Here is a 461,373-nt window from a genome sequence, read left to right on the forward strand (position 1 = left end):
ATCAATCAGAGAAAAGATAACACAATCTGCTGTGGTAATAACGATTCAAATTAAGTATAGCGGACTAATCCCGCAATGGGAAGAAGTCGCTGCTATTGGTTGTTCTGTACAGAATCTATGGCTCGCTGCTTATGCAAAAGGCATTGGTGGATATTGGAGTACACCAGGAACAATACGTTATTTGCGTAGCTTTTTAAGTCTTGAAGAGGAAGAAGAATGCTTAGGCCTGTTCTATTTAGGCTACCATCAGGAAAAAACCATTGAAGGCTTTCGGAAGCCTATTGACGAGCGGGTTAAGTGGGTTAAAAAATCGTAATTACTCTTTTCCCCTACTTTTATTCCCTTGTGTAATTTGGTCAATAAAGCTGGCCCAAGCTAAAGGACTAAATAGCGCATTGGAATTACGTTGATTAACCACTTTGTTGGAAAGGCCAATATGCCTATTGCTCGCATTTGTGTTCTGTATTTCTGCTGCGTTCCTTGGAACATATTTGGCCATAGCCATTAAAGATTCAGGAGATAAGTTCCGTTGTGCAATTAGATAGTCGTCTGCTGCTATCTTTAAATTCATGAAAGCATAATTGAATTCTTCAATACTCGCCCAAGGAAAAACTGTAACCACCGGAAGATCTATCACCTGAGCTTTGAGCGATAGGTTTACGGTTACTTTATGCTCGTTTGTCTTTGGAACGACTAATTGCTGAGGAAAATATCCAATCGCGCTTAAGCGTATGGTATCTCCTTCATGTGCTACAAAAGAAAAAAAACCTTGATGATTGGCGTTGAAAATTTGATTTTGATAAGAAACGTTTGTAAGCGTTGCATATGGAACAGCAATAGCGGAATCAGCATTATGAATTACGCCGCTAAATTGTACCAACTTTTTATTGGGAAGCTGCTCTTGCCCGTAAACGATGGTGCAGCATCCTACGATCAGTAAGCAAACGAAAAATAACCTGTTTCTCATCATGTGATAAAACTACCAAAAACGCCATAAATCCTCTAGTTAAATAATGTTAAAAGGGATTTTCGCATTAATTAATACGCTGAGGCATGGTTGCATTTGGATCGTCCGGGTCGGTTATATTAATAGCCTCCACAGCTGTAATTTCTGGCACAGCTTTTTGTATAGCTTGCTCTAAACCAGCCTTGAACGTCATTATACTCATTGAACAAGAAGCACAAGAACCTAGCAGACGTAAACGAACAACGTTTTCAGGAGTTATTTCCTCAACGGTAACGTTTCCTCCATCTGTCTCCAAATAAGGTCTTAAGGTGTTTAATGCTTCTTCTACTCTCTCCAGTAAACTCATAACCTTTGTGGTTTTAAAATAGATGTAAAGATACTAAAAAATCTTTATTGTATAAAATGTGCTTTTTTTCTTTAAACGCTTAATTGATGTTGTATAGAAATCTGTTGCGCCACCTTCTCTGCCAGGGATAAAAATGCTTTTGAAATAGGCTCATCTTCATCTATGGCAATAGGATAACCATTATCTCCTGCATCGCTTATGCTTTTGATTAAAGGTAGCTCTCCTAAGAAAGGTGCTCCAAAGCGTTCTGCTAACCGTTTACCCCCGTCCTTTCCAAAAATGTAGTATTTATTATCGGGTAATTCGGCTGGAGTGAAATAAGACATATTTTCAATCACACCTAATAGTGGGATATTGATCGTATTCATCATAAACATGCCGATCCCTTTTTTTGCGTCCGCTAACGCAACGTTTTGAGGTGTTGTAACAATAACAGCGCCCGTTACCGGATAATTTTGGGCAACCGTGATGTGTACATCACCAGTACCCGGAGGAAGATCAACAACTAGGTAATCTAATTCACCCCAATCCGCATCATTAAACAATTGTTTGATAGCCGCACTTACCATAGGTCCACGCCAAGGAATGGGTTGGTTAGGGTCTGTGAAGAAACCAATAGATAGCAATTTAACACCAAATTTTTCTATAGGCTCAATCTTTGTATTCCCTTCAGCGGTTTTCGTCGCCTTTGGGCGTTCGCCCTCCACACCAAACATAATGGGCAAGGATGGACCATAAATATCTGCATCGAGTAATCCTGTTTTGGCTCCTTTAAGCTGTAGCGCTAAAGCAAGATTCGCTGCAACAGTAGATTTTCCAACCCCCCCTTTCCCAGAGGCTACCACAATAATATTTTTGATTTTATCCAATTGTTTATTATTGGGTTTGGTCTGAACCTTTGAGGTCATATGAATGGAAACAGCGATGTCCTTATCGATAAAATGCGCAATAGCATTGCGGCAAGCACGTTCAATATGGTCTTTCATCGGACATGCAGGTGTCGTTAAAACCACACTAAATCGAATATTATTCGGGGTGATTTCTATATCTTTAATCATGTTCAAGGTAACCAGATCTTTTTTAAAATCCGGATCTTCAACAAAACTTAACGCATGTAATACCTGTTCTTTAGTTATCATTTAATCTCCGATATATGATACAAAAATAGGAAATAAGCTACAGAATCAATTGAAATCAGGACCTTTTCACAGACGTATTAGGGTATTTCTACATTAAGTAAACAAAAGCCGATCGAATGAATCCTTAATCATAGAATAATATTACTTTTGGAAGATCATTGCGTTTTTAAACAAGCATGTTAAGAGACTATATCAAACAGATTAATATCAGGCGGATTAATCCAAGACACCTAAAAATTTCCCTTATTATTTTAGGAGGGATACTTTTTATAGGCCTATTAGCGATCATCCTAATTTATAATAAACGGGAAACATTGCTGGAAAAAGCTTTAGTAAAGGTAAAAAAAGAGGCTCTTCATGATTATGATTTGGAGGTTTCTATTCAGAAAGCTTATTTCTCGGGCTTCAGTAAAGTTACTTTTGAACGATTTCGTGTTAAACCGAGAAACCGGGAGCAATTATTAGGGGTTGATTTTTTGGATGTTGATTTAAAATTGTGGCCATTACTTTCAGGAGATGTTAAAGTGTTTGCGTTAAATATGCATGATGCAAAGTTGTCTTTTATCAAGAAAGATAGCCTGAGCAATTATGATTTTCTATTTAGAAAAAAGGATATTGATACGACTCAGCAAACAAAGGGAAAAATGAACCTAGCCGAGGTGGCCAATAAATTAATTAATAGTGTGCTTTACAAAATTCCGGAGAATATGGAATTGAAAAAATTTGAAGTTAGCTATCAAGATGACAGTACCAGGCAACATATAAACATACCACAGGCAATAATAGCACAGGGCGATTTAACGTCTACCCTAATCCTGAATAGAAAAGAAGCGGTATGGCATGCAGAAGGACAATTGAATCCCAGTAAAAAACAACTTTATGTTAAATTATACGCGGAAGGAAAAGCCGTTGAGTTGCCTGTAATTAAGAGAAAATACGGATTAACGCTGAAGTTCGATACGCTAGAAACCAATTTAAATCAGGTTGTTCTTAACGGAAATGAATTAAAGATGACAGGTGGTTGGTCGGCAAAAAATTTAATCTTACAACACTGGCGTATATCCGAAAATAATATCACGGTACCACAGGGCTATATGGATGCGGAGGTCTTGATCGGAGAAAATTATATCGGTCTAGATAAAAAAACAACGGTCAGGATAAAGAAATTAGTGGCTCACCCCTTTGGCAAAATAACGTTTAAACCACATAGGACGATTGAGCTTGGTGTCGAAATCCCACAGATAGCAGCACAGGATATGTTTGATTCGTTCCCAGAAGGAATGTTCGACAATTTAGAGGGTATACGGGTTGCTGGTAAGCTGCAATACCATTTGGATCTTTATGCTGATTTAGATCAACCCGATAGCGTGAGATTATCTGCAGGGATGGATAAAAAAGATTTTCGCATAAATTCGTGGGGAAAAACCAACTTATCAAAGATTAATGCACCTTTTACCTATGTGCCTTATGAAGATGGAAAACCCATGCGTAGTATTTTGGTTGGTCCAGAAAATCCGAATTTTACATCTATAAATGAAATTTCACCATATTTAAAAAATGCCATTTTAACAGCAGAGGATCCTTCTTTTTTCAGTCATAAAGGTTTTGTGGAAGATGCATTTAAGGCCTCTATTACCGCTAATTTGAAAGCAAAATCATTTAAGCGTGGCGGGAGTACGATTTCTATGCAATTGGTCAAGAATGTTTATTTGGGAAGAGAAAAGACATTGGCAAGAAAAATTGAGGAGATTCTAATGGTATGGCTAATAGAGAATAATCAAGTAGTGAATAAAAGCAGGATGTTTGAGGTCTATCTTAATGTTATTGAATGGGGTAGAAACGTTTACGGTATCGGAGAGGCCTCGCGCTTTTATTTTGGGAAAGACCCTTCACAACTAAATTTAGGCGAAAGTATCTATTTAGCCAGTATTGTACCCAAGCCGAAAACCGGTCTATATCCATTTCAGTACGATGGGCATTTAAAATCCTATTTAAGTGGATATTTCCGACTTATAGGTGGCCTTATGGCCAGAAGGGGCTTGATTCAGCAAGATAGCAGTAATTACGGATTCTATAATGTTACTTTACGGGAGGCATTGCGCCCTGCAAGGCCAGACACGTTAAAAGTGGATACCGTCAAACCCGATAATCCCGAAACAGAACTGGAAGAAACCAAAAGCTTTCTGGAAAAGCTTTTTGGAAAAGACAAGAAAAAAGAAGAATAAAGGTGCATTTTTTATACCATGAAGATCGAAATTGACCATAAAGACTTTGAGTTGATGATTACGCATGAGCAGGTAAAGAAACGCTTGCGATTAATCGGAATACAGCTAAACGTTGTTTATGAAAATCGGGTGCCGATATTTATAGGAGTCTTAAATGGTTGTTTTATGTTCCTGGCAGATTTAATGAAGCAAATACATATCGCCTCAGAGGTGTGTTTTGTTAAATTGGCTTCTTACGAAGGGGAAAATAGGCGAGATGAGATTATTCAACTCATTGGATTGAATCACGACTTGAAGGGAAGAGAGGTTATTATTGTAGAGGATATTGTGGATACCGGAAATACACTTAGACGTATGCTTGACTTAGTTAAGGCTTTAGAGCCAGCATCTGTTGCCATATGTACATTATTACTTAAACCTGATGCATTGGCGTATCAATTTGAAGAGTTGGCTTACGTTGGTTTTGAAATTGAAAATCAGTTTGTCGTAGGATATGGATTAGATTATAATGGATTAGGGCGTAATTTGAAAGATATCTATCGGGCAGTATAACTCTCCCTAAGAGTGTGAAAGCACCGTTAAATAGCAGTTATACTAAGCAATTAAATTGCATATCAAAAGCTATTTATCTAAGTTTGTACCAGAAAATAAATGTTCCATGAAATTCCATAAAGAGGGCTATACTACACTTGCACTGTCCATATTAGTTGTTTTTGTTCTAAATGCACTCGTGCATTTTTTCTATGCAGATAATAAGGCATTAACTTGGATAGTTTATTTTCTTTCCTTTGCGCTGCTGGTAACGGTTATCCAGTTTTTTCGCAGTCCGATCCGGAAAATCAATGGAAATGATCAGAAGATTTTATGCCCTGCGGATGGAAAAGTTGTTGTTATTGAGGAGACGGAAGAAACGGAATATTTTAACGAAAAGCGCTTGCAGATATCTATTTTTATGTCGCCCATAAACGTGCATAGCAATAGAAGCCCGGTTTCGGGGATCGTTAAATTTTTTAAGTACCATCCAGGTAAATACCTCATGGCATGGAATCCTAAATCGTCTACGTTGAATGAGCGTACAACCATCGTTGTTAAAACAACTTCTGGTGCAGAAGTGCTATTCCGACAGATCGCTGGTGCCTTGGCTCGTAGGATTGTTTGGTATGTTAATGAAGGAAAAGAAGTGAAACAAGGCGAAGAATTCGGTTTTATAAAATTTGGTTCAAGAGTAGACGTATTTTTACCCATAGGAACTAAAATTAAGGTAAAACTAGGCGATAAAGTAAAAGGCGGTATTACAGAACTAGGTGAATTTTAACGGGATAGTCATATGCAATTTAAATTATTGGTTTCCATAAATGCCTTAATTGTTGCTTTGTCGTTAAGTTCGGTTAATTTTTATTTTCAACATAGTTGGTATTATTTTCTGATTACTTTTGTAATAGCCTTCATTTGTAGCTTTTTTGTCTTTTATTACCTTATTGAGCGCTACGTATATCGAAAGATAACCCTAATTTATAAGATGATTCATAACTTAAAGTTAGGGAAAGATCTCAAAGAGGCTTTGGGTGAGCAATTAAGTGATGATCCTATAAACGATGTACACGAAGAGGTTAAAGCATGGGCACGCGAAAAAAAAATTGAGATTGATGCCTTAAAAAATCAAGAACAGTTTAGACGCGAATTTTTGTCGAATATATCTCATGAATTTAAAACCCCGCTTTTTGCCATTCAGGGATATCTTGATGCTTTACAGGAAGGGCTAATGGTTGAAGATCCCCAACGAGCAGAAATCTTTTTACAAAAGGCCTCAAACAATATAGATCGACTAAGCTATTTAATAAAAGATTTGGATGAAATAGCCAAATTGGAAAGTGGTGAAATAAAAATAAATTATCAGCGTTTTGATCTTTCCATACTTATCCGAGAGGTTATTGAATCGTTAGAGTGGAAGGCAGAGAAGCACGGTATTGCGCTTATTTTTAAACAAAAATATAACTATCCTCTTTTTGTAAAAGCCGATCGGGAAAAGATTAGACAGGTGTTGGTTAACCTCATCAGTAATTCAATCAAATATGGTAAAGAGAAAGGGCATACCTCTATAAAAATGTATGAATTACATGATCAGGTATTGGTAGAAGTAACAGACGACGGAATAGGTATTGAAGAGAAATATTTATCGCGTTTATTTGAACGCTTCTTCAGAACTGATCGGAGCAGATCAAGACAGATCGGTGGTTCCGGATTAGGCTTGGCAATCGTTAAGCATATCTTAGAAGCGCATCAACAAACTATTTCCGTGCGAAGCACAGAAGGGTTAGGATCAACATTTGGCTTCACTTTAGAAAGAAATTAACGGTACATTTGTTACCTACATGTTGATTTTTATAGAATTGGCATAAACTTAACATTAACTTAACATTAAGGATATACCTTTGCAGCATCATATATAAGAAACAAGATGTCGTTAAACAGTATATTCCAATACTTCGTTCCAAAAGACAAAAAGTTCTTCCCATTGTTTGAACAAGCCAGTACCAATCTGATTGATATTGCTCAAGCACTCCATGAGGCAGTGAATACCAACGATTTAGAGCAGCGGAAAATCCTTTACAAAAAAGTAAAAGACTTAGAACACAAGGGAGATGACATTACCCATCAAATCCATTTAGAATTAGGTAAGAATTTTATTACACCATTTGATCGGGAGGATATCCATACCTTGGCGAGTGCGCTGGATGATATCGCTGACTATATTTTTGACTCGGCCAATAGAATGGAGTTATATCATGTCAATCATATTACCGATCCTATTAAGGAACTTGCTAGTCTTATTGTAGAGGCCGTTACCGCGCTTTCTAAAGGGATGCATGAGCTAAGAAATCTTAAAAATGTTAGAAGTATTGCCGACGCCTGCGTTCGGGTTAATAGTGTAGAGAATAAAGCGGATTATGTTTATAATAAGGCCGTTGGTGATCTCTTTTTGTATGAAACAGATGCTATTGCATTAATTAAGTATAAAGAGGTGCTGGCAACACTGGAAACGGCAACAGACATGTGTGAAGATGTGGCCAATGTGCTGGAAAGCATTTTAGTGAAAAATGCCTGATAAATCCCTGATTAAAATTTAGAGAATATGTTAACCATATTGGTTGTTGTTATTGTTTTGGCCGTTGCTTTTGATTATATCAATGGTTTTCATGATGCCGCGAATTCCATAGCAACCATTGTTTCGACAAAAGTATTAACACCATTTCAAGCTGTTTTATGGGCAGCAGCATTTAATTTTGCCGCTTACTTTTATTTTACCGACCATAAAGTAGCCAATACCATTGCAAAAACCGTTGTTGAAAACTATATTACCTTAGAAGTTATCCTTGCTGGATTAGTCGCTGCTATAGGTTGGAATCTTTTTACTTGGTATTATGGTATTCCTTCCAGTTCATCGCATACGTTAATTGGTGGATTTGCAGGAGCCGGTATGGCACATGCTTTATTTTTGGGCGATTCCGCAATAGGTGCGATTAACCTCGGTCCTACCTTAAAAATCATATCTTTCATTGTTCTAGCCCCTGTGATTGGTATGTTGATTTCGATTGTGATTACGCTTATTATTTTACACTTGGCAAAACATGCGCGCCCAGCTGTAGCTGAACGTTGGTTTAAGCGCTTGCAATTGGTTTCGTCGGCAGCCTTAAGTTTTGCTCATGGCGGAAATGATGCACAAAAGGTTATGGGTATCATCGTGGTTGCTATGGTTGCCGGAGGGTATTTACCCAATGCCGATCATATGCCGGAATGGATTCCGTTAACCTGTTATACAGCCATTGCTTTGGGTACCATGAGCGGGGGATGGAAGATTGTAAAAACAATGGGGACGAAGATCACGAAAGTAACGCCTTTTGAAGGTGTAAGCGCTGAAACTGCCGGAGCAGTGACGTTAGGAATTACAGAACACTTTGGTATTCCGGTATCTACAACCCATACCATAACGGGATCCATTATTGGCGTAGGTTTGGTGAAAAGAGTTTCCGCTGTCCGCTGGGGTGTTACCATTAGTCTTTTGTGGGCGTGGATTTTAACGATACCGGTATCGGCAATTCTGGCTGGAATTACCTTTGCTATTTTGCATTATATCCTGTAGCTACTCGAATACAAATTCGACTTTAGCAGATTTATTTTCATCCCAAGTAGGTCCTACTTCTATTAATCTTTTGGCCTCTTCTATAAATGGTTTATCCCCCTTCTCAGAACGAATGTGGAATGGCTTCCCTTGATTGTCTATATCAAATGTCAAAACAACCACGTTTTTACCCTTAAGGGCTTTAATATTTTCTTTAATATAGCGATTAAAATGGTTCCATCCTTGTTTAGGAGAAGCGGACGTTTGTGTTAATTTCCGTGCAATAAACGATCCATCACTATAGGGTATAGGTTCAGCAGTATTTAGTTCTACTGTTACTTGTCTTTGCCGAATCGTATCGTTTCTAGTGTTAATCATCCATAACAGTACACAGGCTAGTATAAAAAGTAAACAAGCGGCTGCAGCGATACCCAAGCGTTGGCTGGTAAACAATAGACGACTCCGTTCCTGTGGTTGTTCCGTAACCCGATCCTGCAGCCGTTGTTGCAAAAGTGTGAGTTTATTGGTACTCATACCAACGTGCTGATACCCTTCCAGTGCATCGTTTAAAAAGGGATCCTCCAACGCTTCACGCTCCAGTTGATTCATCTCTTCAGTCGATAATTCTCCTTTTAAATATTGCTGTATGCGTATGATATGGTAGGTAGTATTATTCATTGTCGTTTTTCTCCATGCAAATTTTTAGATTTCGCTTTCCGTTTTGTATATGGCTTTTTACCTTATTAAGATCAAAACCTGTAATGGTGGCAATATCTTTATAACATTTTTGTTCTAAATAAAATAAGCGAATACACCACTGTTGCTCGGCCGTTAAATGTTCCAAACATTTTTCCATCGCACTTAGCTTGGTCTCGACCGTATCTTCTCCAAAAGGTTGATGCAAAAATTCGTTATTTTCCATAAAAGTATCGTCCTCTATAGAAATGGTATTGATCTTATGTGCCCTCAGCTCCATCAGACAATAATTTCGGGCAAAAGAATATAACCAGCTTTTGAAATTGCTTACCGAATGTATGCGTAGTTTTTGGATTAATTGTTCAAATATCTGCATGACGGCATCTTCGCTTAGCGATTCATCTTTCAAATACTTTAAGCATACACCATAAATCAAAGGCATATAGGGTTCATAAAGAATCCCTAAAATTTTGAGATCTCCGTTTGATTTATATTGGCGTAATAAATCAGCCTCTTTCTGTTTATCTACGGATTTAATAAAAGCCAAGGTCTATTGTTTAATTTATGCTTGAGCTAAAAGTAGGTATATTCAGCTTATTATGCAACAAGCTAACAAAAGACCCACAAGATTCGTTGTCTTGAACCCGCTAAACAATTAACGTCCCGCCTTGTTATACATACATAAAAATCAATAGAAACTCGTTATGAAACAAGCATGGCCATACGGCGTACTCATCGGTGTTCTCAGTGGGATATGGATTTTTGTTATCCAAAAATTTAGCGGAAGTTCAAGCGAAAGTTTCTTAGGCATATCTTGGATGGAATATTTGTCCGTTTTTATACCATTTCTTGGATTATATTTTGGTATCGCCAACTATAAGAAAACCTTGCCCAACAGAGAACTATCTTTTTTTAGGGCTTTCGTTCAAGGATTTATGATCTTATTAATTGGAGGTGTACTGGCTGGTTTAGCGACAGCCATTCTATTACAGTATGAACGGCAACCGTATATGGATGAATATATGGGTAGAATAGGTGGTGCGCTTCTGCTGGGTATCGTGTTAAATTTTGCGGTGAGCCTGTGGTTTATGAACCGCCCTAGGCATCTTTGAGTAGGGTAACGCGTTCATTGTGTTGTTTAAACAAGTGTTAATTTCTGCTCGTTGTCTTTTTTTATATTATACCTTGTTACCGAAACTCAAGTCTTTCGCTTTAAAAGACCTACTCTTGGTTTCCGGCTATCCCTTAAAATTGGTATTGACTACTCTAAAAAAGGTTGTAAAAAATTTAAGCATGCAAATTTAAACAGGCTCTAAGTTTTTTGATGTATTTTCGTACCAATGGAATTAGACATTAATACTCTTGATCAGGAAACACTGATTGCTATAGGGCTTGTCGCAGCAGTTTTTTTGTTAATCAAAGCACTATACGCGAACACCTTTAGGGCAACCTTGAAGCTAATTGCTCCGGAAAATCGGTTTATGCGCCCCGGAGAAGCTTGGCTGGTGTTGGTCCCCATTTTTAATATTTATTGGAATTTTGAGCTGGCAAAGCGAATGGCAGATTCTTTAACGAATGAATTTTATGATCGCAAAATAGCAGAAGAGGAAGCTCCTGGGCGTTCAACGGGAATAGTAGTGGCTATTTTATATGTCGTTACCGTATTGCCATTGCCGGTCAATATTATAATGGGATTGAATTTCGTGTATCTATTCTATTTTTTTGCGTATTGGATCAAGATGAATAGATTTAGGGAATTATTGAAAGATCACAATCTTTTTTTGGAGCAACAAGAGAACCAAGAACAAAATCCATAAAGTCACATGATTTTAAAAGCATTAATTGATTACTTGGAAAGTTTGGCGCCACTGGCTTATCAGGAAACATATGATAATGCAGGACTAATAGTAGGACATCCCAACCAAGAAATTCATCAGGCTATCGTAGCCTTGGATTGTACAGAAGAGGTAATTGAAGAGGCCGTTAGTAAGCAATGTAACCTCATTATAGCCCACCACCCTATTGTATTTAAGGGGTTAAAACGATTTAATGGGCAAACCTATGTAGAGCGGGTGGTCATGAAGGCCATCAAACACGGTATAGCGCTATATGCCATACATACCAACCTCGATAATATGTACCATGGCGTAAACAGGAAAATCGCAGAAAAACTGGGCTTGGAACAGCTAAGCATCCTCTCACCAAAGGCAGACCTTTTGAGTAAATTGGTGGTTTTTGTTCCGTCAGACCATGTAGAAACGGTAAGAACGGCACTTTTCCAAGCCGGTGCAGGAGATATTGGTAATTACAGTGAATGTAGTTTTGGCACAACTGGCTCCGGAACTTTTAAAGCACAAGAAGGAGCGAACCCTTATGTTGGCCATATCAACGAAAGACATGTAGAAAAGGAAGAACGTGTCGAGCTAATATATCCACGCCATATCGAACGGAAGCTACTTATTGCTCTTTATGAACATCACCCTTATGAAGAGGTCGCTTATGACATTTATCCCCTGCAAAATAGGTATGATCGCGTGGGTAGCGGAATGATTGGTGTACTGCCAAACCCCATGGCCGAGCTGGATTTTATGGCTTATCTTAAGGATCGGCTACAGGTTCAGGTCATCCGGCACACGGCTCTACGGCAAAAGACAATTCAACGTATAGCCGTTTGCGGGGGTGCAGGTGGGTTTTTACTGCCCCATGCCATTCGGCAAGGAGCCGATATCTTCATTACTGCAGATTACAAATATCACGAATTTTTTGATGCTGAAGGAAAAACCATCATTGCAGATGTCGGACATTTTGAAAGTGAGCAATTTACACAAGAATTATTGTTGGAAATAATTCAAAAAAAATTTCCTAACTTTGCAGTCCGTTTAACCGGAGTAAATACAAACCCCATAAATTATTATATTTAATGGAACAAACTGTAGAACAAAAATTGCAGGCCCTGTGGGATTTGCAGACCATTCATACCAAAATTGACAAGATACGCCAAGTTCGTGGTGAATTACCGATAGAAGTTGCTGATTTGGAAGACGAGGTTGCTGGTTTGGAAACCCGCATGGAAAAGATTAGGTCAGAATTGGATGATCTTGAAGATGCTATCGTTAATCGTAAAAATATGATTAAAGAAGCACAGACGGCTATTAGGAAGTATGAATCTCAGCTTAATGAGGTAAAAAATAACCGTGAATATGATGCTATCACTAAGGAAATTGAAATCCAAGGCTTAGAAATCCAGGTTTGCGAAAAGAAAATACGTGAACATGAATTTGAAATAAAAAATAAAACCGAGGTTTACGAAAAAACAGAAGGAGATTTAGAAGAGCGTAAAAAAGATCTATCGGTAAAAAAAGAAGAGTTGGACACCATTACCTCAGAAACTCAAAAAGATGAGGATACCTTGTTGGCAAGAGCAGAAGATGCGGCTTCTAAAATTGAAGAACGTTTGCTTATTGCCTATAATCGTTTACGGAATAATGCAAAGAATGGTTTGGCGGTCGTTACCATCGATCGCGATTCTTGCTCAGGCTGCCATAATCAAATTCCTCCTCAAAGACAATTAGATATCCGCCAGCGGAAGAAAATCATCGTATGTGAGCATTGCGGACGTATTTTAGTAGATGAAGCATTTGTTGAAAATACGGTTGAAGCTTAAAAAATAATTCTTATATAAGATAAGAGCCCGGTTATTCCGGGCTTTTTTTGCTTAATATAAAAGAACCTTTTCTTTAGACTAATTTTTAAAAATTATGTGATACTTTTTTCCGCAAAAAGTATCCAAAAACTCATCGCTTGGAACTTTGCTACAAAGGTAGTGCATCAACCTGCAACCGCAAATTTCCTATGCGATACTTTAAGTGAAACGGGGAGCTTGCGCGAACAACCAGCCTTAAAACCTAATTTATAGGCTAATACGTCTGGTTAAAAGCACCTACTATTGGTCTTCGAAAAAACCGCCTACAAAATTTACATCTTGTAGAGGGAGGCACTGCCGTTCCTGTAAATTTTGAAGCGGGAGATTTCTTTGGTTTCTTTCTTTGGCGGACAAAGAAAGAACATAAAAAACCTTGCTTGATCCCATTTTTAAAATAATATCAACAGTGATTAAAAGAATAACAGGAAAGTATTTAATTTTACAGGATGAGCATTTTTATACATCCCCAAGAACATCGTGTCACTGAACGCTTTTTGCGTTATGTCCAAATAGATACACAAAGCGATCCTTATGCCACAACGCATCCATCTACGGAGAAACAAAAAAATCTAGGAAAGCTTTTGGTGCAAGAATTACACGAACTGGGAATACAGGACGCACATTTAGACAAATTTGGATATGTTTATGCTACGATAGAATCGAACACCGATCAAGCAAATGTCCCTGTTATTTGCTTCTGTTCGCACATGGATACTTCTCCAGATTGTAGCGGTAAGGATGTAAAACCCATTATCCATCATAATTATCAGGGAGGGCCGCTTATATTACCTGACGATCCTAGTCAGCAGTTAACGGAGCTCAATCATCCGGATTTGAAAAACCAATATGGGAATGATATTATAACTGCAAGCGGTACAACACTCCTTGGAGCAGATAATAAAGCAGGCCTAGCGGCCATTATGGATGCTGTTGCTTTGTTAATAAAACATCCGGAGATTGCGCATGGTAAAATACGAATTTTGTTTACACCTGATGAAGAGATTGGCAGAGGGGTTGATAAAATTGATATGGCCAAATTAGGAGCTGATTTTGGCTATACCATTGATGGTGAAACAGCAGGTTCTATCGAGGATGAAACTTTCTCCGCCGATGGTGTAATATTAACCATAAATGGGGTGAGTGCACATCCCGGCTTTGCAAAAGGAAAAATGCAAAGCGCAATAAAAATAGCCGCGGCTATTGTTGATGCTTTACCAAAGGATAGGCTTTCTCCGGAAACGACTCAAGATAAAGAAGGATTTATTCATCCTGTAGCCATGAATGGAACAGTTGAGCAGGCAACTGTGGAGTTTATTGTACGCGATTTTGAAAACACGCATTTAAAAGAACATGAGGCGGTTATCGAAGCAACCGCTAAACGTGTTCTGCAACAATATCCAGGAGCATCATTTAGCTTGGAAATCCGAGAGCAATATCGAAATATGAAACAAGTGCTTGCAAAATATCCTGAAGTAGTAGAAATAGGTCTAGAGGCCATTAGAAGAGTTGGATTAAAACCTATTCGGCGAAGTATCAGAGGGGGTACCGACGGTTCGCGCCTGTCTTTTATGGGCCTACCCTGCCCTAATGTATTTGCTGGTGAACATGCCTTTCACGGTAAGCAAGAGTGGGTATCCGTACAAGATATGCAGCAATCTGTATTGACTATTATGCATATTGCTAATTTGTGGGCAGAAAAGGAAAGGACGTAGATGCGCGCGGTAATACAACGGGTACTACAGGCCTCTTGCACGGTAGAAGGTCAAGTTACTGGAAAAATAGATCATGGTTTCCTCATATTGCTTGGGATTGGAGTAGATGATACACCCGAAGATGAGGAATGGCTAGCAAAGAAAATCGTCAATATGCGCATTTTCGGCGATGAAGAAGGCTTAATGAATAAATCTATTCGAGACGTCGGAGGGAACATCTTACTGATTTCCCAGTTTACCTTATTGGCGCAAACAAAAAAGGGAAATCGCCCGTCTTTTATTCGCGCGGCAAGGCCCGAAATCGCTATCCCGAAATATGAACGTATGGTCAGTATATTGGAAACGTTACTAGAGAAGAAGATTGAGACGGGCATATTTGGTGCAGATATGAAAATAAACTTACTGAACGATGGTCCCGTTACCATTATGATGGATACCAAAAATAGGGAAGAATATTAATTCCCCTCAAAAATTAGTGATTAAGAAGTCGCGTAACTCCTCGTTTAAACTTTATATTGAATTAAAAAATGACTATACAAGAAGCACAGACAATAGTAGATCAATGGATTAAAACTACAGGCGTACGATACTTTAACGAGTTAACCAATACGGCTATGCTGATGGAAGAAGTTGGCGAAGTAGCACGTATTATGGCTAGACAGTATGGGGAGCAATCCTTTAAAAAATCGGATAAGGAAGTAAATCTTGCCGATGAAATGGCTGATGTTCTTTTTGTGTTAATATGCCTGGCGAATCAAACCGGAATAGATCTCACCGCAGCGTTGGAGAAAAATTTGGAGAAGAAATCGATACGCGATAGCGAAAGACATAAAAACAATGAAAAGCTTCAATAATTGTCGAAGCGTTTAAAGGCTTACTGTAGTAGCCTTTTCAGTTCATCATTTTGGCCAATAGTACGTCACCATTTACCTCTTCTTTTAAAAGCTGTAGGGCAATCCGGCTCCTTTTGCCCGTTTGGCAGATGAAGATGATGGGTCTATACAGATCAATTTCACCTTTTCTTGCTAACAGCGCGTGTAATGGAATATTTATTCCCCCCAGGTTGTCTTCTTCAAATTCCCACTCCTCGCGAACATCGATAAGCTGGGTTCCGGGCTTTTCTTGCTGATAATATTTTACCTCTTCTACTCCAAGCATAACCCTATCCTCCTGCAACTGTTTGATTTGTTTATTTTGCGGCACCAAATCAAATTTAAGTTGCTGATGTATGTTCCGTCGGATATCAATCAGCAGCAATTTACCCGAGAGAACATCTCCATATCCTGTAATTACTTTAATGGTTTCATTAGCCATATATAACGCTACTATACCAGGCAACACATTCAGTACACCATTAATAGCACAAGTGGTGCAAATTTCTTCAGCTGGGGCTTCTGGATAAAGACATCGGTATGTTGGGCCACCTTGATAGTTAAAAACAGCTATTTGTGCCGTAAAATCATGAATAGCACCCGAAACGAAAGGTTTGTTCTTGATTACGCATGCATCATTTACTAAATAGCGCGTGGCAAAATTATCGGTCCCATCAACGATGAGGTCATAAGACGCAAAAAGAGCTAGTATATTATCCCGGTTAAGGTTGTAGTTGTAAGCTTTGATGACCGTATCGGGTTGTAATTGCTTCAGTTTGACTGCTGCTACGGTTGATTTATATTGACCGATATCTGCTCTGGTATAGAGAATTTGGCGATGAAGATTGCTTAGCGCAATCCGATCACCATCGACAATGCCCAGCTCGCCTACTCCGGCGGTAACTAGATACTGCAATAAAGGGCAGCCCAAGCCTCCTGCACCTACGACTAACACGTTAGCCGCACGTAGTTTGAGCTGGGCCTGCTCACCAAAGCCCGTTAACTTGAGCTGGCGATCATAATATTGCCTTTCGGATGCTTCCATTTTTATGGGTTATATCGTTTGTAATGAAGGATCCCAATCTTTCCAGACTGGCTCATAACCGGCTTTTTGAATGACGGCTGCGATTTCAGCAGGCGACCGGCTATCATCAATTTCAAATTGCTCCAAGCTTTGTGGTGCTACAGCATAACCTCCCGGATTGGTTTTAGAACCTGCACTGATAGACGTAATGCCCAGCTTGATAATATGGTCTCTAAACGTTTCACTTTCACGTGTAGACATGGATAGTTCTACTTCACCATTGAATAAGCGCCAGGCACAGATCAATTGTACCAGCTCAGCATCGTTTATGACCGTTTTGGGTTCGAGTCCGCCGGCATGAGGCCGTAACCTTGGAAACGATATCGAGAACCTGCTCTGCCAATACTGTTTTTCCAGATATTGAAGGTGCAGAGCCGTAAACGCACTATCTGTACGCCAGTCATCCAAACCTAAAAGTGCCCCTAAGCCAATTTTATGTATTCCTGCTCTCCCCAATCGATCGGGTGTTTCCAAGCGGTAATTAAAGTTTGATTTTTTACCTTTTGGATGATGAAGCTTATAATCTTCACGATGATACGTCTCCTGATAAACAAGAACGGTATTGACTCCTAAGTGGTGTAGCGTTACATAATCCTCCTCGTCTAAGGGTTGAACCTCCAGCGCAATATGGGCGAAATGTTTTTTGATCAGGGGGAGCATCTGCTTAAAATAATCCATACCAACGAGTTGCTGGGCTTCGCCCGTTACCAGCAGGACATGTTCATAACCCATTTCTTTGAGCACCGCAATTTCCTGTAGCATCTCCAACGCGGTCAGCGTTTTTCGGGGTATTTTATTATCTAAGCTGAAACCGCAATAGGTGCAAATGTTCTGACATTCGTTAGATAAGTACAAGGGGGCATAGAGCTGTATGGTTTTCCCAAAGCGCTTTTGTGTTTCTCGCTGACTAAGTTGGGCCATTTGTTCCAGAAAAGGAAAGGCAGCCGGAGAAATCAGCGCTTTGAAATCTTCCCAGGTACGGCTATTGCTATTTAATGCACGTATAACATCTTCAGCCGTTTTAGCATAGATGGACGTCTGCTCTTTATCCCACTGATAACGATTAAAATATTTGGTAAACAGCATATTAGATGGTGTTTAAAAATGACGTAAGCGGACTTGATGCGACAGCATGATGATTGCTTACCGGAGCTAAACCTCCTTGCTCATAAGCCAATCTTCCAGCCTCCACGGCCTGTTTGAATGCTAGAGCCATGGCCTTTGGATCGTTAGCAATAGCCAACGCCGTATTGATCAATACCGCATCTGCTCCAATTTCCATTGCTTGGGCGGCTTGACTGGGTTTACCGATTCCGGCATCAATAATTACCGGTATCGTTGATTGCTGAATGATGATTTCAAGCATGGTTAAGGTGGTAAGCCCCTGATTGCTTCCTATGGGTGCCCCTAAAGGCATCACTGCAGCCACCCCTACCTCTTCTAGGCGTTTACACAACACAGGATCGGCGTGGCAATAAGGCAGTACCGTAAAACCGAGCTTAACAAGCTCTGCTGCGGCGGTTAACGTTTCAATGGGATCTGGCATGAGGTATTTAGGATCTGGGTGTATTTCCAGCTTTAACCAGTTTGTTTCCAGCGCTTCGCGAGCTAATTCCGCTGCATAAATAGCTTCTTTAGCCGTACGTACGCCCGACGTATTAGGTAAGAGGTTAATATGAGAATGGTTTAGGTGAGCTAATAGCTGATCGTTTTCAGCTTGTTGGTGCGTCACGCGTTTTAGCGCAACGGTTACCAGTTCACTGCCCGAAGCAAGTATCGCCTCTTCCATTACCTTGGTCGAGCTAAACTTTCCTGTGCCGGTAAATAATCTTGAGCTAAAGATTTTATCGGCTATTTTTAAAGACTGATTCATAACAATTTTTTTATGCGCTAAGCTGTAAGCAATAGGCATAAAGCCTACAGCCTATAGCCTATAGCCTACTGCGATTGCTTAATTTGAGTTAACAGTGCGGTACAAGAGGCCTTAGGATCTGAAGTATTTAGAATAACACCAGATGCGGCAATACCATAAACACCTATTTCGAACAGATGGACTATATCGGTTAGCCTTATTCCACCAATAGCAATAATGGGAATAGCAATCTCCTGCCTTTGCAATGCTTGTATAATCGTTTTATAACCGCTCAAGCCCAATATCGGACTTAACTTTTGCTTGGTACTGGTAAAGCGAAAAGGGCCTAAGCCGATGTAATCAATAGGCAATGTTTGGAGGTATAGGATATCTGCTAAGGTATTTGCGGTACAACCGATAATTTTTTCATCTCCGAGTAGTTTTCTTGCTTCTAGCGGGTTTAGATCTTCCTTACCGAGATGTACACCATCGGCATCCAACATTTTTGCCGCCAGCACATCGTCATTGATAATGAATGTGGCTCCTCCCTCGCGAGCTACCTGTAATGCCTGTTCAGCCTGTCCCTTAAATGTGTGCGCGTTTGTTTGCTTCATTCGAAACTGAATCCATTTTCCTCCTGCTTCCGTTACCAAACGGGTCTGTTCGGCCAGTGTATAGGCTGCAACCGGATGCGTAATATAATGTAGCCGTTCAATTTTTTTTAATCTGGACTCCATGACCTGTGTATAACGTTTTTTGTATGTTATTGAATTGATCAAGAGGCGCCCCCCTATTCCATAGATAACCTAAGATAGCGGCGCCATCGAAGCCTTTCCGTTTAATCTCTAGGATATTTTCGCAACAAATACCTCCCAATGCAATAAGTTTCCCCTTACGCTTTACAGCCCCCGCCGCTAACAGATCTGGATTAGCGTGATAACCTATTTTTGAGATACTATTGTATACCGGACTGATAAAGATGTGTGCAGAAGGCCTATCAAGTTGCTTAAACGCTTCGATATGATGGGTTGAGGTCGAACATATCGCTGCAAAATTACCTTGCGGTAAGCTACGAAACTGCTCAATACCTACATGGATACCACCTAATGCCATTTCTTCGTAAAGGCGAATGTGTCTATGGACAATAATTCTTTTGCGAAAAGAAGGATCAATGCTCGTTATAAACCTGCGTACCGTATCTTCATTTGCAGCAGGTTTTCTAATATGCAGATATTTCAGACCCACCCTAAAAAGCTGATGGATAAGGTCAACTTCTGCGTGGACAAATGTTTCCGGTGTGATCGCAATTAGCTTCATGCAAAAGAGTTATTCAACACTAAGAATAAATTTCGAAGTTATTCTTTTGGAATTCTGCAGCTTTTTCACGCATCCCCTTATTGACTGCTTCCTTCGTTTCCAGTCCCTGTTCTTCAGCAAAATCCCGAACATCCTGGCTAATCTTCATACTACAGAAATTAGGCCCGCACATGCTACAGAAATGGGCTGTTTTAGCACCTTCAGCGGGCAGTGTTTCATCATGAAATTCCCGAGCAGTATCCGGATCCAACGCTAAATTAAACTGGTCTTCCCATCTAAACTCAAAACGGGCTTTGCTCATCGCATTATCGCGATGCTGTGCGCCGGGATGCCCTTTAGCCAAATCGGCGGCATGTGCTGCAATCCTATAGGTTATTACCCCATCTTTCACATCTTTTTTGTTAGGTAAACCGAGGTGTTCTTTCGGCGTTACGTAGCATAACATGGCGGTTCCGAACCAACCAATCATAGCTGCCCCTATACCGGAAGTAATATGATCATAGCCGGGAGCAATATCTGTGGTAAGCGGACCCAAGGTATAAAATGGAGCTTCTCCGCATTCCTTTAGCTGCTTATCCATATTTTCCTTGATCATATGCATAGGAATATGGCCGGGGCCTTCTATCATCGTCTGCACGTCGTGTTTCCAGGCAATCTTAGTGAGTTCACCCAAAGTTTCGAGTTCAGCAAACTGAGCAGCGTCGTTGGCATCGGCGATGGATCCTGGTCTTAGGCCATCTCCTAAGGAAAAGCTAACATCATATGCCTTCATAATCTCACAGATCTCTTCGAAATGCGTATATAAAAAGCTTTCCTGATGATGGGCTAAGCACCATTTAGCCATAATGGAGCCACCACGTGAAACAATTCCAGTAGTACGTTTAGCGGTTAAGGGCACATAGGGCAAGCGTACACCGGCATGGATAGTAAAATAGTCTACCCCCTGCTCGGCCTGTTCGATAAGGGTGTCTTTAAAAAGTTCCCACGTGAGCTCCTCTGCTTTACCATTTACTTTTTCCAGCGCTTGATAGATGGGTACAGTACCTATTGGAACGGGTGCGTTTCTGATAATCCATTCGCGCGTTTCGTGTATGTTTTTTCCTGTCGATAAGTCCATTACCGTATCTGCCCCCCACCGTATTGCCCATACCATTTTTTCAACTTCTTCTTCAATGCTGGAGGTTACAGCTGAATTACCGATATTAGCATTAATCTTGACCAAAAAATTGCGACCTATAATCATGGGTTCTATTTCCGGATGGTTAATATTGCTCGGAAGAACCGCCCGTCCCCGAGCAATTTCGTCGCGCACAAACGTCGGACTTATAAAACCGCCGTGTGTATGTGCGCCAAAGTTATGGCCTTTATGTTGTTGCCATAAGGTGTTGTCTTTTTGATAGCGTTCTTCAAGCTGTTGATTCTCGCGAATCGCTATAAACTCCATTTCAGGTGTAATGATGCCTTGTTTTGCATAATGCATTTGGGAGACATTATAACCCGGTTTGGCTTTTCTGGGTTTTTTTGCATATTCAAAACGCAGATAATTGAGCTCAGAATTGGCTAAACGTGATCTTCCATAGTCAGAGCTTATGGAGGCTAATGTTTGGGTATCGTTACGCTGCTCAATCCAGGGTTCACGAAGTTTTGGCAAGCCTTTTAATACATTAATACTTACCGTAGGATCGGTGTAAGGACCACTGGTATCATAGACCGTGACCGGCGGGTTTTCTTCCGTTATGTTTTTGAACCGATCGGTTGTAGGAGAAAGGCTTATTTCTCGCATCGGAACGTTTATGTCGTGTAATTGGCCTTTCACATAAACTTTTTTGGAACCTGGAAATGGCGTGCGGCTAATGGTTTCCGGTGAAGGCAGCTTTTCTGTTTTCATGGCAGTAATTTTTATTTTATGATGATACTACCCTCCTTGGGCAGCTGTGATGATGGTAATCTGATCGTTGGCTTTTACTTGAAAGACCTCCCAAGCGGTTTTGGGAATAACGGTATCGTTTACGGCAACGGCAATACCTGTTGTTTGCGTTAGGCCATACGTCTTTAAGGCCCCTGATAGGGAGTTACTTTGTAAGGAAAATGTTTGTTGATTAATGATGACTTCCATAAGGCATGAATTTTTATGCTTTAGAAGTCAACCAAAAAGGTTTGAGAAGACTCGTGTACTTTTCCCTTCGCAGGCATTATCCTGAGCAGGTTATGAGGGTAACTCTCAGCCCCAAATATTGGGACACCCCTAAAGCTTTAAATCAAAGGTAGTGAATATTTTTTTAAATCTCCAGATTGATAGTAAATTTCGCTAACAAGTTGCGTCATTTCGATCGTAAGATGGAAGACTTCGTTAACCGTTTAGTGTACTTCGTTGTCGAAATAGCGCAAGTTACGATCGAAGTCCGTCACTTCACTATCGAAGTCGGCCATTCTCTTCGTGAAATAGCGTAGTTAATGACGCATAATTTTATGGATTAACCCTTTCATTATTGGCAGATTAAATGTCCTTCAATCGATCTAATTTAATATACTCCGGATGAATATCATCTTCCCTTGTCGCGGTGAGTGATTCGCTAATGAGTAAGTGGTAATTTTCTTTAAATGAAGGAGCAAGTATTTCGTCGATTTCGTAAATATCGTCTACATCAACACCATATTTATCATCAATATGAGGCGAAGCGTTGTGTTTAAAAAAGGCAGTATGTTTGGCTTGTCGAATGGCGCTAGCTTTATCCGGTGCTACGACCAATAATTTATAATGGTATTCTTCAAAATCATTTTCTTTATACCCTCCGAGGTTTAAAAAGAATAAGTGATTGTTGTTCTTTTCCATATTTTGGATCCCGTTAGCTGGGATAATCTGGAGGGTATATCCATTCACATTAGAAACCGTACGCCAGGCATCTATATGGATTTTACCTTCAGCTTCCGGCCAAAAGGCGATAATAGAAGGAACCAAATCTTGCAACGATTCACCAATGCCAAAAAATACATCGTGCTGTTCGGTAAATCGATTGTGGGGTTTGCAGCCCAATAGTAGCATATAGAGTTTTTTTTTCATAGTCAATCAATTTTTTGTTTACGAGGTAAACATGAAGAATACTATTTTTATATGCAAAATTCTTTTTAATTTTTATCTTGAAATAATGAATAATACCGCTATGCAACGGATGATTAGCTGTTTAAGTGTTTTGATTACCTGGTCAATAATGCTCCATGCACAAGAGCAACCCATACAGACAATTAAGAAGGTGATGAAAAAGCAGGAAGATGCGTGGAATGCAGGAGATATACCGAAGTTTATGGAGACGTATTGGAAAAGCGATAGTTTATTATTTGTTGGTCAACAGGGCCCAATATATGGATGGCAAGGAGCGTTTAATCGTTATCAGAAAGCTTATCCTGATCGCGCAAGTATGGGAAACTTACAGTTCCAGTTGCTACGTATAGATGCGCTTTCCACATCCTGTTATTTTGTCTTGGGAAATTGGAAGCTGACACGCACCAAGGGAAATATTGGCGGAACATTTACCTTGCTTTTCAAAGAGATAAATGGTCAATGGGTAATTGTTGCCGATCACACCAGTTAAGTATCCGTTAAATCCAATTCAAGCAATACAGGACAATGATCAGAATGCAGGGCATCTGGTAATATGGTGGCCTGTTTAATATGGGGTTCTAAAGGTCTGCTAGCCAAATGGTAGTCTATACGCCAACCTAGATTCTTTGCACGAGCATTTGCACGATAACTCCACCAGGTGTATTGATGAGGCTCTGGGTGCAAGTGTCTAAACGTATCAATGTAGCCACTATTGATAAACCCCTCCATCCAAGCCCGTTCCTCGGGCAAAAAGCCCGAACTGTTGGCGTTCGATTTGGGATTGTGAATATCTATTGCCCGATGGCAGATATTGTAATCGCCAGAGATAATCAATCTTGGAAATTCCGTCAATAATTTATCGCTATATTGCTGAAAATCACGGAGAAATTGGTATTTAAAATCCTGTCGGATATCACCACTAGATCCAGAAGGAAAATACGCACTCATAACAGAACAAGCATCAAAATCGGCACGAATAATCCGCCCTTCCTTGTCGTAGGCTTCTATTCCGCAGCCGTATTCCACATGTTTTGGCGTTAACTTAGTCAAGATCGCTGTCCCGCTGTAACCCTTTTTTTCCGCAGGAAACCAATAGTGTTCGTAACCCAAAGCCTCTATCTGTAGTAAATCTAGGAGTTGATCAGGCGAGGCTTTTATTTCCTGCAAACAAACGACATCTGCATGAATTGTCTTTAGCCAGTTAATCCAATCTTTTCGTATAGCTGCACGAATACCATTAACGTTGTACGTGATGATTTTCATGGATTAATTGGCAAACAGATCTAAGAAACGTCTAAATATATTAGGCTTATAAGGTTCTCCTTTTAATTCTGCTTCCAGTTGCCTAGTGGCTAAGGGAGTCAAAATAGACAACTCTATAACCTGATTCGCAATGGGGCGATCATTACTGTCTGTTGGTAAAGAAGCAATACTGTCAATTAAATCGATGCCTTTAACTACTTCCCCAAACACGGTATATTGCTGATCTAAAAAAGGGGTTCCACCTAGATTTTCGTAAACCTCTCGTTGATAGGGAGGAATCTTTCGGCCTTCCAATTTCAATTCTTCCAAACGATCTAATTCTTTCGATGTGTATTTTTTTCCTTGCACTAAATAAAACTGCGTTGCGCTGGAAGCTTTTTCCGGATTATTATCACGAGCTGCTGCCAATGCCCCTTTTTTATGAAATAAACTATCATTAAATTCAGCTGGTATTTTATAGGGTAAATCTCCTTCGCCTAACAAGGCTCCCGAGGCGGCATGTTTAGATTCGGGGTCACCACCTTGAATCATAAAATCCTTTATAACACGATGGAAAAGGGTACCGTTATACGTTCCTTCTTTAATCAATTTTAAAAAGTTATCCCGGTGTTGTGGTGTTTTATTATAAAGTAAGATAATGCATGTCTTGTCTTTCACCGCTAATTTAACATAATGGTTTTTTGGTTTAGCAGCAAAGGCGATGAAAGATATTTGAAAGAGCAACAATATAAGGAGAAGTGTTTTTTTCATGAGTATTTTTTAAGTGATTTTATGCGAGTGCTTACCTATCGGATCCGCATGAACGACTATTTTCACCTGAATAGGCGTCGACTAAGGTCCTTGTCATCTGGATATCTAGAGCTTCGAAGGTATTATGGGAATATCGTCCCGCCTGCCTCGCCGATTGGTGAATGACGATTTAATGGTGGGGTATATTCGGAATTTGTTCTTCAAAATAATCAATAATAAGTGATTTAATAATCATTTCCTGCTCTAGTAAGGTATAGTTGGGAATTGGTTTAACTAATTGCCAATGTGGCCAGCCATCTTGGTCAACCCCCTCCAATTCGTAAAAACCCATGCCGCTAAATAACCTACAAGTTGCAATGTGCATCAACTCTTCTTTTTGTCTTTTCGAGAATGCCATGGGGCCTTTTCCGAGCTCTTGTACTCCGATTAAAAATAGGAGCACTTTTATATCTGGCGTTTCCGTATCAAAATAACTTGCTGTATAGTGTTGCAATGCTCTCCAGCGCCTGTTGATTTCTGAAGCGTTCATGATACAAACTTAATTATTTTTTTTGTTCAATTAAAGGCACAATTTCGTGGAGAATATTCCACAACTTGTGGAGAGCAAAATTGGCTTTGTACCATTTATGAGGCTTTTTTGGTCTAAAAAGTGAGATTTTTGTTTTGGCACGTTATTTACCTATATAAGCAACGAATCAAAGAAGGATGAAGTAATGAAGAAATTTGTTTTGATTGCAGCGGTTTTGTCTTTGACAGTTTCAGGGTTTAATGTAAAAGCGGGAATTAAAGATGAGGGGCAGAAGAGCAGTACAGCAAAAGATTCATTGATTGTTTATGAAGCGTCTAATGATTCATTAAAGGCAGCATTGGTTTCGACCAATGAAATTAAACCAAAGGCATGTGTAAATTTTAAGCGGATGGAATCGGCCTTTGATGATGAAAAAACTCCCGTGCATCCGAGGGATTTACCCAGTGCGATAAAGGAAACCTTAAGTGGTGATAAATTTAGAGGCTGGAAAACGACTAGTGTAAGTTTTGTGAAGCCTGTTAAAGGTAAATCATATTATGAAATAGCTTTGCTTAAGGATAATGATTCTCAAATAGCGAAGTTTAAAGATAACGGTAAAGTACTTTAGAAGTATGTACTGTTTGTTTTAGTATCTGACGGAAGGCTACCATGTTCTTTGGTAGCCTTTATTTTTATGTTTATTTTTGTAATAGAGGTACAAGGTATGAGGCTAATGCCTGTTTTAAACCCGCATTACGCTTTAAGCATTAGGCTTATGCAAGCCATGCAAATAGCGTAAAGCATAGCACTGAATGCCTATTGCTGATTAAGGCACGCGCGTACATAAACGTAAAGCTTAAAACGTACGATTTATGAGTGACATTAATAACCGGAAAGATATTGAACAAGTGGTTCGTTTATTTTATGAACGGGCAACGATCGATGAACTTATTGGGCATTATTTCACTTCCGTGATACCCATCGACTGGGATCATCATATTCCTACCATTGTATCCTTTTGGGAAAACATCCTATTTAGTACAGGTGCATATAAGGGAGGAATGCTATTTAAACATATGAATCTAGACTATCTTTCGGCTTTTAAATCAGTCCATTTTGATCGATGGTTGCAATTGTGGGGACAAACAGTAGATCAATTATTTAGAGGAGAGCGGGCAGAAGAGCTTAAATTTCGGGCGAACAGTATTGCGGTGATTATGCAAACTAAACTTGGCGTTTATGAAAGAGAAAAGTAATAATATGAGGGGGGCGAAAATCTACGTCGTCATTGCAATCCGACAATTGGCAGATCACAATGACGCGTTTTTAGTTTGCAAAGACTTTTCGGACAGTCCTGTATTCATTTACCATAAGCGATACCCAACACCAATTGTCCAAAGATTTATTTTCTGCGATTCAGTTCCGTCTTTGCTTAAGCTGCTTAGGCCATGCTCATATCTTAAATCTGCTCTGAATTTCATAATATCTACACCTACACCTCCGGTCAACGCAATGGCTTGATTTCGGTAGCCGCCCGGTTTTGTAGCATCGCCAATACGATCAAATATTGAATTGTCCTTATCGATAACAAAGGATACAACAGGTCCAACCTGCACACGAGCAGCGATCGGTCCAAGTCCGATTCGAGTTCCCAACAATAGAGGTAGATCTAAGCTTGTAAAATTTAGGTCTACTTGTGCGTTATTTTCGTGCGTTAGTTTAGCTTTTGCATTTTTACCTGTAATATAGAGCTCGGGTTGAAAATGGAGGCCAGCTCCACCAAGCCTAGCCCAAATACCGGCTTGATAACCGGCTTTTGCACTCGAGTTTAGCCATTCGCCATCTGTCTTTAGTGAAGAGAAGTTTAGTCCGCCTTTAATCCCTAATTGGAAGGTCGGTAGTAATTGGGCGGAAGCCATTAGTACTGTACTAAACAGTAAACAAAAAGATAGAAATACTTTTTTCATGTTAATAATAGTTTTAATTGTTACACCGTAGTGTTGTTTTAGCATCTTATTACTTGATCGCTATCAGCATGCACAAATTTCGAGCCTAAAATAAAGATAATAGACTGGAGCGTGTTTTCGTAAATTTTTATTTATTTTGTTTAAAACCGAACATTTATGGATGCACTGATATTAAACGAAGCAGACTGGAAGATATTAAAGGAGAAGATAAAACGGAAATATAACCATCTTACGGATGAAGATTTGGCCTATACACCGGGCCAGGAAGCCGATTTAGTTGCTAAATTAGCCGAGCGTATCAAGCGGAAACCCAGTTATGTGCTGTTTACGTTGAAAAAGGAGTTAGCGAACTTATCAAGTAACAGACTATAATAGTGCTGGAGATCAGCGCGCGCAACCTTCCTTTCCGGATAAAGAAGTCAGTAAAGTACCAGGACTTAAGCATGAACCGCTCCTGTTTAATCCAGAACGAACAAGTCGCTTCACTTGATATGATAGCAGTATTCTAAATTTTAGATAAACTTCCAGATAGTCGTTAAATTTATTCACGGATTCTAATTATTCAATTGGTATTCACAAGCCCTTCGGGTTTTGAACAGCGTGAGCTCCATCTAACCGATGGATTAGAAACCGAGCTGCTGGTCATACGTGACGGTAACACCAAGAATATAAATGTAGACGAATAATTATTTATAAATGAAACGGATCATCATATTTCTTTCTTTTGGCCTTTTATTAACGGGCTTCACTATTGTGAAGCAAGATTTATTCGAGCTTGGGAAAAATCTCGAAATATTTGCTGCACTTTATCGACAGGTAAGCCAACATTACGTGGAGCCGGTAGATGCCGGGGCATTGATGAAGACAGGAATAGATGCCATGTTGGAAGAATTAGACCCTTATACCGAGTTTATTCCGGAAACGTCGTTGGAAGATTTCAGATTAAAATATGTTAATACACAATACGGTGGACTGGGTGCACGTATATTGGCAAAGGCTAATGGCGAAATTGTGATTGCTGAAATTTTTGAAGGCTTTGCTGCGCATAAGGCTGGATTACATGTTGGAGATCAAATCTTAGCTATTGACGGGAGGCCTGTTCAAGGAAAAGAAGCAGATGAGGTAAGTCGCTTATTAAAAGGAGAAGAAGGATCGCGTGTACAGCTAAGAATTAACGATAGTAAAACGGCAACAATAAAAGAGGTATCCGTTGTGCGGGATAACATTATACAACCGAATGTAAGTTATGCAAATCGGTTACCTCACGGTATTGGCTATATAAAACTAGATAAATTTTTAAATGGAGCAGCAGATGAAGTGCACCAAGCGCTTACCGATTTACGCGAACAAGGTGCATTAAACGGTTTAATATTGGATTTACGAAATAACGGTGGAGGTATCCTTCAGGAATCTGTAAAGATTATCAATCTATTTGTAAACCAAGGAGAAAAAGTTGTTGTACAACAGGGAAAAGAGCAGGACAACGTATTTACCTATTTTACTAGTCGGCAGTCATTGTTGCCTAACTTACCTTTAGTGGTATTAATTAATGGAAATTCGGCTTCTGCCTCAGAAATTGTTGCCGGCGCATTGCAAGACCTTGATCGCGCAATCATCTTAGGCGAACGGAGCTTTGGCAAAGGCTTAGTACAACAGACGTACAGACTACCATATAACAATATGCTTAAGGTTACGGTAGCTAAATATTATACGCCATCAGGTAGATGTATTCAAGCCCTTGACTACGCGCATAAAGATAAAGATGGCAAGGCAATTAAGGTTAACGATAGCCTTATGGCAGAATTTACGACCAGGGTGGGAAGGAAAGTATACGATGGCAATGGCGTTTTCCCAGATATTGAAGTTGCCGCAAAAAAGCAACCTGCAGTTCTGCAGGCACTCGTGAAGCAGTTTCTCTTAGCCGATTATGCCACCCAATATTATAACCATCACGAGAACATTCCAGCACCGGGCCTTTTCCGGTTAACTGACGCTGATTACGCTGATTTTTTGACATTCTTAAAAATGAAACAGTTTACGTATTCATCCCGTTCAGAGAAGCTTATGCGGCATTTAAAGACGTCTATAGAGGAAGAGGGATTATCCGTGAATTTGAAAGATGAATTAACATCATTGGAAAATAAACTATTGGCCAATGATGATCAAATTTTATTGTCGGCCAAAGCGGAGGTTAAGATGCAGTTGGAAAAAGAGATCGTTTCCCGGTATTATTTTCAAAAAGGGAAGTTTACTTATGCAGAAAAGCGTGATAAGGATATCTTAAAGGCACAAGATATATTGCAGCCTGAACATAAATTAGCTTATCAGGAAGTCCTTTCGGGCAAGGGTAGATATGGTATTATCGGTAAGCCTGGGGTTCATCTGGCGTCTTCTGAATAAAACGTCTTTGTAAATACCATGAACTAGTGATAATAATCTTCATCTGGATAGATGATCATGTGGCATCATCGCGATCTGCTATGGTTGGGATAACAAAAGGTCCAACGCCGCCTGATGTAGTCGAACACTAGCTATAGCGCTCACCGATCCGTTTAAAAAAAGCATCTCTATATGTGTCTCCAATAGGAATACGTTTATCTTTTAAAGAGATTCTTCCGCGTTCGATGCTTTCAATCTTTTCAATGGCTACAATGTAAGATTTATGTACGCGAATAAAGCGCTCATCTGGAAGGGTCTCTTCCATCTTTTTCATGTTCTGTAAGGTAATGACGCGTTCGTTGCACGTAAAAATAGAAATGTAATCCTTCAAACCTTCGATATATAAAATATCATTATAATCGATGCGTTGGATTTTGTGCTCGGTTTTCACAAAAATAAAATCAATTGCCTTACTCAATGGTGATGGCGTTTCTGCCGGTATATTTTTGTGGTAATTATTGTTTTTCTGATGGATAACCTTTTGAATGGATTTATAAAAACGATCAAAAGCAATTGGTTTTAATAAGTAGTCTACCACATTGAGCTCATAACCCTCTAAAGCATATTGCGGATAAGCGGTAGTTAAGATGACATCACATTTGCCGTTAATGATTTTTAAAAATTGGATACCAGTAAGCTCGGGCATTTGTACGTCTAAGAATACGAGATCAATGGCTTCGTGTTGTACTAGGCCAATTCCTTCAATGGCACTAGTCGTCGTTGCTGAAAGGGTAAGCTCAGGCACTTTTGCGATATAATCTGCGATAATATCTAAGGCTAAAGGTTCATCATCAACAACTAAACATCGTATCATGGTAGTGAAGTTTACGGTTATAAATATACAAATAATTCACTGCTGTAAAAATCATCATTGTCGTATACAATGAAGGTATGCTTGTTCGGATAGCCTAATTCTAAACGTCTTTTAAGATTAGTAAGGCCGATACCTCCTGATTTATCTTTATTTAACCGGTTTTTTTTATTCTGTGCTTTAAAATGCAGTCGATTGTTTTGGACTTCAACCGTAATTCGGATAGGATGCTCTTTGTCCGTAGCCACACCATGCTTAAAAACATTTTCTAGGAAGGAAATAACAAGTAAAGGCATAATACGGTGTTGAAAATTATCGACATTTATATTTAATTCTAGGTAAACGTGTTCTTTTACACGTAGTTTTTGTAAATCGATATAATTTTCCAAGTAATTGATTTCATCTTCCAGTGAAACTTTGTCATCATTACTTTCATACAGCATATACCGCATAATTTCAGACAATTTTAGTATTGCTTCCGGGGCTTTATCTGATTTTTGATAGGCAAGCGAGTAGATATTGTTTAGTGAATTAAATAAAAAATGGGGGTTAATCTGCGACTTTAAAAAAGCGAGTTCCGCATTTAACTTTTCTGTTTCCAAGGTTTTTCGTGCCTGCTCCATTTGATAAGAATTGATAGCCAAACGGAAGGCATAACCCAGCAACATAAAAAATAGCGTAATAATGAGGGCGGATAAAAAGTATTCACCATTACTAATGGCTTTTTCATGGCGATCTCCATAATGCATCAGGATATCGCGATTATAAACAGCAATGACCAGTTTAATAAATGCAGCAAGTAAAAGAAAGCACATCGAATAGATGGTACCGGTGAGGTAACGCTTATTTCCAATAAAATAAGGGGCAATTAGAAAATAGGTCGTGTAAAAGATCCCAATGTTAAATACAGAATAGAGGGCATAAAAGAAAATATGCCTTAAATTTGCTTTATCGTCGCCGGTTAAAAACAATAGTATAACCAGTATTAACCATACCAATACGTGATAGATAATATGGTTTTTCTTCATATCAATTAGTCCTTTTTTTAATAATGCACGGCTCTCCACTACGGTCGAGACGACGTGTTCATGACCTTTGGGTAATTTATCCAATAGTCATAAACAAAAATAGGATTATAATAAAAGATTTTCGTGTTAGGATAGACCAACAGGCTATTTATTTCTATCAACAGAGCAGTTAAACCTATAAAGTGTTTGGGTCCGTTTGTCTAGAAATACACCTCGTTAGTCTAAAAAACTTTCGAATAGTAAAAAAGATTGTTCCTTTGTACTGTCAAAGAATAACGATTAAATAAAAACCGACAAGATGGGAAGGCTGCATGAAAGCTTCATTTCCAGTAAACACAATATACTGATGAAAAATTTTAAATCTAAACAGATGAAAACATATTTGACCAATGTTTCTCCATTTTTGCTGTTACTTATTCCCATTTTGGTGGCGGCTTTAATTGTTTGTGCACACGTTAATAAAGACCTGATTCATGAACAAATTGATCTTCATGCATCTTTCATTACGATTCCTAAGTATTTGAACGTGAGAGCAATTTTGTTTTAGTAAAATACCCCCTATACAGTTATATGTTAAAGCGCACCGGTCTTCTGGGCGCTTTTTTATTGTAGTTAAAAAAAACTAATAAAATAGTTGTAAAACTAAATAATTAGTTTAATATTTGATCTATTAAATTGGATTAATGATTTTAGCTATGGATATAAAAGAATTAACACGGGCAGAAGAACAGGTTATGCAGGAGCTTTGGAAGCTTCAAAAGGCATTTGTGAAGGAAATCATTGAGCAAATGGATGAACCGAAACCGGCATATAACACCGTTTCTACCATTATACGGATTTTAGAAACCAAGGGTTTTGTTGGGCACGAGAGTTTTGGAAAAAGCCATCGTTATTTTCCTAAGATTTCTAAAGACGAGTATAAAGATTTTGCGACCGGCAAGTTGTTGTCAGGCTATTTCGATAATTCTCCGCAAAACATGTTGTCTTTTTTTGTTCAGGAGCGGAAATTGTCCCTTAAGGATGCTGATGCTTTATTTAAGCTCCTAGAAAAAGCAAAGAAAAAATAGCTTTGGTGAAACCGTTTAAACTTCGATATTATGAATTACTTAATCATCAGTAATATATATCTAGTGCTTTTTTATGCATTTTATAGGTTGTTTTTAGCTAGAGAAACGTTTTTCCAACTGAATAGGATTTATTTAGTTGGAACCGCTTTTTTATCATTTGTTTTGCCACTAGTACAACTAGAATGGTTACAACATGCGTTTAAGTCATCATCGGTATTTGTTGCACGGACGAGTTTAGATGCAGTTACCGTATACACCCATCCTCAAGAAACCGCCGAAATCCATGCCGTTGGTGTTGGGCTTCCTTGGTGGCTTTATGTATATATTGGTGGTTGCTTTTTACAATTGCTGTTTTTGATTTATCGCTATTGGATGATAAAAAGGCGTTTAAAAGAAAATAATTTGGGGGATGCCTACTCTTTCTTAGGAACAATAAAGGTTGATGATAGACAAGAAGGAAGTGACCGGGTGTTTGAACACGAGCAGGTTCATGTAAAACAGCGGCACTCCATAGATATTCTTTTTGTAGCATTGATTCAACTATTCAATTGGTTTAATCCGGTGGTATATTGGTTTGTTAAATCCATTCGATTGGTGCATGAATACATCGCGGATGAGGCAGTAAACAAAAGTCATACAGACAAGATCGCTTATGCGGAATTACTCATTGGTCGAACTTTTGCAATCTCCCCTTCGGCTTTAGCCAATAACTTTTTCAACCAATCAACGGTTAAAAACCGCATTGTCATGCTTTTTAGAGATAAATCGGGCAGACCGGCCTTGTTTAAATACCTTTTGGCAATGCCTTTATTTATTGCCATGTTGGTTTTTTCTTCGGCGAAAGTGAGCGATGGAGCGGAAGACCTGACAGGATTAACCCTCCGCGTGCAAGATAATGAATCGTTTTATAAGCTAATAGCGCAACAGGTACGGTATAGTCAGGAAGCAAAAGAACAAAAGGTTCAGGGAGTGGTTGATGTCTCTTTTGAAAAGCAAGAAGGAGAGGTGAAAACAAAAGTGTTATATACCATGGGGTATAACCAAGAAAAAGAACTGGTGCGTGCTCTGCAATTGCCGGAAGTAATAAAGGAAATGCCGGCGGGTAAAAACGTGCTCCGGGTTAAATTTCTGTTGTCGGGAGTAGAGCCAGCGAAGCTCAATGAGCCATTGGTTATTCCTAGAGGCTATCGGCGTCTTGAAGAGGTAGTCATTATGGGTTATTATCCTGAAGCGAAAAGAGAAAAAGTAAAGCAGACCATAGGGTCGAAGGCGTCTCAGACTACCACAAGGGAAAAGCAAAACGCTACCGTATCGAACCAGAACAAGGCCGACAGTGAAAAATTGGGTATGAACTTAACGCTAAGTGCAGCTAATGTGGAAGCGATACGCGAAGAAGACCCAGAGAAACCAAGGGATTTTAACGAAGTCGAGGTTCAACCTAGTTTTCAGGGAGGTATGCGTGCCTTTTATCAATGGGTATCTACCCATTATAAGTATCCTAAAGAAGCGGTGAAACAGGGTGTAAGCGGAGCGCTTCATTTAAGTTTCATTGTCAATGAAGATGGATCATTAAGTGATATCCGTTTGCTTCGCGATTTGGGATATGGCACAGGTGAGGAAGCAATCCGGATGTTAAAGGAATGTCCGAAGTGGCTGCCAGGCATTATCAATGGGAAAGCCGTTAAAGTGGCTTATTCCCTACCCATTAAATTAAACCTAAGGGGGATGGATGAGGGGCAAAAGACAAAAACTGACGCTACCAATACGACTTCCTAGTCCCCTAACTAAGCTAAGGGCTCCGAGATTAATATTCCCAAATAAAAAGGCCTACTTATTAGCAGGCCTTTTTCTGTTTAGTTAATGTAAAGCGGATTAATGCGAAACCTTTTCTTTAAAGAATTTAGCATTAAAGTAATCCCGATTCATTCGGGCAATATTCGTTAATTTAATACCGACCGGACATTCGGCTTCGCAAGCCTTAGTTACAGTACATGCACCAAAACCTTCTTTATCCATTTGTTCAACCATGGCCTGTGCGCGGTGATAGCGTTCTGCTTGACCTTGCGGTAGCAATGCGTATTGCGAGATTTTTGCTGATACAAATAACATCGCCGAAGCATTTTTACATGCGGCAACGCATGCTCCACAGCCAATGCAGGTAGCCGATTCAAATGCCTCATCCGATTTGGTTTTAGGAATAGGAATAGCATTTCCATCGGGTACGCCACCCGTATTGACAGAAACATAACCTCCTGCCTGTTGAATACGATCAAAAGCGGTACGATCTACAGCTAAGTCTTTAATTACAGGGAAAGCCGCCGCTCTCCAAGGCTCAATCACAATCGTTTGCCCATCGTGGAAGCTCCGCATGTGGAGTTGACAAGTTGTTGTTTCTTGTTTAGGGCCATGTGGCCGACCGTTAATGTGAAGGGAACACATTCCACAGATTCCTTCGCGGCAATCGTGATCAAAATATATAGGATCTTCGCCCTTTCTAGTAAGGTCTTCGTTTACCACATCAAGCATTTCTAAAAAGGACATATCCGGAGAAATGCCATTGGCTTGTATCGTAACAAACTTACCTTTTGCTTTTTCGTTTTTTTGACGCCAAACTTTAAGCGTTAAATTCATTGTTTTTTCTTCACTCATGGTGTTTATTTTTAACGAGTGGCTATTTATTTATAACTCCTTTGGGTTAACTTGACATTTTCGAAAACCAGCTCCTCTTTATGGAGGGTCTCCGCTTGGTTATCCCCATTGTATTGCCATGCCGCTACATAAGCAAAATGCTCATCGTCACGTTTTGCTTCTCCTTCTGGAGTAGCACTTTCTTCCCGGAAGTGCCCACCGCATGATTCTGAACGGTTGAGTGCGTCATCTACCATCAGCTCGCCAAGTTCTAGAAAGTCGGCTACCCGACCGGCTTTTTCCAGCGAAAGATTTAACTCCTCGTTCTCACCCAATACCGTCACATCATTCCAAAATTCCTTTCTAAGTTCCTGAATTTCTTGCTTAGCTTCCCTCAAGCCAGCTTCATTTCTGGCCATCCCACATTTTTCCCACATGATATGCCCTAATTTTTTATGGATATCATCAATGGTTTTAGATCCTTTTAGACTGAGTAACTTTTGGATTTTTTCTTCAACGCTTTTTCGAGTAGCTTCGAAAGCGGGATGATTTTTGTCAACCGGCGCAAAACTTCCTAAACTGGTGAGGTAATCACCTACGGTATAAGGAATCACGAAATAGCCATCGGCTAAACCTTGCATAAGTGCAGAAGCTCCCAAGCGGTTTGCACCATGATCTGAAAAATTACATTCGCCTAAAGCATATAGACCTGGAATGGTAGTCATTAAATTGTAGTCTACCCAAAGCCCACCCATCGTATAGTGTACCGCTGGATAGATGCGCATAGGCTGTTTGTACGGATTTTCATCAGTAATCTGATAATACATATCGAACAGGTTACCATATTTCGCCCGAACGGTATCTTCTCCCATACGTTGAATGGCTTCAGCAAAATCCAGAAATACGGCTAATCCCGTTTTTCCAACACCCCTACCTTCATCGCACATCATTTTGGCATTTCTCGAAGCTACGTCCCGAGGCACGAGATTACCGAAAGAAGGATACTTACGTTCCAAGAAGTAATCCCGATCTTCCTCTTTTATATCAGAAGCCTTTAATTGTCCTTTTCTTAGTTTTTCAGCAAGTTCAACCGTCTTTGGAACCCACACCCGACCATCATTACGCAATGATTCAGACATTAGAGTTAATTTAGATTGATGGTCACCTGTAACTGGAATACAGGTGGGGTGGATTTGCGTGTAACAAGGGTTTGCAAAGAAAGCACCACGTTTGTGTGCTCTCCACGCAGCCGTGACGTTACACCCCATGGCATTGGTAGAGAGGAAAAATACATTGCCATAACCTCCAGTACATAGTAAAACGGCATGACCTTCATGTGCCTCTATCTGGCCGGTTTTAAGATCACGGGTAATGATCCCTTTGGCATGGCCGTCAATCATGACCAAATCTAACATCTCGTGGCGGGTATATGATTTTACTTTTCCTACATGAATCTGGCGGTTTAACGCCGAATATGCTCCAAGTAATAACTGCTGGCCCGTCTGTCCGCGCGCATAAAAGGTACGCGATACTTGCGCTCCACCAAACGAACGGTTGTCTAACAAGCCCCCGTATTCCCGTGCAAACGGAACGCCCTGTGCAACACATTGATCTATAATATTGACGGACACTTCAGCCAAGCGATAAACGTTAGCCTCGCGCGAACGATAATCGCCCCCTTTAATGGTATCGTAAAACAGGCGGTACACGCTATCACCATCGTTTTGGTAATTTTTGGCCGCATTTATTCCCCCTTGAGCAGCAATCGAGTGTGCTCGACGTGGACTATCTTGGTAACAAAATGTTTTTACATTATAGCCGAGCTCAGCCAGAGATGCAGCAGCGGAGGCTCCAGCTAAACCGGTCCCAACAACGATAATGGTAAATTTACGTTTATTGGCAGGGTTAACTAATTTGAGATTAAATTTATGTTTAGACCATTTCTCCGCTAATGGGCCTTCTGGTATTTTAGAATCTAATATCATCTTTATTCTATTTTATCTCGGTTTACGTAAAGCAAAACCGTGAAATTTATTTACAAAAGAAAAAATACAAAGGCATCGCTGCAAAACCAATTGGAATGAGAACGCCAAATAACCAAACCGCTAAAAATCGGATAATCGGAATATATTTTTTATGATCAAAACCAAGAGATTGGAATGCGCTGTTAAAGCCATGAATCAGGTGAAAGGATAACGCGGCCATCGCTAATACGTAAAAGGCGACCAAAATAGGATTTTGGAAAGCGTAGGCTACCTGTTTATATAGGTCGCGTGCTTTAGTGATTTCCATACCATCCTGCGTATATTTTTGGTAATCGGTAAAATCACTAGCCTGAATTTCTGTAGCTTGCGTCTCTAAAGTGTTCAGGTCGGTTTTATATTCAATATAAGGTACTTGATCTTGATGAAATTTCCACCAAAAATTAGCCATGTGCGTCGCTATAAATACCAGCAATACCGTACCCAATATACCCATATTTCTGGAGTTCCAAGCACTATTTTTGTTGCCTGCATAACTGGCATAGGCTACAGGACGTGCCTTTTTATTGTGTAAGGTTAAAATTAAGGCATAAATGGCATGAAGTACAATGGAGGTGTATAATAGATAAGATACCACTTTTATTGGCGGAAAATGGGTCATGAAATAGGCATAGTCATTAAAGGCTTTACCCGCATCATCCTTGAATAATTGGAGATTACCAACCAAATGCACAATCAGGAATGTACATAAGAACAATCCTGTTAAGGCCATGATTAGTTTTTTTCCTAAAGTGGAAGTTAATGCTTGATTAAAACTACTCATTGTTGTGTTATTTTTTAATAATGGTAGGCAAAGCTATTTAATTGATTTAATAATGATAGCATAATATCTCGCGATTTGCGCAATTTAGAATGGTTCTAATTTTAGGCAACAGGTGATAGGCCGTAAGCAGTAGGCGATAGGCCTAAAGCTTATAGCTTACCGCTTTACGGCTTACTGCTTACAGCCCAAAAAAGGGTTCCCCTTTCGAAGAACCCTTTCTTTGTGTTAAAGGTATTTGCCGTTTTTTATTTCAACGGGAAATTCATGTTATACCGCTCGCCATCTTGGGTAACACCAGACAACCGGATCATATCATTTTTGCTATACGATAAAGCGCTTTCCACTTCATCTACATTATTTACCGGTTTTCCATTAATCGATACAATAATTAGGCCACGAGGAACACCATATTCTGCAAATAGGCCATCTCTACGTATATCCGAAACAACTACACCGGATGACAGGTTGAATTTTTTCTTTAATTGTGCATTTGCAGGAATAAAGCCAGCACCCAATTTATTGTAAAGTTCAGCTGTGCTGCGTTTATCCGTGGTAGCATTATTAGATGAGTTGTCACTGTCTTCCGCCTTCAGTGTAACGACAACATCTTTCTCTTTGCCGTCTCGTTTATAGGTAAGTTTAACCTTATCCCCTGGGCGTAGTCTATAAATTTTCTCTTGTAAATCAGAGCTTGAATAGATTTCCTTGCCGTCTACTTTGGTAATGATATCACCCTTCTTCAATCCTGCTTCGGCACCACCACTATTCGGTAATACGCCACTAACATATAAACCATTGATCTCATTAATACCTAATTCTTTCGCTGATTCTGCATTTAATTCTTGGAATTTAACACCAACAACACCACGCTTCACACCACCAAACTTGATGAAATCATCGGCAATCTTTTTGACTAAATTAACTGGAACAGCAAATCCATAACCAGCGTAATAGCCGCTCTGCGACATAATTGCTGCATTTATACCGATTAATTCGCCATTGGCATTTACTAAGGCTCCTCCACTGTTTCCTTTATTAATAACCGCATCCGTTTGAATAAAAGATTCTACTGCAGAAGAGGCCGGAAGGTTGTTGGGATCGGCACCATTTTGCTGCCATTGCTGGTAAAGCTCTTGACGTTGTTGGTCGGCTAAGATACCAATAGCCCGTCCTTTAGCACTGACAATACCAGCGGTAACGGTCGACTGTAAGCCTAGCGGATAACCTACGGCTAATACCCATTCACCGATATTAACATCGTCCGAATTACCCAATTTTACGATGGGTAACCCTGTCGCATTAACTTTAATTAAAGCTAAGTCTGTATTGGGGTCGCGACCGATGATTTTAGCGTCATATACTTTTTTGTTTGTTAATTCAACGGAAATTTTATCAGCCCCTTCTACCACGTGGTTATTGGTTACGATATAACCATCTGTTGATATAATTACCCCTGAACCCGAAGCCATAGCTGGCTGCGCTTGTTGTCTTTGGCGACCCCTTGGCACACCAAAAAACTCTTCAAACATATCTTGGAAGGGATCTCCGCCCCCGCTCCCAGATCGCTCATATGTTGTTTTAATATGTACTACACCGGGAATAACGGCGGCGGCAGCCTGGGTGAAATCCGGATTACCCGTAGAGGCATTAATGGTACTCGGATTGCTTGCATAATGCAATTGTTGCCGTTCTTCAAATGATAACTGGGTGTTTTGTTTGTTCTCTAACAATTTGTACCCTCCAACAGCCACTGCCCCACCAATAAGGGCTGTTAGTAGTGTCAATCCTATTTTCTTCATCTTCTTATTTATTTTTAATTCGGGATGTCAAAAAATCCCTTTTGATTTGTTAAGTCTAAGTCTGCAAACTTTGATTTGACTAGTTCAAAAGTAATACCATTTGGCTCGTAAAGCCAAATTTTTGACATGTCATTTCTGTTAAAAAATGTTAAAGGAAACTTAAAAAAGAGAATTTATACGAAAATATTACAAAAGTCCTACTGTTCAGGGAGTTTCGTTGCTTCAACAAGCTCATGATACCAATCTTCCCCATACTTGCGTATGAGGGGTTCTTTCAGGAAGCTGTATACCGGAACCTTGAGCTCGCGGCCAAAAGAGCAGGCATCACGACAAATATGCCAACGGTCATAATGCAAAACATCAAACTCTGGGTATTTGGTAATCCGGATGGGATATAAATGGCAGGATATCGGCTTTCTCCAGTGAATCAGGCCTCGCTGATAAGCCAATTCAATAGCACATTTCGTGATGCCGTTTTCCCAGGTTACATAAGCACACTCCTTATTTCCATCAACACAGGGGGTAGTAAGATCGCCATCCATATCGATAACATGGGTGCCTGTCTCTTCAATAGTGGCTATACCCTTTGCCGTCATGAAAGGCTTAACTTTGGGGTATATTTCGTTAAGTATCGCAAGTTCTTCTCGGTCTAGAGGAGCCCCTGAGTCTCCTTCTACACAACAAGCGCCTTTACATTGATTTAAATTGCAAACAAAATACTCCTGAATGAGTTCTTCGCTAACTAATACCGCTCCAACTTCGATCATCATAATGCCATAGTATAGTGACAATATGTCTTTTTTACGACAATATGTCTATTTTTTTACTTTTTCCAACGGATATTTTAATCCTTTTACACCGGTTAATTCTAAAGTAACTGCTCCGATAAGAATTTCTACCTGTGCTTTAACAGGAATGCGGTTATCATCATCGGTTACCCACAAATGTAATTTGCTGTCTTTTTTAAAGACTCTTCCAGGCTCTAAGGAAGGACTAAATTTTAAACACCTCAAGGTGCCCAAAGCCGTTTTTATATTTTCTTTTCCTAAATAGGTAATATACAAATAAGCCAACGAATCTTTTAAGAAATAGGATAATTTGAATGACTCGCCTTCCTTGATATGTGATAAATCCAAGGTTCTGGAAAAATAGTAAGCAGAAAGCAGGTCAAATGTCTGCAATTCTTTGGCATCAAAATTCCCCCGGGTCGCTTCAATTTTTTTCTTTTGTTGATAAAACCGGATTTTATCATTCCTTCGATATCGACCTTCTTTGATATTTTCGCTAAAGAAATAAGGAAGATAGGTTTCCTGATCAATATAAGAATCGTATTGATCGCGTATATTGTAAAAAATGCTAAATGCTTTAGAAGTAGTTCCTACTGCGTTTAAGTGATAAGTGGGTTTCCCTTCGAAGCTTAAATCGGAAGGTAAGACTTTAAGAACTCCCTCTGCGGCAGAAATAAAACCGTATTTTAACTTATACGTTAATTCTTCACCAGGAGCGAAAACACGTTTCTTTAACGATGGTAATAAGGCTTGGGAGAAAGTCGCGTTCGCGGAGAATAGCATGACGATGATGATCGTTAATTGCTTCCTCATCCCGTTTCGTGAACAACGCCAATTTTGCCTGTTAAAATGATCTCTGAAGCTATCCTTCATGTTGATTTCCGCTTAAAAATGGGAACCGTAGAACAGGGTTCTCCATACATAATACTTTTGGCAACCTTGGATAATTTACTGGTAAAATTTACAAATGCCGCTGTCGGAATTTTAATGTCGCCGCAGCCTTTAACGACTACTCGCTGGTCCCTGAATCGTTCCAGATCAAGTTTCGCCAGCGCACGTTCAAAAAGAATGACTTCAAAGGTTTCTTCATCACCAAAGAAAATTTCATTGGCATAAGGCGTTAGCCTGTTCGCAAGCAACATGTAGGCCCATGTGGGAACGATGGCATCTGCCGTGCAGATGATACATACATTCTTTCCTTGGTAAGTAGACCAATCGTGCAGCTTTACAAATTCCCTGAAATCCTTTTCTCTCAAAATCAGTCCATGAAACAGGTTATCTTTAATATCGTATACGCTTGTTTCAGCGGATGATTTAAGGCTCGCTAAATCAAAGGTGAGTAGACCGCTATTCGCTACTTTATTGACAATATTTTCTTGAATTTCCATATCCGTTTCTTCTCATCTGAAATACACGTGTTGAGTTTCCCGAATTGCAAAGCGTTTCGAGACTCAAAAAAAATCCGGATAGCGTTGAAATGCTATCCGGATACAAAAGTACGAATAAATAATTTTAGAAGAATCTTACGCGGTTATCAGTAATGTCTGCTTTATCTAATAAAGCTTGGAAAGCTTGGTTAGCTATCCGCTGCCGTAACTGTTGTTGGATTTGTCGCTTCTGGCCATCCAGGTTATCCAAGGCCGCAGGATTAACAAAATCGGTCACTTGAACAACGTAAACGCCTTGATTACCCTCAATGGGCTTAGAAAGTTGTTTAGGCTGTAAGCCAAAAACAGTTCCGACCACTTTATTTTCCTGCGCCACCCCCGGCAATATTGGATTAGCCAAAACAATATTTTGCTCTGCTTTAGGCGTTTTTCCCACTTTCTGAGCTACCTGTTCTATCGTCTTAGCACCGGTTAAGGCTTCGTTGAATTTTTGCTCCAATTTCGTTGCCTTAACTTTTTTGAGCACTTCTGGTTCGATTTCTTTCTTAACATCAGCCAGCGAAAGCTGCCCTTTAGGGCGGATACTGGTTAACTGCGCAACAACATATTGGTTGTCTAATTCATATACTTTATCTGAAAGGTCTCCCTGCTCTGCTTTAAAGGCCCATTTAATCAGCTCTCGAGGTGACTCTAGGTTTTGAATATAGCCTTGCATAGGTGCGATGTTTTCTGCATGTTCAACCGTAAGCCCTGCCTTTTTTGCTTCTTCTGCAAAATTTTTACCTGTTATTTTTCCATAGAAGTTTGACGCTTTACTATAAGCTGCTTTTAAGGTTTCGTTGCTGCTGCTTACACTCTTATCAATAATAGCTGCTTTGACTACCTTTGACATACCCTTTTGCGCATCTACCTTGATAACATGTACGCCGTATTGTGTATTTAAGACGAATACATCTCCGGGTTTAGCATCGAAAACAGCATCTTCAAATGCGGGGATCATACTTCCGCGTGCAAATGTACCCAATTCGCCACCATTATCTTTGGTGCCATCCGTCCCGTATTCAACCGCTAGTGCCGCAAAATTCGCTCCTTTTAAAATTAGATTTTTAAGTGAATCAGCCTTAGCCTTGGCTTTGTCAACACCACCCTCTTTCGCAGGGTTTAATAAAATGTGGCGTGCCGTAACGGAATCAGGACTATTGCGTACATCCAAAATTTTTGCCGATTCATAAACACCATTAGCATAAACCGGACCTACCGTTGTTCCTTTAGCAGCAGAGAATACCAAAGAATCCAAAGCCGGACTCAACGTACCTTTCTTAAGGTACGCAACAGGTCTCTTTTGTTCTGAATTAGAAACCGCAAACAGCGAATCATTTGTCGTTTTGGCTAACTCTTGGGTTAAGTTGGTAACCGCTTCTTTGGTTGCAGCTGTATCTTGCGCAGTAGGTTGTGCATTGAATACAACATAGTCAAATGAGCGAGTCTCCATTTCATTTTTGAAAGCAGCCTTATGTGCGTCATAATAGTTTTGATAGTCTGCATCACTTAGCTTAATGTCTTTATCGGGCACAGAAGCGTAATCCAGTAATACATAGCTAAAGTTGGCAATTTTATTCCGCTGATTATAGTCTTCGTTTGCTTCTAGGGAGGTTACGTAAATGCTATTTTGTATCAGGTTATTATATTTTTGCTGTAAGCGGTTATCACGCATGGCCTCTAGAAAACTATTCCATTGCTGGCTCAATTCTGTCCCTGACTCGTTGTTGATATTGGTTAGAAATTGGTTCAGTTGATTACGATCAACTTCCCCTGTTTGTGGATTACCAAAATTCTGCACAATCATGGGAGAAGGATTTTTTCCCGTTACCATGTCTTGTAACTCGCTCGTTCCCACACCTAAGCCAATACGTTCCAGTTCCTTCGTTAATAGAATTTGACGGAGATTTTGATTCCAGGCTTCTTCAACGGCATAAGATCTCATCTGAGGGCTCATATTACCCCCCATTTGTTGCCGCATATTATTGATGCTTTGCTCTACCTGTGTATTAAATTGCTCATATTTGATGGCATTGCCATTGATATTGCCCACCTCATCTTGACGTCCAGCCCAAAAGGGTGTTCCGAAACGAATAACATCTCCTAATAAAAATGCTACGATTGCTAAACCGATGATCACTACAATGATTATTCCCGCGCGGTTCCGCAAAAAAGTCATTAATCCCATATGCTCTCTATACTAATTGATTGAAGGTTTTAAGTCCGTTATTTATTTGCTTATTAAGTATTTAAAGTAAAAAATCAACAAAATTTTAAATGAGGGCGCAAGATACAATTTTTACTGATAAAAAATAATATTTGTAGCGACTATTTCATGGCGCCTGCTCGTCTACATAGGTTGCTTTCGTTAATGCTGTTGTTCAAATACCCTATCTCGACCAAGATAAATGTTTTAGAGCCTATAAAATTTAACGATACAACGTTAAACAGGCCCTTAATTTTACGGGCCTTCACCTTCTTTTGTTTTATATACCCCTCTGGCACCATCAATTTTTCTGTTTTTGAAAGATTCGTCTGCTTCGAAAAAATTCCCTTCAATGGCATCTCCATTTGGACGGGTAACCGTTAGTGGCAAGGTATTATAAAAAATCCGTTTGGTATTATCCCAAAAAAGCTCTTCTGATCTAAAAATAGTGCCATCAGCCATGGTTACCACGACATGATGCCTCAGCTCTACCAAGTCCTTCTTCTCAAAATAAAGGCCATAGTCTGAAGTTACTCTGCGTTCTTCTTTTTTATCTTTATCGTAAAAGATAAGCAGCACATCTTTTGGAAATTCGTAGAAAGGACTATCGATATTGTGTTTGATCATTTTGGAGGAAATCAATTTTGCTTTTACTAAAGCGGAGTCGCTGTAGATTACCGTAACGCCATAAGAAACGTCTATTGGTTCTTCTGCGTCAATGTTTGCAATACGTTCTACGTCCCTCAAATCGTTTTCGCACGAGCACAACAAGAGCACAGCAAAAAACAAGGAAACCATGGCTTGCTTAAAAACCATGGCTTTATATTTACAAAAGCAGTATGTTGCTCCTTTAACCATTCCCCTCCATACCTTTTAGGTGTATTAATCGTATTTATAACGTTGAAACCACCGGTCATTGAGCATGAAGGAAACCGTAAAATTAAAGTACCGTTCTTTTACTAAGTTATTGGATAAGGTACCTCTTTGGCCAACTTCTGCCGAAAGATTAATTTTATAATAGGCTAAAAGCGTCCGATCTGCCCGTATAGGAAGGCCGAGACCAACACTTAAGGCCATATCTTTAATATTTTGACCATTGAGATTTAAATAGGTTTTATCATATCGTAAACCAAAACGATAATCTACGGCATTCCAATATTTAATCGACGTAATATCAGGGGTCCATTGGCCACCAATACTAGCTCCATAGCTATCTTCAAATTTTGTTTGATCGTCTAAAAGGGAACCGTCTTTGTAATCAGACCACTTGGCATAGCGAATATCTGCACCTAATAACCATTTATCAGCCCTATTTATACTGAAACCAAAACTCTGACGCATGGGTAATTTGATGGTTTCTTCTTTTCCAGAATACGATCGCACAGAATCAAGTACGGAGTTAATCGTTCCTTCCGAAACGTTACTCGAAATACGGGTAACAATTTCTGAAGCGGTTGAAGTAAGATTCGTATTCAGACTATTAGTATACCCTAAAGTTAATAACGTATTTTTATTCAATAAGGTATGGTATTGCACCCCTAAATCGTAATTGAAGCCATGGATTTCCCTTTTGTGTTCAATTCTGGAATTAGTCGTTCCTATTTGGTTAGGAAACTCAATTCCACTAATGTTATTCAGCGTACCGAAAAGATAGGATATGTTAGCACCGACGCTAAAGTGTTTTCCAAATTGTATACCATAACCGATATAGGCTTTGCTTATCCCCCCTTCGCCAGCAAACGCTTTGTTGGCTATTGTGGTATCAGCATTACCAAAAGATGTAGGTGTTGAGTAGTTATAGCCCATATCGGAGAAGGGCATGAGCCCAAAACTAAAAGCCGATTGCTGACTCAATGGGATTGCAAAATTGATATGATTTAAGGCAAAATTTCCACTTCCTTCGCTTTTACCATCTTTTTCAAGAATAGTCCGGTTCATATAAGCCCCGATATCAAAAGTAGAAAGGTGGATATTAGAATAAGCAGCGGGATTAGCTACGTTGATATTGCTATATCCGCCTAAGCTCCGTACGCCAGTAGACAGTCCACCCATAGAGCGGTATTGTGGCAACTGGTCGCCTCTAAGCGCCCCAAGTCCGAATGCGGAATAAGGAGAGCTGCTATTTGACTGTGCATTAGCTATTGTGCTAACGCATATTCCTAGGATATAAAGGTATTTCTTACTATTTAATCTCATGCGGATGTACTATTCACGACGTTACATGCTTATTCAAGATTGCAAAGCTATTTATTTTTTACTAGTGTAGCAGTGTGTTTTTGTTAAAAAAGGTTAAAACATTAAAAGAATTGAAAATATAAGATGGCTACTAACAATAAGGCATATACACTTTCATAAAACCAAGCTGTTTTGGCGAAGTTAAAATAATAAGCCATATAAATAGAAATCGGTGGAGCACAAATTAAAAAATGGTAGTCAGGGGTATGTGCTTTCAAGTAATAGGAGAGCACACCAAAAAGGAACATAAAGAAGAGCAATTGAAAGGATTTCCGCACAGGCACAACACTCTTATAATAATTTTCACGTAGCGTGTTAAAAAATAGTAATAAGATCAGTCCCAAGGGCAACAATACCCAATAGTCGTAAAGTTCAATAGTAAAAGAAGTAGGAATAGGATTGGTTAATGGCTTCCATATGGCATAAAATTCGCCAATTTTATCATTCCATAAATAAATGATCCCGAGAAGAAAATAAACCGTAGCAAAACCCAACAATCCGGCAACCCATTCCCGCCAGTCAAAAGGCCTAAAAAGGATCAATGCCACCCATAAAACCAGAAGCATTAAGATAAAGGGGAAATAAAATAAGGTCCCAACAGCGACTAACATGCCTAAATCAAATAGGGTAGATTTTACCTCGCTCCGATGATAGGTCTTCAACAATTTATCAATCATCCAAATAAGCACAAAGTTGCAAATAAGCGTTGGTGTTAGCGCTAAAAATGGAAGTAATAAACTGGCCGTAGTAACATACATTAATGCCGGTAGAAAGGTAGGCTTGCCCAGTAAATTATGATTGTCTACAATCCGGTTGAGCAGAAGCGCTTGCGTGACCGTAATGACCAACGTGATAACGACATTGCTTTGTGGCGATAAAGTGATGTGCGAGAAGCCGCTTAAGAAGGTCATGATGGCTTTTTCAAAAAGCAGGGGATGGAAGGCTTCTGGTAAATGAAAAAAAGCCCCAGCACATAAAATAAAGGCTATGACAATCAGAAACGCTAGATTTGATGGAGTAAACTTTCTAAATAAGTGAATCATGCGACAAAATTTCCACTGCGTTTTTAAAAGCACAATATTAGGCTAAACGAAGCAAAAGTAAAAACCCGAATTCGATTATTCTTGATTAGCTTTGCTATTCTGAGCAGAAAATAATAACCGAATTTAAAAGTAAAGATAAAAAAGGAATGAAGAAACTAACCTTCTGCCTTTAATAGTTCCAGTAGCTTATTCACATTTAGTTTATCCTGTAGGTTTTCGTTATCTGAAAGATCGTTTTCATCCAGCGCAGCAACAGCTTCTTGGGCATTATAGCGATAAATGCTCCAAGAGCCGGCGTGGTATTCAAGGGAAGTGAGGTTTTCCACCCAATCACCGGAGTTTAGGTAAATAACGTTACCTTTTTCAGTGTTAATCTCTCGTATTTCAGGTTGATGAATATGGCCGCATATGACATAATGGTAGCCCTTTTCGATCGCTAAATCAGCACATGTCGATTCAAAGTTGTTGATGAATTTCACGGCGTCCTTAAAACTAGCTTTTATTTTTTTGGAGAAACTCATTTTCCCTTTACCCAATTTGACCAAACACCAGTTCACAAAACTGTTGAGTAAGATCAAGGAATCATAGCCTATAGCACCCAAACGGGCGAGCCATTTGGAATGCTGCATGGTGATATCAAAAATATCACCATGAAAAATCCAAGCTTTACCATCTTTTAGGGGAATAACGAGTTTATTTACCAATTGTAGGGAGCCCAATTGGAAATCGGCAAATTTCCGTAAAAGTTCATCATGATTTCCTGTGAGGTAATAAACAGGAACACCTTCTGCAACAAATTTCAGCAGTTTACGGACAACCTTCATGTGGCTCTCAGGCCAGTAGCGCTTGCTGAATTGCCAGATATCAATGATATCTCCATTTAAGATGAGCTGCTTGGGTTGTATACTTTTAAGATAAGTCAAGAGTTCTTTGGCATGGCATCCGTAAGTTCCTAAATGCACATCGGAGATAACCACTAGGTCTACTGCACGCTTTGACATTAACGTCCAAAATTGTTTAAGCAAACAAACGTAAAGCATGTGATGCTAAGGTTAACCTAGTGTTATGTTTTTGCTACAAAATACAACACAAATCATGATCATGACTAGCTGGTAAGTTCCCCGAAAGGGCATGAACTCCCTGCGGTCGGTTCGACTCTGCTCGACATGACGAATAGGGTGTTTCGATACGACAGGAAGTATTACAATGCTTAGGCAAACTGCCAGATAATTCTATTATTTTAATAAAATAGTTGCTCGGAAGCTGGAGTTGGTGGTTTCTTTACTATGAGTGAAGTAACTATAAATCGTTATATCGGTAACGAAGACGCCAATCGTATAGGAGCCAATAGTCTTCATAAATTGCATCTTTTCTTGCGGATAATAATAATGATTTTCTCCACCTTTTTGAGAAACGAGCTGCTTATGCTCATAGGCTTTGTCGATTGCCCCTATGATACTATCCAGTTTAATCGCCATATGATTCTTGCCAATCTGTATATCCAAATGCCTATTGTCATCTCCCATGGTTATGGTCATGGAATCTTTCCCAATCATCACCTTTCTTTCTCGTTGATAATTGTCTAGCAACACGAGGTAATTCCAGCCTTTTACGTCAGTTACACCAGCATTGGATGTGCTAACCGAATAGCTTTTGGTATTTTGATACGATTGATTGGGATCTACCGAAAGCAAGGCAAAGGCCGTGTCCAATTTTTGCTTATCTAGCATGTAACTGGCCAAGGTGTCATTTTCTTGATTGAAATGATGTTCTAAAGCAGTTAAATCACGTTTAGTGAAAGATTGTAATGCGGTTAATCCATGATGGTTAACCAAGTAGCGAATGATGCTCCCCTTCTCCATATTAGCGGCGCGATCCGATTGGGGCATTAATCGTTTTAAACGGGCTATTTGGGAGTTCTTTGAAATCGAAGAGGCGCTTTGCGGACCATAAATAGCAAACAACGTACAGAGGCATAAGCTTAAGGGAATAAGTTTGATGTGCTGTCCTTTACTGACCAGAAAGTACACCGTGATGAAGGTGAGCCAACAGGCAAGCACGAGCAGAAAATAGCGCAATTCAGTAATGCCATAGTAGTTTATACGTTTATATGTGGCCAAGCCCAATAGGACCAAGAGTGGTACCATCGTGAAATAAAAGAAACGGGAGAATAGTTGTATCCAGGTATGACCTTCCTGGCTCCGGATAGGAAAGATCAATAGCAGGGATAATATCCCAAAGAAGGCGTATCCAATAATCAGATTCGATACAATGCCTTTAGGTAATTCCCAATCGATGATAATTTTTAATTCATAGGATAGGAGAATTAACAGGTATATACCCATTAGGGGGATTAGTACATATTGTGTAAATATTTTTAGTCCTTTAGGATAGTCGGCATATTTCGCTAAAGAAGGTATTTGTGTAGGTACCCCCGCCAAAAAGAACAAGGTATTAAACCCTATGCCTAAGATGAAGAATAAATTTTGGTAGTACTTTTCGCGTAAATCGAGCGAAAAAAGATGGTCTACGGCAAATAGTGCAATGGCAAGTCCGATAAACAATACAAGGGTATAAAATATACTGGTCAGTATCCGAAGGAAGAGTATCTTGTTGAATTGCCAAAAAGCCGTGGTATCTCCTTGCCTGACAAAAGGAATAAACGATAGTAAGAGATGTCCCGCTATGGCTAAAAGGATAAGGATATACGTATCAGACTGGTAAAAGTGTGGCTGGAGGACATAAAAAAGCAATATTCCGCCAAGCAATATCGCTAAGCGTATCAACCATCTCTTTGCTGGATGCTGCCCATATGTTTCTGCAAAAATGTCTCCGGCAAGTAAGAAAATAAAGCATACGTTACAGATAGCGAGCAGTTTTTTTAAGGAGTTTATGACTAGGTATTGTTTATAGTCAACCTCAACAAGCCAGCAAGCTGCAATTACAGCAATTAGACAGAGCAGCACCTGTAATGGGAAGCGTCGCAAAACGACCGTCGTATGACGGGTAATGGAAGCCGGTGAAGGTAATTTCATAAGCAATAGTTAAACAAGCTCTTGGCCAAAGTTAATAAAAGTACTTTGTTTCCCGCAGAGCTTGTTTAAAAGCGTAGGCTACTCCTTTTTTACTTCCATCCGGAGTTCTTCCTGCATATGATGTGTTTCGCCGTTCAACACATAATCATAAGCCAACAGAAAAGAATTATATTTCCTGCCAAAAGATTCTTCCGTTTTAAATGTATTTGGATAGTTCGGATCGCCATCAACCTGGCTTACCTCGATATCCTTGTATGGTGTTATCAATACCTTATTATCATCGGTGACTTCCAGTACGATGGCTGTTTTGTTGATGTGGTCTACATTTGATTCGAATGTTTCGTTGCCAGCGATGATACGTACTTTATTGCGACTCAGGGGAAACATCTTTTTGTTTCCCGCGGTGACTGCTTCGTTCAGGTAACCGCTCATGGTGTATAGCTCGTCACTAGCCTGCGAGGCATAAGCGTTTTTGATGAGTACCTGATATAAAACGGTATTTTTCTCTTCGTTGACTTCCACGTTGGAGTTCTCCTTGATTTTCAGGGAAACGAAATAGGTGGAATCAGGAGACAATCCTTCTGGTTTGATCTTAATCAGGGTTTTGCCTGTACGTTCTCCGGCTGGGATGGTAATCTTATAATCGGGTATTTCGTAATGTTGCTTAGGCAATAAGCGCGCATACAGGTTGGAGTCGGCATCGAAGACCGAGAAGTTGTAGTAGTTGAACTGTAAGGAGTCTTCGGCAAATTCGATAACAAGATCCTTGTCGGTCGCATGCGTTCCTCCGGCGGAAGCAGCGATATAGCCAACAAATTCCTCTCCGGTAAGGGGCACTTCCTCTTGAAAGGTATTGTAATACTCGCTACTGATCAGGGCAACTACATTTTTGTACATCTCCTTTTCGAACAATTCATTGTCTTTACAGGAGGTGATCCAAGCCATGAGAAAAAGTATGGTAATTGCTATATGAGTCCGTTTCATTTGTTTATTTTTTTTAGTTATAGCCTATTTGTTGCTAAAGCATTTATGCCACCTTCTGCGGTAACCTAATAGCCCGGATTCTGATCAAGTGAGGGCAATCTTCGCATTTCGGCACGCGGTATGGGCACCCAAACGAGCTTTTTGTTTACTTGCCGCGTCAGGAAGGAAGAGGTGCCCGGAATGACACGTTTGTAATAGGTCTCCTTCGTGGCTCCGTCCGGATTCATCCCACGGATGGGCTCTCGTTCTGTTTTTTCATAGATACCCCAACGGCGTACATCGTAAAAACGTCTATTTTCCCATAGAAACTCCACCATACGCTCCCGTTCGATTTGCTTCTGCATTTCCGCTTGGTCACTAAGCTGACCAGCAGATAGGCCGGGTAGGCCGGCTCGGTACCGAACGGCATTAAAGGCTTTTTTGATTTCTTCCACATCCCTGGAAAACGTTTGTGATTGTCCGTCTATTTCAACGGTATGAGAGCCAGTCAGGTTGTTGAGTGCCTCTGCATAAGACAACAAGATTTCAGCATAGCGGATGATAGGATAGGCTTTAGGGATGAACCGGTGGCCTGTACCCGTGATGGCATCCATCGGATGGTTGTATTTTTTGATGACATAGCCGGTAATCGGATAATTAGGCGAAGCGGCGGTTACTCCACCACGGCCGTCCGCATCCTGATAGTAGTACTTGGCGGTGTAATTGTTGAGTGATGAACTCGACAAGGCCTGCCATACAGCTTCGTTGAAACCGACGGATGCGTAGAAGCGCATTTCTCGGTGAGCATACATATTATATACACCTGAGTTGAGCGGATACCCAGAGAAAAAACGTGGTTCCGTTGTGAAACCCGTTTCGGAGTAATAGCCATCCGACTTGGCTTCTTCTATAGTACGGCCATCGTCCATCAGGTAGGCATCCACCACTTTCTGGGTTACACAGAAGCGGCCCCAGCCTCCAAGCGTGGGCGGAAAGGCACCTTGGTTGATATCGGTATTGAGGTAAGTGGTGTTTCTGCCCCAGATCAATTCCGGATTGATGGCAGCTACCGCTTCGCCGGTAAAAATATCCGAATAGGATTTAAACGGGTCTATGCCGGCAGCACCATTAGGGTATTCGCCGTAAAAAGCAGGATCCGAAGTAACACCTTTGGGCAGGGTAGGTGTATTTTCGTCTGCCACTGTAGTATAAAGCTTATATTTGCCAATATCCATTACGCGCTTGGCTGCAGCAGCGGCCACCGCCCAGCGACTTTCGTCGTATTGTTGATTGACATAATGTGCTCCATCGGTCTTGCGGGTCCAATTGCCGAAATAAGCGGCAGCCACCGGCCCGCCGTTAAACAGCGGACTGGCATGTATCAATCGCAAGCGGGCTACCAGTGCAAGTGCGGCCCCTTTGGTTGGTCTTCCAAAATCCAATAACGAAATCTCTGTAGGAAGCAGTTGAGCAGCTTTTTCAAATTCACTGCAAGTATACTCCATCGCTTCGTCATAAGTGCTTCTCGGCCGATCGTAGTATTCGAGGTCTTCATTGGTATTGACCACCTCATCGCCCAACAAGATTGGTGGGCCATAATCAACCAGGATGTTATAGTAGGCATAAGCGCGGATAAAGCGGGTATACCCTTCAAGCCGAAACCGATCCATGGTGGTTAGGTCTTTCGGCTGATCAAGGTTTTGTAAGATGCTGTTACATTTCCGGATGATTTTGTAGTAGTTTCCCCATTGGTTGAGGCCGCCAAAAAAATCCGGACTGATATTTCCAGTAGCGAAATCCATTCCGTAATAAATATTGGTAGTTCCACCGCCGGTAAGTCCGTTGAACGCCTCATCGGTGGCCATGGGGCCAGGAGTATAATTCGACCGGATGGTTTGGGACTCATCCGGAAACATGGCTGCAGCGCCCCACATATAGGCTTCCAGGTACCGAGCATTGGTAAAAACGGAGTCGATGTTAAACTCGTCGTCAAAGTAATTATCGATATTCAGGTAATCCTTGCAGGAGCTTGCCAGTATGGCCAATTGAAGGACAATGGCTACTGTTGTTATGCGTTTTAAGATGGATGTTCTCATATCATTAAAATGGGGTCTGTACTAAAGATTCAAATAAACTTGTAACGAATAGGTGGATGGTATTGGGTATTTACGCCCATTCCATGCGGCTTGCTCCGGATCAAAAATTTTCACTTTATCCCAGATATAGAGGTTATTGCCGACAAACTGTAAATCCATCGAAGAAATACCTATCCGTTTCAGGAACTCAGGGTTAACCCGGTAACTTAGGGTAACTTCCTGTAAGCGGATGTAGCGCGCATCCCCTTGCCAGAAGGACGACAGCTGACTATTGTTATTATTCTTGCCGTATTGCAGACGGGGGAAACGGGCATTGGGGTTTTCTGCCAAAGCAGGATCAATACCATGCTCAAGCGCATAATCCATCGGAATCCATCGGTTTTTCGGATCGGCCGCTAGACTAAGAACGTTGCCCGACGTACCTTCAAAGAAAGGCATATAACCCATGCCATTCGTGAAGGTTTCCTTTGTGCCTTCCCAACTATCCCAGTCCTGGTTCGTTGTCATGGTCATCGATTGTCCCACATAGAAAAAAGATGTTTTTCCGGTACCCTTGAATAATACACCTAGCGATAGGTTTTTGTAGCGGAACTCGGCACCCATACCGTACATGAGCAAGGGATAATTGCTATGGGTGAGCGGCACTTTATCCAGCGCATCGATGATACCGTCGCCATTTACATCCTTATATTTGATGTCGCCGGGGAGTACTTCTCCAAAGGTTTGTTGCGGACTGTATTTGATGTCGTCTTCATCTTTAAACAGTCCGATAGCTTGGTAACCACGGATGGAATTGTGTGGGAACCCGTTTTTCTCGAGGTAGGGATACTCTAGGTAGGCCTCTTCCCAGTTCTGTACAACGTTTTTGGAATACGTAAAGTTACCCCGAATGGTGAAACTCATGTCGGGACTAATAGTACCATTGTAACTGATATTTCCATCAGCTCCGGTGCTTTTCATCCGGCCTACATTGGCAAAAGGATTGGAAACAACTCCTACATATTCAGGTACCTGCACCCGTTGCTGGAAGATACCATTCCGTTGGTCTTTAAAGAAATCGACCACAAAATCAATTTTATTATTGAAGAGCTTACCTTCAATTCCCAGGTCGGATTTAATGGCCTTCTCCCAAGCCAGGTTATCTGCTCCGATCCGGGTTTCATTAATGGTTTCGATGCCTCCAATGCCCCATGTGGATCCCGAACCTAAGTCAACTTTGGTTAAGTAAGGAAAGCGGATGCTACTAATCCGGTCATTACCCACCGTTCCGTACGAAGCCCTGATTTTGAAATAATTCAGCCAAGGGGCGGCTTTTTGTACCGACTTATAGCTCGAAGGTACCCAGCCCAAAGCAATCGACGGAAAAAAGCCATATTGCCTGCCGGGTTGAAAATTCTCCGAGCCGGTATACCCGAAATTGACATCGATTAAATACGTATCACGGAAACCATAGGTTAGCCGACTGGATACGCCCTGATAGCGCAAAGGAATGGCCGCTAGGTTACTCGTGGCGTCTTTAGTGTCTTTGGCATCACTAATGTAGTAGTATAGCAGTCCGGATACCCGGTGGTCTTCATTAAAGACCTGGTCGTAATTGATGGTAGATTCCAGGTGATATTTACGGTATTGCCGCGTCATTTGGTCATACGAAGCGGGTTTTTCCTGTACCATTTCCTGCATGATCAATTCGCCATTGTAATTTCTACCCTGAGCCATGTAGAGGGCAGGTTGTATATATCTTCTTTCTTTGAAATAGCTATTGATATCATAAGCACCTTGAACGCGGAACTTAAGTCCATCGAGCACGCTAGAAAGATCCTGGTTAAGCGCAAGGGTAACTTTACCTTTATATACTTCATCAGAAGCCCTTCCCGTGCGGTTGATCATGACATATGGCGAAGACTGGTCTTCGCCACCACGGCCTGGCAGCATGCCATTGGAATACTGAGTAGGGATGGATAATGGTGTGAGCCGCGACTGTGCGCCCCATATATAGTCGGTATTGGCTACGCCAGGCTGGTTCAGTTTGGATAAAAAACCATCTGATCCCAGGTAAATTTTGGTGGTTTTGGTCAGGTTGACATCCAGGTTAATCCGGTAATTATAGGTGTTGTAGCCCACATTTGAGCTGTAAACGCTGTTTTTATCCACCTTATATGCTGCTGCTTCGCTATTACCACCTAAACTTAGGAAATAACGGGCTACTTCACTACCTCCGCGGCCACTGACATAATAGCTTTGGCGCCAAAAAGTTTTGTTGAGTATTTCCTCCTGCCAATTTACATTGGGATACATGTCTGGATCCAAGCCATCCCGGATGATTCCCATCTCGGTTTCATCATATAGTGGTCCGTCGCCCCGGATACTATTGGCTTCATTGGCCAGCTGGGCATAACCATATGCATCTAGGTATTGAGGTAATCGATTCAGGCGAGATAAGGTGGTATTTGCACGGGCGGTGATTTGAAGCCGGTCTACCAGACCTCTTTTTGTGGTCACTAGCACTACGCCGTTGGCTCCGCGTACACCGTATACTGCGGTGGCCGAAGCATCTTTTAGAATGGAAAAGCTTTCAATATCTGCCGGATCAATGGTGTTCAGGTCGCCCTCAAGTCCATCAATGAGCACCAAGGCGCTGCTGTTGGCACCGAAGGTACCGATACCCCGTACCCAGAAATCAGCAATATTATGCCCTGGTTCTCCACTGGTTTGCATGGAGATCACACCCGCTGCCCGTCCACCCAAGAGGTTCGTTATAGATGGGGCGGGAGATTGCAGGTCCTTGGCATCAACGGTGGTGATAGCCCCGACCGAGCTGATTTTTCGTTGCACGCCCCCCAGCCCCACCACGACAACTTCATCCAGCGCCTCGCTTTTGTTGGCGAGCACCATTTTTAAGTTTAATTTCGACTCAATGACAAGGTGTTCAACGGGGTCGTAGCCTACATAGCTAAACACCACTTTATCGCCATAAACCGCTTGAATGCTAAATTTTCCGTCGGCATCGCTCGATGTACCTAAGGAAGGTTTGTCTTTGATGTATATGGATACACTGGGTAGCGGTTGGCCATCTTTATCAACAACGGTACCGGCAATGGTTAATTGCTTTTTTGTTTCCTGTGCATAGCTTGCCGTGAGCGACAGGTACAGCGATAGCATGCACAAAATCTGTAAAGTCTTCTTCATCTTATATTGAAATAAGGTTATTAATGATGGTCTATTTATAATAGGGATCGGTTGTTATTCTATCACCAATTTGCGGATCCGTGCATTGCCCCAATCGGCAATATAGATTTCCCCTTGCTCATTCACGGCTACTCCCCATGGGTTGTTGAACAGCGATTCAATTGGCCCGCCATCTTTATAGCCAGATACTCCAGGTTGCCCGGCTACCGTCGTAACAATATTATCGGCAGATACCATGCGGATGCAATGGTTACCATAATCGGCTACGAACATGTTTCCGTTATTGTCAAACTTAATGTCTTTAGGATAATTGAATAAGGCATCTGCAAGTGGTCCATCCCGAAAGCCGCTGCCACCGGGAGCATTAAGTCTTTTGAAGCCTTCCCCAATATGTTCCGGTCGGAGGTCGAGTACGGAGATGCCTTGTTTGAATTCTACAGGAGTGGCATTGGAATGGAGTGTGATATACAGCAGCCAAGGTTTTGCCGGATTAATGGCCTGTCCATATTGTGATCCGTAAGGTCCTTGATGAACAATCTTAGCTTCATAGGTGTCAGGGTCTATTTGGGCAACTTTTCCATCCCGGAACCGGGTATAGAGCTTACCATCATATGGGCAGAACGTGATAAAGTTGGCATAGCGGTCGGCATCTACAATGGATGCTAAGTCTGCTGGTGAAAATTTAGCGTTGCGTTGGCGCGGGTACCAGGCCTCCCGTGGGTCGAAGGAGAAGAATACTTCCTTGACAGATTCGTGAGAGACGGTCAGCACACCGGTAGCACGATCTACCGTCAAGCCATTGGAATACGGAACAGGACTGGATGCAGCCGAATATAGCGGAGTTACTATATTTTGCTGTTCATTGATCCGCGCTATCCCAAAAGAACCCCCATCCCGCCAGGACATGAATATATTGCCTTCGGCATCTAGTTCCAGGTATTTGCCATACACCTGGGCTTCGGAAAGTGTTCCCGCTTTGAATGCTGTTTCGCCATTACCCGTAACGGTGCTTACCTGTGCTTGGGTATGATAGGTGAAAGTATTTTCATAGGTGACCGAATCGTCGCCAACAACGACTGAAATACGAGGGTTTTCACCGGGAAGGCGGGGCACGATGGCATAAATACGGTTTCCGTTGGAAGAAATGACTGATGCCTTCGCATGGTTAAAATATACGCTAATTTTGGAGAGATCACTTCCAAAATTACTTCCATCCAATAGGATTTTGTCTCGGGCTCCGCCCTCGGTTGGTGCAAATGAAGTTAGGCTTACGGGGATAGAAGGATCATGATTTTTACTTAGGTTCTCTGACTCGCTTTTACAAGACATTAAATACCATAAACCAAGATATACCCAAAAAAGTGAATAAAAGCACCTCTTAGTACATTTTTTGTAAATTTTCATTTCAAAGGTTTATAATTTAAGTTATCAAATAGGTTCTTTAAGCAAATGTCGTAATAAAAAATAATAAAACGAATAAAAATGAAAAAAAATAAATGGCTAACCATAATTCGGTGTTGTTTTGTTGTTGATAATAATGTATTTTTATGTTGATTTTCAATATATTAAAGAATATTTATGCGCTTTCCTAAGTGCTTAGGAAATAAGTATATTTTGGACATTACATGGTTTGTAGTTGAAGTTTTAATCATCTACTTTGCTATTTGGCATCGAATTCCTGGGTATATAATGCATTTTAGGACTTCTAATTTAAAATATTAGTTTTTTTATCTTTCTAATATCTTTCATGTTTTGTTCTATATGGTTCAAAAACGTTTCTATAACTTAAATTAAGTTGTATTGTTTGATCGCAAAGTAAGCCACTAGATATAAATGAAACGTTAAGGGATTGTTATGTAATTTGAAAATTCAAATTTTTTTATCTTTGCATTTTTAAACCATTAAACGCCGTTTGCAGCGGTATCAATGAACGATATGAAAGCATACCAAACATTGCTGTATTACTGTTACAGTCCTATTGAAAACGCCGAAGAGTTTGCCCAACAGCATTTAGCATTTTGTAAATCACTTGGATTGGTGGGCCGCATCATTGTAGCCGATGAAGGATTAAATGGAACCGTTTCCGGCACTCCTGAGGCTTGTAAAGCGTATATGGATCATATCCATGCGGACGAACGTTTTGCAAAAACCGATTTCAAGATCGATGAGGTGGATGAACCTTCGTTTATGAAGATGCATTGCCGTTATAAATCAGAGATTGTGCATTCTGGATTGCGCGATCCACAAGTTATTAATCCTACCAAAAAAACGGGTGTGCATTTAGCACCAAAAGAATTTTTGGAAATGAAAGATCAGGAAGATGTCGTCATCTTAGATGTTCGGTCAGATTATGAACACAATGTAGGGCATTTTAAAAATGCGGTTCGTTTGGACATCGAAAATTTTCGCGAGTTTCCAGAAAAAATCAATGAGTTGGCTAAATACAAAGACAAAAAGATCCTAACGTATTGTACCGGCGGTATTAAATGCGAAAAAGCATCTGCATTGCTTTTACACGAAGGTTTTGAACAGGTATACCAGCTGCATGGGGGCATTATTAAATATGGAAAGGAAGTGGGAGGGAAGGACTTTGAAGGAAAGTGTTATGTCTTTGATAACCGTGTTGCAGTAGATGTAAATAAGGTTAATCCTTCGGTTATTTCCACCTGTCGCAATTGTGGAAAACAGACGACTAAAATGATCAATTGTGCCAATCCAGAATGTAATGAGCATTTTACGCAATGTGATGCATGCGGCTGGAAATTAGATGGTTGCTGTTCTGAAGCTTGTCAGGCACATCCCAGGAAACGCCCTTATGACGGAACAGGATATTACGTAAAAATTCCGCAAGCAGTAAATTTAAGCAAACGGAAACATAAGAAATTTCCTGCCAAAACATAAACGCCGATACCATGCGTACATGCTGGATCTTCTTTATAAGCCTCTGTATCTTATCTTATGGCTTTACCTCCGCAGCGCCTCCGTCAGCAAAAGCGGAGCCAGCATCTATACCGTATGCAGGTACGCCATTTGTTCAGAATTATAGCAAGATCACCTATCAAGGGGGCAATCAGAATTGGGCCCTAAGTTGTGGAACAGATGGACAGCTGTACATCGCCAACAATGATGGCTTGTTGATTTTTGACGGACAGCATTGGCAATTGGCACATATGCCACGCAATGTGGTGGTACGCAGCGTTGCGGTTGATGAAAAAGGAAGGGTGTATACCGGTGGTTTTGGAGAATTTGGTTTTTGGGAAAGAGATCGCTATGGGCAGCTCGCCTATCATTCCCTCAGTAAGCAATTAGGAGAGCAGGATAAACTGCATGATGAAATTTGGAAAATTTATGTTGATCGGGATCAGGTGTTGTTTCAATCCTTTTCATCCATTTATACCTACAGACAAGGAAAACTTCATGTAGTTAAAACAAAAAGTCCTTTTCTTTTTCTTTTTCAAGCCCAAGGCCGCTATCTGATAGAAGTTATTGCCGAAGGCTTATTTGAGTTTAAGCAGGATAAGCTCATCAAGCTAGTCGACAAAGAAGCTTATAGAGATTCCCGGATATTATCCGTTCTTCCTTTTCAGGATAGCAGCTTACTGATTGGCACGGCGCAGCAAGGACTTTTTGTGCTTACTCATCATCAGCTAAGCCCATGGAATAATGATGCCAATGAGGCTTTAAAACGGTTTCAACTGAATAATGGATTGCAGATTTTAGGATCATATTATGCCTTCGGTACCATTTTGAATGGTGTGTATTTAGTCGATCGTAAAGGCCAGCTGATCCAACATGTGAATAAAGGGAACGGTTTGCAGAATAATACCGTATTAAGTTTGCAGCGTGATCAGTCAGAAAACCTTTGGGTTGGTTTGGATAATGGTATTGATCGGATTGAAGTTAACTCGCCCATTTACTATTACGATGATCGAGCCGGTACGTTAGGAACGGTTTATACCTCCAAAATTTTTCAGGAAAAACTGTACATAGGAACTAATCAGGGTTTATACGTCAGTCGGTGGCCAACGAAAAGCAATCTATTCGATTTCCAACTAATTGAAGGGAGTCAAGGGCAGGTATGGGATTTGTCGGTTATCGGAAACCAATTACTCTGTGGGCATAACAACGGTACCTTCACGTTAAAGGGCGATAAAATTCAATGGCTTTCCACTATTACAGGCGGTTATATCTTAACACCCAATCAAACCAATGGCAAGCAGCTATTGCAGGGAACGTATACGGGTTTGGTGTTGTTTCGCTTTCAAGATAGCCAGTGGAGATTGGATCAGAAAATAGCGAATTTTAATGAGCCGGTACAGTATTTACAGCAAATCGGTAGTGGTAAGCTATGGGTAAGTGGTTATAAGGGGCTTTATTGGCTACAATTAAGTCATGACGGGTACCGTGTAGCACAGCAAAAGCAATATACGGAGAAAGAAGGGTTGCCCAATAGTCCGTATGTGAATGTTTTTGATTTAGCAGGTCGAACCGTTTTTGCGACCGATTCAGGGTTTTATTTATATGATGAAATTGCCGATCGCTTTCATGCTTACGAGCAATTGAATGAGCGATTGGGGACATTTTCGAATGCCAACCGTATTGTACCCGTAGGAGATGGGCGTTACTGGTTTATCCGGAAAGGGCATCTGGCACTTGTAGCCTTCGGCGAAGGAGGAAAAGCTTCCATTGATTCGACCCAATTTGGTGTGCTCAGTAACCGGATGATCAGCTATTATGAAAATGTGAGTCGTCTCACGCCCGATTTATCGTTAATCAGTTTAGACGATGGTTTTGCCTTATATCGAAAACAAAAGCAGCTTCGACCGAACGTCTTAGGAAAACCGCTCATACAAAAGGTTGAAGATATAGCCGATAGCGCAGCAGTATTATTGGCGTTTAACGGGGCAACCAATTTAGGATTAAAAGCACGACAGAATAATCTTCGAATAACCTTTTCGTTGCCTTATTATACCGCAAACGTTGTGCTATTCCAATACCTGTTAGAAGGGAATGCAAAGAATTGGTCGGTTTGGAGCGATATCACGCAAAAAGAATTCACGAATTTACCTTCGGGTGAATATGTATTTAAGGTACGGGCGTTGATCAACGGACAGATGACATCTGTTAATCGTTTTTCCTTCGAAATCTACCCACCATGGTATAATAGCAAGTGGGCATGGTTTGCCTACGTCTTGATCGTACTGCTGATCCTGCTGGTATTGCGTAACACCTATCGGTATAAATTGCAGAAACATCGGGATGAAGTAAGGCAAAAGATGTTGATGGCGCAGGAAGAGCGATTGAAGCAGGAAGCCATTGAAAATGAACAGCGTTTGGTAAAGCTAAAAAATAGTCAGCTGGAAAAAGAGCTGGCCAGTAAAAATAGGGAGCTCGCCAACTCGGCCATGAACATTGTTTATAAGAATGAGTTATTGAACAATGTGCACGACGAATTATTGCAACTAAAAGATGGTGAAGGCCGGAAGCTATCGGGAGATCAGTTAAAAAAAATCAGCAAAATTATAGATGATGCGCGAAGTGACGAGCGCGATTGGAATCTATTTGAAGAGAGCTTTAACGAAGCACACGAAAACTTTTTCAAGAAATTAAAGATCAATTACCCCGAATTGGTACCCAATGATCTCAAACTTTGCGCTTACCTTCGGATGAACATGTCGAGTAAAGAAATTGCCTCCCTACTTAATATTACTACGCGGGGCGTGGAGATCCGAAGATATCGTCTACGCAAAAAATTAAACCTAGAGCACGACCGTAACCTCACCGAGTTTTTATTGGAAATCTAAACATCATACCCCCCTGTATTTCCTGATTAGCCATTGGTACACTTATACGTTGCCTGTCTTTCGTTTAGCTGTTGGCTTATGCTTTCTTCACCTTGTATTGTTCCTTTCTTCTAAAAGGAAAGTAGAAAGAAAAAGAAAAGAAAATCTTAAGAAGGTAAAAAGATAGCTAGTATTATCGTTTTCTAAACGTATTTCTACCGTAAATTGACCGTATAATTTACGGTAAAAATACGGTAGATTTACGGTGAAAATACGGTAAACACGAATATTTTTATACGTTCTAACTATTTTCTTTTTAACTTCTTTTTACCTTTTTTAGAGAAAAAGGTTGCCAATTGCTTAGGAGCTATGGTATCTAATAAAGAGAACAACCGGCAAGCTTCACTACGCAACCGCTACATCATTACCACATCATGTAAAATGTGTTTAGACTACACTAAGCTTACTAAAATAGAGAGGTCTTTTTTTAAATTAATTTATTGATATATAACTATTTAGTTTTTAAAAAAGAAAAGTATGAGCAGGAAAAATTTACCTTGATGTAGCGATGTAGAGGGGATTTTTTTCCTTTTTGTCGAACAATAAGACACCTTTGCTTTGTTAGTTACAAAAAGTGAGGGGGTACTTACTCATTAAATTGATGATAAAGTATTTCCAATTTACAACTGACTATAGCTTATATTAACAAGAGTATTTAACCAATCAAAACACACAAACATGAGGTACAAATTTACGTATTACCTGATGGTATTAGTTGTATTTTTTGCTGCGCCGGTATTTGCTCAGCAAGAAATCACCGTAACGGGTAAAGTGGTCGACTCACTCGATGGCCAAGGAATACCTGGAGTGAGTGTACTTATTAAGGGCACCACCAAGGGTACACAGACCGATGCTAATGGTAATTACAGCTTGACTGCACCTTCCGATGCGACCTTAACGTTCAGTTTTATCAGCTACGGAAGAAGGGAAGTAGCCATTAATAATCAAACCAGCATTAATGTAACCTTATCTGGCGAGAATGAGTTGTTAGATCAAGTAGTGGTAATCGGGTATGGAACGGCGGCTAAGCGAGATTTAACGGGATCAATTGTTTCGGTAAGTGGGAAAGATGTTGCGGATAAACCGTCACCAAACCCTATCTCATCTATACAAGGTAAAGTAGCAGGTGTACAGATTACCAACAGCGGTAAACCGGGAGCGGAACCTGATGTACGCATTCGGGGAACAAATTCTATCAATGGCGCATCGCCGCTTTATGTTGTTGATGGTATATTAAACGACAATATTAACTTTCTAAATCCTTCCGATATTGCTTCTATGGAGATTCTGAAAGATCCATCTTCTTTAGCAATTTTTGGTGTCCGTGGGGCTAATGGAGTTATTATCGTCACCACAAAACAGGCCAAACAGGGCGAGTTAACCTTTAACTTTAATTCGACAGTTGGATTTAAAGATGTGAACCATCGCATGAAAATGACGGATGCCGAAGGATTTAAAACATTGTATAATGAGCAATTGGCCAATCAAGGTGCTGAACCATTTGATTACACGGACTGGAATGCCAATACCAATTGGCAGGATGTTATCTTTCAAAAAGGTATACTGAATTATAATAACTTAAGTGTTAGCGGTGCTACTGATAAAAACCGATTTTACATGGGGCTTGGCTATACTACAGAGCAGGGTGTCGTTAAGCACGAAGATTATAAGAAATATACGATTAATATCAACGACGAATTAAGTATTACCAAAGACTTCAAAGTGGGGATGAACTTCAGCGGCTATAAAGCTAGCCTGCCACAGATTCAGGATAACTTAATTAATACCGCAATTATTGCCTCTCCGGTAACGCCCATTTATAATGATGAGTATGGTTTATATTATAATACACCACCCTTTCAGACACCACAAATCAATTCCCCAATGGTAGCACTCGAGTTGCGGAAGAACACACGGATTGAAGATGAATATCGAGCCGTGGGGAGTGTATTCGCTGAATTGAACTTCTTAAGTCATTTTACAGCTAAAGGTACTTTCCTATATGATTATGGTTTCAATCAAATACGGAGCTATACCCCTATCGTGAATGTCTATGACCCAAACATACAAGGGGATGATAAAACGAGCACCTTAATTAGAGCTACAGCAGTAAGTCAGGAACAAAATACCTATCGAAAAGTACAATCTGATTGGCTTTTGACGTATAAGAACAGTTGGGGCGACCACAATTTAACAGCAACTGCTGGTTTAACATCCTACTTTAGAAGTTATGAGGGGATCATCACGAAAGTTTCTCAAGGTAATGGCGATCCTATACCAAACGATCCCCGTTTTTTCTATACGACTATGGGAGATAAATCGACGCAATCTATTGATGGAAGTCAATGGGAACGAGTAACGCTATCTTACCTATTCCGAGGGCTCTATAATTACAAAGGGAAATATCTGCTAAATGGTTCTTTTAGACGGGACGGTTCTTCAGCATTCCTTGGTTCCAATAGATGGCAAAACTCTGGTGCATTGGGTGCCGCTTGGGTACTTACCGAGGAGGATTTTATGAAAGATCAGCAGTTTTTCAATAATTTAAAGCTTAAGGGCTCTTGGGGGATCTTGGGAAATGAAAATACAGGCGATTCGTATCGTTATCCAGTTTACCCGACGCTTGTTGCAGGAAGCTCGACTTCTTTTGGAGACAATATCTATCCAGCACTTTCACCAGCGTATGTACCCGACCCTAATTTGCGTTGGGAGTCGGTGCATTCCTGGGAAGCAGGTGTTGAAGCAAATATGCTAGACAATAAACTTAGCTTAGAAGCGGCATATTATGATAAAAAAACAAAAGACATTTTAGTAGAGGTGCCAGGCGTTAATGGCTTTCTGCCCAATCTGCAAAATGCAGGTGAAATTCAAAATAAAGGCTTCGAAATTACCGCTGGTTGGAATCAAAACATAACAGATGATTTGAAGCTCACCGTGAATGCCAACGTAACAACCATTGATAATAAGGTGATCAGCTTGGCCAAGGAAGGTTTTGCTATTTTGGCCAGCAATAGTGTTTCGAGAACGACGGCAGGTCTCCCAATAGGTTATTTTTGGGGTTTAAAAACAGATGGTATTTATCAAACCGACGAAGAAGTAAACAACGGACCGGAAAGTGGCCTCGGATCACCTTTTAAGCCGGGTGATATTAAATATGTAGATATAAATGGTGACGGCAAAATTAATAATGATGATCGCACGATGATTGGTAATCCAACACCTGATTTTACCTATGGTTTCTCCTTTAGTCTGGCATATAAGAATTTTGATTTTGGAGCCGACTTTATGGGGGTATCTGGAAACGAAATCATAAGAACTTGGAATCAAAGTACTTATTCGACGTTTAATTTCTTAGAAGATCGGTTAAATCGGTGGACGGGCCCCGGAACCTCGAATTTCGAACCAATTATGGATGCTTCAAGAGGCAATAACACACAATTTTCTTCTTACTATATCGAAAATGGAAGCTTCTTTAGGATTAGGAACGTACAATTAGGCTATAATTTTAGCCCCGAAATGTTAAGTAAAATGAAGCTTAAGGCCTTACGGGTGTTTGTGAATGCACAAAATCCGGTCACTTTTTCCAAAAATTCAGGCTTTACTCCTGAAATGGGAGGTACGGCCATCGCTTTTGGTGTAGACAACGGAACATACCCAGTTCCAGCCATTTATACGTTAGGTGTTAACCTTAATTTTTAATCCTACTCAAAATGAAAAGAATAGTTAAAACACAATATATTTTTCTGGCAGGTATAATGCTTTTAGCCCTGTCCAGTTGTAAGAAAGATTGGTTGGATAGAAAGCCGCTCGGCCAATTAACAGAAGATGAACTGCCTGCGGGTTCCTTGGAAGGCCAAGTATTGGCTATTTATGCAGGTTTGAGAAGTGAAGGAACAAGCGGCCTTCCCTATGTTGCTGTCCATAATATCCGATCTGATGATGCTGATATTGGTTCGAATACAGGGGATGAAGCACAAGCTGCGCCAAATACAGATAATTTTCAATATACAACCAACTATTGGTTGTGGGGAAATTATTGGACAGATCATTATAAGTTAATAGCGCTTTGCAATAACGCATTGCAAGTAGCAGATTCGTTGGGTAACGATGATGAAATCACAATGAGCTTGGTAGCTGAAGCAAAGTTTTTCCGTGCATGGGCTTATTTTAATTTAGTTAGGGCCTTCGGTGGGGTACCAAAAATAGATTTTAGGGTCTACGATCCTTCAGAAAGTATTCTACCAAAATCTAGTGTTGCAGAAATTTACCAATTAATAGATGCCGATCTTGAATCAGCCACAACATCGTTACCCTTAAATTGGGAAACTAGGTATATTGGTAGAATTACTAAAGGTGCAGCTTTCGCTTTACAAGCAAAAACTTTTTTGGCTAGAAATCGATTTGGAGAAGCCCTTGCAGCCGCACGTATGGTCATTTCATCAGGTCAGTATGATCTCAGTGTACCGTATGATCAGATTTTTACAGAGGCACAAGAGAATAGTAAGGAATGTGTATTTGAAATCCAAGCATATTATACACAGGCACAAACCAGCCTTGGTATTACATATGCCAGCAGGCAAGGCGTTCGAGGTTCAGGTGATATGAATTTAGGTTGGGGGTGGAATGTGCCCAATGAGCGCTTGGCATCTGCTTTTGAAGAAGGTGATCCGAGAAAAGATGCAACGCTACTTTATGCGGGTAAAATAAATACGCCCTATAGTGAGCTTATCCCCGCTCCAACTGCGACAGTGCCTCGTCCTTATTGGAATAAAAAAGTGTATACAAACCCAGCAATTCGTCAATCGACAGGGAGCCTAGGGGGCGATTGGTTCGACTTCCGAGTGATACGTTATGCAGACGTAGTGTTAATGGCAGCAGAAGCTGCTAATGAAACAGGTGATCATCAGGCTGCATTGGATTATCTCGAGCAGATACGTGCTCGAGCACGAGGAAATAACAATACAATTCTTCCTAAAATAACCACTAATGACCAAGAAGAATTAAGACAAGCAATTCGCCATGAACGGCAAGTGGAATTGGGTATGGAGAATGAGCGCTTTTTTGATTTGATTAGATGGGGAATAGATGTAGAAGTTATGCACGAAGCTGGTAAAACAGGTTACCAGACTCAAAATAGGATCTTACCTATCCCACAAAATGAAATCGATCGCTCAGGCGGTATTCTTACTCAAAATCCTGGTTATTAACCATATAAATAACTGGAATAGGGTTTTCGATACGTAAAAACCCTATTCCTTATTATAAATATCCATTCTAGTGCTATTTTCTACCATGAAAATATTTCTTTTGATTAATGTTTTAGCGTTTTCCTTAGCCGCTAATTTTAGTTCTTGCAGCTCCTCTCAAAACGACGATAAAACGGGAGATGCTAACGGTAAAGCAGCAGACTCTCTCTCCAATGATTCTCTTCTTACCCTTGTGCAGCAGCGAACCTTCCAGTATTTCTGGGAAGGTGCTGAAAAAACTTCGGGGATGGCCCGAGAACGCATTCATATGGATGGTAATTACCCCGAAAATGATCAAGATGTAGTGACCCTTGGCGGTAGTGGTTTTGGTGTGATGGCGCTTTTAGTGGGGATCGAACGCGGATTTATTACACGAGAAGCGGGTGTTGAGCGTTTGAACCAGATCGTAGACTATCTAAAAAAAGCCGATCGTTTTCACGGCGCATGGCCGCATTGGTTGCATGGACCTACGGGCAAAGTCAAACCTTTTGGCACAAAAGATAATGGCGGCGACTTAGTGGAAACAGCTTTTATGGCGCAAAGCCTCTTATGTGTGCGTCAGTATTTTGCCGGAGGTAATGAGCAGGAAAAAACGTTGGCTGCAAAAACAGATCAATTATGGAAGGAAATCGATTGGAGCTGGTATCGTAAAGGCGGGCAAAATGTGTTGTATTGGCACTGGAGTCCAGAATATCAATGGGAAATGAATTTTCCAGTAACGGGCTATAATGAATGCCTTATCATGTATGTGCTAGCAGCTTCTTCGCCGACACATGGTGTACCGGCAGCGGTTTACCACGAAGGTTGGGCAAAAAACGGTGCTATAAAATCAACAGCTACACAATATGGATATCCTGTAGTACTGAATTTTAATGGAAGCGAGGGCACGGTTGGACCCATGTTTTGGGCGCACTATTCTTATCTCGGCTTAGACCCCAGGGGCTTGAAAGATCAATATGCCGATTATTGGGAGCTGAATAAAAATCAGACCCTAATACAGCGGCAATACTGCATCGAGAACCCAAAACATTTTAAAGGCTATGGCGAAAACGCTTGGGGACTTACAGCAAGCTACTCGGTTAAAGGGTATGCAGGACATAGCCCGAAAGAAGATTTGGGCGTGATTGCACCTACAGCAGCGCTTTCGTCCTACCCCTATACACCGGAATATAGTATGAAAGTCATCCGCTACCTCTATGAACAATTGGGGGATAAAGTCTGGGGAAAGTACGGTTTCTATGATGCCTACAGTGAAACAGATCAATGGTTCCCGCAACGTTATCTGGCTATTGATCAAGGGCCAATACCCGTGATGATTGAAAATCAACGAAGCGGTTTGTTATGGAACTTGTTTATGAGCGCACCTGAGGTCAAGGAAGGCTTAAAGAAATTAGGTTTTTCGGGTCCAAAAATTTAAAAAATGTTTGACCATATATATTTATTTAAATCTTACGTTATGAAGCATATTTTTATTTTGGCAAGCTTAATATCAGGGATATTAATTTGCAATCCGGGGAAAGCAGGAAGTTTGAGCAAAACTAACAGCGTAAATCTGCCTGCTAGTCAGCAAACAAATTTGATTGATGTGAAAGCGAACAATTCAACGTTTGTTGAAGTAAATGTAAATATACAAAATCAGGTAACTGGAACATATTATTCATTTGTTGTACCTCCTAATGTATCGAATGTCGTGGTTGGACAGGTGCCAAAAAGCGATGATTATTATAATATTCTTATGCAAGCTTCAAGGCCTGTTAAAATGCGATTCTACTGGGCCGAATCCAGTGGGCTCACAACAGCATTTTATGCTGAAAATGTGCCTTTAGCTGGCTGCGAATCTTGTCCATCAATATGGATTGATTAAAAAATTAAAGGTCAAACATTTTAAAATATTCTAAGTCGGATTGAGTTATCGAGTTATTGATTTGATCTCTATCCAGATGTACCAAGGCAATCAATGAAAATGGCGTTTCTGAACGAACAAAGGTACAAGAAGTGAAATAACGCGCAACGTATAAATATGAACAAATTAATTATACCAACAATGGCTGCCGTTTTATGTATTACGGCGCCAGCAGTAACTCAGGCGCAACGAAAAGTCAAAAAGGAGTTAACCCGTGCACAAACACCTACGACGATGGATGCGTTTATTGCAGACTTAATGGGCAAAATGACCCTTGAGGAAAAAATCGGACAATTGAATTTACCCACCGGCGGTGAAGCGACTACTGGATCTGTCGTTAGCAACGATTTGGAGCAAAAGATAAAAGCAGGACAGGTAGGAGGGGTGTTTAGTCTCACGACACCACAACGGGTTCGGAAAGCACAGGAAATGGCGGTGAACCATACGCGGCTGAAAATACCCCTCATATTTGGACAGGATGTTATTCACGGATATAAAACCTTATTCCCTATTCCTTTAGGTTTATCGGCTACTTGGGATCCGGATTTAATCGAACAAACCGCTCGTGTGGCGGCTACGGAGGCAAGCGCTGATGGACTAAACTGGGCTTACTCACCGATGGTTGATATTTCCCGAGATCCCCGTTGGGGCCGGATATCCGAAGGTAGTGGAGAGGATCCTTATTTAGGCTCTAAAATCGCCGCAGCAATGGTGAAAGGCTTGCAGGGGAATAACTTAGCAGCCAATAATACGCTTATGGCTTGTGTAAAACATTTTGCCTTATACGGAGCTGCCGAAGCAGGACGCGATTACAATACCACCGATATGAGTTTAAACCGGATGTATAACGAATATTTGCCTCCTTATAAGGCAGCGATAGATGCCGGTGCGGGAAGTATCATGACTTCTTTTAACGATATTAATGGATTGCCCGCCACGGCAAACCCTTGGTTGCTAACGGATCTTTTACGCAAGCAATGGGGCTTTACAGGAATGGTCGTGACCGATTATACGGCCATTAACGAACTTTCGGCCCATGGTTTGGGCGATCTGCAGCAAGTGTCGGCCTTAGCTCTAAATGCTGGAGTAGATATGGATATGGTTGGCGAAGGCTTTTTAACGACCCTTAAACAATCCTTAGCAGAAGGAAAAGTAACGGAAGCAGCCATCGATCGGGCTTGCCGAATGGTGTTGGAAGCGAAATACAAGCTCGGTTTATTTGACGATCCCTATAAATATTGCAGCGAAGAAAGGGCGAAAAAGGAGATTCTCTCCGCAGCACATTTGGATTTTGCCCGTCGAGTGGCAGCGCAATCTTTTGTGCTCTTGAAAAATGAAAACAACACGCTGCCTTTAAAGAAATCAGGTACGGTAGCGTTGATTGGCCCACTCGCCAATACCGGAAGTAATATGCCAGGCACGTGGAGCGTTAATGCCGATTTGAAAAACACACCATCTTTATTAGCAGGTATGCAGGAAGTAGTAGGAAAAGAAGTGAAAATCGTACATGCTTTAGGGGCTAATTTAATTGATGATGCCGCCTATCAGGAAAGAGCTACAATGTTTGGCCGGGAGATACCACGGGATAATCGTTCGGAAGAAGAACTCGTAAAGGAGGCGGTAAATACTGCTCAGCAAGCCGATGTGATTATCGCGGCTTTAGGCGAAAGCTCGGAGATGACTGGGGAAAGTTCCAGTCGGACAGACTTGAACATTCCAGCAGTACAGCAGCGATTATTGGAGGCCTTGTTGAAAACCGGAAAACCAGTAGTATTGGTTGTCTTTGCCGGGCGCCCACTTACCTTAACCTGGGAGCAAGCGCATGTTCCAGCCATCCTGAACGTTTGGTTCGGTGGAACCGAAGCAGCGAAGGCGATAACGGATGTCGTTTTCGGCGATGTAAACCCCTCGGGTAAGTTAACAGCGACTTTCCCCAAAAATGTCGGACAAATTCCGCTTTATTATAGCCACAAAAATACCGGTAGGCCGCTGGAAGAAGGGAAGTGGTTTTCGAAATTCCGTTCCAATTACTTAGATGTGGATAATGAACCGCTCTATCCTTTTGGCTATGGTTTAAGTTATACTACCTTTAACTATAGCGATATTAAGTTAAGTAAAAACACCTTCGGCGTCGGCGATTCCATAAGCGCTTCGGTTACCGTTACTAATACCGGAAAAAGGGAAGGCCAAGAAGTAGTGCAATGGTATACGCACGATGTGGTGGGGAGTATTACACGGCCAGTAAAGGAGTTAAAAGGATTCCAGAAGCTAGCACTGAAGCCTGGAGAAAGCAAAGAAGTAGTGTTTACCATTAGCGCAGATGATCTGAAGTTTTATAATGCGGAACTGAAGTATGTGGCCGAGCCGGGCGACTTTGAAATCTTTGTTGGTGGTAATTCACGTGATGTGCAGACAGCCAAGTTTACCTTGGAACCCTAGGTGATTGGTTGTTAGTTCTTTGTTGCTGACGTCAGGATCAAGATTGGTAATTAGGTGCCAGCTGTTTTTTCGGTTATTGGCAAATCAGTTATTGGAAACAGATTATAAAGGTGGACTTCAGTTTTTGTATTTCAGTTTCCTTATCATTACCTTTGTTTAAGGAGGTAAATATGCTTACAAAAACAAGACTAATTAATTCACTCGATAAGCTACCTGAACAGTTCTCCATTGATGAGTTGGTTGACCACGTAGTGCTCATAGAGAAAGTGCAGCGTGGGTTAGATGATGTATCTCAAGGCAAAGTCAATACCAGGGAAGAAGCACGTCAAAAGTTAGCTAAGTGGTTGAAATAATTTGGACTGATAATGCGATTGCTGATTTGGACGATATCGGTGAATACATTGCAAAAGAATCTTTCCGTTATGCGGAGCTGACGGTGTCTAAGTTATTTTCAGCACCTGATATACTGGAAAAACACCCTAGAAAAGGGAACATTGTACCCGAGTTTATGAATGAGCATATCAGGCAATTAATAGTCGGAAATTACCGGATTGTTTACCAATTGGCAGAGAACCAAGTGAACATCTTGGCTGTTCATCATGGTAAGCGATTGATATCAAATACCAGGCACTTCAAAAAAAAGAAATAACCTTACTACCATCTTTAGCCACCAGATCTTTATTTAATTTGATTATTTTCATCGTGTTTACCATTAGCGCAGATGATCTGAAGTTTTATAATGCGGAACTGAAGTATGTGGCCGAGCCGGGCGACTTTGAAATCTTTGTTGTTGGTAATTCACGTATTATCGGCAACGATAGAGGCATTAGCTGTGCTTCCACCTAGATGGTTAAATTTTTTAGAAGATAATACCAAATAGCTATTAACGAACAACAAATAACGAATACATGTAGCATTTTCCTTTAGTTTGCCGTTACCATGGAGAACAAACTAAATGATTATATTAAAAACCTTAAGAAGGAACAAATTAAAATGCTTATGAAATTGAAAAAGAACCTAGTTCTCTTGATGACAGTGCTTGTTGGGAGTTTAGCCTTTAGCGCTTGTAATGACAATGATGATGGTGGATATACCTATGTGCCGCAATCGGTATTTCAAATTATAAATGCTTATCCGCACGCAGATGAAGGCTTAGGCTTTGCGTTGGGCCAGCAGAAGATAAATCTTGATGGACCGTTAAAATATGGTGAAAAGACTGTATATATTGGACCGATCGTCCCAAATCAATACGACTATACCGCCGGTATTTCTGGTACGGATACCCCCATTTTAGATACTACCATTACGTTAAAAGATAGTACTTATCATACCTCGATTATATATGGTCCTGAAGGATCGCCAAATAGCATCTTTGTAGATGATAAGCAACCTAGTGATTTCGATCAAAGCAAGGCGAATGTGCGCTTTTTTAATGTGGCAGATAATACAGTTCCATTAGATGTAAATCTAATTGGTAGTGGAGAACCAATCAATGTGATTACAGGAAGAGGTGCAGACAATCAAAGCACTGCAAAACAAAATCAAGTTTTCAAGCCAGTGGCGACAGGAGTTTATACTATTCAATTTACGGACGAAAGTGGTGAAGAAGTGGCTAAGAAGCAAGAAACGGTTACGTTAAATGCAGGAGGATACTATACGATTATCGCAAGAGGAATCAAAGGAAATACAAACAAACCATTAACTGTGGGCTTTGTTGATCATTTCCCACAGCAATAAAGATAACACCAAACAACACAGAACAAAACAAATAGATAAAGCCAATCTCAATTGAGGTTGGCTTTCATTTGTAAGCCCGACATTGGAAAGAACTAATGCGTGCAAGCTGCAAGCCCAGTGTTTGTACCATAAATACCAAGATATAACATGTTGGTATAGATCAACCTTCTTACAGCAACTGAATACTATGCGTTTTATGGTGAAATAAAATCGAATCTTCGCAAGAAAGGGAGACTTATTCCCGAAAACGGTATCTGGATTGCCGCTATTGCTAAGCAATAGCATGTAACACTAATTACTAGAGACAAGCACTTCCAAGAGGTTGAGGGGATAAAAGTTGGACATTGGTAGTACCCAAATTTGGTATATTTTTGTTAATCACCGTTTATCTACACTATATTTACCTGGGCCTACAAAGGCCAAACCTACAAATACGACTCCAAGTTCAATGGCATGTGATGCATCCATTAATCCCTGTGTTCGGAGATGAAAAATGGAAGCAATAAGCATGACGAAGGCTAAGAACAATGCCGCCGGACGGAATGCCAAACCAATCAATAATAAAAAGCCTCCTAAGGTTTCTGTAATCGCTGCTAAAAGTCCCCAGAATACCGGAAAGAAGGTTATACCCACATTCCCCATAGCTGCACCAACGCCTTTCCATAGTTCAGGGCCGCCGATAAGCTTACCGTATCCATGCATGATGAACATGAAACCTAATCCAATCCGGATAATTAATAATCCAGTGTTTTTGTAATTTCCAAGTGTTGATAGTAGTGCCATCTTTGTAGTATTTAGTACTTCGTATAAGGTATTTATATATATTTTAAGTATTAAGATTAACTGTACGGGCAGTAACAGGAGCACTTGCAGTTTATTGGCAACGACTGCCGCTGCTTGTGTTACTGCTACTCACTAGCATTAAGCTTTCTGCCTTTCGCTGAATAGATCTTATGTCTTGCTACTTTTGTCTTACGCCTTCAATAAACCAAGCGCACCTGCCGCTTCTCTACATGTAATTGCGCTTCCTTTCCCAAAATTAGGGTAAAGTTATTATCAATATGCCCAGCTGGAAAATCGAAAGCAACAGGATAACCGTATTCGCCAACAATCTCGTGCACCAAATCGGGTATGCTTATGCCAAAAGGAGTTGCACTATCTTTTAAACTGGTAAAGCCCCCTACTAACAAGCCTTTCAAATTTTTTAACTTACTGGCTCTTTTTAAGGTCCACAACATCCGGTCTATCGCATAATAATATTCGCCAACATCCTCAATGAATAATATTTTCCCATTGTAGTCCATATCGGATACAGAACCCAATACATTGACTAGCAAAGCAAGATTGCCACCGATTACCTGTCCTTTGGTCTCCCCTGCAAGGTTTAGATGCGTGCTCTGGTATTCGTATACAGGCGTTTTCCCAAACAAGGTTTCCCTTAGGCTATTTAAGGATGCTTTGGTAGCATCGGGAATGGTGATGGGCATTTGCCCGTGTATAGTTGGAATGCCGTAATGTTGATGAACATGGCTGTGAATAACGGTTACATCGCTAAAGCCGATAATCCATTTTGGATGTTTGGCAAATCGACTAAAGTCTACCCGATCAATCATGCGCACACAACCGTAACCTCCTCTGGCGGCAAAAACAGCACGTATGTCATCGTTGTCCAGCATCTGTTGAAAATCGTGTGCACGCAATTCATCGCTACCGGCATATTGCCGATAACTGCTATGGACCGTTTTACCTAAGATCACGTTCAATCCCCACGACTGTAATAGGGTTATAGCGCCTGTTAAGTCTTGATCTACCTTCCATGCGGGACATACGATGCCCACTTGATCACCTTTTTTTAAATAGGGTGGTGTTTTCGTCATATCCATTGATTAAGAACCGCAAATTGATGTATCTTTGCCGAATTAGCAAATCATTTTTAAAAAAGCTTTTGCGTTATGGGTTTTAAGTGATAAGCAATAAGTTTTAAGTCTTACGGTGAAAACGCAGACGTACAACTTAAAACGTACAACTTAAAACGTACAACTTAAAACGTACAACTTAAAACGTACAACTTAAAACGTACAACTTAAAACGTACAACTTAAAACGTACAACTTTATTACTAAACGATAAAATGAGAGACTTTAAACGATATACCATTACCTCGGCCTTACCTTATGCCAATGGTCCCTTACACATCGGACATTTGGCTGGTGCGTACATTCCAGCTGATATTTTTGTGCGTTTTTTACGCCTAAATCATAAAGATGTGGCCTTTGTGTGCGGATCGGATGAACATGGTGCCGCCATTACCATTAAAGCAAAAAAAGAAGGTGTTAGTCCTCAGGAAATTATTGATCAATACCATAGCCAGATTAAACAGAGTTTTGAGGAATTTGGGATCGCTTTTGATATTTATCACCGTACATCAGCAACAATACACCACGAACTGTCACAAGAGTTTTTTTTGAATCTTTATCATAAAGGAGAATTTATCGAGAAATTTTCCGAACAGTATTACGATGAAGAATACCAGCAGTTTTTGGCTGATCGCTATATTGTGGGCACCTGCCCAAATTGCCATAATGAAGGGGCCTATGGCGATCAGTGTGAAAAATGTGGCACCTCACTAAGTCCAACGGATTTAATTAATCCGAAATCGACCTTGAGCGGAAAAACGCCCGTTTTAAGGGAAACGAAACATTGGTATCTACCATTAGATAAATACCAAAGTTGGTTGGAAAGTTGGTTGCTGGAAGGGAAAAAGGATATCTTAAAATCGAATGTGTACGGGCAGTGCAGCTCTTGGCTTAAATCGGGTTTGCAGGCACGGTCTATGACGCGCGACCTGGATTGGGGGGTTGATGTGCCACTGGAAGAAGCGGAAGGGAAAAAACTGTATGTTTGGCTGGATGCTCCGATTGGCTATATTTCGGCAACCAAACAATGGGCACAAGATCAGGATAAAGACTGGGAACAATATTGGAAAAAGCAAGAGAATCCAGCAGATGATGCTTGCTTGATCCATTTTATCGGTAAAGATAACATTGTATTCCATTGCATTATCTTTCCATCGATTTTGCATGCACATGGCGAATATATTTTGCCAGAAAACATACCGGCTAATGAATTTTTAAATTTGGAGGGCGATAAATTATCTACTTCGCGAAACCATGCGGTTTGGTTACACGAGTATTTAAAGGATTTTCCGGGAAAGCAAGATGAGCTACGTTATGTCTTGACTTCTATTCTGCCGGAAACATCGGATAGTGAGTTTACTTGGAAGGATTTCCAAGCGCGGGTCAATAATGAATTGGTAGCCATCTTTGGCAATTTTGTTAATCGGGTGCTGGTTCTTTCGCATAAATATTTCCATGGGCAGGTGATGCCTGTTGGCCAGCTGACGGATAAAGATCGATTGGTATTAATCGAACTGGAGCGTTATCCGAAAGTTATCGCAACATCGCTGAGTCAGTACCGATTTAGGGAGGCGCTGGCGCAGTTTATGAATGTAGCTCGCTTGGGAAATAAATATTTAGCGGATGAAGAGCCTTGGAAGTTGATTAAAACGGATGAGGCACGTGTGCAAACCGTGTTGAATATTGGCTTACAACTGGCGGCAAATTTGGCAGTTTTGGCGCAGGCGTTTTTGCCCCATACGGCCGAGAAGCTCTTCCAAATGCTGGGCTTCAACGAACGTGGATGGGAAGCTGCCGGAAATGCGCAGCTGTTGGTAGACGGACATCAATTAGGTCAGACGCAATTGCTGTTTGAGAAAATTACAGATGAGCAAGTGGATGCGCAGTTAGCAAAATTAGCACAAGCAAAAGCTCTTAATAAACAGGAAGTTGTAACGGCAGAACCGGCAAAGGCCAATATCACCTTTGATCAATTTACCCCCTTAGATATCCGTACAGGGAAAATTTTAACAGCGGAAAAAGTGGCGAAGACCAAGAAATTGCTCAAAATGACCATCGATACGGGAATCGACCAACGGACGGTTGTTTCGGGTATAGCCGAGTTTTTCCATCCGGAAGATATCATCGGAAGGCAGGTATCCGTTTTGGTAAATCTTGAACCGCGCGAAATAAAAGGTATCCGCTCTCAGGGAATGATTTTAATGGCGGAAGACGCCGACGGGCGTTTAGACTTTGTAGCACCACAATCGGCCATGAAACCGGGAAGCATTATTCGGTAGTGTCTATCTCTAATGTCGTCCGGCTGCGTTGCACTCATTCAGAAAATGCTCATTTACTATTTAGTAAACTGCGCTTTTCTTTATTTCGTGTGCCTTGCCAGACACCATTATAGTTTAGACACTGACGTTATGAACAAACTTCTAAATAATTAGCTTTAAGCTTTCCGCTTTATAGCTTTATGCTCTTATAACTTAGCTTAATAGCCAAGCTTTAAATGCCGGATAATCCGTTCCTAGCCTTTCTTTCTGGCTGACTTTATCGGCCAGTGCTTTCACCTGTTCGGGAATAGCAATAGCCGCTAGTTTTTCGTCACGAAACACGTCCGGAAATTTGCAAGGATGCGCCGTGGAAAGAAAAACGCTTGTGTAGCTTTCAGGGTGATGCGCGCGGTAAGCTTCTGTTGCAAGATAAGCGATGGCCGTATGTGGACAGGCAATATAGTTATAACGGTTATAAAGCTGGTCAATTGCTTCTTGGGTGTCTTCATCAGTATACGTGTAAGCTGTAATTTTTTTCTTCAGGGATGATGTATCGTTCCCGAAAAGATCGAGTATACGTACCCAATTGCTGGGATTACCGACATCCATGGCGTTCGATAAGGTGGTTATGGAAGGTCTGGGCTCGTATTTGCCACTGTTTAAGAAACGGGGTACCGTATCATTGACATTAGTGGCGGCAAGAAACTGTTTTACGGGTAAACCCATTTTGTAGGCCAACAAGCCTGCTCCGATATTGCCAAAATTACCACTGGGTACCGCGAATACCACTTCCTTTACACCTTTTCTTAATAGCTGGGCATAGGCATGGAAATAATAAAAGGTTTGCGGGATCAGACGGGCAATATTGATGGAGTTTGCCGACGTAAGGCGGAGCTGTTGATTTAATTCCGGATCATTAAAGGCCTCTTTTACCAAGGCTTGGCAGTCGTCAAAAGTACCATCAATCTCCAAAGCACGGATATTCTGTCCGTTACGGGTTAGTTGTTGTTCTTGGATGGGACTTACCTTACCCTTGGGATATAAAATAGTAACACGGGTCCCCTCCACACCTAAAAATCCCAAAGCCACGGCACCTCCGGTATCACCAGATGTGGCAACGAGCACATCCAATAGTTTAGTGTTGTTTTCTGTTTGTGCAAAATAGCCCATGATACGGCTCATAAAGCGGGCACCAAAATCTTTGAAAGCAAGTGATGGCCCGTGGAAAAGTTCTAAAACAGCCGTGCGTTCATCAAGGGGTACTATCGGTGCATCAAAGTTAATAGCCTCTTCAATTAAGGCTTTTAGATCTGCTGCAGGAATATCATTCCCAATAAGATTTTTAGCTACCTCGAGGGCAATTTCTGGAAAGGTATATTGGTCGATATACTGAATGAAATTATCCGATAAGGAAGGAATTTCGCTTGGCATGTAGAGCCCTTTGTCTATCGGAAGACTATTGAATACGGCTTCTTTAAAGGAAACCGATAAGTTTTTATTGTTTGTGCTGTAGAGTATCATTTTTTATTTGGTATCAAGTATCAAGACATCAGTATCAAGATTTTTTAGTAGCAGTAGCGGCGGCAAGTAGCATTTCCTGTTTTTCTACTGCAACTGTCAGTGCCACCTCATTAGCTTTTTGCTTTCAGTCTTGTGTCTTGCTACTAGTGTCTTATGTCTATGCTAAAAAAGTTCCCTCGGCCCTACGGTATTTACTGCCGAAACGTAACCGTTGCTGTCGATATCTTTGGATTTTAAATGCTGAACGATTTGATGTGTGATGTTTTCGGCCTGATTTCGGCTTTGAGCAAAAGCAAATACAGACGGACCGGATCCGGATATGCCGAATCCTAAGGCTCCTGAGGCCATCGCTGTTTCGCGCATCTCATAAAATTCAGGGATTAAAATAGCACGAATAGGTTCAATAAGCACGTCTTGCATGCTCCGACCAATCAGTCCGTAGTCACTCATAAATAAACCGCTGACTAAACCAGCGATATTTCCCCATTGGGTAACCGCATCTTTCAAGTCTATTTTCGAGCGTATCATTTGGCGTGCCGCCCGTGTAGGCACATCGACATGCGGAAAAACAACCGAGCAAAATAAATCTTTTGGTACAGGTAAGGAAATGACCTCCAGCGGATCATAACTTTTAATGAGGGTAATACCTCCCAATAACGAAGGAGCAACATTATCGGCATGTCCATGCCCACAGGCTAATTCCTCTCCTTTTAGGGCAAAAGGTAAAAGCTCATGCTTGCTTAAGGGTTGTCCAAGCAGTTGATTAATGGCATATAGACCAGCTACTGTACTGGCGGCACTCGAACCAAGTCCGCTACCAATAGGCATATGCTTATGCAGCTCGATTTCGATGCCAATATCTTCTCGCTTAAGGTGTTGAAGCACCATCTGTACACAGGCACTCACCGTATTTTTTGAAGGTTCCAGTGGTAAACGACCATCGTCGCCCGTAATTTTTAATAGGCGTACACCAGGTTGATCGGAACGTTTCATGAACACTTCGTCGCCCGGTTCTTCAAGCGCCAAACCCAGGATATCAAAACCACAAACTAAATTAGCGGCTGTTGCTGGTGCAAATACGTGCACCTGATCGCGTTCCTGTCCGGCTTTCCCTGCCGGTTCTTTTGCTGTTGCTCGTTCCATTTTTTGTTGTTCGTTCTTGGTTGTTCGTTCTTCTCATTTTTAACTTACATTCCCGCATTAACCAAATCGGCAAATACGCCTCCTGCGGTTACTTCGCTTCCTGCCCCCGGACCTTTAACCACCAGTGGACGCTCCTTATACCGCTCGGTGGTAAAGGAGATAATATTATCACTTCCGGATAAAGAAAAGAAGGGATGTTGGTCATCCACCAGCTCTAAACCAATAGTAACCTGCCCATTTTCCAATTTACCAATGTAACGTATAGTCTTATTTTCGTGTTGTGCTTGTTCTTTCAAGGCATTAAAATAGCTATCGGCGTGCTGGAGTTCCGTGTAAAAATCGTCCACCGTTGACGCTTGAAGGCAGGCTTCCGGCAAGATGGTTCCAAGCTGCACCTCTTCGGCCTCGATAACATTTCCAGCATCACGGGCTAGAATGAGCATCTTACGCATAAAATCCGTTCCGCGAAGGTCATCGCGTGGATCCGGTTCGGTATAACCTAAGGCTTGTGCTTTTCGCACCACATCATGAAAAGAAACATCACCGGTAAAGTTATTAAAAATATAACTGATCGTACCCGATAGGATGGCTTCAATGCGTAGGATACGATCGCCGCTAGTCATTAAATCTTTTAAGGTACGTACGATAGGCAGTCCGGCACCTACATTGGTTTCATACAAGAAATCTACTCCATAATTTCTTGCGGTATCCCGTAGGTGTTTATACGTGGCATAACGCGATGAATTGGCAATTTTATTGCACGTTACAATGGAAATATTGGACTCAAAGATCGGTATATAATGTTTGGTGGGTTCTATACTTGCCGTGTTGTCTACAAAGATACAGTTGGGCAAATTCAGCTTTTGCATCCGTTGAATAAATTCCTCCAAATTAGCCGTTTCACCCTGTTGATTCAAGGCCTCTTCCCAAGAGGCTACCGATATGCCTTCCGGATCGAACACCATTTTACGGGAATTACTGATCCCGATTACTTTTATTTGGATCCCATTATGATCCCGTAAAAAATCTTGCTGTTCAACCAATTGTTTAAACAAGGTTGAACCGATATTTCCCGTTCCTAACGTAAAGACATGGAGCGTTTTCTTTAATGCCGTAAAGAAGGCATCATGTATCGCATTTAGCGCTTTGGATAAGTCGATTTGACTGATTATAACGGAAATATTATACTCTGACGATCCCTGAGCAATGGCTCGCACATTGATTCCGTTGCGGCCTAAGGCCGAGAATAAGCGGCCCGATATACCGGGCGTATGTTTCATGTTTTCGCCAACAATAGCTAATACCGATAGATTTTCTTCGATGACTGGTGGTTCAATTTTTTTGGCCAGCAGCTCCAACTCAAATTCCGTTTCGATGAGTTTTTTTGCTTTAATGGCATCGGCAGGTTGTACAGCAAAGGTAATGCTATGCTCGGATGAAGACTGGGTAATTAATATAATATTAATCTGTTCATGGGCGAGCAGTGAAAATAAACGTCCGCTAAAGCCAGCTTTGCCAATCATACCACTCCCGCTTAGGTTAATGACGCTGATGGCATTAATCGAAGAGATGCCCTTTATGGGGAAATTCGCTTTGCCGCTATCGTGCTGAATGACGGTGCCCGGAAAAGTTGGATTGAACGTATTGCGGATCACGATAGGTACTTTCTCCATAAAGGCAGGAATCATGGTTGGCGGGTAAATTACCTTTGCTCCGAAATACGATAGCTCCATGGCTTCAGTATAAGAAAGTACCGGCAATGGAAAGGCCTTTTTCACCAAGCGAGGATCGGCAGTAAGCATACCATCGACGTCTGTCCAGATCTCGATAGCTTCGGCCTTTAAGGCTGCGCCAATGATCGCTGCGGTGTAATCACTACCACCACGACCCAATGTCGTTATCCGACCTTGTTCATTAGACGCGATAAAGCCGGTAACGAAAAGGAAATGTGCTTGATGCTGTTGAAAGAACGTTTGGATAAGCTGTTTGCTTTGCGGTAAATCTACTTTAGCATTGCCGAAATGGCTGTCGGTCTTGATTAAAGAAGAGGCATCTACGAATAAACTTTCCGGAAAATATTGCGCTGCTATTTTTGAGACTAGGAAGGTAGAAAAGCGCTCCCCGTAGCTTACCACCAAATCTTTGCTTTGTGCACTAAGTTCACGCAAATTGTAAATCCCTTGTAAGAGGTCTTCGAGTTCATTGAGGAAAATCTTCAGCTGTGTAAAAACCGGATTTTGATGTTTAATTTTAATCAGCTGTTTGATGACAGCGAAATGTTTATTTTCTAGTGCTTTTAAGGCAGGCGTAAAATTAATTCCCTGTTCGGCATCTTCTGCCATTTGCGCTAAAAGGTTTGTTACACCGCTCATGGCGGATAATACCACGATGGATTTTTCTCCCCGCGCATAGGCCTCTTTCAAGATTTCCAATAAACTGTTGATGCTTTCTGCTGATCCTACAGAGGTACCCCCGAACTTAAGTACTTTCATTTATTTTTAATGGTTAATGGTTTCGTTCATCTATGGATATAAAAAAGGCGCTTTCTCTTGGGAGAAGCGCCTTTTATGTTTATCGCGATATTACAACATAAAGATTACTTCCCCCGGTAATTAATCCCGATGGTCGTAATAGTGGATGTTGTAATAATTAGAGCTTTCATTTTCGTAATCGGCGGTAAAGTAAAGGGTTTATTTTTAATTTATCAAGATAAAAGTAAATATTTTTTAATCTTACTAAGAGCCTGTTTAAAATTTTAACGAAATTTTTATTATGACCATTTGAATTTATCTTTGGTATATTTTCCTCTATAAAATAGCCCCTGATAGCTCAGGAGAGGCGGGTTCTAATTCGTGTTGCTATTTTTCAAAATCGGGATAAGGAAATCCCTTGCCGGTTTCACAATGGAATTTCAAGCTCCCGAAAAACAGTGCCCAGGCATAACTACAGGAAGCAAACTCAGCTGTATAGGCCGCCATTTATAACCCAAAGGTAGTGACCTAGACATATGAAACACAGGTGTAAACTGGACTTTGTAATGGGTTGATTTGGACAATATCATTTGGTAAGTTTGTACGTAAAGGTTCAGGGATTTATCATTAACTATTTAAACATAAACAATGAAACACCTCACGATTTTAATACCAGACAAACAAATGGCCTTTAATACGTTTGCTTGTGTTATCGGTGCTTATGATATATTTAAACGTGCCGATCAATTTTGGCAGGAGAAGGGCAAAAAGCAATTGTTTAAAAAAATGGAATTGGCAGGTGAGTCTGGTCTTTCCGCTATTCATCATGGTTTATTAACGATAAAACCCGAGGTAAATATTAACGCTATTGAGCAGACCGATCTCATTATTATTCCGGCAATCAGCCATAATTTTCAACAACCGACGGTGAATAATACCGCATTAATTGACTGGCTCGTAGCACAATATAAAAATGGAGCGGAAATCGCCAGCATGTGTACTGGAGCGCTGATCTTGGCTTCAACAGGCTTACTGGATGGAAAAAATTGCTCGATCCATTGGAACGCGGCCGACTACTTAAAAAGACGTTTTCCCAAGGTGATCGTAAAACCTGATCAACTGATTACCGATGAACACGGTATATACACGAATGGAGGGGGCTATTCGTTCTTGAATCTGCTTCTTTATTTGATTGAAAAATATTATGACAGAGAAACGGCAATTTATTGCGCTAAAATTTTCCAAATCGAAATTGATCGGCAGAGGCAGTCTGCTTTTACCATATTCAAAGGGCAACGGCTGCATGGTGATGAAGTTGTTGAAAAAGCACAAGACTACTTAGAGGATCATTTTCAGGAAAAAATATCGATAGAAGAGCTCTCGCAAAGACTTGCTGTTGGTCGAAGGAGCTTCGATCGGCGATTTATAAAAGCTACCGGTAATACGCCCATCGAATATTTGCAACGCGTGAAGATCGAATCAGCTAAAAAGGCTTTTGAAACGACACGTAAAAATATTAACGAAGTGATGTATGAGGTTGGTTATGCGGATGAAAAGGCATTTCGGGAGGTGTTCAGAAAGATAACGGGCATGTCTCCACTTGACTATAAGAAAAAATATAACAAAGAAATGGTCATCGAATGATATGTCAGGCATTTTAACTAAGTTTGTTTATGCCCGAAACAATTGCAGATAAAACCATCTTTTCCTTGGCAGAAGTGTCTCGTAGCATTCAAAAGACGATAGCAGATCGTTACCAGAGCTTATATTGGATAAAAGCAGAAATGAATAAGCTCAATCATTATGCGCATTCAGGCCATTGTTATCCAGAGCTATTAGAAAAGAAATCGGGGCGGGTTATTGCAGAAATACGGGCTACGCTATGGAAAAAGGACTATGAACGGATTAATCAGCGTTTCCTAGCCATTACTAAAGAACCCCTAAAAAACGGAATTAATATCCTTTTGCAAGCATCCATTAGTTATGATCCCGTACATGGTTTGAGTTTGCATATCGTAGATATCGATGCTTCTTTCTCTTTAGGTGAGCTAGAACGGGAAAAACAAGCCAGTATTGCCTTGCTGAAAGATCAAGGGATTTTTGATGCCAATAAGCAATTGCCGTTCCCCTTACTTCCTAAGCGTATTGCCATCATCTCCGTAGAAACGAGTAAGGGGCTAGCCGATTTTTTAAAAATCATTGACAACAATCCTTATGGTTATCGTTTTGAATATTCCTTGTTCCCTGCACTCTTGCAAGGCGAGAAATCGGTATCATCCATTATGGATCAATTGGCACGAATCCGTTTACAACTTAGCCAATTCGATGTGGTTGCCCTAATCAGGGGCGGCGGCGGAGAAGTTGGACTGAGCTCGTATAACCACGTGTTATTGGCAACGGCCATTGCCACGTTTCCCATTCCGGTGATTACGGGTATTGGGCATGCAACGAATGAGACCGTCTCCGAGATGGTGGCCTATAAAAATGCCATTACACCTAGCGTTCTCGCCGATTACCTCTTACAGCATTTTCACGATTATGCCCGTCCGATAAGCCATGCAGAAGAAGTATTGCGCGTAAAAACAAGGCAGCTCTTTGACCAGCAGCAACAATTACTTGCCAATACTATCCGATATTTTAGGATGGCCAGTCTAAATAAACTACGCGACAATCGACATCAGCTAGCGGATTTACGTAGTCGGACGCTTCAACAAAGCAAGCATCGATTAATTCAGGAAAAAACTACTTTTCAACAGCTAAAAAAATTATTATTCATACGAACTGAGCGCGCTTTATTGAAAGAAAAGCAACTAATTGCTTTCTTGGGACAGCGGTTAAAACGTGAGAACCTTCATGTAAATAAGCGGTCTCATCAACTGCTTGTACAACTAAAGGATCAATTGATTCGCCAAAGCCAGCAGCTGACTAGCAATGAACAAAGGGACTTGGAGAGGCTACAGCATCATTTAGCAACAGTCATCAAAAGGTCGTTATTGGAAAGTGCTAAGGCCCTTGAAAACCAAGAACGACATCTGTCAGTCTTAGATCCACAACATGTACTTAAAAGGGGCTATAGTATCACCCTTTTAAATGGGAAGGCAGTTAGCAATGCACATGTTATAGAAACAGACCATCAAATAAAAACGATTTTAGCTTTTGGTGAAATCGAAAGTCAGGTTACCTTTGTAAAGACAAATGACGAAACCAATAATGGATAATCAATTAAGCTATATCTCTGCGTTTGAAGAACTTCAGACCATTGTCGAGGAAATAGAAGATGGGGAAATCAGTGTAGACGAACTTTCAGACAAAGTGAAAAGGGCTGCTTTGTTGATTAAGATCTGCAAAAGCAAATTAACCGAAACAGAAGCGGATGTCAATAAGATACTGGAAGATTTGGATCAGGATGAAGTCAGCGATGGAGAATAAGGATAATAAACGTGGTGTCTAAACATTCATTCTACAGGAAAGAATGTTTAGACACCACGTTAGATCTTACTCCTGATAAGGGATCCCCATATTTTGGAACATGAATGCCCATTTATCCGCTTGCTCTTGAATCAGCATAGCAGTAGGTTTGCCCGCGCCATGCCCTGCTTTGGTTTCAATACGGATAAGTACTGGATTTTCTCCCCGTTGATAGGCCTGTAAACGTGCAGCAAATTTAAAGCTATGCGCAGGGACTACACGGTCATCGTGATCTGCTGTCGATACCATTGTTGCAGGGTATTCAACATTTTCCTTCAATGCATGATAAGGCGAATAATGATGCAAATAATCAAACATTTCCTTGTTATCATCTGCCGTACCGTAATCATAAGCCCAACCTGCTCCAGCAGTAAATTTATGATACCGTAACATATCCAAAACACCTACAGCAGGGAAAGCTACTTTAAATAGCTCCGGTCGTTGTGTCATCGTTGCGCCAACCAATAATCCACCATTGGAACCTCCAGATATAGCCAATTTTTCCTTGGAAGTGTAGTTTTCTTTAATCAAATATTCGGCTGCTGCTATAAAATCGTCAAAGACATTTTGTTTATGTAATTTCGTGCCAGCTAAATGCCATTTCTCGCCGTACTCACCACCACCACGTAAATTGGGCACCGCATAGACACCGCCTTGCTCCAGCAGTAACACCGTTGACACACTAAACGAAGGGGTTAAGCTGATGTTGAAGCCGCCATACCCATACAGCATGGTTGGGTTATTCCCATCAAGTACTATTCCCTTTTTATGGGTAATGATCATGGGTATTTTAGTGCCATCTTTCGACGTATAAAATACCTGTTTTGATTCGTAATCATCTGGATTAAACTGTACATTAGGCTTTTTATAGCTCTCTGACTTTCCAGAAGCGATTGTATATTTAAAAATGGTTGATGGATAGATATAGGAAGTAAAGGAGTAATACAATTCTTTTTCATCCTGTTTAGCTCCAAAACCGCTAGCCGTTCCTATGCCGGGCAGTTCAATTACACGCTCTTCCTTCCCTTGCCGGTCAAACTGTTTTACCAAGGATGTTGCATCCTTCAAATAGTTGGCAAACAGTTTTCCGCCACCTGTTCCGATGGTTAATACATTTTCCGTTTCGGGGATTAAGTCTTTCCAATTGGCAGGCTTTGGATCGTTGCTATTTACTGTTACCACCTTATAGTTCGGCGCATTCAAGTTAGTGTAGATAAACAAGGTGTCGCCCACATTGTCTATAACACTATGCTCTTTATCAAAATTGCCTACTATTTGAACGATTTTGGAATCCGGTTGACGGAGATCCTGTATATATAATTCATTTCCACTCGTTGTATTGGCGGCAGAGATGACTAAATAACGTTCATCTTCGGTTAAATAGGCGCCAATATACCGTCTCGGTGTGCTTTCACCACCAAAAACAAGCTTGTCGGCATGCTGGGGAGTGCCTAACTTATGGAAATACAACTTATGGAATTGTGTCAGGCCTGAAAGCGCGCTGCCTTCTTTGGGCTTGTCGTAACTGCTATAATAGAAGCCTTCATTTCCTTTCCAGGCCAAACCGGAAAACTTAACGTCAACAAGCGTGTCGCCCACTACCGATTTGTCTGCTGCTTTCCAAACGATGACTTTACGCCAGTCAGAACCACCTTCTGAAATCTGATAAGCCACTAAGCTTCCATCTTTGCTAAAGTTGATGCCGGCCAATGAGGTTGTGCCATCTGCGGAAAATTTATTTGGGTCAAGGAAGACCTCACTTTTTCCCGCTTCTTTTTCCCTATAAATGACCGATTGATTTTGGAGTCCGTCATTTTTTGAGTAATACGTATAGTCGCCTTCTTTGGATGGTGCAGAGATTTTCTCATAATTCCATAAGGTTTCCAAGCGGGCTTTCATGGCATCCCTAAAGGGAATTTGTGCCAGATAATCATGGGTCACCTCATTCTCAGCAGCTACCCACGCTTTGGTGTCAGCTGCTGTATCATTTTCCAACCACCGATAAGGGTCGGGAACTTTTGTTCCGAAATAATCATCTATAACATCGGTTTTTTTTGTTTCTGGATAGGACTTTACATTCATTTGTGTTGCTGGTGCTATTGTTTTTTGATTACTATTGCAAGCGGCTAAAGCAAGCGTTGCAAATAGCACAGGGGTATATTTTTTTACCATGGTCAACGTGGTTTTTGTGTGAAATTGAGTCAATAATACGAAATTTTTGGTGCTTGGTTATAAAACGGCTTTTAATTACCTTCGCCTCGATGGTTGCAGACAAAAAAATCTACTTTGCTTCGGACTTCCATTTGGGCGTACCGACATATGAAAAAAGCAGGGAACGGGAGTCCCGTATCGTCCGTTGGTTGGATACCATTAAGGAGGATGCAGCGGAAATTTATTTGATGGGAGATATTTTTGATTTCTGGTTTGAGTATGCTACTGCCGTTCCAAAAGGTTTTGTGCGCTTTCTTGGCAAATTAGCCGAACTTGCTGATGCAGGAATAAAGCTTATCCTTTTCAAGGGTAACCATGACATGTGGATGTTTGGGTATCTTCAGCAAGAGCTTGGGGCTACGATCATTGCTGATGAGCTAATTATAACGCGTGGAGCGAAGCGGTTCTATCTTCATCATGGCGATGGTTTAGGCCCTGGTGATGCTAAATATAAATTCCTTAAAAAGTTTTTCCGAAGTAAATTTTGTCAATGGCTATTTGCTCGTGTCCATCCCAATTTAGGTATCGGCCTCGCTTTGAAATGGTCGCGCAACAGTCGGATTGCTAATGGAAAGAAAGAATGGCGCAAGGATGCAGAACAAGAATGGTTAGTGGTATATTCAAAAGAACAGCTGGCGAAAGAACATTTTGACTACTTTATTTTTGGCCACCGTCATTTACCCTTGGATATTGATTTGGGTCATGGCAGTCGATACATTAATCTAGGGGAGTGGGTAAATTATAACAGCTATGCCGTTTTTGATGGAAACCGTTTGGAGTTAAAGACATTCGAGTTGTAAGTTATACATTTTAAGTTTCATAGGCTGTCTTGTATATCAAGGCAAGTTTCTCTAAGTTTGTAAACTTTTTTGCCAAACAAGGTAAATAGGCAAACCAAAAAACAATGTTAGAAAAGTTAGAAGCCATAAAATTGCGTTGGGAAGAGGTAGAACGTGAGTTAAGCAACCCGGATACGGTGAACGATATGAAGCGTTTTGCCAAGCTTAATAAAGAATATAAAGACTTGGGCAAAATTGTTGATGAGTACCATGTTTATAAAAACATCATCAGCAATATTGAAACCAATAAAGATATTCTGGCGAATGAGAAAGATCAGGAGTTGCGTGAAATGGCCAAAGAAGATCTGGATCTGCTACTTGTCCAGAAAGAAGAAAAAGAGGAGCAGGTACGCTTAATGATGATTCCGAAAGATCCAGAAGACAGTAAGAATGCCATTTTTGAAATCAGAGGGGGTACAGGAGGAGATGAAGCCGCATTGTTTGCCGGAGATCTTTACCGCATGTATACTCGTTTCTTTGATCAGAAAGGTTGGCGCGTAGAAGTGATGGATGTTACAGAAGGTACTGCTGGCGGTTATAAAGAAGTTATTTTGAAGGTGAGTGGCGAGGATGTTTATGGCCAGCTAAAATATGAATCCGGTGTACATCGTGTGCAACGTGTTCCCGATACAGAAACCCAAGGCAGGGTACATACTTCAGCGGCTTCTGTTGCGGTATTGCCTGAGGCAGAAGAGGTGGATGTCGAGATTAACCCTGCAGATATAGAGATGCAAACATCCCGTTCGGGTGGTGCCGGCGGTCAGAACGTAAATAAAGTAGAGACGAAAGTTCAGTTAACCCATAAACCATCTGGTATTGTTGTCGTTTGTCAGGTTGAACGATCTCAATTAGCCAACCGCGAATTAGCGATGGAGATGTTGCGTTCCAAACTTTACGAATTAGAAGTTCAAAAAAAACATGGCGATATTGCGGCTAAGCGTAAAACGATGGTATCCACGGGAGATCGCTCGGCAAAAATTCGTACGTATAATTATCCGCAAGGAAGGGTAACCGAACACCGTATCGGCTTGACGCTGTACAATTTGCCAGCCATTATGGATGGTGATATCCAAGAAATTATCGATGCATTACAATTTGCGGAAAATGCAGAGAAAATGAAAGAAGGCGGACTCGAATAAAATTTTCAATAAAAAGATTTTAATTTTAAAAAATCACGCTATATTTGCAGTCCTCAAAAGAGGGGAATAGGTCCGGTAGTTCAGCTGGTTAGAATACATGCCTGTCACGCATGGGGTCGCGGGTTCGAGTCCCGTCCGGACCGCTGAAAAGAAAGTCTAGCAAGGGTTTTCGTTGTTCTTTTTTAATATAAAATTATTGGTCCGGTAGTTCAGCTGGTTAGAATACATGCCTGTCACGCATGGGGTCGCGGGTTCGAGTCCCGTCCGGACCGCCAAACGGCACAAGTCGATTATCCTATCGCTTGTGCCGTTTTTGTTTTATTTAGTCATCTACATCTATTGGTACCCCTCTAATTTAACAACCCATCTTAGCATAAGTCATGTTTGACGCAACAGCGGTTAAAGTACTTGATATAACAACGAGGTATTGCAAAATAAAACTAATTGCTAAATTTGAATACCGCTAACAATTATAAACAGGCTTTATGACCAAGGTAACACTAATAACAATTTTAGGGACGTTATTATTCGCCTTTACTTTTAAAGCTGATTTTCTGATGGAGCAGAAGAAATTTGAACGGGTCAGATTAGCCATTAAAGAAAAACAAGGTTTTATTGAGCAAAAACTAAAGGTAAATCATATCAGCATTAACCATCTCAATTTACTCTTCGTTACCTATAAGAGCGAGGGCTTACTCGATATTTACGCTAAAACAAAACAAGAAACGACGTATAAAAAAATATTATCGTATGACATTTGTGCTCGTTCTGGCCAACTTGGACCAAAACGAAGGACAGGAGATAGGCAAGTTCCGGAAGGCTTCTATCATATTGATCGATTTAATCCCATAAGCAATTTTTATTTATCGCTTGGACTTAATTATCCCAATCTTGCTGATCAAAGAAAGAGTAAAGCTAGTAACTTAGGTGGTGATATTTTTATTCACGGCTCTTGCGTAACGATCGGTTGCTTGCCAATGACAGACAACTATATTAAGGAAATTTACCTGCTAGCCGTTTATGCAAAGCATAGTGGACAAGTTAACATACCTATTTACGTTTTTCCTTTTCAAATGACCAATCAAAATTTCATGACGTATAAAGTCAGGTATAACAATAATAACGAGTTGATTAAATTTTGGGGCAATCTAAAACGCGGCTACGACACCTTTATGAAGAATAAAAAAGAATTACTAGTAAAAGTGGCTGAAAATGGCGACTACCTATACGAAGACAGAAGTGAGATTATGCCTTAGTTTTACAAAAGGAGTCAAAAATAACGCTTCTCTTGGAAAGGCCTACCTGGTTGCACTCGGTCTATGCAATACGATTGTATCATACTTTATAAAAAGTGTACGGTAATCTGTATATTTGCATCCTTTTTTACTATTCGGTTGCGGTGTAGCCGTTAAGCTGAGGGATCACAAAAACGCTTACTAGGGGTAAGCAATTCACAGGATATGCACGGATTGGTATTGCTTCGTCAGGAGGCGGGCAAGACGTTAAAGCTCGCAGGGCCTATTATTCTAGGCGAATTGGCACAAATGGCATTGGCATTGATTGATACGGCCATGGTGGGCGCTGTCAGTTACAAGCAGTTGGCAGCGGCAGCGCTGGTGATGAGTGTGGTTAATATACCGTTTGTATTTGGCATCGGTATGACGATGTCTGTTTCTCAGTTGGTAGCAATGGCCCATGGTCAGCATGATGCTCGGAAAGTTTCGCATTACCTATTCAACGGATTTTTACTGTGTGCAACAACGGCATTATTGATTTCTATTGGTTTAGAGTGTAGTAAAAGCATTCTGTTTCATTTGAAGCAAGATCCAGAAGTAGCCGCTATGGCAGTACCATTTTTGAGGGTTATTGGTGTTTCTATCATTCCGATGATTTTGTTTATGACCCTAAAACAATTTACGGATGGATTGGAATACACCCGTACGGCTATGACGTTATCGCTTATTGCGCTACCACTAAACGCTTTTTTAAATTGGTTGCTGATTTTCGGAAATTGGGGATTTCCTAGATTAGAGTTAATCGGCGCCGCCTGGGGAACACTTATTACCCGAACATTGATCTTTATCGCTTTAGCGATCATTATCTTTAGACATAAAACATTTAGACGGTATATTGCGGCGGGTCGGACCCATTGGAAGTTCAGTTGGGCCACCATTAGGGAGTTGTTGCGGATAGGTATTCCGAGTAGTCTTCAAGCTGGAATGGAGGTTGGCGTATTTGCCGTATCGGCAATCTTGGTGGGTACGATTGGGGCTGTCGAGCAGGCAGCTCATCAAATAGCCATGAACTGTGCTGCTTTTACATTTATGGTTTCGATGGGCTTAGCACAAGGAGGGTCTATTCGAATTAGCAATGCCTATGGTCGAAGGGATTGGAGGCACATCTTAGTTATTGGAAAAAGCAGTATGCTTACCGCTTTAGTATACGGTATCATTTGCTTTATTATTTTTATTTCATTAAACAACCATTTACCAAAATTATTCAACCATAATGCGGAAGTCGTTTCTTTGGCGTCATATCTATTGATCTTTGCAGCAATCTTTCAAATTTCTGATGCAACACAAGCGGTAGGTATAGGTTTGTTAAGAGGTGCTAAAGATGTTAAAGTTCCAACCTTGTTGGTTGGTCTAGCCTATTGGGTAGTCGGTTTACCTATCGGTTATCTTTTGGCTTTTCATCTGGGCATGCGGGCCCCTGGTATCTGGACAGGATTGATTATTGGTTTAAGTCTAGTTTCTTTATTTTTGTCTGCTCGGTTTTTGGCGTTGAAGAAACACATCCATCCGTCAGGGCAATGAAAGAAGAAGCAAAAGTTTCTCATTATCAATATTTTTTCTTTCAATAAATTTTAAAATACAAAAAAATCATCTACCTTTGCAGTCCTTTTAAATAAGGACAAAAGTATATTGTTTAATTAATTCAAAATCAAGCAAGTGAATACGTTAAGTTACAAAACTGTCTCAGCCAACAAAAACACCGTTAACAAAGAATGGATCGTTGTTGACGCTGAAGGTGAGATTTTGGGGCGCTTGTCATCTCAGATTGCAAAAGTAATCCGGGGGAAACACAAGCCTACGTTCACCCCACACGTAGACTGCGGCGATAATGTGATCGTTATTAATGCAGACAAGGTTAAATTGACAGGAAACAAATTGGGCGATAAGCGCTATGTTTCTTACACTGGTTACCCTGGTGGCCAGCGTTTCATTTCTCCGAAAGAGTTATTGGCTAAGCACCCTACCCGTATTGTAGAAAAAGCGGTACGTGGTATGCTTCCTAAAAATCGCTTAGGTCGTGCTTTGTACAAGAACTTATTTGTATATGCCGGTTCAGAACACCCGCATGCAGCACAAAATCCAAAAACTGTTAAATTCTAAGGAGAAAAGAAATGTCAACAACAAACACTTCAGGAAGAAGAAAAACAGCTGTTGCCCGGATTTACTTATCTGCTGGTAGCGGCAATATTACCATCAATGGTAAAGACTACAAGGAATATTTTCCTACATTGCCCTTGCAATACATTGTTACCCAAAGTACAGAAGTTGCCGGAGCTGCTGGCAATTATGATGTGAAAGTTAACGTTGGGGGTGGAGGCATCAAAGGCCAGGCTGAAGCTGTTCGTTTAGCGATTGCTAAAGCCTTGGTTGAGCTTAACCCAGAAGTGAAACCTGCTTTACGCGCTAAAGGTTTAATGACCCGCGATGACCGTATGGTTGAACGTAAAAAACCAGGACGCCGCAAAGCACGTAAAAGATTTCAATTTAGTAAACGTTAATTTAAGGAGGATCAAACAATGGCAAGAACAACATATCAGGAATTACTGGATGCAGGTGTACACTTTGGTCACCTTACCCGTAAATGGGATCCGAAAATGGCTAAGTACATTTTCATGGAACGCAATGGCATCCATATTATCGATTTAAATAAAACATTGGCAAAGCTCGAAGAAGCTGCTTCTGCCATCAAACAAATCGTAAAATCAGGCCGTAAAGTATTATTTGTAGCTACCAAGAAACAGGCGAAAGATATTGTTGCCGATCAGGCAAAGGCCGTTAACATGCCTTTCGTTACGGAACGTTGGTTAGGTGGAATGCTTACTAACTTTGCAACAGTACGTAAGTCGATTAAAAAAATGTCTAACATAGACAAAATGACCAAGGATGGCACGTACGATGTATTATCAAAAAAAGAGAAACTGATGATTCAGCGCGAGCGCGTTAAATTGGAAACCTTGTTAGGAGGTATCGCTGATTTAAATCGTTTGCCAGCTGCTTTATTTATCATTGATGTAAAAAAAGAACACATCGCGGTAAGTGAAGCCCTCAAGTTGAACATCCCTACTTTTGCGATGGTCGATACGAACTCGGATCCGACAAATATCGATTTCCCTATTCCATCGAATGATGATGCTACCAAATCGATTACCTTGATTACGAATGTCATTAAGCAAGCGATCATTGAAGGGTTAGAAGAGCGCAAGCGCGACAAAGAAGAAGAAGCGGAGAAAGAAGCTGCGGCTGCTAAGGCAAAGGCAGATAGCGGCGAAGAAGAAGCTACTGAAGCTGCTGCTCCTAAACGGGAACGTAAAGTTGAAGCTACTGAAGCAAAAGACGGAGAATAAGTAAATTCGGTTATGGGTTGGGGGTTACCAAGGTGATTAGCGCAACCGCTATTTGCTGAACGTGATCCAGGACCCATAACTTGTTTATAAAGCAATAGTTAAAATTAAAGGAAAAAATAAAATGTCTACAGTACAAATTTCTGCATCAGACGTAAATAAGCTGCGCCAACAAACTGGTGCAGGTATGATGGATTGTAAAAAAGCATTGGTAGAAGCGAATGGCGATTTTGAAGCTGCCGTTGATTACTTACGTAAAAAAGGAGCTAAAGTAGCTGCTAGCCGCCAAGATCGCGACTCTAATGAAGGTGTCGTTATCGCTAAAACAACAGCTGATGGTAAGCGCGGTGTTGTTGTAGAAGTAAATTGCGAAACAGATTTCGTGGCAAAGAATGCTGATTTTATCGCTTTTGCTGAAAGTGTTGCTGATGCGGCTATACAATCTTCTCCTGCAACGTTAGAAGATTTAAAAACATTAGAAATCGGTGGTTCGAAAATTGCTGACCTATTGATTGATCAAACCGGAAAGATCGGTGAGAAAATTGAAGTGTCTAAATATGAGGTGGTAACAGCAGATCAAGTCATTCCTTATATTCATGGAAACTACCGCTTAGGTGTGTTAGTTGGTTTAAGTGCCGCGGTAGCCGGTGGAGAAGAAGCCGGCAAGGATGTTGCGATGCAAATTGCAGCAATGAATCCTGTGGCTATCGATAAAGATGGTGTTGACGCACGTACTATTGAACGCGAGTTGGAAATTGCTAAAGAGCAAATCCGTGCAGAAGGTAAACCAGAAAACATGGTAGAGAAAATTGCTCAAGGTAAATTGAACAAATTCTATAAAGATGCTACCTTATTAAATCAGGAATTTGTTAAAGATAGCTCTAAGACTATCAGTCAATTCTTGGACGGTATTTCCAAAGGATTAACGGTAACGGCATTTAAACGCGTACAATTAGGCGCTTAGTTTTAGTATGGGTTATTAGTTGCTAGTAATCCATTAGACAATAATCATTTTTGAAAAAGCCTTTCTTCAAATTTAGAAAGGCTTTTTCTATTTAATGCCTATTCTTATTTCTTGATTAAAGTACGTACGAACAACGAGTAACCAATAACGAACAAAGACTACCCTGCCCAACTTGCTCTATCCAAGCTTCTGTAATGAATCGCTTCGGCGAGGTGTTCCAACTCAATCTCCTCACTGTTGGCCAAATCGGCAATTGTCCGCGAAACTTTTAATATTCTATCGTAAGCCCTAGCGGATAAACCGAGGCGTTCCATGGCATTTTTCAATAAGTTCTGTCCAGCCTGACTTAACGAGCACACTTCCCGAACTTTTTTGCTTCCCATTTGGGCATTGTTGTGAATCTCACTTGCTTTAAAGCGCTCTTCCTGCCTTCTTCTAGCCTTTTCTACGCGTAAACGGATTACGCTACTGGATTCTGCACGTTTTTCATTAACAAGCTCCTGAAAGTTTACGGGCGTTACCTCTACATGCAGGTCTATACGGTCTAGTAGAGGCCCTGATACTTTGCTTAAATAACGCTGAACATTGGCTTGTGAGCAGACACAGTCTTTATCAGGATGATTATAGTAGCCGCATGGACAAGGATTCATCGAGGCAATGAGCATAAAACTTGCCGGATAATCTACGGTAAGCTTAGCTCTTGAAATGGTAATCTGTCGTTCTTCTAAAGGTTGTCTCAATACCTCTAATACGGCACGTTTAAATTCAGGTAATTCATCTAAGAATAAAACGCCGTTATGCGCCAAGGAAATTTCGCCTGGTTGAGGGTTTCCACCACCACCCACTAAGGCTACGTCACTTACTGTATGGTGAGGTGCTCTAAAGGGTCTTACCGTCATTAGTGAAGCTGTTGCTGCTATTTTTCCTGCTACTGAATGTATCTTGGTGGTTTCCAGTGATTCGTGTAGATTCAATGGTGGTAATATAGATGGTAGCCGCTTGGCTAGCATGGTTTTTCCGGCTCCAGGTGGGCCAATCAGAATAACGTTATGACCGCCAGCAGCGGCAATTTCCAGGGCTCGTTTAATGTGTTCTTGCCCCTGTACATCTGCAAAGTCAAATTCGTAATGGTTAACATGTTGAAGAAATTCTGCGCGTGTATCGACGGTAATGGGCGAAAAGGGCTTGTCATCGTGGAGTAGTTGAATCGCCTCTGTAATATGGTCAATTCCGTAAACAAGCAAATCATCGACTATGGCTGCTTCCCGTGCGTTTGCATTTGGAAGTATGATGCCCTTAAATCCTTCTTTACGTGCCTGTATTGCGATAGGTAATACACCGGTAACGGCTTGAACGCCTCCATCTAACGATAGTTCACCTAAAATCAGATAGTCGGCTAAACGCCTAGAATTTATTTGTTCGGATGCAGCTAAAATGCCCAAGGCAATAGCTAAATCGTATCCAGATCCTTCCTTTCTGATATCTGCAGGAGCCATATTTACAACGATCTTTTGCCTAGGCATTCGGAGCCCTGCACTTTGCAGCGCACTTTCTATTCTGAAGGTACTTTCTTTAATGGCATTATCTGGCAAACCGACGATAAAATACTGCGTACCAGACGAAATATTGACTTCCACGGTTATGGTGGTTGCTTTGATTCCATAAACAGCACTGCTATAGGTTTTAATTAACATATATTTAGGCTTTGGTATATTTTGTTACAAAAACCTAAGGTACTAAAAAAGGCGGTACTTAAAAAGTCACCGCCCTGTTTGTTTAAAAATCATTCGACTATTTCCCAAAGGGGGTCTTAGGCATGCCGCGCATCATTTTTGCCGCTAAGGAGGGATTAGAAAACTGTTTCATCATCTTACGCATATCGTTAAATTGCTTCATCAATTTATTTACCTCATTAATGTCGGTTCCAGAGCCTTTAGCTATTCGCGCGCGTCTTTTTTGATCGATCGCATCTGGATTTTCACGTTCATAAGGTGTCATAGATCCAATAATAGCTTCAATGGGTTTAAAGGCATTATCGTCAATATCAATGTCCTTAATTGCCTTTCCTACACCAGGAATCATGCCCATCAAGTCTTTCATATTACCCATTTTCTTGATCTGTTGGATTTGGCTGATAAAGTCGTTGAAATCGAACTTATTTTTACGAATTTTCTTTTGTAATTCTGCCGCTTCCTTCTCGTCAAATTGTTGTTGTGCACGCTCTACTAGAGAAACCACATCGCCCATACCTAGGATACGCGAGGCCATACGATCTGGATGGAATACATCCAGGGCGTCCATCTTTTCACCTGTTCCAATGAATTTGATGGGTTTATTAACAACCGATTTAATCGAAAGCGCCGCTCCACCACGGGTATCACCATCTAACTTAGTTAACACGACACCGGTGAAATCCAAGCGATCGTTAAATGCTTTAGCCGTATTTACAGCATCCTGACCAGTCATGGAATCAACCACAAACAAAATTTCATGGGGCTGTGTGGCTTCCTTTACCGCAGCGATTTCCTGCATCAAGCCCTCATCGATTGCCAAGCGTCCAGCTGTATCAACAATCACCACGTTCTGGCCATTTTTCTTTGCCTCTGCAACGCCTTCTTCCGCAATAGCAATCGGATCACTAGAAGCCCTATTGGTGTATACGGGAACATCAACTTGTTGTGCTAAAACCTCTAATTGATCGATTGCTGCAGGTCGATAAACGTCGCCAGCAACCAATAACGGGTTTTTCCCTCTTTTCTCTTTTAAGTATTTGGCTAATTTTCCAGTGAAAGTTGTTTTCCCAGCACCATTCAATCCAGCAATTAAAATTACCGTAGGGTTTTTACCCAATTCAATGTCGGAGGTTGTACCTCCCATGAGCTTAGTCAGCTCATCATTCATAATTTTAGTAAGCAATTGCCCTGGTGAAATGCTGTTCAATACATTTTCACCAAGCGCTTTCTGCTTCACTTCATCAGTAAATGCCTTTGCTGTTTTATAGTTAACATCAGCGTCCAGTAAAGCCTTACGGATTTCCTTTACCGTTTCTGCTACGTTAATTTCCGTAATATTCCCTTGTCCTTTTAGGACTTTAAATGCCCTATCTAACTTATCCTGTAAATTATCAAACATAGATTAAGTAAAAATTCAAACGTAAAAATCTAAAAATCCTGCCTTACGCAGGATGTCACCTTTAATGAGGTGGAAAAACGATTGTTAAGTGCTTACCACTTACTAGTAATAGGCAACAAAGATAAAGAATTATTTTGCCTTCTCGATAACTTGATTATTCAGGCGAATATACTCTTCGCTTTTTGCTTTTTCAGCAGCCTGTTTTCCTAAGGTGGCCGTCGCTTTAGCACCTTCTTTGTCTCCTTTTTTCAATTGAATTTGTGCTTTCCAGTAATAGGAATAAGGTAATTCAGGATTTGCTTTCACCGCTTCATCTGCCCATGCCAAGGCTTGATCGAGATCTTTGTTATTGTTAAAATAGTATTGTGCTGCTGCTAAATATGGTTTTTTCTCGCCCTGCATAGCTTGGTCTATCGATGCCATAATCTCCGCATCTTGGTTTACCTGTATCGGGAAAGTAACCGATGTATTCTCCCAGGCAATATTCAGCTTAGCCTCTGTGGCAGAAACCTCTGGGAAACTGATCGTAAACGTTTCCACCTTATTTTTTGTTTGCTGAGGCTTAACGGTAAAACGTAAGACATCGTCATTCTGGTTATATTCATAGGCTCCCCATTGCTTGGCACCCTTGTTTAGAATAATTGTCCATTCATTTTTATTGGGAATGGTAAACAAAGCATATGTACCCGCTGGTATGGCTTTGCCATCGATGGAAACATCGCCCGTAAACGTTAAGGTTGTAGCACTATTTGCACCGGTACGCCATACTTGACCATAGGGTTCCAGTCCCCCAAAAATGGTACGTCCCTTTACATTCGGCCTAGAGTAGGTTAATGTTATCTTACTAATCCCTAAATCTTGGGTGAGTACTTGTGTGCTGCTCGCCGCAGGTAATTTTAAATTTTGAGCAAACACCGCTTGCGTGGTTAACACAGTGATCATAAGCGTAGCAATAGCTAGGCCCAAAAACATTCTCTTCATTAGGATACTATTTAATGGTTTTTTTGTTTCTACATCTTAATGGTAGAAAATTCTTGTCGAAGATAAGGTATTCTAATGAAGTTTACCAATTGCTTCTCAAGCTTAAAAACTATTAAGCACTTCTTTTGCTTTATTTACCATGCTTGCAGCCGATTCTTGTTTTAACCCCTCTTCTTCAAAAGCGCCAATTACACGATCTAATTTCTTCAAACCGGCATCATCACCTTGTGCTTGCAGCGATGCTTTGATTATTTTAGCTTTTTCAAAATCCTGTATTCCTTCAATTAAACGTTCAAAACGGATCGAACTGCGGGCTCCTGGATAAACAAACCACGCATCACCGGCAGACCATGTACCATAACGGGTATCTTGAAGAGGTTTAGGCCCCCAACAATTATAAGCCCATCGCAGATAACCATCAAAATCCCTATTCAAGGCATACCAGGCGAGCCAGGTAGCCTCTGCAGATGTTGACGAGGTAAAGGTATTGGGAGAAGGTTCTGTGCAACAGGTATAGAATGTTGTTGTAAAGCCTTTATTCCGTCGTTCCTGTATCAAATCTTTATCCAATTTATAGCGTAGCGCTACACAATAATCAGCCAAATCAGCGTATAATTCCGGATGGTCACCTCCGGCCAACGAGATTTTAAACGCCGGGTCAGCCTCTTTAATAATAGCGATTGCTTTTTTCATATCCTTCATTTCGCGCTCGTCCATAGCAATGGTGGTACGATCAAACCAGCCTTTTTCCTTAAGATGTTTGGCAAAATCGACCAACACGGGTTTCCAATGCTCTTTATAGGCATTTTCTTCCGGCTTCGCTTTTAAAAATACTTGTTTTCCGCTGGCCTCATCATAATAGTAGAATTTTAAGTTCCAAGGGATCATGCTGTAGCATTCTATAAATTTATGGATGCCGAAACCCATCATAAATTCGACCCATTGATCAAAAATGCGGTAATCGTATGACCAGGAACCATCTTTTTTCTTCGTCCATTTGATCATGCTGTCATAGACATCGTAGGTTTGCCCGTTCCAGGGGTCATAAATGATGCTTGTGGTAATAACTTTCTGACCGGCATTAGCCAATAGTTGCATATAGGGAGCCATCGCTTCAAAGTGTTCTTTTGACCATGGCTCTACGCCATACACCCTCGCTACTGAATAAGGGTTTTGCCAAAGATCTAGATGATAAGTCCAATCCTGTGGTTGAGGTAAGGTATGAGGCAATACCTCTATTTCAAAAGGCAAACGCTGTGGTTTTTCGTTACGTGCTTGTATGGTTAATGTACCAGCATAAACGCCGGGAGCGGCATCAGCAGGGACTTGGATGCTTAACCATATTGGTCGGCTCGTTTTTTCATCGATTGCTAAGTTAGGAACATGATCAATTAAGTCGGCAACCAAAGATGTGTCAAGTCCTTTAGGTATACCACAGCCTGATTTCAAGTCGCCTAAGTGGTCGGTTAAGACATAACGCACAAAATTTGCCTTGACGTGGCCGTTAGTGATTGTATTTCCCTTGTCATCCTGTAAGGTAGATGTTTGCAGGGAAACACCCTGTAGTGCTTTCTTGGTCCATATCAGCGCCTGTGTATGCACTTTCTCCCCTCGCCAAGCTTTGGCCCTCCAACGATCAACCAGCTTGTTTCTTTCTGGGGGAGCTGATCGTTTAAAGGCTTCATCCACGGATATAAAACGGGCATGCCATGTTCCGGTCACCTCCTTCCATACACCTTGATCCACTGGATGAGGATCGTTTAACTCGTTCACTAGCGTATAGGCCGGCAACTGTGCTTTTCCATACAATGTACTGCAGACAAGCACCGCTAATAGTAATTTTTTCATAACTAATTGCTGTTGTACAAAAGAAAAATGACGCGTTTTTTTGCAAAGATTTATCAGATACCCTCTTATAATGATCTCTTGATTATTTTTTTCCTAATTTGTGTCCAGCAACAGCATAGTACCAAATCATGAAGTAACAAGGGATCATGACCCAATAGGCTTGTTGTGGATTCCATTTATCGGCCAATGCACCATAGATTACCGGAATAACTGCTCCTCCAGCCAAGCCCATAACAAGCAAAGAAGAAGCCGCTTTGGTAAACCTACCCAATCCTACAATAGCTAGTGGCCATATCGCCGGATAAACCAAGGAGTTTGCTAGTCCCAATAAGGCAATGAATGCTACAGATAAGTAACTTTGGGTAAAAATAGCACCCAAACTAAAAACAAGTCCTAACAAGGCGCATATTTTCATGGCATTTTCCTGCTTAATGTACTTTGGAATTAGCACAATACCTAGGGTATAGCCGATAATCATGCAGGTCATGGTTCCCATGGTAAAGTACTTTGCCGTTACTAGATTAATACCTTGTGAAGCACCATAGCTAATGATGGTATCGCCTGCAATTACCTCTACACCAACATATAGAAACATGGTAATAAAGCCTAATATCAAATGGGGGAACTGAAATAAGCTCGTTTTGTCTTTATTTGCCGAACCAATTACCTCGTCTTCTTTATCGGTATCAATTTCAGGAAGATGCGAGCGATAGATGATAAAAGCCAAGATTGTTAATACCGCTATGATACAGCAATAGGGAAAAATAACCCTTGCCGCAAGCTCGTTCAATTCCAACACCCGATCAGCATCTGGCAAAGAGGCTATACGAGCGGTAAGGGCATCGGCGTTACTCAGTACCACAGCACCTAAGATAATTGGTGCTAAGCCACCCGCTAACTTATTGCAGATCCCCATGATACTAATGCGTTTCGCTGCACTTTCCGCTGGTCCGAGTATCGTTATATAGGGGTTTGACGCGGTTTGTAAGATAGCTAAACCGGTTCCTTGAATAAAAAGTCCTAATAGAAACAGGGCATAGGTACGGGAAAGTGCAGCCGGAATGAATAGCAAAGCGCCAACAGCCATTACTAATAAACCTATCGACATCCCATTTTTAAAACCAAAGATCTTCAATACCTTAGTGGATATGGGGGCCATGACGAAATAAGCAATATAGAACGCAAAGGCCACTAAATAGGCTTGAAAATGATTAAGCTCACAAGCAATCTTTAAATAGGGAATAAGAACGGAATTAAGCCAAGTGACAAATCCGAAGATGAAGAACAAGGCACCGATAATCACGATGGGGTTAATGGCGCTCTTACCGGTATTGCCGGTAGCCTGGAGTTGGTTCATGCGAGTAAGTTAGTTTAAGTATCTTATTTAGATACCGTTGAAATTAATAAATTTTTTTAAAATATATACGCAAGGCTACTAAAATAATTCCACATTTTTATACAAAATCATCATGCAAACGGTTGCTTAACTTACGCTCGCATGATGCTTTAGGCTTTACGCTTTGAGCAATAGGCAAATAGCTTAACGCATATGGCTTATTGCCTATTGCTGAGTACAGCCTCACACATCGTAACGACAATAGAACTTGCCACAGCTAGCACAAAAAGAAACGCCTCAATTTCTCATCGAGGCGTTTCCAAAAACCTAAACCTTATCACAAAACCATTACCTGGCCTTACTGATATTACTAAAACACTTCAAGTGTTAAATGGTTTTAAAATTTATACCATGGTATCTAAATATCGTTCTTTAATAATATTTCGATGATGGTTCAGGTGTCCGGCAATAATGTATAAAAATGCCCGAACACTAATTAAGCGATCTGAAGCCAATCCTCTGCGGTTTAGCTCTGTTTCGTTAAATGTATTAAAGAGGGCGATATTTGACTTCCGCAAGAGCACAAATTCCTCCGCAAGGGAAGTTAGGCTCCGTTCATTAAATCGGGCATTAGCCACAAAGTCTTCCTGTTCAAATCCTGGAAGTGCTTTGGTGTCATTCCGTGCGAAACGTAGGGCTCTATAGGCCATAATTCTTTCTGTATCCAATACATGTCCTACAACTTCCTTAATGGTCCATTTTCCTTCAGCATAAGCATATTCCGATCTTCCAGCGGGTATAGCGTCTAAAAAAGCGGGAAAACTGGTTGTCTGCTCCTTAAGCACCTGCATGACGTCTCCAAAAACGGTATCAATGTAAGTGGCATAAAAAGCCGGAAATTCATCAGATTTTAGCTGGCTCATAGGTTAAACTACTCTTTAATATGATTCTGAAGGTGGTTCCTTTTCCCACTTCAGAGTCTTTTACAAAAATTTGTCCTTTATGATAATTTTCGATTATCCGTTTTGTAAGTGAAAGGCCCAAACCCCAACCACGCTTACGCGTAGTATAACCAGGTTGGAATACAGCCTCAAATTTATTCCGTGGAATTCCTTTTCCGGTGTCGCTAATATCAATAAATATCTGCTCTTTAGCAATATTTTCACTAATTATTATGTTTATTTCACCAGTAGATTCTATAGCATTAGCGGCATTCTTTAAGATGTTTTCGATCACCCAATCAAATAAAGGGATGCTTAACTGGGCTTCAACCGTCTTATCGCCAGTAACCGAAAACTTAATACGATCACTGGTGCGTACTTTAAAGTAGCGTACAAAGTTGTTTACCACGGGATACACAGCGTGATTCTCCAATACGGGTTTGGATCCTATTTTTGAAAACCGGTCGGCCACAATTTCCAAACGCTTGACATCATTTTCCATCTCGCCCAAAAGAGGGTCATCTTCTGCATCGAATTTTGCTTTCATCAATTCTAACCAGGCCATTAATGAAGAAATGGGGGTACCCAGTTGGTGCGCCGTCTCTTTGGCAAGTCCTACCCATACCTGATTCTGTTCTGATTTACGCATGCTGTTAAATACCGTATACGCAATACCTAAGAAGATAGCAATCAAGGTTAGTTGGACATAAGGAAAAACCCGCAGTTGTGTCAGTAATAAAGAGTCTTTATAATACACATACCATTTTTCTCCACCAGATAAGTCAATCACAATGGGCAAATGCCGCTCTTTCATGACGGATAATTCATGCTGAAAATATCCCGGATCATATTTAGGTAGATTAAGGCTTTCTTTTGATTCTCCTCCAACGTCGTACAACGTTTTGGTCGAATCCAGTCCACGCCAATAAATGATGCTGTCTTTTGAGTCCGTAATAATAGCAGGAACTTTCAAACTATCGCGCACACCGTAGATATAGGTAATGTATTCATCATTCACATCGGGCATGGCATACATATTTTTGGTGCTTATTGCCCAAACCGAAGCCTTTGTACGCTCAGCATCTGAAAGGTTCTGTACCAGATAATTGGTATACCATAAAGATGCTGTAGCGATAATAGCCGCAAAAATAAGTAATAAAAATTTCCACCGTTGGCTATACTGATAGGGATTCATTCTTTTTAGTTGTTGGTTTTTAGTTATTAGTTATTAGCTATCGGTAATCTCCAAACAACGAAAAGCGAATAACGAACAACGAACAACGAAACAGAGGGCCAAAGTACAACTTTATACAATTAACTACAAGGTTTGACTTTAGGCCAACGTACAAATAGTTATCTTTGCAGGATGTCAGTAGAGAAAAAAGTAAGAGTTCGTTTTGCCCCAAGTCCTACGGGTGGTTTGCATTTGGGTGGTGTCCGTACCGCCTTATTTAATTATCTTTTTGCTAAAAGTCAAGGTGGCGATTTTATCCTGCGTATTGAGGATACCGACCAAACACGTTATGTACCTGGGGCGGAAGAATATATTTTATCTTGCTTAGCCTGGTGTGGACTAGCACCTGATGAAAGTCCTTTTCATGGGGGTGCCTATGGGCCCTATCGTCAAAGTGAACGTAAGGCCAGTTATAAAGCTTTTGCAGAGCAATTGATAGCTAGTGGCCATGCCTATTACGCTTTTGATACTCCTGAAGAGCTGGAAATCCAACGTCAGTTGAGTCCTAACTTCAAATATGGTCATGAAAATAGGAATCAATTAAAAAATTCGCTCACGTTAACACCTCAGGAAGTCGATGAACTATTGGCGGCGGGTACCCCTTACGTTATCCGTATCAAGATGCCTATTGACGAAACGATAAGCTTTGATGACATGATTCGGGGTGTAGTCAGTTTTGACACGGCCTTAGTAGACGATAAAGTACTCTTAAAAGCGGATGGTATGCCAACGTATCATTTAGCGGTTGTAGTAGACGACTACTTGATGCAAGTAACGCATGCTTTTAGAGGCGAAGAATGGTTGCCTTCAGCTCCTGTTCACCTCTTGCTATGGGAATATTTGGGGTGGAAAGACCATATGCCCCAATGGGCTCATTTTCCTTTGATTTTAAAACCGGATGGTCATGGTAAATTGAGCAAAAGGGATGGCGATCGGTTGGGATTTCCGGTTTATGCCATGAATTGGACAGACCCGAAAACGAGTGTGCTAACTAAAGGCTTCAAAGAAATGGGCTTTTTACCACAAGCTTTTGTTAATATGCTCGCGTTATTAGGTTGGAATGATGGTACAGATCAGGAAATATTTTCCTTGGAAGAATTAGTGAAGCAATTCTCTATAGAACGAATCAGTAAAGCCGGTGCCAGATTTGATTTTGAAAAGGCAAAGTGGTTTAATCATGAATGGATTAAAAAATTAACCAATCAGGAATTACTGCCTGCTATCAAAGAGGTACTTGCAAGCCATGGAATGGTTTCCGATAACGACCTGTATGTCGAACAAGTGTTGGATTTAGTTAAAGATCGTTTGGTATTTATCCCTGATTTTTGGGAACAGGCTTCCTATTTCTTTACTCCACCAACTACCTACGATTTGGAGGCTATTAAAAAGAAATGGGATGATGGGAAGACCGCTTTTTTCCATCAGATTATTCCTCAGTTAGAAGTATTTGAGCCTTGGCATACCGAAGAGCTGGAACATTTTTATAAATTGGCTATCCAGGCGAGTGGATTAAAAGTAGGAGAACTCATGCTTCCCTTTCGTATTATGCTTGTTGGTGGCAAATTTGGGCCTCATGTTTTTGATATCGCTAAATTATTAGGTAAAGCAGAGACAATTACCCGTATGAAAAAGGGCTTGGCGGCCATAGTAGCATAAATAGATGAAAGGCCTCGTAACTAAATCTACTGGAAGCTGGTATGCGGTCACCGTTGACGACAAATCTTATGAATGCCGTATTAAAGGGAAATTTCGGACCAAGGACATTAAAACCACTAACCCAATTGCGGTAGGCGATTGGGTGGATATTGAACTTGAACCCGAACAGCAAACCGCCGTCATCGTAACACTGTATGACCGGAAAAATTATATGATCCGGAAGTCTGTTAACCTGTCTAAACAAGCACAAATTATTGCTGCCAATATCGATCAGGCCTATTTGGTGGTAACGTTAGCTTCTCCTCCCACTTCTTTAGGATTCATTGACCGTTTTTTAGTTACCGCAGAGGCATATGGTATTCCGGCGAGTATCTTATTCAATAAACTGGACCTATTTAGTCAAGAAGGATTGGAAATATTGGCTGATTATCGGTCTATCTATGAAGACCTTGGCTATCCATGCTTTGAGATATCGGCCTTAAAGGGTATCAATATAGGAGACATAGAAGCCTCTTTAATGCAGAAAATAACGTTGATTTCAGGCCACAGCGGAGTGGGGAAATCAACACTCATTAATCGAATTATCCCAGAGGCTTCCCTACGTACTGGAAAGATATCGGATTGGTCTGATCGAGGCAAACACACGACTACTTTTGCGGAGATGTTACCGCTATCCCAAGGCGGTTATATCATTGATACTCCCGGTATTCAAGAGTTTGGTGTTATCGACATTGAGCAGCAAGAACTGGGTCATTTTTTTCCAGAAATGCGGGCCTTAATGCATCAATGCCGATTTAACAATTGCAGGCATATCAATGAGCCTGGATGCGCTGTTCTTGCAGCATTAGCCGAGGGGGGAATTGAACCTAGCCGATACGATAGCTATCTTAGTATTTATCATGGAAATGATAGTAGGGCCTAATCTGGGTTGAACAAAAAGAGTTGTTTATACGGTCATAATATCTTTTTCTTTTGCTTCTGCTAATTTATCGACCTTCACAATAAAACTATCGGTTAGCTTTTGCACTTCGGCTTCGCCAACTTTTATTTCGTCTTCCGATACGCCATCGTTTTTCAATTTTTTGATCCCGTCATTGGCGTCTTTGCGAATATTGCGGATGGCAACCTTTCCTTTTTCGGCTTCATCTTTTACTCTTCTAACCAGTTCTCTTCTTCGTTCTTCGGTCAATGGAGGGACTGCCAAGCGAATGATGTTTCCGTCATTCTGAGGGTTCAGACCAATATTCGAATCTATAATTGCCTTTTCAATTGCTCCTAACAAGTTTTTCTCCCAAGGTTGAATAACCAAGCTACGAGGGTCAGGCGTATTAATGTTGCCCACTTGTGAAAGTGGAGTTGGTGTTCCATAGTAATCCACATTAATACCATCTAACATGGAAGGCATCGCTTTACCTGCACGGATTTTGGTTAATTCGGACTCGGTATGCGCAATCGCTTTCTGCATCGAATCACTAGCGTCTTCTAATTGTAACTTTATTAGGTCATTCATATGTTTAATATTTGTCGTTCAAAAGAATCCTACACTAACCATTCTTGTACAGCTTATGGTGTAAAATGGTATAGATGTATTTTGTTTTAACGGCTATCAAGCAAAGATTCGCCCAAAAATAAGACTTTTTATTGAATGCTGAAATAAAACATATCATGATTATACCGTCCCGTATGGCTGTTTATCCGACATACGCTTTGGGCTTTAAGCAATCAGCTTTTGCCGACTTTATAACCTTGCAGACGATGCAAATAGCTTAATGTGTACGGCTTATTGCCTAATGTTGCATTTAGCATATTTCAAGGATAACTTAGAATAAGCTTAATCCGATTCTGAGTGTATTGCAGCCATCCAATAGTGTGTTGCTGCTTTTTGAGTAGGCATATACTACACGTAACATTTTCCATTGCAGGCCTAAGTGCAGTTCGCCATAACGGCTTAATTCTGGAGTGTGTAGTACATGCAATCCGACAATTTCTTCTAATTTTAATTGGCGTAACAAGGGTATTTTGCTTGTAAGTAGGCCACCTAAATTATATTCGGTATGCGCTTCAGCAAAGCTGGTAGATGTACTGTACCGATAATAGTCTAATGCCAGAAAGGAGCTTAACTGTTGATCTGTGAATAAAATTTGGTTTCCCTTAAAATGCCTGAAATCGGGGTAAAACAAACGGTTATTTCGTAAAAACTTGCCGGCAGCGGCAGAAAAGGAAAGCTTTCCGTATAAACCGAGCCCGATAGCACTTTTATAGATACTTGCACTTAAAAGATCGTAGTCTACATCGGATCCTAGCATATTTTTTAAACCCTTCGTATATTGTATGCCAAGGGTTGGATATTTTGATGGTAAATAGCGCTTACCCGAGGGATAACTTTCATACCGACTAGAGAAATCGTAGCTTAGCCCGAAACTTATCTTGGTGGCATTATTATCCTCAAAAAGTGGAATATCAGCTTCCGGATGTAGGGGATTATTAGACGTTAGTTTATGTTGATTGCGATCCCAAAAGGTAAAATCTGTAGCATTAGGCAACCAATGCCGATGTGCCCATTCTGCTTGGACACCTACTTTGATGTTGCCGGGTATGGTATAATTCCACCATGCAGAAGCGAAGGTTTTTTCATATAGCTTTTGATAATTTTCGCCCGCGAGCAGGGTATACAAACTATTCACTAGAACCGGAAGGGAACCCCTATTGTTGAGATCCAATACGTCTCTTCCTCCTGATAAGATAAGGCTTTGTTTCTTGAGCGGTACACTTGTACTTAAGACTCCGTTTACATGTTTATTGGCAAAGCCATACCGCAAGCGGCCATTTATGCGGAAATAACGATTAGAGGTACTATCGATTTGTCTTGAATAGCTTAAACTGTAATTAATGGCCAACCCTTCGACGCTGTTGAAAAGGAGCGACCGTAAGGGGCTGCCTAGACTCACATATTCCTTTTTGTACCGATCGCGATAGTCGTATCCGGCTAAGATAAAACCTAAGGGCTTAAAGCGATTGTTTTTTTTGTCGATGGAGTCGAGATAGGACTTGGATTCGCGGCGTTTGCGCAAGCTATCTTTGTCTATATAATCTTGCTGTTCTTCCATAGTTAACGGAATAGGCCTGTGATTTGCCCAATAAGCACTGTCTTTTTTATTGACACCCTCATCTATGGCCAATACTTCTTTAAACCGTTTTCGTTTGGGTAACCTTGTTAATTGGTAATCTTGGTAAATCGCTGTAAAGTAACCGCCGACTTGAAAGCCCAGTAAGCCGCCTATAAAATCCAATTGTACATTGGATGGCATCCAGATTTCCTGATTAATCGGTGTAAAAAGTTGCTTGATATTCAAGGAATCAACAAAGTTGATACTCGATGTCTTGTCTAACAACAAATTAACACTGTGTATCCGCCATTCGTTGGCTACGATATAAATATCACCTTTATAAAGTGGCTCGCCTTTTCTTTTCGGGATAACCTTAATTTTATCGATCGTTAAACCATGTTGTTGGGAAGAGCCTACGTATTGATAGCGGTAATAAGCTAGGGCATTGGCTGCAATAGGTGAAAGAAACGGCCGACTGCTTAGGCCTTCGACAATATCTTGATGATTTTCATAAAAATTCAATTGTAATTCGGAGGCCCGATTAAAGCTAAACGCTTGATTGTTTCCCGAAATTTTTGAACTGATCATCTCTTCCCTGAAGTCTTTCGGCGGATTTACGGTGATATTAGATTCTGATTCTGATAAATAGATAATGCCTCTACGGTTGGAGTCTAAGCCCATTTCTTTACTAGCCTCTTCGATGTCAAGACCAAGAAATTTTTTTGGAGCTTTCATTAAACGTTGCAAACCCTTGATATAAACATGTGCAGTATACGGCCCAGACTGGGCTAAATAATAGGATCGTTTTTTTATGGCTTTGCGTATAATTGCATAGGCTGGATCTTCTTGGTTTCCGATAACTACTTCCGGTAATGTATATACAGCGAGGGCAAGTTGTACATGGAGACTGTCGTTATGTTGGAGATTGATGCTTACCGTTTTGGATTGATAACCAACGGCGCTAATCATTAGTTGATGATTGCCCTGTGGCAATATTAGCTTAAAGAATCCTTCGCTATTGGCCGATGTACCCTTGGTTGAATTGGACTTAAATATACTGGCAAAGGGAATGGGTTGGCCATCTTCGCTAGTAACGGTACCTTGAATAGATAAGGCTTGTGCGTATAAAAGTTGGTTAATTCCTAATAGTAAAATAATCGTAAACCATTTCTTCATGAGCATGATAATTAAGCTATGTTTTATTTATTTCGACTGGCAAGCGTTTGCTGGTATTTAACTAAGATGAATAAATAGCTAGAAAGGTTACAGCCATCTTGTGTTAAAGAATGTTAATGTTTAGCACAGTATATATGGGATGAAATAAAAAAATCTTCATCCATACTATCTTTTATGAGTGAATAAACGGTGGATTGTCGTTGCTTTTTCGCTTATTTTATCATGAAATCTGTATTTTTACCACAAAACGTCGAAAATATGTATAAAACACTTCAACCGGTATTACAACAAGAGCTAGCTGAGATAGAGCAAGCGGGTTTATATAAGAAAGAGCGGATTATTATTACTCCGCAGGGAGCAGAAATAAAAGTAAGTACAGGCGAAGAGGTTATCAATTTCTGTGCGAATAATTATTTAGGCCTATCAGCCCATCCAGATGTTATTGCGGCAGCAAAAGGAACTATCGATACGCACGGTTATGGCATGTCTTCGGTACGCTTCATTTGCGGTACACAGGATATCCATAAAGAGTTAGAAGCAAAACTTTCTAAATTTTTGGGAACGGAGGATACCATTTTATATGCAGCAGCATTTGACGCGAATGGTGGTGTTTTTGAACCCTTATTTACGGCAGCGGATGCGATTATATCCGACGAGCTGAACCACGCTTCCATTATTGATGGTGTGCGGCTTTGTAAAGCCCAGCGTTTTCGGTATAAAAATGCCGATATGGAGGACTTAGAACAGCAGTTAATTGCTGCAAAAGGTGCTAGGCATCGGATTATCGTAACTGATGGTGCGTTTTCTATGGATGGAGTGGTGGCCCCGCTCGATAAAATCTGTGATTTGGCGGATAAGTATGAGGCCTTGGTTATGATTGATGAATCGCATTGTACTGGTTTTATTGGCAAGACAGGGAGAGGAACACATGAGCATTTTCAGGTAATGGATCGTGTAGATATTATCACTGGAACCTTAGGAAAGGCTTTAGGAGGTGCTTCTGGAGGGTTTACATCAGGAAGAAAGGAAATCATCGATATGCTGAGGCAACGCTCCCGCCCCTATCTATTTTCCAATACCTTGGCCCCTGCTATTACTGGTGCATCTATTAAGGTCTTGAATATGCTGAGTGAAACGACGGCCTTACGGGATAAATTGGCTTACAATACCCAATATTTCAGGGATAAGATGACCGAGGCAGGATTTGATATTAAACCGGGTTTTCATCCGATTGTGCCGGTTATGCTTTATGATGCTAAACTGGCACAAACATTTGCGGCCAAAATGTTAGCAGAAGGGATTTACGTGATTGGATTTTATTATCCTGTCGTTCCAAAGGAAAAGGCAAGAATACGCGTCCAATTATCTGCAGCGCATCAACAAGAGCATTTAGATAAAGCGATAGCTGCTTTTGTAAAGGTAGGTAAAGCATTAGGGGTACTTAAAAATTAAAAGTAACACCGCTATCTGGTGGCTCATTGATACCTTTAAAATAAAAAAGGGATCCATAATGCAAAAAGGCAAATAGGGTTAACCATTGGATATCCGTCCAAATTAAGTAAGTTTGCCAAATAAACAAGATGCTCGTTTAGAGTAGATTATTGACAACAGTTTGTGTGAACAAAATCCATGCGTATACAAGAGAAAATAGATCAATATAGAACAGAGGTTGAGCAATGGAAACCGACATCCATGCAGGAAGTTGAAGCTTTCCGGTTAAGGTTTTTAGTTGCAAAAGGGCTTATAAAAAATCTCTTTGAAGAGTTTAAAACAGTTTCTGTTGAAGAGAAACGTATGCTCGGGAAAGTACTCAATGAATTTAAACAATTTACCGAGTCTCGGTTTGCCACCATGAAGGAAAAGTTTAGTGCTGCGCAACCAACGGTAAAACGAGCAGTAGAAGATTTGACCTTGCCAGGCCCGGGATTTAATGCAGGTGCACATCATCCCCTATCGATCGTTCGTAAGGAAATTGTAGAAATTTTTAAAAAATTAGGATTTATTGTCGCAGAAGGACCAGAGATAGAAGATGATTGGCATAACTTTACTGCTTTAAATTTCCCTGAAGAACATCCAGCAAGAGATATGCAAGATACGTTCTTTATCCGAAAAGGAGCAGGAAACGATATTGCCCTGCGTACGCATACGTCATCGGTGCAGGTTCGGATGATGGAGCAGGGTAAACCTCCTTTCCGGGCCATTATGCCGGGGCGGGTATATCGGAATGAAGCCATATCTGCACGTGCCCATTGTTTCTTTCACCAGGTTGAGGGACTATATATTGATGAGGGCGTGTCTTTTGCCGATTTGAAGCAAACCTTGTATCACTTCGTGCAAGAGCTTTATGGAGCAGGTACGCAGGTACGTTTCCGTCCGTCGTATTTTCCTTTTACAGAGCCATCCGCTGAAATGGATATTTCCTGTACGATTTGTAAAGGTGCTGGATGCAACATGTGTAAATATACCGGTTGGGTGGAGATTTTAGGTTGTGGAATGGTGGATCCAAATGTCTTAGAGAATAGTGGAATAGACGCGAAAAAATATACTGGTTTTGCTTTCGGTATGGGTATTGAACGCATCACTAATTTAAAATATGAAATTAAGGATTTGCGTTTATTTTCCGAAAATGATATCCGGTTTTTGCAACAATTTGAAACGGAAGTTATCTAAGGTATACCGGCAACATCTTAAGACCCTACGGAAGGATAAGAGAATCGTATACTATTAGCGTATAATTGATGGAAGCAGATAAAATAAAGGAAAGCATTAAGCGATCGGCTAAAGAACTTTTTAGGCGTTATGGCTATAATAAAACAAGCGTTAATGAAATCGCTAAGAAAGCCAAGATTGCTAAAGCTACCATTTATAAATATTTCGATAGTAAAGAGATGGTCCTGCATGCCATCCTAATGGATTATATCCGGACAGGCGTAGATGATCTTATTCACAATCCAAGCCCTGCGACCGATCAGGAAAGTTATTTAAGCAATCTCATTTTAAAAGTAAGCCGATTAACCTATACGATCTGTAATGAATTTGTGGGCTGGGACTTTATCCGGGAATCGGCTAATGCTCAGGAATATTTGAAAACGCTTTCAGACGATTTGGAAAATTTATTGATCAGCTCATTCAATGAAAGTAGCATTATTGATCCACATATACCTAGGGAAAATTTAATCTTCTTGATCAAGTCTAGTAAAAGTATTGTATTTTCTTTTGCATTTACTGCTGTAAGTGTAGCAGACGTAAGAAAGTATTTTGTTTCTTTCCAAAAAGAACTACTACCCTATCTTGTAAAAGCAACGGTGAGGTAATATAAGGCAACATCTTGTTGTGTTTAATAGCGTATTATTTCAGATGCTTTTTGATTGAGCCAATAGATAGGGCATGTAGGATGCCTGCGAAAAGCATAACCAACACACAACCCACCAAATTAAGCCAGAGGAAGGCCATGAGTTTGAGTAACCAACAGGCTATGACTAATATTTCAGCCAGGATGGCAGCCATAAATGTTGCGGTGCCGTTTACCTTTTTCATATAAAAAGCTACGATGAAGACCCCCAATATGGTACCATAGAATAGCGAACCTAAAATATTAACGGCCTCTAACAAATTTCCTAATTTACTAGCGTATAAAGCAATGATTACGGAAAAAATACCCCAAAAAAGGGTAGCCATTCTCGATGCGGTTAGATAAGCCCCCTCACTGCCGTCTTTGTGTAAAAATCGTTTGTAAACATCGACTATCGTGGTAGAAGCCAATGAATTTAGTGCGCTCGCAGTAGAGCCCATAGACGCTAAAATAACAATGGCAATAAGTAAACCAACCAAGCCGTGGGGAAGCTTTTCGGTAACAAAATTAAGAAAGATGTAATTATTATCATGCGTATCTGCTTTTGGGTCATTTTTTTCCATCAAAGAGGCTAAACGATTGCGTATCGTATCTGTTTTCGCATTCGCATGATGCAGCTGCGTTCGAATAGCAGCGATAGCTTGCTGGTTATCTTGATCGAGTGCTTCGCTCAATTGATTGATAAGAACATGTTTCTCATCAAATATGGATTTAAAATCTCCTTTTATTTTGTTTAACTCCGGCTGATAGGCGCTTTGTTCAATTTTATTCAATTCCAGTTTGTTAAAAAAAATTGGCGGTTGATTGTATTGGTAATAGGCGAAGACAAGTATTCCAATCAGTAGAATTAAAAATTGCATAGGTACTTTAATCAAGCCATTCATTAATAAACCTAAACGACTATCTCTTATGGATGATCCGGTTAAGTATCGGCCTACTTGGCTTTGATCAGTACCGAAATAAGAAAGCTGTAAGAAAAATCCGCCAATTAACCCACTCCAGATGGTATATTGATTATCCCAATCAAAGGAAAAATCTAAAGCGTTAGCTCGGCCAGATTTACCGGCAATATGTAGGGCTTTAACTAGGCCGATATCTGCTGGTAATAAGTGTATCACCATCATTCCGGCAGCTAAAAGACCTACAAAAATAATAGCCATTTGCAAAAGTTGCGTATAAGAAACAGCCTTAGTTCCCCCGTAAACGGTATATAAAATGACTATAAATCCAATAAACAGGGTAGCATAGGTCGCATCTATTTGAAGTATACTGGATAAAATAACCGCTGGTGCATAAATGGTAATGCCCGTTGAGAGTCCGCGTTGAATTAGGAAAAGCAGAGCAGTAAATACGCGTGTCTTAACATCGAATCGTTTTTCCAAATACTCATAAGCGGTAAAAACGCGCATGCTATGAAATATGGGTACAAACGTTATGCTTAGGATAATCATCGCCAGTGGTACACCGAAATAGAATTGGGCAAAGCTCATACCCGAACTATAGGCTAGTCCAGGAGCGGAAAGAAAGGTAATGGCACTCGCTTGGGTAGCTATTACCGAAAATCCAATATGGTACCAAGGTAAAGATTTGCCCCCTAACAGATAACCATCGATATTGCGGTTACCCCGGCTTTTATAGATTCCATACCCTACGATGAATATTAGGGAGCAAAAAAGAACAATCCAATCGATTAAACTCATTCAAAGGTTATTTTGAATAAGTAAAACAATAAGATGAGTATAAATAGCCACAATACGACCAAGCCGTAAAATTGTTGCCAGCTATTTACAAAGGGAGGTAAGCCATTAGCCTTAGGCTGCTTCTTCCTCACTTTTACGCTTCACTAAAGCATTCAAAAAAAACATCGCTATAAACAGGCCTATAACTAACCCACCTACAACACCCCAGAAAGATTTAAAACAAAATCCTCCAGTTAATATGCCAAAAAAGGCACCAATAATGTAAAATATAGGATCGGTATTGATTTTTTTTTCTTCTTGATGTTCCATGATTTATTTATTTTCTTTTGCTAACAAATTTACAAATAATCTATATGCACCGGGTACGCCAGCCGGTAATTCTCTAAAAAAAGCGAGCGAGGTGTATACGTATTTTCCCTTACCATAGGTTGCTACCAATAGGGAACCGCTGTTTTTAGCTTCGTCAGGATCGTGCATGCTTAACGGTTGTATGTAATGGGCATCAACGTTTCCGGCAAAATATAACCCACGTTCTTGTATCCATCCATCAAAGTCTTTACTACTAATCGCATTGGGGTAGGTGAGTACTTGATGCTGCGGATGCGTAAAAGTTACCTTTGCTTGCTCATCGGTTACCCGATCACGGGTAATTTGAAAGGGGTAAGGGCCTATGCTTGGGGTTTTTAATCCACCGTTTACATTATATTGTTCCACTAATGTGCCGCCATTTTTAACATAATCCAATAATTTAGGTTGTAAATAACGTATGCGATCATTGACATTGTATATTCGAATACCGGTTATAATCGCATCGTATACGGAAAGATCTTGGTGCATGATGTCATTTTCGGACAATAAATCTACCTGTAAGCCGATTTCGCGCAACGATTGCGGTATCAAATCGCCCGCTCCAGGCAGGTATCCAATGCGTTTTGCAGCAGTACCCGTCTCAATTTTACTCAGACGGGCCGCAGTTGTTGGAAACCATGCGATTTGAGGTATATGATCATACTTGATATAGTGGATGGCCTTCGCTAATTCTTTAAGGCTATCGGGGTAGACGAGGTTAAAATAGATCGAATCGTTTAGGCTGGCTTGTGCCGGAGGGTAAATGGTTACCTGTTTTGTCCATTCATCATCTTTCTGCTGTAATGCGACTTCAAAGGATGCGGGTTCCATTCGCCAGCCTTTTGGGAGTACAGGATGAACCCATGCTTTAACCTGATCCGTATTGGCTGTAAAGGACAATTCAACTTGCTTTGGCTGATTGCCATTAACGATAATCGCTTTTTGATCAAGATTAATAGTAAGCCGGGGAGCCACAATGAGTGGATTGTTTACTTCCCCTTTTACGGGATCATTATATGCGTAGATTATCGGAAAACGGTAGTCGATGATTTTCCCTTCAATCGACAGCTGGAGAAGCATACTCGGTAAATTATCGGTGATCGGCATACCGATTAGTTTTTGATTCTTTACCTGAAAAGAGCCTAGGCTATGAAATGCACTGAGCCAATAGGGTTGCGTCAAATCGGTAGTCTTAATCGTTGTTTTTAAGGTTTTCGCTTGGTTATAGGTCAGTGGTTGTGCTGAGGTTAGCGTATTCTGGCCAGCGTAATGTCCAGCCCTTAAATCTGTTAAGGAGGCAGTAATATGGGGTGCTTGTACGATGATGTGGGTGTTTACCTGTATGGTTTCACCATTGGCATATTTCGGTTCGTCCGTCTGACAACTGATCCAGATGTTTGCACAATCCAAGATCAGACGTTTAACTTCCTTGATTTTTTGCTGGGCCCAATAGTTATCTCCGAGTTTCTCTAATTCACTTAACAGCTTAACTAATGTTTTGACGCTATATTGGGGGTGTGCTAGGTCAAATTCCTGATTAACCTGTTGAATGAGTTTCTGAACGGATTGCGCTTTTGGTACCCTAGACCAAGTGGTATCAATGCCATCAAATAAGGATTTACGAGGGCTAGAGCCACCTAATAGCTCAAAATATTCTTTCATGATTCCTCGTTGTGAAGTTGAGCCAAAGCCTTGACTCTTATGGTTTGTTCGGCTGATGGCTGCTAGTTCTCCATACGTTTTTCCTAGAAAGGGATTGTACTGACTGAGGTCTACATGGAATTGCCCTTCTTCTATGGTATTTGCACTACCAAAATTAAAGGTGTTCCAAAGAATTCGCTCGGCTTGCCAAGGCTTTACGTAAGCGAGTTGTTCTGGGAATCTGTTCGGATCAGCGGCTGCTTTAAAGGCTTCTAATGCCAAAATAGAAGATGCTTGGTGATGCCCATGCCCAGCTCTTGGATCACCTGGAAAACGGGTGATAATGACGTCCGGTTTAAAATTTCGAATAACCCATACGGCATCGGCCAATATTTTTTCTTTATTCCAAATCTTAAATGTTTCTGCGTACGTTTTAGAAAAACCGAAATCATTTGCGGTCGAGAAAAATTGTTCTCCGCCATCATCTTGCCTCGCTGCCAATAATTCTTGAGTACGCAATAATCCGAGTTCTTCAGCCTGCTCTGTACCAATGAGGTTTTGTCCGCCGTCGCCCCGGGTTAAAGACAGATAACCCGTCCGGTAATATTTTTCATTAGCTAACCATGCGATCAATCGAGTATTTTCATCGTCCGGGTGCGCCGCAAAGTATAACACACTACCTAAGGTATTCAGTTTTTGAAGTCTTAGTTTGATTGTGGCTGCATTTTTATTAGAAGCACTTTGTGCTGCGGCATAGCCAAAAGTTAAATGGAATAGGGTAACAATTAGAAGTGATTTCAAGCGGATGAGCGGCATGTTATACAGGGTTAATGCGTTTTTAAAAAATTAACCAGTTTATTAATGGCGATTGACCGATGACTAATCTGATTTTTCTCTTCTGATGACATTTCGGCAAAGGTTTGAGTACGGCCCTCTGGAACAAAAATAGGATCATAACCAAAGCCTTTAAGGCCCTTTCTTTCATGGATAATGTTTCCTTGGATAATGCCTTCAAATAGTTGGTGTTGATGTCCAAGGCGGAGCGATATAACCGTACGAAATCGGGCTTTACGGTTCGTGTTATTACCCAATCTGCTTAGCAATAAATCGATGTTCTGTTCCATATCCCGCGAACCTGAATACCTGGCAGAAAAGACACCGGGTTCTTGGTTGAGCGCCTCGACCTCCAAACCAGAATCATCTGCGAAACAATTTAATTGATAATTTTCCAAGATGTAGGCGCTTTTTAACGCTGCGTTCCCTTCAAGTGTTTGCGCGGTTTCTGGAATATCCACCATACATCCAATATCGCTTAAAGATTGAATATGGAATAGATGCTTTACCATACCCTGAACTTCGATTAATTTATGTTGATTGTTGGTAGCGAAAACGAGCGGTTGCATTAAAAAGTAAAAATTTAAAAGTAAAAAAATAAAAAATACAGCCCTGTGCGATATAATGGCATATTATAGTGTTTTTATAGCTTGCCAGAACAGTTTTTTCTTTTGCGTGTCTGTTAACATTTCTTCAAAAGAGAAGGTATACAGTAATTTAATTCCGTCTTGATGGGTAGGGGTATTTAAGGGGTAATCCGGTAAGCCCAAATCGTTAGAAATAGGACCAGCAACAACAAATATTTTCGGTTGGAAGAAGGAACAGATACGATCCATGTCTACCCTTTCCGCTGTTGTTGAAGTATTGAACACAGCCACATCTTCTAATGACAGGGCCAATGCTTGGATCGTCTTCAAAAAAGCTTCATGCGCTGTTGGTGAGAAAAAGGCATGCGCTTTATTACGGACTAAAAAGAGAATATGTTTGCTGTTCCCTCCCAAAAAATGATAGCCTACAGGTGCTTTTTCAGCGATTTGCTGGGTTTCGGTTTTTCCTGTTATTTGAACAGGGTATAAGGTTTCCTCCATAAAATAGCGGAGTGCAGTAGGATTTTTAGTTGTTAAAGAAGTCATTTGCACGTTTTGTTGGATACCAAAATACCAAAACGAAAATATAAGAATTTATAGCGAGTTGCAAGTGCATTCCTCAATTCGCTTAAGATTTAACGGAATTGTTGCTTTTAAATCTGCGTAAGAGATTGCTGTCTAGCTGTTTAGCATGAAACCACTGCGTTCTTTCGAAAAGCCAGAGCAAATGAAGTGCGAAAAACGTACCAATAAAAGAACCGGCTAGCAGGTCCTTAAAAAAATGTTGGGCTAAATAAACCCTTGAGATGGAAACAGTGAGTGCCATTAAGAAGAGCCATGGTTGCTTACGTTGGGCTAGGAAAAGGTAACTTAGGCTTATGGCGAGGGAAAAGACACAGGTTGTGTGTCCCGAAGGAAAGCTTAAGGAATTTTGGAGAGCATAGTCTTTTATTGTATAAATAGGTTCTAAATGCTGAAAATAAACGGCTGGCCGGGGGTGTTGTACAATGATTTTAATGAGTTGTGTAAAAAATCCTGTGTAAAGCATATTGGCCACTAACACCAGTGCATAGCGATAATTGACAAATAAAAAGAAAAAGGCTAAAAGGGCCGTTACCGGCCAATCGCCTAAATGCGTAAGGTACATGAAAAATTGATCGGCATCGTTGTGGTGTAAGCGATTAATCATCAAGAATAAATCTGCCTGTGAGTAAAAGGCGAATAAGGTAAGTCCCAGGGCTTGAAAACCAATAAGTAAAGATACAAATAATGAAAATTGTTTTAAAAACGTTGAAAAGCTACCTTGATAGGTGTGAACATGATTCATGAGTAGAAACCTTATTTAAAACCAAACATACTAAAAAGTAGCTTCGAGATGATTTTTCTTGTTAAAATTCGTTAAATATGGATTATAGTGTAATGGATTTATGTAACTTAGCAACCTTAAAAGCAATAGTATAGTATAAAAATATAACGAATGAAGAAGTTTGCTGGTTTGTTTTTGCTGATCCTGATTAGCGGTATTGGGAAGATGAAGGCCCAAGAGGTGCAGGTAATCGATAAAGTAGCGGCTGTTGTTGGAGGTAACGTGGTGCTTCAATCTGATATTGACATGCAATATGCGCAGTATCTTTCGGAGGGTAATCAACCTGATCCCGGTGTCAGATGTATGATACTGGAACAATTACTGACCAATAAGCTATTAACGCAACAGGCGGCTATTGACTCCATAGAAGTGAGCGAGGATGAAGTGGATGATAATATCAATAATCGTTTACGCTACATGACTCGGCAAGCTGGAGGGCAAGAAAATCTGGAGAAGTTTTTAAACCGTTCGATATTACAGTATAAGGAAGAGATGCGTCCTGCTGTAAAAGAGCAGCTTGTTGCGCAGAAGATGCAAGCCAAGATTACGGAAAAAACAGGCGTAACCCCTTTGGAAGTAAAACGATATTTTGAAAAAATACCAAAAGATAGTGTCCCTAATTATAACTCCGAAGTAGAAGTAGGCGAAATTGTTATTTTTCCTAAGTTGACGAAAGAGGAAAAGCAACCCTTTTATGACCGGGCGGAATCTTTGCGTATGGGTATTAAGGCGGGTGATGATTTTGGAACAATGGCGAGGCTCTATTCCCAAGACCCGGGATCTGCAGCTGCAGGAGGAGATTTAGGGTTCTTTGATCGTTCTTCTGGTATGGCCAAAGAGTTTACGGCAACTGCTTTCCGAATGAAGCCGGGCGAGATTTCTAAAGTATTTGAAACAGAGTTTGGATTTCATTTTTTGCAGGTATTGGAACGACGTGGAGAGCAGGTACGGGTTAGACATATTTTAATTGGATTAAAACCTAGCGATGCAAGTATGGAACGGGCAAAAAAGGAAATTGATAGTATCTGTACACGTGTTAAGGAAGATAAATTGCCTTTTTCTACCGCAGCTGCCTTGTATTCTGGCGATGAAATGACGAAATATAATGGCGGTATGTTACTAAATGCACGCGATCAGCAAAGCCGTACAACCTATATTCCGGTAGATCAATTGGATGCAGCGGATTTTGCTGCTATTGATACGTTAAAACCCGGAGAGTACTCCCAACCATTCACGTTTACTGATCCTCAAACAAGAAAAGAGGGGTACAAATTCATGTATTTAAAATCGCGTACAGCACCTCATAAAGCATCCCTGGAAACCGATTACGCGAAGATTAAGAATCTGGCAGAACAAGATAAGTTAAATCGTGTGGTTAGCGAGTGGTTTGAAGAACGAAGAAAAACGACTTATATTAGAATAGACGATGAGTTCGCTACCTGCTCGGAATTGAAAGATTGGGTAAGTAGCCCACAGACAGCACAGGTGAACAAATAATAAGTATTATTTAGCGAAATACATATCCACGGAAACCTTCCACATGGCATTTTCTTGAAGCTCCCAGATGCGAATGTAATAACATTTGGTTACCTTATTTCCTTGCCGGATGATGGCGTCTCCTTGACTAAAGGCCAATTCTCCACTATAAGCTCGGTCTACTTTCCCTTCTACACTTTCAATGTTGATGTCCTGTTTCTCCAAGAAAGCTTGAATCTTATCCAGCTTGATGACGGGGTTATAGCCTGGAATGTAGATTCGAGCACCATCTGTTAAAAATTCCTTGAAAGCGGTCTTATTATCGGCCTTTAAGATGGTGGCATACAGTTGGTCGGTGCTCAGGATAATATCTTCCCGTTGTTTCAATCGGGCTCTCGACCGTGATTTCCGATATTTATTGTTCGCCGGACTTTCAAAGTCGACGCTGATCTTACGGTAGGGTTCGAAATGCTCGCTAATCGCTCGGTAAGCCATTCTCCATTCACCTTTTCGATCCCTCTTCCATAAGCAGAGGTATTCCCCATATTTTTTTGGTGAACCTACTTTTTGCCAGGTTATGGCCCCGGTTGTAAAACCCCACTCATCACTTTTAGCCACCTTTGCATATATCGGTTTCCATTGCATCACATCGGGTAGGTTGGGTTTATTTTTCAGATAATCCGTTACTTTAGTAGGAGCGGGTGTATAGAATATCGTATTTTCATCACTAAATGTTTGATAAGCTGTTAGTAAGCCTTTTTTGGTGGCAAGTACCGATAAGTTGTATTCTGCCGAAATGAGTTGATTTACTTGTTCTGAAGGATCTTGCTGGGCAATAGCCTTATTACTAATAAAGGCAATGCAGCAAGCGATCCAAATAATTCTTAACATGCGCGTTGATTTTAGTTAATTTTACTCCAAATGGTCCCTTCTTTGCTGTCTTTTAGCTGTATCCCAATTTCTTGGAGGCCATTACGGATGAGGTCAGATGTAGCATAATCTTTTGTTGCTTTGGCTTCCTGACGGAGTTTAATAATAAATTCCATCAGCTTTTCCATATCTCCATTATGATCTGTATGCATATCATCTTTCAGACCAAGAATATTAAATACAAAGTCTGTTATCAGGGCATTCAATTGTTCTAAACCCTGGTCGTCTATACTCGTTTTATTGTCGTAGATGCTGTTGATGATACGGACCACTTCAAAGAGTTCGGCAATCAATACCGGACTATTAAAGTCATCATCCATGGCTGCTAAACACCGGTTTCGGATCTCATCAAAATCAATATCAGAGGTTTTGCCCGCTTTAAGTTTCGGCAACAATGCAATAGCATTCATTAAACGCCTATAACCCTTATCTGAGGCGTCCAGAGCATCGTTAGAAAAATCTAACGTACTTCTATAGTGTGCCTGTAACATAAAAAAACGGACAGACATCGGTGAATAGCCCCGGTTTAACAGGGGATGATCGCCTGTGAAAAGTTCCCGTGGTAAAAAGCCATTCCCGGCGGATTTGGACATGCGGGCACCGTTGACGGTAAGCATATTGGTATGCATCCAGTATTTCGCCGGATTGGTATGGTTACATGCTTGTGATTGGGCGATTTCATTGGTATGGTGAGTTGCCGCTAAATCCATGCCACCTCCATGAATATCAAACTGATCGCCAAGGTATTTATTGCTCATTGCCGAACATTCAATATGCCAACCAGGAAACCCTATGCCCCAAGGCGATGGCCAACGCATTAAGTGTTCAGGTTTGGCTTTGATCCATAAAGCAAAGTCTAGTCTACCTTTTTTTTCATTCTGCCCACCTAATTCACGGGTATTATTTAGCATATCGTCCAGCTGTCTGTTGGTCAGTAGGGTATAGTCATTGTGCTTACTGTATTTTTCGACATCAAAATAGACCGTACCATTTACCTCATAAGCATAGCCATTAGCCATAATCTGCTTAATCATTTCAATTTGTTCTGAAATGTGTCCGGTTGCCGTTGGTTCAATACTTGGAGGAAGCGTATTGAATAATCTGAGTACATCATGAAACCCGATTGTGTACTTCTGTACAATTTCCATGGGCTCTAGCTTTTCCAATTTTGCTTTCTTTGCAAATTTATCTTCTCCTTCATCCCGATCGCCTTCCAGATGCCCTGCATCTGTTATATTACGTACGTAGCGTACTTTATATCCAAGGTATAGTAGGTAACGATAAATAAGATCGAATGATACAAAGGTTCGGCAATTACCCAAGTGCACATCGCTATAAACAGTAGGGCCACAAACGTATAAGCCTACCGTGGGAGGATTGATGGGTTCAAAGGGCTCTTTTTTCCGACTAAGTGTATTATAGATAACTAAGTTGCTGTTCATTCGTCATATATTTTAATAGCAGCTAATTGGCAATGTTACCAAAAATGTTGCGAATTTAATAAATTTCATCAAGTATAGATTATTGGTCTTGCTATGCATTAAAGTCGTAAATCACTCCAAACCGCATAATGATCCGAAAGTTTCTTCTTTAAAATTTGATAATGTTCGACAACAAAAACTTTGGAAGATAAGATATAGTCGATTTGAAAATTAGGAAAATCGCCATTATAAGTTATCCCCCATCCCTGACCTTTGCTGGCAAAGCTATTGTTTAAGTTACTCGCAATTGTATTGACCGCATACGATAAGGGAGTATCATTAAAATCACCAGTAATAATGACCGGCTTTCTGCACCGGTCGATCTCTTCTTTTACATGTTTTGCTTGCTCACTTCTTTCGTAAAAGGCACGCTTTAATTGTCCGCCGATCCTGCGAGTAGAGGCGACATCTGTCTTCTCAAACGCATGATTTTGGACGTCTTTGACGAAGGCATAATCCCTTGGTTGAAAACCAATCGATTGAAGATGAATATTGTAAACTCGAAAAACCTTTTTCTCTTTGACTATATCGGCATAGATTACCCGATTTAAGGTTTTTTTCGCTTTATAATCGGGCAGGCAGCCAGCATTTTTTATAGGGTAACGGGATAAGATGATTAGGCCAAATGCTTCGTAATCATTTTCAAATACGGGTTGGAAATAGCTATAAGCTAAACCTAAATCGGATGCTAGTCTCAGTTTGGTATTGTATTTTCCGCGTTTTCGAGTGTAAAATTCTTGTAAGCAGACGATATCTGGCGAAACGGATTGAATAAGCGTGGTAATCGCAGATTTTGTTTCCGGAGCTGGATTTTGGTCATCTTTTCGAAATAAATGAACGTTATACGTCAGGATACGTACGCTAGTTGTATCACGTTGCTTAATGATCGTTTCACTAGGTTGAGCATGAAAGCCGAAATGCTTTTTTAGCGGAACATAGCCGACAAGGATAAAAAAAAAGGATAATAATGCAACTTTAGAGCGTTTCAGTAACCAAAAAAGGCTGAAGCCAAGATTTAGAATTAGTAATAACGGATAGGCAAGCCCAAAGAAGGCTATAGGCCAAAAATGTTTCGGATTAAGGTAAGGGGCTAAATAGCTCAGAAGTAGGAAAAAAACAAATAAGCCATTGATACTTAATAAAATTAAGCGTCCTGTACTGCTCTTCCTTTTTCTTTTTCTGACTTGCATCGTTATGTAATATATCGCCTTAGCCTTTATCCTGTTTGCTTGCATTAAATAAGGCATCCTTTTCTGCTTTACTTAAGCTATTGTAACCCGAGCGGGATATTTTGTCTAAAATGCTGTCAATATATTCTTGATTGGTAAATGAATGGTTGTTTTTCGGTGCCTGCTCATTTCTAATGACACGAAGCTTTGGTTTGTTGCGGGTAAACAACTTGCTCCAGTCGTTCCCCTTACGCAATTGATGAATATAGATGAATCCAAACAATGCACCACCTAAATGTGCCAAATTCCCACCAATATTCGCTCCGTTCAGTCCAAGGATATTCAATATGATGAAAGCCACGACGAGATATTTCAATTGTACATTACCAAAAAAAAGTAGACGTAAGGTATAATTGGGAACCAGTGTTGCGGCGGCAACAATAATGGCATATACCGCTCCAGATGAACCGATGAGTATCGCTTGGCGGGAATAAAAGGAAGGAATGAGGTTAAATAATGCTAGAAATAATAGTCCGCCGAAAATTCCTCCAGCAAAATAGGTAAACAAAAATTGGCGATTATTCAAAAAAGCTAAGAAAATCAACCCAATCCAGTATAACCAAAGCATATTAAATAAGAAATGAAAAAAAGCGAGCTGCGTGAACATATAGGTTATTATTGTCCACGGTCGGTATAGCAAATCGCCTAAATTTGCAGGTAAAGATAACTGGCTAATCAGAAAAGAGCTAAGCGGTGTTTTTGCGAGTACGTCAATAAGGGACAAAATACCCAACACCAAGAAAATCAGGGTATTTATCGCAATAACGAGATACAGTTTATTTCCCGATTGAAATGCTTTATAGTAGAGTTCGCTTAAAAATGGTTTATTCATCATTATGCGTGTTTTTTAAGCTTTACGAATTGTTTCTTGTTGTGCCTTAACCCCAAAGTCCCGGACGCTTGATTTTCCACACCTTGATTAGGATGAATCCAAAAAGTGCACCACCGAGATGTGCAAAATGGGCTACAGAGTCCCCTGCAAATTTTGAAACACCCAAAAACAGTTCCAAGATAATATAAATCGGAATAAAGATTTTGGCTTTAATGGGTACTGGAATAAAAAAAAGGTATAGCTCGGTGTTCGGGAAAAGATATCCGAAAGCAACCAATAAGCCGAATATCGCTCCTGATGCGCCGACCATAGGAAACACATAGATCGATAGTAGGTTATTAATTTGGTCTTGGCTTAGATCCTGTAGGGCGGGGCCAATGGCTGTTTGCTGGGCCACGTTAACATCCATCTGATGGCTCGCAGCAAAGGTTCCGGTTAGGCTATGTACCTCGTAGGCTTGTACAGCAAACTGTAGTGCCAATGCCCCCAATCCGGTAATCAAATAATAATTGATAAACCGTTTTGAACCTAAAATCTGTTCTAAAATAGGGCCGAACATAAACAATGCAAACATATTAAAGAACACATGGGTAAAGCCGCCATGCATGAACATATAGGTAAAAATTTGCCACCAATGGAAGGCTGGGGAATCAGGGTAATAAACGCCGAATAGCATATTTGCCTTTGGGAAAATGAAAGCTCCCCCAATGAAGCATAAGACGTTCATAATGAGTAAATTTTTTACTACAGGAGGCAATCCGCCAAAAGGAGAAGAGTTATTAAGCATCGTTTCGTTCTATCAGTTATTTATCAAATTTTTCAAGCAGCTCCTTAAGGGTAAAGGTAATAATTATCGGTTTACCGCTCAAAGAAATATTGGGTGTTGCACATGCAAAGAGTTTGTCTATAATGTCCGTCATCTCGTCAATGTTGAGCATAGTGCCTACTTTTATGGCCGCGTTTCTGGCTAGACTTCGCGCTAAATTTTCCCGCTTGCTTATTTTTAATTCTGCTTGGTTATTTTTATAGGCCTCTAAGAGCTGTTCCAGTACTTGCGATTCGCTCATGCCGTTACCCAAATCTGCTGGAATACCTTCTACTACAAAAGCATGTTTTCCAAAAATCCGAATTTGGAATCCTAGCGCATGAATATCAGGTAGCAAATCATTTATCAATTCAAAATCCGCAGGGTTTAGCATAACCGTTTGCGGAAAAAGGCTTTGCTGGCTAGCCCCCTGATGATTTTCCAATTGCTGTAAGAAGCGTTCGAACAAAATGCGTTCATGTGCGGCTTGCTGATCGATAAGTATAAATCCCGATCTGATCTGCGATAAAATAAAGCGATTGTGTAACTGAAAGATAAGCTTACCCGCAGGTTTTTCCTGAAAATTTTCATTATCGTTTTCTTGTTCGATAGCCTGCTGATCAAAAGCCAGCTGTTGAGAGGAAGCTTTTTTTGTAATTTCGTAGAGTGTATCCCAGTTTTGTGGGATATTATCCCGATGTCCATGAGTAATTGAAACCTGCTTTTGCGATGGTTCTTTCGTAGAAGATTCAGCCTCAAATGGATTAAATTGGGGGTTAAACTGTATGGTAGGTGGAACAATATCTTCGGTATTCTTCGGTGATATCATGTGGCTAAAACCCGTTTCTTGATTAAAGTCCAATGTAGGGGTAATATTGTACCTGCCTAAGGAGCGTTTAACTGCCGAACGTATAATCGCATAGATAGAGCGTTCATCTTGGTATTTTATTTCCGTTTTCGTCGGGTGTACGTTAATATCTATTTGGGCAGGGTCAATTTCGATGAACAATACATATAAAGGGTAGCTTTCCGCAGGAAGAATTTCCTCATAAGCGTTCAATACGGCATGATTAAGATAAGGGTCTTTAACGAAGCGATTATTAACAAAAAAATATTGCTCACCCCGTGTTTTCTTGGCGTATTCTGGTTTACCAATGAAGCCTCCGAGATTAATGATACTGGTAGACTCTTCTACAGGTACTAACCGTTGATTATAGTTATTGCCAAAGATGTGAATGATGCGCTGTTTAAGGCCTTCAGGAGGTAGATGAAAGAGCTCATTACCATCACTATGGAGGCTAAAAAAGATTTTTGGGTGAGCTAGCGCGATACGTTGGAACTCTTCTAAGATATGACGGGTTTCTACAGGATTACTTTTAAGAAAATTACGTCTCGCTGGCGTATTAAAAAACAAATTTTTTATGCTTATACTGGTACCGGCAGGAGTAGCTACCGGTTCTTGGCTTACTACAGTAGAGCCCTCTATAATAATACATGTGCCTAGTTCGTCTTCATGTCTTCTCGTTTTAAGTTCGACATGTGCAATAGCGGCAATAGATGCCATCGCCTCTCCTCGGAAACCCATCGTGCGTATGGCAAACAAATCTTCTGCCTTGCGTAATTTGGAAGTTGCATGGCGTTCGAAGCAAAGTCGGGCATCTGTAACGCTCATTCCACAGCCATTATCAATAACCTGAATAAGCGATTTTCCAGCATCCTTTATGATTAATTGTATCCGATCTGCACCGGCATCTATAGCGTTCTCAATCAACTCTTTTACGGCCGATGCGGGGCGTTGTACTACCTCTCCAGCAGCAATTTGATTGGCCACCGAATCGGGTAGTAATTGAATGATATCTGACATACCCCGCGAATTTACAAATTTGATTCGATACTAGCCTTACTTAACTCTGCAAGCTTTTTGTCAAATAGGTTAATTTCGGCTTCGGTAGTGTCGAATGAGCACATGAAACGGACTTCATCATTCGATTCATCCCACACATAGAACGGTAAAATAGCCTGAAGGGGTTTTATCCATCGTTGTGGCAGGATAGCAAACACCGCATTTGCTTCTACAGGTTTGGTTATGCTGATGATGGGGTATTCACTTAAGCAGGCGGCTAGCTGTTTCGCTCGTTTAATGGTGGTGGAGCTGTATTTTTTCCAGGTATCATGATGTAATAGCGCTAGAAATTGAGCAGCGATAAAGCGGTTTTTGGATGCCAATTGCATACTTCTTTTATGAAAAAAAGGACTATTATGAATGGTCTCATTGAAGATCAATACCGCCTCTCCATAGAGCATTCCTGCTTTAGTGCCTCCAAGTGATAGTACATCTGCCTCACTGGCATCGATTAATGCTTTCAGGTTACATCCTAGAGAAGTTGCTGCAGTAAAAATTCGGGAACCATCAATATGTAAAAAGAGCTTATGTTTCTGAGTAATGGCTTTAATCGCTTTTAATTCATCTAAGGTATACACCGTTCCGTATTCGGTAGGTTGGGTAATACTTAAGACGTGGATCTGAGGGTGGTGCAGATCACCTTGACGTTTAATAGCATGTTCTATAACTGTTGGAGTGAGTTTGCCCGCTTTATTTATATTTAATGGGATTAACCGGCATCCTAACAAGGTTTCGGGAGCTGTAGATTCATCTACGTAAATATGCGCCGTTTCGGCACATAAAACGGCACTATAAGGATGTACCATACAGCTTAAGCCCATTAGGTTAGCGCCTGTACCATTAAATGTTAAATGCATTTCTAATGGCCGCTGAAAAAGCGCTTTAAACTGTTCTTCCAATCGTTTGGTCGTTGCATCATTGCCATAAGCGGGTGCATGTTGACGATTTTCCGTTTGTATTGCTTCTATTACCTCAGGGATAGCGCCTGCATAGTTATCGCTCGCTAAAGATTTCATGTTACGTATTTATTAAGATATGATGGGGAGGTCTGAAATGCGCTAACACAAAGACCGCCGGGTTAATATGCCCGACGGTCTTTGTAAAATTAACAATTAAAAAATTTTGTTTTTTTAAGCTGACTCGAACACGCGTCTTGCTACGAAACACAGCGTAATAAAACACGATTGAGCAAGCTAAAGCATTAACCTTTAACACTAGTAAATTTACGAAAATTAAGCTAGTCTGCTAAATTAGTTTTCAACAGACAAATAGGTTTTCAACATGTTCTTGTGGAAAACCCTGATCTTATGTGTATTAACAAGAAGTTTTGGATTGGAGATATAACATGCAAAAGAGGCTCAATTCGTCTCTTTTGCATGTGTTTGTTTTGTAAAGGTGATAATTATTTATCAATGGAGCCTAATACCCGTTGCATAAACGTATTAAGCGCATCTTTCTGACTAAGTCCCTGATCTCTTATCAGCTTGTTTACCTCGACAGCACCATACAAGTTAGAAATCAGCTCACCAATTACATCCAGTTCCTCATCTTTCAATGAAGACACTTCCGTTAGAGATTCTAACGTTTCAATGGTTTCGATAACGAAATCTTCGTCGTTTTCTTCAATAAACTGTGTTAAGTGCTTAATTATTGGTAACTTCATTTACTAATAGTGTTAAGGCGTCCAGTTTATTTGTCTGTACTTGACTAACTAATCTGCCTCCTTTAAAGGCAGCAAATGTAGGCAAGTTAGTTACATTTGCTAATTTCCTGGATTCAGGAAGTTTTTCAGCATCAACAATTACAAACGGAATGGTTTCATTTTCTGAAGCCAGCTTTTTAAATTTTGGTTTCATTATTTTGCAATTACCGCACCACGAAGCCGCGTATTGTACGACTACAATATTATGGTCATTTACGATAGCTGCCAAATTATCTTGTTCTAATTCTTGTAACATCATAGTAATTAATTTGCGGATAAGTAGCTTGCTACGCCATCACGGTTTGCATGCATGGCTTGTTTGCCTTCTTCCCAATTGGCAGGGCATACTTCTCCAAATTTTTGTACGTGTGCGTAAGCGTCAATTAAACGGAGGTATTCTTTTACATTACGACCAAGAGGCATGTCATTTACACTCTCGTGGAATACCTTTCCATCTTCGTCTATTAAATAGGTAGCTCTGAAAGTGACATTTGAACCTTCTACGATTAACGAATCCAATTCTTCATCATAGGCCGCTTTCTGTATATCTAAAATACCTAATACATTAGACAGGTTACGCGTAGTGTCTGCTAAAATAGGATAAGTAACACCTTCAATACCACCATTATCCTTAGGTGTATTTAACCAAGCAAAGTGTACTTCATTTGTGTCACAAGAGGCTCCAATGACTACGGTGTTTCTCTTTTCAAATTCTGGAAGTGCTTCTTGGAAAGCGTGCAGCTCGGTAGGGCATACAAAGGTAAAGTCTTTAGGATACCAAAACAATAAGACTTTTTTTCCTTTTTTAGTTGCTTCTTCTAATATATTAATTCTTAAATCGTCGCCCATGTGATCCATGGCGTCAACTGTAACGTTCGGAAATTTTTTACCAACTAAGCTCATAAATAAAATTTTTTTGTTTTTGTTGGTACAAAGATACGGCTTTATTTTGCGAAATGATATTGTATTTCCTTATGTTGGTATAGGTAAAAACTATATTTACAATGTTGTGATATTGATAATTGGAAATAAGGTGAAGTCGGTGGACTTCGGTTTGTCATTGCATATCAAAACTATTTTATCTAAGTTTGCAGTCCAAATGAATCGGCCCTGTAGTTCAACGGATAGAATAGAAGTTTCCTAAACTTTAGATATGGGTTCGATTCCCGTCGGGGCTACATAAGGAGACACCATATCACGGTTGTCTCCTTTTTTTATGCCAATAAAAATCTGTGACCCAAACTGTTAATGTTAGGTCATTTATAGTTCGATATTTGTGGACAAGATTTTTAGCCTGTTGTGTAGTATTGTCTGAAAAACCTACTCCTTGATGTTGTTATGGCCTTTTTTCCAAAGTTCGATTTCTCCTTAGGGATTAGGCTTCTTGATCCTCTTCCGTTTTGTTGTATTTCCATATTAGAAATTAAACACAATCTTTGACTATAAAAAGACATAGTCAAATCAAATCGACTTCCATTGACTAAAATTATTTTTAGTAAATTTGATGTCAGCTATGACAATAAAAGATTACAAAGCCGGGAGTTTTAATAAGCAATATGGATATAAAAGCTTTAATCCCAACCCTATAAATAGGGAATGGACTGTTACAAGTCCTGAGATAAACACGTTGTTGGAGGAAGCCAATTTAAGACTTGGTGAATTGAATGCCTTTTCCTCCTTCGTCCCGGATGTGGGTGTTTTTATTCGAATGCATATTGTAAAGGAAGCAACGCAATCCAGCCGTATTGAAGGAACTCGGACGAAGATGGACGAAGCGATCATGGAGGCAAAAAACATAAGCCCTGAACAAAAAGATGATTGGCAGGAAGTGCAAAACTATATTGAAGCGATGAACCACTCCATCAAAAGTTTGGAACAGCTACCACTGTCTTCCCGACTGATACGGGATGCCCATAGGATTTTATTGAAAGGAGTGCGGGGCAAAAATAAGCTACCGGGTGAATTTCGCACCAGTCAAAACTGGATTGGTGGTGCAACCATCAATGATGCCGTATTTGTACCTCCACATCATAGCCTTGTCTCTGAAAGTATAGCCGACCTGGAAAAGTTTTTGAACAATGATGAGATACAGGTTCCTCATTTGATAAGGATTGGAATAGCTCATTATCAATTCGAAGCCATACACCCGTTTTTGGATGGGAATGGAAGAATAGGAAGACTACTTATCACTTTATACCTGATCAATCAAAAAATGTTGAGTAAACCAACGCTATATTTATCCGATTTTATTGAGAAAAACAGGCAGCATTATTATAACAACTTAATGGCCGTTTCCCTGGATAATAAGATAGAACAATGGCTGAGGTTCTTTTTGGTTGGTATCATTGAAACGGCTAAAAGTGCCATCGATACATTTACTAAAATTATTGCGTTACGAGATAAGATGGAGAAAGATACCATTGTATCTTTGGGTAAGAGATTGCCGAATGCAAAAGCATTGCTCACCTATCTATATAGTAAGCCTGTGGTTACTGTTTCAGATGTAATGACCCAACTGGGAGTAACGAAACAAACTGCAAATACATTAATAAAAGATTTTGATAAGCTTGGAATACTCAAAGAACAAACTGGATATAAGCGTAACAGAATATTTGTTTTTGAGGAATATTTAGGGTTATTCGAAAGATAAATATCTAAATAGCAGTATGTCGGGGCTGTTGCTTTAATCTATTCGAAAAGATCCTTAGCATTCATTATGGCTTCGCAATCTTCTAATAGGTTAGACTTTCCGCAACTCGACCCTACTATACAGGAGAAGTGATTAATTTATCGCTTTTCCTGTTTTTTTAGGGATAATTTGTTGTTGATCTGAAAGATACAGTTTGTGATTAGCTTGTAAATTTACTAACCGAACAAGTGTAGAATGATGAATCGGAACTATTCTGAAGATGCAGTTTCATGTGTTCTCAAAATTCCCGGCCCGCAAAGCCACGAATTGTTTTCGAGTACATTTTTCAATATCAAAAAATGACGAATTTATAAGTAAAAAACAATATAGACCACAAATTTGAAGCTGGAATTAACATTGCCATTAAAATATCTAAAAGCAAATACGAAAAAACAATCATGTTCTATAGGAATATAATGAAGCTGGAAGTTTCAGAAAGGCCTATTAACAATCCAACCGTTTCCAGAACACACGAAGTCAAATTCGGCAATAATATTATATGGCTTGACTGCGTTGACAATTACACCCATGCAGAAACCTGGTTGCAGCTTACGGTTCCTAATGTGCAAGAAGCAACCAACTATTTGCAATCGAACGGTATTGAAACCTGTGATGAGCTTGAAGAATTACCAGAAAATATGCATTGGATTCAAGACCCCGCTGGTACTGTTTTTAATCTGCAATGTAAAACAAGTGAAGTTAAACAGAATTAAAAGCCGTTTTCGGATGCAGATTTAGGAGATTTCTCATTTTTACCTTGCTTTTCCCCCTTAAATGGTGTAATTAAAATCATCTGTATCGCTATCTAAAGGTGCAATCGTATTCGTGATCGTTTACCATACCAACGGCTTGCATATAGGCATAACAGATGGTACTGCCGAAAAATTTTACCCCCCTTTTCTTTAAATCTTTAGCGATAGCATCAGACTCCGGAGAAGTGGTTATAACATGCTTATAATCTTTAACTATATGTTGAATAGGCTTACCATTAGGCATAAAAGCATACAAGTATTGGTAGAAAGAACCGAATTCTTGTTGAATAGTAATAAAAATCTGCGCGTTGGTAACAGTGGTTTTCACTTTGTTGCGATTCCGGATGATTCCGGGATCCTTCAAGATCCGTTCAATATCGGTTTCGGTAAATGATGCCACTTTTTCTACATTAAAATTAGCAAAATTACGTCGGTATCCTTCACGTTTTCTTAGGATAGTTATCCAACTGAGGCCCGCTTGTGCAGCCTCAAGCACCAAAAATTCAAATAGGATTTTGTCATCTGTCACCGTTTTGCCCCATTCTTTGTCGTGGTATTCCATATATAATGGGTCATTTCCGCACCATCCACATCTTTTCACGATCGCCATATTGTTTAATTACTAAAGTTCATCTAATGGGTTCCAAAATACGGTTTTAAAATCGACTACGCGATCTTTTTTAATTTTTACACCCTCTTTTTCCAATAATTCCTGCATGCGGTTTGGATGTCCAAATGCGGCTTTAGCACTAAGTTCTCCTTTGCTATTAAGCACACGATGTGCAGGAACGGATGGCCTAACGTTCCCTGCATTTGCCATAGCGTAACCAACCATCCGTGCCGCGCCATCCCTTCCTAAGGCTTTGGCAATGGCGCCGTAAGAGGTTACCCGTCCTACTGGAATTTCACGAACTAATGCATAAACGCTTTCATAAAAATTAATGTCTTCCACTGCTATTATTTTTGGTTATCAAGCTAAATTAATGAATTTCCAGTCAATCTTTCATTAAAAAATGCATCTTTGTATATGCCAAAAGGAACGTTATTTTTAATTCCCGTGCCACTAGCAGATGAAGCGGCAAATGCTTCTTATACGCTCTTTTTGCGGGATACCGTAAATGTAATTAACGAATATATTGTAGAGAATGAGAAAACAGCGCGTAAGTTTTTAAAATTGGCCGGAATAAAAACACCACAAGAGCAATTGATCTTACACGACTATGGAAAACACGCGCGGAATAACGATAACCAACAGCAGTTTTTCAGTAGTCTTTTAGCCGGTAAAGATGTTGGGTTAATGAGCGAGGCGGGTTGTCCAGGCATTGCTGATCCAGGCGCAGCCATAGTGGCTCAAGCACACCGGTTAGGAATCGATGTAAAACCGCTAGTAGGCCCCAATTCCATGATCTTGGCGCTCATGGCGTCTGGCTTTAATGGGCAAAGCTTTGCCTTTCACGGTTATTTGCCGATAGATAAAGCTGCCCGAAATAAACGATTGAAAGCTTTAGAATTACTCGCACAAAAACAAGGACAAACACAATTATTCATGGAAACACCCTTTCGCAATAATCAATTATTAGATGAAATATTACGCACTTGCCAGCCTAAAACCCGGTTATGTGTGGCCATGAATATTACCGGAGCAAATGAAAAAATAATCAGTGATACCATACACGAATGGAAAAAAAAGAAAGTAGATATGCATAAGCAACCGGCAATCTTCTTGATCGTATAATTACCGGTTGCCGCATGTGCCGGGAATAGCTTAACGTATTACTAAAATGGTGTGTTTAAAGACCCATCCCATTCTTCATTCCAGTTTACCTGAAATGCACTGGGCTTATCCACTCCACTTAACAAATCACCGGTAAACGTCAATTGAATATTATTTTTAATGGCACTGCTTACGTCAAATGTACGAATAAGCTCATCTGCTGCATCATATACCTGTACCGTGTAACTTATCGTAACTGGTTCTGAAAGGTCTCCCATAAATTGATTAAAAGCAATACTATTATCGTTTGTCTGAAAAGTTGGAAATAAGGTGATAACTGATTCATCAACTATTGGGCTAGTGGGATCTGAACCAAATGGGCGATAAACAAATGAGGTGTGTAATGGCTTGATTATTAGCTTATGAATAAATGAGAGGTCGTCTTTATCGGTGAATTCAAATTTAATTTGGCTAAAATACCGCTTTAGAATCACCTCACTTTCCATGGGATGTTCTACTTGAAATGTAGGAATATTAGCTCCAAAGATAAGTGCTTGAGCATTCTCAAAAGCATTGGCAAGATATAGGCTTGATGCTTGTTCGACCGTACTTGGTAAAAGAAGTTCCTTTGATGAAACATTGGAAAATAGATTTGCGTAATAACTGCCTGGGGGCAGTTTGATGGTAAGCTCGGAGTTAGTATTACTTGCATCAAAAGGAGTTATACCCTGTGCAGCCAATAGATGATCCTCGGCGTTAAAAATATAATAGTGTAGATCGCTAATTCCTTGAGGATTTCCGGTACTTGGAGTATTGTATATTCCAGAAAGACGTACATTATCGATCTTTACCGTTCCTGTTGCCTCATTGTAGGGTTTTCCGTCACCTCGATCACCTTCAAATGGTTCGATCTTGATCAGAAAATCAGCGGTATAAAAGTTGGAGTTTATCATGGATAAATCAAACGAATAGCGGTTTCGGTCTATAGGCATAGGGTTATCATCCGATAGCGAGGTAAAATGTTCTCCATTATCCGTAGAATAAGACAGTTTAAAGTTTTTAGGCCCTGTGTCCGAGCTTCCGGCATCAAATGCAAAGGTGGTTAGCTGTTCGACGTCAGCTAAGGGCATTTTGATTAAAATGGTCTTCGCACCTTTAAGGCTTAAACACTTCCCTGCCGGGTAAGGACTGAGGCCATAACCGGTAGTGAAGGCAGGTTCTGTGTTGGTAGCCGTAAATGTTAACGTTGCTAGATCGGTATATACTGCTAAGTCTGGTATCAGATTTTCATCATTGAAGCTCCAAAAATAAAGATATTGTTCACTTGCAGATGGACTTATTCCCTGCAAAGATGCTAAATTGGCCAGTGAAGCCTCTTTTTTGCTCAGGATGGTGCTAGCAGACAAGTCTAGGGGTTTGGTTGTTGAAGAAAAGCCACTAAGTTTAAAGGTTACTGGTTGTAGTTCATCTGCCGCTGATTCGGATGGTAACTCTGGAATAGGCTTTTCGCAGCTACTGTAGGTTAGCAGCACCAATACATAATACAGCATTCTTACATAAAATTTTTTCATCATTTTGTTTGTTAAGTGTACAATAGATTTATGCATGTCTTTACGTGACACTGCAAACAAAGGGATACTTTTACTAAAAAACGATTAATGCAGAAGAATGAACAAAGTGAACAGAAAAGCTATGATTAGGTTATTCGGGGGGAGCTTATGAATACATTGAAAATAAGACACGAGATGATTATCTGAACGATATTTCAGTAATCAGGTATCTTGTAGCGGTTTTTTTACCGATAAAGATGTTTTGACTTTACTTCCTACGTTCCACTCGAAATGAACAGTTAAGATCTCCGATAATGATATAAAGGTTTTCGTATGCCTACTAACGAAGAATCGGGAAACAGCAATGCGTATCGGACCTAAAAAAAGAAGGAATGCCTAGTCGATCAGGTCGAAACCAATGTCTCTTCTAAAATTTTTGCCTTCAAAATAGATACGGCCGGCATCTGCGGTAGCTTGTTGTAGCGCATCCAATAAATTATCTTTTAGTGCTGTTACGGCGAGCACTCGGCCACCAGCTGTTTTAATTTCACCATCTACGAATTGGGTGCCAGCGTGGAAAAGAATGGATTCTTTGATGTTTTCCGTGCCGTTAATGGTTTTGCCATTTTCGTATTTACCGGGATAGCCACCAGAAACCAACATGACTGTAGCGGCTGTTTTTTCGGATACGCTAACCGTTTTGGAAGCTAAATTTCCTTCGGCGACACCCATTAATAAATCAACAAAATCGCTCTCGATACGGGGGAGAACACTTTCTGTTTCCGGATCACCCATTCGTACATTATACTCGATAACATAAGGATCTCCCTGATTATTCATCAGGCCGATAAAAATAAATCCTTTATAAGGAATACCGTCTTTTGTCAATCCATCAATCGTTGGGATAACAATACGTTGTTCTACTTTCTGGATAAATGCTTCATCTGCAAAAGGTACCGGAGAAACAGAGCCCATGCCACCCGTATTCAATCCTGTGTCTCCCTCTCCTACCCGTTTATAATCTTTTGCCGACGGCAATAGTTTATAATCTTGGCCATCAGTTAATACAAATACCGATAACTCAATACCCTGTAAAAAATCCTCAATTACCACCTTACTGCTTGCTTCGCCAAATTTTGCTTCAGCTAACATCGCGCGGAGTTCATGTTGAGCTTCTTCCAGTGTTGTACAAATCAAAACACCCTTTCCAGCGGCTAGGCCATCTGCTTTGAGTACAATCGGGAGCTGTTGGTTTTCTAGGTACTGTAAACCTTCGGCTAATGACTCCTTTGTGAAGGTTCTGGATTGAGCGGTAGGGATACCATGCCGCTGCATAAATTGTTTGGAAAAGTCTTTACTGCCTTCTAACTGGGCACCTTGGGCAGTTGGACCAATGACAGGAACATTCTTTAAATCCGGTCGGCTTAAAAAGTAGTCATGAATACCCTTGACAAGAGGCTCTTCTGGGCCAACAACAACCAAATTGATGTGATGAGAAACAACAAAGGCGCCAATCGCATTGAAATCGGTTACCTTGATGTCTATGTTCTTTCCATACGTTTCTGTGCCCGCATTTCCAGGCGCAATAAATAGTTGTGCAGTTAAAGGGCTTTGTGCAATTTTATAGGCAAAAGCGCTTTCCCTTCCACCAGAGCCAATCAGTAAGATATTCATACCCGCAAAGATATTTTTTTATCCCGAATTCTGCATTAGGAAATTTCATGAAATCCTATGAACGGCATATTTTACGACAAAGATACCATACACGTTATATGCAAAACCGATACAATCGTTGTTTTGTATTCAAGTATTCGTTTGTAGGAAATGGGGAAAAATTATTGACCAGCCCCTCGCTTAATTATTAAACTAATGTTACCTTTAAAGGTCTAAAATGCTTTAATTAGATTCCATGCATGAACTATAAATTTTTCTTTATTGGATTCCTATTGTTTTCAACAAGGTTACTGCTGGCCCAACAAATTCAACCGAATTCCGCTCTTGAGCACGTGCTCGGGAATTTAGAAAAATATCAAAAAGAGTATCCACAAGAGAAAGTCTATTTGCATCTCGACAAACCGTATTACACCGCAGGGGAAGATCTTTGGTTTAAGGCCTACATAACCGTCGGTAATTTTAATTTTCTTTCGGCTATTAGTAAGTTGCTATATGTCGAGCTGATCAATACAGCTGATGAATGCGTGCAATCGGAAAGATTGCCTGTCGTTGCTGGGCAATCGATGGGCGATTTTAAGCTACCGGATACGCTTCGGGAGGGGAGTTATCGTATCCGAGCCTATACCAATTGGATGCGAAATTTCGATGAGGGATTCTTTTTTGATAAGACCATCGTTATCGGAAACAGTCTTACGAGCAGTTTAGTTACGTCGAGTAAATTTACTTTTATAGTCGACGATAAACAGAAGCGTATTGGGCGAGAAACGATTAAAATACATGATTTAAATGGCAATCCGATTACAGAAAAACTGGTAAACTATGTCGTTACGCAAAAAGGTAAGGTTATCGCTAAAGGAAAAACGGCATTAGATGGACAAGGAGCAATAAGCCTGGAATTTCCTGTTAAAGATGATTTGGCTGCTGAAGGAGGAAACATTCAGTTAACGATCGATCAAGGGGGAAGGTCACCTGTAGTTAAGGTCATTCCAATTCCAAAAACAAATCTGCGTCCGGTAGTTAAGTTTTATCCAGAAGGAGGAGTATTGTTGGCCGAAACGTTTAATAAGGTGGGCTTTCAGGCCATTGGTACTTCAGGGAGAGGTGTGCCGATCCGTGGATATGTGGAAAGTGACGGGCAACAGGTAAATACCTTTAGTAGTGATTCTTCAGGCTTGGGCAACTTTTCTTTTGTGCCGGAAGCGGGTGAGCCATATGAAGCGGTAGTTGATTTTGGAGGAGGAGATACTGTTCGGATGATGTTGCCTCAAGTTAGCCGCACTGGCTATGCCTTAGCGGTCAATAATGCGATTGAAAACATGATTTGGGTTCTAGTAACTGGAGCAGTTAAGCAGGGTAGGAATCCTTTGTCTGTGGTTGCCCAGCATGACGGAACAGTGTTCTATGCGCTAAAAAGTGCATTAAAAGAGGGTGCGGCCACAGTTGGTATTCCCAGAAAGCAATTGCCTTCGGGAGTTGTTGATCTGTTGCTATTGGATGAGCAAGAGCATTTGCTGGCCCATCGGTCTATATTTAATTTCAAAGAAACTGATCTGTTGCCTTTGCAAGTGTCTGCCAGCAAAAATGCGTATGGGAGACGGGAAAAGGTTGATCTTACGCTCCTAGCTAAGGGCTTACATGATTCGCTACGCGTTGGTTGTTTTTCTATGGCTGTTACCCAAACGGGCAAGGTACCGGATAGTTTGCTGGAAGATGCAAATATCGTTTCTACCCTGTTATTAGGTGATCAGGTGAAAACATACTTGGAAAAGCCGGGTTATTATTTTAATACGAAGATATCGAACGCTAAAAGAATGAGGCAATTGGATGATTTCATGCTCACACAACATTTGGACAGCGCTTTCTGGCCGAGGGTAATGTCGTCAAGCTTTCCTGGGATACGTTATCCAGCGGAAAAGGATCTACGGATTAGTGGCACCATTACCAGACGTAAAGGGGAAGCAGTAGATGGAGCAAAAGTTACGGTAATTACGCCGCAGAATATATTAGCAGTGCTGGATACAGTGACTGGACCAGATGGTAGGTTTGCTTTTGATCAACTCATTTTTGCAGACAGTGTGAAATTTGTGGTACAAGCCCGGGATGCTAAAGGGAAGAAGAATGTGGAGATACATTTGGATTCGGTACCTAAACATCCCATAGGGGTTAATAAAAATTGGCCGGATGCGGTGGCAGATGCCAATTTATCGTTGGGAAATTACCTTGCTATAGCGCAAAAAAATTTAGGAGAATTGCAGAAATTTGGATTGCTGCAACGCAGCATACAGTTGGATGAAGTAACGGTTACGGCGAAAAAAGAAGAACCGGCAAAGTATTCGTCTAACTTAAACGGTCCAGGAAATGCCGATCAGGTGCTTAGTGGTGATGATCCCTTCTTTGGTTCTTGTTCGTCATTAGACCAATGTTTGAACGGGCGTTTGACGGGCGTATTCTTTCAAAACGGTGTACCGTACAGCACTCGATCGCCAAACCAACCGATGCAGGTAGTATTGGACGGCATGTATATGGATGCCGAGGCGCTGAGTACAATCGCGCCTATGGATGTTGCATCGGTAGAAGTATTACGTAGCATCGGAAATACAGCAATTTACGGCAGCTACGGCGGTGGTGGCGTATTAATTATCACTACCAGAAGGGGTGACCAGCCTCGGAAATATAATACCGATATGTACACACCTGGAATTACCAGTTTCAGCCCACAAGGATTATATGAGGCACGCACCTTTCACTCCCCTGATTATAGCGCTGGGGAAGAAAAGCCAGGCATGAAAGATCTAAGAACTACTATCTATTGGAATCCAGAATTAGTAACGGATCAAAATGGAGAAGCAAACGTATCTTTTTATACCGCTGATGAGCCAGGGATGTATCAGATTGTGGTAGAAGGGATCGATACAGAAGGTCATGTAGGTCGATCTGTAAGTTATATTAACGTGAAATAAATACCGATGGAATATTTAAAACTGGATATTAGCGAACATGTTGCCTATGTCAAGATGCAACGAGGGAAGGCAAATACCTTAAACTTGGAAATGGTCTGTGAACTTAAGGAAATCTTAGTACGCTTACAACAGAACGAAACCATAGGTGGTATGGTATTGTATGGACAGGAAGGATTTTTTAGTGCGGGGTTGGATTTAGTAACGCTTTATGATTATGATGAGCATCAGATCCGTACCTTTTGGGAATCATTTTTAGATTTACTGAAAACCTTTGTTTCCTTTCCGAAGCCTACTATCGCTGCCATTAGCGGACATAGTCCTGCCGGTGGTTGTGTATTGACCTTATGTTGTGATTATCGCATAATGGCCAAAGGCGATTTTATTATCGGGATGAATGAAGTTCCGGTAGGTATTATTGTCCCCCACAATATCTTTGTGTTATATAGCTTTTGGTTAGGTAAAGCAAAGGCTTATCGATTCTTATTAGCTGGAGAACTTTTAGATCCTGAACGGGCCTTACATGAGGGTTTGGTTGATGAACTTGCTCCCATGAATCAATTGCACCATTTAGCCGACAAGCAAATGAAGAAATACCTGAATTTTAATTGGACTACCTGGCAACGTAGTAAACAATATATGCGAAAGGATTTAATAGCGACTTTTCATCAAGATGTGGATGAGATAATAAATGATGTTTTACAGCAATGGTGGAACCCTTCCACGCGGGCAATCTTAAAAACAATAATCACGAATCTTCAAGAACAACATCAATAAAGGATTATGGTAACGAAAGCAGGAGCGCTGCATAAGGATGCACTAAGAGGAAAAACCATTATTGTTACTGGCGGGGGTACCGGTTTAGGAAAGGCAATGGCTACATATTTTTCTGTATTAGGAGCTCATGTGGTTATTGCAAGCAGAAAAATAGCTATCCTGCAAGCTGCCGCAGATGAAATTACGCAGCAAAGTGGAATACAGGTATTACCGGTTGCTTGCGATGTAAGGGACATTAAGCAAGTAGAAGCGGTGTTAACTGCTGCTTTGAAAGCTTTTGGTCAAGTGGACGGATTAGTAAATAATGCAGCTGGCAATTTTATATCGCCAACTGAGAGGCTTTCAGCAAACGCTTTTTCGGCGGTCATTGATATTGTCCTCAAGGGAACCGTAAATACCAGCCTAAGCTTAGGCAAATATTGGATTAAAGAGAAGATTCAGGCAGCGGTGTTGAATGTAGTAACAACGTATGCTTTTACGGGGTCGGCATATGTCGTACCTTCTGCTGCTGCTAAAGGCGGAGTGTTGGCGCTCACACGTTCTCTAGCTGTTGAATGGGGTAAATACGGCATTCGTACCAATGCGATTGCCCCCGGACCTTTTCCTACCAAGGGTGCTTGGGAGCGGTTGCTACCGGGCAATTTAGCTGAACAATTCGATCCTAAAGAAAGAGTTCCTTTAAAACGGGTAGGCGAGCTGCAAGAGCTGGCAAACTTAGCTGCTTTCCTATTATCCGATTATGCTTGTTTTATTAATGGTGAGGTCATTACTATTGATGGTGGAGAGTGGCTGCAGGGGGCAGGGCAGTTCAGTATGCTCGAGTCGGTTTCTCCCGAAATGTGGGACGTGTTAATCGCCCAAGCGAAACAAGCTAATGAGCACTCATCCGAACGATAGCGGTTAAATGATTTGCAGATGCAAGCAAGTTTATCTAGCTTTGTTTTACTAAATCATACCATTGAAAATAGCGTTATGAAAAGGATGATGGCGGATACACAAGTTCAGGAAGAAACCTTTACATTAGAAGAGATTTTAGCGGTAACGAAAGCGTATCATCGACTAATTTTATGGAATGATGAGGTGAATACATTTGATCATGTGATTCATTGCCTAATGAAATACCTCGATTATAGCGAAAGCCAGGCTGAAAAGATTGCTTGGAAAGTACATACGGAAGGTAAATGTACGGTGTTGGAAGGGACGTATACAGAAGTAGATGTATACCGGAAAATCCTTAAAGAAGAAGGGTTGACGGTCAGCATTGAATAATTACCGTAGCCGGTTTAGTATTCTTTTAACCCAAATCCCTCAAATCTTAGAGCGATATTCAACGTATGCCTACTCACAGGGCATAAGGTATCGTTGTTTTCGTTCTTCATGTAATAATGGTGTTACCCATTAATCTTCTTGGCGCAAAAAGAGTCATACCCTAATGGATAATGTTAATTTTGGCGCTGTCAGATAAAAAACTAGAACAAAACAGAAGATTACGATGAAGTTTCCAGTGAGTAGATATATTACATCTTTTATAGTCTTATGCCTAAGTTACGGAAGTGTTTATGCCCAGAATTCAGCCAAAGTAAGTGGAGTCATCATTGACTCTGTCAGCAATGAACCCATTGATTTTGCCAGCGTAACGCTATTGACTCAACAGAATAATCAAGCGGTAAAAGGTGGGCAGACCGATGAAAAAGGCAATTTTGTCTTTTCAACGATACCCGCAGGAACCTACATCCTGCGTGCAAGTTTCGTGGGGTATAATGCTTTTGAGAAAAAAGCCATTCAGATCAGTCAAGGACAACATCTTTCCTTAGGTAAAATTAAACTGAGTCCTGCGGCTAGTACACTATTAAAAGAAGTTGTTGTTGAGGGCACTCCACCTGCTATGCAAATGGGGATAGATCGTAAAGTGTTTAATGTAGAACAAAGTATCGTCAGCGAAGGTGGAACAGCGAGCGAGCTTTTGGCTAATGTTCCTTCCCTTTCGGTAGATATGGATGGTAATGTTGGCTTGCGTGGATCAACCAATGTTCGTATCTTGATTGATGGTAAACCGTCGGCTTTAGCAGGAACGAATATCAATAATCTCCTGGAATCGCTTCCTGCAAATTCCATTCAGCGAATAGAAGTGATGACTAATCCTTCTTCGAAATACGATCCTGAAGGACAAGGTGGGATTGTCAATATTATTCTCAAAAAGAATGTTCGTACTGGTTTTAACGGTATGGCCACAGTGGGTGGAGGATCCTATCATAATTACAATGGAGGCCTAGATCTAAACTATAGGGACGAGAAATTCAACTATTTCGGTAGTTATAATTACCGAAAACGAAATTCACCCGGAAGCGGGTTCAATAATAACTGGTATAATGACGGAACGAGTGTTTACAATAACAGTGAAAATGCCCGTAAAGGAAATAGCCATACCGTACGATTAGGAGCCGATTATTTCCTCAATGAAAAAACGACTATTGGGCTTTCAGGTAATTTAAATATTCGTGATAATATACGTACTGAAGATTTGTTTTATAGTTATTTTGGTGCATCAGGTGCTCTTAATGGTAATAGTACCCGAAACACAGCACAAGATGAAGACGATAAAGGTTATGATATTAACTTAGATTTTAAGCGCGAGTTTAGTCGGGAAGGCGAAGAATTAACCGCGAATGTTTCTTATGGTCGAAGTAAAGAAGATGGTATCCAAACCTTTAAACAAACAGCGACCAATGAGGCGATACCTATTGATCGAGACCGAATTAATGACACCTATGAAGATGGAAAAAACACCAATATACAGATCGACTATACTTTACCTTTTAGTAAAGAACAAAAATTAGAAGCGGGTTATCGAACAACCTTACGGTATGATGACGAAGAACAGCTGTCAGATGCATTAAACAATGAAACGGGTGCCTATGAGCGTGATTATAACCTGACGAACAACTTTAATATGGATGATATTGTGCATGCAGTATATGCCAATTATCAGAATAAATTAACCGACAAATTCGGTTATCAGGTTGGTTTAAGGGCAGAGCAGGCCTATCTGAATACAGAATATATTTCTTGGGATCCGAATGTTGCTCCAGAAGATCGGATAACTAAAGGTCGATTAGATTATTTCCGAATTTACCCCAGTGTATACCTAACTCAGGAGTTTAATCATGATCAATCAGTTCAATTAAGTTATACTAGAAGAGTGAATCGGCCCCGCGGTTGGATGGTCAATCCATTTGTGGATGTGTCCGATCCGTTAAATCTGCGCCAAGGGAATCCCGGCCTAAAACCAGAGGATATTCATTCTTTTGAATTGAGTTATTCCAAGAAATGGGATAAAGTAAATTTTACGTCTTCTGTTTACCATCGGATAACCAATGATGTTATTGAAATGATTGTCGATTCGGCATCAACCGGAACGAATGCTACTTTTTCAAGATTTCAAAACATAAGCCAAAATCGTGCTACAGGCATTGAATTGATTTCTCAGATTACTTTTAGTCCTAATTTTGACTTAATGGCGAATGTCAATGGAAATTACCAAGCCTTTAAAGGAAGTGAAGATTTTGGCGTACCTGAAAACAGTGGATTTGCCTGGGATGCTAACCTCACCGGAAATGGTCGGATTACCAAAAACCTTAGAGCGCAGATACGTGGCGAATACCGAGCGCCCCGTGTTATGGCCCAAGGAGAGATGAAAGAAATGTTTATGGTTGATGCAGGGCTTAAAATGAGTGTTTTAGAAGATAAGGGGAGCATCATGCTAAATGTACGTGATATCTTTAACCAAGGGAGATTTGGAGGTACCCAATCGACAGCACAATTTACACGTGAATTTCAACGGCGTTGGATGAAAGGTCCCTTCGCGATGTTAACTTTTTCGTATCGTTTTGGTCGAAAAGCACCTGAGCAAGATGAGCGTCAGAAAAGAAAAGAAAATGGGCAAGATTTTCAAGAAGAGGGAGAAATGCAATAAAAAGATGTATTTTTGTTGAAACAACAAAACTAAACAACAATGTATACTGGACTTAAACATTTGCATTCAGGGTTACGGTATGTGGTGCTATTGTTATTAATAATTGCGATTATCACAGCGATCAGCAGACTTATTGGGAAACAGCCTTATACAGAAGGCAACCGAAAACTCAATTTATTTACGCTAATTTCTGCCCACATACAATTATTGGTTGGCCTTGGATTATATGCTTTAAGTTCTTTAGTGACATTCAGCGATATGGGAACCGTTATGAAGACGGCCAATTTACGGTATTGGACCGTCGAACACATCACAATGATGGTGATTGCTATTGTGCTGATTACGGTAGGCCATTCAAAAGCTAAGAAGGCAGTAGTTGCAACAGCCAAACATAAATCCATTGCTATTTTTTATACACTTGCATTAGTCTTTATCCTAGCGGCAATATTAATGGCTGTCAATAAAGGCTTTATTACTTTTTGGGGAGTATAGAAAAGAGAAGTTTCAGCGGGATAGTAATTTCCCAATAGGTAGTCAACAAGCTAAACACATCAAAAATAGTTGAACTTTAGGTGGAGGGGATATCGTATCATCCTCGCTTCAGAGCCCTACTTGCTTCGCACCGTCTTCGCTATAAGTGTAGCGTGTATGCAGGCTTTATCTAGGGTGAGTCCGGGTTTTTACCAAAAAAACACGGACTCACCCTAGAGTCAACCCGGACTCACTCCGGACTCACCCCGAAGAAAGGGCGAAGCATATACGAAGCAGATAGGGAGTTGTCCCGTAACCGATAAGAGAAAATACGAAGCGGATAAGCAGCCAATCCGGAATGTTCCTTAGCTATGGGATTTATAGGTGTATGCAATATAACCACTGTTGGTGATTGTTCCAAATAGCATAAAGACAATTTGCTTAAAATATTAAATGCGTTTGCCTTGAGTTAGGCAACAAAAAAAATTTGAAATATTAAATTTTTATAGTAGGTTTGCTCCATCATGATGATCAACACAACCATATGCAGCTGGTGGTGGCCTGTAACAGAACAGCGCCGGTAGCTTATGTAATAACATAGATTGATCAACCAAAGCTATAAATTATTAAGCCCGACGCAATTTACGTCGGGCTTTTTTGTGCTTCATAAAAAAAGAATAAAATAAAAAAATTAGATATGCAGATCTATCCATTACAAACACGATTTAAAAAATTATTGGCTGATACCACGACGCCTGTTAGCATTTACTTGAGATTGCGGGATGTCTTCACGAATAGCTTGCTTTTGGAGAGCTCTGATTATCATAGCCGTGAAAATAGTATGAGTTACGTCTGTTGTGATCCAATTGCTGGGATATATCTTGACGATCAACAATTAACGACCTATTTTCCTGATGGTAGGAAAGAAATAAAAGCTGCCGATCAACTAAACCTTCGCGAAGAAGTATCTAGCTTTCGACAATCTTTTCAAGCAGATAATACTGCTGAATTTAAATTCATTTCTAATGGATTATTTGGCTATTTTACATTTGATACGGTTGCCCATTTTGAAGATATAACCTTGCATACACCTACTGATGATACCAGAAATATTCCCTTTTTACAATACCATATTTATCGTTATGTAATTGCCATAGATCATTTTCGCAATGAATTATACGTCTTTGAACATACCTATGGCAAATCTGAGGAGGATGGTTTAAGCAAAATGGAGTACCTTATTCAAAATAAAAACTTTCCAGAGTATAAATTTGAGCTCAATGGAGAAGAAACATCTAATAAAACCGATGAGGAATACCAAGCGTTGGTAGAGAAAGTGAAGGAACATATCTACCGCGGCGATGTTTTTCAAATAGTGCCTTCACGAGCATTCAGTAGATCCTTTCTGGGAGATGAATTTAATGTATACCGAAGCTTGCGCTCGGTAAATCCATCACCTTATCTGTTTTACTTTGACTATGGCGATTTTAAGCTATTTGGTTCTTCTCCGGAAGCACAATTAACCATTAAAGATCGTGAAGCGTCCATTTATCCCATCGCAGGTACTTTTAAACGAACAGGTAATACTGCAGAAGATTTACATATAGCAGAAGCGTTAAAGGCAGATCCGAAGGAAAGTGCCGAACATGTTATGTTGGTGGATTTAGCGCGCAATGATTTGAGCAGACACTGTATCGGCGTGGAAGTAAAGTCTTTTAAGGAGGCGCAGTTTTATTCACATGTCATTCATTTGGTATCTAAAGTAAGTGGTACCTTGCTTGAAGGTATTAATCCCTTTGACGTGGTTGGTGATACCTTTCCTGCCGGCACACTTAGTGGTGCGCCCAAACATATGGCTATGCAATTACTAGACCGCTATGAACATCAGCAAAGAGGTTTCTATAGTGGGGCTATTGGCTTCATGGGTTTTAATGGTGATTTTAATCATGCCATTATGATCCGAACCTTTTTAAGTAAAAAGAATAAATTGCATTATCAGGCAGGTGGCGGTGTTGTCGCCGATTCTTCCGCTGAGGGAGAAATGAATGAGGTAAATAACAAGATCGCTGCATTGAGACGGGCCATGCAGCTTGCCGAGGAGATCTAGCAAATAATAACAAAACAAGCATGACACAAATAACATTGGCTACGGAACCAAAAATTTTGGTGGTAGATAATTACGATTCCTTTACATTTAATTTAGTTCATCTACTGCAAGAATGTGGTATGGACTGTACGGTTATCCGAAATGACAAATTCGAGCTAACAGCGGTTGAAGCTTTTGATAAAATCCTATTATCACCAGGGCCAGGAATTCCAAGTGAGGCAGGTCTTTTAATGGATGTTATACGCACCTATGGAAAATCAAAAAGTATTTTGGGTATTTGTCTTGGTCAGCAAGCTATTGCCGAAGTTTATGGAGGGAAATTAGTTAACCTGAGTAGGCCGGTACATGGCACAGCAACTCCGTTAAGAATTTTAAAACCAGACGAACCTTTATTCAAAGGGCTTCCCGAGCGCTTTACCATCGGCCGCTACCATTCTTGGGCGGTAGACCATGCTAATTTTCCAGAAGTGCTCGAAATTACGGCCGTAGATGATAATGGGATAATTATGGGGTTAAGCCATAGGGAATACGATGTTAAGGGATTGCAATTCCATCCCGAATCGGTATTGAGTGAATATGGCAAACAGATTATTGCGAATTGGTTGGCCGGGGAGAAGCGGCACCTGCACGAGCAGTAACTGTCGTGGGGTTTTTTTACTTTTTACTTTTGAATTTTTACTTTTTAACGAACACTGTTTTGAATATACTTGATCAAATTATTATACGGAAAAAGGAAGAAATTGCCGTAGCGAAAACGAAAGTATCTATGGAGGAATTAACAGCATATCCCCTATATAACCGTGTCTGTTATCGCCTACGTGATTTTGTTTTAGCCCCAGACAAAACAGGTATCATTGCTGAATATAAACGAGCGTCGCCTTCAAAGGGTATCATTAATGACCGGTCTGCCGTAGAGGAAGTAGTTAAAGGTTATGCTGATGCCCATGTTTCGGCTATTTCGGTGTTAACTGATCACGATTTTTTTAAAGGAAGTTTGGCCGATTTGGAAGAAGCGAGAGCTGTTGCAACTGTTCCGCTTCTTCGTAAAGACTTTATTATTGACGAGTACCAAATTGCCGAAGCTAAAGCATATGGTGCAGATATCATCTTATTGATTGCAGCCGTATTGACAAATGACGAGGTGTTACGCTTGGCTAAATATGCTAAGGCTCTAGGGCTAAATGTATTGTTGGAGATACACAATGAAGAAGAGCTCGAAAATAATACCATTGATGAAATTGACGCCATTGGCGTAAATAATAGAAACCTAAAAGATTTTACAGTATCCATCGAAAATTCTTTAGGTTTGGTAGACCGTATCCCGGATCGCTACGTAAAGATTTCAGAAAGTGGTATAAGTAATCCACAACTTATCCAACAGTTAAAACATGTAGGCTTCCATGGGTTTCTTATTGGCGAAAACTTTATGAAAACGGCTAATCCCGTGTTAGCGATTCAACAATTTACGCGAGAACTCAATAAATAATTATGATTTATTGGGGAAAGCTGATCTTTCCTAAGCATACCTGCGGAGCGGCAACTCCACCATTCATGTGATCGGCCGTTCCCGCTACGGTTTCATTGGCCAATACGGCAAACAGTACGGCTTCTTTAGCGTCAGCCGGAATACCGAGCGCGTCAAAACGGTGGATAGAACAACTGGGCAATGTTTCCTTTAAACAATGCATAAGAAAATGATTATGTACACCGCCGCCGCTGACATAAATTTCGTCAATGAGACTATGGACATTTAATGCTTGTATACCATGTGCAATGCTTTTTGCAGTAAACATGGTCAGTGTAGCCATCATATCAGCATGCGTAGGTGCAGAAAGGCGCGTTTGCTGTAGTGTTTTTTCAATATAAGCAAGGTTAAAAAGTTCGGGTCCGGTTGTTTTAGGTAAAGCAGCGGAAAAAAATGGATGATTCAATAACGCTGCCAATACATTGGAATTGACTTTACCCGACGCTGCCAATGCGCCGTCTTTGTCGAAGGGTTCATCCAACTCATGCTGCATATATTGATTCATCAAGGTATTTCCAGGGCCAGTATCAGACGCTAATAAAAGATCATCCGATGCATCCACCGCGGGTAGGTAGGTAAAATTGGCAATACCCCCTATATTCAATAAAATACGGCTACCCGTTTTAGGGGAAAAGAGTAATCGATCGCCATAAACTACTAGTGGAGCACCTTCGCCTCCAGCGGCGACATGTTTTTGCCTAAAATCAGATAAGGTAATGATGCCGGTTTTCACAGCAATATGGTCACCATCACCAATTTGGAAAGTGCTATTTGGATAGTGAAAATCATGGGTTAATGATTGAGGCGCATGATAGATTGTTTGTCCGTGAGAGGCAATGAGGTCTATTGCCGATGGGTTTATTTCCCATTCGTTTAAAGCAAGGAGTGTACATTCAGCAAACAGCGTTCCGATACGGGCATGCATAGCACTTAATTTTGCCATATTTACCGTAGGTTTTGAAAAAATTTCCTGAATATCTGCTCGGACCTGTGCGGAATAGGTTATTGTTTTAAAATGGTTGATTTGTAACTGTGTTTGCTCGCCACTGCCCTTTATTTGACATAGCGCTAAATCGAGGCCATCTAATGATGTGCCAGACATTAGACCTAAAATTAATCGTTCTCTTTTTCGGGCAATCGACGCTAATTTAGATACCATATTAAAAAAAATATTTTTTATGCACACGATTGTTTAGCAATAAAATTCAAAATTAACGTAAAAAGCTAAATATTTGCTATTGAGGAATATAATATTTCGTTATTTTTGCTTCTCACCTTAAACGAAAAATCCTCAAAATGGCTAGATTAAATCTATTGGAAGAAACGCGTTTCGAGAAACTTCCCGTAACCGTTTACAAAAATTCAAAGGCAGCCTCTTTAGCTGTAGCTGCACGTATTGCCAATTTAATTAAAGAAAAGCAAGAAAAAGGTGAGCAGGCCGTTCTTGGCCTTGCTACAGGTGCAACTCCGATTCAGGTTTACGCTGAACTTGTTCGGCTCCACCGGGAAGATGGCTTAAGTTTTAAAAATGTCATTACATTTAATTTGGATGAGTACTATCCGATGCAACCTGACGCTGCGCAGAGTTACGTTACCTTTATGAACAAACATCTGTTTGACCATATTGATATTAATCGGGAGAACATTCATATTCCTGACGGAAGGCTTAATCAATCAGAAATCCCTGCCTATTGTATGGAATATGAACGTAAGATTAGCGCAATAGGAGGCCTTGATTTTCAATTGTTAGGTATTGGTAGAACCGGACATATCGGTTTTAATGAACCAGGATCTGCGCCGAATTCAGGTACACGCTTAGTTACCCTGGATGATCTTACACGTAGGGATGCGTCTCGCGATTTCGGTAGCAAAGAGAATGTGCCTACCAAAGCAATTACTATGGGGATCGGTACGATCTTCAAAGCGCGTGAAATTATATTAATGGCTTGGAGTGAAGTCAAAGCAGAGATTGTTAAAAAGGCCGTAGAAGGGGAAATGTCTTCAGAAGTGCCTGCTACGTACCTACAACTTTCAGATCATGTAGAATTTGTGTTAGATGAAGGGGCTGCAAGCGAGCTTACCCGCTTTAATACCCCTTGGTTAGTAAAGGATTGTGTTTGGGATTCCCAGACGATTAAAAAGGCGGTTATTTGGTTGGCTCAAACGGTGAATAAACCCATCTTGAAGTTAACAGAAGAAGACTACAATAACCATGGCATGGCTCAATTAGCTACCGAGAAGGGGCCTGTATACAACATTAATATTGATATTTTCAATCAGCTGCAACACACCATTACCGGTTGGCCAGGAGGAAAACCTAATGCAGATGATAGTCAGCGGCCGGAACGTGCAGTACCAGCAAAAAAGAATGTGGTTATTTTCTCGCCACATCCAGATGATGACGTTATTTCCATGGGCGGAACATTTATCCGTTTGGCTGACCAAGGGCATAACGTACACGTCGCTTATCAAACGTCAGGAAATACCGCTGTTTGGGATGATGATGTATTGCGCTACATCGAATTTGCAGTTGATTTTTCTAAATCGTTAAATTTAGAAACGAAAAAATTTAAGGATTTATATAGCGAGGCACGGAAATTTATTGCTTCGAAAAAACCTAACCAGATTGATACCGAAGAAATACGGACCATTAAAGGGTTGATCCGTAAGGGAGAAGCCATCGCTGGGGCACGTTTTGCTGGTCTACCTGATGATCACATTCATTTTCAGAATTTACCGTTCTATGATCGGAGCAAGTTTTCCAAAACGGTATCGTATGAAGATGATATCCAGCAGACAATGGACTTATTGCAACAAATACGGCCTCATCAAATATTTACAGCTGGTGATTTTGCTGATCCTCATGGAACACATAAAGTGTGCTTCGATATTATTCTGGAAGCATTTAAACGGTTGCGTAAAACAGAAGCTTGGACAAAGGATTGCTGGCTTTGGCTATACAGAGGAGCCTGGCATGAATTTGAAATCCATGAAATCGAAATGGCCGTTCCACTGTCGCCACAGGAAGTGGTACGCAAAAGGCTCGCGATATTCAAACACCAATCGCAAAAGGATTTACCAGTATTCCCTGGTGACGATGCCCGTGAATTCTGGGTTCGTGCAGAAGATCGTACCAGTGAAACAGCACAGCGTTATGATGAATTAGGACTGGCGGATTATGAAGCAATAGAAGCTTTTGTGCGATGGAAATTTAATGACTAAGGTTAAACGAGTAACAAATATTGTGGGTGTTCGGAAATGCTAGGGTATTTTTCGGACACCCTATCTTCACGTGTCAATTTAATATTGGAAATCTCCATTAAAATTAACGCGTACGAAGAAGGGTTGTAAGTAGATATCCGTTAATACAGCAAATTCACGGCGAGTCAATTTTCGTGATAGGTCATAGGAACCTTTGAATTTGAAACGTTTGGCCCATCCCTTTTCTATTTCGGCATCTAGTTCGTCTCCCCTATTGGCAACATACTTGATTAAACTTAAAAGATCCTTCAGTGTTAGGGTAGCAATTTGCTTGTCTTTAAACCATATTTGACTTCGGGTATAAATTTGTTTAGTAATCGGTTCGATTTCGGCAGAAGAAACTAAACTGTCAGGATAAAAAAGAAACTGCTTTTGGCCATCTTTACGGTTATAGTGGCCTTGTAAAATACCTGTTGCACCGATGCGTTGAATCTGTTGGTAGTGGGGGTCTTGTAGACTAATATCTTGAAAAGGTAGGAGAAAACTTTTATTACCTAAGAGTTCACCTTGTATCGTTCTGGTATTGATTTTATCAGCAGTGGTATTAAAAAAAGCACAGTAAGCAGCAGCAGCTCCACTGGCTTGCCCTAACAGCATCAAAAGTGGAGTACTGTTAACATCGGTATAATAAGGGCTAAGGCTACCTTGGGGACGGGTAACGAAGAGGGTCGCTAATGCACTGTCCGGTAACATGTATGATAAAGGCACATTAAATATATCTTCATCTTCTTGTGTTACTGCAATACCCGTTCTGTAAAGTGGCTTATTATAACTGATCTGCGGAATCAATGATTTAGTAGTGTCGTTTTTAAATAGGATTTCCGGATGTTTGGTTTCTTTTCTAATCAATTCTTTTAGTGTGCCTTGCTGAGAGGCGTCTACTAATGCTTTTGCCTTTATGCGTTCTTTGTTGCTTAGGGTAACTTGCCAGCCTTTTCCCGATTTTTCTACCTGAAGAATAGTCGTGTGTTTTTTTACGGTCAGACGTTTAACAGTATCTGCTATGCCTTCAAAAACGTTTTGTGCAATTCGGGGAGTTATCATCTTCTTTGCAGCTATTACCGCCGAGTCTGATAGTTCTTTTACATTGGCTATTCCTTTTAGAAAGACCGCCCAAGAACCGGCATCGAGTGATTGATTCGTGGTAATAGATTTTGGCTCGCCTATAATAAGTGCGCCCCCAATGGCTGTGGAATCGATGATCCAGATGGTTTCTACGCCAGATTCTGCCGATTGGATAGCTGCGGAAAAGGCATCCGCTTCATGTCCATATACGATTACTTGTGGTTTAGCTGGCTTTTTTTGTTTTTGGGCAATACAAACAATAGTAGATAAGGTAAACAAAATCAATAGAAACGTCCTTGCCATATTTGATACATAAAAATACAGTGTGAAGTTACAGGTTTTTGTTCCTTTTTTCCACAAAAAGGAACAAAAACCGAGGAGCCTGCGATGCGTTCTGAACATGTTTAGTTAACAGGAACACCTCGTGAATAAACTCGCCGCTTCAACATTTACCGGAACGTTAATGTATGCCCATGCATGATCTAAATTTTGGATACAACATTTTCGGAGATCTACAAAAACCCACCATATACATTGCTTTAGGATTTTGAACAATTGACGGATTGAGGTATGGAAAGAAAGGATTGTTTAAAAGTCGCATTTCAACTGAAATGGAATAGAGAATTCGTTTATTTATCATTCAACGATGAACAGATACCTCGACTACACTACATTTCGCTTGATATGACGGTAACAGACTTTTTAAACAACCCTTTAAAGCGTTAATCCCAGAGGCTTAATGCAGACTTGAGATTAAAGTATTATTATTACGTAGCACTTTGTTGCTTCGCTTCTGCTTTCATTTTATCATTAGCTGTAATAACAATTTCTACTCTTCTATTTTGAGCCCTACCGGCTTCTGTACTGTTATCCGCAATAGGTTCATTAAAGCTTTTTCCTTCCGTTTTCGCACGTTTTCCAACTAAACCTTTTGAAACAGCATAGTCTTTTACTGCCTGTGCCCTGCGTTCAGAAAGCCCTTGGTTATAGGCTTCGGTTCCTTTATTGTCGGTATGCCCAATAATCAAAATGTCTGTATCAGGATTTTCGTTCAGCGACTTAACAAGATTGTCAATATTCTTTTTTGCTTCGGGCTGTAACGTCGTTTGATCAAACCCAAATAGAATACCAGAATCGAATTTTACGATAATGCCCTCTCCGGCTTTTACAACTTCAGCGCCATCTACAGTACGTTCAATTTCTGCCGCTTGTTTATCCATCTTTTTACCGATAAGTCCGCCGGCTACACCTCCAAGCGCTCCACCTACAATGGCTCCTACAGCGGTATTACCCGCTTTGTGCCCAATGAGCGCACCAAGCCCAGCTCCTCCAACGGCTCCTATTCCTGCTCCTTTCTGGGTGTTATTCATTGATTTAACCGTGTCGCAGCTGGATAGCAACATACACGAAGTGGCTAAGGCCACGCCAAAAACAGCTATATTTTTTTTAACGTTCATTTTAATTTTTATTAAGGTTAGGAAAATAAATGCAAACAAAGTGCCAAAAAAATGCCGATATGAAATATTATTTAATCAGATACTTAACATTTTATTTTTCATTTTCGTTCAATTTTTGCTCTGGTATTATGATTTTTGGTAAGGTATCTGCTTTAGGGCGGCCATCGCGCTCAAATTTTTCGAAGGCATTTTTGATATAATTTTGAATATCATATTCATTCCAATAGCGAGATTTAGCATAACTGGGGCGATAGAGCGATAAAAAATTCGTTAAATCATCTCCTTTTAAACCGGTTAATTCTCCCACATTGTACTTGTTGAACTTTTTATCGACTTCTGTTTCCTGAATTTCACGTTGAGCATAGGCATTAAACCGACGGGCATTTTTTGCCGTTCGTCCAAAAGCACCGTATAGGGATGTAAGTGGGCTTGCCAAATAGGAAAGTGCCTTCGGTTTACCAATACTATAGATTCCTTGTTTTTTATAATCCTCTAAAATATCGTTAAGTTCTTCCTTACGGGTTTTTCCGGTAACGGTAACTTCCTGCAGTTCAATTGTAGGATTCAGGGGGACAACAATATTGTCTGGGTCAACTATTCGATAATATTCTGAAGAATAAGCATATTTCGTAACAATGAGTGTATCCCCTGCTTTTGCAGGAATAGTGAATCCACCTTCACTATTGGAAATAGCTTTCTCTAAGGTCCTCCTATTTGTTATTGTGGCTTCATCAACCCGCTTTGGACTACCTTTCTCTACCACAATTCCATGCAGCTGTTGCTGTGCCTGAGCCAACAAACCGCAAACAGAGAAAAATAGTATTAAGAACGTTGTATATATACCGTTATGATATTTTTGATGCTTCATATTTATCCCGGTAAACATAGTAAAACCTAGGCATTATTGATGCTAAAAAATGTTAAATTAGCTTTCTACTGATGCTTATTCTACCCAATATAGCCATTTACTTTTTAACTGTTTAACTTAGTCAACCATTTTTAACTACCTTTGCATATGATAAAATCAATGACCGGATTTGGTATAGGAACCAAAGAAAGTGCCAAAGCGAAATATACGGTAGAAATTAAATCGCTAAATTCAAAATATTTAGAGCTGGGCTTAAAGATACCTAAAGCGTTTTCGGACAAAGAACTACTCCTCAGAAATGAATGTGCGCGTCATATTGAACGGGGTAAGGTTAATATTACTATTACCGTTGAATATACAGATACAACGGCTAAAGCGGCCACTATAGATACCCATTTGCTTAAAAATTATTATACACAGCTAAAAGAAGTGGCCGAATCTTTGGGAGATCCAGCTTCAGCTGTCTTCGAATTAGCATTAAATATGCCGGAGGTCATTACTTATCAGGAAGATCTGGCCGATGAAGAAGAGTGGAAGGATGTGCTGGAAACATTTCACCTTGCCTTAAAACAATTTCAGCAGTTTCGTACCGATGAAGGTGTCGTCTTAAAAGAAGATCTTTCTAAACGAAACCAATCCATATTGGATTTATTGCTGGTCGTTGAAACGCAAGAAACTTCCAGGATCCCGATGATTAGAGAGCGTATTCAACACTATTTGGAAGAGGCTGTGGGTACGGAAGCCATTGATAAAAATCGGTTTGAGCAAGAACTGATTTATTACATCGATAAACTGGATATCACAGAGGAAAAGGTGCGTTTAAGGAGTCATTGCGAATATTTTGCTAAAATATTGAATGCAACAGATGCCAACGGGAAGAAACTCGGTTTTATTTCACAGGAAATGGGCCGTGAAATCAATACCTTGGGGTCTAAAGCAAATGATGCTAAAATCCAACAAACGGTCGTGCGCATGAAAGAAGAACTCGAGAAAATCAAAGAGCAGTTGCTGAATATCTTATAACGTAATAAGAGTGGAAAACTTAATATAGACATAAGACATAAGTAGCAAGACACAAGACCAACTAATTAAGCGGAAAAGCTAAAGCCGATAGCTCCTAGAAATATCTTGATACTTGATACTTACGTCTTGATACTTGATACTAAATGAACGGAAAATTAATCATCTTCTCTGCCCCGTCAGGCGCGGGAAAAACAACAATTGTTAAACGATTATTAGAAAAATATACCGATAAAATTGCTTTTTCTATCTCTGCCAGTACTCGTGAACCCCGTGCAGGTGAAGTAGATGGCAGCGATTATTATTTTATTAGCAAGGAAGAATTTCTGCACCGCATTGCAAAAAAAGAGTTTGTCGAGTTTGAGGAAGTGTATTCCGGAACATTTTATGGCACTCTTCGCTCGGAAATAGAACGGATTTGGGCACAAGGCAAGGCGGTTATTTTTGATATCGATGTAGTAGGAGGGTTACATTTAAAACGGAAATTTGGCGAACATGCATTAGCTATTTTTGTACAACCACCTACGTTGGATGTATTAATTGAACGCTTACGTGGCCGAGGTACCGATAGTGAAGATAAATTGCGCGAACGTATTGAAAAAGCAGGTAAAGAATTGGCTTTTGCAGAACAGTTTGATGTTATATTAAAGAATGATGATCTGGAAGAGGCTTGTAAGGAAGCCTCAGCATTAGTGTTGAACTTTCTAAATAGGTAATAGTTGCCAGTTGCCAGTTGCGAGTTATGGGTTATTGGTTAATAGGTAATAGTGAATGGTTGTGCGAGGTGCTTATAGCTTATGGCTTATAGCCTAAAGCTTATTCCCTTTTTCAAAAATTTTTACTTAACAGGAGATGCATATGCAGAAAATAGGACTTTTCTTCGGTTCGTTTAATCCCATTCACGTTGGTCATCTTATTATCGCAAATTATATGGCCAATTATACCGATTTGTCTGAGGTTTGGCTGGTTGTATCGCCACATAATCCCTTGAAAAAAAAAGATAGTTTACTCAACCAATATGATCGTCTAGAAATGGTTAATCTAGCCCTAGAGGAAGCCGATCATCTTCGGTCTTCTGATGTAGAATTTAGGTTATCCCAGCCCTCTTATACCATAGATACCTTGGTTCATTTACGTGAACGCTATCCAAACAAAGCTTTTGTATTAATTATGGGGTCAGATAATTTGGCCACATTAAAGAAATGGAAAAACTACGAAATTATATTACGTGATTTTTCCATTTATGTTTATCCAAGGCCCAATCATGATATTTCAGAATGGATAAATTATCCGCATATTACGTTTACAGACACGCCATTAATGGAAATATCATCTACCTTTATACGGGACGCCTTAAAAGCAGGAAAAAATGTGCGCTATTTTTTACCAGAAAAAGTATTAGACTTTATTGATAAAAAGGGAATCTATCGGTAATTATTTTACTTTTTCCCCTGCGAAAAAAGTAACAAAACCGAAGAGCTTAGCGATGAGCCCATGAATACCTTAAAATAAAAATTGTGTCATTCATAAAAGCTCCCCGCTTCAAAATTTACAGGAACGACGGTGCCTCCCATTGCACGATGTAAATTTTAGAGGCGGTATTTTCGAAAGCCAAAGGTAAGTGCTTTTAACCATATTTGTTACCCGATTAGCTTGGGTTAAGGCTGGTTGTTCGCACTAACTCTTCGTTCTGCTTAACGATCGCCTAGGAAATTTACGGTTGGCAGGTTGATGCACTACCAATGTAGTAAAATTCCAAGCGATGAGTTTATTCACTACTTATCCATTTTAAAAGGTGTTCATGAACTCCCTTCGGTCGGTTTTGCTCCACTTTTTTCATGATGCGTTTGCTTTTAAAGGTATTCAAGCTACTTCGTGGTCTGCGGAAGAAAGTGGAAAACAATTAATGACCAAGTTCCGCCAGTTCCGCTTTCTCATCAATAGGGACTTGCGGAATAAAATCATCATAGGCCTCTGTATCTTGATCGGAGTAAGTGCCATAGGCATTTAAGAAAATCCCCTTTTGGCCGTCTTTGGTTTCAATAACATATAATACCGACATATCCGCCGGATCGCTCTCTCCTTCAAATCGATACGTTCGAACAATCGATAACTCATTAGGCTGGTATAATTTATCCGAAGGACCTAGCGTGGCTCCCTTTTTCGTGATCTTTAGTTCTTCACTATATCCTCTTTCACGAAGTTTATTCATTACAACCGACAGCGGTGTCATAGATGCTGATGTACTCATATGGATTGCTTATTTGTTTTTAGGATATAACAGTGCTTTCGAATAAATAGTTTTTGTTGGGTGGGCTATTCTCTTAACTTTGTAACGCATCAAAGCATTTGTAGCGCATGAAACTTTTTTTGTTAGACGGTATGGCCCTCATATACCGGGCACATTTTGCCCTAAGTAAGGCCCCGCGTTTTACGTCAACCGGTTTGAATACATCAGCGATTATGGGATTCACTAATACGCTATTGGAAGTGCTCAAAAAGGAAAGCCCTACCCATATGGCGGTAGTTTTTGATACGGATGCACCTACCGAACGGCACATATCGTTCGAGGCCTATAAAGCCCATCGGGAGGCTATGCCTGAAGATTTGGCTACGGCGATACCGTATATTATTCGATTGATCGAAGGATTCAATATTCCGGTTATTACCAAAGATGGTTTTGAAGCCGACGACATTATTGGCACGTTAGCAAAAAAAGCGGAACAGCAGGGGTTTGAAGTTTTTTGCATGACCCCTGATAAAGATTTTGCACAACTAGTTAGTGAACGTATTAAAATCTATAAACCTGCCCGTATGGGCAATGGCCATGAAATTTTAGGGGTTAAGGAGGTATTGGAAAAGTGGGAGATTCGGCGAGTAGAACAAGTTATCGATATTTTAGGGCTTTGGGGTGATGCGGTAGACAATATCCCAGGTATTCCAGGGATAGGCGAAAAAACGGCAAAGAAGCTTATTCAGGACTACGATTCGATGGAAAATCTATTCGCTAATAGTCATAAACTAAAAGGTAAACAGCGAGAGAATATCGAAACCTACGTCGAACAAGGACTCATTTCAAAAAAATTGGCCACGATTATATTGGATGTTCCAGTTGATTTAAATACAGAGGCATTGCTCATTAGAGAACCAAACAAAGAACTTCTGGAACCCTTATTTGCTGAGTTAGAGTTCCGTACTTTAGGTAGGCGGGTATTCGGTGACGATTTTAGTGTTGCGGAAGGGAAGGTAGCCGTGGGAGCTCAAATGGATCTTTTTGGCAGTTCTACTCCTATGACGGTAAGTGAAGAGCTTGGTGCCGAAATATCACCGGTAGGAAAACATATCGGAAATACCGATCATACGTATATATTTGCGGATACGGACGAGAAAATAGAAGAATTGTTGGGATTGCTTAAACAGCAAACAACTATTTGTTTTGATACCGAAACTACCGGAACGGATGCAAACTGCTGCGAGCTTGTTGGTTTAAGCTTTGCCTATGAACAAGGAAAAGCATGGTATGTCCCTGCGCCAGCTGATCAACTGATGTGTACTGCCTTGGTGGAGCGTTTTAAATCCGTTTTTGAAAACGAAGCGATTACCAAAATTGGTCAAAACTTAAAATTCGATATGCTTGTGTTGGGCTGGTACGGAGTACAGGTAAAAGGATCTTTATTTGATACCATGTTGGCGCATTACCTGATTGATCCTGAAACCAGGCATGGTATGGATGTATTGGCAGAGAATTATTTAGGCTATACACCGGTTTCTATCACTAGTTTAATTGGTCCAAAGGGAAAAAAGCAGCTCAATATGCGCGACATAGATCCACAAATAGTAAGCGATTATGCCGCAGAAGACGCCGATATTACGTTACAACTCAAGAAAGTGTTCGAACCTTTATTAGCCACAGTGGAAGCAAACCAATTAGCCTATGAGGTAGAATTTCCTTTGGTGCGTGTGTTGGTGGATATGGAAAGGGAGGGGGTTCGTATTGATGTAAAAGCGTTGACGGATTTTTCGTTAACGATTCAGAACGATGTACAAGTGCTTGAAGAACGGATCTACGAAAAAGCTGGTGTGCCGTTCAACATCGCTTCGCCAAAACAGTTGGGTGAAGTTCTTTTTGATAAATTGCAATTAGATCCCAAAGCAAAGAAAACAAAAACCGGCCAATATCAAACAGGCGAAGATGTGTTGTTGGCATTAGCTAATAAGAGTGATATTGTGCAGGATATTTTGGAATATCGGCAATTGCAAAAATTGAGATCAACCTATGTAGATGCCTTACCACAATTGATCAACGCTAAAACGGGGCGGGTGCATACTTCTTACAACCAGGCAGTGGCTGCTACAGGAAGACTAAGCTCTAATAATCCCAACTTGCAAAATATACCTATAAGAACAGAACGTGGCCGCGAAGTGCGCAAAGCATTTATTGCACGAGACGAGGAACACGTGATTTTATCAGCAGATTATTCACAGATCGAATTACGATTAATTGCAGAAATTAGTAAAGATGACAATATGCTGGATGCCTTTGCGAAGGGGCTTGATATCCATACGGCTACCGCAGCCAAGGTATATGGAGTAGCACTAGAAGAGGTTACGGCAGCTCAACGTAGAAATGCTAAAGCCGTAAACTTCGGAATCATTTATGGGCAGTCGGCTTTTGGACTATCGCAAAGTTTAGGAATCCCAAGAAGAGAAGCGGCCGATATGATTGAGCAGTATTTTCTTCAATACCCGGGAATTAAGGATTATATGAGTAACACGATTGCATTTGCCAAAGAGCATGGTTATGTGGAAACGCTTTTAAAACGAAGACGCTATTTACGGGATATTAATTCTGCTAATGCCACTATACGTGGCTTTGCTGAGCGGAATGCCATTAATGCTCCTATTCAAGGTTCGGCTGCAGATTTAATTAAGATCGCCATGATCAATATTCATCAGGAAATAATAGCGCAAGGTTTGAAAGGGAGGATGACCATGCAGGTGCATGATGAGTTGGTGTTTGATGTCCCTAAGGTAGAGATTGAAGCATTTAAGGTGTTTATTGAGGAACACATGAAAAATGCGTTAAAAACGGAAGTTCCCATTGTGGTAGAAATAGGCCAAGGGAATAGCTGGCTGGAAGCACATTAGATTTTATCCCATGAACAGAATTGATCCTAGTATCCTATTGATTTTAAGCTTATGTCTGGCCAGCCCCGTGCTTGCTCAAACAGATTCCGTGCAAACAGATACCCTTAAATCCACTTATTTTGAACCGTTGGAAGATGGACGGACACAGTTTTATTTTGATGAGCACTATTTTCTGGTCGATAGAGACTGTCAATATAAAACCATAGAGCGCGTAGGTAAATATAACGTTTCGTTAAAAAATTTCGATGGGCCATTTACCGATTATAATAACGATGGACAGGTTATTTTGACGGGGAACTATACAGGAGGCAAGAAGAATGGTCTTTTTACAGCGTATTTTGCCAATGGTCGGACGAAATGGATTATTCATTTTAAAGATGATCTGCCAGTGGATACTTCAAAGTATAATTATCCAGACGGGTTGCCGCTCCTGGAAATACGATATACCGATAGTGCCGCTTATGTACAGAATTTTTGGGATACCCATAGGCGACAACGAATTAAGGATGGAGATGGTAAGTTTGAATTTGCCGTTAAAGCGGAAGGATATAATGCGTATGGTTATACCTATACGAAATACCAGGGGAACGTAAAGGCTGGAAAACCAGACGGTGTTTGGAATATCTTTTTACTATACGATAATCGTGAACAGGATTTTGCGGGCTATGAACGGTTTGAAAAAGGTAAATTTAAAGCAGGTTATGACGAATTGGAAGGTGTACCTTATCAAGGGAATTCTAAACTTCAAATCGGCCCCTCGCTTTTCTTCCCTCAAGCTGAAGAGATGGTGAGCAAACACTGTACAATAGATGAAAACCAAGATTTCTCTCTCTTTATGGTGAAAAAACTGGAAAAGGCCTTCGCTCTTTTTGATGTGCGTGATTTAATACCCCAACCAACGGAATTGGAAATAACAGCTCATGTGGATAAGTCGGGAACGCTGCAACAGTTAGAACTTGTTAAGGGTCTGCCAAGTGAAGAAGCAGATAAAATAATCCGCAATACACTCCGAAATATCAATTATTGGATCCCATCATATGGTGATGGCGATTATATAGACGACGTTTTGCAGTTAAAAGCAGATGTTATTGCAGATGAAAATGGACGGCTTAAATGCTATAATTTAATGATTGAGCGGGAAAAAGGAATTTAAGGGGTGTCCAAAAAGTCGCCAACAACCGTCATCGTAAGTTTGTGTGCGACTTTTTGGACAGCTCTTATCTTGTTTACAACCTTATCGACTCGCCAATAGCTAACAGATGTAAATGAAGGCCAGCGTCAGCAAACTTACGCTTCGCCTCTTCTTCATCAATTTTAATGGGAGGAAAAGTGTTATAGTGTATGCCAATAATATGCTTGCAATTAATAAATCCTGCGGCTTTAATGGCATCATCTACCCCCATCGTGTAATGGTCGCCAATTGGCAATATGGCCCAGTCAAGCTGTTCATCAGCCAACAACTTCATTTCAAGTGTTAGTGCCGTATCGCCGGCATAGTAAATCTTCTTATCGCCACTTTTCAGCAGGTAACCAGCGGCAACCCCGCCGTATTGGCCATCTGGAGTAGCATTCGTGTGCAAGGCAAATACCATCTTTGCAGTTCCAAAGGAGGTCTTAATCGTTCCTCCAAAATTAATGCCTACGATCTTATCTTCGCTAACCCCTTGCCGATTCACCCAAGCTGCCGTTTCAACAATAGCGATAACCGTTGCGTTACTGTTTTTTTGTATTGCTGCAACATCAGCCACATGATCTACGTGTCCGTGACTTAATAATATGTAATCAGGCTGGAGTGTATGAATATCAATTGCTTTTGCTTGTTCGTTGGGTGTTATAAAGGGGTCGAATAACACATTGGCTCCTTCAAGATCCAACGCTACTGTTGCATGTCCATAAAATGTTGCTTTCATCTGTAAATAATTTTTTATCCATCGGTCAGCTGGAGCTTACCATGTTCAAACCCCGAAGGGCTCATGAACACCAATGGTATTTAAAATCCGTGAATAAATTTACATTTCCCTGTGTGATAAAAATGAAATTTTAAACATGGACGGTTCATAAACGTAAATTAAAAAGTAAAAAGGAAAAATTAAAAAAGCCGACCGACAGTGGCAGCGACGCTTCTTATTTGTTCACTATTTGTTACTGTTCGTGCAAGTGCCGCTTCATGTTTACTCATCAGCTTTATGCAATACGCTTTAAGCTTTAGGCACTTGTCTTATTGCTTAAAGCGTATAGCCTACAGCTGTCTGCTATTTAAACCTTACGCCTTATACCCTACACCTTATAACGTATAACTTACAACCTACAACTATTGACCAAACATTCCCCCCAAACCACCAAGCATATCTTTTGTGGCAGCTTGCATTTCTGTCTGGCTGATATGCTCTGCTTGTTGCATCGCCTTATTGACTGCCACGGTTAATAGCTCTTCCAATTCTTCCAGATCAGCATCCTCATAAAATGAGGGATCGATGGTGATGGCTTTAACTTCTTTATTCGCAGTAGCCTCCACTTTAATTAAACCACCCTCTGCTTCACCAAAAACACTAATGGTATCTAGCCGTTTTTTTATTTCCTCAGCCTTTTGCTGCGCTTGAAACAATTTGTCAAACATGTTTTTTAAGTAAAAATTAAAAAATAAAAATTAAAAAAGCCTCACTCCCCCACATAATCTCCACTACCGTTATATGCTCCTTGTCGTATCACAGGCATATCCAAAATATGGTAAAGATCATCCAAATGCATCAGACTACCGTTAGCCATATTACTTAACAAAACTATTGTGATATCGTTTTTTAAATCACGAACATATAAATTTTTAAAACCATGCCACCAACCGGTATGGTAAACGACATGTTCTTTGCCTTGTTCAAAGGTACGCCAACCAAAGCCATAATTAAAAACACCTTTCATCGACTTGCTGTTTTGCGGAGCATAGGCTGAATCCTGTAATGCCTTGTTGATTAGTCGGCCATCTCTTAGCGCACGGTCATATAAAAATAGATCTTCCACAGTGCTGTAAATTCCTTTATCACCAACCGGACCGTCGTGAAAATTTTGTACAACGGATCTTCTCCAAATCTTGTCGTGACCAACCACGTCTGTCGGGATTTTTTCATAATCTGCTTTGGAATAAACATTCGTATGTTTCATCCCTGCAGGATCAAATACATGTTCCTTCATATAGGTGGTGTAGGTCTCTCCGCTAACCTTTTCAATGATGGCTCCAAGAATCATAAAATTGGAGTTATTATAGTGAAAACGTGCATCGGGTTTAAAGTATGGAGCTGGTTTGTGTTCTGCCAATATTTTCATGACATCCAGATTAGTCATCCCTTTTTTCTTATCGGGCCATAAATCGTCCGTAAAATAAACATAATTGATCAAGCCGGAGCGGTGTGAAAGTAACATCCGGATGGTAATACCATCGTAAGGAAAATCTGGAAAGAATTCCTTCACCTGCTGGTTAAGTTTTAATTTACCTTCTTGCACCAATAATAAAATACCTGTAGCAGTCAAGGTTTTGGATACTGATGCCAGTTCAAATTGCGAACGCAGTTTAAGGCTGTCTTTTAGTAAATAATTTGCCCAACCAAAACTATTTTCATAAATGATTTTTCCCTTTTTTGCGACCAGCACATTGCCATTAAAAGCGGAGTGCTTATGTAGTTTTTGCATAAATGCATCGATTTCCCGATTGGCTTGTTTAGGATTATACAATAACCGTATACTATCGGTAATGGCTTGTTCTTTTGCTATTTTCTCTTTTTTCTGACTAGCTGAGCTACATGCGGCTAAGCTAAGTAAAGACCATAAAAAAAATTTTATAAATGACTTCAATGTTCGGGTGTTTACAAATTTGTTTAATCCATTATACCATAAATGGAATGGCGAATTTGGTAAAATATTGTGTTAAATGCCAATTTAATGAAATTTTTACGATTTCCGTTCTTCCCTCGCTCAGGGGCCAATGCATAATAGGGTTTACCTATGCCTTATTTGCAACGGCTCTTCGTTCTGCTTAAATCCGTCTTAGAACGTTGATGCTTATCCTGTGAGGCACCACCGTAGCAATTCGGAATTAACTTTTTTACTATTATCAGCTTCTTATGGCGTAAACCGACAGGCCCGAATGGTAGGGTAATGCATTGCATATGAAAGGCATTTTAGCTAAGTTTGTAGGCATTATCATAAAATAAAATACAATGACCTACAGAATAGAACACGATACCATGGGCGAGGTGAAAGTACCTGCTGAGAAATACTGGGGTGCTCAAACCGAAAGATCGCATGAAAACTTTAAAATTGGCGCTGAAGGCTCTATGCCTAAAGAGATTATTGCGGCTTTTGCTTATTTAAAGAAAGCAGCGGCATATACCAATACGGATGCAGGGGTTTTACCTCAGGAAAAGCGTGATCTGATTGCTCAGGTTTGTGATGAAATTTTAGACGGTAAATTGGCCGGTGAGTTCCCTTTGGTTATTTGGCAAACCGGTTCAGGCACACAATCCAATATGAATGTTAACGAAGTGATTGCTAACCGGGCACATGTTATCCAAGGCAATCAATTAGGTGAAGGTAAAACATTTATTCATCCAAATGACGATGTGAATAAATCACAATCATCGAATGATACCTATCCTACGGCTATGCATATCGCAGCCTATAAATTATTGCTCGAAACGACCATTCCTGGTGTAGAGAAATTGAGAGATACGCTAAAAGCTAAATCGGAACAATTCAAAAGTGTCGTCAAAATTGGCCGTACACATCTGATGGATGCTACACCTTTAACATTAGGACAAGAGTTTTCCGGGTATGTTTCCCAATTAGACCACGGTTTGAAAGCCTTACGTAATACGCTTGATCACTTGTCGGAATTAGCGTTAGGGGGTACAGCTGTTGGAACGGGTATTAATACACCAAAAGGATATGCCGTAAATGTGGCCAAATACATTGCCCAATTTACAGGTCTACCCTTCCGTACGGCTGAAAATAAGTTCGAAGCCTTAGCGGCGCATGATGCCATGGTTGAAAGTCATGGAGCGTTAAAGCAATTAGCGGTTTCGTTGATGAAAATTGCCAATGATGTTCGTATGTTAGCTTCTGGTCCGCGTTCGGGTATCGGCGAATTATTGATTCCTGAGAATGAACCGGGATCATCCATTATGCCCGGAAAGGTCAATCCTACCCAATGTGAGGCTTTGACAATGGTCGCGGCTCAAGTGATGGGTAACGATGTCGCCATCACCATAGGAGGTGCTACAGGACACTATGAACTGAATGTATTTAAACCGTTAATTGCTGCAAATTTCTTACAATCGGCTCGCTTACTTGGAGATGCTTGTGTTTCCTTTAATGATCATTGTGCTGTCGGCATTGAGCCTAACTACGAAGGAATTAAGAAACATGTAGAAAATTCGTTGATGTTGGTTACCGCGCTAAATCCATATATCGGCTACGAGAATGCTGCGAAAATCGCTAAAAAAGCGCATAAGGAAAATAAATCTCTTCGAGAAGCTGCGTTAGCGCTTAACCTGCTTACCAATGAGCAATTTGATCAATGGGTTCGGCCGGAGGACATGATTGGTGGGTTGAAATAGCAGCTTACTTGGAGGAAATGAATAGTAGAAGGTACCGGTACCGTTTCCCTTTTTGCCAAAAGATAAGCGCATATCCATTACTCCTTATGGGTATGTGCTTGTTTTTTTTTGCTGGCTGTAAATTCAATCCTAATATACAAGGAGAAGGAGAACCTTACCTTCAAGGGGTTTGGGTTCAAGATTCGGTACCCAATCAGGAACAGTTACTGACCTATAGTTTATATCGGTTTAAGTTTACCTGTGATTCCGTGTACATCACATTAAAAACCTTTAGCAAGGTGAAAACGGTAGTCGACTCCTGTTTTGGCAACGGACAATGGGATGAATATGCCAAAGGAGTTTATTTGGTAAGAAACGATAGTTTATTAATTGAATCGACTTTCACACATCCTAATTGGCGACAAAAACTTACCGGTTGTCATCGTATCGGTCAATTTCTCCCGCGGTTTAAGGTGCTTAAACATACGGAAGATTCGCTGTACTTGGAAAGTCAATATTATCAAACACCAGTTAACGTAAAAAAAATAGAAGCCATTACGTGTGTACCAAAAGCACGTTAGGCATTTTCTATAGATAAAAATTATGAAGGTAGAAATAAGCCGGCTGTATATAGGAATTTTTTTGCTCGTTATAAGTTATGGTAAAGCCATGGGGCAAGAAGAGCGACCTGGATTATATAAACGGTTCATGAATGGTAAGCTCATGCAGAGCAAATTGGTTCAAAAATTTATCTCTACCGAAAAGGATTCCTCCCGGTCGGCGGGATTTGTGGTGTTACCCTTGTTAGGATATGCTCCCGAAACCGGATTGGAATATGGGCTTTCTGGTATCTATAATTTTTATTTGGACAAGCAGGATACGCTTATTCGGACATCAAGTTTAGTGTTACAGGGATCGTTTACCACAAAGCACCAAACTAATCTTAAGTTTACGTCAGATATTTGGACAAGAGGAAATAATTTTCACTTTCTTTCAGAGTTGCGGTATAAGGATTTCCCGTTTAATTTTTATGGTTTAGGGAAGGATACTTGGAAAGCAGATAAAGATTCGTTGACCCAACGATTATTTCGTTTTAAATGGGAAGGAGAGAAGAAAATAGTTCCGCATTATTATGCTGGAATAGGCGTATTGTATGAGCATCATCGCTATCGGGATGAAGCGATAGGTGGAATTTATGATCGTATACCACTTTATGGAAGAAATGGAGGGAAATATCTTTCTTTTGGAATATCGCAGGCTTACGATACTCGAAATAGTAACCTGTATACCACTAAAGGGTATTTTGCGCGGTTAGTAGTACATTATACGCCTGATTTCTGGGGAAAGGAAAATTTTCATGGTACTAATGCTGAAATAGATTTGAGAGCGTTTTATCCACTAACAGAAAAATTAACACTTGGCCTGCAAGCAACATATAGTGAATATTTTGGAGATACGCCTTTTTATCTTTTACCACAATTGGGTAGCGATGAAACGATGCGGGGATACTATCCGGGTAGGTACCGCGATAAGCTATTAGTTACTTCGCAGGCAGAGCTCCGTTACCGCATCCATCCACGCATTGGTTTTGCTGCTTTTGCGGGTGGCGGATCGGTTTATCACCAGAAATTTGACTTTTCATCATTGAAACCTTCTTATGGCGGAGGATTACGTTATTTCTTTGATTTGGAGCATAATTCAAGCGTTCGTATAGATTATGGTGTAGGCGAGAAAAGACCAGGAGAACCAAGGCAAACAGCTTTTTATCTATCGCTTGGGGAAGCGTTTTAGGTAAGGTTTAAGGTCTGAAATGTAGGGTATAAGGAAGGCACGAGCAATCCGCCAGTGGTCTCGGATAGGCTCAATAACGATCAGCTAAATAAGGTATAAGGCGTATGTGGGGTACAATCAACCAACACTTAATATAGTCTGCCAGACACTCGTAAAGGGTAACGCGCAACGAACAACTAATACAAACTAGAACCTGATTTTGAAATGTTCCTTCGCTTGATCTTGTTTGAAGAAAACCACTCCAATATAAAATAGGTCGATGGTAAGACTAACTTGTGGATGCGCCTTGATTATTGTCCAAGCTTCTTTCATGCCTTTGCTCCAATAGATGTCATCAAATATAAGTACCGTTTGTGGATGTACCTTTGGAAGACACCAATTAAAATAACGAAGTGTCGCCTCTTTTCGATGGTTACCATCAATGAAGAGAAAGTCGACGCGCGGTATTTCTTGAAGGATCTGTGGTAGGAGTTCATCGAAATTACCCACTTTTACGGTAACGTTTTTTATCGATAGATCTTGCAAATTTTGTTGAGCGATTGCTGCAGTCTGCGGGCAGCCTTCAATCGATATTAAATGGGCACTAGGTGTAGCGCTAGCCAAATAGGCCGTTGTAATGCCCAAGCATGTACCTAATTCAATAATCATTTGTGGTGAAAACCTATTGGCCAAACGAGCAAGTAATTTGGCCACTCTTTGAGGTTTTAGGGCGTTTTTCGCGATGGTTTTTACCTTCTTCGCTTTTCCATGATGCAGCATTGATCCGGCACCATAATCGGTAACGGTAATCATGCGGCTATCTTTTTTAAGTGCGGATCGTTTGCTTTCTATCTGTTGCTCATCAAGTATGGGGGTGTAACGATAGATCACTTCATCAACCAGTTGATAAACGAAGGGTGAATGGATGCCGTGACGGGTTTTAGCAGTGAAGCGATGGATAAAATAATCCAAAAAGAAATGATAGTTAGCCATGTCTTGACAAAGATAGCTTTTTATAGATTATGCATCCCAGTATGTCGCCATAAGCTGAAAATTTATTCTTGTAATCTCGAAAAATCAAAGATTTCATTCGTTGTAACTTTCAATGCCAAGGCGATCTGATACACCATGAACGAAGAGGGGTTCACCCTTCCATTCTCAATTCGGCCAAGGGCTTGGTAGTCTTTGCCTAAAAGTGCTGCTAACTCAGGCTGTGTGAGGTTCTGTTCTTCACGGAGTGCTTTTATCCGTTTTCCCAGATTGATTTTAAAGTTCTCCAAATCCTCATCCATTTCTCCTACTAAACACAGGATAATTTCAAAAAAACAAGAAGGCGCCCTTTTAGACGCCTTCATTTTTGTACATACCCCAACTATAAACTTTATCCTGTTTATGCATTTAGCTAAAATTCATGTAAGTTTGTATATGCTAAATGATAATGAAATCAGCTCCTTGATTCAGTTGTTGGATGATCCCGACGATGGTGTTTATCAGCATGTTGAAGAGCGGTTGCTAGCTGAAGGGGTCACGGTGATTGGTTCTTTAGAGGAAGCTTGGGAGCGATCATTTGATACCTTATTGCAATCAAGGATTGAGAACCTGATCCATAAAATCCAGTTCGAACAGGTGCATCGCGAATTGGAGCTTTGGCTAGTGAGTGGTGCGTTTGATTTGCTGCAGGGCCTAATTATTGTCAATAAATATCAATATCCAGATTTAGATGAGCAGACCATCATTAATCAAGTAGACGAAATCAAACGTGATGCTTGGTTAGAAATGATGTATAATATGAATGCGGTGGAAAAGGTGCGGTTATTAAATAATGTGTTTTATAATATGCATGGGTTTAAGGGAAATACGAAGAATTACCATGATCCGCAGAATTCGTATATCGGAAAAGTCTTGGAAACCCGTAAAGGTAATCCCATATTATTAGCCTCACTATATAGTATTGTTGCACAACGCTTAGATATTCCCATTTATGGGGTTAACTTGCCTAGACATTTCATTCTGGCTTATTTAGATGAAAATATAAAATCAGGTGAAGAAGAGATCTTATTTTATATCAATGCCTTTAATCGGGGGCAGATTTTTGGACGTCACGATGTACTCTCTTTTCTAAAACAACTGAACCTTCCACATCATAAAGAATTTTTTGTCCCTTGCGATAATAAAGCGATTATTAGTCGGGTATTGCGCAACCTGTTAGCAGCCTATCATCAGGCGGGAAACCTGGAGAAAGCGAATGAAATGGAACGCTTACTCACACTTTTTAACGAGTAGCTAATAACCCGCTATCCGTATTGATTACTTACCTGCACTTCTTGCATCGAGATAGATGAATGAAGGGGTTAAGCTGGTACTTACGGATTGGTCAGGAGCGGTATCACTAGCAGCATCGATAGCGAATCGGAGGATACGTTTATTCCGGTCGGCCACATAAATAAATTGATTTCGATCGGGCGAACCGGCAATAGCGACGTCAACAGGGTTAGCTAATGTGGTGGCAGCCCCGGTAATGATCCGTGAGGGTAAGATATTCCCACCGGAAGCGATCACTTGGCTAGCATTTTCAATGAGGTAAACCTTTCCGTCCACGGTGGTACCACTAGCGTCTTCTCCCAAATCTGTTATAGCCAGCATATCTAGCGAATCAGAATAGGCAATTCCGCGTAGATCATTTGCACCAGTAATGGTTAAGGTATAATCGGGTGTTCCCTTGACAAGTTGGTCGCCAGCAGTAATGTTGTGCATTTTAAATGCCCAAATTTGTTTGGTGTCACCCAGCATGGAGACAAGCATGACCGAGTCATCGCTAATTTTCATGCCTGATGCCAAATCCCAAGGCCGTGCATCCAACTGTAACCTTTTTTTAGGATATTGTTGACCAGATAACTTTCCTGGATTATAATACATATTTAAGGATGCGGTATCGGTGGCATCATTGGTAATGAACAATAAATCGGAATACCTATCGTATTCGATGGCACGCGGGCTATGGAGCTGAACCGTATCTTTAAAGCTTCGCGAGGTGGTGCCTAAGGTACCCACATCGTTTACCGAGAAATATTTTACGGTAGTATCATCATGGCTTATTTGAAACCCTTGGGATAAAATTGGACTGAAAAAGATACCCATGCCTCTTTTAGGCGTAGAATTCAATGCTTCACTAGAGCCAGTGGTAGGGAAATAATCCGTACTATCTGCCGGATCATAGACAACAATGTTTTCAAGCGGACCGCTATCATCAGTGGCAAGATCGGAAAACGAAACATACAACCGTGATATAGGAGAAATGGGATAATCCGGTTCATCATCCGCACGTTTACAGGTTACCCATACGCCCACGATAAGTAGTACTAAAAAACTCAATAGAAATGCACGCCTCATGCTTACATCATTTAGCGCAAACATAGCTAAAATTGGTCTGTTTCGCAACTTCCAACTAATAACTACCTTTGTATAGTTAAAATTTATAATATGACACTTGTACAATTAGAATATATTATAGCGGTAGATACCTATAGAAGTTTTGTGGCTGCCGCAGAAAAATGTTTTGTAACGCAACCGACCTTAAGCATGCAAGTCCAAAAATTAGAAGAGTCGCTTGGTGTTCGGATTTTTGATCGCAGTAAACAACCCGTTGTTCCCACGGAGATTGGTGAAGAGATTCTTAGGCAGGCCAGGATTGCGGTACAGGAAAGCCAGAAGATAAAGGAACTCGTGACCAACAGAAAGGGGGAATTAGAAGGCGATCTAAAAATTGGTGTTATACCAACAATTGCGCCCTATTTATTACCAAAGGTACTGGGTAGTTTTATGGAAAAATACCCCAAATTGCGCTTGCATGTTTGGGAATATACGACAGAAAAAATCATTCGGGAATTGAAGGTGGGGCTCTTGGATTGTGGCATTTTATCCACTCCCATTCACGAACCTACGTTGCAGGAACACCTGTTATTTTACGAAACATTTGTGGCCTATATCTCAAAAGAAAGTGAGCTGAATAAAAAGAAAATGGTAACGGCCAATGATGTTTTAGAAGAGAAACTTTGGTTGTTAAATGAAGGGCATTGTATGCGTAATCAGGTACTCAATATTTGTAGTCGAAAGAAATCTACTCATCCCGAGGAAGCTTTTGAATATAATACGGGAAGTATTGAGACGCTAAAGCGTATGGTTGATACCAATGCAGGGGTAACCATTATGCCTGAGTTGAGTATTGGTATGTTTAGTGTGGAGGAATTAGATCAGGTGCGCTATTTTAAGTCGCCCGAACCCGTACGTGAAATTAGCCTGGTGACGCAAGAAAATTACTTAAAACGGAAGGCTATTGAGGCTTTTAGAAGCGAAATTCTAGCTATTTTACCAAAACGCTTTAAAAGCCGCAAGAAAAAAGAAGTGATGGCCATAGATTAAGCAGGGGGAGGTGTCGTTTCCTTTTCTTTTTTAGGCGTATCGATAAATTCAGTCTGGTTAATCCGCACGGCTATCGACGAAGGTTTGATGCCATCACCAAACATTTCTGCATTCTTTTCTGTAAATTCGGCTCCGAAAAATAGGATAGATGAGGTATAGTTAATCCAGAGTAGAATAATAACAATAGAACCGGCCGCCCCATACCCCGATGCGGGTGCCGCATATTGCATATATAATCCGATTGCCCATTTTCCGATCATGAAGAGTATAGCGGTGAAAAAGGCTCCAGCCCGTATATCTTTCCATTTTATTTTGACATCGGGTAAAAATTTAAAAATACTGCCAAAAAGTACCGATAATACAATAAATGTAATCAATGTGTTGACTATGTAAAGTACAACATTGGTGGTTTCATCCAATAGATCAAGGCCAAATACATTTAAATCAGGTAGATAATGAATAACAGTTGTGCTGATAACCGAAATAATGACATTTAATAGTAGCGATACAACCAATAGAAAGCCCAATATTAGAACAATAGAAAAAGAAAGTGCCCGATCAATGAGTAATTTTACCCACCCCCTTTTAGGTTTTGGTTTTACATTAAAAATGAGATTTAGAGAATCTTGCATTTCAATGAAAACCTTAGTGGATGCGAAAATTAAGGTGCCTACGCCGATAATGGAAGCAATAAGAGAGCCTTTGCCTACGGATAAATTCTGTATAAGGGATTGAATTAAAGCGGCAGCATCTGGTCCGACAAACTCGTTAATCTGTTGAAAGATCTTACCTTGCTGTGCGTCGTCGCCAAGGACAAAACTAACTACTGCCAGTACAATAAGTAGTAAGGGAGCTAAGGCAAATATCGTGTAATAGGATAAAGCAGCGCTTAGTTTAGATACTTTATCATCGCCAAAACCGATAGCTGTTGCTTTAAGTAGCGTAAAAGAGTCTTTGTAGAACGATCGTTTTAAGATTTTCATAGCGCCTTGTTAACACGTTAATTTACTACCGATGGGAAACAATGAGCAATTCTAAATCTTTTGGTGTTAAATTAAATTTATGGGCCATGTCTTTATTGGTTAACTGGCCTTGATAAAGATAAATGGCATTTCGTACGCCAGGTTTGTTCCAAATAACATTTAACAATCCACCTTGCTCCCCAATGTCCAACAAGATTGGTGCAAAAATGTTTGTCAAAGCATAGGTTGCAGTTCTCGCTACGCGGGAAGCAATGTTGGGAACACAATAGTGAATAACATCACCGATACGGAAAACAGGCTGATCGTGGTTCGTTATTCGGGATGTTTCGAAGCAGCCTCCCTGGTCGATGCTTACATCAATAAGTACAGAATTGGGTTTCATTCTAGAAACGGTCTCTTCTGTAATAATACAGGGACTTCTACCATTTGTGGCACGCATGGCTCCAATAACGACATCGCAAGATAATACAGCCTTCTGTAGAACGATAGGTTGGATAACAGAAGTAAATACTTTATTGCCCAAATTATTCTGCAATCGTCGTAACCTATATAACGAACTGTCAAATACTTTTACCTGCGCTCCCAGTGCGAGCGCAGTACGGGTGGCATATTCTCCTACCGTTCCAGCTCCGATAATAACAATTTCCGTAGGAGGTACACCGGTAACTCCTCCTAACATTAAACCCTTGCCATCAAAAACGTTGCTTAAATATTCGGCTGCTATTAAAATAGAAGTAGCACCCACGATTTCACTCATTGCCCGTACAACGGTCAATATATTGTCTTCATCACGTAGATATTCGTAGGATAGTGCTGTAATCTTTTTCTTCATCATGGCCTTTAAGTGCTCAAGACCAAGCAAAGAAGGTTGTTGACTGGAAAATAACACCTGTCCCGTTTTCATTAGTCCGATTTCTTCCAGTGTAGGTGCACTGATTTTTACAATGATATCACAGGCGTAAATTCGTTCTCTTTCATGAACAATAATTGCTCCCTGTTCACTATAGTGATGATCGAGAAAATTGGCACCATTGCCGGCTCCGGATTCCAGCATAATCTGATGGCCATTTTCTACTAGGAGTGCAACAGATAATGGGGTTAAGGCGATGCGATTTTCTTGAAAGCTCAACTCTTTTGGTATCCCAATCATCAGACTATTCTTCCGCTTACCGGTTTCAAGCATGGCCTCCTGTGGCTGCATCATGGCCTGACGGGCCAAGTTAGATAACTCAGTCATATCGTGTTCTCAATTACAGAAAAAAATCGGGTTAATTTACGAAAAAGTATTCATAAATGTAAGGCCAAATCTGTTAATCCACATGTCCAAGGCTTGGTTTTAGCTAGGCAGTAACCGTACCAACACCGATTTGTATTCCATTTAACACAGACTTTATAATTGGATAAATGGCTATTCAATCACCAAAAAAGTTGTTTGTGATAGTATCTAAGGGCTTCCCTAGGACGAGATAACCGGTAATCCTTTTTGTGCAATGACCTTACGGGTACCATTAGGTAGTAAAGAAATCCGGATGGAAGTCACGTCATCCGGAAGAAGATTGGGTATCTTTTCTGGCCATTCAATAAAACAGTAATTACCAGAGAAGAAGTAATCTTCATATCCTAAGTCTAGTGCTTCGTGCTCATACTTTAAACGGTAGCAATCAAAATGGTAGATTTTTCCCTTTGGATAGGTATATTCATTAACAATGGCAAATGTAGGGCTTGACGGTTGATCGTAAGTTTGCAGTTGTTGGCACAAAGCATTAATTAAGGTTGTTTTCCCGGCACCCATGGGGGCAAAAAAAAGTACTACCCGGTCATTACCGATAAAATGTAACAATTGTTCGGCAACTTCGGGTAGTTCAGTGATATGCGCTACAGTAATCGTCATGAAGCAAAGGTATGAGCATTTTTATTTTGTGCTATACGTAATGTACGGAATAATCACCTCTTCCAGTGAAATTCCTCCATGCTGAAAAGTTTCGTTAAAATAATTCACAAACTGATTGTAGTTGTTGGGGTATACAAAGTAGGTATCCTCTTTGGCAAAGATAAAGCTGGAACTTACATGAAGCTTAGGCAATTTTGCATCATGAGGGTTTTTAATATGGAAAACATCTTTGTCAATAAAATTGAGATTTTTTCCCTGCTTATAACGAAGGTTGCTGTTTGTGTTTCTGTCACCAATTACCTTGCTTGCATGTTTAACGCGTATAGTTCCATGATCTGTGGTAATGATTACCCGAACATTTTTTTGTGAGAGCCATTTCAGCGTGTCTAATAAGGGAGAGTGTTTGAACCACGAAAGGGTAAGTGAACGATAAGCTGCTTCATCATTTGCTAGTTCCCGGATCATGGCCATGTCTGTGCGGGCATGCGAGAGCATGTCTACAAAATTATACACTAAAACATTCAAGTCATTACCCATCAAATTGGCTAAATTTTCCGTAATGTCCCTTCCTTGTTCCAAGGTAAGAATTTTATGGTAGGTGAATTTGCAATCCTTTCTAAGCGTGCTTTTTATTTGTGCAGCGAGGAATTGCTCTTCATAGAGGTTTTTCCCGCCTTCATCCTCATCATTTTGCCAAAGTTCAGGGAAATGTTTTTCCATATCTAACGGCATCATGCCACTAAAAATGGCATTTCGGGCATATTGTGTTGCGGTGGGAAGAATGCTAAAGTACATCTCTTCCTGATCGACGCGATAGTAATTTCCGATAATATCGTTGATCACTTTCCATTGATCGTAACGTAGGTTATCAATGAGAAAGAAAAATGTTGGTCTATTGTCGAGTGTAGGAAAAACTTTTTTCTTAAATAACTGAGGTGATGTAATGGGGCCGCTTTCGGGATTCTTAACCCAATTTAGATAGTTTTTCTCTACAAATTTTGAAAACTGTGCATTAGCCTCTGCCTTTTGCATGGTTAAGATTTCGTGCATCCCTTCATCTTCCAATTTTTCTAGAGAAAGCTCCCAGTAAACGAGTTTCTTGTAAACATCGATCCATTCATTAAAATCGAGGTTGTCATTAAGCGTCATCCCTAAGGTTCGAAACTCCTGTTGATAGGCCATTGAAGTTTTTTCGCTAACCAATCGCTTGTTGTCGGTTAATTTTTTGATGGTTAACAAGATTTGCTTAGGATTCACTGGCTTAATGAGGTAGTCATCAATCTGTGAACCAATCGCGTCTTCCATTAGAAACTCTTCTTCATTTTTGGTAACCATGACCATTGGTACGGCCGGATTGATTCCTTTTAAAATACCTAATGTCTCCAATCCGGTAAGGCCCGGCATATTTTCATCTAAAAATACGAGGTCATAGAAGGAGTTTTTAAAAGCTTCAACAGCGTCATGGCCATTAGTAACTGTTTTAACAAAATAACCCTTTTCATTGAGAAGCATGATGTGCGGTTTTAATAGATCAATCTCATCATCAGCCCATAATATATTCGTTTCTTGCATAGTGCTTTTTTTAATCAAGTATCCAGACTTTTTTAGGTGTAAGTCATAAGTTCTTTAAGCGTTACACTTTAGGTTTTAAGCTAACTTAAAATTCGCTAGGTCTTATACCTTACACCCGATCACCTTATACTTAGAAGTACGAACTTACATAAATGTTTGAAGGCTTTCGTGATTTTTAACAAAAATTAACAGCGAAGTATGTTAAATCAAATTAGTTTTGATATTGAATTGATCAATGAATATCGTGTTGGCATCTATATTTTCATTTGGATAATTTATTTTTTACACGTGGCGACTCATACAGTTTTCATCAAAAAATAGCACTTTTGTGCTTTAAATTTTTTAATTTTTGAATAAAAAGAAAATCATTAACGATCCTGTTTATGGATTTGTATCCATACCGTCAGACCTCGTGTTTGATTTAATACAGCATCCTTATTTTCAGCGTCTTAGATATATTAAACAAGTGAGTTTAACCCACTTAGTATATCCTGGTGCATTACATACTCGGTTTCAGCATGCTTTGGGAGCGATGCACTTGATGTGCCTTGCGCTCGAAACACTTAAAAGTAAGGATATCACCATAAGTCTGGAAGAGGAGGAAGCGGCGATCATTGCTATACTTTTACACGATATAGGACATGGCCCATTTTCACATTCGTTAGAACATACGCTGGTACAGGGTGTATCACACGAGCATATTTCATCGTTAATTATGAAAGAAATAAATGACAGTTTTGGGGGAAGGTTGGCGATGGCGATAGAAATTTTTAAAGGCAGTTATCCTAAACGGTTTCTTCATCAATTGGTTGCCAGCCAATTGGATACGGATCGGATGGATTACCTTAATCGGGATAGTTTTTTTACGGGCGTTTCTGAAGGTGTGATTAGTTTTGACCGGATTATTAAAATGCTTCATGTAGCAAATAATGGCTTGGTTGTTGAACAAAAAGGAATTTATTCGATAGAAAAATTTTTAATTGCCAGAAGATTGATGTATTGGCAAGTTTATTTACATAAAACTGTACTCAGTGCCGAACAGCTATTGATCAAGATCTTACAACGGGCAAAAGAATTAGCCAATAAAGGGCAACATATCTTCGCTACCGCGGCATTGGCGCATTTTATCTATAATGAGGTGACGAAAGCTGACTTTTTGAAAGATAAGGAGCACTTAAAATGGTTTACCTTATTAGACGATACAGATATACTAGCGACCATAAAAATGGGGGTAAGACATGACGACGTTGTCTTATCTAAACTATGCGATCAATTTATGAGCAGGAAGTTATATCATGTTGAGTTGAGTAATGAGATGCCTGCGGAGAAACGGATTGAAGCAGTACGGGAGTGTGCGATACGACGTTTTGGCATTACAGCAGCAGAAGCACATTATTTTGTTTTTACGCTTGCGGTTGAAAATAGTGCTTATGACTTGAGTGAAGGGAATATTCACATTTTAATGAAAGATGGCACGATAAAGGATATTACAATGGCTTCGGATTTATCTAATCTTGAAATGTTGGCCAAAAAGGTCAAAAAATATATGATTGCCTATCCGAAAGAGTTGCATGAACTTCTTTCTGTACAAGATATTGATAGACAAAGGAATTAAAATTTGTTCATATAAATTTAACCTATAAATTTGCGCGATGCAATTTACTGCGAAACAAATTAGCGAAATCGTTAATGGTTCTATAGAAGGGAACGAGAATGTAGTGGTATCGAGGGTAGAGAAAATTGAAGAAGCTGGTAATGAAGGGTTAACCTTTCTGGCAAATCCAAAATATGAGAGCTATCTATATACTACAGGCGCTGCCATAGTCATCATAAATAACGATCAGGTGGTCGAAACGCCTATTAACCCTACCTTAATACGGGTTAAAAATGCGTATACGGCCATTACCTTGTTATTGGATCAATATAATAAATTTAGGTTCCATAAAACAGGAATTGAGGAACCGTCTTTTATCCATCCTTCCGTGGTGCTAGGTAAGGATGTTTATGTGGGGGCCTTTACCTATATCGGAGAAGGGGTGAAAATAGGCGATAATGTGCGTGTTTATCCTCAGGTTTATATTGGAGATCAAGTAACGATTGGAAGTGGTACGATTCTCTTCCCGGGTGTTAAAGTTTACCATGACTGCCTATTGGGCAAAAATGTAGTGATCCATTCAGGTGCGGTGATTGGTAGTGATGGTTTTGGTTTTGCTCCTCAAGAAGATGGTACCTATCGGAAAATTAGTCAGATTGGTAATGTGCTCATTGAAGACGATGTGGAAATCGGTGCGAATACAACCATTGATCGGGCTACCATGGGGCACACCATTATTAGGAAAGGGGTAAAGTTAGATAACTTGATTCAGTTGGCACATAATGTGGAGGTAGGGGAGCATTCGGTCATTGCTGCGCAAACGGGTATTTCTGGCAGTACAAAGATTGGAAAGCATGTGATTTTAGGCGGACAGGTAGGAGTTGTTGGTCACATTACGATTGCTGATGGTAGCCAAATTCAAGCCCAATCGGGTATTAATCGATCAATTGAAGACCCTGGGCTAAAATGGGCTGGTACACCGGCTAGTCAGTTTCAAAACCAAATGCGGACTCAGGTTGTGCTGCAGCGCTTGCCGGATTTGGAAAGACGTTTGGATCAATTGGAAAAATTGATAGCGCAATTAAAGGAAGAAAAAGGATCCTATTGATGGATTATTAACCAAACAGCTTAAAATTATTTAACAAATGAACGTTAAACAAAGGACATTAAATTCAGAAATTACCATTTCGGGGGTTGGTTTGCATACCGGTAAACATGCCACCTTAGTGTTTAAACCAGCACCTGAAAACCATGGATATAAGTTTAAGCGGATAGATTTAGAAGGACAACCCACTGTTGATGCAGATGTTGACAACGTGACGGATACGTCCCGAGGAACGACCATTACCCAAAATGGCGCCAGTGTAAGTACGGTTGAACATTTATTAGCTTCATTAGTAGGCATGGAAATCGATAACGTACTAATTGAGATCGATGGTCCGGAAGTTCCAATTATGGATGGAAGTGCTTTAGTTTACGTAGAGGCGATTGAGAAGGCGGGTTATAAAGATCAAGAGGCTGATCGGGAATATTATGAAATTCCACATAATATCCATTATACTGAGCCGGATCGCAAAGTGGAAATGGTTGCGATGCCCTTGGATGGCTATCGTTTTACCTGTATGATCGATTATAATTCACCGGTATTGGGTAGTCAGCACTCGGCCATTACCGGCATTAGTGAATTTAAGAAAGAAATTGCTTCTTCCAGAACCTTTTGTTTCTTGCATGAGTTGGAAATGCTTTTGGAGCACAACCTGATCAAGGGTGGTGATTTGAACAATGCTATTGTTGTGGTGGACAAGGATGTGAGCAAAGATGAATTAAAGCATTTAGCCAAACTTTTTAATCGGGAAGATATTGATGTTGCACGGGAAGGGATTTTAAACAATATTAAATTACGCCATCAAAATGAACCTGCGCGCCATAAATTGCTGGATATGATTGGTGATCTGGCGCTAGTTGGGAGACCATTAAAGGGGCATATCATGGCTGCCCGGCCAGGGCACGCGGCTAATGTTGCTTTTGCAAAAAAAATCAAAGCGCAGATTAACCGGGAGAAAAACAAGAAGTACGTACGGATTTATGATCCAAACATGACTCCTGTTTACGATACTGCCCAGATTATGAAGATCTTGCCACATAGACAGCCGATGTTGATGGTAGACAAGATCCTTGAATTGACCAAAACACACGTGGTTGGGCTGAAAAATGTCACTATGAATGAAGATATTTTCATGGGACACTTTCCGGGAGAACCGCTTTTCCCGGGTGTTTTACAAATTGAAGCAATGGCGCAGACAGGGGGTATTCTTGTTTTAAACACGGTTCCTGATCCGGAAAACTATATCACACTTTTCCTTAAGATTGAAAATGCTCGTTTTAAAGCACAGGTGAAGCCTGGGGATACCATTATTTTTCATTGTAATTTAATACAGCCCATCAGAAGAGGTATCGCCCAAATGAAAGGTATTGGAATGGTTGGCGAAAAAATTGTGGTAGAGGCAGAGCTAATGGCACAAATAGTGAAGGTAAAAGAAGCAAATAAAGGTTAATAAAATGATTCAACCATTAGCATATATCCATCCGCAGGCAAAAATTGCGGAAAATGTGGTCATCGAGCCTTTCGTAACCATCCATAAAAACGTGGAAATTGGTGAGGGAACATGGATTGGTTCAAACGTCGTGATCATGGATGGTGCCCGTATCGGGAAAAATTGCCGTATATTTCCGGGAGCAGTGATCAGTGGTATTCCTCAAGATCTGAAATTTGCGGGTGAGGAAACTACAGCTGAAATTGGCAATAACACCACCATTAGGGAATGTGTAACGATTAATAGAGGAACCAAAGATCGATGGCGTACAGTTGTAGGGAATAATTGCCTTATTCAGGCGTATAGTCATATTGCGCACGACTGCTACGTTGGAAATAACTGTATTTTTTCCAATAGTAGTACGCTTGCAGGTCATATAACCGTTGGCGATTATGTCGTTTTAGCAGGGATGGTTGCGGTGCATCAGTTTTGTCATATTGGTTCGCATGCTTTTGTGGCAGGAGGATCATTAGTGCGTAAGGATGTACCTCCTTTTGTTAAGGCTGCTAGAGAACCCCTTTCTTATGTCGGAATTAATTCTGTCGGTTTAAGAAGGCGTGGTTTTTCTTCCGAACAAATTAACGAGATTCAAGATATTTATCGAACCATGTTCGTTAAAAACAATAATTTAACGAAGGCATTGGATATTATTGAAACCGAGTGCCAACCTACGGAAATTCGGGATGAAATTTTGGACTTTATTCGAAACTCCAATCGAGGAGTAATGAAAGGTTTCGGTCAGGGTAAAGTAGTCTTGTAACGTGCATTTTACGCTTTAAAGCTGTTAACATGCTGGAAATTGTACTGGAAGATATTGGAAGACGCTTTAATCGTGATTGGATTTTTAGAGGAATAAACTGCCGTTTTGTTCAGGGAAACAGTTATGCCATTTTGGGCGCCAATGGATCAGGTAAGTCAACTTTACTTCAAATTATTCTCTCCAGTTTAAGTCCCTCGGAAGGACAAATCAATTACCTCCAAGAAGGGAGGTTATTGGAGATTGCCGACTTTTTTTCCTATGTATCATTAGCTGCTCCTTATCAAGAATTAATCGAAGAATTCACGCTGGTCGAACTGCTCGAATTCCATTTCTCGTTTAAGCGAATAATCGATGATATGGACTTGAAAAAACTGCTATCTCTTTTGGGATTGGAACAGTCTGCGCATAAGGAAATCCGTTATTTTTCCTCAGGGATGAAACAACGTACGAAATTGGCCATGGCATGTTGTGCAGCAACGCCAGTGGTATTGTTAGACGAGCCAACGTCCAATTTGGATGTAAAAGGGATCGACTGGTATCACCAGCTTATTCAGCAATTCGGAGCAAACAAGCTGCTCATCATTTGCTCCAATCAAGCGCATGAATATGATTTTTGCCAACATCAGCTGATGATTGAAGGGTATAAATAAGGCTTTAGGCTGTAAGCTATAAGCTTTAGGCTTTAAGTAATGAGTTGCTAAGCTAATTGACAACTGTCACGACTCCACTACTATCACTATTCATTTCATTATCCCATTGGCTAATCATCAAATTGGCTAATGAACAACTATTGCATATAAAAGCAAATTTATCTAAGTTTGGCGCACCAAAGTTGAATATTAAAAAAATTGAATTATGTCAAAGGCTTCAGAGGTAAAATCGGGCAATATATTGCGATTTAATGGTGAATTGGTTTCTGTTGAAGAATATATCCATAGAACTCCCGGTAATTTGCGCGCTTTTTATCAGGCTAAAATGCGTAACGTTCGGACAGGAAAGCTAGTTGAATATCGTTTTCGTACTGATGAAGAGGTTGAAATTGCTCGTGTAGAGACGAACGATTATCAATATTTATACGATGAAGGCGATTTCTTTGTGGTTATGGATAACGTTTCCTTTGAGCAATTTAATATTCCTAAACCACTGTTTGGCGATTCGGCAAGATTCTTAAAAGAAGGGATGAATGTATTGGTTGCTTTTGAAAGTGAAGAGCCCATTATGGCCCAAATGCCTACGACGGTTGAATTAGAAATTACGTACACCGAACCTGCGGTAAAAGGAGATACGTCTACTAATGCACTAAAAAATGCTACAGTCGAAACTGGAGTAGAAGTTCGCGTTCCGTTGTTTATTAATCAAGGAGATAAGGTAAAAGTAGATACCCGAACCGGCGACTATATCGAACGTGTAAAATAGCTTTCTTTCGTCACACGAGTGTACTCTTCCCGAGTGCTCCGGATTGGAATGGCAATTCACTAGGGTAGCGGATGAAGAAAAGGTAGCGGCGGATTTTAGACGCTTACTATTTTTACCACGGTTAGATTATTTTCAATGGATGTTTACGAAAGCGGAATGTAGGTTAAGGTTTAAAACAATGCGTGATGGATTGTCCAAAGATCAATACGTACGCTTTAATCGATCGCTTTTAGATGAAGCGAAAAAAATACCCTTGGTCGGTGTAAATTGTATTCACTTATTTTTACCAATCGTGGAGCAAAAGGAGCCCAATACCTTTTTGATCATTGAATATTTAACCGCCACCTATCCAGCAATAAAAATAGTTGTTCCGCGAAGTGATGTACAAAGCAATTTGCTCACTCATCATGTATTCGGCCATCATCAGGAATTAGTACGGAATAAATGGGGCATCTTAGAACCTCATGAGGCAACTGAGCCAGTGGAGGAACATATGATTGACCTTATTTTTTTACCCTTATTAGCCTTCGATCAGCAAGGGAATAGGGTGGGTTACGGTAAAGGTTATTACGACCGCTTTTTGAACGCTTGTAAACCAGATGTACAAAAAATTGGCCTTTCTTTATTTGGGCCTGTCGATCAGATAGCGGATGTGGAGCCGCACGATGTCCCTTTAGATAAATGTATTACACCTGAAAAAACCTGGGTGTTTTAATACGGCCTTAGCCAAAAATATCGTTTAAAAGACCAGCTAATCGAATACCTCCTTTAAGGAGCTGTGTATTAAGGGTTTCTAGATGATCGAAATTATAACGGTAACTTAATTGTTCTTTCGGTTGTATTTCCTTGTACAACGATTCGGTGACTTGATAAGATTCGAAGAGCCAATGCTCCAATGAACTATGTTGCCAGTCGGCATATTGCTGTTTTGTAGTAAAATCAATAGCTTGGGCGTATTCCGTATAGCTCAATTGTTGAAAATCGATCAGCTGCTCATCCCAAATACGATGCAAATTCGTTGCTTGTTTAAACCAATAAAGTTTTATGGTATTACCTCCAAGATCTTCAGGCCTACCGGTATGCATCGGTTGATGGATATCACCCACAATATGGATTAATAATCGAAGATATTGAATTTGCTTGTTGTGATCGAGTGATTGACGATGTTTTAATTGGTCGATTAATAGCAGTAACTTATTATACGCATTGGCCACCGTATCTTGATGGAGTTGTTGCGCGAGCTGTTCAAACGTTAAGCCGCTTTTAAAGTTGACATAATGCCAACTGTTTAAGTATTGGTAAGTAGGATCTGATTTTATGAAGTCAGCCCAATTGGCAGCCATCGCTAATGATTCATGACCTAAAATTTGCTGGATGTTTTTTCTAGCTTTCTTGCTTAAGTGATGATCGGCCACTTCGGCAACAACCCGGTGTCCTGTTAGGCCCCACGCAAAGCTAGTGGAATAGGAAAAGCAATAAAAGATGATTGCGGTGAAGAGAAAAGTGAATTGCTGTTTCATGCAACAAAGATAGTTTATATGTTGTAAGTTTTATATTATCAAATGGTAAAGTGAGTTTGTCAACTTGTTAACTTGGAAGAGGTGACAGTGTTACTTCCTATTTCCCTATTTCCTACTTCCTATTACCAACTATACTATAAATTCTTATCTTTGCAAGCAAACCAAAATATTAAATAATGAGCGTTGAAAGAGGCCCAATATCGCAATTTATTGAAAAGAATTACCTGCATTTTAACGCTGCGTCACTGATAGACGCTGCGAAGGGTTATGAAGCGCACCTAGATGCAGGTGGCAAAATGATGATTACCTTGGCAGGTGCCATGAGTACCGCTGAACTGGGAATTTCTTTGGCCGAAATGATTAGGCAAGATAAGGTTTCTATTATTAGTTGTACAGGAGCCAACCTAGAGGAAGATATCATGAATTTGGTAGCACATTCTCACTATAAAAGGGTTCCACATTATAGAGACCTAAGCCCGCAAGATGAGTGGGATTTACTCGAAAATCACTATAATCGGGTAACCGACACTTGTATACCTGAAGAAGAAGCCTTTAGACGATTGCAACAGCACATCCATAAAATTTGGAAAGATGCTGAAACTGCTGGAGAGCGTTATTTTCCACACGAGTACATGTATAAAATGTTGAATAGTGGAGTTCTGGAACAATATTATGAAATCGATCCAAAGCATTCGTGGATGCTTGCTGCTGCGGAGAAAAATTTGCCTATTGTCGTTCCGGGTTGGGAAGACAGTACGATGGGGAATATCTTTGCTTCTTATGTAATTAAAGAAGAATTGAAAGCCACTACGATGAAGAGTGGTATTGAATATATGGCTTATTTGGCAGATTGGTATATCCATAACAGCGGAGGGAAGGGGATCGGATTTTTTCAGATCGGTGGTGGAATCGCAGGCGATTTTCCAATTTGTGTCGTGCCAATGTTGTACCAAGATATGGAAATGGAAGACATTCCTTTTTGGAGTTATTTCTGTCAGATCTCTGATTCGACCACCTCTTATGGTTCTTATTCTGGCGCTGTCCCTAATGAGAAGATTACTTGGGGTAAATTAGATATCCATACACCAAAATTTATTGTTGAATCAGATGCAACCATTGTAGCGCCATTGATTTTTGCTTGGATCCTAAAGCAGTAGGCGGACGGAATTTGCGGCTAGCTGTTAAGATACAGACGGTAAGCAATAATCATAAAACAAGGAAGGTACATGCGGGAGTTAAAACAACAAAAGCTATCAAACAAAAAGATAGCTTTTGTTGTTTTGCACAAAATAAGCGACTGTTTAATGGGAATGAGTTGACGCCTGAATGAAAAGCGCCTACATGTGAAATAAATGCTTAAGTAAGCTTTTTGATAGCGTATAGATATGGATATAGTCATCACAGACCCTACGATTATAAACCAGCTATGAAGTACAAGAATAGAACTTTTTTTACTTAAAATTAAAGTATAAAAATATAGTTCGATATTTCAAAATATTTCCGGTTCAAACCGTTGATGCCTCGAATACCAATTTTAAGAAAAACCGCTCGTAAAAAAGAAATAGGAGCGATTTACAACAATTTAGAATCATTATAAATTGATAATTAAAGTCACGAAATTGTCACTGATATCTTAATAAGTTATACTTTTGTGCTCAAGTTTTAGGGGTGTATGCCCGGTGCATTCCAAAGCTGAATAGGTTACATTCAAATAAAATAGTATAAAGCTCTCAATATGAGAAACATCTCGTTACTTTTTAGAAGTGTTGTAAAGTCCTTGATCTTAGTTTCGATGCTAAGTATGGCAGCTGTGTCTGCCCGTGCGCAGGACGTTAAAGAAGGGGAATCGCTGTTTAAGCAGAAATGTGTTTCGTGCCACGCCATCAATAAAGATGTGATTGGACCGGCCTTAAAAGATGTGAGCAAAAGGCATGAAGAAGCATGGTTGCTGAAATGGATTAAGAATTCTCAAGCGTTGGTTGCTGCGGGCGATAAGACAGCGGTTGATCTTTTTGAAGGTCATAATAAGACCGTTATGACGGCTTTTCCGGATTTGTCGGATGATAATATCAAAAGCATTCTGGCTTATATTGATGAAGCTTCCAATGCGCCGGCGGATACCCAACAACCTGGGGCTGCTACAGCTGCGGGAGGAAACGAAGACGTAAGTAATTTTATGTTGTTCGGGCTAATTGCGGTTATCGTCATTGCCTTTATCGTTATTGTTGTTCTTAATCGTGTGATTCGTACACTTGAGCGGATCATTTTAAACAAGAACATCATTATTGAAGAGGAAGAAGAAACAGAAGGTAAAGATTATCTCGGAACCGTTAAAAAATTAGCGAAGAATAAGAAGTTGTTGTTTTTCTTTATTCTCGGACTGTTGGTTTTCCTAGGGTCTGCAGGTTGGAACACCTTATGGAATGTTGGTGTGCATCAAGGATATAAGCCTGTACAGCCGATTAAGTTTTCCCATCAATTACACGCTGGGGTCAATAAGATTGAATGTCAATATTGTCACTCAGGGGCATTTAAATCAAAAAATGCATCTATTCCTTCAGCTAACGTGTGTATGAATTGCCATAAGGCAATTACGGCTAGTGAGCATTATAATGGCGAAACTTCTCCAGAAATCCAGAAGATTTATGATGCTTTGGATTGGGATGGACAGAAATACGGTCCTAACCAACGTCCGATTCAATGGGTAAGAATTCATAACCTCCCTGATTTTGCTTACTTCAACCACTCACAGCACGTTTCTGTTGCCGGTGTAGAATGTCAACGGTGCCATGGTCCTATTGAATCCATGGAAGAGGTTTATCAATATTCACCTTTAACGATGAAATGGTGTGTTACCTGTCACCGTGAGACAGAAGTAAATAGTAAGGGAAATGCTTACTATGATCAGTTGATTGCTGCTCATGAGAAATTGAAGAAGGGCGACAAGATCACTGCTGCTTCCTTAGGAGGTTTGGAATGTGGTAAATGTCATTATTAATAGAAATTTGAGAATACGCATCTTAATATATAATAGCTTAAATGGATAGCAACAAGAAATATTGGAAAGGCATAGAAGAACTGGAACAAACACCTGCTTTTGTGAAAAATAGCAAAAGTGAGTTCGCAGAATCCCTTCCTCTAGAGAACGTATTAAACGAAGCCGGTTTAAGTACAAAAACTCCACGTCGCGACTTTTTAAAAGCGTTAGGATTTGGTTTAGGCGCAGTTTCTTTAGCGGCTTGCCAAAGTACACCGGTACATAAATCAATACCTTACTTAATAAAACCCGAGGAGGTAACCCCTGGAGTTCCAAATTACTATGCTTCAAGTTACAAAGGACAAAGTGTCTTGGTGAAAACGCGTGAAGGTAGGCCGATTTTAATTGAGGCAAATCCTGCGGCAAAAGGGCTGAATTGTGGAACGGATGCTGCTACTCAAGCTTCTGTTCTAGACCTTTACGACATGTCTAAGTTGAAAGGACCGAAAATAAAGGGTAAAGAGGTTGATTGGGAAGAGGTCGATCAACAAGTGATTGCAGCACTTAACGCGGCCAACGCTTCTGGAAAGGGAATTCGTATTATCTCATCGACCATTAATAGTCCGTCAGCTTTAGCGGTTATTGCGGGCTTTACCGAAAAATATCCTACAACGAAATTGGTACAGGTAGACGCGGTTTCGTATGCGGGTTTGATTAAGGCAAATGAGGCAAATTTTGGAAAGGCAGTTATTCCGCATTATCGTTTTGATAAAGCCGAAGTTATTGTTAGCGTAGATGCTGACTTCCTTGGAACATGGCTGGCTAGCGAAGAATATACACAGCAATTCATTTCCAATAGAGATTATAAATCCTTGGAAAAGGGAAAGATGTCTCGCCTAATTCAATTTGAAACAGGCTTGAGCTTAACCGGATCTAATGCAGATGCCCGCATAGCTGTAAAGTTATCGGAGCAGGGTCCTGTATTGATCTCGCTTTACAATGCGATAACAGGCCAAACACTGCCGGGAGGGGTCAAGAATGCTAAAGTAGAAAAGGCAATTGCATTGGCCTCAAAAGAACTTTTAAAAGCTAAGGGGAAGGCGTTAGTGGTAGCCGGAACGAATGATGTTGCGATTCAGTCGTTAACAAACGCCATTAATGTGGCGCTTGGAAGCTATGGCACGACTATAGATTTAGATAATGAATCTTATCAGTATAAGGGAAATGATACAGACTTTGCGGATTTCATCAAGGAAGCAAAGGCTGGAAGCATAGGGCTTGCCTTCTTTTTAGATGCAAATCCTGCTTATGAGTTCTATGATAATAAAGGGTTTAAAGAGGCGTTAACAAAAGTTCCATTTAAACTATCCTTTTCGGATCGTGAAGATGAAACCGCTTTATTAACAGATATCATTGCACCCAATCATAATTATTTGGAGTCTTGGGGCGATGCTAATGCTCTTAAAGGCTATTATACGATTGTTCAGCCTACGATTAACCCTGTATTTAACACTCGTCAGGCGGAACAAAGCTTTTTGGTTTGGACGGGTAGCGATGTAAACTACCATGATTTTGTGAAAAGTTATTGGGAACAGCATATTCTGGCCGGTACGGAGCGTACTTGGGAAGATGTCTTGCAAAATGGCTTTGAGTATAAAGGAGAGTTACCCGCAGGTGTATATACCTATGCTGGGGATGTAACAAATTATGCAGCGGATGTTGTCAATTTTAGCAAAACGCTAGCAAAAGATGTTGAAGTGCAATTGTACCAAAGTGTAGCACTTCGTGATGGAAAGCAAGGCAATAATGCTTATTTACATGAATTGCCAGATCCGATTTCTAAGGTAACATGGGACAATTATGTGGCGATTTCGCCGAACTATGCTAAGACCTTGAATTTAGGAGAGAACAGTGTGGTAAAAGTAACCGATGATAATGGTTATTCCATAGAATTGCCGGTACTCTTACAACCGGGACAAGCGCAAGGAACCGTTTCTATTGCTTTGGGCTATGGCCGTACAAATGCAGGAAAAGCAGGGAATGGCGTAGGTAAGAATGCCTATCCTTTTGTAAAGTTTGCTAATGGTACCTTGCGGTTTGCTACTACTGCTAAATTGGACAAAGTTGCAGATACTTATGAATTGGCGCAAACACAAACCCATCATACTATTGAAGGGCGTAATATTATTCGCGAAACCACTTTCAAAGATTATTTAAAAGATCCTTCGCATGGCAGCGGTAAGGATAAAAAGCATGAAGGCTATGATCTTTGGAATAAGTATGAGTCGCCAGGCCATAAATGGGTGATGGCAGTAGACTTAAATGCTTGTACAGGTTGTGGTTCTTGTATTGTTGCTTGTAATATTGAAAATAACATACCGGTTGTAGGGCGAGATGAAGTGCGTAGACGTAGAGAGATGCATTGGATGCGCGTTGACCGTTATTATAGTTTTGAAAGTAAAGATGGCGAGCAGGTTACGGAAGAGAAAGAGTTGAATAGGCTTCAGGGAGAAGATGAAACATTATGGGACAATGTTAGCGTTGTTCACCAACCCATGATGTGCCAGCACTGCGATCATGCTCCATGCGAGACGGTTTGTCCGGTATTAGCAACCGTTCACTCTTCTGAAGGATTGAACCACATGGCTTACAACCGTTGCTTTGGTACACGGTATTGTGCGAATAACTGTCCGTATAAAGTTCGTCGCTTTAACTGGTTTAACTATTGGAATGATTCTCGTTTTGATAATTATCTCAATAATGAATTTACTCAATTGGTATTAAATCCAGATGTTACTTCTCGTTCGCGTGGGGTAATGGAAAAATGCTCAATGTGTATCCAGCGTATCCAAGCGGGTAAGTTGAAGGCAAAATTGGAAAAACGGCCATTAAAAGATGGTGATATTACGTTGGCTTGTGGTAATGCCTGTTCAGCGAATGCCATTATCTTTGGCGATTTGAATGATCCGAATTCCGAAGTTTCAAAGGCTTTGAAGAGCGAGCGCGTTTATTATGTGCTTGAGGAGCTTAATGTACAGCCAAACATTGGATATATGACTAAGGTTAGGAATAGTTTAGAAGCTTAATCCGTTTAATTGATCTGAAAGAAAAAATAAGAATATGTCATCGCATAACGAATCAATAATTAGAGAACCTTTAGTTACCGGTAAGAATATTACCTATGCAAAGGTAACTGACGATATTCTCGTACCTGTAGAAAATAAACCCAACCGAGCATGGTGGATTGGTTTTACCATGGCGGCACTTGGGGCTATGCTATGGGTTTTTAGTGTAAGCTATACGTTTTGGACAGGTATTGGCGCTTGGGGCCTTAACAAGACTGTCGGTTGGGCTTGGGATATCACCGATTTCGTGTGGTGGGTAGGTATTGGTCACGCAGGGACCCTAATTTCTGCGGTGCTCTTACTTTTCCGTCAGAATTGGCGTAATTCCATTAACCGTTCAGCGGAAGCGATGACGATTTTTGCCGTTATCTGTGCGGCAACTTACGTAGTGGCGCATATGGGGCGGCCTTGGTTAGCCTATTGGATTTTCCCATTACCCAATCAGTTTGGCTCTCTATGGGTAAATTTTAACTCACCGTTGGTTTGGGATGCTTTCGCGATTTCTACTTATTTTACAGTTTCTCTAGTGTTCTGGTATACCGGATTACTTCCAGATATTGCAACAGTACGGGATAGGGCTACAGGTTTACGAAGAAGAATTTATTCTGTCTTATCGTTTGGATGGACAGGAAATGTGAAAACGTGGCAACGTTTTGAGATTGTATCTTTGATTTTGGCTGGTATATCCACTCCTTTGGTACTCTCGGTACACACCATTGTATCCATGGACTTTGCTACTTCATTAATTCCGGGATGGCATACCACCATATTCCCACCTTATTTTGTGGCCGGAGCTATCTTTTCTGGTTTTGCCATGGTGCAAACGCTATTGCTCATCGCACGAAAGGTGCTCAATTTTGAGAATTATATTACCATGTTCCACATAGAATCCATGAATAAAATTATCATGACTACTGGTTCTATTGTAGGTGTGGCTTACCTAACGGAGTTGTTTATCGCATGGTATTCAGGAAGTGAATACGAAATGGCAGCCTTTGCGAATCGTATTGCTGGGCCTTATTGGTGGGCTTACTGGTCGATGATGACCTGTAATGTGATTTCGCCTCAGCTATTTTGGTTCAAGAAAATCCGAACCAGCATCCCTATTTCTTGGGTCCTTTCAATTGTGGTTAATATTGGGATGTGGTTTGAACGTTTTGTGATCATTGTCACTTCTTTGCACCGCGATTTTCTTCCTTCTAGTTGGGCAATGTTTTATCCCACCTGGACGGATGTTGGGGTATTTGTGGGATCTATTGGTTTGTTTTTTACCTTATTCTTATTGTTCCTTCGAGTATTACCTGGTATAGCGATTGCAGAAGTGAAATTGCTGCTTCATTCGGCTAGCTATCAGCAGAAACTTAAGCTGGTTAAAGAAGGGCATCTAAATCCTGAACAAGTGAAATTCTATCAAGAATCATTGACAAAATACGACAGTGTTAGTGAAGAAGAGATTAAAGAATTAGCAAAATAAAGCAATGAGTGATACAAAATATATTTTAGGGCATTTTGAACATCCAGACGATTTAATGGATGGCATAGATAAGTTACAAAAAAGTAACGTTTCTATCTATGATGTATATACGCCGATGCCGATACATGGCATTGAGGCTAAATTGGGTATTCCTAGATCCCGACTACCTATCGTTGCTTTCCTATGTGGTATCACGGGTACAATTTCAGGTATCAGTTTATTATACTATACGTTACATAAGGATTGGCCTATGAATATTGGTGGTAAGCCAACGCTACCGATGCCGGATTTCGTTCCGATAACTTTTGAGCTTACCATCCTGTTTTGTGCATTAGGTATGGTTGCTACGTTTTATTTTAGAAGCCATTTGTTTCCTGGTAGAGCACCAAGGGTGATGGACCTTCGCGCAACGAATGATCGCTTTGTCGTGGCTATTGATGCTAGGGTGAATACTGATCATGAAAAAATTGACAGCTTATTAAAGGATGCAGGTGCAGTAGAGGTATTGCACAATAAAAGGAAATATGTTAGCTATGAATAAAACTAAACTGTTCGGAACAGCATGTTTTGCGGTTGCTTTTGCAGCGTTGATTTCGGCTTGTGGAGATCATACGACCCGGAGTACAGGGTGGGAATTCTCTAGGAACATGTATGATCCGGTAGGAAATAACAATCCCGACCAGCCCAATAAGAATTTTAAGAACGGGCAGACTGCTCAAATACCACCAGCCGGGACAACTCCTGTTGGATTTGAACGGTTTGATTATCCCAACACGCTGGAAGGCTATGAGGCCGCTGGAGCTAATGTGCATAATCCTTTGGCCCAAACAGATCAGAATTTAAAAGAAGGGCAACATCTATTTCAGGCTTTTTGTTCACCTTGTCATGGAACGGATGGGCGTGGTGATGGTCCGATAACAAAAGATCGTGAAATTACCGATTCAAGAGGCACTCGTAAGCTTGAGAATTTTCCTGGCGTTCCATCTTATACCAAATCAGACGGTATAAGTTCTTCGAGGGGTGGTTTAATGAGTGATTTAACAGATGGAAAAATTTACCATACGATAACGTATGGCGTGAACTTGATGGGTTCGCATGCTTCTCAGTTATCGCCTGAAGAGCGCTGGAAAGTGGTGATGTATGTTCATGAATTGCAAAAACAATAACGGTATAAAATAGTATAGATCAAATGGGAACTCATAGTCACACGACATATAATTTTGACGAGCGCTTTGAATTTGCCGGCAAGGCTAAAACATGGAGCTTGGCTGCTATTATATTAGGAATTATTGCTATCGCTGCAGGTTTCTTTTTAGAAGGCGGCGAGCGAATGTTCGCTAATTTATTATTAATGGGATATTATGTTACTTGTGTTTGTGCGGCCGGAGCATGTTTTATCGCGTTGCAACTGGTAGCACAGGCCGGATGGTCTGCAGGAATCTTGCGGATACCACAGGCTATGGCCAGCACTTTACCGGTAGCTGCGATTATATTAATCATTATTATAGCATCTGGTATGGCAGGGCATAATCTGTATCATCACTGGCATGCAGATGGGATTACCGATCCAAATAGTCCGCATTACGATGCACTAATTGCTGGAAAGTCTGCATTTCTTAATGTACCGGCTTTCTTTACCCGCGAGGTGGTTTTTTTAGGTGCATATAGCATTCTAGGAGCATTCATTGCCCGGTTTTCGTATAACGAAGATTTAGATGGAAGCTTAAATGGATATAAAAAGGCGTTTAAATTCTCGGCTATATTTTTGGTGGTTTTTGGTTTCAGTTCTCCGATATGGATTTTTGATACCATCATGTCTTTAGAGGCGCATTGGTTTTCCACCATGTTTGGTTGGTATAATTTTGCCGCTTTGTTTGTTAGTGGTCTGTGTGTAATAACCTTAATCACCATTTTGCTAAAGCGCGCAGGACATTTGGAATGGGTAAATGAAAATCACTTACACGATTTAGGCAACTTGATTTTTGGGTTCTCTATTTTTTGGACCTATGTATGGTTTGCTCAATTTATGTTGATTTGGTATGCGAATATGCCGGAGGAGACAGTATATTTTTATAAAAGGTGGGAACCTGAGTACAAACCTTGGTTTTGGTTAACAATAATCATTAACTTTGTAGCTCCCGTATTGATTTTAATCGATCGCGATGTGAAGAGGAAAGAGAATAAGATGTTATTTGTTTGTATTCTTCTCCTTTGTGGCCACTGGTTAGATTATTACATGATGATAATGCCAGGTACCGTTGGTGTTCATAGGGGATTTGGTTTGAGTGAGATAGGTTCGATCTTATGCTTTAGCGGTTTATTTACCTTTCTAGTTTTAAAGAATTTAAGTAAACACGCCCTGGCTCCAAAACACCACCCATTCTTAGAAGAGAGTCTACACCATCAAATATAGGCTGCAAGCATAGGCAAGTGAAGCAGCGATTGAAAATACGAATAACTGTTAATATTGAAATGAGATATAGAAAGTACGTTAATTTTAAGGCGATTTTCGGCTTTGTAATGGCTACCTTACTGTTGTTGCAGCTTTCAGCCTTTGCGCAAGATACGACAGCAACGGATACCAACGCAACAACCGCTCCGGCGGGAACCGCTCAAAAGGATTCTTCCAGCACTACTACGGATTCTGCCGGTAGTACTACCGTCGTAGATACTACGGCTACAGTAGCCGCGAGCGCACCTGCAGCAGCGAGTCCAGCAACAGATGCTGTTCAGGCCGCGCAAGAACCTGCTAAACAGTTGGATCCACAGGTTTATAAGAACTTTTTCTATTACGTTTTATTATTCTTTTTAATCTGCGTAGTAGTAGGTATTATCGGAAAGATTATTCGCGTTTATGAGCTTACCCGTGAAATGCAGGGTAAAAAAATAGGCATTAACTGGAATAAAGTTAATGGTACTTTGTTTTTGGTGGCATTATTTTTAGGATTGTATGGTGCCTATTGGTCGTTCGCTAATCATGGTAGTGCAGCTTGGCGTGAAGCGGCTTCTGTACATGGTGAACGTATCGATGCCATGTTTATTACAACAACGGTCATCACAACGATCGTCTTTGTATTAACACATATCATGCTTTTCGGATTTTCATTTACGTATAAAAGTACTGGAAAAAGAAAGGCTTATTTCTATCCACATAATAATACCTTAGAGAAGGTTTGGACAATCATACCGGCTATTGTTTTGACGATCTTAGTTTTATTCGGCTTTTTCACTTGGCGTAGTATTATGAATGTACCAGATGATGTTGCAGCTAATTCTCTTCAAGTAGAAGTTACTGGAGAGCAATTCGCCTGGACCGTTCGTTACGGTGGCAGAGATAATAAAATTGGGCATCGAAGCATTCAACTAACGACACCTCTAAATGGCTTAGGGATAGATTTCAATGATAAGAGTGCTTGGGATGATGTTTTGGGATCTGAAATTGTCTTACCTGTTGGTAAACCAGTTAGATTTACGATCAATTCCAAGGATATTTTGCACAGCTTTTATATGCCCGATTTTCGGGTGCAAATAAATGCCGTGCCCGGTATGGCTACTCATTTCCAAATGACACCACGCTTTACTACTGCTGAAATGCGTGAAAAACTAAATAACCCAGAATTTAATTATGTATTGTTATGTAATAAAATCTGTGGTGGTGGTCACTATAATATGCAAAAGAACGTAAGAGTCGTTACAGAAGCAGAATATAAAGAATGGTTGGCTACGCAAAGTTTCTTCTTTACCGATGATCTTAAAAAGGAGTTTAAGGCGAATCAGCGTGCGCGTAATAATCATCAGGAAGAAAATAAACAATTGGCGTTAAACTAGTAAATATATAGCATAAAATTATGTCAAGTACAGCAATTCCATATGCGGGCGATCACGATCATGATGCTCATGGACATCATCATGAAACGTTTTTGACTAAATACATTTTTAGTCAGGATCACAAGATGATTGCTAAGCAATTTTTGATTACAGGTATTATCATGGCCTTTTTTGCCATGTTTTTATCTATCTTATTCCGTTTACAGTTGGCTTGGCCTGAAAAGGATTTCCCGATATTGGAAACTTTTTTAGGAAAATGGGCTGCAGACGGTAGAATCAAGCCTGAATTTTTCCTTGCCTTAGTAACGATACATGGTACCATTATGGTTTTCTTTGTATTGACTGCGGGCTTGAGTGGAACCTTTGCTAATTTGCTGATTCCTTTACAGATCGGCGCACGGGATATGGCCTCTCCCTTTATGAATATGTTATCCTATTGGTTTTTCTTTTTAGCCTGTATAATCATGATCAGTTCTTTCTTTGTGGAAAGCGGTCCGGCGAGTGCTGGGTGGACCATCTATCCTCCTCTTTCTGCTTTGCCCCAAGCAATTCCTGGATCAGGGACTGGTATGACCCTTTGGCTAGCCAGTATGGTGCTTTTTATAGCCTCTCAGGTAATGGGTGGGATTAATTACATTAGTACAGTGTTGAATATGCGTACAAAGGGGATGAGCTTATGGCGTATGCCGCTTCCCATTTGGGCATTATTTTTAACGGCCATCACAGGATTATTATCTTTCCCCGTCTTGGTGTCGGCCGTTGTGCTACTCATCTTTGATAGAAGTATGGGAACTAGCTTTTACCTTTCTGATATCATTATTGGTGGAAAGATTTTGCCAAACGAAGGTGGAAGTCCCATCTTATTCCAACACTTATTCTGGTTCTTAGGACACCCAGAAGTTTACATTGTCGTTATGCCCGCGTTAGGCTTGACCTCTGAGGTTATATCGACTAATTCTCGTAAGCCTATTTTCGGATATCATGCCATGGTTTACTCCCTAATCGGTATTACAGTACTATCGTTTATCGTTTGGGGGCACCACATGTTTGTGACAGGAATGAATCCTTTCTTAGGTGGTGTATTTATGATTACTACTTTGATTATTGCAGTACCATCAGCTGTAAAGGTATTTAACTATTTGGCGACGCTCTGGCGTGGTAATCTGCGGTTTACTCCGGCCATGTTATTCGCCATCGGGATGGTTTCGTTCTTCATTTCTGGTGGATTAACCGGTATTTTCTTAGGAAATTCATCGCTCGATATCAATTTGCATGATACTTATTTTGTCGTTGCCCACTTCCACTTGGTAATGGGATCAGCTTCAATATTTGGGATGCTTTGCGGTGTTTATCACTGGTACCCTAAGATGTTCGGACGGTTAATGAATGATAAATTGGCTTACTTACATTTTTGGATGACCTTTATTGGGGCTTACCTTGTGTTTTTCCCAATGCACTTTATGGGAATAGATGGTGTTCCGAGAAGGTATTATTCATTTACTAGTTTTCCATTTATGCAACAATGGTTAACCGTAAATATCTTTGTTACTTGGGCTGCAATTATTGCCGGTTTAGGACAGGTTGCCTTTTTAGTCAATTTCTTCTATTCGATGAAATTTGGTAAGAAGGCTACACAAAACCCTTGGGATTCGAATACCTTGGAGTGGACTACTCCTGTGAAACATATACATGGTAACTGGCCTGGCGAGTTACCTACAGTATATCGTTGGCCGTATGACTATAGTAAGCCTGGCCACGATGAAGATTTTATACCGCAAACCGTTCCATTCTCGGAAACAATGAGTTCTAATCTGCCGCATGACTTCGAAGGAGATACACAAGCCGAGAAAATTCAGCGCGATTGGGAAAAAGAGAATGGTATTGAAAGAGTATTAAATCATTAGTGCTTTAAATAAAAGGGGTATTGATTGCTGGCAGATGCTCGCATCATATCCCATTTTTATATAGAATAAATTGAGTGTCTATTTACCCGGTGAAAGGAGATTTGTAGTAGTAAATCAAATTACTATTGTATGCCTCTTTTTATTGATACTTGCTGGAGGCGTTGTAAGAAGCACCGGCTCGGGGATGGGGTGTCCGGATTGGCCAAAGTGTTTTGGTCAGTATGTGCCACCTACAGATAAGTCTCAATTACCTAAAGGGTATGAGCAACAGTACATTGACAATCGGGCAAAGAAGAATGAGCGATTCGCGAAGACATTGGATCTTTTCGGCTTTGGCAAGTTGGCCAACGAGTTACGGAGTGATCAAAGTATTTTGCAGCATGAACCATTTAATGCGGCTAAGACGTGGACGGAGTATATCAATAGATTGGTGGGAGCTATTACAGGAGTTTTTCTTTTACTGTGTTTAGTTTTTTCAACAGCATTTCTAAAGAGCAAAAAACGTATTTTTTTCTTTAGTTTGCTGAATTTGATTATGGTGTTCTTCCAAGCATGGCTTGGTTCGATCGTCGTTTCAACGAACCTATTGGCGTGGGTAATTACAGTGCATATGTTATTGGCCTTAGTTATTCTATCCATTTCTATTTATACGTATTTCCAAGCCAAGGTATTAAGAGATAGTAGCCTATTGATTAATCGAGGAGGAAGCTGGGTGAAATGGTTGGCCGTTTTTATACTTGGATTGCTAATTTTACAAGTAATACTTGGTACAACAGTTAGGGAGGAGATTGATTTTATAGCAACCGCAACGTTAGATCGTTGGAAATGGATTGGACAGCTCAGTGCATATTTCAATTGGCATAGAGATTTAGCCGTTGGCGTCTTTATATTGAGCTTAATCCTTTTCTTTAGGGTTAGAACGCGTTATGCACAAAGGAGTATCCAAAGTAAAATGGCAAACCTATTGGTGGTTTTATTAGTGCTGCAATTGGGAGCTGGCTTTTTATTAGCTTATTTTGGAGTACCGGCTTATGCACAAACAGTTCATTTAGTTTTAGCGAGTCTGCTATTTGGTACCCAATTCTACTTGATGCTGTTATTAGGGAAAACGAGTGAATATATAGGGCAGTAAATTGATTAACGTGAAGGGTTTTATCAACGATTTAAAGCAGTTAATAAAAGTTCGATTGTCTTTTACAGTCGTTTTTTCGGCATCAGTGGCATTTTTAGTAGGAAGTAAGTTTCAAGGAGAAACCAATTGGTTGAATTGGGTGATTTTAACAGTTGGTGGTTTGTTGGTTACTGGATCTGCGAACGGCTTTAATGAAATAATAGAGCGTAATTTAGATAAATTAATGCATCGGACGGCTGATCGGCCATTACCGGCTGGAAGAATGACTTCAGGACAGGCTTTGGTGCTTAGTTTATTGATGGGATTGATAGGAACGTTGTTGCTGGTACGTCTTAACTTTTTAACAGGTGTTCTCTCTGTGTTTTCCATTTTACTCTATGCGTTTTTTTATACGCCACTTAAGCAAAAGTCACCCATAGCGGTATTTGTTGGTGCGTTTCCTGGAGCGTTGCCACCACTTATTGGATACTTTGCGGCCTTTAAACAACCCTACATTAATGAAATCCCCTTGATCTTGTTTGGGATTCAATTTGTTTGGCAGTTTCCGCATTTTTGGAGTATCGCTTGGGTATTAGATGAGGACTATAAACGTGCAGGTTTTAGATTGTTACCTACAACGAAGAAGGACAGCATAAGTGCTTTTATGGTTTTTTTATCCGCCTTATTGCTTATACCGGTTTCCTTATTACCTACATGGTATGGATTTGCGGGTTATACGTTGGCAGCGGTTTCTTTACTTGTAGGATTGGTGTTCGCGTATTTTGCATTTCAACTTTTTTTGAAGAGAGATTTAACGTCTGCTAGAAAAGTAATGTTCACCTCTTTTTTTATTTTGCCTTTGTTGCAATTGGTGTTATTATTTGACTTTATTAGAATATGATAATGGTTCAACCAACAGATAATAATGATTATCTAGCTTCTTTGAAAGCGAAGAAGTTCTCGCTATATGTTTTTTTGGTGGTATCTTTCATGTTGTTTGCTGCCTGGACAAGCGGTTTTATTGTGTATACGGAAAGTGGTGCTGATAAAGGACTGAAGACGCTGTTACCTACGACATTTATTTACAGTACGCTTACCATTATATGCAGCAGTGTTTGTATGCATTTAAGCTACAGTGCTGCTAAGATTGGAAATTTAGCCAAGCAAAAATTATGGCTAGCGCTAACGATAGTTTTGGGTAGCTTATTTTTTGTTTTACAGTACCATGCTTGGATGGAACTTGCGAGGAATGGAGTTGTTTTTATTAATAATAATGCCTCTCAATCGTTTATTTATGTATTTGTTTGGGCGCATCAAGCACATATTGTTGCGGGTGTGATCGTTTTATTAAATGCCTTTTTTAAAGCAGGTAATAAACAGCCCTTGGTAAAGAATCAGTTTAGAATGGAACTTGCTACGATTTTTTGGCATTTTCTGGATATTCTATGGATTTATATATATGTTTTCTTACTTTTGAATCAATAAAATTATTTAAATGAGCACGACTGTATCGCAATTAGATCAAGTTAAATCTGGGCCGTGGAATGGAGGTCGGTCTCCATTTGCCATTGAGTATGGTAAAATCATGATGTGGTTTTTCTTGGTATCGGATGCTTTTACCTTTTCTGCCTTTTTGGTGTATTATGGCGCACAACGCTTTGCCCAAATTACATGGCCAAATCCAGATGATGTTTTCCAATCCATTCCGGGTATTGCAGATGAAGGATATCCTTTGGTATTTGTGGGTATCATGACCTTTATCTTGATTATGAGTTCGGTTACTATGGTACTGGCTGTTGAAGCGGGACACCGAAACGCTAAAAAGGAAGTTGTTGGCTGGATGATCGCTACCATTATTGGAGGATTGATGTTTTTAGGTTGTCAGGCGTTAGAATGGACACACTTAAATCATGAAGGTTATTGGTGGGGTCGTATTCCAGAACATTATGAAGGCATTGATAAAATAGGGGCCCAACAATTTGCGAATTTATTTTTTACGATTACGGGTTTTCACGGATTCCACGTAACAACAGGGGTAATCATTAACATCATCATCCTTTGTATGACTCTTGGTAATGTTTTTGAAAAAAGAGGAACCTATTTGATGGTCGAGAAGGTAGGTCTTTACTGGCACTTCGTCGATTTGGTTTGGGTATTCGTATTTACCTTCTTTTATTTGGTTTAACATCTTTAAGAATAGCATAAATGAGCGAGCATCACACGTCGGTTGAGCATGGGCAGGAAGAACACCATGCAGATATGTCGAAGAAACTGATATGGAAAGTATTTTTCTATCTTTTAGCCATTACCTGTTTAGAGTTCTTTATTGCATTGGTTTTGGTTTATAACGGACCGTTGGAAAAAGGACCATTAGTTAATTTTATATACGTTGTACTTACCTTGGTAAAGGCGTATTTTATTGTTGCCTATTTTATGCACTTGAAATTCGAAAAAATGGGCTTTATTATTTCTACATTGATTGTATTTGTGTTTATTATATACTTCATTATCCTTTTACTTACGGAAGGCTCTTATTTACACACACATCTACATCATATGTTTAGCTAATGCTTTGTTAAGCGTCTTTCATTATAAGAGTTGGTGAAGGTTATAGCAACGATGAGGGATCAACAGAAAGCATTTTCTTTCAAGAAAGTTTTAATCCTGGTAACCATATTGGCCTTGCCAGGATTTTGTTATTACTTGCTCCAGGAAAAAGGTAAAAATCGGTATAAGCCATTGCCTTTTTATGGAGAAAAGAAATTGGCTGGAACCTTCCATAGTCGGAGAGGGAAGCAAATACCGGATACGATTTACCATACCGTTAAATCCTTTGCTATGCAGAGCAGCGCTGGTACACAGGTAACTTTTGGTCCCGATTCTGGTGTGGCATTGGTCAATCTTTTTTATACAGGGAATAGGCAGCTGGCAGATCCTATGAATATGGCCATGAGAAAGGTTGCTGAACGTTTTCAAAAAAACGGCATGGTGAAGCTATATTCGTTAACAGTAGACCCGCGTACAGACACACCTGATCGATTAAAGGCATATCATAAACAGTGGGGAGATTTTAAGCAATGGTACTTTTTAAGCGCTCGAGATCCGGAAGAAGTGATGGGGTTGGCTAGGGAATCATTTTTATTGGACGTAGTCTATGATCCTCAGCGAAAGCCACCCTTTACGCATAGCTCGTCTATTGTGCTTTTAGATTCGCAGCGCCGGATTCGGGGTTATTATAATGCGTTAATAGATGAAGAGGTGAATCGGTTAATTGATGAGGTGAAATTATTATTAACAGAAGAATATAGGAATATTAGTGTAGCAGAAAGCTATGAGTGACAAAGCGATATTTAGATTAGTTTGGGGTGTTTCCATCTTTGTGTTTGTTGTGGTTGTACTGCTTCAAAGCAAAGTTGTTAGCTGGCGGATTGTCCCAGATTGGGTTTTCTTTCTTCCCAAACTTAACGCTATTATTAATGCCACCTGTTCGGTGTTGTTGATCACATCGTTCTATTACATTAAGAAAAAAGATATTGCTACACATAAAAAATTGAATATCATCACGTTTATTTTGTCGGCACTTTTTTTGGTCTCTTATATCATCTATCACTCCACTGGGAATGAGGCGAAGTTTGGTGGGCAAGGAATTATTAGACCTATCTATTTCTTTATTCTGATTACCCATATCATTCTTGCTGCTCTTGTATTACCGCTAGTTTTATTAAGTTTTTACAGAGGAATGAAAATGCAGGTAGATAAACATCGTAAATTAGTACGATGGAGTTTTCCGATATGGCTATATGTAACCATTACAGGTGTTATCGTGTATTTGATGATGGCTCCTTATTATTAGGGCATAAAATAATTCTGATGAGAAGAGGTAATTTTTGCTGATGCGGCACGTTTTCCTTTAAGGGGATAAGTATTTACTGTTTGGCTTAAATCTTGGATTTATGGGAAAAATAATAAAAATAGTTGGCTTGGTCTTTTTATTAACCATCTCGGTTGTACTAATCGATACCAAGGTTGCTCACGCACAGTGTGCCATGTGTACTTTAAATGCGGATCAATCAGTGAAAGACGGGAATACGCAGGGTAAAGGCTTAAATAAGGGAATCCTATTTTTATTGGCCATGCCTTATGTCGCAATAGGCGCCGTTGGTTATTTGTGGTATAAAAAGTATAGGCGTAAGAAAGCCGATGTTGGATTCAAACCGGATCCGGTAAATCTTAATTAACAAGGAGTAGGCAATGGCTTATCGGAGTAAGCTGAAAGCCATGGTAGAGGCGCGTTGCCCTCAGTGTAGAACAGGAAAAATATTTGTGGGCAATGCGTATAATTTTCGCAAACAACGGACCAATGATATTTGCCCGTATTGTGGTTTGGAATTTGAAATAGAGCCTGGCTATTTTTATGCGGCAATGTATGTTAGCTATGCTATGGCCGTTTTAGAAATTCTTATTATAGGATTTTTTACCTATCTGTTTAGTCATAGTGAATCACCTTGGCTGTATTCCATCATATTGTTTTTTACAGTGTTGCTTTTGGCACCATTTAATTATCGATATTCTAGATTACTGTTGTTATTTTATCTAACACCAAAAATTAAGTACGACCCAAAATATCAACAAGATAGTCTGGAATAATGAACTTTTATTGATCGCAATGTGTTTTAGAATCTTTTCCTTATTCTTTTTTTCATTGGTATTACTTAGTGCCTGTAAAGTTATGTCTCCTGCCGCCTATGAAAGCTTAATACACACACAGGATTCGCTAAGTCGGGGTTGGAAAGAGGCGCAAATAGAAAATGGTCATCTTGAAGATGAATTGGCGAAATTAAAGGCGGATACCGCTTCACTGAGTAGAAAACTGGTTTCCCTAGAGCAACATCTTTCTTCAAGTTCAAGCGAAGTGAAGAAACTTTCGGCAAACCTTGCTGAAAGGGAACAACGGCTACAGGAGGTGGAAGACATTTTACATAAGCGGGATGAGGCAAATAATCGTTTGAAGAATACGTTGCAGCAGGCTTTACTCGGGTTTCAGGAAAATGGATTAAGTGTAGATATGCATGAAGGTAAAGTTTATGTACGCCTCGCCGATAAGTTGCTTTTCTCTTCCGGAAGTATTGTTATTGATGAGCGGGGCAAACAAGCTTTAACCGAACTCGCTAAGGTTTTGAATACACGTCCTGAAATCAATATTGCGGTTGAGGGACATACTGATGACCAGAAAGTGAGAAGTTTAGGCCAGATTAAGGATAACTGGGATTTAAGTGTACTGCGCTCTACATCCGTAGTACGGTTTTTAACCCAAGAAGAAGGTGTCGACCCGAGAAGGCTTACCGCTACAGGAAAAGGCGAATTTACGCCGATTGATACGGCGGATACATCTGAAGCGCGAAGCGCTAATCGACGGATAGAAATCGTACTGTCTCCTAAATTGGATGAATTGTATGAGTTGATTAAATAGTGGAATAGTGATAATTGTGAAGTAGCAGAGTAGTAAATAATAACCTGCTACCCTACTACTCCCCAGTTCAACTACCCTACCGTTTGCTTATTTACCCACCCGCTAAAAAGGATTTTCAATATCTTTGAGCAAAGGAAGTTGTAAGTCTTTTTCCGATAAAACCAATTCTTCCGGTCCCAGTGGCCATTGGATGTTAAATGCGGGGTCATCGTAACGCACTCCGATCTCACTGGCTTTATCATATTTGGCGGTTACTTTGTATGCAAAAATGGTATGATCTTCCAATGCAATAAAGCCATGTAAGAAGCCGACCGGAATCCATAACATTTTTGCATCGGCTGCATTTAACTCAATGTGGAAAGTTTGTCCGAAGGTAGGAGAATTGGTACGTATATCTACTGCAACGTCCATCACACGTCCACTGATTACCCTAACGAGCTTCCCTTGCGCGTTTGGGCTAGCTTGTGCATGTAACCCACGCAAGGAACCTCTTTGGGATAACGATTGATTGTCTTGTACAAAATGTTGGTCTACGCCATTTTCTTTAAATAGATCCTCATTGTAGGTCTCTAAAAATTCGCCTCTGTTGTCTCTCCAGATTTTAGGTTCAATAACCACTAATCCAGCGATTGGTGTTGTTGTGAAGTTCATAAATTTTTAATCGATATATTGCATAGTCGTATCAAACAGTAGCAGATGCCCTTGAAAATCTTTGTTCATTTTGTCTTTTAACAGGATGAACAAAGATGCTTTAAAAGCAAGAATGTCTTCGGGATGATGGGTGAAAAGCTGTAAACTTAATGATTGCCCTTCATTTGGTGAATCTAAAATTTTAAATAGCTTTATATCCTGAAAATGGGCTTTCTCTTTAAGTAACGGAATATACTCCTTTTGAAGCCAATGAAGATACTGCTTGGCTTTTTGATCGGAGATGATATGTGTAATATTCAATAAAATCATTCGGCTAAGATAAACATCCTATGGCATATTTTACTATTTTGGAATCTATGAGGGACACATCATGTACTTTAAATGTTACGAGAAGCATTTGATTAAGATTTCTTCTTTTAGTAACTTAACCTTGATAACCTATATGGCGAGTGTGTTTAGGAAAAGAGCTAAATAAGCGATAAACAGTGGGTATTAAAAACAATTAAGTAGCGAGATATATGAAGATTTTTACTCCTATTATGCTAGTGTTTTTGCTTTTGGGGATAGGTGCGTGTACAAATACCGATAAGGAAGATCAAGTTCCTATTGAAAGCTTCTTTAAGAAATCCGCCAAAGGAAATTTTCAACTATCTCCAGATGGCAAATATATCGCTTATTTGCAACCGTATAAAGGGGTACAAAATATTTATATTGCCTCTTTGGCTCATAACCAACCCACTCGTATTACGACAGAAAGTGACAAGAATGTCACCAACTTTTTTTGGGCCGATAATGAAGAGCTTATTTTTTGGAAAGAACGATCAGAGGAAGATAATTTGGGTATTTATGCGGTTAACCGAGCATCTTTTTCCGTTCGTAACCTGATTATGCCAGAACCCATGCGTTTTCGTTGGGTGAGTCAGCGATTATTGAATAGTAACGAAATGCTCATTGCGCTTAATAAGCGCGATTCTTCTGTTTTTGATGTGTATCGACTAAATATTCATGATTGTAACATGCAAATGGTTGCACAAAACCCAGGTAATGTGAGCAGTTGGTTTGCCGATTTGGAAGGTAAGGTGCGGTTAGCAATAGCGAGCGATGGTGTTAATGAAACCTTATTATATCGGGAAAATGAACATTGTGCTTTTAAGCGTGTCTTTGAAAATAATTTTAAGAATACCGTCAGGCCATTGCGATTTATCGAGGGGGAAACAGATCGGATTTACGCCTTATCCAATGTTAACCGAGACAAACTGGCTTTAGTAATAGTTGATCTAAAAAAGGGTGAAGAGATTAAAACGGTTTATGCCCACCCGGAGGTAGACCTAGATAACATACGGTTTTCTACCAAAGCAAAAGGCCCTGCTTATGTGGATTACGACACCTGGAGGCCCGAGCGCCACTATTTTAATAAGCGTATAGAAAAAATTCATCAAAGTATTAGAAAGCGTTTGCATAACTACTGGATTAGAGTAGTTGATAAGGACGATGCGGAAACTAAATTCATTGTCCGAACCTATACAGATGATAATCCGGGTGCTTTTTACCTATATAGCTTACAAGAGGACCAATTAGCTAAATTGGCAGATGTTAACCCTTCGTTAAATGATGTTAAGTTAAGTAAAGTGAAGCCTATAACGTATAAAGCAAGAGATGGAAGGGAGATCAACGGCTACTTAACTATCCCGTTTAATAAAAAGGCAAAATACCTGCCTTTAATTGTTGTCCCGCATAATGGGCCTTCTTCAAGAAATATATGGGAATATAATAGCGAGGTACAATTTTTAGCCAGTCGGGGATATGCGATATTTCAGCCAAACTATCGAGGATCTACCGGTTATGGTAAAGCATTTTGGTCGGCAGGTTTTGGCGAATGGGGAGGCAAAATACAGGAAGATATTGCAGATGGCGTAAAGTATTTGGTTGATGAAGGCATTGCTGATCCTAAGCGTGTTGGCCTTTTTGGCTATAGTTTTGGTGGTTTCTGCGCCTTATACGGTGCTTGCTTCCATAATGATTTATACCGATGCACGGCCTCTTATTCGGGCATCACCAACTTATTTACTTATTTAAAAGAAGTACCACCCTATTATAAGCCCTATTTATTGATGTTCTATGAAATGGTGGGTAATCCGGAGAAACAGGCAGATTATTTCAGGGCGGTTTCCCCTGCATTCCATGTAGATAAAATCAAAGGACCTATTTTTATTGCACAAGGAGGAAAGGACGAACGGGGAAATGTTAATGAAACAAACCAAATGGTTCGCGAGCTGAAGAGTAGACAGATCCCCATTACCTATTTTCTAAAAGAGAAAGAAGGGCATTATTTTAAAGACGAACAAGTACGTTTAGAATTTTATAAACAGTTAGAATCCTTTTTTTCAACGAATTTAAAAAACAATTAACCTTGCTGGATAAATAGCCGTATGGCAAGACAAGAATATTACAGAAAGAATTATTGGCTTATTACCCTTTTTGTGGTACTGGCTACTGCACTTTTTATTATTGCTTTAGGCCTTGCGAAAAAGTATGTTCGAAATGTTATTGAAAATGAGTTTGTAGGAAAGAAAGTAGATGTTCTGGAGCAAAATATTGCAACATACAATGATTTCTTCTTCAATAAAATTCCGGAGGTATCTTTTTATCAAGGCTATCTAGACTCGACAACGGCTACTATTTATGCCGATTCAATATTGGCTAAATACAGTTTTGTAAATCGTATTGTATTTTTTGATGTACATATCGGACATAGTACAAGCGGTTTAAGTATACACCCCAAGCTTGTGTATGAATTTACTAGAGATCATCTCAAGGGGAATATTATTTATGATGAAAAGGAAAATGAAAAATTGGATTTGCGTGTAGCCGATGATTTTCTAGGTATGGCTGGCAAATTAGATGAATTTATTGGTCTTGCTGATACGTCAAGAAGTATTAATAACGATGAGATCAATAAATTTTTCTATACCATTTTACCAGAGAAGATTACCTATATGAATATTCCGAGAAAGGAAGATATAAAGGTATATAAGCAATTTGAAGAAGGGAATACACATCACGTTTCGATATATGAACACGATATTTTTACCTATTATATCGATCCCAAGGAAATAAAGTTAGAGAATAATCACCCTGAACTCTATGAGCAAATTGAAATCAAGCCGTTGTTTTATAGTACACTGGATACCGATCCTGATTTATTGACGACCGAAAGTCCGTTACCGGGTGCACTTGCGGCCTATAAACTCTATTTTACTTCAAAAAGGAGTTTTCTAGCTGATGAAATTAATCGTCGATTTTTACCTTTTGCCTTGTTGATTTCGGTAGGTTATTTCGTTTTGTTTATTATTGGTTACTTGATCTACCGAAACGTTAGTTTTAATAACCGTATGTTTCAATTGCAATACGATTTTGTGAATAACCTTACCCATGAGTTCAAGACGCCAGTAAGTGTGATAAAAATAGCCGGTAATAATATTCGTAGTGCTAAGGAGTTAAAAGAAGATACCCGTAAACATTACGGAAAAATTCTGGATGAAGAAGCCGATAAGTTGAATAATTTACTCAATACATTGCTTTCTTTCACCCAAATAGAGAATAAGTCAATCAAGCTAAAATACGAGCAAGTTGTTTTGCATGAATTCTGTGAAAATATCGTGAATAGTTACAAAATAAGATATCCAGATTTTCATTTACACTATCTTATTAAAGATGTTTCCACTTTTTATACCGATCGGGTGTTATTGGGTAGCGTTTTTCAAAATTTAATTGACAATGCGTATAAATATTCTGAGGCGCAAAAAAGGGAGTTAAAAATCACAATTTTTAAACAAAAAAAGCAAATAATGTTTAAGTTTGTTGATAAGGGAATAGGGATTCCGAAAAATGAACTTGTCAATATATTTAAAAAATTTTATCGAGTAAAAAGCCAATATAACCAACAGGGCAGCGTTGGATTGGGTTTAGCCTTTTGCAAGGAGCTATTGATGTTTATGAATGGTGATATACAAGTAACTAGTACAGAAGGGAAGGGATCAACTTTTTTGGTGACCTTACCTTATGCGGAATGACTTTTTACATTTATCAGCCACTCATTGGCTTTGAGAAAGATTATAGATAAAAATTTAACATAACAGCACAGAAGTAAAATTATGCAAAAAAACACGAAAATTGCTGTAATTGAAGATGATGAAAATCTTCGGTTTTTGGTTGTTCATCGCTTGGAGTCTGAGCATTACGAGGTCATACAGGCGGCTAATGGAAAAGATGCTGAGCGTTTAATTCTAGAGGAAAGGCCGGATATTGTATTGTTAGACTGGATGTTGCCTGGCAAACAAGGCTCCGAAGTATGTGCTGATTTGCGTAAGGCAGGTTTCAATAACCTGGTTATTATGATGACGGCGAAATCACAGGATGTAGATAAGATTGATGCCTACAGTTTTGGGGTTTCTGATTACATCACCAAACCCTTCAATATGGATGTGTTAATCGCCATGATTGAAAATAAAGTTAAATTTTTTGTAAATAATGCAAGTGATACGCTATATTTTGGTAATACGGAGCATCATCCAAACACGCACTCATTGATTAGAGAGGGTAAAAAAATTGAATTGACCATATTGGAAAATAGAATTCTCCTATATTTTTTGCAGAACGTAGATCGGGTGATTAGTAGGGAGGAATTAATGCAAGTGGTTTGGGGATACAGTTCTAACGTGAATACACGTACGTTAGATATGCATATTGTGCGTCTGAGGAAAAAAATCGAGCTCAATCCGGATAAACCACATCATTTGCAAACTGTTCGAGGTCTGGGATATAAATTTGTTGCTCAATTAGATTAACGGATCGGTTATTTCATGGATTTCACTTAAGTTTGCTTTTTTAAGAAAAAGCAATTATCTTCGTACAAATCAGCAAGACCATGCTTCACTAATAGGCGTGGTCTTGCTTGTTTTTTATACGATAACCTTAATGTATTTTTTATGGCAGATATAACATATTATAGCAAAGAAGGGCTGGAGAAATTAAAAGAGGAGCTTCAATACCTTAAAACAGAGGGACGGGCAGCTATAGCTAGGGCGATAGCTGAGGCTAGAGATAAAGGTGATTTGTCTGAAAATGCCGAATATGACGCGGCAAAGGAGGCGCAAGGGTTGCATGAAACCAAGATTGCTAAATTGGAAGAGGTATTGGCCAATGCTCGGTTAATTGATGAGTCAAAGCTGGATGTAACAAAGGTACTGGCTTTGTCTATTGTCAAATTAAAAAACACTAAGAACGGAGCCATTATGACGTATCAGTTAGTATCTGAAACAGAAGCCGATCTTAAATCGGGCAAGATTTCTGTTAAATCACCTATCGCACAAGGTTTATTGGGCAAATCTGTAGGAGATCGAGTAGAGATTGAGGTTCCGGCCGGTAAAATAGAATTGGAGATATTGGAAATTTCACGATAGGTCTTTGCGGTTATGTGCGGTTGCTGCCATAACCGCAAAAAATCGAAAGACCTGTTTAATACCCTAAATTTATTTTTTACATCATGCCAACTATTTTTTCACGAATTGTATCTGGTGAAATTCCAGCATATAAAGTAGCTGAGACGAATGATTTTCTCGCTTTTCTTGATATTAATCCCTTAGCTGAGGGACACGTTTTGGTCATTCCTAAGGAGGAAGTTGACTATATTTTTGATATGACGGATGCTGCATATATGGAGATTTGGATGTTTGCTAAAATTGTTGCTGCAGCAATTAAAAACGCTTTTCCTTGCGAAAAGGTTGGTGTTGCTGTGGTTGGATTGGAAGTAGCTCATGCACATATCCATTTAGTGCCTATTAATCAAGTGAATGATCTGAATTTTTCTAAGGAAAAACTAAAATTAAATGATGATCAACTGGCGGATCATGCCGAGCGTATCCGACAGGAATTAGCTAAATTGACTCGATAAGGGAACAGCTGATCTCTTGTTTTTGCAGGCACGTAATGAAGCAAGGAGAAATTAGAGACTGACCCTATTTTAGTCGGTGATGATTGTCTTTTATAAAGGCTTCCCAGCCCGAATAATTTTTTTTACCAGAACTATTTTGTCGTTGGAAAGCGTGGCAGACGGCGACGGCTAAACCATCTGTTGCATCTAAAAATTGAGGACTTTCCTGAAATGCCAAAAGATTTTTCAACATAGCCGCTACCTGCTCTTTAGACGCATTACCATTTCCGGTAACCGATTGCTTGATTTTCCGGGGAGCATATTCTACGATTTCAATATTTCTCGCTAAGGCTGCAGCCATAGCAACACCTTGAGCTCTGCCGAGTTTCAAGATCACCTGTATGTTTTTTCCATAGAATGGATCTTCAAGAGCCATACAGTCGGGATGATATTGGGTTATTAAAGCGGTAGTTTTTTCAAATATACGCTGCAATTTAAGCGCATGGTTATCTAGGTGACCTAATTTGATAATACCCATGCTTATGAGGGTTAATTTTTTACCGGCTTCTTTTATTATCCCGTATCCCATCACTTTTGTGCCCGGATCAATCCCTAAAATAATACGTTCTTTTAGCTCTTGCTGCAACATGACACAATATTACGATTTTATAGCAAAACTTGATGCATCAGCAGATAGGATAGATGCAGGTGATTTGATTTATTTTGTTAACATTGCAAAAAAGATAATCAGCGTTGAACACTAAAGGACGAAAAATAGGAAGTACCATCATAAAAATAGGGATACTTTTATTGGTGCTGTGGGTTGTATATCGCAAGATTAATGACAAAAGCAAGTTAGAGGAATTTGATTTTCTATTAAGCCAGTTGGGTAGTGAGACGATCGCCTCGACAATATTCTGGTTAGTGCTGCTGATGTTTACAAACTGGTTGCTGGAATGCGTGAAATGGCAATATTTATGTAAACCCATCGAGGCCATATCTTTTTACCGATCATTTGAATCCGTATTTTGTGGTTTGAGCTGGGCAATTTTTACCCCGAATCGCATTGGTGAATACGGGGGAAGAGTATTATTTTTAAAACCCAAGAAGCGTGTGTTTGGCGTTGTGGCAATGGCGGTTGGCGCATTTGCGCAGCTCGTTATAACGAATATAATGGGGACTGTAGCGCTGATATGGTTCGTATCCACGTATGAAAAACTATCACTAGGATGGTATCTGCTTTTTTGCCTAGCTGCTTTTATATTTATAGCGGGTTTACTACTTCTCTATTTCAGGATACGCTTGTTGAACCAATGGATAGGTAAAATTAGGTGGTTGGCAAAAGTACAACGGTTTTTTCATTTATTGGAAAGATATACTACCCAGCAATTGACAACAGTTTTTCTACTCTCAGCGCTGCGGTTCATTGTTTTTACTTCGCAGTATGCATTTATTATGCAGGTACTATTAACTGAACTACCCATGCTTCCTATGTTCATGATGGTTTTTTTATTATTTTTTATTCAATCTGCTATACCTTCCTTAGATTTGTTAGATGTTGGTGTGAGAAGCTTGACCGCTAGTTTCCTTTTTGCTTATTTAACCAAGCAGGAACTGGCAATTATGGCATCTACGGCCGCTATTTGGTTTATCAACCTTATAGTTCCGGCTATTATAGGTTCAGTATTTGTATTTAAAATTAACTTCTTTGGTAATCCTGATCGTTAGTGGCCTTGCTGCCATCTTATGTGTATATTATAGTTGCGTCCTTCTATTCCTATATAAAGGTTGGAAAAGAATACCGAATCCTAGTTTAGAACGAGCATCGGTTAAGACAAAAGTGAGTATATTAATTGCTGCCCGAAATGAAGAAGCACATATTGGAAAGACTATAACTGCAATTTTAGCACAAGACTATCCAAAACATTTAATGGAATTGCTTGTCGTTGACGATCATTCTACTGATCGTACAGGCGAAATCATTGCTTCTTATAAGGCAGATGGCGTTAAACTGATCCGCTTACACACCGATCAAAAATTAAATTCGTATAAAAAGAAAGCTATCAGCGAAGCTATTGCCCAATCAACAGGCGAGCTGATAGTCGCTACGGATGCGGATTGCGTTATGGGAACGGAATGGTTACGTACGATAGTTACCCTTTATGAGACCAAAGGATACAAACTTATTTCATCACCGGTTATATATCATCAGGAAAAAAGTTATTTCGAACAGTTACAAACCTTGGAATTCCTATATTTAATAGGCTTAGGAGCCGCTTCAATTGGTCTACGTCATCCGTCGACATGTAATGGAGCCAATTTAGCCTATCGACGGGATATCTTTTACGAATTAGGCGGTTTTCAAGGAATTGACGATCTCGCTAGTGGCGACGACGAATTGTTCTTGCATAAAGTAGCTCAGCGATATCCATTAGATATCGGTTTCTGTAAATCAGAAAAGGCTGTGGTATATACCGAAGCCAAACAGAATTTGAAAGCGTTTTTGAGTCAAAGAAGGCGATGGGCATCAAAAAGTACGAAATATAAAAATAAGGGTATTGTATTATTAGGTGTCGGTATTTGGCTTTTTAATCTTTTTATCCTTGTCACGGCGATAGGAAGCTTTTTCTCAGAAGCCATGTTCTTGCTATGCATGGCCTTGATTATAGTAAAAATGCTTGCGGAGTTATTCTTTTTATTTCCTTTAACACGATTTGCACATCGGCAAAAACTCCTGTTGGGCTTACCTTTGTTAAGTATATTGCATGTGTTCTACATGGTTTACATCGGTATCGCAGGAAATACAGGAAAATATCATTGGAAAGGTAGACTAGTCAGATAACGAGAAAAGAGATGTTATAGCATAACCTTTTCCCGAATCGCCGCTTCTGCTTTCTTTACAATTTCTTCGGCGCTTAACCCTTCAGGTTCGATAGGCTTCAGGACTTCCCAACGCATTGCAATAAAAGTATTTAAAGGAAAACTACCATACCTAACCATCTTCCAGGAATTATTGATTACAATGGGAACGATCAATGCATGAGGTACTTTTTTTAGGATCGTTGCGATACCTCCTACTGCAAAAGGTTTCATGACTCCAGTTTTTGACCGGGTACCCTCAGGGAAAATAACCGTAGACCAATTTTTTTCCTTCATGTTTTTGGCGAGCTTTAATATTTCGCCAATCGACTGTTTAGGATCATTACGATCAATGTTCGCCGCTCCCCCATGTTTCAAGTTGTAGGATATACTTGGAATTCCAGTTGCCAATTCAATTTTAGAGATAAATTTAGCATGATGTTTTCGCAAAAAATAAATCAATGGGGGAATATCGTACATACTCTGATGGTTGGCAATAAAAATAATAGAGCGATTCGTTGGTAAATGTTGATGGTTGATAAACGTCACGGTATTTCCTAGCAAGTAATAGCTGCTGGTGAGGAACCAATTGAGTATATCAACAGCTTTCTTATGCGGAGTATAACCTCCTAAGTTTAAACTGAGCCATTGGATAGCATGAAAAATCAAGAGCATTAAGCCGAAATACAAGTAGTGAATCGGGCTTAAGATATAACCGAAAAATTTCCTCATCTAGGTGTGATTAAATTAGCGTGCATTTATCTCAAAAAGATAGCATATAGCGAAAATAAATTAAATTTTCCTTTTTTTGCTTGCTGTTAAAGGCCGAAAGCCGTTTTAACTTTTTCGAGATGATCTAATTTTTCCCAAGTGAAAAGTTCAACCTGTACCGTTTTTGTTTCACCCATAGAATTTTCAAATACCTTTTCAACAGTAATTGGTTGCCTACCCATATGCCCATAGGCAGCCGTCTCTGTATAGATCGGATTGCGTAATTTTAAGCGTGTTTCTATACCATAAGGGGTGAGATCAAACAACTGGTTGATTTTATCAGCAATTTGACCATCTGTTAAGTTGACATTACTTGTGCCATAAGTGTTAACGTAAATCCCCATAGGGTGTTTTACACCAATAGCGTAAGAGAGCTGAACTAAGATTTCGTCGGCAACGCCCGCAGCTACTAAATTTTTAGCGATGTGACGGGCAGCATAAGCTGCAGAACGGTCAACTTTGGACGGGTCTTTACCCGAAAAAGCTCCACCGCCGTGTCCTCCCTTACCACCGTAGGAGTCTACAATAATTTTACGTCCAGTCAATCCGGTGTCTCCGTGTGGACCGCCAATGACAAATTTACCCGTGGGGTTGATATGGTAGGTAATTTTGTCGTCAAACAGCTGTTGAAGCTCCGGTTTTAACTGTGCTTTCACTCTAGGGATTAAGATATGGATAATGTCCTGCTTTATCTTGGCTAACATCGCCTCTTCCGTATCAAAATCATCGTGTTGCGTAGATACTACAATGGTGTCTATACGCAGCGGTGTATGGTCATCGCGATAAGCAATGGTGACCTGGGCTTTTGCATCTGGGCGTAGATAAGTAATTTCTTTCCCTTCCCGTCTTAAGGCTGCAAGTTCGTACAGCAGTTTATGTGAAAGGTCTAACGTTAGCGGCATGAGGTTTTCTGTTTCTTTGTTTGCATAACCAAACATGATGCCCTGATCCCCTGCTCCTTGATCCTGCTTTTCTTTACGGTCAACGCCTTGATTGATATCTGCCGATTGCTCGTGGATAGCGGAAAGAATACCGCAAGAGTTTGCTTCAAACATATAGGCCGACTTGGTATAACCTATTTTCTCGATCACCGATCGAGTTATTTTTTGTACATCAAGATAGGTGCGCGATTTAACTTCTCCTGCTAAGATGACCTGACCGGTGGTTACTAACGTTTCAATGGCGACTTTAGAATCGGGATCCCAAGCTAAGAAATTATCAATTAACGCATCAGAAATTTGATCAGCTATTTTATCAGGATGTCCTTCTGAAACGGATTCCGAAGTGAATAGATATGGCATAGAATGTTAATTTTTCAATGTTTGTTTACGCTATTTGCTATGCAAAATGCTTGCTCATTAAACCAAGGGATAAAACAAAGTAGAAAGGCAATTTTAGCACTTTTTTACCGTGGTTGCAATCCCGCCTTATTGGCACGCAAATCATTCCACATGATACGTTGCAAAAGTACAATTCATTTTGATAAATAAAAAGAGAATTCCATAAGCGTTATAGAGATCACTATACATGCACCTAAAACTATTTTAAGTACTTTTGCTGATGAGGGTTTTAATATGGCGAAAAAGCGTATTCAATTTCTGATAAACCCAATTTCGGGCGGGAGGAAGAAAAAAGGTTTTGAGCAATCGGCAAGAAAGTTTTTAAATGCTCATTTGTACGAAGCCGAATTTAAGGTGACTGAACATGCACAGCATGCTTCTGATCTGGCTAGGAAGGCTATTAAAGAGGGGGTAGACCTATTAGTGGCCGTAGGCGGTGACGGCACGATTAATGAGATAGCAAAAGAACTTTTACACACCGCAATTCCTTTAGCTATTATCCCTGAAGGTTCTGGGAATGGTTTAGCCCGCTACTTGCAGATTTCAAGCGATCTTTCAACGGCCATTAATAAAATAAATGCAGGCCATGTTAGTACCATTGACAGCGGTTTGGTTAATGGGAAAGCTTTTTTTAACGTTGCCGGTATGGGTTTTGATGCATTAATTAGTAATCGTTTTGCCGAAAACCTAACCCGTGGTCCGGTGGGCTACCTAAAAATCGTTCTTCAGGAGATTAGCCGATATCGGCCACAATCGTATACTTTAAATATTGATGGAAAGATCCTTAATCGCGAAGCGTTTATGATCAGTATCGCTAATTCTCCCCAATATGGTAATAATGCGTATATCGCTCCGGGTGCTACCGCAGACGATGGATTACTAGACGTCTGTATTATCAAACAATTTCCATTGCTCCAATTTCCAGTAATGATCTACCATTTATTCAGCCGGACTGCCCATCAATCAGAGTATGTCGAAATTATTAAAGGAAAACACATCGTGATTGAGCGGGAAACGGCTGGACCTGTACATTTAGATGGGGAACCACTGGAACTAGATAGAAAATTAACGATTGATGTTTTGCCTTCTTCATTAAAAGTTGTATGTTAGATCAATCATTGGAAAAGGGATGGCGAAAACTAAGAAAAAACAATATGATGGGGTAGTTTATTCTACGGATGAGCATTTTCAGTATACAGAAACATCGGAAGAAAAACTAGATACGTTAATGCCGAGTCAACAGCAGTTGCGGGTGCTTTTGGATAAAAAACAGCGTGCTGGAAAAGCGGTAACTAAAGTAACAGGGTTTATTGGTAGAACGGATGATTTGGCCGCTCTAGGAAAATTACTGAAGCAGCGCTGTGGAGTTGGAGGGGCCGTAAAAGATAGAGAAGTACTGATTCAAGGCGATTTTCGGCAGAAAGTCTTGGAAATTTTACAACAGCGGGGCTATTCGGTTAAGCTATCAGGAGGATAGCCAAAAAAGGGAGCTCATAATAAAAAAGCATTTGAATGGCACAATATAATAAGTTCTAGAGCGTTTAGAACTCATTAAATGGCCAAATTTGTTTAAAAAGAAGAGGTAATAGAAAAAGCCTCTAGTACCTATTTCTTAGTGTTCATTTTACACTATTATTATAGACTTGGTAAAGAATAAATTAGCGGATGATTGAAAGGTGTCTATGAGACATTTTTAGTACAACGGTTTTATGAAATAAAATTTTAAATCGTTGTTTTTTTGTGTCATTTATTTGCAATTGCAAAAAAAAATAGTTTTTATTGTAAAATATTGTCCTTGTAAAATAACGATAATGGATGATAATAAAAGCTCTTTTTTGGCGTTGATGCTGCTGTTGCACGTTACAAAAAGAGAATATTTTAAATTAATATTGCGAAAATTTGTTTTTAAATCTAAAATTATAAATTTGCTTCTGCCTTTTTGAAAAAATGATGGAAGGCAAGTGTTTTGTACAATTAAAATTAATCCATAAAAACTAAAAACTAAAAAATCAAGAAAATGGCAAACGCACCAAAACCAACCCCGGCTAAAAAAGAGAGCAGCTCAAAAGGTTCTAACGTATTTGCAAGTTTAGCAATAATTATTTGCCTTATTATAGGCGCATTGGTATGGAAATTTGTGATGGGAGATCCCAGTCACTTCCAGGGAGGTGACCCAGAAGGCGATCCAATTGATGGTGATATCTTTGGAATGGTATACAAAGGCGGTTTTATCGTCCCTGTTTTGATGGGTTTGTTATTGATGGTAATCGTATTCTCCTTCGAGCGTTTTTTTGTTATCAGTAGAGCAGCAGGTAAAGGCAATGTTGACGCTTTTGTTTCCAGAATTCAGGGATATCTAGCGGCTGGTAATATTGATGCAGCAATCGGCGAATGTGATAAGCAACAAGGATCTGTAGCGAATGTTATTAAAGCTGGTTTGCACAGATACAAAGATGCTTCTGTTGATGCTACGTTAGATACTGAGCATTCTGTATTAGCTATCCAGAAGGAAATTGAAGAAGCAACAGCCTTGGAAATGCCTATGTTGGAAAAAAATCTAACAATCATCGCAACTTTGGTATCCATTGGTACGTTAACCGGTCTTCTTGGTACGGTGACAGGTATGATCAAGGCGTTCTCGGCTTTAGGTACTGGCGGTGCTCCTGACTCGGCTAAATTAGCAAGTGGTATTTCGGAAGCATTGGTAAATACGGCAACTGGTATCTTTACTTCTACTATTGCCGTAATTATGTATAATGTGTTTACCTCTAAAATCGATAAGTTAACGTATTCTATTGATGAGGCAGGCTTCTCTATTGTTCAAACGTACGCTTCGAAGCATAAATAAAAAAAATTCCATGGCGTTTATGGAAACGTTATGGATTTTGCATCAATGAAGTAGGAACAAGAATAATTTACATATATAACGTAAAGAGATGCCAAAAATTAAAGTAAAAAGAGCCAGCACCACAATTGACATGACCGCTATGTGCGATGTGTCCTTTCTGTTGTTGACGTTCTTTATTCTTACAGCTACGGCGAGGCAACCAGAGCCTATGCAGGTAGACACACCAGCGTCTACGGTGCAGATACCTGTTCCAGATAAAAATATTGCCACTATTACTATAGGCGGCGGTGGGCGAGTATTTTTTGGAGTGACGGGGCCTAACATTAGAAAGCGTATGTTGGAAAGAATTTCGGAGAAATACAGCGTTGGATTTTCACCAGAAGAAAAGGAGCGTTTTTCATTAATGGAAAGCTTTGGTGTGCCCGTCGGTAATCTAAAACAGATTATTGCCATGGGAGGTTCAGAACGGAATAAACAAGGTTTGCAGCCAGGAATTCCTACAGACTCTGTGGGAAATAATCCTTCCCAATTGCATGAGTGGATAATGGCTGCTCGCTATGCTACCAAGGAAATAGAGAACCAAGAGATGCGCGTAGCCATTAAAGGAGATGCTAAGGAGCAGTATCCCGCTGTAAAGAAAGTAATCGATATTCTGCAAGGACAAAAGGTTAATAAATTCAGTTTAATTACAAATCTTAGAAATGAGGATTAACTCGATTTGATCCACGATAAAAAAGTAAAGAAATGGCAGAATTAAATACCGGCGGTAAACAGCAACCCAGGGTTGATTTAACCCCAATGGTTGACCTTGCATTCTTGCTGATTACGTTCTTCATGTTAACAACGCAACTCAGTAAGTCGAATGCGATGGATGTAGCCATGCCTGATAAAGATAAAGAGAATAAGGATGATAACTTAGAAGTTGCTGACAATCGGACGATCACCTTGTTGCTAGGTGCCAAAAACAAAATTGAATACTATATGGGACAGCTGGAAAAACCCTTAGATGGGCCTACCACTGTTGATTATGGTAAAAACGGCATACGTCCTGTGCTTTTAAATAAAATGAAACAAGTACAAGCGGCTACAGGAAAAGGCTTAATCGTAGTCATTAGACCTAGCGACAATTCGAGCTATCGTAATCTCGTTGATATACTCGATGAAATGAAGATTGTTGATGCGAAGCAATATATGATTGGCGATATTAGCACTCCAGAGGTTGAATTATTGAAACGAGAAGGAGTTTATTAACAGGGATTAATATCCAAAAATAAAAAACAGCATGTCTAAATTAGATATATTTAAACCAGAATGGCTCGATGTCGTCTTTGCAGGGCGTAATAAAGCCTATGGTGCATATGACTTGCGCTCTATTTCGCCTAAGTATACGTCAAGAGCCTTACTCATCGGTATATTGTTGTTTGTGGGACTGATTAGCTCACCCATGATCATTAAGGCACTTAGAGGTGATCAAGTAGAAGAAGCACCTAAAGTTATAGAAACAGAGGTGACGCTTTCTGAACCGCCACCAGTAAATGAGGAAGAACCGCCTCCCCCACCTCCCGTAGAGCCCCCGCCACCACGTGTGGATCAGGTGCGGATGCCACCACCTAAAGTGGTACCTGCAGAACAGGTTAGGGAAGAGGAACCTCCTACCGTTGAGGAATTGAAGAAAGCTGATCCAGGTCCGAAAACAATTGCAGGTGACCCTACAGCGGATATTCGTATCGATATGCCTGTTGGTGAAGGACCAAAAGATGCGCAAGTAACGGAAGAAGGTTCTGGCATCATGGATTTCAGTGCGGTGGAGGTTCAGCCAACATTCCCTGGCGGTATGCAAGCCTTTTACAAATGGGTGTCGCAGAACTATCGTTATCCGGAAATGGCAAAAGAGCAAGGAGTTAATGGGAGTATCCACGTTTCTTTCGTAGTGGAGCGTGATGGTTCATTGACTGATATTAAGGTTATCCGTGACTTAAAGTATGGAACTGGTGATGAAGCGGTTCGTATGCTGAAATCTTCACCTAAATGGAAACCTGGTATCCAAAACGGTCGCCCGGTTCGGGTATCATACTCTTTGCCTATTAAATTGAACCTTCAAGGAATGTAAGATCCATGCTTGAACGGAAAAATAATGAAAATCGACGGAAATCGCCCACAAAGCGATTTCTGTCCATTTTAGGGCTTTGCATGTTTGGTTTTTACTTTATTCTTGGACTGTTGATTATTTTTTGGAAGGATTTTCCGTTAACCTTGGATAAAACATACCGAATTTTGTTTGGCTTATTGCTCATTGTTTATTCCTTTTTAAGATTTGCACGCTTGTGGCAGAATCAACGAGTGGATAGAAGATCGTAGGAAATATTTTTTAATATTAATAGTAAAGTCCTCATTTATCGGTTTTTAATTAGTAAATTTACCAATCAGAATGCACCTAACCATGGTAAATAGTCGGATAGTTGTGGTCAAAAGCATGGTTTTGCTGCTATTGGTATTCATCGGATGCAGTCGTTCACCATCTAAAAAGGAGGAAGATGTCCTTTCAGGAAGTGCAAAGATTCTGGTCGACGAAACGATAGCACCTATTATTGAAGATCAGATAGCTGTATTTCAAAATAGTTATACCCGTACAGAGTTAACGATGCTTGCGAGACCGGAAAATGAGGTAGTTAGAGACCTACTTAATGACACAGCTAAGTTAGCTATTATTACAAGGGAGCTGACTCAGGACGAGGAGAATTTTTTTAAGTCCAAAACAATATATCCGAAGACGGTTCGTTTTGCTACGGATGCTATTGCAGTTATTACAAACAAGCGTAATGCTGATTCTACCATTCGGGTAGATGACATTATTCGGTTAATGAAAGGTGAAGCGGTTGAAGGGATAAATGCGTTAGTATTTGACAATGCCAATTCCAGTACCGTTGCTTTTTTTAAACACTTGGCCGAAGTGAAAGAGTTACCTAAGACAGGGATTTATGCTTTAAAGGACAATGCTGCAGTGGTAAAATATGTGCATGATTATCCGCAAAGTGTTGGTGTAATAGGGATCAATTGGTTAAACCAACCCTCTCCAATGATTGAGCCTTATGTGCGTGATATCAAGCTACTTGGGGTTAAGAATCAGCAAGGAAAACGTGGTGATGATGGTTTTTATAAACCCACACAATCCAATTTGGCGCTAAATTTGTATCCATTTACACGGAAATTATATTTAATTAACGTGCAAGGTAAAAAAGCGGTCGGCACTGGTTTTTCTGCTTTTTTACATGGAGAGCGGGGGCAACGGATTATTCTGAAATCGGGGTTATTGCCGGATAGCATTCCCCCAAGAGAGATCATTATAAGAAAATAGTAAGTTAGACTTTAAATAAATTAAAAGAACAATGAAAATGATAAGAAGAGCAGCAAGTGTAAGTCTTGCGATTGCTTTTATAGCTTCGGGGGCTTCTTATGCACAAAGTCTGAAAGACGCGCAAGTAGCAATCGACGCGGAGCAATATGCGAAGGCGAAGACAATTCTAAAGAATTTGGTACAGAATAAGCCAAAAGATGCAGAGAACTATTTTTATTTAGGAGATGTTTATCTCGTTACCGACTACCCTGATTCGGCAAAGACCTTTTTTCAACAAGGTTTGGAAGCCGACCCTAAAGACAATCTTAACAAGGTAGGTCTTGGTGCGGTAGCACTTGCTCAGGGAAATACAGCGGAAGCTGAGAAACTGTTTACGGAAGCAACGGAGAAAACGAAGAAGAAAGACTATTTAGAGAATCTCTATGTTGGTCGGGCTTATATGAATCCTAATTTGGAAAATCCGGATTATAAAAAGGCGTTGACCTATTTGGAAAAAGCAAAAGAAGCCAATCAAAAAGATGCATTAATCCCATCTTCGCTTGGAGATGCATATTTGGGAGCTGGTGATAACAGCAACGCCTATACGAATTACCGGGATGCTTATGATTTGGATAATACCTTTACTCGCGCCCGTGTACAAATGGCTATTATCTCTAAACAGGCACGTGCATTTGCTGAGGCAATTGAAGATTTAACTAAAATTACACAGGAGCATCCAGATTATGCGCCTGCTTTTCGGGAAATCGCCGAAACCTATAATGCTAAAGCACAGCTTGAGACTAAAATAGAAAATTATAATAGCGATATTCAGGAAGCCTTAAAGGCCTATAAGCAATACATGGATTTAACCGACTATTCGTTGGATTCCCGTATGCGTTACGCCGACTTTATGATCAAAGCTAGAGATTATAAAAACCTGGAAGAGCAAGCGAATGAAATGGCTAAAGTGGATAAAGTAAACCCTCGTATCTTGCGTTATTTGGGTTATGCGGCTTATCAGAACGGGAATTATCCCTCAGCACAATCGGCTTTAACAGACTTTTTTGGAAAAGTAGACTCTACTAGAGTAATTCCCGATGATTATTATTTCCTTGGATTGTCGAAGATAAGACAAGCAACTGATTCTACAAAAGCGTTAGATACGACCCTGTTAGCAGAAGGTGTTGCTGATGTTTCGAAAGGAGTAAAAAAAGATACTACGTGGAAGTTAGCAGAGAATCTAAGTGCCGAGGCAAAAAAGACATTTGATGCGAAGAACTTTAGTCTAGCTGGTGCATTATTTAAAGCGGCTGCACAAGCCCCTAAATCAAAGACCTATAACTACGATTTGTTTTATTGGGGATATGCACAATATTTTAATTATGTAATGGCATATCAGGCAAAGCAAAACCCTTCAAAAGGTATTTTAGAGGATGCAATAGCAGCGTTTAATAAAGTCAACGAAGTTGTTCCCGATATGGCAGAAGCGTACTTATTCAAAGCGAGATCCGAACGATTGTTGGATAGTCCAGATGATCCAAAAGGATTAGGGGTAGAAACCTTCAAAAAATACATTGAAGTAGTGGAGGCTAAAGGGGCAGAAGCACAAACGGCAAATGTGAAAAGGAGCCTTTCCGAAGCTTATGATGTGGTGGCTGCAGATTTAGTAAACAAAGAAGATTATCAAGGAGCTAGAGATTTATTAAATAAATCACTGGAAGTTAATCCTAATGATGATTACGCTAAACAAACCTTAGAGCAGCTAAAACCAGCTGCTAATGGCGGAGCATCTGCTCAGAAGCCACAGAAGTAGAAACGATAACGTATCTAGATAAAAAAGGCATTGGGACATACTTCCCAGTGCCTTTTTTGTTGCAACTATTTTCATCGATTTAATGCTCGGGTACTTGTTATTTTAAGTAGGATAATTTATGTTTGTATTGTATCAAACAACTAACTAAACAAAACTATGGAAGCAGCGACAGCAAGTACTCCTGTTGATTATTTACCTATTCTTCTCCAAATGATCGTTGCGGTGGGGTTTGGTGTGGTTACCGTCATCGGCACCCATTTAATTGGCCCTAAACTCCGTACGGATAATAAATTAACCTCTTTCGAATCGGGAATCAAAGTTATCGGTAATGCACGACAGCCCGTTTCAATTAAGTATTTTATGGTGGCTATTCTCTTTGTCATTTTCGATGTGGAGGTTATTTTTATGTATCCTTGGGCGGTTAATTTTAGATCTTTTGGTATAGAAGGCTTAGTAGAAATGTTCATTTTCATGGGCCTTTTACTATTAGGATTTATCTACGTTCTTAAAAAACGTGCATTGGAATGGGATTAAAACCGAGCTATTTCTTAGAACCATTCTAAATACTTGATGTTTGTGCTTTCTGGCCAATAATTTATTAAATTTGAGCATGTCTGCTTTAGAGCAATGGCATTTTGTGATGGATATGCCATAACCGATTGGCATTTTAACCCTTGGAATTATGAGTGAAATAAAATTGGCCCCAGCCCCTCCGGGAGTTACAGGGTCTGGATTTTTCGCCACTACGCTCGATAAAGCTGTGGGCCTTGCCCGAGCAAATTCATTATGGCCTTTACCTTTTGCAACATCTTGTTGTGGAATTGAATTTATGGCGACCATGGGTTCTACCTATGATCTTGCCCGTTTTGGTGCAGAACGTCCAAGCTTTTCCCCTAGGCAATCTGATATGTTATTAGTCATGGGTACTATTGCTAAGAAAATGGGACCTGTACTTAAGCAGGTATATATTCAAATGGCAGAACCCAGGTGGGTAATTGCTGTTGGCGCTTGCGCGTCCAGCGGAGGTATTTTTGATACCTATTCAGTGTTGCAAGGTATTGACGAAATTATCCCCGTAGATGTTTATGTACCCGGTTGTCCGCCAAGGCCAGAAGCTATTTTGGACGGAGTAATGCGTTTGCAGGACATCGTAAGGACAGAATCCGTCAGACGCAGGGAAACAGATGAATATAAGGCATTATTAGAGAGTTACGGAATATATAAACATGGCTAAATTGGATAATCAGGCCCTTATAGAACGGCTGCGTAAGCAGTTTGGCGATGATTTGCTCGGGGGGGAAGAACCTTTTGGTTTATTGACGGTAGAGACGACTAAGGAACATATTATAGCATTACTGCAGTTCTTAAAGACAGATCAGGAACTACAATTTATTTACCTAACGGATATTACTGCCGTACACTACCCTTCACAAAAAAGAAGTATAGCAGTTGTGTATCATGTGCATAGTTTGATTCATAATGTTCGTATTCGTATTAAAGTTTTCTTAGATGGAGTGAAACCTGAAGTACCTTCTGCTACCATACTATGGAACGGGGCTAATTGGATGGAACGGGAAACATATGATTTTTTTGGAGTAATTTTTACAGGACATCCTGATTTAAGACGGATTTTAAATGTCGACGAGCTGGAGGTTTTTCCTATGCGTAAAGAGTACCCACTGGAAGATCCCAATAGGGTAGATAAAAAAGATTTCTTTTTTGGCAGATAATTTTAGATATGAGTGAGCTGAAACCCAAATTGACTACAAATCATCCAATATTTGATGATAACGATCCGCAAGACGAATTAGTTACCCTTAACTTGGGGCCAACACATCCAGCCACGCATGGCGTTTTTCAAAATGTGTTACAGGTTGATGGAGAACGAATTGTGAGCGGGGTTTCGACTATTGGGTATATTCACCGGGCTTTTGAGAAAATTGCAGAACATAGACCTTATTATCAAATCACTCCATTAACCGACCGACTCAATTATTGCTCATCGCCTATTAATAATATGGGATGGCATATGACGGTAGAAAAATTGCTGGGTATAGAAATTCCTAAACGTGTGCAATACATGCGCGTGATTATCATGGAACTGGCACGTATAGCTGATCATATTATTTGCAATGGTATATTGGGCGTTGATACTGGAGCCTTTTCAGGATTCCTATATGTGATGCAGGAACGTGAGTTTATCTATGAGATTTTTGAGGAAATTTGTGGTGCACGGTTAACAACTAATATTGGTAGAATAGGTGGTTTCGAACGCGATTTTAATTCGATTGCCTTTGATAAAATCAAACAATTTGTTAAACGCTATCCGCCTGTCCTGACCGAATTTGAAGAGCTTTTTAATCGGAATAGGATCTTTATAGATCGTACTTCAGGGGTGGCTGCTGTTGATCCTGAAACGGCATTAAGCTATAGTTGGAGTGGGCCGCTTTTGCGCGCGACAGGTATTGATTATGATGTGCGGGCTAACGAACCCTATTCCTCATATGAAGATTTTGATTTCGAGATCCCTGTAGGGGAGAATGGCGATGTGTACGATCGTTACATGGTACGCAACGAAGAAATGCGGCAAAGCATTCGGATCATTGAACAAGCCCTGGCGAAATTGGAAAGGGAACCAAAAGGGATATTTCATGCCGATGTTCCGGAATTTTATTTACCGCCCAAAGAACAAGTGTACAATAATATGGAGGCCCTTATTTATCATTTCAAAATTGTAATGGGCGAAATAGATGTTCCAAAGACAGAAGTTTATCATGCAGTGGAAGGAGCGAATGGTGAACTTGGATTTTATCTGATCAGTGACGGGGGAAGATCCCCCTACCGTTTACATTTTAGAAGGCCTTCATTCATTAATTATCAAATGTACGCGCCAATGAGTAGTGGAATGCTGCTTTCAGATGCGATTATTAATATGAGTAGTTTAAACATTATAGCCGGAGAATTAGATGCTTAGTGTAAAAAATAATGAACCGATAACGTTTCAGGAAAACCTTATTCATCAGTTTGATGATATCGTGAAACGATACCCAGAAGGTAGGCAGAAATCGGCGTTATTGCCTATTCTGCATTTGGTGCAGGCAGAATTTGGCTGGTTGAGTGTGGATGTTATGGATAAAGTGGCTGAGTACCTAAGCATTGAATCCATTGAGGTCTATGAAGTCGCCACTTTTTATACCATGTTTTTCCTCCGACCACAAGGGAAGTATGTATTGGAAGTTTGTCGTACCGGGCCTTGTTGTTTAGTTGGAGCGGAACGTATCATGAAACATATAGAAAATCGCTTAGGAGTGAAAGAAAATGAAGTGACGGCTGATGGCCTATTTAGCTGGCGCGGTATAGAATGTGTGGCCGCTTGTGGTATGGGGCCTGTATTACAAATAGGACCGGAATACACTTATTATGAACACCTTACTGAAGAAGGGGTGGATGAGCTTATTGATGGGTTAAGAAATAAGCATACCATAAATACGAAATCCTAAGTTAAGGAAACCATGGCACAAAAATTATTATTAGAGCATATTCAAGTACCCGGTATCAATACCTTTGAAGTTTATCAACAGAAGGGGGGATACCGTGCGGTAAAGAAAGCCTTAAAAGAGTTGAGCCCTGAAGATGTAGTGGAAGAAGTGAAAAAATCCGGGTTGCGGGGCAGGGGTGGTGCAGGTTTCCCTACTGGTATGAAGTGGAGTTTTTTAGCTAAACCGGAAGGGGTGCCTCGTTATTTGGTATGCAATGCTGATGAATCAGAACCTGGTACCTTCAAAGATCGCTATCTCATGACTCATATTCCTCATGCTTTGATTGAAGGGATGATTGTAGCGAGTTATGCACTCGGTGCCAATACTTCTTATATCTATGTACGGGGGGAGATGATGCCGCAGATCCGCATTCTGGAGAGGGCAATAGCTGAAGCTAAGGCGGCTGGTTTTTTGGGTAAAAATATATTAGGAACCGGATACAATCTAGAATTGTATGTACAACCAGGGGGTGGAGCTTATATCTGTGGTGAAGAAACAGCTTTATTAGAATCTTTGGAGGGCAAAAGGGGAAATCCTAGGATTAAACCTCCTTTTCCGGCAGTTGCTGGATTATATAATTGCCCAACAGTAGTTAATAATGTGGAATCTATTGCTGCTACAGTGCCTATATTGAATATAGGTGGTGAGGTCTATGCAAAGATCGGTATGGAGAGAAGTACAGGAACCAAATTGATTTCGGCTTCAGGAAATATCAATAAGCCTGGTGTCTATGAAATAGAATTGGGGCTACCGGTGGAGGAATTTATTTATTCTGAGGAGTATTGTGGAGGGATTGCTGGTGGGAAACGGTTGAAAGCAGTCGTTGCTGGAGGTTCTTCCGTTCCTATATTGCCGGCAAATCTGATATTGAAGACAGCTAAAGGTGATAACCGGCTAATGAGTTATGAATCTTTAGCAGATGGTGGTTTCGCAACGGGTACCATGTTAGGTTCGGGCGGGTTCATTGTATTTGATGAAGATCAGTGTATCGTACGTAATACATGGAATTTTACCCGCTTCTATCATCACGAAAGTTGTGGTCAATGCTCACCCTGCAGGGAAGGTACTGGGTGGATGGAAAAAGTTTTGCATCGCCTGGAATATGGCCATGGAAAAAGAAGTGATATTGATTTATTGGTTGATGTCTCAAAGAAAATCGAAGGAAATACGATTTGTCCTTTGGGGGATGCGGCGGCGTGGCCTGTGGCAAGTGCTATTCGGCATTTTAGAGACGAGTTTGAATGGCATGTTACACATGGCGAAGAGGCACAAAATAGAAACTTTGGCTTAGCACATTATGCTGATCCATTGAGTTTAGTAGAATAATGGATATGGCCTTTGGATAGCAGCAAATAGTAAAGGAGACAATCTATTAGGCTGTACGACATACTAAGTACGATAAAATGGCTGATAACGATAAAATAAAAGTGAGCATTGATGGTATCGCGGTTGAAGTAGCACCGGGAACAACCATATTGAATGCTGCTAGGCAAATCGGAGGAGATATCGTTCCTCCTGCCATGTGCTACTATTCAAAATTAGAAGGTAGCGGTGGAAAATGCCGAACCTGTTTAGTAAAGGTAAGTAAGGGGTCGGATAAAGATCCGCGGCCAATGCCTAAATTGGTGGCTTCTTGTCGAACGACAGTAATGGACGGCATGGAAGTGCAAAATATTACCTCCAATGAAGTCCTTGAGGCTCGAAAAGGTGTTGTCGAAATGTTATTGATCAACCATCCACTAGACTGCCCCATCTGTGATCAAGCGGGAGAATGCCATTTGCAGGATCTAGGTTTTGAACATGGTGCAGCAGCCACCCGGTATGAATTTGAGCGCAGAACGTTCGATAAAATTGATATTGGCGATAAGATCCAATTGCATATGACCCGGTGTATTTTATGTTACCGTTGCGTGTTTACAGCTGATCAACTGACCGATAAACGCGTACATGGTATATTAGGAAGAGGCGATGCCGCCGAAATTTCCACGTACATTGAGCAGGCTATTGATAATGATTTTTCAGGTAACATGATTGATGTTTGTCCTGTTGGGGCATTAACAGATAAGACTTTCCGCTTTAAGAACCGGGTTTGGTTTACTAAGCCGGTGGAAGCGCATCGCGACTGTCCTACCTGTTCAGGTAAGGTTACACTGTGGTATAAAGGAGAGGAAGTTTTAAGAGTTACAGCTCGTAAGGACCAATATGGTGAGGTGGAAGATTTTATCTGTAATACCTGCCGATTTGAAAAGAAGCAGACGTCTGATTGGGTCATCGAAGGTCCGCGTCATGTTGTACATACTTCTGTTATTTCGGCCAATCACTATGAAGACCTGAAACCTTTGCCCGTAATTAAAGAAAATCCAAAGCTGAAAGAAGGAAATAAATATCAACTAGAACGTTCAGTTCGATTATAAAACAAACTGTCATGGAAACCGCATTTATTATTGAAAAGTTGGTCCTTATTGTCGTTGTTTTTGTGCTGACACTCGTGATAGCGATGTACTCTACCTTGGCAGAACGGAAGGTTGCTGGCTTTATGCAAGATCGAAAAGGACCCGATAGGGCTGGGCCTTTTGGTATTTTACAACCCTTATGCGATGGAGGTAAATTCTTTTTCAAGGAAGAAATCATTCCTGCTGGTGCACATAAAGGTCTTTTTATTGCTGGCCCAACGTTGGCGATTATAACAGCGTGTATTAGTAGTGCTGTTATTCCGTGGGGGCAACCCTTAACTATTGGTGATCATGCTGTTTCTTTGCAAGTAGCTGATGTTAATGTAGGGATTCTTTATATCTTCGGCGTCGTCGCTTTGGGGGTTTATGGAATCATGCTTGGCGGTTGGGCTTCCAATAACAAATTTTCGCTAATGGGGGCTATTCGTGCAGCATCACAAAGTATTAGCTATGAAGTAGCCATGGGACTTTCTATTATTGCCTTGTTGATGGTTACGCAAACTTTATCACTAAAAGAGATCGTTGCCCAGCAAAGTGGTTTTGTAAATTGGAATATCTGGGTCCAACCATTAGGGTTTCTGATCTTTGTAACCTGCGCCTTTGCGGAATGTAATCGAGTGCCTTTTGACCTACCGGAATGCGAGACCGAATTGGTAGGTGGATACCATACCGAATATTCGTCCATGAAGTTGGGGCTATATATGTTCTCTGAATACATCAATATGTTTGTATCGTCTGCGGTCATGGCCGCATTATATTTTGGTGGATATAACTTTCCTTTTATGGATCAGTTGGGCCTCTCGCCTAACTGGATCGCGGGCATTGGTGTAGTGGTGTTTTTTGTAAAAATAATTGCTTTTATATTCTTTTTTATGTGGATACGGTGGACGCTCCCTCGCTTTCGGTATGATCAGCTCATGAATTTAGGCTGGAAAATTCTTATCCCGTTGGCCATTGCGAATATTGTTCTCACGGGAGTGATTACCTTACTGAAAGATATGTATGGATAGCGAAATTTTAGAGCAACAGCAAAACCAAGACTGTGCTAAGTACTAAAACGATGAATGATGGAATCATTAAGCAATAGAAAAAAAGTTTTAGCTCAAAAACCGATGAGTTTTTGGGAACGCATTTATCTACCAGCCATCCTTAAGGGCATGAAGATAACAATTAGGCATTTTTTCATGAAAAAAGCCACGGTTTCTTATCCGGAAGTCCAACGTCCCTACTCCAAAAATTATCGAGGTATGCATTCCTTAAAACGTGACGAAGAAGGAAGAGAGCGTTGCACGGCCTGTGGATTATGTGCCTTATCTTGCCCGGCAGAGGCTATTACGATGATTTCTGCCGAACGGAAAAAAGGAGAAGAGCATCTCTATCGAGAGGAGAAATATGCTGCAGTATATGAAATTAACATGCTTCGTTGTATCTTTTGTGGTTTATGCGAAGAAGCTTGTCCGAAAGAGGCCATATACCTGGATGGTCCGCATGTACCAGCAGATTACCTACGGAAGGATTTTATTTACGGGAAAGATAAGCTTGTAGAAGAGCGCTTTGATTATCAGGAAACGGAAGTTAAAGAGAAAGTCTAAAATTCGTCATCTCGACTATAGTAGAGTGATCTATTCAACAATAGATAGCTTGACTAACTCCCTTGGGGATCGGGATTCACTCGATAGGCCGTGATAGACTTTTTCGACATTTTTATAAGAATTAATGATAAACAACAACAAATAAACTTAACATTGTGAGCTTATTTTATTTTATAGCCTTTTTATCAATATTTTTTTCGTTGATGGTTATTTTAACTAGAAATCCAGTGCATAGCGTGCTGTACTTAGTGATTACATTTTTTACCTTCACTGTACATTATGTTCTATTAAATGCCCAATTTCTGGCAGTGGTAAATTTTATTGTTTACATGGGAGCGATTATGGTGTTGTTTCTTTTTGTGCTTATGCTCCTCAATCTAAACAAGGAAACAGAACCGATGAAATCAACTTTGGTAAAGGTTATGGGAGCTATTGCAGGCATGTGCTTGTTGGTAACTGTTGCGGGGTCTATACGGGTGTTGGAAGTATCCAATCCTGTTGTACTTAAGCATCCCGATATTGGACTAGTAGGCAATCTCGGGAAAGTATTGTTCAGCGAATTTTTATTACCCTTTGAACTCTCTTCCATTTTATTGTTAACCGCAATGGTGGGAGCCGTTCTATTAGCAAAAAAAGAAACTAAAGCGATATAATGGGAACAATTGTAAATGAACTGCAAGGGATACCACTGAATCATTACATTCTGTTAAGCAGTATTATCTTTTCCATAGGCGTAATAGGTGTATTGACGCGTAGAAATGTCATTATTATTATGATGTCCGTAGAATTAATGTTGAATTCGGTAAACCTATTATTAGCCGCTTTTTCTGCTTATCATGGGGATGCTTCTGGTCAGGTGTTTGTATTCTTTATTATGGCCCTAGCAGCTGCGGAGGTGGCTGTTGGCTTAGCTATTATTGTAATGGTCTATCGGAATACGAAGTCCATTGATATTAATGCGCTCAATAAATTGAAATGGTGAGAAGACTCAATTCTGATAAATAGAGCTATAAGTGAATATGATGACAACCAATAACATTAACTAAATTAGTATATGACTGGATTAATTTGGATAGTCCTCTTACCTTTAATAGGTTTTGTTGTAAATGGATTGGGAAGAAATGTGTGGTCGAAGACCGTCGTTTCTTTGGTGGGCTGTGGAACGGTGCTGGCCTCATTTCTATTAAGCTGTAATGTGTTTAGCATGGTGTATGCTGCTCGAAAAGTAGGAGAACAGGCCTCTTTTTCCCATACGGTTTTTGAATGGATCAGTGCAGGAAGCTTACATGTTAATTTATCTTTTCTGGTAGACCCTTTAAGTGCGGTTATGTTACTCATTATAACCGGTATAGGTTTTTTGATCCATTTATATTCAACTGCCTATATGAAACACGACAAGGGTTTTGCTAAGTTCTTTGCCTATCTTAATCTGTTCATCTTTTTTATGCTTTTGCTGGTCTTAGGGTCCAATTATGTGGTGATGTTTATTGGCTGGGAAGGCGTAGGCTTATGTTCTTATTTATTAATTGGTTTTTGGTACCATCGGATAGATTATGCTGCGGCCGCTAAAAAGGCTTTTGTAATGAATAGAATAGGCGATTTAGGCTTTTTGTTGGCCATATTTCTATTGTTTTACAACTTTGGTAGTTTAGAATTTTCTGCTGTTTTGCCTAAGGCCGCCACAATGGTACAGGGAGATACAACATTGTTATTAATTTCGCTATTGTTATTTGTTGCAGCTACTGGAAAATCTGCCCAGATTCCACTATTTACATGGTTGCCAGATGCTATGGCGGGACCTACACCGGTTTCAGCACTTATTCATGCAGCGACAATGGTTACAGCCGGCATTTATTTAATCGCCCGGTCCAATATTCTATTTACGCTGTCTCCAGTTACTATGGAAGTTGTAGCAATCATCGGATTGGCTACGGCATTATTAGCGGCGTTTATCGCGGTTACCCAAAACGATATCAAAAAAGTGTTGGCCTATTCTACGGTTTCCCAATTAGGCTATATGTTCTTGGGGCTTGGTGTGGGTGCATTTACCGGTGCATTTTTCCATGTGATCACCCATGCTTTTTTCAAAGCGCTTTTGTTTTTAGGGGCAGGTTCGGTTATACATGCCATGAGTAACGAGCAGGACATGAGAGCAATGGGTGGACTTAAGAAAAAGCTGCCGGTAACGTTTCTTACCATGTTTATTGGAACCGTTGCTATCGCTGGTATCCCACCTTTAGCTGGCTTTTTCTCCAAAGATGAAATTTTGGCACATGCCTTTATACAATCCAAAGCATTATGGATAGGCGGATTTATTGGAGCACTATTTACGGCATTCTATATGTTTAGAATGTTGTTTCTAACATTTTATGGCAAGTTTAGAGGGACTTTCGAACAGGAAAAGCATGTACATGAGTCGCCTATGGCTATGACTGTCCCATTAATGATATTGGCAATTTTGTCGGTTATTGGCGGCGGCTTAAATTTGCCGGAAGCTTTAGGAGGCAGTACCGCGCTAGCGCAATTTTTAGCACCTGTTTTTGCCGATTCAGTGGCTTTGAGCGAAGGGTTTCATTTAGCGCATACTACAGAATTTCTATTGATGGGAGTATCGGCATTAGCAGCCATTGTCATGGCAATTTATGCTTATGTCCTTTACGTACGTAAAGCGATTGTTCCGGGGGCAGATCATGAAAAGCGGAAGGGTTTAGCGCAGCTATCCTACCATAAATTCTATATTGATGAATGGTATCACGCGATGATAACAAAGCCATTGAATAATCTATCTACCTTTTGTTTTAAGATCCTTGATAAAAAGGTAATCGATGGTTTAGTAAATTATATAGGCAATGGAGCTACGCGAGCAGGCAATGTTATTCGATTGTTGCAGCAGGGAAATATTGGATTTTACATCTTCTGCATGGTCATTGGGATCATTGCATTACTGGCTTATGGTTTATATATCGTTTAATTTGATAAGGTAAAGAAAATACATGGATAACTTCGTTTTATTGCTACTCCTCCTCGTACCCCTCATTGTAGCTATTCCGCTTACCATGGTCAAGCAATCTAATCCTGCTAAATGGTTAGCTTTTATTGCTTCTATTGTGGTATTGGGATTAACTATTCAATTGCTGATCGCTTTTGTGCCAGATGCAAGCATTCAATTTGAAGAAAAATTTTCTTGGATACCTGCCTTAGGCATACAGTTCCACATCGGTGTCGATGGTATTAGTTTGCCTTTAGTACTACTAACCAATGCCTTAATTCCACTCATTTTACTGAGCACTTTTCGTAAAACCTATAAAGGGAATTTTTATGCACTTGTTTTGTTTATGCAAACGGGGCTTTTATTAGTATTTACGGCGTTGGATGCCTTTTTATTCTATGTGGGTTGGGAACTTGCATTAATTCCTATTTACTTTATTTGTGGATTATGGGGTGGGCAAAACAAAGCGCGTATAACACTTAAATTCTTTATTTATACCTTCTCAGGAAGTTTGTTAATGCTCATAGCCATTATTTATCTATATACCCAAGTGCCAACGGCTGATTACGAATGGCGCTCCTTTTATGAGCTGGCTTTGGATGGAAAAACACAAGGATATATTTTTTGGGCATTTTTCATCGCCTTTGCTATTAAAATGCCTTTATTTCCATTTCACACTTGGCAGCCCGATACCTATGTCGTCGCACCAACGACAGGAACCATGTTGTTATCGGGTATTATGCTCAAAATGGGCGTTTATGGTTTAATCCGCTGGTTGTTACCTATTGCTCCTTTAGGTGTCAACCAATATGGTGGAATAGCCCTAACGCTGGCCATCATTGGCATTATATACGCTTCCATTGTGGCGTTTAAACAGCAAGATATTAAACGCTTAGTAGCTTATTCATCCATTGCACACGTAGGATTGATCGCTGCTGGCGTATTTGTTTGGAATATACAAAGCTTGCAAGGGGCAATGCTACAAATGATTAATCATGGTATTAATGTGATAGGGTTGTTTTTCGTTATCGAGCTTATTTATAGGCAAGCGGAAACACAGGATATGCAGTCATTGGGTGGAATAGCGAAACCTGCACCAAAATTGGCTATCGCTTTTCTGATAATCGTTCTCGGAGCTATCGGTTTGCCATTGACTAATGGATTTATAGGAGAGTTTTTATTGCTAATAGGTGTATATCAAGCGGGGATATGGCCAGCAGTATTTGCAGGATTAACCATTATTTTAGGTGCGGTTTATATGTTGCGCATGTACCAAGGCGTAATGCTAGGCGAGATTAATCAGAAAACAGCCGATTTTAAGGATGTTAGCGGTGTCGATTTGTTGGTACTGGGTGTCATCCTGGTGTTGATAATCGCAATCGGTATTTATCCGAAACCGCTATTGCATATTTCTGAGGCAGCGGTAACCCAATTGATAGAACAGGTTAAATTTAATTAAGGAAGCAGTAGATGGATGGGCTTCCGGCAGACGAAAGAATAGCTGAAAAGTAAATAAAAGCATACAAATGAGCGCAATTATAACATTGTCAATAATAGCAATACTTATTTTATATTTAGGTGTATTTAAGGCTAACAAGGCATTATTACCTGTTGCATTAATTGGATTGGTAGGTGCTATCTTTTTAGAAATTACGTTGTGGGATCGATCAGCAGCTCCTTTGTATAGTGGCATGATTCTGTTTGATCGATTTTCTTTAACGTTTTCAATACTGCTTATTTTTATAACCATACTTGTTTTCTTATTGTCTAAAGGCTACTTTGACCGTATAAGCGCTCATATTGCAGAGTATTATGCACTTTTGCTATTTTCATTGATAGGAGCACTGCTGGTGGTCTCTTTTCATAACCTATCGATGTTGTTTATTGGAGTTGAAATCATGTCTGTAGCACTTTATATATTAGTAGGTATCCGAAAAACAGATTTGGTGTCTAATGAAGCGGCATTAAAATATTTTTTAATGGGCGCTTTTTCTACGGGTTTTCTCCTTTTTGGTATTGCGTTGATTTATGGTGCCAGCGCTTCTTTTGATCTAGCGGAGATAAAGGAGTATGTTACCGCTAATGCAACCCATATTTCTCCTCTATTTTATGCTGGAATATTGCTGATGCTGGTAGGATTGACGTTTAAAGTGGGTGCGGCTCCCTTTCATTTCTGGACACCCGATGTATACGACGGTGCACCGATCTTAGTTACTACCTTTATGAGCACCGTTGTGAAAACAGCGGCATTCGCGGGCTTTTTACGTTTATTTGCGAGTTGTTTTGGCGATTTACAAAGCTTCTGGAGCCCTATCGTATTACTGATCATTATCCTTACCTTGTTCATTGGAAATATTACCGCGATGGTACAGCAGAGCTTTAAGCGCATGTTGGCTTATTCGAGTATTTCTCATGCTGGTTATATGTTATTCGCCATATTAAATCTCGGAGATCAAGCGAATAGTTCGCTATTAATCTATGCCACTGCGTATTCTGTTTCATCGGTTATTGCTTTTTCAGTACTGACGATCGTAAAAAGGAGTAGAGGAAGCGAACATTTTGAAGCGTTTAATGGTTTAGGTAAAACAAATCCATTATTAGCTTTTATTTTAACGATTGCGATGCTCTCTTTGGCCGGAATTCCTCTAACGGCTGGTTTCATCGGAAAGTTCCTGTTGTTTTCAGGGGCGTTAAGTAATTTACATGTAACACTGGTCATTTTAGCAGCTGTTAATGCGGCCCTCGGTATCTTTTATTATTTCCATGTCATTATTAATCTTTATTTTAAAGGCGGAAACGCAGAACCAGTGACTGTAGGTACGAATTATAGGGCGGTTTTATTAGTTGCTGCGTTATTAACACTTTTGATCGGTGTTTTCCCTCATTGGCTTACACAGCTAATATAAAGCGTTGAAGATGCGCTCGCTAGCAAGGACGGTAAATTTTTCGTAAGTTTGAAGAGATAATTAGTAGCTTTGAGCTATATATGCAAGATTTCTGCCTGTCTATTTTCCAATATTTTGATGCGGAGACGTTGATCCGCTCGGGCGGTTTTTATCTAGTTCTATTTATCATTTTTGCAGAGACAGGTTTATTTTTTGGCTTCTTCTTACCTGGTGATTATTTACTTTTCCTTGCGGGTTTATTTACGGCATCTGGCCTATTGGACGTTACTATTTTTACCTTATGTTTAGGAATGATAATTGCTGGCATATTGGGTAATTTTGTAGGGTATTGGTTCGGAAGACGAACAGGTCCGATACTTTTTAAGCGAAAAGAGTCTTGGCTTTTTAAGCGGGAATATATCGTTATGGCCGAGGAGTTTTATAATAAATATGGTGGAGCTGCTTTAATTTTGGGAAGATTTATGCCAATAATACGTACCTTTGCTCCCATATTTGCCGGTATTGTCAGATTAGATTTTAAAAAGTTTGTTCTATATAATGTGATAGGAAGCTTTTTATGGGTCTTAACGTTGACCTTAGCCGGGTTTTATTTGGGCAGAAAATTTCCACAAATTGTTGACTATATTGAATACATCGTGATTGGTTTCCTGGCCATAACTGCCGCTCCGATCTTGATTACAATTATTAGAAAACAATTTGTCAAAAAACATCCAAAAAAGAATATAGACGAAGATAAAGAGTTTTTTTAAGTTTTAGAATTATATGAATAACGCACATCCGTGGCATAATGTATCTCCGGGCAATGATGTCCCCTTTTCTGTAAATGCAATTATCGAAATTCCCAAAGGTTCTAAGGCCAAATATGAAATAGATAAAGATAGTGGTCTGCTCAAGTTGGATCGCGTGTTGTTTTCATCGGTTATGTACCCTGCAAATTATGGATTTATTCCGCAAACCTATTGCGATGATAAAGATCCCTTGGATATTTTGGTAATTTGTTCAGTCGATGTCGTCCCGATGTCGATCATTGAAGCCAAAGTAATCGGTGTCATGCACATGGTCGATGGTGGCGAACAAGATGATAAAATCATTGCGGTGGCAAAGAACGACATGTCGGTCAATTACATTGATGATTTGTCGGAACTACCCCCCCATACAATGAAAGAAATTGTTCGGTTTTTTCAAGATTATAAGGCGCTGGAAGGTAAAAATGTCACCATTGAAAAATGGATGGGAAAATCTTTTGCTTACACCTGTATTCAGGAGAGTTTGGAACTCTATCAGCAAACATTTGTTGTTAACCAATAAAGAACCGTATGGGTTTCCAAATTTTTGTTACGTTAGCTTTGGTTCTGCTCAACGGTTTCTTTGTTGCAGCAGAATTCGCTATTGTAAAGGTGAGGCTTTCACAAATCGAGGTAAAGGCCAAAACTGGAAATAGCGTAGCAAAAGTTGCGAAGCATATTACCCAGCATTTGGATGGTTATTTGGCAGCAACTCAACTGGGGATTACATTGGCTTCACTGGGTCTAGGTTGGGTGGGTGAATCTGTCATGACTAAGATTGTCCATACAGCATTTGGATTATTTGGTGTCGAATTGAATGGCGATATCGCAACTAATCTTGGCCATGTATTGGCCTTTTCCATTATTACGGTACTGCATATTGTTTTTGGAGAACTTGCTCCTAAATCGATTGCTATTCAGCGACCGGTGGGCACAACAATGGCACTATCGGTTCCTTTGCGATTTTTTTATATTATTTTTCGTCCATTCATATGGATACTCAATGGGTTCGCAAATTTTATACTGCGTATTTTAGGCTTTGGATCCCACATCCATGAAGCACACCATTCCACAGAAGAATTGCAGTATCTTTTAGATCAGGGAAAGGAAAGTGGTGCTCTTAATATGGTTGAACACGAGCTCATTAAGAATGTTTTCGACTTCAATGAACGTGTTGTGAAGAACATTATGGTACCTCGTACCAAAATTGTCGGTATAGAATTATCAAGCCCGAAAGAGGAACTTTTACAAACAATTATTAGTGAAGGATATTCTAGAATACCCGTATATGATGAAACGATCGACAAAATTGTAGGCATCGTCCATGCTAAAGATATTTTACCTTTAATGGTTAACCAAAAGGAATTTGTACTTAAAACCATTATCCGTAAGCCTTATTTCATTGCTGAAAACAAGAAAATCAATGATTTGATGAGCGAGTTTCAGCTAAAACGGATTCAGATCGCCATCGTTTTGGATGAATTCGGTGGCACGGCGGGAATGGTTACGCTGGAAGATATTGTGGAAGAATTGGTAGGTGAAATCCAAGACGAATATGATGAGGAGAAACCTATTGTAGAAAAAGCGTCAGACACAGAGTATATCGTTGAAGCGGCCGCCAGTGTTCATGATGTAAATGAATTCCTACCAACCGAGCTTCCTGAAAGTTCGGATTATGATACCGTATCTGGCTTGGTGATTACGGTCTTTGATAAGATCCCCGATGTCGGTGAACGAAAGGAGTTTCATGGGTATATCTTTACGATTTTGAAAAAGACACAGCAAAATATTGAGTACGTAAAATTGGAGTCATTGCCACCGGCTAATCAGGATGATGAACAAGAACTCTAATACTTAAGTCGTGCATTTATTTTATACACCCGATATTGCTACCCATACGGATACTTATACACTCAGCGAAGAGGAAAGTAAACACTGTGTGCGTGTATTAAGGCTAACCAAGGGTGCAGCAATAGCCTTGATAGATGGAAGGGGAAATTTTTTTCACGGAGAGTTGATAGATGCGCAAACGAAACATACTAGCGTACGTATCTTATCTGTCAAGTCCGAATTTGGCAAACGTAATCATCACCTACATCTTGTAGTGGCTCCAACGAAGCAGATTGACCGTTTTGAATGGTTTTTAGAAAAAGCAACAGAAATCGGGGTAGATGAAATCACTCCCCTAATTTGTGAGCGATCCGAACGAAAGGATATTAAAGTAGAGCGCCTAAATAAGGTAATTACAGCTGCTATGAAGCAATCGTTGACGGCCTATCATCCTAAATTAAATGATCCTATCAAGTTTGGTGACTTTCTAGTACAGGATCGTCAAGCGCAGCTGTTTATCGCGCATTGTTTAGGAGAGGGAAATAAAGATACCTTATCCAATCTGCTTATTCCAAAAGGGAACTATATCGTACTGATCGGTCCCGAGGGTGATTTTAGTCCATACGAAATCAAACTAGCGGTCGAAAAAAACTATCAGCCAATCACCTTAGGCGATACGCGTCTTAGAACAGAAACTGCAGCACTTTATGCTTGTGTGGAAGCTAATTTGGTAAATAGGCATTCCTGAGGCTAAGGATTTATTTCAATATCCTTTTAATTTTGTTTGCCTTCTTAATCAGTTTATAAAACGTATCAAAATCTTCCTCTTTCAAAAGTTGTTGCATTTGTTGTAATTGGTAGATATGCTCTTCTAACACATCTAGCACATTTTTGCGGTTTTGTTTAAATATAGGGATCCACATATCGGGTGAACTTTTAGCCAGACGAACGGTTGATTCAAATCCTGAACTAGCTAATTCAAAAATTCTCCCTTGTGATTTTTCTTTCTCCAAAACCGTAAGTGCCAAGGCAAACGATGTAATATGGGAAATATGAGAGACATAAGCCGTATGTATGTCATGCTCTTTAGCATTCATGAAAACGGTATTCATAGCTAATTGATCAACGATACTTTCCGCTATATCGAATGCATCCTCATCGCTATTGGTAGCATCACAGTAAATCATGGTTTTCCCCGTAAATAGATTGGATAAAGCGGCTTCTGGTCCAGAATACTCCGTTCCCGCCATAGGATGACATGCAACTAATCTGCCCCTTCGTTGATGATGATCTACGGAAGCTAACAATTGTTCTTTTGTTGATCCCATATCCATAACCACTTGTTGGTCATGGATGATGTCTAATAAATGAGGAAGAGTTTGAATAATGGCATTAACAGGTATGGAAAGAATGATCACATCCGTTTCTTTAACAGCCTCTTCCAATGATTTTATTTCATCAATAAAACCAATTTGTAATGCTTTTTTAAGGTTATTTTGATCTTTATCTACGCCAATAACTTTATCGGCAAATTTTTTTTCTTTGAGGGTCAGCGCAATAGAACCACCTATTAAACCTACACCAACTATGGTAATTTTCATTTCCTATACAGACTTATGTTGTTTTATGCGATTTATAGCTTCCTGTAAAGTAGCTACTGGTGTACATAAACTAACTCGAATATAATGTTCACCAGCACTTCCAAATATGCCACCAGGAGTGATAAAGACGGCTGATTGCTGTAATACCTTATCACTTAGTTGATAACCGTCGATATACGTGTCGGGAACATGGGCCCAAATAAACAGGCCAACTTGTGATCGGTTATAGGGACATTGAAGCTCGTCAAGTAGTTCGTACACTTTTTCTCTTCTCGCCTTATAGGTATCATTGAGTTGATCATACCAATCCTGTTCCAGCTCCAATGCTTTGGCTGCTGCCATTTGCAGGGGCAAAAGCATTCCGGAGTCCATATTACTTTTGAACCGCATAATTTCATTAATGCGATCCTGATGGCCTACCAGCATACCTACTCTCCATCCGGCCATATTGCCGGATTTACTAAGTGAATTTAGCTCTATAGCGACCTCCTTAGCTCCATCTTCAGTCATCAAACTTGTTGGTTTGTCTGTTAAGATAAAGCTATAGGGGTTATCATGACAGAGTAATATATGATGCTCTTTTGCGAATGCAATTAATTGTTTAAAGAAGGATCGATTAGCTGTCGCGCCTGTTGGCATATGTGGATAGTTAATCCACATGAGCTTTACGCGACTGAGATCCTGCTTGGCTAAAGCCTCTAAATCCGGAAGCCAATTTTTTTCTGCCCCCAGAGTATAATAAATACCTTTAGCCCCAGCCAATCTAACTGCGGAACTGTATGTAGGATAACCTGGATTAGGGATCAACGCTTCGTCACCCTCCTGCAAATAGGTCATGCAAATATGCATAATCCCTTCTTTTGATCCAATAAGGGGCAATATTTCTGTTTCCGGATTAAAAATGACATGATAATAGCTGTTATACCATGCGGCAATGGCATTTCTCAATGCTGGCGCACCCTTGTAACTTTGGTAGCCATGGGTATTTGGTAATTGCGCATAGGTATTTAAAGTCTCGATAACCGACGGATGTGGAGGTAAATCCGGACTTCCAATACCCAAGTTAATTACTTTGGCCCCTTTTTTATTCAATTCATCAATTTCTCGTAGCTTCTTGGAAAAATAGTATTCTTCGGTATGTTGTAATCGTTTCGCAAGCTCTATAAACATCTTCTTTGGATTGAGAGGCCTAATTTACTAAAATAGCTGTAATAATTTAATAAGCTTTCTATATATAATGACTATGTTTTTACGTTATAAAGCTGAAGAGTTGTTGCTTTTTGTTACCTTTGTACTTTTGGTTTAAAAATATTGGATGAAGACCTATCTGCGATTATTATCATTTGCTAAACCTATAGAGAAATATGCTATTCCTTATATTCTTTGTACGCTTGTAACCGTTTTTTTTGGAACATTAAATTTGGCATTATTGATGCCTTTACTAAACACCTTGTTTCTGAAAGATGGCGGGAGCACAAAGCTTGTGAAACCCGATCACTGGTTCGATTTGATCGATCAATTTAATTATTTTGCTCAACAATTGAATGAACAATTTGGACCATATGGAACCCTACAGCGCGTTTTAATTGTTATTGTTGTTTCCGTATTTCTCAGTAATATGTTTCGCTATCTCGCTCAGCGAATCATGGAAAATTTGCGCATTCATACCTTGCTTAACTTACGGAAAACCGTTTTCAATAACGTTATGGATCTGCATGTCGGTTATTTTAATAACCAGCGTAAAGGAGATATTATATCAAAAATCGCATCAGACGTACAGGTTGTCCAGTTTTCCGTTACCGCCACTTTACAGGTCGTATTCAAAGAACCCTTGCAATTGCTTTTTTATATTATTTGGTTATTTGGCATCAGCTATAAACTTACCTTTTTCGCTATCCTGGTTATACCCGTGTCTGCTTTTTTTATTTCATTGATTGTACGTCGATTAAAGCAGCAGGCAACGGAAGCACAGCAAGTTTACGGGAAGATGATTAGTTACTTAGACGAAGCCTTATCAGGCATCAAAATTATTAAGGCTTTTAATGCCACAAGTTATGTTAAAAATAGATTCCATGAGGAGAACGTGTATTATTCAAAAATTGGCAGACGGATGGCAAGGCGTCAGCAGTTGAGTTCGCCAGTTTCTGAATTGCTTGGTGTTTTGATGGTCGCCGTTTTGGTACTATATGGGGGGCATCTGGTGCTTAGTGGGAGTGAAGAGTTAAGTGCTGCTTCATTTATTACATATATAGCCATGTTCTCGCAAGTCATGCGTCCGGCGAAAGCCATCACTGATTCGTTTAGTAATATACATTCGGGCATTGCAGCAGGCGAACGTGTATTGGATTTGATTGACGAGAAGCCAGCTATAATCGACGCGCCAAATGCGGTTGTGCTGCATGATTTCAAGGATAGTATATGTTTCGAGCACGTTAATTTTGCCTATCAGGATAAAAAAGTATTAGATGATATTTGTTTTGAAGTTCCAAAGGGAAAGACGGTAGCATTGGTCGGGCCTTCTGGCGGAGGAAAGTCAACGTTGATGGATTTGCTACCCCGTTTTCAGGAGGTACAGTCCGGTAGTTTATTGATAGATGGTATCGATATAAAAGATATACAGGTAGACTCTTTACGGCGATTGATGGGAACCGTTAATCAGGAATCCATTTTGTTTAATGATACGATTTTCAATAATATAGCCTTTGGTGTACAAAACGCGACCTTGGAAGAAGTGCAGGCAGCGGCCAAAATAGCTAATGCACATGAATTTATAGAAAACACTGTAGAAGGATATTATACGAATATTGGAGATCGGGGTGTCAAGTTATCAGGGGGACAACGGCAACGCATTTGTATTGCTAGAGCGGTGTTAAAAAATCCACCTATTCTTTTATTGGACGAAGCCACATCGGCACTCGATACGGAATCGGAAAAGCTGGTACAAGATGCGCTTAATAAACTTATGCATAGCAGGACGACGCTCGTTATTGCACATAGGCTAAGTACCATCCAATCTGCCGATATGATTGTTGTGCTGGATAATGGTAAGATTGTAGAACAAGGTAACCATTTCGATTTAATGGCAAAGTGCGGTTTATACAAACGATTAGTTGATATGCAACAGTTTGAAGAGGTTTAGTTTCATTTTTTTGTTTACGGGTTGCTTTTTATTGGCACTCTTGCTTACTTCGTGATCTCTGCGAAAAAAAATAACAGCGAACGCTTTCGGCTAAAAACTTTCTTGAAGGAACAGCATTTACTTAGTCTGTGCTATCCGAAATTTTTGAGGTGGATTTTTGCTTAGTTAATAAAGAAGGCATTTACTATTGGTCTTCAAATATGGTCACCTCCAAAATTTACATGTTGCCGTATGAGGTACCGGTATTCCTATAAATTTTGGGGGTGACGAATTTACTCACCTTGTGTTTGGTCCTTGAAGGTATTCGCGAGTTCACTTAAGTACTCGTGGTTGGTTTTTGAATACTTTTTTTCGCAAAAAATTTATAATTTTCGCTTTACTTCAACTTGCTCGTACGCTTCAACGATATCGCCTACTTTGATATCATTGTAATTTTGGATGCTCAGCCCACATTCATATCCTTGTGAAACTTCCTTGACATCGTCTTTGTATCGTTTTAGTGAAGCTAGTTTACCTGTATAGACTACAACACCATCACGAATAATGCGGATATCGTGATTGCGATTAATTTTTCCATCTAATACCATACATCCCGCAATCGTACCTACTTTGCTGATCTTGAAGGTTTCCCGTATTTCAACATTGGCTACAATTTTCTCTTCATATTTCGGTGCTAGCATACCTTCCATTGCCGCTTTGAGTTCTTCTATAGCGTCATAGATGATAGAGTATAGACGAATGTCAATTTGCTCTTGTTCAGCCAACTTCCGAGCGTTTTGTGAAGGTCTCACTTGGAAACCAATAATAATTGCATCAGAAGCAGAAGCTAGCAATACATCAGATTCGGAAATTTGACCAACCGACTTATGAATGATATTCACTTGAATCTCTTCCGTAGATAATTTCAGCAGCGAATCGGATAATGCTTCAATAGAACCGTCCACATCACCTTTTACGATGACGTTCAGCTCTTTGAAATTACCTATCGCTAAACGTCGGCCAATTTCATCCAACGTAATATGTTTCTGGGTACGAAGCCCTTGCTCCCGTTGTAGCTGTAACCGCTTATTAGCAATTTGTCGTGCTTCCGATTCGTTTTCTAATACATAAAACTTATCGCCAGCCGTTGGCGCTCCATTCATACCTAAAATTTGAACAGGTGTAGATGGACCCGCTTCGACTACTTTCTGACCACGTTCATTGGTTAATGCTTTCACCTTTCCACTATGCGAACCTGCCAGTATTGGATCACCTACCCTTAATGTACCCCCTTGAATAAGCACGGTTGTCACAATACCACGACCCTTGTCCAAAGCAGCTTCTACTACAGAACCTACAGCTCTTTTCTTAGGATCGGCTTTTAGTTCCAGCAACTCTGCTTCCAAGAGTACTTTATCCAGCAGTAGATCAACATTTAATCCTGTTTTACCTGATATTTCCTGTGCTTGGTATTTACCTCCCCAGTCTTCCACCAAAATATTCATCGTAGAGAGTTGCTCTCTAATTTTGTCAGCATTTGCGCCGGGTTTATCGATTTTGGTAAAAGCAAAGACAATAGGTACACCCGCTGCTTGCGCGTGATTGATAGCTTCCCTCGTTTGAGGCATCACACTGTCGTCTGCCGCAATAACAATAATAGCAATATCCGTTATTTTAGCACCACGGGCGCGCATTGCTGTGAACGCTTCATGACCAGGCGTATCTAAAAAGGTTATCCTGCGGCCGTCGTCTAATTTTACAGCATAAGCACCAATATGTTGGGTAATACCGCCCGCTTCGCCACCAATGACGTTCGTTTTACGGATATAATCCAAAAGTGACGTCTTACCATGGTCAACATGTCCCATAACGGTAACGATAGGTGCGCGAGGAACTAGATTTTCCGGATTATCAGATTCTTCGAGTGTATGGGTTTCTTCATCTTCTGGTTTTATAAATTCGACTTCATAACCAAATTCATCTGCTACGATAGTTAATGTTTCTGCATCCAAACGTTGATTTATAGAAGCAAAAATGCCAAGACTCATACAAGTGGATATAACCTGCGTAACCGAAACATCCATCATATTGGCTAACTCATTGGCCGTCACAAATTCGGTTACACGAAGTACTTTTGATTGCATCTCACGCTCTAAAGCGGCTTCTTCAGCCGATAAAGCTACATCATCTCTTTTTTGTCGACGTAACTTAGCCCGTTGAGCAAATTTTCCCGACTTCCCGGCTCCGCTTAGACGAGCAAGAGTTGCTTTAATTTGATCTTGTATTTCTTTTTCCGAAGGCTCTTCTTTAGGTGTTTCAGCGGCACGACCACGGGCCTTATTGAAATCATGTCTTCCTTTTCCTTTATGCTCAGGTCGGTTTCCGCCACCCGCCTGATTAGGGCGATTTGGTCCGCCACTAGAAGGCTGATGCTGATTTCCACGTTGTTGTGGATGGTCTCCTTGATTACGGTTTTGACCAGGCCCTCCACTTAATAGATTATTATTCCGTTTCCGTTTCCGTTTGTGGTCAGCAGCATTATTAGCACCAGATGATGAAGCGATCGGCTGATCTTTACGCCGTTGAGGTACGGATGGTAATTCAATTTTACCAATGACTTTAGGGCCACTTAGGTGTTCTGCTTTAGCTCTTATTACCTCATTTTGCGGGACACTTCGTTTTTCTGGCTCTTCAGGAACAATTGGTGCTTCTGGTTGCTTATCTATGAGCTCCGTTTTTGGTTCCTCTTTTTCTGGTAAATGAGATTGCTCTTCCGCTACATGCTCCTCGTTGTTCGCTGGAGCAGGAGTAGGCACTTCAGGTTCAGTTACTGGTTGATCAGGTTCTACCTTTTCCTCTTTTGCAACTACCGGTTCAGCAGGTTTGTCTTCTGGTTTTTCCTGTTTCGGCTCTTCGCTTGCATAAGACTTTTTCTCTGGTCTGCTACGTTGATTGAAGCTGGAAAGATCGATTTTCCCCACTATCTTGACACCTTTAGGGGTGTCTGATTCAGATTCTTTTTGCGGCTCTTGGGCTGATGGCGCTTTTTGCTGCGGAGATGAATAGCTGCTGGCTTTAGTATCTTCAACAGAAGGGCTGAAAGCGCTGTTATTTTTGATTAATATTTCGTCGTTTTCAACCTCTGGAGAGGTTGTTTTTGACGCAGCTGTTTCCACTGGAGCTTCTTCACGACGAATTTTACCAATCACAATCTGATTGGCTTCTTCCTTCACGATCTTATCTCCTTGGAACTCTCGTAAAAGAACGTTGTACATTTCTCCATCTAGCTTCGTATTCGGCTTAGCTTCAATTTCATAACCTTTCTTGGCTAAGAAATCTACAGCTGTTCCTATACCTATGTTCAGTTCTTTTGCGGCTTTCAGTAAGTTTATGCTTTTACCTTCTGTCATTTAATCTATTTACCTCTTAATTTTTTGTTATAATACAAAAGTATGCTTTTTAGTTGTTTATTGCTAAAATTAATAAATTAAAGCATTATTCGAACTCTGCACGCAGTACTTGCATTACCTCATGTATGGTATTTTCTTCCAGGTCCGTGCGCCGAACCAATTCATCCGTCGATAATGCAAGTACAGATTTTGCTGTATCGAGCCCTACACGCTTGAATTCATCGAGAATCCATCCGTCAATTTCATCTGCAAATTCTTCTAAATCAACATCTTCATCATTTTCGGCGCTTTCTCTATATACATCTATTTCATAGCCCGTTAATTTTCCCGCAAGCTTGATATTGTGCCCTCCTCTTCCAATCGCTAAGGAAACCTGATCCGATTGTAGGTATACCGCAGCTCTTTTTTCTTCCTCATCCAATTTAATAGAGCTTATCCTCGCCGGACTCAATGCCCGTTGAATGTATAATGAAATATTGTTGGTGAAGTTAATAACATCGATATTCTCATTTCGTAATTCACGAACGATACCGTGAATACGGGAACCTTTCATCCCTACACAGGCACCTACTGGATCGATACGGTCATCGTATGATTCAACAGCAACTTTTGCCCGTTCTCCAGGTTCGCGAACAATTTTTTTGATCGTAATTAAACCATCAAAGATTTCCGGCACCTCTAGTTCAAATAACCGTTGTAAAAATTCAGGCGCTGTTCTGGAAATAATGATTTTTGGGGTGGTATTCATCATATCTACCTTGTAAACGACCGCCCGTATGGTATCTCCTTTTTTGAAATAGTCTGCCGGTATCTGTTCCGTTTTTGGTAAAATTAACTCGTTTCCTTCGTCATCCAATACTAAAGTTTCTTTCTTCCATATTTGATACACTTCGCCCGTAACGATTTCACCAACTCGATCTTTGTACTTTTTAAATATTTCGTCTTTTTCTAATTCCAATACCTTGGAAACCAGGGTTTGCCTTGCTGCTAAAATAGCTCTTCGTCCGAAACTCTCTAACGTAATTTCTTCGATAAAGTCGTCACCAATTTCTAAATCGGGATCTACTTTACGGGCTTCGGCAAGCTCAATTTCCAAGTCGTCATCCTCAGAAAATTCATCCTCCACCACAGTTCTTGTACGCCAAATTTCTAAATCTCCATTGTCTGGGTTAACAATGACATCACAGTTTTCGTCTGTTCCAAAACGTTTGCGAATCATGCTTCTGAAAACTTCCTCCAATACACTAATAACCGTTGGTCGGTCAATATTTTTGAAGTCTTTAAACTCCTGAAATGAGTCTATTAAATTTATATTGCTCATTTTACTTAAATGAAATTAAAACCTTTGTTTCTAAAATTTGGTCTAAAGGGATTGTATTTTCTTGCTGTATTGCTTTCTTCCCTTTTTCTTTTATTTTTTCTTCAATTATGATGCTTGTTTCGCCAACGGCTATTAATTTGCCTTCCCGTTTACTGCCATCGGTTATTTTTAGTGAAACTGAGCGACCGATGTTTTTACGGTATTGCCTAAGCAGTTTAAGCGGTGTGTCTATTCCTGGAGACGATACTTCCAAGTTGTAAGCATTAATTATAACATCTTCCTCTTCCAAGTGATAGCCTACGTGCCGACTGATGGCGGCACAATCTTGGATACTCACTCCTTGATCTCCATCAACAAGGATCATGAGTTTACCATTGCTATGCATAGTAACATCAACGAGAAATAAATCCGGCCTGTCTGCGATTTTTTCTTCAACTAATTCAGCTACCCTTTTCTCCGTATTCATAGTGGATTTGCAAATCCTTTGTAATAAAAAGAGGGGACTAAACTGTCCCCTCTCTCTCAAGATATGCAAATGTACGACAAATATTTTAGATTTCAAATAGTTGATAGTCTTGGAAAAAACCTGACAAAAATCAATTTTGTATCAGATAAACAATTTTAGATAAAATTCGTTTTATAGCTAAAAACGATAAAAATACACATGAGATTTATTGTAGAATTGATCGTGATGGCTTTAGCCATTATGTTTGCCGCTTATGTTATTCCCGGAGCAGAAGTTACCGGGTTTTGGAGTGCAATGCTGGCTGGAGTTTTAATTGCCTTAGCTAATGCTACGGTAGGAACTGTTTTGCGAATTTTCACTTTACCTTTGAATATCTTAACCTTAGGATTGGTTTCTTTTATCATTACGGTATTGATGGTGATGTTGGTGAGTAATCTAATGAGCGGGTTTTCGGTGAGTGGTTTTTTTTCAGCCTTATTCTTTGCTCTCCTCACGGCAATTGTTCAGATGATACTGAGCGGACTGTTTGGCCTTGATCGTGGAGAATAGGTTAGAGTATAATGTGTATATTGCGCGATATAAACGGTTACACCTAAATTTCTGGGGTATTACCGAGTTCGAGATTGGTTTAAGAGACATTAGGGATTTCATCGTACCATCTTCGAGGTGAGTCCGGGGTGAGTCCGCGTTCAGTGCAGGGTGTGTCCAGGTTTTTACACTAAAAACCTGGACACACCCTGCATAAATCCTAAATACAGGCTATTATGTTGGTGAAGAAGTTACGAACTTGTGGTACGCTGGTTAAAAAGTCTCTTAGATGGTATCAAGAGCGGGAAAAAGAGAATCTTATAAAAATAAAAAAATGATTTAAATTTTGTGTATACTTGGTTTTTGCAATTGAGATGGAGAGGGTATACGACTTTTTTAATTTGCCACTGAATTGTGCATACAAAAATAGAAAATGAATGAAAGCAGCTGTTTTGTTCCAGTCAGTTTTATGTTTATTAATTTCTCCCATGTTATTATATGCACAGCATAAACCCATTAATCTTTTAATAGGGACTTATACCAATACGGGAAAAAGTGAAGGCATTTATGTATATACATTTGATCTGCAAACAGGTGATCTAACCTATAAAAATAAAGTTGTAAGTGAGAATCCTTCCTTTTTAACATTTAGCCCCAATAAGCGTTTTGTTTATGCGGTGAATGAACTCAACAAGGGTAAAGGAGCAACTAGCGCTTTTTCATATGATCACGATAGTGGAGCATTAACGTTGCTAAATCAACAATTGACCGAGGGTGACGATCCCTGTAATATCGTGACCGACCAAACAGGTAAGCATGTGCTGGTTTCTAATTATTCAGGAGGTAGTTTAACCGTTTTTGGAACGAAAGAAGATGGATCGCTTACGGAGCGACAACAATTGATTGTTCATCAAGGAAGCGGACCGGATAAAAACAGGCAGGAGAAGGCACATGTACATTCTGCAACCTTTTCACCTGACCATCAATTTTTATTGGTACAGGATTTAGGAACAGATCGTATTGCTGTTTACGGATATAACGAATTAGACAACCATAAGCCCGTGCAATTACCTGTCCATTCCTTAGTCCCCGCATCGGCTGGTAGCGGTCCACGGTTAGTCACATTTTCTAAAGATAAGAAGTACGTTTACCTCATTCAAGAGATGAAAAGTGCTGTAACGGTATACCGTTACCAACAGGGACAATTAACACGTGTACAGGAAATTTCTATGCTATCGCCCACATTCAAAGGAGCAGTTGGTGCTGCTGATATCCATATTTCCCCAGACGGAAAGTTTTTATATGCTTCTAATCGCGGTGAAGCTAATGATATCGCTATTTATTCCATTAATCCTGCTGATGGCAAATTGACATACTTAAAAAACCAATCGGTCGGAGGAAAGGGACCCAGAAGTTTCACTATTGCACCCGGAGGTAAATACGTATTAATCGCTAATCAATATACCAATGATGTCATCGTATTTGAAAGGGATAGTGCCACCGGTTTTCTTAAAAATACAGGAAAAAAGATTAGTGTCGGAGCCCCTGTCTGTTTGGTTTTTGAGTAGCGAACGATGATAGGTGTGTAGAATAAGTAATTAAAGCACTTTCTCTTTAATACGATCAATCACCTCTTGGTAATAATGTTCATAAACGGGTAAGATTAAGCCAAGATCAAATTCTTTTGCTCTTGTTAACGCCGCCGCCTTAAAAGTAGCTAAGCGTTCATTATTTTCTAGAATCTCAATAGCATGGGCAGCCATACGATCAATATCCCCTACAGCGTCTAAAAATCCCGTTACTCCATCTATGTTTAATTCTGGTAATCCACCAGCATTGGATGAAATAACCGGTACTCCACAAGCCATCGCTTCTAACGCTGCTAAGCCAAAACTTTCGGATTCAGAAGGCATCAGAAATAAATCCGTAACCGATAGGATTTCCTCAATGGCTTCTTGTTTGCCTAGAAACCGGACATCGTTACAGACATCGAGGTCTCTACAAAGCTGTTCCGCATTCACTCGGTCCGGCCCATCGCCAACCATCAGTAGTTTACATTGAATTTTTTCCTTAACTTTTTGAAATACTCGAATAACGTCGCAAGTACGTTTAACTCTTCTAAAATTAGAAGTATGAATTAATATTCGTTCATCTCCTGGGGCTATCGCCTGCTTAAAGTGCTGTCTGGGGTTCAAACTGAAACGTGAAAGATCAATAAAGTTAGGAATAACACGGATATCTTTCGTAATGTCAAAATGTTTCAGCGTATCTTCTTTCAAATCTTTTGAGACGGCAGTTACACCATCAGATTGGTTAATCGAAAACGTTACTACCGGATTATAGCTTGGATCTTTACCAACTAACGTAATGTCGGTGCCGTGTAAGGTTGTAACCACTGGGATATGGATACCGTAGGTTTGTAAAATCTGTTTAGCCATGTAAGCTGCCGAAGCATGGGGGATAGCATAGTGTACATGTAACAAATCCAATTTTTCAAAACGTACTACGTCTACCAATTTACTGGCTAAAGCTAATTCATAAGGAGGAAAGTCAAATAAGGGATATTTAGAAATACTCACCTCATGATAAAATAGATTAGCCGAAAAAAAATCCAGACGTGCAGGTTGGCTATAAGTAATGAAATGTACTTGATGGCCATTGGCAGCTAATGCTTTTCCTAATTCTGTTGCTACTACTCCGCTGCCACCAAACGTGGGGTAACAAACAATCCCTATCTTCATTAGAATATATAGTCTTTTAATGACAATGAAACATTCATGGGGTTTTGATATCCTTTTGTAAAAGGCAACTCATGAAGGGTTCATCTGTAAATATAATTTTTATCCATCGACCAGACGAATCGTCCATGCCGATTTTTGCTGCAAATTAAAGCTATTTTTATATAGGATTTGTTAAGCCTATGTCAAGTGTTATTCCATACCTTCTGCTATAGCCTTATAAATGGCGTCTTGTATGCGCGAACGGATATTCATATCCGATAATTTATCTGTTACGAAGGGATGGACCCGATTGGATAAAAAGATATAGGTTAATTGATGTTCAGGATCAATCCAAATACAAGTGCCTGTATATCCCGTATGCCCAAATGTTGCTGGCGATGCCAACTTGGAAGGGTATTCTTTCTTTGGATCCGGATCTTTTCGATCAAAACCAAAGCCTCTACGGCTAACCGTCGATTGCTTGCTCGTGTATTCGTCAACTGTTGCCTGAGAAAAATAGATTTCGCCGCCATACGTGCCTTTGTTCAAGAGCATTTGTGCATAGATCGCTAAATCGTTAGCCGTACTGAAAATACCCGCATGGCCGGCTACCCCATTAGCCATTGCCGCTCCTTGATCGTGTACATAGCCTTGTAGCAAAGTATCCCGAAAGGAAGTGTCATTCTCCGTCGGAACGATTTGGTCTTTGAGGAAACGTAATCGGGGATTATAGCCGGTATGGTACATCCCTAGCGGTTGGTAAAATTGCTCCTGTACGTAATGCTGTATGGGTTCGGATGATTGTTGTTCCACAACCTCTTTCATCACATACATGCTGATGTCACTATAAACATATTTTCCAGGCGACTGCAATTTGGACTGCAACATTTCCGGCCACATGACATCTTGATAATAATTTGATCGTAAATAGCGGCCATCGGCTAATTTAACATTATACGCTGCGGATGAATCTCGACTGAGATCATCCGGGTTTAAATGGCGATAAAAAGGAATGTAAGGAATAAAGCCTGCTTGGTGAAGCATTACGTCGCGTAGTTTAATGTGTTCCTTGTTCGTATGACGGGCCTGGAGTAAGTAGTGACCAATGGTTTCGTTAAGATCGATTTTCTTTTGTTCCTCCAGGCGCATAACGGCTAAGGTGGTCGCTGTAATTTTGCTTACCGAAGCCATATCAAAAATATCCGCTGTGCGCGTTGGTACATCATTCGTATAGGTGTGGAAGCCATAACCTTGTTCAAAGATGATCTCACCATTCTTTACCACCATTACAACAGCCCCAGGTGTCGCTTTGGCTGCGATAGCCTCTCGCACAATTTGACCGATAGGCTCAATAAGGTTCGCACTTTTTATTCCAACAGCCTCCGGAAAACAATAACCTAAACGAGTCTTTATGGTGGTAAAACCGCTTCCTGATGGGTAATGTGGTGAAACATTTTCGGTTAATCTTCCCGAAAAAGCTATTCCGCCAAAAATTCCGGAAGCACTACCATTTGCCGCTACTTCAGAGGTGTCGGGGCTCCAAACAATCGGTATATGTACTTTGTCTACGAGTGCTAATTGGTTGAGGGTACCAAAACCGCATAAAATAACGTGTTTGTTGGCCGATTCATGGTTAATAAAATCAAGAACAGATTGATGTGCCAGTACTTGATTAGCTACCTGGATGATGAGTAAATTATGAAATTTGAGTTGTTCAGATAGTATTTTTAAGTCACGAATAGCGGTATCGGTTTCAAAGGTATCTACAGGAGCATAATGGGCAAGCATCTCATTAAAGGCTTTCGCATGCTTAAACCCTATATTGATGCTCGCTATTTTAAGCTGTTGGAGTTTTTGTAAAGGAATTATGCCTTGTTCGTTGTTCAAAACTAAAGTGGTAGCAAGCGCTCGTTTTTGGTGCGCCAGTTCCTCTTTTATATCGTTTTGCTGGGCGTTTTGGGCACAGGCGGTACAGGTAACTAGACATGTCAGTGAAAGAAGATAAAGGTGTTTGAAGATGTGCATTGTCGCTCGATTGATGATCATAATTAAAGGCTTATTTACCTCGTTATTTCGCTTAAATTGCCAATAAAATTTTACAATACAACTGTAAACAGCATCTAAGGTAAGGATTTTTGGTGGTACCTTTGCAAAATGAATAGGTGGCCGATGAGTTTACGCATATTATTGGATGTATTGGAAGGGCAATTTGTCTTGAGCGTATCCGTTGTGCCTTTAGCTAAGGCAGTTTTCCAAATTCAAATACCGAAGCACGATTTAGTCTTATTGTTTTATTGTAATTTATTTGCAAATGTTGTACACCAAACGGTTTCCATTCCCAGCAGGGTTATTCATATAGATGAAGACCTCTTTTTACAGAAAAAAGCAATTATCATCAATCGTATTAGCGCAGCCTTACAGCGGGCACAGCGTATCTATGCGCGGAATACACAGTTAAGCAGGATTAATAAAGAAGAGGCCATTGGCTTTCAGCAAGCGTATCACTTACAAGTTCATCTTCCCGGTAAGTATCGATATGGGTTATTCTATCGGGACGAATTGGTCGCTATAGCCGTTTTTAGCAGTGGTCGGAAAATGAACGATAGGCCGACAAATTACCGCTCCTTTGAACTATTGCGATTCTGTCAGCAATCAAATTTTCTGATCGTCGGTGGCTTAAGCAAACTCCTAAAAGGTATGATCCGGCAATTCCATCCTGGAGATATTATGACTTATGTAGATAGGGATTGGTCTAATGGCGAAATTTATGTACAATTAGGGTTTAATCGTTCCGGAAGTACTTCGCCTCAGCGGTTTTATATACATGGTTCTACGGGTTTGCGTTACGATACCAAAGCTTATCGCGAGCTGATCGTAGGAGATTCGGCTAAACAAGCGAAAGACTTTCATACAACGGAAAACTTGGGAAGCATTAAGATGCATTATCGTGTTGAACCGTAATGTGATATGTGTTTCATCTGCATTGGAATTTAGGCCATCTCCGTATGGAATGGATATATCATCAGCCGGAAAAACTATCTAGACGATGAGAGAAACAACTTAAATTGGATGGAAGAATACCAATTCTTTTTATTATTTTAGGGCCGCTACTTAAAAGAAGTCCCTATGCAATTACCATAGGGACTTCTTTTAAGGAAGATTAAAAACTGATGTAATATTAAAATAGACAGTAATGAAAAGAAAACTTCGTATGGGTATGGTAGGCGGTGGCGTAGATGCCTTTATAGGTTCTGTGCATCGTATAGCTGCTAGAATGGATGGTTTGGTAGAGTTAGTTTGTGGTGCTTTTAGTATCGATCCTGCCTTATCAAAACAATCTGGAGAAGAGTTGTTTGTTGACCCAAATAGGGTATATGAAAACTATCAGGAAATGATCGAAAAAGAAAGCCAATTGCCAGAAGACGTGCGTATGGATTTCGTGACCATAGTTACTCCCAATTTCGTTCATTTTGACCCAGCACGCTTAGCATTGGAAAATGGTTTCAATGTAATCATTGAAAAGCCCATGACCTTTACTTTGGAAGAAGCGAAACAACTGAAAGCGCTTGTCGATAGCACCGGTCTAACTTTGGCCCTTACCCATACGTATAGCGGTTACCCCATGGTTAAACAGGCTAGAGCCATGGTTAAAGGGAATGAGTTGGGAAAAGTTCGAAAAGTAATTGTAGAATATCCGCAAGGATGGCTCAGCCGGTTGAGCGAACGGGAAGGGAATGCACAAGCTGCTTGGCGAACTGATCCTAAACGTTCAGGTAAAAGTGGTTCTATGGGAGATATTGGTACCCATGCGGCACATTTGGCGGCGTACATTACCGGACTGAAAATAACCGATATCTGCGCCGATTTAAATACCTTGGTGGATGGGCGTTTGTTGGATGATGATGGAAACGTTTTATTACGGTTTGACAACGGAGCCAATGGCGTGTTAATAGCCTCGCAAATTGCTGCCGGTGAAGAGAATGCCGTTCGTATTCGGATATATGGAGAAAATGGCGGGTTAGAGTGGATTCAGGAAGAGCCTAACAGCCTCTATGTCAATATGCTGAACGAACCTAAAAAGATTTATCGTACCGGAAATGCTTATTTAAGTGATGCGGCTAAACATAATACCCGAATTCCAGCAGGGCATCCTGAAGGATTATTAGAAGCCTTTGCTAATATCTATCGCAATTTCGCACTCACGGTAATGGCCAAATTAAATGGTGAAACCCCAACACCGGAAATGTTAGATTTCCCAACAGTAGACGATGGTGTATGGGGCATGGCTTTTATTGACAATGTCGTGGCTAGCAGTGCCAGCTCAGAAAAATGGACCAAATTCGTGGTTTAATTGTTCTTTTAGGACCAACGGCCTCGGGGAAGACATCCCTGGCCGTTGCTTTAGCCAAGAAAATAAATGGTGCTATCATTAGCGCTGATTCCCGACAGGTTTATCGCGGTATGGATATTGGTACCGGTAAAGATTTGGCAATATATGGGAGAATGACTCCTTATCTCATTGATATCCGAGATGCTGGAGACACCTATCACATTGCCCACTTTCAAGATGACTTTCAGGAAGCTTTGTTGACAATCCAAAGCGAAGGCAAGATCCCTATTCTTTGCGGTGGTACGGGATTATATATACAATCGGTGTTACAGGGCTACATCTATACAGCGGTACCACGTAATGATCAATTACGAAGTCATCTCCTTGATCAAGACATAAGCGCCTTGGAAAAGCTTTTTTTATCCATACCCCATTCCGCGCGTTTTCATGCCGATATGAGTACAAAAAAGCGATTAATTCGCGCCATTGAGATTGCCTATTGGTTAAATACGCATCCCGAAACGGCTTTGGTACCTCCACAACCGCTAGAGGCTAACGTGTTTGGAATCTCGCTGCCGTTAGTAGAACGGCGACAGCGGATAACCGATAGATTGAAACACCGCTTAGAGCAAGGATTGATTGCTGAGGTGGAAGGATTATTGACGCAAGGTATACCTCCTGATCGATTGAAGTTCTATGGCTTGGAATATAAATATGTAACAGCTTATCTTTTGGGGGAAATCAATGATACCACTTTATTCACGAAACTCAATACTGAAATCCATCGATATGCCAAACGGCAGATGACTTACTTTAGAAAAATGGAAAAGGATGGTATTGCTATCCATTGGTTAGATGGAATGAAAGATGAAGAGCAGAACTGTGCAGAAATATGCCATTTCTTAAATGGCTAAAATATGCCCACCGGCCAGAACCAATGGGCATAGTATAGTATGGATACGCTTCGAAAAATTACTGCACCAGCGTCATCTCGTCTACCAAATGTTTTGCACCAGCAAATTTGTCTATCAAGAAAAGCACATAGCGAATATCTACCGCAATAGTCCGTTGCAATTGATGGTCGAATATGACGTCTCCGGCCATTGCTTCAATGTTGCCATCGAAGGCGATTCCAATCAACTCCCCTTGACCATTGATAACCGGCGATCCGGAATTTCCACCCGTAATATCATTATTCGTTAGGAAATTGACTGGCATGTAGCCTTTTTTATCTGCATAGGGACCAAAATCTTTTGCCTCATATAAATCAATTAGGTGTTGCGGTAAATCAAACTCCTCGTCGTGAGGTTTGTATTTCGCGATAGTTCCCTTTAAAGTCGTATAGTAATTTTCTTGTGCATCGTTTCTTGGATCAGCAGGAAGGGCCGTTATTTTTCCATAGGTTAACCGTAAGGTGCTGTTTGCATCCGGATAATATTTTTTCTTTGGATTGGCTTTACGCATACCCTCTACCATTAACCGAAACGCTTTTTGAAAATCTGCCTCTGCTTGCTGTTGCGCCTGATCGGTATAACGATAGCGGTCCATTAAACTGGTAGAGAGGCGATATAGCGGATCTTTTTCCAACACTTCAGCATCTGGTTTGTTCAAATAAGCCTCTAATTTCTCTTTTGAAGCGAATAGGCTTTGCTCAAATGCTGCTGTTACGTAAGACTGAAAATCGCCTTGGTTTTGATTAGCAATTGAATCCACTAAAGATGCCAGTCCGGCGGCTTTAGCTTTTGCTGCATATAGATTCAATTCTGCTGTTAATACATCCTGTTCTAAGGGTAAATAAAGCTTTTCATATTCTGCCTCAATCGCACGCTTAAGTTTAGGGAGTACTTCAGTCCGTTTGGCTTCATTGCTATGAGCAAATAAAACCAAACCTTTTCCTAATACATAAGGGAGAGATACAAAGGTACTGGAACGCAACATACCCATGAGGTAATTATCGTGTCTGCTCTGTTCATTGGTGTTTTGGTAAAAACGGTCGATCGTGGCGATTACTGTGCCGTATCGTTCACGATTACGCTTTTTGTTGGCCCACTGGTTAAAGGTAACTTCCTCGGCTCGTTTGGTATCAGCAGTTTGATGCTTTTTAAGGGCATTAATCATGCCTTGACGGTTTTTCCAATAATTAGCAACTTGTGCATATTTCGATGCATAGTCTAATTTAACTTGCTGATTGCCATCCATGTACTTTTTCATATGATCCATGCCAACTTTAGATGCTTCTACCCAAGCTGGATAAGCAAAATTGACATTCTGATCAATTCCGGCTGCGGGCATCCAACGATTGGTGCGCCCAGGGTAACCCAATATCATGGCGAAATCATTTTCCTGAAAACCCTTCAAGCTTATGGGTAAGTGATACTTCGGCTTTAACGGAACATTTGATGGGTTGTACTCCGCGGGATTGCCATCTTTGTCTGCATAAATTCGGAATAGTGAGAAATCGCCGGTATGCCTTGGCCATTCCCAATTATCGGTATCTCCACCAAATTTTCCTATGCTATTCGGTGGCGCACCTACCAATCGCACATCGGTATAGTCTTGGTAAACAAAATAATAATATTCGTTACCATTATAAAACGACTTGACGGATACCACATATTTTCCACCTTCATCGTTTTCTTGCTGTATCAGGGCAATTTCCTGATTAATTACTTTTTCACGTTCTTCCTCACTCATTTGATCGTTTAGTTTGGTTAGGATACGTTTGGTGACGTCATCCATACGAACAAAGAATCGAACGGTTAATGATTGTGGTTTCAATTCTTCCGATGGCGAGGGGGCCCAGAAACCGTTCGTAAGGTAGTCATGTTCCGGTGTTGATAATTCGGCAATCGCTTCATAACCACAATGGTGATTGGTCAATACCAAGCCGTCTTTAGATACCACTTCAGCGGTGCATCCTCCTGCAAATTGAACAATCGCATCTTTTAAACTGGCGTGGTTAATGCTGTAAATCTCTTCCGATGTAAGCTGTAGTCCCATCTTTTGCATATCCCGGTGGTTCAATCGGTCAATATGCATTAAAAACCACATGCCTTCATCTGCTCTTACAAGCGTAAATGGGAAGAGTAGAAATAAAATAAGCCAACTGTTTTTTGTTTTCATGTATGTATTATGTAGTCATAGAATAACAGATCCATTTAACAGAAAGATCCGAAGAATTATAAAGCAACAAAGATGCGTTAAATTTGCGGTCAAAACAAATAATCGCAATTTGGTCCACTATTCGTCATCTATTGTTTTTTTACCAGGGTATCGGTATCATTTTTAGTGTCGACTACCGGTTTGCGGTGCCGGGAAAGGATAGCCTTAGCGGGTTCCTGATTTGATGGCTGACCTGGCTGTTCCTTTATGGGAGGGTTTTCCTTTTTGTCCGATTTTTTAGCAGGCGAAGCGGTTTTTTTCAAGCTATCCCGCTTCAGACTATCCTGCGGTGTCTGTTGTAGCGTATCTGTCAGACGAGAAGTGGTATCTTTCGCAATAAATGGCGGATTGATAATTTCCTCTTTACTTTTTGGCCGGTCTTTTGGTTTCCAAATGAAGCCGGGAAGAATTTCCTTATCCGGATCAAAAGCAGCAACGGGAGTATAGCTCGTTTCTGTTTTTCGAATGTTTACGATGGAGGCAACCTCGTTGTTATCAAACAGAATTTTAATGCGTCCGCCTACACTTTTGGTCATTCCCGAAATTTTATTTGCTTCCAGGGTATAATAAATGCTTTCCGCATTCCCGTCTACATACATAACGTCCAACTGATTGTCGGTAAAAAAGCCTGTAATTTTTCTGCCTTTAATTTGATTGAACTTAGCCGAATCCAGCTGGGTACTCACTATAAATGCATTGGTTTTGAGTAGCATATTATCCAGTTTTTGATTCTTTAACTGCATGTATAAGGTGTCTGATGATAATTGGGAGCCCTGTGCCCATATCATAGGGTTTCCATAGCAACGCATTACAGAATCTGGATAACCATAATAAGCGGAATCTGCCCTTGCCTGTAGATCTGATTTATAAATACGCATGTGGTAATAGGCCTTTACAATGCGGGTCTTTGTTGTATCCAAGGAACTGCTATCTGATGGCGTTCGATTTAATGCGGCTTGTTTAGCACGCGTAAATGAACTGTCGGCCTGTCCCTTTAGCGGCGTATTTGCCGGATTAATTAATAGACTATCGGCAGCAAGCTCATCGCCTATCCAAGCTCGCTGACTTTGTACAAGCGTGTCGCTCTGCAGTTTTGAAGCTTTACTGACGGCTTTCTTTATCGTTTCTTGCGATGGCTCTTTCAATAGCTGTTTTTGTAGTGTATCTTGTTGGTTTACCTTCATGATCGAGTCTGCCGGGATATCAAGTGGTGGTACCGTGTCATGTTTAGGCTTGGGCGGAGCAGTCAAACTATCGGCTGATACAGATTTTTCTGCTGTTTCAGGATTAATTTTCTCTTTTTTGATGGCTTGTCCGGTAGAATCGAGGGCGGTACTATCCGGTATTTGTTGGATACTATCGGGCAAGACAGTTGCTAAGCTGTCGGATAAGGAATTCTCCAAACTATCTGTTCCAAGATCATTATACTGCTCTTCATCATCTTCATCAAGATCCCCTCCATCTCGTTGCAGATTTAGGGCCACGGGGATATAATCTTTTAACAGAATTACACGCGAATAAAGGGTATCGGCAGCCATGTAAACAGAATCGGTAGCAGACGAGTCTTGCACTGGTCGATGTAAGGAATCAGTGGTAAGCGAGTCCAAACTTCTTGTTGGGGGCAAACTATCGGTAGTTAGCGAGTCAGCGGTACCTTTGTTTTGGACGGAATCTTTCTTAGTGACCATAATCATATAGGCGCTATCCGTCATGGTAATACTTTCATCTTTTTTTAAGTAAACCCCCTTTTGACCATAGAGGATACCTTGTTGGGCGGTATCAATGAAGACGACATTTTTGATCGCTCGTCCATAACCCTGCTTACCATCGTAATATAGGCTGTCGCCACGTAAGAACTTGCTGCCTTCCGTATATAGATTGTTTTTTCCAAATCTAGCCCGGTCAGTTTCGGTATGGTAGTCACCATTTTCGGTATATAAATTTCCGCCGTTTCTTCCCTTGATATTAGTGGGCCCGTAAAAATAGGCCATTTTAGATACTGAATTATAACGTAAAGTATCCGTAAAAATAGTTGTTTCGGGGGTTCTAACGATAACATTGTACCTGAAATAGGCGTCCTGGCTGTTTTCAAAATAGTAGCCATTTTTACTATTTAAGGTATCCTTCTCATTCACAATACGACCACCATTGGTATAGGTCCCGATCTTCGAATTTAAGTTATAGGTTAAATGATTGGTCGTTAATACGGCTCCTTTAACGTCTACCATCCGCACATTATTAGTCAATATAGCTACTCGATCATCCTTAATATAATGCAGTTTATCGGCATAAACAACTGTACCATTAGGTTGTGTAATAACGACATTGCCATAGGCATCGAAAAAGCGTTCCGAAGGGTTATAGTCCGAACTGTCTGCCGATAGGGTACTTCCTTCGTGAAGAAAAACAGGTTTATAGAACCGATCTACGCCCCGTTCATTTATTGCTTGATAATAACTGGAACTGATTAGTTTCACTTCTTTTTGTGCTTTGACATAAAAAGGTAGTGCACAGCAGAGCCAAATGAATACAATTAGACATTTCTTCACGCTACAAAGTTATTTAAATTAGTTAGGTAGTTTAATAATTTAAGAAATTTTAACTACTTCCTTTTTCAGGTATATAAGGTTCCAGAATGTTGCATTTAAAACGTAATAATGAAAGCCCTGTTTTAAAAGGCATCTCAGGAATATAAAATTAACTACCTTTGGCTCATGGACCTGTCAACACGATTTTTGGCCTTTATTCAGGAACATCAACTGTTGTTGCCACATGAACGTGTGTTGCTAGCCGTAAGTGGAGGTAAAGATTCTGTATTGATGGCCCATTTGTTTGCAGAAGCTGGGTTCGATTTTGGAATAGCGCATGTTAATTTTATGTTGCGTGCAGAAGAGTCTGCCCTAGACGAAGCACTAGTTGCTGCATTAGCTAATGAATTAACAGTACCCTATTTTGTAACACGTTTTGAGACGGATAATTATGCACAAAAGCAAGGGATCTCCATTGAAATGGCTGCTAGAGAATTGCGCTATGCTTGGTTTGAAGAGCTACGAATTGCTCACAATTATCAATATGTCGCACTGGCTCACCATCAGAACGATATGGTGGAAACCATGTTATTGAACTTGACACGAGGTACTGGGATTGCTGGTCTGCATGGTATTTTACCGAAACGGGATCGATTTATACGACCATTGCTGTTCCTAACGCGCGAGGAGGTTGATGCCGCTGTTCAAGCAAATCAATTACACTATCGGGATGATGCATCAAACTTTTCCACACAATACCAACGGAATAAATTAAGATGGGAGGTTGTCCCCGCATTGAAAGCTATCAATCCATCTCTCGAAAAAACATTTGCCGCAAATGCCAAACGTTTTGAGGAATTGAACGAATTTTTACAGACCTATAGCCGCAACCTACGGCAGGAGTTGTTTATTCCTGCAAAAGGTCAACGGTATGTTATCCACCTTAACAAACTACAGGCATTGTATCCATTAAAGACCTTACTATATGAACTTTTTCGACCATACCATTTTTCTGCGGAGGTTATTGGCGATTTGATAGCTACTTGGGAACGTACCGATCGTACCGGAAAATGTTTTTATTCACCTACACATCGCTTGCTGATCAATAGAGATGAATTATTCTTAGATCCAATAGGTGAAGAATTATTTCCCGTGATGCTGCTCTTGCCGGGGCAATCCATCAAGCTGAGGGACCGAAACCTTAGCTTACAGCTCAGTGAAGAAGGAAGTATTGTGCATAAGAAGGAAAGAGACACGATTGCTATTGATGCCGACCGGTTGGAATTTCCTTTGTTGGTGAGATCTTGGCAAGAAGGCGATTGGTTTAAACCGCTGGGTATGCAAGGAAAGAAAAAGCTGAGTGACTTTTTTATTTCGTTGAAGCTGCCATTGACGGATAAAAAAGATGTTCCAATAGTCGTGAACGGTAATGGTGATATCCTATGGGTTGTCCCTTACCGCATGGACGACCGTTGCAAAATAACTTCTGAAACAAAAAAAGTTGCTATATTAGCCTATAGATAAATATGGAAGAAGACAAACTGCTATTTGTTGAAAATCAATATCTAGGGCGCGATCGTGGCTGGGTAAGTGTACGTCTGGTGATGGCTCTATTTTGTTTTACGGCATATTATATTAGTACGGAGCGGGAGCGAAACCAGCAATTATTTTTATTAGTTGGTTGTATCATCTTGATTGTATCGATCATTATGATGTATATGTTGCATTATCGGATTACCGTAAAGAATAAAAGTGTCATCCTACAGGGCTTGTGGACTACCCGTTTAGTTAAAATAGATCTCAATAGTATTACGAAAGTAGAAAGTGGTGCCTATAGCTCCTATCTGATCAATAGTCCGGTATATAATCTACACCAAAAAGGAAAAATTAGGTTTTACGCTGGAGGCAAATCAGCCGTGTGGCTTACCGATCGAGACGGACTGGTTTATGTTATCGGAACACATCATCCTAATGACTTGACTAGAGCTATCTTAAAGGCAAAAGAATCGTAAAGTTTATGTCAATAACCCATAGCTGCATACGATTTTATCTAAGAAATACGTATGTTTGTTCATATACCTTTTTTATTTATTATTGGTTATTGAATTAAGTCTGTTGATTATGGGTTTGTTGAAAGTATTATTTATCATCATTATCGTTTTATGGCTCCTACGAATGTTGGTAACGGTATTGTTTCCTCATCTCATGGCTATGCTTGTGGGTAAAATGCAACGAGAAGCCCAAAAACAATATGGACAGCAAACAGGCCATTATTCCTATAATGAAAGCTACCAAACCAAGCCTGATGGAAAAGTACGTATTGATTATGTTCCTCCAAAATCCAACAAAAACAAGCCATCTACCGGGGCGAAAGTTGGCGAATTTATAGATTTCGAAGAAATAAAGTAATCCTTGGCCTCTTTTGCTTCGACAGCATTTAAACGAAATGTAGAACCCTTGTCAAGCAGGAAAACGAAAGTACTTCATATAAACGGCGCTTAGTATATTTGGTAAAAAATGATATTTCGGAGATTTAAGCTTCGAAATATCATTTTTTTGTAATAGGTTTGAGGTTTAGCTTTAACGTAATAGAAAAGAATGAAGAATTGGTTCAACCGGAACACCGTCCATTTTGCCATTATAGGCATCTTTATTGTGATATGCTTTGTTTATTTTGCTCCAGCTTGGCAAGGAAAAGTGCTTATCCAAAGTGATGTTACCCAAGCGCAGGCCATGCAAAAAGAAATCATGGATTTTAAAGCTGCTGATGGAAAAGCGCCATTATGGACGAATTCCATGTTCGGAGGGATGCCTTCTTATCAAATCTGGGTTTCTTATCCAAAAAATATCGGTACGCATATTATGGCCGGTATTAAAGGGATTTTTCCGTACCCAATAGACATTGTATTGCTTTATTTGCTGGGGGCCTACTTATTATTGAATGTGTTGGGTGTAAAACCTTGGTTGGCAGCCGTTGGAGCCTTAGCATTTGCTTTTACCTCATATAATTTTATCTATATCGAAGCAGGTCATGCAAATCAGGCCTATGCTATTGCTTTGTTGGCTCCTGTTGTTGCAGGGGTTTTGTGGTGTTTAAGGGGAAAGCATTTACTTGGTGCCTCCGTATTGGCGCTGTCTCTCGCGTTAGAAATAAGGGTAAATCATATCCAAGTTACCTATTACCTATTTATCGCACTACTCATCCTAGTGGGGATAGAATTATACCATGCTATAAAAGGAAAAAAAGTAGCTGATTTCCTAAAGTCCATTGGCTTTATGGTTATCGCTACCATCATTGCTATTGCGGTAAATGCAGGGCTGCTATGGACAACCTATGAATATCAAAAACATTCGATTCGTGGAAAATCCAATATTACTTCGGAAGATAGGGGGTCAGAACAACATGGGGTAAGCCGTGATTATGCTTATCAATGGAGCCAAGGAGTTGGTGAAAGCATAACGTTTTTAATTCCTGATGCCTATGGTGGTGGGTCTAATGATAAGATAGACCCGAATTCTAATGTCGCAAAGGTGCTGAGCAGTAAGGGTATCGACGTCAGTCAGGTTCCTCCGAATTATTTTCCAAATTATTGGGGTGATAAACCTTTTACCTCTGGTCCCTGGTATTTTGGCGTGATTGTGGTTTTCTTGTTTATTTTAGGTTTATTTATTGTAAAAGGCCGGATAAAATGGTGGATCCTTGCGGCTACCTTGTTAAGTATTTTTCTTTCGTGGGGTAAGAATTTTTCGCTCATATCTGATCTATTCTTTGATTATTTCCCCATGTATAATAAATTCAGGGCGGTAGAATCCAACTTGGTTATTGCCGCTTTCTTAGTGCCCATATTGGCTATCTTGGCTGTGCATGAGTTGATCAATAACCGGAAGGGAATCGATAAATTGGACAAAAAAATTCTTTATTCGCTAGCTATAGTAGGAGGTATTTCGTTTATTGTATGGGCACTTCCTGATTTATTCCTGAATTTTCAAACCAGTAACCATCAACAATGGGTACAAGGTATATCCCAATCGGTACAGGATAATGGCTTTGGCCAATCACTAGGAAATGCTTTGGTACAGGATCGGGCAGACATCGCACGTCATGATGCTTTTCGCTCCCTAATCTTTGTGCTATTGGCTGGAGGCGTTGTTTGGCTCTTTGCAAAAGATAAATTGAAAGCCCCTGTTGTGGTGGCCGCTTTAGGCGTGCTCATACTGATTGATTTGTGGGGTGTGGATAATCGCTACCTCAATAAAAATAGTTTTGTCGAAAAATCACAAGCGCAACAGTACTTCTTTAAGCCGCGTGAAGTGGACAATCTCATTTTGATGGATAAAACACCAGATTATCGTGTGTTAGATCTAACCGTAGACCCCTTTCAAAATGCTACTCCTTCTTATTTCCATAAAAATGTTGGGGGATACCATGCGGCTAAATTAATGCGGTATAATGAATTGATTGAAAGGCAATTCTCCAGATCCATTAATGAGGATGTATTGGATATGTTAAATACACGCTATGTAATTACGAATAATAAGGCGGGAACTTCCCAAAGTATTCAAAAGCGAGATCAGGCTGCGGGTAATGCTTGGTTTGTTGATCGGGTTACCTTTGTGAAGAACAATGAAGAAGAAATGCATGCGCTGGACAGTTTTGATCCCAAGAAGGAGGCCTTTATTCATGAAGAGTTTAAGCGTCAGCTGGATGAAAAACGTTTAGGTAGATCAACCAATGCAAGTATTGAGTTAACCAGTTACCGGCCAGATCATTTGATTTACGAGTATAGCGCACCGAATGATGTCATGGCAGTATTTTCGGAGATATGGTATGATAAAGGCTGGAAGGCATTTGTAGACGGCACCGAAATTCCTATTTTACGTGCAGATTATGTGCTGCGTGCTGCGCAATTGCCTGGCGGTAACCATAAAGTGGAATTTAAATTTGAGCCAAGTTCTTATTTCATGGGCGAGAATATTTCATTGGTAGCTTCTATTGTACTGGTGCTTAGCTTAGCTGCTGCAATTTGGCTTGAAAATAGAAAGAAATCAGTCGTTAGTCCGACGGTGAAGTAAATAGTACCAAGCTAAATGGAAGGCAATAATACCATGATGAAGCACATTGGGTAAAAACCCATAATACTTCGTGAAAATTTGGAAGCGTTCTTTTAAGCTCTGCCAATGTCTTTTTTTAGACATACCGCCCACTAAATATTTCGCTACATATTGGTGGGTATTGACGATGTAGCTTGCTTTCTTAGCTGCCTTTAAGATCCAATCAATGTCTGCGCTGAGTTGATAACGTAAATCATAAGGTACCGTTAGGGATCGTTTGATATAAATGGCTTGGTGACTAATGCTCATTCCGTATTTAAAACTTTTCCATGTAAAGGCTTTTGGAGCACGGTGTCGGCGTCTGCCAAGGCTCTTTCCATCTTGGTCAATCATTTCTGTTTCACCATAATAAATATCAGCATTTGATGCTGAGGAAAATACGTTTTTAACCGTTTCTGCAGCATAAATTTCATCACCGGAATTCATAAATAGCACATAGTCGCCTGTCGCCTGTCGTAACCCTTTGTTCATGGCATCATAAATACCTTTATCGGGCTCACTGATTAGCCGGTGTATGTACTTTTGGTAGCGTTCGATAACCTGAAGTGTTCCATCGGTTGATGCGCCATCAACAATAATGTATTCCATATGTGGATAGCTTTGCTTTACAACCGATAGGATAGTTCGTTCAATATCCTGAACGTTATTGTATACAATAGTAATTACGCTTAATGTAGGGGCCATTTCATTCAAAAGTAAAAATTAAAAACCGCTTCTGAGTGATACGTTTTAAGCCAAATTCAGCAATAGGCCATAAACCGTATGCCTAGAGCTTAAAGCGTAGCGCGTAATGCGGGGTAAAAATATACGTATATCCTAGAACGGATCACTTAACTAAAAAAATCTTGATGCGCATGCTTTATATTTTTTTAATGTATTTTCTCCAGAAATCGGGTTGGTATTTTTGCCAGGCATGGCAGCCAAAGGGAAGTTGATGGTGGATTAATTCGAAGGCTTGTGATGGATTCCGTTCAAAAGCAAAATGTAGGGCTTCCCCACTGGTCGGTTTTTTAAAGGGAACAAATAGCGTCCAGATCATGTCTTCATTTTTGGGTAAGAGTTTAAACATCCAGCTGGCCCAAAAACTCCACTTTTTATGGCTGCTTATTTTCCGCAAAGAGAGACCTCCGTTTCCCACCTTATTTACCAATCGTTTGGATAGATTAATAATCGGTTTTTTTCGTGAAACAATTGGAGGCGCTTCAAGCCATGGTGCTCCAATATAATCGTACCCCTTTTCTGCCCATTGGGTGAGGTCGTCCCTAAAAACCCAAGCATCCAGCTGGTAAAGGAGAATATAATCATACTGCTGAAAAGCTTGATAAAAGTGCTTACTGGTGAGCAAACGACTATATCCTTTGATGTTTTTGAAATAAGCGTTTTCGAAGCGTTGGACTAGGATAGGTTTCTCCGTTAAAGCCTCATAATACGTTGTATTCAGGGATTGCGGTACGGCAAGAATAACAGGGTAACGATGCAGCACTTCTACACATTGCCAAAATGCGTATCGCTCATCCAGATCGGCAAGCTCTTTATAAACAGGAATAACGATAGCAATCTTCATGGAGTGAATTTATGTTTAAGTTTAAACCATCGATTGATTAGAAATTTCCTGCCGCGTTTAAACCAAGAACCTTTTCGATGTTTATAGAAATGCTTCACTGCCGTCAATGCGTGTGCATCCTCTTGTATGGTTGCTGGAAAAAAAGTTACCGGCTTTCTTGATGGATGCACCTTATAGGTACTTTCAATAATCGAATGCACACCACTGCCATCATGTCCAATATTTTCAATTAATGATTTTGCGGGATAAAGCACTAAACCTTTTTGGAGAAAAACGGACGCATGCCATCGGATGGCCCACGAATCATTCTTGCCCGATTTAAAGTCGAGTAGTTGTGTCCAATAATTATGCATCGTTCCATCTACTGTAAAGCGATAGATCATATCTTCATCAAACTGCTCATATAGCCGATTGATATCGGGTTCAAAATGCTGCCAAGCTCTTTTCCATGTGGCCCAGCCCCAACTGCTAACCGATCGTAAAAAGAAGGTCTCCGGTAATGTCTGTGCGGGTTTAATTGGAAACATATAAGCCGCTATTTGCATCACTTGCTGTTCCTGTTCATAGCGTAAGAGTGCCTCGTTAAAGTAACTTAAGGCATAGGGCGAAGAAAGTAAATCATCTTCAAATACAATCACTTTACCATATTCATTGACCAACCAAGTTATGCCATCAATAATGGTTTTCGCCAGTCCCATATGCGTGTCACGGGCGATGAGTTTTACCGATTTAAATCCTGAGACTGCTGCTGCAATTGTCCTTACCTCTGTTACTTGGTCTTCATCACTTGCCTGCCTAGGTGCATCGGAAAAGATAAATAATCTCGTTTCGGCAGCCAGCAAATTCTGTTGAAGATAGTTGAGTGTTCGCCGGGTATGTTCCGGCCTATTGTAAACAAATAAAGCAATGGGAGCAGGGTTTTGCATGATACTAATTTTATGCTTATCGTCTCCGTGTTAAGAAGTTATCAATTATTTCATTGACATCAGGTGAAATCCGGCTATAGTAACTTAATAAGATAAATATACCTCCAATGGTAACCGAACGAACAATTATATCTACTATAAAATGTGGCATAATTGGAATAAATTTTCCTACAAACAAACTGATCAACGAAATGACTATTATTAATACAATTTTGCTGTTAAATGGTTGAAGTTGAAATTTAAGTTTCAAATATAACCAAAAACTAACATTCGTTAGAAGCATCGTTAGCAAATAACTCCAGGCTGCGCCTTCTAATCCGTACTGTGGAATGAGCCATATATTAAATAAAAAGCAGACAGTAGCCGCAATTGCCATGAATAACATCACTAAACGGTAATGTTTGGAAAAACCAATGATGGCTTGATTGATACCTCCGGTGGCGTCTACTAGAAAAGCAATTCCAACAATGATTAAGACATCAAAATAGGCTGGATACTCCGGTTTCTTCAATAAAATCAAAATATTATCTCTGTTAGCAATCAAGCCAATGAGTAATAAGCTACCTGCTAAGCATTGGATGAGTGTTGTTTTCTTGTAGATCTTTTCAATTTTATACAGATCGTTCTCTTTCCAGGCATTAGCAATGATCTGGTAAGAAGTAATGTTTAATGCCCGAGACGATAAAGTAATAATTTGAGCCATAGCGAAAAAGGTGCCGTAAATTCCCACCATTTCTTCACCCATAAAGAGTTTGATCAGAATGACATCAAGGTTCTGCAATAAGGCAAAAGAACTTCCGCCTAGCATGGAATAAAACCCAAAACGTAACATGTGACGATATTCCGTTTTTACAGCTGGTTCTATGGAGGAAAAACGATAGATCTTCGTTTTGACAATATACCAAGTTATAATCAGTACCAATAGGATATTGCCTACTAAATATAAATCGATAAAGCCTCGATAGGTAATTGCTCCCATGAGGATTAAAAGAGCGCCTAATGTGCTAAATAAACGGAGTACAACTTCTCTTAAAAAGGATGGAAGTATTGTTTTGAAGCTTGTGCGTGCAAAGGATTCCTGAATAAGAAATAATGTGGCACAAGCTGCAATAGGAAAAAAATAGCCATAATACTGGTCCATTAAAGATGCTGCTTTACCGCCATCCGTCTTTAATGCGATAACCTCTTTTTTTAATAGCAGAAAGCCAATACTAAATAAAGTGAATGTGATGCAACAAATGGTAAAGATATAGGTAGCAAAACCATGGTGTTTCTTATCGTTTGTTCTAAAGAAGGGCAAAAATCGCGTAATCACATTGCTGATACCTAAGGAGGCAAATTGAGTGTACAAAATAATAACCGCGATCAAGATGTTATAAAAGCCAATCTCTTCTAAGCTAAGGCTTCTTTGGAAAATAATCATCAGATTGATAAATCCCAATGCTGTACCCAAGTAGAGCGAAATGCTATTGACAATACCTTGTTTTTTGATTAGATTCATGCTCTTATCTTTGCTGCCCCCAGTAAAATTTGATTTAGTTTGGCTATTTGTTGCTGAATATCGTAGTGTTTTACCATATGTTGACGAGCCGCTTGTCCCATTTGCTCAGCAAGTGGCCTAGATGCTGCTAAAGTCAGCATATGTTGTGCCATGGCGTCCTGATCGTATTCATCGACTAAGAATCCGGTTACTCCTTCTATCACGGCTTCTTTTATACCGGCATGACGAGTGCTCACAATAGGCAATCCTGCAGCAGATGCTTCTAAAACAGTATTGGGAGTGCCTTCCATATCGCCATCTTTAGCCGTGACCGAATGTTGCACGTAAGCATAGGTGCGACGACTCATGAGTTGAATAATTGCCTTTCGATCCAAAACGCCAGTGAAGGTTACCTGTTGTACAATATTCAATGCTTTTGCCCTTGCTTTGGCTTCTTGTGCTAAAGGGCCGTCTCCAACCATGGATAGGTGAGCGGTGGGGAATTGCTGTGCCACTTGAGCAAAGGCATTTAAGGTGATAATCGGTGCTTTTTTATCCACCAGTCGACCGATACTGAGAAAATGGGGTTCAGCTGACAACCTCACGGGCTTAAATAAATCGGTACGAACACCATAAGGAATAAGATGAATTTTGTTCGCATCGGCACCTAATTGGAGAAGACTTTCGCGCATATCGTTCGAAACAACAATTAAGGCTGAAGCGTAGGCAAAAGCTTTTTTATATAAGTCTTTGAACGTGTTTAACAACTCTTGCCGATGGGCATCAACACCATGGAAATGAATAACCAATGGTACCTCGGCCATAGCACATGCTTTGGTTATTGTAGCTCCTACAGTGCCATATTGCGCTAACACTACATTAATCTTTTGTGCTTTCAAATAGTTTACTAAAGCACTATTCCTCACAGCAATATCTCGCTTTTTGAATAAACGCTTTTGTATGAGATAGGATAAGATACCGGTAACTGATTTTATCAAAAACTTTCCGTTCGGTTGATAAACAGGAAAATCACCACCGTACAACACCTGTTTTTCTCCGGGCAACAGTTCAATTTGTGTTTGGATAAATGTTTCGGAGTAGCTGGATTTATTGGGTTTTATGATACATATTTTCAGGGAATCCATGGCTAGCTGAGTTTTTTTCTGATGCTCATCTCCCGTAGTTTTCCCACTCCTTTATCCCGAATCCGCTTCATTGATCGGAGTATTTTTCCGAGTAGGTTAATGGGAATAGGTTGGAAAAAGGCTGCCTCAAAATCATTGTTTCTTTCAAAAACGATATGCGCATAATCACCTACTCTCCAAATGTTTTTTATTTGATACAGTAAAACTTCAGTTGCTGTATCCACAGACAATTGGTTGATGATCGATAGGGAAATATGTTCATCAACGGGTTGCATGGTTTCTGGTTTATGGACTGCCGACCATTTTAAATTATGTGGGGTTGGAACGGATAATATTAAACGTCCTTGGTTGGCTAAAAGTTTACGAATGGCAGCATGGACTACTGGTCGATCCGCTACAGCAATATGTTCATACACATCCATAAAGATGATTAAATCAAAGTTGCCGGAAAACGTTTCCGGAGTTAAGATGCCCTCCACAAAGGTGGTATGTTGATTTCCAAAAAGTTTGCTTGCTATTTCGATCGATTTAGAACTGATGTCTATACCCGTGATTTGTGCATCTGGCCATCTTTTATGCATACGATAGCAAATAGAGCCAACGCCACAGCCTACCTCCAATATGCGTAGCGGTTGTTTTTTTCGAGGTGCATATGTTAAGATGGTTTTCCACGCTGCATCAACCCGTGGATTACCATAAAGGTAGTTATGGAGTTTAGTTTGTACAACCGTATTGTAATAGGAAACAATATCTTCTTCTCTCAATTGATCAGGCATGTTCAAGATAGCTTATTCTACAGGACCTAAAGTTAACGTGGTTTTTTGGCAAATACAACATAAAGTGCTGCATCTCTATTGCGCTGTTTTTGTGTATGGAGTTTGTCTGCTAAAAAGATGACTCCTTGCATGAAAAAAGCAGTGATGCCATGTAAAAATTTAGGTAACTTATTGATCAATGCATCTTGAAAAAGCTGGAGACCACTAGCAGATAATCCTAATATACCTGTAAATTCTTCTATTTTAAAACCGCGGCTTTCGATCAGTTTTGTAGACCAGCGCTTGTCCACCGCCAGTAGTCGTTAGGCGTGGGATGATAATACCAATAGCCATGGGTAGAAAGGATTAAGGTGCCTTCCGGTTTAAGCAATCGCCAGGCTTCATCCAGATATCCTTCTGGTGAATCGACATGCTCTAAGACTTGATTGGACAAAATAATATCCGTGAATTCGCTGGGGAGCGAAGTTTTACTATCGAAATCAATATGGTGATGCGCTAAAGGATTCATCTTTAAATCGACTCCAACATATTCGCGTACTAAGGGTTTAATGACCTCATAATAAGGCATATCTCCACATCCAAAATCAACCAAATGTAATTGGTCGACTTGTATTTTTTTGAGCATATGAAGCGTAAGGTCTCTAAGTTTACGCAAGGTTATGTATCTTGTGGAGAAGATGGTTGGTTTTAGACGCTTATTTTTCATCGATAGGATTTTTTCGTTAATAAAATTAACGCAAAAAGGCAGCCAATTGCTGCCTTTTTACGAATAAAAATTCAATTACTGAAATTTCTTAGCGTTTACTTTTCGCTCATTTTCCGTAAGATAGATTTTCCTCAAGCGAATATTTTGGGGTGTCACCTCGATGTATTCGTCTGATTGGATATATTCCATTGCCTCTTCTAAAGAGAATTTGATAGCGGGAGCTATTCGTACATTATCGTCGCTCCCTGAAGCACGCATATTGGTTAATTGCTTACCCTTAACGATATTAACCACCAGGTCATTGTCTCGGGTGTGTTCACCCACAATCTGGCCTTCATAGATATCTACACCGGGATCAATAAAGAAACGGCCACGGTCTTGCAACTTATCAATAGAATAGGCTGTTGTTTGGCCCTTTTCCATGGATACCAATACGCCCGCTAAGCGACCGGGTATTGTGCCTTTCCAAGGTTGATAGTCTTTAATCCGGTGGGCCATAACTGCCTCTCCGGCCGTTGCGGTTAATACATTATTACGCAAACCGATAATGCCGCGAGATGGGATTTCAAATTCTAAATGTTGCATGTCACCTTTGGTATCCATGACCAGCAATTCTCCTTTACGTTGCGTAACCAATTCGATTACTTTCCCGGATACTTCGGCTGGTACATCGACTACTAAGGTCTCAATCGGTTCGCACTTTACGCCATCAATTTCTTTAACAATGACTTGTGGTTGTCCCACTTGTAGTTCATAACCTTCCCGGCGCATCGTTTCAATCAATACCGATAAATGAAGAATGCCACGACCATAGACTAAAAACGCATCGGCAGAATCGGTAGAAATTACCTTTAATGCTAGGTTTTTTTCCATCTCCTTTTGCAAGCGATCATGCAAATGACGGGATGTTACGTATTTACCTTCCTTACCAAAAAATGGTGAATTGTTGATGGTAAACAACATATTCATGGTGGGTTCGTCAATATGAATAACCTCCAATTGCTCTGGGTTTTCGAAATCCGCAATCGTATCTCCGATATCGAAACCTTCAATGCCCACCACGGCACAGATATCACCGGCCGAAACTTCCGAAACCTTTACCTTGCCCAAACCTTCGAAGGTGTATAATTCTTTTACACGGGATTTCACAATTTTGCCATCACGTTTTACCAACGATACGGGTTGATTTTCTTTAATAACACCTCGTGCAACACGGCCAATAGCTATCCGACCGACAAAAGATGAATAATCTAAAGATGTAATTTGCATCTGTAAGGTGCCTTCGTTATAGGGAGCTGGCGGAATATGTTCCAAGATGGCTTCCAGCAGATCGGTAAAATCCTCCGTAGGTTGCTTCCAGTCTTTAGACATCCAGCCCATTTTGGAAGAACCATAAAGTACTGGAAAATCCAGTTGTTCTTCAGTTGCGTCTAAGTTAAAGAATAATTCAAAAACCTGTTCGTATACCTCTTCTGGTCTACAGTTTTCTTTGTCTACTTTGTTGACAACTACAATCGGTTTTAAACCTAAGCCGAGTGCCTTTTGGGTGACGAAGCGCGTTTGGGGCATAGGGCCTTCAAAAGCATCAACCAATAGGATAACGCCATCAGCCATTTTTAAAACCCGTTCAACTTCACCTCCAAAATCAGCGTGGCCCGGAGTATCGATAATATTTATTTTTACATCTTTGTACTGAATGGAAACATTCTTTGATACAATGGTAATACCGCGTTCTCGTTCCAGATCATTGTTATCCAAGATAAGCTCACCCATTTGCTCATTATCGCGGAAGAGTTTCGTAAAGTGTAAAATTTTATCAACCAAAGTAGTCTTTCCATGGTCAACGTGGGCGATAATCGCGATGTTTCTAATTTTCTGCATGTAAGCAAGTACTTATAACTCAAATGGCGATAAATGGCACTTTGCGATTTACCCCAGTTTGAAAATTTTGCGCAAAGGTAATTATTCCAATTGAAAAAATTTAATCTGTTGTTGCTTTTGCGTCGTTTTTATTGTCAAGTGTATATAACATTTTAGAGGAAGACTTGCCAGAGCAATTTGTTCGGCGTACATTTGTTAGCAATGAATGTACAATTGATCATCGTTTTTGGGTTATTTGCCTATGCGGCGTTTTATATTGGCCGGATGCTATACCGTAACTTGAAGCCGAAGAAAGGAAAAACTTGTGGCTCCAATTGTAAATGTGGTGTTGATTTTTCCGATGTCCAACCAACAACACAGAAAGCGCAGTAGCTCATTAACTAAACTTTCCTTAGATTTTTTAGGCCTTATGAATGAGGCATACGGCATAGGCTACTATTCCCTCCTTCCGACCAATAAAACCCATTGTCTCATTGGTCGTAGCCTTGATGGAAATATCTTCTTCGTCTATTTCAATGGCTTTCCCTAACTGCGATTTCATTGCGGGTATGTATGGCTTTATTTTTGGCGCTTCTAAGCATAACATCGCATCAATATTTCCAATCGCCCAGCCTTTATTTTTTAACAGCTTAACACATTCTTTTAATAGAACTAAGCTGCTTATTCCTTTCCACCGTTCGTCTGTGTTGGGAAAATGATAGCCGATATCCTCTAAATTAGCAGCGCCTAACAGAGCATCGCATATGGCATGCACTAAGACATCTGCGTCCGAATGGCCAAACGCCCCTGCGTGATGCTCAATTTTTACTCCTCCTAAAATAAACGGATGGTCCTCTTTGAGCTGATGTACATCGAAACCAAAACCGACTTTAATTTTCATCTGTTTATAATTATTTATATGTGCATATTTTCAAGGGCATAAATGAGCTCGTTTCACTCGGTTTGTTTTTTAGTGGTCAGATGGAGCCTTTGATGATTAAACCCCGAAAGGGTTCATGAACACAAAAGCAACCTTTAAAATCTGTGAATAAATCATCATTACCCTGCGTGTTTAATGATGATTTTAATCATGTCGGGTTCATTATTAGAGAAAGATACTAATCCAATTCCGTGTAATAGATATTCAGCTTGGTACGGTTTTCCTTTTTTGCTTTTGCATCGGTTTCGTTATAGCCTTTTAATACCACCCTTGTTGGAGCATTGATATCCGACCAAAAAGGCACACCGTTTATATTAACATTATCCCATGCCGGTGCAATATAAATGGCGGAGTTTTGTACCTTATCTAAGATGACATCCTGAATATAAGATGTTAAGTTAAACACATACCGTTTGTTCGTTTTGTCGTAAAAGCCGCCCAGCGCTTCTTTAGGACCTATTCCATTAAGTCCGTATTGTGACCGGGGATCCCGCATATATCTAGAATCACCGTCTGGGATAGGTTGGTTCTTACCAGCAATGTCTTTGCGATATAAGGTAAGTCTTGGTGCTGGGCCAGCGCTCGTACCAAGATGATCTTCATCCACATAGATTACCAATTGTGCCTTGTTAATGGCTATTTTTTTCCCTTTTAACTGATCAATATTTGGAAAAGATATACGTGTCCTTAAACCACCCATACCCTGTGCATATACAGTTGTCTGGTTGGTATTGGTATTTGCCAGCTGCTCTTGTATAGTGGAGGAATAACTCCGGCTAACGTTACTGGACATGTAGGAGCTAACCTGTGAAGTAGAAGGTAAGGGTATCGGGAACATCTTGGTTAAGGTGGTATCCCTTTCTCCATCTTCTGTCTTTACATGATAAGTAATGGAAATGCCGTTGGGAGATACAGAATTAATTGCCCCTGTACTTGGGTCTATCCTGGTTTCAGAAAATCCAAGCGTAGCCAATCCTCCTATGCCCTGTAGGTTGGGTTTATCAACTGTTAGGAAAAAACCCTTAATATGATTGATAAATCCGGCGTCACTATTTAGTGTAGCAGAATCTAAGCTATGCGCAAAAAGGTTACTGACAAAGTTATTATCCAATCGTAAGCGCATTTGTGGGCTCACCTTCACGGTGCTGTCCTCTCCTGTACTTCCTTTTACAGTAACGGCAACACTATCTGTTAAACGAAATTTATGGATTTGTGCAGAGGCAATGACCTCATCTTTTACATCCCAAACTTTATTGCTATAATAGGTTGAAACAGGGCCATAAATTTCATTTAATGGTTTTACTTGAACAGTATAGGTTGACGAAACAGAATCGCCTACAAAAGAACTTCCATAACGGAAAATTAAAACGGCCGAATCTAGTTGCGCATCTTCAGGCAGACGTGCATCCCCCTCATCAGGGCGAAGTACTGTAAAAGCAACATTTGCCTGGGTTTCGCCAAATATATCATCTTTAAAATAACCGAAAGGAAGTTGCCCAATATTTATGCTCGGGATATTCGACGTTCTATCTTCTGGCAAAAAAACACTTCTTGCACTATCGTCTTTCAAGGTTACCGTGTGCAATGCCAGGGTGTCGTTTAATATCCCATAAAAAGAATCTCCCGGGTTGTTATCTAAACCAATTCCTGATGGGTTTTTACAACTACTTAAAATGAAGAGACTTATTAACAAAGTCAATAAGTCTCGCCTATAATATCTCATCAAAATATTCCATTGTTTTTACCGACATGCTATTAAGCTATTTCGCGAGCGGTAATTTTCGTTAAAAGTACTACAACAAAGCTATAGCTAGCTTTCCCTCACTAAGCTACAGTTTCCAATTCTTCATTGGAAAATTGCTCGTAAAGGTTGCAATAATTTTCGAATTCTGCATCATTTTTGCAGTCAGTAATCGGAATTTCCGTGTTTTTAACAATATTTAACAGTTCGTCGTCTATCTGCTCTTCTGATAATACAACAGCATCTGTATAGCTTAAAGCACCTTTATATAGGCCGTAGTAATTGGCAGCATCATAGCTTGCCAAATCATTAATGCCCATATTCCCAGTAACTGCTTTTTCAGCAAAACGGGCATTTAATTCATGCTCAAACTTATCCGCATACAAAGAATAGATAATCTTTGCATCCTTAAATGTGGGATCATCTTTATATGCTGTTTTAACATAAGCCGGAACTAAAGCACTCATCCAGCCGTGGCAGTGAATTACATCTGGCGACCATCCCAGTTTTTTAACGGTTTCAAGGGCTCCCTTGCAAAAGAAAATGGCACGCTCGTCATTATCCTTAAAGAATTTTCCTTCTTTATCCGTAAATACATGTTTACGTTGGAAATATTCTTCGTTATCTAAAAAGTAAACCTGCATTCTGGCCGCCGGAATGGAAGCAACTTTGATGATCAATGGATTATCGTTGTTGTCCACCACAATGTTCATTCCCGAAAGCCTAATAACCTCATGTAAGCGGTTTCTCCGTTCGTTAATATTGCCAAAACGAGGCATCAATATGCGTATTTCAAACCCTTTTTCCTGCATAGCCTGAGGCAATTCTCTCGTTAACTCAGAAATTTTGCTTAGTTCCAGGAAAGGCGACATCTCGTGGGTAATGTACAATATCTTCGTTTTTGCCATCTCCAATAAATTATGTTTTAGAATTGTTGAATGTGAAACTACCAAACACAAAGTTTACCGGAAGAGCACGGCAAAACTCGTTTCTGATAGTTTTTTAGTCATTAAAAAATTGCTCTAATGAAAAATCGGTCTGCAAATATACGCATTATCTTGTGATATATCAACGATTTATAAAAAAACCTTTGGTTTTATCCATAAAATGTTCAACTTTACCCCCCTGTTCTAATAACAAGGAAATTGGAGATTTTTACCACTAAAATCGCGCTCGATACCTATTTGTCGTCTTTCCGATCAACTAACGGTACTATTGGTTTTGTTGCAACCATGGGGGCTTTGCATGAAGGTCATCTCGCCTTAATTCGACAGTCGAAACAATTGACCGAATTAACCGTATGCAGTATTTTTGTCAATCCAACACAATTTAATGATCCCACTGATTTGGAAAAATATCCCCGACCGATAGAACAGGATATCGCCTTGTTGCAATCAGTGGCTTGTGACGTGCTGTTTATGCCCTCGGTAAACGAAATGTATCCGGATCAAAATGAGCATTGGCATCTTGATCTAGGCGGCTTAGACCTTATCTGGGAAGGCGCTCATAGACCGGGGCATTACCAAGGTGTAACACAGGTTGTGAAGAAGCTTTTTGATGCGATACAGCCTACAGTCGCTTTTTTCGGGCAGAAGGATTTTCAGCAATGTATGGTTATACAGCGCATGGTAGAGCAACTCGGTTTAGCCGTACAGTTAAAAATTGTAGAAACAGTGAGAGATCCTGATGGATTAGCAATGAGCTCTAGAAATGTGCGGCTATCCTCCGAAGGGCGTAAAAATGCATTGGCGCTTTCTCGCGCTTTATTTATGGTTAAGCAGAAACTTAATCAAGGCGAGTCCCTACTCCAGCTAAAAAGAGAAGCGGTAGATTTTCTTCAGCAATCGCCAGGAATAACGCTAGAGTATTTTGCCATCTGTGCCAGCGATACATTAACAGAAATAGAGGTACTAGAGGAGATCGATAAGCCCTTAGTTGCTATCCTTGCCGCTTGGGTTGATGGGGTGAGGTTGATTGATAATGTGTTGTTAATTAGTTAACTTGTTAATAGGAAACTAGTTAAGTTATTGAATTGTTGTTTAATAGTATCAAGACATGAGTATCAAGTATCAAGACGTATTTAGTTGTGAGTTGTCAGTTACGAGTTGTGCGTCCGCAGTCGCCCTATTGCTCATTTTCTTCGGCTAATCATCACACTGGCTAATTAGCTGATCCGCTACTATCACCACTTAACTACTCACCATATTCCCTACTCCCTAATATAATTTACAAATCATATTTCCCCATCCCTTTGGCTGATTAACAGTCAATCCCTATCTTTGTAACATGATTATCGAGGTGTTGAAATCGAAAATTCATCGGGTAAAGGTAACGCAGGCCGAATTAAACTACGTGGGGAGTATTACCATCGATGAAGATTTAATAGAAGCGGCCAATATTATACCGAATGAGAAAGTGCAGATTGTAAATAACAACAATGGGGCACGCTTTGAAACGTATGTAATTAAAGGTAAGCGGGGCTCTGGTATTGTTTGTTTAAATGGTGCAGCAGCGCGTTTGGCACAAGTAGGAGATATTGTCATCATTATTTCATACTGTCAACTGCCTTTTGAGGAAGCAAAAAAACATGAACCTATTCTTGTTTTCCCCGATCATAACAATAAATTGGTAAAGTAGTTAGTAAAAAACCCTATCTTTACCAAAACCCTTAATAATGACCTTTGATTTAACCGAAGAACAATTATTGATTCGGGACACGGCGAGAGATTTTGCAGCGACCGCACTTAAACCCGGCGTCATCGAGCGGGATGAAAAGCAACAGTTTCCAACAGAGCAGGTCAAGCAATTGGGTGAGCTTGGTTTTATGGGCATGATGACTAGTCCGACATACAATGGTGCCGGCTTGGACACGATATCGTACGTTTTGGTCATGGAAGAGCTCTCTAAAGTTGATGCCTCTACTTCTGTTGTGGTTTCTGTAAATAATTCGCTGGTTTGCTATGGCTTAGAGCAATTTGGTACAGACTTCCAAAAGGAAAAATACCTGAAACCACTGGCCGAAGGCACGAAAATTGGCGCGTTTTGCTTGTCCGAACCAGAAGCAGGTTCGGATGCTACTTCGCAGCATACAAGGGCAGAAGATAAGGGTGATCATTATCTAATTAATGGTACCAAAAATTGGATTACCAATGGGAATAGTGCTTCGATTTACCTGGTTATTGCCCAAACCCATGCTGATAGCGGGCACCGTGGTATTAATGCATTCATTCTCGAAAAGGGTATGGAAGGGTTTATTGTCGGACCTAAAGAGAATAAATTGGGCATACGGGGCTCTGATACGCATTCATTGCTTTTCACTGATGTAAAAGTGCCTAAGGAAAATAGGATAGGGGAAGATGGTTTCGGTTTTAAGTTTGCGATGAAAGTCTTAGAAGGCGGTCGCATAGGGATCGCGGCACAAGCACTTGGCATAGCATCCGGAGCGTTTGAATTGGCAACAGCCTATGCAAAAGAACGGAAAACTTTCGGTAAACCTATCGCAGAGCACCAAGCTATACAGTTTAAACTGGCTGATATGTATACACAGATCGAGGCTGCGCGATTATTGTGTCTGAAGGCTGCTTGGCTAAAAGATCAAGGATTGCCTTACGCAGAAGCGGCTGCCACGGCTAAATTATTTGCTTCGGAAGTAGCGATGAAGGTAACCGTAGAGGCAGTACAAATTCACGGTGGATATGGTTTTGTGAAAGAATATCATGTAGAGCGACTCATGCGCGATGCCAAGATCACCCAAATCTATGAAGGAACATCGGAAATTCAGCGTTTGGTAATTTCTAGGGCAATATTAAAAACCTGAGCTTTTTTAACTATCGAAAATTCGATCATTTAACCCATGAGCTAATCAACGACTATCCCTACTGAATTATTAGTATAGTATCAAGACATCAGTATCAAGTATCAAGACGTATTTAGTTGTGAGTTGCCCGTTACGCGTTGTAAGCAGGTGTCTCCTATCTAATGTCTAATATCTCCTATCTAATTTAGACCTTTGCTAAAGTTGTGCAGTTATGCGTACTCATTATCACATTGGCTAATCATCCCATTAGCTATCACTTATTTACTAACAACTAACAACGAATAACGAACAACGAATAACTAACAACGAATAACAAACAACGAATACGCAATACGGATGCTTGATTAGAAAGAAAGATTAGTACCTTAGCGTAATTTATTTTTTGCAATGAATAATAGCATACGTTTTTATGTATTTGGAGCGTTGATGATAGGACTTGCTTCCGGATGCACAAATAAAGCAGTAGAACTCCATAATGGCATTTGGCGAGGAACCCTGACAACCGATTCTACGGTAGACATTCCGTTTAATTTTGAGGTATACGATTCTTTGGGCAAGAAGCAAGTGGCCTTCCTGAATGGTAGAGAAAGGTTGAATATCAATGATGTTACAGAAACCCCTGATTCTGTATTTATTAGCACTCCTCTTTATGAGGGAGAGATTAGGGCGTTAAAGTCGACCGAAGGCTTGGTAGGTACTTGGATAAAGCATCTTCCGGGAAAAACCATTACCATGCCTTTTTCGGCCGAAGCAAATCAAAACTATCGCTTTGTCAAAACAGCGGATACAGGACAAGTAAATGTTACGGGAAGGTGGTCTGTGCAATTTTATAAAGGAATGGACACAACGTTTGCTGTAGGTGAATTTGAGCAATCGGGCAGTCAGGTAACGGGTTCTTTTTTGACAACAACGGGTGATTATCGTTTTTTGAGTGGTGTAATCGATAGAAATACCTTTATGGTTTCTGCTTTTAGTGGTTCAAATCCGATGCTCTTCACTGCCGATATCACTGATCAAGATAACCTACTTAATGGTAAGCTATATGCTGGGCCTGGTACGGTTATGCGCTGGTCTGCCCGTAGAGATGAAGATGCGATGCTTCCAGATGCCTATAAAATTGCTGGACTAAAATCAGGTAATGATCGCATTTCATTCCGTTTTAACGATTTGGACGGCAATGCTGTGTCATTAGACGATAAGCGTTTCCAAGACAAGGTCGTTATTGTGCAATTCATGGGATCTTGGTGCCCTAATTGTATGGATGAAACAGCCTTTTTGGCTCCTTTTTATGATCAATATAAAACAAAAGGGGTTGAGGTCATAGGTCTAGCCTATGAACGCTATAAAGAGCCGGAAAAAGCGAAGGCCGCGGTGTTGCACCTTAAAGATAGATTTCAAGTGCATTACCCCCTTTTACTTACAGGCTATACCAATGACAAAGGGCAGGTGGAAGAAAGCATCCCCGCTTTAGACAACTTTTCCGCATTCCCAACAACGATCATCATCGATAAAAGTGGAGCGGTTTATAAAATACATACTGGTTTCAATGGCCCCGCAACGGGCAAACATTATACAGATTTTGTACAGGAATTTAAGCATGAAATCGATAGCCTATTAGCGCAGTAAGAAGCTATGGGTTGCGCGTTGCCAGTTGCCGATGTGCGTAACATGACGTACAATGCATCACTAAATATGGTTTAACAGGGCTCGGTGTTTACTTTTTACTTTTGAATTATCAATGAATAAACAGCTTTATTGGTTATCCTTATTATGTAGTATTTGTATTGTTTTTTCTTGCGCATCTACCAAACATGTGGATATTCCACCGGTAACGATATATGCGAATGCCCCAGGGGTGCCTGTCTATCAAGAATCCTATCCCATTAAGATTGCACTAAAACATACCAAGCTCGATCTCCGCTTTGATTGGGAGAAAAGTTGGGTATTCGGAGAAGCAACCTTAACCGTTCAACCCTATTTTTATCCTCAGGATTCGGTTGTATTAGATGCTAATGGATTTGATGTGCAAGAAGTCGCCCGGTTGACATCCAATGGAAAAAGTCGGCTGCATTACACATACAACGGAAAAAAACTTGCTATTGCGCTGGATAAATCCTATACGAAAGATGAATCGTGTGAGCTGTTTATTCGCTATATCGCCAAGCCAAACGAATTGCAAGTTGGGGAAGATATCGCGTCGATAGACGATCGTGGATTATACTTTATCCAACCCAATTCCGAGATAGGTATCCCGAGGCAATTATGGTCGCAAGGTGAAACCGAATGTAACTCAAACTGGTTTCCTACCGTAAACAACACCATGGTTAAAATGACGCAGGAGGTGAGCTTAACAGTACCCGATTCTATGGTAACTCTTTCCAATGGTTTGATGAAAACTTCCCGAAAAAATGGAGATGGTACACGAACAGATACTTGGTTGCAAGATAAACCCCATTCACCATATTTGACCATGATTGCAGCGGGTGTCTTCCAAGTAACCAAAGACGAATGGCAAGGAAAGGAGGTAAGTTATTACATGGAGCCGGCGTTTGCTCCTTATGCTCGGAAGATTTTCGGAAATACACCGGAAATGCTGTCCTTTTTCTCTCAGAAATTGGGCGTTACTTACCCCTGGGACAAGTATGCGCAGATTGTGGTACGCAATTTTGTCAGTGGCGCGATGGAAAATACGACGGCAACCGTTTTTTTCGATCGGATGAACCTAACTCCGGCAGCCTATAAAGATGAAACGTATGAAGATATTATCGCTCATGAGCTTTTTCATCACTGGTTTGGCGACTTAGTAACGGCCGAATCATGGTCCAATTTACCACTTAACGAGTCCTTTGCGACCTATGGCGAGTATTTGTGGATTACCCATAAATACGGACAAGAAGCAGCAGATATGCATGCGCTAAATGATATATTGACCTATTTTGATAAAGATACCAATGCCACACTTGATGTTATCCGTTTTGACTATGCTAACCGGGAACAACTATTTGATGCTGTTTCTTACCAGAAAGGTGGTCGGATATTGCACATGTTGCGCAAAACAGTGGGCGATGAAGCATTCTTTGCGGCACTTCAATGGTATTTAAAACAGCATGCCTACCAGTCGGTAGAAATACACGATTTACGCCTAGCGTTTGAAAAGGTGACCGGGCAAGATTTGAATTGGTTTTTTAATCAGTGGTTTTTGGCCTCGGGCAATCCCGATCTACATATCGAAAGCCAATATGAAGATAGCACGAAACAAGTGGTCGTAAACTTAACACAGCAACAAGACTTAACGAAATATCCGTTATACCGGCTGCCAATGGCAGTAGATCTGTATGTGCAGGGTAAGGTGATACGAAAACAGATTACATTGACCAAGCAACAGGAGACCTTTAGGTTTCCACTGGCAGAAGCACCGCAGCTGGTGGATGTTGATGCGGATAAATACCTGCTTGCTCGTAAAGAAGAACAGAAAACATTATCCGAATGGATTTTTCAATACCAACATGCACCGTTGTTTATGGATCGATTTGAAGCCATTCAGCAGCTCTTAGAGACTATTCAGGAACCGAGAGCGCAGCAAATACTGATAACAGCCTTACAAGATAAGGCGTGGATTATCCGTTTAATGGTGCTCCAAGGATTAGAAAAATTCTCGAAAGCAGATTTAAAAGAGATTTTCCCGACAATAAAGAAACTAGCTATTTCAGACAGTCGATCTTATGTACGGGCAGGAGCAATTATGCAGTTAAAAAACCTTTATAACAAATCTGATATTAAAGAAATTTTAGAAATGGCGGTCAAGGACGATGCGCCAAGTGTACAACAAGCACTTCACAACGGAAAATAGACATGGCAAAGATATTGTTAATAGAGGATGACGATCGTTTAGCTAACTTTATCCAAAAAGGCTTGGAAGAACAGCTTTATGCTGTTTCCAGGGCGCACAATGGTTATGAAGCGTTAGCCGTTACACAAGACATCACTTTTGATCTGATTATCTTAGATATTATGCTTCCGGATATTTCCGGTTTCCAAATCTGTACAACGCTACGCGAACGTAAAATAACGACGGCCATCCTTATCTTAAGTGCCCTGAATACGACGGATGAAAAAGTAAAGGGCTTACAGGCTGGGGCTGATGATTATTTAGGAAAGCCATTTCACTTTGAAGAACTCTTGGCTAGAATTAATGCCCACTTAAGACGGAAGTCGTTTGAACGGGGGATTACCGATACACAAAAATATGCCGACCTAGAAATCAATATTGCCGAGCAGACCGCTAAACGGGCAGGCAAAACCATCTTACTTTCTCCCCGTGAATATAAATTGCTACTTTTCCTACTTAATCACCGTGAGCATATTGTTTCGCGAACTCAAATAGCAGAGGCCGTTTGGGATATCCACTTTAATACGCATACCAATGTGGTGGATGTTTACATCAATTATCTGCGAAATAAAGTAGATAAGGGATTCGACTTTCCCTTAATTCATACTGTTAAAGGTAGAGGATACTTACTTAAACAGAAAACATGACCTTACGGCTTAAATTAGCATGGAACACAACGCTTATTGTAGCCCTTATCCTAGGTCTCACTTTTCTAGGTACCTATATACTGTTTAAACAACACAATGTGCGATTGTTTTATGAACGCCTGCAAGCGCATGCGATTACGGCTGCCTTCTTTCATCTGGAGAAAGATGAATTAAACGCACAAAAGTATCAGCTTGTTGAGCAGAAATACTTGGAAATCCGCAATGAATCGATTCGATTTTATGATAAAAATAATCATGCTGTTTTTGAGCATGACACGCTAAACTATTCCATTAACGCCGAGGTTCTGGAGCAGATCAGAATCAATAAGGTGTATTATTTCAGTCAGCAAGACCGACAATTTGCAGGTATTTTTTATCGGGATAATGAAGGTGATTTTGTGGTAGTGGTATCGGCTGTAGATCATGATGGACAAATTCAACTGGATAAGCTGAAATTATACCTGTCCTTGTTCTTTTTATTCGGACTTGGATTAGGCTTTTTACTTACCCAATTGTTGGCTAAACAAACATTTAGTCCTTTTTCCAAACTAATTGCCAGTGTAAACACCATCACCGCGCATAATTTACATGCTCGCTTGGAAATTCATGGAAGAGAAAAAGACGAGTTGACCTCGCTTACTCAAGCTTTTAATTTATTGTTAGAGCGTTTAGAAAAAGGGGTAAACAGTCAGCAGAACTTTTTAAAACATGCTTCACACGAACTCAAGACGCCTTTGGCTACCATGATCAGTAATTTGGAAGTAACACTTTCTAGAGACAGAAGCAATGAGGAATATAGAGAACGAATGGAAGCCTTATATACCGACGCCCTACATATAAATGCTATTGTCGAAGGCCTGCTTTTACTTTCTGGATTGGAAGCTTCTCAGGATATTCAGTTAACACCTACTCGAATTGATGAGTTATTGTGGGATCTATTGGAAAAAACAAGTATTCGTTATCCATCAGCTATTATGGAGATGAATTTAGATGGTATGGAGGAAAATCCGCACCTGTTGGAAGTTTTAGCTAATCGTGATTTACTGATGATCGCTATTGGAAATTTAGTGGATAATGCGCTGAAATTTTCCGCTAATCAACCGGTGACATTGCGATTGGAGCTTGAACTCGGAATGTTACGTTTAGCTATACAGGATCAGGGTATTGGCATTGAGGTTGATGAGCTTTTGCCCATATTCGATCTTTTCTATCGAAGTACTAAAGACCCTTCTATCCCAGGACATGGCATCGGATTATACCTGAGTAAGCAAATTTTGGATCTCCACCAGATTCAAATCCGTATAGTACCTAATCACCCTAAAGGTACCATATTTTATTTATTGTTTCCAGACTATCATCAAAAGGAAAGGTTATTTTAATCAACCTATTACAACGTGACACGAGTTACCAACTTATTATTTCCTTAATTTTAAGGATAGGTAAATATTTACTATCTTGATTGCTTATTCTTAAATTTTTGTATCACATGCCCGTTCTTGATAGCGAAAATACCGCATTTGCCCAAGCTTTGTCGTTTGTCAACCATACCAACCGGCCCATCTTTTTAACCGGAAAAGCAGGAACAGGAAAAACGACTTTCCTGAAATATATTCGAGAACATACCTATAAAAAAATGGCTATTGTTGCCCCTACCGGTGTAGCGGCCATTAACGCTGGAGGTACAACCATTCACTCCCTATTCTTTTTGCCCTTCGGATTATATCTAGCAGATTATGTTTTGGCATGGAATGAGTCAGATCATCATATTTATAATAAACAACGGTTGTTTGGAAAGATAAAGTTAACGAAACAACGCCGTGCGCTATTGCAGGAACTTGACCTGCTTATTATCGATGAAGTATCTATGCTCCGCTCAGATACCTTGGATGCTATTGATACCATTTTACGATGGGCCAGACGCAATGCTGCCCCATATGGAGGGATACAGGTTTTGTTTATTGGTGATCTTTACCAGCTTCCACCAGTGGTTAAAAACCATGAACAGGCCCTACTCTATCAGCATTATAAAAGTCCTTTCTTTTTTGATGCGCACGTTATGCAGGAGGCTCCGCCCATTCAGCTAGAGCTACGTAAAATTTATCGACAACAAGATGTGGGCTTCATCGAATTGCTTCATGACATCCGCAATAATAGTTGTTCAGCAGAGGCACTTGATCGACTGAATACCTATTACCGTCCATCATTTAACCCTAAATCTGAAGAAGCTTACATTACCCTCACTTCCCATAACCATTTAGCAGATGCGATTAATCAGCAAGAATTAGATAAATTACCTGGGGCGAGTATCTGTTTTGAGGCTGCTATTAAGGGGGACTTTTCTTCCAATGCGTACCCGACAGAAAGCAGCCTTTATCTAAAAGAAGGAGCACAAGTGATGTTTATTAAGAACGATAAGGGAGACGAGCGGCGTTATTATAATGGAAAGATTGGAATCGTTGAGCGGATAAACCGCCAGAAAGGAGAGCTAATCATCCGTTTTTTAGGAGAAAAAGAACTTTTTACCGTAGAGCAGGAAGAATGGAAAAACTTACGCTATAATTATGATATACAAACCGATAAGGTTAATGAAGAAACGTTGGGAACCTTTAAGCAATATCCCATACGCCTCGCCTGGGCGGTTACGATACACAAAAGCCAGGGCTTAACTTTTGATCGGGCTGTGATTGATGCTGGAGCCAGTTTTGCACCTGGACAGGTTTATGTCGCCTTAAGTAGGCTTACGGGTCTCGAAGGACTTGTATTGCGTTCAAAAATCTCGCCGAATAGCATACGAACGGATCCGCATGTAGCAGCATTTTCCAATCAGCAGCTGGAGGATGAACAAATTCAGGAAATTTTGTTACAGGAGCAGCAAGCATATTTACTGCATAATTTAAGCAAGGCTTTTGCTTGGAATAGCCTTACATTAGAAACTAACCATTTGAAAGATGAGCTCATGACCAAGCAAATTCCAGATAAAACATTGGCTTATAGGGAGATGTCTGCTATAGCGAAGGCTTGTAACGCACAATTTGACGTAGCCGAAAAATTTAGGAATTGGTTACAGGTACAGCTTGCTGATGTTAATAGCCTGTCTATTGATACCATCCATGAACGTGTACAAAAGGCGGTAACATGGTTTCAAAAGCATATTGATGTTGAATTAATCGCTCCTTTGCAACAACATATCGAAGCTTGGAAGCTTAAAAAGAAGAATAAAAAGTATTTAAAAGCATTGGATGATGTGCAACTTACCTATAGGCGGAAAAGAGAACAGTTGAAGCAGTGTATAAGCATCACGGAGGCTATCCGGAACGGTCGGAACATAACAGCTGTTATTCGAGAAATTTCAGCTCAAGAATCTTTAATAACATCAAAATCCCAGCAAGACCAATCTGGGAAAACCGTTAAAGGAGAGACCAGACGCATTAGTCTGGAACTCTTCCAGAAGGGAAATGCGGTGTCAACAATTGCAAACCTTAGGGGCTTGACGGAGGGAACAGTAATTTCCCATTTAATTCAATATATTGGAACCGACCTAGATGCAACGGAACTGCTCGCACATGATAAGTTGGAAGCCATTATGGCAATGCTGCATCAACATCCAGGTAAAACCTTGACAGAAGTTCGGCGCCTTCTAAATCATGAAGTCGAGTTTCACGAAATCAGGATTGCACAGGCAGCAATAAAAAAAACTCATTATCTTAGCAAAAAAATAAATAACAATGACAGATTTAGCTAAACAAGAAGTTTTTTCAGCAATAGAAGCAACCTTAAAGGAGCAAGGTTTTACAATTGATAAGCAAGATCAAACCCGGCCATGGGGAGGTTTTTTTGTAATAGATGAAGGTCAAGCCCAGAAGTTTGCAGATACGTATTTTGATGGATTGAATGTTCAGGATTTAAAGATTTCGGGCAAGTTGAGTCCAAAAATATTAGTAGTTGCACCACATAAGCGCTTATCATGGCAATACCATCATCGCCGTGCAGAAATCTGGCAGGTCATTAAAGGGGATGTTGGTGTGGTGATCAGTGATACTGATGTCGAAAAAGAAGTAAAAACAAAACATCCGGGAGATGTAATTAAATTAGAGAAAGGAGAACGCCATCGCTTAGTGGGTTTAGATGGATGGGGAGTGCTAGCGGAGATCTGGCAGCATACGGATATTGATAACCCTTCAGATGAAGACGATATCGTGCGTGTACAAGATGATTTTGGTAGATAGATAGTGGTTAAGTAGTGAAGTAGTGAATAGGGAATTAGCCAATGAGATGTTTAGCCAATGTGATCATGAGTACGCACACCTGCTCGCAACGCGTAACTGAAAGGACACTCATAACACGCAACTGGCAACTCACAACTAAATACGTCTTGATACTTATGTCTTGATACTATTAAACAATAACTCAACGACTTAACAAGTTTCCTATTAATAAGTTAGCTAGTTAACAAAAAAGAAGCATGACAAATTACAACGAAGATAGTATCCGATCCTTAGATTGGAAAGAACACATCAGATTACGGCCTGGTATGTATATTGGTAAGCTAGGTGATGGATCTGCATATGACGATGGAATTTATGTGCTCTTAAAAGAAGTAGTCGACAATTCGATCGATGAATTTGTTATGGGAGCAGGAAAGACCATTGACATTAGCGTGAGCGAACTGAAGGTTTCCGTACGTGATTATGGCCGAGGTATTCCTATTGGTAGCGTCGTCGATGTCGTGTCAAAAATCAATACTGGAGGTAAATACGATAGTAAAGCTTTTCAGAAATCGGTTGGACTGAATGGAGTAGGTACAAAAGCAGTAAATGCCCTATCCTCCTCCTTTACAGTGCAATCTTATCGGGCTGGCCGCACCCGTATTGCTGATTTTAGCCGTGGAGAACTCTTGAAGGACGAAGAGAAAGAGACTACCCAACGGAACGGGACAGCCGTTAGTTTTATTCCGGACGACAGTATTTTCCGTAACTATAAATATCGTCCGGAGTTTGTGGAAAACATGATCTGGAACTATGTTTTTCTCAATGCAGGATTAACCGTCAATTTTAATGGGCAGAAGTTTTTTTCTGAACATGGACTGCGTGACTTGTTGGAGCGGAATATAGAGGTCGAAGGGATGCGTTATCCGATCATTCACCTGCGTGGTGAGGATATCGAGATCGCCTTAACCCATGGGCAGCAATATGGTGAAGAATACTACTCTTTTGTCAATGGCCAGCATACCACCCAGGGAGGTACACACCAAGCTGCTTTTCGAGAAGCTTTGGTGAAAACCATCCGTGAGTTTTATAAAAAGGAATTTGATGCAGCCGACGTCCGTGCTTCTATTATTGGTGCCATAGCCATTAAAGTGCAAGAGCCGGTATTCGAATCGCAGACGAAAACGAAATTGGGCTCACAAAGTATCGGTCCGGATGGGCCAACTGTACGGACTTTTATCAATGATTTTGTCAAAAAGTCCCTGGATGACTATTTGCATAAACACCCCGATACAGCGGATGCTTTACAAAAACGAATTTTACAGTCTGAACGTGAACGTAAGGATATTGCTGGTATCAAAAAACTCGCTAATGAACGGGCTAAAAAGGCGTCTTTGCATAACCGTAAATTGCGTGACTGCAAAATACACTATGATGATAAAAATGAACGGAATCAGGAAACAACGCTGTTTATTACGGAGGGAGATTCGGCTAGTGGTTCTATCACCAAATCCAGGGATGTACAGACACAAGCCGTGTTCAGTTTAAAAGGTAAACCACTAAATGCCTTTGGGTTGACGAAAAAGGTAGTGTACGAAAATGAAGAATTTAATCTGCTACAGCATGCCTTGAATATTGAAGATGGTTTAGACGGGCTTCGCTACAATAATATTGTTATAGCCACAGATGCTGATGTCGATGGTATGCATATTCGTCTACTCTTGATGACCTTTTTCTTGCAGTTCTTTCCTGAGTTGGTAAAGGCAGGACATGTATCCATCTTACAGACACCACTGTTCCGTGTCAGAAATAAAAAAGAAACCATTTATTGTTACAGCGATGAAGAAAGGCAGCGCGCTATCATTAAATTGGGAGGAAAACCGGAAATAACCCGATTTAAGGGGCTCGGTGAAATTTCACCAGACGAATTTGGTTTGTTTATCGGTAAAGATATGCGCCTAGACCCTGTAATCTTATCAAAAGAAAATAAAATTCAGCAATTGCTAGAGTATTATATGGGAAAAAATACGCCTGATCGACAAAAACATATCGTAAATAACCTGCGCATAGAACAAGATGTTGCAGAAGACGAGCCTGTTGTGGCCGAAAAAGATTTAAAGGAGGCTGTTTAGGTAAGAAGCTGATGGAACAAACGCTTATTCTCATCCACTGTACAGATTCGGTAGGTTTGGTTTCTTCTATTGCCCATGTGTTGGCTGCGCATCAGTTGAATATTATTACCATGCGGGAATATGTTGACGAAGCAACCAAACGCTTTTTTGCGCGTATTATCTGTACCGGAAAATCTATTCTACCCGATGAGGTGCGTACAGAATTGGAGGGTGTACTGCCCAAAGGGGCCCAGGTGACGGTCAATCCAAAGGAACAGAAAAAGCTGGCTATTTTGGTTACGAAAGAACCCCATTGCTTAGGAGATACCCTTGTTCGCTTTTTCTTTCATACGTTAGGAGCAGAAGTCTGTTGTGTCATTGGTAATTACGACAACTTACGGGAATTTACCGAACGATTTAACGTTCCCTTCCATTATATTAGTCATGAAGGGAAAACAAAAGATGATTTTGAGAAGGAATTGCACCGTACCGTTTATCATTATCACCCAGACTATGTGGTTTTGGCAAAATTCATGCGTATCCTGTCGCCTACCTTCGTTGCACATTATCGAGGGCGAATAATCAATATTCACCATTCCTTTCTTCCTGCCTTTATTGGCGCAAATCCTTACCAGCAAGCGTATACAAGAGGCGTTAAATTAATTGGAGCAACCGCACATTTTGTTACCGATGATCTGGATGAGGGACCTATTATTGCACAAGATATCAAACCGGTTAATCACACGTACACAGCGGAAGATATGCGAAAGGCCGGAAAGGAAATCGAAAAAGCGGTACTAAGTAAGGCTTTGGCGCTGGTTATCGAAGATCGGGTCTTTGTCACTGGAAATAAAACCGTAGTGTTTGACTAAAAGGATCTAATTGAAAAATAAACGCGGACAAATAATAAAACCGAACAGATGAAAAAATTACGTATAAAACTAGGGTTGTTGTTTCTCTTCCTTACCTTAGGACTGCATGCGCAACAGAAGGAAGCGTATCCTTTTGAAAATGAAATCATAGCCTTTAAAAAAGCTGATTCAGTGAAAATGCCACCCAAGCATGGCATTTTGTTTATAGGCAGCTCTTCCATCCGTGTGTGGGACGATTTAGAACAACGTTTTCCGAATAAGCCGATTATTAAAAGAGGTGTTGGCGGTTGCCAATTGGCTGATTTTCCGGCCTATTATATGGACGCTATTGTTTATCCGTATGAGGCCGATAAAATTTTTATTTATGCGGGCGATAATGATCTTGCTAGTGGAAAAACGCCAGACGAGGTATTCGAAAGCTTTAAAAAACTATGGCGTATGATACGGGCTAAACAACCCAAAACACCCATTTATTTTTTATCAATAAAATATTGCAATAGTCGTGCGAATTTAATGGATGCAGTAAAGAAAACTAATACAAAGATCGCAAAATTTCTCAAGCATCAGAAGAATGGAACCTACATTGATGTCGCCACTTCGCTATTAGGAGCAGATGGAAAGCCTGACGATGGGCTTTTCCGACCGGATCGGCTACACCTAAATACAAAGGGGTACGATCATTGGCAAAGAATAGTACAACCTTATCTTGATGAAGGTGTCTGAAAAGTCGTCTTAACGGGTTAACCCTATCATCTCAACTGGTCGACCTGTCTTTTGACTAATTACCCCATATCATCTCGATCCAAAGTATTCGGGATCGAGATCTATTCAACAAACAGGTCTTTCCCTACCCTACCTAAACCTCAAAAAGGCCTGTGCATAAGTATGCAAAACTTTTGTTTTATTTTTTGAAAGCTTCAGGACAATTTATTATTTTTTCTTGTTTTGTAAACACACATTGCTTATGTTTACGCCAACCTCTTATAACTTAATAAGTAAAGAAATATAAAGCTAGTTACTGAAGACAAGTACGTTTTTGTGAATAGAAGCATAAATGTTTAAATGACAATTACAAACTGTTTAATATAAACTTAAAAACCAATCATGATGAAAGTAAACGGCAAAACGAAACAAGTTTTGTATTCTATGCTTGCGTTAGCGCTAACCTTTCCGGATATAGGGCAAGCAAAGGTAATGTTAAAAGAAAGCCAGAAAGAGGTAACAGTGAACGTTGAACAGCAGCAAATTACGGTCACTGGAAAGGTCAATAGCATGACAGGTAATGAAGGAATTCCTGGTGTAAGCGTCCTAGTTAAAGGATCGCAAAAAGGAACAACCACAGATGCTGATGGACAGTTTAGGCTGGAGGGAGTGCCATCCAATGCGACACTGGTCTTTACTGCGGTAGGATACGGCTCGTTAGAAGAACCTGTGAATAACCGTAAGTCGATAACAGTTACCCTGCAAGAGGATGTAGCCAATTTGGAAGAAGTGGTGGTAGTTGGTTATGGTACACAGAAAAAGGAGACAGTTACAGGTTCCGTGACAACGGTTAAGAGTGAAGAATTAGTGAAATCTCCTTCACTGAACGTTTCCAATTCATTGGCAGGTCGGATGCCAGGGGTTATCGCAACTCAGCGAAGTGGCGAACCTGGTGGAGATGGTTCCAATATCAAAATCCGTGGTACGAACACCTTAGGAAATAGCAGCCCCTTAGTGGTTATTGATGGTATTCCCGCCAGAACAGGAGGAATAGAACGACTAAATCCAGCGGATATTGACAATATATCGGTTTTAAAAGATGCTGCTGCTGCGATATATGGTGCCCGCGCTGCCAATGGGGTCATTTTAGTGACAACAAAACATGGAAAAACGGGTCGACCGCTTTTATCCTATACATACAATCAGGGTTTTTCACAACCTACGGTAATTCCGGCATTAGCAGATGCGGTTCAATACGCCGAAATGCGCAATGAATTAGAGGTGTTCAAACTTCCGGTAAGTGAATGGGCCGCTGCCGATGCCGCCTTAAAGGCAGATGGAGCTTACACGCGTCCCAATGGTTCTAGTCTTACGGCGCCTTTCCTCCCTTCGGATTTCGAACAATTTCGGGATGGATCTGATCCTTGGGGGCATCCCAATACGGATTGGTATGATGCCGCCTTGAAAACATGGTCACCCCAAGCAAGACATAATGTGCAGCTAACGGGTGGGTCAGAAAAATTTAAATATTTAACCTCGATCGGTTATCAAAATCAGGACGGTTATTACAAACATTCGGCTACCGGTTATAAGCAATATGATTTAAGGATTAACTTGGATGCAACGATTAGTAAATATGTGAGTACGAAGATAGGCGTACTTGGACGGCAGGAAAATCGAAGTTATCCTACAAAATCAGCGGCCACCATTTTTAGAATGCTGATGCGTGGAAATCCTACAGAACCGGCATTTTGGCCAAACGGTATGCCGGGGCCTGATATAGAAAATGGTGAAAACCCGGTGGTTATCACGACTGATCAAACGGGTTATGATAAAAATAAGCAATACTATTTCCAAACAAATAGTCAGGTAGATATTACCATACCTGGCGTAGAAGGACTTAAGTTTACCGGTACGGCAGCCATCGATAAGTGGGTTAAGCAATCGAAGAAATGGGAAACACCTTGGTATTTATATACTTGGCAAGGTGACTATGAAGCCGATGGAACGACACCTCAACTGGTAAGGGGAGAGCGTGGACCTGCAGATCCCCGTTTAACACAAGCCAATGAAGATCAATTGAATGTTCTTTTAGGAGGCGTCTTGAATTACGATCGTTCTTTTGGTGAGCACCAGTTTAATATAATGGCGGGAGTAAACCGGGAAACTATTGATAATGATAATTTTAATGCTTTTAGACGCTATTTTATTTCAACAGCAATTGATCAACTCATTGCAGGCGGTGAGCGGGAGAAAAATAATAATGGTAGCGCATGGAAGCGGGCACGGCTCAATTATTTTGGTCGGGTAGGCTATAATTACCAAGAGAAGTATATAGCCGAATTTTTGTGGCGGTATGATGGCTCTTATATGTTTCCGGAAGATAGCCGCTTTGGATTTTTTCCAGGTGTGCTTGCAGGATGGCGTATTTCAGAAGAGAATTTCTGGAAGGAAAATGTTTCGTTTATCAATTATTTAAAACTACGGGCTTCGTGGGGAAGAATGGGTAATGATAATATTTATTTCAAAAATAACTATGCAGAAGGACAGTATCTGGAAGATGATGCCAAACTTCAAGAATATCAATACTACTCTACGTACGGCTTTGGTACCTATATTGTAGATGGCCAGTTAGTTAAATCGCTTTACGAATCACGTGTTCCAAACACTATGATTACTTGGGAGGTCGCCGATAACTATAATATTGGTTTAGACGGACAATTACTGGATGGCAAGATCAATTTTGAGTTTGATGTATTTATGAACAAGCGGTCTAATATCTTATGGCAACGTAATGCATCTATTCCGCAAAGTACTGGTATGATGCTGCCTGCAGAAAATATTGGAAAGGTAGATAATAAAGGTTGGGAATTTAATGTAGGGTATAATGGTAGTGTAGGAGACTTTAAATATAATGTCAGTGTTAATGGTGGTTATACCAAGAATAAGATCAAGTTTTGGGATGAAGCACCCGGAGCACCAGCATGGCAACGTACTACTGGTAAAGTTACCGACGCCCAATTGTACTACATCTATGATGGCGTGTTCCGTGATGAAGCAGATATCGCAGCAAATACTTTGGATTACAGTTCAGTAACGAATAATTTAAGGCCGGGGGACATGAAGTACCTCGATTATGATGGTGACGGGAAAATTACTCCTGATGATCGGGTGCGCCGAGATAAAAATAGGGAACCAACTTTTCAGGGAGGTTTGAATCTTGGCCTGCAATATAAGAACTTTGATTTAACCGTCTTATTTCAAGGTGCAGCAGGGGGAGAACTTCGTGTTGCTACTGACGAATCGGGTGCCATTGGTAATTACTTGCTGGAGTTCTATGAGAATAGATGGACTGTTGATAACCCAAGTAGCGAACATCCTCGTATAACCGATAGGAGTGATCAATACTACTCTAATAATAATACGTATTGGTTACAAAGCACGAATTATATTCGCCTGAAAAATTTGGAGTTAGGCTATACGCTTCCAGCAAAAATTGGCGAAAAAGTGGGGATCAGCAATTTGCGGGTTTATGTGAGTGGATTGAATTTGCTTACATTCAGTAAGATGAAAGCCTATGATCCTGAATCTACTAATGTGTTAGGGCAATATTACCCGCAATCACGTATTATCAATACTGGTTTGGCAGTAACCTTTTAAAGAACGCTGAAAATGAAAAATTCATATAACATTTTAGGTTGGATAACCTTGTTTCTAGTTGGATTTATATCCTGTAAAACTGATTTTCTAAATACCGAACCGATGTCTGAAGTGCCACAGGAAGTCGTATGGAGCGATGCTGGTTTGGCTGAAGCTTTTGTGTTGGAGATTTATAATGGCATGGGGCAGGGGGGCTTTGAGGAGGAAATGCAAGCGTCTATGACTGACGAGGCCATGTTTACACACCCTGGCCGTGGAATTAATACTATTACAGAAGCTCGATCAAACCCGGCAGACCAAGGAATGATTAAGAGAACATACCTTTGGGATTCTTTGTATGTGCGTATCCGAGCTACAAATATTGCCTTGAAAAATCTAGCAACACCACAGTTTGAGAATTCAAACAACTTGGTAGAACGACTAAAAGGAGAGGCTCACTTTTTACGCGCTTACTATTACCAACAAATGCTTCGGTTCTACGGTGGGGTTCCACTTATTGCACGGCCTTATGAACTTAATGAGGCAGATTATATGGCTCCTCGTAATACCTATGAGGAATGTGTTGATTTTATCGTAGCGGATTGCGATACAGCTACCAATTTATTAAAAGGTCTTACACCAAGTACGGGTAGGGCAACTGATATTGCAGCTATGGCCTTAAAGGCACGAGTGCTGTTGTATGCGGCAAGCGACTTGCATGATATGGCAACGGCTTCCAGTAAGTCTGCTACGATTGCTGGATATGAAAATAAAGAGTACTTAGGTTATGTGTCGGGAAGCCGGACGGAACGTTGGGAGAAGGCTAAGAAGGCAGCAAAAGCGGTTGTAGATCAGCAGGGTTTTGGTTATAAATTGGATTTAAGTGGTCCTGTAATACCGGAAGAAGGCACAGAGAATTACATGGTTTTATCGCTAGCAGGTGGTAGTAAGGCAGTTGCTGGTGATGGGGCACAAGAGTTGTTATTGGGGCGCTTTTTTGTCGATCTTAAAGATGAAGCAGGTACCTGGCTTGGTAGAAATAATGGCCCTAACGGCTATCACAATTGGGCAGGGAATACACCTATCCAGAACCTGGTAGATGATTATGAAATGATTGATGGCTCCAAATTCAGCTGGAATAATCCAGCACATAAGGCAGCGCCTTATCAGAATCGGGACCCTCGGATGTATGCCACCATCTTACACGATGGATCTGATTGGAAACCCCGCACCGGCGATGTGAAAGGACGCGATCCGAATAACCAGATTCAAACAGGGCAGTATCAGGTGACGAATTCTTCTGGACAAAAGATTACTCAGTATGGTTTGGATACACGTAACAGTCCTGTTGAAGATTGGAACGGATCACATACAGGTTATTATTTCAGAAAATTTACGGATCCTGATCCTGCTGTAGAGGATCAGAATACACGTCAGTTTATTCCTTGGCCCATTTTAAGATATACGGAAGCGGTTTTGAACTATGTAGAGGCCTGTATTGAGCTTGGAGAAGACGGCGAAGCACGGAATTGGTTAAATAAAATCCGTTTCCGTGCAGGGATGCCAGCAGTAAATGAGTCGGGCGACGCATTAAGGCAACGCTACCGTAACGAAAGGCGTATTGAGTTGGCCTACGAAGAACACCGATTTTTTGACGCCAGAAGATGGATGATCGCTCAGGAGACATTGGGAGAGAAAATCAGCATTGTCAATATTTTCGGTACACTGAAAGAGGGAAAACAAATACGGGTTTATAAATACGATCCACAGAATTATACGTACACCTACACAACATCTGAGCTGGATCCGGGCATTGAAGATCGTCGTTGGCTGGATAAAATGTACTTTATGTCCATAAACCGTGATGAGATGAACCGGAATACTAAACTGGTGCAGAACCCCGGTTATGATTAAGGGGTTTAAGGCTTTAGGTTGTAAGCTGTAAGCTAAGTTTTAAGGGATAAGTTTACCTGCCGCAGGCAGGCGTTGTAAGAGGGATAAAACTAATAAAAAGGCAACGGCTAAAAAGTGAGTATCCGAAAAGTCACCTTTTCGGATACTTTTTTTTGATTAGCGTATGCTTATCCCGTCTTCGGAATCTACTGCTAAAGCGGTTGGGTTATCCTTTTATCGCCTTCCACCGTGTTAGTCCTTCTAAATAATAATAATCGGCATATACGAGCGGCTTGTCAACTTCGGAATCATGGGGAAGACTGCCCACGCAATGTTTTAACAGAAAGCCACCATTATCCTCGCTTGCGAAATACTCAGGGCCTGAAAGTGTTTTTAACGTAGCAATAGCAAAATCCAGGTATTTCGTGCTGTCGTTACCTTTCGTCAATGTCGACAATTCAATTAATGCGGATGCGGTAATGGCGGCTGCTGATGCGTCTCGTGGAATATCATCTAGCTTCCGCCCGGAAAAATCAACGTCAGATGTATAACCGCTTTGGCCCGCGTTGAAATCCCAATATGGAATGTTATCATCTGGAAGATTGGGGTGGTTCATATAAAATTTCGCTGCTTCTTGCGCGGTTTTAAGGTAAGCGGGTTTTTTCGTTTCCTGATACATCATCGTAAAGCCGTAAATGGCCCATGCCTGCCCTCTGGCCCATGTAGAGTTATCGGCATAGCCTTGATTGGTTTGCTGGTGAATGGCATGCCCCTCCCTGTCGTAATCTACTACATGGTAGGTACTGTAGTCTTTCCGAAAATGGTTTTCCATGGTTTTGTCGGCATGGCTTATCGCCGCCGCTTTGTATTTCGGGTCTCCTGTTATGTCGGAAGCATAGCAGAGCATTTCCAAATTCATCATATTATCGATGATAACCGGGTATTCCCAAATGGTTTTTCCATCCCATGATTCCTTGCTGTTCCAAGACTTGATCAGGCCTACCTTCGCATCATAACGTTTTAATGCGGTATTGGCCGAATGGATAATGAGTTGCTGGTAAGTGGCTTTTTTCTGTGGATCATCCAAATACTTGATGGCGTTGCCGTAGGAACAATACATGACGAAGCCAATATCATGATGTTGGTCAAGATCTTTGGCAGCCTCTAAGGTTTCTGTCCATTGTATAGCATCGTTCTTGGTTTGTGGGTTATGGGTCTGATGGTAAATATACCATAAAGAGCCCGGGAAAAAGCCGCCTGTCCAGTCCCACTCATCCGTGCCAACCAATTTTCTCGATTTATCAGTCGTCCGTGGCCAACGTTTTGTCTTTGCGGCTTCAGTGGCCAATTGCTGGTATTGCTTTTCTGCTGCCAAAAATTGTTGTTCGATGTTGAACTTCCCTCTCGGCGCGCAACTAAATAGTAAACTTACTAAACTAATGCCCCATATAGGAGTAAGGATGCGTTGTGTTATATTACCCATGTGCTATTTTACACGAAATTCATATTGTCCTTTGGATGTTATTTTTTTTGCTGTGAGCGACAAACGATAAATGGCATCGCCCCATACGTTGCTCAATCGGGGGTCGTCCTGTGTTACCGTTTCTACGGTAGCGTCAAATTGTGCGGCATCATAGCTTAGCGTATAACGACCGTCATTTAACTGAATGCTGCCATTTCCTATTTGTGGCTTTTTTGCCAGTAAGAAATGGATAATATTGGCTTTTGTTGGTTTTTCGATGTCAAAGGTGTCCTTAATGAGTAGTTCTCCCTTCTTCAATTGATAACAACGCTTCCACTGTTTCACGCCGGCATTTACCGGATAGGCGCCTGCGATATCCAATTCAAAAAGCTTGCTTTTTGGTATAAAGGAAGTGTTTCGCGAACGGTAGTTGGAGCCAAACTGTTGGTCGGTGCCATTGATCTGTGGAAGATTGTGATAAGCACTCTGCATGGTCCATATATCATAACGCTCGTCACTGAATGTTTTCTTGTTATAGGTTCCAACGCCAGCATCAATAAATAGCGGCTGCTCCTCGCAATAGAAAATAAAGCTGCCAATGTCGTTGTGATTATGGCTCTCATTGTTATGGCCACCCTTGGCGGCAAAAAAATTACCCGGTTGTTTAAGAAAGAGCACTTCTGTCTCAGAATACCATTTGTACGCATTGCTTGGTAGGGAAGCCTTGCTGTGATCAATCTCTGCCATGGTCTGTAAGTCCTCCAAGCCACGGAATACGTCTCTGCTTGCCTTGAATTGTTCTTTTTTCTTGCTGACAAGGTATGTTGCAAACTGCTTCATCTCTTCGCTATTCACGGCTTTTCCATAACGATAGATCAGGTAGGGATTCTCACCTCCTTTGGCAGAAGCATCTGCAAAATTTACCACCCAATTATCGCCACCAATATAAGATTGGTCGATGTATTCGCCCATGTCGCGTATAAGCTTTTGATCAAATATCGTTACCTGTTTGTTGCTAGCGATCGATAAGAGTTGTAGGTAATCGTACAGTTTCCCCGCAGCATGTCCCCAATAAGAAGGTCCTTCTTCACAGGCTCCATCCGCTTTGATATAGTTGATAAACTTATCGACAGATTGCATGGTTTTATAGATGCCTGCTAATTGTGTTTCGGGACGGTCTTCTACCAGCAATAGGCAAGTCAGTACGTTGAAATTACACCACGGGTTCCAATTATTGACCACTTGGTCGCCCTTTCGCTGAAAACCCTGCCACCACATGTCGTTTCGATCAAGGTATGGACTAATAATACGTTGTTGAATGTTCGTTTTTAGACGGCTACTGATTTCCGGATTTACCTCGTCCATTGCGGGTTTCATGTAATAGTATATCCAGGATAACATGGAACCTAAATCGCCCGCCATGAGGTCTACCACATGGGTGCCTTCTTGCGGTAGGGTACGTTTCGATGATTGGAAAGCGGGAACATGTGCAGAAAGCGACCATGTACTCATTTCCGTAAAATACCAAACCCCGTTAATGATCTGATCGAGGTATCGTCCTTTCCCTTCTGCCAGTTCTGCAAAGAAGAGTCGGCTAAGAGCTGTGGCATTTTCGTTCGCGGGCTTTTCCATGATAACGCGCGATCCTGTGCGTTCATAGGCCAGGTAGTCTGTGGCTTTGACAACTTGCCATTGGTAGTCTAAATAGCGGTTACCTTCCTCGATAACCGTTTCTGCAACAGGAGCAAATAGTTTGCTCCACGCTTGACGGTCGCTATATGCTGGAAAGGGAACCCATAATTTGGTCTGTGCCAAGCTTTTTTTGAGGTCGGCTTCACTGTATTTTCCGGCCAGAAGGTTTCGCTCCTGTGCCTGCAAAGGGTTCCCTGCCCCTGCGATAAGCAGGAACAGGGATAAAATAAATAATATGCTTGTCTTTACCATCCTTCGTTTTGTGTTAGATTGGGATTTAGTTCGCGTTCTGCGCCCGGAATCGGCCATAGCTTGTGTCGGCTTTGGTAGCCACGGGTAACGAGATTGTCGCCCATAATGCTCTTTTCAATAAAACCTGTTGATACGTCGCTCAGCTGATTCCAACGTTTTAGGTCAAAATAACGCCAACCTTCGGCTGCCAACTCGATCTTACGCTCATGGCTTATCCGCTCTTGCATTTCCGTTTTACTTGTTACAGCTAGGAAAGGGGCGCCACTATTTAGTCCCGGCATGCTTGAGCGGGCCCGCACTTTGTTCAGTTCGGTGATGGCATTTGTCAGTTGGCCGTCTTCATTATAGGCTTCAGAAAGCATCAAGAGTACATCGGCTAAGCGTATAAGCGGAAAATTGATGGGCGTATGGGCACGATCGGTAAGGCTTCCTTTGAGGTTTCCTTCTGGAACGAATTTACGCCATACATAGGTTAACCATCCCCGATTGTTTCGGATTTGACCAAAGTTCTCGTTAACGCCGGTAGCTAAAACCAATTGCATCTCGCGTTCAGCGTTCGCATTCCAACCCAGATAATAGGAGTAAGGAACAATAAGGGTTTGGTTCATGCGCGGGTCTCTATTGGCATAGATCTGCCGGAGTTTTGCCGTGTCTGGAACTTGGGTAAGTGTACCATTGTTTTGCGTTGCCATCATGGCTGATTTTTTTACGGCGTTGTCTTCATTATAGTTTGGAAAATAGGCGTCCCAATCGAAAGGCGACCCGTCTTTGTTTTCGTAGCTATCTGCAAAGCGCGTACTGGGCAACACATTGTTCCAGTCGCTTCCAAAAGTCGATCGTGTGCCCATGTAGAAAGCCATAGGCATACCATAGGAAAAGCCCGTGCCGCCCATGTTTTGTATCGCAAAAATCATCTCAGCACTCTGGTCGTCTTCCATGGTAAAGAGGGAGGCATAGTTTGTCGCCAACGTATAGCCATAACTATTGCTTTTATTATAGACAATCTCCTCAAAGTCCTGTATGGCACTTTTCCATTCCTTGGCGTATAGGTACACTTTGCCGCGCAGGGCATAAGCAGCACCTTTGGTAACACGTCCATAATGCTTATCATCATAGGAAACCGGAAGGTTCGCTATCGCAAAATCAAGGTCAGCTAAAATAAATTGCTGCACATCCGCCAAGCTGGAACGTGGATTCGCTAGATTACTAAAATCCTTGTTCAGGTCTACGCTTTCGTCATACAAGGGTAGTTCACCGAAAAGGTTCGTCAGCTGGAAGTACATGAGCGCTCGTAGAAAACGCAGCTCACCAATGAATACATTCTTTGTCTGCTCATCAATGCTTGTCATCTGTTGTATCTGTCCGATGGCATGATTGCTACGTTGTATCAGATCGTAACCGGCCTGCCAACGGTCAACTACCAGAGCAGTTCGGTCGGTGAAGGTGCCGCTGATGACATCTCCCAAGCCAGGAGGGTCGTATCCTAAGCCTATATCGGTGAGACAATCGTAAGAAAATTGAAGGCCAAAGGTGTTTTCTTTTTTGAGATCATTGTATACACCTAAAACACCGGCTAATGCCTGATCTTCATTTTGCCAAAACGTATTGGCACTTACCTGACTGTAAGGTTCCGTATCAAGTTTATAACAAGAGGTTAAACTTAAAACTCCTGCTAGTAATATAAGGATTGCAAATCTGTTCATGCTGTTTAATTTAAAAGGTTAGACTTACACCAAAAACGGCTTGCTTCAACGTAGGATAATTGCTTCCGCTCACTTCGGGGTCGAAACCATCGTAGCTGGTAAATGTCCAGTAATTTTCCAATGAACCGAACACACGCAAATTCTCTACGGCAAAGCGTTTGGTAATGGCATTCGGCAGTGTATACCCTAATTGTATGTTTTTGACGCGAAGGAACGACTTGTTCTGTAACCAGAAATCGCTATTACGGGTATTGATGGTATTGGTATAGGGAAGGAGACGCGGATAGGTGGCATCGGTTTTCCCATCTACCCACCGGCCATCGGCAATGTCCTGATTGATCTGATAACCCCAACGGACAGTAGGTGTATAATAACCGTCGGTATAGACCAATTCATTTCCGGCATTGCCCTGCAAAAAAACAGAGAGATCGAATCCCTTATAATCAAAGCCTACATTAAATCCATAACTTATGCGTGGGGCTGTACCATGTCCTACAGGTACGCGGTCTTCGTCATTGATGATGCCGTCTCCGTTGCTGTCCTTATAAAGTAAGTCGCCTTTTTTGGGTGTCCCATAGGCTGCAAATGGGTTGACTTTGTTATTGGTAGCAGGATCGATGGGTGCGTTATCGATCATTTGTTGTACTAAAGCAAGATCTTCATCCGTTTGGATAATCCGATCGGTGAGTAGGATATACTGCGTATTGATGGCATAACCTTCTTGGAGGAGATTAGCTCCTGAAATGGAACGGTCGCCTCCTTTGAAGGTGATGACCTTATTATCGATGAAAGTGAAATTGCCTCCAACATGAAAGTTTACATCTTCCCCGATTTTATCGCGATAAGTTAAATCAAGCTCTAGTCCCTTATTACGCACCTTTGCGGCATTCGTGCGCGGAATGGTCGCATTTCCTACCACGAGTGGAGCAGGGAGGTTAATCAGGATATTTTTGGTTGTTTTATTGAATACATCGATCGATCCGCTCAGTTTGTAGTTAAAGAGATCAAAATCCAAACCCGCATTTAAAATATTGGTACTTTCCCAGGTAAGCAGGCTATTGCTAAGCATGGTTTGCGCAAAGCCAACAAATAGCTGATTGTTCAGTACATAGTTTGCTGCATTGTAAAGCGTTTGGTATTCGTAATTGTTGATGCTGGCGTTGGAGCGGAAAGAATCATCCAAGGTTCCATTATTCCCCAAAGAGCCGTATGAAGCACGGAATTTCAAGTTGGGCATCCAGGAGATGCTGTAAAAATCTTCGGACGATATTTTCCAACCAAATGAGGCCGAAGGGAAGGTTCCCCAACGGTTTTTGCCCGACATGAAACGGGATGAGCCATCGGTACGGAGATTGACTTCCAATAAGTATTTATCATCCCAGGACAGGTTGAGCCGACCAAAGAACGAACGCATGGCCCAGTCGGTCATGTCTCCTAATGCCGAGGCATCCATCGTGGCGGCATTCAGTACACTGAGCGAGGGATCAACTAGGTCTAACTTGGAGGCGGCAAACCAGCCATCTTTCAGATACTCTTGGCTAGCCCCAACCATTAATTCGTATTGTAATCGGTCATTTACGGCTTGGTTTTTATAACGTGCTATCCCATCCATATAATAGCGGTGGGACTTGATGGATTCATTGGTTACCGATGTTCGCCCTGTTCCGGAAATCGCCACAGAATTGGTGAGGAAATTCCAACGATCATTGAATACCGGTTGCCAGTAGACATAGTCGTCATTATAAGTATAGGTGTATGATCCCTCCAGACTTAGCCCTTTCACAGGAGTCATTTTTCCATAGAACCGTGATACCAATTGCTGTTTATTCCGGTCGCCTTTTCGTGCGTTTAGCCTATGGAGCACGTTGTTGGATTGCGGGTCGTCTTCTGGATTGTTCGGTGCGCCGAAACGGCCATCGGGTGCCCGTAAAACCATACCGGGGGTACTTGCGGCTGCATAGGTAAAGACATCATTAATCAGATCCGTACCGATGTCGGTCTTAGACACCACGCCACTAATATTGGCCCCCAGGGTAAGCCAGGGCTTGACATTGGCTTCGACATTAACACGACCAGTATGCCTTTTATAGGTGGCTTTTTCAATAATACCGGGATTGTTTAGTAAACCATATGAGCCAAAGACTTTCATTTTCTCCGATCCTCCGGTAAACGATACGTTGTGGTTCTGGCTCAGTTTGCTTTGCAATACATCATCCACCCAATCTACATTGGGGTATTTTAGCGGATCGGTTCCCGAGTTCTGCCTCCATAGGTCGATGCTCTCTTGAGAGAATATAGGAGTTGCATTGGGATCGCCATTATGATACCCTTCGTTAACCAGTTCCATATAATCGGCATAGTTGGATACCATGTTGATTATATTTGAGGGGCGTTGTGTAGAAAAATAATTGCTATAGTTGAGCTTAAATTGATCGGTTTTTCCACGTTTGGTGGTAACGAGGATCACGCCATTGGCCGCTCTTGACCCGTAAATAGAAGCAGATGCGGCATCCTTCAGGACAGAGATACTTTCCACATCCTGTGGGTTGAGCAGGTTCATATCACCGGCGACTCCATCGATAATAACCAGCGGATTGGCATTGTTCAATGTCCCTTGCCCACGCACACGTAAGGTTCCGCCATCGGCTCCGGGTCGACCAGAGCCTTGGTTAACATATAAGCCGGGGGCCTGCCCGGAAAGTCCGGAAGAAAGTGAGGTAATGGGCCTGTTCTCTACTACATCGCCCATTTGAATGGAAGAAACAGAACCGGTTAAATTTTCTTTCTTCTGGGTGCCAAATCCAACAACGACTACTTCGTCCAATCCCTGGAGCTCGCTTTCCAGCGTGATGGTGAGGGGTGTGCTATTGTTAACGGTGACTTCTTTTGGGTCGTATCCTACACAGCTGACCACCAGTGTGATGGGAAAATTTCCATTTTTGATTTCAAAGGACCCGTTTGGCGTAGTGGAGGTTTTGTTGTTGGTTCCTTTGATCTGGACTGTGGCAGCTTCAATGCCATTTCCCTGTTGGTCAAGCACCTTCCCGCTTATGGCGGCCTGCCTCACCAGGGTTTCTGATGTCGGACGGGGCATATTATGAGGAGATGCCTGTCCCTGAAAGGGAAGTCCGAGAATGGTTGTGAAAAAAAGGGGTAAAATGATTGGTTTTGTCATAATGTATTGGTTTATAGAAAATAATACAATGCGTTAGTTTTTATATATGGACATGACCAATCTGCTACCTCTCCCCTAGGCTATCCTGCTGTTTAGGTGGCTAGTTATCGAATGGCCGATATATGCATCATATCCGACAAGCAAATTTGGATATAGGTACGGAGGAAGAGGGGGGAGAATTTTATTTTTTTTGGTAGAAAATCTTTTTTGACAACAAAAAATTAGGGTTCTGCGTCTTCTTTTGTGTACTGACTCGGGTTTGTTCCAAATTGCTTTTTGAATTCGCGACTAAAGTATTTGCTGTCAACGAACCCAACGTATGCTGCAACTTCTGTTACGGAATAGTCGGTTTCCTGCAACAGCTGAGCGGCCTTTTTCAAACGTATACTTTTCGAGAAATCGTTTACGGTCATGCCGGTAAGCGATTTAACTTTCTTATAAAGTACAGAGGTGCTCATGCCTATACCCTGCCCGATGAATTCAACACTGTATTGTGAAAGTTCGATTCCTTTTTCAATAATAGCAATGACCTTTGCTAAAAATCTCTCATCGGTACTATCTACTATTTTTTGGGTAGGGCCTAGGACGTACTCTTGCCGATACCTTTCCTGTAAAATGCGATGTGCGCGTAACAGGTTCCGAACGTGTAATAATAGAATTCGTTTGTTAAATGGTTTCGTCAGATAAGCATCGGCACGATGTGTTAAACCGTTCAATCGATCATTTTCTGCACTCATGGCGGTTAGCAGAAGGATAGGAATATGTGATGTATGGATGTCTTCTTTTAATTCTTTACATACTTCCAATCCGTTTTTCAGCGGCATCATTACATCAGACAAGATGAGATCGGGCATATGCACCCTGGCCAATTCTAGACCTTCTTCGCCATTGTAGGCTTTTAACAGCATGTAATGCTCTTTTAAAAGCGTTTCGATCATACGCATCAAGTCAGGATCGTCTTCTATAAGCAGCAAGGTGGCTTTTTGAACGTCCGTTTCGTAGAAAAGCGCCTCGTCCATGACCTTTAAGGTATACTCCTGCACGGTAGTGGGCGGTACTGAAGCTTCGTGTGCGTTGGTATTTGCTGTGCAAGGAAGTTTCAGGGTAAAAATCGTTAAACCATTATTGCTTTCCACATAGATGTCTCCTTGGTGCAATTCCATGATACGTTTGCTTAATGCAAGTCCAAGACCATATCCGGTAAACCGATCTTTGGTGCTAACCTGATAATAGCGATCGAATATCTTTTCCAAGTAAGCCTGTGGTATTTCTTCACCATAATTAGAGACGCTAACCAAAAACGTGTTGTTTTCCAGTCGACTTTGAACACGAATGGTACTATGGGCGGCAGCATGCTTAACGGCATTGCTCAACAGATTAAAAAGTACTTTTTCAAGTTGAAGCGGATCAAACAATATAGAAAACGTGTGCAGTTCAGATTCTTGCACGAAGGCCATATCTTTACTTTCATAAACCTTCTTAAAAGCGTCAAATATCTCGTTTATGAATAGGATAATGTCTCCTTGCTGTAGATGGAGCATCATGTTGGACGTTTCTACCTTTCGGAAATCCATCAGTTCGGATGTCAGCCGTAAAAGGCGCTCGCTATTTTTGGTTGCATCGCTTAGCTGTTGTGCGATGTGTTCGTCTTTAACTTGTTCACGTGCCTGTTCAATAGGTACGAGAATAAGCGACAGGTGAGATCGGATTTCATGCGAAATCATGCTGAAGAAATTTAATTTGTTTTGGTGTAATTCTTCTTCTTTTTCAAAAATCTTTTTCAGGTAAAAATAGCGGACGATGAAAAAGACAAATACAGCGATCAGCATGATATAAATCATTATCGCCCACCATGTCCAATAAAACGGTGGTTGGATGGTAAATGATATTTTACCCTCGTCGCTCCATATCCCATCACTATTTGCCCCTCTTACCAGCAATACATAATGCCCTGGGGGAAGATTGGAAAAACTGATTTCTGCTTTATCAAGTGTCGTCCAGCCTGCTTGCTTGTTTGCCAATGTATACGCAAAGCGATTCTGTGCGGATTTGATGTAATTATCCAAAGCAAACTGAATGGTAAAGGTATTCTGGTCGTGCTGAAAAGTTAGATGTGGTGCTTGGGCTATGTTTTTGGAAAGGATGTCAGGATGTGTCTTGGGGCCGACGGGTTGTTGACCCGAAAGTAACAGTCCCGTGAAATGAATGGATGGCTTGTTCGTATTGACCTCAATGTTTCTGGGCAAGAACCAAGTCAGTCCGCCTAAACTTCCGAGAATGACTTTTCCATCTTCTTTAATGAAGGTGGAATTGTAATTGAACTCATCGTCGGCAATGCCGTCAAGGTGGAAATAATTTTGAATGGTTCTTCGATCTGCTGTCAGTTTGGATAAGCCCGTGGTCGTTGTAATCCAAAGGTTGCGACTTTTATCCTCCACGATGCCTACCACATTCTCACTGCATAGGCCATCTTTCTTGGTATAACGGCGTATAATCCTTTTTTTCTTTGGGTCAATATGGATGAGTCCTTCGTAATCGACGCCGAGCCATAACGCTCCAGCATGATCTTCCAGCAAGCAGTTAAACGCATGCAAGGGCTTTTTACGTCCTTTAATCAGTGTTTTTAGTATACCTGTATGTAAATTATAATGAAAAAGGGTGTTGGTAGTTAAAATCCAGATCGACTTATCGGATGCTTCTGCAATTTGCACCACCGCTTGATCAGCTAATGCTTTATCAATGACAGCTGGTGTGCAATCGACCATGCGTTGTCCTTCTTTTGAAAGCACTTTATTGTATCCCTCGCCACAGATCCAATAGTTATTGGTGGTATCCTGGTAGACGACCAGTATGTTGGAATTTCTGATATGAATGTTTTCTGTATTTAAGGGAACCTGTTGAAATTTTCCGCTATATTGGTTCAGGAGATAGAGTCCGCCACCACTTGTTCCTACCCAGATATGATTAGAACGATCGGCATGGATGGCCTTCACAAAATTGGAACGCGAACCTAGAAACCCGGGAGTGGGGTTGGAATAATTCCGGATGACGGTAAGCGATGAGTCTAGAGAGAAAACACCACCACCCTCTGTACCAAACCACAGATTCTTTTTTTGATCTTGATCGATGGGCCGAATGACATTATGGGGAATGGCAACAGGAGCGCTGTTCGTCGTGAGGGTATTGAATTTTGTGTCGATCCCATAGGCAAGACTTATTCCACCAAAGTACGTGCCGACCCATAATGATCCCTGTTGATCTTCGTATAGCGAATAAATAGAATTTTGACTCAAACTATAGGGATTATCTGCTGCATTCTGATAATTGGTAAACCGATGTGTTTTTAAATCAAGCACACTTACACCGTTTTGGGTACCGATCAGCAAACGCTGGTTCCTGCTAACGAGTAGCTTTCTTATGGAATTGTGGATGAGTGAGTTGTTGGATTTGGCACTAAAGTGGGTGATCTCATTCTTGGTTCTGTCAAAGCAATATAATCCGTCTGTTTCCGAACCGAACCATATATGGTGATCAGCATCTTCGGCTATGCTGCGGATAGCACCTAGGAGTTGAGAGCTGTCCAAGCGAGGTTTTTGTAGAACAAGCCCTTTACCTTCCTGCTTTAAGAGGTATATATGACCTAAAGTAGCTACCCAGAGGTATCCCTTACTGTCTACAAACACTTCGATGATCGTTTGGTTGCGTAGCACAGGAGGAATAGCATCCGGTTGTTCACAAAAATGTTTTCCTTGACGCTTCACAAGAAGTCCCCGATGTGTTCCGACCCAAAGATCTCCATGGATGGTCTCTGCAAGAGCTAAGACAGAAACATTGGTGGTTTCCCGCTTGTTATTGAAGAATGGGTAATGGATAAAACCGTCGTTGTCATCATCATAGGCATCTAAACCCTCTTGGGTTCCTACCCAGATCTGATCCTTAGCATCCCGAAATAAGCGGTTGATGTAATTGTTACGGAGACTACTAGAATCCCTTGGATCGTTTTCATAGATCTTAAAGCGTATCCCATCGTATCGATTGAGCCCGTATCGGGTAGCAATCCACATAAAACCTTGTTTATCCTTGGTAATATCCAAAACAGAACTTTGAGAAAGGCCATCCTTGACATTGAGCCTATTGAATGAATACGTTTGGCCAAAAAGGATTTGAAGCCTTATGAGAAAGGCAACAATCAGGAGCGGGAACTTTAATGAGATACGCATGCTTCTTTCCTTGTTTATCGTCGATTCCTATGGTATATATTACGGAAATGTAGTGCTCTTTGTTAATTTGCTTGTTTTTATGGTGAATGTTTTAGCTACAGATCGAAATCGAAGATAGTAAAGTTAAACGTTTGCGCTATCTGTTAAAAGAAAAAATGGTTTGTTTTGTCAATTGATTCCCGAAATCGGATCCCAACAAAACCCCCATTTTCCATTAGTTTTTATATACAGATTTCTTTTTATCTTGCGGTTTAAATGAATCCATTATGATGCAAGAAACACTGCTGCTGATACTTACCATAATAACCTTTGTTATTGTAGCGGGTATTAGGGGGGTTATCGATAAAAAAACGAAGGTGCTTGACCAAAAATTAGACTTTCTTTATAAGGAAATTACGGAGTTGAAAGAACATTTAACGTCAGCATCGCCTTCTGAGGCGAAACCTGAACGACGTGAAGTACCGCCACAAACTTCACTTACCCCAAGGGAGAATGTTACAGAAGACATTGACCAGTCGCAAGCAGAAGAGCAAGCAGAAATACCACTGGAAGAAAGCCAAGCCGCTTTCGCCTACACTCGGCCAACAGAAGAGGAACTGCAAGAAACCACTTCCAGCACACCGACCTCAAAAACCAAGGTACTAAAAGAACCTCGACCAACATTCTGGCAGCGCAACCCCGATCTGGAAAAATTTATTGGAGAAAACCTATTTAATAAAATCGGGATCGCCATTCTGGTCATTGGGATGGGTTTTTTCCTAAAATATGCCATTGATAAAGAATGGATCAATGAAATTGGTCGTGCATTTATTGGTTTGTTATGTGGGGCTGCTCTTATTGCACTTGCACATCGCCTACGAAATACTTTTTCAGCCTTTAGCTCGGTACTTATCGGTGGCGGTATAGCCATCCTTTATTATACCATTACCATCAGTTTTCAAGAGTATCATTTAATCAATCAATCGATAGCTTTTGTCCTGCTGATCCTTATTACGGCATTCACCGTCTTACTTGCTATACGCTATGATCGCAAGGAGCTTGCTATATTAGCTATTCTCGGTGGATTTAGCTCTCCATTAATGATTAGTACCGGAGGTGGTAGCTATAAGGTATTGTTTACCTATATTCTCCTACTGGATACGGGTATGCTGGTATTGGCCTATTTTAAAAAATGGAATCTGGTTACCATCGTTTCCTTTGTGGCGACGGCTATTTTGTTCGGTTCTTGGTTAGCTGGAAAGGTTATTGGCGAGCCTGGAGCTCCCTATGGAGGAGCGTTGGTGTTTGCAAGCCTGTTCTATCTCGTGTTTTTAGCCATGACGGTAGTAAACAACCTCAAAGCAAGAACGAAGTTTAATGCAGCAGAAATCAGTCTGTTGCTGGCCAATACGTTTCTATACTTGGGTGCAGGGTTGTTGTTGCTTTCTTATATCCATGAAGGGCAATTCAGGGGGCTTTTTGTAGCCCTTATGGGTGTACTCAATTTTGTGTTTGCTTATACCCTCTATAAGAACGGCCGGGCAGATAAAATCTTGGTTTACTTGTTTATCGGATTGGTACTTACCTTTGTGAGTTTGGTAGCCCCAATTCAACTAAAAGGACATTATATTACCTTGTTTTGGGCTTCTGAGACGGTATTATTGTTATGGCTCGCAGAAAAGTCGGAATTGAATATCTTGCGGAAAACCGCCTTTCTGGTGCTAGGTTTAATGCTGATTAGCTTAATAATGGATTGGCAAAACTACTACCATCTGGGATATAATCTGGAGCACCGCTTCCCAATCCTGAATCGGGCTTTCATTACCTCTGCTTTTGCAGTAGCTTCTATCGGTGCCTTCCGCTATCTTTATAATAAACAGATGCAGTATAACGCTACAGAGGCTGTTGATCGTCAATTGCCTCACGATTGGGGAATCAATGCCCAACAGTTACAATTACCCTTGCAGGTATTACTCCTGTTCGTGTTATATGTAGGCTTATTACTTGAATTAAACAATCAACTAGCTTTTTATATGCCGCAGGTTCAAACGATAGCCAACGGAATCTACCATTATTTATGGCTAACCGCACTATCGTTCCGAATAAAACGGCAAACCAAATTCATGGCTCCTATTTTGGTGATGATTGGTGCTTTTATGCTACTATTGTATCCAATGCTATATAATCATGAAATAATTGCTGTTCGGATGCAATATTTGACGCATCAGATGGGCATAGGTTATTTTATGTTACATTATGTGTTGATAGCAAGCTTCATCAGTAGCTTGTTAGGGGTACGGAATCAATTACGATTGACGGGTTTTAAACAGGGGAAGACCTATTTTGCATGGGGCGCTTGTATATTGTTGGTATACCTTTGCAGTACAGAGCTTGATCATATCTTGGTGTTAGCCAGGTTTCATCAGGCACAAGATCTATGGCCTATTGTCAATGAAAGCCATGGGGTAGGATACGCCATTTTGTGGGGCGTCAGCTCTTTCTTGCTCATGTACTTCGGGATGCTGTGGAAGTCGAGAACTGTGCGTATTATTTCCTTATCCTTATTCGGTATTACATTGCTGAAATTGTTTTTGATCGATTTACGCGGATTATCTGAAGGTGGTAAGATTGCAGCCTTTTTGTCATTAGGAGTACTCTTATTGGTGATCTCTTTTATGTATCAGCGATTAAAAGTATTACTTTTGAAAGATGAACCCGCTCCATTACCAGCTTCGGATCAGGAGGTTGGGCCACTTACAACTGAAGAAGATGATGAGGACAACTAAATTGTACAAGATTTTTATTGTCTGTTTTTTTTGTGCTGTAGCATTACTGTTTGTAAAAGCGTATGCGCAAAAAGGAAATTTTGAGTGGCAGGCAACGATAAAACCTGTTCCTCAGAATGGTTTTTATCACCTATCCTTGTCTCCATCAATTATCGGACTTTCGGCACAGCCACAAATGGGAGACATTCGGATTTTTCAAGATCAGCAGGAAATTCCCTATTTTATCCGGGAAAACGAACCACAGGCTGCCTCGTCTTTTGATACGCTAACCGTGCTCTCTTACAGACAATACGATCACCCAAAGCATTCCGAGCTGATTGTTGGAAATACCAACAAAAAACAACTGAACCAACTGTTGGTATTTATGAACAATGCCTCAACGGATAAAGATATGCAGCTTAGCGGAAGCTACGATCAAAAGAAATGGTATGCAGTGAGGGAGACATTTCCATTAAGTAACACGATCGTGCGAAGTACCGGAACCGAGATGGTTGCTTTACTTCAACTACCTGCCACATCTTATGCCTATTATAAGTTAAGCATTTCAGATTCCTTATCAGCACCGCTTTACATCACGAAGGTCGGTTTAGATACGCTACCTTCCAAAAAAGAAAATCCTTACTTGGATCAATTACCCGAGGCGCGACTAAAGCAAGTAAAAGCCCGACAAGCATCAACGAGTCTATGGCAGCTTAGCTATGATCAGGCCATGCTCATCCAACAATTGAATCTGGAGGTTTCCTCTCCTAAATTGTTCAGACGAGAAATAACCGTATTGTCGAAGGAGGTTTATCGGGATAGACGAGGTAGGAATAAAGAAGATTATGTGGTTGTTGGACGAGGTGTCCTGCTGCCTGATCAGTCGGTGCTAACCTTGGATAATGAGGTGAAAGCAAAGCAACTGTATATTGAAGTTAATGATGAGGATAATGTACCGTTAAACTTCCAGAAAATAACAGGATGGCAACGACGATATGATCTCATTACTTATTTAGAAATGGGAAAGGAGTATCGTTTTGTGTTTGGAAACCCGACAATTGCAGCTCCTCATTACGATCTTTCCTATTTTGCTCATACGATTCAAGACCAAACACCTCCCCTTACGTTAGAAACGTTTCAGCGCTTAAAGCAACCAACAACTGAAGAACCGCGGGTATTTAAGACGGTCTACTGGTTCTGGGCAGGTTTAGTACTGGTATTGACGTTGCTTTTATGGATGTCGAATAATCTACTGAAAGAAATGAAGCGAAAGAAAGGGGCTTAGATGCGTTGCGAATTGTTAGTTGTGTTTTTAAGTATCAGGACATAAGACACAAGTAGCAAGACTTTTTAGTCTTAAGTTCTAAGTGCCCGCTTAAACCTGCTTTACGCTTTAGGCTTTACGCTAAATCACCGCTTCTCCCCAATCGTCTTAAATTCTGACCCTTCTTTCCATTTAGGAAAGTTGGTTTCCCTACTTAATGTATAGCCGATATCGAAAAACAAACGTAGATCTTCTACCATACCATCTAGTTTCCAGGTATCGCTGAACTCATCAGCCGGTTGGTGATAGCGGTGTTCATTGAAGTCTTCTTTTTGCGCTATACCGTAGGCTTCTCCTTGTCCGATAACGTCATCTCCAGTGCTTGGATATAGTGCAGGAATACCTACTTTGGCAAAATTGAAATGATCCGAGCGGAAAAAATGCCCTGCAGCAGGATTAGAGTCCGGTTTTATGATCCGTCCCTGTTTTTTAGCTGCACGTTGTGCATAATCGTCCATTTCGGATTGCCCTAATCCGGTGACAATGATATCTTTAGTACGGCCAATGGGGTAAAGCATGTCCACGTTAATATCCGCTACCGTTTTTGCAAGAGGGAAAATCGGATGAGAGGCATAATATTCTGATCCTAGAAGGCCCTCCTCCTCACCGGTTAGCGCTAAGAAAAGAATGGAACGCTCGGGTGGAGTTTTTGCCGCTTTAAAGGCTTTCGCTATTTCGAGCAGACCGGCAACTCCGGTAGCATTATCCGCCGCGCCATTATAGATAGAATCGCCAGCTATGGCTTCGCCAACACCAAGGTGGTCCCAGTGGGCCGAATAAATGATACATTCATCCGGTCTTTTACTTCCGCTTATCTTGGCTACTACATTATGCGAAGTTGATTTCTTTGTTTCCTGTTTGATGTGTGTACCCGTTGTTACGTTTAAGTCGATGGCTTTAAAACCCGGCTTCTTGGCTTGCGCGACCCTATCGGATGAGATGCCTGCAAAATCAAACAATTTTCTTGCACTTTCGGCGCTCAACCATCCTTCAAAAGCACAACGTGAGGCGCCATTATCATCGGTTTGTAAATTCAGTTGCGGTCCGCTCCAACCGCTTCTTACGACATTCCAACCATAACTGGCAGCATCGGTATCGTGAACGATGAGAACCCCGGCAGCACCCTGGCGGGCAGCCTCTTCATATTTGTAGGTCCATCGGCCATAATAGGTCATTGTTTTTCCTTTAAATAGTTGTTGATCATAAAAGCCGGGGTCATTTACTAAAACGATAACGGTTTTCCCTTTTACATCCAAGCCTTCATAATCATTCCAATGGAATTCTGGTGCCACAATGCCAAAACCGGCAAATACGACATCCGATTGATTAACGTCAATTGTTGGTTGAATCCGACGGCTTCCCAAGACAAATTCATCCAGTAATTTAAAATCAAGGCTTCCTTTATTATTTTTAAACGATAAGGTAGAATTGGGTGTAGATCTTATTTCTACCATTGGCACCTCTTGAAAAAAATTGGTTCCATTCCCCGGATCTAAGCCTACAGATGTGAAAGCCTGCTGCAAGTAACGAATGGTTTTTTCTTCGCCTGGCGTAAAAGGCTTCCTGCCTTCCATACTATCTGCAGCTAGGGTTTTAATCGCTGTTGCTAAACTTGTTTCGGTAATTTGGTCAAAGGCTGTAGAATCTGTAGCTGTATTGTGTTTTTCCCCTTGATTACAAGACCAAAGGCTTGAAAGTATAAGCGGTAAAAGGTAAATCGTTTTTCTCATGTTGTTAAAATCGTGCTTAAATTTAATCGAATCGTTGAAATTATGAAAATTTGTGTACTTTTCTTTCCGAAGAAAGTACCAAAGACTTACTTGGCAGGGAATCTCCATTTTGTTTAAAAATTGCCTTAGACAGCTATTAATGGTAGTGATAAGTTACATACCTTTATTTTGTCCGGAAACAATTGCTTATTAAAATCCCAAATTGTTTAGTATTTTTACCTGCCAATAGCTTATCTAAATACGAGGTACACCGTACTAAATACTATAACATGAGTGAGATATTAGATAATAATGAAATTCCAGGAAAAAATGAAGATGAGGATTTAAAGCATAACCAAACCATTCCTTTATCAGGTTTATATGAAAATTGGTTTTTGGATTATGCCTCTTATGTAATATTAGATCGCGCTGTACCGCATATTAACGATGGGCTAAAGCCGGTACAACGGCGGATTCTCCATTCGCTGAAAGAAATGGACGATGGCCGATTCAATAAGGCCGCCAACGTTATTGGAAATACAATGAAATACCATCCCCATGGAGACGCATCAATTGGTGATGCCATGGTGCAAATTGGGCAGAAAAATTTGCTGATCGACTGCCAAGGAAACTGGGGTGATCCTATCACGGGCGATTCGGCTGCTGCACCCCGTTATATTGAAGGTCGCTTGAGTAAGTTTGCCAATGACGTGGTATTTAACCCAGATACTACCGAGTGGCAACTGAGTTATGATGGAAGAAATAAGGAACCGGTAACCTTGCCGGTAAAGTTTCCCTTGCTATTGGCGCAGGGCGCAGAGGGCATTGCCGTTGGTTTGGCAACGAAGATTATGCCCCATAATTTTGTCGAATTAATCGATAGCTCGATAGAGGTGCTTCGTGGAGGTAGACCGAATCTATACCCTGATTTTCCGACAGGAGGAATGGCCGATGTAACCGCATATAACGAAGGTTTGCGTGGTGGAAAGGTCAAAATAAGGGCACGTATTGAAGAACGCGATAAAAAAACCTTAGCCATCACAGAAATCCCTTTTGGCACAACCACCAGTGGTTTGATCGATAGCGTGATCGCGGCCAATGATAAAGGGAAGATTAAGATTAAGAAAATAGAGGACAATACCGCTGCTTCAGTAGAGATTATTGTTCATTTAGCGCCGGGTATTTCTCCCGATGTTACCATTGACGCGTTGTATGCCTTCACCGATTGTGAAGTGTCGATATCGCCCAACACCTGTGTTATTCGTAACGAGAAGCCACACTTCATGAGCGTAAATGATGTGCTGATCGAAAACACAAAACAAACGAAAGCACTACTCAAGAGCGAACTGGAAATCCGTCTGAATGAACTGCAGGAGAAAATTTTCTTTAGCTCACTGTTGAAAATATTTATTCAGGAAGGAATGTATAAGCATCCGGAGTATGAAAATTCTGGAACATTCGAGGTCGTAGTACAGGTATTAGATAGTTTATTTACCCCTTTCTTTGATCAATTTTATCGCGAGATTTTGCCCGAAGACTACAAAAAGTTGATCGATAAGCCCATGAGTAGCATCACCCGTTTTGATGTTAAAAAGGCCGATGAGCAAATGAAAGCACTAGAAGAGGGAATCAAAGAAGTTCGCCACCATTTGCGGCATTTAACGGACTATGCCATCGCTTGGTTTCAGATGTTAAAGGATAAATATGGGAAGGGAAGGGAGCGAAAGACGGAAATACGGGTATTTGAAAAGGTGGAAGCAGCGCAGGTTGCTTTAGCAAATGTAAAGCTTTATGTTAATCGTGCAGATGGTTTTATTGGTACCGGACTGAAGAAAGATGAATATGTGGGCGATTGTTCGGACATCGATGATATCATTACTTTTTTGGAAAACGGTACCTGTTTAGTAACGAAGGTTCAAGACAAAGTATTTGTTGGTAAAGATATCATCCATGTAGGAGTGTTTAAAAAGGGTGATGAACGTACGGTTTACAATATGGTTTATCGCGATGCGAAAACCGGTGTTTCGTACATCAAACGTTTTTCCATTTTGGGCGTTACACGAGACAAAGTGTACGACTTAACCAAGGGAAATAAAGGATCAAAAGTTCTTTATTTCACGGCTAATCCAAATGGTGAAGCAGAGGTGGTTAATGTGCAGTTGAAGCCGCACTCTAAGTTGCGGAAATTACAGTTCGATCTAGATTTTGCTGAAATAGCCATTAAAGGACGGGGCTCGCAAGGAAACATTGTCAGTAAATATCCCATTAAGAAGATTGTCTTAAAATCAAAGGGTGTGTCGACTCTTTCGGGACGAAAAATCTGGTATGATGAGATCTTACATCGCTTAAATGTCGATGGAAGAGGTAAATATTTAGGGGAATTTGATGGTGACGACCGTATCTTAACCGTTATGCCAGACGGAACATATAGTTTGAATAGCTTTGAATTGACCAATCACTTTGATCCTAAATTATTACGCATTGAAAAATATAAGCCAGAGCAAGTGTATACAGCGGTTCATATTGATGGTAAATCAGGCAATTACTTGGTGAAACGTTTTTCTTTTGAAAACACCCCTTTAGGAAGAAGCACCAGTATTATTAATGATGAGCCGGGCTCTAAACTTATTTTATTAACCAATAGCAAAGACCCCATTGTTAAACTGGAAATTTTGAAAGGGAAAAACCAACTTTTTGAGGTCTTGGAGCAACCGCTTAATACCATTGTTGATGTGAAAGGTATGAAGGCACAAGGGAATCGTTTAAGTCAACACGATATTCGAAAAATAAGCTTATTAACTACCGAAGAGGAAGTAACGGAAAAATCACCTGACAAGGTTGAGGAACAGGAAAAAAAGCCTATAGAGACGACATTAGATGGACAGCATGGAGAAGAAGATACAAAAGAGACTAATGGAGGGAATGCAGATCAAATAGAGGAAGTAGCTGAAAAGCCTAAACCAAAAATTGATTTTGAAATTACTAATCCAGACGATATTGATCTGGAGGAAGGCGGGCAGCAATCACTTTTTTAGTTGTGCGTTGCGAGTTGCGCGTTATAAGTTATTACGTTGTATCTAAATACTAAATACCATAAATTATGAAAGCAACATTTGGAGGAGGCTGTTTCTGGTGTACAGAAATTATTTTTCAACAACTCGAGGGTGTAACATCAATTAAGCCCGGTTACATGGGCGGACATACAGTAAATCCTACCTATAAAGAAGTGTGTAGTGGTGATACCGGACACGCTGAAGTGGTGCAATTGGAATATGATCCCAACCAAATTTCGTATAAGAAACTGTTGGGTGTTTTCTTTAAGACACATGACCCCACAACGTTAAATCGACAGGGAAATGATGTAGGCCCCCAGTATCGTTCCGTAATCTTTTACCACGATCCAGAGCAAAAGTTTGAAGCAGAAACATGGATCAATAAACTTGTAGAGGAAGAAGTTTACGATGCCCCTATCGTCACAGAAGTTGTTCCAGCTCAAGCATTTTACGAAGCGGAAGATTACCATCACGATTATTTTAACAATAATCCAGATAACCCTTATTGCGCAGCCGTTATACAACCTAAACTGCAAAAATTCCTGCGAAGCCTTTAAAATTAGCCAATTAATGAATTAGCCAATCAAATTAATTATTCAAATTGGCTAATTGGCCTATTGACTAATGATCATGTTAGCTAATTGTCACATGAGCTAATTCCCTATTCCGCTACTCTTCTACTCTACGGCCCACTTATTTTAAATATTATTTGTACTTGATCTAAATAAGCTTTATACTTGCATTGTTTGTAATCATTCTAAATAACAAATGGACAAAAGGACGCTTCTAATGGGTTTATATGTACTGATTGGTGGGGCTGCAAAAGGCCAGCAATTTTCGGGCATAACAGACGCTCAAGATACGTCTATTATTAAAAAGGATACATTAAAGGAGGTGGTGGTAACTGCCACAAGAACGGCCAAGCAAGTGGATGATGTTCCACAGCCGATGACCGTCATCAGTAGTGAGGAGATTAAGCGAAGAGGGATGGTGCGCTTAGATGAAATTTTAGCAGAACAAACCGGACTGGCTATCGTATCTGATCATGGCATAGGCATACAGATGCAAGGATTCGATCCGCAATATACCCTGATCATGATTGATGGGGAACCCGTGATCGGTCGTACTTCGGGCACATTAGAACTTTCCCGATTAACTACCGCGAATATCGATCGAATAGAAATATTAAAAGGTCCGGCTTCTTCCTTATACGGTAGTGAGGCGATGGCTGGAGTAATCAATATCATTACCTATAATCCGAAGAAGGGGGCAAATCTAGGCCTATCCGGCAGATATGGTACGAATAATAACACCGATTTAACTGCAGATGGGGGGTATCGAAACGATCGATTAAATCTTTCGGCTATGGTAAATCGCTATAGTAGCGACGGTTATAGTTTAGCGCCTGAATCGGGTTTTCAAACCGTATCTCCCTATAAATCCTATACGTTTACGGGAAAGGTTGGCGCAGCACTGTCAGACAAAACCAATGTGGTCTTTTCTATGCGCTATTTTGACAATACGCAGCATGATCACTATGCAGTGGATGATCGTGCAGTAAGTGGTGACGGGACGGTAAAGGATCTGAGCATATTTCCTTCGATAACCCATCGCTTTTCAGATCATCATTTTTCTTCCTTAAGATTTTATCGTACGACCTACAAAACCCAATCTGCTTTATATTATACAGACAATCAAGAGCTTTATGATGACACCTTTTTTGATCAGGCCTTTACCCGTGGAGAATTTCAACACGATTACCGCGTAGATTCGACATTAACCTTAACTGGTGGGATAGGCCTGCAACATGAAACAGTAGAGGCAACGCGCTACGATAATCTCGAAAGTTTCAAATCGGGATATGGTTATATTCAAGCTGATTGGAAATGGCGAAATAAAATTAACGTGATTGCCGGTGGTCGGTACGATGCCCACAATGTCTACCAGTCGCAATTTAGTCCGAAACTTGCCGCCAATTATAAATTCTCCGATAAGTTTATCGTGTTGGCTTCGGTAAGTAGAGGATATAAAGCACCCGAATTCCGGCAGCTCTATTTAAATTTTACGAATGCCGTAGTGGGATATAGTGTATTTGGTTACGAAAGTTTATCTTATTACCTGCATCGTCTGGAAGAAGAGGGGCAAATACGGGAAATACTGATTGATACGACTAATCTGGTGCCATTGAAAGCGGAAAGCTCGTGGGCTTATAATCTCGGACTAAAAGTTAAACCGTTCGATGGGTTGGCTATCCGTTTAAACGGATTTAGGAATAACATCAGCAATTTAATTGAAACACAAGGGGTTGCTATCAAAACGAATAGTCAATCGGTGTACTCTTATTTTAATCTGAACAGTGTTTATACACAAGGACTAGAGTTAGAAGGCACTTATATGCTAAATCAGCAGTGGGAATTTGGTGGCGGACTACAGTATCTAGAAGCAAAAGATAATGATGTAATTGACCAGATAAAAGCAGGAACGGTTTATACGCGCGATGCAACAGGCTCGACCAAAAGAGTGATGTCATCTGAATACGGAGGGCTGCTTAACCGATCTAAATATATGGCAAATGCAAGCGTTAGCTATACCAATGCCAAACAAGGAATTACGGGATCGATCAGATGGATTTATCGGGGAAAATATGGTATCCGTGATGTAGATGGTAATGGTATTTTAAATCGCCCAGAAGAATATGTGAAGGGCTATTCTTTGTTCAATGCTTCTGTATCTAAAGCTATCTTGGATCAGCGGCTGAGATTACAAGGAACGGTAGATAATATACTGGATTTCACCAATAAGGATTATATCAGTTCCATCCCGGGCAGATTATTCTATATTGGCGTTTCATATGCATTTAATAAATAAATTTTAAAAATAAATAATGATGAAAACGTTGACTTTTAAAATGAAAATGATGTTGTTAGCCTTAATCGGATTTGCTGCTTTTGCCACTTCTTGCAGTAAAGACGATGACAATGGCCCCGCACCTGAATCCGAACTGGAAGTTGTTCAAGTGAAGGATCTGGATGGTACCAAAAAACAAGTAGTTAAAGATAAAGATGGTAATGATGTTGAAGTAGCCGCTTCGGTATATTATGATTTTTCAGCGGGAAAAGAGGTTGATTCCACCAGCACAACGTGGGATATAAAATTCAATAGTACGAATTTAGAGCTGGGAAATGGCGCTACGGCACAACTTGTCTCCGGAGTGTTCAGCGAATTAGTTACTGCACCTAGTGATGGATACAGCACAGAAGCGATCAAAACCTGGTACAATTATACCAATATGACAGAGCCGCAACACGCAATTCTTCCAAAGCCGGGTACAATCATTGTCTTGAAAACGCATGATGGCAAATACGTTAAGGTAGAAATTATTAGTTATTATAAAGGTAATCCGGATACGACAACTGCAGCGTTTGCTGATTTGTCGACCAGACCGGCGGCGCGTTTTTACACGTTTAACTACGTTGTGCAACCGGATGGTTCTACGAACCTTAAATAACCATAACCAAGAACTCTTGTAGAGCTATTTGGTATGAAAAATATGTTCATGTTTAGTTTGGTTAGAAGTTTCCGGCCCTGCTGTGTTGGGATGGTTGGGGTCGGAGCTTTTTTCGCTTATCTATATTGTTAACCGTAAAAGATTAAAATGAATAAAAAGCTGAGTGTTTTCATAATAGGCCTAGCCTTAATTATAGTTTCCTGCAGAAATAGCGATCGAGCTGCAGATGAAAGCATTGTCAACGACTCAACGCGTATTGTTTCGATCAATGGAACGATCAGCGAAATCTTATCGGGTATTGGTTTGGAAAACCATATCGTTGGGGTAGATGTGGCTAGTACTTATCCAAAATCCTTATTGCAAAAGCCAAAGGTAGGGCATAATCGTCAAATGGCCGCTGAAGGAATTCTAGCTTTAAAGCCGGACTGGGTAATTGGCGTACGTGAAGAAGTGAAGGGCGAATTGGAAGATCAATTAAAGGCGGCTGGGGTAAAAGTGTTGTTGTTTCATCAGGAGTATTCCATTGATGGTACAAAACAATTAATCTTGGCCGTGAGTGATAGTTTGGGACTGAAGCAAAAAGGCGATTCAATTTTAGCTAAGTTGGATCAGGATCTCACGGCATTGGATAGCTTGCCGGCAAACACAGAAAAGCCTAAAGTGCTATTTATTTATGCAAGAGGTGCAGGTACGATGATGGTTGCTGGTGAAAATACCCAGCCCGCTAAAATCATTGAACTAGCTGATGGCCAAAACGCAGTAAGTGGCTTCCAAGATTTTAAGCCTTTGACATCTGAGGCACTCGTAGCGGCTAATCCTGACGTCATTCTGTTATTTACTTCTGGTTTGGAGAGCTTGGGTGGACCAAAAGGGCTCTTAGAAGTACAAGGGGTTAAAGAAACAAATGCCGGAAAAAATAACAAGTTCGTCGAAATGGATGGTCAGTTACTAACGGGGTTCAGTCAGCGACTAGGACAGGCGATTAAAGAGCTGTCGGAGAAAATACGATGAGGTTAATTAGAAATTCAGCAATAGGCATAAGCCATAAGCTTAAAGCGTAATGCGAGTTAAGCGCGTATTTATAACTTAGAACTTAAAACGTACAACGTAAGACTGATAACGAACAAAAACAAGTGAAAAACTACAGCATCATATTGATCGGATTAGGTATTTTATTACTAGGTGCTATGGCGCTATCGATTTGTATTGGAGCTGTAAAAATCAGTGCCGGCGAGTTACGGTCTATTTTGGCCTATCGGATGAATTGGAGCGATGAAATTCATTTTAGTCGTCAGCAAGAATCCGTATTATTCGGTCTTCGCTTACCACGCGTATTTTTGGGAATACTGGTTGGTTCGAGCTTGGCTATATCTGGTGCCGCGATGCAAGGTTTATTCCGAAACCCTTTGGCAGAACCAGGTTTAATTGGTATTTCTTCCGGTGCGTCACTTTTTGCAGTATTAGCAATTGTCATGGAGCTCAAGTTTTTAACGGCTATTTTTGGTTACCACGCGCTGGCAATTGCTGCATTTGTGGGCGCTTGTTTAGCAACCTTTATGGTGTACCGGGTATCTGTTGTTGGTGGAAAAGCAAACATTACGACCTTGCTGCTAGTAGGAATAGCCATTAATGCACTTGCTGGTTCGTTTACAGGTTTATTGACTTATACCTCAACCGATGAGCAATTGCGTAATATCACCTTTTGGAGCTTGGGAAGCCTAGGAGGAGCTAGCTGGAAAACAGTGACAGCCATTTTGCCTTTTGTGCTTATCCCCTTGATCGTTTTACCGTTTCTGGCCAAATCATTGAATGCTTTAGCGCTAGGTGAATCACAGGCTGGCTATATGGGGGTCAATGTAGATATGCTTAAAAAAGTAACGATCGTATTGGCAACATTGGGAGTCGGTGCATCAGTTGCAGTATCAGGCGTCATTGGCTTTGTCGGATTGGTTGTGCCACATATTTTACGTATGGCATTTTCCGCTGATAATCGTTTGGTTATTCCAGGCTCTGCGCTATTAGGTGCCATTGTGCTGGTCTTAGCCGATTTATTGTCCAGAACCCTATTGGCACCGGCAGAATTGCCCATTGGTATTTTAACAGCATTAATAGGGACACCGATTTTTATTTATATTATTTTGCGGGAGCGGAGCGTTAACACTATATAAGGAATAAAGAATTTGAAGAATGATTCAGGTACGTCAATTATCCTATAAAGTAGGACAGAAGAAATTGCTGGATAACGTCAGTTTTACGCTTGGCGGTGGAGAACACTTGGCTATTATTGGGGCCAATGGTGCCGGTAAAAGTACCTTGCTAAAGCTTCTTTGTAAAGAAATGACGAGTAAAGAAGGAGAAATTTTATTGGCCGGTAGACCGATAACAGCCTTTTCGTTAAAGGAGCTGGCTACCTTTCGCGCTGTACTTAGTCAACAGCATACCTTAGCCGTATCGTTTACCGTACAGGAAATTGTCCTAATGGGGAGATACCCTCATTTTGAACAACAGCCCTCTGCACATGATTTAACTATTATAAAAGCGGCAATGGAAGAAACAGGGGTTATCGATTTTAGTAATCGGCATTACCATACGCTTTCCGGTGGTGAGCAGCAACGGGTACAATTGGCTAGGGTGATCGCCCAAATCTACGATCAACCGGGGGGACTCCTATTTTTAGACGAGCCAACGAACGGATTGGATATGCTGTATCAGCAGCAAGTGCTGTTGTTGGCACGTTCCTTAGCCGATCGAGGATTTAGCGTGATCAGCATTTTGCACGATGTAAATTTTGCTTCGCGATACGCAGATAAGGTACTTTTGTTAAAAGAGGGAAAGGTGGTAGCTTTTGGCACACCTACGGAAGTGGTTACCTGCGATCATATTCACGAAGCCTTTGGAATAAATGTAACCTTAATGGAAGGGGAAAATTTCAAATGTCCATTAATTTTACCCAATGTCATCATCAATTAAACAACATGGAAAACACAACAATAGCTTTAAAAGAGCAGTATGAGTCATTTAAGGCAGCAAATCCAAGAGTGAGAATCCGGGATGCTGCTAAGCAATTGGGTGTGAGTGAAGCAGAATTAGTTGCTGTATCTCCTCAAACGATACCCTTAAAAGGCGATCACATTCAGGAAATATTGAAGGCGGTACCCACCTTAGGCTACGTGATGGCTTTAACCAGAAATGATTTTGCCGTACATGAGCGAAAGGGAGAATACCGTAAAGTAGGTGTCAATGGACACATAGGGCTAGTCGTTAATCCGGACATTGATTTAAGGCTTTTTTTACATCAGTGGAAATTTGCTTTTGCAGTAGAAGAAGGAGAACGAAGAAGTATACAATTTTTTGGTGGAGACGGCGAAGCGATACATAAAATTTATATACAAGAGAACAGTAATGTTGCAGCATATGAACAACTCATTCGTACCTTTAAAGCGGAAGAGACAGATAAGCCGTTGTCGATAGAAGATAGCCCAGCTAAACCAGAAGAAAAGCCCGATAGCGAAATTAATGCGAAAGCGTTTCAAGAAGCTTGGCTTGCACTTCAAGATACGCACGATTTTCACGGACTGTTGCGTACCTATGGTATTACTCGTACGCAAGCATTACGTTTGGCGCCTGGAGGACACGCTTATCGGATGGAATTACCGGTATTGAAGACGATTTTAACGCAGATATCGGAACGGAATTTGGAAATTATGGTGTTTATCGGTAACCGTGGGTGTATTCAGATCCATACCGGCCAAATGAAAAAATTAGTACAAACAGGACCCTGGTTTAATGTGCTCGACCCCGAATTTAATATGCATCTACGCGAAGATGCTATTGAAAAGATTTGGGTGGTTAAAAAACCAACAGCTGAAGGTTTGGTAACCAGCATCGAAGTATATGATGCCGCAGGAGATCTTATTGTACAATTTTTTGGGAAGCGTAAACCCGGTATCCCGGAACGCGAAGATTGGCGCCAAGTGATTGCTGATTTTACGTAATATCAATTGTTTTTAATGAAATAATCATGAACATTATACCCATCTTACGGATTTTTGATGTTGAAAAAGCCAAAGAATTTTATGTACAATGGTTGGGGTTTCAGGTAGACTGGGAACATCGTTATGGCGATAATTTTCCATTGTATTTGCAGATCTCAAAAGGACCATTAAAAATCCATTTAAGTGAACATTATGGCGATGGGACTCCGGGTACTAAGGTGTTTATTGACTATACGGATAACTTAGAAAATTGGCAGCAACAATTGCTGGCCGCTCAATATAAATATTATCGTCCTGGCTTGGAAGATGCTCCATGGGGAGCAAAAACGATGAGCATTATTGACCCTTTTGGTAATACCTTGCTCTTTAGCCAACAGACATAAAGATCCCTATATATCGATTGTTTATATAGTTGTTTAGTTTAGTTAGTGTAAAGCGGCTGATATGAATCACCCGCTTTATTTTTTTGTGGTATACTCTGATCTAAGATGTCCGTTTTTCGATAAGTCTTTCCAAATAGTGTGTTCAGTCGAAAAGAGCAGGATGTTCAGGTGGAAAATAAGTGGTGTTTTTATTTGAGTACCCAATAACCTAATACAAGCCAAAGAATACCCTTTAATAGAAAAAAGAGAAAACCCCAAAAGCCAAGGCGCTTGAGCCAAACCATAAATTTATTTTTTTTAGGGCTTTCGTTTTGTTCCATAACTTTAAGACGCAGGAAGGCGTAGTTTTGTTACCGTGAATAGTAATAAAAGAGCATCGACTTGCAGAATAATGTGTCCGAAAAGGAGCACGAACCTTTTTAAGGTAAAGGTAAGAAAATTACGGTATTCTACAGCACCCACCATAGGTACTATTCGCTTAACCTGCGGAGTCGCGGCTTGCGATATTTTAAGATACCAACCTATAGACAAGTGGGAATCAAGTAAACTATTAAGATTGAAGTAATAGGATATATATAGGCAAATAAATAGGATATTATTCGCTTTTATCCGAATAACGTCCGAACAAGGTCCGAATTAAATCCGATTAAAACCCTATTTAGTATATAATTTAAAGATAAGTAATACGCTAGTTTTATATTTAATAAAGGAAACTATTGAGGAAAGGAAACCATTGAGGAAAAATTTTTACCAAATGGATCACATACTACTCTTGGTTGAATAGCCCCAAACAAATCCCTAAAGGATTAGACAATTACTGAAATGATCTGGACTGTTGCATGTCGCGGAGGAGGGATCATTTTTTAATTAATCTACGAAATATTCGTAAATATTCGATATATTCGTAAAACAAAAACGAAATAATTATGAATAAACTAAAAAGCTGCTTTTTGTTGGCAATGGGTGTTGTGTCCGTTTCAATTTTGCGGGCGCAAGAAGATATGCCTGTATTAGCTACAGCCCATTACAATTTTATTTATGTTAATGATACCACCCAGCGAAGCAAATATCATGAAGAGGAGATGATCTTGTACATCGCTAAGGATGCCTCTCTTTATGAATCTAATGCGGGAAAACAGGTCAATGAACAACTATTGAAACAAGCTAAAGATCCTGCCTTTGACGGTAATATTACGATCGTGGGACGAGGGTCTACCAATGAATCGTATTTTGTACGGCCAGCCGAAAAAATTTTTAAAGTAGTGCATAAACTTGGAGGTAGGCAATACCTATTGGATGAAAACTATCCGGAAATAAATTGGAAGATCGGCCAGGAAACGAAGACAATTGGTGGCTATACCTGTCAACGGGCAGATATGCATTTCAGAGGTCGTGATTATACTGCTTGGTTTACTCCCGACCTCCCCTTTTCCTATGGACCGTGGAAATTATCGGGACTACCAGGCCTAATTCTGGAAGCGAGCGACAGTCGAAATGAAGTTGTATTCCATTATGTGGGATTTGACAAAGTAAGCGGAGGTGAGCTGGTATTCGGACTTCCTAGTGACCTTATAGTAACCGAAAAGTCGGCTTTCCTGAATTTGCAAGAGGCCTTTAAAAAGAATCCACAAGCGGTGTTGAAGGCTGGAACCGAAGGAAAAACCGCATCGACACCATTGGTCAAGGGTAAACGGGATGATATGTCAACGCAGATCAACCAAGTGATCGATCCTTCCAAAATCAAAAGCATTAACATTCTTAAAACCGATCCTGAACGAGTTTCTAATGTTACGAATAATCCAATAGAGTTAACAGACTGATAAGTTATTGATCTATCATGAAGTACTTTTTATGCTGTCTACTCATTGCGGTAGGAGCTCATCTTGCCTTTGCCCAAAAAAAAACAGGTTCAGGGAAAACTTCAAACAAAAGAGGGGAAGCCGATTCCCTATGCCAATGTGGTGATTAAAAATCCAATAGGGCAAATAGTGGCTTTCAAGGCGAGCGATAGTGAAGGGTATTTTGCAATTTTGCTACCAGATTCCATAAAGGTGAAGACCTTACTATTGGAAGTCAAGCATTTGGGCTATAAAACCGTTAGCATAGCGATGACTATACCCAAAAACTACTATGCATTACTTATGGAAGAGGAAGCGATCGATCTTTCGGAGGTCGAGGTAAAAAGTCGGCCACATATAGACAAACGGGGTGACACCTTGATATATCAGGTACAGTCCTTTGCAAAAAACGAAGACCGTTCCATTGGCGATGTTATTCGACGGATGCCAGGGATGGAGGTAGGTGATAATGGAGAGATAAAATATAATGGCAAAAGTATAGCTAATTTTTACATCGATGGCGATAATCTGCTGGACGACAAATATGCTATTGGATCGAAGACCATTCCCCATGGTATGGTAAAAGGCGTGGAAGTTTTACAAAATCATCAACCGATCAAAGTCTTGCAAAATAAGCGTTATAGCGACGATGTAGCGATTAATTTAGTGATTAAAGAAGAAGCAAAATTGAAGCTTACCGGACAGGCAAAGGTTGGGGCAGGTCTGCCCGATCAATACGATGAGGAGCTGAACGCCCTATTGTTTAACAAGAAATATAAGTTATTGAATGTGCTGAAGGGAAATAATGTGGGAGAGGATCTATCGGCCGACTTTACTGCATTTAATCGTTCTTCTTTCCTTGCTGACATAGGAAACGAGCATCCCGGCTCTTTATTGTCGTCTGGAACAGCAGGTTTGCCCGCGCTGCCAAAAAACAGGTTCTACCTGAATAATTCTGCTTCACTGAATGCCAATAACCTAACACATCTGAAAAAGGGCTTACTGTTGAAAAGCAATATTAATTTGTTGCTGGATAAAAACCGTTTAGATTATCGTGGATTGAATGAGCTATACTTGGAACATGATACGATTCGTTATACAGAACAACAAGTAATTACCAGAAAACCTTTTTTAACAGATGTTATGCTAACTGCCGAAGACAATAAGGAAAATCACTATATTAAAGATGAGCTACGGTTTTCCTATTCGGGTAGTGCTATGCCTTCCGCTTTAAGCAGGGACAATTTAGTTATGAACCAACAATTGAAAGAACGTATTAGCGATTTTTCTAACCATTTTCAATATGTACCACAATTACGGAATAAGAATATCATCACCGTGGCGTGGTATACTAATTATTATAATCGACCCCAAACATTGTCCATCTCTCCTGGCGTTAACCCTAATGTGCTTTATGATAGCTCAACCTACGCTAGTACCAAGCAATTCGTTGAGATACCTTCTTGGTTCAATAAAGCTTCTTTGGCCTATGGCTTAGTGAAAGGCTTTCTGAAGCAACAGTATGGGGTAGGTTTGATTCATGAGCAGCAACAAATGCAGTCGGATTTACACTTCATGCAGCTTGATGGAAGTGAGCATCGCTATAGCCTAGAAGGCACTAATCGCTTGCACTGGAACCGAAATCGTTTTTATGTGGATGCCACCTACGGATTTAAAAAAGATAGGATAAATGCCACATTGGCCCTTCCCTTCGCTTGGCAAACGGTTAATTACCGTGATCGATCTTTTAATTTGGATACCGCGAAACGGCAGTGGCTTTTCAATCCCTCTTTTCGCATGCAGATTAGGGTTGGGGCGGAAGATTTTATCGCATTGAACTATGCATATGCTAATCAGCTTGGCGATATTAGCCAAGTGTATCGTGGGGCTGTTTTGGTTAACTATAGAAGTTTAATGGCAAATCGTGCGGGATTACGGGAAGAAAAAAGTCATCGGGTAAGATTACGGTATAACTTTCAACGCTCGGTAGACTTGTTGTTTGTCAATACCGGTCTCGATTGGAGTAGAGCGACAGCTGATGCCATCCTCTCCAGTCGAGTTACCAACCAATTGACACAAACCATACTAGTACCCTTATCGAATAATGTCAGTACGTTTTCTGCTTATGGAGGCATTAGTAAATATATCTTTGGACTAGGCGCTACGACTGCGCTGAAGGCCTCTTGGAGTACCTCTCGTTTTAATCAATTGCTTAATGAACAGCTTCTACCCTATTCTAACACGATCTTTTCGCTGAGCCCCAGCATAGAAGCACGCCTATGGGAGTTATTTTCCCTATCCTATCAGGCAACTGCAACATGGACAGCAAGTAAGCTTGCCGATGGAAAATTACAATTGTCTCTCCCAGAGCAAGCAATACAGTTGTATGATCAGTCGCTTATGCTCAATCTAACGCCGAATAAAAGGTGGCTGGTTGGTGTCAATGGAAGACATTTACTTACGCTACAAAAACACGCACAAACGATTCGTTATTTTTTTATAGATGCACACCTTCGTTATACGGTAAATAAATGGCATTCGGATATCGAATTGAACCTGACAAACTTGGCTGATATAAAGACATACGAAGCTTATAGCCTAACTGCTAATCAATTCTGGTACAATCGATATATTTTACGAGGTAGAATGGCGGTGTTAAAATATACGTTTACGATCCGGTAGTGTTCTACTAGCTAAGCATGCAAGGTAGCTATAAAACTACTCTTACAATGTATTTCGATATTCAGCATAATTATGCCACCAATTTTCCAGCGAGCGAATAACAGGAATAAGTGTTTTCCCGAAGTCCGTTAATTTATATTCCACACGAGGGGGAGACTCTGCATAAGCCTTTCTACAGATAATGCCATCACGCTCTAGTTCACGCAATTGTGAGGTTAGCGTTGCTTGGGCAACATCCTCCATTTCCCGACGTAACTCTCCAAATCGTTTTGGACAGTCATTATAAATCGCGTTGATGAGCAATACTTTCCATTTTCCGCCAATCACCTTAAAAACATTTGTCACAACACAGTTATTTTCTTTAAAATTCTTTTTTTTCTCCTTTTCAAGACCCTCATTATCAATAATAGTATTCTTTTCCATACCTAGTATTGTTTAGCAAACTACTTGTGTAATCTTTTGAAATACCTCACATTCGATGGATAAAGGTAAATAAATAAGTGCAATAGTGTAAAAACAGATTATATGAATAACATACGTTATAAGTGGTTTCTCCTTTTCATCGTTTCGTCTGCCATTTTCTTATCCGTTATCGATCTCTTTATTGTAAATGTGGCTATACCCGCTATCAAAGAGGGAATTCAAGGATCAGATGGCGATATTCAGCTAGTCATTGTATTGTATGTTATTGGCTATGCTTCATTTCTGGTGATGGGAGGAAGGGCTGGTGATTATTTTGGAAAGAAAAGGGTCTTTATTGTTGGCATCCTCATTTTCACGATTGCTTCCTGTGCATGTGGCTTTGCCCAAAATGCTTGGCAACTCAATGTTAGCAGGTTGATACAGGGAATGAGTGCAGCTTTTATGGTTCCCCAAGGCATTGCATTTATCCCCCAGATTTTCACGGATATTAAAGAACGGGAAAAGGCGCTGGGGATTTACGGAAGCATTGCGGGAACAGCCTCTGTTATCGGACAATTTTTGGGAGGTGTACTACCGGATACACATTGGTTTATTGCGGGTTGGCGACTGATATTCTTAATTAATCTGCCGATTGGTTTACTTGCTTCCTGGTTAGCTTATCGCTTTTTGCACCAAGACCACCACATTAACTTAGAAAAGGAGGCAAAGAAATCATCATTTAATAGCGCAGGGGTGATACTTCTTATGTTGGCGTTGATAACCTTTATCTACCCATTGATTCAAGGGCGAGAGCTCAACTGGCCTAAATGGACGATTTTTTTATTAGCCTTATCGATACCGCTTTTCTTGGCGTTTATTTGGAACCAGCGTAGCTGTTTGTCATTAGGAAAAGAACCGCTTATAAATTTTAACTTATTTAAAAACCGATACTTTACTATCGGTTTATGCGCAGCCGTTTTCTATTATATGGTACAGGATTCTTACTTCTTGATCAATGCCATGCACCTCCAAAATGGACTTCACATGAATTCATCAATTACCGGAATTTATTTTGTATTTCAAGGACTAGGTTATGTTGTGGCTTCTTTTCTTGCCATAAAGTTGGTGATTCGTTTTGGCAAATGGGTGCTGATAGGGGGCTTGTCCTTGATGATTGCTTCGCTTTTGCTACATATATTTGTTTTACGAATAGGTTATGTACAGACAGGTTTGGTACTGCCTATATTATTTGTTTATGGCTTAGGGTGCGGTTCCGTGCTCCCCACCATGTTTACCATTTCACTGAAGGGCATTGCGCCCAATTCGGCCGGCGCTGCATCTGGTTTGTATTTAACCGTTCAACAAATTTCAATTGCTTTAGGGGTAGGAATTATCGGTGGAATATTCTTTAGTACATTGGGTTATGATGTGTCTGAAGCATCTTACGAGAAGGCATACGGTACCACAACATTAACCAACATGGCGTTGTTGGGGCTTGTAGCGTTGATATGCTTCCAATTTCCTTTGCGCCGATCGTAAGATGAAAACTGCCGGGTTAAGTTCTAAACTTTCCAAACACACCCAAAGGTAGTTTATTCCCGGAAGTAGCTTGAAGATACAATTCGCCGGTTTCTAAATTCCGAACTGCAGGGAAGGCACTGCGGATTAAATTCTCGACAATTACGGAGGAAAAGCCTAAGGAATAGGTGTTTAAGATTAAAAAGTGTTCTTTGGGATCCAATAATTGCACGACATCCTGCATCATTTCTGAGATATGATCTTCTAATTTCCACTTTTCTCCTTTAGGGCCATGGCCATAGGCAGGTGGATCGAGGATAATGCCGTGGTAGGTATTGCCTCTTTTCAATTCCCGTTTGACGAATTTTAAGGCATCTTCTACCACCCAACGGATATTATTTAATCCAGATAGTTCCTGATTTTCATTGGCCCAGGTTACCACCTGTTTAATCGAATCTACATGGGTTGTATCTGCACCAGCGGCTTTGGCGATTAAAGAAGCGCCTCCTGTATAAGCAAATAAATTCAATACTTTGGGTTGCGGCGTGCGAAAAGATTTAATAGTGGAAGAGATGTAGTCCCAGTTAACAGCCTGTTCGGGAAATATACCGACATGTTTAAAAGAGGTAAGGCCGAGCCTGAATTTAATTTCTACCTCTGGATTCTTATAGGTAATATGCCATCTGTCGGCCGTTTTGGGATTCTTTTTTAACCAATCGCCCGTAGTAGCAGAGCGCCCCTTGAAGCGGATATGGTGTCGTTTATTCCACTCGCTTTCGGGTAAAGCTTTTGACCAAACGGCTTGTGGCTCCGGACGAATCAACACTAAATCGCCAAACCGTTCCAATTTTTCAAAATAACCTGAATCGATCAATTCATAGTCTTTCCAATACTGAGGTGTTAGAAGCTGTATGCTGGATGTCTTTGCCAAAACGTTGTTTTTTTGGCAAAGATAAATAAATTTAAGAGTTAGCAGGGAACTTGGGAATAGGTAGTTTGACAGGTTAACTGGTTTCCAGATTTTCTCTCACTTGTTAACTTGTTCACTATTCCTTCACTAAAACTTCTCTTTGGCAATCTTCATAAACGGACTTGCGAAAACAAAGTCGTTTAGTTCTTCCACGTCAGAATGGGCAATCTCCTTATTAGAACCTTCCCACCTTTTTTCTCCTTGGTAAAGGAAGAGAATATATTGACCGATACCCATCACCGAGTTCATATCATGGGTTACAACAACCGTAGTCGTCTTATATTCTTCGGTAATATCTTGGATAAGTTCATCAATCACAATGGAGGTTCTGGGATCTAATCCCGAATTGGGTTCATCACAAAATAAATACTTAGGTGTCATGGCTATCGCCCGCGCAATACCCACCCGTTTCTTCATCCCTCCAGAGAGTTCTGCTGGGAATAAGTTGTTACGCCCTTCCAAGTTTACTCTTTCTAAACAGAAATTAGCCCGTTCAACTCGCTCTTTTTTGCTCATATCGCTGAACATCTGCAGCGGAAAGGTGATGTTCTCCTCAACGGTCATCGAGTCGAATAAAGCCGAGTTTTGGAAAAGCATACCGATCTCTTTGCGAATGGGGATACGTTCTTCTGTATTCATCCGCGTGAAGTCTTGTTCTTGATACAATACTTTGCCCTTATCTGGTTCATGTAGTCCGACCATACATTTTAATAAGGTACTTTTGCCCGAACCAGATCCTCCAATAATTAAACTAATTTTTCCAGGCTCAAAATTGGCCGATATACCTTTCAGCACATCGTTACTCCCAAAAGATTTATAAATATCGTGTATTTCAATCATTTTTTTAAGTATCAAGTATCAAGTATCAAGTATCAAGTATCAAGTATCAAGTAATTTCTAAAAGCTCTTGGCTTTATACTTTTTGCTTTATTAATTTCGCTAAAGTGGTCTTGGGTCTTGCTACTTATGTCTTATATCTTTAAACTTGGCTTTCTGCACTAAAGCATCAAGGCCGTAATGACGTAATCGGCCGCTAAAATGGTAATACAGCTGATAACGACACTTTTGGTGCTTGCTTGTCCTACCTCTAAGGCTCCTCCTTTAACATAAAAACCATGGTAAGCAGCGATAGAGGTAATGACAAAACCAAAGACAAAAGCCTTAACTAATGCCACCGATACCGTATAACCGTTAAACTCGCCGGTAATGCCCAAGATATAGTCGGCTGGTGTTACCGCGCCAGAGAGTGCTCCGCCAATTAATCCACCCGTTAAGGCCAGAAAAATGGAAAGAATAACCAATATAGGCACCATCGTGATGCCAGCGATAATTTTAGGAAGAATAAGGTAACCCGGGGCATTAATTCCCATAATTTCCAAGGCGTCTATTTGTTCTGTAACCCGCATCGAACCAATTTGAGAGGAAATGGAGGAACCAACTTTGCCTGCCAGTACTAAAGCAGAAATCGTTGGACTGAGTTCTAGTATGCTGGAATCCCGATTGATCTGTCCGATAATGGAATTGGGAATCAGATCTGATACAAGCTGGAAGGCAATTTGCATCGTCATGACAGCGCCAATAAAGGTGGAAATGATACCCACAAGTCCAAGAGAGCCTACGCCGATGCTATTCATCTCATGCATAATCTCTTTCCAATAAATGCTGCCTTTTTCGGGTTTTTTAAAAACCGCTTTTAAGAGTAAAAGGTATTGACCAAAGCTTGTAAAAAACATAAAAATTATAATCTGGAAAAAAACATAACCTCACCAAACTTATATAAAATTGCTTTGATATCCAATTCAGCTATGTCGTTTTTGTAACTTGCATATAAAACGCTGATTACCTAAGTTTGTTTGTGTGGCAATATCGCAATAATGAAGGCTCGTAAATAGCCATACGTGAACAGTCTGCTAAGTTAGCTTACATTTCAGGTATAAATGGTAAGTTTGCCTTTAGAATAGCGGATCAATAAATCAACCAATAGCGAAGAACAACGACATGATTAAAGGAAATTATGCACTTATTACCGGAGCGACAAAGGGTATTGGTAAACGTATTGCTTTTGCATTGGCACAAGAGGGGTGCCATTTAATGCTTGTTGCACGGACAGCGAAGGACCTTCAGGCATTAACAGAAGAATTACGATGGCTGAACCCCAATGTACAGGTAGCCTATCGGGTGGTAGATTGTCGTGATCAATTGCAGGTAAAAGCTTTGGCCAATGATACTATTCGCGTATTTCCATACATAGGTATTTTAGTCAACAATGTAGGCCTGTTCAAACCGGGAAAATTTTTGGATGAAGATGAGCAAAATCTCTCCGAACATTTAGCGATTAATGTACTCTGTACACATTATCTTTCGGTCTTTTTTGGAAGGCGTATGTGTGCGAAAGGAAGTGGCCATATTTTTAATATAGGCTCCATTGCCGGAAAACAACCTTTTGCAAAGGCGGCATCCTATAGTGTAACAAAGTATGCCGTTCATGGTCTAACAGCTGTGTTAAGGCAAGAGTTTGGGGTTCATGGCGTTAAAGTAACCGAGATTATTCCAGGCTCGACTTATACTGCATCATGGGAAGGGGTTGATATTCCGGAAGCGAAATTTGTTGCTGCCGATGATATTGCCCAAGCTGTGTTAATGTGTTTAACCATAAGCGGAGGAGCAAATGTGGATGAACTCGTCATTAGACCACTTGATTTGGATGTTTAGTAGTTGAGTTGTTATATTGTTGAATAGTTGAGGGGTTTATTAGTCAATGTGATGATTAGCCAATGTAATCACCTAACAAGGTGATTCACGACGCATTGGAAAATAACACCTGAAAAGAATGAGCTTAAGCTTGGAAGCTTAGGCTTATAGCCACTGATAAAGATAGCCGAAGGCTGATAATATTATTGAAATGAATAGAGACAGATTGAATTGGGGCCTGGTACTGTTGTTTATAGGTATCATGTGGCTGTTAAGTAATACAGGGACAATTTCTTTTCACTGGTTTAGTCTTTGGCGTTTTTGGCCGGTGTTCCTGATTATACTAGGGGTCAACCTCATGCTCCCGCGACAAAGAATAGGTAATGTGATTTCGGTGGTGATCACCATTGCTGCGTTAGCTTTTATCGGTTATCAGGCGTCTAAACCAAGCAATAGTTGGTTGCCTATACCCGGGATGCATGTATCCTATCAAGATGATGATGCGGACACTATGGATGAGGATACCACAGGAGGGAGTAAGACGGCCAATTTTGCTAGTCCTTATGACCCCACTATTAAACAAGCTAATCTAGAAATTAAAGGGGGAGCCGTAGCATACAAAATGAAAGGTCTTACTACGGATCTTTTTAGTGCTGAAACGAAAGGACGTTTTTCAAAGCATTTCCTGCAAACAACAAAAAGTGATTCCGTGGCAACGGTCAATTTTCAAATGAAAAATACCAAAAAAAAGAAATCATGGGATTTAAAAGATGACAATAATGAGGTGCTGATGGCCTTAAATGAACATCCCCTTTGGGATATACGCATAGATGTGGGCGCAGGAGCTGTGGAGTTTGATTTAAGCCCGTATAAGGTTAAACACCTAACATTAAAAGGAGGAGCGGCTTCCTTTGAAACGAGGCTGGGTATGCCCATTGGTGAAACGGTTGTTGACGCGGAATCGGGTGTAGCGAATGTAGAGATCGAAATCCCTAAAACGGCAGCTGCACGAATTTTTATTAAGTCGGGTTTATCTTCCAAAGAATTTCCCGGTTTTATAAAGGAAGATGACGATACCTATGTAACCGAAAACGTTAATCAGGCAACAGAAAAATTCTTAATCAACCTGAAAGGTGGTTTAAGCTCTTTTACGGTAAGAAGGTATTAGTTGTTAGTTATTCGTATCAAGACATCAGTATCAAGTATCAAGACTTTTTTTGTAAGTATTAAGTTCTACGTTATCAGTATGCGCTTAACCCCGCATTACGCTTTAGGCTTTAAGCAATAAGCATTTGCCGATTTTATGGTCTTGCTGGCTATATAGATCGCTTAAAGCATACGGTGTATAGCTTATTGCTGAATTTGGCTTAAAACGTACTACTTAAAACTTTTTTACTTTTAAATTTTTACTTTCTACGTTGACAGCATACTATATCATACAGCAGGGCAAACCGTCCGGACCATTTAGTTTAACACAGCTAAAGGAGATGCATTTAACAGGTACCGACTTCATAAAAGAAGAAGGCTGGGATGATTATAAAGAGTTACGGGAGATTCCCGATCTTAGTGTGGAGCTTGGCGTGCTCTACGAGCGCACCTTGCCTCAATATTATGCTACGCTGGATATACGCCTGTTAGCGGCGGCGATTGACTATTTTTTTGCTTTTGCGATCTATTGTATGATCGCCTTTGCTTATCTGATGCTAGCTAGTGAAAAACTGGAACAAGGACAGCTGTTGCTTTTTGGTTTAATCCTTGTGCCCGTTCTCAAATTTATGCTGAATGTCCTAGGTGAAGGTTCGGCAAAAAATGCTTCACCGGGGAAGCTGTTACTCCAAATTAAAGTGACTGATACGAGAGGCAATCCGATAGGCTTTGGTAGGGCCTTATGGCGAAATGTAGCCAAACTTACTTGCATACTCACCCTAGGCGTTGGATATCTTGCCGGTTTTCTTGACCGGAAACAACAATGTTTTCACGACAAACTAGCGAAAACCTTAGTGATCAAAGGCAGATTAATCTAGTCCGATCATGGGTTTCTTGAATATTCTTTAATTTACAAAAAGTTGACAATTGTAAATACTTAGTAATCAGTATGTTACTTCTTGTTGTGAGTTACTATTAATTAAACGCTTGTTTGAATTAAACGTTTGTTTAATTTTGCACGATCAAAATTTTTGATGGGCAATGAATGAATATAGTGAGAAGCAGCTTTTGATTATGGATACCGCCCTAAAGCTGTTTGCGGAGAAAGGTTATGATAAAACGTCTATACGGGATATTGCCTTTGCTGCGGACGTTAATGTTGCCATGGTTTCCTATTACTTTGGTTCCAAAGATAAGTTATTGGAAGCGCTTTTTTCGAAACATTTCACTTTCATCACGAATATGTTAGAGAATATTTTGTATGAAAAGGAAAGTTCAGCTTTCGAAAAAGTAGATCGGATCATCGACGTTTTTATTGACACCTTGTACAGTAGGCAATTATTCAATCGCTTGATGACACGCGAGGCTAGTATTATTCATGATGGGCCGCTGTTTGATATGATTTTAGACATGAAAACCAAGAATAGGAAATTGGTTGAACGGGCGGTAAAAAGCGGACAACGCATTGGGGTTTTTCGTAAAGATGTAAATGTATTCTTTCTTTCTTCCGTATTAATTGGTAGTGTAAACCAGTTGCTGGCGAATTGTAGATATGAAGCAAAACATGCCAAGTTAAACGATGAAGAGCGGGAAGCATTTAAAAAGAAGAATATTGAAATCTTGCGTAAGCACCTTAAACAGATGTTTACGGCTTATTTAACACACAGTAATTCTACAGATAACGCATAAAAAGGATTCAAATGGATAACATAATAAAACGAGTGAATTATTTCGTATGGAGTTTTTGCTTATTAGTAGCCATGGGGCCTAATACGATATGGGCACAAGAACACCGAGCGCTTGGTTTAGATTCGGCTATTGCCTTAGGGCTAACCCATAGCAAAGAACTGAAAATATCGGATAGCAAAGTGCGAGAGGCTATAGCGGCAGTTCGGGAAGCAAAAGACAATCGTTTGCCAGATATTGACGTTTCTGGTCAGTATCTGCGGGTGAACAAACCTAATTTAGATATTAAGTTTGGAGACAACAGTGATTCTGGTGATGGAAGTAGTGACGAAGAAGGGAGTACACCGGAGGTTAATCAGGTTATGTTTGGAATGGCAAGCGCATCGTTACCCATTTTTGCAGGAGGTACGATAAGCAATGGGATAGCATCCGCAAAGTTTTTGGAAAAGGCAACAACGTTAGATGCAGAACGTGATCGGCAAAAAGTGATTCAAAATACGGTTGAAGCGTATTATAATCTGTATAAGTCACAAGCCGCCGTAAAACTGGTAAAAGAGAACTTGAAATCCTCTCAACAACGTGTAAAAGATTTCACCAACATGGAAGCCAATGGTTTAGTGGCCCGAAATGATCTATTAAAGGTACAACTGCAGGAGAGCAATCTGGAATTGTCGTTGCTAACTGCAGAAAATAACGAAAAAATTGCTAATTACAATTTTAACCTGTTACTAGGGCTGGATGAGTCAACTGTATTGGTATTGGATAGCACAGGGTTGAAGGCGCAGGAGTTGACACGGGGGTTGAGTGACTGGGAAACCTTAGCCTTAAGCAACCGTGCAGATTACAAAGCGTTGAGCCAACGTCAGGAAGCGGCTGGTGCAGGGGTGAAAATTGCCAAAGGCGCTTATTATCCTTCGTTGGCCTTAAGTGCTGGATACGTAGCAGCGAATATTCCGCATGCGCTTACAGTAACAAATGCCGTTAATGCAGGGGTTGGTCTATCCTACAATTTGGGAGCGTTATATAAAGCTGGGGCAAAGGTAAAACAAGCCCAAGAAAGAGAAGAGCAATTAACATGGAGCCATGAGCAATTAAGTGATGATATCAGAAGTGAGATCCATAAAGCTTTTCAAGATTATAACCAGACCTTGAAAAAAATTCAAGTTTATGAAAAGGCAGTTGAGCAGGCCAATGAGAATTATCGCATTACTAAAAATAAATATGACAATAGCTTAGCCACTACAACTGATTTATTGGATGCTGACGTAGCTCGATTACAGGCAGGTATTGACTATGAATATGCCAAGGCAGATGCGGTTGTCGCTTATCATAAATTATACGAAAGTGCTGGCGTGAATGTGGGCGAGTAAGGCCAATAATTAATCAAGTGAATCATTGAAATATTTTTATCATAAGAAGCATGGAAACCAATAATCAAAATAAAGATCAAGCACCTGAAAAAAAATCAGGAAATAAAGGCTTCGCCATTGTTTTTATTGTTTTAATTCTGGTAGGCGGCACCTATGGTGTAATAAAATACCTGCACGCACAAAAGCATGAAGAGACGGATGATGCGCAAATTGTATCCACCATCAGTCCCGTTATCCCAAGAGTTGCGGGATACATTAAAGAAGTAAGGGTAAAAGATAACTACGTTGTTCACAAGGGAGATACCTTGGTGATTTTGGACGATCGTGATTATCGGGTTGCTTTGGACCAAGCCGAGGCAGCTTTGGCATCCGCTAAAAGTAACGCTCATGTTGCAGGGGCTGGTATCGAAGTGGCACAAGCGAACATCAGCGCTTCTGAAGTAAACGTCAATACGGTGCAGGCACAAATCGAATCCGCTAAGGTGAACCTTTGGCGAGCAGAAAGAGATTTTGAACGCTACGAAAACCTAATTAAGGATCATAGCATTACCCAACAGCAATATGAGCAGGCTTTAGCTACTAAGCAGTTGGCCCAACGCCAATTGGATGTATTGGAAACACAGAAGCAATCTGCGGCAAGGCAGGCTGCTGCGGTGGGCCGCCAAAAATCGGTGAGCAACAGTCAGGCATCCGTAGCGGCGGCAGCTATTAAGCAAAGCGAAGCAGGAGTAGAAACCGCTGAACTAAATTTATCGTATACGGTTATTACAGCTGCTATTGACGGACAAGTTGGGAAAGTCAACTTACAACCAGGGCAATTTTTGTCGGCCGGACAGTCATTGTTTAACATTGTACCCGTGAATGATAAATGGGTCATAGCGAATTTTAAAGAAACACAGTTAACCAAAATGAAGGTAGGCCAAAAAGTAGCGATCAAAGTGGATGCCTATCCTGATTCTACGTTAGAAGGCACCATAGGTTCTTTCTCTCCAGCTACTGGAGCAGCGCAAGCCTTATTGCCTCCGGATAATGCTTCGGGTAACTTTGTGAAGGTGGTGCAACGGGTACCGGTGCGGATTGATTTTAATGATAACCAAAGTTCTGCTCTTATGGAAAAAATCCGTGCAGGGATGAACGTTGTGGTAGATGTGCATTTGGACAGTGGTAAATAGCATTGAGTGATGCGTGAAAATAATAAGCTATGCAGGTATTGATCACGCGTTACTGATCACAACCTGCTGCAACAGATAACAAAAAATTAAATAATGGAACAAAATTCATTAGTAGAGTACGGTTGGCGGCGGGTAATTATCACCATTACGGCGGTGTTATGTGCCTTATTGGAGATTGTAGATACGACCATTATCAATGTGGCCTTGAACGATATGCGTGGTAATATGGGGGCTACCTTGAGCGAAATTGGTTGGGTAATTACGGCCTATGCTATCGGTAACGTTATTGTGGTTCCTTTAACCAGTTTTTTTTCCCAGCAGTTTGGCCGACGGAACTATTTTGCTGCGTCAATTATCTTATTTACCGTTTGTTCATTTCTTTGTGGTAATGCAACGTCTTTATGGGAATTGGTACTTTTCCGCTTTTTGCAAGGTGTTGGCGGTGGAGCACTATTGGTAACCTCTCAAACGATTATTACTGAAGTTTATCCCATCGAAAAAAGAGGGATGGCGCAAGCGATTTATGGATTGGGAGTAATTGTCGGGCCAACCCTTGGTCCGCCCCTAGGAGGATATATCGTAGAAAACTACAGTTGGCCTTATATTTTTTATATCAACATCCCCATTGGTGTCATTGCGGCTATGTTGACCTTGCGGTTCGTAAAAAGTCCAAAATACGGCGAGAAAAAATCAGCTAGCGAAATTGATTGGTGGGGTATCGTTTTCTTAGCTGCTGCTGTTGGCTCCTTACAATTTGTATTGGAGCGTGGACAAGAAGAAGATTGGTTTAATAGTAGCATGATCCTAGCCTTTACGGTTTGTTGTGTGCTCTTTCTGTATTTATTTATATGGCGAGAGTGGACGATTAAGAATCCAATTGTCGAACTGAAAGTACTACGGAATGCGAATTTACGGGTTGGTACGATCCTTTCCTTTATTATGGGTTTCGGTTTATATGGATCGACTTTTATCATCCCCTTATACACCCAAAATAACTTGGGTTGGACGGCCTATCAAGCTGGGTTGCTTATGGTGCCATCCTCATTAACCACTGCCTTTATGATGCCTATTATTGGACAGATTTTGCAAAGAGGTGTCAAACAAAAATATTTGGCGGCATTGGGTATGTTCTTGTTCTTTGCCTTCTGTTTCTGGGGATACAGGATTATTACGCCAGACACAGGTGCTGATGCTTTCTTTTGGATGTTAATGTTACGTGGACTGGCTATGAGTATGCTATTTATTCCTGTAACGACATTGTCGCTTTCAACCTTGAGAGGGCAGGAGATCGGACAAGGAGCAGCTTTTACCGGAATGATGCGTCAGTTGGGAGGGTCATTCGGTATCGCATTAATTACGACCTTTATGACCCGGCAAAATGCCTTGCATCGAAGCGATATGATTCGACATATCGATCCGAACAATCCGCTTTTCCAACAGAAATACCAGGGATTGGTCGCTAATTTTATGCATCACGGCATGGCGCCTAATACAGCCAAAGCTGCAGCGTTGCAAGCAATGGACGGATCCGTTATGGGACAAGTATCGGTGCTCTCCTATATGGATGTTTTTCTATACATCGGCGTTATGTTTTTGATTTGCGTACCGTTCATCTTAATGTTAAAAAATGCAAGTGGAAAAGTAGATATGGCCGCTGCACATTAATCAGTGTTAAAAAATGTTAAGTTGTGCATTTAACCAATTAATTCAATACCTTTGCAAGAAGCATCTGTACGGAATTAATTGGTTAATATGCGTAAACTTTACTTGCTCTTTCTGACCCTCGTTGTCGGACTTATGGCAGCTTCTTGCGATAAGGAGGAGGTCGACGTATATGATAGGCAATCGGTTTTGGAACGCGAAGCTCCTTTGTTGTCTGCCTATGTTACCAGACAAGCGTTATCAGATGATTCTATTCGGCTGAACCAGGAAACAGGTATTTGGTATGCGCTCCTCGATTCTGGCAAGACTGCCGTAGATTATTTAGATACATTATCTATGCCCGGTGAAGTGCGTTTAAAAAATATGCAAGTTAAGGTAAAGTATACCGGAAGGCTATTAGACAGTACCTTATTTGAGCAGAATACCGATGCCGATTCTATTCCTTATGTATCTCTTTTACCTTCTGAAACCGGGCCTGGACAGGTGCAAGCGTGGCAACTGGCTTTCTATCCGAAAGCGGTAGGCGGTTTATTCGAAGGTGGATTAAAAAAGGGTGCCAAGATTAGGGTCATTACGCCTTCAGTATTTGGGTATCAAAATCAAAGCCATGGCTTGGTGAAAGAAAATTCTCCATTGGATTATGAGATGGAGATTTTGGATATTAAAGAAGTTAAAGAACCTACAAAGACAGAATAATACGCAACAGCGTCGATAAAAAACGAGAATAAATTATATGAACCTTTCGATAAAAAGAATGTCCTTATGGAGTTTGTTGGGGTTGGTTGTTTTTAGCGCTTGTAAGAAGCAAGAATATACCAGTATAGAAGAATTGGATACGCAGAATATGGAGGCATATATTCGGGAAAATAACCTACAGGTGGAAGCTTTGGGAAATACTGGGATGTTTTACCAGGTTTTAGAGGAAGGAAAAGGGAATGACTTGTCCTATACCGGAAGGTATCCTTTAGTCTATACCGTACGATCATTCGATGGTACATACAGTGTAACCGATACCTTTGCTTCTGCTAGCCGATATATGGATTATTTGGGTTATTTCTTAGGGCAATCACCCCAAGGTTCTACTATTGCTAACAACCCAAATTATCAAGGCTCTTTAGAGAAAGACGAAGGGTTGAAAATGGTGCTTCGTCAGGCACTGAAAAAAACAGACGGGAAAATCAGGGTATTGGTTCCGTCGCGTTTATTAAGTTATGGACGTAATGGCGATAGTGATTTGGGCATTCCTCCCAATGCTTCTATGGATTTTGTAATCCGGGTGATTGATAGTGCCAGTATGCCGGCGTATGAGGATGTATCTATTCGGAAGAGGATAGAAGCTTTGGGCTTGAAATTAGCCGATTTTGAAAAAACGGAAAATGGTATTTATTATCATATTGGTAAACAAGGAGAAGGGAAAGAAATAGGCGTGGACTCAACGATAACTGCCGCTTATAGTCTTACGCTATTTAATGGAACAGAAGCTGCTCAATCTGATTCTACCAGACTTGTTTTAAAAGATCAGCCAAAAGCCTGGCAGGAGATCATTCCTAAGATTAATAAAGGCGGTGATGTTCATTTTTTTGCACCCTCAAAAGAAGGGTACGGATATACCAATGGTCCTACGCCTTTTTGCACAATGGAGTACAAGTTCTCGATAAAAGATAATTAGCAACTCAAGCTTTTTATACGTTTTCAAAGCCCATTATTGGGCTTTTTGTATTCTATAACACGGGAAAATGTGGATTCTTGTAACCTCAATATCAATTGAGGTTTAAAATCGTTTTTATTCCATTACTATCTTCCATTTACTATGATTATGAACTAAAAGTCAATCAACAGAGAATCATTTTTTCTTGTTACATGCAAGCTGGTTCCAAAACCAATATGTTTTGGTAATCCTAAGGGTCAATATGCTGTTTTTTTATGTGTAGCCAAAACGTTTTTGGTGTAAGCTAGAGTATTGTATGTGTAAATTTCTTTGTGAAGGCTATATAGATTAGTACTTTGGCAGAAACTAAATTCAAATGATATGAAATTTTTAAACTTTAAGCTTGTTTTTATTCTTGTAATTGCAGCCTTTTGTTTCTCTTGTAAAAAGAATCAGAGTTTAGAAGCAAATGACCTTGATGAATTAAATGAGGACATTACTGTTAGCAATGGAATGTTGGTATTCAAAAATTCAGATGTCCTTAAATCTACCATTCGACAAATATCAAGTTTTTCTCCTGAGCAATATAAGCAATGGGTGAAATCGCATCCAGGTTTTGATTCATATAAAGTGGTATTTTAAAGAGCTCAGGATGCTTTTGATTCAGTTAACACTATTGAGAAATTGTCTGAGTTTGAAACCAAATATCATGAAGTCGTTTTAATAACTAAGGATACCAGTATAACAGAAGTCTTTGCTTCCCCTGTAATAAGTAATTTTGTAAATAAAGACGGTCAGTTTAAGGTGGGGGATTCATTAAATATTCTTACGGAGGATCGATGGATTTTAGTTTCACCGGATAATAATAATCGGATAGATTATGCCAAATCATTCGAAAGAACGGATTCGATAAAAGGTGTTTTTGTTCGGTCTTATAAGAATGGTGGATTTAAAAACCCAAGATGCAATTCTTGTTCCTGCTTCACAGAGAAGTAGTTTATCGACAAACGTCGCAGCGTCATCTGGTTATAATTTTCAATGGAATGGCTCATTTAATGGAGGAGTCTTTTTCAATGAAACTTATTACAATGACGACAACGATAGGCGATTGATTATTAAGTTGATTCATGATTTATATCCAAGCGATGCGTATAATAAATCATCATCAATATATAGTTTGTATGTCAATCAAGAATCAAAAAAGATATTTGGTTGGGGTGCAAACAAGACAGCGTTTGATGTTAAAATAAAATACGATGTTTTCGAAGAAAACGTACCACCACTTCAGCCAGGATATACGCTTCTAGGTGGTTCTGAGTTAGATTGGCAAAAAGGTAGTACAAAAGGCCCCTATACCTTTACTCTCATTAATGTTTTTGGTCGAAATCCTAAGAGATTTGCATCTTCTTTTAGAATTTGGAGTCAGGGTGTTCCTAACAATCCGACAACTATTTAATTCTCCCATACAATTCCCAAAAACCCGTTATCGGGCTTTTGGATTGCTATAAAATGGCAATTGCTTCTATGGATTTTGTAATCCGGGTGATTGATAGTGCCAGTATGCCGGCGTATGAGGATGTATCTATTCGGAAAAGGATAGAAGCTTTGGGCTTGAAATTAGCCGATTTTGAAAAAACGGAAAATGGTATTTATTATCATATTGGTAAACAAGGAGAAGGGAAAGAAATAGGCGTGGACTCAACGATAACTGCCGNATTGAAACATCGGATTCAACTAACCTTGTACCGAAAAATCTTGTGAAGGCATGGCAAGAAATTATTCCAAAAATCAATAAAGGAGGGGATGTTCATTTCTTTACTCCGTCAAACTTAGCCTACGGATATGCGGGAGGTGGAGTGCCCTTTAGTGCAATGGAATTCAAAGTGTCTGTAAAAGACAACTAACAATTCAATACTATTGTTGCTACATTTTTTGTAGATGCTTCAATGGACGATAAGTTTCAGAGTTCATAACGCTTGTGAATCCAATTTCGCTCTATTCATCCTGCTACGCTTTGCCAAGAATATTATGCAAAGCTGCTTCCAGTGTAGAGTATTTAAATTGAAAGCCAGCTTGGATAATTTTTTGTGGTGAAATCCGTGCGCTATCCAATAACAATTCACTCATTTTTCCCAATACCATTCTTAACAGAAAAGCAGGAATGGATGGAAGCCATAGCGGCTTTTGAAATAGATCAGCTATCGCCTTGGTAAATTGCTTATTGGTCACCGCTTCAGGAGCTGTTAAATTATAGGCCCCCTGTAAATCATCGTGTTCTAAGGCAAATAGATAGGCTTGAACGACATCTTCCAAGTGTATCCATGGAAGGTACTGATTACCGGTTCCTAATGCAGCACCAAAACCTTTTTTTATGGAGGAGGCTATTAAAGGAAGTGCGCCTTTGTCTTTCGCTAAAACAATACCCGTCCGTAGCGATACCGTTCTTAAACCATATAATTTTCCTTGCGCTACCAACTGTTCCCAAGCTAAGCAGGTCTGTCCCAAAAAATCATCTGCAGGTGCTTGATCTTCTGTCAACCATTCGTTTCCACGATGACCATAATAGCCGGTTGCGGATGCAGAAATGAGTGTTTTTAGGTCATGTTCGGTAGTCGAAAGTAATTTATATACCAATGCTAAACTGTCTATTCTGCTATTCAAAATTTGTTTTCTTATGTTGCTGCTCCAAGGCAACTTTCCAATAGGCGCTCCGGCGAGATGTATAATCGTTTCGACATTGGCGATGCACGTTTGATCGATAATGTTTTTTTCTACATCCCAAAAGAAATAGCGAATATGCTGCGTATCGGGTATACTTGTTCGAACGAGGGCATGTACGCGATAACCTTTCTCTACAAGTGTACGGATTAAGGCCTGTCCAACCATCCCTGATGCGCCGGTGATCAATACGGTATGCTGAGTTGATATAGGCATATGGCATTTAGGTTAAGGCAACTTGGACAGCTTGCTCGAACGTTAGACACTCATGAGGGAAAAGGTCGTGGATATGGTTATCTTCACAGAGCAGATCTTCGTTGATATTTTCCCCGAAAGCACGTGCGGTTGGTACACTTACACCTGTAGACAGGCTGATAAAAATAGCCGATAAGCGGTTGCTCAAGCTAGGCAATGCAATGATAGGACGATGTATTTTTTGCAATTTCATATACGCTTTTAACATCTCTTTATAACTTAATATGTCGGGGCCTCCGATATCAAAGTGCTGATTAAACGCCGCAGGATTTAATATGATAAAATTTAAATACGTTAATAAATCTTGTAAGGCTATGGGCTGCGCACGCATTTTGACCAAGCGCTGATTGGCAAAAATGAATAAACGAGTGCTTATTTTTTTCATCATTTCCATCAAAATAGATCCTTTACCAATAATGTTACTAATGCGCACAATGGTATAGGTCATATAACTATCAATTAAGATCTGCTGTACTTCCGGTATAAATGGGGCACGTAAACGAGTAATATAGATCAATTGTTGACTATTGCTTTTCCTTGCCTGTTTAATGAAATTGATTAAAGAAAGCAATTCTAGATTTTTATATTGCTCTCCCCATTCGGCAGAATCTTGGCTGAGGTAAACGGCCACATCGATGTCGTCTGCTATCGTTGGGGTATATCGCTCACGAACCAAATCACCGGTAATAATGGATAAATTTGGATGATTTTCTGTCGTTTCTAAAAAGTATTTTTCATTCCGTACTAGGCAAGAAAGCCTATAGCCCTCGTCTGCAAGGTGTAATGCCAGTCGCTTTCCTAGATAATTATTTAGTCCGGTAATTAATATATTCATTTTCCGTTAGGCCTATGTCTTTCTTTTAATATTACAATTATATTGTTCTTTCTGTTTAAAAAGAAAAAACTTTCTTCTAGACATATGATACGAGGTAGCAAGACACAAGATTATTTTTTAGGGGAAAGCTTTTACGTTTTCATTGATCAGTAACGCGTTGTAAATAGCAAAACGCTTTATAGCAGAAAGCTGATTTCTGAAAGCTGACCGCGCATCTTGATACTTGGTACGACCAATTTGTTAATATCATGTCAAAGCTTGGGCACAAAACGCTAAAGTTTGTTTTATGAATTTAAAAACCAGTATATTTGAGCTTAAAAGACTTCCCTTGCATAAGTATGAATAAAGACACAATCCTTGTTTGGTTCCGAAATGACTTGCGTGTACGTGATAACGAAATTTTATGGCAAGCATTGGCTAAGGCAGACAAGGTAGTGCCGGTGTACGTGTTTGATCCCCGGCAATTTATCGCACTTTCCGATAAAACGCAAAAAACGGGTGTTATCCGGGCAAAATTTATTGTAGAAAGCGTACACGATTTAAAGCATTCTTTACAACAGCTGGGGGCTGATTTGCTGGTCGCATCTGGTTATCCTGAAGAAATTCTGCCAACCTTGGCAGAGCGTTATCAAGTGAAAGAGGTTTACCACCATCGGGAGGTGGCTAAAGAAGAAACTGATGTTTCCTCTTTAGTGGAAGAAGCCCTATGGAAAAAACGATTAAATTTAAGGCATTTTATAGGGCACACCTTATACCATAAAGAGGATCTCCCTTTCCCGATAAAGGATATACCCGATGCCTTTGCGACGTTTAGGAAAAAGATTGAACGGGAAACGGCTATTAGGCCAATGGTAGCAACGCCTACGACGATTGATGTTCCAGAGGAGTTGGAACGGAGTACGATACCAACGTTAACAGCGTTAGGCTATACGGATCAGCAGATTGCATTGGCACAAGCTTCCCCCTTTAAAGGAGGGGAACACGAAGGACTGAAGCAGTTGGATGCTGTACTAAGTGATACCAGCAACCATTTAATAGATGAATTCCCCGCAAATGACGGAACATTGCTATCACCATGGATCGCTTTAGGCTGCTTGTCGCCCCATACTGTATACCATACTGTAAAAGCTGCTGAGGCTGATGGATTGTCAAAAAAAATTGTACAAACTATCGTTTTCGGTCTGCTATGGAGAGATTATTTTAGGTTTATGTTCAAAAAACATGGTAATAAATTTTTCCTGGCGAATGGTTTTTCAAACAATTTCGTAGCTACAGAAAAGTTTTCAGCAAGTAAATTTGATCATTGGAAAAATGGTAAGACAACAGATGCTACGGTTAATGCTATTATGCATCAGTTAAATACGATAGGTTTTATACCTTATCCTGCTCGTATACTAGCGGCGCATTACCTGGTTAACGACTTGGGTATAAACCATTTATTCGGTGCGGCTTATTTTGAGGACAAGCTGATCGACTACAGTCCGGCCTCCAATTATGGCAATTGGGCACATGTGGCCGGAGTTGGAAGCAGCGTAAAAGATAATGGCGTTAAAGACATCAAAAAAATCCAGGCGTTATTGGATCCAGATGGAGCTTATGTGGAACGCTGGGGGAATATCAAAACAGCGCCAACGGGATTAAACATTTAGGCGACTTATTTGTTAGTTCCCAAAAAGCAAAAGCATTTTAAAAACAGCAAAATTTTTTGTGTTGATAATATAATTAAGTTTGATTTAATGCACATTATGTCAGATATTTTATAACTTTGTCAGCACATCGTATTATAAAGTAAATGGACAGACTTTCATATCTTAGTAACGCAGACTCAAGTTACATAGAGGCGCTGTATAAAGCGTATAAAGAAGACCCTGATTCGGTCGATTTTGGATGGCAAAAATTTTTTGAAGGATTTGAATTCGGTGAGCAAATCGAAGGTGGTGGGCGACCGGTTGGGGGTGGAGATGTTTCTGAGCATGCCTTAAAAGAAATTCGTGTCCTCAATATGATTAACGGTTATCGGGATCGTGGGCATCTATTTACAAAAACCAATCCTGTTCGTGAACGTAGGCCTTATTATCCCGGTAAAGAACTGGAAACATTTGGCCTTTCTGAGGCCGATATGGATACCGTGTTTAATGCAGGGGTGGAAGTAGGCTTGGGCCCCGCTAAATTAAGGGATATTCGACAATTAATAGAAGAGACCTATTGCCAATCGATTGGTGCTGAATTTACTTATATCCGTCATCCGGAAAAGATCAAATGGCTGCTCCAGCACATGGAAGGTACACGGAATAAACCTGATTTTCCGTTAGAAAAGAAAAAGCGTATTCTTCAAAAGTTGAATGAAGCCGTGGTCTTTGAAAACTTTTTAGGTACAAAGTTTTTAGGACAGAGGCGCTTCTCACTAGAAGGCGCTGAAACCGTTATTCCAGCCTTAGATTCTGTTATTGAAATAGGAGCCGATCTCGGCATTCAGGAGTTTGTTATTGGGATGGCCCATCGCGGTCGGTTGAATGTGCTGGCCAATATCATGGGTAAGACCTATAAAGATATCTTTTCCGAATTTGAAGGAAAAACCTATGCAACTCAGTTAGCCGATCCTGATTTTGGTGGAGATGTAAAATACCATTTAGGTTTTTCAACAGATATTAAGACCCATAGTGGTAAAGATGTTCATTTGAGCTTATGTCCCAATCCATCACATTTGGAAACGGTAGATCCAGTAGTTGAAGGTTTAGTGCGCTCTAAAATTGACATGAAATATGATGGGGATAAGTTAAAAATTGCTCCTATTTTAATTCATGGTGATGCCGCTATTGCCGGACAAGGTATTGTTTACGAGGTGGCACAGATGTCCAAATTGGACGGGTATTCTACTGGAGGGACCATCCATGTTGTCATCAATAATCAAATCGGTTTTACCACGAATTATAAAGATGCCCGCTCATCTACCTATTGTACAGATTTGGCGAAAGTTACACTGTCGCCAGTATTCCATGTTAATGGAGATGATGTAGAGGCTGTTGTGTTTGCGATTAATATGGCTGTAGAATATCGTCAACGTTACCATACAGATGTGTATATTGATCTGTTGTGTTATCGGAGATACGGGCACAACGAAGCAGACGAACCGAAATTTACCCAACCTAAATTATATAAGGCTATTGCCTCCCATCCCGATCCGAGGGAAATCTATAATAAAAAACTAATGGAGCAAGGAAGCGTTGATGCTAACCTGGCTAAGGAAATGGAGAAAGATTTCAAGGCTTTGTTGCAGCAACGGTTAGATGAATCTAAGGAAGAAGAAAACCTCAGTGAATCCAACCCCATGTTTTCGGGCGCTTGGAAAGGACTAAAACCAGCTAAATACGAAGATATCTTTAAACCTGTTAAAACAGGCGTTGATAAGAAGCAGTTTTTAGCTATCGCAAAGACAATTACGGTATTACCCAAGGATAAAAAATTCTTCAACAAGACAGCCCGCTTATTTGAAGCTCGGTATAAAATGATTGAGGACGATAGTTATGATTGGGCTATGGGCGAATTAATGGCTTATGGTACCTTGCTTGCTGAAGGTTCCAGGGTGCGCATCTCGGGGCAAGATGTAGAACGCGGAACATTTTCCCATCGGCACGCGGTAATTACCTTAGAAGATTCAGAAGAGGAATATATCCCTTTACGGCAGATTAACGGAGGGGATGTTAAATTTGATATCTACAATTCCTTGCTTTCTGAATATGGTGTGTTGGGATTTGAATATGGTTACGCGCTAGCTAATCCGCAGTGTTTAACGGTTTGGGAAGCACAATTTGGTGACTTCTTTAATGGGGCCCAAATTATTGTCGATCAATATCTGGTTAGTGCGGAAACGAAGTGGAAACGTTCCAATGGTTTGGTGATGTTATTACCTCATGGTTATGAAGGCCAAGGGCCAGAACACTCTTCTGGACGGGTTGAGCGTTTCTTGGAAGCTTGCGCGGAAAATAATATTCAGGTAGCAAATTGTACTACGCCTGCCAATTTCTTTCATTTGCTGCGTCGCCAGCTACAACGCGATTTTAGAAAGCCTTTAGTTGTGTTCACTCCAAAGAGCTTGCTTCGGCATCCGAAGGTGGTCAGCAAATTGACCGATTTTACCGAAGGTCAATTTCAGGAAATTATAGACGATACTTATGTGAAAAATGCAGATGTAAAACGAGTGCTATTCTGTACGGGTAAAATCTATTATGATTTACTGCAAAAACAACAGGATGATGAGCGTAAGGATGTGGCAATTGTGCGTGTAGAACAGTTATACCCTACGCCAACAGATAAAATTCGGGGCATTCGTAATAAATATAAAAATGCAACGCATTTTTATTGGGTACAGGAAGAACCCGAAAATATGGGCGCTTGGCCACACATCTGTCGGAAATATCGTAAAACGAGCGTAGAATTAGATGTGATTTCCCGTAAGGAAAGCGGCAGTACTGCAACGGGCTATTCTAAGCAGCATAATGCGCAACAGCTTTCGCTCATTAGCAGGGCCTTCGCAGACGATAGCGCCGGTACAGAGGCAAAAAAACAGGTAAAGAAAACAACTAGACAAGCAGCAAAAGTAGATTAACATAAACGATATGGCGATAGAAATAAAAGTTCCAACGGTTGGCGAATCGATAACTGAAGTTACGCTGTCGCAATGGCTAAAGAAAGACGGCGATTACGTAGAAATGGATGAGAATCTAGCCGAGTTGGAATCGGATAAAGCAACATTTGAATTACCTGCTGAGAAAGCTGGTATCCTACACATCATTGCCCAAGAAGGGGACACACTCGAGATTGGTGCAGTGGTATGTACTATTGAAGAAACAGCTGATAAAAAAGGAGCTAGCACCCCAGCGGACCCAGCAGGAAAAGCTTCACCCGAGGAGCAATCAGCTCAATCAGCGACTACTAACCAGGCAACAGCAAGTAGTGCACCAGTAGAGATAAAAGTTCCAACGGTTGGTGAGTCAATCACCGAGGTTACGTTATCTAAATGGTTAAAAAATGATGGAGATGAGGTGGCTATGGATGAGGATTTAGCAGAGCTTGAATCAGATAAGGCAACGTTTGAGTTGCCTGCAGAAGTGGCCGGGACATTACAGATTGTTGCAAAAGAGGGAGACACGTTAGCGATTGGTGCTGTAGTGGCTAAAATTATTCCGTCAGGAAAGGGAGCTGCTAGCATAGCGACAGCAAGCACCTCAGCTTCTAAGGAAGTAGAAGAAGAAAAAGAGCAAAATTACGCTGCCGGAACACCATCTCCTGCGGCTGCTAAAATTTTAAAAGAAAAAGGAATCGATCCTAATACCATTAAAGGTACCGGTAAAGACGGGCGTATTACCAAGGAGGATGCGTTAAAAGCAAATGCGAATACGGTGGTCGAAAAAGAGACTGTTCTAATAGCACCTCCTCCTTTAAACAAAACCGAGTCAGCACCTGCAAGCGCTTCTAAGCCGACAGCTGGATCGAGGGAAGAGCGAAGGGAAAAGATGACTTCGTTACGAAAAACCATTGCTAAACGCCTGGTTAGCGTGAAAAATGAAACGGCCATGTTAACCACCTTTAATGAGGTAGACATGAAACCAATAATGGATTTACGGGCGAAGTATAAAGATAAATTTAAAGAAAAATATGGTATAGGCCTAGGATTCATGTCTTTCTTTACCAAAGCCGTAACTACTGCCTTGGCTGAGTGGCCAGCAGTAAACGCGCGGATAGAGGACAACGAAATTGTATACAGTAACTTTGCTGATGTTTCTATTGCGGTGTCTGCGCCAAAGGGCTTAGTAGTTCCGGTGATTCGCAACGCCGAGTCTATGACATTAGATGAAATAGAAAAAGCGGTGCGTGATCTTGCGCTTAAAGCACGCGACAATAAGCTCACGATTGAGGAAATGACGGGAGGTACGTTTACCATTACCAATGGCGGTGTCTTTGGGTCGATGATGTCTACACCGATTATCAATGCACCACAGTCGGCCATTTTAGGTATGCACAATATCGTGGAGCGACCAGTAGCGATTAATGGTGAAGTGGTTATCCGTCCGATGATGTATGTAGCGTTATCTTACGATCACCGCATTGTTGATGGCCGGGAATCGGTAAGTTTCTTGGTGCGGGTGAAAGAATTGTTGGAAGATCCTGCTAGACTATTGTTAAAAATATAATCGGAATTAAGATTAAAATAAGGGTGTCTAAAAAGGTTATCTCCGTCATATGATGACCTTTTAGGCACCTTTTTTTGTGAAGTGTACCATGGTATGAAAAAAAGCTTTTTGTTATTATGCTGCTGCTTGATAGGTTATGTCGTGAAAGCTCAGCAACTGTTTGAATGGCAAATGCGTGCTTTTGGTTTTGCGGATAATAGGGAGTATGTTAAGGCGGGCTTATATTCGCAATCTATTTTAGGCATACGCTTAGCACCGGAGGTTGGTTTTAGCCTAGACAGTACGCATCGCATCCGTTTTGGCGTTAACTTTTTACAAGAATTTGGTGCTAAACCTTTTGTCGATAAGGTATATCCAACCATATATTATAATTATGAACATAGCGGCCTATCGTTCTATTTAGGCGCTTTTCCACGGCAAGATCTCCTAGATACTTATCCAAGATCTATTTTAAATGACACGTTAAATTACTACAGACCAAATATAGAAGGCTTATTCTTCCGGTATCGGAATGCCACAGTTAGTCAGCAGATTTGGATAGATTGGACAAGTCGGCAAACAGCGGTGGACCGGGAGCAATTTATGGTGGGCCTATCTGGAAAAGTAAAGACAGGTATTTTCTTTTTTACGCATTATGCCACCATGCTGCACACAGCAAATACGCTAAATGGCGATTATCCTGTACGAGATAACGCGTCCTTACTGATGCAGGTTGGCGTTGATTTAAGTGAACGATGGCGATTGGATTCGCTTACGATCGCCGCAGGAGGATTGGCTTCCCTTGATAGAATAAGAAGTGTTTATGGAAGCCGTACGCCAAAAGGCTTTATTGCGGATATACATGCTGCTTATAAGGCTTGGGTTTTACACGATACTTTTTATAAAGGACAAGCACACGATATTCTTTTCGGCGACCGATTTTATACCAAAGACACCTATAATCGCCTAGATTTGGGGTGGCGTCCGTTTCGGACCGGAAATGTTGAAGGATATTTTATGCTTAGCTTACATTTTACGCCCGGTGAAATGAGCAATCAACAAGTATTTCAGTTGCGTTACAACTTGGATGGACATGTTCGTATAAAGCGTTAAACTTTATAGTTACGCGTTGCCTTTGTGCGTTGAAATATAGCGCTTAAACTGATGATTAGCTGGTCTATAGCTTACAGCTTAATGCCTTATGCTTTTTTTTACCCTATTTCGCAGAAATATCCCCAGAGCCAGATTTGTGCTTATTAACTTGTTTTGGATTTCCATCATAGGTGATATCGCCCGAACCAGATAATTGGGCATTCAGGGTATCGCTTACGAAAATGTCGAGATCTCCTGAACCGGTTACTGTCACATTGGCCTCTTTCGTTTTTAGAGCATTTCCTTCAAAGTCGCCCGAACCTGTGACGCGTATATCGGCTGTTTGCGCTGAACCTTGAATATCCATATCGCCTGAACCGGTGATAGCTGCTGAAAGATGAGTAACCGCTACTGGAACGACCATATCGCCTGAACCGGATACGGCCACCCGCAATTGATCACCCTTTACCGTATTATTAACCTTTATGTTTCCAGAACCGCTTTGTTTGATGCCGTCTAATGATTTAGCGGTTAGTTGAATACGTAAATTCTTCTGAACTTTCCAATTGTTAAATAACTTTTCATGATTATTTTTGATACGGATAACCAATATACCATTTTTAACTTGTGTCTCTACTAGATCAATAGCTTCTTTATTTCCAATGATCTTCAATGATTCCTGATTACCGATAGTGATTTCCACATCGATACTACCTACGTTTTCTATGGCATGGAAACCTGAAACCTGGCGGGTTTCATCATAAGATTTGCCGTGGAGAACAGTTGCCTGTGAGATGCCTATGCATAAAAAAGGAAGTAGGAGCATAAGCCATCCGATTGAACTTATTTTCTGTTTCATGTTAATATTGTTGTAGTCAATTTTATCGATATACGTGAATTTTTTTAATATGACGCCTAATATCGGTAAATGTTGCATATCTTTAGTTTTTTCTTCGAGAAATCGCTTTATTCATAATGCCAACAGGGGAAATGCATTTATTTAAATTGAGCTAATTTGCATGAAAGTTAAACAGGTAGATACGCCAGCACTTGACCGATTGTTTTTAGAGATGCCAAGAACATTGTATGCAACCGATAAAAATTATATTAAGCCCTTAAATCAAGATATCCAGCACGTCTTTGATCCAGAAAAAAATAACTTGTTTGCTATAGGTAATTGTTGTCGTTGGATATTGTTTGACGACGCAGGCACATGCATAGGACGCATTGCCGCTTTTTACGATCAGGTAAGTGCCTACAACTATACACAACCCACTGGAGGATGTGGTTTTTTTGAATGTATTAATGATCATTCGGCTGCCTTTTTGCTATTTGATACGGCTAAACATTGGTTAGCCGATCAAGGTATGAAAGCTATGGACGGACCTATAAATTTCGGAAGCCGAGAGCGCTGGTGGGGCCTATTGGTCGATGGTTTTGTACCTCCCTGTTATTGCAGTAATTACAATCCACCGTATTATCAAGCACTTTTTGAAGCCTATGGATTTCAGGTTTATTTCAAACAATACACTTATCGAAGGCTTACTGATTTAGCGCTCAGTGAACGGTATGCTCATAAAGCCCGTCGAATACTAGAGATGAAAGGGTATACGTTTGATTATGCGAGACGCAATCAACTGGATCGGGCAGCACAGCATTTTCGGGAAGTTTACAATCAAGCGTGGATTAAACACGATGGCGTTGGCGAGATGACAAGCGAGCAGGCCAATAAAATCATGAAAAGTTTAAGACCTATTATAGATCCCATCGGACTTTGGTTTGCCTATTTCGAAGGTAAACCGGTAGGTTTCTTTATCAGTATTCCCGACGTAAATCAGCTCGTTGTAAAATATGTAAAGGGTAAAATTGGCATTAAAGGTCTATTGATGCTCTTATGGAATAAGTGGTTCAAACGCTGTAAGACGCTTTTTGGTATTGTGTTTGGTGTTGTTCCTGCGCATCAACGTAAAGGTGTTGAGGTGGCCCTAATTTTGGAAGCGGCGAAGCTATTGGTGAATAAAAAGGATAAAACAGGCTATGAAGAGCTACAAATGAATTGGATAGGAGATTTTAATCCAAAAATGATGAACCTTGCTCAACAGATTGGGGCGACTATTTATAAAACGCACCATACCTACCGTTACCTTTTTGATCGTAATGAACCTTTTGAACGGCATCCGATGCTTTAGAGAGCAGAAAGCTAAATTAAGGACATAAGACATAAGTAGCAAGACATAAGAAAAATTTCAAGAGTGGCACTGGCAATAGCAGGTTACACCTGACGAAAATAATAACCCTGCTACTGCAACCGCTCGTGCTAAATGAAATCTTGATGCTTGATCCTTACGTCTTGATACGTAATGAGATTGGCATACAGAAAGCCGGAAAGCTTAAAGCCTAAGATCTAAAGCTTAAGGCATAAACCTTATTGTTGTATAATTTCAAATGAAAGTCGGCTATTTTCGTAAATTATTAATAAGTTTGTCATACGTGAATTTTAAAGAAAAATAGGAAATGAAAAAATTTTTTATCGTACCAGCTTTAGCTGCAGCTTTTTTCATCGCAGCTTGTGGTGGAGGTAATAGTAATTCAGAGGCAGGCCATGAGCATGACAGTACGGCGGCTTCTGCTGGAACAGAAACATCCGCAGCAGTTCCAGGATTGGAAAATGTACAAACGACAGATCATATTGAGCTTCAAGCATCAGATGATATGCGTTTTGATAAGGATTTGTTTAAAGTAAAAGCTGGCGGAAAAGTAAAGCTGACTTTGAAAAATGTAGGGACGCAACCTATAGAGTCAATGGGGCATAATGCTGTTATTTTAGATCAGGGTACTGACGTGGCAGCTTTTGGTGGTGAAGCATTTAAAGCGAAAGATGATGAATATATTCCTTCAACTTTTGCTTCTTCTATTATTGCGCATACTAAATTATTAGGTCCTGGCGAAACTGATGAAATTGAATTTACTTTACCGAAAGCCGGAGTATACGAGTTTATCTGTAGTTTCCCCGGCCATTGGGGAACCATGCGTGGAAAGATTGTTGCCGAATAAGTGCTTATGCGGCAGTAGAAAAAGCTCCTTGGGATAAGAAACCTATGGGGCTTTTTTTACTTTATACTGTTACTAAAGCCTAGTATTTTTAATAAATGGGCTCAGGATTTTTGTAACTTTGCCCCATAATCTGTTCATCGAAAATAAATAAAACATACATGCAATACGATGTAGTAATCATAGGCAGTGGACCCGGCGGCTATGTAGCCGCCGTCCGTTGTGGCCAATTAGGACTAAAAACCGCTATTATAGAGAAATACGATACGTTGGGCGGAACTTGTTTAAATGTCGGCTGTATCCCATCAAAAGCTTTACTTGATTCTAGCGAGCATTATTATAATGCGGAGAAACATTTTGCTGAACATGGAATCAATTTAAGTAATTTAAAAGTTGATTTGAAGCAGATGATCAAGCGGAAGCAAGAAGTTGTTAACCAAAATACATCTGGTATTGCCTATTTGATGAAAAAAAATAAAGTGACTGTTTATCAGGGGATAGGTTCTTTTGTGGATAAAAATACCATTAAAATAACGAAGGACGACAAAAGTAGTGAAGAGATTACGACTAAAAATGTCATCATTGCTACAGGTTCCAAACCTGCTTCTTTACCATTCTTGAAGATCGATAAGAAACGGATTATTACTTCGACGGAAGCATTGAATCTAACTGAAGTTCCAAAGCATTTAGTGCTGATTGGTGGTGGAGTGATTGGGTTGGAGTTGGGGTCTGTATATGCCCGTTTAGGTGCGAAAGTAACTGTTATTGAATACTTAGACGCCATTATTCCTACCATGGACAGGGGCTTGGGAAAAGAACTGCAAAAGTCTTTAAAAGGATTGGGCTTTGAATTCTTGTTGAGTCATAAAGTGACAGGAGCTACCGTAAAAGGAAAAACCGTCACGGTAACTGCTGAAGATGCAAAAGGTAATCCGGTGAAAGTGGAAGGCGATTATTGTTTAGTTGCTGTGGGAAGAACTGCTTATACTGAAGGCTTAAACATAGAAGCGGTTGGCATCAGTTTAGAAGAAAGAGGAAAGAAAGTTCCCGTTGATGAACATTTGGAAACACCGGTTAAAGGGATTTATGCTATTGGCGATGTGATCAAAGGAGCCATGTTAGCACATAAAGCTGAAGAAGAAGCTGTTTACGTTGCTGAGCTAATTGCTGGACAAAAACCGCATATCAACTATAAGTTGATTCCTGGAGTGGTATATACATGGCCTGAGGTGGCTAGTGTAGGTGCTACAGAGGAGGAGCTGAAGAAAGATGGCGTAAAATATAAGGTAGGTTCTTTTCCTTTTAAGGCTAGTGGAAGAGCACGGGCTAGTATGGATACGGAAGGGTTTATTAAAGTTTTGGCAGACGCCAGTACCGATGAAATCCTAGGGGTGCATATGATTGGCCCCCGAGTGGCTGATATTATTGCAGAGGCCGTGGTAGGAATGGAGTATCGCGCTTCTGCGGAAGATATCGCCCGGATATGCCATGCGCATCCAACCTACACAGAAGCATTTAAGGAAGCTGCGTTGGCAGCTACAGGGAATAGAGCGATACACATTTAACGAGGTCTAAGGTATAAGGTGTTTGGTTTAAGCTAACCTGCACCTTATAACTCGACCTTAATACCTTTATATACATGAATTTTCATACGCGGAAATGGGTAAAACCCGAAGACCTAAATCCTAATGGTACTTTATTTGGTGGAACTTTATTGCGCTGGATAGATGAGGAAGCGGTGATTTATGCAATTGTGCAATTGGGAAATTCTAAGATTGTTACCAAGTTTATTTCGGAAATCAATTTTGTGAGCTCAGCTAAGGCAGGAGATATTATTGAATTGGGTATTCAAGCTACGCATTTTGGAACAACATCGATTACCTTAACCTGTGAGGTGCGGAATAAAATTACACGTAAAAGTATCTTAACCATCGATAAGTTAGTATTTGTTAACCTAGATGAAGCGGGTAATCCTACTCCACATGGAAAAACAGAGATTACTTATGCCTTCGCTGGAGACCGACCATAGCGGGTTAATTTATACTGATGAAAACATTAGTTGGTCTTCTTTTACGGTATTTTATTTTTTGGCTACTTTTTGCATTTGTTTGCCGCGGGATATTCCTGTTGTACTTTTACGAGCAGCTTAGCACGTTGGATTGGTCGACCATCTTTAAGACATTTGCCTATGGTTTACGTATGGATGCCTCTATGGCGGCTTATATTTGTGCCCTTCCAGCCTTGACTGTGGCAACGCAGCTTTGGTTAAAAAGACCGATTATTCCCAAGCGGGCGGCTCAGGTGTATGTTTGGGTGGTGATCGGAATTTCCTCCTTGATAACGATTATTAATTTGAATATTTATCGGGAATGGGATACATTATTCTCTTATAAAGCCATCGACATTTTCTTAGATGCACCACAACTGGCTTTTGCTTCAGCATCTTCTTCTCCTATTTGGCTTTCGTTAAGTTTATTGGTGATGTTAATTGTCATTGGCTTATTGTTGGCAAAAGGTTTAGGTATTTATACTTTTGCCTGGCCTGTAACAGCTGCCTGGCCTATAAAAGCGATCACATCATTTGGAGTACTCGTAATAGTATTCCTTTTTATTCGGGGTGGTTGGGGCTTAACGCCCTTAAATTCATCTATGGTTTATTTTACAACTGAGGCTTTTCCCAACCATGCTGCTACCAATGTTGTCTGGTATTTAATGAATGATGTGGTACATGCCAAAGGACAAGCGACGAATCCTTACCGTGTGATGGATGATAGGCGCACAACGGAAATACTAAAACCCTTATTAACTACCGAGGGAAAAAGCCCACGTATATTAACCAATGATCGTCCAAATATTGTATTTATCTTATTGGAAAGTTTCACAGCAGATCTTATAGAGGCCCTAGGAGGAGAAAAGGGTGTCGCTCCGCGTTTTGAGCAGTTGATAAAAGAGGGGATACTGTTTGATCAAATTTATGCTTCAGGCGACCGAACGGATAAGGGAATTATTGCTGCTTTAAGTGCTTTTCCTTCGCAATCGTCACAGAGTATTATCAAAAGTATCCATAAGCAAGAGGGTTTGCCTTCCTTGGTGAAAGATTTTGCGCAAAAGGGTTATCATACGTCTTTTTATTACGGAGGCGAAAGCGAGTTCTATAATTTTAAGGGGTATATGCTCAGTCATGCCTGTGACCGGGTAGTAGACCAGTATAGTTTTGCTGCTCGAGAGGTAAAATCAAAATGGGGTGTTTTTGATGAGCTGACTTTTAATAGACAACTACAGGATTTAAGTAAAGAAAAAGAGCCTTTCTTTTCAACCATCCTTTCCTTAAATAACCATGAGCCTTTTGATCTCCCTGGTGCGCATAAATTCGGAAAAGATAATTTACCCGATCTTTTCAGAAGCACTGCATACTATACAGATTCTGTGCTTTATGATTATCTCCATCGGGCAAAAGCGATGCCTTGGTATAAACATACACTTTTTGTGATAGTAGCAGATCACGGACATCGATTGCCTTTAGAAAAATGGGATAGCAACCATCCGAAGCGATACCATATTCCTTTGTTATTCTATGGGGATGTTATTGGAACCGCCTACCGGGGTAAGCGTATTGATCAATTAGGTAGCCAAGTAGATATTGCTTCTACCCTGTGCCATCAAGCGGGGCTTAGTAGTGATGCTTACGTTTGGAGTCGGGACTTGTTAAATCCCACGACTAAACCTTTTGCCTTTTTTACTTGGGCCAATGGTTGGGGAGTGGTTGATACTGCTTGCGCTTTAGGTTTTGATAATGTCGGTAAAGTATTAACGTATACGTCGGGTGAACAGGCCTGTGATGAAAAGAGTCCGCTTTTTAAATCTGGTCAGGCGTATATGCAAGCGGTATATCAACAATATTTAACTTATTGATTCTTTTAAAACGGACCATCAAAGCATGTTAAATGCAGTTACTCTATCTTTTAGTTAAGCAATTGATCATTAATCATACGGTTATTGTATTGTTGTATAAATGCTTTGAGGGTTGTTTCTAGCTGTTGCACAATACCTATCTCCTGGTCAATCAAGTTATGCTGGGTTAAACGGTCGTTCTTTAGATTATATAGAGCCGTGCTTTGCTGCCCATCGTTTAATAATAGATAATCTCCTTGATACAAACTAAACGTGCCATCGTTGTTGTTGATAACGAAATTGTTTGTTTGTGAAGAAAAGGCATCAAAACCAAAAGCGAAATAAGGTTTATCGTAATGGAGGTAATTCAACACGGTAGGCATAATATCGATTTGCTGAATCAACTTATCCGTTTTCCCTTTTAAATGGCCTCCAGGATAATAAAACACAATAGGAATGGAAAATGCACCGGGAATGGTTTGATACTCGGGATGGTACGTTACCGTAGCATGATCTGCACAAAGTACAAATAAGGTGTTTTTAAACCAAGGCATTTTGCTGGCGGTATCAAAAAATTTCCGTATAGCCATATCGGTGTACCCCATAGGTTCTTGTACTGGTAAAGGGCCCTTAGGGAACTTTCCGGTATATTGCGTTGGAATTTTGAATGGATGATGGGATGAAACGGAAAAGAAAGCAGAGAAAAAAGGTTGGTGGAAACCGTTGATGGTTTGTGCCATAAATTGCATGAAGGGCTCATCCCAAATGCCCCATGTACCATCAAAATCGGCATCATTATGATATTCCGTTTTGCCGTAATAATGCTGTATGCCCGCTAATTTAGTATAGGAAGAAAAGCCCATAGATCCATTAGGGGCACCATGAAAAAATGCGGTTTCATAGCCCTTGTCTCCAAGCAATTTAGCAATACTGGTTGTTTTATTACTAGAATACACAGATAGCACAAAAGGTTCACGGATAGATGGAATCCCCGATATAATAGAAGGTAAAGCATCGATTGATTTTCTTCCATTTGCATAACTCTGAGTGAACGTCATGCTTTGTCCGATTAACGAATCTAAAAATGGCGTATAACCTTTATATTGTCCATGTTCTAAATCTTGGTTCAAGCTGCCAACAAGTTCTTTTCCTAAGCTTTCGATGATCAGAAAGACAACGTTGAGCGGTTTAAACTGAGCAGTATCTGCAGGGACATGGATAGGAGCGTAAATTTGGTTAAGTTCGTTGTCCTGAAAATAATGTACCGGTTTTAAATTAACCGATTTCAAGGTGCGTAAAATCGAAAAGGGAGTGTTGAGCACCAAACTCATTTGGTTAGGCGATTGTACAAACTCTCCGGCATTACTTAACGTAATGGGGCGTGTACTATGTCGCCAACCACCGCGCATACCCACTACAGTCAGCCAAGCGATGAGCAAAAAATAAATGCTTTGTATACTATAATAGCGGAAACCAGTAGTTTTTTGAGGTTTTTTTATCTTGACCAACGGGTAGGTTTTTGTGAGCAGCAAGATAAATAAGAGCAATAGGATTACTAAGAACCAATAGTCCACTAAAAAATCAAACGTTAATTGCAGCCTATTTTGTTCATGGGAAAATTGATCGAATACCGTCCCAGTTGTACGTTTTAACGTAAATCTGTAGTAAGCAAAGTCGATTAGGTTAGCCATAATCCCGATGCTGTTGGTCACGATGAAGATCCATTTACAGATACCTTGATAACGGGGATGATACCGGTAAGGGAGGGGGATCGCCACTAATAAAATATACAGTGCATTAATATAAAGGAGTGCCGAAATATCAAATTTGAGACCACCAGTAAAAATGGTGAGGAGCTGTTTACCGTTAATACCAGGGAACAAACTGATATTATAGAGGTAGAAACCTAATCGTAGAAGGGCATAAACAACTAATAGGAATGTAAATCGTAGCAATAAAGCTCCTATAATAGGTGTTTTTAGTTGACCAGATTTCATCATTAGAATATCTTATGCGCGGGTTTCTTCTTTTTTGAGTTTTTTCTCTACGAAAAATGGGGCAAAGGGTATTAACGAAGCGATGAAAAATAAAATGACTCTTCCAAATTTCCAATCATAGGCAATCCAGCATTGGATTAGGGTAAAGAAGTAGGCAATGAATAATACGCCGTGCAGCCAACCGGCATATTTAACAGCAATTGGAAAGTCAGCCCAATATTTCAAGGGCATTGCTATACATACCAATAAAAGAAAAGAAATACCTTCCAGTAAGGCTATTTTTTCAAATCGATGCAGCGTGCTATTGGAGATTGATGTTCCAGTGCTCATTATCAAATTGTTACCAAAGTTAAACGTATGTTAAGTGTGGTAAAGGTACAAGATTTAGGAATTGCTTCTGTTGGATTTATCAGGTTTGACGTGAAGGTGACGATGCTGAATAGCAGAGAAGCAAATAAAGCGCCCAAATTTATAGTTAAGGCGCTTTATTTAGTATTATGTTTGTCTTGTAATCAAGCTAATGTGTGCTTTCATACTCTTTGACTTCTTTATGTTCGTAATCTTCAACCATAAGTTCCTCAATAGGCCTTCCCTTTTTGTCTAAGCCAAATCGATGCAAAATATTATCCACAACTTGATAAACTACAGGAACAATAATCAAGGTCAGGAAAAGTGAGCTGATCAACCCACCGATAATTACCCATGCCAGACCGTTTTTCCATTCGGAACCAGCACTGGACGCTAAGGCTATGGGCATCATGCCGATAACCATGGCTATGGTGGTCATTAAGATTGGGCGTAAACGGGCGTGATTGGCGTAAATAAGCGCTTGGCGTGTACTGTTACCCTCGGCTTTCATTTGATTGGTAAAGTCAACCAATATAATCGCATTCTTCGCTACCAAGCCAATCAGCATAATCAGTCCAAGGATAGTGAAAATGTTGAGCGAATTATTGGTTAATGCTAAGGCTAGTAGCGCACCGATTACCGAGAGTGGTATAGAAAACATGACCACAAATGGATAAACAAAGCTGTCATACAATGCTACCATGATGAGGTATACCAATACGATGGACACCAGTAAGGCAGTCCCTAGTGATCCAAAACCTTCGGATTGGTTTTCCATGTCGCCACCCCAGACATAGTTAACGCCTGTAGGTTTACGCAACTGTGCAACTTTTTTCTCAAAATCCTGAATAATGCTGCCCGATGGTCGGCCTACTGCCTGAGACTGTACTTTAACGGAAGTACTTTTATCCCGTCGTTCTAACTGGCTAGGGCCAGATCCTTCCCGTACATCTGCGAATTGGGAAAGTTTAATCAATTTACCATCGTTATTGGTAAAATAAAGGTTTTTAACATCGTCTACATTTTTTCGGTCATAGTCTTCAAAGCGAATATTAATATCGTATTCATATTCGCCTTGTCGGAATTTACCATCCGTATTTCCGTTAAATGCGGTCTGCATGGTGCTTCCTACGGTTTGGAGAGATAATCCCAAAGCGGCCATTTTATCACGATCTACTTCTACTGCAATTTCAGGATTACCACTTTCTACAGACAATTTGGTTTCTGCAGCCCCCGGGACCTTGGCCAATATACCCCTTGCCTGCTCAGCATAAGCCAATACGCTGTCGAGATCAGATCCGGTTACGACCATTTCGATAGGGGCCTGTTCAGCCATACCCAAAATACTAATGGGCACCGTTTTGACTTTTGCACGCACCAATAAATGTTCTATCTCACCTTTCAATTTTGCGGCGTATATATTTGAAGCATCTTCCCGCTGGTTTTTGGGAACAAGCTTTACGGTAATTTCAGCCTTGTAGGCCGTTGATTGATCGGCTCCTAGATTATCGCTGGATTGGCCAACAGTGGTAATTAAGGATACAATTTCTTTTTTCTTGCTGAGGTAGTCTTCCGCCTGCCTCGCCATTTGATTGGTTTGTTCTATGGAAGCATCTTTGGGTAATTCTATTTGGACAAGAAATTCTCCGCGGTCACCCTGAGCAAAAAATTCTGCACCAATAAAACCACCAAAGGTTAATCCGCAAGAAGAGACCAATAATAAAGAAACCGTAACTAAGGTAATGGTTTTATGGTCAAGTGCCCACGTTAGTACGCTAGTTACCCAATTGGTGAAACGATGTAATTGCTTTTCAAACCACAACACAAAACGGCCGATAAAGGTACGATTGGAAATTCGCTCCAATTTACCAAATCTAGAGGTAAGCAAAGGTACGATAGAGAAGGAGGCCAATAAACTGAGAAGAGTGGAGATCATGACCACAACACAGAATTCCCTTAAAATGTCAGAGACTAGGCCCGTGCTAATTGAGATGGGTAAAAACACCACAACGATTACCATGGTGATAGAAACCACGGTAAATCCAATTTCTTTTGTCGCATCGTAAGACGCACGGACACGATTTTTCCCCATTTCCATGTGCCGGTAAATGTTTTCGATAACCACAATAGCGTCATCTACCAGAATTCCAACCACCAAGGAAAGGCCTAATAGGGACATTAAGTTAAGTGTAAAACCAAAAAGTTCCATTCCAATAAAGGTGGCGATAAGTGATGCCGGTATAGAAACCATTACAATGACAGCATTACGAAGGCTATGCAAGAAGAAGAGCATTACGACAGCAACCAAGATAACCGCTAAGAATAAATCGTGTACAACGGCATCAGCCGATTCCAGCGTATATTCTGAAGAGTCGTTCGCAATTTTTATTTGAAGATTATCTTTTTGATAGTCTACTTGTAATTGCTCAATAATGGCACGGACACCCTCACTCACTTTTACGGCATTAGCGTCAGACGTCTTAAGAATTTGCAAAATGATGGAATTACTCCGATCTAAACGGGCAATTTTTTCAACATCTTTTTGCGCATCCTGAACATCGGCTAAATCCTGTAACCGAATAGGAACACCATTTTTTGTGCTTACAACCAAATTCCGTAACTCGCTCACCGACTTATATTTTCCTGCCAAACGAATCAGGATATCCTGGTTTTTTGTCTTTACACTTCCCGTTGGGAAATCGAGGTTGGAAGTTAATATGATTTGCTGTACATCTAAGGCCGATAAACCATACGCTTCCAATTTGGCGGCATTTAGATTCACCTGTATCTCACGCTCTTGACCGCCAACGAGGTTAACCTGTGCAACGCCATTTACGCGTGAGACAATGGGTTGAATACGCTTATCAATGAGGTCAAAGAATTGGGCGTCATCCATATTCGCCGTTGCAGATAAGGTGACGATTGGTAAATCGTCTAGTGAAAATTTGGCTAAAGAAGGTGTTTTAGCATCATCCGGCAAATCTGACAAAACTGCGTTTACCTTTCGTTGCGCGTCATTTATTGCATAATCTACATCGGCTTCACTGGTAAGTGTAATGGTAATTACGGAAAGTCCTTCAAAGGAAGTAGCCTCCAGTTTTTTAATATTTTCCATGGAGGAAACGGCATCTTCCAGTTTCTTAGTGACGGTATTTTCAACCTCGTTTGGAGATGCTCCAGGGTAAATCGTAGAAATAGAAACGACGCCCGGACTAAATTTCGGAAGCATCTCATAATTCAACGAGAGGTAACTGATGATTCCTAAGAGCGTTAGTGCGGTAAAGACTACAATAACGATGGAAGGGCGTTTTATGGATATTTCGGCTATTTTCATCTAATTAAATTATTGATTCATTGTTTGTTCTGATTGGCATCAATGAATGCTTTGCAATTTGTTCTTTTTGGCAATGAAGCTTGCATAAATGATTCATATCCTTTTGTTGACGGCAATTCATGCAGGGTTCATTGAAATAATCGTTTTTTAACGTGTTTCATCAAGTCAACTCATTTTTATGAGGATAAACGTTTTATGTGCGTTATGCTATCTTTAAGTAGCCATAGCGATACAGATTTATCCCAGACGATACGTTGCTAATTTTTATTAGTACTATCTGCAACTTGATTAGATACCTTATGCTGTTTTGTACTATCCAGCGCCTGAGGTTTTACCTCTGTACCATCAACTAAATTGATTTGACCACTAGTAATGATAACTTCTCCTTCTTTTAAGCCACTTAAAATTTCTACTTGTTCGCCTAAATTTCTACCAGCAGTTACCTTCCGTAATTTAGCAGTATTTCCATTTTCAAGGATGAATACCTCGTTACTGCTTACACTACCTACAAAGGCACCTCGCGGAATAATAATGGTGGGTTCTTGTTTGGGTAATTCAAACGTTGCTGTGCCATACATACCTGCTTTGAGCTGTTGATTTGAAGAATTCTCAACCCGAATTTCTACAGGATAATTAAGCGTGTTGTCTGACTTAGCCGCTATAAAAGAAATTTTTCCACTAAATACGTTATCAGGAAACACGGTGGAGGTAATTTTTACTTGATCTCCTAATTTCAAGTTTACAACCTGTAGTTCATTTGCATTTACCAAGAGTTTCAACCGGGAAACATCAACAATATCGAAAAGCGCTGTTCCAGGAGACACATAGGCACCCACTTCAATATTCCGTTTATTAATGATTCCAGCAATAGGTGCTTTTACATAGGAATCTGCCAAACGACGTTGTGCTTCCTGAAATTGGTTTTCTGCATTGCGCACATTTAAGTTAATTTCATCTAATTGTGCTTTCGTGACACCCCCGGTTTTAAACGAGCTTTCGTAACGTTGCTGATCTGTTTTTAGTTTGCTTAAATTATCTTTTGCTGTTTGCAGGGCTAAACTTAGATACTTATCATCAATGCGTGCGAGAACTTGGCCTTTATTAACATGCGCTCCCTCATCGACCAGTATTTGGGTAATGCGCCCACTGTTTTCAGCCAATAGACTCAAATCCTGCCATGCAGCGAAATTACCGTTAGCGCTAAAGTCTAAATTAAGCGGTGATTTGCTTACGGTAGCTGTCCGGACGATGACGGCTCCTGTACCTTTAGCCACGATATCGGTCTTTGCCTGGTTCTCTTTTTTGTTATTAATGAGAATCCAACCAATCAAGGCCAGAATGCCAACGACAATAACTATGGTAAAAATTGTTCTCTTCATTTCTATCGATTATTTTTCTTGTTTTTGGTGGGTCTATCGAGCTACTCTGTTAGCAAGGACTTGATGTTTCCGTTGGATTTTATTAATTCAATTTGCGCCACTTTATATTTTAGAAGCGCTTCGTTATAACTATTTTGTGCAGCTACCAGATCTGTTTCTGAGGTCAATAAATCCGTTAAGCTCGCTAATCCATTTTGGTAGTTATTTTGGGTACTGTTAAAAACTTCTTCAGCCAGCTGCTTGTTTTCTTCTTGCGTTTTAATAGTCGTTAAGCTATTTTTTAATTGGTTCGTAGCATTATCATAAGCCATTTTTAAGGAATTGGATGTGTTACGAATATCCTGATTAATTTTTTGTAGCTCTACTTCGGATTGCCTAACACGGGATCTCCTGGCAAAACCATCGAAGATGGGCACTTTCAAGGTTAGCGTTAATGCCGACATATCATAGTTTAACGCTTTACTACTATATAAGTCGAAACGATTACTTTGGCTATTAAGCATATAATTGGCACCTAGGGATAAATTAGGATAATATTCGGCAATATATGCTTTGCGTTGATGTTGTAGTAAGGTTTCCTGACTTTTCAGTACCTTAAACTGTACCATACGTTCTAAATTAAATCCGTCATTGTTCAATTGAAGCGCCTCTTGTTCCAGTTCTTTTACAGCTTGATAAGGAAGATTAATCTCTTCGGTAACGGGCATACCCATATAATACTTTAACAAATTCTTTTGCTGGGTAATAGTAGTCTGTAATTCTTGCTTTTGAGCCAATAGATTGCTTTTATTAACTTTCATACGATCGAGATCGATTTTTTTGGCTAAGCCCAGTTCAAACTGGCTAGATACCATCGTTAGCAGTTTTTCTGTGCGATCCAAATTAGCATCGATTACGTTGAGTTGTTCTCGATTGATAATAACTTGATAGTAGTTGGCTGCTACTTGTTGCAATACATTTTCCTCACTGAGCTCTGCTGCCAAACGATAATATTCTTCAGAGCTTTTTGCGGCTTTTAATCCGGTAAACACGGATTGGTTGAAAAGTTGTTGGTTCAATTGAACCTGTGTCATTGCTCCCCAAGATTGCCCTGCCTTTACCGAGATAAACTCTCCAGGATTGCCACCCATAAATTCTGCTGGTAAAATAAATTGTTGGACCAGCAGGTTATAGGTAAGTGTGCTTGTTACATCGATTTGAGGTAAAGCTCCTGCCCTGACCTCAGTTACTTTATGCTGACCATTAATAATGTCCAGTTTAGCTTTTTCTACAACTTCACTGTTCTTTAAAGCATAATCCAAAGCTTGTTTCAGCGTCAGGGAGTCTTGTGCTTGTAGATGAAAAAAATTAATGAGCAAGAAGCCGAACACCGTGAAGGTTTTTTTTATTCCCATTTCTTATGTTTCAATTATAATTTAATACGTATGACGTTCTATACGCTTCCTTATGTTCCATTAACTACTTATGATGCCTTAATCCATTGATAAATATGGTGGTGGCTATTTTCTGTTTTTCAAAAATCTCTCTGAAAATGGAATTTTCAGGGATATCCTTATTTGCTATTTTGGCGATAGCAACCATCGCTATGCCTTTTAATATGGTAAAGTATATTTGAGACGTTTGTGTAACATCAAATGTTACAAGTTGGTTGTTGGCAATCGCTTTAGTAAAGGCTTGTTGGAGTGCTTCCAATTCCATTTCTTCAGCATATTTGCCTAATGTATTGATTTCAGCCATATTTAAGTTACTATCCGCATGTCCCATAGTGACATGCAATAAGTAATGCTTCTCAAAAAAATCTGTTTTGAGTTTAAGAAAACCGATTAGGGTATCCAAGATATGATCTGACTGATGAAGGATTTGATTAAGTGCTTCCTTCCCTTCAGTAATTAACTGCATAATTACACCAATCACTAAAGCGGTTTTATCAGGGAAATAATAATAAAGATTCGCTTTAGACACGGAGATGTCTTCAGCAATTTCGCTCATGGTTGTCTTGTTTATCCCAAAGTGCGAAAACCGCTTTAAAGCCACCTGTACAATCTGCTGCTTTTTTACTTCATTGGTTTCTATATTAATTTCTTTACTTTTCAACTATTATACTTTTTGACTTTTAATAAATTTTGGTCAAAAATAACGCGTAAGTATGTCAAAGACAAGCAAATAATTATGAAAAGATTAAAATGACATTATTCTGACTTTTGGTGTCGAAGACCATTTAGGAAAATTACGGCCAGTTTTTTTTGCATTTGAGAGATCTCATCAAATTCTTCTTTAGTAGGAATAAACATTGCTTTTTTGTCTTTTAGTACACAAAAACGCATACCTATCATTGCATTAAGGAAAATTTCTGCAATATGCGTAGGTTCTTCGATGTTCATTTCTTCATTTTTATTGGCTTTATTAAAAATATCAGCGATAATTTTTATTTCGAGATCTGCCGCCAGTTGAATAGCACGGGCCAATTCCGCTGGCATTTCGGTCATAGAATTTAAGCTTGGATCGAACAGGTTGTAATACTTCATAGCAAAAGCTAAACGCATATCAATAAGGTACAATACAGCATCTTCGCAATTGTCAATGCCTTGTAGTCCTACTTGAATTTTCGCAATCATTTTTTTTGCAATGTTCTCCAGTACTGCTGCAAAAAGGCTAATTTTGTCCGGAAAATAGTAATATAACAACGCTTTTGACAGGGATAGGTCTTTAGCAATTTCAGTCATGGTTGTTTTTGCAATACCAAAATGTGCAAAACGCTTCGTTGCCGTTTCTATAATCAGCGTTCGTTTTTTGTCGTGATTAACCATTTATCCAATTTTATTCCAACAGATCATGCTTAAAAATAGTTTATATTATACGTCCTTTCTATATACTTGCACATCCATGCAAGTTTGTCTAAGTTTGGGCCTCATTTTTAAGTATCTCATAAATATACGTAAAAATTGAAAATTTGAAAAAAAAAGTCAATGAATGGGATGGTAAACAAGTCTACGTAGTAGGAAGGGCAAATGGATAAAATAAACAAGCGAGAACTGGTCAGGAGCATCACTGTGAAAGAATAGGTATAAAGGCTCAGGTAAATGTTAGCATTCAAAAAGTAAACGCATCTGATGAAAATAGCACAACGGGTTTCATTAAAGGACTATAATACATTCGGTATAGAGGCAATTGCTCGGCAATTTGTTCAAATTCGGCAAGAACAGGATTTAGAAGAACTGTTTGCACAACAAGTATTTGAAAAGGAGCAATTGTTGTTTTTAGGCGGTGGCAGCAACATGCTTTTTGTCCATGATTATGAGGGTTTGGTCGTTCATATGAACATGCGCGGGATAACGCATGAAATAAAAGAGGATGGTGTAGTGGTTTTAGCGAAAGCTGGGGAATTATGGAATGACGTGGTTAATTATTGCGTAGCACATGGTTTTGGCGGAATTGAAAACCTGAGTCTAATTCCCGGGACAGCTGGTGCAGCACCTGTGCAGAATATTGGAGCATACGGTGTTGAGTTAAAGGATGTGTTCCAAAGTTGTAAGGCCTTTGATATAGCCAATGGGATCTTTACCACTTTTGATAAAAACGATTGTGCTTTTGGTTATCGGGAAAGCATTTTTAAAGGAAAGTATAAAGGGAGATATTTAATTACCGAAATAAACCTTTTATTATCTCGGCAGTCTGAAGTTAATACAAGATATGGAGCGATACAAGAAGAATTGGAACGAAGGAGAATTACATCTCCTACGATTAGAGATGTAGCTGAGGTTGTTTCCGCCATTCGGGTAGAAAAACTTCCAGACCCATCAACGATAGGTAACGCGGGTTCCTTTTTTAAGAATCCAATTGTATCAGTAGACACCTTTAATCGATTGGTGTCTAATTTTGTAGACATTGTATATTTTCCTTTTGGGCAGAATCAATTCAAGTTGGCAGCGGGATGGTTAATTGAAAAATGCGGTTGGAAGGGAAAGACCGTGGGGAATACTGGAACATGGAAGAATCAAGCCTTGGTTTTAGTGAATCATGGAAATTCCACTGGATTAGAGATTTATGAGTTGTCAGAAAAAATCATAGAGAGTGTCCAAGAACGATTTGGTATAACCTTGGAGCGGGAAGTAAATGTTATTGCTTAGTTAAACGAAAATTAACTATTCATTAAAAATTATTTTTTTTTGAAAGCTGTTAGCGGGTTTGGCTAGATAGTTGCATAGCTTTAATAGTGAATGTATTTTATAAATAATTAAGCTATTTAAAATGCGATTGTATTAAACTCGGTAACAAGGAAATGCCTTGTTTCCACAAACCCCTAAACAGTATGACAAAGCTAGAATTTAACACCATGGTAACAAAGCAATCGGACTCGTTGAAACTGTATGCCTTACATTTTACACATGATGACGAGGATGCAAATGATTTGGTTCAGGATACTGTGCTCAAGGCAATTACCTATTATGAGAAGTTTAAAGAAGGAACGAATTTAAAAGGGTGGCTATATACCATCATGAAAAATACCTTTATTAATAATTACCGTCGCTTTGTGAAAATAAGCTCTTTTGTTACCAAATCTGATGAAATTTCGTCCGCGAATTTATCGTATAGCGCTACCGGTAATAATGGAGAAAACAAATTTGTTATGGATGATATTAAACACGCCATGGCTAACTTATCGGATGATTATTATGTACCCTTTACCATGTATTTTGAAGGATATAAATATCATGAAATCGCAGATCACTTGGATATTCCAATCGGTACAGTAAAGACACGCATACACGTGGCTCGTAAAACACTAAAGAAATCATTGAAACCTTATCAATTAAGGTCAAAATCATATGCTTACGTAGCCGCTGCGATTTAAGGAAAAGAGAAGCGATATCAGTACGGAATCGGATAGTTTACAGCTATCCGATTTTTTTTAAATTTCTTTTTAGTTTAATTTTTATAAAAAAAACTAACTTCTGAAAGGTTTTAGCAAGGCGATAAGTCTAAACGGAAAGAATTCTCGCCAGGAATTTTTGCAATTGGAGTGATGGAAGTATATTATAGCTTACAACAATTAGCGCTAAGGAATGGCCAAGATAGAAATGAAATCTGGGTGGCCTACCAAGGGATCATTTATGATGTAACGACAAGTCGATTATGGCAGAAAGGGGTGCATTATGAGCATTGGGCTGGTCAAGACCTGACGCTGGAACTTGCAGATGCTCCTCATACTGCGGAAGTATTTAAGCGCTTTAAGACGGTTGGTTTATTACAAACCTAACCGTCGTACCTGATAGGGGTGCCTGTTGCTTGACTTATATAGTAAATGCGGTTAATTGACTGAATGATTCAATCCTTTCGTTGATTTCTTGTTTCGTCAAATTTTCCAGTCGCTCCGTACCAAACTTTTCTACACAGAATGAAGCGAGCGCAGAGCCATAAATTACAGCAGCTTTCATGGAGTCAAAATCGGTTGCGTTGACGTGGGCTAAATAACCAATAAATCCACCAGCAAAAGTATCACCCGCTCCTGTTGGGTCAAATACTTCTGCTAAAGGTAAGGCAGGAGCTGAAAAAATACGATTTTCACCAAACAGAAGGGCACCATGTTCCCCCTTTTTAATAATTAGGTATGATGGGCCTAATCGTAAAATAACTTCCGCCGCTTTGACTAATGAATATTGACCGGATAGTTGACGGGCCTCTTCGTCATTAATCGTCAATACATCCACTTGCTTAAGTATATTTTTTAAATCATCAAGTGCGATATCCATCCAAAAATTCATTGTATCCAGCACAACTAATTGAGGCCTTTTGTCTAACCGTTCAAGTGCTTTTAGCTGCACTTGCGGACTGAGATTTCCCAATAGGATATAATTAGCATCTTGGTATGATGGAGGAATGATCGGATCAAAGTCGGCCAAAACATTCAGCTCAGTAATCAGGGTGTCCCGGCTATTCATATCGTTGTGGTATTTGCCAGACCAAAAAAAAGATTTTTCTCCTTGCTTGATTTGAATACCAGTAATATCAATATGGTGTTTTGAAAATTTAGAAAGATTGTTTTCTCCGAAGTCTTCTCCTACCACGCCAATAATTTTTACTTGATCATAACAATATGATGCAGCGAGAGCAGCGTAACTGGCAGCACCGCCAACTATTTTATCGGTTTTACCAAAAGGTGTTTCCAAGGCATCAAAAGCAACCGAACCGAGAATGATTAAACTCATAATAATAGAAAGAAATAGTGTATTTAAGCAAATATGCGCCGCAAACATAGCTAAAAAGCGATGCATATGCAACAGGTCGAAACCCGTCCAATTTATAAGCTCTTTTGAGTTAACGTTATCCATTCTTATCCCTAACGTAATCCCAAAAAGTAAAAAGAAATCAAATAGAAAATAGAAAAATAGAATATAAATTCTCAATGTTATCGTTTTTTAACCGTAAACTCACCGTAAATTTACCGTATTATTTACGGTAAATTTACGGTGAGTTTATGATCTATTTACGATAGAAGTATATATTTTTTTATATTCTAAATAGTATTTTTCTAATTTTTTTATACCTTTTTTAGAGAAGACAGTTCGAGAATGGTTGGGAGTAGGGCAATTGCCGGTTGTGGTTATAAAATGAGGATCATGAAAGTTTCAAGGAGAAAATTTATGGTAATAACCAATTAATCAGGCTTTAATGCATAAAAAAAGCCTTTTCCAGTACTGGAAAAGGCTTTTAGTTCGCTCCTGAAGCTGGGCTCGAACCAGCGACCCTCTGATTAACAGTCAGATGCTCTAACCAGCTGAGCTATTCAGGAGTGTTTTCTGGTTATGTCAATTCTTCTAAATATTCTTTTTCCGAACTGCGATGCAAATATAGGCTAATGTTTTAAATTGTCAAATGATTTTTTGTTTTTTGTAGCACCTGCGATTGATTTTGGCAGTATATTTCTCATTTTCAGATGGAAAAATAGTTTTGAAAAATGCGCTTCTTATCCTCATTTCTTTCCGCATCTAACAACGCAATTACCACACGTTTCATAAACAATACAAAATGCGGATTGTTAGATAATGGGCAGTGAAAATGTCAAGGCACTGTTAAACGAATTCAGCGTGTTTATACTTAGTGTTTTTTGTACACTATTTTGCGAATTTAGTTTTATATTTGTCCGTACTTTAATAATGGAGAAGAATAATCAGGAAAGGTTGCGTAGGATTGTAAAAATTGTCACCTTTGCGCATCATTTTGGAGTCTTTTAAATTATTGTAATGAAATGCTCATTCGGCAATAAACTAAATAATGCCTTACGTGAATATTTCAATGGTCGTTAAAGAAAAACGTATATACTTATGAATATTGTTATAGTTGGTGGCGGTTTTGCAGGGATGAATTTAGCCAAACAACTGTCAAAAAACAAAAGCCTGAATATTACCTTGATAGATAAAAATAACTATCATTTTTTCCCTCCGTTAATTTATCAGGTAGCTACAGCTTTTATAGAAACATCTATTATTACGTATCCTTTTCGTAAGATGTTTAGTAAGGCGGCTAATTTCAGGTTTCATTATGGAGAATTGAAAGCTATCGATGTTTCCGAAAAAGTCGTGTCTACAAGTTCAGGAGAGGTGTCGTATGATTATTTAGTTTTGGCCATGGGCACGGAAACAAATTACTTTGGTATGGAAAACGTAGAAAAGTATGCTGTGCCTATGAAAACGATAGACGATGCCATTAATTTGAGGAATCACATTCTTCGCAATGGTGAACGTGCGGCACAGGGCCATAGCGATGCCGATCGTGAACGGTTTTCAACCATTGTCATATCAGGAGGCGGACCAACAGGTGTAGAATTGGCAGGAATGTTAGCCTATATGAACAAAAAGATATTAGCAAAGGAATATCCTGAGTTCTCTCCTAATGGTAGAATGCGAATTGTCTTGGTAGATATGGCACCTAGCCTGTTAGGGCCAATGAGTAAAAAATCACAACAAGAAGCCTATGAGGTTTTGCAGGATATGGGGGTAGAGGTGAAGTTGAACACAGGCGTGAAGGATTATGTTGATGGTAAGGTTATTTTTGCAGATGGATCTACCATTGCAACAGATACCTTAATCTGGTCGTCTGGAGTTATTGCAAAAGAAGCTCCTGGTTTACCAAAGGAATCTATTGGCAGAGGACGGCGAATTTTAGTGGATGCTTATAATAAAGTACAGGGAGTAGATGATGTGTTCGCTATCGGAGATATTTGTTTGCAAACCAGTGATACGGCATTCCCTAATGGTCATCCTCAATTAGCCCAGGTAGCCATACAACAAGGAAAATTATTAGCGAAAAATTTAGACAATATCCTAGAAAAGCGGCCGTTAGAAGCATTTAAATATAATGATAAAGGAAGTATGGCTATTATAACCAAGAACAAGGCTGTGGTTGATTTGCCTAAATTTACGTTTACGGGCTGGTTTGCATGGTTAACATGGTTATTTATTCATATTATACCTATTGCCGGCTTTAGAAATAAAATTAAACTGGTTACGGGTTGGTTTTGGTCATTTTTAACCAATAACCCAAGTCTACGTTTGATTATCAGACCTAATACTCAAGGAGATAATAAATCTGCGTAGGGTATAAAACAATAAAGGTTGGGTTTTCGACCCAACCTTTATTGTTTATAAGAGTTCTTTCAGCAGGGATTTCCAACCGACAATACCCTCAAGAAAGGAGGCTAAATCGTGAATGGCAATCCGCTCTTGTTCCATCGTATCGCGATGCCTTATCGTAACCGTATCGTCCTGTAAACTTTGATGATCTACGGTAATACAAATGGGGGTACCAACGGCATCTTGCCTACGATAACGTTTACCAATGGCATCCTTTTCTTCATAAATAAGGTTGTAATCCATTTTTAATAGCTGCATAACTTCTCTTGCTTTTTCAGGTAATCCATCTTTTTTAGTTAACGGAAATATGGCAGCTTTAATGGGGGCCAATACCGGATGAAGGCGAAGTACTGATCTGGAGTCCTGCTTTTCAGCTGTACTTAAATCTTCTTCTTCGTAAGCATTGCACAAGGTAGTCAAAAACATCCGGTCTAAGCCAATCGATGTCTCTATGACATATGGAATATAATTTTGATTTATTTCCGGATCAAAATATTGCATCTTCTTTCCTGAGAATTGCTGATGCTGGCTTAAATCAAAATCCGTTCTCGAATGAATACCTTCAACTTCTTTGAAACCAAACGGAAATTCATATTCAATATCAACGGCAGCATTGGCATAATGCGCTAATTTCACATGATCATGGTACCGGTATTTTGCTGGATCGGGTTTCAGTGCTAAGTGCCATTTTAAACGCGTCTCTTTCCACCGCTTATACCATTCTAATTCGGTGCCAGGTCGAACAAAAAATTGCATTTCCATTTGCTCAAACTCGCGCATACGCATAATAAATTGTCGGGCTATGACCTCATTTCGGAAAGCTTTGCCAATTTGCGCGATACCAAAAGGAATTTTCATACGACCTGTTTTCTGCACATTCAGGAAATTAACAAAAATACCTTGAGCGGTTTCTGGGCGTAAGTAAACTTCTTCCGATCCGTCGGCCATTGCACCCATCTGCGTGCTAAACATCAGGTTAAACTGTCGGACTTCTGTCCAGTTTTTGGTGCCAGAAATGGGGCAGACAATATCGTGCTCTTCAATAATTAGCTTTAAGCGACCTAGATCATCCGCATTAAGCGCATCATCTAAAGCAGTTTGTAGTTTAGATGCTTTATCGGTTTTACCATCTTTTTCGTAACGTGCTATTTTATCTTCTATTAACTGGTCAGCTCTGTAACGTTTTTTTGAGTCCTTATTGTCGATCATCGGATCATTGAAGCCATCTACATGTCCGGAAGCTTTCCATATCTTAGGATGCATAAATATAGCGGAATCAATGCCAACAATATTTTCATGGAGTTGTACCATGGCTTTCCACCAGTAGGTTTTAATGTTGTTTTTTAATTCTGCACCTAATTGGCCGTAATCATAAACGGCACTCAAGCCATCGTAAATTTCACTTGAAGGAAAAACAAAACCATATTCCTTCGCATGCGCTATAACATTTTTAAAAAGTTCGTCGTTGGTTTTCATCAAAAAAATTATTGTATTGTTGTAAACGTTCTATCCACTAGCAGCAGATAACAGGCAGGACAAACCTAATATAAAATTCTTACATTTTTTGCTTATTATGGCAAAATCAGCAGATGGCTAACTACTGTTTACATGAATGAACATTGTTGTCGGGATACCGATCACGTCAAAAGTATAAAACTGTTTTGGTTTACCGTTGGTTTACCTAGCTTTGTAGCATAGAATAATGTTCATGATCCATATTCTTTTCTATGAATAGATTCTTTTATGTTGGTTTATTGGTACTGTCGTGTATGGTTTGCAGCTGCTCTCCAAAGGCAGCGAACAGTGACGATCTTGAAACCCCCGCTAGTTTAGCACTAAAAACGGTAGATGATCTCTATACATTTTTAACCTACCGTGAACGTCGAGTGCCTCTCATCAGCGCACATAGGGGTGGCCCAGAACCAGGTTATCCGGAAAATGCTATTGAAACTTTTCAGCATAGTATCAAGCAACAACCGTTAATTATAGAATGTGACATTGCTTTAACGAAAGATTCGGCCTTGGTTATGATGCACGACGACCAATTGGATCGGACGACATCTGGGAAGGGCTTGTTAAAACACTATACATTAGCTGAATTGAAACAATTGATGTTAAAAGATAATGATGGAAAACAAACGGCATATCGCATACCTACCTTAGACGAAGTTTTAAAGTGGGGAAAGGATAAGGTGATTTTTACATTGGATGTGAAGCGAGGCGTTCCCATGGAGAAAGTTGTTGAAGCCGTTAAACGAAATGATGCGGCTGCCTATGTCATTATGATTACCTATAATGCTACACAAGCTTTAGAAGTACATCAGTTGGCTCCTGATTTGATGATTTCAGCAAGCATACAAAAATGGGATGATTTTTTGCGGCTCAATGACTATGGTATACCTGATAATCGATTAGTTGCTTTTGTAGGGGTAAGTGAACCTAAGCCCTTACTTTATAAACAGCTTCATGAGCATGGTATTATGTGTATCTTGGGTACTATGGGTAACTTGGACAACAGGGCCAAAGCAAAGGGAGATAAATTATATTATCAGTTGATTGAAAGGGGTGCAGATATACTTTCTACAGATCGGCACCGTGAGGCGGGAGTCCAATTGATGCGTTATACGAAGGATCATCAATGCTATTCACCTTATTTAATTCCTTAGAAAAATAAAAATATAACGAGAAGTATTATCGTTTTTAGGTGAACTTCCATATGGTCACAAATTTAATAAGCCTCTTAGTTAATCATTGAAATAGTGTTTCGGAAAATCTGTGTTTTTTATTGCATTAACCCAATAGTTATTAACCGTTTCATCGCTTTACTGAACATTATGGCATACTTTATGTTACTTAGGTAAGAGTAATTAACAAATTAATAATTAACATTGAAACTTATGAAACGTGTATTTTTATTTTCAGCATTAGTATTAGGTAGTTTTTTTGGCTTAAAGGCCCAAAATGTAGATGTCAATAAACCACAGCTGTCAGAGGATGTGGGCTTAACACCAATCAAAAAGGGAAACTGGATGGTTGGTGGAAGTCTGGGCTCCATGGGATACAGTTTTGAAGGTAAATCTTTCAATATTAATGTCAATCCGCAAGCCGGTTATTTTGTGTCTGATGGAGTAGCCATAGGTTTGTCTCTTAAAGGAGGCTACCAATCAGAGAAAGATAAAAAAGATTTATGGACTTATGGAATTGCACCGTTTGTTCGTTACTTTTTCCCTGAGGGTTCTTCTTCAACAGGACGTTTCTTCGGACAGGGAAAAGTGGGGATTGCTGGCGCAAGTGGGGGGAGTGATGTAACCTTTGCTGCTGGTTTAGGCCTTGGGTATGCACATTTTATTACGCGCAGTGTTGCATTGGAAGCCATGGTTGGTTATGATTATTCTAAGGCTGCAACTGCAAGTGCTTCTGCTCAAAATGGTTTAGGCTTTAGCCTTGGTTTCCAGATTTATTTACCTGGACAGGGCAATAAATAATTTTTAGTATAGCAGTATTAGAAAATCAGCGAGATACGGAAAACCATCCGTATCTCGCTTTTTATTTTATTTCAATTCATTCCGAAAAATGCATAAATCTGTATCTTTACATGCAGGTATGACAACTGAAAAATATTATATTGTTGATGTAGATAGAAAGGAAGATACTATTTATTGTTACCACAATCAAATGGGTGAGAAATTCATCCCTAGCCATCGCCATAAAAAAGGACAGTTTTTATATACAGAGGGAGGAATCGTATTCGTTAAAACAAAGGAGAAGTCTTATTTTTTACCCGCGAGGCACTATATGTGGATTGCACCAGAAATAGAACACAGTATTCATCCCAGTTCTCCTGAAGTGATTATGCGCAATCTTTATTTTCCTATTGCGACAAAAGATGATGCCTTTTATTATCATACGAGCATTCACCCTGTGAACGATTTGCTTTTGGAATTGATGTTGTTTACGACGCGTTGGACAGGACATATTGCACCAGAAGATAAAGCTGCTTATCCAGTGGTTGAGGCCATTAAAGTTCTCCTTCCTCAAATTAGTAATTTTTCCCTACCCTTGGCATTGCCGCTTGCTAAAGATCAACGATTAAAACAATTAATTGCTCATGTAGAAAACAATTTAGGTAATGATTTTTTGTTTAATGATCTAGCAATTGATTTTGGATTCAGTCCGCGTTCACTTTCCCGCTTGTTTCAAAAAGACTTAGGTATGTCCTTCGTACAATACCTAACAGCCTTACGGATGTTGAAGTCTCTACAGCTATTGCTAGAGAAATCATTGACCGTAAATGAAGTGGCCGCGCAAGTAGGTTACAGTAGTTTACCTACGTTTAGCAATACCTTTTATAAAATGATTGGTATTCGGCCAAGTGAGTATATTAAAATGAATACCATACGCCATCATAAAGCATAAATTTTTTAACTTTCTCCATTCTTTTTATTATCATTGCGGTTATATTTGACAGATATGAGATTCATAGTTTCAACTTCAACTTTACTTAAGCAATTACAAGCCGTAAATGGTGCTTCCAGCAGCAGTACCGTATTGCCGATTTTAGAGAATTTTTTGTTTGAGATAAAAGATAATTTACTGACGATTTCTGCTACTGATCTGCAAACAAGCATGATTACTTCTTTGCAGGTAGAGTCAAAAGAAGATGGTAAGGTTGCCGTTCCCGCTAAGATCTTAATAGAAACGTTAAAAACATTACCTGATCAACCCATTGCATTTTCCGTAGATATACAAACGTATGCTATAGAAATAAGCGCAGGGGATGGAAAATATAAGCTGAGTGGTGAAAATGCGGAGGATTTTCCTAAAATTCCTGTTGTAGAAAACCCTTCTACGGTACACATTCCAGCATCTGTTTTATCAGAGGCTATCAATAAAACTATTTTTGCGGTAAGCAATGACGAACTTAGGCCAGCGATGACCGGCGTACTTTGCCAATTAACACCTCAAAATACTACTTTTGTTTCTACGGATGCACATAAATTAGTGCGCTATCGTAGGGCTGATGTAAAGTCTGAAAGCGCAGCTTCGATGATTTTGCCAAAGAAAGCATTAACGTTGCTTAAAAGTTCCTTACCGTCTGAAGACGTGGATGTGGCCGTAGAATACAATAATACCAGTGCTTTTTTCAAGTTTGGTAATATTCATTTGATTTGTCGACTAATTGATGAGCGCTACCCTGATTACGAGGCGGTTATCCCACAGGTAAATCCAAATAAATTAACGATTGACCGTGTATTGTTGTTGAATTCCCTAAGAAGGGTAGTCATTTTTGCCAATAAAACAACACATCAAGTCCGTTTGAAAATTACTGGTAGCGAATTACATATCTCTTCGGAAGACTTAGATTTTGCCAATGAAGCACATGAACGCTTAAGTTGTCAATATGAAGGAGAGGATACAGAAATTGGTTTCAATGCAAAATTCTTGATTGAAATGTTAAGCAACTTGGAATGTGAAGAAGTAGTGCTTGAGATGAGTACACCGAATAGAGCTGGTCTTTTACTTCCGGCGATAGCAGAAGAGCACGAAAATATCTTGATGTTGGTAATGCCCGTTATGCTAAATAATCAAGGATAAAATTAGCCGTATTCAATAGACGACAAGCCTGTGGAAGTAATCACGACGATCATTGATTTTATCTTACACATTGATAAGCATCTGGTAGATATTGTTAATACCTATCAAGCGTGGACTTATCTTATTTTATTTTTAATCATTTTTGCGGAAACAGGCTTGGTAGTTACCCCTTTCTTACCGGGAGATTCTCTTTTATTTGCTGCGGGTGCTATAGTGGCTAAGCCAGACACAGATCTTAATATTGTGCTGCTATGTGGGCTACTTATCTTAGCTGCCGTTTTGGGTGATTTGGTTAACTATCATGTCGGGAAATATATTGGTCCGGTAGCCTTTAGCGGGAAGTATAGGTTGCTTAAAAAAGAATATTTAGAAAAAACGCAACGTTTTTATCTAAAACATGGTGGCAAGACCATAATATATGCTCGATTTGTTCCGATTGTCCGAACATTTGCTCCTTTTGTCGCTGGTGTTGGTACCATGAGCTATTCGAAGTTTGCGTCATTCAATATTATCGGCGGCTGTTTGTGGGTCGCTGCCTTTCTGTTTTTGGGGTATTATGTTGGCGGTAGACCTATCATCAAGGATAATTTTACCTACGTCATCTTTGCTATTATTTTACTTTCCCTTTTACCCCCTTTATTCGAGATGATCAGAGGAAAAAGCGGTCAAAAAAAGGTGGATAAGCCTGATTAAGCCATAACGCTTTCGATGTAAAGAAGAATTACAGGGCGAGAAGTGTTACCTACATCATTAAAATAAAAAAAAATAATCCGCTAAGTATTTGATAGTTAAAGGAAGTTTTCTATCTTTGCCCTCCCTTTGTGGGATTACTATGTCTTGAGCGAAGCCCTACTGCTTCGATGGACAACAACAGAAATTAAATAAAATGTCAGGAATTATTGGAAAAAAAGTAGGAATGACCAGCATTTTTGACGCTGAGGGAAAGAATATTCCCTGTACAGTGATTGAAGCTGGCCCGTGCGTGGTAACGCAGATACGCACGGAAGAGAATGACGGTTACGCAGCAATCCAGCTGGCTTTCGACGAAAAGAAAGAAAAGAACACAACCGCATCATTGAAAGGGCATTTTGCGAAAGCAAAAACAACGCCTAAGCGTAAGTTGGTAGAATTTGAGGTTTTCCCTGAAGAAAAGAACCTTGGAGATGTCGTTACTGTTGATATTTTTGCCGAAGGCGATTATATCGATGTGGTAGGTACTTCTAAAGGTAAAGGTTTCCAGGGCGTTGTGAAACGTCACGGTTTCGGTGGTGTTGGTGGCCAGACCCATGGTCAGCACAACCGTATGCGTGCACCGGGTTCATTAGGTGCTTCATCTTGGCCTTCTCGTGTATTCAAAGGTACGCGTATGGCTGGCCGCACAGGTGGCGACCGCGTTAAGGTTCAAAACTTACAAGTGTTGAAAGTGTATCCAGAGCAGAATTTGCTAGTCGTTAGCGGTTCGGTTCCCGGAGCAAAGGGTTCTTACGTAATCGTAGACAAATAAGAAGATGGAAGTACAAGTTTTAAACATTTCAGGTAAAGAAACAGGTGCCAAGGTGCAACTTCCTGAAGCGGTATTCGGTGTAACGCCTAACGATCACGCAATTTATTTAGATGTAAAGCAGTACTTGGCTAACCAACGTCAAGGTACACATAAATCTAAACAACGTAATGAGATTGCCGGTTCTACCCGCAAATTACACAAACAAAAAGGTACTGGTGGAGCCCGTGCTGGTAGTATTAAATCACCTTTGTTTAATGGTGGTGGTCGTGTTTTTGGTCCTCAACCTCGTGACTACAGTTTTAAATTGAACAAAAAGTTAAAAGCTTTAGCACGTAAATCAGCTTTAAGTTACAAAGCGCAAGAAAATAATATCGTTGTTTTGGATGAAGTGAATTTCGATTCTATCAAAACTAAAAACTACGTAAAGCTTGTGAACGACTTAAATGTAGCGGACGAGAAGACGTTATTAGTTTTACCGGCGTTGAACAAAAATGTTTATTTATCAAGCAGAAATCTGAAGAAAGCAAAAGTGGTTACAGCATCAGACATCAATACATATGATGTATTAAATGCTACCAAACTTTTGTTAACAACGGAGACTGTTAAAACATTGGAGGAGGCATTTGCCAAGTAACATGGAAATTTTAAACAAACCCGTATTGACGGAAAAAGCAGCGATTTTAACAGAGAAGTCAAATCGTTATGCATTTAAAGTGGATCACAGAGCCAATAAAATACAAATTAAGGCTGCAGTTGAGCAGATGTTCGGCGTTAATGTTGAATCGGTAAATACCATGGTTGTTTGTGGAAAGACAAAAAGTCGTTATACAAAAGCTGGAAATATTACTGGTCGTGCTCCTAAATATAAGAAGGCCATCATTACATTGAAAGATGGTGAAACTATTGACTTTTACAGTACTATATAATTAGAAATGGCAGTTAAAAGATTCAAACCGGTTACTCCAGGTACTCGCTTTAGAGTGGGGGCCGACTATAGTGATGTTACAACCAATGTGCCTGAAAAGTCATTAGTTGTAAAAATCAAGAAGTCTGGAGGTAGAAATAATACCGGTAAAATGACTATGCGTTATCTCGGTGGGGGACATAAAAAAGCATACCGATTGATAGATTTTAAACGCGATAAAAAAGATATCCCCGCGAAAGTAGCTACTATCGAATACGATCCCAATCGTACGGCTCGTATTGCATTATTGCATTATGTAGATGGTGAAAAACGTTATATCATTGCGCCAGAAGGTTTACAAGTTGGTCAGACCATTATTGCTGGCGAGCAAGTAGCTCCTGAGGTAGGAAATACGTTACCATTAAAGAATATTCCGCTTGGTTCGATCATTCATAATATTGAATTGAATCCAGGGCAGGGTGGTTCAATCGCACGTAGTGCAGGCACCTATGCGCAACTTTCAGCCCGTGATGGTAAATATGCGATTATTAAATTACCTTCTAGCGAAACCAGAATGATTTTAGCAACCTGTGTTGCTACCATTGGTGCGGTTTCAAATGCTGAAAAAGCTAACCAAGTGTTAGGTAAAGCAGGTAGAAAACGTTGGTTAGGTCGTCGTCCTCGCGTTCGTGGTGTCGCTATGAACCCGGTAGATCACCCAATGGGTGGTGGTGAAGGTAGGGCATCCGGAGGTCATCCGCGCTCGCGCAAAGGGTTATTAGCTAAAGGCTTCAAAACCCGTTATAAGAAGAAAACATCGAATCGTTACATCATTGAGAGAAGGAAAAAATAATGGCTCGTTCAATTAAAAAAGGTCCTTATATCGATCATAACTTAGAGAGAAAAGTTCTTTCTATGAATGAAACCAACAAGAAATCAGTAATTAAAACTTGGTCACGTAGATCCATGATTTCCCCTGATTTCGTTGGTCATACCTTCGCAGTTCATAACGGAAATAAATTCATTCCGGTGTATGTAACCGAGAACATGGTTGGCCATAAGTTAGGAGAGTTTGCTCCAACCAGAACATTTAGAGGTCACGCTGAAAAGAAAAAATAATAGGCAATGGAAGCAACAAATAACGTAAAGAAGAAAAAATCTGTACTGATAAGAGAAAGAAAAGAGCAGGCACAGAAGGGTGGTGCTTCTACTGCCAAATTATTGAACTGCCCTACGTCTCCACGTAAGATGCGTTTAGTAGTCGATCTTATCAGAGGTGAAAAAGTAGAGAAAGCATTGTATATTCTAAAATATACAAATAAAGAGGCCGCTGGTAGAGTTGAGAAATTATTATTATCAGCGATTAAAAACTGGGAAGCCAAAAATGAAGATAAGCGTGTTGAAGACAGTGAGCTCTATGTAAAAGAGATATCTGTTGGAGGCGGCCGTCAATTAAAAAGATTAAGACCTGCACCGCAAGGCCGTGGATACAGAATTCGCAAGCGTTCTAACCACGTAACCCTTGTTGTTGACAGCAAAACTACTGAACCACAAAACTAATTAGGAGAAATGGGACAAAAAGCACATCCAATAGGTAACAGATTAGGAATCATCAAAGGTTGGGATTCTAACTGGTTCGGTGGCAACAACTACTCCGATAAATTAGTTGAAGACGAGAAGATCAGAAAATATCTTTCTGTTCGTATCGCTAAAGGTGGCGTAGCTAAAGTTGTTATCGAGCGTACATTAAAGCGTCTTACCGTGACGATTCATACTGCTCGGCCAGGTATTGTCATCGGTAAAGGCGGACAGGAAGTTGATAAGATTAAAGAAGAGCTTAAAAAGCTTACCAAGAAAGATGTTCAAATTAACATCTTCGAAATCAAGCGTCCAGAGTTAGATGCACAATTAGTTGCTGATGGCGTAGCCAAGCAATTAGAAGCGCGTATATCTTTCCGTCGTGCGATGAAAACAACCATTGCATCGACTATGCGTATGGGTGCAGAAGGGATTAAGATTATGTGTTCTGGCCGCTTAGGTGGAGCCGAAATGGCTCGTACCGAACAGTATAAAGAAGGCAGAATCCCGTTGCATACCTTCCGTGCGGATATCGATTATGCATTGGCTGAAGCCCACACTACATATGGTAAAATAGGGGTTAAAGTGTGGATTTGTAAGGGGGAGGTTTATGGCAAGCGTGATCTTTCTCCAAATGTGGGCCAAGGAAATGTAAAAGGTAGAGGGGGTGAAGGGCCAAGTAACTTTGGTGGAGGTGACCGTAACCGAGGTGGAAATGACCGTCGTGGTGGTGGTAGAAATGACCGCCGTGGTAGCGCAGGAGATCGCCGTGGAGGCCGCACCGGAAATCGTGGTGGCGCACCAGCTAGGGGTAAGAACTAAAATTAGGTATCATGAAAGTACTGTCCGTTGGGCAGTTTGTTTAATCATATTAATACAATGTTACAGCCAAAAAGAACGAAGTTCAGAAAGATGCAGAAAGGCCGCATGAAGGGTAATGCCGGACGCGGTGCTGAGTTAGCTTTCGGATCTTTCGGAATAAAATCATTAGAGCCGGCATGGATTACCAGCCGCCAGATTGAAGCGGCTCGTATTGCGGTAACCCGTTATATGAAACGTGAAGGTCAAGTTTGGATCCGTATTTTCCCAGACAAACCGGTTACGAAAAAGCCTGCAGAGGTTCGTATGGGTAAGGGTAAGGGTGCTCCCGAATACTGGGTTGCAGTTGTACGTCCAGGTCGTATGTTATTTGAAGCAGAAGGCGTTCCTTTAGCCGTTGCTAAAGAGGCATTGCGCTTAGCTGCACAAAAGCTTCCGGTACAAACCAAGTTCGTTATACGTAGGGATTACGTAGAAGCATAAATCGTCTAGCCCGCCATTTGTTGGCGGGCCTGCCGTTACCAGGCCCGTGTAATTGGCCCATAAAGCCATAAAACAGATTGGTTAATAGACACAACAACAAATAAGAAGGTGGAACAATCCCTATAAAGGTTGGATCCATTACTGTAAAACGAATTATTCAAATGAAAAATTCAGAAATCTTAGAATTGTCAAAAGAGGAACTCGTAGCTCGTATCGCAGAAGAAAAGGCTGCCCTCAACAAGTTGAAATTTGCTCATGCTGTTTCTGCTATAGAAAATCCGCTTCGGATTAAAACATCTAGAAAATTAATTGCTCGTTTAAATACAGCACTTTCTGCCCTAAAAAATGCAGAAGCTAAACAAGCACAGGAAGCAGCCGCTGAAGCACAATAATTTAAGTCGAAAATGGAAAGAAATTTAAGAAAAACAAGAATCGGCTTGGTAGTAAGCAATAAAATGGATAAATCCATTGTAGTGGCTGTTGAACGTAAGGTAAAACACCCTATTTATGGTAAATTCGTTAAAAAAACTACCAAATTTAAGGCTCATGACGAACAAAACACCTGCGGTATCGGCGATACGGTGTTAATTATGGAAACTCGTCCGCTGAGTAAAACTAAAAATTGGAGATTAGTTGAAATTTTAGAAAGGGCTAAGTAACATGGTACAACAGGAATCAAGACTAACAGTGGCCGACAACAGTGGAGCTAAAGAGGTTTTAGTGATCCGTGTGTTAGGCGGTACCGGTAAGCGTTATGCATCATTAGGCGACAAGATTGTTGTAACCGTTAAAAGTGCGATCCCTTCCGGAAATATCAAAAAAGGAACAGTTTCAAAAGCTGTTGTTGTTCGAACAAAAAAAGAAGTACGTCGCAAAGACGGGTCTTATATCCGTTTTGACGACAATGCGGCTGTATTGTTAAATAATCAGGATGAACCACGTGGTACACGTATCTTTGGCCCGGTTGCCAGAGAGCTTCGTGAAAAACAGTTCATGAAAATTGTATCATTAGCACCGGAGGTTTTATAACATGGGAAAGATTAAATTAAAAATCCGTAAAGGCGATTTGGTACAGGTGATTGCCGGTGATTCTAAAGGAACACAAGGTAAGGTTTTAGAAGTAATCGTTGATAAGAATCGTGCGGTTGTTGAAGGTGCTAACTTAGTATCTAAACACACAAAACCTAATGCAGCCAACCCTAACGGTGGTATTATTAAAAAGGAAGCACCAATTCACATTTCTAACTTAGCGCTCATCGACCCTAAGACGGGTAAAACAACTCGCGTAGGTCGTCAGAAAAATAGCGATGGCAAGTTAGTTCGTGTGGCTAAAAAATCAGGGGAGGAAATTAAGTAATGGCTTACGTACCAAGATTAAAAAGTAAATACAACGAAGAGATTCGTAGCGCACTGAAAGAGAAATTTCAGTATAAAAGTGTGATGCAAGTGCCTAAGTTGGTGAAAATTTCAGTTAATCAGGGTGTTGGTGGTGCAACCACAGACAAGAAGTTAATTGAAACAGCTATCAACGAAATGACTATTATTACAGGTCAGCAGGCTATTGCAGCAAAATCTAAGAAAGATATTTCAAATTTTAAGTTACGTAAAGGCATGCCTGTTGGCGTTCATGTAACCTTGCGTGATAGTAAAATGTATGAATTTTTAGATCGTTTAATAGCAATCGCATTACCGCGGATCCGCGATTTTAAAGGTGTCAACGATAAAGGTTTCGATGGCCGTGGTAATTATACCTTAGGTGTAACGGAACAGATTATCTTCCCAGAAATAAATATTGATAAGATCAGTAAAATTATGGGTATGGATATTACCTTTGTAACTTCGGCTCAAACAGATGTTGAAGCCTTAGAGTTGCTTAAACAATTCGGTTTACCATTTAAAAATCAAAATACAACTAATGGCTAAAGAAGGAATTAAAGCACGTGAAGTTAAACGTGCCAGACTGGTTGCCAAATACGCTGAGAAGCGTGCTGCTCTAAAAGCAGAAGGTGATTATGCAGCATTAGATAAATTACCTAAGAACGCATCTCCTGTTCGTTTGCATAACCGTTGCAAATTAACGGGACGTCCTAAAGGATATATGCGTCAGTTTGGTATTTCGCGGGTTACCTTCCGTGAAATGGCTTTAGCTGGCAAGATTCCGGGAGTGAAGAAAGCTTCTTGGTAGTTTAAGCGGAAAGCCTAAAGCCAAAAGCTGAAAGCTTTCTGTTTTGCATATTCGCGTGAGCTCTTGCTTTACGCTTTGTGCTTTATAGCTCGAATATTAACCGATAGCAGGTCTGGGGCCATGGAGGCCATGGAAACCACTATCAAATTTATATCAAATGAATACAGATACAATAGCAGATTACCTTACACGAGTAAGGAATGCCATTAAGGCCAACCACAGGGTTGTTGAAATTCCTGCATCGAACCTAAAAAAAGAAATTACGAAGGTTCTTTTTGACAAAGGTTACATTGCGAACTATAAGTTTGAGGATAAAGATGTTCAAGGTACTATTAAAATTGCTTTGAAATACCATCCAATAACGAAAGTTCCTGCTATTCGCACATTGACCCGTGTGAGTAAACCAGGTTTGAGAAAGTATGCAGGTGTTGAAACCATGCCGCGTGTTTTAAATGGATTAGGTATAGCAATCTTATCCACTTCTAAAGGAGTGATGACAGATAAGGAAGCGAAGAACCTAAACATTGGTGGCGAAGTTTTATGTTACGTTTATTAATCAGGAGGAAAACACACCATGTCAAGAATTGGAAAAGCACCGATTGCCATCCCTGCTGGGGTTACTGTAACGGTTTCTGACAAGAATTTAGTTACGGTTAAAGGGCCTAAAGGTGAATTAACACAGCAAGTAGATACGGCCATAACCGTTGCTCAAGAAAACGGCAACATCGTAGTAAAACGCCCCACAGATAACAAGAACCATAAGTCATTACATGGTTTGTACCGGGCGTTAATCAATAATATGGTTGTTGGCGTTACAGAAGGATATAAGACAACTCAGGAATTAGTTGGGGTAGGTTACCGCGCCACCCATCAAGGAAGTACGTTGGATCTTGTTTTAGGTTATTCTCACCATATTGTGATGGTACTGCCTAAAGAAGTTAAAGTAACCACAACTTCCGAAAAGGGAAAAAATCCTACGATCACATTAGAATCAATAGACAAGCAATTGATCGGTCAAGTAGCGGCTAAGATCCGTTCGTTACGTGCACCTGAACCATATAAAGGTAAAGGTATCAAGTTTGCTGGGGAAGTATTAAGAAGAAAAGCAGGTAAATCAGCTAAAAAATAATCATCATGGCAGGAAGTAAATTATCTCGCAGAGAGCGAATTAAAAAAGGAATCAGAAAGCATTTATCCGGTTCTGCAGAGCGTCCTCGTCTTTCTGTATATAGAAGCAATAAAGGCATCTATGCACAGGTTATCGATGATGTTACGGGTAAGACCCTTGCTTCTGCATCCTCTTTATCTAAAGATTTTAGTGCTACAGGTACTAAAGTTGAGCAGTCTAAAGCAGTAGGCAAGTTACTTGCTGAAAAGGCTAAAGCAGCAGGAATTAACCAAGTAGTTTTTGACCGTAATGGATATTTGTACCACGGCCGTGTAAAATCATTGGCGGATGGTGCGCGTGAAGGCGGTTTAGACTTTTAATTAAACAGAGAGATGGCAGTAAATAATATAAAAAGAGTAAAATCAAGTGAAATTGAATTAAAAGATCGCTTGGTTAGTATTCAACGCGTTGCTAAAGTTACTAAGGGTGGTCGTACCTTCAGTTTTTCAGCTATTGTTGTAGTAGGAGACGAAAATGGAGTGGTTGGTTATGGTTTAGGTAAAGCTAAGGAAGTAACCGAGGCTATTGCTAAAGGTGTTGATGATGCAAAGAAGAACTTGGTAAAGGTTCCAGTAATCAAAGGTACCGTTCCGCATGCGCAGTTGGGAAAATTTTCTGGCGGTTCTGTTTTAATTAAGCCAGCCGTCCACGGTACAGGAGTATTGGCAGGTGGTGCCATGCGTGCAGTTTTGGAAAGCGCCGGCATCACGGATGTATTGGCTAAATCAACTGGATCTTCAAACCCACACAATGTGGTTAAGGCAACTATCGATGCGTTAACGAAAATGCGTGATGCTTACACTGTTGCCCAAAACCGTGGTGTTGATTTGAATAAAGTATTTAATGGATAAGCACATTATGGCGAAGATAAAAATCACACAGATTAAAAGCGTAATCGACAGAAGCGAGCGCCAAAAGAAAACCATGCAGGCTCTTGGTTTAACTAAAATCAATAAGTCTGTAGAAGTTGAGGCTACACCGGCAATTATCGGGATGGTTAGAAAAGTGAACCATTTAGTTGCTGTAGAGAGTTTATAGTTTGAAATTATTTTTATAGCTTGTCATCCCTTTTGCCTCACTGCTTAAGGGATGTCCATTGTTTTATCGAAATAATTTTAATTTTTTAATCGTTCTCCCTGATTAGTGAAAGCGAAGGGGAACATAACCAAGAGTTTATATCATGAACTTATCAAATCTTAAACCTGCTGCAGGTTCAGTTAAAAGTAAAAAGCGTATTGGCCGTGGAACTGGTTCTGGCCGTGGTGGTACTTCAACTCGCGGACATAAAGGTGCTGGCTCACGTTCAGGAACCAGTACAAAAATAGGTTTTGAGGGTGGGCAAATGCCACTTCAAAGACGTCTCCCTAAAGTTGGGTTTAAAAATCCTAATCGTGTAGAATACGTTGGGATCAATTTAGATGTATTGCAAAGTTTGGCAGAAAAACATCAATTGACGACTATTGATTTCGACGCTTTAAGAGCTCATGGCTTAGTTTCTAAAAAAGATGTGGTAAAAATATTAGGCCGCGGTGAACTGAAATCAAAATTAGAAGTTAAAGCACATGCATTCTCTGCTACTGCCCAAAAACAAATTGAGGCAGCAGGCGGATCGATCGTAAAACTTTAATTAAATGAAGAAGCTAATCACAACCTTAACCAATATCTGGAAGATTGAGGATTTGAGAACGCGTATCTTGAATACGCTTCTATTTCTCTTGATTTACCGGGTGGGTTCGCATATCGTATTACCTGGCGTAAATCCAAATGCGCTTCATCAGGAAGCAAAGGAAGGCCTATTAGGCTTGCTGAATATGTTTGCGGGCGGCTCGTTTTCCAGATCAGCTATATTTGCATTGGGAGTAATGCCTTATATCTCTGCATCTATTGTGGTGCAGCTTTTAGGTATTGCGATCCCTTATTTTCAAAAATTACAGAAAGAAGGGGAAAGCGGCAGAAAAAAAATGACGCAAATTACCCGTTATTTGACATTAGCAATTACACTTGTTCAAGCCGTTGCTTATTTAAGGTCGCAGATTAGTCCGGATGTTAGATTACCATCGTTGGGGGAGCCTTATTTTACCATTTTGGGCACGTTCATCCTTACTGCTGGGACTATGTTTGTAATGTGGTTAGGTGAAAAAATTACCGATAAAGGTATCGGTAACGGTATTTCTTTAATCATCATGGTTGGGATTATCGCTCAGTTGCCTAGTGGTATGTTGAGTGAATGGGCTTCCAGAATGGACGGACATGGGGGGCTGATTCCTTTTATTATTGAGGTGGCAGCCTTGTTCTTTGTCGTGATCTTTACCATTCTTATCGTTCAAGGTGTGCGGAAGATACCGGTTCAGTACGCGAAAAAAATCGTTGGTAACAAACAATATGGAGGGGTACGGCAGTATATTCCATTAAAGGTAAATTCTGCAGGTGTAATGCCGATCATTTTTGCACAGGCTATTATGTTTGTTCCTACAACGTTGGCCCAATTCTTTCCGAATCTTCAATCCTCTTTTTTAACCTCGTTGAGTAATTTTACCTCAGTAGCCTATAATGTAACTTTCGCTATCTTAATTATTGCATTTACGTTTTTCTATACGGCTATCATGGTTAACCCTCAGCAAATGGCAGATGATATGAAAAAGAACGGAGGCTTTATACCCGGTGTGAAACCTGGCTTTGCTACAAGCGGATATATTGATAATGTAATCTCTAAAATTACGCTTCCTGGCTCCGTTTTCTTAGCTATTATCGCGATATTGCCAGCCATTGCAAGTTTGTTGGGCGTGAACAGTCAATTTGCTCATTTTTATGGGGGGACTTCTCTATTAATTTTGGTGGGTGTAGTGTTAGATACCTTGCAGCAAATTGAAAGTCATTTATTGATGCGTCATTATGATGGTCTAATGAAGACTGGCCGCGTTAAAGGGCGCACGGCCTCCATACCAAGCGGGGTAGCCGATCCAACAATATAAGGATAGCATGTCGAAATTGATTTATAAGTCAGAGGAAGAAATCGCTCAAATTCGCAAAAGTGCTGACGTTCTATCCAGAACTTTAGCCGAGATAGCGAAGGCTATTAAACCAGGAGTAAAAACCATCGCTTTAGATAAATTAGCGTTTACCTTTATCCAGGATAATGGGGGTACTCCTGCGTTCCTTAACTATAATGGATTTCCTTATTCTTTATGCATTTCTGTAAACGATCAAATTGTTCATGGTTTTCCGGGTGACTATACATTAAAAGAAGGCGATATCATCAGTGTAGATGGAGGAGTTGTTTTAAATGGTTTTATAAGTGATTCCGCGTATACATTTGCTGTTGGAGAAATCGCTCCGGAGGTAGAGCAACTCTTGCGGATTACTAAAGAAAGCCTAGATAAAGGTGTTGAACAGGCCGTTGTTGGCAGACGGGTTGGGGATATTTCTTATGCAGTACAAGAGCACGTGCGGCCTTTTGGATATGGAATTGTGAAGGAGTTGGTTGGACACGGTGTTGGCATTAACTTGCATGAGAAACCAGAAGTACCAAATTACGGGCATCGTGGGAAAGGGACCAAATTGGAGCGTGGTATGGTCATTGCGATTGAGCCCATGATTAATTTAGGAAAGGCAGGCGTTCGATTTTGGGAAGACGGTTGGACCGTAAGTACTATTGATGCGCAACCTTCTGCTCACTTTGAACATACGGTGGCTATTAATAAAGGTATACCTGATGTTTTAACGACATTTTCTTATATCGAAGAAGTTTTAAATAAAAAAGGTTGATAATCAGTATTTTTATTTTTAACTTTGCAACCCTGTTTGTGCAGGGTTTATAAATAGATAATAATCAATAACATATGGCTAAACAGGCCTCTATTGAACAAGACGGCATCATTAAAGAAGCGTTATCAAACGCCATGTTTCGTGTAGAATTAGAGAATGGACATGAAATAATTGCTCATATATCAGGTAAGATGCGTATGCATTATATTAAAATTCTTCCCGGAGATCGCGTAAAATTGGAAATGTCTCCTTATGACTTAACCAAGGGTAGAATTACCTATCGGTATAAGTAATAGAGAGAGGTGAATTAAGGGTTAGGAAATTTCCGATTGATTTGAGGGATGTATTTTTAAAGGAAGGCTGTTTAGAATAGATTTGAAACGAATAAATTATAAAAGATGAAAGTAAGAGCATCTATCAAGAAGCGTAGCGCTGATTGTAAAATCATTCGCCGTAAAGGTAAAGTGTTTGTAATTAACAAAAAGAATCCTAAGTTTAAACAACGTCAGGGATAGAAATTTAGAGGTAATAGGTATAAGGTAAAAGGCGGGAGGTTTTTCTGTTGCTTACACCTTACACCTTAAACCTTTTAACTGTAATATGTAATATGGCAAGGATAGCAGGTATAGATTTACCAAGAAACAAAAGAGGAGTAATCGGGCTTACTTATATCTATGGTATTGGGCTCTCAACAGCTAAGAGCATTTTGGCTGAGGCTGGTATTGGCGAAGATACTAAGGTACAGGAATGGACTGATGATCAGTTAACCGCAATTCGTACCATCATTAACGATCGCGTTAAGGTAGAGGGTGCATTACGTTCCGAAGTTCAGCTTAACATTAAGCGTTTAATGGATATCGGTTGTTATCGTGGTTTACGTCATCGTAAAGGTTTACCGCTTCGTGGGCAACGTACAAAAAATAACTCGCGTACTCGTAAAGGAAAACGTAAGACTGTTGCTAACAAGAAAAAAGCTACTAAATAATAATTGATACAATACAATGGCTAAAAGTAAAAAAGTAACCAAGAAGCGTATTGTGGTGATAGAACCCGTAGGGCAAGCTCATATCAATGCAACCTTTAATAATATTATTGTAACCATTACCAACAACCAAGGTCAAACTATTTCTTGGTCATCTGCTGGTAAAATGGGCTTTAAAGGTTCAAAGAAGAACACGCCTTATGCTGCTTCACAAGCCGCTAGTGATTGTGGTAAAGTGGCGCATGATTTAGGTTTGCGTAAAGTTGAAGTTTTTGTTAAAGGACCAGGTGCCGGACGTGAGTCTGCCATTCGTACTTTGCAAACTCAGGGTATTGAGGTAACTTCAATCAAAGATATCACTCCACTTCCGCACAATGGTTGTCGTCCACCAAAAAGGAGAAGAGTTTAATAATTAACGGATTTTTAAAGCTAAGATTCTCTAGCCTCGGGTTAGAAGATACTTTAAAAGAGAAAAAAAATGGCAAGATATACCGGACCTAAGTCCAAAATCGCCCGTAAATTTAGAGAGCCTATTTTTGGCCCTGATAAAGCGTTAGAGCGTAAAAATTACCCTCCGGGCATGCATGGCGTTTCCAAGCGTCGTGGTAAGCAGTCAGAATATGCTGTTCAGCTGCAAGAAAAACAAAAAGCAAAATATACTTATGGTGTATTAGAGCGTCAGTTCGCAAACCTTTTCGATAAAGCCGCTTCAAAAGAGGGGATTACTGGTGAGAACTTGCTCAAATTCTTAGAGGCTCGTTTAGACAATGCCGTATATCGTTTAGGTATAGCACCTACACGTGCAGGAGCCCGTCAATTAGTAGGACACAAACATATCACCGTAAATGGTCAAGTGGTAAATATTCCTTCTTATAGTGTACGCCCTGGCGATATTATCGCTGTTCGCGAACGCTCTAAAACATTGGAAGCCGTTACCAACTCCGTTGCTGGTAGAAAACAAAATAAATATAGCTGGTTAGAATGGGATGCCAATGAGCTAACAGGTAAGTTCTTGAACTATCCTAACCGCGATGAAATTCCTGAAAATATTAAGGAACAATTAATCGTAGAGTTGTATTCTAAATAGGTTTTTAGCAGATAAGTGGCTGTTCATCAAAAGAGCTACTTATCTGTGCTTATACAACAATCATTTCAAACAAACAATTAATTAGAAATAAATGGCAATCTTAGCATTTCAGAAACCGGATAAAGTTATCATGCAAAAGTCCACGGATTTTGACGGAACGTTCGAATTTCGTCCGTTAGAGCCGGGTTTCGGTGTAACCATAGGTAATGCTCTACGCCGTATTTTGTTGTCTTCGCTAGAAGGTTATGCAATTACTTCTGTTCGTTTTTCCGGTGTGTCTCATGAATTTTCTACCATCACTGGTGTAGTAGAAGATGTAACGGAGATTATTTTGAACCTTAAGCAAGTTCGGTTTAAAAAGACAGGTGAGTCAGGGGATTCCGAAAAGATTTTCGTCGTTATCAATGGACAAGATCAGTTTAAGGCTGGCGACATTACTAACCATTCGAGCAATTTTACCGTGCTTAACCCAGAATTGGTTATTTGTAACATGGAAAACTCGGTTACCTTAGAGGTAGAGCTTACTGTGAGCAAAGGCCGTGGTTATGTTAATGCTGAAGAGAACAAAGTTGCCGATGCAGCAGTAGGAGTCATCGCAATTGATTCCATCTATACGCCTATCAAGAATGTAAAATACACGATTGAAAACTTCCGTGTAGAGCAGAAAACCGATTACGAAAAACTTCTATTGGATATTTCTACAGATGGTTCTATCCATCCTGAAGATGCCTTAAAAGAAGCTGCTAAAATCTTAATTCATCACTTTATGTTGTTCTCTGATGAAAATATTTTATTAGAGTCACAAACAAAAGAGGAAACGAAAGAAGTTGATGAAGAGATTTTACATATGCGTAAAATTCTGAAAACAGAATTGGTAGATCTTGATCTTTCTGTGCGTGCATTGAACTGTTTAAAAGCAGCCGATATCCGTAGTTTGGCAGAATTGGTTTCTTATGATGTAGCCGATATGCTTAAATTCAGAAACTTCGGTAAAAAGTCATTAACGGAGATTCAAGAACTAGTAAAGTCTAAAGGTTTATCTTTTGGTATGAACCTATCTAAATATAAGTTAGACGAAGAATAAGAGTATAATAATTTAGCGACCTGTTGCATAATTCCTCTTGCAAAGTAAAAATTAAGAAGTAAAAATTAAAAAGATACGCTTGGTGCCGCACGAAAGGTGCTGCTATAATGGCTTTTTAGTTTTGGCTTTTGACTTTTGAATTAAGAACGGTATGCACAAAACAAAATAAAATGAGACACGGAAAAAAAATTAATCACTTAGGCCGCACAGATAGCCATCGCAAGGCCTTATTGTCCAATATGGCTGTATCGCTTATTAAACATAAACGTATTACTACCACTTTGGCTAAAGCTAAGGCTTTACGTACGTATGTTGAGCCTTTGATTACTAAATCAAAACAAGACACTACGCACTCTCGCCGTACAGTATTTAGCTATGTAAAAGATAAAGAAGCGGTAACGATTTTATTCCGTGAAATTTCGGAAAAAGTAGCTAACCGTCCTGGTGGGTATACTCGGATTATCAAATTAGCTAATCGTCCTGGAGACAACGCTGAGGTTGCTTTGATCGAATTAGTAGACTATAATGAAGTCTATACAAAAGGAGACGCTAAGGTAGAGAAAAAAGCTACCCGTCGCCGCGGTGGCAAAAAGAAAGCAGCTGGTCAAACACCTGTTGAAGAAGCTTCGGAACAACCAGTAGCAGAAGCAACAGAGAAGAAAGCAAAAGGAAGTACTAAGGAAAAGAAGGCAGCAAAAGCTGATGATTTAACGATCATTGAAGGTATTGGGCCCAAAATTGCTGAAGTGTTTACAACCGCTGGTTTGGAAAGTTACGATGCCATAGCGGCGAAAACGGCTGACGAATTAAAGGCAATACTTACAGAGGCTGGTGATCAATTTAATACTGCTGTAACAGACACATGGCCCGAGCAGGCGAAATTAGCAGCAGATGGTAAATTCGAAGAGCTAAAAAAATGGCAAGACGAGCTTAACGGTGGAAAAGAGACCGATGGCGAGACTAAAGAAGGTTAAACCTTTTTAATAAGCTTAGGAAAATCCTCTACTAAAAGTAGGGGATTTTTTATTTTAGTTTTATAGGGTTCAATAGTAGATTAGGAAGGGGTTTTCTTCATCAGGCCAATTGTCTTTGGTGGCGTTGAACGTGCATAAGTTATTCCTTTTTTTGAATGGGGATTTATGGCCTATTTCATTAATTATTTTATGCTTATTTTTATGCTATGGCAGCAGTTGAAGAATTTTTAAACTTACTCATTCAAAGCTTGGATGATTTACGTTTTGTGAAACTTTCGCTTAGTAATTACAGTGGCGAAGAAAAAGCCTTAAAGAATATCTATATTCGGGAAGTTCATATAAAAAGAGAACGTAAACTGGCCTTTACCTTTCGTTATCAAACAAATGATATGGTTAAAAATTATACCTTTCATGAAGCTATAAACCATATTCGTGCGTATCTAAATCAAGCCTTTCGACAAGCAACATTACTTACAACGGTGTTTGATGCGCAACTTGCGAAACATAATAAGCATTGGACACTCAAACGCATGAAACCTAGTGTTACGTCAGTTCCTGATACCTCGCACGATAAGCAAAAGAAAAGAATTATTCCTGCCTCCCTTTCTAAGCGCTATTTGCATGAACTTCAGATTACAGACGAGAAGGGTCAAGTTTACAAAAACGCCCAGAACAAATACAAGCAAATTAACCATTATATTGAGTTATTGCGTCCATTAATCGAAGAAATAGGTATCGCTTCAATACACCGTGTGGTTGATATGGGGTCTGGTAAAGGGTATCTTACCTTTGCATTATATGATTATCTGTATCATGAACTAGGACAGCCAGAAGTGAGCATAATTGGCGTCGAGTTTCGAAAAGACTTAGTTGATTTATGTAATAAAGTTGCCCAGAACGCAGGTTTTGATCAACTACATTTTGAACAGGGGGCAATTAGAGACTACCCAATCAAACCCTTGGATGCGCTGATTGCCTTACATGCGTGCGATACGGCTACGGATGATGCTATTTACCAAGGTATCCGTGGAGGAGCCAAGCTTATCGTCGTTGCTCCCTGTTGCCATAAACAGATTAGACGCCAAATGGAAACAGGGAAAGCAGTCAACACGCTAAGCGTACTTACACGTTTTGGCATTTTTTTAGAACGGCAGGCTGAAATGTTGACAGATGGTCTACGTGCGTTAATCTTAGAATATTTTGGTTATAAAACCAATGTATTCGAATTTATATCGGATGCCCATACGCCAAAAAATGTATTAATTACAGGGTTAAAGTCAAAAATCCCCAATCCACAACGACAATCAGCGTTGCTTGAGCAGATGCGGCAAACAAAACAATATTTTGGGATAAAACAGCATTATCTGGAAGAACTCTTGGATATACGTTAACGTAAGGTCTTGGCTTATTAAACCAGCATATATCCATTAATTTTGCTGCTTATTTAATAGTTTGAGTCCTGTTGAGGTTAAATGTTTGTCCAAAACAATAAAGATATCTGTTTATTGTTTTAGCCTGACATTCTGTCTTAAAAGCCAGCTTGGCACAAGCCTTGATGAATAAAAGATACAAGCGAATTTAGTAAAAAAATAAACAAATAAGATATGTCTAAAATTATTGGAATTGATTTAGGTACTACCAACTCTTGCGTTGCTGTAATGGAAGGTAATGAGCCGGTAGTTATAGCAAACAATGAAGGAAAACGTACCACTCCTTCTATTATAGGATTTGTAGATAATGGTGAACGTAAGGTGGGTGATCCTGCAAAACGTCAAGCGATTACTAATCCTCAAAAAACCGTTTATTCTATCAAGCGGTTCATGGGAAGAACGTATGATGAAGTAACCAGTGAAGCTGCACGTGTACCGTATAAAGTTGTGAAAGGTGACAATAATACACCTCGAGTAGAGATCGGTGATCGTAAATATACACCTCAGGAACTTTCTGCAATGATTCTGCAGAAAATGAAAAAAACTGCTGAAGATTTTTTAGGCCAAGAAGTAACTGAAGCTGTTATAACGGTTCCGGCTTATTTTAACGACGCAGAACGTCAGGCCACTAAAGAAGCAGGCGAAATCGCAGGTTTAAATGTTAAGCGTATCATCAATGAGCCAACAGCCGCAGCGTTAGCGTATGGTTTGGATAAAGCCCACAAGGATATGAAAATCGTTGTATTCGACTGTGGTGGTGGTACACACGATGTGTCTGTTCTTGAATTAGGTGATGGCGTGTTCGAGGTTAAATCTACAGATGGGGATACACACCTTGGTGGTGATGATTTTGATCAAGTGATTATTGATTGGTTAGTTGAGGAATTTAAGAAGGACAACGGTGGATTAGACTTAAGCAAGGATGCAATGGCATTGCAACGTTTGAAGGAAGCTGCCGAAAAAGCAAAAATTGAGCTTTCGAGCACTTCTTCCACTGAAATTAATTTACCTTATATTACTGCGGATGCAACTGGACCTAAACACTTAGTGCGTAATTTGAGCCGTGCAAAATTTGAGTCTTTGGCTTCTGATTTAATCAAACGTACTATCGATCCTTGTAAATCTGCGCTTAAAAATGCAGGTTTATCTACCAGTGATATTGATGAGATTATATTGGTAGGTGGTTCAACCCGTATTCCGGCTATCCAAGAAGCAGTTAAGAATTTCTTCGGTAAAGAACCGTCAAAAGGCGTAAATCCGGACGAAGTGGTAGCCTTGGGTGCTGCTATTCAAGGAGGGGTATTGACAGGTGAAGTAAAAGATGTACTTTTATTAGATGTGACTCCGTTATCGTTAGGTATTGAAACGATGGGAGGTGTAATGACTAAATTGATCGAGGCTAATACCACTATTCCAACTAAAAAATCGGAAACTTTCTCTACGGCCTCAGATAACCAGCCTTCTGTTGAAATTCATATTTTACAAGGAGAACGTCCAATGGCTGCACAAAACCGTACGATTGGCCGTTTCCACTTAGATGGAATTCCTGCCGCGCCACGTGGTGTACCACAAATTGAAGTGACGTTTGATATCGATGCAAACGGTATCTTACATGTATCTGCAAAAGATAAAGCAACTGGTAAAGAGCAAAAAATCCGTATAGAGGCTTCTTCCGGCTTAAGTGATGAAGAAATTAAAAAGATGAAGGCAGATGCTGAAGCAAATGCTGATGCTGATAGAAGAGCTAAAGAAGAAGTTGAAAAGTTAAATGCTGCTGATGCACTGATCTTTTCTACAGAAAAACAATTAAAAGAATATGGAGATAAAATCAGTGCAGATAAAAAAGCACCGATTGAAAGCGGATTAACGAAATTGAAAGAAGCACATGCTGCGAAAGACTTTGCTTCCTTGGATACTGCACAAGCTGAACTACAAGCCGCTTGGAATGCGGCATCAGAAGAAATGTATAAGGCTTCGCAAGAGGCAGGTGCTCAGGCTCAGGGCGCTCCGCAAGGAGACACGTCACAACAAGCGAGCAACGCTGCAGATGAAGTGACGGATGTAGATTTTGAAGAAGTGAAAGACGACGACAAGAAATAGTTGACGAATTAGGATAAAAAAGCCGCAATAAATACCATATTGCGGCTTTTTTTATGTCTATTTTGCAGGTAGAGGTTAATTACGTAATTTGCATCAGCTTAAACAAATACACATGGCTGAAAAAGATCAATTTATAGCGCAGATAAGTGCTTCCTATAAACCAAAGGGCGAATCTATTTATTTAGGGGCTGGAATTTTGGATGGAGAGGTTATCGCACAAGCTGAGGTGAATCTGGCCTTAAAGATGATGAATAGACATGGTCTTATCGCTGGGGCAACAGGGACAGGAAAGACGCGTACACTTCAGCTAATTGCAGAGCAGCTTTCTGATGCTAATGTGCCTGTTTTTATGCTTGATGTAAAAGGAGATCTCTCCGGACTACATGAACCAGGAAAACCAAATGCAGCCTTAGAAGAAAGAGGACAAGCACTAGGAAGACCATTTACACCAGCAGGATTTCCTATCGCTCTTTACTCTCTTTCCGGTCAACTTGGTGCGCCCATGCGCGTTAAGGTAAGTGATTTTGGCCCTATTCTCTTGGGACGGGTGCTGGATTTAAATGAAACGCAGACAGGAGTACTTTCAGTGTTATTTAAATATGCGGCAGACCAAGATCTCCCCATTATTAATCTGGATGATCTTAAAAAGGTCCTTAGTTATTTGACAACTGAGGAAGGTGCGAAAGAAATAAAAGATAGTTATGGAAAGATCAGTACTGCTACGTCAACCACCATTTTACGTAAAGTAGTTGCTTTGGAGCAACAAGGTATTGGTCCTATTTTTGGTGAGCCAGCATTAGCGCTCGATGATCTTTTCGAGCGGATCGACGGTAAAGGTGTTATTAGTTTGCTTAATATCGCCGATGTGCAAGATCAACCAATGTTGTTTTCGACATTTCTTTTGAGCTTACTATCACAGTTGTTCAATAATTTGCCAGAAGTTGGCGATTTGGATAAACCTAAACTGATCTTCTTTTTTGATGAAGCACATCTACTTTTTAATGGAGCTTCTAAACCCTTTTTAAATAAGATAGAACAGATTGTTCGACTGATACGATCAAAAGGAGTCGGTGTGTTTTTTTGCACTCAAGCGGCCACGGATGTACCGGATACGGTACTCGGCCAATTAGGTAATCGTATTCAACATGCTTTACGTGCTTTCACGCCAAATGACGTAGAGGCTTTACGGAAAACCGCGAAAACCTATCCCCATTCAGATTTCTACACAATTGACCAAGCGTTAACCAGTTTAGGTACAGGCCAAGCGATGATCACAGTGCTTAATGATAAAGGAATTCCCACAGAGGTCGTAGCTACACATCTTACACCGCCAAGAGCGCTTATGGGACCGCTAGATCAAACGACATACCAAACGTTAGTACAGCAATCTGAAATATATGCGAAATACAAAAATCCAATAGATAGTCGCAGTGCTAATGAAGTCTTGGAAGAACGGATAGCACAACAGCAGACAATCCAGCAAGATCAGTCCTTCCGGAAAAACGCCAGAACGAGTACAAGGGAAACCCCTATGGAGGCAATGACAAAGAGCGCAACCCGAACCCTCGGTCGCGAGGGTGTGAAGTTTTTGGCTAAACTAGGAACGGCCATTATTGCAGCGTTAGTTAGCAAAAAGAGAAAGAATTAACAAATCATTAATATAAAAATAAAATTACAGAGAAGAATGAAACCCACCTTACTAATTCTAGCAGCAGGTATGGCTAGCCGTTACGGAAGTATGAAACAGATAGATGCCTTCGGTCCGAATGGCGAAACTATTATTGATTATTCCATTTATGATGCAATTAAAGCAGGGTTCGGTAAAGTGAGCTTTATTATCCGTGAAGAATTTGCAGATTCTTTTAAATCAATATTTGAACCCAAGTTGCAAGGTAAAATAGCAACGGATTATGTTTTCCAAAGTTACGATTTAAAAAAATATGGCATAGATAAAGAGATTGAGCGGGCTAAACCTTGGGGAACAGCCCATGCAGTGTTAGAAGCTCATGCGCAGATTAATGAACCATTCTGTGTGATCAATGCCGATGATTTTTACGGTTATGAAGCTTTTGATAAGATGGCTAAATTTTTAACTTCCGAAGTGAATGATCAGACTTTTTCGTTAATGGGTTATCAGGTTGACAAAACCTTATCCGAGCATGGTACTGTTTCCAGAGGTGTTTGCGAGGTGGATAGTCAAGGGAATATGACGGCAATTAATGAACGTACACAGGTATATTTTAAAGAAGTTGACGGTCAGAAAAGGGTTTTTTATCAGGAAAATGAAGAGGAAGTAGAAATTCCAAACGACACCCGTGTTTCTATGAATTTTTGGGGCTTTACACCTGCGGTTTTTGAAGAAAGCAAAAAACTTTTTGTTGATTTTGTTGAAGCAAATCAACACAACCCTAAGGCAGAGTTTTTTATTCCGTTAGTGGCGGATGAACTTATTAAATTGGGTAAGGCTACCTTCAAGGTAATCCCAACTTCCGAAGAATGGTTTGGTGTAACGTATAAAGAAGATAAGCCAATCGTTCAAGCAAACATATCTGCATTGGTGGAAAAAGGAGTTTATCCAGAGAAGTTGTTTTAGTTGAGATGAAGAAAGGCGTAAGGAGGATAAGGTATAAGGCCTCTCACTTTATACCTTACACCTCTTACCTTATACCTCCTATAGGGTTTCTCTCAGCCAATTGAAAAATTCCCTTTGCCATACTAGTGCATTTTGGGGCTGCAATACCCAATGGTTTTCATCGGGTAAATAGAGTAGCCGGCTTTTTATGCCTTTTAGTTGTGCCAGCTGAAAAGCTCCTAGACCTTGTTCAATACCTACTCTGAAATCCCTGCCTCCCTGCACAATTAAAATAGGGGTATGCCATTTATCAGCATAATTGATAGGGTTAAACTGCGTGTAAGCATTTGTAGCGGCCTTATCCCAATAGGCACCACCAAGTTCTTTATTGGCGAAAAACAACTCTTCAGTAGTTCCGTACCAACTTCGTGTATCAAATAAGCCGTCGTGTGCTATAAAGGTTTTAAATCGATTTTCATGTACTCCAGCAAGCATATAAACGGAATAACCACCATAGCTAGCACCGATTGCGCCCAAGCGATCTTGATCTACATAAGATTCTTTCGCCAAGTCGTCAATAGCGCTTAGATAATCTTGAATGGCTTGCCCACCCCAATCACCACTGATCGCTTGGTTCCATTCCACACCATGTCCGGGCATGCCTCGCCTGTTAGGCGCTAAAATGATATAACCTTGTGCAGCGATTAATTGCATATTCCAACGAAAAGAATAGAATTGCGTTAAAGGAGACTGTGGGCCGCCTTGGCAATATAACAAGGTAGGATATTTCTTTGCTGGATCAAAATCTGGGGGATAAATCACCCAGGAAAATAGATCTTTTCCATCGGTAGCTTTCGTTGTCCGACCTACCACTTTACTCTGGGCCAGCGTTCCATTGAGATCATCATTGACATGGGTTAATTGTTTTAGTGCACGCGTTTTAATATCAAACGTATAGAGCTCAGCGGCATGATTCATGTCTGTTTTGGAAAGGAGTAACAAGTTCCCTCGCTGGCCATTAATGCCTGTAATGTCAAAATCTCCCGTAGTAACTTGTTCAATTTGTTTTGCACTCACATGCTCGAGCGCTTTTTGAAGTTTGATGGAAAAAAGGTGTATACTGCCACCTTTCGCGGCAGTAAACCAAATACACGAACCATCTTCACTCCATTGATAGCTTAACACGGTCTCATCCCAATCTTTAGTTAAATTATACGTTTGATCAGCCCCGAGATCCCGGACAATTAGGTCATTTTTATCCGATTCATAACCATCTTCTGCCATACTCAACCAAGCTAAAAAACGCGAGTCGCCGCTGTAGGTAGGAGCAACGTCATAGCCCATTCTCCCTTCGGTAAGGTTACTCGTTTTTTGGGTGCTAAGATTGTAAGCATAGAGATCAGTGTTCGTACTTACAGCGTAAGCAGCGCCATATTTCTTTTTACAAACATAGATAATCTGTTTACTGTCCGGGCTCCAGATCATATCCTCGGCACCACCGAAAGGTTGTTGCGGCGTAAAATAAGGTTCATTTTGCATGATATCAATCGGTTCTCCGATTACACCATTGGCATATGGCGCATAAAACACATGCGAAAACTTTCCGTCAAACCAGGTATCCCAATGCCTGTAGTTTAAATCGTCAATGATATAAGCAGTAGATTTATCCAAGTCTTTATATTTATCAGTGCTTAATACCGGCTTTAAGGGTACTTCTTTTGAAAAAAGAAGGTATTTTCCATTGGGAGAAAATTTAACATTGCTTAAACCGCCATCTACTGCTGTCAATTGTTTAGGATTTTTGGTATTCGCTTCCAATAGCCATAATTGCCCCTGATGTAGATAAATCAGGTTACCAGTAGCAGGATCGATGTGTACTACCGATTCGCTACCCGATATATGGGTAAGCTGTTCGGCTTTACCTCCGACCAACGGTATTTGATAAAGATTCCGTTCACTACTATTTTTAGTTAAATTATAGTTTGTTACACCATATACTGCATATTTTCCGTCCGGTGTAATCGTTTCGGCAGATACCCTGCCCAATTTCCAGAGTAGTTCGGGGGTTAATAACTGCTGCGCCTTTGCCGTTCCGGCAGCTAGGATTGTTGCTAGAATTAGGGTTTTTTTCATGTATGTAAAAAATTCAAAACTCACCAGCTGGCAAGTTTATTGATACCTTTAAAAATAAACAAGATATCAATAATTCAAAAGGAAAAGGCTACGGTATCCACCTATATTACATTTTGCTCATTAAACCTTACTCCTTACATCTTACCTTGCGGCCTATTAAAATATTTTTCCTGGATTAAGAATCTGGTGTGGGTCGAATACTTTTTTAATGCCTTGCATTAATTCCAGATGTAGGGGCGTGTATTTTAGGGGCATATATTCCCGTTGTACTAGACCAATGCCATGTTCACCAGAGATGGTACCACCTAATTTTATGGTTAATTCAAATAGCTCACGAATACCTTCTTTTAATCGGTTATTCCAGTCGTCAGCACTCATCTCTCCTTTAAGGATATTGACATGTAAATTTCCATCGCCTGCATGTCCATAACATACAGATTCAAATCCATAACGTTGGCCAATATCTTTTATCCCACGAATTAGTGTTGGTAAAGCCGCGCGAGGTACTACCGTATCTTCCTCTTTGTAAATAGCTTTCGACTTAACGGAAACGCCCATTATGCGTCTTAAATGCCAAAGTGATTCTTTCTGGCTTGCCGATTCTGCAAATAATACATCCAAACAGTGATAGTGTTCCAGTGTATCGTTGATTTGCTCACATACGCGCATCAGTTCATCTAATTGATTACCATCTACTTCGATTAATAAAAAAGCTTCCGCTTCTGGCATTAAGTTAAAGGTGAGGTGTTCATGTTCTATCACCCAGGCGACTCCCTTTCGTTCCATGAATTCGAGGGCAGAAGGGACAATACCCTTCCTAAAAATAGCACTTACCGCTTCACAAGCCAGCTCATTGCTTCGAAAAGATGCGAATAGGAGTAGATTTTCAGCTGGTTTTGGGATTAACTTCACCACTGCTTTACATATGATACCTAATGTGCCTTCAGCACCAATAAACAGCTGTGTTAAATTATATCCTGATGCATATTTTAACGTATTAGCTCCTGTCCATATGATTTCGCCATTGGGAAGAACGACCTGTAAATTCAATATATATTCTCTTATGGTACCATATTTTACTACTCGAGGGCCACCACTACCATAGGAAATATTGCCTCCGATAAAACAGGAACCTTTGCTGGCAGGGTCTACTGGATAAAGTAGACCTTTTTCTGCAACCGCCTGCATCAGTACTTCTGTAATAACCCCCGGCTCAACGGTCGCTTGTAAATTTTGTTCGTCAATTTCCAGAATCTGGTTCATACGTTCCATGCCTATCATCAAGCCACCGTGGACAGCCAATGAACCGCCCGATAGGCCAGTACCTGCACCTCGTGGTGTTACCGGAATACGATGGGTATGACAGATTTTGATTAGCGCTGCAATTTCATCTGGAGATTCAGGTAGAGCAACGGCCTCAGGGAAAAAGTGAAAATCTTCCGTTTCATCATGCGCATAATCTGCCAGCTGATTAGTATCCACTAGAAGTCGATTACTATCAATAACCTGTTTAAATAGGTTCAATATATCGATCGTGATTTTATTATACATGAATTTTTAACCCTTAGCTTCAATCCAAATTAAACATTAAAAGCTGCTATTTCGCTGCCAACATAGGCTTACTTCGGCCATAACCCGATCCCCGCCGAAAGGGGGGTTGTTTTTTCTGAGGTTTACGGTTATTTCATCTATTTTATCTGTGCGTTTTCGTATGCTATCGACTATACTTTTAATAACCGATTCCAACAATTTTCGTGGAACCGCCATCTCTTCTTTAGCTAACTGGTAGAGTAATTCATAATTGATGGTATTGGCTAAGTCATCATCCTCACCTGCGAGATGGTGAATTGTACACGTAATGTCTAAAAAAAACTCGTTACCGATTAGCTGTTCTTCGGGATAATAGCCATGGTAGGCGAAAAAACGAGCGTTCGTTAACGCTATTTTTTGTGTATAGCACTCCATTAAACAAACTTAGATAAAAAGCCTATGATATACAAAAGTAGAAAGAGTACACGGTAGATTTCCGTTTAGACGTTTGTCGTCATTGCGAAGAAGTACGAGCACTTCGTGGTTTTTGTCGTGCAGCCAAGCAGAAATAAGGCAAAATTGATCTGTTTTTCAAACCTTTTCTCTCATTCGATGGTTTCTTTATAAAAATCTATCATGAATCGAGTAACATACCTTATCTGGTCAGCAGCTATTGTATTGCTGACGTGTAGTAGCAGCTGTGATTTTATCGCGGGTGTTTTTAAAGGCGGCGTGTACGTTGGCGTTTTTTTGGTTTTGCTGGTTTTAGCAATTATTATCTGGCTGGTAACCCGTATAGGAAAATAAGGCTTGTTGATTATAACAAGCCTTTCAACCTCAAATCCTTTTTCAGCGCACTTGCATTTTCAAATAAAATACTTGGAATGCCAAATGCTTTTGCAGCAGCGATATTCCGTTGATTATCGTCGATGAACAAGCTTTCATTGGCCTTTAGCTGATAACGATCTAATAATAGCTGAAAGAAAGCCGGATTGGGTTTACGCATCTTCTCCGTACCGGATACCAATATACCATCAAAGAGGGTAAAGAAATCAAATTTTTGCAAGGCAATTGGAAATGTTTCGGCCGACCAATTGGTTAAACCATATAACGCATATTTCCCACTATTTTTAAGTGTACGGAGTAGGTCAACAGTTTCTTCTATAGCTCCGCCAAGCATCTCTTCCCATCTACCGTAATAAGCCTCAATGAGCGCCATTTTTTCGGGATAAGCAGCTGCAAGTACTGCAGTACCGTCGGCCAAGGATCTTCCCTCATCTTGTTGCTCATTCCAGTCTGACGTACAGATCGAAGCTAAGAAATCTTCCATTTCCAGTTCATTGGTAAATAATTTACGGTATAGGTAGCGTGGATCCCAATCGACTAACACGCCACCAAAATCAAAAATGATATTTTTTGTCATCTATGCATGTCTTAACAGCCATAAATATACTATTTCATCCATAAATAATTATTCGTCTAATGTGATGTTTACGATTGGCACTCATAAACCGCAAAGCGGTTTTTTCCCATCGGTTGGATGGAGTTTAGTATGTTTAAACCCCGAAGGACTCATGAACACCAATTGAAGGTAAACAGGTGATGAATAATAGCTGCATAAAGTGGTTAAGGCCGGCGGCATAGTTGCGAACTGCTAAAAAATTAATACTTTTACGCATAAAAACACAGCATCTGACCAAACTGGAATAGTTGTTGACCTATGGTGCTCGTATAAATAGTTAAACACGTAGTAAAAAATTTTCGATGAAAGGCATCATTCTAGCGGGAGGATCAGGTACACGTTTACATCCATTAACACTTGCCGTAAGCAAGCAGTTAATGCCTGTATACGACAAGCCTATGATTTACTACCCTTTATCTACCTTAATGTTGGCTGGTATTAATGAAATTTTGATTATATCCACACCGCACGATTTACCTAATTTTGAGAAATTATTAGGCGATGGCTCGCAAATAGGCTGTAAATTTTCATATGCTGTACAAGAAGAACCTAATGGTTTGGCTCAGGCATTTATCATAGGCGAGTCGTTTATAGGGACAGATAAGGTTGCATTGATACTTGGTGATAATATTTTTTATAGCGATGGCCTATCCAAGCTCTTACAACAAAGTGTAGAACCAGATGGCGGAGTCGTATTTGCTTACCCCGTATCAGATCCCGAAAGGTATGGGGTAGTTACATTTGATGAAGATAGAAATGTATTATCTATTGAAGAAAAACCCGAGAACCCTAAATCCAATTACGCCGTTCCTGGTATCTATTTTTACGATAATTCAGTTGTATCAATAGCCAAGCAAATCCAGCCTTCGGCAAGAGGGGAATACGAGATAACGGATGTTAACAAAAAATACTTAGAACAGGGAAAATTAAAAGTCGGCGTTTTTAGTAGAGGTACGGCCTGGCTCGATACAGGGACGATCGAATCTTTAATGCAAGCCGGACAATTTGTGCAGGTCATCGAAGAACGTCAGGGATTAAAAATCGGCTGTATTGAAGAAGTTGCCTACCGAATGAAGTTCATTACTGCCGATCAGTTACGAAAATTAGCAGAACCATTAATTAAAAGTGGTTACGGAGCGTATTTGTTGCGATTAGTGAAGTAAAAAGTTAAAAAAGCATAAAGCATAAAGCATAAATTGAGCGTAATGGCTATGCAGGTGGCCTAATGCTAAGGAAAAAATGAAAACAGCATTAATAACGGGAATAACCGGACAAGATGGAGCTTATCTAGCCGAATTCTTATTAAAAAAGGGATATCGTGTCCATGGAGTAAAGAGGCGAAGCTCATTATTCAATACCGATCGTATTGATCATTTATATCAAGATCCGCATGAAGCGCACCAAAGGTTTACCTTACATTATGGCGATTTAACGGATTCGACCAATCTTATCCGGTTAATCCAAGAAACACAGCCTGACGAAATTTATAATTTGGCAGCGCAGAGCCATGTAAAGGTTAGCTTTGATACACCAGAATATACGGCTAACGCTGACGGATTGGGTATGTTACGTATCCTAGAGGCTGTCCGCTTATTGGGATTATCCACGAAATGCCGAATTTATCAGGCGTCGACTTCTGAATTATATGGTATGGTTCAAGCCGTACCACAAAATGAAACAACACCTTTTTATCCACGTTCGCCTTATGCCGTGGCCAAATTATACGCATATTGGATTACCGTAAACTACCGTGAGGCCTATCAAATGTATGCCTGTAACGGCATCTTGTTTAATCATGAGAGTCCCATTCGGGGTGAAACCTTCGTAACCCGCAAAATTACCCGTGCTGTTTCGCGGATTGCGCTGGGCTTACAAGATAAACTCTATTTAGGCAACCTTTCTGCCCAGCGAGATTGGGGACATGCCAAAGATTACGTCGAAGCCATGTGGTTGATCTTGCAGCAAGAGCAACCAGAGGATTACGTGATTGCTACGGGAGTGACCACTACTGTAAGAGAATTTGTTCGGATGAGTTTTGCTCAGGTTGGCATTGAAGTCGAATTTAGTGGAAAGCACGAACAAGAAAAAGGAGTGATCATTGATGTAGATGAAGATCGGCTTTCCGCTTTAGGTCTTGACCCTGCAGTAATAAAATTTGGACAAACGGTAGTCAACGTTGATGCTGCCTATTTTAGGCCTACAGAGGTAGATTTGCTCATCGGCGACGCAACCAAAGCGCAGCAGCAATTGGGTTGGAAACCGAAATATGACTTGGCCGCTTTAGTGGCTGATATGGTTATAGCAGATCTTCAATTAATGCGCAAAGAAGAATACCTACGTAAAGGTGGATTTAATACCCTTAATTATTTTGAGTAAACCGTAACTCATCCGTCACTAATACTGCCTTACGTATGCTGCTGCATCACCTTTATCTAATGTATACGGTAAAATGGTATAACCAAAATTAACCGGCTCTTTTTTAACCTCATATTGAGGTAAAGTAATAGGACCGCAACTTCCATTGCCTAATCCTCGTTGTGCATAATCAAAGTTGACGATGGTTTCCGGTCTTTTTTGTAGTTCAAAGGGATGTTTCGCCCGACGGATATCCTGTTCCGTATAAGGCAAGGTGCTGAAACCCATTTTATCATCGGCAACGATCACCAAGCCTTGGTTTGCAGCGTTTGTAATTTTTAGCCATTTGGTATCTTCCCGATTGCCCATACTTTGTGGCCGCATATAATGCGTATACATATTTGCCACCTCATTTTGATAGCGACCAAAAGCAGCCGCTTGCTTGCGATCGGAATAATTCTCAAAAGGACCTCTGCCCAGCCATTCTACTTGTGTATTTCCAGCAGTTAAAGCCATCGTGAAACCCAAGCGTGCTAATGGTAGGCCATCCTTACCCGGATTAATATAAGAAGCTACATGGATGACACCATTTCCATAAACGGTATAGATCAAGTTTAGATGCACCTGATACCCTGATGGTGTGCTAGCTATAGTTGCTGCTGTAACCTGAACAGATTTCTGATCCGATTGATTAATATCAAAACGTTCTACGGTATACGATAACGAATCGTAGCCCTCTTTTTCCCAAGGAATAGCCTGTCCCCAATCTTTGTCGTGATCATTATCTAGGCTAGCTCGATAGATATTCAATTTGGGGCCATTGTCATCTCCCTCAATCAGTTGATTATTTCGATAAGCCAAAGAAGATATATTGCCCGTATTGCGGTTAAAGGCTACGTGAAAGTCCTTGCCGATTAAGGTTACTTCATCTTCCTTACGTAGTACAACGATATCCGCCAAAGAGGGTACGCTGTCTAAGTAATTGATGCGTTTAGGTTGACGGAAGGGTAACTGAAATTGTTCAGTAGCCACGATCAAACCTTTTGGCGCCCACGGTTCATCTTTGGTCGAGCGCACATTCAATTGCAAATAATACGTAGCCCCAGAAAGTAAAGTAGGTTGCTGTAAAGGTACGGTAACCAAGGTGCTATCGCCTGCAGCCAAATCTAGCGTCGGTAAGGTTCCTTGTTGTATTTCTTTTCCATCTTCCGTAAGTACCCAATCCATCACAAAATCATGGAGGTTTAAAAAGGCGTATTTATTTTTGATCGATAATGTTCCCTGTAGTAGGTTTGCGGGCTTTATTCCGACATATTGATAGATCTTTTTTACCTCTTCAAGCTTAGCTGTTGGCTTTCTATCGGGTGTCAGAATGCCATCCATGCAAAAATTTCCGTCATTAGGCTTATCTCCAAAGTCGCCACCATAAGCAAAATACGTTTGGCCAGAAGCTCCTGCCGGAATGGGTGTTTCTAGACCATGATCAACCCACTCCCAGATACAACCACCAATAAGGCGGGGATGATTTTCAATAACATCCCAGTATTCTTTCAGGTTGCCAATGGCATTCCCCATGGCGTGTCCATATTCACACATAATAAAAGGCTTGCTGCTAGTCGTTTGGCCACTTTTCAACAAATTAGCAACGGAGGGATACATGGTCGATTCGATATCAGCTACTTCATTATAACTCTCAAAATGGATCGGGCGTGATGTATCTAATGCTAATACGGCCTGACGTGCAGCTTTAAAATTTTCATGGCCCCAAGATTCATTACCTAATGACCATATAATAATAGAAGGATGATTTTTGTCCCGTTGCACCATACGCGTATGGCGGGCCAGATAAGCCGCTCTCCAACTTTCACTGTTCCCTAGATTTTCCTTCGCCCCATGCGTTTCCAAATTAGCCTCATCAATAACATATAGTCCGTATTCGTCACATAATTTATACCATCTCGGATCATTTGGGTAATGCGAAGTACGTACCGTGTTGATATTATGCTGTTTCATCAACTGAATATCCTCTACCATGCTTTCATAAGGTACAGCCTTGCCAAATTTGGGATGGGTTTCATGTCTGTTCACACCTTTGAGTAAAACAGGTTTACCATTTACCCATAACCTGCTGTCTTTAATTTCGACCTTTCGGAAACCAAATTTGCTAGATAATACTTCGGTTATCTGGTCATTTTTGTCTTTTAACGTAATTAAGACGGTATACAAATAAGGAGTTTCTGCAGTCCATAGATGTGGTTGTTGTACCGTGGCTTGAAACTGCCGTTTATCTTCCTCTTCTTTCTTTCCGAAAAAACCGCCAAGATTTATTTTCCGATTAATTTTTTCTTCCATGGCACCTTCGGATATAACCTCCTTACCCTCAGCATCCAGCAATTTGATAGAAAGGCTACCTGTAGCATCTCCTCCTTTTCCATGGTTTTGCAGCCAAGCATCCACCATAAAATTGGCAGTAGTCAAGTCATCGTTAAAAGAAGCCTTTAAAAAGAAATCGCGAACATGTAGCTTGGGTGTAGCACTTAAATAAACGCTGCGCTGTATGCCCGCCACCCGGAACATATCCTGGTCTTCCAAGTAACTGCCATCGCTCCATTTGTATACTTCTATAGCGATAATATTACTTTTCCCGGGAACAACAAAATCGGTAATATCAAAAGTCGCTCCGGTCATACTATCTTCGCTATAGCCTACTTTTTCGCCATTTACCCATAGGTAAAAAGCACTTTGTACGCCATCAAAGTTTAAGAAAATCTGTTTATCACTCCAGTCGTTCGGTATCGTTATCTTGCGTCTATAGGAACCTACAGGGTTGGGCTCTTTACTTTTGGTCCACGAAGCATCTACGGGCTGCATAATTTTCGGTGGATCTACCTTAAAGGGATAGGTAATATTGGTATATATAGCGGTGCCGTAGCCATTGACCTCCCAGGTGGCAGGTACCGGAAAATCAACCCATTTGCTATCATTAAATCCTTTTTTATAAAAATCTTTAGGCCGTTCATTCGGGCTTTTTACCCAGTTGAATTTCCACAATCCATTTAAACTTTTATAGAAGGAAGAATTAGAGTCGATAGCCGCTATAGCCTGTTGCTCGTTACTAAAAGGGATGGCAGTAGCGTGCGCCGGTTCCCGGTTAATTTCAAAAACCTTTTCATTCTCCCAATCGCGTTGCTGGGCTATTACTGGTAAGATGACCGCAGTCATCATTAAACAAGAGGTTAGATAACGAATTATAACGTTCATTTATAGTGTTTTAGTGGCCTAATGTACCCACATTACGGAGGAGCCTAAGCTAACGGAATCCGCCGATTGATGAAGTTTGTAGGTATCGAGTTTAACAAAGATATCATTTTACCATCATTAGAACACCATTAGTTGATCGAAGGTGCGTATATTATTTTTATTACATAATTTTTTGTAGGTACGTATACAGTGGCTAAGGGCAATTTTCAGCATAGTCCAACTAAAAAGCCCGATACCTGCTTTGGTATCGGGCTTTTTAGTTTTTTTAGTATAAAACTTATAAAGGTCTTACCCAGATATTTTTAAAACTAATCGGTTTACTTGGGTCACCGTGGGCCTGTAGCATGATTGGTGCCGGGCCATGCGCTTTGTAGCTTGGTTTACCAATATATTGGGTACCGCCAATCAGTTCAACATTGTTTTGAACCAGCACACCATTTACGAAAGCGGTTACGCGGGCAGGAGTAGCTACCGATCCATCAGAATTAAACGTTGGAACCGTCCATACGATATCATAGGTTTGCCATTCTCCTGGTTTTCTGGCCGGGTTCGCTAGCGGTATCTTTTGTTTGTATACCGATCCTAATTGCCCATTTACATAGGTCTTATTTTGGTATGAATCTAAAATTTGCATTTCATAACCGTCATCACCATTGCCAATAGCTGCAAGAAAGAGACCGCTATTACCACGGGCTTGTCCTTCACCTTGGATATCTTCTGGAATCCGGAACTCTAAATGTAATTGGTAGCTTCCAAATTTTTGCTTGGTCCAGATATTACCAGCCTTTTTATTGACAGTAATGACACCGTCTGTAACAGTCCAATTAGCCGGCTGACCAGGATTTCTTTGTGATTCCCAGGCACTCAGATCTTTACCATCAAATAATACCACGGCATCGGAAGGTGCTTGGTTTGGCGGAGTTTCCACTACTGGTGGAACAGGTTCCCAAACCTCCGTATCTTCTGGTTTCATTTTTTCCTGTGCTAGTGTAGATGCTGCCGTTCCCATGATGAGTGCAGCAATGAATAATTGATTTTTGAACATGTTATGTTTATGAATTGTTATATTAAATAATCGGTGTACAACGTACGCTAATCAAAGGTAGGTATTTGAAGATTAAGTCGCAAGTAACAAAACGCTATGAGATCTGAGACATTAGATTGATACTAGTGAATAAACATCGCTGTTTAATAAGGTTGAGATTTCTTCACTACGATCGAGACTGCGGTAACAAACCATACTGGACCGATTACGAATCACTGTTTACTGATCATGGAGTTTCTTGACGATATAATCGCAAATATCCTGTGCCACTTCTTTTTTAGTCTTCAGGGGAAAAGACTGTTGTTCGCCATTGCGATCGATAATGGTAATTTTGTTCGTATCGCCCGCAAAACCAGCACCTTTATCCTGCATCGAATTCAGCACAATAAAATCCAGGTTTTTCTTTTCCAATTTATGTTGAGCATTTACTTGCTCATTATTCGTCTCAAGCGCGAAGCCGATTAAAAGTTGCGGTGGTTTTTTGAGTTTACCGAGGGTGGCCAGTATGTCCGTTGTTTTGGTTAATGCCAACACAAGCGACTCTTCGTCTTTTTTAATCTTTTGTGAGGCGACTTGCTGGGGTGTATAGTCAGCTACCGCGGCACTCATTATGGTAATATCAGCTGTTTCAAACTCCTGTTTGCAGGCTTCAAGCATTTCATTTGCCGAGGTAACACCAATCGTATAGACGCCTTGGGGTACTGGTAAGTGTGTCGGGCCACTCACTAAAACGACCTTTGCGCCCAATTGTTGCAGTACTTCTGCCAAGGCATAGCCCATCTTTCCACTGCTATGGTTACCGATAAAACGTACAGGATCTATTGCTTCATAGGTAGGGCCAGCGCTAACCAATACTTTTTTTCCTGCAAAGGGTAAGGAAGAGGTTGTGGCTGTAGCTGTTTTATCCGAATTTACTGGAAGACTTTTCTTCAGAAAAGCAAGAATTTGTTCGGGTTCTGCCAGTCGACCTTCACCAATCAATCCACTCGCTAATTCACCTTTTTCTGGGGGGATTAGGGTATTGCCGAAAAGTTGCAATTGTTGGATATTCTGTCGGGTAGCGGGGTGGGCCCACATATCCAAATCCATGGCCGGAGCTAAAAAAGTCGGACATTTAGCCGATAAATATACCGCACAAAGTAAATTATCGCAAAGGCCATTAGCCAATTTGGCAAGCGTATTTGCGCTTGCAGGGGCAATCACTAATGCATCAGCCCAAAGGCCTAAGTGCACGTGATTTGTCCATTCACCCGTAGTTTCGTCGAAATAACGCGTTAATACCGGGCGATTAGAAAGCGTTGCTAAGGTAAGCGGAGTAATGAAAGCAGTTGCATCGGGGGTCATGATCACTTGTACTTCAGCACCGGCCTTTACCAATAGCCTAGTTAAAGCCGCAGCCTTATAAGCAGCAATGCTTCCACAGATACCCAGTATAATTTTTTTGCCCTTTAGCATGCTTCGCTAAATGCTCCCGATGGTCAACTATTTTTGTTCCTTGGACGGATTTCTGAAGTAAACCTTATCGTTCAAAAATTCGTCAACTGCGATTAGCACCGGTTTGGGCATCCGCTCATAATGTTTTGATATTTCAATCTGCTCGCGGTTTTCAAAAACCTCTTCCAGATTGTCGTTAGAAGTTGCAAATTCAGCCAACTTGCTGTGCAATTCTTCTTTCACATTACTCGCTATTTGATTCGCACGGCGTGCGATAATAACAATTGACTCGTAAATATTGTCCGTTTTTTCATCCAGTTCCCGTAAATCACGTGTTACCGTAGAATTGGGGATGACATGCTTTTGTGTATTGCTCATAAGTTTTATTGTAAAGTCTGTTCAGGTAAACTTCCCTTAGGATTTGTGTTTTTTTGCTCTTCTTCCAGCTTTTCTTCCTTTTTCTTTTGGTTGGGCGTTAAAGACGCAATTAATTTTTTAACAGATGCAATATCTCTTTGCGAATCTTTTTTAAGATTCTCTGCATCTTTTTTGTATTTGCTTTCGGGGTAATTATCTATAAAATGGTCAGAAAACTCGATTGCATCCTGATAACGCCCCTCTTGGCTATTTAACATGCTGTTTTTAGCATATAAGTATTGTGCTTTAATAGCCAGAAATTCCATTTGTTCTCCGTACTTGGTATCCGGATAGTCCCGTAATGAATTTTGAAAGGCAATTACCGCTGATTTATAATCGCCAACATCCAAGTATAGTTTAGCGTTAGCAAAGGATTTATGTTCTAATTTATCACGTAAATCAGCTATAAATTGTGCCGCTTCTTCTGCCCGATCGCTTTTCGGGTACAGATTAATAAACAGTTGTAATGCTTCAATAGCTTTTAACGTATTGTCTTGGTCTAGTGTATAGGCCGGCGACTCCAAGTAATAGCAGTAAGCATACATAAAACGGCACTCTTCTGCCCGTTGACTTTGCGGGTACTGATCGGTAAAGTTCTTGAAGTGAAATCGCGCAGAGGTATAATCTCTTAGCCGATAATTGGTATAAGCAAAGTAATACATCAGCTCCTCATTCTCCGGTCTCCCCCTATATTTATTAGATAAATCTTCGAACAAAACAAGCGCTTTGGAGTACTTTTTATTATTGTACAATCTGATTGCCTCACGGTATTTGGCGACATTGTCGTTACTTGCCTTAAGCTTTTCAAATTTACTCTTGCAACCAACCATGCACAAAGAAAAGAGCAGTGCTGAAGCCCAAATTATTAAATGCTTGTTTTTAAACATTCTGCAAAGATAAGTGAATTAAAAATATGTAGCAAATGCTTTTGCGCGGCGCAAAGTAATATCATCTCGTAGTATAACCAAAATTTTAACAAACATTAACCTTTTGATCTTTTCTTTTGGATCGCCAAAAGAAACAAAAACTCGCAGCTTAAAAATCTTTTTGAAGGTTTCTTCTTTTACATGGCCTTTGCTTACCAAAGATTTTTGATGCTGCTCTACAGCTAACGTATTGTTTTCCCTTCGATCCTTGTTAGCGGCTATTTCATTGTAGGTTGGTTTTAGCTTATGAATAACCAACAACCAATAACGATTAACCAACAACCAATAACGATTAACCAACAACCAATAACGAACAACGAGCAGCGATCAAACTTTTCGTCCCAAAACCACCAAGCTCCGTTGTATACCATCCAATACAGCAATGTCTGGAAAATTACCCCATTCTGCAAAACCCTCTTGCAAGAATAAGTGAATGCTGGGCATATTGTGTGCAAATATAAAAGCCAATAGCGTATGGATACCCAATCGTGGGGATTGTGCTATCGCATAACGAAGAATCGCCTTTCCGTAACCATTTCCCCGTTGTTTTTCATCCAAATAGATGCTGATTTCAGCCGTACCGTTATAGGCTGGTCGACCGTAAAAATCCTGAAAACTCATCCAGCCCACTGGTTCACCCATTGGTGTTTCCACCATCCACAGCGGACGTGTTTGGGCTTGATGTGCCTTAAACCAAGCTTCTTTGCTGGCAACACTTACAGCTTCCGTATCCGCGGTAACCATCCGACTAGCCACTGTACTATTGTAAATTCGCACAATCATCGGTAAGTCGGTATCTAAAGCATCTCGGTAAACCAGCGGAATTTTCATGCGATAAAAATAGCGATAAAAGCGAAGGATAGGGATGCGCTGCTAAAAAAAATCCCTAGCTCTGCATATTGCCGACCTAGGGACGTTTCTCATAGGTAAATGAGTGTGTGATAAAGTAGGTAGATGTAATTTTTATACTCCTTAAGCGATTTTCATAGGATTAGCAGCGCGGGCACTGCTTCTGAAATTTTCCAATTCGCTAACCAACAAATCCATTAATTGTTTATCTATCCTTTTCGCTGTAGCCGATAATTTTTGTACCGTTGCTCCGTTTTTTTTCATTTTCTTCATGGTTCAAGGAATTTATTAGTTAAACATTTAAATTTCGTGAACAAACTATAACGAATATCATGCCATTTTCATTTACTTTATTTTTCTGTAACAAAAAAATTAGCAAATTAGCCGCCCCTTTGGGCCAAAGCTGATCGCATTATAATTTCACCTGCCTAATAACATTCTTGATATTCAATTCGATAATATCCGTCATACTTTTACATTGATGGTAATCCTGATTACGGTAGTGTGCCGCCAGCTGTGTTTTCAACAATGCAATATTTTCTGGAGGGGAAAGTTGTTCATTTTGTGATACATCCCGCAAAGCGGCCAATCGATGTCGTTCTATACGTACGCGGTGTACAATAGAAGAGCGTTCTTCCTGCTGGTATTGTTGTACGGTCTTTTCAGTAAGGTGTTCCATCGCCAGTAGTACATAGGCAAAGTTTTCCTTAAAAAATTGAGGCATATACACTTTCATATTGCCTTCATAAAACTCTTGATCAAAATCGATTGCCCTGATCCTAAATTGGAAATCATCGAAATCAGGCGTTATTTGCATAACGTAGTTATAAGAACGCATGTCACCCAATAGCATAATAAAACACCGTTCATTAAACTTAACAAACTCCTTGGCAATTCTGATCGGATTATAATCCGGATTTTCCATGAGACGTTTGCTGAAAACATCGCCCGGTATACCTACAATATGTTCTTCAACCAAGGTATGCTCATCTACTACAAAATTCACCCGATTGGGCGACATGATTTCCTCCAACTCCAATCCATACACACGTGAAGCGTCCGCCTGCTTGACATAAAAATAATCATAAACATCATTTAGTCGGTTCACAATCCGAATGCGGAAAGGGTGGGTATTGCCAAATGCACAATAATCAATACGATCAATAAACTTATGCTCTACAATACGGTTATTGCCCGAAGCTTTTAATAAGGCATAGATCTGTTTCAGCCCTTCGTGGATATGAACGATTTCATTTGGCGGGTAAAGTGGCGTTTCCCATAGGGTGTCTTTACCTTCTTTATCATAAACCGGTACGCTATCACTAAAATTGCATAATTCCCGATAGCTTAAGGGTAGTTTAACCTCCCGTTGATATTCCTTTAAGTATTTATGTAAAGCCGGTTTAATAGGAAAAATAGGTTTTTTTTGAGAGATTTTTACATCCCCAGTAGGCACCGGCCCGTTTGCTTTTAACGTAGACATACGCTAAGTTAAGGAAATTTAACTAGTTAAAATTGAAAGAAACATTTTGTTTTTTCACACAAGGTAATATCTTTGGTAAATCATCAACCAAATAGCGTATATCGTGAAAAAGGCGAATGAGCACGATTTAGTCCTTCAACTCCAGCAGGGAGATAGCGAAGCTTTTACCCATATCTATCGGTTATATGCCCATCGTCTCACAGCCTTTGCCAGCAGTAAATTAAATTCGTTAGAAGAAGCCCGTGATGTTATCCACGATATTTTTGTTCAGCTTTGGGAACAGCGAATGGCTATGACGCCAAACAAAGGCTTGGAGCCCCTACTATTTACGATAGCGCGTAACCGTATTGTTGATCATATCCGAAAAAATAGTACGCAAGAGAGTTATGCACAACGATTAAAGCAATTAACGGTCCTTTATCACAGTCCAGACCAATTACTCGAGGCCAAAGATGTGCAACAAATTATTGCTTCTGCCGTTGATGAAATGCCCAAACGTGTGCGAGAGATTTATCAACTTAGCCGGGAAGAGCACCTCAGTATTGCCGAAATTGCGCAAAAACTTCAGTTGTCAGAGCAGACGGTTAAAAATCAGTTAAATACTGCATTGAATTTGTTGCGTAAGTCTATCGTGATCCAAAGTTTTTCCGTTTTATGGCTGCTGGATTGGCTGGTTTCTTGATAAAAGGAAGCTAATTTTTTCGATTGCCTGATAAAAAATAACCGTAAATCTATCTGTTGAACCTTTTCTTGTTTTAATGGTTGAAAAAAACTGTTTTTTTAACCATTATCAAAAAAAATGAGGAAAATACAAAATTTTTATAGTACTAAAATGCGTTTCATACGTCATGTCTATATAACCATTAAACGGACCAATTAAACAAGGGTTTTTTTATTAAAGAAGTATAGGCATGGGCTTAAATGAAGCAGAACAACTGCTATATCGTTATACGCGTGGCGAATGTACGCCGCAGGAGCGTGTTATAATTGAAAAATGGCTGGAAAAAAACAATTCCAGCATCAACCAATGGCAATCGTTAAGTGAACGGTCGCAAAAAATATGGTTGGATCAAGTATTCGATGAAATTTTACAGGATACCAAACAGAAAAAATATAATGAAGAAAAACCGCGGGATTTGAGGCGTTTCTCTTGGCTATATGTAGCCGCCGCAGCGGTAGCTTTAGTGCTAGGTATCCTAGCCTTCTGGAAAAATCAAATCCCGACAATACGCACGGCAGAGCCCATGCTCAGCATATCTACAGCGCCTGGCCATCGTAAACAGTTCATGCTAAGCGATGGTACTCAAGTTTGGTTACAAGGTGGGTCTACGCTCAGTTATCCTAAACAGTTTAAAGGCAAAGAGCGCCTAGTAGAGCTATCTGGTGAAGCTTATTTTGAAGTAAGCAAGGATAGCAATCATTCCTTTATCGTATCCACTCCTCACTTGCTGACAAAAGTTTTAGGAACGAGCTTTAATATTTCGGCCTATCCTGAAAGCGATGAAACGGGAGTTATTTTACAAGAAGGAGCGGTCAATGTTTATCTCATCGGAAAAGAAGATGATGGTATTTTGCTAGCTCCGCAAGAGGCTGTTTGGTATCAGAAGACAACCGATAAATTGACGAAAGTCGCTACCGGAACGACTTTAACGGCACAAAACCTTAAAGAAGGTAACTTAATTTTCAATCAAACACCGCTCCATGAAGTATTATATCGTATCTCCAAAGCCTATGGCGTCCATTTTAGTTATGATAAAAACATCACCGCAAATTGTCGGCTAACCGGTTCGTTCAGCTCTAGTCAGCCTATCGACGAGTTATTAAAATCGATTAGTATTTCCATATCGGCTACTTATAAACGAACTGGAAAGGAGGTGCGGTTTCAATCTAACGGATGTTAATAAAACCCTAAAAATTAATTTAATAGCAAAGCATGAAGAAAATTTACTTAACCCCTCCCTTACGCATTCCTTAAGAAATTCAAAAAAGAAAAGGTGCACGGCAATGCACCTTTCCAGGAAATTGTTGGTTATTGCGGCGGCAACCGCTTAACCGCTTAGTTAAACTTTAACTCGTATAAATGTATGAAAATAAATTGTGATAGAAACAGTCTATACATCACCCTTATGCGTTTAACCACCATAACAACGGCTGTACTCCTCACAACGCTACAGTTAGCCTATTCGGCTGGTAGCAGGGCCCAAGGAGTACTCAATAAACGGGCCAGTCTGGCGATGGTTAACCAGACACTGTCCAATGTATTAAAAGAACTGAATAAGCAAACGCATGTTGAGTTTGTGTATAGTTCTATGGCCGAAACGGATAAAGCAGTTAGTATTCGTGCTAACAATGAAGCCTTATCCCAGATACTGCGGTCTCTCCTAAATCATACCGATTTAGGGTACGAAGTTGTTGGTAATCAAGTAGTGATTAAAAAAGGTACATCTACTACAGTTCGCCAGCAGCCGATCAGAGGTCGGGTAACCAGTACAAATGGGGAAACACTTCCAGGAGTAAATGTTACAATTAAAGGAACAAAGACAGCCGTCACTACTAATATAGACGGAAATTACGCCATAAGCGCTTCTGCTAATGGCGTTTTGGTTTTCCGGATGTTGGGTTATATCGTTCAGGAAATACCAATTTCAGGAAAATCAACTATTAATGTTGTTCTGCAAGAGAGTATCAGTGAGCTTAGCGAAGTTGTAGTCAACACAGGTTATCAATCTATTGATCGAAAATTATTTACCGGGTCAACAGATTTAGTAAAAGCGGTTGATGCTGAAAGGCCTGGAGTGCCTGATGCTACCCGAATGCTAGAAGGTAAAGTGGCTGGCCTTTCCATTCAAAATGTATCCGGTTCCTTCGGAGCGGCACCTAAAATTAGAGTAAGGGGAGCAACTTCTCTTTCGGGCGATAATAGGCCATTATGGGTTATTGATGGTATTATTATGGAAGATATGGTTAATGTTTCTAACGAGCAGCTAACAACTGGAGACCCAAATACATTAGTTGGTTCGACATTGGCAGGTTTAAATCCTAATGATATCGAAAGCTTTCAAATTCTAAAGGATGCGGCGGCAACGGCCATGTATGGAGCTCGCGCTATGAATGGTGTTATTGTGGTTACCACGAAAAAAGGGAAAGACACAGGTGGAAAGGCAAAAGTATCGTACTCAGGTAATTTTACGAGTTTTCTAAAGCCAGATTATAGCCAATATGATATTATGAATTCGGCGGATCAGATGGCCGTATATTTAGAAATGCGTGATAAAGGTTGGCTAGACCAAGCAGGTACAGCAAATGCCAGATCATCGGGAGTCTTTGGCAAAATGTATAATGCGCTTTATGACTACGATGAAACCTCTAATACTTGGGCTTTAAAAAATAATGCTGTTAGCGAGCGGGAGTTTCTTACGCGCTATGCAAATGCCAATACAAATTGGTTTGATGTATTGTTTAAGAATTCCTTGTTGCAAGAACATTCTGTAGATATCACCTCAGGAACAGAAAATTCACAATTGTATTTTTCTACAAGTTATTTAAATGATGGAGGATGGACAATAGCTGATCATGTTCAGCGATATACTGGAAATGTTCGGGGAAACTTTAAGCTTTCTCCAAAAGTTGACATAGGTTTAATTGCAACGGGCTCGATTCGTGATCAACGTTCACCTGGATCTCAAACCCGCTCTACCAATGTGGTAACCGGTGAATATTCTAGGGAGTTCGATATTAATCCTTTTAGCTATTCGTTAAATACGAGTAGAGCTTTAACGGCATACGATAGCGATGGTAACCTGGAATATTTTACAAATAATTACGCTCCTTTTAATATCATCAATGAGTTAGATAATAACCAATTGAATACAAAGGTTATCGATTTTAAAATGCAAGGTGAGTTTCACTACAAGATCATCGATCATCTAAAATATGACTTTGCCGGGTCTTATCGGTATGTGTCTACACAACAAGAAACCAAGGTCACCGAAAATTCCAATATGGCGCAGGCTTATCGGGCAGTCGGTACCAGCGTTATCATTGATGGTAATCGTTATCTTTATATTGATTACGATAATCCGGACGCCCAAGGAGTATCGGTTTTGCCATATGGGGGATTTTACAATACCACCGACAATAACATTAAAAATTATTACATCAGAAATAGTTTAAATTGGTCACAAACATTTAATGAAGACCACATGGTTGATCTTTATGGCGTAACGGAATTGCGGTATATCGATCGACAAAACAAATATTTTGATGGTGTCGGCTACCAATATAACGCAGGGGGTACACCCTATGTTGATCCGAACTACTTTGATCGTTTGGCGCAAATTAATTTGCAGTACTACGGAATGGGCTATGATCATGAACGTTACCTAGCGTATTCATTACGAGGTGCCTATTCCTATAAAGAAAAATACAGTATAAACAGTACCATTCGTTACGATGGTTCCAATTTAATGGGCCGTTCAACAACAGCACGATGGTTACCTACATGGAATGTCAGTGGTGCGTGGAATATTGATCAAGAAGCCTTTTTTCGGAAACAAAACATCATGAGTCAGGCGAGGTTACGGGCAACCAGAGGTTTAACGGCGAGTTTAGGAAGCGCTACTAATTCATCCATGATTTTACGCAATGTGTTAACCACAAGACCAATTACCGATGATCGTGAGAATAGTATTGAGTTGCAAAATCTGGAAAATTCCGAATTAACTTGGGAAAAAATGTATGAAACAAATATTGGTGCCGACTTGGGCTTTTTTAACGATCGCCTTAAGCTAACAGCTGATATTTATTGGCGTAATCAATTTGACCTAATTGGTGCTATCACGACGGCGGGTATAGGTGGAGAATCTGTAAAACAGGCAAACTATGCCGATATGCAATCCAGAGGACAGGAACTTACTATTAATGGTTCCATTATCCGTGGGAAAGACTGGAAATGGAATAGCCAGTTTAATTTCGCTCATAACAAAACCAAAATCACAAAGTTGGAAAATTTAACCGATATATGGAATTTAGTTAAAGCGGAAGGGGGAACATTAGTAGGTTATCCAGTAAGAGGTTTATTTTCGATTAAGTTTGACGGTTTAGATCCGTCAAATGGTGTCCCTTTATTTACAGATGAGAATGGTGAAACCAACCAAACGGCTGTAGATATGCAAAGTAATGATATTGACAACTTGGTTTATGAAGGATCGGTTGATCCAACTTTCACCGGAGGCTTTTTCAATACCGTTAGCTATAAAAATCTTACACTTTCAGCATTGGTAACTTTCAGCGCTGGCAACGTGATTCGTATGGACCCGATATTTAAGGCGCAATATTCTGATTTAGACGCCACGTCAAAATCCTTTCTGAACCGTTGGATGATTCCAGGCGATGAATTAAAGACAAATGTTCCCGCTATTGCAAGTGCTTTCACTGAAAATCGTTTGTCTGGCTATCCATATAACAACTACAATTATTCTGATGCCCGAGTCGCCAGTGGTGATTTTATTCGCATGAAGCAAGTGATGTTAACTTACGGCTTTCCGCAGCGTATAGTCAAAGCACTAGGTATAGGTAATGCTTCTGTCTCTGCAGTGGCTAACAATTTATTTTTATTCTATTCGGATAGTAAATTGAATGGCCAAGACCCAGAATTCTATCAATCGGGTGGAGTAGCCTATCCCGTTCAACGCCAATTTTCGTTGTCACTTCGTGTAGGATTTTAATGGATCACAGTAGGTGTTTTTCTTAAAAGGAAATAAAATAATATAAGCATGAAAAAGATCACAAAATATATAGGAGCCATCCTTTCCATCCTCCTGTTATCTGCATGTAGTAAATATCTAGATGTTAATCCGGATATGCGTGCAGAACTGAGCAGCGTTGATGATATTAAGGCATTGCTTGTTACAGCTTATCCTTCAGGTTGCTATGCAACAATGACGGAAACAGCATCAGATAATGTGGAAGATAAGGGGGCCGGTGCAGAAGGTATTGCTAATCGTATAGAAAACGAATCAATATTTAAATTTGAAGATAATAATGGCACTGATCAAGATTATCCAAATTTTTATTGGAACAATGCTTACACGGCTATTGCTGCAGCTAATACTGCACTTCATTACATAGACGGGTTATCCAAATCCCAACAGACACCTTATTTACCCTACAAAGGTGAAGCGTTGTTATGCCGTGCATATGCTCACTTTATGTTAGTTGCCTTATATGCAAAAACCTATAATCCTGCTACAGCAGCGACGGATATCGGTGTACCATATGTAACCGAACCTGAAACAACCGTTCAGCCTAATTATAGTCGGGGTACAGTCGCTTCGGTATATGAAAAGATAGAGCAAGATCTTACCGAGGGCCTATCGCTTATCAGCGATGATGCTTATACTGTACCGAAATATCATTTTACAAAGGGTGCGGCACATGCATTTGCTACCCGTTTTTATTTATTTAAGCAGGAATATCAACAGGTAATAGATCATGCCAACTTGGTTTACACAGATGGTTTCGGACCTAATTTAAGGCCTTGGCGTACAGAATATAACCAACTGAGTTTAGATCAATTGTTCTTACGGTACACCAGCTCCAATGATAAAGCAAATCTTTTGCTGCTGGATAATACGACATGGTATGCCCGTTACTATCGTACCTATCGCTTTGGTGTAACTTATAGTAAAATTAGCCGTATTTACGGATCTAATGTAACGGGAGGAACACTCAACTTGGGGTGGTATTATTACGGCGGAAATACCGATAATATTGGAACAACAAAGTTTGACGAATATTTTGTGTATTCGTCCATCGCAGACAATATTGGTCAGGGACACTTGATGTGGCCAGCGCTAACTGCAGAAGAGGCCTTATTTAATCGTGCCGAAGCCAACGTAGCGCTAGGGAATACCAATGCCGCATTAACGGACTTAACGTTATTTGCCAGTAAGAGGGTATCTGGGTATAATGCCAGCCAGCATGCAGTAACCTTAACTAAGGTGCAAAGTTTTTATGATATTCAAGATCCTAAAGAAAGTGTAACTCAAGCAATACTGGATTTGAAACGTTATGAATTTCTTCAAGAAGGTATGCGATGGTTCGATATTCTTCGCCATGGGCTAACGGTGACGCATGAAGTGTTAGACGGTGTTAACGGAAATGTCGTAGAAACAATTACCGTAGCTTCAGATGATCCGCGACGCCAATTCCAGCTTCCAGAGGAGGCTGCTTTGGCAGGTATTGAACTAAACCCTAGGTAATAACGATTAATAGCATAGTATATGAAAAATAGCATAATCATCGTTTGTCTTCTTTGGTGCTGTTTGCTGATGAACAACTGTTCCAAAGATGAAAACTTAACGGACCAAGTTGAAAATTTGAATTGGCGTAAAGATGGGAATTCCGAATTAGATCAATGGCTTAACACCAAATTTCTTGATCCTTACAATATACAGATCCGGTATAAATGGGATCGAGCTAAGATCAGTATAGGAGCTGATGTGGTTCCGGTATTAGAAGATCAGGTTATGCCAGTTGGAAATACCATCTTACAGGCTTATCTAAAGCCTTATGAAGTAGTTACAGCACCTTCTTTTATGAAGGTCTACCCTCCAAAAGAGTTTTTCTTCGCAGGAAGTGTACGTTATAATAGTAATGGTTCCGTACAATTAGGGATTGCTGAAGGTGGGAAAGCGATTATTTTGTATGATTTAAATAATTATGACCCCAGTAATCTTCCTGGTGTTCTTCGGATGTTACATACAATACACCATGAGTTTGGTCATATTTTGCATCAAAATAAATTATATGACACCGAATATGGACAATTAAGTGCTGGAAAATACAATGGAGATTGGACTTCTCAAAGTCAACAGACCGCATTAAACGGAGGTTTTATTACACCATATAGCATGTCTGCCATACAGGAAGATTTCGTTGAAATGATTTCAACACTATTGGTAGAAGGGCAGGAATATTTTGATTCGCAAGTAGAACAGGCAAGTGAAGAAGGTGCGGCTATTTTAAGAAAAAAAGAAGAAATGGTCGTTAACTATTATCAAAAGAACTGGAATATCGATTTTAGAGAATTGCAAAATCTAGTGCAGCAAGCAATCTATCAAATTGTACCCTCAGATCCGAATGATTACATAGGCGAAGGACTTTCTTATACCAGCCTTACCGCAGATCCCAGCACGTTGGCAACTAACAATTGGTCACCGTCATTCTTACAGGTTTTCAATCAATATGATGAAACAATCAATAGCTATAATTCAAATTATAGAGCAGGATATGTAGAACTATATTTTGATGAAGATGGAAAGATGAAAATGCGTACCCGTACAAATAATACTTCTACTAACAGTTATTATATCGCCGATTTTGAATTTAATATGAGTAAAGATAATGGCATCATCACATTCTCTTATATTGGACCTTATGCAAACTCAAATTCAACATATGGTTATAGTAATGCACGAGGGTTTGAATCTTCTACCCAGCAGTTGATTAATTATTTTAAAAATCATCGATTTAAGTTTGAATGGCCTCAGGGTTATCCTTCCTCAAGGGCTAAACTAGTAGTAGTAGACGATGAAACCAATTTTGTATTGGGTTCTTTAGGAGAACTAACGAATTAGTTAATCCATTCGTGAAAAAGAAAATAAACATGAAAAAAATATTCATCTTATATCTGGCTTTATTTGGCCTACTCTCATCTTGTAAAAAGGATGACGAGCGTTTTTTTGATAGCCTACCCGAACAACGTGTTTCGGCGCTTTTAACACAATATCAGAAAGACTTAACAAATGCTGAAAGTGGCTGGTTTGGTTACCTCTATACCGGAGGGCCTGGTTTTACCTTTCATTTTGATTTTTCGGATAGTGTCTCTGTAAACACTTATGCAGATTTTGCACATAGTACACTATCAGAAGCCTATAAAAGCACTTATCGTTTACAGAATACCGGTGCTCCTGCTTTAGTCTTCGATACGTACAGTTATTTGCATTTATTGGCAGATCCAGATCCTAGTGTGTTTGGAGGTGTTACCGGCTGGGGATATTATTCCGATTTTGAGTTCGATTTTATCCGTCAAAATGTCGATTCCATTTTCATGATAGGAAGCTTCCAGGAGAGTAAGTTAGTGTTAGTGAAAGCAAAAGCTGAAGAATTGAAGCAATTCACAGATGGTACTTACGAAAAGCAAGTGGCCGATTTTATTAATTACCTTCCAGCTGATAAATACCTCTATTACGAAAATGACGAACAGAAAGTGTCTGTTTACATAGATACGCTACAAAGAAGCGTTTCTTTTTCTTGGAATGAAGGTGAAAAGTATGTTTCTTCTACTATTGCCTATACCTATACGTTAACGGAATTACTGCTTAAAGAGCCTTTTGAATTTAACGGACAACAAGTGAAAGCCATTCAATGGATTCGTGATGCTGGAAAAACAGCGGGTATGGAGGTGGTTTTCCAAAATGATGAAACTGGAGAAATTAAAACTTCTACCACTCCGGTGATTACGATGCAGGATATTGGCGCTATGGTTGGCCCAAATTTGCAATATACCAGCCTTACTATAGGGCCGAGTGCAGTAAGTAAAGATGCTTGGTCTGCTCCTTTTCTTAAAGCATATAATCAATTTGAGGATAATGTTAAACGAGGTGGAGAAACATTAGAATACGTGGAACTTTATTTTGATGAAGAAAATAAGTTAATTCTCAGGACGAGAATTACTGATGGTTCATCGTACTATTTGTCCGATTTTGAATATAAATTGGAAAAAGTAAGTGACAAGCTTCAGTTCACTTATATCGGCCCGTATAAAAACTCTCATCAGACATATGGATATGGAAATGCACAGTACTATGAACAATTGGCCATGCCTTTGACGCAATATTTTGTTAAAGATACCTTTTATTTTTCATGGGGGCCAGGTATCCCAAATCCATCAAAGGTGCAGCTGGTAACAACTAAAAACACCGCTGATTTTGCATCTGGGTCATTAGGGCGATTAAAAAACTAGAACCACCGCCCATTATCAATTAAAACTCAATACAAGGAGTAGCAAATAGCGCTATTCCTTGTATGTTTAACTTGTTTAAATATATTTATATGCTCGGAAACGAAGTTGTTGAATTGGCGCTACCTAACAAAACTGAATGATGAGTAACTATCTTGCTTATGCGTATGAAACAAAAAAAATTCTATATCCTACTCGCCTTATCTTGTCTCTTATTTTTGATGGACATCATCCTTGTATATACGAATGGCTTTTCTTTAGGTACTGGCGCAATTATCCTCTCTGTACTTTTACAGATTGTTTTGGCAATCTATAACTTACGCTATTATAAAAAACTGGAAAGCATTGATGAAGCGAGCGAAAAGCTCAATAGATAATTCTTCTTTTTATAAATACAAATCCAACAATCCATAATTTCCTAAAGAAATGAGGTGTAAGCTTTTTAGCATAATTGATTTGCTTTAGTTTCTTTTCTTGTTGACTGAATCTTTTTTCCATATGGATGCACTCTAATTCCCCACTGCCAATGAAGCATCGGCGGGGGGGATCTTCGTTTCGGCGGTCGACTTTCGCGTATCGCCATATACCTTCGCGGCATCGTCCATCGTCGATTGTACATATCCCATCAGCGATGCGATAATGCTGTATGCCGATACGGCATTTCCATTCGGATATGGTGCAGTGCCGATGGTCTTGATCGCAGTGCCGTACGGAAATACTTCAACGTCCATTGGAAATGGATCAAGGGCATACGGAAATGTTCCATCTCCATATGGGGATAAGGTAAACGTATATGGAATAGCGGCTCCCCGTAGGGATTTACTTCATGGACATATGGAATGATGGCAATGTCGGCAGCTGAAGCAGTAACGCTATCTGCCGAAGGGTTTAAGTCGATCGGAAGGCATGCATTCCCAAATGGAATAAGCATTCCCCCAAACGGAAATAGGTGCATTTCCGTTTGGAATGAACACAACTCACCATGGAAAAACCATCATTTTATAAGTACTAAACTGACACTTAAATAACCTATTAAACAGATGATTCCAAAAATTGGGATGCTGATAGAATAGGGATATTCCTATAGGGGTGAAGCACCAATAAATCTTTGTCTCCAGATAAAACAAAAGCAGCATTACAGGCCAAAGCTAACTCTAGTACCATATTATCCTTAGGATCCCTACAATCATTTACTAGCTCACTAGGAAAAAACCGGATAGAATGGTTTATAAACCTCTGAAGTATACGCTTTCTTTTTTGCTCGGATAGATATTTGTCCAGTTTTTTTCTGTATAAGACTTCGGTATATTCGGAAAGAAGGGGTTCTGAAATAGCAAGATGACCTAATTGTAAGGCATGATCAAAAGCGCGTGCACTCACAGATGTTTCGAGTAAATTGGCGCTAATGAAACAATTGGTGTCTACGACAAAAAAAGATCTACTCTTCATTCAATATGTCATTAAGTTCGGCCTCTGTAAGCCCTTTTGCCGACATATCTTTTCTAAGATCACTTAAAAACATAAGATATTCAGCCGTGTTATCTTCTCCTAAAGCTTTCGCTAGAGAAACATTTACACGGTTACTAATCGTTTTCTTCTGCTGTTCTGAAGCATTGCGCCATGCTTTGGCAAGCTTGTCATCCACTTCAATTACAATACGTTCCATAATACAAATTTATGGAAAACGATTAATAAAACCAATTAGACGTAAGCAGACGTATCCAGAAAGCAAACACGTGTATTTCCGTATGGAATGCGTACAACTCCCCATGGAAAAACCGGCATTTTATAAGTACCAAACGGACACTTAATCGGACAAAAACGCCAAATTCGGACAAAAACGCCAAAAGCGCCAAAATCGGACACCACATTTGGCAAGTCTGCTGACCTTTGTAACGTACATCAACGGATGATATACGATTAAAAAAGGTTAGTCATGTTTACGAAAAGAAAATATCCACAGAAACCGACTTAGTTCGGACATCAGCAGGCGGCTATCAGCCGCTGGCAAGAGCCTTTAGGTTCGATTTATGCTTTATGCTTTATGCTTTTTTAATTTTTAATTTTTAATTTTTTCAATTATGCAAAATAGATACGCAAATTCAGGTTTCAGTAAAATGTCAGACGGCACTTTTGCCACATTGGGCTTAACCGTTATATCGGCCATGACGGATAATCCCAATTTCGAAAATCCCGAACCTTCCTTAGAAGAAGTTCGTACCAGGGTAGCCGACTTTAATAACAAGCTTGCTAGTGCTTTAAATGGAAGTCCGCTCAACACTTCAGAGAAAAACAATAGCCGTAAACTCCTGGAGGGCGAGTTAAAAAAATTGGCCTTTTATGTCAACAACATCGCACAAGGAGCTATACATATTATTTTAAGCTCCGGGTTTCCTGTAAGTGCATTAGCTGCGCAGCGCGAAATTCCCGAAATACCGGAAAGGCTTCGGCTAGGTGATACGCCGCAATCGGGTCAACTTCGTTTGGATTTTATCGCTGTCAAAGCCGCATGGGAGTATGAGTACAGCTATACTACGGCTGTAAATGAAGATGGACAACCCATATGGGGAGAAACCATGAGCACCACTTCATCCCGGAATAATATCATCAGCGGACTCATACCGGGTAACTATTGTTACGCTAGAGTGCGGTCGCGCAATGGCAAAGGAAGGAGTGATTGGAGTGGGGTTGTCCGCCGAATGGCGAGGTAAAATTTGGGGCCTTGTGCCCCTTTACCATAATACCCGCAGTCCTTCAGGTCGATACTGCTCCATTTTTTTGTCTTTACTTAATAACGTATAGTTCCCCTGTATGGCTTGCCAAATGAGCATTTTATCAAATGGATCCCTATGATAGCTTGCGGAGAGCTGATGATAGGTAGCGCATAAATCGGGAGAAAGCGAAAGTACTTGAAATCCTATTTCTTTGCATAGCACAGGTAAGTTTTCCGGACGAAAACCTTTTATAGCTAGTTTTTCTAAACCAAATTTCAATGAGATCTCCCAGAAACTTAGGGCACTAACATAGATTACGTTCCCCGGGTCTTGCAGGATGCTTAACACCTTCTTCGAGAAAGCTTTCTGATCAATGATAGACCAAATGAGCACATGTGTGTCGATAAGATATGGCATTATCCCAAAAACTCTTCTTCGCTCATTTCGAAGTCATCCTTAAATATCACCTCTGCTTTACCGGCTAATAATCCCAATGGCCTTTTCGCAGGCTGGTCAGTAAGCGCCGGAATAAAATAACCCACAATTTGCTTCTTCTTTCCGTAAGTAACTGCAATCTTAGCGCCCTTTTTTACATCGTCAATGACATCAGAAAAGTGTGTTTTAAATTCGCCTACACTGAGTGTTTTCATAACCTTGTTTTTTGTCAAAAATAAGGAATTCTTGTCAACTTGTCAAAATTATCCCCTCAACCACAAGTAAAACACCACCACCAACAACTCCGTAAGCACTTTTCCGTAAACCAGCCGCAGTTGTTTCAACGCATGGGTTAACTGGTTTTCCACCGTTCGTTTAGAAATACCCAAATTTTCTGCTATTTCATCATTGCTGCGGTGCTCCACCCGGCTCATCCAAAAAATTTCCCGGCAGCGTTTGGGTAAATCCTGAAGGGCCACACCCAGCTGTTGTTCAAAATCTTCCTGTTCCACCTTTTGATAAACCTCATTATCTACGGTTTCTCCATATCCTTCGCCCAACTGTTCTACATATTGTACGATATCCACTTTGCGGGCCTTTAGCAATTTAAAGACACGATACCGAGCGCTTATAAAAATATAATTTTTAAAACTGTCTATTTTGAGCGCTTTTCTTCGGCGCCATAAGACCACAAATACATCCTGCAAGGCTTGTTCTGCCTGCTGTTTATCCTGCAGGTAATAGCAAAAAGTGCGGTACAACTTCAGCCAATAACGTTGGTACAATGCATTAAAGGCACGCTCATCATCGTGGCTAGCTGCGTTCCATAGTTGTTCATCAGAAACTGTTTGCACCTGCATGGATTTATAAGCACTAATTGGGTTGTCAGCTCCCTATTTAAGGGTTACACAATATTACAAAAAAATACAGGATAGCAAATGAAAACAAATTTTTTTTACCATTCATGTGTGTGCCTTCGCACCATAAGCCTCTTTATCATAAACCGGTTATACGATGCTCAATCCAGAAGAATATCTAGCGCTTTACGAGAAGTATCAAGCAGGAATGTGCTCTCCTGAAGAGCTTCAGGCTTTATATGCTTATCGTGATCGATTTAAGCTAACATCCGATGAAGAAGTTTCGGCAGAAGAGGAAGAAATAGGACATCATGTTTATCAGGAAATCTGGCAAGAGCTTAGCAAAAAGCAAGGTTCACTCATTAAACCATGGTTAGCCATCGCAGCAAGCATTGCCTTACTTATTGGTGTATGGACGGTCTTCCGTTGGTATGGCAATCCCACTCCTACAACGCTAAAGACCGCTGATAACCACCACACCATTAAGCCCGGTAAGAATACCGCTACATTAACCTTAGCTAACGGTAAATCGATTCGATTAGATGAGGCTCATATCGGCGAAATTGTCAAAGAGGCAGGTGTGCATATTGCCAAAACGGCCGACGGACAGTGGCAGTATACGGTTCAGCAGCAAGATCAAGCAGCAGCACCAAGCTACCAAACCATTGAAACACCTAAAGGAGGGCAGTACCAGATCCTCTTGCCCGACAGTACCAAGGTTTGGCTTAATGCGGCATCATCGCTGCGTTATCCCACCAATTTTATTGGGAAAGAAAGAGTGGTTGAATTAACCGGTGAGGCCTATTTCGAGGTAACGAAACGGAAGAACCAATCTTTTCGGGTATCTACCGTGCAACAGAATGTTAATGTTTTGGGTACAACATTTAACATTACGGCTTATGCAGAAGATCAATTCACGACAACCGTGGTAGCCTCCGGAGCGGTAAGTGTACACGTAAAAGGTAAGCCTAATGTCAAACGTGTCTTGCAGGCAGGTGATCAGAGTGAGCTCAATAGTGAAACCAGTGAAATGAAGCTTAGCCATGCCAATATCCAACAAATCTTAGCTTGGAAAAACGGCTACTTTATTTTTGAGAACGATCCCTTGCCGGTCATTATGGATAAAATTGCCCGGTGGTATAATATCGAGGTTTCCTATATAGGCGATGTCAAGCAAAAGAAATTTGGCGGCACCTATAACCGTACGAAAGACTTTCTCGACCTCCTAAAAGGGTTGGAATTCTCGGGCAATGTACATTTTAAAGTCGAAGGAAGGAGGGTTACCGTTATGCCATAAAACACCTACGCTAATGACCTACTATATAATAAACCGGAAGCATTCGCGGTGCCCCCGGTCAAAGCATTAGGTCTAACCTTGTATAAACTAGAAGATATAAACAGATAAACCTAATTGTCAAATGTATAAAAAAAATACCGCCATCCAGAGGGATTGGCGTAGAAAGCTACTATTTCCAATTCGCGTGATGAAATTAACCGGAATACTCCTGTTTTTGGCCTGTATACAACTGCACGCAAAAACCTACGCACAGCGGGTCAGTCTAAAAGTCGACCAAGCTTCACTGAAAGATGTTTTTTCGGCTATCCAAGCGCAAAGCGGTTATGATATTCTATACGGATCAGAGGTGTTGGACCGTGCTAAACCGGTTACCTTAAATGTTAAAGATGCGCCACTGCGAACCGTATTAGATCAAACGCTAGCGGTTCAGGGAATGACGTATCGTATTCAGAATAAAACCATTGCCATTCGTGTAACGGCTGCACAGCAGGATGAAATCACGGTTACCGGCTCGGTTACGGACAGCACAGGGAAAGCATTGCCCAGTATTACTGTCCGGGAGAAAGGCAAAGATCGCGGTACCATTACCGATGAGCAGGGCCGCTTTAGTCTAAAAGTAAGTCAGGCGCAAGCCGCTATCGTCTTCAGCTCTGTTGGATACATCCAACAAGAGGTAGCGCTCAACGGTCGACAAAACATTAGCGTTTCCCTTCGGGAAGATAATGCGTTACTTTCAGAAGTGGTCGTTGTTGGTTACGGCGTGCAAAAAAAGGTCAATGTTACCGGCGCAGTTTCTACCGTTTCGGGTGAAGATGTCGCGGCAAGGCCCGCAGGGCAAACCTCCGCGGCTTTGCAAGGGATGGCACCGGGAGTAACCGTTACGCAGCGTTCGGGAAAACCTGGGGCAGATGGTGGTAATATCCGTATACGAGGTATTGGTACAACCAATAGTAGTGGCGCAGGACCCATGGTCTTGATCGATGGTATTGAAGGTTCGATGGATAATATCGATCCTAACCTCATCGAGTCGGTATCTATCCTGAAAGATGCGGCATCTTCCTCCATCTATGGTTCCCGTGCCGCTAATGGAGTAATCCTAGTGACCACTAAACGAGGGGTAGGTGATCGGATTTCCATCGGTTATAACAACTACTTTGGTTGGCAGGATCCAACTAATATGCCTAAAATCGCTAGTGCCCTCGACCATATGTTGCTCACTAATGAGGCTTATACCAACGTCGGCAGCTCGCCCTTATATTCAGACGAATTGATCGAAGCCTACCGGGCACAAAATGGGGTCAGTAGCGATGAATACCCCAATACCGACTGGCAGAAAGAAACCCTCACCGGCTCGGGCTTTCAGCAAAGCCATTTTTTGTCTGTAAACGGTGGTACCAAAAAAGTGAAAATGCTGGCCTCCTTTGGCTATTTTGATCAGAAAGGTTTAATTGAAAATACCAGTTTTAAACGTTATACCATCCGTAACAATATCGATATTACCTTTTCTGATAAGTTAAGCGCTAAGGTAGATCTGCAATATGTTAATCCTATAACTGAAGCTCCTGCTACAGGGGTTGAGAACATCTTTCAATGGATGAATGGCATTCCGGCGAATCAGATCGGTATCAATTCCAATGGTACTTGGGGGGTGGGTTGGAATGGAAACAATCCTATTTCTGCGTCTCAAGATGGTGGTTTCAGCTCGTATAAAGCACCATTCGGCAGCATTAATGCTTCATTAACCTACAAGCCATTTAGCTGGCTTACCGCCGATGTCAACTATGCCCCAAAATATGCTACAGTAGTATCTAAAAAATTCAGTAAGGCCATCCAATCGTATTTGCCTGATGGAACCCCAAGCTACCTCACGCCGAATGTTTCTTCGCTCAGCCACGAAAACCGGCAGGATATGTACAATAATATGCGGGCAACCTTAACAGCAGATAAAAGCGTTGGCGACCACGCCTTTAAATGGATGCTCGGTGCATCGCGCGAAGATTTTAAAGATGAGTATATTACGGCTTTTCGAGATGGTTATGCGCTACCGGATTATCCCATTTTACATACCGGATCGGCCGAAAACCAAAAAAATGATGGCAGCGCGGAAGAATGGGCGTTGCAATCCTTTTTCTCTCGCTTAAACTACAACTATAAAGAACGGTACTTATTGGAAATCAACGCACGCTACGATGGATCCTCACGCTTTCTTCCCGGCAATCGCTATGGCTTCTTCCCTTCGGTGTCTGCCGGTTGGCGCTTCTCCGAAGAGGCTTTTATGCAAGGTTTAAAAGATATCTTTAACGAAGCTAAGCTCCGTTTATCCTGGGGTCGCTTAGGTAACCAGAATATCGGAACATACCCTGCCGTCTCCACACTGGATCTGGGGTATTACACCCTTGGCGGAGGAGTGGTCAATACCGCTGCCTTGAATAACCTTTCTAATCCGAATATTACCTGGGAAAGTACGGAAGAAAAAAATATCGGATTGGATCTGGCTTTGTTCAATGGTTTTGGCATAACAGCCGATTATTACCATCGCCGTACCGACGACATTCTATTGCAATTAGATGTTCCATTGATTATTGGTTTGGCGGCTCCCTACCAAAATGCCGGTGTGGTGGAGAATAAGGGATGGGAATTGGGCCTGAGTTACCACAGCAATGCCCAACGGGAATTTAAATATAGCTTGAACCTCAACCTGTCAGATGTGCATAATAAGGTTGTCGATATGAAAGGAAGAAGATCTACCGGTTTAACTGTAAATAACGAGGGTTATCCCATAGGGTCTATTTTTGGTTATATCGCCGAAGGCTATTTCCAGAACCAAGAAGAAATTGATAACCATGCTACGCAATTTGGCACCTTGGCTCCGGGCGATATCAAGTACCAAGACCAGAATAACGACGGACAAATTACCGAAGCGGATAAGGTGGTTATTGGCAGTACCGTACCGCGATACACCTTCTCCCTAAATTCGGCTTTTGCTTATAAGGGGTTCGACTTAAGTTTATTCTTACAGGGAGTGGGTAAAGTAGATGGTTATCTGTATGGAGCCGGTATACAGGCGTTTACCACTACCGGGGCAGTTGGAGGTACCATACGGGAAGATAATAAAGATCGTTGGACACCCGATAACCCGAACGCCAAGTATCCGCGGCTAGCATTCGGACAAAATAATAACCAACAAAACTCATCCTTCTGGATGCGTAATGCGGCTTATCTGCGTCTGAAGAACGTGCAAATAGGTTATACCGTGCCTAAACAATGGTTAAACACCAATAAAATCCAACGGCTACGCATCTTTGCCAACGGTACGAATCTCTTCACGGCGGATAGCTTTTTAGAAGGTTATGACGTGGAAGCACCAGTGGGTGCGGGTAATTATTATCCCCAAGTGAAGGTGTATACCTTTGGCTTGGAAGCAACTTTTTAAGTGTTGAGTTATACGTTATAAGTCATACGTTGTAAGAGCAAAAATCTTTTGAGTTATACGTTTGTATATCATATGTTTAATCGTGTAAAGGGCAAGAGCGCACGTATAACCTAGAACTTGAAACTTACGACTAATAAAAATATCAAATGATGAAAAGAACAACAATATATATAATAGGTTTACTACTGGGCGTATACCTGACGTCTTGTAGCGATTACCTGGATCGAAACCCGCTTTCAGGGCCGTCTGACGATAATTATTTCAATAATGTAGATGAATTAACATTGGTCGTTAACGGTTTGTATAGTGCCCTGAACTACCAACCCATTGACGGGATGCCCAACAACCTGACCATTGATGATGCCACCGATATTGGTTGGGATCGTAATGTTTCCAACCTGCAATCGTTAGGCCGTGGCGATCACGACAGTAACAATGGTTATGTGGTCAACGTTTGGACCAATGCCTTCAAGGTAATTGGTAAATGCAATTTTATCCTGGATAACATGAACAAGTTAGATGGACAAATGGATGCTACCCAATACCAGGAATATCAAGCCGAAGCACGTTTTGTTCGGGCCTATACCTACCAATACCTCGTTGACTATTTTGGCGATGTGCCCCTGTTGCAACACGGGTTAAGCTTGGAAGACAATCAAATTCCGCGTACGGCAAAAGCAGAAGTGGTAACCTTCATTTTACAAGAATTGCAGGAAGCCGCCGATATTTTACCGGTAACGCAGGCCGAAACCGGTCGGGCCACCAAAGGCGCTGCCTTGGCTACCCGCGCACGTGCTGCTTTACATGCCGGCCTATGGAACGAGGCGATTGCTTCCGCCCAGGCGGTGATGGATTTACAGACCTATTCGCTGCATCCCAACTTTGGAGAACTGTTTAGTTATGCTGGTGAAAATTCACCTGAAATCATCTTTGCCTTGCAATACCTTCGGCAGTCGGATACCAAAACCTTTAATGCAACCAACCTGATCTCGAGAAACGGGAAGGGAACGAGTAATAAAATTCCGTCGCAATCACTCGTAGATGCTTTCCTGTGTACCGATGGAAAGGAAATCGATAAATCACCGTTATTCAACCCTGCTAAGCCCTTTGAAAACCGCGATCCCCGTTTGGGCTTTACCATTGCCTTACCCGGTTCTGAGTTTTTCGGCTACCAGTTTGAAACCCATAAAGACAGTGTACAATGCTGGGATTATACCGTTACGCCTGCCCGCCGGATACCGAATCAAGATGCAACCAATGCCTACGCCACTTTTTCAGGTTATTTGTGGCGCAAGTATGTGGATATCCAAGATGCCGATCAACCGTCTAAATCGGAGTTAAACGTGACACAAATTCGCTATGCTGAAGTATTGTTAATCTATGCTGAAGCCAAGATTGAAGCCAACCAAATCGATGCCAGTGTCTACGAAGCCCTGAATGCCATTCGGCAAAGGCCATCTGTTGATATGCCTGCTATCGAGTCGGGAAAGAGCCAGTCAGAACTCCGCCAATTGGTGCGCAAAGAACGCTTATACGAATTGGCCATGGAAGGTTTTCGCATGGTTGATCTCCGTCGCTGGCAATTGGCCGATAAATTCATGAACAGTAAACTGTATGGCCGTATACCCCGTGGCTTACTAGCAACGGCACCTACGATCGATGCCGATGGTAAGGTAGACTATAGCCAAGTACCTAATGTGGCCGATATGCGGATCATTGAAAACCGTAAATTCAATGCTTCCCGTGATTACCTGTGGCCGATACCTAATGTCGATATTATCACTGATCCTCAACTGGTTCAAAATCCAAATTATTAATATGCAAACGTTCCGATTCGTTCCAAAACAAGTAATAGGGTGTCTGGGCATACTGCTCGCACTGTATTCTCCACTGGCTATCCGCGCTCAGGAAGCCGCCTATCAGGCCGACATCTGTATTTATGGGGGTACTTCCGCAGGTGTCATTGCTGCCTATACCGCTGCTAAAGCAGGTAAATCTGTTCTTTTGGTAGAACCCGGCATGCGCTTGGGCGGAATGAGTAGTGGCGGGCTCGGCCAGACCGATATCGGCAATAAATATGTGGTTAAAGGGCTAGCACTTGATTTTTACCGCCAATTAGGTCAACATTATGGTAAACTGGAGCAGTGGATATTTGAACCCCGTGTGGCGGATAGCCTGTTCAAATCCTATATCGCCCGTTGCGGTGCGCGGGTATTGTACGGGCAGCAACTGGCTGCGGTACGTAAGGAAGGTGCCGAAATTCAAGCCATTGAACTCCAATCGGCACTTACCTCATCGGCTCGCAGGCCAATGGTAAGTGCGAAGGTATTTATCGATTGCTCTTATGAAGGCGATTTAATGGCTAAGGCCGGCGCTTCTTATACCGTTGGTCGGGAGGATAATACGCAATACGGCGAAACCATCAACGGTTTTCAGCTCATGCAGGGGCATCAGTTTCCGGACGGGGTAGACCCTTATGTCGTGCCTGGCGACAGTACGAGCGGATTGCTTTGGGGTATCAGTGATCATAAGCCCGAACCTAACGGCACAGGTGATAAAAAGGTGCAGGCTTATAACTATCGGATTACCCTTACCAATGTGCCCGAAAATCGCATTCCGATTGAAAAACCCGCGAATTACGATCCCAAAAAGTATGAACTGCTCAAGCGCTGGAAAGAAAAATATCCGTGGAAAACCTTGCAGGATGTATTTATCTGGAGCCGCATGCCCAATGGCAAAACCGATATTAATAACCGCAATGGTTTCTCTACCGATATGATTGGTATGAATTGGGATTATCCCGAGGCTAATTACCAAAAGCGAAAGGAAATCATTCAGGCACATGAAGCGTATACCAAAGGCCTATTGTATTTCGTCGGTCATGATCCGTCGGTTCCTGAAAGCATCCGTAACGAGATGCTGCAATGGGGTTATCCCAAAGACGAATACCCAGATAACAACCATTGGTCTCCACAACTCTATATCCGCGAAGCGCGCAGATTGATAGGCGAGTTGGTCATGACACAAAACCATTGTCAGGGCAGGGAAGTCGTGCAAGACGATATTGCTTATGCTGCTTATACCATGGATTCGCACAATTGTGATCGTTTAGTAGTAAACGGTATGGTTAAGAACGAAGGGAACGTCGAAGTAGGTGGTTTTCCGCCTTTTCCTATTTCCTATCGGGCCATTATTCCGAAAAAAGAAGAGGTGAGCAACCTATTGGTACCGGTATGCCTATCGGCGAGTCATATTGCCTACGGATCTATCCGTATGGAACCGGTATTTATGGTTTTAGGGCAGTCGGCTGCCGTGGCTGCTCGTCTGGCGATTGATCAACACAAAGCTGTTCAGCAAATCAGCGCAGCGCAGATTAAAACGATATTGGCTCAAAACCCCAAAGGCGATGGTCGTCCGGCAGACGTATGGATCGATAGCCGCGATGCTACGGTGCAGTATACCGGTTCATGGGAAGCAGCCAAAAAGGGAGGTTATGGTTCGGCCTTCAATGTAGCGGCTAATCCACAACAGCTCAGCACTGCCCGCTTCTTAGCCACTACGGTAAAAAAAGGTCGCTATGCAGTATATTCGTATTACCCTAAGCTAAGCGGTGAAAGTGCTAATACAAGCTTCACGCTTTTTGACGGTAAACAAGCCTATACCAAAAATATAGATCTGAAGGCGGTCAAAATCGAAGGGCAAACCTCAGGCGAATGGTTGCCATTAGGTAAATTGGAGGTTAAAGCAGATGGAAAAAGCTATGTAGAGATTAACAACAAGGGAGCAGATGGCATCGTAGCAGCCAATAGCATCTTATTTGTGCCTGAAGAATAAATAGTGAATGGTAACTAGTGTTGGACGATGAGTGATGAGTGGTAAACTATGCCAGACACTCATCACTCACAACTTATCACTTTGTTTATGGTAATTTATGCAGGTTTCATTTGATTAAATTTATTTTAATTGGTGTCTTTATTGTTATGCAGTTTACCCATCTGGATGATTTTAGACTGCGAGCGCTCCGGTAATCCAAAAAACTTCCTGCCAGCCGTATTGGCTCAAAATCAGCGGTACAATAAGCAAGGCCAATACCACCAAAGGCACTTCTGGCAATAGCATGAAGCATACTCGCCAAACTCCAGATAATGACGGTGAGGGTATAGCCCAATTTGGTTCCGATACGGTCGATAACTTTGCCCGATACCAGTAATCCAATGGCATATGCAGCGGTAAAAGCCATCACGATGTGGGCAAAATCCGTTTCGGTCCAATGAAAGGTTGTTTCCAATGACGGTTTTAGCAGGCCGATGATCTGACGGTCTAAATAATTTATGGTCGTTGCACAGAATAATAAGACAACGATAAACCAACGGTAGGTATGTTTAAGGTAAGTCATCAGTTTGATCGCATAACGGTTAATAAATTAATGCCTTTCAGTTTTTTCATTTTACGCCATACACCTTACGCCTCTTTTATCCTATCAACAAATGCCTGAAAATGCTTTTCAAGACCTTGCCAGTCCTTTTCTTTGATCAACTTTTGGTTAAAAAGCTGACTTCCTATGCCAAAAGCATTGGCGCCGGCATCCCGAAAAGCACCGATGTTATCCAACTGAATACCTCCAGTGGGCATTAACGGGATATTTTTCAGCGGCCCCCTTAAGTCTTTAATATAGGCCGGGCCCAATGCGGTTGCTGGATAGATCTTGACCATCGTAGCTCCGAGCGACCAGGCGGTATAGATTTCGGAGGGGGTATACGCTCCCGGGAAAATGGGAATTCCTAATTTTTTACAGGATTTGATCATTTTTTTAACCACAACCGGCGTAACAATAAATTGGGCACCAAGGTCCAAGGCCTTGTTTAAATCACCGGGTGTGCATACTGTTCCCGCCCCAACATTTAGGCTGGGGAAATGCGCACGTGCATACGGAAGGATCTGCTCCACATCCGTTGTATTCATCGTAACCTCTAGGGTGGTTAAACCGGCCTGTTGGTAAATGGGCAGTATTGCACGCACATCGTCAAACGAAATATCCCTGATAATACCGATCAACGGAATACGGTCGAATCGTTCATGGGAAAAAGGTGTGGTGTTCATAGGGTTAAATTTTTGATTTGTTGGAATATTTTTAATTGTCCCGCCATAGCCGCCTGATCAATGAGCTGAGCCGGGATGACCATGGTGCGTTCCAGTAAACCTAATTCAGCCATGGCACGCTGGTACAGCTCAAAAAGATGACTACCACTGCATAAAATCAATTGCTCATGGGGCTGTTCACATAAGCTTTTCATTTCACTGCCAATCAACAGTCCACTTAAATAAAAGGCGTTTTCTTTTTTATTAAGCTTATGGAAGAGTTGATTGACCCGTACCGAAAAGAGGCTATTCAGAATGTTGGAAGCACGCGATTCATGGACACCAAGCCTAAAGGCCGATAGGTTCGATCCAGAAAGTTCAGTCATGTGGCTTAAGTCGACTGAATTTTGTAAAATGCTGTACTTTCCCATCACATGAAAGATTTCGCCGGTCATGTACGTGTGAAAATTAATCAGCTGATGATGCGCTACGTATAGATGTTTGGAATGGGTACCCGGAAAAATCAAGATGGCCTTATCAATCTTATTTCCTTGGGCATGAAGTAAAGATAAAAGGCCAATTAGCTCTGTCTCTTCCCCACGCATAACATCGTAGTCACTTTTTACACCAGAAATCAGGATAATATGATGGGAAAAATTTTTATGGGAGGCATAATGGCGAAACTGGGTTTTACTTCCATTGATAGAAAATGGTAGCTCTGCATAGCGCATTTCTTCCATCCCTATGGAGGAGGAAGCCATCCCTGATATGATTACCGGCACCCCATCCAGTGTTAAGCCTACTTTTTCTGAAATGCGGTTAATCTGTTTCTGCAGCTGCTCACGAAAAAAGTACTGTCGATCTACCTCATCGTCCTCATTTCTTGCTTTCCAAGCATTATAGATGGTAGAAATCCCATCATTGGATACCACCTCTCCGATAATGGTATGCTTGCTAACATCCATTAATCTTAAGCGGAAAGATGATGTCCCCCAATCACAGCCAAATAAATAATTCTTAGTCATCCTTAGTTTTTGTTTTAGTATTTGTTTGTTATATATTGTCTGTATGGTGTCAAAACGGGTGTGCAAGTCGATAGCCCATTTCCCTCCACCTCCTACGGCCTGATCTATTCTTTTGCAGAATTCAATCGTCTTTTGCATTTTCATAAAAGTCAAAGCGGCTTTCTCCATCACCGCCGGTGGGTCCTATACGGTATGCCCTTAATCCAGCGGCAATACAATCCTGTGCTCGTTCTTCTTCCGTTTTCGCTTTAGAGGCAGCGAAGCCGGTGGCATAGCAGTCGATGAATTCGCAGGTAGCCCCTCCCAGCAAGTCGTATACGGGTACGCCCAGTGCTTTTCCTTTCAGATCCCAAAGCGCCATCTCCAGTGCGCCCAATGCATGGAGTTTCTCCCGGCCTGGTGGATAGAACATGCCACGATATACATTTTGCCAGATACGTTCAATCTGAAAGGGATCCTGCCCAATCATCATTTGGCGCATTGCTCGATCATGTCTTTGGATCCTCCTTCCCCTATGCCTATAATTCCTCCATCGGTTTCAATCGCTACAATTCCCCTAGCCTGATTAAACAGTGGTTTAGTATAGCCGGGCGCACCATAATACCTGATCTTGGTTATCTTCATTTTGGAGGCCGCCTCGCTTCTGAAGCAAGAGATGCCCGCAAACGCTACCGTAGATCCCAAAACAGCCGTTTTAATAAAACTTCGTCTTTTCATAAAATCACGTTAACTTTATATAGATTTATTTGGTACTATCGCTTTATTCGAAGCGTTTTGCTTCGCACGTATTTAGCCGTATCTTTTATTAAGGCTATTGGTTAAGACAAAGATTCGGTATTTGCGTGTGCAAATAAAATGCTATTTTTGCAGGTACTGATGTTATGTTATCCTCAACGGGGAATTATCGGTAAAATAGAACCAATTTTATGAACCGTCCATGGTTAAAATTTCATTTTCATCACAAGAGGAATGTAAATTTTAACCATGGTAAGCTCCATCTGACCGATGGATAAAATTATTGACAGATGAAACCGCTCTTAATGCGCCATTCTGAACCAATTAACGAGTCTTTCAAGATTTGGCGAAATTTTCAACCTTACCATCATAACCCCTGGCATTATCATCCAGAGTGTGAGATTACCTATATCTTTAAAGGACGGGGAATTTTGTTTGTTGGGGATAAGATGATGGAATATGGCAATGATGAATTGGTTATGATGGGCCCCAATTTACCACATGAATGGCGAAGTCGCCACGTCATGAATACGCCTGATCTCTATTCTGAAAGCGTTTCTATTCATTTTAATCAGTTTTTCCTGGGAGATGCCTTCTATCAATTGGCAGAAGTGGCAGCACTTAAGGATTTCCTAGCGCAGTCTGTGCGCGGGATAAAGATCAGCGATCAGGCGGTTAAAGCGACCTTAAAACAAATCTTTGATGAGCTGCTCCATACAGACGGTATCCCAAAGATTTATAAGCTGTTGGAGGTGCTACATGTCATGGCGGTCTGTAATGACCGTCAATATTTATCCAGCAATAGCTTTGTCGATAGCATAGATCAAAGTAATAATCACCGCATCAATCAGGTGTATGCTTATGTCATGAAGCATTTTACCAAGGCCATCTCCATTGCCGACGTTGCTGCCGTTATCAATATGACACCCACTTCCTTTTGCCGTTTCTTTAAAGATCGTACCCACAAGTCCTTTATCCGCTACCTCAACGAAATACGCGTTGGATACGCTTGTCGCTTATTGTTAGAAGGCCAGCTTAGTATTTCGCAGGTAGCTTATGAAAGTGGCTTTGGCAATTTATCCAATTTTAATAAACAGTTTAGAGCAATTAAAGGAATCAATCCAACCGTATTTATTAAAGACCATTTCAACGATTTTACTTGAAATAAGGTGTCCTTTTCTGTTTAAGCCCCTTTTGGCTATTTTGCCATAAACCCTTGAGCTTGTTTAAACTTTTATTTGCATAGAAAAGGAACTTTTGTTTTAGATAATATTTTTTAATGATGTGTCACTTTTATTCGTTCATTATTTGTTTTTAAGGCACTCATGCTGCTTCGCGGTTTTTTCGCTAATTAATTCTTTTCAAAGGAGCTCAAGCTTTTTCAAGGTCCGCAAAAAGTGACCAAAAACTCGTCGTTTGGAACTTTGCTACAAGGGTAGTGCATCAACCTGCAACAGCAAATTTCCTAGGCGATATTTAAGCGGAACGGAGATTCCCTGCCAAGCAGGTAGAAAGTATACATATAGCCTCCATGATTGAAAAAAACAGCCCATACGGCACGCCTGGTTTAAAGCAGTTACTGTTGGCCTTCGCATTCATTCGCCTCCAAAATTTACATCTTGTAGTGGGAGGCACTGCCGTTCCTGTAAATTTTGAAGCGAAGAGTTTACTCACATTGTCTTTGCCTTTTTAAGGTGTTCATGAGCTTCCTACGGTCGGTTCTTTGATACTTTCTTTGCGGAAAAGAAAGTATAATAAAAACCTTCCTTTTTAATTAGATAAATGTTTTTTAGACATTTAATAAATTAAACGATATCTTTGTCCGTGATACGTCGTTTGAATTAGCGTAACTAACCATTTATCAGCGTATGCAAAAAAAATTATTCTCGGCACTTTTACTGTGGTTATGTTGCCAACTGGCATTTGGGCAACAGCCTGAACAAAGCATGCAGGAAAAGCAATTTAAAAAATGGGCGCAAACACCACCCATGGGTTGGAACAGTTGGGACTGTTACGGTCCAACGGTTGAAGAGCATGAAGTAAAGGCAAATGCCGACTACATGGCAAAGTACTTAAAGCCATACGGATGGGAGTATGTCGTTGTTGATATTCGTTGGTATGTTGCCAATGACAAAGCAGGAGGATATAATCAAACAGATCCTATTTATCTGATGGACCGTTATGGCAGGTACCAGCCTGCCGAAAACCGCTTTCCTTCGGCCAAAAATGGTCAGGGATTTAAGGCACTTGCGCAATATATCCATCAAAAAGGGTTAAAATTTGGTATCCACATCATGCGAGGGATACCTAAGGAAGCGGTAGCGCAGAAGACACCTATATTAGGAGCTGCAGGCATCACCGCAGATCAGATCTATAGCGATTCATTGCAATGCGAATGGTTAAAAGATAATTATACGATCGTAGCTAACCAAGCCGGCGCGCAAGCATACTATAATTCGATTATCAACTTATATGCCTCATGGAGGGTCGATTTTATTAAAGTTGATGACCTGTCGCGGCCCTATCATGCCGATGAAATAGCCTTGATCCGAAAGGCCATTGATCAATGTGGCCGCCCCATGGTA

General features: G+C 40.4%; 409 protein-coding genes, 4 tRNA genes, 1 pseudogene and 1 riboswitch (2 of these 415 running past the window's edge). Of the genes and pseudogenes, 254 read left to right on the forward strand and 160 right to left on the reverse strand.

Going from position 1 to position 461,373, the window contains the following annotated elements; genetic code table 11:
• Positions 1–316: the 3' portion of a nitroreductase family protein gene (locus tag ABD930_RS03765; RefSeq protein WP_345230360.1), read on the forward strand. 260 nt of this gene lie to the left of the window's left edge; the window shows 316 of its 576 coding nt (coding positions 261–576); its start codon lies off the left edge, out of view; it ends in the stop codon at positions 314–316.
• On the opposite strand, the gene ABD930_RS03770 is transcribed toward ABD930_RS03765, so the two are convergent.
• The 3 genes from ABD930_RS03770 to ABD930_RS03780 form a co-directional block, all read right to left on the reverse strand.
• Entirely contained in the window at positions 317–970 is a 654-nt protein-coding gene (locus tag ABD930_RS03770; RefSeq protein ID WP_345230361.1) for a peptidase associated/transthyretin-like domain-containing protein, read from the reverse strand. It abuts the gene before it with no gap.
• 64 nt (positions 971–1,034) lie between these two features.
• Complete coding sequence (locus tag ABD930_RS03775; RefSeq protein WP_345230362.1) at positions 1,035–1,313, reverse strand: NifU family protein; 279 nt, start codon at positions 1,311–1,313, stop codon at positions 1,035–1,037.
• Positions 1,314–1,384: 71 nt separating this feature from the next.
• Positions 1,385–2,452, reverse strand: coding sequence for an Mrp/NBP35 family ATP-binding protein (locus ABD930_RS03780; protein WP_345230363.1), 1,068 nt, complete (start codon positions 2,450–2,452; stop codon positions 1,385–1,387).
• 176 nt (positions 2,453–2,628) lie between these two features.
• Here ABD930_RS03780 and ABD930_RS03785 point away from each other — a divergent pair, with 176 nt between their 5' ends.
• From ABD930_RS03785 to ABD930_RS03810, 6 genes are all read left to right on the forward strand, one after another.
• On the forward strand, positions 2,629–4,677 hold the full coding sequence (locus ABD930_RS03785; RefSeq protein ID WP_345230364.1) for a transglycosylase domain-containing protein: 2,049 nt from the start codon (positions 2,629–2,631) through the stop codon (positions 4,675–4,677).
• An 18-nt stretch (positions 4,678–4,695) separates the two neighbouring features.
• Positions 4,696–5,229: a hypoxanthine phosphoribosyltransferase gene (gene hpt, locus ABD930_RS03790; protein ID WP_345230366.1), complete on the forward strand. Its 534-nt coding sequence runs from the start codon at positions 4,696–4,698 to the stop codon at positions 5,227–5,229.
• Between the two features lie 106 nt (positions 5,230–5,335).
• Positions 5,336–5,992, forward strand: coding sequence for a phosphatidylserine decarboxylase family protein (locus tag ABD930_RS03795; RefSeq protein WP_345230367.1), 657 nt, complete (start codon positions 5,336–5,338; stop codon positions 5,990–5,992).
• 12 nt (positions 5,993–6,004) lie between these two features.
• Complete coding sequence (locus tag ABD930_RS03800; RefSeq protein ID WP_345230368.1) at positions 6,005–7,030, forward strand: sensor histidine kinase; 1,026 nt, start codon at positions 6,005–6,007, stop codon at positions 7,028–7,030.
• A 105-nt stretch (positions 7,031–7,135) separates the two neighbouring features.
• Complete coding sequence (locus tag ABD930_RS03805) at positions 7,136–7,783, forward strand: DUF47 domain-containing protein (RefSeq protein WP_345230369.1); 648 nt, start codon at positions 7,136–7,138, stop codon at positions 7,781–7,783.
• A gap of 27 nt (positions 7,784–7,810) precedes the next feature.
• A complete protein-coding gene (locus ABD930_RS03810; RefSeq protein ID WP_345230370.1) occupies positions 7,811–8,818 on the forward strand; it encodes an inorganic phosphate transporter in 1,008 nt (335 codons plus the stop codon).
• Here the strand turns inward: ABD930_RS03810 and ABD930_RS03815 are convergent, their stop codons facing one another.
• Positions 8,819–9,475, reverse strand: a complete 657-nt coding sequence (locus ABD930_RS03815) for an anti-sigma factor (protein ID WP_345230371.1) — start codon at positions 9,473–9,475, stop codon at positions 8,819–8,821.
• Entirely contained in the window at positions 9,468–10,040 is a 573-nt protein-coding gene (locus ABD930_RS03820) for an RNA polymerase sigma factor (protein WP_345230372.1), read from the reverse strand. Before ABD930_RS03820 ends, ABD930_RS03815 begins: the two co-directional genes overlap by 8 nt.
• Before the next feature lie 157 nt (positions 10,041–10,197).
• Between ABD930_RS03820 and ABD930_RS03825 the strand changes: the two genes are divergently transcribed.
• The 7 genes from ABD930_RS03825 to ABD930_RS03855 all read left to right on the forward strand — a co-directional run bounded on the left by ABD930_RS03825 (position 10,198) and on the right by ABD930_RS03855 (position 15,762).
• Positions 10,198–10,605: a DUF4199 domain-containing protein gene (locus ABD930_RS03825; protein ID WP_345230373.1), complete on the forward strand. Its 408-nt coding sequence runs from the start codon at positions 10,198–10,200 to the stop codon at positions 10,603–10,605.
• Between the two features lie 228 nt (positions 10,606–10,833).
• Positions 10,834–11,310 (forward strand): hypothetical protein, encoded by a 477-nt coding sequence (locus ABD930_RS03830; RefSeq protein WP_345230374.1) that lies wholly within the window; start codon positions 10,834–10,836, stop codon positions 11,308–11,310.
• A 6-nt stretch (positions 11,311–11,316) separates the two neighbouring features.
• On the forward strand, positions 11,317–12,414 hold the full coding sequence (locus tag ABD930_RS03835) for a Nif3-like dinuclear metal center hexameric protein (protein ID WP_345230376.1): 1,098 nt from the start codon (positions 11,317–11,319) through the stop codon (positions 12,412–12,414).
• Positions 12,414–13,157 carry a zinc ribbon domain-containing protein gene (locus ABD930_RS03840; protein ID WP_345230377.1) on the forward strand — a complete coding sequence of 248 codons (744 nt, stop codon included), beginning with the start codon at positions 12,414–12,416 and terminating at the stop codon, positions 13,155–13,157. Before ABD930_RS03835 ends, ABD930_RS03840 begins: the two co-directional genes overlap by 1 nt.
• Positions 13,158–13,642: 485 nt before the next feature.
• Complete coding sequence (gene pepT / locus ABD930_RS03845) at positions 13,643–14,908, forward strand: peptidase T (RefSeq protein WP_345230378.1); 1,266 nt, start codon at positions 13,643–13,645, stop codon at positions 14,906–14,908.
• Positions 14,909–15,367: a D-aminoacyl-tRNA deacylase gene (gene dtd / locus ABD930_RS03850; protein ID WP_345230379.1), complete on the forward strand. Its 459-nt coding sequence runs from the start codon at positions 14,909–14,911 to the stop codon at positions 15,365–15,367.
• 68 nt (positions 15,368–15,435) lie between these two features.
• Complete coding sequence (locus tag ABD930_RS03855) at positions 15,436–15,762, forward strand: nucleotide pyrophosphohydrolase (protein ID WP_345230380.1); 327 nt, start codon at positions 15,436–15,438, stop codon at positions 15,760–15,762.
• A 37-nt stretch (positions 15,763–15,799) separates the two neighbouring features.
• Here the strand turns inward: ABD930_RS03855 and ABD930_RS03860 are convergent, their stop codons facing one another.
• The 8 genes from ABD930_RS03860 to ABD930_RS03895 form a co-directional block, all read right to left on the reverse strand.
• Positions 15,800–16,825, reverse strand: coding sequence for a ThiF family adenylyltransferase (locus tag ABD930_RS03860; RefSeq protein ID WP_345230381.1), 1,026 nt, complete (start codon positions 16,823–16,825; stop codon positions 15,800–15,802).
• A 9-nt stretch (positions 16,826–16,834) separates the two neighbouring features.
• A complete protein-coding gene (gene thiH, locus ABD930_RS03865; protein WP_345230382.1) occupies positions 16,835–17,950 on the reverse strand; it encodes a 2-iminoacetate synthase ThiH in 1,116 nt (371 codons plus the stop codon).
• A gap of 1 nt (position 17,951) precedes the next feature.
• On the reverse strand, positions 17,952–18,737 hold the full coding sequence (locus ABD930_RS03870) for a thiazole synthase (protein WP_345230383.1): 786 nt from the start codon (positions 18,735–18,737) through the stop codon (positions 17,952–17,954).
• 65 nt (positions 18,738–18,802) lie between these two features.
• Positions 18,803–19,453, reverse strand: coding sequence for a thiamine phosphate synthase (locus ABD930_RS03875; RefSeq protein ID WP_345230384.1), 651 nt, complete (start codon positions 19,451–19,453; stop codon positions 18,803–18,805).
• Complete coding sequence (locus tag ABD930_RS03880) at positions 19,428–20,033, reverse strand: thiamine phosphate synthase (protein WP_345230385.1); 606 nt, start codon at positions 20,031–20,033, stop codon at positions 19,428–19,430. Before ABD930_RS03880 ends, ABD930_RS03875 begins: the two co-directional genes overlap by 26 nt.
• Before the next feature lie 19 nt (positions 20,034–20,052).
• Positions 20,053–21,921, reverse strand: a complete 1,869-nt coding sequence (gene thiC, locus ABD930_RS03885) for a phosphomethylpyrimidine synthase ThiC (protein ID WP_345230386.1) — start codon at positions 21,919–21,921, stop codon at positions 20,053–20,055.
• A gap of 27 nt (positions 21,922–21,948) precedes the next feature.
• Entirely contained in the window at positions 21,949–22,149 is a 201-nt protein-coding gene (gene thiS / locus ABD930_RS03890) for a sulfur carrier protein ThiS (RefSeq protein ID WP_345230387.1), read from the reverse strand.
• A gap of 45 nt (positions 22,150–22,194) precedes the next feature.
• A riboswitch (TPP riboswitch) is annotated at positions 22,195–22,290 on the reverse strand.
• 240 nt (positions 22,291–22,530) lie between these two features.
• Positions 22,531–23,094: a DUF1543 domain-containing protein gene (locus ABD930_RS03895; RefSeq protein WP_345230388.1), complete on the reverse strand. Its 564-nt coding sequence runs from the start codon at positions 23,092–23,094 to the stop codon at positions 22,531–22,533.
• Between the two features lie 85 nt (positions 23,095–23,179).
• On the opposite strand from ABD930_RS03895, the gene ABD930_RS03900 reads away from it, so the two are divergent.
• Entirely contained in the window at positions 23,180–23,623 is a 444-nt protein-coding gene (locus tag ABD930_RS03900) for a YybH family protein (RefSeq protein WP_345230389.1), read from the forward strand.
• Here the strand turns inward: ABD930_RS03900 and ABD930_RS03905 are convergent.
• From ABD930_RS03905 to ABD930_RS03915, 3 genes are all read right to left on the reverse strand, one after another.
• The gene (locus ABD930_RS03905) at positions 23,620–24,396 is read right to left on the reverse strand and encodes an exodeoxyribonuclease III (RefSeq protein ID WP_345230390.1); all 777 of its coding nucleotides are present in this window, start codon (positions 24,394–24,396) and stop codon (positions 23,620–23,622) included. The two genes, ABD930_RS03900 and ABD930_RS03905, sit on opposite strands and share 4 nt — an antisense overlap.
• 3 nt (positions 24,397–24,399) lie before the next feature.
• A complete protein-coding gene (locus ABD930_RS03910; RefSeq protein WP_345230391.1) occupies positions 24,400–25,146 on the reverse strand; it encodes a peptidylprolyl isomerase in 747 nt (248 codons plus the stop codon).
• Positions 25,147–25,315: 169 nt separating this feature from the next.
• Positions 25,316–25,675: a hypothetical protein gene (locus ABD930_RS03915; RefSeq protein ID WP_345230392.1), complete on the reverse strand. Its 360-nt coding sequence runs from the start codon at positions 25,673–25,675 to the stop codon at positions 25,316–25,318.
• Between the two features lie 184 nt (positions 25,676–25,859).
• Here ABD930_RS03915 and ABD930_RS03920 point away from each other — a divergent pair, with 184 nt between their 5' ends.
• Together ABD930_RS03920 and ABD930_RS03925 are read left to right on the forward strand one after the other, a co-directional pair.
• The gene (locus ABD930_RS03920) at positions 25,860–26,282 is read left to right on the forward strand and encodes a hypothetical protein (RefSeq protein WP_345230393.1); all 423 of its coding nucleotides are present in this window, start codon (positions 25,860–25,862) and stop codon (positions 26,280–26,282) included.
• A gap of 244 nt (positions 26,283–26,526) precedes the next feature.
• Positions 26,527–26,910 (forward strand): group III truncated hemoglobin, encoded by a 384-nt coding sequence (locus ABD930_RS03925; RefSeq protein WP_345230394.1) that lies wholly within the window; start codon positions 26,527–26,529, stop codon positions 26,908–26,910.
• A 108-nt stretch (positions 26,911–27,018) separates the two neighbouring features.
• Here ABD930_RS03925 and ABD930_RS03930 read toward each other — a convergent pair whose 3' ends face one another.
• Positions 27,019–27,621: a porin family protein gene (locus ABD930_RS03930; RefSeq protein ID WP_345230395.1), complete on the reverse strand. Its 603-nt coding sequence runs from the start codon at positions 27,619–27,621 to the stop codon at positions 27,019–27,021.
• 156 nt (positions 27,622–27,777) lie between these two features.
• Between ABD930_RS03930 and ABD930_RS03935 the strand changes: the two genes are divergently transcribed.
• Positions 27,778–27,993, forward strand: coding sequence for a CsbD family protein (locus ABD930_RS03935; protein WP_345230396.1), 216 nt, complete (start codon positions 27,778–27,780; stop codon positions 27,991–27,993).
• A 324-nt stretch (positions 27,994–28,317) separates the two neighbouring features.
• Positions 28,318–30,021 (forward strand): S41 family peptidase, encoded by a 1,704-nt coding sequence (locus ABD930_RS03940; protein WP_345230397.1) that lies wholly within the window; start codon positions 28,318–28,320, stop codon positions 30,019–30,021.
• 127 nt (positions 30,022–30,148) lie between these two features.
• On the opposite strand, the gene ABD930_RS03945 is transcribed toward ABD930_RS03940, so the two are convergent.
• The gene (locus ABD930_RS03945; RefSeq protein WP_345230398.1) at positions 30,149–30,874 is read right to left on the reverse strand and encodes a LytR/AlgR family response regulator transcription factor; all 726 of its coding nucleotides are present in this window, start codon (positions 30,872–30,874) and stop codon (positions 30,149–30,151) included.
• A 17-nt stretch (positions 30,875–30,891) separates the two neighbouring features.
• Positions 30,892–31,983, reverse strand: coding sequence for a sensor histidine kinase (locus ABD930_RS03950; protein WP_345230399.1), 1,092 nt, complete (start codon positions 31,981–31,983; stop codon positions 30,892–30,894).
• Positions 31,984–32,594: 611 nt separating this feature from the next.
• On the opposite strand from ABD930_RS03950, the gene ABD930_RS03955 reads away from it, so the two are divergent.
• Together ABD930_RS03955 and ABD930_RS03960 are read left to right on the forward strand one after the other, a co-directional pair.
• On the forward strand, positions 32,595–32,966 hold the full coding sequence (locus ABD930_RS03955; RefSeq protein ID WP_345230400.1) for a BlaI/MecI/CopY family transcriptional regulator: 372 nt from the start codon (positions 32,595–32,597) through the stop codon (positions 32,964–32,966).
• A 30-nt stretch (positions 32,967–32,996) separates the two neighbouring features.
• Positions 32,997–34,742 (forward strand): energy transducer TonB, encoded by a 1,746-nt coding sequence (locus ABD930_RS03960; protein WP_345230401.1) that lies wholly within the window; start codon positions 32,997–32,999, stop codon positions 34,740–34,742.
• Positions 34,743–34,838: 96 nt separating this feature from the next.
• Here the strand turns inward: ABD930_RS03960 and ABD930_RS03965 are convergent, their stop codons facing one another.
• From ABD930_RS03965 to ABD930_RS04045, 17 genes are all read right to left on the reverse strand, one after another.
• Positions 34,839–35,615 (reverse strand): succinate dehydrogenase/fumarate reductase iron-sulfur subunit, encoded by a 777-nt coding sequence (locus ABD930_RS03965; RefSeq protein WP_425571097.1) that lies wholly within the window; start codon positions 35,613–35,615, stop codon positions 34,839–34,841.
• A gap of 26 nt (positions 35,616–35,641) precedes the next feature.
• Positions 35,642–37,579 (reverse strand): fumarate reductase/succinate dehydrogenase flavoprotein subunit, encoded by a 1,938-nt coding sequence (locus ABD930_RS03970; protein WP_345230402.1) that lies wholly within the window; start codon positions 37,577–37,579, stop codon positions 35,642–35,644.
• A 46-nt stretch (positions 37,580–37,625) separates the two neighbouring features.
• The gene (locus ABD930_RS03975) at positions 37,626–38,399 is read right to left on the reverse strand and encodes a succinate dehydrogenase cytochrome b subunit (RefSeq protein ID WP_345230403.1); all 774 of its coding nucleotides are present in this window, start codon (positions 38,397–38,399) and stop codon (positions 37,626–37,628) included.
• A 245-nt stretch (positions 38,400–38,644) separates the two neighbouring features.
• Positions 38,645–40,198: a Do family serine endopeptidase gene (locus ABD930_RS03980; RefSeq protein ID WP_345230404.1), complete on the reverse strand. Its 1,554-nt coding sequence runs from the start codon at positions 40,196–40,198 to the stop codon at positions 38,645–38,647.
• Positions 40,199–40,395: 197 nt separating this feature from the next.
• On the reverse strand, positions 40,396–40,965 hold the full coding sequence (locus tag ABD930_RS03985; RefSeq protein WP_345230810.1) for a DUF3109 family protein: 570 nt from the start codon (positions 40,963–40,965) through the stop codon (positions 40,396–40,398).
• A 48-nt stretch (positions 40,966–41,013) separates the two neighbouring features.
• Entirely contained in the window at positions 41,014–41,859 is an 846-nt protein-coding gene (locus ABD930_RS03990; protein WP_345230405.1) for a DUF3108 domain-containing protein, read from the reverse strand.
• Positions 41,856–42,374 (reverse strand): DUF2480 family protein, encoded by a 519-nt coding sequence (locus ABD930_RS03995; protein ID WP_345230406.1) that lies wholly within the window; start codon positions 42,372–42,374, stop codon positions 41,856–41,858. The genes ABD930_RS03990 and ABD930_RS03995 overlap by 4 nt, the downstream gene beginning before the upstream one ends.
• A 124-nt stretch (positions 42,375–42,498) precedes the next feature.
• Positions 42,499–44,601 carry a SurA N-terminal domain-containing protein gene (locus ABD930_RS04000; protein WP_345230407.1) on the reverse strand — a complete coding sequence of 701 codons (2,103 nt, stop codon included), beginning with the start codon at positions 44,599–44,601 and terminating at the stop codon, positions 42,499–42,501.
• Between the two features lie 273 nt (positions 44,602–44,874).
• Positions 44,875–45,435, reverse strand: a complete 561-nt coding sequence (lptC, locus tag ABD930_RS04005) for an LPS export ABC transporter periplasmic protein LptC (protein WP_345230408.1) — start codon at positions 45,433–45,435, stop codon at positions 44,875–44,877.
• Between the two features lie 66 nt (positions 45,436–45,501).
• Entirely contained in the window at positions 45,502–46,815 is a 1,314-nt protein-coding gene (gene bamG / locus ABD930_RS04010) for a BamG family beta-barrel-assembly machinery protein (RefSeq protein ID WP_345230409.1), read from the reverse strand.
• Positions 46,816–46,916: 101 nt separating this feature from the next.
• A complete protein-coding gene (locus tag ABD930_RS04015; RefSeq protein ID WP_345230410.1) occupies positions 46,917–47,897 on the reverse strand; it encodes a DUF6427 family protein in 981 nt (326 codons plus the stop codon).
• A gap of 155 nt (positions 47,898–48,052) precedes the next feature.
• Positions 48,053–48,898: a UDP-2,3-diacylglucosamine diphosphatase gene (locus ABD930_RS04020; protein ID WP_345230411.1), complete on the reverse strand. Its 846-nt coding sequence runs from the start codon at positions 48,896–48,898 to the stop codon at positions 48,053–48,055.
• Between the two features lie 234 nt (positions 48,899–49,132).
• A complete protein-coding gene (locus tag ABD930_RS04025) occupies positions 49,133–50,932 on the reverse strand; it encodes a DUF4153 domain-containing protein (RefSeq protein ID WP_345230412.1) in 1,800 nt (599 codons plus the stop codon).
• A 78-nt stretch (positions 50,933–51,010) separates the two neighbouring features.
• Positions 51,011–51,916: a BT_3044 domain-containing protein gene (locus ABD930_RS04030; protein WP_345230413.1), complete on the reverse strand. Its 906-nt coding sequence runs from the start codon at positions 51,914–51,916 to the stop codon at positions 51,011–51,013.
• 65 nt (positions 51,917–51,981) lie between these two features.
• Entirely contained in the window at positions 51,982–53,991 is a 2,010-nt protein-coding gene (locus tag ABD930_RS04035; protein WP_345230414.1) for a RagB/SusD family nutrient uptake outer membrane protein, read from the reverse strand.
• A gap of 21 nt (positions 53,992–54,012) precedes the next feature.
• Positions 54,013–57,177, reverse strand: a complete 3,165-nt coding sequence (locus ABD930_RS04040) for a SusC/RagA family TonB-linked outer membrane protein (protein ID WP_345230415.1) — start codon at positions 57,175–57,177, stop codon at positions 54,013–54,015.
• Positions 57,178–57,231: 54 nt separating this feature from the next.
• Positions 57,232–58,506: an IPT/TIG domain-containing protein gene (locus ABD930_RS04045; protein WP_345230416.1), complete on the reverse strand. Its 1,275-nt coding sequence runs from the start codon at positions 58,504–58,506 to the stop codon at positions 57,232–57,234.
• 606 nt (positions 58,507–59,112) lie between these two features.
• Between ABD930_RS04045 and trhO the strand changes: the two genes are divergently transcribed.
• The 11 genes from trhO to ABD930_RS04100 all read left to right on the forward strand — a co-directional run bounded on the left by trhO (position 59,113) and on the right by ABD930_RS04100 (position 74,345).
• Positions 59,113–60,078: an oxygen-dependent tRNA uridine(34) hydroxylase TrhO gene (gene trhO / locus ABD930_RS04050; RefSeq protein ID WP_345230417.1), complete on the forward strand. Its 966-nt coding sequence runs from the start codon at positions 59,113–59,115 to the stop codon at positions 60,076–60,078.
• Positions 60,079–60,089: 11 nt separating this feature from the next.
• A complete protein-coding gene (locus tag ABD930_RS04055) occupies positions 60,090–62,981 on the forward strand; it encodes a ligand-binding sensor domain-containing protein (protein WP_345230418.1) in 2,892 nt (963 codons plus the stop codon).
• 717 nt (positions 62,982–63,698) lie between these two features.
• The gene (locus ABD930_RS04060; protein ID WP_345230419.1) at positions 63,699–66,719 is read left to right on the forward strand and encodes a SusC/RagA family TonB-linked outer membrane protein; all 3,021 of its coding nucleotides are present in this window, start codon (positions 63,699–63,701) and stop codon (positions 66,717–66,719) included.
• Positions 66,720–66,730: 11 nt separating this feature from the next.
• Complete coding sequence (locus tag ABD930_RS04065) at positions 66,731–68,227, forward strand: RagB/SusD family nutrient uptake outer membrane protein (protein WP_345230420.1); 1,497 nt, start codon at positions 66,731–66,733, stop codon at positions 68,225–68,227.
• Positions 68,228–68,312: 85 nt separating this feature from the next.
• Entirely contained in the window at positions 68,313–69,683 is a 1,371-nt protein-coding gene (locus tag ABD930_RS04070; protein ID WP_345230421.1) for a glucoamylase family protein, read from the forward strand.
• 39 nt (positions 69,684–69,722) lie between these two features.
• The gene (locus tag ABD930_RS04075) at positions 69,723–70,130 is read left to right on the forward strand and encodes a hypothetical protein (RefSeq protein ID WP_345230422.1); all 408 of its coding nucleotides are present in this window, start codon (positions 69,723–69,725) and stop codon (positions 70,128–70,130) included.
• 156 nt (positions 70,131–70,286) lie between these two features.
• A complete protein-coding gene (gene bglX, locus ABD930_RS04080) occupies positions 70,287–72,608 on the forward strand; it encodes a beta-glucosidase BglX (protein WP_345230423.1) in 2,322 nt (773 codons plus the stop codon).
• A gap of 152 nt (positions 72,609–72,760) precedes the next feature.
• A complete protein-coding gene (locus ABD930_RS04085) occupies positions 72,761–72,961 on the forward strand; it encodes a hypothetical protein (RefSeq protein ID WP_345230425.1) in 201 nt (66 codons plus the stop codon).
• Complete coding sequence (locus ABD930_RS04090; RefSeq protein WP_345230428.1) at positions 72,949–73,257, forward strand: type II toxin-antitoxin system RelE/ParE family toxin; 309 nt, start codon at positions 72,949–72,951, stop codon at positions 73,255–73,257. The genes ABD930_RS04085 and ABD930_RS04090 overlap by 13 nt, the downstream gene beginning before the upstream one ends.
• A 38-nt stretch (positions 73,258–73,295) precedes the next feature.
• On the forward strand, positions 73,296–73,454 hold the full coding sequence (locus tag ABD930_RS04095; protein WP_345230429.1) for a hypothetical protein: 159 nt from the start codon (positions 73,296–73,298) through the stop codon (positions 73,452–73,454).
• Positions 73,455–73,607: 153 nt separating this feature from the next.
• On the forward strand, positions 73,608–74,345 hold the full coding sequence (locus tag ABD930_RS04100; RefSeq protein WP_345230430.1) for a DUF4397 domain-containing protein: 738 nt from the start codon (positions 73,608–73,610) through the stop codon (positions 74,343–74,345).
• A gap of 378 nt (positions 74,346–74,723) precedes the next feature.
• Here ABD930_RS04100 and ABD930_RS04105 read toward each other — a convergent pair whose 3' ends face one another.
• Both ABD930_RS04105 and ABD930_RS04110 read right to left on the reverse strand, forming a co-directional pair.
• The gene (locus tag ABD930_RS04105) at positions 74,724–75,128 is read right to left on the reverse strand and encodes a DoxX family protein (protein WP_345230431.1); all 405 of its coding nucleotides are present in this window, start codon (positions 75,126–75,128) and stop codon (positions 74,724–74,726) included.
• Positions 75,129–75,325: 197 nt separating this feature from the next.
• Positions 75,326–76,222 carry a S66 peptidase family protein gene (locus tag ABD930_RS04110; protein WP_345230432.1) on the reverse strand — a complete coding sequence of 299 codons (897 nt, stop codon included), beginning with the start codon at positions 76,220–76,222 and terminating at the stop codon, positions 75,326–75,328.
• A 253-nt stretch (positions 76,223–76,475) separates the two neighbouring features.
• On the opposite strand from ABD930_RS04110, the gene metG reads away from it, so the two are divergent.
• A complete protein-coding gene (gene metG / locus ABD930_RS04115) occupies positions 76,476–78,539 on the forward strand; it encodes a methionine--tRNA ligase (protein WP_345230433.1) in 2,064 nt (687 codons plus the stop codon).
• A 192-nt stretch (positions 78,540–78,731) separates the two neighbouring features.
• On the opposite strand, the gene thrC is transcribed toward metG, so the two are convergent.
• The 3 genes from thrC to thrA all read right to left on the reverse strand — a co-directional run bounded on the left by thrC (position 78,732) and on the right by thrA (position 83,674).
• Entirely contained in the window at positions 78,732–80,039 is a 1,308-nt protein-coding gene (thrC, locus tag ABD930_RS04120) for a threonine synthase (protein ID WP_345230434.1), read from the reverse strand.
• Positions 80,040–80,201: 162 nt separating this feature from the next.
• Positions 80,202–81,182 (reverse strand): homoserine kinase, encoded by a 981-nt coding sequence (locus ABD930_RS04125; protein ID WP_345230435.1) that lies wholly within the window; start codon positions 81,180–81,182, stop codon positions 80,202–80,204.
• Between the two features lie 44 nt (positions 81,183–81,226).
• Positions 81,227–83,674, reverse strand: a complete 2,448-nt coding sequence (gene thrA, locus ABD930_RS04130) for a bifunctional aspartate kinase/homoserine dehydrogenase I (RefSeq protein WP_345230436.1) — start codon at positions 83,672–83,674, stop codon at positions 81,227–81,229.
• A gap of 627 nt (positions 83,675–84,301) precedes the next feature.
• Between thrA and ABD930_RS04135 the strand changes: the two genes are divergently transcribed.
• Genes ABD930_RS04135 through xseB form a run of 3 tightly spaced genes read left to right on the forward strand, consistent with a single transcriptional unit; the run spans position 84,302 to position 87,082 of the window.
• Positions 84,302–85,297: a GlxA family transcriptional regulator gene (locus ABD930_RS04135; RefSeq protein WP_345230437.1), complete on the forward strand. Its 996-nt coding sequence runs from the start codon at positions 84,302–84,304 to the stop codon at positions 85,295–85,297.
• A 29-nt stretch (positions 85,298–85,326) separates the two neighbouring features.
• Complete coding sequence (gene xseA, locus ABD930_RS04140; RefSeq protein WP_345230438.1) at positions 85,327–86,871, forward strand: exodeoxyribonuclease VII large subunit; 1,545 nt, start codon at positions 85,327–85,329, stop codon at positions 86,869–86,871.
• The gene (xseB, locus tag ABD930_RS04145; RefSeq protein WP_345230439.1) at positions 86,849–87,082 is read left to right on the forward strand and encodes an exodeoxyribonuclease VII small subunit; all 234 of its coding nucleotides are present in this window, start codon (positions 86,849–86,851) and stop codon (positions 87,080–87,082) included. Before xseA ends, xseB begins: the two co-directional genes overlap by 23 nt.
• 66 nt (positions 87,083–87,148) lie before the next feature.
• On the opposite strand, the gene ABD930_RS04150 is transcribed toward xseB, so the two are convergent.
• The gene (locus ABD930_RS04150; protein WP_345230811.1) at positions 87,149–89,203 is read right to left on the reverse strand and encodes a prolyl oligopeptidase family serine peptidase; all 2,055 of its coding nucleotides are present in this window, start codon (positions 89,201–89,203) and stop codon (positions 87,149–87,151) included.
• 179 nt (positions 89,204–89,382) lie between these two features.
• On the opposite strand from ABD930_RS04150, the gene ABD930_RS04155 reads away from it, so the two are divergent.
• The 10 genes from ABD930_RS04155 to tsf all read left to right on the forward strand — a co-directional run bounded on the left by ABD930_RS04155 (position 89,383) and on the right by tsf (position 96,910).
• Positions 89,383–90,132 (forward strand): UDP-2,3-diacylglucosamine diphosphatase, encoded by a 750-nt coding sequence (locus ABD930_RS04155; protein WP_345230440.1) that lies wholly within the window; start codon positions 89,383–89,385, stop codon positions 90,130–90,132.
• Positions 90,133–90,236: 104 nt separating this feature from the next.
• A complete protein-coding gene (gene prfA, locus ABD930_RS04160; RefSeq protein ID WP_345230441.1) occupies positions 90,237–91,310 on the forward strand; it encodes a peptide chain release factor 1 in 1,074 nt (357 codons plus the stop codon).
• Positions 91,311–91,379: 69 nt separating this feature from the next.
• Positions 91,380–91,453, forward strand: a tRNA-Asp gene (locus ABD930_RS04165).
• A 55-nt stretch (positions 91,454–91,508) separates the two neighbouring features.
• Positions 91,509–91,585: transfer RNA gene (locus ABD930_RS04170), tRNA-Asp, on the forward strand.
• A gap of 210 nt (positions 91,586–91,795) precedes the next feature.
• Positions 91,796–92,566, forward strand: a complete 771-nt coding sequence (locus ABD930_RS04175; protein WP_345230442.1) for a L,D-transpeptidase family protein — start codon at positions 91,796–91,798, stop codon at positions 92,564–92,566.
• 204 nt (positions 92,567–92,770) lie between these two features.
• A complete protein-coding gene (locus ABD930_RS04180) occupies positions 92,771–94,126 on the forward strand; it encodes an MATE family efflux transporter (RefSeq protein ID WP_345230443.1) in 1,356 nt (451 codons plus the stop codon).
• Positions 94,127–94,261: 135 nt separating this feature from the next.
• Positions 94,262–94,705 (forward strand): 50S ribosomal protein L13, encoded by a 444-nt coding sequence (gene rplM, locus ABD930_RS04185; RefSeq protein ID WP_345230444.1) that lies wholly within the window; start codon positions 94,262–94,264, stop codon positions 94,703–94,705.
• A gap of 11 nt (positions 94,706–94,716) precedes the next feature.
• A complete protein-coding gene (rpsI, locus tag ABD930_RS04190) occupies positions 94,717–95,103 on the forward strand; it encodes a 30S ribosomal protein S9 (RefSeq protein ID WP_345230445.1) in 387 nt (128 codons plus the stop codon).
• An 18-nt stretch (positions 95,104–95,121) separates the two neighbouring features.
• Positions 95,122–95,949 carry a 30S ribosomal protein S2 gene (gene rpsB, locus ABD930_RS04195; protein WP_345230446.1) on the forward strand — a complete coding sequence of 276 codons (828 nt, stop codon included), beginning with the start codon at positions 95,122–95,124 and terminating at the stop codon, positions 95,947–95,949.
• A gap of 121 nt (positions 95,950–96,070) precedes the next feature.
• Complete coding sequence (gene tsf / locus ABD930_RS04200) at positions 96,071–96,910, forward strand: translation elongation factor Ts (RefSeq protein ID WP_345230447.1); 840 nt, start codon at positions 96,071–96,073, stop codon at positions 96,908–96,910.
• 158 nt (positions 96,911–97,068) lie between these two features.
• Here tsf and ABD930_RS04205 read toward each other — a convergent pair whose 3' ends face one another.
• The 7 genes from ABD930_RS04205 to ABD930_RS04235 all read right to left on the reverse strand — a co-directional run bounded on the left by ABD930_RS04205 (position 97,069) and on the right by ABD930_RS04235 (position 106,343).
• A complete protein-coding gene (locus tag ABD930_RS04205; RefSeq protein WP_345230448.1) occupies positions 97,069–98,604 on the reverse strand; it encodes a YifB family Mg chelatase-like AAA ATPase in 1,536 nt (511 codons plus the stop codon).
• Positions 98,605–98,701: 97 nt separating this feature from the next.
• Positions 98,702–100,042 carry a signal recognition particle protein gene (gene ffh, locus ABD930_RS04210; protein WP_345230449.1) on the reverse strand — a complete coding sequence of 447 codons (1,341 nt, stop codon included), beginning with the start codon at positions 100,040–100,042 and terminating at the stop codon, positions 98,702–98,704.
• 129 nt (positions 100,043–100,171) lie between these two features.
• Complete coding sequence (locus ABD930_RS04215; protein WP_345230450.1) at positions 100,172–101,023, reverse strand: DUF2911 domain-containing protein; 852 nt, start codon at positions 101,021–101,023, stop codon at positions 100,172–100,174.
• Positions 101,024–101,125: 102 nt separating this feature from the next.
• A complete protein-coding gene (locus ABD930_RS04220) occupies positions 101,126–102,871 on the reverse strand; it encodes a DUF4091 domain-containing protein (RefSeq protein ID WP_345230451.1) in 1,746 nt (581 codons plus the stop codon).
• A gap of 82 nt (positions 102,872–102,953) precedes the next feature.
• Positions 102,954–104,228: a sugar MFS transporter gene (locus ABD930_RS04225; protein WP_345230452.1), complete on the reverse strand. Its 1,275-nt coding sequence runs from the start codon at positions 104,226–104,228 to the stop codon at positions 102,954–102,956.
• A gap of 383 nt (positions 104,229–104,611) precedes the next feature.
• Positions 104,612–105,130: a DinB family protein gene (locus tag ABD930_RS04230; RefSeq protein WP_345230453.1), complete on the reverse strand. Its 519-nt coding sequence runs from the start codon at positions 105,128–105,130 to the stop codon at positions 104,612–104,614.
• Positions 105,111–106,343 (reverse strand): sensor histidine kinase, encoded by a 1,233-nt coding sequence (locus ABD930_RS04235; RefSeq protein ID WP_345230454.1) that lies wholly within the window; start codon positions 106,341–106,343, stop codon positions 105,111–105,113. Before ABD930_RS04235 ends, ABD930_RS04230 begins: the two co-directional genes overlap by 20 nt.
• 171 nt (positions 106,344–106,514) lie before the next feature.
• On the opposite strand from ABD930_RS04235, the gene gltX reads away from it, so the two are divergent.
• Both gltX and rsgA read left to right on the forward strand, forming a co-directional pair.
• Positions 106,515–108,038: a glutamate--tRNA ligase gene (gltX, locus tag ABD930_RS04240; protein WP_345230455.1), complete on the forward strand. Its 1,524-nt coding sequence runs from the start codon at positions 106,515–106,517 to the stop codon at positions 108,036–108,038.
• Between the two features lie 4 nt (positions 108,039–108,042).
• Positions 108,043–108,960, forward strand: a complete 918-nt coding sequence (rsgA, locus tag ABD930_RS04245; protein ID WP_345230456.1) for a ribosome small subunit-dependent GTPase A — start codon at positions 108,043–108,045, stop codon at positions 108,958–108,960.
• A gap of 24 nt (positions 108,961–108,984) precedes the next feature.
• Here rsgA and frr read toward each other — a convergent pair whose 3' ends face one another.
• On the reverse strand, positions 108,985–109,548 hold the full coding sequence (gene frr, locus ABD930_RS04250; protein WP_345230457.1) for a ribosome recycling factor: 564 nt from the start codon (positions 109,546–109,548) through the stop codon (positions 108,985–108,987).
• A gap of 310 nt (positions 109,549–109,858) precedes the next feature.
• Complete coding sequence (locus ABD930_RS04255; RefSeq protein ID WP_345230458.1) at positions 109,859–112,321, reverse strand: DUF5686 and carboxypeptidase regulatory-like domain-containing protein; 2,463 nt, start codon at positions 112,319–112,321, stop codon at positions 109,859–109,861.
• A 258-nt stretch (positions 112,322–112,579) separates the two neighbouring features.
• Between ABD930_RS04255 and kbl the strand changes: the two genes are divergently transcribed.
• From kbl to ABD930_RS04270, 3 genes are all read left to right on the forward strand, one after another.
• Positions 112,580–113,773 (forward strand): glycine C-acetyltransferase, encoded by a 1,194-nt coding sequence (kbl, locus tag ABD930_RS04260; RefSeq protein WP_345230459.1) that lies wholly within the window; start codon positions 112,580–112,582, stop codon positions 113,771–113,773.
• Positions 113,774–113,956: 183 nt separating this feature from the next.
• The gene (gene pheS, locus ABD930_RS04265; protein ID WP_425571102.1) at positions 113,957–114,991 is read left to right on the forward strand and encodes a phenylalanine--tRNA ligase subunit alpha; all 1,035 of its coding nucleotides are present in this window, start codon (positions 113,957–113,959) and stop codon (positions 114,989–114,991) included.
• A 68-nt stretch (positions 114,992–115,059) separates the two neighbouring features.
• Complete coding sequence (locus tag ABD930_RS04270; protein ID WP_345230461.1) at positions 115,060–115,635, forward strand: TetR/AcrR family transcriptional regulator; 576 nt, start codon at positions 115,060–115,062, stop codon at positions 115,633–115,635.
• Between the two features lie 34 nt (positions 115,636–115,669).
• Here ABD930_RS04270 and ABD930_RS04275 read toward each other — a convergent pair whose 3' ends face one another.
• From ABD930_RS04275 to ABD930_RS04300, 6 genes are all read right to left on the reverse strand, one after another.
• Entirely contained in the window at positions 115,670–117,373 is a 1,704-nt protein-coding gene (locus ABD930_RS04275) for a sodium:solute symporter family protein (RefSeq protein WP_345230462.1), read from the reverse strand.
• A gap of 111 nt (positions 117,374–117,484) precedes the next feature.
• Positions 117,485–117,682: a hypothetical protein gene (locus ABD930_RS04280; protein WP_345230463.1), complete on the reverse strand. Its 198-nt coding sequence runs from the start codon at positions 117,680–117,682 to the stop codon at positions 117,485–117,487.
• A 3-nt stretch (positions 117,683–117,685) separates the two neighbouring features.
• Positions 117,686–120,178, reverse strand: a complete 2,493-nt coding sequence (locus ABD930_RS04285) for a PIG-L family deacetylase (RefSeq protein ID WP_345230464.1) — start codon at positions 120,176–120,178, stop codon at positions 117,686–117,688.
• Positions 120,179–120,189: 11 nt separating this feature from the next.
• On the reverse strand, positions 120,190–120,765 hold the full coding sequence (locus tag ABD930_RS04290; RefSeq protein ID WP_345230465.1) for a non-canonical purine NTP diphosphatase: 576 nt from the start codon (positions 120,763–120,765) through the stop codon (positions 120,190–120,192).
• A gap of 63 nt (positions 120,766–120,828) precedes the next feature.
• The gene (locus tag ABD930_RS04295) at positions 120,829–121,329 is read right to left on the reverse strand and encodes a hypothetical protein (RefSeq protein ID WP_345230466.1); all 501 of its coding nucleotides are present in this window, start codon (positions 121,327–121,329) and stop codon (positions 120,829–120,831) included.
• Positions 121,330–121,411: 82 nt separating this feature from the next.
• Positions 121,412–122,110: a phosphatase PAP2 family protein gene (locus ABD930_RS04300; RefSeq protein WP_345230467.1), complete on the reverse strand. Its 699-nt coding sequence runs from the start codon at positions 122,108–122,110 to the stop codon at positions 121,412–121,414.
• Between the two features lie 150 nt (positions 122,111–122,260).
• Between ABD930_RS04300 and ABD930_RS04305 the strand changes: the two genes are divergently transcribed.
• Positions 122,261–123,646: a peptidylprolyl isomerase gene (locus ABD930_RS04305; protein ID WP_345230468.1), complete on the forward strand. Its 1,386-nt coding sequence runs from the start codon at positions 122,261–122,263 to the stop codon at positions 123,644–123,646.
• A gap of 6 nt (positions 123,647–123,652) precedes the next feature.
• On the opposite strand, the gene ABD930_RS04310 is transcribed toward ABD930_RS04305, so the two are convergent.
• The 10 genes from ABD930_RS04310 to ABD930_RS04355 all read right to left on the reverse strand — a co-directional run bounded on the left by ABD930_RS04310 (position 123,653) and on the right by ABD930_RS04355 (position 133,410).
• Positions 123,653–124,516 (reverse strand): hypothetical protein, encoded by an 864-nt coding sequence (locus tag ABD930_RS04310; RefSeq protein ID WP_345230469.1) that lies wholly within the window; start codon positions 124,514–124,516, stop codon positions 123,653–123,655.
• An 11-nt stretch (positions 124,517–124,527) separates the two neighbouring features.
• On the reverse strand, positions 124,528–125,997 hold the full coding sequence (gene cysS, locus ABD930_RS04315) for a cysteine--tRNA ligase (RefSeq protein WP_345230470.1): 1,470 nt from the start codon (positions 125,995–125,997) through the stop codon (positions 124,528–124,530).
• Between the two features lie 98 nt (positions 125,998–126,095).
• Positions 126,096–127,226: an endonuclease/exonuclease/phosphatase family protein gene (locus tag ABD930_RS04320; RefSeq protein WP_345230471.1), complete on the reverse strand. Its 1,131-nt coding sequence runs from the start codon at positions 127,224–127,226 to the stop codon at positions 126,096–126,098.
• Positions 127,227–127,245: 19 nt separating this feature from the next.
• The gene (locus ABD930_RS04325) at positions 127,246–128,100 is read right to left on the reverse strand and encodes a rhomboid family intramembrane serine protease (RefSeq protein ID WP_345230472.1); all 855 of its coding nucleotides are present in this window, start codon (positions 128,098–128,100) and stop codon (positions 127,246–127,248) included.
• Positions 128,101–128,143: 43 nt separating this feature from the next.
• Positions 128,144–128,824, reverse strand: a complete 681-nt coding sequence (locus tag ABD930_RS04330) for a rhomboid family intramembrane serine protease (protein ID WP_345230473.1) — start codon at positions 128,822–128,824, stop codon at positions 128,144–128,146.
• Between the two features lie 76 nt (positions 128,825–128,900).
• Positions 128,901–130,766, reverse strand: a complete 1,866-nt coding sequence (mutL, locus tag ABD930_RS04335) for a DNA mismatch repair endonuclease MutL (protein ID WP_345230474.1) — start codon at positions 130,764–130,766, stop codon at positions 128,901–128,903.
• Between the two features lie 11 nt (positions 130,767–130,777).
• Positions 130,778–131,821 carry a threonine aldolase family protein gene (locus ABD930_RS04340; protein WP_345230475.1) on the reverse strand — a complete coding sequence of 348 codons (1,044 nt, stop codon included), beginning with the start codon at positions 131,819–131,821 and terminating at the stop codon, positions 130,778–130,780.
• A gap of 386 nt (positions 131,822–132,207) precedes the next feature.
• Positions 132,208–132,468 carry a DUF6952 family protein gene (locus ABD930_RS04345; RefSeq protein WP_345230476.1) on the reverse strand — a complete coding sequence of 87 codons (261 nt, stop codon included), beginning with the start codon at positions 132,466–132,468 and terminating at the stop codon, positions 132,208–132,210.
• Entirely contained in the window at positions 132,449–132,766 is a 318-nt protein-coding gene (locus ABD930_RS04350) for a thioredoxin family protein (RefSeq protein WP_345230477.1), read from the reverse strand. The genes ABD930_RS04345 and ABD930_RS04350 overlap by 20 nt, the downstream gene beginning before the upstream one ends.
• Before the next feature lie 5 nt (positions 132,767–132,771).
• On the reverse strand, positions 132,772–133,410 hold the full coding sequence (locus tag ABD930_RS04355; RefSeq protein WP_345230478.1) for a peroxiredoxin: 639 nt from the start codon (positions 133,408–133,410) through the stop codon (positions 132,772–132,774).
• A 203-nt stretch (positions 133,411–133,613) separates the two neighbouring features.
• Here ABD930_RS04355 and ABD930_RS04360 point away from each other — a divergent pair.
• The 3 genes from ABD930_RS04360 to ABD930_RS04370 all read left to right on the forward strand — a co-directional run bounded on the left by ABD930_RS04360 (position 133,614) and on the right by ABD930_RS04370 (position 135,909).
• Positions 133,614–133,685, forward strand: a tRNA-Arg gene (locus tag ABD930_RS04360).
• A 335-nt stretch (positions 133,686–134,020) separates the two neighbouring features.
• Complete coding sequence (locus tag ABD930_RS04365) at positions 134,021–135,157, forward strand: Fic family protein (RefSeq protein WP_345230479.1); 1,137 nt, start codon at positions 134,021–134,023, stop codon at positions 135,155–135,157.
• Positions 135,158–135,594: 437 nt separating this feature from the next.
• Entirely contained in the window at positions 135,595–135,909 is a 315-nt protein-coding gene (locus ABD930_RS04370; protein WP_345230480.1) for a VOC family protein, read from the forward strand.
• 88 nt (positions 135,910–135,997) lie between these two features.
• On the opposite strand, the gene ABD930_RS04375 is transcribed toward ABD930_RS04370, so the two are convergent.
• Positions 135,998–136,558, reverse strand: coding sequence for a DNA-3-methyladenine glycosylase I (locus tag ABD930_RS04375; RefSeq protein ID WP_345230481.1), 561 nt, complete (start codon positions 136,556–136,558; stop codon positions 135,998–136,000).
• A gap of 12 nt (positions 136,559–136,570) precedes the next feature.
• A complete protein-coding gene (locus ABD930_RS04380) occupies positions 136,571–136,900 on the reverse strand; it encodes an MGMT family protein (protein ID WP_345230482.1) in 330 nt (109 codons plus the stop codon).
• Between the two features lie 75 nt (positions 136,901–136,975).
• Between ABD930_RS04380 and ABD930_RS04385 the strand changes: the two genes are divergently transcribed.
• Positions 136,976–137,683, forward strand: a complete 708-nt coding sequence (locus ABD930_RS04385) for an SAM-dependent methyltransferase (protein WP_345230483.1) — start codon at positions 136,976–136,978, stop codon at positions 137,681–137,683.
• A 41-nt stretch (positions 137,684–137,724) separates the two neighbouring features.
• On the opposite strand, the gene ABD930_RS04390 is transcribed toward ABD930_RS04385, so the two are convergent.
• Positions 137,725–139,236 (reverse strand): hypothetical protein, encoded by a 1,512-nt coding sequence (locus ABD930_RS04390; RefSeq protein WP_345230484.1) that lies wholly within the window; start codon positions 139,234–139,236, stop codon positions 137,725–137,727.
• Positions 139,237–139,608: 372 nt separating this feature from the next.
• Positions 139,609–140,886, reverse strand: coding sequence for a phosphoribosylamine--glycine ligase (purD, locus tag ABD930_RS04395; protein ID WP_345230485.1), 1,278 nt, complete (start codon positions 140,884–140,886; stop codon positions 139,609–139,611).
• A 239-nt stretch (positions 140,887–141,125) separates the two neighbouring features.
• Here purD and ABD930_RS04400 point away from each other — a divergent pair, with 239 nt between their 5' ends.
• The 6 genes from ABD930_RS04400 (at position 141,126) to ABD930_RS04425 (ending at position 149,085) form a co-directional block, all read left to right on the forward strand.
• The gene (locus tag ABD930_RS04400) at positions 141,126–143,846 is read left to right on the forward strand and encodes a TonB-dependent receptor (RefSeq protein ID WP_345230486.1); all 2,721 of its coding nucleotides are present in this window, start codon (positions 141,126–141,128) and stop codon (positions 143,844–143,846) included.
• 6 nt (positions 143,847–143,852) lie between these two features.
• Positions 143,853–144,620, forward strand: coding sequence for an enoyl-CoA hydratase/isomerase family protein (locus ABD930_RS04405; protein ID WP_345230487.1), 768 nt, complete (start codon positions 143,853–143,855; stop codon positions 144,618–144,620).
• A gap of 6 nt (positions 144,621–144,626) precedes the next feature.
• Entirely contained in the window at positions 144,627–145,517 is an 891-nt protein-coding gene (locus ABD930_RS04410; protein WP_345230488.1) for an SDR family oxidoreductase, read from the forward strand.
• Between the two features lie 87 nt (positions 145,518–145,604).
• Entirely contained in the window at positions 145,605–145,889 is a 285-nt protein-coding gene (locus ABD930_RS04415) for an ATP-dependent Clp protease adaptor ClpS (RefSeq protein WP_345230812.1), read from the forward strand.
• 223 nt (positions 145,890–146,112) lie between these two features.
• Positions 146,113–148,593 carry a TonB-dependent receptor gene (locus tag ABD930_RS04420; protein ID WP_345230489.1) on the forward strand — a complete coding sequence of 827 codons (2,481 nt, stop codon included), beginning with the start codon at positions 146,113–146,115 and terminating at the stop codon, positions 148,591–148,593.
• 39 nt (positions 148,594–148,632) lie between these two features.
• Positions 148,633–149,085: a cytochrome B gene (locus ABD930_RS04425; RefSeq protein ID WP_345230490.1), complete on the forward strand. Its 453-nt coding sequence runs from the start codon at positions 148,633–148,635 to the stop codon at positions 149,083–149,085.
• Positions 149,086–149,314: 229 nt separating this feature from the next.
• Here ABD930_RS04425 and ABD930_RS04430 read toward each other — a convergent pair whose 3' ends face one another.
• Positions 149,315–149,500, reverse strand: a complete 186-nt coding sequence (locus ABD930_RS04430; RefSeq protein ID WP_345230491.1) for a hypothetical protein — start codon at positions 149,498–149,500, stop codon at positions 149,315–149,317.
• 261 nt (positions 149,501–149,761) lie between these two features.
• Here ABD930_RS04430 and ABD930_RS04435 point away from each other — a divergent pair, with 261 nt between their 5' ends.
• From ABD930_RS04435 to trpC, 3 genes are read left to right on the forward strand one after another with little or no spacing between them, the layout of a single operon-like run.
• Positions 149,762–151,171, forward strand: a complete 1,410-nt coding sequence (locus ABD930_RS04435) for an anthranilate synthase component I family protein (protein WP_345230492.1) — start codon at positions 149,762–149,764, stop codon at positions 151,169–151,171.
• Between the two features lie 20 nt (positions 151,172–151,191).
• Positions 151,192–151,809 carry an anthranilate synthase component II gene (locus ABD930_RS04440; protein ID WP_345230493.1) on the forward strand — a complete coding sequence of 206 codons (618 nt, stop codon included), beginning with the start codon at positions 151,192–151,194 and terminating at the stop codon, positions 151,807–151,809.
• Positions 151,810–151,868: 59 nt separating this feature from the next.
• Complete coding sequence (gene trpC, locus ABD930_RS04445) at positions 151,869–152,657, forward strand: indole-3-glycerol phosphate synthase TrpC (protein WP_345230494.1); 789 nt, start codon at positions 151,869–151,871, stop codon at positions 152,655–152,657.
• A 7-nt stretch (positions 152,658–152,664) separates the two neighbouring features.
• On the opposite strand, the gene ABD930_RS04450 is transcribed toward trpC, so the two are convergent.
• Positions 152,665–153,855 carry an anhydro-N-acetylmuramic acid kinase gene (locus tag ABD930_RS04450; RefSeq protein ID WP_345230495.1) on the reverse strand — a complete coding sequence of 397 codons (1,191 nt, stop codon included), beginning with the start codon at positions 153,853–153,855 and terminating at the stop codon, positions 152,665–152,667.
• A 137-nt stretch (positions 153,856–153,992) separates the two neighbouring features.
• Here ABD930_RS04450 and nagB point away from each other — a divergent pair, with 137 nt between their 5' ends.
• A complete protein-coding gene (gene nagB, locus ABD930_RS04455) occupies positions 153,993–155,918 on the forward strand; it encodes a glucosamine-6-phosphate deaminase (RefSeq protein WP_345230496.1) in 1,926 nt (641 codons plus the stop codon).
• Positions 155,919–155,996: 78 nt separating this feature from the next.
• Here nagB and ABD930_RS04460 read toward each other — a convergent pair whose 3' ends face one another.
• The 3 genes from ABD930_RS04460 to ABD930_RS04470 form a co-directional block, all read right to left on the reverse strand.
• A complete protein-coding gene (locus tag ABD930_RS04460) occupies positions 155,997–157,325 on the reverse strand; it encodes an FAD-dependent oxidoreductase (protein ID WP_345230497.1) in 1,329 nt (442 codons plus the stop codon).
• Positions 157,326–157,789: 464 nt separating this feature from the next.
• Positions 157,790–158,479: a YiaD family glycine zipper/OmpA-like lipoprotein gene (locus tag ABD930_RS04465; RefSeq protein WP_345230498.1), complete on the reverse strand. Its 690-nt coding sequence runs from the start codon at positions 158,477–158,479 to the stop codon at positions 157,790–157,792.
• Between the two features lie 91 nt (positions 158,480–158,570).
• Positions 158,571–159,347 (reverse strand): hypothetical protein, encoded by a 777-nt coding sequence (locus tag ABD930_RS04470; RefSeq protein ID WP_345230499.1) that lies wholly within the window; start codon positions 159,345–159,347, stop codon positions 158,571–158,573.
• Positions 159,348–159,494: 147 nt separating this feature from the next.
• Between ABD930_RS04470 and ABD930_RS04475 the strand changes: the two genes are divergently transcribed.
• From ABD930_RS04475 to nadD, 3 genes are all read left to right on the forward strand, one after another.
• Positions 159,495–160,370: a YicC/YloC family endoribonuclease gene (locus tag ABD930_RS04475; RefSeq protein WP_345230500.1), complete on the forward strand. Its 876-nt coding sequence runs from the start codon at positions 159,495–159,497 to the stop codon at positions 160,368–160,370.
• 143 nt (positions 160,371–160,513) lie between these two features.
• Positions 160,514–161,083, forward strand: coding sequence for a guanylate kinase (gmk, locus tag ABD930_RS04480; RefSeq protein ID WP_345230501.1), 570 nt, complete (start codon positions 160,514–160,516; stop codon positions 161,081–161,083).
• A 142-nt stretch (positions 161,084–161,225) separates the two neighbouring features.
• On the forward strand, positions 161,226–161,801 hold the full coding sequence (gene nadD / locus ABD930_RS04485) for a nicotinate (nicotinamide) nucleotide adenylyltransferase (protein ID WP_345230502.1): 576 nt from the start codon (positions 161,226–161,228) through the stop codon (positions 161,799–161,801).
• A 469-nt stretch (positions 161,802–162,270) separates the two neighbouring features.
• On the opposite strand, the gene ABD930_RS04490 is transcribed toward nadD, so the two are convergent.
• The gene (locus ABD930_RS04490; RefSeq protein ID WP_345230503.1) at positions 162,271–162,618 is read right to left on the reverse strand and encodes a hypothetical protein; all 348 of its coding nucleotides are present in this window, start codon (positions 162,616–162,618) and stop codon (positions 162,271–162,273) included.
• A gap of 107 nt (positions 162,619–162,725) precedes the next feature.
• On the opposite strand from ABD930_RS04490, the gene polA reads away from it, so the two are divergent.
• Both polA and ABD930_RS04500 read left to right on the forward strand, forming a co-directional pair.
• A complete protein-coding gene (gene polA, locus ABD930_RS04495; RefSeq protein ID WP_345230504.1) occupies positions 162,726–165,515 on the forward strand; it encodes a DNA polymerase I in 2,790 nt (929 codons plus the stop codon).
• A 10-nt stretch (positions 165,516–165,525) separates the two neighbouring features.
• Positions 165,526–166,668: a toxin-antitoxin system YwqK family antitoxin gene (locus tag ABD930_RS04500; protein ID WP_345230505.1), complete on the forward strand. Its 1,143-nt coding sequence runs from the start codon at positions 165,526–165,528 to the stop codon at positions 166,666–166,668.
• Positions 166,669–166,741: 73 nt separating this feature from the next.
• Here ABD930_RS04500 and ABD930_RS04505 read toward each other — a convergent pair whose 3' ends face one another.
• From ABD930_RS04505 to ABD930_RS04515, 3 genes are all read right to left on the reverse strand, one after another.
• On the reverse strand, positions 166,742–167,425 hold the full coding sequence (locus tag ABD930_RS04505) for a metal-dependent hydrolase (protein WP_345230506.1): 684 nt from the start codon (positions 167,423–167,425) through the stop codon (positions 166,742–166,744).
• Between the two features lie 401 nt (positions 167,426–167,826).
• Entirely contained in the window at positions 167,827–168,132 is a 306-nt protein-coding gene (locus tag ABD930_RS04510) for a YbaB/EbfC family nucleoid-associated protein (RefSeq protein ID WP_345230507.1), read from the reverse strand.
• Between the two features lie 41 nt (positions 168,133–168,173).
• Positions 168,174–169,358 (reverse strand): serine hydrolase domain-containing protein, encoded by a 1,185-nt coding sequence (locus tag ABD930_RS04515; RefSeq protein WP_345230508.1) that lies wholly within the window; start codon positions 169,356–169,358, stop codon positions 168,174–168,176.
• Positions 169,359–169,723: 365 nt separating this feature from the next.
• Here ABD930_RS04515 and fumC point away from each other — a divergent pair, with 365 nt between their 5' ends.
• The 3 genes from fumC to ABD930_RS04530 are packed head-to-tail and all read left to right on the forward strand — an operon-like array spanning position 169,724 to position 172,891.
• Positions 169,724–171,121 (forward strand): class II fumarate hydratase, encoded by a 1,398-nt coding sequence (fumC, locus tag ABD930_RS04520; RefSeq protein ID WP_345230509.1) that lies wholly within the window; start codon positions 169,724–169,726, stop codon positions 171,119–171,121.
• 17 nt (positions 171,122–171,138) lie between these two features.
• Complete coding sequence (locus ABD930_RS04525) at positions 171,139–171,681, forward strand: fumarate hydratase (protein WP_345230510.1); 543 nt, start codon at positions 171,139–171,141, stop codon at positions 171,679–171,681.
• A gap of 22 nt (positions 171,682–171,703) precedes the next feature.
• Positions 171,704–172,891, forward strand: a complete 1,188-nt coding sequence (locus tag ABD930_RS04530; protein WP_345230511.1) for a BamA/TamA family outer membrane protein — start codon at positions 171,704–171,706, stop codon at positions 172,889–172,891.
• A 186-nt stretch (positions 172,892–173,077) separates the two neighbouring features.
• Here ABD930_RS04530 and ABD930_RS04535 read toward each other — a convergent pair whose 3' ends face one another.
• A complete protein-coding gene (locus ABD930_RS04535; protein WP_345230512.1) occupies positions 173,078–173,863 on the reverse strand; it encodes an O-methyltransferase in 786 nt (261 codons plus the stop codon).
• 62 nt (positions 173,864–173,925) lie between these two features.
• Positions 173,926–174,225 (reverse strand): helix-turn-helix domain-containing protein, encoded by a 300-nt coding sequence (locus tag ABD930_RS04540; RefSeq protein WP_345230513.1) that lies wholly within the window; start codon positions 174,223–174,225, stop codon positions 173,926–173,928.
• A 70-nt stretch (positions 174,226–174,295) separates the two neighbouring features.
• Here ABD930_RS04540 and ABD930_RS04545 point away from each other — a divergent pair, with 70 nt between their 5' ends.
• A complete protein-coding gene (locus ABD930_RS04545; RefSeq protein WP_425571103.1) occupies positions 174,296–175,153 on the forward strand; it encodes a transglutaminase-like domain-containing protein in 858 nt (285 codons plus the stop codon).
• Between the two features lie 24 nt (positions 175,154–175,177).
• Here the strand turns inward: ABD930_RS04545 and ABD930_RS04550 are convergent, their stop codons facing one another.
• Positions 175,178–176,260, reverse strand: a complete 1,083-nt coding sequence (locus ABD930_RS04550) for an NHL repeat-containing protein (protein ID WP_345230515.1) — start codon at positions 176,258–176,260, stop codon at positions 175,178–175,180.
• Positions 176,261–176,350: 90 nt separating this feature from the next.
• On the opposite strand from ABD930_RS04550, the gene ABD930_RS04555 reads away from it, so the two are divergent.
• Complete coding sequence (locus ABD930_RS04555; protein WP_345230516.1) at positions 176,351–177,289, forward strand: hydrogen peroxide-inducible genes activator; 939 nt, start codon at positions 176,351–176,353, stop codon at positions 177,287–177,289.
• On the opposite strand, the gene ABD930_RS04560 is transcribed toward ABD930_RS04555, so the two are convergent.
• The 4 genes from ABD930_RS04560 to porX all read right to left on the reverse strand — a co-directional run bounded on the left by ABD930_RS04560 (position 177,286) and on the right by porX (position 181,735).
• Entirely contained in the window at positions 177,286–178,272 is a 987-nt protein-coding gene (locus ABD930_RS04560) for a YihY/virulence factor BrkB family protein (protein WP_345230517.1), read from the reverse strand. The genes ABD930_RS04555 and ABD930_RS04560 overlap by 4 nt on opposite strands.
• A 25-nt stretch (positions 178,273–178,297) precedes the next feature.
• Complete coding sequence (locus tag ABD930_RS04565; protein WP_345230518.1) at positions 178,298–179,509, reverse strand: alanine dehydrogenase; 1,212 nt, start codon at positions 179,507–179,509, stop codon at positions 178,298–178,300.
• Between the two features lie 219 nt (positions 179,510–179,728).
• A complete protein-coding gene (gene tsaE, locus ABD930_RS04570; RefSeq protein WP_345230519.1) occupies positions 179,729–180,163 on the reverse strand; it encodes a tRNA (adenosine(37)-N6)-threonylcarbamoyltransferase complex ATPase subunit type 1 TsaE in 435 nt (144 codons plus the stop codon).
• Between the two features lie 21 nt (positions 180,164–180,184).
• Complete coding sequence (gene porX / locus ABD930_RS04575) at positions 180,185–181,735, reverse strand: T9SS response regulator signal transducer PorX (protein ID WP_345230520.1); 1,551 nt, start codon at positions 181,733–181,735, stop codon at positions 180,185–180,187.
• 349 nt (positions 181,736–182,084) lie between these two features.
• Here porX and ABD930_RS04580 point away from each other — a divergent pair, with 349 nt between their 5' ends.
• The 7 genes from ABD930_RS04580 (at position 182,085) to ABD930_RS04610 (ending at position 188,814) form a co-directional block, all read left to right on the forward strand.
• Complete coding sequence (locus tag ABD930_RS04580) at positions 182,085–183,350, forward strand: HD domain-containing protein (protein WP_345230521.1); 1,266 nt, start codon at positions 182,085–182,087, stop codon at positions 183,348–183,350.
• Positions 183,351–183,387: 37 nt separating this feature from the next.
• Complete coding sequence (gene lpxD / locus ABD930_RS04585; RefSeq protein WP_345230522.1) at positions 183,388–184,437, forward strand: UDP-3-O-(3-hydroxymyristoyl)glucosamine N-acyltransferase; 1,050 nt, start codon at positions 183,388–183,390, stop codon at positions 184,435–184,437.
• 37 nt (positions 184,438–184,474) lie between these two features.
• Entirely contained in the window at positions 184,475–185,884 is a 1,410-nt protein-coding gene (locus ABD930_RS04590; protein ID WP_345230523.1) for a bifunctional UDP-3-O-[3-hydroxymyristoyl] N-acetylglucosamine deacetylase/3-hydroxyacyl-ACP dehydratase, read from the forward strand.
• A gap of 4 nt (positions 185,885–185,888) precedes the next feature.
• Positions 185,889–186,683, forward strand: coding sequence for an acyl-ACP--UDP-N-acetylglucosamine O-acyltransferase (gene lpxA / locus ABD930_RS04595; RefSeq protein WP_345230524.1), 795 nt, complete (start codon positions 185,889–185,891; stop codon positions 186,681–186,683).
• A 29-nt stretch (positions 186,684–186,712) separates the two neighbouring features.
• Complete coding sequence (locus ABD930_RS04600) at positions 186,713–187,333, forward strand: ABC transporter ATP-binding protein (RefSeq protein ID WP_345230525.1); 621 nt, start codon at positions 186,713–186,715, stop codon at positions 187,331–187,333.
• A 205-nt stretch (positions 187,334–187,538) separates the two neighbouring features.
• Positions 187,539–188,099: an elongation factor P gene (efp, locus tag ABD930_RS04605; RefSeq protein ID WP_345230526.1), complete on the forward strand. Its 561-nt coding sequence runs from the start codon at positions 187,539–187,541 to the stop codon at positions 188,097–188,099.
• Positions 188,100–188,238: 139 nt separating this feature from the next.
• Positions 188,239–188,814, forward strand: a complete 576-nt coding sequence (locus ABD930_RS04610) for a 5-formyltetrahydrofolate cyclo-ligase (protein ID WP_345230813.1) — start codon at positions 188,239–188,241, stop codon at positions 188,812–188,814.
• 7 nt (positions 188,815–188,821) lie between these two features.
• Here ABD930_RS04610 and ABD930_RS04615 read toward each other — a convergent pair whose 3' ends face one another.
• Positions 188,822–189,619 (reverse strand): S1/P1 nuclease, encoded by a 798-nt coding sequence (locus ABD930_RS04615; RefSeq protein WP_345230527.1) that lies wholly within the window; start codon positions 189,617–189,619, stop codon positions 188,822–188,824.
• A 176-nt stretch (positions 189,620–189,795) separates the two neighbouring features.
• Between ABD930_RS04615 and ABD930_RS04620 the strand changes: the two genes are divergently transcribed.
• The 19 genes from ABD930_RS04620 to ABD930_RS04710 all read left to right on the forward strand — a co-directional run bounded on the left by ABD930_RS04620 (position 189,796) and on the right by ABD930_RS04710 (position 209,508).
• Complete coding sequence (locus ABD930_RS04620) at positions 189,796–190,776, forward strand: deoxyhypusine synthase family protein (RefSeq protein ID WP_345230528.1); 981 nt, start codon at positions 189,796–189,798, stop codon at positions 190,774–190,776.
• A 578-nt stretch (positions 190,777–191,354) separates the two neighbouring features.
• Positions 191,355–192,617, forward strand: a complete 1,263-nt coding sequence (locus ABD930_RS04625) for a cytochrome c3 family protein (RefSeq protein ID WP_345230529.1) — start codon at positions 191,355–191,357, stop codon at positions 192,615–192,617.
• 41 nt (positions 192,618–192,658) lie between these two features.
• Complete coding sequence (locus ABD930_RS04630; RefSeq protein ID WP_345230530.1) at positions 192,659–195,682, forward strand: TAT-variant-translocated molybdopterin oxidoreductase; 3,024 nt, start codon at positions 192,659–192,661, stop codon at positions 195,680–195,682.
• 34 nt (positions 195,683–195,716) lie between these two features.
• The gene (gene nrfD, locus ABD930_RS04635; protein ID WP_345230531.1) at positions 195,717–197,195 is read left to right on the forward strand and encodes an NrfD/PsrC family molybdoenzyme membrane anchor subunit; all 1,479 of its coding nucleotides are present in this window, start codon (positions 195,717–195,719) and stop codon (positions 197,193–197,195) included.
• A 4-nt stretch (positions 197,196–197,199) separates the two neighbouring features.
• A complete protein-coding gene (locus tag ABD930_RS04640) occupies positions 197,200–197,736 on the forward strand; it encodes a DUF3341 domain-containing protein (RefSeq protein WP_345230532.1) in 537 nt (178 codons plus the stop codon).
• Positions 197,720–198,361, forward strand: a complete 642-nt coding sequence (locus tag ABD930_RS04645) for a c-type cytochrome (RefSeq protein WP_345230533.1) — start codon at positions 197,720–197,722, stop codon at positions 198,359–198,361. The genes ABD930_RS04640 and ABD930_RS04645 overlap by 17 nt, the downstream gene beginning before the upstream one ends.
• Positions 198,362–198,384: 23 nt before the next feature.
• Positions 198,385–199,608 (forward strand): quinol:cytochrome C oxidoreductase, encoded by a 1,224-nt coding sequence (locus tag ABD930_RS04650; protein ID WP_345230534.1) that lies wholly within the window; start codon positions 198,385–198,387, stop codon positions 199,606–199,608.
• 59 nt (positions 199,609–199,667) lie between these two features.
• The gene (locus tag ABD930_RS04655) at positions 199,668–201,023 is read left to right on the forward strand and encodes a cytochrome c oxidase subunit II (protein ID WP_345230535.1); all 1,356 of its coding nucleotides are present in this window, start codon (positions 199,668–199,670) and stop codon (positions 201,021–201,023) included.
• Between the two features lie 20 nt (positions 201,024–201,043).
• Positions 201,044–202,927: a cytochrome c oxidase subunit I gene (locus tag ABD930_RS04660; RefSeq protein WP_345230536.1), complete on the forward strand. Its 1,884-nt coding sequence runs from the start codon at positions 201,044–201,046 to the stop codon at positions 202,925–202,927.
• A 70-nt stretch (positions 202,928–202,997) separates the two neighbouring features.
• Entirely contained in the window at positions 202,998–204,059 is a 1,062-nt protein-coding gene (locus tag ABD930_RS04665) for a COX15/CtaA family protein (RefSeq protein WP_345230537.1), read from the forward strand.
• A 10-nt stretch (positions 204,060–204,069) separates the two neighbouring features.
• The gene (gene cyoE / locus ABD930_RS04670; RefSeq protein WP_345230538.1) at positions 204,070–204,939 is read left to right on the forward strand and encodes a heme o synthase; all 870 of its coding nucleotides are present in this window, start codon (positions 204,070–204,072) and stop codon (positions 204,937–204,939) included.
• Positions 204,936–205,523: a cytochrome c oxidase subunit 3 gene (locus ABD930_RS04675; RefSeq protein WP_345230539.1), complete on the forward strand. Its 588-nt coding sequence runs from the start codon at positions 204,936–204,938 to the stop codon at positions 205,521–205,523. The genes cyoE and ABD930_RS04675 overlap by 4 nt, the downstream gene beginning before the upstream one ends.
• A gap of 10 nt (positions 205,524–205,533) precedes the next feature.
• Entirely contained in the window at positions 205,534–206,223 is a 690-nt protein-coding gene (locus ABD930_RS04680) for a cytochrome c oxidase subunit 3 (protein WP_345230540.1), read from the forward strand.
• A 20-nt stretch (positions 206,224–206,243) separates the two neighbouring features.
• The gene (locus ABD930_RS04685) at positions 206,244–206,606 is read left to right on the forward strand and encodes a cytochrome C oxidase subunit IV family protein (RefSeq protein WP_345230541.1); all 363 of its coding nucleotides are present in this window, start codon (positions 206,244–206,246) and stop codon (positions 206,604–206,606) included.
• A 51-nt stretch (positions 206,607–206,657) separates the two neighbouring features.
• Complete coding sequence (locus ABD930_RS04690; RefSeq protein ID WP_345230542.1) at positions 206,658–207,377, forward strand: SCO family protein; 720 nt, start codon at positions 206,658–206,660, stop codon at positions 207,375–207,377.
• Positions 207,370–207,891: a DUF420 domain-containing protein gene (locus ABD930_RS04695; protein ID WP_345230543.1), complete on the forward strand. Its 522-nt coding sequence runs from the start codon at positions 207,370–207,372 to the stop codon at positions 207,889–207,891. Before ABD930_RS04690 ends, ABD930_RS04695 begins: the two co-directional genes overlap by 8 nt.
• A 100-nt stretch (positions 207,892–207,991) precedes the next feature.
• Entirely contained in the window at positions 207,992–208,276 is a 285-nt protein-coding gene (locus tag ABD930_RS04700) for a hypothetical protein (RefSeq protein WP_345230544.1), read from the forward strand.
• A 13-nt stretch (positions 208,277–208,289) separates the two neighbouring features.
• Positions 208,290–208,685 carry a DUF983 domain-containing protein gene (locus ABD930_RS04705; protein ID WP_345230545.1) on the forward strand — a complete coding sequence of 132 codons (396 nt, stop codon included), beginning with the start codon at positions 208,290–208,292 and terminating at the stop codon, positions 208,683–208,685.
• Positions 208,686–208,704: 19 nt separating this feature from the next.
• Positions 208,705–209,508, forward strand: a complete 804-nt coding sequence (locus ABD930_RS04710; RefSeq protein ID WP_345230546.1) for an OmpA family protein — start codon at positions 208,705–208,707, stop codon at positions 209,506–209,508.
• 102 nt (positions 209,509–209,610) lie between these two features.
• Here the strand turns inward: ABD930_RS04710 and rfbC are convergent, their stop codons facing one another.
• Together rfbC and ABD930_RS04720 are read right to left on the reverse strand one after the other, a co-directional pair.
• A complete protein-coding gene (gene rfbC / locus ABD930_RS04715) occupies positions 209,611–210,159 on the reverse strand; it encodes a dTDP-4-dehydrorhamnose 3,5-epimerase (RefSeq protein WP_345230548.1) in 549 nt (182 codons plus the stop codon).
• Between the two features lie 6 nt (positions 210,160–210,165).
• A complete protein-coding gene (locus ABD930_RS04720) occupies positions 210,166–210,468 on the reverse strand; it encodes a DUF4286 family protein (protein WP_345230549.1) in 303 nt (100 codons plus the stop codon).
• Between the two features lie 209 nt (positions 210,469–210,677).
• Between ABD930_RS04720 and ABD930_RS04725 the strand changes: the two genes are divergently transcribed.
• The 5 genes from ABD930_RS04725 to ABD930_RS04745 all read left to right on the forward strand — a co-directional run bounded on the left by ABD930_RS04725 (position 210,678) and on the right by ABD930_RS04745 (position 216,112).
• Positions 210,678–212,567, forward strand: coding sequence for a S9 family peptidase (locus ABD930_RS04725; RefSeq protein WP_345230550.1), 1,890 nt, complete (start codon positions 210,678–210,680; stop codon positions 212,565–212,567).
• Between the two features lie 21 nt (positions 212,568–212,588).
• Positions 212,589–214,232: a sensor histidine kinase gene (locus tag ABD930_RS04730; RefSeq protein WP_345230551.1), complete on the forward strand. Its 1,644-nt coding sequence runs from the start codon at positions 212,589–212,591 to the stop codon at positions 214,230–214,232.
• Between the two features lie 81 nt (positions 214,233–214,313).
• On the forward strand, positions 214,314–215,006 hold the full coding sequence (locus ABD930_RS04735) for a response regulator transcription factor (RefSeq protein ID WP_345230552.1): 693 nt from the start codon (positions 214,314–214,316) through the stop codon (positions 215,004–215,006).
• A 141-nt stretch (positions 215,007–215,147) separates the two neighbouring features.
• Positions 215,148–215,621 (forward strand): transcription elongation factor GreA, encoded by a 474-nt coding sequence (gene greA, locus ABD930_RS04740; RefSeq protein ID WP_345230553.1) that lies wholly within the window; start codon positions 215,148–215,150, stop codon positions 215,619–215,621.
• An 83-nt stretch (positions 215,622–215,704) separates the two neighbouring features.
• Positions 215,705–216,112 carry an HIT family protein gene (locus ABD930_RS04745; protein ID WP_345230554.1) on the forward strand — a complete coding sequence of 136 codons (408 nt, stop codon included), beginning with the start codon at positions 215,705–215,707 and terminating at the stop codon, positions 216,110–216,112.
• A gap of 64 nt (positions 216,113–216,176) precedes the next feature.
• Here ABD930_RS04745 and ruvC read toward each other — a convergent pair whose 3' ends face one another.
• Positions 216,177–216,740, reverse strand: coding sequence for a crossover junction endodeoxyribonuclease RuvC (ruvC, locus tag ABD930_RS04750; RefSeq protein ID WP_345230555.1), 564 nt, complete (start codon positions 216,738–216,740; stop codon positions 216,177–216,179).
• A gap of 104 nt (positions 216,741–216,844) precedes the next feature.
• Between ruvC and ABD930_RS04755 the strand changes: the two genes are divergently transcribed.
• The gene (locus tag ABD930_RS04755; RefSeq protein WP_345230556.1) at positions 216,845–217,819 is read left to right on the forward strand and encodes a lysylphosphatidylglycerol synthase domain-containing protein; all 975 of its coding nucleotides are present in this window, start codon (positions 216,845–216,847) and stop codon (positions 217,817–217,819) included.
• The gene (locus tag ABD930_RS04760) at positions 217,809–218,933 is read left to right on the forward strand and encodes a glycosyltransferase family 2 protein (RefSeq protein WP_425571104.1); all 1,125 of its coding nucleotides are present in this window, start codon (positions 217,809–217,811) and stop codon (positions 218,931–218,933) included. The genes ABD930_RS04755 and ABD930_RS04760 overlap by 11 nt, the downstream gene beginning before the upstream one ends.
• 14 nt (positions 218,934–218,947) lie before the next feature.
• Here ABD930_RS04760 and ABD930_RS04765 read toward each other — a convergent pair whose 3' ends face one another.
• Both ABD930_RS04765 and metK read right to left on the reverse strand, forming a co-directional pair.
• Positions 218,948–219,682, reverse strand: a complete 735-nt coding sequence (locus tag ABD930_RS04765; protein WP_345230558.1) for a lysophospholipid acyltransferase family protein — start codon at positions 219,680–219,682, stop codon at positions 218,948–218,950.
• 86 nt (positions 219,683–219,768) lie between these two features.
• The gene (gene metK / locus ABD930_RS04770) at positions 219,769–221,022 is read right to left on the reverse strand and encodes a methionine adenosyltransferase (protein WP_345230559.1); all 1,254 of its coding nucleotides are present in this window, start codon (positions 221,020–221,022) and stop codon (positions 219,769–219,771) included.
• A 273-nt stretch (positions 221,023–221,295) separates the two neighbouring features.
• Between metK and ABD930_RS04775 the strand changes: the two genes are divergently transcribed.
• The 26 genes from ABD930_RS04775 to ABD930_RS04900 all read left to right on the forward strand — a co-directional run bounded on the left by ABD930_RS04775 (position 221,296) and on the right by ABD930_RS04900 (position 245,898).
• Positions 221,296–222,171 (forward strand): diacylglycerol/lipid kinase family protein, encoded by an 876-nt coding sequence (locus ABD930_RS04775; protein ID WP_345230560.1) that lies wholly within the window; start codon positions 221,296–221,298, stop codon positions 222,169–222,171.
• A 19-nt stretch (positions 222,172–222,190) separates the two neighbouring features.
• Positions 222,191–222,538: a translation initiation factor gene (locus ABD930_RS04780; protein WP_345230561.1), complete on the forward strand. Its 348-nt coding sequence runs from the start codon at positions 222,191–222,193 to the stop codon at positions 222,536–222,538.
• Positions 222,539–223,078: 540 nt separating this feature from the next.
• Positions 223,079–223,909: a MotA/TolQ/ExbB proton channel family protein gene (locus ABD930_RS04785; protein WP_345230562.1), complete on the forward strand. Its 831-nt coding sequence runs from the start codon at positions 223,079–223,081 to the stop codon at positions 223,907–223,909.
• Positions 223,910–223,997: 88 nt separating this feature from the next.
• Positions 223,998–224,621: an ExbD/TolR family protein gene (locus ABD930_RS04790; protein ID WP_345230563.1), complete on the forward strand. Its 624-nt coding sequence runs from the start codon at positions 223,998–224,000 to the stop codon at positions 224,619–224,621.
• Positions 224,622–224,653: 32 nt separating this feature from the next.
• Positions 224,654–225,160: an ExbD/TolR family protein gene (locus tag ABD930_RS04795; protein WP_345230564.1), complete on the forward strand. Its 507-nt coding sequence runs from the start codon at positions 224,654–224,656 to the stop codon at positions 225,158–225,160.
• 31 nt (positions 225,161–225,191) lie between these two features.
• Positions 225,192–226,019: an energy transducer TonB gene (locus tag ABD930_RS04800; RefSeq protein ID WP_345230565.1), complete on the forward strand. Its 828-nt coding sequence runs from the start codon at positions 225,192–225,194 to the stop codon at positions 226,017–226,019.
• 318 nt (positions 226,020–226,337) lie between these two features.
• On the forward strand, positions 226,338–227,264 hold the full coding sequence (locus ABD930_RS04805; protein ID WP_345230566.1) for a PstS family phosphate ABC transporter substrate-binding protein: 927 nt from the start codon (positions 226,338–226,340) through the stop codon (positions 227,262–227,264).
• 37 nt (positions 227,265–227,301) lie between these two features.
• A complete protein-coding gene (locus ABD930_RS04810; RefSeq protein WP_345230567.1) occupies positions 227,302–229,056 on the forward strand; it encodes a tetratricopeptide repeat protein in 1,755 nt (584 codons plus the stop codon).
• 156 nt (positions 229,057–229,212) lie between these two features.
• Entirely contained in the window at positions 229,213–229,590 is a 378-nt protein-coding gene (locus ABD930_RS04815; protein ID WP_345230568.1) for an NADH-quinone oxidoreductase subunit A, read from the forward strand.
• 148 nt (positions 229,591–229,738) lie between these two features.
• The gene (locus tag ABD930_RS04820) at positions 229,739–230,290 is read left to right on the forward strand and encodes an NADH-quinone oxidoreductase subunit B (protein WP_345230569.1); all 552 of its coding nucleotides are present in this window, start codon (positions 229,739–229,741) and stop codon (positions 230,288–230,290) included.
• Positions 230,283–230,786 (forward strand): NADH-quinone oxidoreductase subunit C, encoded by a 504-nt coding sequence (locus ABD930_RS04825; protein ID WP_345230570.1) that lies wholly within the window; start codon positions 230,283–230,285, stop codon positions 230,784–230,786. Before ABD930_RS04820 ends, ABD930_RS04825 begins: the two co-directional genes overlap by 8 nt.
• A gap of 8 nt (positions 230,787–230,794) precedes the next feature.
• The gene (locus tag ABD930_RS04830) at positions 230,795–232,030 is read left to right on the forward strand and encodes an NADH-quinone oxidoreductase subunit D (RefSeq protein WP_345230571.1); all 1,236 of its coding nucleotides are present in this window, start codon (positions 230,795–230,797) and stop codon (positions 232,028–232,030) included.
• Positions 232,023–232,556 carry an NADH-quinone oxidoreductase subunit NuoE family protein gene (locus ABD930_RS04835; RefSeq protein WP_345230572.1) on the forward strand — a complete coding sequence of 178 codons (534 nt, stop codon included), beginning with the start codon at positions 232,023–232,025 and terminating at the stop codon, positions 232,554–232,556. The genes ABD930_RS04830 and ABD930_RS04835 overlap by 8 nt, the downstream gene beginning before the upstream one ends.
• A gap of 12 nt (positions 232,557–232,568) precedes the next feature.
• A complete protein-coding gene (nuoF, locus tag ABD930_RS04840) occupies positions 232,569–233,921 on the forward strand; it encodes an NADH-quinone oxidoreductase subunit NuoF (RefSeq protein ID WP_345230573.1) in 1,353 nt (450 codons plus the stop codon).
• A gap of 77 nt (positions 233,922–233,998) precedes the next feature.
• Positions 233,999–235,009 (forward strand): NADH-quinone oxidoreductase subunit G, encoded by a 1,011-nt coding sequence (locus ABD930_RS04845; protein WP_345230574.1) that lies wholly within the window; start codon positions 233,999–234,001, stop codon positions 235,007–235,009.
• Positions 235,010–235,020: 11 nt separating this feature from the next.
• Entirely contained in the window at positions 235,021–236,058 is a 1,038-nt protein-coding gene (gene nuoH / locus ABD930_RS04850; RefSeq protein ID WP_345230575.1) for an NADH-quinone oxidoreductase subunit NuoH, read from the forward strand.
• Positions 236,059–236,115: 57 nt separating this feature from the next.
• Positions 236,116–236,640 carry a NuoI/complex I 23 kDa subunit family protein gene (locus tag ABD930_RS04855; protein ID WP_345230814.1) on the forward strand — a complete coding sequence of 175 codons (525 nt, stop codon included), beginning with the start codon at positions 236,116–236,118 and terminating at the stop codon, positions 236,638–236,640.
• Between the two features lie 155 nt (positions 236,641–236,795).
• A complete protein-coding gene (locus ABD930_RS04860) occupies positions 236,796–237,293 on the forward strand; it encodes an NADH-quinone oxidoreductase subunit J family protein (RefSeq protein ID WP_345230576.1) in 498 nt (165 codons plus the stop codon).
• Positions 237,293–237,622, forward strand: a complete 330-nt coding sequence (gene nuoK, locus ABD930_RS04865) for an NADH-quinone oxidoreductase subunit NuoK (RefSeq protein WP_345230577.1) — start codon at positions 237,293–237,295, stop codon at positions 237,620–237,622. The genes ABD930_RS04860 and nuoK overlap by 1 nt, the downstream gene beginning before the upstream one ends.
• Positions 237,623–237,694: 72 nt before the next feature.
• A complete protein-coding gene (nuoL, locus tag ABD930_RS04870; protein WP_345230578.1) occupies positions 237,695–239,611 on the forward strand; it encodes an NADH-quinone oxidoreductase subunit L in 1,917 nt (638 codons plus the stop codon).
• A 22-nt stretch (positions 239,612–239,633) separates the two neighbouring features.
• Positions 239,634–241,088 carry a complex I subunit 4 family protein gene (locus ABD930_RS04875; RefSeq protein ID WP_345230579.1) on the forward strand — a complete coding sequence of 485 codons (1,455 nt, stop codon included), beginning with the start codon at positions 239,634–239,636 and terminating at the stop codon, positions 241,086–241,088.
• 67 nt (positions 241,089–241,155) lie between these two features.
• Complete coding sequence (locus ABD930_RS04880) at positions 241,156–242,535, forward strand: NADH-quinone oxidoreductase subunit N (RefSeq protein WP_345230580.1); 1,380 nt, start codon at positions 241,156–241,158, stop codon at positions 242,533–242,535.
• An 80-nt stretch (positions 242,536–242,615) separates the two neighbouring features.
• Complete coding sequence (locus tag ABD930_RS04885) at positions 242,616–243,284, forward strand: DedA family protein (RefSeq protein ID WP_345230581.1); 669 nt, start codon at positions 242,616–242,618, stop codon at positions 243,282–243,284.
• Between the two features lie 13 nt (positions 243,285–243,297).
• Positions 243,298–243,843 carry an inorganic diphosphatase gene (locus tag ABD930_RS04890; RefSeq protein ID WP_345230582.1) on the forward strand — a complete coding sequence of 182 codons (546 nt, stop codon included), beginning with the start codon at positions 243,298–243,300 and terminating at the stop codon, positions 243,841–243,843.
• 8 nt (positions 243,844–243,851) lie between these two features.
• Positions 243,852–245,171: a hemolysin family protein gene (locus ABD930_RS04895; protein ID WP_345230583.1), complete on the forward strand. Its 1,320-nt coding sequence runs from the start codon at positions 243,852–243,854 to the stop codon at positions 245,169–245,171.
• Positions 245,172–245,181: 10 nt separating this feature from the next.
• The gene (locus ABD930_RS04900) at positions 245,182–245,898 is read left to right on the forward strand and encodes a 16S rRNA (uracil(1498)-N(3))-methyltransferase (protein WP_345230584.1); all 717 of its coding nucleotides are present in this window, start codon (positions 245,182–245,184) and stop codon (positions 245,896–245,898) included.
• A gap of 10 nt (positions 245,899–245,908) precedes the next feature.
• Here the strand turns inward: ABD930_RS04900 and ABD930_RS04905 are convergent, their stop codons facing one another.
• Both ABD930_RS04905 and ABD930_RS04910 read right to left on the reverse strand, forming a co-directional pair.
• A complete protein-coding gene (locus tag ABD930_RS04905) occupies positions 245,909–246,751 on the reverse strand; it encodes a prephenate dehydrogenase (protein ID WP_345230585.1) in 843 nt (280 codons plus the stop codon).
• Between the two features lie 3 nt (positions 246,752–246,754).
• Positions 246,755–247,921, reverse strand: coding sequence for a pyridoxal phosphate-dependent aminotransferase (locus ABD930_RS04910; RefSeq protein WP_345230586.1), 1,167 nt, complete (start codon positions 247,919–247,921; stop codon positions 246,755–246,757).
• A gap of 145 nt (positions 247,922–248,066) precedes the next feature.
• On the opposite strand from ABD930_RS04910, the gene ABD930_RS04915 reads away from it, so the two are divergent.
• Complete coding sequence (locus ABD930_RS04915; protein WP_345230587.1) at positions 248,067–249,890, forward strand: ABC transporter ATP-binding protein; 1,824 nt, start codon at positions 248,067–248,069, stop codon at positions 249,888–249,890.
• A 362-nt stretch (positions 249,891–250,252) separates the two neighbouring features.
• Here ABD930_RS04915 and infB read toward each other — a convergent pair whose 3' ends face one another.
• The 3 genes from infB to rimP all read right to left on the reverse strand — a co-directional run bounded on the left by infB (position 250,253) and on the right by rimP (position 255,066).
• Positions 250,253–253,279, reverse strand: a complete 3,027-nt coding sequence (gene infB, locus ABD930_RS04920) for a translation initiation factor IF-2 (RefSeq protein ID WP_345230588.1) — start codon at positions 253,277–253,279, stop codon at positions 250,253–250,255.
• Positions 253,280–253,364: 85 nt separating this feature from the next.
• Positions 253,365–254,600: a transcription termination factor NusA gene (nusA, locus tag ABD930_RS04925; RefSeq protein ID WP_345230589.1), complete on the reverse strand. Its 1,236-nt coding sequence runs from the start codon at positions 254,598–254,600 to the stop codon at positions 253,365–253,367.
• Between the two features lies 1 nt (position 254,601).
• A complete protein-coding gene (rimP, locus tag ABD930_RS04930) occupies positions 254,602–255,066 on the reverse strand; it encodes a ribosome assembly cofactor RimP (RefSeq protein WP_345230590.1) in 465 nt (154 codons plus the stop codon).
• 198 nt (positions 255,067–255,264) lie between these two features.
• On the opposite strand from rimP, the gene ABD930_RS04935 reads away from it, so the two are divergent.
• Both ABD930_RS04935 and ABD930_RS04940 read left to right on the forward strand, forming a co-directional pair.
• Positions 255,265–255,615: a phage holin family protein gene (locus tag ABD930_RS04935; RefSeq protein WP_345230591.1), complete on the forward strand. Its 351-nt coding sequence runs from the start codon at positions 255,265–255,267 to the stop codon at positions 255,613–255,615.
• 416 nt (positions 255,616–256,031) lie between these two features.
• A complete protein-coding gene (locus ABD930_RS04940; RefSeq protein ID WP_345230592.1) occupies positions 256,032–257,162 on the forward strand; it encodes a lactonase family protein in 1,131 nt (376 codons plus the stop codon).
• A 30-nt stretch (positions 257,163–257,192) separates the two neighbouring features.
• Here ABD930_RS04940 and bshA read toward each other — a convergent pair whose 3' ends face one another.
• Together bshA and ABD930_RS04950 are read right to left on the reverse strand one after the other, a co-directional pair.
• Entirely contained in the window at positions 257,193–258,335 is a 1,143-nt protein-coding gene (gene bshA / locus ABD930_RS04945) for an N-acetyl-alpha-D-glucosaminyl L-malate synthase BshA (protein WP_345230593.1), read from the reverse strand.
• A gap of 189 nt (positions 258,336–258,524) precedes the next feature.
• Positions 258,525–260,360, reverse strand: coding sequence for a serine hydrolase domain-containing protein (locus ABD930_RS04950; protein WP_345230594.1), 1,836 nt, complete (start codon positions 260,358–260,360; stop codon positions 258,525–258,527).
• A gap of 123 nt (positions 260,361–260,483) precedes the next feature.
• Between ABD930_RS04950 and ABD930_RS04955 the strand changes: the two genes are divergently transcribed.
• From ABD930_RS04955 to miaA, 3 genes are all read left to right on the forward strand, one after another.
• Entirely contained in the window at positions 260,484–261,275 is a 792-nt protein-coding gene (locus ABD930_RS04955; protein WP_345230595.1) for a hypothetical protein, read from the forward strand.
• A gap of 232 nt (positions 261,276–261,507) precedes the next feature.
• Positions 261,508–262,665 carry a Gfo/Idh/MocA family protein gene (locus ABD930_RS04960; protein ID WP_345230596.1) on the forward strand — a complete coding sequence of 386 codons (1,158 nt, stop codon included), beginning with the start codon at positions 261,508–261,510 and terminating at the stop codon, positions 262,663–262,665.
• Positions 262,644–263,558 (forward strand): tRNA (adenosine(37)-N6)-dimethylallyltransferase MiaA, encoded by a 915-nt coding sequence (gene miaA / locus ABD930_RS04965; RefSeq protein WP_345230597.1) that lies wholly within the window; start codon positions 262,644–262,646, stop codon positions 263,556–263,558. The genes ABD930_RS04960 and miaA overlap by 22 nt, the downstream gene beginning before the upstream one ends.
• A 58-nt stretch (positions 263,559–263,616) precedes the next feature.
• Here the strand turns inward: miaA and ABD930_RS04970 are convergent, their stop codons facing one another.
• Both ABD930_RS04970 and ABD930_RS04975 read right to left on the reverse strand, forming a co-directional pair.
• Complete coding sequence (locus ABD930_RS04970; protein WP_345230598.1) at positions 263,617–265,767, reverse strand: S46 family peptidase; 2,151 nt, start codon at positions 265,765–265,767, stop codon at positions 263,617–263,619.
• 128 nt (positions 265,768–265,895) lie between these two features.
• Positions 265,896–268,355, reverse strand: coding sequence for an OstA-like protein (locus ABD930_RS04975; RefSeq protein WP_345230599.1), 2,460 nt, complete (start codon positions 268,353–268,355; stop codon positions 265,896–265,898).
• 165 nt (positions 268,356–268,520) lie between these two features.
• Here ABD930_RS04975 and tilS point away from each other — a divergent pair, with 165 nt between their 5' ends.
• From tilS to ABD930_RS04995, 4 genes are all read left to right on the forward strand, one after another.
• A complete protein-coding gene (gene tilS / locus ABD930_RS04980) occupies positions 268,521–269,858 on the forward strand; it encodes a tRNA lysidine(34) synthetase TilS (protein ID WP_345230600.1) in 1,338 nt (445 codons plus the stop codon).
• 2 nt (positions 269,859–269,860) lie between these two features.
• Positions 269,861–270,346 (forward strand): hypothetical protein, encoded by a 486-nt coding sequence (locus tag ABD930_RS04985; protein WP_345230601.1) that lies wholly within the window; start codon positions 269,861–269,863, stop codon positions 270,344–270,346.
• A gap of 109 nt (positions 270,347–270,455) precedes the next feature.
• Positions 270,456–270,743, forward strand: coding sequence for a DUF4834 family protein (locus tag ABD930_RS04990; RefSeq protein WP_345230602.1), 288 nt, complete (start codon positions 270,456–270,458; stop codon positions 270,741–270,743).
• 189 nt (positions 270,744–270,932) lie between these two features.
• Positions 270,933–273,407 (forward strand): YfhO family protein, encoded by a 2,475-nt coding sequence (locus tag ABD930_RS04995; protein ID WP_345230603.1) that lies wholly within the window; start codon positions 270,933–270,935, stop codon positions 273,405–273,407.
• On the opposite strand, the gene ABD930_RS05000 is transcribed toward ABD930_RS04995, so the two are convergent.
• The 9 genes from ABD930_RS05000 to typA form a co-directional block, all read right to left on the reverse strand.
• Entirely contained in the window at positions 273,381–274,130 is a 750-nt protein-coding gene (locus tag ABD930_RS05000; protein WP_345230604.1) for a glycosyltransferase family 2 protein, read from the reverse strand. The two genes, ABD930_RS04995 and ABD930_RS05000, sit on opposite strands and share 27 nt — an antisense overlap.
• 175 nt (positions 274,131–274,305) lie before the next feature.
• The gene (locus ABD930_RS05005; RefSeq protein WP_345230605.1) at positions 274,306–275,010 is read right to left on the reverse strand and encodes a DUF5672 family protein; all 705 of its coding nucleotides are present in this window, start codon (positions 275,008–275,010) and stop codon (positions 274,306–274,308) included.
• Positions 275,007–275,936 carry a glycosyltransferase family protein gene (locus tag ABD930_RS05010; RefSeq protein ID WP_345230606.1) on the reverse strand — a complete coding sequence of 310 codons (930 nt, stop codon included), beginning with the start codon at positions 275,934–275,936 and terminating at the stop codon, positions 275,007–275,009. The genes ABD930_RS05005 and ABD930_RS05010 overlap by 4 nt, the downstream gene beginning before the upstream one ends.
• A gap of 16 nt (positions 275,937–275,952) precedes the next feature.
• Complete coding sequence (locus ABD930_RS05015) at positions 275,953–277,437, reverse strand: lipopolysaccharide biosynthesis protein (protein WP_345230607.1); 1,485 nt, start codon at positions 277,435–277,437, stop codon at positions 275,953–275,955.
• Positions 277,434–278,561: a glycosyltransferase gene (locus ABD930_RS05020; protein WP_345230608.1), complete on the reverse strand. Its 1,128-nt coding sequence runs from the start codon at positions 278,559–278,561 to the stop codon at positions 277,434–277,436. The genes ABD930_RS05015 and ABD930_RS05020 overlap by 4 nt, the downstream gene beginning before the upstream one ends.
• 2 nt (positions 278,562–278,563) lie before the next feature.
• Positions 278,564–279,337, reverse strand: coding sequence for a class I SAM-dependent methyltransferase (locus tag ABD930_RS05025; protein ID WP_345230609.1), 774 nt, complete (start codon positions 279,335–279,337; stop codon positions 278,564–278,566).
• 32 nt (positions 279,338–279,369) lie between these two features.
• Complete coding sequence (locus tag ABD930_RS05030) at positions 279,370–279,627, reverse strand: hypothetical protein (RefSeq protein ID WP_345230610.1); 258 nt, start codon at positions 279,625–279,627, stop codon at positions 279,370–279,372.
• Positions 279,600–280,043: a class I SAM-dependent methyltransferase gene (locus tag ABD930_RS05035; RefSeq protein ID WP_345230611.1), complete on the reverse strand. Its 444-nt coding sequence runs from the start codon at positions 280,041–280,043 to the stop codon at positions 279,600–279,602. The genes ABD930_RS05030 and ABD930_RS05035 overlap by 28 nt, the downstream gene beginning before the upstream one ends.
• Positions 280,044–280,118: 75 nt before the next feature.
• On the reverse strand, positions 280,119–281,924 hold the full coding sequence (gene typA, locus ABD930_RS05040; RefSeq protein ID WP_345230612.1) for a translational GTPase TypA: 1,806 nt from the start codon (positions 281,922–281,924) through the stop codon (positions 280,119–280,121).
• A 201-nt stretch (positions 281,925–282,125) separates the two neighbouring features.
• On the opposite strand from typA, the gene ABD930_RS05045 reads away from it, so the two are divergent.
• Positions 282,126–282,296 (forward strand): FeoB-associated Cys-rich membrane protein, encoded by a 171-nt coding sequence (locus ABD930_RS05045; RefSeq protein ID WP_345230613.1) that lies wholly within the window; start codon positions 282,126–282,128, stop codon positions 282,294–282,296.
• A gap of 28 nt (positions 282,297–282,324) precedes the next feature.
• On the opposite strand, the gene ispF is transcribed toward ABD930_RS05045, so the two are convergent.
• The 3 genes from ispF to ABD930_RS05060 form a co-directional block, all read right to left on the reverse strand.
• Positions 282,325–282,804, reverse strand: a complete 480-nt coding sequence (gene ispF / locus ABD930_RS05050; RefSeq protein WP_345230614.1) for a 2-C-methyl-D-erythritol 2,4-cyclodiphosphate synthase — start codon at positions 282,802–282,804, stop codon at positions 282,325–282,327.
• A 217-nt stretch (positions 282,805–283,021) separates the two neighbouring features.
• Positions 283,022–284,566 carry a DUF4270 family protein gene (locus tag ABD930_RS05055; RefSeq protein WP_345230815.1) on the reverse strand — a complete coding sequence of 515 codons (1,545 nt, stop codon included), beginning with the start codon at positions 284,564–284,566 and terminating at the stop codon, positions 283,022–283,024.
• Positions 284,567–284,667: 101 nt separating this feature from the next.
• Positions 284,668–285,492, reverse strand: coding sequence for a glycogen/starch synthase (locus ABD930_RS05060; protein WP_345230615.1), 825 nt, complete (start codon positions 285,490–285,492; stop codon positions 284,668–284,670).
• Positions 285,493–285,729: 237 nt separating this feature from the next.
• Between ABD930_RS05060 and panC the strand changes: the two genes are divergently transcribed.
• From panC to ABD930_RS05130, 14 genes are all read left to right on the forward strand, one after another.
• Complete coding sequence (gene panC, locus ABD930_RS05065) at positions 285,730–286,584, forward strand: pantoate--beta-alanine ligase (RefSeq protein ID WP_345230616.1); 855 nt, start codon at positions 285,730–285,732, stop codon at positions 286,582–286,584.
• A gap of 286 nt (positions 286,585–286,870) precedes the next feature.
• On the forward strand, positions 286,871–287,221 hold the full coding sequence (gene panD / locus ABD930_RS05070; RefSeq protein ID WP_345230617.1) for an aspartate 1-decarboxylase: 351 nt from the start codon (positions 286,871–286,873) through the stop codon (positions 287,219–287,221).
• A 37-nt stretch (positions 287,222–287,258) separates the two neighbouring features.
• Positions 287,259–288,401: an acyl-CoA dehydrogenase family protein gene (locus ABD930_RS05075; RefSeq protein ID WP_345230618.1), complete on the forward strand. Its 1,143-nt coding sequence runs from the start codon at positions 287,259–287,261 to the stop codon at positions 288,399–288,401.
• Positions 288,402–288,788: 387 nt separating this feature from the next.
• The gene (locus ABD930_RS05080; RefSeq protein WP_345230619.1) at positions 288,789–290,027 is read left to right on the forward strand and encodes a TlpA disulfide reductase family protein; all 1,239 of its coding nucleotides are present in this window, start codon (positions 288,789–288,791) and stop codon (positions 290,025–290,027) included.
• A gap of 112 nt (positions 290,028–290,139) precedes the next feature.
• On the forward strand, positions 290,140–292,251 hold the full coding sequence (locus ABD930_RS05085; RefSeq protein WP_345230620.1) for a M1 family aminopeptidase: 2,112 nt from the start codon (positions 290,140–290,142) through the stop codon (positions 292,249–292,251).
• Positions 292,252–292,253: 2 nt separating this feature from the next.
• Positions 292,254–292,937, forward strand: coding sequence for a response regulator transcription factor (locus ABD930_RS05090; RefSeq protein WP_345230621.1), 684 nt, complete (start codon positions 292,254–292,256; stop codon positions 292,935–292,937).
• A complete protein-coding gene (locus tag ABD930_RS05095; protein WP_345230622.1) occupies positions 292,934–294,316 on the forward strand; it encodes a HAMP domain-containing sensor histidine kinase in 1,383 nt (460 codons plus the stop codon). Before ABD930_RS05090 ends, ABD930_RS05095 begins: the two co-directional genes overlap by 4 nt.
• Before the next feature lie 107 nt (positions 294,317–294,423).
• The gene (locus tag ABD930_RS05100) at positions 294,424–296,679 is read left to right on the forward strand and encodes a helix-turn-helix domain-containing protein (protein ID WP_345230623.1); all 2,256 of its coding nucleotides are present in this window, start codon (positions 294,424–294,426) and stop codon (positions 296,677–296,679) included.
• Complete coding sequence (locus tag ABD930_RS05105) at positions 296,663–297,163, forward strand: cupin domain-containing protein (protein ID WP_345230624.1); 501 nt, start codon at positions 296,663–296,665, stop codon at positions 297,161–297,163. Before ABD930_RS05100 ends, ABD930_RS05105 begins: the two co-directional genes overlap by 17 nt.
• Before the next feature lie 236 nt (positions 297,164–297,399).
• Entirely contained in the window at positions 297,400–299,274 is a 1,875-nt protein-coding gene (locus tag ABD930_RS05110) for a DNA topoisomerase IV subunit B (protein WP_345230625.1), read from the forward strand.
• Between the two features lie 11 nt (positions 299,275–299,285).
• Positions 299,286–300,125 carry a formyltetrahydrofolate deformylase gene (gene purU, locus ABD930_RS05115; protein WP_345230626.1) on the forward strand — a complete coding sequence of 280 codons (840 nt, stop codon included), beginning with the start codon at positions 299,286–299,288 and terminating at the stop codon, positions 300,123–300,125.
• A gap of 48 nt (positions 300,126–300,173) precedes the next feature.
• On the forward strand, positions 300,174–300,848 hold the full coding sequence (locus ABD930_RS05120) for a GDSL-type esterase/lipase family protein (RefSeq protein ID WP_345230627.1): 675 nt from the start codon (positions 300,174–300,176) through the stop codon (positions 300,846–300,848).
• Positions 300,849–301,229: 381 nt separating this feature from the next.
• A complete protein-coding gene (locus ABD930_RS05125) occupies positions 301,230–304,487 on the forward strand; it encodes a SusC/RagA family TonB-linked outer membrane protein (protein ID WP_345230628.1) in 3,258 nt (1,085 codons plus the stop codon).
• Positions 304,488–304,499: 12 nt separating this feature from the next.
• The gene (locus ABD930_RS05130) at positions 304,500–306,380 is read left to right on the forward strand and encodes a RagB/SusD family nutrient uptake outer membrane protein (protein WP_345230629.1); all 1,881 of its coding nucleotides are present in this window, start codon (positions 304,500–304,502) and stop codon (positions 306,378–306,380) included.
• 205 nt (positions 306,381–306,585) lie between these two features.
• On the opposite strand, the gene ABD930_RS05135 is transcribed toward ABD930_RS05130, so the two are convergent.
• From ABD930_RS05135 to ABD930_RS05155, 5 genes are all read right to left on the reverse strand, one after another.
• Positions 306,586–307,842 carry a glycoside hydrolase family 88 protein gene (locus tag ABD930_RS05135; protein ID WP_345230630.1) on the reverse strand — a complete coding sequence of 419 codons (1,257 nt, stop codon included), beginning with the start codon at positions 307,840–307,842 and terminating at the stop codon, positions 306,586–306,588.
• Positions 307,843–307,845: 3 nt separating this feature from the next.
• The gene (locus ABD930_RS05140) at positions 307,846–309,765 is read right to left on the reverse strand and encodes a heparinase II/III domain-containing protein (RefSeq protein ID WP_345230631.1); all 1,920 of its coding nucleotides are present in this window, start codon (positions 309,763–309,765) and stop codon (positions 307,846–307,848) included.
• Positions 309,759–311,468, reverse strand: coding sequence for a RagB/SusD family nutrient uptake outer membrane protein (locus ABD930_RS05145; protein ID WP_345230632.1), 1,710 nt, complete (start codon positions 311,466–311,468; stop codon positions 309,759–309,761). Before ABD930_RS05145 ends, ABD930_RS05140 begins: the two co-directional genes overlap by 7 nt.
• 10 nt (positions 311,469–311,478) lie before the next feature.
• Positions 311,479–314,643: a SusC/RagA family TonB-linked outer membrane protein gene (locus ABD930_RS05150; RefSeq protein WP_345230633.1), complete on the reverse strand. Its 3,165-nt coding sequence runs from the start codon at positions 314,641–314,643 to the stop codon at positions 311,479–311,481.
• Between the two features lie 221 nt (positions 314,644–314,864).
• Positions 314,865–318,863, reverse strand: a complete 3,999-nt coding sequence (locus ABD930_RS05155) for a hybrid sensor histidine kinase/response regulator transcription factor (RefSeq protein ID WP_345230634.1) — start codon at positions 318,861–318,863, stop codon at positions 314,865–314,867.
• Positions 318,864–319,129: 266 nt separating this feature from the next.
• Between ABD930_RS05155 and ABD930_RS05160 the strand changes: the two genes are divergently transcribed.
• Both ABD930_RS05160 and ABD930_RS05165 read left to right on the forward strand, forming a co-directional pair.
• Positions 319,130–321,628, forward strand: a complete 2,499-nt coding sequence (locus ABD930_RS05160) for a DUF2339 domain-containing protein (RefSeq protein WP_345230635.1) — start codon at positions 319,130–319,132, stop codon at positions 321,626–321,628.
• Complete coding sequence (locus tag ABD930_RS05165) at positions 321,612–322,892, forward strand: hypothetical protein (RefSeq protein WP_345230636.1); 1,281 nt, start codon at positions 321,612–321,614, stop codon at positions 322,890–322,892. Before ABD930_RS05160 ends, ABD930_RS05165 begins: the two co-directional genes overlap by 17 nt.
• Positions 322,893–323,017: 125 nt before the next feature.
• Here ABD930_RS05165 and ABD930_RS05170 read toward each other — a convergent pair whose 3' ends face one another.
• A complete protein-coding gene (locus ABD930_RS05170) occupies positions 323,018–324,661 on the reverse strand; it encodes a M28 family metallopeptidase (RefSeq protein ID WP_345230637.1) in 1,644 nt (547 codons plus the stop codon).
• Positions 324,662–324,930: 269 nt separating this feature from the next.
• On the opposite strand from ABD930_RS05170, the gene ABD930_RS05175 reads away from it, so the two are divergent.
• The 11 genes from ABD930_RS05175 (at position 324,931) to ABD930_RS05225 (ending at position 340,099) form a co-directional block, all read left to right on the forward strand.
• The gene (locus ABD930_RS05175) at positions 324,931–327,675 is read left to right on the forward strand and encodes a DNA gyrase/topoisomerase IV subunit A (protein ID WP_345230638.1); all 2,745 of its coding nucleotides are present in this window, start codon (positions 324,931–324,933) and stop codon (positions 327,673–327,675) included.
• A gap of 65 nt (positions 327,676–327,740) precedes the next feature.
• Entirely contained in the window at positions 327,741–328,250 is a 510-nt protein-coding gene (msrA, locus tag ABD930_RS05180; protein ID WP_345230639.1) for a peptide-methionine (S)-S-oxide reductase MsrA, read from the forward strand.
• Between the two features lie 211 nt (positions 328,251–328,461).
• On the forward strand, positions 328,462–330,561 hold the full coding sequence (locus ABD930_RS05185) for a TonB-dependent receptor plug domain-containing protein (RefSeq protein WP_345230640.1): 2,100 nt from the start codon (positions 328,462–328,464) through the stop codon (positions 330,559–330,561).
• Between the two features lie 16 nt (positions 330,562–330,577).
• Positions 330,578–331,201 (forward strand): HmuY family protein, encoded by a 624-nt coding sequence (locus tag ABD930_RS05190; protein WP_345230641.1) that lies wholly within the window; start codon positions 330,578–330,580, stop codon positions 331,199–331,201.
• A gap of 147 nt (positions 331,202–331,348) precedes the next feature.
• Positions 331,349–332,212, forward strand: coding sequence for a heme/hemin ABC transporter substrate-binding protein (locus tag ABD930_RS05195; protein WP_345230642.1), 864 nt, complete (start codon positions 331,349–331,351; stop codon positions 332,210–332,212).
• A gap of 122 nt (positions 332,213–332,334) precedes the next feature.
• Positions 332,335–333,369, forward strand: a complete 1,035-nt coding sequence (locus tag ABD930_RS05200; RefSeq protein WP_345230643.1) for a FecCD family ABC transporter permease — start codon at positions 332,335–332,337, stop codon at positions 333,367–333,369.
• Between the two features lie 19 nt (positions 333,370–333,388).
• A complete protein-coding gene (locus ABD930_RS05205) occupies positions 333,389–334,171 on the forward strand; it encodes a heme ABC transporter ATP-binding protein (RefSeq protein ID WP_345230644.1) in 783 nt (260 codons plus the stop codon).
• A 5-nt stretch (positions 334,172–334,176) separates the two neighbouring features.
• On the forward strand, positions 334,177–335,196 hold the full coding sequence (locus tag ABD930_RS05210) for a hemin-degrading factor (RefSeq protein ID WP_345230645.1): 1,020 nt from the start codon (positions 334,177–334,179) through the stop codon (positions 335,194–335,196).
• A gap of 23 nt (positions 335,197–335,219) precedes the next feature.
• Positions 335,220–335,579: a glyoxalase superfamily protein gene (locus tag ABD930_RS05215; RefSeq protein ID WP_345230816.1), complete on the forward strand. Its 360-nt coding sequence runs from the start codon at positions 335,220–335,222 to the stop codon at positions 335,577–335,579.
• 926 nt (positions 335,580–336,505) lie between these two features.
• Positions 336,506–337,399 (forward strand): GLPGLI family protein, encoded by an 894-nt coding sequence (locus tag ABD930_RS05220; protein ID WP_345230646.1) that lies wholly within the window; start codon positions 336,506–336,508, stop codon positions 337,397–337,399.
• Positions 337,400–337,468: 69 nt separating this feature from the next.
• The gene (locus tag ABD930_RS05225) at positions 337,469–340,099 is read left to right on the forward strand and encodes a carboxypeptidase-like regulatory domain-containing protein (protein WP_345230647.1); all 2,631 of its coding nucleotides are present in this window, start codon (positions 337,469–337,471) and stop codon (positions 340,097–340,099) included.
• Positions 340,100–340,141: 42 nt separating this feature from the next.
• Here ABD930_RS05225 and ABD930_RS05230 read toward each other — a convergent pair whose 3' ends face one another.
• Positions 340,142–340,522, reverse strand: a complete 381-nt coding sequence (locus ABD930_RS05230; RefSeq protein WP_345230648.1) for a winged helix-turn-helix transcriptional regulator — start codon at positions 340,520–340,522, stop codon at positions 340,142–340,144.
• Between the two features lie 102 nt (positions 340,523–340,624).
• On the opposite strand from ABD930_RS05230, the gene ABD930_RS05235 reads away from it, so the two are divergent.
• Positions 340,625–342,040 (forward strand): MFS transporter, encoded by a 1,416-nt coding sequence (locus ABD930_RS05235; RefSeq protein WP_345230649.1) that lies wholly within the window; start codon positions 340,625–340,627, stop codon positions 342,038–342,040.
• Positions 342,041–342,056: 16 nt separating this feature from the next.
• Here the strand turns inward: ABD930_RS05235 and ABD930_RS05240 are convergent, their stop codons facing one another.
• From ABD930_RS05240 to ABD930_RS05250, 3 genes are all read right to left on the reverse strand, one after another.
• Positions 342,057–342,950 carry a class I SAM-dependent methyltransferase gene (locus ABD930_RS05240; protein WP_345230650.1) on the reverse strand — a complete coding sequence of 298 codons (894 nt, stop codon included), beginning with the start codon at positions 342,948–342,950 and terminating at the stop codon, positions 342,057–342,059.
• Positions 342,951–343,076: 126 nt separating this feature from the next.
• Entirely contained in the window at positions 343,077–343,829 is a 753-nt protein-coding gene (locus ABD930_RS05245) for an ABC transporter ATP-binding protein (protein ID WP_345230651.1), read from the reverse strand.
• Between the two features lie 158 nt (positions 343,830–343,987).
• Positions 343,988–344,722: an MlaE family ABC transporter permease gene (locus ABD930_RS05250; RefSeq protein WP_345230652.1), complete on the reverse strand. Its 735-nt coding sequence runs from the start codon at positions 344,720–344,722 to the stop codon at positions 343,988–343,990.
• A gap of 265 nt (positions 344,723–344,987) precedes the next feature.
• Here ABD930_RS05250 and ABD930_RS05255 point away from each other — a divergent pair, with 265 nt between their 5' ends.
• The 12 genes from ABD930_RS05255 (at position 344,988) to ABD930_RS05310 (ending at position 356,268) form a co-directional block, all read left to right on the forward strand.
• A complete protein-coding gene (locus ABD930_RS05255) occupies positions 344,988–345,701 on the forward strand; it encodes an SDR family oxidoreductase (RefSeq protein WP_345230653.1) in 714 nt (237 codons plus the stop codon).
• A gap of 190 nt (positions 345,702–345,891) precedes the next feature.
• On the forward strand, positions 345,892–346,848 hold the full coding sequence (locus ABD930_RS05260; protein WP_345230654.1) for a LiaF transmembrane domain-containing protein: 957 nt from the start codon (positions 345,892–345,894) through the stop codon (positions 346,846–346,848).
• 250 nt (positions 346,849–347,098) lie between these two features.
• A complete protein-coding gene (locus ABD930_RS05265; RefSeq protein WP_345230655.1) occupies positions 347,099–347,704 on the forward strand; it encodes an RDD family protein in 606 nt (201 codons plus the stop codon).
• Between the two features lie 163 nt (positions 347,705–347,867).
• Positions 347,868–348,515 (forward strand): TetR/AcrR family transcriptional regulator, encoded by a 648-nt coding sequence (locus tag ABD930_RS05270; protein WP_345230656.1) that lies wholly within the window; start codon positions 347,868–347,870, stop codon positions 348,513–348,515.
• A gap of 11 nt (positions 348,516–348,526) precedes the next feature.
• Positions 348,527–349,882 carry a TolC family protein gene (locus tag ABD930_RS05275; protein WP_345230657.1) on the forward strand — a complete coding sequence of 452 codons (1,356 nt, stop codon included), beginning with the start codon at positions 348,527–348,529 and terminating at the stop codon, positions 349,880–349,882.
• Between the two features lie 50 nt (positions 349,883–349,932).
• Complete coding sequence (locus ABD930_RS05280) at positions 349,933–351,054, forward strand: HlyD family secretion protein (protein WP_345230658.1); 1,122 nt, start codon at positions 349,933–349,935, stop codon at positions 351,052–351,054.
• A gap of 93 nt (positions 351,055–351,147) precedes the next feature.
• Positions 351,148–352,719, forward strand: a complete 1,572-nt coding sequence (locus tag ABD930_RS05285) for a DHA2 family efflux MFS transporter permease subunit (protein WP_345230659.1) — start codon at positions 351,148–351,150, stop codon at positions 352,717–352,719.
• 87 nt (positions 352,720–352,806) lie between these two features.
• A complete protein-coding gene (locus tag ABD930_RS05290; RefSeq protein WP_345230660.1) occupies positions 352,807–353,412 on the forward strand; it encodes an FKBP-type peptidyl-prolyl cis-trans isomerase in 606 nt (201 codons plus the stop codon).
• Between the two features lie 58 nt (positions 353,413–353,470).
• Positions 353,471–354,385: an FKBP-type peptidyl-prolyl cis-trans isomerase gene (locus ABD930_RS05295; RefSeq protein ID WP_345230661.1), complete on the forward strand. Its 915-nt coding sequence runs from the start codon at positions 353,471–353,473 to the stop codon at positions 354,383–354,385.
• Positions 354,386–354,745: 360 nt separating this feature from the next.
• Positions 354,746–355,006, forward strand: a complete 261-nt coding sequence (locus ABD930_RS05300; protein ID WP_345230662.1) for a hypothetical protein — start codon at positions 354,746–354,748, stop codon at positions 355,004–355,006.
• Positions 355,007–355,304: 298 nt separating this feature from the next.
• Entirely contained in the window at positions 355,305–355,820 is a 516-nt protein-coding gene (locus ABD930_RS05305) for a hypothetical protein (protein ID WP_345230663.1), read from the forward strand.
• 301 nt (positions 355,821–356,121) lie between these two features.
• Positions 356,122–356,268, forward strand: coding sequence for an FKBP-type peptidyl-prolyl cis-trans isomerase (locus ABD930_RS05310; protein WP_345230664.1), 147 nt, complete (start codon positions 356,122–356,124; stop codon positions 356,266–356,268).
• Between the two features lie 103 nt (positions 356,269–356,371).
• On the opposite strand, the gene ABD930_RS05315 is transcribed toward ABD930_RS05310, so the two are convergent.
• Together ABD930_RS05315 and ABD930_RS05320 are read right to left on the reverse strand one after the other, a co-directional pair.
• Complete coding sequence (locus ABD930_RS05315; RefSeq protein WP_345230665.1) at positions 356,372–357,298, reverse strand: TIGR01777 family oxidoreductase; 927 nt, start codon at positions 357,296–357,298, stop codon at positions 356,372–356,374.
• A 7-nt stretch (positions 357,299–357,305) separates the two neighbouring features.
• Positions 357,306–358,172: a Rossmann-fold NAD(P)-binding domain-containing protein gene (locus ABD930_RS05320; protein ID WP_345230666.1), complete on the reverse strand. Its 867-nt coding sequence runs from the start codon at positions 358,170–358,172 to the stop codon at positions 357,306–357,308.
• 338 nt (positions 358,173–358,510) lie between these two features.
• Here ABD930_RS05320 and ABD930_RS05325 point away from each other — a divergent pair, with 338 nt between their 5' ends.
• The 4 genes from ABD930_RS05325 to ABD930_RS05340 all read left to right on the forward strand — a co-directional run bounded on the left by ABD930_RS05325 (position 358,511) and on the right by ABD930_RS05340 (position 365,455).
• Positions 358,511–359,821: a DASH family cryptochrome gene (locus ABD930_RS05325; RefSeq protein WP_345230667.1), complete on the forward strand. Its 1,311-nt coding sequence runs from the start codon at positions 358,511–358,513 to the stop codon at positions 359,819–359,821.
• 143 nt (positions 359,822–359,964) lie between these two features.
• Positions 359,965–362,778, forward strand: a complete 2,814-nt coding sequence (locus tag ABD930_RS05330; protein ID WP_345230668.1) for a 2-oxoglutarate dehydrogenase E1 component — start codon at positions 359,965–359,967, stop codon at positions 362,776–362,778.
• 10 nt (positions 362,779–362,788) lie between these two features.
• On the forward strand, positions 362,789–364,363 hold the full coding sequence (gene odhB / locus ABD930_RS05335) for a 2-oxoglutarate dehydrogenase complex dihydrolipoyllysine-residue succinyltransferase (RefSeq protein WP_345230669.1): 1,575 nt from the start codon (positions 362,789–362,791) through the stop codon (positions 364,361–364,363).
• 93 nt (positions 364,364–364,456) lie between these two features.
• Entirely contained in the window at positions 364,457–365,455 is a 999-nt protein-coding gene (locus ABD930_RS05340) for a hypothetical protein (protein ID WP_345230670.1), read from the forward strand.
• 103 nt (positions 365,456–365,558) lie between these two features.
• Here ABD930_RS05340 and ABD930_RS05345 read toward each other — a convergent pair whose 3' ends face one another.
• The gene (locus ABD930_RS05345) at positions 365,559–366,293 is read right to left on the reverse strand and encodes a head GIN domain-containing protein (RefSeq protein ID WP_345230671.1); all 735 of its coding nucleotides are present in this window, start codon (positions 366,291–366,293) and stop codon (positions 365,559–365,561) included.
• Positions 366,294–366,453: 160 nt separating this feature from the next.
• Here ABD930_RS05345 and ABD930_RS05350 point away from each other — a divergent pair, with 160 nt between their 5' ends.
• The 5 genes from ABD930_RS05350 to ABD930_RS05370 all read left to right on the forward strand — a co-directional run bounded on the left by ABD930_RS05350 (position 366,454) and on the right by ABD930_RS05370 (position 372,397).
• Positions 366,454–367,623, forward strand: coding sequence for a hypothetical protein (locus tag ABD930_RS05350; protein WP_345230672.1), 1,170 nt, complete (start codon positions 366,454–366,456; stop codon positions 367,621–367,623).
• Positions 367,624–367,948: 325 nt separating this feature from the next.
• Complete coding sequence (locus ABD930_RS05355; protein WP_345230673.1) at positions 367,949–368,488, forward strand: plastocyanin/azurin family copper-binding protein; 540 nt, start codon at positions 367,949–367,951, stop codon at positions 368,486–368,488.
• 158 nt (positions 368,489–368,646) lie between these two features.
• On the forward strand, positions 368,647–370,050 hold the full coding sequence (lpdA, locus tag ABD930_RS05360; protein WP_345230674.1) for a dihydrolipoyl dehydrogenase: 1,404 nt from the start codon (positions 368,647–368,649) through the stop codon (positions 370,048–370,050).
• Positions 370,051–370,124: 74 nt separating this feature from the next.
• A complete protein-coding gene (locus ABD930_RS05365) occupies positions 370,125–370,514 on the forward strand; it encodes an acyl-CoA thioesterase (protein WP_345230675.1) in 390 nt (129 codons plus the stop codon).
• A gap of 17 nt (positions 370,515–370,531) precedes the next feature.
• Positions 370,532–372,397, forward strand: coding sequence for an LTA synthase family protein (locus tag ABD930_RS05370; protein WP_345230676.1), 1,866 nt, complete (start codon positions 370,532–370,534; stop codon positions 372,395–372,397).
• A 50-nt stretch (positions 372,398–372,447) separates the two neighbouring features.
• On the opposite strand, the gene ABD930_RS05375 is transcribed toward ABD930_RS05370, so the two are convergent.
• The 7 genes from ABD930_RS05375 to ABD930_RS05405 all read right to left on the reverse strand — a co-directional run bounded on the left by ABD930_RS05375 (position 372,448) and on the right by ABD930_RS05405 (position 382,241).
• Positions 372,448–374,373, reverse strand: a complete 1,926-nt coding sequence (locus ABD930_RS05375) for an LTA synthase family protein (protein ID WP_425571105.1) — start codon at positions 374,371–374,373, stop codon at positions 372,448–372,450.
• Positions 374,374–374,385: 12 nt separating this feature from the next.
• The gene (locus ABD930_RS05380) at positions 374,386–374,703 is read right to left on the reverse strand and encodes a DUF3817 domain-containing protein (protein ID WP_345230678.1); all 318 of its coding nucleotides are present in this window, start codon (positions 374,701–374,703) and stop codon (positions 374,386–374,388) included.
• Positions 374,704–374,890: 187 nt separating this feature from the next.
• On the reverse strand, positions 374,891–378,055 hold the full coding sequence (locus ABD930_RS05385) for an efflux RND transporter permease subunit (RefSeq protein WP_345230679.1): 3,165 nt from the start codon (positions 378,053–378,055) through the stop codon (positions 374,891–374,893).
• A gap of 257 nt (positions 378,056–378,312) precedes the next feature.
• Complete coding sequence (locus ABD930_RS05390) at positions 378,313–379,434, reverse strand: efflux RND transporter periplasmic adaptor subunit (protein ID WP_345230680.1); 1,122 nt, start codon at positions 379,432–379,434, stop codon at positions 378,313–378,315.
• A 41-nt stretch (positions 379,435–379,475) separates the two neighbouring features.
• Complete coding sequence (locus tag ABD930_RS05395; RefSeq protein ID WP_345230681.1) at positions 379,476–380,828, reverse strand: TolC family protein; 1,353 nt, start codon at positions 380,826–380,828, stop codon at positions 379,476–379,478.
• Positions 380,829–380,892: 64 nt separating this feature from the next.
• The gene (locus ABD930_RS05400; RefSeq protein WP_345230682.1) at positions 380,893–381,528 is read right to left on the reverse strand and encodes a TetR/AcrR family transcriptional regulator; all 636 of its coding nucleotides are present in this window, start codon (positions 381,526–381,528) and stop codon (positions 380,893–380,895) included.
• 95 nt (positions 381,529–381,623) lie between these two features.
• The gene (locus ABD930_RS05405) at positions 381,624–382,241 is read right to left on the reverse strand and encodes a TetR/AcrR family transcriptional regulator (RefSeq protein WP_345230683.1); all 618 of its coding nucleotides are present in this window, start codon (positions 382,239–382,241) and stop codon (positions 381,624–381,626) included.
• Positions 382,242–382,544: 303 nt separating this feature from the next.
• Here ABD930_RS05405 and murB point away from each other — a divergent pair, with 303 nt between their 5' ends.
• The 3 genes from murB (at position 382,545) to ABD930_RS05420 (ending at position 384,691) form a co-directional block, all read left to right on the forward strand.
• The gene (murB, locus tag ABD930_RS05410) at positions 382,545–383,561 is read left to right on the forward strand and encodes a UDP-N-acetylmuramate dehydrogenase (protein WP_345230684.1); all 1,017 of its coding nucleotides are present in this window, start codon (positions 382,545–382,547) and stop codon (positions 383,559–383,561) included.
• A gap of 182 nt (positions 383,562–383,743) precedes the next feature.
• Entirely contained in the window at positions 383,744–384,286 is a 543-nt protein-coding gene (locus ABD930_RS05415; RefSeq protein WP_345230685.1) for an RNA polymerase sigma factor, read from the forward strand.
• 171 nt (positions 384,287–384,457) lie between these two features.
• Positions 384,458–384,691, forward strand: coding sequence for a cytochrome b5 domain-containing protein (locus tag ABD930_RS05420; protein WP_345230686.1), 234 nt, complete (start codon positions 384,458–384,460; stop codon positions 384,689–384,691).
• A 34-nt stretch (positions 384,692–384,725) separates the two neighbouring features.
• Here ABD930_RS05420 and ABD930_RS05425 read toward each other — a convergent pair whose 3' ends face one another.
• Together ABD930_RS05425 and ABD930_RS05430 are read right to left on the reverse strand one after the other, a co-directional pair.
• The gene (locus ABD930_RS05425; RefSeq protein WP_345230817.1) at positions 384,726–385,640 is read right to left on the reverse strand and encodes a PfkB family carbohydrate kinase; all 915 of its coding nucleotides are present in this window, start codon (positions 385,638–385,640) and stop codon (positions 384,726–384,728) included.
• A 510-nt stretch (positions 385,641–386,150) separates the two neighbouring features.
• Positions 386,151–386,224 (reverse strand) — tRNA-Asn (locus ABD930_RS05430).
• Positions 386,225–386,756: 532 nt separating this feature from the next.
• On the opposite strand from ABD930_RS05430, the gene ABD930_RS05435 reads away from it, so the two are divergent.
• Positions 386,757–388,028 carry an NAD(P)/FAD-dependent oxidoreductase gene (locus tag ABD930_RS05435; protein ID WP_345230687.1) on the forward strand — a complete coding sequence of 424 codons (1,272 nt, stop codon included), beginning with the start codon at positions 386,757–386,759 and terminating at the stop codon, positions 388,026–388,028.
• Positions 388,029–388,073: 45 nt separating this feature from the next.
• Here the strand turns inward: ABD930_RS05435 and ABD930_RS05440 are convergent, their stop codons facing one another.
• Positions 388,074–389,540: a glycine--tRNA ligase gene (locus ABD930_RS05440; protein WP_425571099.1), complete on the reverse strand. Its 1,467-nt coding sequence runs from the start codon at positions 389,538–389,540 to the stop codon at positions 388,074–388,076.
• 251 nt (positions 389,541–389,791) lie between these two features.
• Here ABD930_RS05440 and ABD930_RS05445 point away from each other — a divergent pair, with 251 nt between their 5' ends.
• The 38 genes and pseudogenes from ABD930_RS05445 to ABD930_RS05630 all read left to right on the forward strand — a co-directional run bounded on the left by ABD930_RS05445 (position 389,792) and on the right by ABD930_RS05630 (position 416,315).
• The gene (locus tag ABD930_RS05445) at positions 389,792–390,730 is read left to right on the forward strand and encodes a glycerophosphodiester phosphodiesterase family protein (protein WP_345230689.1); all 939 of its coding nucleotides are present in this window, start codon (positions 389,792–389,794) and stop codon (positions 390,728–390,730) included.
• A gap of 231 nt (positions 390,731–390,961) precedes the next feature.
• Positions 390,962–391,549 carry a hypothetical protein gene (locus ABD930_RS05450; RefSeq protein WP_345230690.1) on the forward strand — a complete coding sequence of 196 codons (588 nt, stop codon included), beginning with the start codon at positions 390,962–390,964 and terminating at the stop codon, positions 391,547–391,549.
• A 118-nt stretch (positions 391,550–391,667) separates the two neighbouring features.
• The gene (locus tag ABD930_RS05455) at positions 391,668–392,480 is read left to right on the forward strand and encodes an AraC family transcriptional regulator (protein ID WP_345230691.1); all 813 of its coding nucleotides are present in this window, start codon (positions 391,668–391,670) and stop codon (positions 392,478–392,480) included.
• A 54-nt stretch (positions 392,481–392,534) separates the two neighbouring features.
• The gene (gene dnaN, locus ABD930_RS05460; RefSeq protein WP_345230692.1) at positions 392,535–393,659 is read left to right on the forward strand and encodes a DNA polymerase III subunit beta; all 1,125 of its coding nucleotides are present in this window, start codon (positions 392,535–392,537) and stop codon (positions 393,657–393,659) included.
• Between the two features lie 30 nt (positions 393,660–393,689).
• Positions 393,690–394,352, forward strand: a complete 663-nt coding sequence (locus ABD930_RS05465) for a DedA family protein (RefSeq protein ID WP_345230693.1) — start codon at positions 393,690–393,692, stop codon at positions 394,350–394,352.
• A gap of 193 nt (positions 394,353–394,545) precedes the next feature.
• On the forward strand, positions 394,546–395,163 hold the full coding sequence (gene rplC, locus ABD930_RS05470; RefSeq protein WP_345230694.1) for a 50S ribosomal protein L3: 618 nt from the start codon (positions 394,546–394,548) through the stop codon (positions 395,161–395,163).
• Between the two features lie 4 nt (positions 395,164–395,167).
• Positions 395,168–395,797 carry a 50S ribosomal protein L4 gene (gene rplD, locus ABD930_RS05475; RefSeq protein WP_345230695.1) on the forward strand — a complete coding sequence of 210 codons (630 nt, stop codon included), beginning with the start codon at positions 395,168–395,170 and terminating at the stop codon, positions 395,795–395,797.
• 1 nt (position 395,798) lies between these two features.
• Positions 395,799–396,089, forward strand: a complete 291-nt coding sequence (rplW, locus tag ABD930_RS05480; protein ID WP_345230697.1) for a 50S ribosomal protein L23 — start codon at positions 395,799–395,801, stop codon at positions 396,087–396,089.
• A gap of 6 nt (positions 396,090–396,095) precedes the next feature.
• Positions 396,096–396,920, forward strand: coding sequence for a 50S ribosomal protein L2 (gene rplB, locus ABD930_RS05485; protein ID WP_345230699.1), 825 nt, complete (start codon positions 396,096–396,098; stop codon positions 396,918–396,920).
• A complete protein-coding gene (gene rpsS / locus ABD930_RS05490; RefSeq protein WP_002997495.1) occupies positions 396,920–397,186 on the forward strand; it encodes a 30S ribosomal protein S19 in 267 nt (88 codons plus the stop codon). Before rplB ends, rpsS begins: the two co-directional genes overlap by 1 nt.
• A 6-nt stretch (positions 397,187–397,192) precedes the next feature.
• Complete coding sequence (rplV, locus tag ABD930_RS05495; protein ID WP_345230700.1) at positions 397,193–397,627, forward strand: 50S ribosomal protein L22; 435 nt, start codon at positions 397,193–397,195, stop codon at positions 397,625–397,627.
• A 9-nt stretch (positions 397,628–397,636) separates the two neighbouring features.
• Entirely contained in the window at positions 397,637–398,467 is an 831-nt protein-coding gene (gene rpsC / locus ABD930_RS05500) for a 30S ribosomal protein S3 (RefSeq protein WP_345230701.1), read from the forward strand.
• Positions 398,468–398,524: 57 nt separating this feature from the next.
• Complete coding sequence (gene rplP, locus ABD930_RS05505; protein ID WP_345230702.1) at positions 398,525–398,947, forward strand: 50S ribosomal protein L16; 423 nt, start codon at positions 398,525–398,527, stop codon at positions 398,945–398,947.
• A gap of 161 nt (positions 398,948–399,108) precedes the next feature.
• Positions 399,109–399,339 (forward strand): 50S ribosomal protein L29, encoded by a 231-nt coding sequence (gene rpmC / locus ABD930_RS05510; protein WP_345230703.1) that lies wholly within the window; start codon positions 399,109–399,111, stop codon positions 399,337–399,339.
• Positions 399,340–399,351: 12 nt separating this feature from the next.
• On the forward strand, positions 399,352–399,606 hold the full coding sequence (gene rpsQ, locus ABD930_RS05515) for a 30S ribosomal protein S17 (RefSeq protein WP_013665010.1): 255 nt from the start codon (positions 399,352–399,354) through the stop codon (positions 399,604–399,606).
• A 1-nt stretch (position 399,607) separates the two neighbouring features.
• The gene (gene rplN / locus ABD930_RS05520; RefSeq protein WP_093328119.1) at positions 399,608–399,976 is read left to right on the forward strand and encodes a 50S ribosomal protein L14; all 369 of its coding nucleotides are present in this window, start codon (positions 399,608–399,610) and stop codon (positions 399,974–399,976) included.
• Position 399,977: 1 nt separating this feature from the next.
• Positions 399,978–400,304: a 50S ribosomal protein L24 gene (gene rplX, locus ABD930_RS05525; protein WP_345230705.1), complete on the forward strand. Its 327-nt coding sequence runs from the start codon at positions 399,978–399,980 to the stop codon at positions 400,302–400,304.
• Positions 400,304–400,870, forward strand: coding sequence for a 50S ribosomal protein L5 (gene rplE / locus ABD930_RS05530; protein WP_345230706.1), 567 nt, complete (start codon positions 400,304–400,306; stop codon positions 400,868–400,870). Before rplX ends, rplE begins: the two co-directional genes overlap by 1 nt.
• Positions 400,863–401,132 carry a 30S ribosomal protein S14 gene (gene rpsN / locus ABD930_RS05535; protein ID WP_013665014.1) on the forward strand — a complete coding sequence of 90 codons (270 nt, stop codon included), beginning with the start codon at positions 400,863–400,865 and terminating at the stop codon, positions 401,130–401,132. The genes rplE and rpsN overlap by 8 nt, the downstream gene beginning before the upstream one ends.
• Positions 401,133–401,289: 157 nt before the next feature.
• A complete protein-coding gene (rpsH, locus tag ABD930_RS05540) occupies positions 401,290–401,688 on the forward strand; it encodes a 30S ribosomal protein S8 (RefSeq protein ID WP_345230707.1) in 399 nt (132 codons plus the stop codon).
• An 18-nt stretch (positions 401,689–401,706) separates the two neighbouring features.
• Complete coding sequence (gene rplF, locus ABD930_RS05545; protein ID WP_345230708.1) at positions 401,707–402,261, forward strand: 50S ribosomal protein L6; 555 nt, start codon at positions 401,707–401,709, stop codon at positions 402,259–402,261.
• Between the two features lie 5 nt (positions 402,262–402,266).
• Entirely contained in the window at positions 402,267–402,620 is a 354-nt protein-coding gene (rplR, locus tag ABD930_RS05550; protein ID WP_345230709.1) for a 50S ribosomal protein L18, read from the forward strand.
• Between the two features lie 12 nt (positions 402,621–402,632).
• Positions 402,633–403,151 carry a 30S ribosomal protein S5 gene (rpsE, locus tag ABD930_RS05555; protein ID WP_345230710.1) on the forward strand — a complete coding sequence of 173 codons (519 nt, stop codon included), beginning with the start codon at positions 402,633–402,635 and terminating at the stop codon, positions 403,149–403,151.
• Between the two features lie 7 nt (positions 403,152–403,158).
• Entirely contained in the window at positions 403,159–403,338 is a 180-nt protein-coding gene (gene rpmD, locus ABD930_RS05560; protein ID WP_335312599.1) for a 50S ribosomal protein L30, read from the forward strand.
• Between the two features lie 142 nt (positions 403,339–403,480).
• Positions 403,481–403,927, forward strand: a complete 447-nt coding sequence (gene rplO / locus ABD930_RS05565; RefSeq protein ID WP_345230711.1) for a 50S ribosomal protein L15 — start codon at positions 403,481–403,483, stop codon at positions 403,925–403,927.
• A gap of 4 nt (positions 403,928–403,931) precedes the next feature.
• Positions 403,932–405,272: a preprotein translocase subunit SecY gene (gene secY / locus ABD930_RS05570; protein WP_345230712.1), complete on the forward strand. Its 1,341-nt coding sequence runs from the start codon at positions 403,932–403,934 to the stop codon at positions 405,270–405,272.
• A 7-nt stretch (positions 405,273–405,279) separates the two neighbouring features.
• On the forward strand, positions 405,280–406,065 hold the full coding sequence (gene map, locus ABD930_RS05575; protein WP_345230713.1) for a type I methionyl aminopeptidase: 786 nt from the start codon (positions 405,280–405,282) through the stop codon (positions 406,063–406,065).
• A gap of 74 nt (positions 406,066–406,139) precedes the next feature.
• Entirely contained in the window at positions 406,140–406,358 is a 219-nt protein-coding gene (infA, locus tag ABD930_RS05580) for a translation initiation factor IF-1 (protein ID WP_093328090.1), read from the forward strand.
• 105 nt (positions 406,359–406,463) lie between these two features.
• Positions 406,464–406,580, forward strand: a complete 117-nt coding sequence (gene ykgO, locus ABD930_RS05585; protein WP_013665024.1) for a type B 50S ribosomal protein L36 — start codon at positions 406,464–406,466, stop codon at positions 406,578–406,580.
• 92 nt (positions 406,581–406,672) lie between these two features.
• On the forward strand, positions 406,673–407,050 hold the full coding sequence (gene rpsM, locus ABD930_RS05590) for a 30S ribosomal protein S13 (protein ID WP_345230714.1): 378 nt from the start codon (positions 406,673–406,675) through the stop codon (positions 407,048–407,050).
• Positions 407,051–407,066: 16 nt separating this feature from the next.
• Positions 407,067–407,456, forward strand: coding sequence for a 30S ribosomal protein S11 (rpsK, locus tag ABD930_RS05595; RefSeq protein WP_345230715.1), 390 nt, complete (start codon positions 407,067–407,069; stop codon positions 407,454–407,456).
• A 69-nt stretch (positions 407,457–407,525) separates the two neighbouring features.
• Positions 407,526–408,134 carry a 30S ribosomal protein S4 gene (rpsD, locus tag ABD930_RS05600; RefSeq protein ID WP_345230716.1) on the forward strand — a complete coding sequence of 203 codons (609 nt, stop codon included), beginning with the start codon at positions 407,526–407,528 and terminating at the stop codon, positions 408,132–408,134.
• Positions 408,135–408,225: 91 nt separating this feature from the next.
• The gene (locus tag ABD930_RS05605; protein WP_345230717.1) at positions 408,226–409,218 is read left to right on the forward strand and encodes a DNA-directed RNA polymerase subunit alpha; all 993 of its coding nucleotides are present in this window, start codon (positions 408,226–408,228) and stop codon (positions 409,216–409,218) included.
• Positions 409,219–409,388: 170 nt separating this feature from the next.
• Positions 409,389–409,913: pseudogene (gene rplQ, locus ABD930_RS05610) on the forward strand (50S ribosomal protein L17); the annotation flags it as partial.
• 485 nt (positions 409,914–410,398) lie between these two features.
• Complete coding sequence (locus ABD930_RS05615) at positions 410,399–411,583, forward strand: class I SAM-dependent methyltransferase (protein WP_345230718.1); 1,185 nt, start codon at positions 410,399–410,401, stop codon at positions 411,581–411,583.
• 213 nt (positions 411,584–411,796) lie between these two features.
• Positions 411,797–413,722, forward strand: coding sequence for a molecular chaperone DnaK (dnaK, locus tag ABD930_RS05620; RefSeq protein WP_345230719.1), 1,926 nt, complete (start codon positions 411,797–411,799; stop codon positions 413,720–413,722).
• 112 nt (positions 413,723–413,834) lie between these two features.
• Entirely contained in the window at positions 413,835–415,370 is a 1,536-nt protein-coding gene (locus tag ABD930_RS05625; protein WP_345230720.1) for a helicase HerA-like domain-containing protein, read from the forward strand.
• 36 nt (positions 415,371–415,406) lie between these two features.
• Complete coding sequence (locus tag ABD930_RS05630; RefSeq protein ID WP_345230721.1) at positions 415,407–416,315, forward strand: nucleotidyltransferase family protein; 909 nt, start codon at positions 415,407–415,409, stop codon at positions 416,313–416,315.
• A 78-nt stretch (positions 416,316–416,393) separates the two neighbouring features.
• On the opposite strand, the gene ABD930_RS05635 is transcribed toward ABD930_RS05630, so the two are convergent.
• The 3 genes from ABD930_RS05635 to folB all read right to left on the reverse strand — a co-directional run bounded on the left by ABD930_RS05635 (position 416,394) and on the right by folB (position 420,392).
• Positions 416,394–418,427, reverse strand: coding sequence for a S9 family peptidase (locus ABD930_RS05635; protein WP_345230722.1), 2,034 nt, complete (start codon positions 418,425–418,427; stop codon positions 416,394–416,396).
• A 156-nt stretch (positions 418,428–418,583) separates the two neighbouring features.
• The gene (locus ABD930_RS05640; protein WP_345230723.1) at positions 418,584–419,978 is read right to left on the reverse strand and encodes an FAD-binding oxidoreductase; all 1,395 of its coding nucleotides are present in this window, start codon (positions 419,976–419,978) and stop codon (positions 418,584–418,586) included.
• 36 nt (positions 419,979–420,014) lie between these two features.
• The gene (folB, locus tag ABD930_RS05645; protein ID WP_345230724.1) at positions 420,015–420,392 is read right to left on the reverse strand and encodes a dihydroneopterin aldolase; all 378 of its coding nucleotides are present in this window, start codon (positions 420,390–420,392) and stop codon (positions 420,015–420,017) included.
• 201 nt (positions 420,393–420,593) lie between these two features.
• Between folB and ABD930_RS05650 the strand changes: the two genes are divergently transcribed.
• On the forward strand, positions 420,594–420,764 hold the full coding sequence (locus ABD930_RS05650; protein ID WP_345230725.1) for a hypothetical protein: 171 nt from the start codon (positions 420,594–420,596) through the stop codon (positions 420,762–420,764).
• 10 nt (positions 420,765–420,774) lie between these two features.
• Here the strand turns inward: ABD930_RS05650 and ABD930_RS05655 are convergent, their stop codons facing one another.
• The gene (locus ABD930_RS05655; protein ID WP_345230726.1) at positions 420,775–421,380 is read right to left on the reverse strand and encodes an HAD family hydrolase; all 606 of its coding nucleotides are present in this window, start codon (positions 421,378–421,380) and stop codon (positions 420,775–420,777) included.
• Between the two features lie 341 nt (positions 421,381–421,721).
• Between ABD930_RS05655 and rfbA the strand changes: the two genes are divergently transcribed.
• Entirely contained in the window at positions 421,722–422,582 is an 861-nt protein-coding gene (gene rfbA / locus ABD930_RS05660; RefSeq protein WP_345230727.1) for a glucose-1-phosphate thymidylyltransferase RfbA, read from the forward strand.
• Between the two features lie 76 nt (positions 422,583–422,658).
• Complete coding sequence (gmd, locus tag ABD930_RS05665; RefSeq protein ID WP_345230728.1) at positions 422,659–423,795, forward strand: GDP-mannose 4,6-dehydratase; 1,137 nt, start codon at positions 422,659–422,661, stop codon at positions 423,793–423,795.
• A gap of 18 nt (positions 423,796–423,813) precedes the next feature.
• On the opposite strand, the gene lacZ is transcribed toward gmd, so the two are convergent.
• The 8 genes from lacZ to ABD930_RS05705 form a co-directional block, all read right to left on the reverse strand.
• Positions 423,814–427,035 (reverse strand): beta-galactosidase, LacZ type, encoded by a 3,222-nt coding sequence (gene lacZ / locus ABD930_RS05670; RefSeq protein ID WP_345230729.1) that lies wholly within the window; start codon positions 427,033–427,035, stop codon positions 423,814–423,816.
• Positions 427,036–427,312: 277 nt separating this feature from the next.
• Positions 427,313–428,080, reverse strand: a complete 768-nt coding sequence (locus ABD930_RS05675) for a 3-keto-disaccharide hydrolase (protein WP_345230730.1) — start codon at positions 428,078–428,080, stop codon at positions 427,313–427,315.
• A 219-nt stretch (positions 428,081–428,299) separates the two neighbouring features.
• Positions 428,300–429,535 carry a bifunctional phosphopantothenoylcysteine decarboxylase/phosphopantothenate--cysteine ligase CoaBC gene (coaBC, locus tag ABD930_RS05680; RefSeq protein WP_345230731.1) on the reverse strand — a complete coding sequence of 412 codons (1,236 nt, stop codon included), beginning with the start codon at positions 429,533–429,535 and terminating at the stop codon, positions 428,300–428,302.
• A gap of 27 nt (positions 429,536–429,562) precedes the next feature.
• Positions 429,563–429,892 (reverse strand): DNA-directed RNA polymerase subunit omega, encoded by a 330-nt coding sequence (locus ABD930_RS05685; protein ID WP_345230732.1) that lies wholly within the window; start codon positions 429,890–429,892, stop codon positions 429,563–429,565.
• 5 nt (positions 429,893–429,897) lie between these two features.
• Positions 429,898–430,818 carry an outer membrane protein assembly factor BamD gene (locus ABD930_RS05690; protein ID WP_345230733.1) on the reverse strand — a complete coding sequence of 307 codons (921 nt, stop codon included), beginning with the start codon at positions 430,816–430,818 and terminating at the stop codon, positions 429,898–429,900.
• A 366-nt stretch (positions 430,819–431,184) separates the two neighbouring features.
• Complete coding sequence (locus tag ABD930_RS05695) at positions 431,185–431,688, reverse strand: GNAT family N-acetyltransferase (RefSeq protein WP_345230734.1); 504 nt, start codon at positions 431,686–431,688, stop codon at positions 431,185–431,187.
• Between the two features lie 141 nt (positions 431,689–431,829).
• Positions 431,830–431,979: a hypothetical protein gene (locus tag ABD930_RS05700; protein ID WP_345230735.1), complete on the reverse strand. Its 150-nt coding sequence runs from the start codon at positions 431,977–431,979 to the stop codon at positions 431,830–431,832.
• Positions 431,980–432,118: 139 nt separating this feature from the next.
• Positions 432,119–433,189, reverse strand: coding sequence for a hypothetical protein (locus ABD930_RS05705; RefSeq protein WP_425571100.1), 1,071 nt, complete (start codon positions 433,187–433,189; stop codon positions 432,119–432,121).
• A 103-nt stretch (positions 433,190–433,292) separates the two neighbouring features.
• Here ABD930_RS05705 and ABD930_RS05710 point away from each other — a divergent pair, with 103 nt between their 5' ends.
• The 7 genes from ABD930_RS05710 to ABD930_RS05740 all read left to right on the forward strand — a co-directional run bounded on the left by ABD930_RS05710 (position 433,293) and on the right by ABD930_RS05740 (position 443,590).
• On the forward strand, positions 433,293–433,871 hold the full coding sequence (locus ABD930_RS05710) for an RNA polymerase sigma-70 factor (protein WP_345230736.1): 579 nt from the start codon (positions 433,293–433,295) through the stop codon (positions 433,869–433,871).
• Between the two features lie 229 nt (positions 433,872–434,100).
• A complete protein-coding gene (locus tag ABD930_RS05715; RefSeq protein ID WP_345230737.1) occupies positions 434,101–435,090 on the forward strand; it encodes a FecR family protein in 990 nt (329 codons plus the stop codon).
• A gap of 183 nt (positions 435,091–435,273) precedes the next feature.
• On the forward strand, positions 435,274–438,915 hold the full coding sequence (locus ABD930_RS05720) for a SusC/RagA family TonB-linked outer membrane protein (protein ID WP_345230738.1): 3,642 nt from the start codon (positions 435,274–435,276) through the stop codon (positions 438,913–438,915).
• Between the two features lie 48 nt (positions 438,916–438,963).
• Positions 438,964–440,451: a RagB/SusD family nutrient uptake outer membrane protein gene (locus tag ABD930_RS05725; RefSeq protein WP_345230739.1), complete on the forward strand. Its 1,488-nt coding sequence runs from the start codon at positions 438,964–438,966 to the stop codon at positions 440,449–440,451.
• 21 nt (positions 440,452–440,472) lie between these two features.
• The gene (locus ABD930_RS05730) at positions 440,473–441,828 is read left to right on the forward strand and encodes a substrate import-associated zinc metallohydrolase lipoprotein (protein ID WP_345230740.1); all 1,356 of its coding nucleotides are present in this window, start codon (positions 440,473–440,475) and stop codon (positions 441,826–441,828) included.
• A gap of 29 nt (positions 441,829–441,857) precedes the next feature.
• The gene (locus tag ABD930_RS05735; protein WP_345230741.1) at positions 441,858–443,216 is read left to right on the forward strand and encodes a DUF4302 domain-containing protein; all 1,359 of its coding nucleotides are present in this window, start codon (positions 441,858–441,860) and stop codon (positions 443,214–443,216) included.
• Positions 443,217–443,380: 164 nt separating this feature from the next.
• Entirely contained in the window at positions 443,381–443,590 is a 210-nt protein-coding gene (locus ABD930_RS05740) for a hypothetical protein (protein ID WP_345230743.1), read from the forward strand.
• Between the two features lie 248 nt (positions 443,591–443,838).
• On the opposite strand, the gene ABD930_RS05745 is transcribed toward ABD930_RS05740, so the two are convergent.
• The 3 genes from ABD930_RS05745 to ABD930_RS05755 all read right to left on the reverse strand — a co-directional run bounded on the left by ABD930_RS05745 (position 443,839) and on the right by ABD930_RS05755 (position 444,879).
• Positions 443,839–444,144, reverse strand: a complete 306-nt coding sequence (locus ABD930_RS05745; protein ID WP_345230744.1) for a hypothetical protein — start codon at positions 444,142–444,144, stop codon at positions 443,839–443,841.
• Positions 444,145–444,245: 101 nt separating this feature from the next.
• A complete protein-coding gene (locus tag ABD930_RS05750; protein WP_345230745.1) occupies positions 444,246–444,662 on the reverse strand; it encodes a putative toxin-antitoxin system toxin component, PIN family in 417 nt (138 codons plus the stop codon).
• Positions 444,652–444,879, reverse strand: a complete 228-nt coding sequence (locus ABD930_RS05755) for a hypothetical protein (RefSeq protein ID WP_345230746.1) — start codon at positions 444,877–444,879, stop codon at positions 444,652–444,654. Before ABD930_RS05755 ends, ABD930_RS05750 begins: the two co-directional genes overlap by 11 nt.
• Before the next feature lie 415 nt (positions 444,880–445,294).
• On the opposite strand from ABD930_RS05755, the gene ABD930_RS05760 reads away from it, so the two are divergent.
• A complete protein-coding gene (locus tag ABD930_RS05760) occupies positions 445,295–445,924 on the forward strand; it encodes a fibronectin type III domain-containing protein (protein ID WP_345230747.1) in 630 nt (209 codons plus the stop codon).
• Between the two features lie 21 nt (positions 445,925–445,945).
• Here the strand turns inward: ABD930_RS05760 and ABD930_RS05765 are convergent, their stop codons facing one another.
• From ABD930_RS05765 to ABD930_RS05775, 3 genes are read right to left on the reverse strand one after another with little or no spacing between them, the layout of a single operon-like run.
• A complete protein-coding gene (locus tag ABD930_RS05765; RefSeq protein WP_345230748.1) occupies positions 445,946–446,344 on the reverse strand; it encodes a type II toxin-antitoxin system VapC family toxin in 399 nt (132 codons plus the stop codon).
• A complete protein-coding gene (locus ABD930_RS05770) occupies positions 446,344–446,577 on the reverse strand; it encodes a type II toxin-antitoxin system Phd/YefM family antitoxin (RefSeq protein WP_345230749.1) in 234 nt (77 codons plus the stop codon). The genes ABD930_RS05765 and ABD930_RS05770 overlap by 1 nt, the downstream gene beginning before the upstream one ends.
• Before the next feature lie 48 nt (positions 446,578–446,625).
• Positions 446,626–447,216, reverse strand: a complete 591-nt coding sequence (locus ABD930_RS05775) for an RNA polymerase sigma factor (RefSeq protein WP_345230750.1) — start codon at positions 447,214–447,216, stop codon at positions 446,626–446,628.
• A gap of 160 nt (positions 447,217–447,376) precedes the next feature.
• Here ABD930_RS05775 and ABD930_RS05780 point away from each other — a divergent pair, with 160 nt between their 5' ends.
• The 4 genes from ABD930_RS05780 to ABD930_RS05795 all read left to right on the forward strand — a co-directional run bounded on the left by ABD930_RS05780 (position 447,377) and on the right by ABD930_RS05795 (position 455,783).
• Positions 447,377–448,516 (forward strand): FecR family protein, encoded by a 1,140-nt coding sequence (locus tag ABD930_RS05780; RefSeq protein ID WP_345230751.1) that lies wholly within the window; start codon positions 447,377–447,379, stop codon positions 448,514–448,516.
• Between the two features lie 121 nt (positions 448,517–448,637).
• Positions 448,638–451,949, forward strand: coding sequence for a TonB-dependent receptor (locus ABD930_RS05785; RefSeq protein ID WP_345230752.1), 3,312 nt, complete (start codon positions 448,638–448,640; stop codon positions 451,947–451,949).
• A 146-nt stretch (positions 451,950–452,095) separates the two neighbouring features.
• The gene (locus ABD930_RS05790) at positions 452,096–453,766 is read left to right on the forward strand and encodes a RagB/SusD family nutrient uptake outer membrane protein (RefSeq protein ID WP_345230753.1); all 1,671 of its coding nucleotides are present in this window, start codon (positions 452,096–452,098) and stop codon (positions 453,764–453,766) included.
• A 1-nt stretch (position 453,767) separates the two neighbouring features.
• Positions 453,768–455,783: an FAD-dependent oxidoreductase gene (locus ABD930_RS05795; protein ID WP_345230754.1), complete on the forward strand. Its 2,016-nt coding sequence runs from the start codon at positions 453,768–453,770 to the stop codon at positions 455,781–455,783.
• Positions 455,784–455,889: 106 nt separating this feature from the next.
• Here ABD930_RS05795 and ABD930_RS05800 read toward each other — a convergent pair whose 3' ends face one another.
• The 5 genes from ABD930_RS05800 to ABD930_RS05820 all read right to left on the reverse strand — a co-directional run bounded on the left by ABD930_RS05800 (position 455,890) and on the right by ABD930_RS05820 (position 458,770).
• Entirely contained in the window at positions 455,890–456,345 is a 456-nt protein-coding gene (locus tag ABD930_RS05800; RefSeq protein ID WP_345230755.1) for an MFS transporter, read from the reverse strand.
• A gap of 65 nt (positions 456,346–456,410) precedes the next feature.
• Positions 456,411–457,049: a bifunctional 4-hydroxy-2-oxoglutarate aldolase/2-dehydro-3-deoxy-phosphogluconate aldolase gene (locus tag ABD930_RS05805; protein ID WP_345230756.1), complete on the reverse strand. Its 639-nt coding sequence runs from the start codon at positions 457,047–457,049 to the stop codon at positions 456,411–456,413.
• Entirely contained in the window at positions 457,046–458,191 is a 1,146-nt protein-coding gene (locus ABD930_RS05810) for a 2-dehydro-3-deoxygalactonokinase (protein ID WP_345230757.1), read from the reverse strand. The genes ABD930_RS05805 and ABD930_RS05810 overlap by 4 nt, the downstream gene beginning before the upstream one ends.
• On the reverse strand, positions 458,175–458,534 hold the full coding sequence (locus tag ABD930_RS05815) for a hypothetical protein (protein WP_345230758.1): 360 nt from the start codon (positions 458,532–458,534) through the stop codon (positions 458,175–458,177). Before ABD930_RS05815 ends, ABD930_RS05810 begins: the two co-directional genes overlap by 17 nt.
• Positions 458,522–458,770, reverse strand: coding sequence for a hypothetical protein (locus ABD930_RS05820; RefSeq protein WP_345230759.1), 249 nt, complete (start codon positions 458,768–458,770; stop codon positions 458,522–458,524). The genes ABD930_RS05815 and ABD930_RS05820 overlap by 13 nt, the downstream gene beginning before the upstream one ends.
• A gap of 308 nt (positions 458,771–459,078) precedes the next feature.
• On the opposite strand from ABD930_RS05820, the gene ABD930_RS05825 reads away from it, so the two are divergent.
• Positions 459,079–459,951: an AraC family transcriptional regulator gene (locus tag ABD930_RS05825; protein ID WP_345230760.1), complete on the forward strand. Its 873-nt coding sequence runs from the start codon at positions 459,079–459,081 to the stop codon at positions 459,949–459,951.
• A gap of 705 nt (positions 459,952–460,656) precedes the next feature.
• Positions 460,657–461,373, forward strand: partial view of a glycoside hydrolase family 27 protein gene (locus ABD930_RS05830; RefSeq protein ID WP_345230761.1) — the 5' portion only. It continues 657 nt past the right edge of the window; the window shows 717 of its 1,374 coding nt (coding positions 1–717); it begins with the start codon at positions 460,657–460,659; the stop codon falls past the right edge of the window.

This window comes from Olivibacter ginsenosidimutans, assembly GCF_039542865.1.
Lineage (GTDB): Bacteria > Bacteroidota > Bacteroidia > Sphingobacteriales > Sphingobacteriaceae > Olivibacter > Olivibacter ginsenosidimutans.

Bases quoted from the DNA above. Each gene is read 5' to 3' on its own strand.
- ABD930_RS03770 (WP_345230361.1), bottom strand. From the start codon at position 970: ATGATGAGAAACAGGTTATTTTTCGTTTGCTTACTGATCGTAGGATGC.
- ABD930_RS03775 (WP_345230362.1), bottom strand. From the start codon at position 1,313: ATGAGTTTACTGGAGAGAGTAGAAGAAGCATTAAACACCTTAAGACCT.
- ABD930_RS03780 (WP_345230363.1), bottom strand. From the start codon at position 2,452: ATGATAACTAAAGAACAGGTATTACATGCGTTAAGTTTTGTTGAAGAT.
- ABD930_RS03785 (WP_345230364.1), top strand. From the start codon at position 2,629: ATGTTAAGAGACTATATCAAACAGATTAATATCAGGCGGATTAATCCA.
- hpt (WP_345230366.1), top strand. From the start codon at position 4,696: ATGAAGATCGAAATTGACCATAAAGACTTTGAGTTGATGATTACGCAT.
- ABD930_RS03795 (WP_345230367.1), top strand. From the start codon at position 5,336: ATGAAATTCCATAAAGAGGGCTATACTACACTTGCACTGTCCATATTA.
- ABD930_RS03800 (WP_345230368.1), top strand. From the start codon at position 6,005: ATGCAATTTAAATTATTGGTTTCCATAAATGCCTTAATTGTTGCTTTG.
- ABD930_RS03805 (WP_345230369.1), top strand. From the start codon at position 7,136: ATGTCGTTAAACAGTATATTCCAATACTTCGTTCCAAAAGACAAAAAG.
- ABD930_RS03810 (WP_345230370.1), top strand. From the start codon at position 7,811: ATGTTAACCATATTGGTTGTTGTTATTGTTTTGGCCGTTGCTTTTGAT.
- ABD930_RS03815 (WP_345230371.1), bottom strand. From the start codon at position 9,475: ATGAATAATACTACCTACCATATCATACGCATACAGCAATATTTAAAA.
- ABD930_RS03825 (WP_345230373.1), top strand. From the start codon at position 10,198: ATGAAACAAGCATGGCCATACGGCGTACTCATCGGTGTTCTCAGTGGG.
- ABD930_RS03830 (WP_345230374.1), top strand. From the start codon at position 10,834: ATGGAATTAGACATTAATACTCTTGATCAGGAAACACTGATTGCTATA.
- ABD930_RS03835 (WP_345230376.1), top strand. From the start codon at position 11,317: ATGATTTTAAAAGCATTAATTGATTACTTGGAAAGTTTGGCGCCACTG.
- ABD930_RS03840 (WP_345230377.1), top strand. From the start codon at position 12,414: ATGGAACAAACTGTAGAACAAAAATTGCAGGCCCTGTGGGATTTGCAG.
- pepT (WP_345230378.1), top strand. From the start codon at position 13,643: ATGAGCATTTTTATACATCCCCAAGAACATCGTGTCACTGAACGCTTT.
- dtd (WP_345230379.1), top strand. From the start codon at position 14,909: ATGCGCGCGGTAATACAACGGGTACTACAGGCCTCTTGCACGGTAGAA.
- ABD930_RS03855 (WP_345230380.1), top strand. From the start codon at position 15,436: ATGACTATACAAGAAGCACAGACAATAGTAGATCAATGGATTAAAACT.
- ABD930_RS03860 (WP_345230381.1), bottom strand. From the start codon at position 16,825: ATGGAAGCATCCGAAAGGCAATATTATGATCGCCAGCTCAAGTTAACG.
- thiH (WP_345230382.1), bottom strand. From the start codon at position 17,950: ATGCTGTTTACCAAATATTTTAATCGTTATCAGTGGGATAAAGAGCAG.
- ABD930_RS03870 (WP_345230383.1), bottom strand. From the start codon at position 18,737: ATGAATCAGTCTTTAAAAATAGCCGATAAAATCTTTAGCTCAAGATTA.
- ABD930_RS03875 (WP_345230384.1), bottom strand. From the start codon at position 19,453: ATGGAGTCCAGATTAAAAAAAATTGAACGGCTACATTATATTACGCAT.
- ABD930_RS03880 (WP_345230385.1), bottom strand. From the start codon at position 20,033: ATGAAGCTAATTGCGATCACACCGGAAACATTTGTCCACGCAGAAGTT.
- thiC (WP_345230386.1), bottom strand. From the start codon at position 21,921: ATGAAAACAGAAAAGCTGCCTTCACCGGAAACCATTAGCCGCACGCCA.
- thiS (WP_345230387.1), bottom strand. From the start codon at position 22,149: ATGGAAGTCATCATTAATCAACAAACATTTTCCTTACAAAGTAACTCC.
- ABD930_RS03895 (WP_345230388.1), bottom strand. From the start codon at position 23,094: ATGAAAAAAAAACTCTATATGCTACTATTGGGCTGCAAACCCCACAAT.
- ABD930_RS03900 (WP_345230389.1), top strand. From the start codon at position 23,180: ATGAATAATACCGCTATGCAACGGATGATTAGCTGTTTAAGTGTTTTG.
- ABD930_RS03905 (WP_345230390.1), bottom strand. From the start codon at position 24,396: ATGAAAATCATCACGTACAACGTTAATGGTATTCGTGCAGCTATACGA.
- ABD930_RS03910 (WP_345230391.1), bottom strand. From the start codon at position 25,146: ATGAAAAAAACACTTCTCCTTATATTGTTGCTCTTTCAAATATCTTTC.
- ABD930_RS03915 (WP_345230392.1), bottom strand. From the start codon at position 25,675: ATGAACGCTTCAGAAATCAACAGGCGCTGGAGAGCATTGCAACACTAT.
- ABD930_RS03920 (WP_345230393.1), top strand. From the start codon at position 25,860: ATGAAGAAATTTGTTTTGATTGCAGCGGTTTTGTCTTTGACAGTTTCA.
- ABD930_RS03925 (WP_345230394.1), top strand. From the start codon at position 26,527: ATGAGTGACATTAATAACCGGAAAGATATTGAACAAGTGGTTCGTTTA.
- ABD930_RS03930 (WP_345230395.1), bottom strand. From the start codon at position 27,621: ATGAAAAAAGTATTTCTATCTTTTTGTTTACTGTTTAGTACAGTACTA.
- ABD930_RS03935 (WP_345230396.1), top strand. From the start codon at position 27,778: ATGGATGCACTGATATTAAACGAAGCAGACTGGAAGATATTAAAGGAG.
- ABD930_RS03940 (WP_345230397.1), top strand. From the start codon at position 28,318: ATGAAACGGATCATCATATTTCTTTCTTTTGGCCTTTTATTAACGGGC.
- ABD930_RS03945 (WP_345230398.1), bottom strand. From the start codon at position 30,874: ATGATACGATGTTTAGTTGTTGATGATGAACCTTTAGCCTTAGATATT.
- ABD930_RS03955 (WP_345230400.1), top strand. From the start codon at position 32,595: ATGGATATAAAAGAATTAACACGGGCAGAAGAACAGGTTATGCAGGAG.
- ABD930_RS03960 (WP_345230401.1), top strand. From the start codon at position 32,997: ATGAATTACTTAATCATCAGTAATATATATCTAGTGCTTTTTTATGCA.
- ABD930_RS03965 (WP_425571097.1), bottom strand. From the start codon at position 35,615: ATGAGTGAAGAAAAAACAATGAATTTAACGCTTAAAGTTTGGCGTCAA.
- ABD930_RS03970 (WP_345230402.1), bottom strand. From the start codon at position 37,579: ATGATATTAGATTCTAAAATACCAGAAGGCCCATTAGCGGAGAAATGG.
- ABD930_RS03975 (WP_345230403.1), bottom strand. From the start codon at position 38,399: ATGAGTAGTTTTAATCAAGCATTAACTTCCACTTTAGGAAAAAAACTA.
- ABD930_RS03980 (WP_345230404.1), bottom strand. From the start codon at position 40,198: ATGAAGAAAATAGGATTGACACTACTAACAGCCCTTATTGGTGGGGCA.
- ABD930_RS03985 (WP_345230810.1), bottom strand. From the start codon at position 40,965: ATGATCGAAGTTGGAGCGGTATTAGTTAGCGAAGAACTCATTCAGGAG.
- ABD930_RS03990 (WP_345230405.1), bottom strand. From the start codon at position 41,859: ATGAAGGATAGCTTCAGAGATCATTTTAACAGGCAAAATTGGCGTTGT.
- ABD930_RS03995 (WP_345230406.1), bottom strand. From the start codon at position 42,374: ATGGAAATTCAAGAAAATATTGTCAATAAAGTAGCGAATAGCGGTCTA.
- ABD930_RS04000 (WP_345230407.1), bottom strand. From the start codon at position 44,601: ATGGGATTAATGACTTTTTTGCGGAACCGCGCGGGAATAATCATTGTA.
- lptC (WP_345230408.1), bottom strand. From the start codon at position 45,435: ATGGTTTTTAAGCAAGCCATGGTTTCCTTGTTTTTTGCTGTGCTCTTG.
- bamG (WP_345230409.1), bottom strand. From the start codon at position 46,815: ATGAGATTAAATAGTAAGAAATACCTTTATATCCTAGGAATATGCGTT.
- ABD930_RS04015 (WP_345230410.1), bottom strand. From the start codon at position 47,897: ATGATTCACTTATTTAGAAAGTTTACTCCATCAAATCTAGCGTTTCTG.
- ABD930_RS04020 (WP_345230411.1), bottom strand. From the start codon at position 48,898: ATGTCAAAGCGTGCAGTAGACCTAGTGGTTATCTCCGATGTGCATTTA.
- ABD930_RS04025 (WP_345230412.1), bottom strand. From the start codon at position 50,932: ATGAAATTACCTTCACCGGCTTCCATTACCCGTCATACGACGGTCGTT.
- ABD930_RS04030 (WP_345230413.1), bottom strand. From the start codon at position 51,916: ATGAAACGGACTCATATAGCAATTACCATACTTTTTCTCATGGCTTGG.
- ABD930_RS04035 (WP_345230414.1), bottom strand. From the start codon at position 53,991: ATGAGAACATCCATCTTAAAACGCATAACAACAGTAGCCATTGTCCTT.
- ABD930_RS04040 (WP_345230415.1), bottom strand. From the start codon at position 57,177: ATGAAGAAGACTTTACAGATTTTGTGCATGCTATCGCTGTACCTGTCG.
- ABD930_RS04045 (WP_345230416.1), bottom strand. From the start codon at position 58,506: ATGTCTTGTAAAAGCGAGTCAGAGAACCTAAGTAAAAATCATGATCCT.
- trhO (WP_345230417.1), top strand. From the start codon at position 59,113: ATGAAAGCATACCAAACATTGCTGTATTACTGTTACAGTCCTATTGAA.
- ABD930_RS04055 (WP_345230418.1), top strand. From the start codon at position 60,090: ATGCGTACATGCTGGATCTTCTTTATAAGCCTCTGTATCTTATCTTAT.
- ABD930_RS04060 (WP_345230419.1), top strand. From the start codon at position 63,699: ATGAGGTACAAATTTACGTATTACCTGATGGTATTAGTTGTATTTTTT.
- ABD930_RS04065 (WP_345230420.1), top strand. From the start codon at position 66,731: ATGAAAAGAATAGTTAAAACACAATATATTTTTCTGGCAGGTATAATG.
- ABD930_RS04070 (WP_345230421.1), top strand. From the start codon at position 68,313: ATGAAAATATTTCTTTTGATTAATGTTTTAGCGTTTTCCTTAGCCGCT.
- ABD930_RS04075 (WP_345230422.1), top strand. From the start codon at position 69,723: ATGAAGCATATTTTTATTTTGGCAAGCTTAATATCAGGGATATTAATT.
- bglX (WP_345230423.1), top strand. From the start codon at position 70,287: ATGAACAAATTAATTATACCAACAATGGCTGCCGTTTTATGTATTACG.
- ABD930_RS04100 (WP_345230430.1), top strand. From the start codon at position 73,608: ATGAAATTGAAAAAGAACCTAGTTCTCTTGATGACAGTGCTTGTTGGG.
- ABD930_RS04105 (WP_345230431.1), bottom strand. From the start codon at position 75,128: ATGGCACTACTATCAACACTTGGAAATTACAAAAACACTGGATTATTA.
- ABD930_RS04110 (WP_345230432.1), bottom strand. From the start codon at position 76,222: ATGACGAAAACACCACCCTATTTAAAAAAAGGTGATCAAGTGGGCATC.
- metG (WP_345230433.1), top strand. From the start codon at position 76,476: ATGAGAGACTTTAAACGATATACCATTACCTCGGCCTTACCTTATGCC.
- thrC (WP_345230434.1), bottom strand. From the start codon at position 80,039: ATGATACTCTACAGCACAAACAATAAAAACTTATCGGTTTCCTTTAAA.
- ABD930_RS04125 (WP_345230435.1), bottom strand. From the start codon at position 81,182: ATGGAACGAGCAACAGCAAAAGAACCGGCAGGGAAAGCCGGACAGGAA.
- thrA (WP_345230436.1), bottom strand. From the start codon at position 83,674: ATGAAAGTACTTAAGTTCGGGGGTACCTCTGTAGGATCAGCAGAAAGC.
- ABD930_RS04135 (WP_345230437.1), top strand. From the start codon at position 84,302: ATGAAACACCTCACGATTTTAATACCAGACAAACAAATGGCCTTTAAT.
- xseA (WP_345230438.1), top strand. From the start codon at position 85,327: ATGCCCGAAACAATTGCAGATAAAACCATCTTTTCCTTGGCAGAAGTG.
- xseB (WP_345230439.1), top strand. From the start codon at position 86,849: ATGACGAAACCAATAATGGATAATCAATTAAGCTATATCTCTGCGTTT.
- ABD930_RS04150 (WP_345230811.1), bottom strand. From the start codon at position 89,203: ATGAATGTAAAGTCCTATCCAGAAACAAAAAAAACCGATGTTATAGAT.
- ABD930_RS04155 (WP_345230440.1), top strand. From the start codon at position 89,383: ATGGTTGCAGACAAAAAAATCTACTTTGCTTCGGACTTCCATTTGGGC.
- prfA (WP_345230441.1), top strand. From the start codon at position 90,237: ATGTTAGAAAAGTTAGAAGCCATAAAATTGCGTTGGGAAGAGGTAGAA.
- ABD930_RS04175 (WP_345230442.1), top strand. From the start codon at position 91,796: ATGACCAAGGTAACACTAATAACAATTTTAGGGACGTTATTATTCGCC.
- ABD930_RS04180 (WP_345230443.1), top strand. From the start codon at position 92,771: ATGCACGGATTGGTATTGCTTCGTCAGGAGGCGGGCAAGACGTTAAAG.
- rpsI (WP_345230445.1), top strand. From the start codon at position 94,717: ATGTCAACAACAAACACTTCAGGAAGAAGAAAAACAGCTGTTGCCCGG.
- rpsB (WP_345230446.1), top strand. From the start codon at position 95,122: ATGGCAAGAACAACATATCAGGAATTACTGGATGCAGGTGTACACTTT.
- tsf (WP_345230447.1), top strand. From the start codon at position 96,071: ATGTCTACAGTACAAATTTCTGCATCAGACGTAAATAAGCTGCGCCAA.
- ABD930_RS04205 (WP_345230448.1), bottom strand. From the start codon at position 98,604: ATGTTAATTAAAACCTATAGCAGTGCTGTTTATGGAATCAAAGCAACC.
- ffh (WP_345230449.1), bottom strand. From the start codon at position 100,042: ATGTTTGATAATTTACAGGATAAGTTAGATAGGGCATTTAAAGTCCTA.
- ABD930_RS04215 (WP_345230450.1), bottom strand. From the start codon at position 101,023: ATGAAGAGAATGTTTTTGGGCCTAGCTATTGCTACGCTTATGATCACT.
- ABD930_RS04220 (WP_345230451.1), bottom strand. From the start codon at position 102,871: ATGAAAAAATTACTATTAGCGGTGCTTGTCTGCAGTACATTGTATGGA.
- ABD930_RS04225 (WP_345230452.1), bottom strand. From the start codon at position 104,228: ATGAACCAACTCCAGGCTACCGGCAATACCGGTAAGAGCGCCATTAAC.
- ABD930_RS04230 (WP_345230453.1), bottom strand. From the start codon at position 105,130: ATGAGCCAGCTAAAATCTGATGAATTTCCGGCTTTTTATGCCACTTAC.
- ABD930_RS04235 (WP_345230454.1), bottom strand. From the start codon at position 106,343: ATGAATCCCTATCAGTATAGCCAACGGTGGAAATTTTTATTACTTATT.
- gltX (WP_345230455.1), top strand. From the start codon at position 106,515: ATGTCAGTAGAGAAAAAAGTAAGAGTTCGTTTTGCCCCAAGTCCTACG.
- rsgA (WP_345230456.1), top strand. From the start codon at position 108,043: ATGAAAGGCCTCGTAACTAAATCTACTGGAAGCTGGTATGCGGTCACC.
- frr (WP_345230457.1), bottom strand. From the start codon at position 109,548: ATGAATGACCTAATAAAGTTACAATTAGAAGACGCTAGTGATTCGATG.
- ABD930_RS04255 (WP_345230458.1), bottom strand. From the start codon at position 112,321: ATGAAGAAATGGTTTACGATTATTTTACTATTAGGAATTAACCAACTT.
- kbl (WP_345230459.1), top strand. From the start codon at position 112,580: ATGTATAAAACACTTCAACCGGTATTACAACAAGAGCTAGCTGAGATA.
- ABD930_RS04270 (WP_345230461.1), top strand. From the start codon at position 115,060: ATGGAAGCAGATAAAATAAAGGAAAGCATTAAGCGATCGGCTAAAGAA.
- ABD930_RS04275 (WP_345230462.1), bottom strand. From the start codon at position 117,373: ATGAGTTTAATCGATTGGATTGTTCTTTTTTGCTCCCTAATATTCATC.
- ABD930_RS04280 (WP_345230463.1), bottom strand. From the start codon at position 117,682: ATGGAACATCAAGAAGAAAAAAAAATCAATACCGATCCTATATTTTAC.
- ABD930_RS04285 (WP_345230464.1), bottom strand. From the start codon at position 120,178: ATGCCGCTCATCCGCTTGAAATCACTTCTAATTGTTACCCTATTCCAT.
- ABD930_RS04290 (WP_345230465.1), bottom strand. From the start codon at position 120,765: ATGCAACCGCTCGTTTTCGCTACCAACAATCAACATAAATTAATCGAA.
- ABD930_RS04295 (WP_345230466.1), bottom strand. From the start codon at position 121,329: ATGACTTCTTTAACAACTAAAAATCCTACTGCACTCCGCTATTTTATG.
- ABD930_RS04300 (WP_345230467.1), bottom strand. From the start codon at position 122,110: ATGAATCATGTTCACACCTATCAAGGTAGCTTTTCAACGTTTTTAAAA.
- ABD930_RS04305 (WP_345230468.1), top strand. From the start codon at position 122,261: ATGAAGAAGTTTGCTGGTTTGTTTTTGCTGATCCTGATTAGCGGTATT.
- ABD930_RS04310 (WP_345230469.1), bottom strand. From the start codon at position 124,516: ATGTTAAGAATTATTTGGATCGCTTGCTGCATTGCCTTTATTAGTAAT.
- cysS (WP_345230470.1), bottom strand. From the start codon at position 125,997: ATGAACAGCAACTTAGTTATCTATAATACACTTAGTCGGAAAAAAGAG.
- ABD930_RS04320 (WP_345230471.1), bottom strand. From the start codon at position 127,226: ATGCAAGTCAGAAAAAGAAAAAGGAAGAGCAGTACAGGACGCTTAATT.
- ABD930_RS04325 (WP_345230472.1), bottom strand. From the start codon at position 128,100: ATGATGAATAAACCATTTTTAAGCGAACTCTACTATAAAGCATTTCAA.
- ABD930_RS04330 (WP_345230473.1), bottom strand. From the start codon at position 128,824: ATGAACGTCTTATGCTTCATTGGGGGAGCTTTCATTTTCCCAAAGGCA.
- mutL (WP_345230474.1), bottom strand. From the start codon at position 130,766: ATGTCAGATATCATTCAATTACTACCCGATTCGGTGGCCAATCAAATT.
- ABD930_RS04340 (WP_345230475.1), bottom strand. From the start codon at position 131,821: ATGAAATCTTTAGCGAGCGATAACTATGCAGGCGCTATCCCTGAGGTA.
- ABD930_RS04345 (WP_345230476.1), bottom strand. From the start codon at position 132,468: ATGAAGTTACCAATAATTAAGCACTTAACACAGTTTATTGAAGAAAAC.
- ABD930_RS04350 (WP_345230477.1), bottom strand. From the start codon at position 132,766: ATGATGTTACAAGAATTAGAACAAGATAATTTGGCAGCTATCGTAAAT.
- ABD930_RS04355 (WP_345230478.1), bottom strand. From the start codon at position 133,410: ATGAGCTTAGTTGGTAAAAAATTTCCGAACGTTACAGTTGACGCCATG.
- ABD930_RS04365 (WP_345230479.1), top strand. From the start codon at position 134,021: ATGACAATAAAAGATTACAAAGCCGGGAGTTTTAATAAGCAATATGGA.
- ABD930_RS04370 (WP_345230480.1), top strand. From the start codon at position 135,595: ATGTTCTATAGGAATATAATGAAGCTGGAAGTTTCAGAAAGGCCTATT.
- ABD930_RS04375 (WP_345230481.1), bottom strand. From the start codon at position 136,558: ATGGCGATCGTGAAAAGATGTGGATGGTGCGGAAATGACCCATTATAT.
- ABD930_RS04385 (WP_345230483.1), top strand. From the start codon at position 136,976: ATGCCAAAAGGAACGTTATTTTTAATTCCCGTGCCACTAGCAGATGAA.
- ABD930_RS04390 (WP_345230484.1), bottom strand. From the start codon at position 139,236: ATGATGAAAAAATTTTATGTAAGAATGCTGTATTATGTATTGGTGCTG.
- purD (WP_345230485.1), bottom strand. From the start codon at position 140,886: ATGAATATCTTACTGATTGGCTCTGGTGGAAGGGAAAGCGCTTTTGCC.
- ABD930_RS04400 (WP_345230486.1), top strand. From the start codon at position 141,126: ATGAACTATAAATTTTTCTTTATTGGATTCCTATTGTTTTCAACAAGG.
- ABD930_RS04405 (WP_345230487.1), top strand. From the start codon at position 143,853: ATGGAATATTTAAAACTGGATATTAGCGAACATGTTGCCTATGTCAAG.
- ABD930_RS04410 (WP_345230488.1), top strand. From the start codon at position 144,627: ATGGTAACGAAAGCAGGAGCGCTGCATAAGGATGCACTAAGAGGAAAA.
- ABD930_RS04415 (WP_345230812.1), top strand. From the start codon at position 145,605: ATGGCGGATACACAAGTTCAGGAAGAAACCTTTACATTAGAAGAGATT.
- ABD930_RS04420 (WP_345230489.1), top strand. From the start codon at position 146,113: ATGAAGTTTCCAGTGAGTAGATATATTACATCTTTTATAGTCTTATGC.
- ABD930_RS04425 (WP_345230490.1), top strand. From the start codon at position 148,633: ATGTATACTGGACTTAAACATTTGCATTCAGGGTTACGGTATGTGGTG.
- ABD930_RS04435 (WP_345230492.1), top strand. From the start codon at position 149,762: ATGCAGATCTATCCATTACAAACACGATTTAAAAAATTATTGGCTGAT.
- ABD930_RS04440 (WP_345230493.1), top strand. From the start codon at position 151,192: ATGACACAAATAACATTGGCTACGGAACCAAAAATTTTGGTGGTAGAT.
- ABD930_RS04450 (WP_345230495.1), bottom strand. From the start codon at position 153,855: ATGGTATCTAAATTAGCGTCGATTGCCCGAAAAAGAGAACGATTAATT.
- nagB (WP_345230496.1), top strand. From the start codon at position 153,993: ATGGCTAGATTAAATCTATTGGAAGAAACGCGTTTCGAGAAACTTCCC.
- ABD930_RS04460 (WP_345230497.1), bottom strand. From the start codon at position 157,325: ATGGCAAGGACGTTTCTATTGATTTTGTTTACCTTATCTACTATTGTT.
- ABD930_RS04465 (WP_345230498.1), bottom strand. From the start codon at position 158,479: ATGAACGTTAAAAAAAATATAGCTGTTTTTGGCGTGGCCTTAGCCACT.
- ABD930_RS04470 (WP_345230499.1), bottom strand. From the start codon at position 159,347: ATGAAGCATCAAAAATATCATAACGGTATATATACAACGTTCTTAATA.
- ABD930_RS04475 (WP_345230500.1), top strand. From the start codon at position 159,495: ATGATAAAATCAATGACCGGATTTGGTATAGGAACCAAAGAAAGTGCC.
- gmk (WP_345230501.1), top strand. From the start codon at position 160,514: ATGAACGGAAAATTAATCATCTTCTCTGCCCCGTCAGGCGCGGGAAAA.
- nadD (WP_345230502.1), top strand. From the start codon at position 161,226: ATGCAGAAAATAGGACTTTTCTTCGGTTCGTTTAATCCCATTCACGTT.
- ABD930_RS04490 (WP_345230503.1), bottom strand. From the start codon at position 162,618: ATGAGTACATCAGCATCTATGACACCGCTGTCGGTTGTAATGAATAAA.
- polA (WP_345230504.1), top strand. From the start codon at position 162,726: ATGAAACTTTTTTTGTTAGACGGTATGGCCCTCATATACCGGGCACAT.
- ABD930_RS04500 (WP_345230505.1), top strand. From the start codon at position 165,526: ATGAACAGAATTGATCCTAGTATCCTATTGATTTTAAGCTTATGTCTG.
- ABD930_RS04505 (WP_345230506.1), bottom strand. From the start codon at position 167,425: ATGAAAGCAACATTTTATGGACATGCAACAGTAGCGTTGGATCTTGAA.
- ABD930_RS04510 (WP_345230507.1), bottom strand. From the start codon at position 168,132: ATGTTTGACAAATTGTTTCAAGCGCAGCAAAAGGCTGAGGAAATAAAA.
- fumC (WP_345230509.1), top strand. From the start codon at position 169,724: ATGACCTACAGAATAGAACACGATACCATGGGCGAGGTGAAAGTACCT.
- ABD930_RS04525 (WP_345230510.1), top strand. From the start codon at position 171,139: ATGAATAGTAGAAGGTACCGGTACCGTTTCCCTTTTTGCCAAAAGATA.
- ABD930_RS04530 (WP_345230511.1), top strand. From the start codon at position 171,704: ATGAAGGTAGAAATAAGCCGGCTGTATATAGGAATTTTTTTGCTCGTT.
- ABD930_RS04535 (WP_345230512.1), bottom strand. From the start codon at position 173,863: ATGGCTAACTATCATTTCTTTTTGGATTATTTTATCCATCGCTTCACT.
- ABD930_RS04540 (WP_345230513.1), bottom strand. From the start codon at position 174,225: ATGAAGGCGTCTAAAAGGGCGCCTTCTTGTTTTTTTGAAATTATCCTG.
- ABD930_RS04545 (WP_425571103.1), top strand. From the start codon at position 174,296: ATGCTAAATGATAATGAAATCAGCTCCTTGATTCAGTTGTTGGATGAT.
- ABD930_RS04550 (WP_345230515.1), bottom strand. From the start codon at position 176,260: ATGAGGCGTGCATTTCTATTGAGTTTTTTAGTACTACTTATCGTGGGC.
- ABD930_RS04555 (WP_345230516.1), top strand. From the start codon at position 176,351: ATGACACTTGTACAATTAGAATATATTATAGCGGTAGATACCTATAGA.
- ABD930_RS04560 (WP_345230517.1), bottom strand. From the start codon at position 178,272: ATGAAAATCTTAAAACGATCGTTCTACAAAGACTCTTTTACGCTACTT.
- ABD930_RS04565 (WP_345230518.1), bottom strand. From the start codon at position 179,509: ATGACTGAGTTATCTAACTTGGCCCGTCAGGCCATGATGCAGCCACAG.
- tsaE (WP_345230519.1), bottom strand. From the start codon at position 180,163: ATGACGATTACTGTAGCGCATATCACTGAACTACCCGAAGTTGCCGAA.
- porX (WP_345230520.1), bottom strand. From the start codon at position 181,735: ATGCAAGAAACGAATATATTATGGGCTGATGATGAGATTGATCTATTA.
- lpxD (WP_345230522.1), top strand. From the start codon at position 183,388: ATGCAATTTACTGCGAAACAAATTAGCGAAATCGTTAATGGTTCTATA.
- ABD930_RS04590 (WP_345230523.1), top strand. From the start codon at position 184,475: ATGAACGTTAAACAAAGGACATTAAATTCAGAAATTACCATTTCGGGG.
- lpxA (WP_345230524.1), top strand. From the start codon at position 185,889: ATGATTCAACCATTAGCATATATCCATCCGCAGGCAAAAATTGCGGAA.
- ABD930_RS04600 (WP_345230525.1), top strand. From the start codon at position 186,713: ATGCTGGAAATTGTACTGGAAGATATTGGAAGACGCTTTAATCGTGAT.
- efp (WP_345230526.1), top strand. From the start codon at position 187,539: ATGTCAAAGGCTTCAGAGGTAAAATCGGGCAATATATTGCGATTTAAT.
- ABD930_RS04610 (WP_345230813.1), top strand. From the start codon at position 188,239: ATGTTTACGAAAGCGGAATGTAGGTTAAGGTTTAAAACAATGCGTGAT.
- ABD930_RS04615 (WP_345230527.1), bottom strand. From the start codon at position 189,619: ATGAAACAGCAATTCACTTTTCTCTTCACCGCAATCATCTTTTATTGC.
- ABD930_RS04620 (WP_345230528.1), top strand. From the start codon at position 189,796: ATGAGCGTTGAAAGAGGCCCAATATCGCAATTTATTGAAAAGAATTAC.
- ABD930_RS04625 (WP_345230529.1), top strand. From the start codon at position 191,355: ATGAGAAACATCTCGTTACTTTTTAGAAGTGTTGTAAAGTCCTTGATC.
- ABD930_RS04630 (WP_345230530.1), top strand. From the start codon at position 192,659: ATGGATAGCAACAAGAAATATTGGAAAGGCATAGAAGAACTGGAACAA.
- nrfD (WP_345230531.1), top strand. From the start codon at position 195,717: ATGTCATCGCATAACGAATCAATAATTAGAGAACCTTTAGTTACCGGT.
- ABD930_RS04640 (WP_345230532.1), top strand. From the start codon at position 197,200: ATGAGTGATACAAAATATATTTTAGGGCATTTTGAACATCCAGACGAT.
- ABD930_RS04645 (WP_345230533.1), top strand. From the start codon at position 197,720: ATGTTAGCTATGAATAAAACTAAACTGTTCGGAACAGCATGTTTTGCG.
- ABD930_RS04650 (WP_345230534.1), top strand. From the start codon at position 198,385: ATGGGAACTCATAGTCACACGACATATAATTTTGACGAGCGCTTTGAA.
- ABD930_RS04655 (WP_345230535.1), top strand. From the start codon at position 199,668: ATGAGATATAGAAAGTACGTTAATTTTAAGGCGATTTTCGGCTTTGTA.
- ABD930_RS04660 (WP_345230536.1), top strand. From the start codon at position 201,044: ATGTCAAGTACAGCAATTCCATATGCGGGCGATCACGATCATGATGCT.
- ABD930_RS04675 (WP_345230539.1), top strand. From the start codon at position 204,936: ATGATAATGGTTCAACCAACAGATAATAATGATTATCTAGCTTCTTTG.
- ABD930_RS04680 (WP_345230540.1), top strand. From the start codon at position 205,534: ATGAGCACGACTGTATCGCAATTAGATCAAGTTAAATCTGGGCCGTGG.
- ABD930_RS04685 (WP_345230541.1), top strand. From the start codon at position 206,244: ATGAGCGAGCATCACACGTCGGTTGAGCATGGGCAGGAAGAACACCAT.
- ABD930_RS04690 (WP_345230542.1), top strand. From the start codon at position 206,658: ATGAGGGATCAACAGAAAGCATTTTCTTTCAAGAAAGTTTTAATCCTG.
- ABD930_RS04695 (WP_345230543.1), top strand. From the start codon at position 207,370: ATGAGTGACAAAGCGATATTTAGATTAGTTTGGGGTGTTTCCATCTTT.
- ABD930_RS04700 (WP_345230544.1), top strand. From the start codon at position 207,992: ATGGGAAAAATAATAAAAATAGTTGGCTTGGTCTTTTTATTAACCATC.
- ABD930_RS04705 (WP_345230545.1), top strand. From the start codon at position 208,290: ATGGCTTATCGGAGTAAGCTGAAAGCCATGGTAGAGGCGCGTTGCCCT.
- ABD930_RS04710 (WP_345230546.1), top strand. From the start codon at position 208,705: ATGTGTTTTAGAATCTTTTCCTTATTCTTTTTTTCATTGGTATTACTT.
- rfbC (WP_345230548.1), bottom strand. From the start codon at position 210,159: ATGAACTTCACAACAACACCAATCGCTGGATTAGTGGTTATTGAACCT.
- ABD930_RS04720 (WP_345230549.1), bottom strand. From the start codon at position 210,468: ATGATTTTATTGAATATTACACATATCATCTCCGATCAAAAAGCCAAG.
- ABD930_RS04725 (WP_345230550.1), top strand. From the start codon at position 210,678: ATGAAGATTTTTACTCCTATTATGCTAGTGTTTTTGCTTTTGGGGATA.
- ABD930_RS04730 (WP_345230551.1), top strand. From the start codon at position 212,589: ATGGCAAGACAAGAATATTACAGAAAGAATTATTGGCTTATTACCCTT.
- ABD930_RS04735 (WP_345230552.1), top strand. From the start codon at position 214,314: ATGCAAAAAAACACGAAAATTGCTGTAATTGAAGATGATGAAAATCTT.
- greA (WP_345230553.1), top strand. From the start codon at position 215,148: ATGGCAGATATAACATATTATAGCAAAGAAGGGCTGGAGAAATTAAAA.
- ABD930_RS04745 (WP_345230554.1), top strand. From the start codon at position 215,705: ATGCCAACTATTTTTTCACGAATTGTATCTGGTGAAATTCCAGCATAT.
- ruvC (WP_345230555.1), bottom strand. From the start codon at position 216,740: ATGTTGCAGCAAGAGCTAAAAGAACGTATTATTTTAGGGATTGATCCG.
- ABD930_RS04765 (WP_345230558.1), bottom strand. From the start codon at position 219,682: ATGAGGAAATTTTTCGGTTATATCTTAAGCCCGATTCACTACTTGTAT.
- metK (WP_345230559.1), bottom strand. From the start codon at position 221,022: ATGCCATATCTATTCACTTCGGAATCCGTTTCAGAAGGACATCCTGAT.
- ABD930_RS04775 (WP_345230560.1), top strand. From the start codon at position 221,296: ATGGCGAAAAAGCGTATTCAATTTCTGATAAACCCAATTTCGGGCGGG.
- ABD930_RS04780 (WP_345230561.1), top strand. From the start codon at position 222,191: ATGGCGAAAACTAAGAAAAAACAATATGATGGGGTAGTTTATTCTACG.
- ABD930_RS04785 (WP_345230562.1), top strand. From the start codon at position 223,079: ATGGCAAACGCACCAAAACCAACCCCGGCTAAAAAAGAGAGCAGCTCA.
- ABD930_RS04790 (WP_345230563.1), top strand. From the start codon at position 223,998: ATGCCAAAAATTAAAGTAAAAAGAGCCAGCACCACAATTGACATGACC.
- ABD930_RS04795 (WP_345230564.1), top strand. From the start codon at position 224,654: ATGGCAGAATTAAATACCGGCGGTAAACAGCAACCCAGGGTTGATTTA.
- ABD930_RS04800 (WP_345230565.1), top strand. From the start codon at position 225,192: ATGTCTAAATTAGATATATTTAAACCAGAATGGCTCGATGTCGTCTTT.
- ABD930_RS04805 (WP_345230566.1), top strand. From the start codon at position 226,338: ATGCACCTAACCATGGTAAATAGTCGGATAGTTGTGGTCAAAAGCATG.
- ABD930_RS04810 (WP_345230567.1), top strand. From the start codon at position 227,302: ATGATAAGAAGAGCAGCAAGTGTAAGTCTTGCGATTGCTTTTATAGCT.
- ABD930_RS04815 (WP_345230568.1), top strand. From the start codon at position 229,213: ATGGAAGCAGCGACAGCAAGTACTCCTGTTGATTATTTACCTATTCTT.
- ABD930_RS04820 (WP_345230569.1), top strand. From the start codon at position 229,739: ATGAGTGAAATAAAATTGGCCCCAGCCCCTCCGGGAGTTACAGGGTCT.
- ABD930_RS04825 (WP_345230570.1), top strand. From the start codon at position 230,283: ATGGCTAAATTGGATAATCAGGCCCTTATAGAACGGCTGCGTAAGCAG.
- ABD930_RS04830 (WP_345230571.1), top strand. From the start codon at position 230,795: ATGAGTGAGCTGAAACCCAAATTGACTACAAATCATCCAATATTTGAT.
- ABD930_RS04835 (WP_345230572.1), top strand. From the start codon at position 232,023: ATGCTTAGTGTAAAAAATAATGAACCGATAACGTTTCAGGAAAACCTT.
- nuoF (WP_345230573.1), top strand. From the start codon at position 232,569: ATGGCACAAAAATTATTATTAGAGCATATTCAAGTACCCGGTATCAAT.
- ABD930_RS04845 (WP_345230574.1), top strand. From the start codon at position 233,999: ATGGCTGATAACGATAAAATAAAAGTGAGCATTGATGGTATCGCGGTT.
- nuoH (WP_345230575.1), top strand. From the start codon at position 235,021: ATGGAAACCGCATTTATTATTGAAAAGTTGGTCCTTATTGTCGTTGTT.
- ABD930_RS04855 (WP_345230814.1), top strand. From the start codon at position 236,116: ATGGAATCATTAAGCAATAGAAAAAAAGTTTTAGCTCAAAAACCGATG.
- nuoK (WP_345230577.1), top strand. From the start codon at position 237,293: ATGGGAACAATTGTAAATGAACTGCAAGGGATACCACTGAATCATTAC.
- nuoL (WP_345230578.1), top strand. From the start codon at position 237,695: ATGACTGGATTAATTTGGATAGTCCTCTTACCTTTAATAGGTTTTGTT.
- ABD930_RS04875 (WP_345230579.1), top strand. From the start codon at position 239,634: ATGGATAACTTCGTTTTATTGCTACTCCTCCTCGTACCCCTCATTGTA.
- ABD930_RS04880 (WP_345230580.1), top strand. From the start codon at position 241,156: ATGAGCGCAATTATAACATTGTCAATAATAGCAATACTTATTTTATAT.
- ABD930_RS04885 (WP_345230581.1), top strand. From the start codon at position 242,616: ATGCAAGATTTCTGCCTGTCTATTTTCCAATATTTTGATGCGGAGACG.
- ABD930_RS04890 (WP_345230582.1), top strand. From the start codon at position 243,298: ATGAATAACGCACATCCGTGGCATAATGTATCTCCGGGCAATGATGTC.
- ABD930_RS04895 (WP_345230583.1), top strand. From the start codon at position 243,852: ATGGGTTTCCAAATTTTTGTTACGTTAGCTTTGGTTCTGCTCAACGGT.
- ABD930_RS04905 (WP_345230585.1), bottom strand. From the start codon at position 246,751: ATGAAAATTACCATAGTTGGTGTAGGTTTAATAGGTGGTTCTATTGCG.
- ABD930_RS04910 (WP_345230586.1), bottom strand. From the start codon at position 247,921: ATGTTTATAGAGCTTGCGAAACGATTACAACATACCGAAGAATACTAT.
- ABD930_RS04915 (WP_345230587.1), top strand. From the start codon at position 248,067: ATGAAGACCTATCTGCGATTATTATCATTTGCTAAACCTATAGAGAAA.
- infB (WP_345230588.1), bottom strand. From the start codon at position 253,279: ATGACAGAAGGTAAAAGCATAAACTTACTGAAAGCCGCAAAAGAACTG.
- nusA (WP_345230589.1), bottom strand. From the start codon at position 254,600: ATGAGCAATATAAATTTAATAGACTCATTTCAGGAGTTTAAAGACTTC.
- rimP (WP_345230590.1), bottom strand. From the start codon at position 255,066: ATGAATACGGAGAAAAGGGTAGCTGAATTAGTTGAAGAAAAAATCGCA.
- ABD930_RS04935 (WP_345230591.1), top strand. From the start codon at position 255,265: ATGAGATTTATTGTAGAATTGATCGTGATGGCTTTAGCCATTATGTTT.
- ABD930_RS04940 (WP_345230592.1), top strand. From the start codon at position 256,032: ATGAAAGCAGCTGTTTTGTTCCAGTCAGTTTTATGTTTATTAATTTCT.
- bshA (WP_345230593.1), bottom strand. From the start codon at position 258,335: ATGAAGATAGGGATTGTTTGTTACCCCACGTTTGGTGGCAGCGGAGTA.
- ABD930_RS04950 (WP_345230594.1), bottom strand. From the start codon at position 260,360: ATGATCATCAATCGAGCGACAATGCACATCTTCAAACACCTTTATCTT.
- ABD930_RS04955 (WP_345230595.1), top strand. From the start codon at position 260,484: ATGAGTTTACGCATATTATTGGATGTATTGGAAGGGCAATTTGTCTTG.
- ABD930_RS04960 (WP_345230596.1), top strand. From the start codon at position 261,508: ATGAAAAGAAAACTTCGTATGGGTATGGTAGGCGGTGGCGTAGATGCC.
- miaA (WP_345230597.1), top strand. From the start codon at position 262,644: ATGGACCAAATTCGTGGTTTAATTGTTCTTTTAGGACCAACGGCCTCG.
- ABD930_RS04970 (WP_345230598.1), bottom strand. From the start codon at position 265,767: ATGAAAACAAAAAACAGTTGGCTTATTTTATTTCTACTCTTCCCATTT.
- tilS (WP_345230600.1), top strand. From the start codon at position 268,521: ATGGACCTGTCAACACGATTTTTGGCCTTTATTCAGGAACATCAACTG.
- ABD930_RS04985 (WP_345230601.1), top strand. From the start codon at position 269,861: ATGGAAGAAGACAAACTGCTATTTGTTGAAAATCAATATCTAGGGCGC.
- ABD930_RS04990 (WP_345230602.1), top strand. From the start codon at position 270,456: ATGGGTTTGTTGAAAGTATTATTTATCATCATTATCGTTTTATGGCTC.
- ABD930_RS04995 (WP_345230603.1), top strand. From the start codon at position 270,933: ATGAAGAATTGGTTCAACCGGAACACCGTCCATTTTGCCATTATAGGC.
- ABD930_RS05000 (WP_345230604.1), bottom strand. From the start codon at position 274,130: ATGGCCCCTACATTAAGCGTAATTACTATTGTATACAATAACGTTCAG.
- ABD930_RS05005 (WP_345230605.1), bottom strand. From the start codon at position 275,010: ATGAAGATTGCTATCGTTATTCCTGTTTATAAAGAGCTTGCCGATCTG.
- ABD930_RS05010 (WP_345230606.1), bottom strand. From the start codon at position 275,936: ATGCAAAACCCTGCTCCCATTGCTTTATTTGTTTACAATAGGCCGGAA.
- ABD930_RS05015 (WP_345230607.1), bottom strand. From the start codon at position 277,437: ATGAATCTAATCAAAAAACAAGGTATTGTCAATAGCATTTCGCTCTAC.
- ABD930_RS05020 (WP_345230608.1), bottom strand. From the start codon at position 278,561: ATGGATTCCCTGAAAATATGTATCATAAAACCCAATAAATCCAGCTAC.
- ABD930_RS05025 (WP_345230609.1), bottom strand. From the start codon at position 279,337: ATGCCTGATCAATTGAGAGAAGAAGATATTGTTTCCTATTACAATACG.
- ABD930_RS05035 (WP_345230611.1), bottom strand. From the start codon at position 280,043: ATGAAAAATAAGCGTCTAAAACCAACCATCTTCTCCACAAGATACATA.
- typA (WP_345230612.1), bottom strand. From the start codon at position 281,924: ATGCAGAAAATTAGAAACATCGCGATTATCGCCCACGTTGACCATGGA.
- ABD930_RS05045 (WP_345230613.1), top strand. From the start codon at position 282,126: ATGAATGTACAATTGATCATCGTTTTTGGGTTATTTGCCTATGCGGCG.
- ispF (WP_345230614.1), bottom strand. From the start codon at position 282,804: ATGAAAATTAAAGTCGGTTTTGGTTTCGATGTACATCAGCTCAAAGAG.
- ABD930_RS05055 (WP_345230815.1), bottom strand. From the start codon at position 284,566: ATGAGATATTATAGGCGAGACTTATTGACTTTGTTAATAAGTCTCTTC.
- ABD930_RS05060 (WP_345230615.1), bottom strand. From the start codon at position 285,492: ATGGCAAAAACGAAGATATTGTACATTACCCACGAGATGTCGCCTTTC.
- panD (WP_345230617.1), top strand. From the start codon at position 286,871: ATGATTATCGAGGTGTTGAAATCGAAAATTCATCGGGTAAAGGTAACG.
- ABD930_RS05075 (WP_345230618.1), top strand. From the start codon at position 287,259: ATGACCTTTGATTTAACCGAAGAACAATTATTGATTCGGGACACGGCG.
- ABD930_RS05080 (WP_345230619.1), top strand. From the start codon at position 288,789: ATGAATAATAGCATACGTTTTTATGTATTTGGAGCGTTGATGATAGGA.
- ABD930_RS05085 (WP_345230620.1), top strand. From the start codon at position 290,140: ATGAATAAACAGCTTTATTGGTTATCCTTATTATGTAGTATTTGTATT.
- ABD930_RS05090 (WP_345230621.1), top strand. From the start codon at position 292,254: ATGGCAAAGATATTGTTAATAGAGGATGACGATCGTTTAGCTAACTTT.
- ABD930_RS05095 (WP_345230622.1), top strand. From the start codon at position 292,934: ATGACCTTACGGCTTAAATTAGCATGGAACACAACGCTTATTGTAGCC.
- ABD930_RS05100 (WP_345230623.1), top strand. From the start codon at position 294,424: ATGCCCGTTCTTGATAGCGAAAATACCGCATTTGCCCAAGCTTTGTCG.
- ABD930_RS05105 (WP_345230624.1), top strand. From the start codon at position 296,663: ATGACAGATTTAGCTAAACAAGAAGTTTTTTCAGCAATAGAAGCAACC.
- ABD930_RS05110 (WP_345230625.1), top strand. From the start codon at position 297,400: ATGACAAATTACAACGAAGATAGTATCCGATCCTTAGATTGGAAAGAA.
- purU (WP_345230626.1), top strand. From the start codon at position 299,286: ATGGAACAAACGCTTATTCTCATCCACTGTACAGATTCGGTAGGTTTG.
- ABD930_RS05120 (WP_345230627.1), top strand. From the start codon at position 300,174: ATGAAAAAATTACGTATAAAACTAGGGTTGTTGTTTCTCTTCCTTACC.
- ABD930_RS05125 (WP_345230628.1), top strand. From the start codon at position 301,230: ATGATGAAAGTAAACGGCAAAACGAAACAAGTTTTGTATTCTATGCTT.
- ABD930_RS05130 (WP_345230629.1), top strand. From the start codon at position 304,500: ATGAAAAATTCATATAACATTTTAGGTTGGATAACCTTGTTTCTAGTT.
- ABD930_RS05135 (WP_345230630.1), bottom strand. From the start codon at position 307,842: ATGGGTAATATAACACAACGCATCCTTACTCCTATATGGGGCATTAGT.
- ABD930_RS05140 (WP_345230631.1), bottom strand. From the start codon at position 309,765: ATGGTAAAGACAAGCATATTATTTATTTTATCCCTGTTCCTGCTTATC.
- ABD930_RS05145 (WP_345230632.1), bottom strand. From the start codon at position 311,468: ATGAACAGATTTGCAATCCTTATATTACTAGCAGGAGTTTTAAGTTTA.
- ABD930_RS05150 (WP_345230633.1), bottom strand. From the start codon at position 314,643: ATGACAAAACCAATCATTTTACCCCTTTTTTTCACAACCATTCTCGGA.
- ABD930_RS05155 (WP_345230634.1), bottom strand. From the start codon at position 318,863: ATGCGTATCTCATTAAAGTTCCCGCTCCTGATTGTTGCCTTTCTCATA.
- ABD930_RS05160 (WP_345230635.1), top strand. From the start codon at position 319,130: ATGATGCAAGAAACACTGCTGCTGATACTTACCATAATAACCTTTGTT.
- ABD930_RS05165 (WP_345230636.1), top strand. From the start codon at position 321,612: ATGATGAGGACAACTAAATTGTACAAGATTTTTATTGTCTGTTTTTTT.
- ABD930_RS05170 (WP_345230637.1), bottom strand. From the start codon at position 324,661: ATGAGAAAAACGATTTACCTTTTACCGCTTATACTTTCAAGCCTTTGG.
- ABD930_RS05175 (WP_345230638.1), top strand. From the start codon at position 324,931: ATGAGTGAGATATTAGATAATAATGAAATTCCAGGAAAAAATGAAGAT.
- msrA (WP_345230639.1), top strand. From the start codon at position 327,741: ATGAAAGCAACATTTGGAGGAGGCTGTTTCTGGTGTACAGAAATTATT.
- ABD930_RS05185 (WP_345230640.1), top strand. From the start codon at position 328,462: ATGGACAAAAGGACGCTTCTAATGGGTTTATATGTACTGATTGGTGGG.
- ABD930_RS05190 (WP_345230641.1), top strand. From the start codon at position 330,578: ATGATGAAAACGTTGACTTTTAAAATGAAAATGATGTTGTTAGCCTTA.
- ABD930_RS05195 (WP_345230642.1), top strand. From the start codon at position 331,349: ATGAATAAAAAGCTGAGTGTTTTCATAATAGGCCTAGCCTTAATTATA.
- ABD930_RS05205 (WP_345230644.1), top strand. From the start codon at position 333,389: ATGATTCAGGTACGTCAATTATCCTATAAAGTAGGACAGAAGAAATTG.
- ABD930_RS05210 (WP_345230645.1), top strand. From the start codon at position 334,177: ATGGAAAACACAACAATAGCTTTAAAAGAGCAGTATGAGTCATTTAAG.
- ABD930_RS05220 (WP_345230646.1), top strand. From the start codon at position 336,506: ATGAATAAACTAAAAAGCTGCTTTTTGTTGGCAATGGGTGTTGTGTCC.
- ABD930_RS05230 (WP_345230648.1), bottom strand. From the start codon at position 340,522: ATGGAAAAGAATACTATTATTGATAATGAGGGTCTTGAAAAGGAGAAA.
- ABD930_RS05235 (WP_345230649.1), top strand. From the start codon at position 340,625: ATGAATAACATACGTTATAAGTGGTTTCTCCTTTTCATCGTTTCGTCT.
- ABD930_RS05245 (WP_345230651.1), bottom strand. From the start codon at position 343,829: ATGATTGAAATACACGATATTTATAAATCTTTTGGGAGTAACGATGTG.
- ABD930_RS05250 (WP_345230652.1), bottom strand. From the start codon at position 344,722: ATGTTTTTTACAAGCTTTGGTCAATACCTTTTACTCTTAAAAGCGGTT.
- ABD930_RS05255 (WP_345230653.1), top strand. From the start codon at position 344,988: ATGATTAAAGGAAATTATGCACTTATTACCGGAGCGACAAAGGGTATT.
- ABD930_RS05260 (WP_345230654.1), top strand. From the start codon at position 345,892: ATGAATAGAGACAGATTGAATTGGGGCCTGGTACTGTTGTTTATAGGT.
- ABD930_RS05270 (WP_345230656.1), top strand. From the start codon at position 347,868: ATGAATGAATATAGTGAGAAGCAGCTTTTGATTATGGATACCGCCCTA.
- ABD930_RS05275 (WP_345230657.1), top strand. From the start codon at position 348,527: ATGGATAACATAATAAAACGAGTGAATTATTTCGTATGGAGTTTTTGC.
- ABD930_RS05280 (WP_345230658.1), top strand. From the start codon at position 349,933: ATGGAAACCAATAATCAAAATAAAGATCAAGCACCTGAAAAAAAATCA.
- ABD930_RS05285 (WP_345230659.1), top strand. From the start codon at position 351,148: ATGGAACAAAATTCATTAGTAGAGTACGGTTGGCGGCGGGTAATTATC.
- ABD930_RS05290 (WP_345230660.1), top strand. From the start codon at position 352,807: ATGCGTAAACTTTACTTGCTCTTTCTGACCCTCGTTGTCGGACTTATG.
- ABD930_RS05295 (WP_345230661.1), top strand. From the start codon at position 353,471: ATGTCCTTATGGAGTTTGTTGGGGTTGGTTGTTTTTAGCGCTTGTAAG.
- ABD930_RS05300 (WP_345230662.1), top strand. From the start codon at position 354,746: ATGAAATTTTTAAACTTTAAGCTTGTTTTTATTCTTGTAATTGCAGCC.
- ABD930_RS05305 (WP_345230663.1), top strand. From the start codon at position 355,305: ATGGTGGATTTAAAAACCCAAGATGCAATTCTTGTTCCTGCTTCACAG.
- ABD930_RS05315 (WP_345230665.1), bottom strand. From the start codon at position 357,298: ATGCCTATATCAACTCAGCATACCGTATTGATCACCGGCGCATCAGGG.
- ABD930_RS05320 (WP_345230666.1), bottom strand. From the start codon at position 358,172: ATGAATATATTAATTACCGGACTAAATAATTATCTAGGAAAGCGACTG.
- ABD930_RS05325 (WP_345230667.1), top strand. From the start codon at position 358,511: ATGAATAAAGACACAATCCTTGTTTGGTTCCGAAATGACTTGCGTGTA.
- ABD930_RS05330 (WP_345230668.1), top strand. From the start codon at position 359,965: ATGGACAGACTTTCATATCTTAGTAACGCAGACTCAAGTTACATAGAG.
- odhB (WP_345230669.1), top strand. From the start codon at position 362,789: ATGGCGATAGAAATAAAAGTTCCAACGGTTGGCGAATCGATAACTGAA.
- ABD930_RS05340 (WP_345230670.1), top strand. From the start codon at position 364,457: ATGAAAAAAAGCTTTTTGTTATTATGCTGCTGCTTGATAGGTTATGTC.
- ABD930_RS05345 (WP_345230671.1), bottom strand. From the start codon at position 366,293: ATGAAACAGAAAATAAGTTCAATCGGATGGCTTATGCTCCTACTTCCT.
- ABD930_RS05350 (WP_345230672.1), top strand. From the start codon at position 366,454: ATGAAAGTTAAACAGGTAGATACGCCAGCACTTGACCGATTGTTTTTA.
- ABD930_RS05355 (WP_345230673.1), top strand. From the start codon at position 367,949: ATGAAAAAATTTTTTATCGTACCAGCTTTAGCTGCAGCTTTTTTCATC.
- lpdA (WP_345230674.1), top strand. From the start codon at position 368,647: ATGCAATACGATGTAGTAATCATAGGCAGTGGACCCGGCGGCTATGTA.
- ABD930_RS05365 (WP_345230675.1), top strand. From the start codon at position 370,125: ATGAATTTTCATACGCGGAAATGGGTAAAACCCGAAGACCTAAATCCT.
- ABD930_RS05370 (WP_345230676.1), top strand. From the start codon at position 370,532: ATGAAAACATTAGTTGGTCTTCTTTTACGGTATTTTATTTTTTGGCTA.
- ABD930_RS05375 (WP_425571105.1), bottom strand. From the start codon at position 374,373: ATGAAATCTGGTCAACTAAAAACACCTATTATAGGAGCTTTATTGCTA.
- ABD930_RS05380 (WP_345230678.1), bottom strand. From the start codon at position 374,703: ATGAGCACTGGAACATCAATCTCCAATAGCACGCTGCATCGATTTGAA.
- ABD930_RS05385 (WP_345230679.1), bottom strand. From the start codon at position 378,055: ATGAAAATAGCCGAAATATCCATAAAACGCCCTTCCATCGTTATTGTA.
- ABD930_RS05390 (WP_345230680.1), bottom strand. From the start codon at position 379,434: ATGAAGAGAACAATTTTTACCATAGTTATTGTCGTTGGCATTCTGGCC.
- ABD930_RS05395 (WP_345230681.1), bottom strand. From the start codon at position 380,828: ATGGGAATAAAAAAAACCTTCACGGTGTTCGGCTTCTTGCTCATTAAT.
- ABD930_RS05405 (WP_345230683.1), bottom strand. From the start codon at position 382,241: ATGGTTAATCACGACAAAAAACGAACGCTGATTATAGAAACGGCAACG.
- murB (WP_345230684.1), top strand. From the start codon at position 382,545: ATGAAAATAGCACAACGGGTTTCATTAAAGGACTATAATACATTCGGT.
- ABD930_RS05415 (WP_345230685.1), top strand. From the start codon at position 383,744: ATGACAAAGCTAGAATTTAACACCATGGTAACAAAGCAATCGGACTCG.
- ABD930_RS05420 (WP_345230686.1), top strand. From the start codon at position 384,458: ATGGAAGTATATTATAGCTTACAACAATTAGCGCTAAGGAATGGCCAA.
- ABD930_RS05425 (WP_345230817.1), bottom strand. From the start codon at position 385,640: ATGAGTTTAATCATTCTCGGTTCGGTTGCTTTTGATGCCTTGGAAACA.
- ABD930_RS05435 (WP_345230687.1), top strand. From the start codon at position 386,757: ATGAATATTGTTATAGTTGGTGGCGGTTTTGCAGGGATGAATTTAGCC.
- ABD930_RS05440 (WP_425571099.1), bottom strand. From the start codon at position 389,540: ATGAAAACCAACGACGAACTTTTTAAAAATGTTATAGCGCATGCGAAG.
- ABD930_RS05445 (WP_345230689.1), top strand. From the start codon at position 389,792: ATGAATAGATTCTTTTATGTTGGTTTATTGGTACTGTCGTGTATGGTT.
- ABD930_RS05450 (WP_345230690.1), top strand. From the start codon at position 390,962: ATGAAACGTGTATTTTTATTTTCAGCATTAGTATTAGGTAGTTTTTTT.
- ABD930_RS05455 (WP_345230691.1), top strand. From the start codon at position 391,668: ATGACAACTGAAAAATATTATATTGTTGATGTAGATAGAAAGGAAGAT.
- dnaN (WP_345230692.1), top strand. From the start codon at position 392,535: ATGAGATTCATAGTTTCAACTTCAACTTTACTTAAGCAATTACAAGCC.
- rplC (WP_345230694.1), top strand. From the start codon at position 394,546: ATGTCAGGAATTATTGGAAAAAAAGTAGGAATGACCAGCATTTTTGAC.
- rplD (WP_345230695.1), top strand. From the start codon at position 395,168: ATGGAAGTACAAGTTTTAAACATTTCAGGTAAAGAAACAGGTGCCAAG.
- rplW (WP_345230697.1), top strand. From the start codon at position 395,799: ATGGAAATTTTAAACAAACCCGTATTGACGGAAAAAGCAGCGATTTTA.
- rplB (WP_345230699.1), top strand. From the start codon at position 396,096: ATGGCAGTTAAAAGATTCAAACCGGTTACTCCAGGTACTCGCTTTAGA.
- rpsS (WP_002997495.1), top strand. From the start codon at position 396,920: ATGGCTCGTTCAATTAAAAAAGGTCCTTATATCGATCATAACTTAGAG.
- rplV (WP_345230700.1), top strand. From the start codon at position 397,193: ATGGAAGCAACAAATAACGTAAAGAAGAAAAAATCTGTACTGATAAGA.
- rpsC (WP_345230701.1), top strand. From the start codon at position 397,637: ATGGGACAAAAAGCACATCCAATAGGTAACAGATTAGGAATCATCAAA.
- rplP (WP_345230702.1), top strand. From the start codon at position 398,525: ATGTTACAGCCAAAAAGAACGAAGTTCAGAAAGATGCAGAAAGGCCGC.
- rpmC (WP_345230703.1), top strand. From the start codon at position 399,109: ATGAAAAATTCAGAAATCTTAGAATTGTCAAAAGAGGAACTCGTAGCT.
- rpsQ (WP_013665010.1), top strand. From the start codon at position 399,352: ATGGAAAGAAATTTAAGAAAAACAAGAATCGGCTTGGTAGTAAGCAAT.
- rplN (WP_093328119.1), top strand. From the start codon at position 399,608: ATGGTACAACAGGAATCAAGACTAACAGTGGCCGACAACAGTGGAGCT.
- rplX (WP_345230705.1), top strand. From the start codon at position 399,978: ATGGGAAAGATTAAATTAAAAATCCGTAAAGGCGATTTGGTACAGGTG.
- rplE (WP_345230706.1), top strand. From the start codon at position 400,304: ATGGCTTACGTACCAAGATTAAAAAGTAAATACAACGAAGAGATTCGT.
- rpsN (WP_013665014.1), top strand. From the start codon at position 400,863: ATGGCTAAAGAAGGAATTAAAGCACGTGAAGTTAAACGTGCCAGACTG.
- rpsH (WP_345230707.1), top strand. From the start codon at position 401,290: ATGAATACAGATACAATAGCAGATTACCTTACACGAGTAAGGAATGCC.
- rplF (WP_345230708.1), top strand. From the start codon at position 401,707: ATGTCAAGAATTGGAAAAGCACCGATTGCCATCCCTGCTGGGGTTACT.
- rplR (WP_345230709.1), top strand. From the start codon at position 402,267: ATGGCAGGAAGTAAATTATCTCGCAGAGAGCGAATTAAAAAAGGAATC.
- rpsE (WP_345230710.1), top strand. From the start codon at position 402,633: ATGGCAGTAAATAATATAAAAAGAGTAAAATCAAGTGAAATTGAATTA.
- rpmD (WP_335312599.1), top strand. From the start codon at position 403,159: ATGGCGAAGATAAAAATCACACAGATTAAAAGCGTAATCGACAGAAGC.
- rplO (WP_345230711.1), top strand. From the start codon at position 403,481: ATGAACTTATCAAATCTTAAACCTGCTGCAGGTTCAGTTAAAAGTAAA.
- secY (WP_345230712.1), top strand. From the start codon at position 403,932: ATGAAGAAGCTAATCACAACCTTAACCAATATCTGGAAGATTGAGGAT.
- map (WP_345230713.1), top strand. From the start codon at position 405,280: ATGTCGAAATTGATTTATAAGTCAGAGGAAGAAATCGCTCAAATTCGC.
- infA (WP_093328090.1), top strand. From the start codon at position 406,140: ATGGCTAAACAGGCCTCTATTGAACAAGACGGCATCATTAAAGAAGCG.
- ykgO (WP_013665024.1), top strand. From the start codon at position 406,464: ATGAAAGTAAGAGCATCTATCAAGAAGCGTAGCGCTGATTGTAAAATC.
- rpsM (WP_345230714.1), top strand. From the start codon at position 406,673: ATGGCAAGGATAGCAGGTATAGATTTACCAAGAAACAAAAGAGGAGTA.
- rpsK (WP_345230715.1), top strand. From the start codon at position 407,067: ATGGCTAAAAGTAAAAAAGTAACCAAGAAGCGTATTGTGGTGATAGAA.
- rpsD (WP_345230716.1), top strand. From the start codon at position 407,526: ATGGCAAGATATACCGGACCTAAGTCCAAAATCGCCCGTAAATTTAGA.
- ABD930_RS05605 (WP_345230717.1), top strand. From the start codon at position 408,226: ATGGCAATCTTAGCATTTCAGAAACCGGATAAAGTTATCATGCAAAAG.
- ABD930_RS05615 (WP_345230718.1), top strand. From the start codon at position 410,399: ATGGCAGCAGTTGAAGAATTTTTAAACTTACTCATTCAAAGCTTGGAT.
- dnaK (WP_345230719.1), top strand. From the start codon at position 411,797: ATGTCTAAAATTATTGGAATTGATTTAGGTACTACCAACTCTTGCGTT.
- ABD930_RS05625 (WP_345230720.1), top strand. From the start codon at position 413,835: ATGGCTGAAAAAGATCAATTTATAGCGCAGATAAGTGCTTCCTATAAA.
- ABD930_RS05630 (WP_345230721.1), top strand. From the start codon at position 415,407: ATGAAACCCACCTTACTAATTCTAGCAGCAGGTATGGCTAGCCGTTAC.
- ABD930_RS05635 (WP_345230722.1), bottom strand. From the start codon at position 418,427: ATGAAAAAAACCCTAATTCTAGCAACAATCCTAGCTGCCGGAACGGCA.
- ABD930_RS05640 (WP_345230723.1), bottom strand. From the start codon at position 419,978: ATGTATAATAAAATCACGATCGATATATTGAACCTATTTAAACAGGTT.
- folB (WP_345230724.1), bottom strand. From the start codon at position 420,392: ATGGAGTGCTATACACAAAAAATAGCGTTAACGAACGCTCGTTTTTTC.
- ABD930_RS05650 (WP_345230725.1), top strand. From the start codon at position 420,594: ATGAATCGAGTAACATACCTTATCTGGTCAGCAGCTATTGTATTGCTG.
- ABD930_RS05655 (WP_345230726.1), bottom strand. From the start codon at position 421,380: ATGACAAAAAATATCATTTTTGATTTTGGTGGCGTGTTAGTCGATTGG.
- rfbA (WP_345230727.1), top strand. From the start codon at position 421,722: ATGAAAGGCATCATTCTAGCGGGAGGATCAGGTACACGTTTACATCCA.
- gmd (WP_345230728.1), top strand. From the start codon at position 422,659: ATGAAAACAGCATTAATAACGGGAATAACCGGACAAGATGGAGCTTAT.
- lacZ (WP_345230729.1), bottom strand. From the start codon at position 427,035: ATGAACGTTATAATTCGTTATCTAACCTCTTGTTTAATGATGACTGCG.
- ABD930_RS05675 (WP_345230730.1), bottom strand. From the start codon at position 428,080: ATGTTCAAAAATCAATTATTCATTGCTGCACTCATCATGGGAACGGCA.
- coaBC (WP_345230731.1), bottom strand. From the start codon at position 429,535: ATGCTAAAGGGCAAAAAAATTATACTGGGTATCTGTGGAAGCATTGCT.
- ABD930_RS05685 (WP_345230732.1), bottom strand. From the start codon at position 429,892: ATGAGCAATACACAAAAGCATGTCATCCCCAATTCTACGGTAACACGT.
- ABD930_RS05690 (WP_345230733.1), bottom strand. From the start codon at position 430,818: ATGTTTAAAAACAAGCATTTAATAATTTGGGCTTCAGCACTGCTCTTT.
- ABD930_RS05695 (WP_345230734.1), bottom strand. From the start codon at position 431,688: ATGAAAATTCCGCTGGTTTACCGAGATGCTTTAGATACCGACTTACCG.
- ABD930_RS05700 (WP_345230735.1), bottom strand. From the start codon at position 431,979: ATGAAGAAAATGAAAAAAAACGGAGCAACGGTACAAAAATTATCGGCT.
- ABD930_RS05705 (WP_425571100.1), bottom strand. From the start codon at position 433,189: ATGTCTACGTTAAAAGCAAACGGGCCGGTGCCTACTGGGGATGTAAAA.
- ABD930_RS05715 (WP_345230737.1), top strand. From the start codon at position 434,101: ATGGGCTTAAATGAAGCAGAACAACTGCTATATCGTTATACGCGTGGC.
- ABD930_RS05720 (WP_345230738.1), top strand. From the start codon at position 435,274: ATGAAAATAAATTGTGATAGAAACAGTCTATACATCACCCTTATGCGT.
- ABD930_RS05725 (WP_345230739.1), top strand. From the start codon at position 438,964: ATGAAAAAGATCACAAAATATATAGGAGCCATCCTTTCCATCCTCCTG.
- ABD930_RS05730 (WP_345230740.1), top strand. From the start codon at position 440,473: ATGAAAAATAGCATAATCATCGTTTGTCTTCTTTGGTGCTGTTTGCTG.
- ABD930_RS05735 (WP_345230741.1), top strand. From the start codon at position 441,858: ATGAAAAAAATATTCATCTTATATCTGGCTTTATTTGGCCTACTCTCA.
- ABD930_RS05740 (WP_345230743.1), top strand. From the start codon at position 443,381: ATGAAACAAAAAAAATTCTATATCCTACTCGCCTTATCTTGTCTCTTA.
- ABD930_RS05745 (WP_345230744.1), bottom strand. From the start codon at position 444,144: ATGCTTATTCCATTTGGGAATGCATGCCTTCCGATCGACTTAAACCCT.
- ABD930_RS05750 (WP_345230745.1), bottom strand. From the start codon at position 444,662: ATGAAGAGTAGATCTTTTTTTGTCGTAGACACCAATTGTTTCATTAGC.
- ABD930_RS05755 (WP_345230746.1), bottom strand. From the start codon at position 444,879: ATGGAACGTATTGTAATTGAAGTGGATGACAAGCTTGCCAAAGCATGG.
- ABD930_RS05760 (WP_345230747.1), top strand. From the start codon at position 445,295: ATGCAAAATAGATACGCAAATTCAGGTTTCAGTAAAATGTCAGACGGC.
- ABD930_RS05765 (WP_345230748.1), bottom strand. From the start codon at position 446,344: ATGCCATATCTTATCGACACACATGTGCTCATTTGGTCTATCATTGAT.
- ABD930_RS05770 (WP_345230749.1), bottom strand. From the start codon at position 446,577: ATGAAAACACTCAGTGTAGGCGAATTTAAAACACACTTTTCTGATGTC.
- ABD930_RS05780 (WP_345230751.1), top strand. From the start codon at position 447,377: ATGCTCAATCCAGAAGAATATCTAGCGCTTTACGAGAAGTATCAAGCA.
- ABD930_RS05785 (WP_345230752.1), top strand. From the start codon at position 448,638: ATGTATAAAAAAAATACCGCCATCCAGAGGGATTGGCGTAGAAAGCTA.
- ABD930_RS05790 (WP_345230753.1), top strand. From the start codon at position 452,096: ATGATGAAAAGAACAACAATATATATAATAGGTTTACTACTGGGCGTA.
- ABD930_RS05795 (WP_345230754.1), top strand. From the start codon at position 453,768: ATGCAAACGTTCCGATTCGTTCCAAAACAAGTAATAGGGTGTCTGGGC.
- ABD930_RS05800 (WP_345230755.1), bottom strand. From the start codon at position 456,345: ATGACTTACCTTAAACATACCTACCGTTGGTTTATCGTTGTCTTATTA.
- ABD930_RS05805 (WP_345230756.1), bottom strand. From the start codon at position 457,049: ATGAACACCACACCTTTTTCCCATGAACGATTCGACCGTATTCCGTTG.
- ABD930_RS05810 (WP_345230757.1), bottom strand. From the start codon at position 458,191: ATGCAAAAGACGATTGAATTCTGCAAAAGAATAGATCAGGCCGTAGGA.
- ABD930_RS05815 (WP_345230758.1), bottom strand. From the start codon at position 458,534: ATGCGCCAAATGATGATTGGGCAGGATCCCTTTCAGATTGAACGTATC.
- ABD930_RS05820 (WP_345230759.1), bottom strand. From the start codon at position 458,770: ATGAAAAGACGAAGTTTTATTAAAACGGCTGTTTTGGGATCTACGGTA.
- ABD930_RS05825 (WP_345230760.1), top strand. From the start codon at position 459,079: ATGAAACCGCTCTTAATGCGCCATTCTGAACCAATTAACGAGTCTTTC.